Source organism: Flavobacterium piscis, assembly GCF_001686925.1.
GTDB classification, from domain to species: Bacteria; Bacteroidota; Bacteroidia; order Flavobacteriales; family Flavobacteriaceae; genus Flavobacterium; species Flavobacterium piscis.
The window spans coordinates 1-340997 of sequence record NZ_LVEN01000010.1 but is presented as its reverse complement, the minus strand read 5'-3'; the positions used below and the strand labels follow the sequence as shown (position 1 = coordinate 340997).

The window sequence follows — 340997 nt, the reverse complement described above, 5'->3', positions numbered from 1 at the left end:
ACCTGCAAAATGGAACCTTGTTGGGAATCCGTATCCTTCTGCCCTGGATGCCACTAAATTTATTCAGGCCAATACAGCAGGACCCAACCCAACTATTGTGGGTACAGTATATTTCTGGACACACAATACTGCCCCTGCAGTTATAGATCCTAGTAAGCCTAATATATACGCTTATACAAGTAACGACTATGCTGTTTTCAATTTATCAGGAAGCGTGGCGACCCGTGAGGCGATATCAGATCCAACAGCAAACCCAACCGACAATATTCCAACAGGAAACATTGCCTCAGGACAGGGATTTTTCGTAAAAGTACTGACAGACACTCCAATTAAATTTACCAATATCATGAGGGTGGCCACTGCCGGAAATTCGCAGTTTTTTAAGACAGACAAAACTACCGGGGTAAGAGATCGTTTGTGGTTAAATTTCAAAAATGCAAAAGGAGCTTTCAAACAAGTCCTGATTGGTTATTTTGATGAAGCAACCAATAGTTTCGATAATAACTATGATGCCACTACCTTAAACGGTAATCCTTACGTGGATTTTTACAGTGTAAATGAAACTAAAAAACTAACCATCCAGGGACGTGCACTGCCATTTGAGAACAGTGATCTGATTCCTCTTGGATACAGATCAACAATTGATGGGGAGTTTACCATTGCGATAGACCATACAGAAGGAATATTAGACGGGCAAACTATTTATCTTGAGGATAAAAAAACAGGGGTCATTCATAATTTAAATACAAGCGACTATAATTTTATTGCTGAAACAGGCACCGTTACAGATCGTTTTGTACTGCGTTACACCAATAAAACATTAGGCACAGGCGATTTCGAAAATAGCCCGGACGGTATTTTAGTTTCGGTAAAGAACAAAGTTATCAATATCCTTTCATCAAAAGAAAACATAAAAGAAGTTACCATTTTTGATATTACAGGAAAATTGCTTTACAGCAAAAATAAAGTATCAAATACCGAACTTCAGATTCAAAACCTGCCATCAGGCAATCAGGTTTTGATGGTAAAAATAACTTTAGAAAATGATGCTTTGGTGACAAGGAAAATCATATTTCAATAATATATAAATTGAGTTCCAATAAAAAACCATTCGCTAAGCGAATGGTTTTTTTATTTATAAATATCACTAAAAGTGGGTATTGTATTATTTTTTAATAATGAATAAATTGCAGTTTTTTCTTTCAAATCATAACAACTCAATTCTTTTATTTTGATTAAAAATGTACTTTTGCGACTCGTTTTTATCGTTTTCTTTATTAATTCAGGATTACATGCACAACAAGGAAAAGTAGATGTCAATTTTAATTTACCTGACAATGGATTAAATGGTGATGGATTCGATAAACCAGTGCGAACTTTATCTTTACAATCAGATGGTAAACTTATTGTTGGCGGCGAATATTTAAATCTTAATGGTATCCCGGTTTCTTATTTAAGTCGTCTGGAATTAGACGGTACTATTGATGCTAGTTTTAATACCGGAACAGGTTTTAATGGAAAAGTCTATGATTCGTATCTTCAGGATGATGGAAAAATAATTATAGCGGGAAGTTTTTCTGTTTTCAACGGAAGCAATACGGGAAGGCTTATTCGTTTAAATCAAGATGGTTCTCAAGATACAACACTTAATACATCCATAGGGGCAACTACTGGAATTATTTACAAAGTCTGTCCTCAACCCGATGGAAAAATTATAATCGTTGGAAGTTTTACAAAATACAATAATAGCACTGTAAACAGAATTGCCCGCATTCTTCCCAATGGAACATTAGATACATCTTTTTTAACAGGGAAAGGTTCTGCCTTAAATATTACAAATGCTGAAGTTTTAGCAGATGGAAAGATAATATTGTCCGGAAATTTTACAGAATTTAATGGAGTTTCGGCAAATAAAATTGTTCGGTTAAATCCTGATGGCAGCATTGATACTAGTTTTAATATGGGAACAGGTTTTAATGATGATATAAATGCTATGGTACTGCAACCCGACGGCAAGATTATTTTAGGAGGAAAGTTTACAAGTTATAATAGTACTACGGCAAATAGAATTATTCGTATTAATGAAGATGGAACTCCTGATACTAACTTTTTGTGCGGAACAGGATTTTCAGGAGATGCCATCCAAACGATCAAAATAGATAGTTTTGGTAATATTATGGTGGGTGGTTCTTTTACCGGGTCTTATGACAATAAAGTGGTAAACCGGATTGTGTTTTTAAATTCAAACGGTACTTTAAAAACAGATTTTGATACAGGTTCAGGGCCAGGATCTGCATCTGTTTATGCTTTAGCAAATGCTTCTGATGGATCCTGGTATATTGGAGGTTCATTTTCGATTTTTGATGGTCAAAATCAAGGCCGGCTAGTAAAAGTAAATCCAGATGGGGAACATGATACAGGATATTTAGCTTCTGGAGTTGGCTTTGATAATACTGTTCAGAAAGTTTTGCCTTTAGATGATAAAAAAACGATGGTATTTGGAAACTTTACTAAATTCAACGGTGTTCTGGCCTCAAGAATTGTTCGGCTTTTAGAAAACGGTTTAGCTGATGAAAGTTTTAATTCCGGGGAAACAGGGGCCAATAATTTAATAAAAACCGCTGTTTTACAATCTGATAATAAAATTATTTTAGGAGGCAGTTTTACAAAATATAATGGAAGAACTTGTAACCGACTTGTTCGAATTTTACCTGATGGCGAAATTGACAATACATTTAATATAGGTTCGGGAGTCAAAGCTCAGGTATATGCATTGTGCATGCAGGGCAATAAAGTAATTGTAGCAGGAAATTTCACCACCTATAATGATACACCGACCGGAAGAATAGTAAGATTACTAGAAGATGGTTCATGTGATCCGGATTTTAATGCAGGGCTTGGCGCCGATGCTATAGTTGAAACTGTTGTAACTCAGCCTGACGGAAAGATTCTGGTTGCAGGAAGGTTTAACACCTTTGCGGGTCAGTCATTTTCTCGTTTAGTTCGATTAAATTATGATGGTACTATTGATTCTGATTTCCATATTGGAGATGGTTTTGACAAATTTATATATGCAATAGCTTTACAATCTGATAATAAAATAATTATTGGAGGCTCTTTTACAACCTATAATGGCATTTCTCAAAAGCGAATTTTAAGATTGAATACGAATGGCAGTTTAGATACTACTTTTGAATCCGGTACAGGTTTTAGTAATGCAGATGTTTTGAGTCTTTTAGTTCAGCCTGATGATCGTATTTTGGTTGCAGGAAGTTTTTCAGGAAGTTATAAAAGTTATGCTTCTTTGCGGTTGATCCGATTATTAAAATCAGGTAACTATGATCCTTCTTTTCAGACAGTGGTAAATGGTAAGATTAACACAATGTGTTTTACATCAGATCAAAAACTAATGGTTGGAGGAGATTTTAATTCGATTTCTGGAGTTTCAAAACATAGAATTGCTCTTTTAAGACTCTGTCTGGAAGCAACAATCTGGAACGGCACTTCCTGGTCTAATGGTTTTCCATCCGGTGGAAAAGAACTTCTATTTAAAGAAAATTATCCAAATCTAACAACAGCTAACGTTTGTAGTTGTACTATTGAAAAAGGAAAGACAGTAACGCTTTTAAGTGACAACACTTTAGGAATTACGTTCGATTATTCAGGGTTAGGTACTTTGGTTTTAAATGATACAGCAAGTTTGTATCAGGACGATGATGAAATGGTTAATACAGGAATCGTTCATGCTAAAAGAAAGTCATCACCTATTGTAAAATTCGATTTTACTTATTGGTCATCTCCTGTTGAAAATCAAAAATTAATTGATGTTTCTCCAAATTCAGCATCACAGTGGTTTTTTTCCTATGATGAATTATCAAAAAGCTGGAAATGGGGAGATCCGCTAAATAGTAACATGAATTTAGGGCGAGGATACAGTATTATTGCCCCTGAAGATTTTTCGAATACAGTTCCACAAAAATATGAGGCAACATTTAAAGGAATCCCTAATAACGGAAAGATAACTTTAGATTTAGGCATCGGAAATACTTTTAGTTTAATTGGAAATCCTTATCCATCAGCCCTTAATGCCGATGTATTCCTAAATAAAAATTCGTCGAATATAAAAGGAACACTTTATTTTTGGACACATAATACACCAATTACTGATAATAAATATACCTCGAATGATTACGCTGTATATAATTTATTGGGTGGGGTAGGCACCAAAGCAATTTCCTCAGGAATGAATGAGACTATTCCGGACGGGACAATTGCTTCCGGACAGGGATTTTTTGTAAAAAGTAAAGATGTTTATACTATAGAATTTGACAATAGCATGCGAATTAAAGCAGGTAATTCGGTCTTTTTTAAACAGACTGACAAACAAATGAATAGTACATTTGAAAAACATAGAATATGGCTGAATTTTGAAAATAAAGAAGGTGTCTTTAAACAAATATTGTTAGGATATGCACAAGGAGCAACAAACTTTTATGATGAAAATTTTGATGCCGAAACTTTTAACGGAAATCAATTCGCTGATTTTTATAGCTTAACTGAAGATAAAAAATTAGTCATTCAGGGACGTGCGTTACCATTTACAGATACAGATACAATTTCGTTAGGTTATCGTACAGCAATCGCAGGCAATTATACAATTTCAATAGATCATGCTGACGGTAATTTAAGTGCTCAGTCTGTTTATGTCGAAGATAAAATAACGGAAAAAATTCACGACTTAACAAAGAGTAATTACAATTTTGCAACTGCAGCGGGAACTTTTACAGATCGATTTGTTGTAAGATACACGGATAAAACATTATCAACCGGAGATTTTGAGAATCTGGAAAACCATATTTTAATTTTATTAAAAAACAAAGCTATCACTATAGTTTCATCAAAAGAAAATATAAAAGAAGTTATGATTTATGATGTTTCCGGAAAGCTGCTTTATAATAAAAAGAAAGTAGGAAATACAGCACTTCAAATTCAAAACCTGCAATCAGGCAATCAGGTCCTGCTGGTAAAAGTAGTTTTACAAAATGATTTTACAACAACAAAAAAAATGCTATTTTAAAACAAAAAAGCAGTTGTCATCAATAGTAAAACTGCTTTTTTATTCAAATTTTTAGGCACTTTTCCTCAAGTTTTCATGAGTATTCGTAATTGCTTTTTCATTCTTATAATCAATCCATTTTTGCCCTTTAAATTTTCGCATCAAAATATCAAAATGGCGCATGATAAAAACATTGTATGCTGCCTTTGAAAGATTCGTTATATTTTTAGGGAAAGAACGTAAACTCATCGAAAATCCAGGAGTTAAATATTTCATATAATGCCAATAACCTTCGGGCATGTATAAAACTTCACCATGTTTGAGATTGGTGATGTAACCTTCGGCATTTTTTAGCGCGGGAAACTTTTCATAATCCGGATTGTCAAAATCAATGTCTTCTCTTGAAATCAAGGCATGCGGAACTTTGTACATATATTTTGACTGATCAGGAGCAAAAATCATACATTGTTTTTCGCCATGAAAATGAAAATGCAGAATATTCGAATAATCAATATCATAATGCATGAATACTTTCGAGTTTTCTCCGCCAAAAAAAAGCATTGGCATTTGCTTTACTAATTTTAAACCAATATCCGGCCATAAAAAGTCATCCTTTAATGTGGGAACTTCCTTCATTAAATTATAAAGAAAGATGCGATAATTGGTAGGCTTAGATTCTAATAAATTGATATAGTCGCTCATTTTCATTTTAGTATGCGCTTCATTAAAGCCATCTTCATGATTTACGGGCCTATTATCGTATAATGGGACAATAGTATCGCCTGCGATTTCTTTGATATAGTGTAGTTTCCATTTATGATAAGCCGGCCAATCTTCGGTTAGCTCTTCAATAACAACTGGAATTTGTTTTTTTACATATTGGGAAATAAAATCAGATTTTGAGATCTTTTTTACCCTTTCGATTTGTGTTAACTTCATCTTTTTAAATAAAAAAATTGCTTATAGCTCTCTGCTACAAGCAATTTAAAAATATTTCTTGAAACTTGTTAACTCTTTTAATTAATTTTTTGATTTGATCGAAGCTTCAAGGTTTCTTTCAATAGTATGTCCGGGTCTCGACCATTTAGGTTTTTCGCCTAAAGGAGCGAATTGAGAGTCAGCTGCTTCAACAGTTTGAGGCTGAGAAACTTTAACAAATGGTTTTTGCGGAATCAATCCTAATAAGTCAAACATTTTCATGTCTTCCTGAACATCAGGGTTTGGTGTTGTCAGCAATTTGTCTCCGGCAAAAATAGAATTTGCACCGGCAAAAAAGCACATTGCCTGTCCTTCGCGGCTCATATTGGTTCTTCCTGCAGACAAACGTACTTGTGTGTCCGGCATTACAATTCGGGTTGTGGCGACCATACGAATCATTTCCCAGATTTCAACAGGTTTTTCTTCTTCCATCGGAGTTCCCTCAACAGCAACTAAAGCATTAATGGGCACAGATTCCGGTTGAGGATTCAATGTCGAAAGTGCTACAAGCATTCCGGCTCTGTCTTCGATGCTTTCTCCCATACCGATAATTCCTCCGCTACAAACCGTAACATTCGTTTTACGAACATTTTCTATTGTTTGCAAACGATCCTCAAAACCACGAGTCGAAATAACATCTTTATAATATTCTTCAGAAGTATCTAAATTATGGTTGTACGCATATAAACCAGCTTCTGCCAAACGCTGTGCCTGATTTTCGGTAATCATACCCAGAGTACAACAAACCTCCATGTCTAGTTTATTAATGGTACGAACCATTTCTAAAACCTGATCAAACTCTTCGCCATCTTTTACATTTCTCCACGCAGCTCCCATACAAACTCGGGACGATCCGCTGGATTTGGCACGTAAAGCTTGTGCTTTTACCTGACTTACACTCATTAAATCATTTCCTTCAACACCTGTGTTGTAACGTGCAGCTTGCGGACAATAACCGCAATCTTCAGGACAGCCACCTGTTTTGATAGAAAGTAAAGTAGAAACCTGAACCACGTTTGGATCGTGTTTTTGCCTGTGTATAGTTGCTGCTTCATACAGCAGGTCCATCATGGGTTTATTATATATGGCGATTATCTCGTCTTTTGTCCAGTTGTGTTTGGTAACGTTCATAGGTTTATTATTTGTTTGGAACTTCAAATGTAATTAAATTGTTCTAATCAAAAATGTGCATTGCCTAAAATGAATATTCTGCATGAAATTTCAAAAAAGAAGCATTCTAAAATCATATAATTATTAAAAAATATGATTTTAGAATGCTTAAATGATTATTTTATTTTGAAATATTAATCGGCTACATATTTGTTGTTCCAATACAGCATCATCATTAATGTCACAATTACCGAAGATGCGACTCCTTCAAATAATAAGCAAATACAATAAGTTGGTACAGAAGGGTTTCCTCCAAACATAAAAGCTTCCGACAGTGTTTGTACGTAGGCATCTCCGCCTCGGGCGTAACTATAAACCAATAATCCAAAAACACTCATCGCTACACCAACCACAGAAGTTGCCATAGCAGAAACGGCATTCGATACAAAATTGGTTTCTCCTTCCTGCAGGTTCATCTTCATTGTTTTATTTACTCCGTAGAATATAAAAAACACATTCAGGGTACGCAAGTAGAATAAATGTGCCAAACCTAATACGTTCATCAATAAAAAATAAATTCCTATACCAAGGAAAATAAGAAAACCGTTGGTTATTTCTTTAGGTAATTTCATAGTGGTTATTTTTAAAGAAGTTAATAGTAAATATTTGATAAACAGATATGTATCAAATTTACTAAAAAAATAACTACGATGATTTAAAAATGGCGAAAAGTATGATTCGACCCCTTTTTTAATTGATACAAAAATGGTTTTAAGTTTCAAAACAGAATAATTTTGGTATTATTTAAGTCTGCTTAACTTGGTGAAACTTGTAGATTTTTAGAGCTATATTTAATAATCAACTTAAAATTTTGTATTTTTGATTGATGAGCAATAAAGTGCAAATAGAGCAAAGTTTTATTATTGACAAATTAACGGATTCTATTTTAAATACAATTTCCGGTGATAGTTTCCAAACTGAAGTGAGTCGCATTACGAGTGTTGATTTGAAAAATATAATAAAGAAGAATGGATGGAATTTTAATTGGAAATCTGAATTTAACGATATAAAAAAGGAAGTATACAAACTTACAATTGTAAATAATTCCAATATAATTCAAGGGGCATTAAGTATAACAATCGAAGAGGATCATGTTTATATGAATCTCTTAGAAAGTTCTCCTTTTAATGTTGGTAAAAATAAACTTTATGAAGGAGTTTCAGGAAATTTAGTTGCATTTGCCTGTAAAGTTTCATTTCAAAAAGGATTTGATGGATTCGTTGCATTTACCGCCAAAACAAATTTGATTAAACATTATGAGGAAAGTTTAGGAGCTTTTCATTTTAAAAATCAAAGAATGATTATCGAAACTGAAGCATCAAAAAAATTAGTGAAAAAGTATTTTAAATCATAAAAATATGAGCTTTATAAAAGAACCCAAAGGTGTTGATTTTATTATACAAAGTCCGCCTTTAACAGAAAAAGAAAAAATCGAGATCAGTGAATTTATAGCTAGTAGAAAGGCTAAAAGAAATATTGAATCAAAAATTTCTAAACCTAAGGTGATTACTGCAAAATAAATAGGATATAAAAGGTCTTTTTAAAGCTTATTTACAAAAGCCAAAGCATCTTTTTTATCCTGATTTAATTGGGCTTTAAGCAAATCCAATGAACCAAATTTTTGTTCTTCGCGAAGATATTGTAGTAATGAAACTTCAATTTTTTGACCATAGATATCAGCATCAAAGTCAAACAGGTTAACTTCGATAGTTTGGCTTTGTCCATTCACAGTTGGGTTATAACCAATATTCATCATTCCAAAAACTTCTTTTTCGTTTATTAAAGCTTTCACTACATAAACACCAACTTTTGGAATTAGCTTATATTCTTCTTCTATTTTAATGTTTGCTGTAGGGAAACCAATTGTTCTTCCTAACTGTTTTCCTTTTACAACTTCGCCCGTTAAAAAATAAGAATATCCCAAATATTCATTGGCCAAATCCATGTTTCCTTCGTTTAAAGCTTTCCTGATTTTAGTCGAACTTACAGAGACATCCTGAATTTCCTGAGCCGAAATTTGTTCGACTTCGAAACCGTATTCAGTCCCAAAAGCAATGAGATCATCAATATTGGCGGTTCTATTTCTTCCAAAACGGTGATCGTGACCAATAATTATTTTCTGAATATGAAATTGATCTACCAAAATAGAATGTACAAACTCTTCGGCGGTTAATCTTGAGAAACTTTCGTTAAACGGATGAATAACAAGATTTTCGATTCCTGTTGCTTCCAGAAGTTTTGTTTTTTCAGCAATAGTATTCAAAAGTTTTATTTCTGATTTTTCCTGCAAAACCATTCTTGGATGCGGAAAAAAAGTAAGCACTAAACTTTCGTATTTTCCGTTTTCAGTATTTTGAGTAATTCGTTCAAGAATTTTTTTATGACCAATATGTACGCCGTCAAAGGTGCCAAGAGTTAAAATTGTTTTCTTGGTTGACTGAAAATCGTTTATAGAATGAAAGAGCTTCAAAACAAATAATTTAAGATGGTGCAAATTTATACTATCTATTTTAAATTTTATGCTAAGCCCAATTGATTTTTAATGACAATCAGGCTATTTTATATAAAATATAACAACTTGTCGACTAAAAAGCATTAATTGTCGCAGATATGTAAGAGTTTCATTTAATTCACTTAATTTTGATTATTCAATTATCATTTGGGTATGAAAAAAAAATTACTTCTTTTATTGTTTATTTTTTGTTGTGTAAATATTCATGCGCAAAGTGATAATTTGTGGCAAAAAGTAAGCTCGGCTTCTGTGAGTAAAAGGATAAATTCAGCTAATTCTGAAAGACTTTACTATAAACTTAATGCCGATTTTTTAAAATCAAAACTTTCCGGTACAACAACTCCTTCATCAAAAAAGAGCACAACAGAAATTACAATACCAAATTCTAATGGCGTTCTGGAAAGATTTACAGTATGGGAATCTTCTAATTTTGAACCTGAACTACAGGCAAAATATCCTGAGATAAGAGCCTACGAAGGAATAGGTATAGACGATAAATCGGCCAAAATTCATTTTAGTGTTGCACCAATTGGCGTTCAAACCATGGTGTTTCGTTCTGAGAAACCTTCTGAATATATTGAACAAAATCCTGAAGACAAATCCGGATATGTTTTATTTACTAAAAACGATATGCCGGCTACAGCACGATTAGAGTGTAAAACGACAAATGAAATTTTGAATGTAAATAATTCGTCAAAAACAGCAAAATCCGCGGCAAATAATAAAGTTTTCAAAACCTTGCGCTTAGCAATTTCCTGCACAGGAGAATATACCGCTTACTTTGGCGGAACTGTTGAGGGTGCATTAGCAGGAATGAATGCTACTATGACCAGAGTTAATGCTGTTTTTAATAGAGATCTAGCTGTAAAATTGATGTTAATTGCCAATACAAATGCAGTTATTTATACCAATGCTGCAACAGACCCATATTCTGATGCTGCCAAAGGTACATCCGAAGATCAATCAGACGGTAATGATTATTGGAGCAAAGAAGTTCAGAGTACATTAACAACCGTTATTGGCGACGCAAATTATGATATAGGACATTTGTTTGGTGCATCGGGAGGCGGTGGTAATGCAGCTTGTATAGGTTGCGTTTGCAATAGTCCAACAGCATCAAATGTTATTGGTAAAGGAAGCGGATATACCTCGCCATCTAACAATAAACCTCAGGGAGATACTTTTGATATTGATTTTGTGGCCCACGAAATGGGACATCAATTAGGTGCCAATCATACTTTTTCTTTTGATGGTACCGAAAGAACAGGCATGAATGTAGAACCAGGAAGCGGATCTACGATTATGGGTTATGCTGGTATAACGAATTATGATGTTCAGGACAATTCAGACGATTATTTTGCTTATACCAGTATTTGGCAAATTCAGAGCAATCTTGCTACAAAAAGTTGTCCTGCTAATACTGCCATAGCCAATAATCCGCCCGCAATTAGTGCTGGTTCAGACTATACAATTCCAATAAGTACACCTTTTATTTTAACAGGTTCGGGTAGTGGTGCTACTTTTACATGGGAACAATTTGACAGTGCAATATCATCATCAACGGCCAATAGTAATAGTGTTGCTTATCCCACAAAACCTGACGGGCCATTGTTTAGATCTCTAATGCCGTCTAGTTCTCCGGTGCGTTATATGCCGACTTTAAGTACTGTTTTAGGAAATAAATTAACTACAACCTGGGAATCTGTTTCATCTATTGCAAGAACATTGCATTTTACTTTGACAACAAGAGATAATGGAGCTCAGGGACTCGCGCAAACAAATAGTGATGAAATGGTAGTAAATGTAGTGGCGAATGCCGGCCCGTTTGCAGTAACTTCCCAAAATAGCAATGATGTAAGCTGGCAAATAGGATCATTTCAAACTATAACGTGGAGTGTTAATAATACCAATACTTTGCAAGGTTCTTCAAGTGTAAACATCAAATTGTCTACAGATGGCGGATTAACATATCCTGTCATTCTGGCTTCAAATACACCAAATGATGGTACTCAGTCTGTTCAAATTCCAACAAGTGTAGAAGCTTCAACAAATTGCAGGGTTTTGGTTGAACCAACAGCGAATATTTATTATGCCATAAATAGCCAGCCTTTTGCAGTAGGATATACCTCTGCGACAAGTTGTGATTCTTATAGTTTTGGAAACGCTTTTGATATTCCTTTTGGAGCCACTTTTACGACAAGAACTGTAAATGTGCCCGCGTCGACAGGAAAAGTTTCTGATGTAAATGTGATGGTGAATTTTACACATGAAAGAATTTCTGATGTCGAAATTCAACTAGTAAGCCCACAAGGAACAACCGTTAATTTATATAACAATAAAAGCTGCGGAGGAATACAGTCTACTTTAGACTTGCAGTATGACGATGCAGGAGTTCCATTAGATTGTTCTAAAATAACCAGCCAGATTGTTATTCCGGTAAATTTGTTAAGTGTATTTAACGGGCAAGATCCTAAAGGTACCTGGACTTTTAAAGTTCGTGATGCAGTTACAGGCAGGTTCGGGAAAATAAATTCGGCATCGGTAAATATTTGCAATCAAACTTTTACTCTGGGAGAACCCAGTCAGGAAAAAATAGATTTTGCACTCTATCCAAATCCAACCAGAGGAAATTTTACCATTCAGCTGGAAAGTGATTCTTTGCAGAGAATTGAGGTTTTTGTACATGATATTGCAGGTCAAAAAGTCTATTATAATTCTTTTGATAAAACGCATCATTTTAACCAAAACATCGATCTAACAAATCTTTCTGCCGGAATGTATTTTGTAACAACTATTAATGGAGATGACAGAACAGTGAAGAAACTGATTGTTTACTAACTTTTAAATAAATTCCAAAAAATAAATTCCAAATTCCAATAACTATAAGTTGGAATTTGGAATTTATTTTTTGGAATTTCCTCAAAAGATCAAGTTTGGAATTTCCAGTAAGGTTTGGAATTTGGGATTTTATCCCCATGTTTCGGGATTGGAATTTCCCGCTAAGAGTGTGCCATCGCCATACAAACGATACTAATTTTGGCTCCGGGAATTTTTAATAAAGCTTTTGAGCAGGCTTCGAGAGTGGCTCCGGTTGTTAAAACATCGTCTACAATTAAGAAATGTTTGTTTTGATTTTCTGCTGTAAAATGCACATCAAAAATATTTTCGATATTTTCAGATCTTCCAATGAGGTTCTTTTTTGATTGTGTTTTCGAATATTTTTTTCGATATAAAAGAGTATCATTATAGTTAATCTTTAAACCTTTGGCTAAAGCCTTGCCAAAAGTTGTAACCTGATTATAGCCGCGTTCCCTGAATTTTTTAGGATGCAACGGAACAGGGATTACAACGTCAAAAGGAGTTTCTAAAATGAGTTCCTTTAAATCTTCCATATACCAATTTCCTAAAACGGTTCCAATCTCTTCGTGACCTTTGTATTTTAGGTTGTGAATAAGTTCCTGAACAATTCCTTTTTTGTTAAAATACAAAATTGCCGATGCGTGTTCGATAGCAATTTTACCATAAAATTTCTTGACCGCTTCATTTTTTGGATCTAAATGATATTGGGTAAGAGGCAATTCGTGACGACAATTGGTACAAAATACAGTTTCGTTGGTGATCAAAATAGTATGACATCCGGCACAAACTTTAGGGAAAAACAGGTCAATAATATAATTAAACACAAATAGAAAGAATTTAGTTACAAAAATAACGAAATCAATCTCTCAATCTTTATATTTTTTCTTTTTTTTAAACGTACTTTTTATATTTTTGCATCACTATGGCAAAACAAGAAGATATATTTAAGAATGTGGTTTCGCACGCAAAAGAGTACGGATTTATTTTTCCGTCAAGCGAAGTATACGACGGATTGAGTGCAGTGTATGATTATGCACAAAATGGTGTCGAGTTAAAAAAGAATATCCGTGAATATTGGTGGAAATCAATGGTTCAGATGAATGAGAATATTGTGGGCCTTGATGCTGCAATATTGATGCATCCAACAACCTGGAAAGCTTCAGGCCACGTTGATGCTTTTAATGATCCGTTGATTGATAATAAAGATTCAAAGAAAAGATATAGAGCTGACGTTTTAGTTGAAGATCATGCTGAAAAGATCAATCAAAAAGCTCAAAAAGAAATCGAAAAAGCGAGAGCTCGTTTTGGCGATGCATTTAATGAAGAAGAATTTATTACCACAAATGCACGTGTTGTAGAATATCTTTCAAAGTATAAAGAAATTTTATCAAGGCTTGCAAAAGGTATGACTGATGATCTTCAGGATGTAAAAGCTTTGATCGAAGAATTAGAAATTGCTGATCCTGAAACCGGTTCAAGAAACTGGACAGACGTAAAGCAATTCAACCTAATGTTCGGAACTAAACTGGGAGCTTCTGCAGATTCTGCAATGGATTTGTATTTACGTCCGGAAACAGCTCAGGGTATTTTTGTAAATTTCCTGAACGTTCAAAAATCAGGTCGTATGAAAATTCCTTTTGGAATTGCTCAAACCGGTAAAGCCTTCAGAAACGAAATTGTTGCAAGACAATTTATTTTCCGTATGCGTGAATTCGAACAAATGGAAATGCAATTTTTTGTACGTCCGGGTGAAGAAATGAAATGGTACCACCATTGGAAAGAAACACGTTTAAACTGGCACTTGTCTTTAGGATTAGGAAAAGATAATTACCGTTTTCACGATCATGAAAAATTAGCACATTACGCAAACGCTGCGGCTGATATTGAGTTTAATTTCCCTTTTGGTTTTAAAGAATTAGAAGGAATTCACTCTCGTACTGATTTTGACTTAAAAGCACACGAACAATATTCTGGTAGAAAATTACAATATTTTGATCCGGAACTAAATGAAAATTACGTGCCATACGTAGTAGAAACTTCAGTTGGTTTAGATCGTATGTTTTTGGCTGTTTTTGCAACTTCATTACAAGAAGAAACTCTTGAAGATGGTTCTACAAGAACGGTTCTAAAATTACCATCAGTTTTAGCACCAACAAAAGTGGCTATTTTGCCATTGGTTAAAAAAGACGGATTGCCGGATATCGCCAGAAAAATCATTGATGATTTAAAATGGGATTTCAGTGTGGCTTATGATGAAAAAGATGCTGTAGGACGTCGTTACAGAAGACAAGATGCTCTTGGAACTCCGTTTTGTGTAACAGTTGATCACCAAACAATCGAAGACGAAACAGTAACAATTCGTCATAGAGATACAATGAAACAGGATCGTGTAAAAATTTCTGAATTGAAAGACATTATCGAGAATGAAGTTTCTATGAAAAACTGGTTGATGAAAATGTAATTTTCTTAAATCAATACTATAATAAATCCCAAATTCCGTACAGGAATTTGGGATTTTTTTAATTTTACAAATGCAGTTCGTCGGACTTTTTTGCATTTCACCTATATGTGTTAACATTTGTTTGTAATGTATTAACAATGAAATAGTAAAATAACTGAAATTCGTATTTTTAATTGCGGATAAAACACTAAAAATAAATTTTTTCAAAAGTATTGATGAAACTACTGGGATAGTTGTCGGGGATTCATGAAAAATCAACAAAAACTGATATTGAAAAAGTATTCGTATATTATTATTGACGATGATGCTGAAAGTATTTTGAAAACCAGAGCAATTGCCGAAGGTTTTTCAGAATTAACTTTTATGGCTTCGGCTACGAATTATCAGGACGGTTTGTATTTAGTGTTACAACACCGGCCTTCGATTGTTTTTTTAGAAATTGATCCTTTGGACATATCCAGCAATTTATCGCTTGCTTTTATAAACGAGCTTTACAGATTCCTGCCACTTATTCCCAAAATAATAATTACTACCCCAAAAAAAGAGCTTGCTTTTGAAGCCATTCAGTACAATGTTTTTGATTATATCCTGAAGCCTCTTCGCGCAATAGACGTTTTAAGAACAATTTTAAAATTGGATAAAACGATTCACGAAACGAATGTAGCAGAAATAAGAAACGAAATTACCTCTTCTGCACTTCCTTTTATACAAAAGCCGCAAAAGATAGAGACTCCTCTTATTATATGCATTAAGTCATACGGTGACCATCGTTATATGAATGCAGCCGATATTTGCTATTTTCAGGCTGATAATAATTCGACAGATATTTATTTGAATTCAGGCGAAATGATCACCGCCTTTAAAACTTTAAAGCATTTTGAGAGTATTTTGTCGCATCCTTTTATCCGAATTCACAATAGTTATATTATCAACAAAAACTATATAGCAAGAATTCATAACGGAAGCTCAGTTTGTTACATAAAAAATTCGCTAAAAAAGATTCCTTTTTCTAAAACCTACAAATCAAATGTAGATCTAATTATAGCAGATTTTTCTATAGGAAATTACTTAGAAGTCTAAAAATTAGGCATTTACATAAATTTGATACCCATTGACTATCAATTGGGTATGATCTACCATAAACCTGTTTTTTCGTATAAATTTTTTTTGAATTCGGAGTTAGTTTTACACCATGATTCGCACACGGCGATGATTCTCCAAAAACAAAAAAAATCAACATTTAATACCTCAGATTATGAAAAAAGCAGCTTTAACATTCGGATTATTTTCTTTAGTAATGGTAGCAACATCATTCGCTACTCCTGAAACTACAAATTTCTTAGCAGTTTCAGATTCTATTAAAATCGTGCCTATCGATGGAGGTGCTACAGGAAAACAAAAGAAAGGTGATCAAATAGCAAACAATGCAAAACAATTGACTTTTGCCAGCGTTAATCAATCTATCGGAACAGATAAAAAAGTAGACTAAGCTGCAATTTGAATAAATTTATATTAGGCTGTTAATTTTAACAGCCTTTTTTTGTGTCTATAGTTTTACTATTTTTGGTAAAACTCAAAGACACAAATTGAAAAAGCAATGTAAAATAATATTAATTTTATTCTTTGTTCTATTGGCATGTACCAAGAAAAAAGAATCAGATAAAAATATAATTTCCCCCGCAGATAGTCTTCCTACGTATCTTTCGTTAGCAAACGAAAACAATTTGCCTTTACAGATTAAACAAAATTACAGTCAGAAAGCTTTAGCTATCATCTTAAACCAAAAAGATGACTCTCTTAATAAAGCAAACCTTTTTAAAGTCGCCAATCGTTATTACAACATGAGCGATTGGAAATCATACCTTCAAACCACTAAATTAATTCTCGAAAGGGCACAAAAATCTCAGGACTCCGTGCACATTGCCAAAGCCTATATGTACTTAGGTGATTATTATGAATCCCAATCGATTTCTGATAGTGCCTTTATGAATTATTTTAAGGCCGAAAAGCTTTATTTAAAAATAAATGATCAGTACAATTTAGCAAAAACGTTTTTAAATAAAGCAAGCCTGCAATATAACGAGGGTGATTTCTTTGAAAGTGAAATAGGGGTTTTTAAAGCTTTACGCAGTTTAAAAAAACAACAAAAAGTAAACGATCTCTATTATGAAAGCTATAACCTGTTAGGAATATTGTATAATGAAAGAGAAGAATATACAAAGGCATTAGAGTTTCAAAACAAAGCTTTAGCAATTTTAGAAGATAAATCGATACTGGCATTTTATCAATATAAAGCAGCATCACTCAATAATATTGGCTTTATCCATATGAAAATGGGCGATTATAAAAAGGCTAAGTTTTTTTTTGAAAAAGGATTGGCGCAAGAAAATCTTTTTGAAGACAGGGCAAGTTTATACGCTATTCTGCTTGATAACCTGGGATATTCGAAATTCAAATTAAAAGAGCAAGATCAGTTGCCGGAGTTGTTTTATAAATCTTTAAGAATTAGAGACAGTCTTGATCTTACTTCGGGAGTAGTTTCGAGTAAAATTCATTTGTCTGAATATTTTGCTTTTAAAAGAGATACTTTCAAAGCATTTCAGTTTTCAAGACAAGCATTAACTTTGTCCCGTACATCAAATAAGTTTGTTAATACACTAGAAGCGCTCAAACAAATTGCTATAGTCGATCCCAAAAATGCATCGTTATATTCTAGAGAATATATTAAGCTGAACGATAAAATGGTAAAATCAGAACGAAAAATGGGAGAAAAGTTCTCTCGTATTGAATATGAAACCAACGAAATAAAAGATCAAAACTCAAATCTTCAGGAAAAAAATAAAACCCTGATTTATGTTTTTAGTATCTGTACCTTAATAGGTTTGTTTTTTTATGTTTACAAAACGCAACAGGCCAAAAACCGGGAATTACTCTTTAAGCAACAGCAGCAAATAGCAAACGAAGATATTTATAATTTGATGATTTCGCAGCAAAACGATATCGAGCTCATGCGTATTAAAGAAAAGAAAAAAGTAGCGCAGGATTTGCATGATGGCGTTTTAGGGCGAATGTTTGGGGTGCGGATAAGCCTGGATAGTTTAGATAAGATCGATGAGGCGGAGGCAGCTCTAAAAAGAAAAAAATATTTAACAGAACTTAAAAATATTGAGCAGGATATACGTGAAATTTCGCATGATTTAAATCGGGAGAAATCCGAATTAATTAATAATTTTATCGCGATTTTAAACAAATTGTTCGAAGACCAAAAAAACACATATGAAGCAGAATTAATAACCTCTTTCGATTCTAATATCAAATGGGAATTGGTGAGTAATGCCGTTAAAATTAATTTATACAGAATTGTTCAGGAGGCACTTCAAAATTGTAATAAATATGCAAATGCAAACACTATAAAAGTCGAGTTTAAAAGTGAAATAAATCATTTGGTTTTGTCTATTTATGATGATGGAGTTGGTTTTAATGCCAAAAAATCAAAAAATGGTATAGGTTTGCATAACATTCAATATAGAGCTGCAGAATGCAAAGGCACAGTACATTTAAAGTCTGCTCCGCAAGAAGGAACGCTTCTTATAATAAAAGTACCCATAGACCAGAAAATTAACCTACAAAATAGATGACAATTGATTCAAATGCCTCAGACCCTCAATTAATTAAAAAGAACATATTAATTGTCGATGATCATCCTTTTATTATCGAAGGATATAAAAATGCCATAACGCGTTATAATCCTCATCAATATGAATTTTTAATTTCGCAGGCACACGACTGTAAATCAGGTTATGATTTAATCGAAGATGAAAATACACCGCATTTTGATGTCGCATTTTTAGATATTAGTATGCCGGCTTACGAGGAAAAAGATATTTATTCGGGCGAAGATTTAGCAAAGCTAATCCTGAAGAAAATGCCAAGCTGCAAAGTTATTTTACTAACGATGTATACCGAATTATTAAAAATTAAAACCATAATCAGAACCATTCAGCCCAATGGTTTAATTATTAAAAACGATCTCACTTTCGACGAACTGCTTTTTGCCTTTGATAAAGTGATGAAAAATGATAAATATTACAGTCAGTCCGTTCAGAAAATAATCAATCAGTCGCCTCATAATTCTATCGAAATAGATGAATTTGATAAGCAGATTTTATTTCATTTATCAAAAGGAACATCGGTTGAAGATATGCCGCAATATATCCCAATTTCTCAAAATGCAATCGAAAAGCGTAAAGCAAGCCTTAAAGAATTGCTCAAAGTAAAATCAGGTTCTGATGAGGAATTATTGAAAGAAGCAAAGAGTAAAGGATTTCTATAGATAAAATTCCAAAATAAAAAAAATCCAAATTCCAATTGATACTTATATCGTTGGAATTTGGATTTTTTATTTTGGAATTTAAAAGTTTACTCGCTCAAAGCATCCCAACCACGAGCCTTCAAAGGAATTTGAGTGTTGGCGCGTGTAACCAGATTAATTCCTTCGCTTTCGTCTGCCATATGACCAATGATAGAGAAATTAGGATTTCCTTTTATCTTATCAAAGTCATTAATGTCAATGGTAAACAGCAATTCATAATCTTCGCCGCCATTAATAGCAACCGTTGTACTATCAATATTAAACTCTTCGCAAGTCGAAATAAATTGCGGATCGAGCGGAAGTTTATCTTCGTATAAATTACAACCCACTTTTGATTGTTTGCACAAATGAATAATTTCAGATGATAATCCGTCTGAAATATCGATCATCGATGTTGGTTTAATTTCAAGAGCGTGTAATAAAGTACGAACATCTTTTCTTGCTTCAGGTTTTAACTGTCGCTCGATTAAATAGCTGTACATATCAAGATCAGGCTGACTGTTTGGATTCACCTGAAAAACCTGTTTTTCGCGCTCCAAAACCTGCAATCCCATATATGCAGCACCAATGTCACCGGTTACAACAAGTAAATCAGTTTGTTTAGCTCCATTTCTATACACAATTTCATCTGCATCAGCTTCACCAATTGCAGTAATGCTTATAATTAATCCTTTTTGCGATGAGGTAGTGTCGCCGCCAATAACATCAACTTTGTATTCTTTTGCAGCGTGCGTAATCCCCTCAAATAATTCTTCTAAGGCTTCTAACGGAAAACGATTAGAAACAGCCACAGAAACGGTTATTTGCGTTGGTCTGGCATTCATGGCGCAGATATCAGATATATTTACAACAACTGCTTTATATCCTAAGTGTTTTAAAGGCATATAAGCCAAATCAAAATGTACGCCTTCGATCAGTAAATCAGTAGAAACAACTACTTTCTTGTCTTTAAAATCAAGAACCGCAGCATCATCACCTATACTTTTTAAGGTAGATTCCTGAGTAACATCAAAATTTTTGGTTAAATGTTCAATTAAGCCAAACTCGCCTAATTGCGCTATACTGGTACGTTGCGGATTTTTATCTTCGATCATTTTTTTTAAGTTCCAAAGTTTCTAAGGTGCAAAGGTACAAAGGTTTTATCGAATTTAGCCGGAAGTTATTTTCAACCGCCTTATCTCTGCGCAAAGATGCACGGCAAGGCATTTATGTCTATTTAATTTTATGTTTTGCAAACAACATTTTTTTCGGATCTTTAAGAGATATTAAAAAGAGAAAAAATGAAAATATTCGATATAGTAACCTTAACCGTAAATCCTTCGGTAGACAAAAGTACCCATTTTTCTGGCCTGATTGCCGAGCAGAAAATACGATGCGCAACACCACAATTCGACGCAGGCGGAGGCGGAATAAATGTTTCAAAAGCAATTTCTCGCTTACGCGGAAGTTCACTAGCAGTTTTTACATCAGGCGGACCAGTGGGCGAAATGCTGAAAGATTTAGTAAAACAGGAAAAAGTAGATTTTGAATCAATTGAAACTAAAACGGCAACCAGAGAAAACTTTATAGCTGTTGATGATAATACCAATTCGCAATATCGTTTTGGTTTTACCGGAGATGTTTTAACTGATTCAGAAGTTGAGAAAGTTTTAGCAACCATTTCAAATCTAAAACCAAAATTTCTAGTCGCAAGCGGAAGTTTAAACGAAGGTTTGTCGACTGATTTTTATCAAAAAGTAGCTGAAATTGCCAAAGCATCAAATTCAAAATTAATTATAGATACGTCAGGAGAAGCCTTAAAGAAAGTTTTGGAAACCGGAGCATATCTTATAAAGCCAAACGTGGGTGAACTCGCAAAATTAGTTGGAGTAGAACGCCTTGAAATGGAAGAAGTAAACGAAGCCGCCAAAAAAATTATTGCAAAAGGCGGAGCCGAAATTGTAGCCGTTTCTTTAGGGCCGCAAGGTGCAGTTTTGGTTACGAAAGATCATTATGAATATGTTCCCGCACCAAATGTTGCCAAAAAAAGCACCGTTGGTGCCGGAGACAGTATGGTGGGCGGAATGGTTTGGGCATTGTCTCAAAATAAAAGCCTGAAAGAAGTCATTCGCTGGGGAGTTGCCTGCGGATCTGCCGCAACAATGAATGAAGGAACACAATTGTTTAAATATGAAGATGCACATCGTTTGTTTGAATGGTTGAAAAACAAATAAAGATCCAAGAAAGACATAATTAATCACAATCTATATTGTAGAGGCGCACAGCCGTGCGTCTCACGCACAGTAACCTCATTTTATTCCTCTATTATTTTTTGTTTCTACCTTTTTACACAACGTTATATTGTGATTACGTTGTGTGAGACGCACGGCTGTGCGTCTCTACGTTTGTCAGCAGGAAAAAAAATATTTATTTTTTTTCCTGCTGACAAACCGTTGTCACCGACCCTCAATACTTTTGAAGTATTAAAAATATTTAACTTTAAAATTATGAAAACATTAGCTGCCCAAGTAATTACTCCCGAAGATTTGTTGAAACACTGGCAAGGTCACCGCGCCCTTACTCGTCGTGTAATTGAATTGTTTCCGGAGAAAGATTTCTTTGAATTTTCGATAGGAGGAATGAGAACTTTTTCTAAACTGACAGATGAACTTTTAGCCATTGCAGTTCCGGGACTTAAAGGAATCGTAAATAAAGAAGTTAAACCCTTTAGTGAAGAAGCATCAGAAAAAATGATTTTTAAAGCGCAATATCTTGAAAAATGGGACGAAGCAACTGCTGAAATCAACCAATATTGGGAGAAATTATCAATTGAAGATTTTAATGAAAACTTTAATCTTTTTGGTCAATACGAATTTCCGGTAATCCAGAATATTCTGTATTTTATTGATAACGAAGTACACCACCGCGGACAAGGATATGTGTATCTGAGAGCTTTAAATATTACTCCTCCTTTTTTCTGGGAAAGATAACATTTTTGAAGATTGTCTAAATAAAAAAACTCCTGAGATGAAAGTAAAATTCAGCTTAGGAGTTTTTTTATAACAGTTTTTTTCTGTTGCGTTCGATAAGTTCCAAAACCCGGTCTTTTAATCTTTGAGGTTCTAAAATTTCAGCATAATCACCAAACGTTAAAAACCAACGCGAAAAACCTTCTTCGATATTGCGTGACATGAAGGTCATTTCGATCTCGTCGTCCACTTCTTTTTCAGAAACAAATCCATGATATTTTTGCTCGTATCGAAGATAATTGATGATTTTTTTCGAAGCTAAAATCCGGACTTTCGTCGTCGGAATTGTTTCGTTTTTCTTTAAATAAGTTTCTAGTGAGTCGTGTTCTATTGTAAAATCACAGTCGGTTTTCTGAATTCCCAGAATTCTATCGGTTCTAAATTGGCGGTAATCTTTTCGTAAGTGACAATAACCCAGAAAATACCAATTGTTATGATCATGAAAAACGCCTACAGGCTCAATATTTCTATTACTTGCTTCTTCGGCTTCGAGAGTTTTATAACAAAGTAAAATTTGTTTTTTCTCTGCAATACTTTCAAACAAAACAGCTAAAGTGTTAGGCGAACTGTCATGAAACAAGGGTTCCTGACTCTGCATTAAAATTTTCGACTCAATGTTCGAAAGCCAGTCTTTATCATTACTCCTCAAAACCGATTTCAATTTATACATTGCCGATGCGTAATGAGATCCAAGTGACGGATCTGTAAATTTCTGCATCAATTTTTCGGCAGCAATAAAGCTGCTTACTTCCTCACGGGTAAACATCACGGGAGGCAATCTGTAACCATCCATTAAAGCATAACCTACTCCGGCTTCGCTATAAATAGGAACTCCAGACGCTTCAAGAGTTCGAATATCACGATATATGGTTCTTAAACTCACTTCAAAACGATGGGCTAATTCCTGTGCCTTTACAATTTTTTTAGATTGTAACTGAATAAGAATAGCAATAATCCGGTCAAATCGTTTTGGGGTTTCGTCCATTTTTTCTTTTAATTGAAGATTCAAAGATACAAAGGTTCGAAGTTTTGAAATAAAAAAAGCTGTCCCAAATTGAGACAGCTTTTTTGAAGATTTAAGCGATATAAATCTAGAATCTGTATAAAAGACCAAATTGTGGTTGGTCGAAAATGTTTTCAAATAAATTAATGTTTAAATTAAAAGTATCTGATGATGGTCCATTTTCAGGAGAAACACTGTTATACGCTAGTACATTAGCCAATGTAAAAGTTACCGCAATGTTTTTGGTCACAAAATAATTTAATCCAACAGTGATATCTGCTGTAATACTATTATCAGTGTCATCTTCAATTCCTTCAATTTTAGTCTTATTGCTTCCAAACCCTAAACCTGCTTCAGCAAAAGCTTTAAAACGTTTTTTGTCTAATTCCAAAAAGTAGTATCTTGCAAAAGCACCAACTCCGAATACGTTGGTTTTTGTTTCCGGAACAGTTTCTTCTTTTTCACTAGAATAATTTAGTTTTGCTCCCACAGCAAATTTGTCATTTAGTAAATACCCGAATTTTGGACTAAATCCATAATAATCGGTTTCTCCACCTGTACTAATTTTGATCGAACCCTCTAGAAACATATCGCCTTTTTCAAAAGTTATACCTTTTGCAGAGTTTGTTTCAGCGTCTACTTCGTCTTGTTGTGCATTCGCGAAGGAAAAAGTTAACATTGATAAAATAATAAAAAATCTAGTTTTCATAATAATTGCTTTTAAAAGTTGTAAGATTAAAATTATGTTTTTAGAATTAAATCCTTTGCAAAAGCAATCAATTGCATTAAAAATGAAGTTATTGAGTTAATAATCTTACTTTTTTATAAGTATTTACGTGTTTATTTTTAGGTTTTTATTATGATTTAATTAGTATTAATGAGTGAGAATTGGAGTGTAATCTTGGTAAAACAGGGCTTTTTTGGAGCAAAAAAATAAAGTTTTTAGAGTTTGAAAGTTTAAAATTTATACAATATCCGCAACGCGTATCGTAGAGGCGCATAACATTGCGTCTACTCAATCTATCTCAATTTCGTAAAAAAAGTATATTAGTTGTCGGTAAACTTTGCGGAAGACGCAATGCTGTGCGCCTCTACGATATGCGTTGTGTTATATTGTGGATGTATTTTGAAATTTATGTAGAAAAAATAAAACAACAAAAAACCCGACAACTTTCGTTATCGGGTTTAATCTATATTCTTTATTCTAGAAAAAAATCTAATCGTTAAGTTTCAAAACAGCCATAAAAGCTTCCTGAGGAATCTCAACATTTCCTACTTGTCTCATACGTTTTTTACCTTTTTTCTGTTTCTCTAGTAATTTACGCTTACGCGAAATATCACCACCATAACATTTTGCGGTAACGTCCTTACGAAGCGCTTTAATCGTTTCACGAGCAATAATTTTTGCTCCAATTGCTGCCTGAATCGGAATATCAAATTGTTGTCTTGGGATTAACTCGCGTAATTTCTCGGTCATTTTTTTACCGATGTTGTAAGCGTTGTCTTCGTGAATCAAAGCTGAAAGAGCATCAACCGTTTGAGCGTTCAAAAGAACATCCAGTTTTACCAGTTTCGAAGTTCTCATTCCAATAGGAGAGTAATCAAAAGAAGCGTAACCTTTAGAAACTGTTTTTAGGCGATCGTAAAAATCGAATACAATTTCGGCCAATGGCATGTCAAAATTCAATTCAACACGTTCTGTTGTCAAATAAGTTTGATTCGTAATTTGACCACGTTTTTCGATACATAGACTCATTACGTTTCCAACGAAATCAGATTTTGTAATGATGGTTGCTTTAATATATGGCTCTTCAACTCGATCTAAACGAGAAGGTTCCGGTAAGTCAGAAGGGTTGTTTACAACAAATGGAACTTCTGGTTCTTTTTTGGTGTAAGCCAAATACGAAACGTTAGGAACTGTAGTAATTACGGTCATGTCGAACTCACGCTCTAAACGTTCCTGGATAATTTCCATGTGCAGCATTCCTAAGAATCCACAACGGAAACCAAATCCTAACGCTGCAGAGCTTTCAGGAGTAAAAACTAGCGAAGCATCATTTAGCTGCAGTTTTTCCATAGAAGAACGCAAATCTTCGTAATCTTCTGTATCTACGGGATAAATTCCGGCGAAAACCATTGGTTTTACATCCTCAAAACCCGTAATCATATTAGTCGTAGGCGTTTTAGCATCTGTTAGTGTATCACCAACTTTTACTTCTTTGGCTTCTTTAATTCCTGAAATCAAATAACCAACATCACCAGCAGAAATTACATTTTTAGGAACCTGATTTAGTTTTAAGGTTCCAATTTCGTCAGCAAAATATTCATTGCCTGTAGCCATGAATTTAATTTTTTGCCCTTTTCTAATTTCTCCGTTTTTTACACGGAAAATAACTTCAATTCCACGAAACGGATTATAATGTGAATCAAAAATCAAAGCTTGTAAAGGCTCATCAACATTTCCTGACGGAGGCGGAATTTTTTCGATAATGGCAGCTAAGATATTCTCAACACCAAAACCTGTTTTTCCGGAAGCATGAATAATATCTTCTAATTTGCAACCTAATAAATCGATAATATCGTCACTAACCTCTTCAGGATTAGCACTTGGTAAATCGACTTTATTCAAAACCGGAATAATTTCCAGGTCATTTTCTAAAGCAAGGTATAAGTTAGAAATCGTTTGTGCCTGAATACTTTGTGCAGCATCAACAATCAAAAGCGCGCCTTCGCAAGCTGCAATAGATCGTGAAACTTCGTATGAAAAGTCAACGTGACCAGGAGTGTCAATAAGATTTAAAATATATTCTTCTCCTTTATAGGTATATTCCATCTGAATGGCGTGACTTTTTATGGTAATTCCACGCTCACGTTCCAGATCCATGTTGTCAAGCAATTGAGCTTTTTCTTCACGAGCTGTAACGGTTTGTGTAGCGCCCAATAAGCGGTCTGCCAATGTACTTTTACCGTGGTCAATGTGTGCAATAATGCAAAAGTTACGTATCTTCTTCATTTTATAATATCAATTCTCTATACGAGTTTAAGTAATTCCGGGTATAAATTTGTTCTGTAACAATTGCTTTACAGAGTGTTATTAAGGCGCAAAGATAGCGCAAAGTTTTGGATTCTGGAATGATGATTACTGATTGTTGGAATCTGTAATTTAAAATCAGTTTTAAAACTCAAAATTGAAACCTTTTTCTGTGAGTTTTTTATAGATTTCGGGATCAAATTTATAGAGTTTTGCGGCTCTGTGCGAAACATCTTTCTGTTTTTCGTCAAGTGCGACTAATAATTTCATGTGCAGTATTTTTCTGCGGAAATTTGATTTGTCCAATTCAATTCCTAATATTTCTTCGTAGAGATGCATTAACTGCAAAAGAGTAAATTTCTCCGGCAAAAGATTAAAACCAATTGGTGCCTGACGAACACGATTACGCAATTGCATCAAACTAAATTCGAGAATTTCGTTGTGGTCAAAAATCAAATCCGGAATGTCTTTAATTTTATACCATTTCGCTTCAATTACAGAAATGCTGGCTTTAATGTTATAATCTTCCCGATTAACCAGAGTATAATAACCAACCGTTATAACTCTCGTACTTTTTACACGATCAGGATCTGTAAAAGCTTTTAGCTGTTCGAGGTAAATATTGTCAAGACTTGTAAGTTCATATACTATTCGAAGCGCAGCATTATCAATACTTTCGTCTAAATATAAATCTCCACCAAGAAGCCCCCATTTTCCGGCACTAGCTCCTCCGGCATGTTGTACTAAAAGTACTTCCAGGTTTTTTTTATCGAAAGAAAAAATAACGCAGTCAATCGTGATGCCATGTATAACTGTTTTTTTATCTGCAGCTATATTGGTATTTGTTTCCGAAATATTTTGAGAAGATGAAGAGGCCATTAAAATTCAAAGTTAAATCCTTTTTCCGTCAATTTTTTGTAAATATCAGGATCAAACTTATATAATTTTGCGGCTCTGTGTGAGACATCTTGTTGTTTTTCATCTAAAGCAACCAATAATTTCATGTGAAGAATTTTTCTGCGGAAATTAGATTTATCCATTTCGATTCCCAAAATTTCTTCATATAAATGCATCAATTGTAATAAAGTAAATTTTTCAGGCAAAAGATTAAAACCAAGTGGCGCCTGACGAACTCTGTTTTGCAAATGTTTTAAACTGTAAGCCAGAATTTCATTATGGTCATAAATCAAATCCGGAATACTATTAATTTTATACCATTTAGCATCAGCGGCCGTAAAACCTGCTTTAATATTATAATCTTCTCGTTTTACCAAAGCATAATAACCAATCGTAATAACGCGTCGAAGCGGGAAACGATCGGGATCTCCAAAAGCTTTTAATTGCTCTAAGTAAATATTATCAAGACCAGTAAGTTCGTTCAATAAACGATGTGCGGCATTATCTGTACTTTCTTTTTTATAAATCCATCCTCCCGGAAGTCCCCATTTTCCTTTACTAATACCTTCTCCGTGTTGTACCAATAGTACTTCTAAACTTCCTTTATCAAATCCAAATATGACACAGTCAATCGTGATCGCATTCATTGCGGTTTGTTCACCTTTTAAAGATGAATCGTCGTCTACATTTTTGACCATATGCTACTTAAATTTTAAACAAATTAAATAAATAAAATGTATAGTTGGTTTTATAAATCCTTTATATTTTTTTTAACGAAATAATTTTCTGACAATCAGTTGTTTGTAATTAGTTAGAAAATGCCATTATAAAATTATAATTTCTAAACGGCTGATTGTCAAATCGCTAATTCGTTATTTTTTTGATATTTTTTTATTCTATTTCACTTAATATTTTATTGTATTCATAAAAATGATCCTCTTATTATCAGAATTGGAAAAATATAACCCTAATATTTTGTTAATATAGAAAAAATGTTTTACACTTGTAGTCAAATTAACCATAAGATAAGTTCAGTTTGACTATAAGTTTAAAAATGGACAAATCTATAACTAACTTAAAATACCACCAAATGTTTTTTTTAGGAATTGATTTAGGAAGCTCTTCGATAAAATTATCAGTTTTCGATCCTGAAAAAGGAGTGAATATTGGAGCAGTGAGCGTTCCGGATTTTGAAATGCCAATTATTGCACAACAATTTGGTTGGGCAGAACAAGATCCTGAATCCTGGTGGCAGTATGTTAAAGACGGAATCCAGCAATTAGGCGCAAAATCGCATATTGATTTAAAGAAAATTGCCGGAATTGGAATTGCTTATCAAATGCACGGTTTGGTTTTAACCGATGAAAATTTGAATCCCGTTCGTTCTTCGATTATTTGGTGCGACAGCCGTGCTGCGATTATTGGAGATGAAATTTATGCTAAAATTGGAGCAGAAAATTGCCAAAAACAAATTTTAGGAAGTCCGGGAAATTTTACCGCTTCAAAACTAAAATGGGTAAAAGACAATCAGCCTGAAATTTTCGCAAAAGCAAAATACATGATGCTTCCTGGCGATTTTATTGCGGCGAAATTATCAAAAATAGCTCAAACAAGTACATCAGGATTATCAGAAGCTGCTTTGTGGAATTTCTCTGAAGGAAAACTGGCTACAGAAATCCTTTCTAAAATGGGATTGTCTTCAGATATAGTTCCGGAAATTGTTTCCAATTTTGGAATTCAGGCGACCATTCACCCCGAAATTGCTCAGGAATTAGGATTAAATCCCGATGCTAAAATTACCTACAGAGCCGGAGATCAACCCAACAATGCATTGTCATTGAATGTTTTAAAACCCGGCGAAATTGCTACAACAGCCGGAACTTCGGCAGTAGTTTATGCCGTAAGCGATCAGGATGCTTACGACAAACAAAACAGAATCAATACTTTTTTACACGTCAATAATACAGAAGCCGAAAAGCGCAACGGAGTGATGGTGTGCATAAACGGTTCTGGAATTTTATACCAATGGTTACGCAAAATCATGTCGGTCGACAGAGCGGAATTAATTGCGTACGAAAAACTAAATGCAGAAGCTGCAAAAGTGGAAGCAGGAAGCAGCGGACTTCGTTTTTACCCTTTCGGAAATGGTGTTGAACGTATTTTCAACAATAAAAATGCCACATCAGGAATTCAGAATTTAAATTTCAATATTCACCAACCGTCACATTTGGTGCGCGCAGCCTGCGAAGGAATCGTGTTTGCCATGAATTATGGTTTTGATGTGATGAAAGAAGTTGGAGTTTCAGGAACTGTAGTTCGTGCCGGAAATTCGAACCTGTTTTTGAGCCCGGTTTTTAGAGAAATCTTCACCAATACAACCCAAACAACTTTAGAATTATACAATACATCCGGAGCCGAAGGTGCAGCAAGAGGCGCCGCTTACGGTTTAGGATTTTACAATTCGCTTGACGAAGCTTTCGCAGGATTGCAATGTTTAGACCGGATTGAACCCAACAAAATCCTGACATCGCAATATCAGGATTACTATCAGGAATGGAAAAGTCAAATTAAAATAGAACAATAATAATGAGCACAACTAATCAATATTTTAAAAACATCGATACTATTAAGTTCGAAGGCAGAGAAAGTACTAACCCATTGGCATTTAAATGGTACGATGAAAATCGTGTCGTTGCAGGAAAAACTTTAAAGGAGCATTTACGTTTTTCGATGGCTTACTGGCACACGCTATGTAACACAGGTGGAGATCCGTTTGGAGCTTCGACTGAAACTTTTTCATGGGATAAAAATGAAAATGTGATTTTAAGAGCGAAAGACAAAATGGATGCGGCTTTTGAATTCATGACAAAATTAGGTTTGCCTTACTATTGTTTTCATGATGTAGATGTGGTAGATGATGCACCAACATTGGCAGAATTTGAAACTCGTATTCAGACGATGGTTGAATATGCGAAACAAAAACAACAGGAATCTGGAATTAAATTGTTGTGGGGAACTTCAAACTTATTCAGTAATCCTCGTTACATGAATGGTGCAGCAACCAACCCAAACTTTGATGTTTTGGCGTATGCAGGAGCTCAGGCAAAAATTGCTATTGATGCAACAATTGCTCTTGGCGGAGAAAATTATGTTTTCTGGGGAGGTCGTGAAGGCTATATGAGTTTGTTGAACACAGACATGAAAAGAGAATTAGACCATTTAGGCAGATTCTTAAATACTTGTAAAGATTACGCACGCAAAGAAGGTTTTAAAGGAAACTTCCTTATCGAACCAAAACCAATGGAACCTACAAAACATCAATACGATTATGATGCTGCGACTTCACTAGGTTTCATTAATAAATACGGACTTCAAAACGATTTCAAATTAAACCTTGAAGTAAACCACGCAACACTTGCCGGACACTCTTTTGAGCATGAATTGCAGGTTGCAGTTGATGCCGGAATGTTAGGAAGCATTGATGCCAACCGCGGAGATTACCAAAATGGTTGGGATACAGATCAGTTCCCTATTAATCTTCAGGAAGTGACTCAGGCTATGTTGGTTATCCTTGAAGGTGGCGGAATTCAGGGTGGAGGTGTAAACTTCGATGCTAAAGTGAGAAGAAATTCAATCGATTTAGAAGATAAATTCATTGCACACATCGCAGGAATGGATGTTTTTGCAAGAGGATTAATCTGCGCAGATCAGATACTACAAAATACAGATTACAGAAAATTACGCACACAGCGTTACAGTTCATTTGACGGCGGAAACGGAGCCAAGTTCGAAAACGGAGAATTATCTCTTGAAGATCTTAGCAAAATTGCCCGTGCAAGTGGAGAACCTCAACCATTAAGTGGAAGACAGGAATTATTCGAACAGATTATTTCGAATGCGTACTAAGACTAAAAATTACTAACTATAATTTAAACCAATTCTTAACTATTATGAAAAGCAAACATTGTATTAAAACAACACCGCTCTCGTTTTGTATGGCGCTGTTGCTTAGTGTATTTATGATGCAGTCCGGTTTTGCCCAGGAGCAATCCCAATCGATAACCGGAAATGTAAAATCAGGAGATGATGGTATGAGTGTTCCCGGTGCTACCGTAGCTATCGAGGGCACGAAAACAGCAACATCTACAGATTTTGATGGAAATTTTAAATTAGATGCCAAAACCGGTAACGTAATCGTAATCAGTTTTATGGGATTTAAAACACAACGTATCACCGTTGGTACTCAAAAAACAATCGCTGTTACTTTACAAACAGAAGCGGCAGATCTTAAAGAGGTTGTTGTTATTGGGTACGGTTCACAAAAGAAAACACTTGTTACTAATGCTGTTACTCAGGTGAGCGGAGAAAATCTTGCCAAAACCAATACAACAAATGCGCTACAGGCACTTCAGGGGCAGGCAGCGGGTATTCAGATTACCTCTACTTCAGGACAACCGGGAGAAGGATTAAATGTGGTGATTAGAGGTGTGGGTTCAACAGCAGGAAGCAGCCCGTTATATGTTGTAGACGGAATTCTTACTAGTGATATCTCTTATTTGAGTAATTCAGATATAGAATCTATTTCTGTATTAAAGGATGCTGCATCTGCTGCAATCTATGGTTCGCAAGCTTCTAATGGAGTTGTTTTGGTAACAACCAAAAAAGGAAAAAGAGGTGCTGCAGGACAAGTTACTTTTGATCAGTATTATGGAGTACAATCAGTATCCAAAAAAGTTGATTTACTAGATGCAACGGAGTATGCGACTATATTAAATGAGGCGAGACTAAACTCTGGGAATACGCCATATTTTACCAATGCTCAAATTGCTGCAATGGGAAAAGGAACCAACTGGATGGATAAAATGTTAGTGGATAACGCAGCGACTAAAAACTTCGCATTTGGTGTTTCCGGTGGTTCAGATACTTCAGTTTATTCTTCGTCTTTATCTTATTTAGGACAAGAAGGAGTTGTAGGAGGTAAAGATTTATCGAACTATGAGCGTTATAATTTCAGATTCAATTCAGAACATAAACTATACAAAGACGTATTGACTTTTGGTCAGAACTTAAGTTTTGCTTACATCAATAAAAACGGAATTGGAGTTGGAAATCAGTACAGCAATGCTTTAAGAAGTGCTTTCCAGGTATCACCGTTATTACCAATGTACGATGCAAATGGAAACTATTATGATAGTACTAAAAACAGCGAACCTTGGTTAGCGGGTCAGGCAAATCCTTATGCATTAATGGAGTATAACAATCAAAATGAAAACAATAACCAAAAATTATTGGGTAATGTTTATTTGCAAATTGAGCCAATAAAAAACTTGACATTCAAAACTACTTTAGGTCTTGATTATTATGCTGGTGAAGGACATTCTTATTTGCCTAAATATAACTTATCGATTTATGCAAACAGTCTTGCTGATAAAGTAACACAAAATATGAACAAAGGTAAAACACTTACCTGGGATAACTTATTGACGTATAAATTTAATGTGGCCGACGCGCATCATTTTGAAGCAATGGTGGGAACATCATCTATTAATTTTGACGGAACGACTATACAGGCTTCAAATGTAGATTCATTTTTTGATGATTTAGAGCACGCCTGGTTAGATAATACAACCAATAAAGACGGAGCAGGAAAAATAACATTAAATGGTATCAAGCAACAGACGAAAAGGATGTCTTATTTTGGTAGGTTAAATTACAATTATAGAGAAACCTATTTGTTAAACGCGACTTATAGAGTCGATGGATCTTCCATTTTTTCTAAGCAAAATGAATGGGGTTATTTTCCGTCAGTTTCAGCAGGTTGGATTGCATCAAACGAAGAATTTTTAAAAGATTCAAAAGTGATCAATTTTCTTAAATTGAGAGCATCTTGGGGTCAGGTTGGAAATCAAAACGCAAGAGCTTTTCAATACTTATCATCAATAGCAGTAAAAGATACCAATTACAATTTCGGAGACGAAGAAGGTGTTCTTACTCCTGGAGCATACCCTGACAGATTATCTAATGTAAATTTAAAATGGGAAACTTCAGAACAAATTGACCTTGGTCTGGATGCAAGATTTTTAGACAATGCATTAAATCTTACTGTTGATTTTTATAAGAAAACCAACAAAGACTGGTTAATATTGGCGCCAATTTTGGCAACTGCGGGTGCCGAGGCACCATTTATCAACGGAGGAAATGTTGTAAATAAGGGGGTTGAGATGAGTTTAAATTACCAAAACAGTATTGGAGATTTTAAATACAGTGTGAGTGCCAATGGTGCTTACAACAAAAATACAGTTGGCGAAATACCTACAAATGACGGAATGATTCACGGATTACCGAATGAACTTTATGATAATTCAAGTGAATTTTACAGAGCGCAAAACGGATATCCATTAGGTTATTTCTGGGGATATAAAACGGGAGGTGTTTTCCAAAACCAAGCACAAATTGACAATTATAAATCAGCAAGCGGTGTAGTGTTACAACCTACTGCAGCTCCTGGAGACATTATTTATGTAAATACAAACGGAGATGATAAGATTGATGCTACAGATAAAACCAGTATAGGAAATCCTAACCCTGACTTTACTTACGGTTTCTCTTTATCTGCGAGTTATAAAGCTTTTGATTTTTCGCTTTTGGCAAATGGAGTAGCAGGAAACCAAATCGTACAATCGTACAGAAACCAATCTAATGCTTTCGGAAATTACACTTCTGCAATATTAGATCGTTGGCACGGAGAAGGATCTTCTAACACAGTACCAAGAGTAACAGAAGACAACAGAAACTTTACGCAATTTTCTGACTTATATGTTCAGGATGGTGATTTCTTAAGAATTAGTACGGTAACATTAGGATTTGATTTGGCAAAAATGAAACAATCGAAACCATTTTTTGCAAGTCAGTTCAGAGTTTACTTTTCAGTATTAAACCTTTACACTTTCACGAAATACAATGGTATGGATCCTGAAATTGGATTTGGTTCTTCAAACGATGACCAGAAATTTTCATCAGGTGTAGATGTTGGATATTATCCAAGACCAAGAACATTCATGTTAGGATTAAATGTTAAACTTTAATAAATAAAAAGATGAAAAATACATATTTATATATTTTCTGTTTGAGTTTATTGTCTCTGGGTTCTTGTAGTTTAGAAACAGATCCTTTGACTCCAATAGATACAAGTTTTTACAAAACCAAAGACGATGCTTATGTGGCATTAGTAGGTTGTTATGACGGAATGCAGGTAGCAACAGGCGGTGCAGGAATGGGAATTCCGGTAATAAGCGAAATCATGTCTGACAATTGTTTTGGAGGTACAGGAAATTCAGATGGTTACAATTATGCCGCTATCGACGAATTTGATATTTCAAGATCTCCCGGAGATACTGATTTACTTAATACCAATTGGATCGCATATTATAAAGGAATTTATCGTTGTAATATGTTATTATCCAAAATGGATCAGATCGAATGGCAAGGCGACACTGCTTTAAGAAATACATACGAATCTGAAACGAGATTTATTAGAGCCTATCTTTATTTTGAAATGACCCGTTTATGGGGAAGTGTGCCTTTGTTGACAGTACCAACTTCTGAGAATGTTCCGCAGGCCACTCCAGAAGCAATTTATAAAGTAATAGCAGATGATTTAGTATTTGCATCAAACAATTTGCCTACAGAAGCTTACAATGCAAAACCAAACGGACGCATTACAAAATGGGCAGCAAAATCTTTATTGGGTCGTGTTTACTTATACTATACAGGATATTACGGAAAAACTGATTTAGCTGGTGTCGTAACTAAAACTCAGGCTTTAGGACATTTAGAAGATGTTATTTCTTCAAGTGGTCATGGTTTAGTTGCTGATTTTTCTACTCTTTGGCCAGCAGCTTCAGTAGAGAAATATGCAGGAGAAGGTAATAGAGAGTTTGTGTTTTCAATAAAATACACTTATACAAGTGACTATAACGGAAATACAGATAGTAACCAATGGATGGTAATGTTTGGTATGAGAGAATTCTCTTCTTATCCATACGGCCGTGGTTGGGGAGTTACTGTAAACTCAAAATTATGGAATGCGTACAGCGCAACAGATACAAGACGTACTGCAAGTATCATTGGAGTTGATGAAGAAAAAATACCATTTGATAAAAAAAATAGCCAAAGAGAATACACTGGATATTACAACAAAAAATATTCTCCAATGGTAAATAAAGACGGAGTAGATCTTCCAATTGCTATGGGAAGCCAGTTTTGGGATATCAGTCAGTTTCAGGATTATGTCGTGTTAAGATACTCTGACGTTTTATTGATGGCTGCAGAACTAGGAAGCGGAAATGCGCAACGTTACTTTGATGAAGTTAGAGAAAGAGCTTACAAAGAGAATTTTGTTTCATTACCGGTAAATGCTGATAATATTTTGAACGAGAGACGCCTGGAGTTTGCTCTTGAAGGAGTAAGATACTATGATTTATTACGTCAGGGTATCGGAAAAGCTTCTTCTGCAATTGCAGAATCTACAACATTATTAAATGGTGGAGTTCCTACAACAAAAACAATTTCGGCAGGTAAAATTCAGGAAACAAAAGGATTGATCCAAATCCCGAATACTCAGATTACATTATCCGGAGGAGTTTTGAAACAAAATGCTGGTTGGTAATTTTAACTAAAAAATCAAAGAAATGAAAAATATTAAATTATTAATTACATCATTTTTGGTGTTAGCACTAATGCTGGTTTCGTCTTGTTCTCCAGATTCATATGCTCTGGACAGCGCAATGGACAAATCGGATATACATTTTGATATTACTCAGGATTTAGTTACAGATCCGGGAGGGAATACAGTATTATTAAAAAACACAACTCCGGGAGTGGTGTTAAACTGGGATTATGTTACAGGAAAATCGAATAAAGCCGAACAAAAAGTACAATATGCTTTTAAAGGTTCTTATACTATTAAAATCTCAGCAGTAACAGATGGTGGTATTGTCGAATTAGATCCTGTAACTATTACAGTAAGTGAGGACAACCTAAATTATGTTAATGATCCTCTTTGGACTGCATTATCTGGTGGCGTTGGACACAAAAAATCTTGGGTACTTGACAATGGTAAATACGGTTTGGCTCAGGGAGCAATGTCTTTTGCAGATCCTAATACAGTAGTTGAGTGGAATAAATTTTCTCCAAACTGGGAACCTGCAGGAAATGCAAATTCAAGTACAGATGCAGATATGCACTGGGGAAGATATATGACATTCAGCCTTGACGGTGGACCATTCATGACTACTCATGAAGCTGACGGAACTAGTATCGAAAGCGGAGCTTATTTCTTAGATGTTAATGCACATACTTTAACAACTACAGGAGCAACTATCCTAAGACCGGATAATTATATTGCAAATGCAAGCAACTGGACAAGTGAAATCAAAGTATTAACACTTACTGACAATCAGTTACGAATTGCAATTAAGAGAACCAATAGCGAAGGACCATGGTGGTACATCTGGAATTTTGTTTCTAAAGAACATGCCGATACCTACGTTCCTCCAGTTACAGTACCAGTTTTTGACGAAGGCTACAATCCAACTTTTGCCCCTGGAGAATTAGTAACTATGTTAACCGGTGGTGCTGGTGCAGGAAGAGTTTGGAAATTAGATGCAGGAGGAAACCCTGTGGACTGGGTAGGAAAAGGTATAGGATGGACAGTTGATGCCAGCAGTTCTTCTGATTGGGGATGGAACCCTGGTTGGGCTACAGTAGCAGGTAATTCATGGATTCGTTTTGATCAATGGGGAGGTAAATTAAACTATACCCGCAGTCAAAATGGTGTAGTAACTACAGGTTTATTTACCATAAATGCAGCAACCAACGAAATTAATTTAGGAACAGATACCTTGATTCAAAATTCAGATAGCTGGATGAGTCCAACTGTAAATGTTATTAAAGTAGTAAAAGCATACAATAAAGATTATCTTCAAAAAGGTATTTGGTTAGGAACATCTTATGATGCAACTAAAGATGAGTGGTTCGTTTTCCATTACATCATCCCTTAAACAATTTGGTTTTTAGTTATAAAAACCAAATTGTTTAAAAGTATAAAACAACCGGTAGGTGATTTACAAAGTCGCCTATCGGTATGTTTATATTTGTTTTTAAATATTAAAAATCCTTTAAAAATGAAGAATAAAAGAAAATACTTCAATAATGGACTACCATTATTAATGCTAATCGGAATTATCTTGTTGGGCTCTTGCAGCAAAAAAGAGGATGCTTTTGCAAACAGAAAAGTTTCTTTTAATTCAGATTGGAGTTTTCATTTAAATGATAGCTTAATTGATAAAGATACCATTGGCGCTTCAACCAAATGGAGAACCTTAGACGTTCCTCACGATTGGAGTATCGAAGGTAATTTTGACGAAAAAAGTCCTGCAGGTTATGGAGGCGGAGCTCTAAACGGAGGTTTAGGCTGGTATAAAAAAACATTCAAAGTCCCTGCTGAAGACAGCACAAAAGTGACTTCTATTACTTTTGACGGCGTTTACAAAGACAGTGAAGTTTGGGTAAACGGACATTATTTAGGAAAACGTCCAAACGGATATATTGGTTTTCAATATGATATGTCGCCATATTTAAATTATGGAGACAAAAACAATGAAATAATTGTTAAGGTTGACAATTCAAAACAACCTAATTCACGTTGGTATTCAGGTTCAGGAATTTTTAGAAATGTCTGGATCGAAACTACAGATAAACTGCATGTTGCACAATGGGGAACTTATGTGACAACGCCAAAAGTTACGGCTCAAAAAGCTTCGGTACATTTTGAAACTACCATTCAAAATCAAAACGCAGCAGCAAAAAAAGCGACCGTAACCACTACTATTTTTAAAGAAGATACCAAAGTAACATCGGTTACTCAAAATATAACGATTAGTGCCAATGCCAATCAAACCTTAAAACAATCGGCAGAAGTAGAAAGCCCTGTTTTATGGTCGGTTGAAAAACCGGAATTGTATACCGCAGTTACAGAAATTTCGCTTGACGATAAAATCATTGATCAATACAAAACCAATTTCGGAATCAGAGATTTTAAATTTGATTTGAATAAAGGTTTTATTTTGAATGGAAAACAGGTAAAAATAAAAGGAGTTTGTTTACATCATGATTTAGGTCCGTTAGGTGCTGCGATCAATACGCGCGCTATCGAACGCCAGTTAGAGATTATGAAAGAAATGGGCGTAAACGGAATCAGAACTTCTCATAATCCTCCCGCTCCGGAACTTTTAGATCTATGCGATAAAATGGGTTTCATTGTCATGGATGAAGCTTTCGACATGTGGAAACAAACCAAAACCAAATACGACTACGGAAACGATTGGGACAAATGGCACAAAAAAGATCTAATTGATCAATTGCTGCGTGACCGTAATCACCCAAGTATTTTTGTTTGGAGTATTGGAAATGAAATTCCAGAACAATGGAACGAAACGGGTGTTGTAATTGCCAAAGAATTAGCCGCAATTACACGTCAGTACGATAAAACACGTCCGTTGACTGCAGCGATGAATCCGCCGGTAAATATGAATATTGATGAAGTGACGTTACAGTTTGAGAAAAACAATGTATCGATTAATCCGCTTGCCGCATCTGGTGTTTTAGACTTAATCGGATACAATTATGCACATCAAACGTATGCGCATCATCAAAAAAACTTTCCAAATACACCATTCATAGCAACAGAAACAACTTCAGGTTTGCAAACAAGAGGCTATTATGATGCCGTTTCAGATACCATAAAAAAATGGCCGGTTAGTTGGGATAAAAAATTTGAAGGAGGAAATCCGAACAACACTGTTTCAGCTTACGATCAGGTACAGACGCCTTGGGGATCAACGCACGAAGCAACCTGGAAAGTAATTAAAAAACACGATTTCCTTTCCGGAATGTACATTTGGACCGGTTTTGATTATATCGGAGAACCAACTCCATACGAATGGCCGTCGATCAGTTCGTATTTCGGAATTGTAGATCTAGCCGGTTTCCCAAAAGACGTTTATTATATGTACCAAAGCGAATGGACAGACAAAACCGTCCTTCACATTTTTCCGCATTGGAACTGGAAAGCAGGACAAACCGTTGATGTTTGGGCCTATTACAATAAAGCCGATGAGGTGGAACTTTTCGTAAACGGAAAATCAGTTGGAAAAAGAAGTAAAAAAGGAGACGATCTTCATGTAATGTGGAGAATTCCTTTTGAAGCGGGAACTTTAAAAGCCATTTCTCGTAAAGACGGAAAAGTGGTTTTAGAAAAAGAAATTAAAACGGCTGGAAATCCTTCGCAGTTAAAATTAACCGCAGACAGAAGTACAATCAAAGCAGACAAAAATGATTTGTCATTTGTTACAGTTGATATTTTAGATGATAAAGGTACTTTAGTTCCGAATGCCAATAACGAAATCAATTTTTCATTAAAAGGAAACGGAAAAATAGTTGGTGTTTGCAGCGGTGATCCCGTAAGTCACGAACCGTACAAAGGAACTAAACATACCGCTTTGGCAGGAAAATGTTTAGTAATCGTTCAATCGGGTAATTCAGCCGAAAGATTAGAATTAACCGCTAAAGCGAATGGATTGAAACAATCAACAATTGTAATTACAACGGAATGAATTTTTGAAATTTTAAATATAGCCACAGATTAAAAGGATTAAAAAGATTTTTATGCTCTCGCAGATTTAGCAGATCATGCAGATTTATTTTTCCAAATCTCTGTAAAAAGATAGCAACAGATAAAATGATTAAAAAGATTTAAATCTGCATAATCTGCTAAATCTGCGAGAGAAAAGAAAAAAGAAAAAAAATCCTTTCGAATCCTTTTAATCTGTGGCAAAAAAAAATAAAAAGTAACCAATGAAAAACTCAAAATTAACCACATTGCTTTCTGCGTTTATGTTTGGATTTTTGGCAGTTCCAAATGCTAGTGCTCAAATCCAAAATGCAGACGTACTAAATGCACCAATAGACATCAGTAAAGATTTTCAGAATTATCTGAACACCTTTTATTTTGCCGATGAATTAGCTTCTTTTGATCCTGCAACAGGAAAAGGAACTATAAAATATTTGAGATACAATTATAAAACGCGTCAGGCTTTCAACAACATGATGATGAAGCCAGACGTTGAAAAAGCAAACGAATTTCCAACAACAGAATACGAAGAATCTCCTGTTTTACCATTCGAAATTCAGTTTGTTTCAGATCGAACAGTTCGTATCAAAACGACATCTGGACCGCAATTTCATCCGCAAAAAGAATCTTTAATGCTGATTGACGGCGTTGCGCCAAACCATCCTGAATTATGGAAATATTCTAAAATTGAAGGCGGTCACAGTTATACAAGTAAACATGGAAGAGTTGAAATCCTGACAAAACCCTGGCACGTAAAAATCTACGATGAAAAAGGAAAATTGTTGACCAGTACACTTCACGATACTGATTTTAAAAACACGTATACACCAACACTTCCGTTTTCTTATGTTCGCAGAAACAGCGATTACTCAAGAAGTATGGGCGCAGCTTTCAGCTTAGAACCAGACGAAAAAATATTTGGTTGCGGTGAATCATTCACACAATTAAACAAACGCGGTCAAAAAGTAGTTTTATGGGCAGATGACGCAAACGGAATCCAAAATGAAACGATGTACAAACCGATTCCATTTTACATGAGCAGTCGTGGTTACGGAGTTTTCATGCACCATTCAACACCAATTACGGTTGACTTTGGAAAATATTTCTCAAGTGCAAACGAAATGTATATTGGCGATGACGAAGCCGATTTGTTTTTCTTCATCGGAGAACCAAAAGACGTTTTAGATCAGTACACTAATTTAACCGGAAAAGCTGCCATGCCGCCGCTTTGGTCTTTTGGATTCTGGATGAGCCGTATTACGTATTTCTCTGAAAAAGAAGGACGCGAAGTAGCAAAAGATTTGCGTAAATATAAAATTCCAACCGATGTTATTCATTTTGATACAGGCTGGTTTGATGTAGATTGGAGAAACAACTATGAGTTTGCAAAATCTCGTTTCCCGGATGCTACAAAAATGATGTCTGATTTAAAGAAAGATGGTTTCCAGGTTTGTTTATGGCAATTGCCTTATTTCACGCCAAAGAATACTTTGTTTCCTGAAATAATGGATAAAAACTTAGCAGTAAGAGACAGAAAAGGAAACCTTCCTTATGAAGATGCAGTTTTAGATTTCTCAAATCCAGAAACGGTGACTTGGTATCAAGCGAAGTTGAAAAAATTATTTGATGAAGGAGTTGCGGTTTTCAAAGTAGATTTTGGAGAAGCGGCACCACCGGAAGGAATTTACCATTCGGGAAGAACTGGTTTCTACGAACACAACTTATATCCATTACGATACAATAAAGCTGTTGCAGAAATCACTCAAAAAGAAAAAGGATATACTTTAATCTGGGCGAGAAGTACTTGGGCAGGAAGTCAGCGTTATCCTTTACATTGGGGAGGAGATTCTGAAACCACAAACGGAGCAATGTCTGCAGAATTACGCGGCGGACTTTCTTTAGGTCTTAGCGGATTCAGTTTCTGGAGTCACGATGTTGGTGGATTTGCAACTAAATCTCCGGAGAATTTATACAGAAGATGGACACCTTTCGGAATGTTAACTTCTCACGTAAGAAGCCATGGCGAACCGCCTCGCGAACCTTGGTTGTACAGCAAAGATTTCCTTGAAGGATTTAGAAAAGCCGATAATATGCGTTACGAATTAATGCCGTATATCTACGCTCAGGCCAAAGAAAGTTCTCAAAAAGGATTACCAATGATGCGTGCATTATTCGTAGAATATCCAAACGATCCCGGAGCATGGTTAGTAGACAACGAATACTTATTTGGATCAAGCATGCTGGTTGCACCGCTTTTTGAAGAGGTTACAGAAAGAGATGTTTATCTTCCGGAAGGAACATGGATTGATTACCAAACTAAAAAAGTATACCAATCGGGTTGGCATAAAATCAAAGCAGGAGAAATACCAATTGTAGTGTTAGTAAAAGACGGAACAGCTTTGCCCCACATCGCTTTAGCACAATCTACAAAAGACATGGATTGGAGTAAATTGACACTTAAAGTATATGCAAGTGACAAAACAACTTCGGCGACAGCCAAAGTATTTTTACCGGACGGTGATGCAGTACAAGAAATAAAAGTAACCAAAAACGGAAACAATTTTGACGTAGCTGCAAATCCACTAAACGGAAAAACCACTTTTAAAACAGAGTGGATAAAATAAAAAGTCAGCCACGAATTGCACGAATTTCCACGAATTAAATTTGTGATAATTTGTGTAATTGGTGGCAAAAAAATATAGCCACAGATTAAAGAATTAAAAATTGAGAATTAAAAATTAAAAATCTGCATGATCTGCTAAATCTGCGAGAAAAAATAAATACACAGAAAAAGAAATCATTTCAAATCCTTTAATCTGTGGCAAAAAAAATAATCCAAATTAAGGATAAAAAATAAGTTTTTGTTGAGTTTCTAAATCGGGTGAAAGCACAAGCAACACCCGATTTATTAAAAATGAATTAAGAAAAATATCATGAAAAATTACCTCCTTCTTCCCGCTTTAATCCTTTCAGTTTCGATTGGATACAGTCAGAAAAACAAAAGTGCTTACGAATTGGCATCGCCAAACGGAAAAAACAAAATTAAATTTGAGCTGGTAAAAAATGCTCCAAAATACGCAGTTTCTCACGGAAAAACCGAAGTGATTTCTCCGTCAGATATGGGATTTTTGCTAAAAGGAAATGAAGATTTAAGCTCAAATTTTGAAATTAAAGGTGCCAAAACTTCAACTTTTGACGAGACTTGGGAACAAGTTTGGGGGGAAAAGAAAAACATCAGAAACAATTACAATCAGCTTGTAGTTGATTTACAGCAAAAAACAGGAAACAAACGTAAATTACAAATTCAGTTTCGTGCGTTTGATGACGGAATTGCTTTTAGATATGTGTATCCAAAGCAAAATGTAAAAGACAGTATTTTCATTACGGATGAAAAAACAACTTTCAATCTAAAAGAAGATGGAAAAGCATGGTGGATTCCGGCAAACAGAGAAAACCGCGACGAATATCTTTTTAAAGATGCGCCGGTAAGTACTTTGGACACCGTTTTAACTCCACTAACAATTGAAAGTAAAAGCGGATTGGCTCTAAGTTTTCACGAGGCAAATCTGATTGATTTTGCGAGTATGACTTTGGTAAACACAAAAGGAACCGAATTAAAATCGGATTTAGTGCCGTGGCCTGATGGAGTAAAAGTTCGTGTAAAAGATACGTTTACTTCATCTTGGAGAACACTTCAAATTGGAGAAAATCCAGGAGAATTAATTACTTCTTATTTGGTTTTAAACCTAAACGAACCAAACAAATTAAAAAATACAGCAAGTTATTTCAAACCTTATAAATATTTAGGAATTTGGTGGGGAATGCACATCGGGAAATATACGTTCTGGGAAAGCGACAAACAAGGTGCAACAACCAAACATGCTGAAGAATATATTGATTTTACAGCAAAAGAAGGCTTTCATCATTTACTGATCGAAGGATGGAACAAAGGATGGACGCCGGGCTGGTACGAAAACCGCATGCACATGTTCAGCTTCACGAAAAGCGCTGACAATTTCGACCTTGAAAAAGTAGTGGAGTATGGAAAGAAAAAGAATATCGAATTAATTGGATATCACGAAACAGGTTCGAACTTAATTAACTATTTAAAAGAAGTTGATGAAGGTTTTGCTTTATACAAGAAACTAGGAATTCATACTGTAAAAATCGGTCACGTGGGTTCCAAATTGAATATGAAACAAATGCACTTTGGACAATTTGGAGTGAATTATTTTAGATACATTTTAGAAAAAGCAGCACAATACGATTTAGCCGTTTTATACCACGAATCGATAAAAGATACAGGAGAACGCAGAACTTTTCCAAACATGGTTTCGAGAGAGGCAGCGCGTGGACAAGAATATAACGCTTGGAGCGAAGGAAATCCGCCAAACCATTTAACTATTATTCCATTCACAAGATTACTTTCCGGACCAATGGATTTTACGCCTGGAATTTTTGATGTTGAGGTAAAACAAGGGTATCCGGGAAAAAGAATTCAGGGAACAGTGGGACAGCAATTGGCACTGTATGTTACGATTTATGCACCAATCCAGATGTTGGCCGATCTTCCTGAAAACTACGAAGGAAAACCAGCTTTACAATTCTTAAAAGATGTTCCGACAGATTGGGAAGACACTAAAATCTTAGAAGGAAAAATTGGTGAATACATTACAACAGCAAGAAAAGACAGAAACAGCGCAGACTGGTATTTGGGAACTTTAACCAATGAAAAACCAAGAAATGTAGAAGTTTCACTATCATTCTTAGATCCAGCAGCAACTTACGAAGCACAAATTTATGTGGATGCCGAAGGAACAGATCAAACGCACAATCCAGAAGCAGTTGCCATTTCTAAGAAAACAGTAAAAGCTTCAGATGTTCTAAATCTAAAATTAGGCGGAGCAGGCGGTGGAGCAGTAAGATTTAAAAAGCTGTAATTTGAGTTAGAGGTTAGATGTTAAAAGTTAAACGTTAGGTATAAACCAGACAGGTTTTTTACAACCTATCTGGTTTCGTAACGCAACAATTACATATAATTGTAGAGACGCACTGCAGTGCGTCTAACATATAATTAGAAAATAAATATTTAGCCACAGATTAAATGATTAAAATGATTTTTTTTCTCTCGCAGATTTAGCAGATAATGCAGATTTTTTATTCCAATCGGTATAAATAAAATATAGACACAGTAAAAAAGATTTAAATCTGCATGATCTGCTAAATCTGCGAGAGAAAAGAAAAAAATCCTTTAGAATCCTATTATCCCGATAACTATCGGGAGTGGCAAAAAATAAAAAAAACCATTTCAGATGAAAAAACTTTTAATCATAGCAACATTTTTATTTAGTTCAATCCATTTATTTGGGCAAAATGAAAATCGAATCATAAAAGTTTATTATAAAAAAGAAGCAGGAAAATTAAACACCATGTTTAAAGAATGCATTGGTGCCGGAAGAGCAAACGAAGGTTTGAGAGCCGACTGGCAGCAGCAATTGGCATTGGTTAAAAAAGAATGTGATTTTAAATACATCCGTTTTCATGGTTTATTGTCTGATGATATGGCGGTTTATCGTGAAGATAACAAAGGAAATCCGGAATACAATTACCAATATATAGACGTTTTGTTTGATTATATTGTGAGTTTGAAAATGAAACCCTTTGTAGAACTAGGTTTTATGCCTAATGCTTTAGCAAGTGGAAAAGAAACTATTTTTTGGTGGAAGGGAAATGTAACACCTCCAAAAGATTATAAAAAATGGGAAGATTTAATTAAAAATCTAACCGCACATTTTAAGGAACGTTACGGAGATGAGGAAGTAAAAACATGGTATTTTGAAGTCTGGAACGAACCTAATTTAACTCCGGGTTTCTGGACAGGAACTCAAGCAGAATATTTCAAATTATACGAATACGCAGCACGCGGAATAAAAGCTGTAAATCCATCATACAAAGTTGGTGGACCCGCAACGGCTGGAGCAGGATGGGTGCCGGAAACAATTGATTTTTGTGAAAAAAATAATGTTCCACTTGATTTTATTTCGACCCATACTTATGGTGTTAATCAAGGATATTTGGACGAATTCGGAACTTCTGGAACAGTTTTGAGCCCAGACATCAATAGTGTCAACGGAGATGTTAGTAATTCGCGTAAGCAGATCACCAATTCGTCTAAACCAAATTTAGAATTGCATTATACAGAATGGAGTTCATCTTACACGCCAGCCGATCCAATTCACGACAGTTATCATTCGGCAGCTTATATTCTGCAGAAATTGAAGCAAGTAGGCAATGATGCAAACTCCATGTCATATTGGGTTTTTACTGATATTTTTGAAGAACCAGGACCAAGATTTACACCTTTTCACGGAGGTTTTGGACTGTTGAATACGCAAGGAATTAAAAAGCCGGCCTATTTCTCTTATTATTTAATGAATAAATTAGGAGAAACAGAACTTCAAAATTCAGATAAAGCGTCGTGGACTTCTAAAAATGCAAAAGGTGATGTTCAGGTTTTGCTATGGGATTTTACCAATACACATCCGGGCGATAAAGTTTGGAACCAAACTTATTATGTTCAGGATCTTCCATCAAAAGAAAAAGGAAAAGTAAAAGTTGAAGTCAACGGAATGCAGAAAGGAAAATATCTGCTAGAAATTTACAAAGTAGGATATAAATCAAACGACGTTTATGCAGATTATTTGGCAATGAATAAACCAAGTCAGTTAACGCGTCAGCAGGTTAATTCATTAAAAGAAAAAAACAACGGCGCACCAATTGCAACAGAAAAAATTACGATTGACGGAAAAGGAACTTTCAGCAGAGAATTTAAAATCAATGAAAATGATGTTTTTTTTCTTAATCTGATTAAACAATAAACAAAAAACCACAAACATAAAAAATAATATTAACGGTATTTAAAGATCATTTGTGAGGCTGAGAATCTTTAAATCTAAACACCTAACTATCTATGAAAAACAAAATGATATTCCTTTCGGCAGCAGTTGTTTTTGCATTGTTTACTTCTTGTAAAAATGATGCGAAGACAGAAGCTTCAAATTCGGATTCACCTCAGACAGAAGAATACACAGGAAAAGAAATAAGCACAGATCATGATGCTGAAATCGACAAATTGATTTCGCAGATGACATTAGAAGAAAAAATTGGAATGCTTCACGGGAACAGTATGTTTGCAAACGCAGGCGTAAAACGTTTAGGAATTCCAGAATTAAAAATGGCCGACGGTCCGTTGGGAGTTCGTGAAGAAATCTCAAGAGATAATTGGGCTCCGGCAGGTTTAACAAACGACTTTGCAACGTATTATCCGGCAGGAGGCGCTTTGGCTGCAACTTGGAATGCAGAAATGGCGCATACTTTTGGAGCTAGTTTAGGAGAAGAATTACGTGCAAGAGACAAAGACATGTTACTTTCGCCAGCCATCAATATGGTAAGAACACCGCTTGGAGGAAGAACTTACGAATACATGTCTGAAGATCCGTTTTTGAATAAAAAACTTTCGGTGCCATTGATTGTTGGTTTACAAGAAAAAGATGTAATGGCTTGCGTAAAACATTATGCAGCAAACAATCAGGAAACGAATCGTGATTTTGTCGATGTACAAATTGATGAGCGTACACTTCGTGAAATTTATCTTCCCGCTTTTGAAGCTTCGGTAAAAGAAGCAAAAGCCTATAGTATTATGGGAGCTTACAATAAATTTAGAGGCGAATATTTATGTGAAAACGATTATATGCTGAATAAAATCCTTCGTGACGAATGGGGATTTAAAGGTGTAGTAGTTTCAGACTGGGCTGCGGTGCATTCTACAGCAAAAGCATTAAAAAATGGTTTAGATATTGAAATGGGAACACCAAAACCATTCAACGAATTTTTCTTAGCCGATAAATTAATTGCAGCCGTTAAATCTGGAGAAGTTTCAGAAAAAGAAATTGATCTGCATGTAAAACGTATTTTAAGAGTTTTGTTCCAGGTTAAAGCAATGGGCGGAGGCGAGCGTGCAAAAGGAAGCATCGCAACAGAAGCACATTACCAGGACGCTTACAAAATTGCGGCAGAAGCAATTGTATTGTTGAAAAACGATAACAATGCTTTACCATTAAAATTAGACGGTGTAAAATCGATTGCTGTAATTGGAAACAATGCTACAAAGAAAAACGCTCTTGGCGGATTTGGAGCTGGAGTGAAAACAAAAAGAGAAGTTACGCCTTTAGAAGGTCTTAAAAACAGATTACCTTCTTCAATTAAAATCAATTACGCAGAAGGTTATTTAGAGCGTTACGACGAAAAAAACAAAGGAAATTTAGGAAATATTACTTCTACAGGACCAGTTACAATCGACAAATTGGATGACGCTAAAGTTCAGGAAGCAGTAGAAGCAGCTAAAAATTCAGATGTTGCGATCATTTTTGCAGGTTCAAACCGTGATTACGAAACAGAAGCTTCAGACCGTAGAGATTTACATTTGCCTTTTGGACAAGAAGAATTAATCAGAAAAGTAACGGCAGCCAATCCAAAAACTATTGTAGTAATGATTGCAGGAGCTCCATTTGATATTAATGAAGTAAGCCAAAAATCGTCAGCTTTAGTTTGGAGCTGGTTTAATGGTTCTGAAGGTGGAAATGCTTTGGCTGATGTAATTTTAGGAAAAGTAAATCCGTCAGGAAAATTACCTTGGACAATGCCTAAACAACTAAAAGATTCTCCAGCACATGCAACAAACAGTTTCCCTGGAGACAAAACGGTAAATTATGCAGAAGGAATTTTGATCGGATACCGTTGGTTTGATACTAAAAATGTTGCGCCACTTTATCCTTTTGGTTACGGATTGTCGTACACCACTTTTGCGCTTGATAATGCAAAAGCAAATAAAGAATCGTACGCTCAAAACGATGTAATTGAAGTTACAGTTGACGTTAAAAACACTGGAAAAGTAGACGGAAAAGAAGTGGTACAATTATATACTTCTAAATCTGATTCTAAAATTACACGTGCCGCTCAGGAATTAAAAGGTTTCAAAAAAGCTGCCGTAAAAGCGGGAGGTTCAGAAAAAGTAACGATCAAAGTACCAGTAAAAGAATTGGCTTACTACGATGTTGCAGCCAAAAAATGGACAGTTGAACCTGGAAAATATACGATCAAACTGGGAACTTCTTCTAGAGATATTAAAAAAGAAATTCAGGTAACAATCCAATAATACTTGAAATACTAATGCTCTTTAATTTTTATTAAAGAGCATTATTTTAATCTGTAGGTTGTAATTAAATTTTTATGTATTACGCACAACAGTTATTTTAATAAATAAAATGAAGTTGACTGAATAAAACTTAGAACTAACTATTAAACCAAACCAAATGAAAAATACTATTAAGAGTTACCTGTTTAGTGCCATGTTGAGTTTGTCGTTTTTAACGATCTGGGCTTGCAGTTCAGACAAAGACGCAGCAGATCCGGCAACTGTAGAAAAAATGCTGAGTGCAGATACCAATAAAATTGATTTTTTAGGTAAAGGCAGTGAAGCTATTGTAAAAGTTAATGCCAATGTACAGGCCTGGACAATTACAAGTACTAATGCAAACTGGCTACAATTAAGCCAGTCATCAGGAGTTAAAGGAACAGTTATCGTAAAAGTAACGGCTTTAGAAAACACAACAACAGAGGCAAGAACGGCAACCTTAACAGTAAGTTCAGGCGAAGCTCCATCAATTCAGATTGCAGTGTCGCAAGCAGCAGGAAATCCTGTTACAGGTTTATACCCAAGTTACAACACCAACCCAATTGCAGCTGATGCTTCAGGAATGTCAAGTACCGCAGTGCAATTAGCTGCAAAAATAAAACTGGGCTGGAATATTGGAAACACTTTAGAAGCGACTAACGGAGAAACCGCGTGGGGAAATCCAAAAGTGACAAAAGCCTTAATCGATGCTGTAAAAGCAAGCGGATTTAATGCCATTAGAATTCCGTGTTCATGGAATCAGTATTTAGAAAATTCGGCTACAGCCAAAATTAAAGCAGATTGGCTAAACCGCGTAAAAGAAGTCGTGCAGTATTGTGTAGACAATAATATGTATGTGGTAGTAAACATTCACTGGGACGGTGGATGGTTAGAAAACAATATTACCGAATCCAAAAAAGTAGAAAACAACGCCAAACAAAAAGCATTCTGGGAACAAATTGCAACGCAATTACGCGGATTTGATGAGCATTTGCTTTTTGCCAGTGCCAATGAGCCGGCGGTTGAAGATGCAGCACAAATGGCAGTTTTAACATCTTATCACCAAACTTTTATTGATGCTGTTCGTTCAACTGGAGGTAAAAATGCTTACAGAACATTAGTAGTTCAGGGCCCAACAACAGATATCGAAAAAACAAATAAGTTGATGACCAGCCTGCCAACAGATGCAGCAGCAAATCGCATGATGGTCGAAGTACATTATTATACACCATGGAATTTCGCCGGATTAACCAAAGACGAAACCTGGGGAAAAATGTTTTACTATTGGGGAGCAGCTTATCACTCAACGACAGATACGGATCGAAATGCAAATTGGGGTGAGGAAGCAGATTTAGAGAAAAACTTTAAATTAATGAAAAACCAGTTTGTTGATAAAGGAATTCCGGTTTTATTAGGAGAATTTGGTGCCATTCGCAGATCGACTTTAAGCGGTGATGCCTTAACTTTACATTTGGCTTCAAGGGCTTATTATTTAAAAACAGTGGTAAAAACAGCCAAAGCAAATGGTCTATTACCATTTTATTGGGATGAAGGAAGTCTTGGTGACAACAGTTTCGGAATCATTAACAGAGCTAATAATACAGTTTCTGACACTCAGGCTTTGAATGCAATGATCGAAGGATTACAGTAAAAAATCTATTTACTATCTAAGGGATAAAAGATAATTTAAGTTTGATTTAAAAGTTCAAGTTCAGATTCTGATTATTCACAATTTTGTCATTTCGACCGAAGGGAGAAATCACACTAGGTGATCGACAATGAATGTCGCCAATTTTTGCGGAGTTTCTTGTGTGATTTCTCCTTACGTCGAAATGACAAACTATATCGTTTTTGCATTTAATTAAAATAAAAACAATAGATTCATCATATAAGTGATATAAGAAAATATAGGCACAATCCGCATCTAAGGCTTAGGTTCTCTTATATCACTTATATGGTTTAAACAATTAAAACAATGAAGAAAAACATAATCTTTCTTTTTATAATGTGCAGCATCCTGGCAAACGCCAATGTTAGAATGCCATTGTTGTTTTCTGACGGAATGGTGTTGCAGCGCAATAAAGAAATTCCGGTTTGGGGCTGGGCAGAGTCAAACGAAAAAGTAGAAGTTCATTTTAACAAACAAACCAAAACCATCCAAGCCGATAAAAACGGAAAATGGATGATTACATTATCTGCCGAAAAAGCCGGAGGACCTTTTGAATTATCCATTACAGGAAAAAATAAAATCATCATCAAAAATGTTTTGGTCGGTGAAGTCTGGATTTGCAGCGGACAATCGAACATGGAATTTCAGATGTATAAAACCATGAATGCTGATAAAGAAATGGCCGACTCAGATTATCCCATGATTCGTCATTTTGGAGTGGCGCAGGATTTAAGCGGAACCCCAAAAGAAGATCTTAAAGCAGGAAAATGGCTTGTTGCCAACAAAGAAAACATTCGCGATTTTACAGCTGCTGGTTTCTTTTTTGCTAAAAAATTATATGCAGAACTTAAAATCCCAATCGGTATTATAAACACTTCCTGGGGCGGAACCAATGTAGAAACATGGACAAGCCGTGAAGCATTCGAAAAAAGCGATGATTTTAAAAGCATGATTGCAGATGTTCCTCAGGTGGATATGGACGCCGTTTTTGAAGTCTATAAAAGAACACTTCTAGAGAATATTAGAAAAATACAAGGTTTTGATGTTTCTATGGAAAACGAAAACCAGTTTGCAGCATTCAGTTTTGATGATAAAAACTGGCCAGAAATAAAAGTACCGTCCTTATGGGAAAACCAGCAAATAGGCAATATTGACGGCGTAGTCTGGATGCGAAAAACAATTACCTTAACGGCAGAACAAGCCAAAAGTGAGGCTGTTTTACATCTTTCAAAAGTAGACGACGAAGATATTACCTATGTAAACGGCGTTGAAGTTGGAACCAATAAAATTTGGGAAACCTTAAGAGTTTATAAAATTCCCGCAGGAACTCTAAAAGAAGGAAAAAATGTAATCTCAGTTCGCATTGCAGATTATTCAGGCGGCGGCGGAATTTATGGTGATCCTGCCGATCTTAAAATTCAGTTTGCAGACAAAAATATTCCACTCGAAGGACTTTGGAAATTCAATGTTGTGCAGGTAAAAATTGCCGTTTCACCCAACAGTTATCCATCGTTATTGTACAATGCAATGGTCAATCCGTTGGTTCCGTATGCGTTTCAGGGCGTTTTATGGTATCAGGGCGAAGCCAATGTTTGGCGCGCAAAACAATACAAAAAAGCATTTCCGCTAATGATCAACGATTGGCGAACAAAATTCAAGCAAGGCGATTTTCCTTTCTACTTCGTTCAATTATCCACTTTTGATGAATTCAAAGGAAACAGTAAAGTCGGAAGCCGTTGGGCAGAACTTCGTGAAGCACAAGCCGAAACTTTAAAATTAAAAAATACAGGAATGGTCGTTACCACAGATATTGGTAATGCAAAAGACATTCATCCCACAAACAAACAAGATGTCGGCTTACGTTTGGCAGCAATTGCACTGAATAATGTGTACGGTAAAAAACAAATTTATAGCGGACCAACTTTTAAATCTCAGGAAATAAAAGGCAATCAAATCCTTCTCACATTCGATAATATTGGTTCAGGATTATCAACTCCGGACAAGTCAGAAAACGTAAAAGGATTCGAAATTGCAGGTGCCGACAAAGTTTTTCATTCCGCGAAAGCGATAATAAAAGACAACAAAATCATCGTTTCCAGCGACGAAGTAAAAAATCCTGTGGCTGTCCACTATGGTTGGGCAGACGACGATACCGAAATCAATCTTTTCAATAAAGAAAAATTTCCGGCATCGCCTTTCAGAACCGACAATTGGGAAATGATTACGGCAAATGAAGTTTATAAGGTTAGTAAATAATATTTGGGCGTGACCGTATTTACAAAAGGCGCTACTTAACAAACCGCTTATGTGCGCCTTTCGCAAATACGGTCGGGCTATCACTGCTACTGCGGTAGCTTAGCTCTATCCCTCACGCAAAAGGGTTAAACGAGATGTTTATTTTTATAAATTTGGATATTGCTATCATTCAGATGAATTAAAATCCATCCCTACAAAATAATCGAAGCCAAAGGCTCTTTCAAAATTTCCGGAGGAACGAGCTATATTGTAGCAACGGATTTCAATCCGTTGTACGCGAGATTAGCATATTTAAACCGTATTAATTCAAAATCAAAAAAGAATACATGAAATCAAACCTCATAAAAATATTCTTCATTGTACTATTAGCTTCTTTCTGTACAAACATGACGGCACAATCCAGTCATGTTTTGTGGTACAATCAACCCGCAGAATTCTTCGAAGAAAGTTTAGTGTTAGGAAACGGAAAAATGGGAGCAACCGTTTTTGGCGGAGCAAACTCAGATAAAATTTATCTGAACGATGCGACTCTTTGGTCGGGCGAACCCGTAAATGCCAAAATGAATCCCGAAGCTTACAAAAACATTCCGGCCATTCGGGAAGCACTCAAAAACGAAAATTACAAACTAGCCGAAGAACTTAATAAAAAAATTCAGGGAAAAAACTCAGAATCATTTGCGCCTTTAGGAACATTAGAAATCAATAATTCCGAAAAAGGAAAAGCGCTGAATTATTGCAGAGAACTGGATCTTTCGAACGCCATATCAAAAGTAAGTTACGAGTTAAACGGTGTGAAATTTACCCGTGAATATTTTGTTTCGGCTCCGGATCAAATTATGATCATCAAATTGACAAGTGATCACAAAGGAGCTTTAAATTTTGATGTTAATTTTAAGAGTCTCTTAAAATCAAATGTCGAAGTAAGAAGCAATATTCTGGTAATGAAAGGTTCCGCACCAATTCATGAAAATGCCGGATATACTGTTTTGCCAAAATATCTTGAAGCAAAAGAAAGAGGAACACGATTTACAACTTTAGTTCAAATCAAAAAAACAGACGGGAAAGTTACAAGTTCCAGAGAATCTCTAAGTTTAAGAGATGCCACAGAAGCCATTATTTATGTTGCTGTTGCCACAAGTTTTAATGGTTTCGACAAAAATCCAGCTACCGAAGGTTTAGATGATGTATCAATTGCGTTGCAAAATCTCAATAAATCATTCGCAAAATCATTCGATCAGTTAAAAGAAAACCATACAAAAGATTATCAAAAATTCTACAATCGTGTCACTTTAGATTTAGGCAAAACAACCGCTCCGGATTTACCAACAGACGAACGTTTATTGCGTTACGCTGACGGAAAAGAAGATAAAAACCTCGAAATTCTCTATTTCAATTTCGGACGTTATTTGCTCATAAGCAGTTCGAGAACTTTGGGCGTTCCGGCCAATTTGCAAGGAATCTGGAATCCGCATTTAAATCCGCCGTGGAGTAGTAATTATACCATGAATATCAATCTGGAAGAAAACTATTGGCTGGCCGAAAACACTAATCTTTCAGAAATGCATTTGCCACTTTTAGGATTTATAAAAAATCTTTCGGTAACCGGAAAAGTAACCGCAAAGACTTTTTACGGAGTTGATAAAGGCTGGGCAGCAGCGCACAATTCTGATATCTGGGCCATGACAAATCCGGTGGGGCAATTCGGGAAAGAAGATCCAATGTGGGCATGTTGGCCACTTGCTGGCGCATGGTTAAGCACGCATATTTGGGAGCATTATATTTTTACACAGGATAAAGCCTATTTAAAAAATGAAGGTTATCCGTTAATGAAAGGTGCAGCTGAATTTCTTTTAGGATGGATGGTAACCGATAAAAACGGAAATCTAATCACATCGCCATCCACATCACCCGAAAATCAATACCTGACACCAGATGGTTTTGTTGGCGCAACCCTGTATGGAGGAACGGCTGATTTGGCCATGACAAGAGAATGTTTTGACAAAACGATAAAAGCTTCGAAAGCCTTAAATACTGATGCCGATTTTAGAGGAAAACTAGAAACAGCACTTTCAAAATTGCATCCGTATCAAATTGGTAAAAAAGGAAATCTTCAGGAATGGTATTTCGATTGGGAAGATAAAGATCCCAAGCACCGTCATCAATCGCAATTGTTCGGACTATTCCCCGGAGATCATATCACGCCAGAGAAAACGCCTGATTTAGCCGCAGCTTCAAAAAAGACTCTGGAAATAAAAGGCGACGAAACCACAGGTTGGTCAAAAGGCTGGAGAATCAATCTTTGGGCAAGACTTTGGGACGGAAATCGTGCCTATAAAATGTTCAGGGAATTATTGCGTTACGTAGATCCTGACGGAAAGAAAACCGAAAAACCAAGAAGAGGAGGAGGAACGTACCCGAATTTATTCGACGCGCATCCGCCATTTCAAATTGATGGAAATTTTGGCGGAGCCGCAGCCGTTGCCGAAATGTTGGTTCAATCTAACGAAAACGAAATCAGATTATTACCCGCTTTACCGGATGCCTGGGAAACGGGATCAGTAAAAGGAATTTGCGCCCGTGGCGGATTTGAAATCGAAATGAATTGGGAAAATAAAATCCTGAAAAAAGTGACGGTTTCATCTAAAACAGGAGGAAAAACGACTTTGATTTTTGGAGATAAAAAACAAAATATCACGTTGAAAAAAGGAGAAAAACTAGAAGTGAACTGGTAAAAGATATTCTAAACGCAATCTTTGTCAAACCCGACATGTTTTTAAAACCTGTCGGGTTTCGCTATAAGGAGTTTGTTCTTTTTTACAAATTTTCGGTATTGGAATTGTTAGATTTACATTTTTAAGCTCCATCGGAGCGGTATATTTATAGCAAATAATGTTACGTTTGGTAAATCAAGCTCCATCGGAGCGACATATTATATTCCACCCCGCTGGGGTTTTATGTTGGTACATTTATAAATTTTCTATAAATATTTCGTCCCTCTGGGACTTAATTTCTTTTGAAAACTAATGTCATCCTGAGCGAAGTCGCAGGCTTGTTTTATATAAAGGACTTCGACTTCGATCAGCCTTACAATTCAATTATTCCTTTTCAGTAGTAGTTTTATTTGACTTCTCTTCAGAACTTTTAGCATGTTCTTTAAAAGTATCGTACCATTTCTCAATTGAAGGATAAACAAAAGCCGCTACTTTTTTTATCGGATTATAAAAATAATACTTATCGAGAGTTTCTTTTTTAGCAAAAGTTTCATTGAAGTTCATTTTCTCAAAAAGAGCAATAAAAATACTCATGATCAGGATCGTTTTTAAGATTCTAAAGAAACCTCCGCCCTGTTTGTTCGCCCATCCCAGAAAAGCAAAATCAGCAATTCCGGTAAGAATTTTGGCTAAGAAATAAACGCCAATTACGACCAGAATAAAGGTCAGGATAAAAGCCGTAACCTGAATCGTGTTCGGATTCCACGAAACATGTTTCATGATGAGTTCCTTCATAAACGAAGAGAATTTAATAGCAATATAAATCCCCAACAATAACGAAATAAACGAAGCGATTTCTACAAAAAGACCGTTTTGGATTCCTTTATACAAACTAAAAGCCAAAAGAGCAGCAACAATAATATCAAAAAAACTCATGGTTTCTGTTTTCATTTAATTAAGGCGCAAATATAAAAGAATTATCTGCTTCCGGCGGGCAAAAGTTTTTGAGTAAGTTTTGATAGCCCACAGATTATACGGATTCAACGGATTAACACAGATTAAAAATAGTTTAATGATTTAGGCTGAGGTTTTGTTTATATGTAATAAAGGATTTACAACACAAAAAAAGAAACCTGCGTTAATCTGCTGAACCCGCTAAATCCATGGCTCATTTATTATAATGTATGAGAAATCTTTAATTTTAGGTCTTTGGATTTGAACTTCCTATCTTTGCCTTAATAATTTTAGAGCTATGATAGTAGGAATTAAGTTTAAATAATCTTTAAATCGTTCTTCAATCTGAAATCTAAAATCTAAAATCCACAAATAAAAATGTCCAGAGATACACAACTAAAAGAGCGATGGGAAAAGCTCGTCGATATACTATCTAATCAGTTTTCGCAAGGAGAAGACTTAGATTTAGATGCCATAATTTACCTAATTGGAGTTCAGGAACTCGGAAAAGTACACCGCGAATTCAAAAAAGATGAAAAATTAAACCTGATGCACATCGCCATTTGCCGATTATTAGAGCCTTACGGGTTTTATGAATTCGATTTTTTTGATGCTGATGGATGGCCGCATTACAAAGTAAAAGAAGAATTACCGGCACTAAAAGCAGGAGAACAATCGGTTTTGATGAAAGAAGCCATTGTGAATTATTTTTTAGAAAGAGAACTTATTGAATAGTTTTTTAGTTTTCAGTCGCAGTTTCAGTTTTCAGTACCAATTAAACTGCAAACTGAAACTGAGACCGAAAACTGCGACTGAAAACTGATAAAAAGATGTGTAGATATGCAATGGTTTCTTATAAACCGCATTATGCTTGTTTTAATTGTCGAAAGACATTTAAAAGAAGATTGATGAATGACATACAAAGAGGGGAAAAATCAGTTCAGGAAGCAAAATGTCCGGAATGCGGGGACTTAATGGCGAGTATGGGACTTGATTTTGAATCGCCCAAAAAAGACGATCTCAAAAAATGGGAACATATGAAAAGTTTGTATTCTGTTGGAATCGCTTTTCATTCCTGTGGCTGCAGCGGACCGGGTTATATTCCTAATTCTAAAGAAAAGATAATTGAGTATTTTGAAGATTTAAAAACGACTTATCTTAAAAATATTGATTTTTGGCGTTCCAGAACAGAACCAACAAATAAAATCGAGAAAGATAAAGAATGGAATAAAAGCTGGGCTGAACTGGATAAAGTAGCATCAAAACATAAAAAAGAAATTATTAAAAACGAGGAAGGAATAACTTTTTGGCTGGAAAAAGTGAAACAAATAGAATATAAAATTAGTTTGATAAGATAGATTCATGAATTTGAAAGGAAACTTTAAATTTTAGAACTCATACTTAGAACAAAATCCTTAAATTTGCACCTTCAAAGTAAGATCGATGATAGACAAGATAAAACAACATATAGAGGAAGCTAAAGCCTTTAATGATAAAAATAAAGAATCCTTAGAGCAATTCCGTATTAAATATTTGGGTAGTAAAGGGTTGTTGAAAGAACTTTTTTCAGAGTTCAAAAATATTCCAAACGATCAGAAAAAAGATTTCGGACAAGTAATAAATACTTTAAAAGCTGTTGCTGAAGAGAAAGTTCGTCTTATTCAGGAAGAACTGGAGAGCAAACAGGAAGTAAAAGGAATGTTTGGCGATTTAACGCGTGCTGCAGAACCGGTAATTATTGGTTCACGTCACCCGATTTCTATCGTTAAAAATCAAATTATAGATATTTTTGCCAATATTGGTTTCAACGTTTCCGAAGGTCCGGAAATCGAAGACGACTGGCATAACTTTACAGCATTGAACTTACCGGAATATCATCCGGCGCGTGATATGCAGGATACATTTTTCATTCAGACCAATCCTGATGTGTTGTTGCGTACGCATACATCATCTGTTCAGGTGCGTTATATGGAAAACAATAAACCGCCAATCCGTACGATTTCTCCGGGACGTGTATTTCGTAACGAAGCTATTTCGTCACGTTCGCACTGTATTTTCCACCAAGTTGAAGGTTTATACATTGACAAAGACGTATCGTTTGCCGATTTGAAACAAACATTACTTTATTTCACCAAAGAGATGTTCGGAAAATCGAAGATTCGTTTACGTCCGTCGTATTTCCCTTTTACAGAACCAAGTGCCGAAATTGATATCTATTGGGGTCTGAAAACCGAAACCGATTACCGTATTACAAAAGGAACCGGTTGGTTAGAAATTGGAGGTTGCGGAATGGTAGATCCAAACGTTCTTAAAAATTGCGACATCAATCCGGACGAATTCAACGGTTTTGCTTTCGGAATGGGAGTAGAGCGTATCGCGATGTTATTGTACCAAATTGGCGATATTCGTATGTTCTACGAAAACGACGTTCGTTTCTTAGAGCAATTCAAAGCGAATATTTAATTTTAGATATTAGATTGTAGATTTTAGATTAATTTTTGAAAGATATAATTCTCATTAATACAATAAACCTTTGTTGAAGTTTAGACTTTGACAAAGGTTTTAAAATTTAATAAAAATGAAAGCAGATATAACAATCCCGGAAGTAGAAAACGTATTTATTGCCGCTGTTCAGGAATGGAGCGACGATTTTATGGAGAAAGTGTGGTACGCATATTTGGTAAACGACAGCGACTTTAATTTAGACAGCGTAATGGTCGTTTCTAAAGCATTTGGAACGATAGATGGCGAAATGAAAAAGACTTCGGTTTTACGTCACGCCTTTGTTGAGGTTCCTGCAGTTTCGGTAGTAAAAATCGAAATGGTCGAAAAAAGTTTACTGGTTTTAAACAACGAATTCATGGTAACTTTCTTTATCGATAATAAACTGTACGACAAGAAATTCATTTTCAAATCAAACTTAATCAACGAGAACGATACAGAAGAAGTGCCGATTTTGTTTGTTGAAGGGGTGATGGTGAAATAAAGAGAATAGAATAAAGAATAAAGAGAATAGACTTTAGAAAATAGATAAACAAAAAGAGTCAAGACGAAATTAAAGTTAGTCTTGACTCTTTTTTTTATCTCAAAGTATAAAAGTCTATTTTCTTTATTCTATTATCTATCTTCTCTTAAAAAAAACTACTGCGGTAATTCCGGCGGGCGCATTTTATAAGCACCGGTTGATAAACTACTTATAAAAGCTTCCAAAGCATTTAATTCTGATTGGTTCAGTTTTAGTTTTTGAATCAATCTGGAAGTTGTCGGGAATAATGTGTCGTTCGCTTGACTTTCTTTTCTTTTAGGTTGAGGCATTCCTGCATTATACATATTCAAAACACCAAGCAAATTCGGGAATAAACCGTTGTGCATATAAGGCGCGTTTTGGGAAACTCCTCTTAATGATTGCGTTTTAAATTCGCCTACATTTTCTGCTTTTCCGGTTACGTTATATCTGCCTAAATCTTCATATTCTCTTCCGTAATAAGTTAGACCAATATTGTGGAATTTATTATCAGAGAAATTAGCTGTATTATGGCAATTGATACAACGTGCTTTGGTTCTAAACAAATGCAAACCTTCAACTTCTTTATTGTTTAATTGAGTAGAATCTCCTGCAACAAATTTATCGAATCTGCTTTTCGGGCTTATCAAAGTTCTTTCAAAAGTAGCAATGGCTTTTAAAATCTCGGTCTGAGTTAGTTTTTCTTTTCCAAACGCCTTTTGAAAATAAGGTTTGTAGCCTTTTATTTTATTCAGCCTTTTGGTCGCCAGATCGATATGGAAGTTCATCTCTTTGGTATCTTTTATAGGAAAGCTTGCCTGGTCTTCAAGCGTTGTCGCTCTTCCGTCCCAGAAGAAAACTTTCGCATAAGCGATATTCATCAAACTCGGAGAATTTCGAATACCCTGTAATCTTCCTTCTCCGTAAGAAACCCTTCTCGCATCGCCCCAATTTAATTCCGGATCATGGCAATTGGCACAGGAAATTTGCCCCGATTTGGATAACCTCGGATCAAAAAAAAGGGCTTTACCTAAGGCTGCTTTTTCTTCGGTGTATTTGTTGTCTTCAGGAAATTCAGGTTGGCCCAGAGTTCCTATATCTTCAAAACCTTGCGCGTAAACAAGCGAATCAACTTCTGGTTTTGGCCATTTTTGATAATCACCGCTGCTGTATAATCTCTTTAATTCAGAAATAGAAAGCGTTGGGTTAATCTTAGCATAAGAAACGATAATAAGTGATAGTACCATTACCCCAATGGCAATAAACTTTGTTTTCATTTTTAATAATTTAATTGTACACCACATTGAATCCAATAAGTAGTATTGGTATTGATAATGGCGTTGTAGTCATTTTGTTTTTTTAATGCTATTTTTTCTTTTAAGTTGGTAAAGAAAACCACTGATTTATTGTTTTTTACCGGATAACTGTATTCTAAACGTATTGTCGGAGCAAAATAATTGGTTGTGCTTACGACGTAATCGTAGATAATGACTTCATCAAAAAAACGCGCGTTTGTGCCGCCTGAAGTATCATAATATTCCAGTTTCGATGATGGAAGCGGGAAATACATATTGAAACTTAAAGTCGAGTTTAGTTTGCTTTTTTTGAATGAAAAATCTTTGCTGGTATAAACTCCGGTGTTTAATGAATTTAATTCAATATGAGTTGTTGCCAGTATGTCGTTGTATTTGTTTTGTTGATAAAGCATATTGAAGCCAAATAAATAATCTATTTTAGAACCTGTTTTTTTAGAAAATGAGGTTGTCCAGTTTACTTTATTTAATGAATTGGTATAATTGTAACCATTACTTTGCACATCAAAATTGCGCGCATCGCTTTGATCAAATTGTAAAGTCGATTGAATTTCTTTTTTGCTCCACTTATGAAAAGCAAACAATTCTGCATGATTTGAAGTGGTTTTCAGTTTTAATCGTTCGGTTTCGCTAAGAGTATAAGAACTTGGGTAAAAAATATTGTTTGAGTTTTGCTTGTAAAATAAAGCAGTTACAATTGTTTTTTTATTTGAAAATGCATATCCTAAACCTACTTTATCTATAATGTCTTTATAATTATAAATAGAAGTCTTTTCGATAGATTTAAAGTAATTTAGAACTCTTCCATAACCCGCATTAAAGCGAAGATAAGTTTCAGGATAGGCTTCAAAATTTAAATTGATATTGCTGTATGAATAAGTGTAATCTTTTTGATTTTCGGCATAACTGCCTAAAACAAATGCTTTGTGATTTTCTGTTATCTGATAACCAATTTGTATTTCTCCTCCCAATTTTCTGTTGGTAATTTGAGGCCTTGGATCTGCAATTCTGCTAAATTTTTCTGCGCCATAATTGGCTTTAACAGCCACAGATAAATGAGTTGTAATGTCTTTAGAAAAACCACCGGTTAATGCATAAACTTGATTGTCCCAATCGGCTTTTCTGGGAACATAAAAATAATGCGGTGTAATAACTTCCTGCTCTTCGGCACGATCATCAGAAAGTACCCAGCCTAGATTTTTTTCTAATATTTTTTTGATAGATAAATCACCAAATAACTTCCATTTCGATTTTGTTGTAAAATATCCCTGCGCTAAAAATTGATAAGTGTTGATTTCGTTTGCAACTTGTTTTCTGGCAAATTCATTTTGCTGATGCTCATAAGAAACTTCAGTAAAGGTAAAATCTTTAATATTTGGATTGGTGTAAACGATTGGGTATTTAAAAATTTGATTTTTAATCTGATTGTCAATAATATGATTTTGCACTTTTATAGTGTCTTGTGCATTGACAGGAAAAACGAAAGAAAATAACACAAGAAGTAATGCCCAGTTTTTCCAGGCATTACTTTTAATGTTATTTATTTTAATTGTATTGATTTTCATTTAAGAAAATTTTAGTTGAAACCTCTAGGATTTGCTGTTATTTCTACGAAATCGTTTGTAGAGTTATTGGTGTCCTGAAGAACAATTCTACCAGCAATTGTAGTTTTGGTTTTTCTTATTACTGATTTTGAAGAATACGCTCCTGAAGGAATATATGTGTTTCCTCCATCAATTTGAGAAGGCAATTTTTTAGGAACTAAAAGTGATCCCAAATCTCTTGTTGTGTCAACACCATCAATAAGAACTGAAACTGGAATTTGAAGAGACAATGAAGCGTCTCCTTTAGGGTTTTTATATTTTTTCAATGCTGCAAATTCTGCATCAGTCATTTTGAAAATAGTATAACCATGTCTTCCTAATGAATCAAAAATCATATCGTTGTTACTGTTTCCCCAGTAAGCAATGTTTACATCTGGAACGGCAGGATTTTGAATGTCATACTGATAAGTATCACCAGAATAAGTTCCTAAAAATGACTCGAAATCTGCGGTGCTTAAATCGACGGTCAATTCAGGACTTACAATACTAACCGCTTTACCATTATTGTCAATATAATTAGCTTTATGATTAATGGCATTTTGAGCGATAACAATGCTTTTACCTGGTTGCACCGGATATTGTGTGCCATTTCCTGGAACTTTAATGATATTTAATGCATAAACGTAATCTGTATTTGCATTGGCAAGTGTCATTCCTTCAGATTTACTCCAGTCGAACTGTCCGTTTGGTAAAGAATATGCCGCCACAGTTGTTGTAGTAGATCCTGTAAGCTGTGCCATGTATAAGCCATCTGCATATTGTACAGTATTAGAATTGTTATAAATTTCTATAAACTGATCTCTAAAAACAGCTCCTTTTTTAGTATCAGATCCGCCATAATAAATTTGTTTAATTACAAAATCTCCTACTTTAGAAGTTTTCATTTCGATGCTAGTTGCAATAGCAGTTGCATTTACAATAATACTGCTTGCTGAACCATTAAAATTTATTTCAACTTCTGTTGGAGTATATCCAAAAGTCTCAGTAAATTCGGCTGATTGTATTACTTTGGTAGCTGTAATAGAATATGTTCCAGGTAAAATTTGCTTAAAAAGGGCAACACCGCTTTCGTCAGACTCAACAGTATATTTATTGGCGGTTTCTGTATTGACAATAGTTATACTTGCTTTTTTAACATTTAGACTGTTGAAAGCAGCCTCATATTTGAGAGAAACACTAAAGTCTACTGGTTTTAGTGCTTCGTTTTCGTTATCATCATTACTGCAAGACTGGATAATTAATCCAAAGAGTATTATAAAAATAGAGAGTGTTTTTTTCATAGGTATATATATATTTAGAATTGATAATTAAGTCTGGTTCCAAAGGAAAAGTTTGCTATATCTGACGGATATCTTTCGCCATCTATATAGTAATACGGTTTAAGATTTAAGAAATTGGTAGCATAGAATGAAACACTAAATCCATTTAAAAAATCTTTAGAAAGGCGTAAATGAAAATTATGAAGCATATTGTCAAGCTTATATTGTGTAGTGTTTTTAGTACGAATAATGTGTCCGTATTTTTGTACATCATGACGATCTCCTTCTGGAATTTCATGATAAACCAATTCAGCGTCTAAATAACCATTTGGGAAATTACTAGTAGGCGAATTACTGGTTTGCATTAAAATATGTTCACTTCTTAAAGACATAACCAGTCCTATTTTTGGAATATGGTAATTGAAGTTTAAACTAGCTGTAAAATTTTCATTTTTTACAGGTCTCGAATCATAGACGCCATATTTTACAGGAGAGAGTAGGTTTGTTGATTTTTCATACTCTTGTGTTTTACTGAAATCACTTGATCTGACATACGAAACATTCATACTTACATCAAGATTTAGGGATTTTATTTTTTGAAAATTTATAACTGATTCTATACCGATGTCTTTAGAAGTGGTATTGTTTTGAATACTTTGAGTGAAATAATAGACTTTTTCAGTTCCTGTAATTTCATAAGTTGGAATTTCACTGCCAACAATATCGACAACAGCTTTTGGCACTTCTTTGTAAACGGGAATCTGTTGGCCAGTAAATCCATCCAAAAGTCTGTTGTAATATCCAGTAAAATTAATGTCGGCAAAAGAAAGATTGATATCTAGCCCAACTTCTGTTTGATACGATTTTGCAGGTTTTAAATTGAAATTATCTCCTGGTGTGATAATAGTTTGAATCCATGCTTTTTGGTAAACTTCAGGATAAGTATAAATTCCATTTCCAACTAATCGATCGAGATAGCGATCTCCCGTGTACAATTGATTCAATGATGGAGCTTTTGATGATGATCCAAATCCACCTCTAAATCTAAAAGTTTTATTTATTGAATAAGAAGAGTTTATACGAGGTTGCAACGCTACATTTCCTGCCTGATTTTCATATCGTAACCCAAAATCAAGATTGAAAATCCTATTTTTTTCAAATTTTTTATAGATTCGGTCTTCAAAGTAAGCAGATATCTGGCTCTCCGTTCGGGTTCTGTTAAAATCATAATCTCGATAACCAATCTGACTGCCTTCTCCCTGATCCAAAGTGTAAAAATTTTGGAATCCACTAATACCACTTTTTCTACCAGCTCCCTTATTTGAACTTGTCCTTCCAGATACACCAAATACCAAACTATGCAACCATTTCGATTTACTGGTAAGTGCTTTTGTGACCTCGCCACTAACGAATGTAGAAATGGGAATTCCCTCAACCGTGGCTATACTTGTATATTGTGAAGGTAGAATATAAGCTTCGTGTATTCCCTCTTCTGTTGAGGCTGTTGCAGCAGAAGCAGATCTATTCATCCATTGCTCTTTTCGGGAGAACTGTTTGTCATAAGAAAAACCACTGTTTATATTTATACCGTCAACCCATAAATTAGTAGGTTTCCACATAAAATTATCGGAGATAGAAAAGCCTTTTTTATCATTTTTAACTACGGCATCACTAATATCATCTGGGTCCTTTTTGACATCATCTAGATTAGTTCGAAATGTGACGCTTAACGTGTTTTTAATCTTTGATGAACTATTCTTAGTCTGCCAGGAAAAACTTCCATTGACTCTTTGGTAACTTAAAAGACTATTTCTTGGATCTGCTTTAGAATCCAGATAATTAAAACCAATATTCATTGAATTGTTGGCATTGAATTTTACACCTTTTGTAAGGTTAAATTCTGTAGTTGCGTCACGTATGGAGGCTGATACACGATACGGGCTATAGCCAACTTTTGTTGTTATCAATACAAGTCCGGAAGTTAAATCACCGTATTTTGCAGAAGGAATTCCCTGTATAACTTTTATTTCTTCGATAGTATTAGTTGGAATTTCTCTTAAATCAACACCGTAATTTGCATTAGTGAAAACATTTCTATTTGACTCTGCGAAACTATTCGGGCTCGAATAACCGTATGGTCCAGTTACATTTGGATTTAGGGCCTGCATATTTTCGTTGTTAGAAATCGGAATATCATTTATTACAAATGAAGTTCCGAAAGCTTTACCACCTTTAGTAGAGGATAAGTCAGATGCTGTACGAAATACAATATTTTTAAATTGGTTCAAATTAAAATCTACAGTTGTCTGCCCGGGAAGTTGTGATAAAACATCATCAAGAGAAAAAGCCTGAACATTATTTATAGCATTGGTCCCTAAAGTTAATTCAGAATATTTGCGCTTCTTTTCGGCCGTAACCACAACTTCTTTCAAACGAAGCGTATTGTCTGCCAAAGAGACCGTCATGGAATTTTGATCATTTTTTAAAAGCACATTTATATCTTTTTTTCCAAGAATAGAAAAATTGAGTTCAATATCCTGATAATAGGCAAGTGTTATTTTAAAATTTCCATCCTTGTCAGAAATCGTCCAATTATCTGTTTTTGTATCCCGAATAAAAACTCCCGACAAAGAAGTTGAGGATTCTTTATCTATAACTTTACCCGTAATCACTCTTTGAGAGAAAACAGAACCCGAAATAAGAAGGAAAAATAAAATAAAACGCATTGTCTTTAATTAGAATCAATAAAAATAATGCGCAAATCTATCAATAATTCTTTGTGAAGCAATGGAAAATAAGAAGATTGTAAAATTGTAAATGTCTCATTTGTGAGAAAAATAGCTTCACTGAGTTTCTGAAATTTTGATTTATCTTATTGATAAACAATAGATTAATCTTTTGATGGTTTTGTAAGTGTAAAGACTTAACTTTTTTTTGGTAAGATGTAGGTTTGATGTATTCTGAAGCAGAATATTTCTTGTTAATTCCTGTAGTTTAGCTTTAGATTTTAAAACTGGAGCACAAAAAAAGAGCCAGGAACTTTATATTTCCCTGACTCTTTTTTTTATTATAGTAAAAAATAGTCTTTACACTGCTATTGAAAACTGTTACTGCGAATGAAAAATTAATCTAATGATTCAGTCAGTTTTTTAAATACCGATTTAGCATCTTTTCCTTCATATAAAATAGCGTAAACAGCATCTATAATCGGCGTTTTTGCTCCATAGCCCTGATTGAGTTTATAAGCACTTTTGGTGGCATAATAACCTTCGGCAACCATACTCATTTCCATCATGGCACTTTTTACGGTATAACCTTTTCCAATCATATTTCCGAACATTCTGTTTCTCGAAAATACAGAATATCCCGTAACCAATAAATCGCCTAAATATGCCGAATCATTAATGTTACGTTTCATTTTATGTACTTTTTTGATGAATTTTTTCATCTCGCGAATTCCGTTACTCATCATAACCGATTGAAAGTTATCTCCGTAACCCAAACCGTGAGCAATTCCGGCGGCAATGGCATAAATGTTTTTAAGCATTGCAGCATATTCAGTACCAATAATATCATCAGAAATTTTGGCTTTGATATAATTTCCGGATAATGTTTTAGCAACCACTTTGGCTTTTTCCGGATCGCCACAAGCAATTGTCAGGTACGAAAGTCTTTCTAAAGCTACTTCTTCGGCGTGACAAGGACCAGTTATAACACCAATATTGTAGTATGGAATATCGTATTGAATATGAAAATGTTCTCCAACAATTAAACTTGTCTCAGGAACAATTCCCTTAATAGCCGAAAAGATGATTTTATCAGACAAAGAAACAGTTAAATTCTTTAATTCAGCATCTAAGAAAGCAGACGGAATAGCAAAAATTACATAATCGGCGTATGCTACAGCTTCGTTTATATTGTTCGTTAATTTAAGTTTTGAGGTATCAAATTCAACCGAACTTAAATAATTTGGATTGTGTTTGTATTTCTGAATGTGCTCGATCGCAGCATCATTGCGCATATACCACGCAATTTCTGAAAGATTTACACATAACATCTTTGCAATTGCCGTTGCCCAGCTTCCTCCTCCAATTACTGCAAATTTTAGATTTTCGCTCATTTTTTTAATAATTTAAAACAAAAGTACTTAATAATGCAGTAATATCACAAAATCTGATTTAAGAAATTAAAATTGATGGTTAAGATCTAAATGTCATAAGTTGAATTTTGTGCACTATTTTTTATCTTTAAAAAATTAAATGAATTCAAAAAAGCCTTACATTCGGTGAAATTTCTTTCAAATATGACAACTAAAATTTTCAGCATTATTTTGATTTTGACAAGCAGCTTTTCTTTTTCACAAAATGGAGATCGTATTTATTATGATAAAGACTGGAAAGAGACTTCTAAAGAAAATGCTTCTTTTTATAGAATTAAACCATCAAAAAAAATAGGTAATCTGTTTTTAATGGAAGATTTCTATAGTAATAAAACACCTCAATTTCAAGGTTATGCTTTGCAAAGCGACGAAAATAGTTATGTTGGAGATATTGTCTGGTACGATGAAAATGGTTTCGATACATCGGTTTATCAATACTATAATAAGACTGCCGTTCCTGTTTTGACTTACTATTATCCTAATGGAAAAAAACGTAAAACCGCTGAATATAAAAATGGTAAAAAAAACGGATTTTCGATTGTATATCATCAGGACGGAACTGTGTTAATGAAAGGTAAATATCTTAACGGTAAACCGGTTGAAGGAGATTTCGAAGAAGTCAGAAACTGGGATGATTACAGAGAGAATAAGTTGGATGAAGAAGCTTATCAGGAGCAGACCGAAGTTATGGTTGAAACGGCACCTGTAATGGTTGAAGATTATCAGGCTGGAACTAAAAAAAAGGTTATAACGAAAATAGTGAAGAAAAAAATATTCTGGATTAACTCAAAACAATTGGCCCAGGAAACGTGGTATGATATTGAGTACGACCGAATGCATCCTTTTAAACAGATAAATTATGATGCGACAGGAAAAGTACTGCAAACCATCAATCAAAATGATTTTGAACAATATGGGAGTGACATTTCAAACGGTATTGTTTACGACTACTATATTCAAAACAAATTTGCAGTTGCCATTAAATCAAAAACCGGTTATAAAGAGGGACAAAAATTTGGTGAAGAGATTAAGTATTATCCAAATGGTAAAATTCACGAATTGACTAAATATACCGATGGTGAAAAAGTGGTCGATGAAATCGTTTATAATAAAGATGAAACCATAATGAAAAAACGATTATATAAAAATGGTGCACCGTTTGAGGGAAATTTTGAAGAAAATTTTGCCGGAAGATTGCTAATTAACCAAAGTTATGTACAAGGTTTAAAAGAGGGAGAAGCAGTCGTAAAAACGGATAATGACAGCATTGTTGCTAAAGGTATTTACAAAAATAACAAACCTTATAACGGCACATTTGTTGTAAAAACCGCAGAAGATCTTCATGAGTTGATTCGTGTTACTGACTTTAAGAAAAACGGATTGCAAAAAGTTTTTAATTATGATATTAATAATCCTGTAAAAACGTACAACGCTGTAAATGATATTATAGACGGCGAAACTGTTTTTTATAACGATGGCGAAATTACCGGAAAACTGGAATATAAGAAAGGTTTGCCTTATGAAGGGAAATTAGCAGAAGCTGAAAAAGCCATCATCTATAAAAAAGGAGCAATTGCCGAGGAAATCTTTTATAGAAGTACATACGGAAGAGGGGATGAAAACAATATTTTAAAATCTAAACATTATACAAACGGAAAACTCGCAAAAATAGAGGATCGCTCTTTTACGCTTGCAGGAAAAGTTCAGGATTCTTATGAAGGAATTTATAAAGATGAAAAACCCTATTCGGGATATTTTTCAGCAGATCTAAGAGAGTTTAATTATGTTGATTATTATGAAAATGGTACAAAAAAGTACCAGTATTCAAACAATTATTTAGAAAATCTTGAAAAATATCAATACCCAAATTACGATATAAAATCGACTTATAAAGATGGGAAAATTGTCGACGGACCTGAATACATCCAATTAGGCCGCCAGTTTATTTCGAAATATTGGAAAAACGGAGTTTTGCAAAGTTTTGATTTTGATGTTTTTGCCATGCATTATTTTAATCGCTATCATTTTGAGTTAAAAAATAATGCTATTCAACTTGAAGAATTTAATAAGAAAATAAAAGGAAAAATTGTTTTAGAAAAATCAGGCAATAAAAATACAGGAAAATTTAGTATTGATGATAAGGTGCTTGTTGTTAGTTCTTTATTAGAAGTTAATGACGTCGCTCCTCTGGAAACCGGAAGTGTTTTGTATTTTGAAACCAACGATAAAATAGAAGCAAAGTTATTTACGACAATAGAAGGAAACGATGAAAAAAGACGAGATTCTGAGATTTTTAATACTGTTTTTACTTTGTACATGGACCATAACAAAACGATCGAAGAAAACTTTAATTTGATCGCTGAAAAAATCTCTTCAGAAAAAGATGTTGAATTGTTATTTGGGAATGAACCAAAAGGAAATATGATCGCTGGTCTGAGGCTTAATCAAGCAAAAAAACCGGAAATAGGAACTTTGATCCTGAAAAATAAAAACAATTTGTATGATTTACAATTATTTTTGAAAGGAAAAATTTTAGAAGAAAAAAAGAATGTTGACCTTAAAAATGTACAAACAGAGATTAAAATATTGAATGAAAGGTTACAAAAGAAAATGAATGAAGACTTTAAATAAGCTGTTTTCTGTAATTTTAAAAGATGATTAAAAAAAATAAAAAATTATTTTTAATTATACACAATAAAAATAAAACCACTACGTTATAACTACTTGTAAATTAGAATTTAATGAGTTTAGCAAAAATTGAGTTAGTTAGTTTTGTTTTAGTATTGTAAAAAGGCGTTCCTGAAAAATTCAAGAACGCCTTTTTTTTAGTTTTAAGTTTACAGTTACAGTTTGAACTGCGACTGAATACTGTCACTGCGACTAGTAACTCATCTCAACAATCGATTTTACCTTATCCAGAGTAATCAATTGTTTTTCGCCTAAACCTTTCCAGCCTCTTTTATCGAAACGATTTACGATAAAATCTGCCGTTTTACCATAATCCTCAATGTATTGAGACAGTTTAGTATCCATTCCCATAGTATGGAAAAATTCAACAGTTTTGTTGATCGCTTCTTTCGCTACTTTGTCATCAGCACCTGTTAAACCGAAAATTCTTCTTCCGTATTGCGCTAATTTTTCTTTTTTGGTATCAAACATCACCTCGTATAAACTTGGGCCAATAATTGCCAAAGTTCTGGCATGATCAATTCCGTATAGAGCAGTTAATTCGTGACCAATCATGTGCGTTGCCCAATCAGACGGAACACCTTTCTGGATCAATCCGTTTAACGCCATTGTACAACTCCACATAAAGTTCGAAGCCAAAGCATAATCAGTAGGATTCTCCATCACTTTTGGACCCACTTCAATTAATGTTTGAAGAATTCCTTCGGCAATTCTATCTTGTAAATACCCTTCGTGCGGATACGTTAAGTATTGCTCCATTACATGAGTGTAGGCATCTACAACACCGTTTTGCAATTGTCTTTTTGGTAAAGAAGCAATCACGGTTGGATCGCAAATAGAAAATTGAGGAAACATTGCGCTTCCGCCAAAAGCCAGTTTTTCCTGAGTTTCGGTAATGGTAACTACAGCTCCTGAATTCATCTCACTTCCTGTTGCCGGTAAAGTTAAAACAGTTCCAAAAGGCATTGCATTTTCTTTAATCAACAAACGTTTTTGCAAAATATCAATCGGATTTCCGTCAAAGTTTACGGCTGCCGAAATGAATTTCACTCCATCAATAACAGATCCGCCACCAACAGCCAGGATAAAAGTAATTTTCTCCTTTTTGATTACTTCTACAGCTTTCATTAAAGTCTCAAAATGAGGATTTGGTTCAATTCCGCCAAATTCAACAATATCAAAACCTTTAAGATTTTTGATTACCTGTTCGTGAATTCCGTTCTGAAAAATACTTCCGCCACCATAAGCCAATAAGATTTTAGCATCTTTTGGAACCAAAGTCGAAAGTTTTTCTATTTGTCCTTTTCCGAAGATTAAATTCGTCGGATTATATAATTCAAAGTTTAACATGTCTTTTAAGTTTCTGAGATGCTAAGTTTCTGAGGTTCTAAGTTTTTTTTCAAACTTAATATTCAAAATCTCAACATCAATTTTTATTATTTTAATTTTGATTCACTAATCGCTAAGTTGCTAAAATCTTAGAACCTTAGCATCTTATTTTAATTTCTCCAATAATTTACCTGCAACAAGCTTAGACGAAGCTGGGTTTTGACCTGTAATCAAAAGACCATCTTCTACAGCATATGGTTGCCAGTTTTCAATTTTCGAGAATTTAGCACCATTTTGAGTCAAAGCATCTTCTAATAAAAACGGAACAACTTTAGTTAATCCAACTGCTTCTTCCTCTTCATTGGTAAAACCGGTTACTTTTTTTCCTTTTACTAAAAATTCACCGTTTACTTTTACGTTTTTCAAAACTGCCGGAGCGTGACAAACAAATGCTACAGGTTTTTTGTGTGTATAAAAAGATTCGATTAAAGCAATCGAGTTTTTATCTTCGACTAAATCCCAAAGTGGCCCGTGACCTCCAGGATAAAAAACGGCATCATAATCTTCTTGATTAATAGTCGAAAGTTTAAGCGTGTGTTTTAATTTTTCCTGTAATGTTTTATCGGCATCAAAACGTTTTGTATCTTCAGTTGCAGATGCAGGATCGGCGCTTTTTGGGTCAATTGGCGGCTGACCTCCAAGCGGAGTTGCGATGGTAATTTCAACTCCCTTATCTAATAATTCATAATAAGGAGCAGCAAGTTCTTCTGACCAAAATCCAGTTTTTTCTCCTGTATTGCCCAGTTTATCGTTACTGGTTACAACAAATAATACTTTTTTCATACTTTTTTTATTTGTTTTTTGAGCTATAGCGGTTGAGCTAAAAGCTGTTAAGGTTATAATTGCGAGTAATGCTATTTTTTTCATAAGTTTAAATTTTCATCAAATTTACAGCTTAAGTGATATTTGTAAAAATAAAATAAACTATGTTTGTTATAAATAAATTTATGTCATGGTAAATCTCGAATGGTACAGAACATTTAAAGCGGTTTATAAAAACGGAAATTTTTCTATCGCTGCAAAAGAGTTGTTTATGAGCCAGCCTGCAGTTAGCCAGCAAATCTCTATGCTGGAAGCTCATGTGGGTAATAAATTGTTTAACCGAAAGTCAAAGGGCGTAGAACCAACGGAATACGCTAAGTTACTGAATAATTTAATCATTGATGCACTCGATCGTCTTGAAAATGTAGAGAATACATTTAGGGCAAAAGCCGAAGATGCAAACCGATTAATATCGGTGGGAATTTCTAAAGACCTTTTTAATTGTATTGGGAATTTGTTAATAGCTAAATTTGATTTAATCGATTTTACTTTTGCCGATAATGATGCACTTTTTGCGCTTGTAGATGCCAAAAAACTTGATTTTGCGATCACAACAAAAAGGTTTGATACGTTTGACACTATTTATGAAATCGTTGGAAAAATTAAATTGATCATGGTCGCGCCGATAAATTTAGATGCAACAGAATTTCGCCAGAAATTAAAAGCAGACAATTTTACGGACTTAGAGTTATGGCTCAATGATCAAAAATGGTACAGTCACGATGCGAGAATTCCACATATAAAATTATTCTGGCTACATGCCTTTAATAAAAAACGTCCATCAATGGTGCCTAATTACATTATTCCGTCAGAATCTGAAATGCTCAGAATGCTGGCAGATAATGAAGGAGTAGCCATAACCTGGAATTGTAACGCGAGAAAATATATCAAAGAAAATAAACTGCAATTATTGTGGAATAGTTTTCACGTACCGGAAGAATACGTTTATTTACTGAGTGCCAAAAACAATAATCTGAATTCATTTTTTGATATTATTTCTAAAGAATTGAAGTTGTTTTTTGGTAATAGATTATAATTTTTTTAGCCACAAAATCTTTTTTTTTGGCCACGAATTCCACGAATTAGCACTAATTTTTTGTGGTTAAAAAGTTAGCCACAGATTAAAAGATTCTCACAGATTCGAAATCATTTTTAATCTTTTAATCTGTGGCAAAATAATAATTCGATAAATTAGTGCAATTCGTTGCAAACTCTTTTTTTAAGTTATGGAAAATTTACAAAATATTAGAATCGCCGTTGATGCCATTGTTTTTGGATATAAAAATAACGGTTTATATGTTCTTTTAATCGAGCAAAAATTTGGTTCAGCCGATAAATATTGGGCTTTACCCGGCGGATTGGTGAAAAACGATGAATCTTTGAGTGATGCTGTAATTCGGGAATTGCACGAAGAAACCAATGTTCAGCTTACTTTTATGGAGCAGCTGTACACTTTTGGCGATGATATTCACAGAGATTCCAGAAATCGTGTTATTTCGGTTGCGTATTATGCTTTAGTTGATGCTTCGAATCTTGAAATTAAAGCCGATACCGATGCAGATAAAGTACAATGGTATAAAATTGACGAAATTCCTTCTTTGGCATTCGATCATAATTTAATTATTGAAAAAGCCATTTTAAGATTAAAAGCAAAACTGACTTACGAACCAATTGGTTTCGATTTGCTTCCGGCGGAATTTCTGTTTTCAGACCTGGAAAACCTTTATTGTACCATTTTAGAAAAAGAAATCGACCGACGAAATTTTAGAAAAAAAATCCTCAGTTATGGGTTTTTAGAAGAAACAGAAAAATTTTCACCTATAAAAAGCGGACGTCCGGCAAAATTATTTCGATTTAATAAATTGAAATACAATGAGTTAATAGATAAAGGCTTTCACTTCGAAATAAAGTTTGCGTAATTTTTACACAAAATAATTTGTTTATTTAAAATTTAATTCTACATTTGCGTATAATTAACGCAAACTATAAAAACTATGATACTTAACCTAGACCCACAATTCGCTCCATTTCAAAATCAGGAAGAAATTAAATTTCAAAGTTTTACATTTTCTGGCGGAGAACCTCACATTAAAATCAATCCGGATTTTGATACAACTCAAAAAGTAACCATCACACACCGCTTAAATTCATTCAACGATTTGGGTTTATTGTGTATTACAGTTGATGCTTTACGCAGAATGGATGTGAAAATTATCGATTTGTTTATTCCGTATTTTCCGGCTGCAAGACAAGATCGTGTGATGATAAAAGGAGAACCGCTTTCTGTAAAAGTTTATGCAGATATCATCAACGGACTTCAATTGAATAAAGTTTTTGTTTTTGATGCGCATTCTGAAGTTACTCCGGCATTGGTAAACAATTGCGAAGTGATTCCGAATCATACTTTTATTCAACAAGTTCTAAAAGTTACAGGCGAAAACGTAAAATTGATTTCTCCGGATGGTGGCGCTCTTAAAAAAATCTACAAAGTGTCTGAATTTTTAGGCGGAGTTGATGTAGTAGAATGCAGCAAAAGCCGAGATGTAAAAACAGGAAGATTATCTGGTTTTAAAGTGTATGAAGATGACTTAAACGGCATAGATTGTTTAATTGTAGATGATATTTGCGACGGCGGCGGAACTTTTGTTGGCTTAGCCGAAGAATTAAAAAACAAAAATGCCGGAAAATTATACTTAGCCGTAAGCCACGGAATCTTCAACAAAGGTTTTGAAGTTTTAGATTGTTTCGACAAAATATTCACAACCAACTCTTTTAAAGATTTTGATAATGAAAAGGTTGAGGTTGTAAAATTAGAATTATGAATAAAAATTACAGAGTAGAAATAGCGAATAAAACCTTAGAAATCATAAAAAATGGTTTTTATGATTATAAAGGAAAAAGGATTAACATAGAAGAAGAACTCGAAGAATCCATACAAAATACGTTTACAATTGCGCCAAACGATTGGGATGCAATCCTGAAAACGCCAATTTCAAATACGTTTGAAACAGAAATTGTCACCAAAAACTGTTCTACAATTGAAGCCATTGCTGAAGAGAAAAACGGTAAAATCTGTATTTTAAATTTTGCTTCTGCAAAAAATCCGGGCGGTGGATTTTTAGGAGGCGCTTCGGCTCAGGAAGAAAGTCTGGCCAGATCTTCAAACCTGTATGAAACGCAAATCAAAGACAAAGCGATGTATGACTTTAATAGAAATCAGTCTTCGTTTTTATATTCAGATTACATGATTTATAGTCCGAATGTTTTGTTTTGGAATGATGATAATGGAGATTATTTTGAAAAACCATTTGTCGCAGACGTAATTACAGCACCTGCACCAAATAAAGGCGCGATGCTGCAGCATAACCGAAAAGAAGAAATTGCTGAAACAGAAAAGGTCTTAAAAAACAGAATGGATAAAGTTTTGGCAATTGCATTAAAACAAAAAAGTGAAACATTGATTTTGGGAGCCTGGGGTTGTGGGGTTTTTAGAAACGAACCCAAAGATGTAGCACAATTATTCAAAGAAATTATTGCAGAAAAATACGCAGGCGCTTTCAAAAAAATAGTTTTTGCAGTATTTGACAATTCCGAAAAAAAATCAAATTTTAAACAATTTGAAGAAATATTAAATTAAGTTGAAAAGTTTCAAGTTTCAGGTTTCACGTTCTATACGTTAACCTGACACAAGAAAAACCTGAAACCTGAAACAAAAAACGAAAGCTATTAACCGTTTCAAGTTTAAGATTCCAAATTTCAAGTTCAGTGTGCAACTTGAAACCTGAAACAAAGAAAACCTGAAACTAACCACAAACATTATGAGTGATGATTTAAAACCAAGATTTATTGAGTCTTTAAGAAGAAACAATGATCAAATTAGAGAAGACAGAGCCAAAACCATTGGTGAAGATTCTGAATTAATATACAGAAGAAGAGTCGAAGATATCGAACTAAAAATAAAAAGACTCGAAAGAGAGCAGGAGGGCCTTATCGATATTAGTCCGCTTGACAAGAATAGTTTGACTTTTGCCGACTTTCAACCGGAAGCATTTGTGCAAAAAGATATGGAATTATCATTAACAATCAGAAATTTAAATATTCAGTTTGAAGTGACAAAAAAGAGATTCGAATATTTATTTGGTAAAACATTTTAGTTATGGGAGGTACAAGATACGATTTAGGCGCTCGTTTGAGCAGAGCAAAAGAAGCAGGTTACGGATTTAAATCTGCAAGTGAGATTTTCGTTCAAAATCAATTAGGAATGGCACACGAATCTATGAATCCAAACGGCATTACGTTTAGAGAAGCCAGAGATTCTGAAGTGCATCCCAATACAGTTCCAATTATTTTAGGATTGGATGTTACAGGAAGTATGGGACATATTCCGCATGAACTGATTAAAGAAGGACTGCCAAAATTAATGGGAGGAATTATTCAGGGCGGAGTTCCGGATCCGGCACTTTTGTTTTTAGGAATTGGAGATCACGAATGCGACAGATTTCCGCTTCAGGTTGGACAATTTGAATCTGGCGATGAAGAATTGGATATGTGGCTAACGAGAACTTATATTGAAGGTGGAGGCGGAGGAAACGCCGGAGAAAGTTATCTTCTGGCGTGGTATTTTGCCGCTTTTCATACCAAAACCGATGCTTTCGAAAAAAGAGGTCAAAAAGGATTGTTGTTTACCGTGGGTGATGAACCAAATTTACCAACGCTTCCGGCATCTGCCATAAAAGAGATTATGGGTCAGGGACAGCAAACGTATACGTCTCTTGAATTATTAAAAGAAGCTCAGAAACGTTACGAAGTGTATCATATCAGCGTATTACATTCTGATCAGGCGGTAAGAGCAAATGTGGCCTGGAAAGAATTACTGGGCCAAAATTGTTTGTCTATCGAAGATCACAAAGAAATCCCGAATGTAATCAAGAAAATCATTTGTGAAAAACATAAAAATTCAGGGTCAGGTTTAGGATCAATACCAGTTTCTGACACAAAAGATACAGGTTTAGATAATATAGAAATGCTTTAAATTAAACACATAGAAATGTAGATTTAATTAAAAATTGAGAATTAAAAATTAAAAATTTTTGAAACCGCATTTCACATGGTGCTATGAGAGTGAAACGCCTTTTTAGATTCTGCAACGCTATGTTTCTATGTGTTTAAAAAATATTTTAAAAAATGAAAACAGCTCAAATAGTTATAGGTTTAGGATTTGGTGATGAAGGAAAAGGAATTACAACAGATTTTCTGTCGAAGCAAAATCCTGAATCTATAGTTATTCGGTTTTCAGGAGGACAACAGGCGGCGCATACCGTAATGATTGAGGGCAAAAAGCACGTTCATTCAAGTTTTGCCAGCGGAGCACTTCGCGGTTTGCCATCTTATTATAGCGAACATTGCACGATTCATCCCGTTTTTTTATTTAATGAAAAAGAAGAACTCGAAGAAAAAGGAGGAAATATTGCACTTCATATTCATCCGTTAGCCAAAATAACAACTCCGTTTGATGTTTGGCAAAACCGAAACAACGTAAGAAATCTGGATCACGGAACTTGTGGAAAAGGCGTTGGAGCGACAATGAAACGTAATGAAGGTCAGTACAAACTTTTCGCCATAGATTTGATCGCGCCAAGACAAATGCTCTTAGAGAAACTGCAAAAAATCGCCTATTACTACGGTTTTTTAAATGAAAGTGAAATCGATGCAGAAGTAGATCATTATTTGGAAATCATTGATAAAATAAAATGGAATATCAGCGATTACAGTTTTTTAGAAAACTATTCAAATTTGATTTTTGAAGGAAGCCAGGGAATTCTTCTCGACATGGATCATGGTGTTTTTCCGAATGTAACATATGCCAATACAACATCCAAAAATGCAATTGAAATCTGCCAGAAATTAAAAATAGATGATGTTGAGGTTTATTATGTTACCAGAAGTTATTCTACCCGACACGGAAGTGGCTGGATGGCAAATGAAAGAGAATTAAAATTAAAAAATAACGAAGAAGAAACCTGTGTTTACAATGATTTTCAGAAAGAGTTAAGAACGGGAGATTTAGATTATGAGCTATTAAATTATAGTTTAAAGTTGGATGCCGCTTACAGTTTTAATGCAAAAAGAAACTTGGTGGTAACCTGCATGGATCAGATCGAAAAAGATTATCAGTTCGAAAACTTAACAACAGCGTTTAAGGAAATCTACGGATCATTTTCACCCGATTCAAAAGATTTCAAACAGTTAACTTCTTTGTTCCAATAAAGAAAAAATGAAATACAATATACAAAATATAGCCACAGAAAATAAGTTTTTATTCTTCTGGGGACATCAGCCCAATAAAGACGGAAGCATTTCTAAAACCTGCTTTAGTCAATGGTGGCTGAGTTCGTTTGAAGTTGATAAAGTGATTTACAAAACTGCCGAACACTGGATGATGGCCAAGAAAGCTGAATTGTTTAAAGACCATGCGATTTTGGAGAAAATCCTTCAGGCTAAATCTCCTGCCGAAGCCAAAAAGTTTGGCAGAGAAGTAAAGAATTATAATGAAACCTTGTGGTTAGCCGCTAGATTTGATATTGTAAAAGAAGGCAATTATCATAAATTCAGTCAAAACCCCGAGTTAAAAACTTTTTTACTCAACACAAAAGAGAGAGTTATCGTAGAAGCAAGTCCTGTAGATGCCATTTGGGGAATCGGGATGGCTGGTGATCACAAAGATATTTTGAATCCTGAAAAGTGGAGAGGCTTGAATTTGTTAGGTTTTGCTTTGATGGAAGTTAGGGATGAATTAGAATAAATTAGTCATGAAAATAGAAATCCTTAAAGCCGATATAACAGAAATTCAAGTAGACGCAATTGTAAACGCCGCCAATACTTCCTTATTAGGCGGAGGCGGAGTTGACGGCGCTATCCATAGAAAAGGAGGAAAAGCTATTTTAGAAGATTGCGTTAAAATTCGAAATAAGCAAGGTGGCTGTAAAGTTGGAGATGCTGTGATTACAACGGCTGGAAATTTACCAGCAAAATATGTTATTCATACCGTTGGTCCGGTTTGGAATGACGGTAAAGGTCTCGAAGAAGAATTATTGCTAAGCTGTTATTTAAGGGTTCTGGAATTGGCGGTAGAAAATGATATTAAAACCATTGCATTCCCTAATATAAGTACAGGTATTTATAAATTCCCCAAAGAGTTAGCAGCAGAAATTGCACTGCATTCAATTGATATTTTTGAAAATAAAGAGCAATTCGAAAAAATCATTTTTGTTTGTTATGATGATGAAAATTTCAAAATTTATAATGATATAATAAAAAACGTCTTTGAATATAAAGTGAAATCAGGATTATTTGGAGTTGCGATTGGAGATGCCTTGGGCGTTCCGGTAGAATTTAAAACCAGAGATTATTTAAGAAGTAGTCCTGTTCAGGATATGATGGGGTTTATGTGTTGGAATCAACCTCTCGGGACATTTAGCGACGATAGTTCATTGGCTTTTTGTACTGCAGAAAGTTTATGCAAAGGTTTTGATATAGAAGATATGGCATTAACTTTTGTTAAATGGATGCAGGAAGGATATTGGGGAGCTCATCATAAAGTATTTGATATTGGAGGAACTACAAGGTATTCTTTGGCAAGAGTTGTAAAAGGAGAATCTGCCAGATTTTCGGGTAATTTCTTTGAAGAAGATAATGGTAACGGATCTTTAATGAGAATTCTGCCTTTGGTTTTTCATCTTCATAAAGAGACTGATATCGAAATTATTTATAAAAAAGTAAAAGAAGTTTCTTCGATTACCCATGCTCATTTTAGATCAGTATTTGCTTGTTTTATCTATGTTGTGTATTGTTTAGAAATTTCAAAAGGCATTGATAAAATACAGGCGTATACAAACATGCAAAAGATTGTTTCTGATTTTTTAAGTGATAAGAAATTTAATCCAATTGAAATTCAATTGTTTGATAGAATCTTAAAAAATAATATAGCGGATTATCCTGAAAATGAAATTGAATCATCAGGTTATGTTCTTCACAGTTTAGAAGCCAGTTTTTGGTGTTTTTTAAATTCGAATACTTATGAAGAAACTGTTTTAAAAGCAGTGAATTTAGGCGGAGATACAGATACAACTGGAGCAATTACGGGAGGCTTGGCAGGAATGTATTACGGAATTGACAATATTCCACAAAAATGGATTACTGCATTAGCAAGAAAAAATGATATTGATGATTTGTGCGAAAGACTGTCTTTAAAATTAAAAAAAATGAAATAGACAGTTTATAATTTTTAGAAAGAATAGATCAAAAATAATGAATTGTAAACACGAGTTTTTGGTGTTCCATAGGAACATCTCATCGGTAGATAAAAATAGTGTTGTGTTGTATTTACGTTCCGTAGGAACGTTTGATTAAAATAATGAAATAAATGAAAGATATTCAATATAGAAAAGGAGATGCAACGGCTCCTCAATCAGAAAATAATAAAATCATTGTGCATATCTGTAATGATATTGGAGGTTGGGGAAAAGGATTTGTTATGGCAATTTCTAAAAGATGGAAAAAACCGGAAAATCAATATAGAGAATGGTTTAAATCAAAAGACGGTTTTGAATTGGGTAAAGTTCAGTTTGTTCAGGTAGAAGAAGATCTTTGGGTAGCAAATTTAATTGGTCAGCATAAAATCAATAAAGATGAAAACGGAAATGCTCCAATACGATATGATGCTATTGAAGATGGCTTGAAAGAAGTAGCTTCGTTCGCAAAAGAAAGTAATGCCAGCGTTCATATGCCAAGAATTGGCTGTGGTTTAGCAGGCGGAAAGTGGGAGATGATAGAGCCTATTATTCTCCAAAGACTTTCAAATAATGATGTTGAAGTCGTTGTATATGACTTCTAGAAAAAAAAATATTAATAATGAATGAAAATATAGCAAAAACAGTGAGCAAATTTCTAAGTTTAGTACTTAGACATTCACCAGAAAAAATAGGATTAAAATTAGACGAAAACGGTTGGGCAGATGTTGAGGAATTAATTCTAAAATGTTCCCAAAAAGGAAATAAACTAGACGCGGTTCTTTTAGATTACGTAGTAGAAAACAATGATAAAAAACGTTTTGCTTTTAATGAAGATAAAACGAAAATAAGAGCAAGTCAGGGACATTCTATTTCGGTTGAATTAAACCTGAATGAAACAGAACCTTCAGAATATTTATATCACGGAACTGTTGGAAAGTTTATGGAGAACATTCAGAAAGAAGGTTTGAAAAAAATGAGCCGTCAGCACGTGCATCTTTCCAAAGATCGTGAAACGGCCATAAAAGTAGGTAGCAGACGTGGCGTTCCTCAGATTCTAACCGTAAGAAGCGGTGCGATGCACAGAGATGGATTTAAATTTTACTTGTCTGAAAATAATGTTTGGTTAACAGATGAAGTTCCGGCGAAATACATAGAGTTTAAATCATGAAACGAACATTAGTTTTTGGAGATATTCACGGTGGTTTAAAAGCTTTAATTCAATTATTAGATAAAGTTGGAATTAACGAAAATGACCGATTTATTTTTCTGGGAGATTATGTCGATGGCTGGAGAGAATCGGCACAAGTAATTGACTTTCTGATTGAATTATCCCAAAGACAAGAATGCATTTTTATAAGAGGAAATCATGATGTTTGGTGTCACGAATGGCTGAAGAATGATGTTGTAAACGACATTTGGTTTTTGCACGGAGGAAAATCAACTATAGAAAGTTATCAGAATATTGATTCTTTCGAAAAAGAAAAACATTGTAATTTTTTTGAAAACATGAAAGATTATTTTGTAGATGAAAATAATAATTTGTTTATTCACGCAGGATTTTCGTCGATGCATGGTCCGGACAAGGAACATTACAAAACAAATTATTCCTGGGACAGAACCCTTTGGGAAATGGCTCTGACAATGGACAAAAGAATCAAAAAAGATTCACTATCCTATCCTAAAAGATTATTGCTTTATAATGAAATTTACATTGGCCACACACCAACGCTTCATTATAATATTGAGATTCCAATGCAAGGATGTAATGTCTGGAATATAGATACCGGAGCAGGTTTTTACGGAAAATTAAGTTGTATTGATATAGAAACAAAAGTATTTTGGCAAAGCGATGTTGTGCAATCATTTTACCCAAACGAAAAAGGAAGAAATAAAGCTTAATATTACACAAAGACACACAAAGAAAAATACAAAAAAGCACAAAGAAAATTAAAACGTGGCGAGTCTCTGTGATAAACTTCGTTATCTCTATGAAACCCAAAATTTACGAGAATTTAAATAACTAAAATATATGAACCCACTATTATTAACAGATGGTTACAAAGTTGACCACAGAAGACAATACCCGGACAAAACCACATTAGTATATTCTAACTGGACACCAAGAAAATCCAGAATAGAAGGTCTTGACGAGGTAGTGTTTTTTGGATTGCAGTATTTTATCAAAAAATATATTATTCATGATTTTGAAGAGTATTTCTTCAAACAGCCAAAAGAAGAAGTGATTAAAAAATACTCACGAAGAATCAATAATTATTTGGGTGAAAATCAGGTAGGGACAAAACATATCGAAGATTTACACGATTTAGGCTATATCCCAATGGTTTTTAAAGCCTTGCCAGAAGGAGTAAGTGTTCCGTTGAGAGTGCCAATGTTTACGATGTACAATACCATTCCGGAATTTTTCTGGCTGACAAATTATTTCGAGACTTTACTTTCAGCCGTAATTTGGCTGCCTTGTAATTCTGCTACAATTGCAAAAGAATACAGAAAAGTACTAGACAAATATGCTGGTGAAACTTCATCTGTTCCTGAATTTGTAGATTGGCAGGCGCACGATTTCTCTATGAGAGGAATGGGCGGAATCGAAGCGGCAATAACTTCTGCAGCCGGACATTTATTGAGTTTTACAGGATCTGATACCATTCCGGTAATTGATTTCTTTGAAGATTATTACAATGCCAATTCTGATAACGAATTAATCGCAGGTTCAGTTGCTGCAACAGAACATTCTGTAATGTGTATGGGAACGACTGAAGGCGAGTGCGAAACATTTAAAAGATTAGTGACTGAGGTTTATCCAAAAGGAATTGTTTCTATCGTTTCTGATACTTGGGATTTATGGAAAGTGCTAACCGATTATTTACCACGTTTAAAGGAAGATATTGTTGCCAGAGAAGGTAAAGTGGTCATTCGTCCTGATAGTGGAGATCCGGTTGATATTATCTGCGGAAATCCAAACGGAAAAACAGAACAAGAGAAAAAAGGCGTGATTGAGCTGCTTTGGGATGTTTTTGGAGGAACAACCAATGCAAAAGGATATAAAGAGCTTATTCCTCAAATTGGAGCTATTTACGGCGATAGTATAACAGTAGCACGTGCAACTCAAATTGCAGAACGATTAAAAGAAAAAGGATTTGCTTCTACAAACGTTGTTTTAGGAATTGGTTCTTTTACGTATCAATATAACACCAGAGATACTTTTGGTTTTGCCATGAAAGCTACTTACGGAGAAGTGGATGGGGAAGGAAGAGCTATATTCAAAGATCCAATCACAGATGACGGAACTAAAAAATCAGCCAAAGGATTAATGAAAATTGATTTAATCGACGGTGTTTACCATCTAACAGATAATGTTTCATGGGAAGAAGAAAAACAAGGCGAATTGAAAGAAGTTTTTAGAGACGGAAAACTTTTGGTTGATCAGTCTTTGAGTGATGTTAGAGCGAGAGTTAAAAGTGATATTAATATTGAAGCATAAAGAATCTGATTATAAGTTGGACTAATAAATCCCAGAGGGATGATATCTTTATAGCATTTTAAAGATTGTTTTAAGAGAACCCCCATCGGGGTGATATATTGGCAATTAACCTATAAAGCGAATATCGCTCCGCTGGAGCTTTAACTCCAACTTTATATTTTAGCTATAGATATTACGCTCCTCTGGAGCTGATTCTAAAAATCAATTTATTACAGAAAGAAAAAGCCTGAAATTTAAATTCAGGCTTTCGTTTTTGTAATTATCTAGCAGCAATATTTTGCTCTCAATTCTTTTGCTTCTTCATCAGAATCGTATCCTATAAAAAGTAATCCTTCTGTACATTCCATCCTTTTTTCTTTAATCAATTTTGCAATAAAAAGTTCAAATTTCATGAATGAACGATATTCTGAATTTATAAAATTTAGATATTTTCTTTGATATGGGATTTTTTCATTGGTAATGATATTCAATAAAGCTGATTGCAATTCATCAATATGTCTTTCGGAATCTAATTTAAAATTTCTGAAAATTTTTTGATCATCATAAACGAAAGAAATTGAGTTATGTACTCCGTTACTGTACATCGGGCCAGATCGTGTGTTTTCATTTCTTTGGCCAGAGTAAGAATTTCCAAATACAATTAAATCTTCAATTTTATTGTATAAATATTCCTTTGATTCCATAAGTAAAAAGTCATCTTCAAAAGACATACTTCCTATAAAATGACCATTTAAATTTTCATATTCGTTTAAACGAATGGCGCCCCCAATGATATAAGTTATAAAAGGAATTATAAGTAAAGAATATGTATATTCTGAAATATCATATCCAAATGATTTTTCAATAAAAACAAGCAATAAGGTATATGAAATAATTGCAGTTAAAGAATAGTAAGTTAGCTTTTCAGACAAAGTAAAGTCAAATTGTCTGGATTTCTTTGGATAAAAAATCGAAGCGGAGAAATGCATTTATTTCTTATAAAAATTATTGTGATCAATATATTCCCAAACTTTTGGAGGTAAAAGCGGTTGAATATTCTTTCCTTCTTTTATGCTTTTTCGAATAAAAGTAGCCGAAATTTCTACAATTGGCGCATCAATAATATGAATATTGGGATGCGATTTTAAAGTATTAGGTTCTTCTTCTAAAGTTTCACCGGTTTGTGTTTTGTCTTCCAGTCTTGGATAAACATAAATTTCGTAGTGCTCTAAAAGTACTTCGTAGTTTTTCCATTTATGAAGCGTTTTCAGATTGTCTTCGCCCATAATTAAGGAGAAATCATGCGTTGGGTACTTTTCATGCAAATGAACCAAAGTATTCACCGTATAATTAGGCTGAGGTAATTTAAACTCAATATCCGAAGGTTTAATTTTTGGATAATCCTCTGTAGCTAAATGCACCATTTCTAAACGCTGGTGATCGTCTAATAAAGTAGATTTCTTCTTTAACGGATTATGTGGCGTTACAACCATCCAAATCTGATCTAAATCGGCAAACTCCGCCATATGATTGGCAATAATTAAGTGGCCAACATGAATGGGATTATACGTTCCGAAATAAAGGCCTATCTTCATAAAAGAGGTTTTTTCATAATTCAAATGCTAGTCATTACATTCAAATTAAGCAGTGGTATTAAATAATTTAGTATCGATTCTTTTTTGAAATCAAATAATCAATAGAGAATTTACCACTTCCGGTTACCAAAAGAAGTACATAAAACAGCAAATATAAAATTCCCATTTCTTTTACATCTATTGGGTCGGCACTATGAATAACAAATACAGCAACGAGCATTGTAATTATTAATGGCAAAGTCGCCAGTCTTGTGGCTAAACCAAGGAAGATAAAAAATGAACAAATTACTTCTGCAAAAACGGCAAGAGTCAACGAAGCTGTTTTTCCTACTCCAAGCGGGTCAGGAAACTGAATGTCACCTCCGGCTAAAAGCATATTTAGTTTGGATAATCCATGTGAAATCATCAATGATGCGATCAATACTCTAATGACAAGAATAATGATGCTTAGATAGTTTTCGTTTCTTTTTATTTCAAATAAATTAATCATAGTACAGATATTAATAGCGGTTACATCAAAAGCTAACGGCTGTTTTTCTAAAAAAGTATTGATTTTATGAAGTTTCTAGTCTTTATTTACAAAAGCTTTCACTAATTGATACGCCTCTTCTTTGGCAGTATCTAAATCGTAATTTTTTATAATCGTGTCAAACTGAGGTGCAGTAGCCAACTCAACAGAAGCTTTTGCAATACGCATATTGATTTTGTCATCACTTTCAGTAGAACGTTCCTTCAATCTGCGTTTTAGTTCGTCGACACTTGGAGGTTTTACAAAAACAGCCAAAGTCTGCTCCGGAAATTTATGTTTAATACGTAGTCCGCCGGCAACATCAATATCAAAAATTACGTTTTTGCCCAAAGCCCAGATACGTTCGATTTCGGCTTTCAAAGTACCGTAAAAATTATCACGATACACTTCTTCCCATTCCAGGAAATTTTCGGCTTTAATGTGTTTTTTGAATTCTTCCAGCGAAATAAAATAATAATCTTTTCCGTGTTCTTCTTCTCCGCGTGGGTCGCGTGAAGCTGCCGAGATCGAAAATTCTAAATTCAAATCTTCCTTCCCAAGTAAGTGTCTTACTATAGTTGTTTTTCCTGATCCAGACGGTGCTGAGAAAACAATTAATTTTCCTTTGTTCATTAATATATGCTTTAGGCTTTAAGCATTACGCTTTAAGCTTTAATTTGATGCTTTTATTCCTGCTTATAGCCTATAGCTTAAAGCATATTGCTTTTTTAAAGCACATTCAAAACCTGTTCTTTAATCTTTTCCAATTCATCCTTCATCATCACCACCAACTTCTGCATTTGAGCGTGATTTGATTTAGAACCCATGGTATTGATCTCGCGACCCATTTCCTGAGTAATAAAACCTAATTTACGACCATTAGCTTCAGTGCCTTTAATCGTTTCTAAGAAATAATCCAAATGATTTGTTAAACGCACTTTCTCCTCCGTAATATCCAGTTTTTCAAGGTAATAAATCAATTCCTGTTCGAAACGATTTTCATCCACATTCACTTTCAATTCAGAAATTGCAGTTTGCAAACGGTCTTTTATCGCCTGAACACGTTCCGGATCAAGAGCCAAAGCATCGTTCATGTATTGACGAATATTTCCAATTCTTAAGTTGAATTCTTTTTCCAGAGATTCACCTTCATCTTTTCTAAAAGTCAAAATGTTTTGTAAAGCCTCTTCAATAATCACCTGAATTTGTTCCCAATCGTTTTCATCGATTTCCTCACGTTCCGTTTTTAGCGTATCTGGCATACGAACGGCCATTTTCATCAATTCAGTTTCGTCAGCGCCAGGATAAACTTCTCTAAGCTGAGCAATGTAGTTTTTTACAACAGGTACATTTACTTTCGTCGAAGTTTGTTCAGAAGTACTTTCAATGTAAATCCCGAAATCAATTTTCCCTCTTTCCAGTTTTGTAGAGATTTGAGTTCTTAAACCAAGTTCCATCTCGCGATAAAGCGACGGCATTCTTACGTTTAAATCTAAACCTTTACTATTTAAGGATTTTACTTCAACGGTAATTTTTTTTGTAGGCAATTGCAAAGAAGCTTTGCCAAACCCTGTCATAGATTGTATCATATAATTGAGTATAAAGGCGCAAAGATAAATAAAACTTTGCAGTCTTGAGTTTTAAATCGCTAATCTGTTAAAGTCAGCTTTGTGTAAAGTTTTTTTACAGTAAATTCCACAAATTTCCACAAATTTTTTCCAGGCTAACTTTGAAAATATTTTTAGAATTCAAATTAAAAAAGAATGAAATTTGTGAAAATTTGTGCAATTTGTGGCTAACTTTTTTCACCACCGGCGTTTTAGTTCTTGGGCGTTTCCGCCGCAGCGGACCGGGCTATCCGCTCCCAATCTTTTTTTGAGCAGAAAAAGCTCAAAAAAAGGATTTCCGCTTCAAACGAAGTTCACTGAACACTAAAATAAAATAAAATTATAGTGAAGTAATCCCTAACGCAAACCCGGGCATTTTAGTACTTTATTTTTCTAAAGCTTTCATCACCTGTAATGTCACAGGTTGCGTATTGCCAATGTAAATTTTTTCATCAATAATAAAAACCGGACGACTGATAAACGTGTAATGTTCTAAGATGTATTTTTTATAATCGTCCTCAGTCAAAGATTTGTTTTTCAAATCCATTGATTTATATAATTGCGCTTTCTTGCTAAATAAAGCCTCGTAACTTCCGGCAAGTTTGTGCATTTCCTCCAGTTCAGCTTCAGTAATGGGATTTTGTTTGATATCGTGAAAAACCAGATCATTATCTTTGGGCAAGCTTTTGATGATTTTGCGACACGTATCGCAAGAAGCCAAATAGTATATTTTATTCATGTTTTTTAATTTAAGAGACTACAAAGAAAATCCATTTAAAACTGAAAAATGACTAATTTTAGAAAAAAAATAAAATTATGAACTCAGTTTTTGAAGTACAGAAAACCATTAGAGAAATTCTGTTAAAGATTTTAGATCATCATTCCTTAGAACAATTAAATAAAATCCCGTCAGGATTTAATAATAACCTGATTTGGAATATTGCGCATTGCATTGCTTCACAACAGGTTTTAGTTTATAAATTATCAGGTTTGCCTTTACAGGTTTCTGATGAATTTTTATCGAAATATTCTAAAGGAACAAAACCAGAAGGCGATGTGTCGCAATCAGAAGTCGATGAAATAAGAGGCTTACTATCTTCGACTCTCAATCAAACTATAAAAGATTTTGAAGCCAATATTTTTGTTAATTACAATGCATATACCACAAGTATGGGTTTTGATTTGAAAAATGTTGATGATGCTTTAAATTTCGTTAATTATCACGAAGGAATTCATACCGGAATTATTATGAGTATCAGAAAGTTTCTTTAATCTCTTCTAATTGTTAGGTACTTAAATAAAACAACAAACCCGATAGATTTTAAAACCTGTCGGGTTACATTTAGAATGTCTTTATTATTCTACTATAGTTTCAATTGTTACTTTCATAGCGCCACTTCCTTTGTGCTTGGTGATTTCCATAAAAGCTCTTTTCGATAAATCAAGTTCTCTTGTTCTTACAAACGGACCACGATCTGTTACTTTTACGATGACAAATTTTCCGTTAGCTTCATTTGTTACTTTTATTCTGGTACCAAATGGCAGTTTTTTGTGTGCAGCGGTATATTTACTATTGCTGAATCGTGCTCCACTTGCTGTTTTTTTTCCGTTAAAACGATCAGCGTAGTAAGAAGCGTGTGCGTTTTTTTTATAAGGTTTTAATTTTAAGCCTTTATCAGTAAAAACCGAATCAGTTGGAATGGCAAGTATGTCCGGTTTTACCATTTTTACCGTATCCTGTGTACTTTTAGGTTTAGGCTCTGTTGCTGGTTTTGTTTGACTTATAACATAGGTAAAACAACTTAAAAAAGTTAGTGTAAGGCTGGTAAGTATAATGTTTTTTTTACTTCTCATTTTTTATTTTTTTTCAGACTTGGGGAGTTTGTACAAATAATATGCCGAGATAAAAAAAGCCCTATTATTTTAGGGCTTTAATTGGTTTTTTTAGAACCATAAGTTCCACGGGATTCTACTTAATATAAGCAATAATCCTAATCCGTAATAAATAGCAAAAGTTTTAAATTTAGCTTCGCTATTGATTAATTTTTTATGTTTCGACCATCCAATAGTAATCAAAATAATAGCAATAAGATTGATTAATGGATGTTCTAATGAAGTTAATCTTAGTTCTGCGTTAGACATTTGTCCAAAAGCTGCTTTTCCAAGCGGAGAAACAAAATAAAGTAGTATTCCAATCAGTAATTGAGTGTGAGTTCCTATTAAGGCAAACAATGCAATTTTACGGTCTTTAGCGGTAAAATCTTTCTTAGACGTTACTCCAATGATAGCGTTTACAACTGCAACTAATAAAAGCAAAAGTGCTAAATAAGCCCAGCCAGAATGGAATTTTTGTAGAAAATGGTACATAAATTAATTTTTTTGTTAAAACAAATATAGCAAAAAAGGCATAAAAAAAACGGCATAAGACTAAAAGTCAATGCCGTTTTTTGGTATTTATTTAGATTCTAAATATTAGAAATCGTAACGTAGTGTAAAGTTCCATGTTCTTCCAAATCCGAAGAATACAGTGTTTACGTTAGCAACTCCATCATAAAGCATTCCGTTTGAAGCGTAAGTTCCTTTTGAGCCAGCTGGTTGTCCAGAAGCTACAGGAAGATTATCATCAGCAAAAGTATTAGTTCTTGCTTCAGCAATGTAAATTTCATTAAAAACGTTGTTTACGTTTAATCTGAAGTTTACCGATTTGTCTTTGTCCTTACCTACTAACATTTTATAAGAGAAACCAGCATCCATTAAACCGTAAGAAGGTAATTCTAAAGCTCCTTTGTTAGTTGCAGATGTAAAGTTTACCGGGTTTAATCCAGCATATAATTTGTCATTAAAGTTGTAGTTAGCGTCGATAGTTACTCTTGTTACAACTTCGTAAGAAGCTCCTAAAGATGCAGTAAGTTGTGCAGCGTCACCTACTTTTACTTTGTCCATGTATACAGTTGCTGCAGTATATCCTACAACTGGTGTATTGTCTGCCTGGTTGTAAGCGTTTACAGTAGCATTTCCTTTGTATTCCCAGATTCCGTAAGAGAACATACCTGTGATTTTTAATCTTTCAGTAATATTTGAGCTACCTTCAAATTCAAATCCAGAGTGAACCTCGTTAAGACCTACGAATTCTGTATAAGTTGAGTTTGCAGGAATAGTTGCTGAAGCATTAAGTGCATTACCTTTTAAGTACCTGTCATTCCAAGTTGTGTTGTAAAGGTTTACCGAAGCATTAAAGAATTTAGAACGGAAACCATAACCAGCTTCAAATCCAATGATTTTCTCGTTAGTAAGGTTAGGGTTTACTGTAGATTTGTTGTTTGGATAAACTGAATTAAAGAACGGTTGTCTTGAGTAGTATCCAGCATTCACAAAAACATTGTGTTTCTCGTTGATGTTGTAGTTAGCTCCACCTTTTACGTTTCCACCTGTAACGTTTTTGTACGGAGTAGAAGATAATGGATCAGTTGTTTTGTATACAAAATTATCTTCTCTTTTGTAACCTTGTTGTGATATAGCTCCCTGAACAAATGCTGTTAAATTATCTTTAGAGTATTCTAATTGAGTAAATACACCATACCATTTTACATTACCAGTACTGTTGAAAGAAATTTTCTCATAGTCTGGCTTTTTAAAAACATTCCATTGAACATCTGTATCATAAGTTGTAGTTAAACGTCTACCGGTTGGTTTTTGATCAGCAATAAAATTGTCATAATACTCACCTCCGCCTAATAAGTTATTCAAAACTGTATAGTGGTATCCTTTGTAAGTTCTTCCGTCAAAACCAAAATCTAAAGTTAATGTATTAGATAGTTTTTTATTCAAGTTGATTACTGCACCAAACCAGTCATGAGAGTTGATAGATGAAGTTTGTGAGATACCAGTAGTATTAATGTTAGTTTGTGGATTGTAATCCGCAATATTTGAACTTGAGTTAAAGTAAGAACTATTTTGGTAAACACCATTAATTTGTTGTCTTTGTTGAGGTCCTGTAAGACCTGCAATAGTAACTGGTGTACCAGAGTTATATGCTACGATTTTATCGTAATCTACTAAACCGTCCGGTCTTCTAAAAGCTATAGCATCACTATATCCTTTTCCTTTAATTCCTCCAGTTGCACTAGCTCCTGCACCACGTCCCATAGAAGCATAAAGAACAGATGAAAGTTTTGTAGTTTCGTTGATTTTATAATCCCAGTTGAACGAAGCAATAGGTTTGTGGTAGTAATTTTTTCTGATGTTATATTCTTCACCATTCAAATATCCGTTATCAGCATTGTATCTGATGTTTGGATCATTGTTACGTCCGTATTGTTGGTAAGTAGCAATTGTAGATATTGTAGATCTTTGGTTGTGCCATTGTGGAGCACCTGTTACAGTAAGTTGAAAGTCATGTTTGCCGCTTTTTGTACCGTATCCTAAAGCTACATAATAGTTCGAACCTTCAAATTGAGTTCCGTCTACGTAACCATCTCCCATTGTTTGAGATAATAAGATAGAAGCAGAAAGTCCATTATCTAATTTACCAGTGTTATATGAACCCTGAATTTTAAAGTTTCTTCCATTTCCAAAACCAGAAGCGAATGATCCGCCTTCTTTTTTGTCAGAAGATTTTGTTACAATGTTGATTGTTCCACCAACTGATGGAGTTGCAAGTTTAGAAGCTCCTAAACCTCTTTGAACCTGCATTGCAGATGTTACATCTGATAAACCAGCCCAGTTACTCCAGTAAACAGAACCGTTTTCCATGTCGTTAACCGGCATACCGTTGATCATCACAGCGATGTTATTTTGGTTGAATCCACGAATGTTGATTCTTGAATCTCCAAAACCACCACCTGATTTAGTAACATATACTGAAGGAGTGTTTCTTAAGATCTCCGGAAATTCCTGAGTTCCTAATTTTTCCTGAATTTCAGCAGCTTTAATTGTAGAAACTGCTACAGGAGTTTTTCTGTCTTTTGCAATGTCGACAACTGAACTTTTTACAACAATTTCGCTTAATTCGTTTGAATTAGAAGTTAAAACGATTGTTCCTAAATTTGTAGAACCGCCAGAAACTGAAAATTTAACAGTTTTGTTCTCGTAACCTAAAAAAGAAATAACGATTTCTCCTGTACTTGTTGTTGCATTCAAAGTAAATTTACCGTCAAAATCCGTAGAAGTGGCAGTCGCAGATCCTTTTATCACTACGTTTGCTCCCGGTAATGATCCAACTCCGTCGGTAATCATACCTGTAATTTTTCCTTGAGAAAATGCGGTTGAAACTATCATGAACAATAGTCCAGTGAGTAACCAATTTTTCATTGTCTTCATTTGTTATTAGTTTATTGTTTTTGGCAAAATTATAACAATTAAATCAGATAGTGTTATCAAAATGTTAAGAAAAATAAGTTTTATATAATCTGTTGCGCATTAAAATGATTTTTTCTTTTTTTATTAAATAAAATAACGATTTTTTAAATTTTTACTACTGTATTTTGTTAAAATCGTAATGATTTCAACTGTCTTGTAGTGCTAAACTTGCAATAATCAGTGTTTTAGGTGCTTTTTGTGTTGTTTTTATACGAAAAAACGCCTTAATTTTTCTTAAATTAAGGCGTTTCAGTTTATTGAGATTTTTTTATTCAGTTTTTATTTATTCTTCAAAAAGTGATTTAACAAAAACGAAGTCGAACTATCATGATTTTTTACCGTTTTAGTGTTAATTTCATCTAAAATAGAATTAGCCAATTGTTTTCCTAATTCTACTCCCCACTGATCAAAACTAAAAATGTTCCAGATAACACCCTGAACGAAAATTTTATGTTCATATAAAGCAATTAACGAACCTAAACTTTTAGGTGTCAATTTTTGAATTAAGATAGTGTTCGTTGGTTTGTTTCCTGTAAAAACTTTGAAGGGTAATAAATAAGATGCTTTTTCTGTCGAAAGTCCTTGCTTGTCAAATTCGGCCTGAACTTGTGCTGCTGTTTTTCCGTTTAATAAAGCTTCGGTCTGAGCAAAAAAGTTAGACATCAGTTTATCATGGTGATCTTCATTGCCATATAATGGTTTAACAAATCCAATAAAATCAGTCGGAATTAATTTTGTTCCCTGGTGAATCAATTGAAAAAAGGCATGTTGCGAGTTTGTTCCCGGTTCTCCCCAAATGATAGTTCCCGTTTGGTAGTTCACAGGTTTTCCGTCACGGCCAACACTTTTTCCGTTACTTTCCATAGTGGCCTGTTGCAAGTAAGGAGCTAATTTAGATAAATATTGTGTGTATGGAATCAAGGCTTCACTTTCTGCTCCAAAGAAATTGTTATACCAAACACTTAACAAGGCCAGAATTACAGGAATGTTTTCGTCGAATTCTGCCGATTTAAAATGGTTGTCCATTTCGTTGGCACCTTTCAATAAATCATTGTAATTATCGAAACCTATTGCTAAACTAATGCTTAAACCTACGGCGCTCCATAAAGAGAATCTTCCTCCAACCCAATCCCACATCGGGAAAACGTTATCCGGATTAATCCCAAATTCAGTTACTTTTTGAATATTAGTTGAAACAGCAACGAAATGTTTTGCAATATCTTCCTGAGAAGCTGATTTCAAAAACCATTCTTTGATCGTTTCTGAGTTTGATAAGGTTTCCTGAGTAGTAAAAGTTTTAGAAACAATTAAAAATAAAGTCGTTTCAGGATTTAATTTTTTAATTACTTCATTAACGTGATCGCCATCAACATTAGAAACGAAATGTAGGTTTAAATGATTTTTATAAAACTGTAATGCTTCAACTGCCATAACCGGACCAAGGTCAGAACCTCCAATACCAATATTTACAACATCAGTAAACGCTTTTCCTGTAAAACCTTTTCTTTCGCCAGAAATAACTTCGTGGCTGAATTGTTTGATTTTATTTTTTACTTCGTAAACTTCGGGAATTACATTTTCACCATCAACTTTTATAGTTGCCGATTCAGGCGCACGCAAAGCAGTGTGTAAAACAGCACGGTTTTCTGTTTGGTTGATGATTTCTCCACCAAAGTATTGAGCAATCGCTTCTTTTAATCCAATCGAATTGGCCAATTCTAATAAAAGAGTAACAGTTTCCTGACTGATATTGTTTTTAGAATAATCTACTAAAAAGTCGTTCCATTGTAAATTGAATTTTTCAACACGAGCATTATCTTGTTGAAATAATTCTTGTATCGTAGTTTCGTGAATTGCGTTATAGTGGTTTTGCAGATTTTTCCACGCTTCAGTCCCGGTTGGGTTTGTTGTGTTTAAAGCCATTTTTTGTTTAATTGAGAATGTGGTTATAAAAAAACAAAAATACTGAAATTACTTTTAATAGCTTTAAGCTTCACAATTATATAACAAATAGTTACGAAAACGATTTATAAGTTTATTTGTTTTGCTGTTATTATAATGGCGCCATCATTTTCTCTTTCATTATAAATGATGCGACTGCTGTTTTTATTTAAAAAATCTAAATCTATAATGTCAGTTTTTTTAAGAGGTAATATTATGGTATCTTGTTTTTTGTCATATTTAAAGGGAACTCCATTTATTACAATTAAAGGCGATTTATCAATTTGATCTTCCTTAAAGGCTTGATTGACTAGTTTTAAGACATAATATTTATCTTCTTTTGTGTCGTTTAAAACAAAAGCATGTGGCTGAGAGCATCCTAAAATTATTGTAGAAGAAAATAGTAGTAAAGTTCTTTTCATTAATTGACTGATGGTTGAGTAGAAAAAGAGGTTTTTACCAAATTTTCCACCAAGGTTTTTTATTCACTTCAATTGTTTTCTTGGTGACATTAATCTCTATTCTTTTTAATGGTTCAGTTTTAATCTTAGAATCATCAAAAAACAAATGGCCATTTTCATCTATTCCAATGGGGGATTTAGTTCTTTCTTTCCACTTCTCAGTTTGTAGTTCCGGAACTAAAGGTAAATTGATTTTGTCTGAAAATTTTTTTCGCGCTTTTTCGATAATTTCTTCTTCTAAGTTTGAAGTTGAATTTTTAAGAAGCGTTAAAGAATTGTCTGGAATATTTAAAAGGAAAACCTGTGTTTTGTTTTCAATCTTATAAATGTCCAATACTTTAAAATAAGCTATAGAATCTAAAAGAAAGTGACCGTTTTTTGCTGAATCAGGATTGAATTTAGATAAATCTTTTGGATGAGCACTCGCTATTAAATATCTTAAATTGCCGTAAATCCCGCCGCCCAAAGAACTCATGTCGGTAAAACCTTTTTCCTGAATAATTTGCCCAATCTTGTAATTTGAAATTAACGCATCAGATAAATCGGTGTCTCTGTAGAATAGTTTTAAACCTGAAAAAGTTTCATTATAAATTGCTTTAAGACGAGCGTTTTTCATTTCCTTACTATTTAAAAATTGAGATTTTAAGAAATTTATAAATTACCAATGCTATCTAATTCTCTTTTCAAAGGTTCGATTTGCTTCATAAAGCGTGATCTGTCATTTCCTGTCAGTGATTCTCCTGTAGGTAAGTTAAGTCGAAGTGCATCAACCTGAATTCCATTTTTCCAGAAACGATAACAAACGTGAGGTCCGGTAGCTAATCCTGTGCTTCCTACTAAGCCAATAGTTTGTCCTTGCGTCACTCTTTGTCCGCGTTTTACTAAAATTCTCGACATGTGTAAATACTGAGTAGAGTAGGTTCCGTTATGCTTTACTTTTACAAAATTTCCGTTTCCTGCAGTGTATCCCGTTGCTTCTACAACTCCGGATGCTGTTGTTGAAATTGGCGTTCCTGTTGGAGCGGCATAATCAGTTCCTTTGTGCGCTTTCCAGGTATGTTGAACAGGGTGAAATCTGTTTGCAGTGAATCTTGAAGTAATTCGGCTAAATTTGATTGGTGTTTTCAGGAAGAAATTTTTCAGTGTTTTTCCTTCATCATCATAATATTCTACTTTTCCTGATAGCGTATCTTTTTCAAACGGGAATGCGTATACTATTTTTCCTTTATATTCAAAAAATGCAGCTTCAAGATCTTCAACTCCATCATAGGTTTTACCGTTTATAAAACGTTCTGTAAAAATTAAACCATAGCGGTCTCCTTTTTTAAGTTTAAAAAAGTCGATAGACCAAGAAAAGACTTTTGTAATTCTGCTTGCAAGTGCTGTTTCTACACTTTCGTTTCCTAAAGTTTCGGATAACGAACTTTTTAAAACGCCACCAATAATTTTGCGTTTAAGAGTAACGGGTTTTACTTTTTTGTAAGCTTTTGCAATACTATCTCGAAAATCGATTACATAATATGATAATGCATCTGGCTGATAAATAAAAACCTGCAGTTGGTTTGTTTTGTTTTTTGCTCGAAGAATAGTGTAAGGTTTATTGTATCGAATGCTTCTTACATTAAAAGAATCTTTTATTTGCTCGACAACATCAAAGACTTTTTTGTCGCCAATATTTTGACCTTGAATGATAGATCCAAAAGAATCTCCTTTTTTTATAGTGTCTTGAAGAACATTAAAATCGGCGTAATTAAAACCAAATTCTACTTTCTTGGTTTTTGGTTTTGTAATTTTAATTTCAACTTTTTCAGCGGTTTTATTACATGAAATTATTGAAAATAGCAGGATTATAATTACGAGTATTTTTTTCAAACTTATTTATTTTTTTGGAAATTAAACTGTGGTTTCAGTTCCCCAATTAGACAATTCTTCTTCGGTCCACAATTTAGGAAAAAAGATGCGTCTTTGGTATTTTGGATGCATATATTTTTGCCAGTCGCTTCCTCCTGTGGCTTCACCATTGCCTTTTCCGCTTTCTAAAATATATTTTCTTGCTGTATTTAAATGCTGCATAACCCAAGTGATATTCACTGTTTTGTCATAGTGACGCATTGCTTCAATTAATGCTGGATTTTGCTGATCTTCGATAGGAAGTTGTGTGAATTTCTGCCAGATATTTTTTGTTTTGAATGCAGAAATTTGTTTCAGGAATTGATCTTTATATTTATTTTCAAATTCTTTAAGCAGGTATGATTTCTCTCCGGTATGGTAATCTTTTCCGGCAGCTTGCCAGTATAAATGTTCAAAGCTTGTTTCTAAATCTGTATTTTCATCAAAATTATCTTTGTACCTGCGATCTGTTAAATTGATGACATCTGTCGAGGCAAATTCTATCAATCTGTATTGTGCACTTTGAAAACCACTTGCGGGAGTTAGTGTATTTCTAAATTTCATGTATTGATCAACGTCCATCCCGTTTTCCATAATGCTGAACGAATTGGTGAGCATGTCAAAATAACGTGTGATTCTGGATAATCTTTCGCTAAAAAAATCAACCTGAATGTTCTGCGTGTCTGCAATTTGATCAATTTCCCACAAAATCATTTTAAAAATTAATTCATTTACCTGATGGTACATGATAAAAACCATTTCGTCAGGAAGTGTGGTGCGTTGTATTTGTAAATTCAAAAGAGCATCAGTCTGAATGTAATCCCAATAAGTAATTGGTTTTGACCAAAGTAATCCTTCTAACTGAACTTCAGTTTTTTGATTAATAGCTTGAAATTTAAGGTCAATTTCTTTTAAAATTGATTCAGAATGATCTGTGGTATTCATTATTTTTTTACTTTAAACGGATTTTTTAATCCTTTATATTCGTCTAGGTCTGCCTTAAGTGACCCTACAGCAAGATCTGCTTTTATTCTAACCGGAACTTTGTTGTCGTCGTCTGTTATCCAAAGTGTTACGCTTTCTTTTTCTTTAAAAACGCGTCCTGTTTGCACCAAAGGTTTAAACATCATTGTAGAAACGGTTCCAAATTTAGTTGTAATATCCTGACGACCTATATATTTTAACTTAAATTTTGTGATTTCGTCATCAAAAAACATGTCGATTGTGATCGATTCCCCTGATTTAAGTTTGTCAATATTAGGATGATTTCTTAAATAATAAAATGACGAAATTATATCCTGAACATTATCTGTTATAACAATCGTTTTTTCGGTTTTGCGTTTGTAATCTTTAACTAAAATCCTGTTTTCGTTTTGATTAAAAAAACCTTCCTGATCTTTTGTGTAGCCGCCCTCGTTGATTTTTCGAACATAACGGTAAGGGTTTCCTGTTTGTTTGTCAAAATAGCTTTCGTACAAATCTTCTACTTTAAAAAATAATTTTGACATTCCGGTAGTGTAGCCTTTGCCAATAGCATGAAATACTTTTTTGTTACTTATTGTAGCGTCTTTTATTTCAAGTGTTGCGTAACCGGCATTGATAATTCCGTAGTGAATTCGGAATTTAAAGTATTCTCCGGTATCGAAAGCGTCTTCTCTTGCTGAATCGAAACCAAGTGTAGTGAGAATTAATATAAGTAGGATTATCTTTTTCATAGTACAATTTTTACATTTCATTATAAAGATAAAGAAATGCAAATTCTATTCCAAATGTACCAAAACAAAAAAACTCAGTCAAGGAATGACTGAGTTTTTATGCTATTAACTAACCAAAAAACTATAAATTATGAAATTTATATCAATTCAGAAGGAAACCACCCCTTCTTGATTTGCGAGTGCAAAGATATATAGAAAATTCAAAAAAGAAATAGCAAAAGGTGAGTTTAACATAACATTTGCATAAAAACCATCATTTTACAGAGAATTATGCTGTTTAATGTAAAAATTTTGTTGTTTTATAGTGTTCCTCTCAATTCCTGCTCTCTCTCAATCGACTCAAAAAGGGCTTTAAAGTTCCCTGCGCCAAATCCTTTTGCTCCCATTCGTTGAATAATTTCGAAAAAAAGCGTTGGTCTGTCCTGAACCGGCTTGGTAAATATTTGTAATAAGTAACCATCTTCATCTGCATCAACCATAATGGCTAATTTTTCAATTTCGTTAATATCTTCTTTCATCATATCCATATGAACTCCTAATCTTTCAGGAATTGCCTGGTAATAGGTGTGAGGAGGAGCAGATAAAAATTCAACTCCGCGTGCTTTTAATTGTGATACGGTTTTAATAATATCATCGGTTGCAATAGCAATGTGCTGAATTCCGGGCCCGCCGTAGAAATCCAGGTATTCTTCGATTTGCGATTTTTTCTTTCCTTCTGCCGGCTCATTGATTGGGAATTTAATTCTTCCGTTTCCGTTAGACATTACTTTACTCATCAACGCAGAATATTCTGTAGTGATTTGTTTGTCATCAAATGACAGGAAATTTACGAATCCCATTACTTCTTCGTAGAATTTTACCCATGTATTCATTTCATTCCAACCCACATTTCCTACCATGTGATCGATATATTTCAATCCTGTTGGTTCCGGATTATAATCTGATTTCCATTCTTTGTAACCCGGAAGGAAAACTCCGTTGTAGTTTTTTCTTTCCACAAAAATGTGAACCGTTTCTCCGTAAGTGTAAATTCCCGAACGAACTACTTCTCCAAATTCATCAGATTCCACGGTTGGTTCCATAAAAGAACGTGCCCCACGCTTTATGGTTTCTTCGTAAGCGCTTCTGGCATCTTCAACCCAAAGTGCAGCGACTTTTACTCCGTCACCATGTTTTTGAAGATGTGCATGAATTGGTGAGTCCTGTGTTAAAGGCGTTGTTAAAACAATTCTGATTTTATCTTGTTTCAAAACATAAGAGGCTCTGTCTCTAACTCCGGTTTCCAATCCGGCATAAGCCAATGACTGATATCCAAAAGCAGTTTTGTAATAATGTGCCGATTGTTTTGCATTTCCTACGTAGAATTCTACATAATCTGTTCCTAATAGTGGAAGGAAATCTTGTGCTCCTTCAAAGATTTTTTCTAAACCGTATTCTACTGATTTTATTTCTTTACTCATGATGTTTATTGTTTAATCGGTTAATCGTTTATTTGATGTGCCGAAATGTTTTTTAAGATTTGTTTTTTAACCGCAAGGAACGCAAGGATTTTACGCAAGGTTCGTAAAGTGTATCATAGCGATCTTTGCGTAAAATCCTTGCGAACTTTGCGGTTAGATCGATTCCAATAATTACTCAGTCCAAGACTTATAGTATTTTCCATCATCAAGGCCCATAGCTTCTTCCGTAACCATTAATGGTCTGAAAGTATCAACCATAACAGCTAATTCGTGGGTTTCTTTATGACCAATACTGCGTTCCATTGCGCCTGGCGCCGGACCATGCGGAATTCCTTTTGGATGTAAAGTAATATGACCTTGCTCGATATTATTACGACTCATAAAATCGCCATCAACGTAATATAATACTTCGTCAGAATCTATATTACTGTGGTTGTATGGCGCCGGAATTGCTTTTGGATGATAATCGTAAAGTCTCGGACAGAATGAACAAACGACAAAAGTGGCCGTTTCAAAAGTTTGATGTACCGGAGGCGGTTGGTGAACACGTCCCGTTATAGGTTCGAAGTTATGAATCGAAAATCCGTATGGGAAATTGTAACCGTCCCAACCCACAACATCAAAAGGATGTGTGGCATAAACCACTTCGTGAATCATGCCTTCTTTTTTGATTTTAATTAAAAAATCGCCTTTTTCGTCATGTGTTTCCAATTCGTTTGGCAAAATAAAATCACGTTCGCAAAATGGCGAATGCTCTAAATGTTGCCCCGATTGGTTTTTATAACGTTTTGGTGTGTAAAAAGGAGAATAAGATTCAACGTAAAATAGTCGGTTTTCTTCAGTCTCAAATTCGATTTGATAAATGATGCCTCTTGGAATAATTAGATAATCTCCATATTCAAACGGAATATTGCCTAACATGGTTCTTAATTTTCCTTTTCCTTTATGAATGAAAAGCATTTCATCCGCATCGGCATTTTTATAGAAATAATTCCGAAGCGATTCTTTAGGAGCTGCCAATCCAATGATGCAGTCTTTATTGACTAACATGGCTTTGCGGCTGTCCAGAAAATCGTTTTCAGGTTTCAATTCAAAACCTTTAAATAATAATGATTTTATATTTTTTCCAATTGCAATTTTGGGTTCAACCGAATAAGAGTTTAAAATTTCTTTAACCTGCGTTGGTCTGTGAACATGATATGATAATGATGAATGTCCATGAAAACCTTCAGTACCAAATAATTGTTCGTAGTACAAACCTCCGTTTGGTTTTTCGAATTGAGTGTGTCTTTTTTGAGGAAAGTTTCCGAGTTTATGATATAATGGCATGGCTTTTCTATTAGATAATTGTAAATTAGATAATTCGAAAAATTTGAATTGTGTGAACAGATAATCAGCTCAACTTTTGTGTTGACCAATTATCTCAATTCGGTAGTTTTATTCAGGATTTCTCTTGATAAGGAATTGAAGATACTCTAATAAACCTGTCCATTTTGTTTTCATTATAACAAATGTCGTAATTTTTATTGATTTAAATTATATATTTTGTCAATTATTAACGTGAAAAAAACATTAACAATATTTTTTACCGTAAAATTCTTAGATCTTTATTAAGGCAGTATTTTTAATTAACTGTATTAAAATTGGAATCCAATACTAAACCAGGTAAAACTTTTAGACATTTCAGGAGACCATGATTGTTTAATTTCGATTGGGCCAATAATTGTTTCCAGCCCATAACCTACAGCGTATCCGGAATATTTAGGCATAGAAACCCAGTCAACACTAGTGAAAATGTCATCGCCTAAATTGGCAAAATTGGCTGAAAAGTTAATGTGGTTCTTTTTTAAAATTTCGTAATCTAATGTAATGTCTCCTTTTATAAAACTATTTCCGGCAATACTTAGAAAGTCGTATCCATAAAAATAATTGAAGTTGTTGATTTTGCTGTAGCCAAAACCTCCTAGTATAAAATCGAAAAACGGAACGCTGTCACTGCCGATATTAAATCCGGCATCGGCTCCTATTTTAATAGTGGCTTTCCTGAATAAAGTTCTTGCAAAAGCAATTTCGGCTTTTGCAATCGAGAAAGGCTTAAATTGTTTTGTATAATCTGATGATGCCAGATAGGTTTGTAAATCTCCGGAAAAATATAAGCCCGTATGTGGGAAATATTTATTATCAAACGAATCGTATTTTAAATATCCAAAAAGACTGAAATAATTACTCTTTTCGATAATGTTTTCTGTGTTAGAAAGAGTTGGCGAATCTATTTTTAGGTATTTGTATTCGAGTCCGCCTCCCATTAAAAACTTTTGTACAAAGATGGTCTGAAAATAAGCCTGATTGGTAATGTCTAAAAAATCGACATTAATCAAATTTACATTTGGATTTTCTGTAGCCAGATTACTAATACTCGTTGTTACATTTCGATTAAACTGATTTAATCTTGAACGAAAACCAAAGCTGATATTGAAACCGTTTTCGACATAATAATTTAAATCATACCTGAAATTGTCACCAAGAATAATATCCAGCGATGTTACATCATTTTTCAGGAATGTTTTTTTATGGGTAAGATTCAGTAAAATACCACTTTTATAAAGTCCGTCGTAATGAAGACCAAGTTTAAGGTACGTTTGTGTTGGGTTTTCTTTTAATACCAAATCAAGATCGTCTTTTGTGCCGTCTGGTTGCAGACAATAGGAGATCGTGCTAAAGTTTTGAGTAGCATTTAAGTTGTTTATTCCTGTTTTAAGATCGTCGTATGTAATGGTACTTCCTGGTTTAAAACGAAGTTTTCCGCGAATGTATTCTCTGGTATAATTGTCTAGTTTGTCGCTATTTATTTTTTCTATTTGGATGGTATCGGTAGCAATTTTCAGTTTTGGTTTTTTATAAAAATTGTCTTCGTTTACCAATGTTTTGATTTTTTCGTAAACGGCAAAAGCGGCTTCTTCACCTTTTCTGATGATTTGTTCGCCTTTGTCAAATGAAATAACGCCATAATCACGAATGTCCGGTTTGATATAAACATCAGTGTTTTTTATTTTGTTTTTCATTTTATCAATCGACTGTAAATTGGTAATCTGAACCAATATACGCGTTGCATTTTTCAGGTTTTTTCGTTTCATTAAATCGTCCTGAACATCGACACCTATAATAATATCAGCACCCAGATTGCGAACTTCCTGGATAGGATAATTGTTTACTACACCGCCATCGACCAATAAATTGCCGTCGATTTCTACCGGAGTAAATAACGATGGGAATGCGGCACTTGCCATCATGGCCTGCACCAGATTTCCTTTGTTTAGTAAAACTTCTTCGCCGGTTTCGATATTGGTACCAATACATAAAAACGGAGTTGGAAGTTTATTGAAGTCACGTACATGACGCACGTTGCGGGTAAGACTGCTTAGTAAATTATAATTGTACATTCCCTTAGAAAGTGCCTCCGGAATCCCAACTCTAAAATTGCTAAACGGTAAAACGATGGCATATAATTCGTCATTTTTTTTGCCGTAAAAGTTTTTTGAGGAACGCGGAATGTAGTCATTAATCAATTCGTCAAAATTGGTTCTTTTAAAAATGGAATCAATTTGAGAGGCATTGTAACCTGAGGCATAAAGTCCTCCAATGATAGATCCCATACTGGTTCCGCCTATATAATCGATTTTAATTCCGGCTTCTTCGAGAACTTTTAAAACTCCTATGTGTGCAAATCCTTTTGCTCCGCCGCCACTTAAAACCAAACCAATTTTTGGTCTTTTGGCTTCGTCTTGTTTTGCCTTTTCGCTATTTTCTTGTGAAAAAGAGTTTTGTGTATTGAAAAATAAAAGTGTGAAAATCACCAGCTGTACGCCCCAGATGGAAATGCAAAACTGCGAGAGGCAAAACGATATTTTTTCCTGTAAAAAAAGAGCGACTTTAGAAGCTCCTTTTTTTACAGTAGAAAAAAATCGTTTTGACCGAGTATTTGAAATGGACAGCTGGATTGGGCGCATAAAAAATAACTAGTTGATTTTGTAAAAGTCGACAATTTTTTTGGCTTTTGATATACCAATGACATCAGATATTTCTTTTTCGGTTGCCAGTTTCAATCTTTTAACACTTTTGAAATGTTGTATTAACGTTAGCATGGTTTTTTCGCCTATACCAGGAATGCTTTCTACAGATGAATTCAGAGCCGCTTTGCTGCGTTTGTCACGATGAAAAGTGATCCCGAATCTATGCGCTTCGTTTCGTAATTGCTGAATTACTTTTAATGTTTCGGATTTTTTATCGAGATATAATGGAATAGAATCTCCGGGATAAAATAATTCTTCGAGACGTTTTGCGATCCCAATAATGGCAATTTTACCGCGTAATTCCAGTGCGTCGATACTTTTTAAGGCTGCAGAAAGTTGTCCTTTTCCTCCATCGATAATGATAAGCTGGGGCAAAGGTTCATTTTCGTCTAATAATCTTTTATAGCGGCGATAGACAATTTCGGTCATCGAAGCGAAATCGTCAGGACCTTCGACGGTTTTTACATTAAAATGGCGATAATCTTTTTTGCTGGCTTTTCCGTCTTTAAAAACTACGCAAGCCGCAACGGGATTTGTTCCCTGAATATTCGAGTTATCAAAACATTCAATGTGGCGAGGTTCAACAGGCAGTCGTAAATCTTTTTGCATTTGCGCCATGATGCGATTGGTGTGCCTGTCCGGATCTACAATTTGCAATTGTTTGAGTTGTTCGATTCTGTAAAACTTTGCGTTACGAATGGATAAATCCAGAATCTGTTTTTTATCGCCCAGTTGCGGAACGGTTGTTTTGATGTTTTCGCCCAAATTCATTTCGAACGGAACAATGATTTCTTTTGAAAGTAATTGAAAACGTTCGCGAAGTTCTATGATTGCCAGTTCTAACAATTCTTCATCGGGTTCATCGAGTTTTTTCTTGATTTCTAAAGTATGCGAACGAATGATCGATCCGTGCGAAATTTGAAGAAAGTTAACATAGGCTGCACTTTCGTCAGACACGATCGAAAAAACATCAATATTGGTTATTTTAGGGTTTACAATCGTAGATCGCGATTGGTAATTTTCGAGGATTTCTATTTTTTCTTTGATTTTTTGGGCTTCCTCAAAACGTAAATCCTGTGCGTATTGGTTCATCAATCGCTTAAAGTCTTTCATGCTTTCTTTAAAATTTCCTTTCAGGATTTCGCGGATCGCGTCAACTTGCCTTTGGTATTCTTCAAGAGGTTCAAGGCCTTCGCAAGGACCTTTGCAATTGCCAATATGATATTCCAGACAAACTTTGAATTTGCCTGAATCGATGTTAGATTTACTTAAATCATAATTACAAGTGCGTAACGGATACAATTCTTTGATTAAATCCAGAATGGTATGTACCGTTTTGAAACTGGTGTAAGGCCCAAAATATTCTGAGCCATCTTTAACCATTCGTCTGGTCAGGAATATTCTCGAAAAAGGTTCTCTTTTAATACAAATCCAAGGATAACTTTTGTCATCACGAAGCAACACATTATACCGTGGCTGCAAGGTTTTGATTAAATTATTTTCCAGCAAAAGTGCATCGGTTTCGGTAGGAACAACGATGTGTTTTATGGTTACAATTTTTCGGACCAATACATTTGTTTTGGCCGTGTCGTGAATTTTATTGAAATAAGAGGAAACCCTTTTTTTTAAATTTTTGGCTTTTCCAACATATAAGATCTTTCCCTCTTTATCATAATATTGATACACACCGGGATTGTCCGGCAAGGTTTGAATTTGAAGATCTAAAGACGGTTTTTGCATTCTGTTTTGTTTCTGAAGTATCTGTAAAGCATTTTCTAAAATCGTTTTGATTCCGGAAAAAAAGCTTAACACTGATTTAGTTTCAAATTTACGAAATCAAAAGAATAATTTCTATATTTAGATTTTATAATTCTACATGAAAAATAGTACAACCCTGGTTATTTTTGGCGAATCGATTTTGCCTGGAGAAAATAAAACAATAAATGTTGAAATTGCAAGGTTGCATACGACCACAAAGCTTAATATTCCTGTTATTGTGCGCAGGTCAAAAATTGAAGGTCCGGTAGTTTTATTCTCGGCCGGAATTCATGGCGACGAAATTAACGGAGTCGAAGTGGTACGTCAAATCATTAGCAAGAAGATTAATCGTCCTGCAAAAGGCACTATAATTTGTATTCCGATTATCAACATGTACGGTTTTGTAAATAAATCCCGCGAGTTTCCAGACGGACGTGATTTAAACCGTGTGTTCCCGGGAAGCAAAAAAGGTTCTCTTGCCAGTCGTTTTGCGTACCATATCGTTGCCGAAGTTTTGCCAATTATTGATTATGCGGTCGATTTTCATGCCGGAGGTGCCAGCAGATTTAATGCGCCGCAAATTAGGGTGACCGAAAATAATCCTGAATTGAAAATTTTGGCAGATGTTTTTAATGCTCCGTTTACGTTATATTCTAAAAATATCAATGGTTCTTTTAGGAATACTTGCGAAAAAGCAAATATAAAAATGTTGCTTTTTGAAGGTGGAAAATCATTAGATATAAATAATGTAATCGCCAATGAAGGGGTAATGGGAGTGAAGCGTTTGCTGCATTATCTAAACATGCTGGATCCTAAGCAAGTAGTTGAATATGCTAAGGAACCTTCCATTTATATTAAAAATTCGGTTTGGCTGCGCGCCAAATGTTCCGGTTTGTTGCATGATTATAATTTGATTGGTAAATATGTAACTAAAGGATCTATTCTGGCTATCATTACGGATCCGTTTGGTAAATTTGAACAGAAAGTAAAAGCGCCACATGACGGTTTTGTCATCAACGCCAATCATTCGCCTATAGTTTACGAAGGCGATGCGATTTATCATATGTCTAAAAATAGCCCCGATAATAATCCTGAAAATGCAGAAGAATAAAAAAGAATTACGCTTACACTATAAAAATCTACGAAAAGAATTTTCTCTTGATGATCTTGAGGAAAAGAGTCTGGCTGTAGCCAATAATCTAATTCAATTGCCCATCTGGGATAAAACGTATTATCATGTTTTTTTGCCTATCGAGGAACAAAAAGAAGTAAATACAGAGTATGTTTTGCATTTACTTTCGGGAAAAGATAAAGAAATTGTGGTGTCTAAAAGCGATTTTGGCACTCGCGGAATGACACATTTTTTATTAACGGATAATACCAAAATCAAAAAAAACGAATATAATATCCCTGAACCTGTAAATGGTTTGCCAGTTCCCTCAGCAACTATCGATGTGGTTTTTGTACCGCTTTTGGCTTTTGATCTTTCAGGAAATCGGGTTGGTTACGGAAAAGGTTTCTATGATAAATTTCTAGCCGAATGTAAACCGGAAACCGTCAAAATTGGTCTTTCTTTTTTTGAAGCAGAAACTGAAATAGGAGATGTTTTTGAATCTGATGTGAAGTTGGATTATTGTGTTACGCCTGAGAAAGTCTATAGTTTTTAAATCCTATAAGTTATTATAAAACTGGATGTGGTTTTTTACCGCAAAGATCGCAAAGAAATAAGGCTTAGTTTGTGATGATTTTAAGTTCGCAAAGTTTGTAATGAGAACTTATTCTGTTATAATTAAAATCTTTTTGAATTTTCACATTTTATTCTGTAGAGACGCACAGCAGTGCGTCTACGCAAATTTTGTCGACATTCTTAGATGTAGACGCACTGCTGTGCGTCTCTACGTTTGCTATAAATAAAATCCCAAATTCCAATTGTTATTAAGTTGGAATTTGGGATTTTTTATTTTAGATTTTAAAAGCGTTATTTCACTTCCTTAATAGTCGATCCATCAATCCAGCCTTCTGTTCCGTCTGTTAGTTCTACTTTTTTCCACTGTCCCACAGTTTCAGTAACGTAGACTTTTGCTCCTTCATGTAGTAATATAATGGCAGCGCCTGCTTTTTGTGGTTCGCTTCGGACTTCACTTAATTCAGCAAAAACAATCGCCGGGCGATCATTGGTAAAATGGTCCTTTTCTGTTATTCCCGCAGAAACACTCAATAACAAAGCAACTAAAAGAACAAACATTCCTATGAAATAAAGTCTTTTTGAAAGCGTAAGCTGAGAGAAATAATAGCCAATAAAACTCAATAAAAAAACAAACGCAATCGCAACAGAAATCTTTGCCCAGGTGTTATAATCAAAAATGCCTGTAAAGTTTTGAATTAATTTTGAAAAACCCACTTTAGGGATTTCCTTGATCTCGTCGATGGTTAGTTTTTTGGCAAATTTTAAATTGTTTAAAGTCTCCGGATCGTGAGGTTTTAAAACTAATGCTTTTTCATAATTGTAGATCGAAGGTGCCACTTTGTTGAGTTTGTAATAGGAATTTCCTAAGTTGAAATACAACTCCGCAGAGTGCTCCTTGTCTTCTTTAATAATGCTTTCATAAACATCAACAGCCTGTTGGTATTGTCCCTTTTGATACAAGGCATTTCCTTTCTCAAAGCTGCTTTGAGCAAAGAAAACCTGAGTGATTAATAAAAAAAGATATACTACTATGTTTTTCATTTTCCTGATTTGTAATAACATTTTCAACTTTGCGAACTTTAATTCAACGAAAGCTAAATCAATTTTCTTAGCGCACTTTGCGGTTAAAGATTAAACTAAACAATTTGTTTCTCTAATTCTGAAATGATTAAAACAGCTTTGTCATAATCCTGCTGAATCGAAGCGCTTGATGCCGGGGCATAACGGGCAAACTCACAGTTTTCTGTCAGATTAATGAAATTCTGAACTGATTCTGGATTTGCACTTCTCGACAATAATAGTTCCTGAATATTTGCCTTGCTCATTTCTGAGGTTTCGATATGCAATTTCGCTTTTAGGAAATTATGCATCGCTTTTTCTAAAGCAATATAAAATGCCTCCTTATTGTTAAGTTGCTTTTTAGCCTGAGATAAATATTTCTTGGCTAATTTGTTGTTCATTCTAATTCGGTTTCCTGTTACGTCACCATCAATTGCTTCTTTTCTTTTCTTAGCCAAAACAATGATTGGTAAAATGACGAATGGTGCGAATAACAGAAGATAATATAAATTAGAACCGTAAAAATCGTTTTTAGCAATGGCAACCAAAGTTGTTTTTGGTTTGATATATTTAAACTGTTCTGTTTTTGTAATTACATTTTTAGAGGCATTTGCTGTCGCATTTGCTTCTGCCTGCATTGGTCCGTCTAACACATCAACCATAATTTCCTGAGAAGTAATGGTTTTATAAGAACCGGTATTCAAATCAAAATAAGAAAACTGCATTGGTTTTATCGCATATTTTCCTTTGTATTGTGGTACAATAGAATACTTATCGGTAATTTTTCCTGACATTCCTGAAAGTGAAGTAGTCACCTGCTCATCATGAACCGGATCGTACATTTCTAATGCATTAGGAACAACAGGTTTTGGTAAGGTAAACAATTTCATGTTTCCGCTTCCTGAGGCACTCACGATTAAGTCCAGACTTTCTCCACTTTTAAGTGTTGTTTTAGATGGAGTAACAGTGAAATTAAATTTTCCTACCGCACCGCCAAAACCTTCTGGTTTATTAGCTTCCGGAAGTGGTCGTACATTAATGGTCTTGGCTCCGGCCGAAACTACCTTATTGTCATCTGTCAGAATCATCTGGCCGTACATGTTACGACGATCTGTTGGCAATTGTACGCCTATGTCTAATGATAGCGGTTCAATAGTTAATCTTCCTGATTTTTGAGGGTATAATATGGTTTTTTTCAGGATTACAAAATAACATCTTTGTCCCTTAAAAGTGCCTTCTTCAATCGACAATTGCTTGATGTCTATATTTTGGTTCCAGAAATCATTATACTTGGGTTTGGCCAATTCTTTAAAACCAGTTACGTTAATGTTGTTAAAGTATAATTTATAAACAACAGTAATTGGCTCATTCAAATACGGATTTGTTTTAGAAATCTCGGCTACAAGATTCAAGGTTTCATTCGGAATACCCTGTTGTCCTTGTGGTCGGCTATTGTCATAAGGGTCTCTTTCTTGTGCAACGGCATTTGTTACTACGATTTTTATAGGCTGTGTTTTATAAATCTGGCCATTGTATTCTATAGCTGCCTGCTTGATAGAAAATGTTCCTTTTTGATTAGGCTGTAAAATATAAGAATATATTTTCTGAAAAGAACTTCTACCGTTTACCCAGGACTGACTTACCTGTTGACTTGGTCCGCCTACAACTCTAAATCCGTCAAATGAAGGCTGGTCGAAGTTATCTCCATCAACATTCATGATGAAGTCAATACGGAATCTTTCGTTCAGTCCGAGCGTGTTTTTGCTTACTCTGGCTTCAAATTGAACTTGAGCCATAAGCCCTTGAAAAGTGAATAGTAATAGAATTAAATATCTTTTCATTAATTGTTTTAATCAGTTTATTGTTTGTTGTTTATAGTTTGTTGTTAACTGTTTAACGTTTTAATTTGTCTTTTTAATATTTCAATGAAGAGAAAAACCAAAAACTTTAGACCAAAAACCACAAACAAAGCATTTACCAGTCTTTTTCTGTTTTTCTAGGATTGCCTTTTACTTTTTGAGCGTTTACTTTATCCTGAATTTTCTTTTCTTCGTTGTTTACGGCATCTAATAAATTCTGGACACGGTCTTTAGAAATTCCGCCCGGCTGTGGTTTTGGTTCTCCTTTATTGTCAGACTTGTCGTCTTTTTTAGGATCATCTTTACCATCTTTTTTGTCTTTGTCTTTATCGCCTTTGTCGTCTTTCTTGTCTTTGTCCTTATCCTTGTCTTTATTTTTATCCTTGTCCTTGTCTTTATCTTTGTTTTTATCCTTGTCTTTGTCCTTATCCTTATTCTTGTCCTTGTTTTTATCGTTTTTAGGCGGATTTTCTTTAAGCTTTTGTTTGGCTAAGGCATAATTATAACGTGTTTCGTCATCGGTAGGATCGTTACGCAAAGCTTCTTTATACGCTTCGACGGCTTGCGTATAATCTTTCTCTTTCATGAAAACATTTCCTAAGTTATGGTAAGCTTTATGTTTTTCAGGTCTTGTTTTGGCGTTCTTTATGGCTTTCGCGTAAGCGAATTTAGCTTCAGAAACCTGATTTTGTTTGTAAATAGTATTTCCTAAGTTATAAGGAGCAGTAGCACGTTTTGGAAATTTTGATTCTGAAATTCTGTAATTGGCTTCAGCGTCAATAAATTTATTCTGCTTATATTCTTCATTGGCATCAGGCAATGTCTTATCTTTCTCCTGAGCTGAAACCGCCAAAGAGAACGTTAGTAAAATATAAAGAAGTAAATTTTTCATTCTAATGTTTTATGTTTTTTAGTTTGCCACGAATTACACCAATTCTCACTAATTAATTCTTTGTGTTTAAATTACGAATAGAATCTAAACAATTTGATTCGTGTAAATTCTGGTAATTAGCTGCTAACTTTATTATTTCTTTTCGTTAAATAAATTCAACTCTTTTATCCAATTTGTTTTTCTTTCTAAAAGGAAAATATCCACAAACAATAATAAGAAGGCAAAGCCAATGAACCACTGAAACTGCGATTGAAAATCGGCCATTTGTGTCGCTTCGAATTCTGTTTTTTGTATGTTGTTTAAAGCATTTTTGATGTATTCTAAAACTTCCTTAGTGCTTCCGCCATATACATAACCTCCTTTTGTAGCTTTTGCAATGGTTCTTAATCCTTCCTGATTTAGTTTTGTAATAACAGTTTGTCCGTTTTGATCTTTTTGATAGTTTCTGACTACGCCATTTTCTTTTAATGGAATTGTGCCTCCTTTTTCTGTTCCAACACCAATCGTAATGATTTTCATTCCCATTTTATTGGCCTCTTCCGCTGCTGCTGAAGCTCCTTCAGAATGGTCTTCTCCATCAGAAATCAAAATCAATAATTTGCTGGTTTTGCTTTTTTCATCGAAATAAGTCGATGATAATCTAATGGCTTCATCAAGCGAAGTTCCTTGTGATGAAACCATATCAGGAGTCATACTTTGCAGGAACATTTTGGCAACACTATAATCTGATGTGATCGGCAAAACCGGAAAAGCACTTCCTGCGTATGCTACGATTCCAATTCTGTCACTTCCTAAATTATTGATGATTTGCGAAACCAGTTGTTTACTTTTTTCTAAACGACTTGGTGCAACATCTTCGGCAAGCATACTTTTAGAAACGTCGACAGCAAAAACGATATCAATACCTTCGCGTTTTACGGTTTCCATTTTTGTTCCAATCTTCGGATTCACTAAACCGATAATTAAAGAGGCAAGTGCCAAAAGTATTACCGATAATTTTAAAACAGGTTTAAAAACAGATCTTTCCGGGCTTAGTCTTTTCACCATTTCGAGATCACCAAATTCGCGCTGTTTTTTTCTTTTCCAATACATATTGAAAAGGAAAATACACACCACAATTGGGAGTAATAATAAAAGATATAAATATTTTTTTTCGTCTAATTCCATTTTTAGTTCTAGTTTTCAGTCGCAGTTTTCAGTCGCAGTTTCAGCTGTAAACTGTAAACCGTGACTGCGACTAAAATATTATATAAAGCTTCTGTAAACTGTATTTCTTAAACCAACTTCTAACAATAATAAAAAGGCAGCCAATAAAACAAATCCTCTGTATTTTTCGTCGTAATCATAGAATTTTAATTCCTGGATTTCAGTGGTTTCTAATTTATTAATCGCGTTGTATATTTCGGCTAATCGATCATTACTTGTTGCTCTAAAATAAGTTCCATCGGTTTTACGGGCAATATTTTTCATTAATTGTTCGTCGATTTCAACTTTTTGCATTTTATATAAAAAACCTCCGTTTGGTGCATAAGCATAAGGAGATTCGGCCATTCCGTTAGTACCAATACCAATTGTGTATACTTTTATGCCGTATTGTTTTGCTATGTCTGATGCAGTTTCAGGCTCAATAAACCCGGCATTATTCACCCCATCGGTCATTAAAATAATAACCCGGCTTTTTGCTTTACTATCTTTCAGGCGGTTTACGGCAGTTGCCAATCCCATACCAATTCCGGTTCCGTCTTGTAAAACTGTATCGTATTTAATGCTTTTAATAGCTTCAAGAATAATAGCTTTATCACTTGTAACAGGTGTTTTTGTATAGGCTTCAGAAGCGTATAAAACCAGTCCAACTCTGTCATTAGGTCTTTCCCCAACAAAATCTGCAGCTACTCTTTTTAAAGCTTCCATACGGTTTGGCTTTAAATCCTTTGCCAGCATACTTCCAGAAACGTCGATCGCCAAAACAATATCAATTCCTTTAGTTGTTTTAGTCTGACTGCTAATGTCAACCGTTCTTGGTCTGGCCAAAGCTATAATTAAGGAGCTTAGTCCTAAAATTCTAAAAACGTATAAAGCAGGTTTTAATTTCGTTAGCAACGATTCGCTGTTTTTAAAACCCTGAGTCGAACTCATTTTTAAAGTAGCCGATTGCTGGTTGCGTTTCCAGAAAAACCAAGCTATTGCAATTGGGATTAGTAGAAACAACCAAAAAAATTCCGGATTTAAAAAAGTTATTTTATTCATTAGTTACTCGCTTTTCTAAGTTCAACAGAATTTAAAATTCGGGTTGCAATATCGTTTCCGTATGTGTCACCTTCTTCATGCAAAATCATAATTTGTTGTAATCCCTGATCTTGTTTGAATAATAAAATCTCGTAATAGGCTTTTGTGCTCGTTTTATCAACCGGATTTAAAATCGACATTGTTCCGTATCCTTTTAATCCCTGAACACCTTCATTGGTTTGAAAATCTTCTTGTTTTACAATAATATTTTGTCCGCCCTGTGCTTCAATTATTTTTAAAGTACCTTCTAAAGTTTTTGCTAAATCAAGTTCTACAGGATTTTTGAATTTACTTGTCGAAACGGTAATATAAAAGTTGTCGATCATGCTTCCGTATGAAAACAGTTGCATTTCCTTAATCAACGCCATAGTTTCTTTCGGAAGTACTTTTTGAGTATCCATACGTTTTAAAACCTTTGGAGTTTCAATTAAAACACCAGGATTTCCGTATTCACTTTTTACCCATTGACCTTCTAATAACTCTTTGGTTGGATGCCCAATCAAATTATCTTTTACAAATTTGAAACCTTTGGTCACAATAAAAAATGCCGTAGTCGCAATTAATAAAAACAAAACAGTTCCTACTGCAATAGCAATACGTTTGTTGCGTTTTTTTAATAACTGCTGTTTAATTTGTTTTTGTCTTTGCGCTTCATTCAGTAATTGATCTTCTTCTTCGGCAGGAACTTCTGTTGGAATTGCATTATCCAGCGTTAAAATTACTTTCTGAATTTTATTTCTGTCATCGGTAATTTCAAAATCAAGCGGTTTCGATTTAGCAAATTTTACTAAATCGGCCTGGCGTAAAACACGTTCCAGATTCTCAACAGTTTCAGGAGTTAAGGTCATCTTCTTTTTGGTTGATGCCGTTCTGATCGCCTGAATCAATTCAGAAGTAGTACTTTCCATTGCCGGAATATGAATCGCTTCTTCGATATAATTACGGGCAATATCTGTTAATTCGCTATAATATTCTTTGATTTCTCCTTTTTGAACAAGCTCTTTTTGTTCCAGGTTGTTTAGTAAACTTGTGGCTTTTTCGATAGGAGTTTTATAAACCTCTTCTTCAATTTTCTTTTGTTGGCGTTTCTTAACAAACCAATAAACGAAAGCTCCAATTCCAAGAATGATTATTAAACCTAAAACATATTTCCACCAATCACCAATTCCGTTATCAACAGCAGTAATGTCTTTGATATCGTACATTTTTTGCTGTAAAGTATCCACTTTTACACTGGCAACTTCAACACGGATAGAATCTGTTAAGAAAGGTTTTTTATCAATTAAAATTTTAATACTCGGAATAGTATATTTCCCGGAATCAAATTGCGTTAAACCATATTTTTTGATTAATTCGTAAGTGTCATTTTTCTTCACCGTGTCAATTGGATACGACTGAATTACTTCAAGAGGACCAATGTTTTTTAATTTCGGAAAAACAACTTTCGACTTTGAGCTCACAACCGTTTTAAGTGTTAGCTTAAACTCCGCCCCAATTTTATTTTTTGTTGTATCAATGCTCGTCTCTACTTGTTTTTGCTGGGCAAAAATAGATGAGGAAAGTAAAAATAAAAATATGTAAAACTTTAATTTCATTTGATTTTGTTTTCAGATTTTAGTCTAAAACGAATGTTTAAATATGGCACACGGATGACGCGGATGGCACAGATTTAAGCGGATTTTTATTTATATAATGTTAAGCAGAAATCAATAATTTATAAATCTTTAGAAAAAATCTAAAATCTATCCCGATAGCTATCGGGACTGCAATGTAAAATTATATTTATCTTGACTTGAAATACCCCAGTAATTTAGTCACATAGTTTTCATCAACTCTTGTGTTTACAACTCCAGCTCCGGATTTACTAAAAATATCTTTGAAATAATTAACTCTTTCCTGATAGTGTTTTTCGTAATTCATTCGCACGGTTTTTGAACCTGTATTTACCAATTGAATTTTTCCCGTTTCAGCGTCGAGCATAGATACCATTCCTAAATTTGGAATTTTTTCTTCACGAATATCGTAAACCCTAACACCGGTAATGTCGTGTTTTTTAGACGCAATCTTCAAAGTCTGCTCATAATTTTCAGACATAAAATCAGAAATCACGAAGACAATCGCTTTCTTTTTCTGGGTTCCTGATAAAAATTTTAAAGCAGCTCCAACATCTGTTTTCTGGCTTTTTGGTTCAAATTCGATCAGTTCACGAATGATTCTCAAAACGTGGGAACGACCTTTTTTTGGCGGAATATACAATTCTACATTATCAGAAAATAATATTAAACCAATTTTGTCATTATTTTGTGTAGCCGAAAAAGCCATCGTTGCCGCAATTTCGGTGACGATGTCTTTTTTAAATTGACTTTTAGAACCAAAACCCTCTGAACCTGAGATGTCAACCATTAAAACCATGGTCAATTCGCGTTCTTCTTCAAAAACTTTTACGTGGGCTTCGTTATAGCGTGCAGTTACATTCCAATCGATGTTACGAATGTCATCGCCATATTGGTATTGACGTACTTCACTAAAAGTCATCCCTCGTCCTTTAAATGAAGAGTGATATTCTCCCGAAAAGATGTGATTGCTCAGTCTTTTGGTTTTGATTTCTATTTTCCGTACTTTTTTTAAAAGCTCTTTTGTATCCATTTCTTTAGTTTTCAGTCGCAGTTTTCAGTCGCAGTTACTTGTAATATGTTCACTGTGACTGAAAACTGAAAACTATTTTTAAGGTACTTCAATCTCGTTTACGATTTTGTTGATAATGTCTACAGAAGTAATGTTTTCGGCTTCAGCCTCATATGTTATCCCAACTCTGTGACGTAAAACATCATGTACAACTGCACGAACATCTTCTGGAATTACATAACCACGACGTTTGATGAAAGCGTAACATTTTGCTGCAACAGCTAAATTGATACTTCCACGTGGTGATGCTCCAAAACTAATAAGAGGTTTTAGGTCGGCCAATTTGTACTTCTCTGGATAACGAGTAGCAAATATGATATCTAAAATATATTTTTCGATTTTTTCATCCATGTAAACTTCACGAACCGCTTCTTGTGCACGTAAAATTTGTTCTACAGAAACTACAGCATTTACTTTTTCGTAAGTTCCTTTTAAGTTTTGACGAATTACAAAACGCTCTTCATCAATTTTTGGATAGTCAATTACCGTTTTTAGCATAAAACGATCGACTTGCGCTTCCGGAAGCTGGTATGTTCCTTCTTGCTCAACCGGGTTTTGAGTTGCCAGTACTAAAAACGGACGATCTAGTTTGAAAGTCGTGTCGCCAATAGTTACTTGTTTTTCCTGCATCGCCTCCAAAAGTGCCGATTGAACCTTTGCCGGAGCACGGTTAATCTCATCGGCAAGGACGAAATTTGCGAAGATTGGCCCTTTTTTGATAGAAAACTCGTTTGCTTTTATGTTGTAAATCATCGTTCCAACGACATCGGCAGGTAATAAGTCAGGTGTAAACTGAATACGACTGAACGAACCTTGTACTGCTTGAGACAAAGTATTTATGGCTAAAGTTTTTGCTAATCCGGGAACACCTTCAAGCAAAATATGCCCTTGTCCCAAAAGTCCAATTAGTAAACGCTCGACCATATGTTTCTGGCCCACAATAACTTTGTTCATTTCCATTGTAAGAAGGTCTATAAAAGCACTTTCTCTTTCAATTTTTTCATTTATCGCTCTAATGTCTAAAGTCGTTGTATTTTCTTCCATATAAATATTTTTAAAACCTTGATTTCTATGCGTAGCTTTTGAGAGTGCAAATTGAATATTTTTTGAGAAGTAAGATGTTAAAGAATGGTTAAAACTTCGACCAATGACCTAATTTTAAGGACTAATTGTGAATCTATTTTTATATTTTTAAGAACTTTGGTGATTATGCTTCAGAAAAGCATATTTATTACCAAAAATAACGCAATGAAACCATGAGTAAAACAGCATTATCGCCCATAATTTCGGGCACTATGAATTGGGGAGTTTGGGATAAAAACCTTACAACTAAAGAAATGGAAAACCTGATACAACTTTGTATCGAAAACAAAATTACAACTTTTGATCACGCAGATATTTACGGATCGTATACCACAGAAGCTGATTTTGGAAAGGCATTTCACAACAGCAAAATCTCAAGAGAGAAATTACAATTAATTACCAAATGCGGAATTCAGATGATAGCCGAAAGCCGCCCAAACAAAATCAAACATTACGATTACTCCAGGGATTATATTGTTTGGTCAGTTGAAGAATCATTAAAAAAACTAAAAACAGATTATGTTGATGTTTTTTTATTGCACAGACCAAGTCCATTAATGCAAGCTGATGAAATTGCAGAAGCTGTTGAAAAATTAAAAGCAGAAGGAAAAATTATCGATTTCGGACTTTCGAATTTCACGAGTTCTCAAACCGAATTGATTCGTCAGAAAACAGAAGTAAGCTACAATCAGGTACAATTTTCGGCAACGAATTTTGAACCAATGGTTGACGGAAGCTTTGATTACATGCAAACCCACGGAATTCGTCCGTTGTCATGGAATCCGCTTGGTAATGTTTTTAGAGAAGATACTAAAAAAACACGTCGTTTGAAAAAACTGCTTGCTGATTTGGTTAAAAAATACGGTTTTGGATCAGATACACTTTTGCTTGCCTGGATTTTAAAACATCCGTCAGCAGTTATTCCGATTGCAGGAACAGTAAATATTGCCAGAATTCAATCGCTGATGAAAGCCGTTGAATTAGAAATGGACAAAGAAGACTGGTTTGCCATCTGGACAGAAAGCAGAGGTGAAGAAGTTGCTTAAACCTTTGATCATATAATGATACGATTAGAAAAATTCGATGCAGGGTTTTATACGCAATTGATTGATAGTATAAAAGATGCTCGCGAGTTGATGCAATTTGCAGGACCGGAATTTACTTTTCCTTTAACCGAAAAACAGATAGAAAAATCACTTTCGAATAAAAACAGGATTGCTTTTAGAATTGTAACTATTTTTGATGATTCGACTATCGGGCATTGTGAAATTTGTTTTAAAGACAATTTTGCAAATCTGGGAAGAATTTTGATTATGGATGAAAACATTAGAGGAAAAGGAATTGGAAAACAAATAGTGACTTTGCTTCTGGAATTTATTCTCGAAAATAGTAAGCAAAGAAATGTTGAGCTAAATGTTTTTGATTTTAATACTGGAGCAATCAAATGCTATGAAAAGATTGGTTTTGTCATTAATCCTGATAAAAAGTTTGTTAGGGAAATGGATGATGAAACCTGGACCGCTCTAAATATGAAATTGAATTTAGACAATTGGATCAGGAAAGATTGAAAAATTTTTGCCACAGATTAAAAGATTCTCACAGATTATAAATCATTTTAATCCATTTAATCTGTGGCAAAAAACTTTTAAAATAAAAATAGTAGAATGAAAAAAACAGTTTTAATTACTGGAGCCACAAGCGGAATTGGTAAAGCAACCGCTCAAATCATGGCAAAAAATAACTATAAAGTGGTGCTTTGCGGAAGACGTAAAGACCGTTTGGCCGAACTTGAAAAAGAACTTTCGGCTTTTACCGAAGTACATTCTTTGTCATTTGATGTCAGAGATAAAAAGGATGTTCTGGAAAGTATTAATTCTTTGCCGGAAGTATTCTCAGATATCGATGTCTTGATCAATAATGCCGGAAATGCACATGGTTTAGACCCTATTCAAACCGGAGATTTAGACGATTGGGATGCGATGATTGATATTAATGTTAAAGGACTTTTGTATGTTTCGAAGGCAGTAATTCCAAAAATGACAGCCAAAAATTCCGGACATATTATCAATATTGGTTCAACAGCTGCCAAAGAAGTGTATCCAAACGGCAATGTATATTGCGGAACAAAACATGCCGTTGACGCAATTACAGCCGGAATGCGAATTGATTTGAATCCGTTTAGTATTAGAGTAGGAGCAATTCACCCCGGAATGGTCGCAACAGAGTTTAGTGAAGTTCGTTTTAAAGGTGATGTCGAAAGAGCATCGAATGTCTATAAAGGTTTCGATCCGTTGCAGGCTGAAGATATTGCTGATATTATTCACTTTGTAGTGTCAAGACCGTATCATGTAAATATTGCTGATTTGGTGGTGATGAGTACCGCGCAAGCGTCGTCGACAATTGTTAAGAGAGGATAACTTAGATTTTTAGACTAACTTAGACTTCTTAGATTTAAACAATCAAAATAATCTAAGAGGTTTAAGATTTAAATGTTCAATAATCTAAGAAGTCTAATAATCTAACTTTCTAAGAAGTCTAAAAATAATGATCAACAAGCGCCTTTTAATAAAAAATCTACTCGCTCATAATGATGAGAGCAGTTTTTATGATAAAAAAAGGCAATTGAATTTGCATTCTCGAGAAGGAAAAGGAAAATTCCTGAAGCATATTTGCGCTTTATCAAATTCAAACCCAACCAATAATTCTTATATCGTGGTTGGAGTAGAAGATCAGGATAACGAAATTGTAGGCGATGATTTTTTTGATGATAGCCGAATTCAGAATCTTGTGAATGCTTTTCTGGAAAATCCTCCCAAAATTCAATACGAAAATGTACCGTTTCCTAATCTTCCAAAAGATAAGGTTATTGGTTTGGTTACCATTAAACCAAAAAATAAAATCTCCTATTTCAAAAAAGGCATTCATACCATTCCGGCCAACAGCGTTTTTATAAGGCGCGGCAGTAATTCGGTTCCTATTGAAGGGGAAATTGAGAAAAACTACCAGAACACCGAAACGGTTATTGGGATCGAAAATAGTTCTCGAAACAGTATTCAGTATACGCTTGATGGTGTTTTTGATTTTATGAATTTCAGGCACAAAGACATGTCGCCTAAATATCATGTTTTTAAAGAATTGTTTGTGATTTGCTGGGCGGGAGTTCCGCATAAATCTCGCGATAAAACTTTCTTATCCCGCGTTGATATCGAATTGATCAACGAACAAATCAAACTTTTCTATTCGGCACAGGATGTGGTTACGATTGTTTTTGATGACGATAGTTTTACCATAACCGAATATGTTCCGTTAGGGTTAAATGACAAAACGAGTTATTATCCTTTAGAAAAACAAACGATTCATTTTTTTGATAACGGTTATTACAAAATCGACCGTGAAATGCTTTTTCAACCTCCGGAATTCAACCGTAAAATGTTATACCATATTTATAATGCAAATATGGCGTTGCTTCAAAAACTGCAAAAAGGAATTGCCCTTTCAGAACGTGAAGTAAAAGATCTGGAGAATCTACCGTCAACTTTTATGATTTGCTATCTGAATGGTTTTGATGATGCGAAACAAAAGTTGATTGATGCTAAATTGCTTCTAAAACCCTTTGGAAGTATTTATTTATCGTTTAAAGAAGCTATGAGGATTTTGAGAAAGATGAAATATGATTTTCAGGAAGGGAGTAAATAAGGTTCTAAGTTACTAAGGGACTGAGATACTAAGGTTTTTAAAATGATAAACGTTTTTTGAAGGATCTAAGTTGCTATCCCGATAGTTATCGGAACTGAGATGCTAAGGTTTTTAAAACGACAAAGGTTTTTTGTAGAGACGCACAGCAGTGCGTCTAACCCATACATGTTATAGTTTTTTTTTGAATAGCCTCCAGCTTTAGCTGGAGATATAATTAAAAGGTGTTCTTTGGCTTTAGCCAAATTATTTTAGGACATGCAAATGTTTTACTTATCGATATTTCAAATATTTACTCACTTTTGCATACGAAAACAAAAGCTCTTTTGGTCCGTCTGCATACGAAGCAGCTTCGTATGAGTTGTAATATAAAAGCAAACCGTCATTCGTATAAAAAATATTTTGAGGTAATTGAAATTTGTCGTTTTCAAACATTAAACCTGTTGCATTAATGTTTGATTTTTCTGGAATTTTGTATTTCTTTCTGAATTCTTTTTCGGCGAAAGCCTTAAACTCATTTTCGTTTTTGAATATTTCATCGGTAAAAATGGTCTTTCCGGTTTTAGGATGAAATAATAATGATCGAAAGCCCTGATAACCGTGAGCTCCGCCTGTAAAGGTATAATGGTCGATTTTGATATTGATGATCTGATCAGATTCAAATTCGACATTTCCTTTTATTTTTCCTTCCCAACCAAAGGTTTCATCGGGAAATTTTTTATGCATTTCTTCATAAGAAGTAATAAAAGAGGCTGCCAAAGTTTTATAATCATTCGCTTTTGATGGATCTTCTTCAAAATAAACAATCTCTTTAATGACCGAAAAAACTTTCTTGTTGATGCTGTCTGCTACAACATCAATATTTTTAGCAATAGGAACATCAATAGTAATTTTTGGACAATCTTTTTTGCATGGAATAGTTGATTCTTTTTCAAATGTCTCATTCTCAAATGAAAGCTCTTTGTTGCAACTTGCAAGGGTTAGGAACAAAAAGGCTAAAAAAGTGTAATGTTTCATGTCGAAAAGTGTTAATTATATACAAAGGTAAGAAGTTGTGTCAGGATTAAAATAAATTTAACGGTAAATTTGTACCACGTTTAAGCATTTAAAATCTGTAACTATATGAAATTCAATACAAAAGTAATACATGGTGGTCAGCATCATGATCCAAGTACAGGAGCTGTTATGCCTCCAGTGTATCAAACTTCAACTTTTATACAAACTAGTCCGGGAAAACCTTTGGCGGATTATGAATATAGCAGGGCTTCGAACCCAACCCGTACAGCTTTAGAGAATGCTTTGGCAAGTATCGAAAATGGTACTCGCGGATTGGCATTTTCATCTGGTTTAGCAGCGACAGATTGTATCTTACGATCGTTTAAAGCCGGAGATGAAATTATTGCAATGGATGATTTGTATGGAGGAACGTATAGAATGTTCTCCAGAATTTATAAAGATTCGGGAATTAAATTTCATTTTGTTGATATGACGGATATTGCAAAATTGAAATCATTAATCAACGAAAACACTAAATTAGTTTGGGTTGAGACACCAACAAATCCATTAATGAAACTGGCTGATATTGCAGAAATTGCAAAAATCACCAAAGAACATAAAATTTGGTTTGCTGTCGATAATACTTTTGCAACACCGTATTTACAAAAACCTCTTGATTTAGGAGCTGATATTGTAATGCATTCTGCTACAAAATATTTAGGCGGACATTCTGATGTTATTGCAGGAGCTTTAATCGTAAAAGATGAAGCTTTAGGAGAACAATTGCATTTTCAGCAATTTGCAACCGGAGCAACTTTGGGCCCAATGGATAGTTTCCTGGTTTTAAGAGGAATTAAAACACTTTCGTTGCGAGTGCAAAGACATTGCGAAAACGGAGAAAAAGTGGTGGAATATTTAAGCAATCATCCTAAAATAAATACCGTTTATTATCCGGGATTAAAAAGTCATCCTTTTCATGAAATTGCAAAAAAGCAAATGAAAGCTTTTGGCGGAATGGTTTCGTTTACTTTTAAATCAGGTAAAAAAGAAGATTCGATTGCATTTTTAGAGAAACTTAAAGTTTTTACACTGGCAGAATCTTTAGGCGGAGTAGAATCATTGGCCAATCATCCGGCTTTGATGACACACGCTTCTATTCCGGCCGATAAAAGAGCCGAAGTTGGTATTACCGATGATTTGGTTCGATTAAGTGTGGGTATCGAAGATGCCGAAGATCTAATTGCAGATTTAGAGCAGGCTTTAGCATAAAAAGCTAATTCTAAAATAAAAAAAATCCCAAATTCCAATTGTAATCATTTTGGAATTTGGGATTTTATATTTTTGGGAAGTATTTAAAATTCTAAATAGTAAATATATCCTGCATTGAACCAAACTTGTGAATCGTTTGCTTTATTTTCTTTGTAAATATCTTTATTCGGATTTAAACCATCAACCCAATCAGAGGCGTAACCCTGATAACGAACTTCAAACATTAAATCGCTCATTGTTGTTAGTTTGTAGTGTACACCAACACCTGCTGTTCCTGATAAAACCAAACCATTTTCGTTAGAAAAACCAAACTGGCGTCCGTCAGAAGGAGTTAGGTATTTTGGATACGTAGTTAGCGGAAGTCCTAAAGTTCCTAGTCTTGACTCGACTTTGGTTTTGTAATAACTCACCTGAAAACCTAAACTGATATACGGGCTAAAACCACCAATTGTATTTTCGAAATCGTGAATTTTCATAAAAGGAGAAAATTCTAATTGAGCTCCAAGATTGACGAAGGTAGAGGTGCCATGCATTGCTCTAAGATGTTGTACAAGATTCTTTTTTCTTTCTATTTCAACCCATTCACCAAAATGTTCTAATTTGGTTTGGTTGAAAGACAATTCAGATCTTACTTTAAAATGTTCCGTAAAAAAACTTTCTCTGTTATTATTGGCAGAAAAGTTGATAAAATGAACAATCCCTATTCCAAATCCGGTATTTCCAACGGTCGTGTCAAAATTATTTCTTTGACCAAAATCAGATTGAAAAGTTGAAGGTCCGAATATTATTCCTACTTCTTGGGCGAGACTAGATTGGGCGTTTGCTATTGTAGGTATTCCAAATAAGGCGAATAGCGTGATTATTATAGGTTTGAGCATGTGTTTGGGCTTTCAAATCTTGGCAAATATATAAAAACAACACTAACAAAAAAGTATTAAAAGCTGTATTGATGAATTTTTATTAAAATTATTAAAATTTTAAATATAAGGGTAGTAAATTACTGTAAATTAGCAAACCTGAAATCTATTTTTTTCAGATTGCCTATATAATAGATAAAAATTTTAATTGATATTTAAAAATTTATTTAACAAATATCAATTTAGATTACCTTTGTATGGAACAACGAAAACGTTTTCTTAAATGTTAATAATCTAATAATCATGTCACAAAGTATTGCCGCTTTTATGGATTCGGTTAGCGAAAAAAACCCGAATGAATCAGAGTTTTTACAAGCAGTTTTAGAAGTTGCCGAAACGGTAATTCCTTTTATTGAAGAAAATAAAAAATATCAGAATAAAATGCTTTTAGAGCGAATGGTGGAACCGGAGCGTGTTATCATGTTCAGAGTAAACTGGTTAAACGACAAAGGCGAAATTCAGGTAAACAGAGGGTATAGAATTCAGATGAATTCAGCCATTGGGCCTTATAAAGGTGGTTTGCGTTTTCACCCTTCGGTAAATTTAAGTATTTTAAAATTTCTTGCTTTCGAGCAGACTTTCAAAAATAGTTTAACAACATTGCCAATGGGCGGCGGAAAAGGTGGTTCTGATTTTGATCCAAAAGGAAAATCAGATAACGAAATCATGAAGTTTTGCCAAAGTTTCATGACCGAGCTTTCAAAACATATTGGTGCTGATACTGATGTTCCTGCGGGAGATATTGGAGTAGGCGGCCGCGAAATTGGTTTTATGTTTGGTCAGTATAAAAGACTAAGAAATGAGTTTACAGGAGTTTTAACTGGTAAAGGAATTCAGTTTGGAGGATCATTAATACGTCCTGAGGCTACAGGCTACGGAACGGTTTATTTTGCTCAGAGTATGCTGGCTACAAAAGGCGATAGTTTTAAAGGTAAAACGGTTGTAATTTCAGGTTCAGGAAATGTATCTCAATATGCTGTAGAAAAAGCCAACGAATTAGGTGCAAAAGTAGTTACACTTTCTGATTCTAATGGTTATATTTATGACGCAGACGGAATTGATTCAGATAAATTAGCTTTTGTAATGGAGCTTAAAAATGAATTAAGAGGAAGAATCAGCGAGTACGTAAAGAAATATCCTAATGCAAAATATGTTGAAGGAAAACGTCCTTGGGAAGTAAAATGTGATGTGGCCTTGCCATGTGCAACTCAAAACGAATTAGAGGGTGACGAAGCAAAAACTTTAGTTGCAAACGGATGTATTGCTGTTGCTGAAGGCGCTAATATGCCATCTACGCCAGAAGCAGTTACTGTGTTTTTGGAGGCTAAAATTTTATTTGCTCCAGGAAAAGCTTCAAATGCCGGAGGTGTTGCTACTTCAGGACTTGAAATGTCACAAAACTCATTGCGTTTAAGCTGGACTTCTGAAGAAGTGGATCAAAGATTAAAAGAAATCATGTTGGCAATTCATGCTTCATGTGTAAAATATGGTTCAGATAAATCAGGTTATGTTGACTACGTAAAAGGAGCTAACATTGCAGGATTTGTTAAAGTGGCCGACGCTATGCTTGCTCAGGGTGTGGTATAAGTTTTAATTACAATTGTAAGAATGCCTTCATTTGTCTTTTTTAAAGATGATTGGAGGCATTTTTTATTTTCAGCCACGAATTCGCAAATTGTTTTTATTTTAAATCACTTTTAGATTTGTTTTCACATTTCATGCTTAATTTTTCTTAATCTCTTAATGGTTCAAAAAAGAGCTTTATTTAAAGCAGAACAAAAATCAAATACTTTCGTTTGTAGTATATTTGTCTATCCGAATATCTTAAGTAATGAAGAGAAGCTTTCTGTATGTTTTGTTTTTAGTGTTGTTTCAATTTAGTTTCGCTCAGAATAAATTGTCGTGGCAAAGTTATTTTTCATTTAATGAAATAAAAGATATTTCAGAAGCACCAACAACGGTTTTTGCAGCTTCAGAAAATGCATTGTTTTCTAAAAACACAGCGACAAACACCATCAAAACCACAACTACTGTTGATGGACTTTCGGGCCAGACAATTTCTGCTTTATATCATAGCGAAGGATTCAAAAAAACGATAATTGGTTACGAAAATGGTTTGATGATTGTAATAAATGAAAAAGACGGAAGCATCTTAAAAGTGGTAGATATTATCAACAAGCAATTGCCGGCAAACCTTAAAAAAATCAATCATTTTATGGAGCATAACGGTTTGGTTTATGTTTCCTGCGATTTTGGAATCGTTCAATTCAATTTAACAACATCCCAATTTGGAGATACTTATTTTATTGGAGATAATGGCGCAGAAATTAATATCAGACAAACTGCTTATTTCGACGGATTTATTTACGCTGCCACTTCAAACGGAATCAGAAAAGCCAATGGTACCAATGCAAACCTGATCGATTTTAATCAATGGACTTTGGTAAATTCAGGAGATTGGTCGAGTATAGAAACTTTAGATACAACGCTTATTGCAATCAATTCAGGAGGGTATATTCATCGTTATAATTCAAATACATTTATTGGATTTTTGCAGCTTCCGCAACCCTCTACAGACATGCGTGCAGTAAATCAGAAATTATTTGTTACAACATCAAATACAGTTTTTGTTTATTCAAATCAAATGGTTTTAAACCGTCAGATTGCAAATACTCAGGTTTTAGATAATACATTAAGTTTTACTTGCGCAACTGCTATTGGAGATTTGCTCTACATTGGAACAAAAGAGAAAGGATTGTTTTCCTCAACTTTATCAAATGTTTCAACATTCGAGAATAATACCCCGGCGGGACCAGAAAAAAACAATATTTTTTCACTCGATGTAGCGCCAAATGTGCTTTGGACTGTTTATGGAGATTATACCTCATCTTATAATCCTTATCCGTTAGATAATTATGGCATAAGTAAGTATGATGCTTCAGGATGGATAAATCTATCCTATGATGATGTTCTTGGAGCAAAATCTATGACTCGTATTATTGTAAATCCCAACAATGACAAACAAGTTTATGCAAGTTCATTTTTTTCAGGTTTATTAAAGATCGAACAGGACGTGCCTACATTTTTATATAATGAAAAAAATAGTGGACTGGAAAGTATTACGACCGAAGGTCCCAATTATATAGATGTTCGTATTAACGGAACTGCTTTTGATAAATCTGGAAATCTCTGGGTCACTAATAGCAGGATCAAAAACGGTTTAAAGGTTTTAAAAACAAACGGACAATGGCAAAGTTATTCTATGGCGACCATTCTCGACAATGCCGAGCTTGCCAGTTATGCCAATGTTGTTATTGATAAAAATAATACAAAATGGATAGCAACAAATAGAGAAGGAGTAATTGGTTTTAACGAAAGTACAAATACCTTCAAAAAAATAACTTTTGGTGCAGATGTTGGAAATTTACCCACTGCGGATGTTCGTTCTGTTGCTGTCGATACAAAAAACCAGCTGTGGATTGGAACCATAAAAGGATTAAGGGTTTTGTCGAATGTGGGAAGCTTTCAGACCGAGAGCCAGCTCAAAGCAAATCCTGTTATTATAATGGATGATAATCTGGCTCAGGAATTATTGTACGAGCAATTTATAAATGTAATTGCAGTTGACGGCGCCAATAATAAATGGATTGGTACAGGAGATTCAGGCGTTTTTATGGTATCGCCAAACGGTCAGGAAACCAAATATCATTTTACAATCAATAATTCGCCTTTACCAAGTAATGTTATTAATGATATTAAAATTAATAGTGCAACAGGCGAAGTTTTTATTGCAACAGATAAAGGTATGGTTTCTTTTAAAGGAATCGCAACCGAGGCAAATGAAGATTTAAATAATGCCTACGTTTATCCTAATCCCGTTCGTCCCAACTATTCAGGAACAGTAAAAGTAGCTGGACTGATTGATAAGGCCAATATTAAAATTACCGATATCGAAGGCAATTTAGTATACGAAACCACTTCTACAGGCGGAACGATAGAATGGGATACAACAGCTTTCGGGCGATATAAAGTAGCCTCCGGAGTGTACATGATTTTTATCTCAGCTCAGGATGGTGGAGAAACAAAAGTTAAGAAAGTAATGATTATTCGTTAGTTTTTAGTCTCAGTCTCAGTCTCAGTCTCAGTTTTCTAAAATCTAAAATCTAAAATCTAAAATCTAAAATTGTTAGTCAAAACCAAAGCAATAGTAATCTCTTCGCTAAAATTTCAGGAAAAAAGTTTGATCGTAAAATGTTTTACGCTTTCAAACGGCCTGAAGTCTTATTTTGTGCGCGATGCTTTTTCGAGCCGAAAAGCCAGTCAGAAAATTGCTTACTTTCAGCCTTTGTCGATTCTCGAAATCGAAGCGGTACATAAAAACAAAGGCACTTTAGAAAATTTTAAAGAAATAAAATCGGCAGTTCATTTTCAAACCATTCATACTGATATTATAAAAAGTACCATGGTCATGTTTTTGTCTGAGATGCTGCATTATTCTATTCAGGAAGAAGAAAAAAACGAATCACTTTTTGTTTTCCTGGAAACGGCCTTAACCTGGCTGGATCATCATGACGAAATTTCTAATTTTCATTTGATTTTACTTTTGGAAATCACCAAGTATTTGGGTTTTTATCCGGATGTTTCAGAGATCGATTTGCCTTACTTCGAAATAAACGATGGTGTTTTTACCCTTTTTCATGGTTTGACTGCACTTACAGAACATGAAACCAACCTCTTTAAAAAATTAATTGATTTGAAATTTGACAATACCGAAAAAGTTTTTCATGTCATCGAAAGACAGATTTTATTGAAGATTCTGATCGATTATTACAGCTTTCATTTAGACGGTTTTAAGAAGCCGAAATCACTTGATATTCTGAAAGAAATTTTTTCTTAAAGTGAATGCTATTTTTATATATTTGCGCAGTGAATTTTTATTAAAATTTTCTTAATTATTATTTTAATAAGTGAATTCATTACTAAAACCCCAGCCTAATTATTAAATTTTTTAAAGAAAAAAATTACTATGAAGAAAATTACTTTTTCGATTATTTTGGTTTTCTTAGTTGCTTTTTCGGCGACTGCACAAAGAAAATATGACGAAATAATCACTACAGAGAACAGTGTCAAAGACATGGTTCAAAACGAAATAACAGGAATTGTTGTTTTTAAAGAAGGCGGAACTGTAAAAGGTTTAGATCCTGAAACGAAAAAAATTGTTTGGACTTTAACAAAAGATGATTTTGGAGCAACTTCAGCGGGTGATATCCTGACTGATCCTGATTTTGGTAAACTTTTTAAAGAAAAAAGTGACTTGTCAAGTGTTGCCGGAAGCCCTTATGTAGAGGCTTACATCAATAATAAATATATTATCATTAATACTGATACTGGTAAAGTGGTGTATAATTCGTCTAAAGAATCTTTCTGGGTAATGCAGTCAGATTTTATTCCTGAAACAGATGAGTATTTGCTTACTTTGAAAAAAGACGGAGATATGGCAATTGCTTTATTAGATATGAAAACAGGAGAATTAAAATGGAATACTACTGTAGATAAAGCAAAATCATTATTTAGTTTTTCATTAAAAGAATCTGCAAATACCAATAAAGCGACAGTACACGGATCAGTAATTTACTATTTATTGTACGGAAAACTATATTCATTTGACAGAAGTTCAGGAAAATTAAACTGGAAAGCTGAAGAAGAGTATTCAAGATTCTTTTTGACTCAAAATGATAAAAATATTGTAGTTGTAAACAGTAAAGGTTTATTTGCAGCCAAAGAATATTTGAATGTTTTGAATACCGAAAACGGAAAAAGTATCTGGAAAGAATCTATTAAAACAAAACGTGTTGTTTATTTAGAAGATTGGGGTACAAAACTATTAATTGCTCATTACGGAGGTTTTAATTTTTTTGACTTAACTACAGGAGAAAAAATCTGGAAAAAAGATGCTCGTGGAGATGGTTTGAAAAGAGTAATTCCTATTGATCAGGATTTCTTATATGTTGCAGAAAATGAAATGATGCTGATCAACAAAGACGGAGAAAAACTTTGGAAAAAATTCATCGAAATTTCAGATGACAAAGAAGATCCAATTTATTACTTAGGAAAAGTAGGTGAAAAAGTAATGTATCTTACAGGAACTTACGGAAACATGGTCGATTATAAAACCGGAGTTAAACTTTGGAAACGTAACATCGGTTTTGATAAAAATCGTCCGGTTTTACCAACTTATGACGAAGCTTCAAATTCTTACTTAGTATATAACGATGAGAAATTGTACAAATTTGATCCAAGTATCAAGGACAAACCAGAGCCTTTTGCTAAAGTAAACATCAAAAAAGAAAAAGAATTAAACAGTATCGAATTATTCCCTTGGGGAGTTGTGCTTTCAGGACCAGTTGAGGTTATGGGAGTTAATATGGATGGAACTATAAAATACCACCTTACTTATACACAACCAGGTGAAGGAACAAGACGTTTACTTAAAAGTGCTGCAATTGCGGGAAGTATTGGTTTAGGAGTTGGGTCAGCAGTAAGTGCTGTACAAGCTTCTGAGTTAACGATGACGTATCGTGATTCTAGCGGAAATATGAGATCGACTGTTATTAAAGAAGAAGATAAATCAAAAATGAATCAGGCTAAGAATATGGCCGGAGCTTCAGCTGCTCTTGGTATTGTAGCGGCTAAATTTAATTCTCGCTTTAATGCAATGAAACAAAACAGAGACTTCTCGTATATTTTTGCAAAAGCAGATAGTGGAGATAAAATTTTGGTAAAAGTGAGTAAAGCTGATGGAACTGAGGTTGATAAAATCATCTTCAATAACACAAAACCAGTTTATGAAGTAGATCCTGCGACACAAAACATTTTTTATGTGTCTGATAAATCTATTCAAATCTTCAATAAAAAATAAGAAAATTAAAAACCCAAAGCCATCAGAATTAATTTCTGGTGGCTTTTTTTTTGCCTATGAAAAAAATATTACTCTTAATAGCTTTGCTTGTAATTGGTTCAGTTCAGGCACAAGAAAAAATAAGTTCGAAAACAAAGAAATTTAAAATTCCGGTAATTAGATATCCAGAATTTCCAGCTCTTGATAATGTATTAACGCAAACTGCTTTTTATCAAATAGATAAATCGCTTCAGGAAGAAGAATCTAATTTAAAGAAGGATTTTTTTAATATTGATGGATTTATAAAAGATCCGGTAAACGGAAAGCTTAAGCTTTACTTAACCTTTGCGATGCCCAGATATACAGACACTCAAATAGATAGTGTGTATGATAAGGAAAAAAATCGTTGGACTTATAATGCGCATTCTAATTATATAAATAATGTAAAACTGGATGTTAAGCTTGGCGATAAAATTATATTGACTAAAGATTTTGGAGGTTCAGATTCTTATTCCGTAAGTGCGGGAAATAGTATGGGGGCTTTGAAAATTGCAGCCTCAGAACAGGACAAAAAAGTAAAGACAGCTATAAAGAACTCAGATTACAGTGATGTAGGGCTGGGATTTGATAATGTTGTTTACAAAGCGGCAATAAGGATTCAGGATTTTTTAAATTATAAATTTGGATATACAACTAGTATAGTAAAGGAAAAATTTGAATTTGTAACTTCCAAAGGACATTCAGAATACAAACAAATGCTGGCTTTCGAGACAGAAATTACAGCTCAGATGGAGAAAGTAACTCTTGAGAAAGGTTTAGACGAGAAATTACTAACGCCGCATTTGCAATATTTAGAAAGTTTGTTGGTTAAATATCCGCTTTCTCCAGCAAATGAAGATATTCGTTTTATAGTCACCAACAATTTAGCTGAAACTTATTTTTTACTTGAAAATAAAGAAAAAGCTTTGCAGTATGCCAATCTATTGATCGAAAATGACAAGCAAGATTCAAGAGGTTCTACAATTATCGAAAGAGTTAACAGAGGTTATTTTGCAGATAAAAAAAATAGAAGTCATACGACTCGTTTTGCGGAACTTAAAAAATTAGGTTTAAAGATTGCGGAGGAAAAAGAAGAATTACGACTAGCGTTTTTTGAAAAAATTGACCGTCAGGAAACAGATTGGAGTATTGAGAAAGAAAATCGTGCAGCAGCTTTAGAAAAAAGCAAAATTCAGCGTGAGAATATGCTGGATTCTATTGCTTATCAATCTAATCCGGATTTGTTAGCGAAAATCATTGCTAATTTTGGCGGAAGCGATGTTCTGAAGAAAGTCGAGAAAACGCATTTGTTATCTAAGTTAACTTTAGAAGAAAGTAAGATACCTCAAACAGAAGAAAGATGGGCGACGACGACTAATTATCTTCTGAAAAAGAAAATGCCTGAAACTTATTATGAAATTGTAAACGGACCGGAAGCATGGAGTCACAGCGATCGCGAAAGTGGAGTAGAAGCTAAATGGGCAAAATTACCAGTCTATACCTACGGCAATCTTTCGACAAATTTAGATCCGGTGAATTTTTTAACTGCTTTTAGACTTGACTTATGGAATAAACTGGAACTTTTGCAAGACGAAATGGTGGATGGAAAATTATGTTATCACTTGAATTATTTCGAAAAAACATTAAATACAAGTAATAGAACAATTCCTAAAACAGATTATCATCTTTTTGTGGACAAAGAAAACTTTTCGATTGTAGCGACAGAAAGAACAGAATTTGACGATGGAAACAAAAGTTTTTTTGAGAGAAAGCTTTTTAAAGATTATCGCCCGTTAGCGGCATTAAATTCAGGAAAGATTCCGCATAAAATCAATTATGAAATTGAAGATTTTTACGGAGATACTTCTTATCAGGAAAGTCGCGAAAAAGTTGAAGTAAATGCTGTTTTTGGAAATAGAATTTTTATGAAAGAAGTGTATTTCGGAAGTTTTAAATAGTCTTTTATACTTTAAAAAAAAGAATAAGAAGAATTGATTGGTTTTTGGTTTATTTACTCATTTTTTTGAGTTTAGTACCGGAAACTAATCAATTCTTTTGTTTTTGTACCAATTATCTCAACAAAAGTTTGTGAAATTTCAAGAAATTGATGGTCAATAATCCAAAATTCCTTACTTTCGCACCTCGTTTAAGAAAAGGATAAAATGAGCACAAAATTTACTGAATACAAAGGACTTGACTTACCAACAGTAGCGTCAGAAGTACTTGATTTTTGGAAGAAAGAAAATATATTTGAAAAGAGTGTAACAACTCGCGAAGGTGCTGAGCCTTACGTGTTTTTTGAAGGTCCGCCTTCAGCAAATGGTTTACCGGGAATTCACCACGTGATGGCACGTGCGATTAAAGATATTTTTTGCAGATATAAAACTCAAAAAGGTTTTCAGGTAAAAAGAAAAGCCGGTTGGGATACACACGGTTTACCTGTAGAATTAGGTACTGAGAAAGAACTTGGAATTACAAAAGAAGATATTGGTAAAACAATTTCTATCGAAGAATATAACGAAGCGTGTAAAAAAACCGTAATGCGTTATACCGACGTGTGGAATGATTTGACCGAAAAAATGGGATATTGGGTAGATATGGAAGATCCATATGTGACTTATAAACCAAAATATATGGAGTCTGTTTGGTGGCTTTTGAAACAAATCTATGATAAAGGTTTGTTGTACAAAGGATACACGATTCAGCCTTATTCTCCAAAAGCAGGAACGGGATTGTCTTCTCACGAAGTAAATCAGCCGGGAGCTTACAGAGATGTTACGGATACTACTATTGTTGCGCAGTTTAAAACTTTGCCGGAAACATTGCCTTCGTTTTTACAAGGTTTTGGAGATATTCACATCTTGGCCTGGACGACAACTCCATGGACATTGCCATCGAATACCGCTTTAACAGTTGGTCCAAAAATCGATTACGTTTTAGTAAAAACATTCAATCAATATACTTTTGAACCTGTAAATGTTGTTTTGGCTAAAAATTTAGTTGGAAAACAATTCGGAAAAGGATTTTTTGCAAGTGAAGATGATGCTGACTTTGATAATGTAAAAGAAGGTGACAAAAAACTTCCGTACAAAATTTTAGCAGAAGCAAAAGGAATTGATTTAGTTGAAATTCGTTATGAGCAATTATTACCATACGTATTACCTTATCAAAATGCTGAAAACGCATTTAGAGTAATCGCTGGAGATTTCGTAACAACAGAAGACGGAACCGGAATTGTACATACTGCTCCAACTTTTGGTGCTGATGATGCTAAAGTTGCAAAAGAAGCAAAACCGGAAGTGCCGCCAATGTTGGTTCTTGACGAAACCGGAACTGCAGTGCCTTTGGTCGATTTACAAGGGAAATTCACTTCGCATTTAGGTGAGCTTGCCGGTAAATATGTAAAAAACGAATATTATGACGAAGGGCAAGCGCCAGAGCGTTCTGTTGATGTCGAAATTGCTATTCGATTAAAAGAAGAAAACAAAGCCTTTAAGGTTGAAAAATACGTACATAGTTATCCACACAGCTGGAGAACTGATGAGCCGTTATTATATTATCCACTAGACTCCTGGTTCATTAAAGTAACCGATGTAAAAGATAGAATGTTCGACCTGAACGAAACTATCAATTGGAAGCCTAAGTCTACTGGTGAGGGACGTTTTGGAAATTGGCTTAAAAATGCCAACGACTGGAATTTATCTCGTTCTAGATATTGGGGTATTCCGTTGCCAATTTGGAGAACAGAAGACAAAAAAGAAGAAATTCTTATTGGTTCTGTTGAAGAATTGTACAATGCGATCGAGAAATCTATCGAAGCAGGTTTTCAAAAAGAAAATCCGTTTAAAGATTTTGAAATCGGAAACATGTCTGAATCTAATTATGATTTAATCGATTTGCATAAAAATGTAGTCGATCAAATAACTTTAGTTTCGGCTTCAGGCCAGCCAATGAAACGTGAAAGCGATTTAATTGATGTTTGGTTTGATTCAGGAGCAATGCCTTACGCCCAATGGCATTATCCTTTTGAGAATAAAGACAAAATTGACGAGAATAAAGATTTTCCTGCTGATTTTATTGCCGAAGGTGTCGATCAGACTCGTGGATGGTTTTATACGCTGCACGCAATCGGAACTTTGGTTTTTGATAAAGTAGCTTATAAAAATGTGGTTTCAAATGGTTTGGTTTTAGACAAAAACGGAATTAAAATGTCTAAGAGTAAAGGAAATACTATTGACCCGTTTAAAACCATTGCGGAATATGGTCCTGATGCCACACGTTGGTATATGATTATGAATGCAAATCCTTGGGACAACTTAAAATTTGACCTTGAAGGTATTGGTGAGGTGCGTCGTAAATTCTTCGGAACATTATACAACACCTATTCATTCTTTTCTTTATATGCCAATATCGATGGTTTTAAATACGCCGAAGCAGAAATTCCGTTAAACGAAAGACCTGAAATCGATCAGTGGATTATGTCTGAATTGCATACATTAATTAAATTTGTTGATGAATGTTACCAGGATTATGAGCCTACGAAAGCAGCAAGAGCTATTTCTGACTTTGTTCAGGAAAATTTGAGTAACTGGTATGTTCGTTTATGTCGTCGTCGCTTCTGGAAAGGCGAGTATGCTCAGGATAAAATTGCAGCTTACCAAACGCTTTATACTTGTTTGCTAACGATCAGCAAATTAAGCGCTCCAATCGCTCCATTTTTCATGGATAAATTGTACCGTGATTTAACAAGTTCTACAGGATCTGAGCAATACAGCAGTGTTCACTTGGCTCAGTTTCCAAAATTTGTCGAAAACTTTGTTAATAAAACGTTAGAAAGCAAAATGCAGAAGGCGCAAACCATCTCATCTTTGGTTTTATCGCTTCGTAAAAAGGAAATGATTAAAGTGCGTCAACCATTGCAAAAGGTAATGATTCCGGTACTTGACGAAAATCAAAGAGCTGAAATTTTAGCAATTTCCGAACTTGTAAAAGCAGAAGTAAACGTTAAAGAGATCCTGCTTTTAGAGGATGATTCAGATATTCTGGTGAAACAAATTAAACCTAATTTTAAAGCCTTAGGTCCGCGTTTTGGTAAAGATATGGGTTTGATTTCCAAAGAGATACAATCTTTTTCGGCAGATCAGATCAATCAGTTGGACAAGCAAGGTACGTTAGATATTGTTATTGCTGGAAATAATGTAACTTTATCACTAGAAGACGTCGAAATAACATCGCAGGATATCGAAGGCTGGCTGGTTGCAAATTCAAACGGAATAACAGTTGCGCTTGATATTACAATCTCTGACGAATTGAAAAGCGAAGGTATCGCAAGAGAGCTGGTAAACAGAATTCAAAACATCCGTAAAGATTCCGGATTTGAAGTTACTGATAAAATTAAAGTTCAAATAAAGCGAAACGGTATTTTAGAAGAAGCAATTCTGAAAAATATAGACTATATTAAGTCTGAGACATTAACAGATGAATTGGTTTTTGTGGATAGTTTAGAAAACGGCACAGAAATTGAATTTGATGATATAAAAACAATGATATTAATTTCAAAATAAATATAACATGATAGATGAAATTACAAGATACTCTGACGCTGATTTGGCAGAGTTCAAAGAAATAATTCAAAATAAAATACAAAAAGCACAAGCCGATCTGGATTTAATCAAGAGTGCTTACATGAACGATTTGAATAACGGAACAGATGATACTTCTCCAACTTTTAAAGCATTTGAAGAAGGAAGCGAAACAATGTCTAAAGAAGCAAACTCACAGTTGGCTATCAGACAGGAAAAATTCATCCGTGACCTTAAAAACGCATTATTCCGTGTTGAAAATAAAACATACGGTATTTGCAAAGTAACAGGTAAATTAATTGGCAAAGAAAGGCTTAAAATCGTTCCTCATGCAACAATGAGTATCGAAGCGAAAAACTTGCAACGATAATAAATACTTAATGAAATAAGCGCTCCTTTTAGGGGCGTTTTTTTTGTTTAATGTTTTGCGGCAACGTGTTTAAGGTAAATTTAGATCTTTTGAAAGAATTTGATTATAATTAAAAAAGAAGAACTAAAATTATAAGTCAATTTTTTGTAAGATGAGAGGGAATTCGATTTAGGGCAGTAAAAGAATATTTTTAATTAGAACTATCTGAATTATGGATAGTTCTAATTAAATAAAATAAAACTAAAAATTAAGCTAAGTTTTTCTCTAACTCTAATTTGTGTTTTCTTAAAATAGCTCGTGTCATTCCTAAATTTGCTTTTGTAGAATCTGCTGCAAGATAGATCATAAATTTTTTGTTAGGCGAAATGTCGATAATGTGAATTTGATTCGAAAGTGTAATCAAAATATCTTCAATATCCTGGTTTAAATTTAAAGCTTTTACCGCGCTTAATTTAGCTTTTACAACTTCAAGATTATAGGCAGCTGCAAGTTCAGGATCAAAACCAGGGTCTACAGTTAAGTTTCCAAAGCTTAATCCTGATTCAATTTCGGTTACAGCTACCGCTATAAAGCCGTTTACGTTGGTTTTCATTTCATTTAAAAAAACGTTCAAAAAGTCGTTACTCATAGTTTAGGGTTGTTTTTGGGTGAATAGATCTATGTTATTTTAATAGGGAATTCTTACTTAATTCTGTAGCGACTTCATCAGTGGAACGCATTAATAAACCCAGATTGCTTCCGTCTTTTGAAAATGCAATTATAAAATTTGTGCCGCTTATTTTGTTTCCAATAACAACACCTTCTGATGTTTTTAGAAAAAGCTGTTTTAGTACACCTCTGTCTAAATCAATTAAGAATTTTTCACTCATTGATAAGATAGCAGCACTCATTGCTGCAACGCTATCTGCATAATCAATCTCTAATGATGTGATTAATTTTCCTTTTCCGTTTATTATTAATGCCGCAGAAGATTTTGTGGTAACAAGGAAATCGTTTAGAGTAGATGTTATTTCATTCATATTTGTAGGATTTAGGAAAAATGTTAAAATTAATTTATTTTGATGTGTTTTGGTAATAAATATTGCTTTTAGATCTAAACAAGTGTTAATTTTCACAAACAAATATAAATTAAATTATGTATCATTGTAATACCAAATCATTAATAATTTTATTTATTTAACATAAAAAACTTACATTATGGCTAAAGTATTGAAATTCAAAGATGTAAACTCTGACGTTGAGCACAGAATGAAGGAGTTTGAAAAAATTCGCATTAAATTAAAAGCGGATGTAAAAAAAGCTGAAGCTAAAAAGGCAACTGCAGGAAAGGAAGGTAAAGGGTTGTTGAAGTCTATTTCTGAATTTTTTGCCGATACGCCAAAGACGCCAGCCCAGTCAAATAGTAAAAAATAGACCATAATAATACTGAATAAATTAATCCGAATTGCCTCTGTTTACGGCAGGAAAGAATTAACGCTCCTTTGGGAGCGTTTTTTTTGATTAAATTGTTACTTTTGCCCCATCAAAATTTAATAAAATGTCATTACCAAAAGCGTATTTCCTTATATTCTTAGTTTTAATTGTCGATCAGCTTTCAAAAATATACGTAAAAACAAACTTTGTTTTAGGTGAAGAAGTTGTGGTTTTTGATTGGTTTAGAATTCATTTTATAGAAAATGAAGGAATGGCGTGGGGAACAAAAATACCAGGGCAATACGGAAAGTTGATTTTGACTGTTTTTAGGATTTTTGCCGTATTCGGGATTGCGTACTGGTTGGCGGATTCAATAAAAAAACGTCATTCTAATTATTTGATCGTGGCAATTGCATTAATTTTTGCGGGTGCTGCCGGAAATATAATCGATTCTGTTTTTTACGGAGTTATTTTTGATGATAGTCATGGTAATATCGCAACATTATTCTCTAAAGAACCTTACGGAACTTGGTTTCATGGTTTGGTGGTAGATATGTTTTATTTTCCTCTTTGGAGAGGTACTTTGCCGGCTTGGTTTCCTGTTTGGGGAGGCGAAGAGGTTTCTTTTTTTAATGCTATTTTTAATGTTGCCGATATGGCGATTTCTACAGGAGTTGGGATTTTGCTTTTCTTTAATAAAAGAGCTTTTCCTAAAACAACATAAATTTTTTAAAATTCCAATAACTCAAAATTCCAAATTCCAATAACTTTGTCATAATTCGGCAGACATTGGAATTTGGAATTTTGAGTTATTGAGTTTTAGTATTTACCCCAAGTAAATATTGGAATTTGGAATTTTCAATTATTGGGATTTAAAATTTTAATGTACTATTTTTACAAGTACTAAAGTCAAACTTATGCAAAGTCCGTCCTTTTCACTTTATGATGCCTCTGCGGGTTCAGGAAAGACCTATACTTTGGTAAAAGAATACCTTAAAATTATTCTTTCTTCTACTAAAAATGACGCTTATCGAAATATTCTTGCGATCACTTTTACCAATAAGGCAGTTCATGAAATGAAAAGCCGTATTGTGGGAAGTTTGTCTGAATTTACAAAAGAAGAACCTTCTTCAAAAGCAATGGATTTAATGGAAGATTTGTCTCGCGATACGGGGCTTTCTATTATTAAAATCAAAATAAAATCACAGAATATCATAAAGCATCTTATTCATAATTATGCTGCCTTTGATATTTCTACAATCGATAAGTTTACGCACAAGGTAATTCGTGCTTTTGCACATGACCTTAATCTGCCAATGACTTTTGAGGTAACTTTAGATACTGAAAATTTATTGACAGAAGCTGTTGATGCAATTATTGCGCAAGCCGGACAGGATGAAACCCTGACTAAATTGTTGATTGATTTTACGATGGAAAAAACTGATGATGATAAAAGTTGGGATATATCGCGTGAAATTTTAGATACAGGAAGGTTGGTTCTGAATGAAAATAACAGAAATGAAATTTCTCATTTTCATGATAAATCTATTGAGGAGTTTGTGGTAATAAAAAAGAAAATGCTGGCTCTTTGTAAAGAGCTGGAGTCTGAAAATGAAGTTTTTGCCACAGAAGCACTTGCTTTGATTGATAAAAACGGAATAGATTTGAAATCATTTTCCCGAGGAACTTTTCCAAATCATCTGGAAAGTATTCGTGATGGCAAATTTAATCCACGAAATAAAACGTTTCATGAGTTTGATGATATTGCGATTAATAAAACAGCTAAAGACAAAGCGTTAATCGAAAATATTATTCCGGAGCTGCTTCAGATTCTGGAAAAAATTTATAAGAATTTTGAAAAAAGAGATTTTTATAAAGCATTTCTAAAAAATATAACGCCGCTTTCTCTCTTAAATACAGTTAGTAATGAGTTGGCGAAAATTCAGTCGGAACAAAATGTTTTATCGATTTCTGAATTCAATGCTATAATCCATCGCGAAATTCAGAACCAGCCCGCGCCATTTATTTATGAGCGTATAGGCGAGCGTTACCGTCATTTTTTTATTGATGAATTTCAGGATACATCAGAGATGCAGTGGCAAAATCTGATTCCGCTAATCGATAATTCGCTTTCAGGTTTAGATGATTTAGGAAATAAAGGAACTTTGATGATTGTGGGCGATCCCAAACAGTCTATTTATCGCTGGAGAGGTGGTAAAGCAGAGCAATTTATAGAATTGAGTAAAGGTCTCAATCCTTTTAATAATCCGGAAAAAGTAATAAAGCATTTAGATACAAATTATCGAAGTTACAGCGAAGTAATTGATTTTAATAATGCCTTTTTTAAACTGATTTCGACCGAATTTTCAAATGAAGATTATAAAAACCTGTATGAGAATCATAGTTTTCAAAACTCAAATTCAAAAAAGGGCGGTTATGTCAATATTTCTTTTCTTCCAATAATCGAAAAATCAGATTTTGCAGATGAAGAAGAGGTCGTAGAAAAATCAGATTTATATGTTTTAGCGACATTAAATACCATTCAGAAAGTAGTTCATGAAGGTTTTGAATATAATGATATTGTTATCCTGACTCGAAAAAGAGATCAGGGAATTGCGATTGCCAATTATTTGACAGAACAAAATATTCCGCTTTTGTCTTCAGAAACCCTGATGATTCAAAATGCTACAGAAGTTCGTTTAATTGTTCATTTACTGAAATATCTGCATAACAGTGCTGACCTTGAATCAAAAGCTAATTTTCTGCACTTTTTGGCTTCAAACAAAGAAATTCAAATGCCCATTCATGACTTCATTGCTCAGGGAATGTCTCATAAATTAGAAGTTGATTTTGAAATTTGGCTTCTGAGTTTTGATGTTGCATTATCTTTTGAAAATATTAGAAAAAAGTCACTTTATGAAGCGGTAGAAATTATCATTTCGAAATTTGTGCCTCTTGCGGAAGGAAATGCTTACGTGCAATTTTTTCTGGATATTGTTTTAGAAAGAGATATTAGAAATCAGGCCGGAATTGCAGATTTTCTTGGATATTGGGATAAAAATGCTGGAAGATTTAGTATTCCTTCTCCGGAAGGGATTAATGCTGTTAGAATTATGACCATTCATAAGTCGAAAGGTCTAGAGTTTCCTGTAGTGATTATGCCTTTTGCAGAAGAAGATTATAATCGAAAACCAAAGGATAAATTATGGCTTGATACTGAAGATGTAGATTTAGGGGTTCCAAAAGCTCTAATCGATAATAGTAGTGCTGTTGAAGGTTTTGGTGAAAGCGCTTCGAATGTTTTTAATTTAAAGAAACAAGAAGAATTACTGGATAATATTAATGTTTTATATGTAGCATTAACGCGTGCAGAAGAACAATTGTATGTTATTTCTCAATCGTTAAAAGAAAGGAAAGATGGTGAGTTTCCAAGTAATATGGCTTCTTTTTTTATTAAATACTTAGTTAATAAAAGTGTTTTTGATCCGGATAAATTAGAATATGAATTTGGAAATAAAACCAGGCTTTCAAAATCGACAGAACTAATCGATTTGGTAAAAACGATTCCTGTAGTTTTAGATGTTCTTAATCCAAAGAATATCAAAATAGCCCAACGGGAATCCTTAATGTGGGGAACGCATCAGCAGGAAGCAATAGCTTATGGAAACATAGTTCATGAGATTTTAGCTTTTGTTAAAGATAAGTCAGATGTTGATTTGGCGATTACAAAAGCGATCGAAAATGGTTTGATTACAATTGATCAAGTAGATATGGTTTTAAAATCACTTCGGGAAATTGTAAATCATCCTGAATTGAGTATTTGTTTTGATGGGAATTATGTTATTCTAAATGAGCAAACAATCGTTCAGAAAGAAGGAAGAATATTAAAGCCGGACCGAATTGTTTTAACTCCTAATAAAGAAGCTTATCTTTTAGATTACAAAACGGGGGCTATAAACTCGAAGTATACTCAGCAAATTCAGGAATATCAAGATGCTATTGAAGATTTAGGATACAAAGTGTTAAAAAAGGCTTTGGTATATATAGGAACAGAAATCGATGTAGTAAATTTGTGAAGAAATTAATCAGATGTTAAAGAAATATTTGGATCTTAACAGGTTTAAGTTGTTAATTTTTAACGTTTTAAATAAATAAAAATGTACGGTAAAATAAAAGAACATTTGCAAAGTGAGTTGCAGACTATTGAAGAAAACGGAATTTTTAAAAAGGAAAGAATAATAACTTCTGCTCAGGACGCAGAAATTACTATTTCGACAGGAGAGAAAGTATTGAATTTTTGTGCCAACAATTATTTGGGTCTTTCATCGCATCCTGAAGTGGTGCAGGCTGCAAAAGATGCCATGGATACTCATGGTTTCGGAATGTCGTCAGTACGTTTTATTTGCGGAACTCAGGATATTCATAAAACATTAGAAAAAAAGATTGCTGATTTTTATGGTACAGAAGATACGATTCTTTACGCAGCGGCCTTTGATGCAAACGGAGGTGTTTTTGAACCTTTATTAGGAGAAAACGATGCAATTATTTCAGATAGTTTAAATCATGCTTCTATTATTGATGGGGTTCGTTTGTGTAAAGCAGCACGTTACCGATATGAAAATAGTAATATGGAAGATCTTGAGCAGCAATTAATAAAAGCAAATGAAGCTGGCGCTCGTTTTAAATTAATTGTTACAGATGGAGTTTTCTCTATGGACGGTCTTGTGGCGCCTTTGGATAAAATTTGCGATTTGGCAGATAAGTACGATGCAATGGTGATGGTGGATGAATGTCACGCAGCTGGATTTATTGGGGCAACTGGTAAAGGTACGCTTGAAGCAAAAGGGGTTATGGGGAGAGTTGATATAATAACAGGAACTCTTGGTAAAGCCCTTGGTGGAGCAATGGGAGGTTATACAACTGCTAAAAAAGAAATAATCGAATTATTACGTCAGCGTTCACGCCCTTATTTGTTTTCAAATTCATTAGCGCCTGCTATTGTTGGGGCTTCTATTAAAGTTTTTGAATTACTAGAAAAAGATACTTCTTTGCGTGATAAATTAGAATGGAATACCAATTATTTTAAAGACGGAATGAAAAAAGCAGGATTTGATATCATTGACGGAGACTCTGCAATAGTTCCAGTGATGTTATATGATGCAAAATTATCACAAACAATGGCCAATGAACTTTTAAAACAAGGTATTTATGTAATAGGATTCTTCTTTCCTGTTGTGCCAAAAGAAAAAGCCAGAATCAGGGTTCAATTGTCTGCTGCGCACACCAAAGACCACTTAGATAGAGCTATAGCTGCCTTTATAGTTGTCGGAAAAATGTTAAAAGTTATATAATTTCCACATAGTGAATTTTTTGTAGGTTTTTTTTAACATTTCATTTTGTATTTAAAAAATTTGGTGTTACTTTTGCTTGTAATTAACTAAATTGTAATTAAAAAAAATTAAGTATGAAACATCTTAACAAACTTTTAGTTGCTGTGATGATGGTGATGGGTTTAAGTTCTCACGCACAAGACAGTAACAATCCATGGGCTATCTCTTTTGGAGTTAATGCCGTTGACACTAGAACCAGTTCTGGTGCAGGAAGTGGTTTCTTTGATCAACACTTTTCTCAGCCATTCGCTGTAAAAGACAACTGGAATATTCTTCCTTCTCTATCTTACATTGGTGTGTCTAGATATGTAGGTAGTGGTTTCTCTGTTGGTTTACAAGGATCTGTGAACAAAATTGATAAATTCGTTGTTCTTGATTATGGTAATCCAAATGCAGATGGAAGAGGAAACGTTGTAACTAATCCTGGTGATTTAATGTACTACGGAATTGATGCTACTATTAAATATAGCTTCCAGGAATTAATTAAATCTAAAGTAGTTGATCCTTCGTTATCTGTTGGTGGAGGTTATACTTTCTTTGGAGATAGCAGCTACGGAACTGTTAATCCAGGTGCTGGAGTAACTTTCTGGTTTACAGATGCTATTGGTCTTGAGCTTGCTACAAGATACAAATGGGCAGTTAGTGGAGATAGAGTTGATGCTTCTGGAACTCCAGATGCTCCATCTCATTTCCAACACACTGCTGGTCTAGTTTTCAAATTCGGAGGTAAAGATACTGACGGAGACGGAATCTATGATAAAGATGATGCTTGTCCAGATGTTGCTGGTTTAAAACAATTCAATGGTTGTCCTGATACTGACGGAGACGGAATCGTTGACGCTAGTGATGCTTGTCCAACTGAATTTGGTTTAGCTGCATTAAACGGATGTCCTGATAGAGACGGAGACGGAGTTGCTGATAAAGATGATGCTTGTCCAGATGTTGCTGGTTTAGCTGCGTTAAAAGGTTGTCCTGATACTGACGGAGACGGAATTGCTGATAAAGATGACAAATGTCCTACAGTTGCTGGTCCTAAAGAAAATGGTGGTTGTCCTTTCTTAGACGCTGATAAAGATGGTGTTTTAGACAAAGATGATGATTGTCCTACAGTTGCAGGTCCTGCTTCTAACAGAGGTTGTCCTGAAGTAACTACTGAAGCTTTAGAAGATCTTAAAGTTCAAGCAAGAGCTATCTACTTTAACTCTGGAAAAGCTACTTTCAAAACTGGTGACAAAGAAACTCCAGCTAGATTAGATGCTATTAAAGAAATCCTTAAAAACTATCCAAACGCGAAATTCAGTATTGAAGGTCACACAGATAGCGATGGTTCTGACAAATTGAACCAAAAACTTTCTGAAGAAAGAGCTACTGCTGTTATGAACGCTTTGATCGAAAGAGGAGTAAACGTTGATAACTTAGTTTCTAAAGGTTTTGGAGAGTCTCAACCAGTTGCAACTAACAAAACTGCTGCAGGTAAAGCACAAAACAGAAGAACAGAAATTAGACACATTGGTTCTAAATACCAAGGTAAAATCTAATTTACTTTCTAAATAAATACTAAAAGCCATTCTTAATTGAATGGCTTTTTTTATTTTTATACAATGATAAATACATCTTTTCTCGGAAAAATAGCAAGCGTTATAATTCAGGATTATTCGGATAAGCTTACTGCAACTACTATTGTTTTGCCAAACAAAAGAGCTAAGGTTTTTTTGATTGAAGCTTTAAAAAATGAAACGAAAAACACTATTCTTTCTCCGGAGATTATTAGTATCGAAGACTTTGTGCAGGATGTAGCCTCAATACGGTCTATAGATTCAATTGAGCTTTTGTTTGAGTTTTATGAAGTTTATCTTTCTGTTACAGAAAAACAAAATCAGCAATCATTTGAGTTATTTGCTAATTGGGCTAAAACGCTTTTGCAGGATTTTAATGAAATTGATCGCTACTTATTGGATCCGGTTCATGTTTTGTCCTATTTGAAAGATATAGAAGATATCAAAAAATGGGGAATTGAGGTCGAAAACAAAACCAAACTTTTAGAAAACTATATTGATTTTTGGAAACTTCTTCCTTTATACTATGATTCATTGTACAATCATTTATTAAGTAAATCAATTGGATACCAAGGTCTGATTTATAGAGAAGCAGTAAATAATCTGAATCACTTTTCGAATACTATTACAGGCAGAAATTTTATTTTCGCAGGTTTTAATGCTTTAAATGCGGCCGAAGAAAAAATTGTACAGCATTTATTGGCATTGGATCAGGCAAAAATTTATTGGGATGTAGATCAAACCTTTCTTAATGATCCTTATCATGATGCGGGACTTTTTGTTCGTCGTTTTAAAGAAAACTGGAAACATTACAAAACAAATATTTTTGAATGGATTGTAGATGATTTTTCGCAGTCTAAAAATATTCAGGTAATAGGAACTCCTAAAACAATTGGTCAGGCCAAGTTAGCAGGAAGTATTGTCGAAAATATAATTAATGAAAATCCTTCCACATCTTTGGATAAAGTTGCCATTGTGCTGGGTGAAGAAAATTTATTAATGCCTGTTTTGTATTCATTGCCTTCTTCTGTTGGAAGTCTGAATATTACAATGGGATATTCCGGGAAAAACAATCCGTCTCAAATATTGATTGCAAAATTATTTAAAATGCATACCAATGCACTTTCCAGAAAGGGCGAGAGTTATGTGTTTTATTATAAAGATGTACTTGATATTTTAACCCATCCTTTAGTTGAACCTTATGCAAATTCAGGTAATTTGGTTCGAATCATCAAAGAAAACAATTATACGTTTATTACTCATAACCGAATTATTGAACTTAATTCCTATCCGTCGCAATTGTTTCAATTGTTGTTTCAGAAATGGGAAAACGGATCGATTGCAGTTCTTGAAAATGTATCGGCACTTTTGCTTTTAATCAAAGAGAATTTTAGTAATGATAATGAAGAAGAAAAGATTGCCAAAGCATTTGTTTTTGCTGTTTTTAAAGTCATTAACAAATTGATTAATTATTATTCGCAACATCATCATATTGATAATATTGATACTTTGCACGCTATTTATAAGCAAATTATTGATGTGGCTGAAGTTTCGTTTGAAGGTGAACCTTTGCATGGGTTACAAATTATGGGAGTTTTAGAAAGCCGTGTTCTTGATTTTGATACCGTGATCGTAACCTCTATGAATGAGGGAAAATTTCCTGCCGGAAAATCTCAGAATTCATTTATTCCGTATGATGTAAAAAGAGAATTGGGGTTACCGACTTTCAAAGAAAAAGATGCCATTTATACATATCACTTTTATCATTTATTGCAAAGAGCTAAAAATATTTATCTGATTTATAATACCGAAAATGACGGTTTAGATGCGGGAGAACGAAGTCGTTTTATAACACAATTGGAGGTAGAGAAGCAATCTAAACACAATCTGACATTTGACATTTATAACCCTGTTTTACCCACATCAGCGTATCAGCCTATGGTAGTTCCAAAATCTGATGCGGTTATGGAGCGTTTGAAGGAAATTGCAGCTGCTGGTTTTTCTCCATCAGCATTGACGAGTTATATTCGAAATCCTATTGAGTTTTATTTTCAAAAAATACTCCGTATTCGCGAAGTAGAAGAGGTTGAAGAAAATATCGCGTTAAATACACTGGGAACAATAATTCATGAAACTTTAAAAGCATTGTATGATCCTTTTATTGGTAAGTTTATTTCGGCTACTGATCTTGAGAATTGTTTCAAATTATTAGACGATGAAGTTTTACGACAATTTAAAGTAGTTTATAAAGAAGGTGAAATTAAAAAAGGACGTAACCTGCTGGCTTTTGAAGTGGCAAAGCGAAATGTTTCTAACTTCTTGAAAATGGAGTTGGAAGCGATCAAAAACGGAGATGCGGTTAAAATTATAGCCTTGGAACAAACGTACGGACGTGAATTAAATCATCCAAATTTGCCCTTTCCGGTTTTAATAAAGGGAAATGTTGACAGAATTGAATTGCGTAACGGAAAAATAAGAATTATCGATTATAAGACCGGCAAAGTAGAAAAAAACAATGTGATACTTAAATCCTGGAACGGATTAACAAAAGAGCTTAAAAACGATAAAATCATTCAGGTTTTGGCTTATGCTTTTATGTTCGAGAACGAAGCTGCAGGTTTGCCAATTGAAGTTGGGATTATCTCGTTTAAAAATTTAAAATCAGGATTTCTTCCTTTTGGATTTAAAGAAGAAAAAGAATTGGATATGGTGGTTTCAAAAGAGATTTTGAAGAATTATTTAGAAGAAGTTGTGCTCTTGCTCACCGAAATTTTTAATATTGATATCCCGTTTGAGGAAAAAATAATTTAAGGTATCAGAAAGCTAAACAACATTTTTGAGTTTTTTAAAACGACATTAGTTATTAATTTAACTGTTTGTGCTATTGCTGTTTTATTGGGCGGTTTTGATTATTTTTTTATCACGTTCCTGAGTTTCGGATTTTTGATGAGTGTTGGTTTTAAAGAGTTGTATAGAAAAAATGATTATTTGTTTTATTTGAATAACGGAATTTCAAAACTCTGGCTTTTAGTTTTTAGTTACCTGATGACTTTTGCAGCTACAATTTTAATCGGTCTGATTGTCTTTTTAATAAAGAAAATATTTTGAAAAAGCATATTTTAGAAGTTGACGGAATTCAGAAGAAATATGGTGAAAGGATAATTCTTTCTGATGTTTACTTAAAATGTGAAACCTCGCAAATTATTGGTTTATTAGGAAGAAATGGTTCTGGAAAATCGACTTTATTGAAGATTATTTTTGGAGTTATAGCAGCTCCAAACAAATGCATTCGTATTGATTCTGTTTCAAAAAACAACGAAAATAACCTTTCAGATGAGATTAGTTATTTGTCGCAGGAGCAATTTATTCCCAATCATTTATCGGTAAATAAGGCAATCCTATTATCTGTCGATAAACAAAAAATAAAATTTTTCTGCGAAGATGAATTTATTCAGACTATTTTGAATAAAAGAATAAGCCATTTGTCCGGTGGAGAATTACGATATCTGGAAATTAAAATAGTATTATTCAATCCTTCAAAGTTTGTTTTACTCGATGAACCTTATAACGGATTGTCGCCAATAATGGCAGATTTAGTAAGCGAAATGATAACAGCAAATTCGCTTGAAAAGGGTATTGTTGTTACCGATCATAATTATAAAAATGTAATCAAAATTTCATCTCAAATTATTTTGATTAAGGAAGGTAAAATACATTATGTCAGCAATAATGCAGAACTTGTAGAAAAAGGTTACCTGGTAGATTTGGGATCTTTGTAAGTGCTTTTTAACTGAATATTTTTTTGAAAAAGCCTTTCTTCTCGCTCTCTTTCGAATTTAAATTGTTTAAACTTCCGTTCTCAAAACGAAATCTTCTAAACTTCATCAGTTTTACATTTAGGTCAAAGCGTAATTCGTCAACTGTTTTCATTTGATTATAATTTTTTTGCAAAGCTATGAAAAACTAACTGTAAACGGAATTTGTTATAAATGTTAAAATAATATTTAAGGTATTTGAAACAGAACTTTATTTTTTTAAACAGATCTTCTTTTTTTGTTAACGTTTTTTAAAAATTTTATTCTAAAAATAAAGAAACATTATCGTATAAATAAAAGTGTTTCAAACGGTTAGGTGTGTCTTTTTTTTAACAAGTGTTTATCGGGCAATTCTGTTTATTAAAATATCTTTGAGCTTCTTAAAAATGAAATAAATAAGAATATGATTGATTTAAATACACTTATAGAAGAAACTGGAGCTGAGTCGGGATTAACTTTTAACATTGATGGCATTTTGCTTGAATCAGTTAATTTAGAGTATGACGGAAATGTAGCAGCAATGATTGGAATGATATTAAAGATGTGTTTAGAAATGTCTGAAGACGTAAATAATGGTGATCTTAAGCAAGTCATGATTAAGAACAAAGATGGTATTGTGGTGGCTAATAAAGACGAGCAGGATAACTGTGTTGCGCTGCTTTCTAAAGATATAAGTAAAATGGGTCTTTTGCTGCGCAAGATGGATACCGTTTTCAATAATTAATTTAAATACAATTAAAACATGTCAGATTTTTTACAGAATTTTCAAAATGATTTAAAAGAGAATATTAACGGATTCATTGCAGTTTCAGTAACAGAAGTTGAAACAGGAATGTCTTACTGTTCACTTTCTTTAAATCCAAATTTTGACCCGGAATTAGCATCTGCTTATAATTTAGAAGTTGTAAAAGCAAAATTAAGCGCAATTAAAGCTTTAGGATTAGATCAAAAAATCAACGATATCTTAATAACACTTACAGATCAAATACATATTATAGATGTGTCTGAAGATGGTAAATATTTTATTTATTTAGCAGTAGATTCAACTAAAGCAAATCTTGGATTAACAAGAGCAACTTTGGCTAAATTTAAAAAAGACATTATAACAAAATTATAATTTTTGCCCCCAAGAAAGAGAAAAAGGCTGTTCAGAATTTTTGAACAGCCTTTTTTGATTTTATAAACGGACTATAATTATTCGAAAAAATCCAATAAAGTAGTTTTCAATTCCTCTTTATTTTCAATTTGGCTCATATGTCCATCTTCAAAAGAAACTAGTTTTACGTTTGTATTTTCGATTTGAGAAATGTTTTCTTCATAATTCAAAACCGGATCTTTTTTACCTAAAATCAATAAAACCGGAAATAAATTTTCTTTTAAAAGTGATTCTCTGTCTTTTCTAATTTTCATTCCTTCCAGCGAAGCTACAATTCCTTGCAGGGGAGTTTTTAGCGCCTGAACTTTTGTTTTTTCTATTTCATCAGCTAATCTTGTACGGTTGTTTTCGCTAAACAAATTACTAATCGCGAGACTTACAAAGTTCACGTAATTTTGTTTTACCGCTTTTATAGCGCGGCTTCGGTTTAGTTTTTTCTCCGCACTATCTTCCTTGGAAGTAGAATTTAATAAAACCAGTTTATGAATGTTCTTCGGGAATAATTCGGCGAAAGCCAAACCAACATAACCTCCCATAGAATGGCCTAAAATTGTCGCTTTTTCTATTTTTAAATGTTGTAAAACTTCCTGAACAGCATTTGCATTATCCTCCATAGAATGTACATACCCCAAAGAATCGGAATCGCCATGACCTAACAAATCGATTGTGATAACGCGATATTTTTCAGAGAAAAGAGTCACGTATTCCTTCCACATTTTTTTGTTTTCTAAAAAGCCGTGAAGCAATACAATTGCAGTTCCCTGACCTGAATCAGTATAAGAAATCTTGGTATTTTTATATAAAAGAGTTTTCAAAATAGTGTTTTAATTATAATTGCAAAGATAAGAAAAGCTAAAATCTTAGAAAGAATATAACTTCAATAGAGTCAAAAAAATAGTTATTCGGTTCAATTTTAAATAAATTTATATCATTTAATATGGTAAAATAAAAAAAGACGGTCAACATTGCTGCAACCGTCTTTATTCTATAATCTATATTCTTTTCTCTTTCTTTAAGAATTCATCAAACTTTCGATTTCATCAACTTCGATCGGGATGTTGCGCATTAAGTTAAAAGGTTCACCTTTTTCCTGAACGACAATGTTATCTTCTAAACGAATCCCGAAACCTTCTGCCGGAATATAAATTCCTGGTTCAACCGTAAAAACCATATTGGCTTTCATAGGTTCGTGAAGTAATCCGTAATCGTGCGTGTCAAGTCCCATGTGGTGAGAAGTTCCGTGCATGAAATATTTTTTGTACGCTGGCCATTCCGGATTTTCGTTCTGAACATCGGCTTTGTCTAATAAGCCCAAACCTAATAATTCAGATGTCATGATTTTACCTACTTCAATATGATATTGTTTCCAAAGCGTTCCAGGAGTCAGCATTTTTGTAGCTTCATTTTTCACATTCAAAACAGCATTGTAAACCGCTTTTTGTCTTTCAGAATATTTTCCTGAAACCGGAATTGTTCTTGTCATATCGCTGGAATAATTAGCATATTCAGCCGCAACATCCAATAAAATCAAATCTCCGGCTTTACATTGCTGATTGTTTTCGATATAATGTAGAACGTTTGCATTATTTCCCGAAGCAATAATTGGCGTATAAGCAAAACCTTTAGAACGGTTACGAACAAATTCGTGAATCAATTCGGCTTCAATTTCATATTCCGTAACATTTGGTTTTACAAATGGCAATAATCTACGAAAACCTTTCTCAGTAATATCACACGCTTTTTGGATCAAATCGATTTCTTCGCTTTCTTTTATAGAACGAATACGTTGCAAAATTGGATTGCTTTTAGCAACGTTATGAGCCGGATAACGTTCTTTCCACCATTTTATAAAACGAGCTTCGCGGGTTTCAGTTTCAACAGAGGCGCGATAATGTTCGTTAGTATTAATGTACATCGTATCAGCATACGTCATCATTTCGTTCAAAACTTTATGAAAATCCTGCAACCAATAAACAGTTCTAATTCCAGAAACCTGAAATGCGCGTTCTTTACTTAATTTTTCACCTTCCCAAACCGCGATATGATCGTTGGTTTCTTTCAGGAAAAGAATCTCTTTTTGGTTCTCGTAAGGCGCATCCGGAAACAAAAGCAAAATACTTTCTTCCTGATCTACCCCGCTTAGATAAAAAATATCTCTGTGCTGCGCAAACGGCAAAGTACTATCAGCACTAACCGGATAAATGTCATTTGAGTTAAAAACGGCAACACTGTTAGGTTTCATTTCTGCCGTGAATTTTTTGCGATTTTTTACAAAAAGAGCGCTGTTTATTTGATGATATTTCATAATAATGTGAGTTTTGAACTTCGGATTTCAAAAATAGTGATTTTTACAGAAGTGGCGTATAGTTGATTTATTAAAGTTTTCTTATTTGTTTTGGTTGCCACGAAGGCGCTAAGACACAAAGTTTTGTCGTTGCGAGGAACGAAGCAATCTCGTTAGGAATTGACACAAAGGTTTAGAAATCTTAGCAACTTAGCTTCTCAGAACCTTAGAATCTTAATAAGGGCGTGTTTTGCCGCGGCGAACCGGACTCTCGGCTATATTCCCGATTAACAAAAACTATGGCTAAAAAGCCTTGTTTTTCTAAATCGGGAGGTACCGCCTCTATCCCTCACGCAACTCCAATATTAATAAGATATTTATGTTTGTGTAAGAAATGAGTTTTAAATTGTTTGAATTTGTATATTTTTATGGATAAAAAGTAATATCTAAAATGCTTCTTGATGGTATTCCTCAATTTATAGATGAATTAGAAAAGCACAATAAGAATTATAAGTCTTCAAATTCTTCTGTTGGAATTAAAAATGATGAAAATAGAAAAAGCTTTTTAGATAAATTTAATGATTTTTTTAAATAAAATTTTGAAGCAAAATATAATAATGACCATACAAAAGGCAATCCCAAGCGATCACGAAATCTTAACCCAAATAACCAAAAAGTCAAAAGCCTACTGGGGATATTCTAATGAACAAATAGAAGATTGGTCTCCGTTTCTAACGATTACAGAAGAATACATCGGGACGAATTCAGTTTTTAATTTAATGTTAGATAATCAGATAATTGGCTATTATTCATTCTTTCACGAAAGTGAAAATAGTATAAAGCTCGATAATTTGTTTGTTTTGCCTGATTTTATTGGCAAAGGATTTGGGAAATTATTAATGAATGATTTTCTTGTTCGTTTACAAGACTTAAGTGTGCAAAAAGTAGTGCTGAATTCAGAACCAAATGCCGAGAGTTTTTACATTAAATTCGGGTTTGTAAAGATCGGTCAAATAGAAACTTCTATCAAAGATCGACATTTGCCCATAATGGAATTGAAAATGTAATTATTGCGTTGTTATATTAAGAAATCTTTAAAATGGTTTTAATCTGTGGCATAAAAAGCTACACAGTTTCTAATAAAAAAATAAAATGCAGCATTCAAACTTTAAACTAATAACAATAAAAGAAATCAAATTTCAATTCCCATTTTTAATCGATCATGAAGGATTTGATTATTTTGAAGAATGGGACGATCAGGATTTCTTTCTTATTGCAAACGAAGATGTGACTTTTGAAGGTAATTTCTATTTAGATCTTTATGAAGACAAAGAGAAAAAATGGCTTGCATATATCTTAAACTTTACTTTAAAGGAAATTGAAAAAATAAGAATTGAAGGAATTTTAATAAACGGAAATTTATCAACAACCGGAACAATAATAAATGCCGAAGGCGATTACGGGCCTTATGTTTTTGTAAAAGGCAATGTCGATTGCCAGAGTTTATTATTAGGCGGTTCGTATGTCGAAATAATGGGCAATGTAAAAGCTCAGGAAGTTGTCATGACGTCGTATAATCACGGAAATTTTAAATGCTCAGGCATAATTGAAGCTCCCGTTTTTATAGTCGAAGATCACTATACGACTTTTACAGATCGAAAAAATGATTTGTTTTATTACAACGATAAAACAGATGATTTTGAGGCTAAAAACAGTTGTGAATATGATGATGAAAGTGAAGAAGATATTATCTCGATAGAATTACGTAAACATCTTGAAAATCCTTTAATAGAAACTTTCGAAGAGTTAAAACGCGAATTAGAAAACGGAGAATTGGTTTTAAAACAAAATAATCCGCCTGCGAAAACTTATGAGTATTGGCAAAATCGGGTATCAGCTAATTATCGCGATTTAAAGTTAGTTCCTTCTCAATACAAAACTCAGGAATTGTGTGAACTTGCATTAAATATTACATTTCATGCATTACAATATGTTAGTCAGGAATTTATTACTCGTGAACTTTGCGAAAAATTAGTAACTAAAGATGGATTTGCTATTCAGAAAATACCGAATGAATTTATAACAAAAGAACTTTGCCTAAAAGCGGCAAAAAGCGGAACGCTCATTTCGCTTATTCCAATAGAATTTTATTCTGAAGAATTGATTTTAACGACATTCAAAAATGGAAAACACGAACCCAATATAAATGATATTCCTTCTGAATTTATTACCGATAGTTTGCTAGAAGAGTATGTAAAAATAGGTAAGGGATTATGGCTCGATAAGGTTTGTAAAGAAAATGGAAAAGATAAATTATCAATTTTAAAACGAATTGTTGATGCTGGAATAGAGAATTTAGATGCTATTTTTGGAAATCATTTTAGTAAAGAAATTGTTGATTATGCGGCAGCAATTTATAATAATGAAAATCATAAACAAGGATGGAATAATTACGTTCAGAAATACAAGGTTAAATTTGAGCGTCTTGAGTTAAATGAGTATTTGTAAAGATATCTGAAAGAGCAATTGGTGGCTATTTTTGCAGGAAAAGTACATCATGAGAATGTAAAAGTAACAAAACCGTTGACTTTTGCAGCACCAATCGAAGAATCAGCACTAAAAAGAATATTTAATCCGATGAGTGTGGGAAGGTATTTAAAAAAGAATGCAAATCTAAAAAATTCAGTCTTGAGAATTTTCGAAATCGATAATTTTACTAAAAAAGACAAAGTGAAAAATCTTGAAACCAGTGAGAGAAAACGACTTTCATTGTGTGCAGTTTTTTCAAAAACAAAATATGTTTCTTTTGATCTTAGGGGAGAAGGAGCGGCATATTTTAATAAAACATATCAATTTGCCAAGAACGAAATTAAAAACGATAGCGCAGCTATTTTAATTGACTGGTCTGATGACTTGAAAAATGATTGTTCAAAATTTATAGCAATTGAATGGTTAGCAGATCTTAAAGAGTTAAGAAAAATTGGTAATGGAAGCGCAAATTTATCTCGAATGTATTAAAAAAACAGCATTGCGATTTATAAGGTTATGAAATCAAAAATAAAAATCAAAAAAGTTGAAAACAGAGATTTGGATTTTGTCTACAAAGCAATCTGTGAACTCGAAAATGAAGAATTAGATTTCGAAGTATTCAAAGAAATCTTCAATGAGAATATTTCGAATCCAAAGAATTTGTATCTAATAGCCGAAAACGAAACTGAAGGAGTAGGTTTTATTAGTTTTCATACACAAAATCTTCTGCATCATTGCGGTTTGGTGGGTGAAATCCAGGAATTTTTTATCAACGAAAATTATCGTGGTAAAGGAATTGGAAGACAATTAATAAACAGGATCTTGCAGTATGCAGATCTGAATAATTTGAAAAGTATTGAAGTTACAACAAATAAAAGAAGAGTAGAAAACGTGCTGATATACGAAAATCTTGGTTTTGGCCTGACGCATAATAAGTTTACGATTTATAAATAATGAAAGAATTAAATCCATCAATAAAACATCATCTTGTAGTAGGACTTCTTATTGCGTTATGGATTTTTGCTTTCGCATTCATCATAAAACCTTTTGACGACGGAACTTTAAATTTCCGATTCTGGGTTTTCATCAGTTTTGGTTTTAGTGTTTTGGCTTTTTTATGTTATAGCGTTTTGGCCGTTCTTCAAAAAAGCATTTACAAGAAAATCTCAAAATGGAATCTCAGTTTAGAAATTGGAAGTATTATTTTCTTCTTTCTAATTTACCTATTTGGAATTTATGTCTTTTACAAAAGTCCCGTTTTAAAGGGCGGATACACTTTTGTCGAATTCTTCTCGATTATTTTCATTAAAATTGCCTTGATTTTAACTCCTGTAATTATTCTGGCAAGAAGATATTTGATCAAACTCATTCCGGTAAAGGATGATGTTGTAACATTCACAGGAGAAAATAAACTAGATATTTTAAAAATCAAAAAAGCCGATTTGGTTTGTATTTCTAACGCTCAAAATTATGTGGAGATTTTTTATATCGAAAACGAAAAACTACATTCAAAACTGATTCGTTCTTCCCTAAAAAAAATTCTGGAAGATTTTACTTTTTTAATCCAAATTCATCGTTCTCATTTAATAAATCCACTTCATTTTAAATCCTGGAGAAATTCAAATACCGTTATTCTGACTCAAATCGAACTTCCGGTTTCTAAGAATTATAAAGAAAGTGTAATGGCTATTTTGTTTTAATTTGTATTTTCGTTGCAATAAATGAATGATATTCGAAACAAATTGAATAAACACCTAAAATACCTAATCTATGTCTTTCTCGCTTTTGTGGTGATTGCGAGTGATGGTACTTCGGTTTCTCAATCAAAAGCAGCAGATTATTATCAGTCTTCGTTTGTGATTTCAGGACTTGAATTTAAAAAATCTCGTTTATACATATTCAATCGATCTGTTTTCCTGAAAATTGCATTCTCATTTCCTGTAAATTATCTCGAATTTAAGCAAGTTCGCAGTTTTCAAATTCAGATTATTCAAAAATTACAAAAGCTTCTTCATCAAAATATAAATTCACTTATAAGACAAGCTGTTTTTATAAGCGAAATAATCACTTCAAATAATTTTTATAAAGGTTTATACAGCGCTTAGAAATTTCTGAGCATTTATGCGCTTCAAAGCATAAGATGATACAATAATGTCTAATCATTTATCATTTTTAAAATGTATAAACACAAAAATAAAACACGTTTAGAGCAATCTAAACGCCCAATTCATTGGGTAAAAAGGAAACTACTTTTAATTATTACAGCCTTTATGCTTGGAATGTCAAACGGAATGCATGTTCATGACGAGGCAATTAAGGGAAATCAAACTTATACGGAACAGCATAAGAAGTATTGATTTTTTATTTAACCGCTAAGTGCGCAAAGGCCTACGCAAGGTTCGCAAGGTTTTGACTTTTGTAGACACCAAGCTTTGCGAACCTTGCTTAATTCCTAGCGTACCTTGCGGTTAAATTTTCCGCAAAGCATAAAAAAAACCGAAGTTAAATGCTTCGGTTTTGTGTTATTGGAATTTGGAAATTTGGAACTTTAGTCAATCCATTTATAATATCTAGCCCCAATCAAATTTGGAATCTCTTTTTCAATTCGATCTAAAACCCATTCGTTTTTAGGACTTCGAACACTTTGTTTTTGTTGCTTTTTGTGAAGGCTTTCATAAGTTTCAAAACCAATTTCTGTACTTTCTTCCAGATTTTCAAAAAGTTTTACTTTGGCTAAAGCTAATTGCCATTCCGGTTGAATTGTTCCTTCAAAAACTTTCGATTTCGATCCGCTTCCGTAAGCCAGGAAACCGAATTTTTTTCCGGCAACTTCTTGTTTTGTATCATAATAATGAGCCAAAGTCGATAATAATCCCATGAATATGGATCCTGTATAAAGGTTTCCTATTAAAGATGAAGCCAATTCTGCGGGTTGTAATTTCTCGGTTACAAACTTTCTGTATTCATCAGATTTTCCAACTTCTTTGATTTTATTCTGATAATCTGCCGGCTCGATATTTTCTGAGATAATTTTATCAGAACTGTCTAAAGCATAAATTTCAGACAACATTCTGCGTCCCTGAAAAGAATAGGGAAGATGCATAATAATACTGTTCCAGGAATTGTATAAAGTTTCTGTTGTATTTTTTAATTTCTTAAATGAAAAGTAAGCGTTACGCGTACGATCCATGTAGCATTGGTTCGAATACTGGCCATCAAAAACCGGTTGATCTTTATGAATTTCGATTTCGGCTTCTAAATTATCAAACCACACATCGTTGTTTTTGTTTTGAGTAATCGCTTCTTTTGAGATAGTTCTGTAAGGTTTGAAAAAGTCAAAAACGCCTTTTGTACTTGTTGCCCAATTTTCATCAAAAGCAATGATTCGCGGGTTCGAAGTGATTAGCATTGCCAAAGCTCCGGCACCTTGAGTATATTCTCCGGTAGAATTTAAATCGTACTTGGCAAAATCTGTGGTAACCACAATTGCTTTCTTATTTGGATTTAATTTTACAAAATCAATACAGTTTTGCAAGGCATCAACACCTCCAATGCAGGCAAAAGTAAAATCGACTACATCACATTCTGCTAATGTATCTTCTCCAAATTTTTGCTCCATTAAACTAATTAAGAAAGAACTTATTGGTTTCGAGCTGTCTATGCCACTTTCGGTTCCAACATAGATTCGGCTAATTTCGTTTAAGTTTATTTTGTTGTCAATAATAAGTTTTGTCAAAGCGTTGGCTCCAAAAACCACAGCGTCCTGATGAACGTCCGGCAAAGTCATTTTTAATAATCCCAGGCCCTTTTCTAATTTTTCGGGTTCAATATTTCTGGCAACTGCCAAAGTTTTTATGGGTAAATGTATGTTGGCTACATCAAAAGAGATAGCGTCAATTCCTGTTTTCATTATATTTTTTTTGAAGCCGATAAAGGTAAAATTATGTTGCGGAATGACAATTTTTAAACCTTATAAAATTTAGGTAAGGAGTAACTTTTGATGAAAACAAATTAAAAGTTTACTTAAAATAATAATATGATAAACTTTTATCAACGAATATGCTTGTTTTTATCCTGAAAATATGGTTTAAAAGCATTTTTATTGATTTTTATAATGAAATAATTTGGGATACAACATTGTTTATACGTAAAAATACGTATTACTTAGTCTATTTTAAAATCATTATAAATAACAGCGAAATGGTTGTAGTTCTTTGTTAATTGAGTTATTTTTGTGTAATTTTTTAAAACAAACTACTTAAACAATTATGGCACAATCTGCACAGTTGAATGCTTCCATCTTAAAGAAAGTGGCTATGGCCCTTTCGGGAATATTCTTAATCACGTTTTTAGCGCTGCATGTTTCCTTAAATTTTATTTCTATTATTAGTGAAAATGTTTTTAACGAAGCATCTCACTTTATGGGATACAATCCGCTGATTCAATATGTAATGCAACCAGTTTTGGCAATCGGAGTAATCTTCCATTTCGTTATGGGATTTGTATTGACTGCTCAAAACACAGCTGCAAGACCAATTTCGTATGCAAAATACAACGGAGCTGCAAATGCTTCATGGAGTTCTAGAAATATGATTATTTCTGGATTGGTTATTTTGGCTTTCTTAGGATTGCATTTTTATGATTTCTGGTTTCCAGAGGTTAACTACAAATATATTGCAGGTGCTACGCCAGATGCTACAAGGTATTATGGAGAATTAGTTCATAAATTTCATGACCCAATCCGCACAGGAATATATTGTATATCTTTTGTTTTATTAGGTTTTCACCTGTGGCACGGATTCGGTTCATCGCTTCAGTCAATGGGGATGCACAATAAATATTCAAGATTTTTAAGTAAAGTGGGTTACGGTTTTGCAGTTGTAGTACCAGCCGCTTTCGTAATTATCGCATTATTTCATCATTTCAATCAACATAATTAATATCAATTATAATGGCATTAGATTCAAAAATTCCACATGGCCCAATATCGGACAAATGGACAGATTATAAAGATCATATTAATTTAGTAAACCCTGCAAATAAACGTAATTTAGATATTATTATCGTTGGTACAGGTTTGGCTGGAGGTTCAGCTGCGGCTACTTTGGCTGAGCAGGGATATAACGTAAAAGCTTTCTGCTTTCAAGATTCACCACGTCGTGCGCACTCTATTGCAGCACAAGGGGGAATCAATGCAGCAAAAAATTATAAAGGTGATGGTGACTCGGTTTACAGATTATTTTATGATACTGTAAAAGGGGGTGACTACCGTGCTCGTGAAGCAAACGTTCACCGTTTGGCTGAAGTTTCGGCAAATATTATCGACCAGTGTGTGGCTCAAGGAGTGCCATTGGCTCGTGAATATGGCGGACTTTTAGATAACCGTTCTTTTGGAGGAACTTTGGTTTCCCGTACTTTTTATGCACAAGGACAAACCGGACAACAATTATTGCTAGGAGCTTATTCTGCAATGAACCGTCAGATTGGTCGTGGAAAAATAAAAATGTACAACCGTCACGAAATGCTTGACATCGTAATTGTGAACGGAAAAGCAAGAGGTATTATCGCTCGTAACTTAATCACTGGAGAAATAGAAAGACATTCTGCTCACGCGGTAGTAGTTGGTTCTGGAGGATACGGAAACGTATTTTTCTTGTCAACAAACGCTATGGGAAGTAACGCAACAGCAGCTTGGAAAATTCATAAAAAAGGAGCATTTTTTGCAAATCCTTGTTACACACAAATTCACCCAACTTGTATTCCGGTTTCTGGAGATCACCAGTCAAAACTGACTTTGATGTCTGAATCGTTACGTAATGACGGACGTATTTGGGTTCCTGCAAAATTAGAAGATGCAAAAGCAATCCGTGAAGGAAAGAAAAAAGCAACTGATTTATCTGAAGCGGAGAGAGATTATTTCTTAGAAAGAAGATATCCTGCTTTTGGTAACTTAGTACCTCGTGACGTAGCGTCTCGTGCTGCAAAAGAAAGATGTGATGCTGGTTTTGGTGTTAATAAAACAGGAGAAGCAGTTTACCTGGACTTTGCTGCAGCGATCAAACGTTACGGAACTGAAGAAGCTTTTGTAAAAGGTTTAGATGCTAATGATGCTGCTTTGGTAACAAAATTAGGAGCTGAAATCGTGAAAAGTAAATACGGAAACTTATTCCAGATGTATTACAAAATCGTTGACGAAGATCCGTATACAACACCAATGATGATTTACCCAGCGGTTCACTACACAATGGGGGGAACTTGGGTTGATTATAATTTAATGACTACAATTCCGGGATGTTTCTCAATTGGAGAATCTAACTTCTCTGATCACGGAGCAAACAGACTTGGAGCTTCTGCTTTAATGCAAGGTTTAGCTGATGGATATTTCGTATTACCTTATACTATTGGAGATTATTTAGCTCCGGATATTAAAATGGGAGAAATTTCTACAGATTTACCGGAATTCTTAGCAGCAGAAAAAGAAGTAAAAGATCAAATCGACAGATTTATCAATAATAACGGAACTCATTCTGTAGATTATTTCCACAAGAAATTAGGGAAAATTATGTGGGATAAAGTTGGTATGGCTCGTAATGCTAAAGGTTTAGCTGAAGCTATCGAAGAAATTGCCGCTTTACGTGAAGAGTTTTATAAAGATGTAAAAGTTCCTGGAAGCGCTAACGAATTTAATCAGGAATTAGAGAAAGCGACTCGTGTTGCCGATTTCTTAGAGTTAGGAGAATTGTTCGCGAAAGATGCATTACACCGTAATGAGTCTTGTGGAGGTCACTTCCGTGAAGAATACCAAACAGAAGAAGGAGAAGCACTTCGTGATGACGAAAACTTTGCATATGTTGCAGCCTGGGAATACAAAGGAAAACCAAGTGATGCCGTATTACACAAAGAACCTCTGGTTTACGAAAACATTAAATTAGTTCAAAGAAGCTACAAATAGTATTTAAGAAAGTTCAGACTTCTTGATACTTAAAACTTATACAAAATGAAACTTACATTAAAAATATGGCGTCAGAAAAACGCCCAGGATAAAGGGGGAATTGTTGATTACCCAATCGACGGAATCGAACCAGATATGTCTTTCCTTGAAATGCTTGATGTTCTTAACGAGCAATTGATCAATAAAGGAGAAGAGCCAGTAGCATTTGACCACGATTGTCGTGAAGGAATCTGCGGAATGTGTTCTTTGTTCATCAACGGAGAAGCGCACGGACCAGACAGAGGAGTAACAACTTGTCAGTTGCACATGCGTATGTTTAAAGATGGTGATACGATTTTTATTGAGCCATTTAGAGCAAAAGCTTTCCCTGTAATTAAAGATTTAGTTGTTGACAGAAGTTCTTTTGACAGAATTCAACATGCTGGAGGATTTGTCTCGGTAAATACTTCGGGAAATACAATCGATGCAAATACAATTCCGATTAACAAACACGATGCAGATAAATCATTTGATGCTGCTGCTTGTATTGGTTGTGGAGCTTGTGTTGCAACTTGTAAAAACTCATCAGCAATGTTGTTCGTTTCTGCGAAAGTATCTCAATATGCATTATTACCTCAAGGTAAAGTAGAAGCGGTTGATCGTGTATTAAACATGGTACACCAAATGGATTTAGAAGGATTTGGTAACTGTACTAATACCGGAGCTTGTGAAGTAGAATGTCCAAAAGGAATTTCTCTTGAAAATATCGCGCGTATGAACCGTGAGTATTTAGCAGCAAGCTTAAAAGGATAATCTGAATTATATTTAGTTTTAATAATAAAAACGCATCTGCTATGGCAGATGCGTTTTTTGTTTTGCAATAATATTGCATTAAATGCTTAAATTTACTCCAATAAAATTAATCCTAATGAATGATAGTGAATTAGTAAATTATACTAAGGAAGAGCGTAAAAAACATATCCTAAAAGAAATTAACCTCCATACCCGTGTAAGTTTTGAAACGCTTTCGGCTAAGTTAGGTGTTTCAGAAGATACCGTTAGACGCGATATTAATGAACTTGAATCAGAATCATTATTGATTAAGGTAAAGGGTGGTGCTATGACAAAAGGGTATCATTATACATCGTCAAATCAAACATATGAAATCGAGTCAAAGCAAATCATTGCTCAGAAAACAGTGAATTTGCTACATGATGGTATGGTATTGTTGCTTGATGGGGGAACTACGATTAGGGAGTTTATTCGATTAATTCCGAATGATTTAAATCTTACTATTTTTACAATTACTGTTGTTACAGCGGTGCAGCTTCTGGATAAACCTAATATAAAAGTCATCATGATTGGGGGTAGCGTGTCGTCTTACAGCCAAATGTGTGTGAGTGGAGAGGTATATCATCAATTGGCAAATATTAAGGCAGATTTATTGATTTTAGGAACAAATGCTTTAGATGTAGACGGTGGGTATTCTGATTCAGATTGGGAAACCGTACAAGTAAAAAAAGCGATGATTCAGGCCTCAAAAAAAACAGCAATTATAACAATTACCGAAAAACTCAATACAGTGCTAAAAATGAAAATTGCAAGTTTATCTGATGTTGATTATATCGTTACCGAAGTTGATTCGGAAAACGAAAAGTTAAAGGCTTATAAGGCAGCTTTTCCAGATTTAGTTCTTATTTAGCTTTAAGCCAAAAAAATATAAAATGAAAATCGCACTTATACAATCAGATCTTTATTGGGAAGATGTTTTTAAAAACAGAAAAAGCTTTGAATCGAAGATAAATCAGATCGATTCCAGCGTTAATTTGGTGGTTCTTCCTGAGATGTTTTCAACAGGATTTACTATGAATGCTCCCGAAGTTGCTGAAACTATGCAGGGTGAAACCGTACTTTGGCTTCAATCTTTGGCAAAACAAAAAAACTTCGCCATTACGGGAAGTTTGATTATTCTTGAGAATGAAAAGTATTATAACAGAATGCTGTTTGTTTTTCCGTCAGGCAAAATTGAGTATTATGACAAGCGACATTTGTTTTCGCTTGCAGGAGAAGATCAATTTTACACCAGCGGAAAAGAAAAAGTAATTGTAGAGTATCTGGATTGGAAGATCTGCCTACAGGTTTGTTACGACTTAAGGTTTCCGGTTTTTGCCCGAAATGTCGAAAATTATGACCTGCTTTTATATGTGGCCAATTGGCCTAAAGTGAGAACGAATGCTTGGGATACTTTACTAAAAGCAAGAGCAATCGAAAATTTAAGTTATGTCGCAGGCGTAAATAGAGTAGGTCTGGATGCCAACAATTATGAACATGTTGGGCATTCGCAAGTCATTGATTTTTTAGGAAATTTTATTCTGGAACCACAAGAAACCGAGTCTGTTTTTATCGTTGAATTAGATAAAAAAGCCATGATAGAAACGCGAAAAAAACTCGATTTCTTAAATGATAAAGATATTTTTGAGATTAAAATCTAGAACGCTGTTCTTTTTTTGGCGTCTTCTTTTTTCTTCTTGTCGAGTTGTTTTTTCTCGACTTCAGGATTATATGGTATGCTTAAATCGATTGTTTCGTCTACATCCCAATTGGTTCTTACATCAACTTCTTTTTGGTAATAAAACACTTCCTCAGCATAGGTCTTGTTTAGGAAACTTCCAGCGTCATACCTTTTGTTTTTATTATCATCGTAGGTTATTCGCAGCGTAAAGGATTCAGGCTGCAGTAAGTCAAAAGTGATTTTTGTATTTCCTTCAGAATACGCACTTGCGAGTACAACATCTCCTTTTTTATTCGTAATCTCAACAATTATAGGAAAACGTTTTACATTTCGTAAGTTCAAAACAAGATTTCCGTAATCTGCGTGTTCTTTTGTAGTTAATTTAAAAGCAAGCGTGTCGTTTGTTTTCTCATAAAAATCAGTCAGTGCACCTGGGAAAAATGTCATATTGTATTTGTCGACCGGTTCTTTTTTAAAGTCGACATATAGTTTTTGGTCGAATTCGTCATATTCCGTAGTAAAGTCTACAGCCACGGAATCTTTGTTGACTAAGGTCATCTTTGATTTGTCAAATTTAACCAATGGTGTTGCTGATTCTAAGGTAAAACGGTCTCTGAAATTTATAACTCCGTTTTGTACGGCTGTAATATTTAAGGTGTCTTTTTTCAGGTCTTTTACTTTAAATGAAAAACGTTTATTATAGGTGTCCCTGCTAACTTCCATAGACAAAGAATCTGCTTTTAGTGGTTTGTACCAAACTTGTAGAGAATCCTTTTTAGGAAAGGCAGTTACAATCGTTTCCAAAACTTCATTATTGTGTTTCAGTACAATTTTAGGTTTAGACTCCTTAAAGTTTTGTTTTCCTTCATAAGGCAGATACAATCTGTTTCCGGATGCCTGAATAGGTTTAAACGTTTTTAGCGGAAGCACTTCTTTAAATAATTCTAACTCAAATACAGTGTCATTTGGTACCGTTATATAATGTTTCAGGAATCCAATTTTATCATCTTTTGGATTGTATCTGTTGTTTCCGCCTTTGTCCTTTAGTGCTACCAACAGATATTTTCCTGCCTTTAAATTTTCTAATTTAAAAGTTCTCAAACTGTCTAAAGTGTTGGTAATGTATCGGGGGCTTTGTTTGTAAATTACAGAATCTTTAAAAGTATCATTCACTTCATAAAGCATTACAGATACAAAATTATCTACATTTTTTTCGTACGCATCTTTAATTTGTCCGCTAATAGAAAGCGAATCAATATAAGATCCTGTCGAAAAAATGTACTTAAACTGATTGATGGCATTTCCTTCATTATTGTCTGCAATACTTTGCCCAAAGTTAAAGCTATACGTTGTATTAGGCTGTAAAGTATCTTTTATCTTTATCGTAATAACTTTGCTTGCAGTTGTTGGCAGAATCAACGGCTCATGTTTCATAGGAGGCGAAATAATAAGCTGTTTGTTCAGGTTTTTAAGCTTTACATATTCATCAAATCCTAAAATAATTTCGTCTCCTTCAAAATTAGTACTCATGTTCTTTGGAGAACTATATTTTAAAACCGGAGCAAGCGTGTCTTTTAATCCGCCGGTAATGCTGCCTCGTTTGGCGCAGCTCAACATTAAAAATACCAGTAAAAAGGAAATATATCTGAAGTTGTTTTTCAACATAATGTTTTCTGAATTTGATTGCACAAAATAACGATTATATTTGCTTTAATTGAAATTTTTTATCCATTTATTAGGATTTGTAGCTTTCGTCAAGGGTTAATTTTTTTAAATTTGAAATTACCGCCACGATATAATTTCTTACTTTTGATTTTAAATATAATTTTTCCCCGTTTTGACAAAAAGATTTTTCGTTGGTGTATTGTTTTTTTTACTGATTTCTTGTGGTAAAAATGAAAAGCCAGTCGTAGCTTTTTATTATTGGAAAACCATCTTTAAATTATCGGAGACCGAGAAAAAAGTCCTGCAGGATAATGAAGTCAGTAAGCTTTATATTCGCTATTTCGACATAGGTTTCTATCCGGAAACCAAAGAACCAATCCCTATAAGTCCCATTCGTTTTCAGGAAAATAGTAATGCTTTTAATGTAGTTCCGGTAGTTTTTATTCAAAATAAGGTCATGTCTTTGCCTCATCTTGATATTGATGATTTGGCTCAGAAAACCGTTCGGTTGGTCGAAGAAATTAATGCTAAGAATGAAATTTCTTGTCAGGAAATTCAAATCGATTGCGATTGGACATTAAAAAGCAAAGATAATTATCTTAAATTTATAGAACAATTTAAAAAACTTTCGAAGAAAAAACTTTCGGCAACAATTCGTTTGCATCAGGTGAAGTATTTTAAAAAGACTAAAATTCCAAATGTCGATTCAGGAGTTTTAATGTATTATAACATGGGGACAATTGCGCCGGATTCGTTAAATTCGATTTACAGCAAAAAAATCGCCGGGAAATACTTAACTAGCCTGAAAAAATATCCACTGCATCTCGATTTTGCTTTGCCCATATATTCCTGGGCAGTTCATATCCGGAATCAAAAAGTAATTGGATTGCGTTCGAAAATCAATGCGAAAGAACTTAAAAAAGATGCTAATTTTGAACCGCTTGACGGTCTCTTTTTTAAGGTGAAAAAATCAAATTATAAAAATGGAACTTATTATGAAGAAAATGATTTGCTTAAAATAGAAGCCATATCTTCAGAAGATTTAAAAGAAATGGCAGAAGAATTAGATGATAATTTAGTTCAGCGCCCAAAGGAAATTATATTTTACGATTTAGACGAATTCAATATTAAAAACTATGAAAAGAATATTTTTAAACAAGTTATTTCTTGTTTCTAGTGCTGCTTTACTTTCTGTTTACGGAATAATTCATGCGTGTGGAGGCGGAGATGACTGGGATTTCTTTGGTTATAATTCTAACTTTACGCCTGAAACATTTACTGACAAATCATATTCGCCGCTTTTTTTGTCCGGCGATGTTTTCTACGGAATTGGTTTTGATACGCAACACAATTCAAGATTCAATGACGATATAAAATCGGATTGGAGTACGTTTTTGAAAGGAAAAATAGATACGACAACCGTAAATTATTTTTTAATTGGGGAGGAAACGCCAAGATATTCTTCTGAGAAAAAAACGGCTCAAAATAAAACAGATATTACGCAGCTTCATGTTTTCTTTAAAAATAAAAAAGAAAATCAGACTTCATTAAAATGGGGTAAAAAGATTGATTTGAAAGATGCAAAAGTGAAGAGTTTTATCGAGTTTTTGTATTTGGCACAAAAAATAGAAACAGTTTCGATAAACAATGATTATTGGAGTTATGATCCCGTTGTGGCAAAAACTTTTGATGATTTAAAAATGATTCAGTCTATAGAGAATGTTTACAATACAACCTCAGATTCATTTCTAAAAAACAGATATTGGTTTCTTGCCATGAAAGCTTATTTTTACAGCAGCAACAAGAAAAAAGCAATTGAGTTTTTTAATAAAACCGAAGCTTCTGTAGCGAAAAATACGTTGTATTACCGCGCCCTTTCTTACGTGGCGGGAATAAACTATCAGCAGAAAAAGTATTCGACTTCAAATTATTTGTATGCGCAGGTATTTGATAAATGTCCTGAATTGCGTGTGGTGACAGCTTATAGCTTTCGTCCGCAAAACGATGCCGACTGGAACAAGTCTTTGGCAATGGCAAAAAACAATAAAGAAAAAGCAGCACTTTGGGCCATTCATGGTTATTATAAAGATGAAGCTCAGGCCATCGGAAAAATTTACGAATTAGATCCCAAAAGTGAACATCTAAACTATTTGTTAACCAGATTGGTGAACAACCAGGAGCAAGCAATAAATAATTCATTTGAGGTAAAAACAAATGCTGACGATTATAATTCGCCAACGGTTAAACAAACAGTTACTGAAAACAGAGAAGCAAATAAAGCTAAAATGAATGCAAAAGCGTTTGATTTAGTTTCTAAAATTGCTGCTGCAGGAAATACCGAAAAACCTTATTTATGGGATATTTCATTAGGATATTTGCAAACTTTAAAAGGTGATTATGCCGCCGCCGATACTAATTTGAATAAAGCGGAGAAAACAATGCCAAAAACCGAATTGGCCAATTACCAACTGCGATTACTTCGTTTTGTAAATAACATGAGTAAAATCGATAAACTCACCGATAAAAACGAAAAAACAATCCTGGCCGATTTGAATTGGTTGTATCAGGAACTTCCAAAAACGTACAAGGGTCAGGAATTCCGTTATCAAAATGCGGCGCAATGGAGCAAGAATTATTTGGCTACGTTATACAAAGCAAAAGCAAATCCTGTAATGGAGGAGTTATTTGGCGGCGATTCTCATTCGAATTTGTATTACTGGGGTGCAGGGAATGCTTTTTATGATAACGAGAAGAATTTATTAGATATGAAAGGATTTTTGGCTAAGCCAAATAAAACTGAGATCGAGAAAATTGGGGTTGGAATTTACTATCTCAAATTAAAAGATATTAATAATTTTCAGGCAGTTCAGGCCACATTCAACAATAAAATTCCTGAAGCGATTGCGTTTATTCAGCAAACAGATTCAGTTCAGCACTATACTTTCTTAGGAAATCCGTTTAACGGGAATATTAAAGATTGTCATGATTGTGATCACACAGCTTATCAAAAAAAGAAATATTCTCAACTTGAATTTTTGAATACCATAAAAGCCATGCAGGATAAACTGGCACAAAAAGAAGATGTCTATACGAATAGTTTATTGCTTGGGAATGCATTCTATAATATAACCCATTTCGGGAACGGCAGAACTTTCTATGAAACCAGTATTGTAGGTTACGGTTCAAATCCGTATTCGTTTAGGGATTCAATGAAAAAAATGATTACCAATTGTGATGTTCCTAAAATGTATTATCAAAAAGCATTTGAAGCTGCAACAACAAAAGAGCAAAAGGCAAAATGCATCTATATGTTGGCAAAATGCGAACGAAACGAATATTATAATAATAAGTACAATGATCTGAAAAATTGGTGGGAAGCGAATGATGATAAAATTAATTTTATAGCATGGAGTGGTTTTAAAACTTTGAAAAAAGAGTATTCAGACACAAAATACTATCAGGATGTAATTGCAGAATGCGGTTATTTTAATACTTATGTAAATCAGTAAATCTATTTAAGATGGTAAATAAGATTGAGCATATCGGAATCGCGGTAAAAAACATGCAAGATGCTACTATTTTGTTCGAAAAATTATTAGGCGTTCCGTCCTATAAAGAAGAAGCGGTGGAGAGTGAAGGAGTCTTAACGTCTTTTTTTCAAACAGGAACCAATAAAATTGAACTTTTGATGGCAACAAATCCGGAAAGTCCAATTGCTAAGTTTTTAGAAAAAAAAGGAGAAGGGATTCATCATATCGCTTTTGATGTCGAAGATATCTATTCTGAAATTAGTCGTTTAAAAAATGAAGGTTTTGTATTGATAAACGAAGTTCCAAAAAAAGGCGCCGACAATAAATTGGTAGTTTTTTTGCATCCAAAAAACACAAATGGGGTTTTAGTAGAGCTTTGCCAGGAAATTAGATAAAAAAATATTTTTTAAGAATCTGAAATAATCGATTGAAAATCAATTGTGTTTTAAAAAGACTGACTATTATTTAAAATTAATTACAAATCATATCCCAAAATATTTGGAGTGAATTAAAAATAGTAGTAATATTGCATCCTCAAACCGGTCCTATAGCTCAGCTGGTTAGAGCACCTGACTCATAATCAGGTGGTCCCTGGTTCGAGCCCAGGTGGGACCACATAAAAATGCCTTTACAGAAATGTAAAGGCATTTTTTTTTGGAGTTTTTTAATGATTTTTTTGTCTGAAAAATCTTTAATATCATGGCTGTTAATTGATTAGCTGTTGTTTGGTGGTGAAATGTATTAATGTTGACGTTTTAAATTGTAAAATAATACATAAATAATTAAAAGATATTTTGTTTTTTTTTGGGTCTATTCCTACGTTAAAAAGTAATTTTTACTTTTTTGGTCGTTTTTTGCTTTAAATCTTGTTTTTTTACAAAAAACATATACTTTTGTCAAATATTTGCGTCTAAGCCCCTGTTTTTGTGCGAATTATATTAAATTTTAATAAATTTAACAATCTACCTTGCTGTAATGCAGCATGTTAAAATTATGAAGGGAATAAGAATAGTTTTTTTGTTGTTTTTTGTTGTTTTGGTTTCGATATCAAGTGTTAAAGCAGAAGTTCATCCTCCGAGTCCGGAAAATGCGACAAGTGCATTAGAGGATGATGAGTGTGAAGATTGTCTTCCAGTACCGGGTAAGATTTATTTGCCAATTGATGAAAATATTTTTCTCTTGTTAATTGCGGGTCTGATTTTAGGTACTACTATTGTATATAAAAATAAAATAAAAAAAGCTTCAATATAAATTGAAGCTTTTTTTATGAATGATTTCTCTATTTATTTGTTTACTGAATAAAGTCTTGAGATATATTTTCCAACTACATCAAATTCCAGATTTATTTTTGTGCCAACTTTGAAGTTTTTAAAATTGGTGTTTTCGTAAGTATACGGAATGATCGAAACACTAAATTCGTTTGTTTTAGAGTTTACAACCGTAAGGCTTACTCCGTTTACTGTTATAGAACCTTTCTCGATAGTTATATTACTGAGGTTTTTGTCGTATTCAAAAGTATAATTCCAGCTTCCGTTTGCTTCTTCGATTTTAATGCACGTTCCTGTTTGGTCAACATGACCTTGTACAATATGTCCGTCAAGGCGGTCGCCCAATTTCATTCCTCTTTCCAGATTTACAATATCGCCAACCTTCCAGTCGCCAATATTTGTTTTTGAAATCGTTTCTTCAATAGCAGTTACCGTATAAAAGGAGTCATTTATCGCGACAACCGTCAGGCATATTCCGTTATGCGAAACGCTTTGATCTATTTTTAATTCATTTGTAATCGAAGCTTCTACTGTTACGTGAAGATTGCTTTGCTCTTTTTTTATTTCGTGAATCCTTCCAAGGGTTTCTATAATTCCTGTAAACATTGTTGTTTTATTTTACTAAATTTGCACATCAAAATTAGTAATAAATAACCTGAGCTCATGAATAAAAAAGCAGAAAATATAATTGTTGGAATTTCAATTGGAGATTTAAACGGTATTGGAAGCGAAGTTATACTTAAAACATTCGAAGATTCTCGCATGTTAGAAATGTGTACGCCGGTTATTTTTGCCAATGCTAAAATACTTTCTTTTGTAAAAAAGAGCTTTACTTCTACAGTTCAGTTTCATGGCGTTGATAAACTCGATCAGGTTGTGGTTGGAAAAGTAAACGTATTTAATCTTTGGAAAGAAGGAGTAGATATCAATTTAGGGACAAACGATGAGAAAATTGGCGAGTATGCTATAAAATCATTTGTTGCGGCGACTAAGGCTTTAAAAGAAGGTTTGATTGATGTATTGGTTACAGCGCCCATCAATAAGTATAATATTCAGTCAGAAGATTTTAAATTTCCGGGACATACCGATTATTTAGATCAGGAATTAGAAGGAAATGCATTGATGATGATGGTTCAGGATAATTTGAGAGTGGGTTTATTGACAGATCATGTTCCTTTAAGTGAAGTTTCTTCGCATTTAACGGAAGAATTAATTACAAGAAAAATTGAAACCGTCAGAAAATCTTTGATTCAGGATTTTAGTATTGTAAGGCCAAAAATTGCTGTTTTAGGATTGAATCCGCATGCGGGTGATGGCGGAGTAATAGGAAAAGAAGATGATTTGGTTTTAAAACCTGCTTTAAAGAAAATATTTGATGCCGGAACGATGGTTTTTGGACCATTTTCTGCCGATGGTTTTTTTGGAAGCGGTCAATATGAAAAATATGATGCTATTGTAGCAACGTATCATGACCAGGGATTGATACCTTTTAAAACATTATCTTTTGGGAAAGGAGTAAATTACACAGCAGGATTAAATAAGATCAGAACATCGCCGGATCATGGTACAGCATACGATATTGCTGGAAAAGACATGGCAGATTATAATTCATTTAAAGAGGCGGTTTATCTTGCAATAGATATTTTTCACTCGAGAAATCAGTACGAAGAGATTACTCAAAAACCTCTTAAAATAAAAGAAAAACAGTTATAAACAAAAAAAGGTGAATAAGATTATTAGTTTTATAATAATTTTATATCTTTGCACCCCAATTCAGGTATCTGATTTTTAGATACGAGTTGGCGAAATTGATGTTGAAATGAGCAAAACAAAAGAATTTTTAATTCCTTTCATAGGGTTAAAGCTAGGAAAACACCATTTTGAGTATCAAATAAGTAACACGTTCTTTGCGAACTTTGATTACGACGAATTTCAAAGTTCAGATATCAAAGTAGGTTTAGTTTTAGATAAGAAAAGCAACATGTTAGAGTTGGAATTCAAACACAAAGGAACTGTAAATGTGCCTTGTGATCTAACAGGCGAAGATTTCGATCTTCCTATAAAGGGAAAAATGAAATTAATTGTTCGTTTTGGAGATGAATTCAATAATGATAACGAAGAGTTGTTGATCTTGCCGCACGGAGAACATGAAATAGATGTTGCGCAATACATTTATGAAATGATTGCCCTTTCGGTGCCGCTAAAACGAGTTCATCCAGGAGTAAAAGACGGAAGTTTACAAACCGAAGCCTTGAAAAAACTAAATGAACTGACAGTAAACAAAGTCAAAGAACAAAAAGAAGAGAGTAAACAAGAAGAAGATATTGACCCGCGTTGGGACAAATTAAAGAAACTATTAACGGATAAATAATATAGTAAAATGGCACATCCTAAGAGAAAAATCTCGAAAACAAGAAGAGATAAGAGAAGAACACATTATAAAGCTACTGTAGCTCAAATCGCTACATGTCCTATTACTGGAGAAGCACATTTATACCACAGAGCTTACTGGCATGAAGGTAAAATGTATTACAGAGGGCAAGTTGTTATCGATAAATCTGTAGCGGTTGCTTAATACGTTTTTGTAAATGATACTAGAACTCTCACATAGTGAGAGTTTTTTTTGTTGGTTATAATTTTCTTTTTTTAAGAAAATGCATACAAATTCATTTCGTTTTTTTTTGTAATTTTCAAGTCTTTTAAAAATTTTTCAGGTACGTAGTATTTGAAACGAAATAATAGAATATAATGAATACAATCACAGCCGCAATTACCGCTGTTGGAGCTTATGTTCCTGACTTCGTTCTTTCGAACAAAGTATTAGAAACAATGGTCGATACCAATGACGAATGGATTACTACTCGTACTGGAATTAAAGAAAGAAGGATTCTTAAAGATGCTGATAAAGGAACGTCGTTTCTTGCCATAAAAGCAGCACAAGATTTAATTGCGAAAGCAAATATTGATCCTTTAGAGATTGATATGATTATAATGGCAACAGCTACTGCCGATATGCCAGTAGCCTCTACAGGAGTTTATGTTGCAACAGAAATTGGAGCTACCAATGCATTTGCATACGATTTGCAGGCAGCGTGTTCAAGTTTCTTATACGGAATGTCAACTGCTGCAGCTTATGTGCAGTCAGGGCGATACAAAAAAGTACTGTTAATTGGTGCCGATAAAATGTCATCAATTGTAGATTATACAGACAGAGCAACTTGTATTATTTTTGGAGATGGAGCGGGAGCTGTTCTTTTTGAACCAAATTATGAAGGCTTAGGCTTGCAAGATGAATACTTACGAAGCGATGGTGTAGGACGCGATTTTCTTAAAATTCCTGCCGGTGGTTCTCTAATACCAACTACTTTAGAAACCGTTCAAAACAATCAACACAATATTATTCAGGACGGAAAAACCGTTTTTAAATATGCTGTAACGAATATGGCTGATGCAAGTGAGTTGATTTTGAAAAGAAACAATTTAACTAACGAAGATGTTAATTGGTTAGTGCCGCATCAGGCAAACAAACGTATTATAGATGCTACTGCAAGCAGAATGAATCTTGAAGAATCAAAAGTATTAATGAATATCGAAAGATATGGTAATACAACTTCAGCAACGTTGCCGTTGGTATTAAGCGATTTTGAGCACCAGTTCAAAAAAGGAGATAATATTATTTTTGCCGCTTTTGGTGGTGGATTCACTTGGGGATCTATTTACCTAAAATGGGCTTACGATAAGAAATAAATTAAAACTAAAAACAAATCATTATGGATTTAAAAGAAATTCAAAACCTAATCAAATTTGTAGCAAATTCGGGAGTTGCAGAGGTAAAGTTAGAAATGGATGATGTAAAAATCACGATTAGAACAACTTTAGAAGGAAATGTAACTGAAACTACTTATGTACAACAATTGCCTGCTCAGGCTGCCTTGCCACAAGCAGTTGCTCCTCAACAAGCTCCAGCTGTTGTAAACGTAACTAGCGAAGCATCTGTTCCGGCAGAAGATTCTAAATTCATTACTATTAAATCTCCAATTATTGGAACTTTCTATAGAAAACCATCTCCGGACAAACCAGTATTTACTGAAGTTGGAAGTACTATTTCTAAAGGTGATGTTCTTTGTGTAATTGAAGCAATGAAATTATTTAACGAAATCGAATCAGAAGTTTCAGGTAAAATTGTAAAAATTCTTGTTGACGATATGTCTCCTGTAGAATTTGACCAACCTTTGTTCTTAGTTGATCCATCTTAATTTTAGATCGTTAGATTTTTAGATTTTTAGACTTTCTTAAAAGTGCTTAAAATCTAATTATCCAATTATCTAATTATCTAATTATCTAATTTTAAAAAGATGTTTAAAAAAATATTAATTGCGAATAGAGGAGAAATTGCACTTCGTGTAATTCGTACATGTAAGGAAATGGGAATCAAAACTGTAGCAGTTTACTCTACAGCCGATGCAGAAAGTCTACATGTTAAGTTTGCTGACGAAGCGGTTTGTATTGGTCCTCCTCCAAGTAACTTATCGTATTTGAAAATGTCAAATATTATTGCTGCTGCAGAAATTACAAATGCAGACGCAATACATCCAGGTTATGGTTTTCTTTCTGAGAATGCTAAATTCTCTAAAATTTGTCAGGAACACGGAATCAAATTTATTGGTGCCGCTCCTGAAATGATTGACAGAATGGGAGATAAAGCTTCTGCAAAAGCTACAATGAAAGCAGCAGGGGTTCCATGTGTACCAGGTTCTGAAGGATTATTAGAATCTTTCGAACAAACACAAAAATTAGCTAAAGAATTTGGTTACCCTGTAATGCTTAAAGCAACAGCAGGTGGTGGTGGAAAAGGAATGCGTGCGGTTTGGAAAGAAGATGAATTATTGAAAGCTTGGGAAAGTGCACGTCAGGAAGCTGCTGCTGCATTTGGAAATGACGGAATGTACATGGAGAAACTTATTGAAGAACCACGTCATATCGAAATTCAGGTTGTTGGAGATTCTTACGGAAAAGCATGTCACCTTTCTGAAAGAGATTGTTCTGTACAACGTCGTCACCAAAAATTGACTGAAGAAACGCCTTCACCTTTCATGACTGATGAATTACGTACTGCAATGGGAGAAGCTGCTGTAAAAGCTGCTGAATTTATTAAATACGAAGGAGCTGGTACTGTAGAATTTTTGGTTGACAAACACAGAAATTTCTATTTCATGGAAATGAATACTCGTATTCAGGTAGAGCACCCAATTACAGAACAAGTAATTGATTACGATTTAATTCGTGAGCAAATTATGGTTGCTGCCGGAATTCCAATTTCAGGTAGAAACTATTTGCCGGAATTACACGCTATCGAATGTCGTATTAATGCTGAAGATCCTTATAATGATTTCCGTCCTTCACCAGGAAAAATCACTACACTTCATATGCCGGGAGGTCACGGAGTCCGTTTAGATACTCACGTTTACTCTGGCTATACAATTCCACCAAATTACGATTCGATGATTGCTAAGTTAATTACAACGGCACAATCTCGTGAAGAAGCAATCAGCAAAATGCGAAGAGCTTTGGATGAATTCGTTATCGAAGGAGTTAAAACTACAATACCTTTCCATAGACAATTAATGGATGATCCTAGATATATTGCAGGAGATTATACAACTGCATTTATGGATACATTTAAAATGAAACCTATAGAAGAATAATATAAAGGCTGTCAATTTTTGGCAGCCTTTTTTGTTTTATAATAGTGCTAAACCCGATAGATTTCATGCTATCGGGTTTTGTTGTTTAATTGGCCTGCATTAAACAGTATGTTGTGTTTGTTATTCCGTTAGGAATATTTCGTTGGTAGAAAATAATTACAAAGGAATCATGATCCAGATGTTTTTTTGTTTTGCAAGATCTAAGTTTAGCAGTTTCCTCATTGAAATTCTCTAAGTAAACACTATTTGTGTATACTTTTTACACAACATTTAAGAGAATTACACACTTATTCACAATTCATAATTTTGGCACATGTGGCTTAAACCCTTTAAAAATAAGAGATTAAGCAGTTAGGGAGGTAACGTTTGCGTTGCGGCACAATATTTTCATTATCTAAAGCGTAAACAACTATTAAATAATTAAAATATATACATTATGAAAAATCTATTTTTATCAGCCGCAATTGTTTTAGGAAGTTTAACTTCATTCGCTTCAACTACTCCTATTACAAATACTATCGTAAAAACGATTTCTATTGAAGACGAATATACAGAAATCAAATTAGAAGAACTGCCAGCTCCAATTGCTGAGTCTTTGAAAAAAGCTTATCCGGATGCTGTAATTACTAAAGCATATAAAAACGAAAAATCAGAATATAAATTAGACGTTACCGTTGGTGACAAAGTAGGGAATCTTTTTGCTAATGCAGACGGAACCTGGATTAAAAAATAATCACGCTAAACTAGATTCTCATGCAGATTCGAATTAGCAATACTAAAATAAAATTAACAATATTAAAATATAACTATTATGAAAAATCTATTTTTATCAGCCGCAATCGTTTTGGGAGGTTTAACATCATTTGCTTCAACTTCGCCAATAACAAATACAATCGTAAAAACAATTTCAATTCAGGACGAATACACTGAAATTAAATTAGAAGAAGTACCAGTTGCAATTACAGATGCTCTTAAAAAAGCGTATCCGGATGCAGTACTTTCAAAAGCATACAAAAATGCTAAATCAGAGTATAAACTAGATGTTACAGTAGGTGACAAAGTAGGTTCACTTTTTGCTAACGCAGATGGATCTTGGATTAAAAAATAATTAAAAAGTAACCGTAAAAAACTATCACTATGAAAAAGTTAATCTTATCGGCAGCTATCCTATTAGGAGGGTTGTCAATGCAAGCAGGGAATGTAGCCGTGACAAGTTCAATGGTTCAATCAGTAAACATTCAGGACGAATATAAAGAAGTTGATGCCGTACCGGCAGCTATTAAAACAGCGTTAGACGAGGCTTATCCAGGTGTAAAATTGGACAAAGCTTATGTAAACGAGAAAAAAGAGTATAAAATAGAAATCACTGTAAGAGGTGAAAAGTCTACTGTTTATACAGATGCTACTGGTAAAATTATTAAAAAATAATTAAGTAACCCATAAAAACTATTATTATGAAAAAGTTAATCTTATCAGCAGCAATCATTTTAGGAAGTTTGTCAATTCAGGCAGCTAATCCTGTAACAACTTCAATGACTCAGTCAGTGACAGTTCAGGATGAATTTACTGAAATTGGTACAGATGCTGTTCCGGCAGCTGTAAAATCAACTGTAGAAAAATCTTTTCCGAATACAAAACTTGAAAAAGCTTATAAAAACGAAAAGAATGAGTACAAGTTGGAAATTTCAAGTGGTGACAAAAAGTATACTGTATTTACAGATGCTTCAGGAAACATCATTAAAAAATAATTAAGAAGAGAGCAACATGAAAAAGTTAATCTTATCAGCAGTAATAGTTTTAGGCAGTTTATCTCTTTACGCAAGTAATCAGGTAACGCCGGAACAAACTAAGACGGTTGTTACTGCTCAGGCAGAATATACAGAAGTGAGTACAGATGCTGTACCTCCTGCTATAAAAACCGCACTGCAAACTGCTTATCCGGGAGCAAAACTGGACAAAGCATTTGTAAATGAAAAAAAAGAGTATAAACTCGAAATATCGGTTGGTGACCAAAAGGCTACTGTTTTTTCAGATGTCAATGGCAACTGGTTGAAGATATAAATTAGGTGAATTTAGATTTATGTTTTTGGTGAAAAAGAGATTGCAGTATGCAATCTCTTTTTTTTTGCATAATTTTGTGAAAAGACAATTTTAATAGTCTTATTTTAGCAAAAAAGTCCCTAAAAACAAATGTCAAAGATATTACTCATAGAAGATGATATTTCGTTTTGCAAATTATTAGAAAAATTTCTGGTAAAAAAAGCATACGAAGTAACCATTGCCTTCTCTGCTGCAGAAGCAAGATTAGCCATCAAAAAAGAATCATTCGATTTAATTTTGACAGATCTTCGCTTGCCTGACTCTGATGGTATTGGGTTAATGTCTGAGTTTAAAACATCGTATCCTGAAATACCTGTAATTCTTATGACAGGATATTCAGATGTAAATACTGCAGTAAAAGCTATTAAAAACGGCGCAGCTGATTATATTTCGAAACCTTTCAATCCCGATGAGGTTTTACTGGTTATTACCAATGCTTTAAAAACTTCAGAAACAGAAGAAGAAATTCCTGTAAAGGAAAAGAAATCTGTAAAAAAGCAAACTAATAGCAATGAAAATGAGTTTGTTAAAGGAATTTCAGTTGCATCCAAAAAATTATTAGATCATATTCATTTGGTAAGTCCAACTGATATGTCGGTTTTGATTATTGGAGAAAGCGGAACCGGAAAAGAAATCATCGCCAAAAGTATTCACCAGCAAAGTTTACGGAAAAACAATAATTTCATTGCAGTCGATTGCGGAGCTATTCCGAAAGAATTGGCGGCAAGTGAATTCTTCGGACATTTGAAAGGATCTTTTACCGGAGCCATCAGCGATAAAATGGGTTATTTTGAAGCGGCTAATGGAGGAACTCTTTTTTTAGATGAAATAGGGAACCTTTCATACGAAAATCAAATACAGCTTTTAAGAGCGCTTCAGGAACGTAAAATCAAGCCTGTTGGTAGTAATAAAGAAATTAATGTTGATATTAGAATCATTACGGCTACCAATGAAGATTTGCGCGAAGCAGTAAAAAATGGCGATTTTAGAGAAGATTTGTATCATAGAATCAACGAATTCTCTATTCAGTCTCCATCATTAAAAGACAGAGACGAAGATTTAATGGTTTTTGCCGATTATTTCCTTGAAAAGGCCAATCAGCAATTGAATAAAGATATCATCGGATTTTCACCAGAAGTAGTTACTATTTTTCAAAACTACAACTGGCCTGGAAATTTGCGTGAACTTCAAAACTGTGTCAAACGTGCTACGCTTTTAACTCAGGGCGATTTTATACAAAGTGATGTGTTGCCGGTTGAGTTTTTTCAGATCCAAAAACAGCAAACTAATAATAGTGATTTTTCTTTGTCAGAAAACGAAAAAGAAGCAATAATCTATGCTTTATCAAAAGCACAGAATAATAAATCCGAAGCGGCAAAATTACTTAAAATCACTAGAAAAACACTTTATAATAAATTAAAGCATTACAATATAGATTAGGCTATTTCTTTATGTAGAGCTTTAAAAAGTACATCTGTTTTTGCTTTCAAAACTTTAAAAATATCGGGTAAATCAGAAGTTTCAAGATCCTTATTTTCTAAGACTTTTAAAATTTCACCAATTTCACGCGCCTGAATTTGCTTGAACATTGGCGCAATTCGGTGTGCAACTGAATTAATTTCGGTTGTGTTTTTATCAATCATCGCATTCTCTAATAAATTTAAGTTTTCAGAACTGCTTTCGATAAATGATTTTAAAACTTCTTTTAATGCCGTAGTATCATTACCTAAAAATTCTTTTAGTGTATCCAACGAATACAATTGAGAACTGGTTTTTTGTTCTTGTTTATTAATGTCAACATTGGGTAATGTATCATTTTCTAAAATAAGATGTATGGTTTCCAGTAATATTTTAGGCGAATACGGTTTTTGTATTACAGTTGTAAAACCGGCTTCGTTATACACAGCCGCGTCAAGATCAGTTCTTCCTGTTAAGGCAATTACAGGCTGGTTTTTATAAGTGGAATATCCAGAATTTTTTAATTTTTTCAAAAAAGCAAAACCGTCCATTTCCGGCATTTGTATATCTGTAATAATAAAATCGAAATTCGTATTCTGGATCGCTTCTAAAGCTTTTATACCACTATTAAAAGACAGGACCTGATGTTGTTCCTGCTTTAAAACGCCGCTTGTCAAATTCAAAAGATTGATGTCATCGTCCAGAACTATAAAAGTTTGTTTTTTAGTATTACGAACTAGAGTTTTTTTGACTTCGGGAACTGAATTTGGACTATTATCAAACTGTAACGGAAGTTGTACTTCAAAAGTACTTCCTTTACCAAATGTGCTTTCCAGTTTTAAATCTCCACCCAAAATCGAAATTATTTTTTGGCAAATAGACAATCCTAAACCAGTTCCTCCATATTCTTTTTCAATATTTTCATTGGCCTGCGCAAATTCTTCAAAAACCAATTTCTGATTTCCTTTTTCGATTCCAATTCCTGTATCTTCAATTCTAATGGTATAAAATTGATCATTTTCAGCTATGTATCCGCTTATTTTGATGAAACCTTCTTCGGTAAATTTATATGCGTTTCCTATAATATTACTTAAAATTTGTTTCAGTCTAAAAGGATCTCCAACAATTTTCGAATTCAGTTTCTCATCAACATTAATAATAAGATCAATGTTTTTGTGTTTGTATACGGTCTGAATACTTTTGGCAACTTCATCAATAATGTCAGGTAATAAAAACGGAACTTTTTCGATCGTGATTTTTCCGGCTTCAATCTTAGAGAAATCCAGTAAATCCTGAACCAATTGCGTAATATATTCTGATGAGTTTTTGATGTTTTTAATGAAATACGATTGCTTTGTAGTAACATCAGAATTCCCCAAAAGTTCAGAATAACCCACAATGGTACTCAGCGGCGTTTTTAAATCGTGACTTACCGTCGAAATTAACTGTTCGCGGCTTTTAAGCAAATTCTTTGTTTTGAAATTCGCAATTTCGAGTTGTTTTTTATAAACCTGCGATTTTGAGTAATCGCTCACAATTAAAATTGAGAAAAACAATGTTAGGACCAAACCAACAATAGCTGAAACGGTTACAATTTCATTGACTTTTTTAAGGGATTTTTCTTTTAGCGAATTGTTTTTTATAGAGTTAATGATAATTTCTCTTTCGATAATTCGAAGTACTTTACGAAGCTGGTCCGAAATGGCAATTTCATTTTTCAATAATTTGTTCTCTTCAAAATTCAACGATTCCTTTTTCTTTTCGGCCTTGATTTTTACATTGCTTAACAATTTTTTAGAATTGGCCAAAATAGAATCCGATGCTTGTTTGCTCAATGTATTCGTGCTGTCATCCGGAATATTCTGATTGAGATAATCAACATATTTTTGCAGTACATTGCGCTGATAACTGCCCAGCTGATTCGGGTTTTTGTTGAAATCCTGAAGTTCTAATTTTCGAAGTTTAAACTCCATTTTGGTAATTTCATCAATCGCAGTATTAACAGAGACTTCGTCTTCGGCCTTATTTTTTATGGTTTTTAATTGCCGAATGTTTTTCGTTTTTTCAGACAATAAATACGTAACGCTATCCAGTAACGTTTTTTGATATTGAGTTGTAACAATTTGTTTTAAAGTATCGATTCTTGATTTTAAAGAATCAGTTTCGATAATATAACTTCTAAAATCTTGTTCAGAATTAGTCTGAATCGTTTTCCTTGCTAAACTTTCTGTTTTATACACATTCGAAAACAATTTACTTACCCTGAGGATCTTGGTTTTTTCAAAAGCGATTTTATCTTCTAATTTTTTATAAACTACATTTTCAGAATATAAAAACCATCCTACAGTAACTACTAATCCCAAAAGAGCAATGTAACTAAAAAGGACTTTGAGTGCTGTATAACTTTTTTTACTCTCCATAGATTGCTATTGTGGGGATTGAGAAGATTTTATGATGTGAAATCGCTGCAATTTATTCAAAATTTCTGTTTTAGAAATACAAATTAATGCTAATATTTTACATAATTAAAAGAAGTGAAAAACAAAATAGCCGCAGATTATATAAATCTACGGCTATTTTTATCGTTTAATTATGGGATTAAAGTGTCTCGTCTAACCATTTAAAAAATTCACCTTGCCAAACCTGAGCATTTTGTGGATGTAAAACCCAATGATTTTCATCCGGGAAATATACAAATCTTGATTTGATGCCTCTTAATTGCGCAGCCTGAAAAGCTTCTTGTCCTTGCCCAATTGGTACACGGTAATCTTTTCCGCCCTGAAAAATCAAAATAGGTTTGTTCCAGTTTTGTACCAAAGTTGCAGGGTTAAAAGTAGTGTATGCTTTTTGCGCTACAGCATTGTCTTTTTCCCAGTAAGCACCGCCAAAATCCCAGTTGTTAAAGAAAACCTCTTCTGTAGTTCCTAACATACTAACCGTATTGAAAACGCCATCATGAGCGATAAAAGTTTTGAAACGGTTTTTATGAATTCCGGCTAAATAAAATACTGAATATCCACCGTAACTTGCACCAACGCAACCTAAACGTGATTTATCTACATAACTTTCTTTAGCTACATCGTCAATTGCTGATAAGTAATCGTCCATAACCTGTCCGCCCCAGTCTTTACTAATTTGCTCATTCCATTCTACACCATGTCCTGGCATTCCACGACGGTTTGGTGCTACCACCACATAACCTTTAGCTGCCATTAATTGAAAATTCCAACGGAAAGAATACGATTGTGTCAACGGAGATTGTGGTCCTCCCTGACAAAACAATAAAGTTGGATATTTTTTAGAAGCATCAAAATTTGGAGGCAAAATTACCCAAACCAACATTTTTTTACCGTCTGTAGTCGTAACATAACGTTTTTCTGTTTTGCTTAACGCTAATGTCTTGTACGTTTCGGTATTTACGTTTGTTAATTGTTTCCAGCTGTTTTTCTTTAAATTAAAAGAATAAATTTCGGGAGCGTGATTCATATCATTTCTGGTAACAATAATGTCATCACCAGCCAAACCTACTAAATCATTTACGTCAAAATCTCCTTTAGTCAATTGGCGAACATTGATTGCAATTTTGGTTAATCCAGGAAAGTTTACCGTAAACAATTGTTTTGTACCATCAACAGCAGCTACAAAAAATACGTTTTTGCCATCTTTACTCCAAATAAAATTATCTACAGTTCCGTCCCAATTTGCCGTTAAGTTGGTTTTGATTCCTTTAAATTCAACAATAATATCGTTTTTATCAGCTTCGTAACCGTCACGTTTCATTTGCAGCCAGGTTAAGTTTCCTGTTGGAGAAAATTGTGGAGCCGTATCGTAACCTAAGTTTTCTTCGGTTTTATTTGTCGTTTTTTGAGTTTCTAAATTGTACTCATAAATATCTGTATTGGTAGAAATGGCATATTGTGTTCCAGCTTTTTTCTTGCACACATATAAAATACTTTTTCCGTCAGGAGACCAGATATAATCTTCGTCGCCACCAAAAGGTTTTTGCGGAGAATCAAAATTTTCACCTTTCAAAATGTCAATTCCTTTTGCGCCGTCTTTGTTTTCTTTATAAAAAACGTGGTTAAATTTACCTTCATTCCAGGTATCCCAATGGCGATAATCTAAACCATCGTAGATTTGAGCATCAGATTTGTCCAGTTTTGGATAAAAATCTTTACCTAAAACCTTGTCAATTTTTACTTCTTCATTGTACACTAAAAATTTTCCGTCTGGCGAAACATTTTTGTCGGCCAAAACATCTTTCGTGTCTTTAATTTCAGTTGCATTTCCGCCATTTACAGGGATAATGTAAAATTTAGAAGACGATTTGTTTTCCTCGATCGAAGGCGTCGAAACCTTAAAAACAACATTCTTCGCATCTTTCGAAAGTCCAAGAGCACTTACTCTTCCTAATTTCCATAACAATTCCGGAGACATTACATTCTGTCCGATAGCGTTTAAACTCATCATTATTAAGGTTGTAAATAATACTTTTTTCATAATAAAATTCTAATATTCGTGGGGCTAAAAATACAACTTTTAAACTCCAAATAGTTAAATTCCAAATCCCAAAAATGTTAAAAATCCCAAAAGTTTATACTAAAGTTTTTCTGGCACGAATTCACGAATTTTTTTTGATAATTTTTTAAAATGAAAATTCATGAATTCGTGGCGATTGAAAATAAAGTTTTAAATTTATTTCCTAAATTGGAATTTGGAATTCAAAAGATTGGAATTTATTTTAAGATAAAAATGGAATTAAGTTATTGGGAACTTAAAAATTGGTTCACAAATGTTGATTATACTATCGTGGGCAGCGGTATTGTAGGATTGCATGCTGCATTACGCTTACGCGAAAGATTCCCTGCAGCAAAAATTCTGGTGTTAGAAAAAGGAATGCTGCCACAAGGTGCAAGTACAAAAAATGCCGGTTTTGCCTGTTTTGGAAGTCTCTCTGAAATTTTGGAAGATCTCAAAACACATTCAGAAGAAGATGTAATAAATCTAATCGAGAAACGTTGGAAAGGTTTGCAATTACTTCGAAAAAGACTGGGGGATACTGCGATTGATTTTAGACCTCACGGCGGATATGAATTATTCCTGAAAGAAGATGAAAGCGGATTTAGCGAATGCATTTCGAGATTGCCTTTTGTAAATGAAATTTTAAAACCACTTTTTAAAGCCGATGTTTTTTCTAAAGAAGTGGACCGATTTGGGTTTGATAAGGTGAATGAATATTTAATTTTTAATCCTTTTGAAGCTCAGGTCGATACCGGAAATATGATGCAGGAATTGCTAAGGCAGGCTGTTTCTTCAAATATTTTAATTCTGAACCAGCAAACCGTGACTTCATATGCCGATTTAGGAAATCAGGTCGAAATTGTTTTGACTGATTTTAGTTTTAAATCGAATAAACTACTTTTTGCCACAAATGGTTTTGCAAATACCATTACAAAAGGAGCTGTACAACCTGCAAGAGCACAGGTTTTAATTACAGAACCTATCGCAAATTTAGATATAAAAGGCACTTTTCATCTGGATCGAGGTTATTATTATTTCAGAAATATAGAAAATAGAATTTTGCTTGGCGGAGGCAGAAATCTTGATTTTGAGGCAGAAACAACAACACAATATGGGCAGACGAAAATTGTGCAAAATAAATTGGAGGATTTACTTAAAAATGTAATTTTACCAAATCAGGATTTCCAGATCGCACATCGTTGGAGTGGGATCATGGGAATTGGAAATAGTAAAAATCCTGTTGTTGCTCAACTGTCTGAAAACGTGTTTTGTGGAGTGCGTTTAGGCGGAATGGGAGTAGCGATTGGGAGTTTAATAGGAACAGAATTAGCAGATTTAATATAATGGGAGTAACCAAAAGACCGATACCAAAAACAACAACCGCAAACAAACCGAAACCAAAACCTAAAGCAGCACCAAAAAAAGGCAATCGCTCTTTTGGTGAAAAAGTAAAATGGTTTTTTATAAAATTATGTTTATGGTTTTTCGGAATCTCAATCGCGTCTGTGGTGTTTTTTAAATATATTCCAGTACCGTTTACCCCTTTGATGCTGATTAGGGCGATCGAAAATAAACTCGATGGTAAAGAAGTTTTCTTTGATCACGATTGGGAACCTATCGAGAAAATTTCGATGAATTTGCAAAAAGCTGTAATCGCCAGTGAAGACGGAACTTTTTTAAAGCATAATGGTTTCGATTTTAAAGCGCTTCAAAAAGCATATAAAAGCAACGAACGCGGACGCCGAATTCGTGGCGGAAGTACGATCTCGCAGCAAACCGCCAAAAATGTCTTTTTATGGCAGGGCAAAAGTTATTTCCGTAAAGGTCTCGAAGCTTATTTTACGGTTTTAATCGAAGTAATTTGGGGCAAAGAACGTATTATGGAAGTCTATCTTAATAGTATCGAAATGGGAGACGGAGTGTACGGTGCTTATGCCGCGACAGAACATTGGTACCGTCGTGATGCATCAAGCTTAACACCAATGCAGGCCGCCGGAATTGCTGCAATATTGCCAAACCCAAGAAAATTTAAAGCAACAGGATCTTCAAGTTATATAAACAGAAGAAAAGAACGAATTGTTCGTGAAATGCGCGCGGTTGGAAAAATAAATTATAATGCCAAATAAAAAATCTTTTATTGCGCTCCTCGTATTGACAACGGCTTTGGCTTTTGGTCAGGTAAAAACAACAGAAATTGGTTTTATTACCGACAACGATTTGTACACATCATCTAAAAATGATATGTATTATACCAATGGTTTAGAACTTTTTTATCGGTTTTTATCGAAAAATGATAATCCTAAAATCAACAAAAAAATCACTGAATTCCGTATTGGTCAGTACATTTATAATCCCAGGTTTATTAATGCAGAAGCTGTAACGATAAATGATCGCCCTTTTACCGGATATCTTTTTGCAGAAGCGGGAAGAAGCTTTTTTTACCAAAGCGAATCAGTTTTAAAGACTGATTTTCAGGTAGGTTTTATGGGACCAAATGCTTTGGGAAAAGAAACCCAGGAAAGTTTTCATCATATAATTGGATATAAAGAAGTATTTGGCTGGGAAAATCAATTGCATAATGCTTTTGCTGTTCAGGCACATGTGATGTATTCGAAGAAAATGTTTTCTGCAAAACACAACGATTTCATAGACCTTCATTTTCAATCAGAAGCAAACGTGGGAACTATCTTTGATGGCGTTTCTACGGGATTCTTAACCCGAATTGGTTTTAAAAAATTACTGCCAATTTATGATTCGAATTTGCATGATGCCTCGGTAAGTTCTGTACCGCAATACAATATCAGAGAGTTTTATTTTTATGCGATGCCAAGCGTTAATTACCAATTTTATGACGCTACGATTCAGGGAAGCATGTTTAGTAATACAAGTCCGCTAACTTTTGAGCTGGAACCGCTTCGTTTTAATGCCGAATTTGGATTAAAATACAGACATAACAACTTCAATATGTCGTATTCTTTTATTTATAGAGGCAGAGAATTAAGAGATCCGGAAACGAATACCAATTCAGGTTATTTTTATGGATCGATTCGATTTGGGTATTTGTTGAAATAATACGTTTTGCTGCGAAGGCGCTAAGAGAAAAAGTTTTTTTGATTTGCCATTTTTTCGAATGGGATAGAAGTTAGTTAGAGCTAATCAATAATGCTAGATATGATAAAAAATTTAAATAGATTAGCGCATCCTGTTTTTGTTATTTCGTTAATGATGCTGTTTTTAAATGATCTCATATTTAAAACTGTTTTTCATAATTATCTCACCGGAAAATTATCTGATTTTGTGGGACTTCTTGCTTTTCCGTTTTTTTGGAGTGTGCTTTTTCCAAAAAGAATCAAAGAAATTCATATTGCTGTAGCTTTATTTTTTGTTTTTTGGAAGAGCACTTTTTCAGAAGCTGTTATTGACTTTTTTGGTTTTTATCGCGTTGTAGATTTTTCAGATAATATTGCCTTGATAAGTACTCTGGTTTCATTTTGGTTATTAAAACAAGAATCTGTCACATATAGAGTTCATCCCGTTTTTCTGAAATTGATTTTTCTTCTTTCTTGTTTCTCTTTTGTTGCAACTTCAAAACCACAGGAGCCGGAAACCTTTGAAGATGGTTTTAGATATTTAAACCTGAAAAATGAAAGTGATGAAAAAGTAGTGGTTTTGATAGATTTTAAATTTTCTGAAAAAGAGATTGAATTTTATAAAAAACAGGAAATCAAAATTGCCATAGCAAAACGTAAACAATTTATTAGTGAATACGGAGAGGAATATAAATTGGTTTATAAAGAATCCGATTCGATAGATATTGTAAGGGAAGTAAATGAAGAATGGAAGTTACGACAAAAAAACAATGTTATCGATCCGCTTGTAATAGACAAAGGAGCGGAACAATATGTTCCATTGCCTTTGCACGCTAAAGATACATTAGTAGGTTTTCCTAAAGATTTTAAAATTTCAATTTTAGATCTTAATTGGAAACCGCTAAAAAGCTATGATAAAAAAGCGTTTTTTAGTAAAATAGAAAATAAAGGATTAAACGAATTCTCGCGAAGAGAATCTTTCAATTTAACTTTTGGAAAGAAAAAGGAACCATTAAATATTGCTGACTGTTACGGTAAATGGGAATCTGCCAGAAAAGTCAATTTTAATAAAATAGAAATCAATGCTGATTATTTTGTAAACGATAGTGATGGTAAAGTTTACGATTGCAATTACAAGAACGATTCTCTTTGGGTGCATTATTCTCGTAGTAAATGGTATTTGGGAATCATTAAAAAAGTAACGAAAGATCGTCTCGTAATTTCCTGGGATAATGAGCCGGATTTGATTTATGTTAAATCTAAAAAGCCTACGGTTTTGGGGCATTAAGTATTTTCTTTGCTGGCACGGATTGAAATCATAAGTGTTCGAAAGCTGTTGCTCTGAAAGAGCATTAGCAATAGCATAGTGCGAAGCACTATGAACAGAATGATGATTAGTATTTAAGCCCTGTAAGGGCGGGAAGCCTAATTTCAAAAAACATGTTTAACATGGTGTTCTTCTAGAAAACACATTTTTCTTTTGCCCTTTCAGGGCAATATTCACAATTGCTTTTAATTCATAGTGCGTTGCACTACGCTATTGCTTTTAGGGCTTTCAGCCCATTTTTAAAAGTTTCGAATACTTACGATCGCAAATTTGCGCTAACAAATCTCTTTTTGTGCACAAATTACAAAATTAAAATGCTGGAAAATTGCTCTGAAAGAGCCTTAGCAATAGCATGGTGCGAAGCACTATGAATGAATAATGGTTAATATTTAAGCCCTGTAAGGGCGGAAGCCTAATTTCAAAAAACATGTTTAACATCGTGTTCTTCTAGAAAACACATTTTTCTTTTGCCCTTTCAGGACAATTTCCACTTTTGATTTAATTCATAGTGCGTTGCACTACGCTATTGCTTTTAGGGCTTTCAGCCCATTTTTAAAAGTTTCGAATACTTACAATCGCAAAATTGGGCTAACAAATCTCTTTTTGTGCACAAATCACAAAATTAAAATGCTTGAAAATTGCTCTGAAAGAGCCTTAGCAATAGCATGGTGCGAAGCACTATGAATGAATAATGGTTAATATTTAAGCCCTGAAAGGGTGGAAGCCTAATTTTAAAAAGCATGTTTAACATGATTTTCTTCTAGTAAATACCTTTTTCTTTGAATTTTTATTCTCAATTTTCTTTTGCCCTTTCAGGGCAATTTCCACTTTTGATTTAATTCGTAGTGCGTTGCACTACGCTATTGCTTTTAGGGCTTTCAGCCCATTTTTAAAAGTTTCCAATAATGATGATTGCAAATTGCGCTAACGGACCTCTTTTTGTTTACAAATTGCAAATTAAATTTTTCGTAAACTGCTCTGAAAGAGCATTAGCAATAGCGTAGTGCGAAGCACTATGAACTAAAACGATTACAATTTTCAGCCCTGTAAGGGCGAAAGCCTAATCCCAAAGAAAACGTTCATCATATTTTACTTGGTATTTATTTAAAAAAGCCAGTAGTTCTTCTTTAAATGTATGTTTTTTATGATGCTCTTCTTGATTTTTAATGTACTGTGTTACTATTTCCAGTTGTGATGGGTTGACAGAAAAAATGCCATAACCTTCTTGCCAATAAAATTTTGCGTAATTTTTATCTATCGTTTTTATCCATTTCGAAGATTGCTTTTTTACTTCTTCTGCCAATTTCATTTGAGTAATCTTTTTAGATAATAAACATAAGATATGTACGTGATCTTTATCTCCTCCAATCTGAATTGGATTGCATTCTAACCCTTTGCAAATTCCGCCAAGATATTGCCATAATCTCTCTTGTATAGTATGGTCAATAAATGGATAACGTCCTTTGGTGCTAAATGTTAAATGAACATATACTTTTGATAGTGATTGGGACATATTATTTTTTTGCTTTGGCCCTTTCAGGGCAATATTCACGATTGCTTTTAGTTCGTAGTGCGATGCACTACGCTATTGCTTTTGGGCTTTCAGCCCACTTTCGATTACAGCTTCTAGCTTATGATTTATTCTGATATTATTTTTTGTTTAAATAATTAAGCATAATCTCTAATCGTAAAAATAAATTAATTCCGTTTTCTGCTATTCCTCTAAAAGTCATTTTTTAGTCAAAATAAGTTATGTTTTTAAACTACTATTTTATCAATCAAAAACGCCACTCTCTTTAGAATGGCTTTTTTAATTTGTATGTCAAATGACTATTCCTCTTTAAATAAGCGGGATTGTTAAATCACCACTCCATAAAAACAATAAAATGATTGTCCGGATCTTTTAGAAAAAGTGCTTTTCCGCCGGGATAATCCCAAGGACCTGAAAATGTACCTGCCGGCATCTTTTCTATGTCTGATTCATCGCTTTGCGGAAGCTGGTTTTTTATGAGACGATTGTACACATCATTTATATCTGCTTCGTTTATTTCGATATTTCCTTCGTTAAGGGGTTTCTGTAAAGTGCTTATTTTTAATTCAGCATGATTATCAATTGGTACAAAGAAAGTTTTTGCTTTGTTGGAAAAAGTTTCGTTTTTGAGATTAAAAACTTTTTGATAAAAATCAAATGACACTTCGAAGTTTGAACAATAAAGCCAGAAAGAAATTTTCATGAAAACGTTTTAATTAAATTATTGGGTAATGAAACTAAAAAAAGTTCTTATAAAAACTAAAATTTCTAGTTTAGCCCCGATCGAGGCGGTATCCTTTTTACTGCTTCTTGAGCAGGAAAAAGATATAGCCGAGAGCGGGACAATTGGTCTTTTTGAAAATGAATTTTTCTGCTCCTTATTTTCTAAATGATCAATTTAATGTCGGTTATCGCATTGAATATAAATGTCTTCGTTTGATTTGTCGATAAGGGAAATTGCCGGACACCCAAAAGATTCATATTGAAAACCAAATACAACTGGTGGTTTGTTTTTAAAGAGTTTACCTGTATATTGATCAAATGAGTGATCTCCGTTTTCTCCGTTGAGTGGAGCGGGAGAGGTGCCTTCGCTTTGGCTGTAAAGCTTTTCGATTATGATTTCTTTGGTTTTAGAATTGGTTACCAAAAGGCGTCTGGCATAAATTATTTTATCACTGTCGAGATAGTCTTGTAAAAAATATTGATAAGTAGCTGTGTTATATAAATATGTATTGCCAGCAACGGTGCTTTTTAAGAGTGCACGATCTTCTTTTTTCATAGGTTTAGATGGATAGTCTTTACCAGGGATTTTTTTCCAGACAATTGGTTTTAATGGTTCGTTTGCAAACGGATTTTCTTTGCCTGCATAAACGATCACATCAGAATAATAATCGCTAAACCCTTTTAAACTTTGTTTGCTGATTTCGAACCCAATCATGTAATAGTATTTGGGATAAGGCCAGTCTTCTTCGGATGAATAACCGTTTAGCCATGCAGCGGCTTTAAGATTTTTTATGGCAAATGATGCCAGTTTGTTTTTTGCATAATCGTAGACAAACAAAGAGTCGTTTTCGGAAATATTGGTTTTGGATAAAAAATGATTTCTGTATTTTTTATCTAAGGTGAAATATTTTGCAGACTTTTTTTCCATTTTTTCGATATTGGGCAGAGCAAGTGTGTCTGAAGCCGTATCGTTGAGTGGGTAAATGTCTGAAAGCGAAACAAAAGCGACGTCAGTACTGTCTCTGTAAGTAACAGTAAATAAATTGATGCTTTCCTTTCTGGGAAGTTCATCGGTTTGTACAGAATCGTTCTGGGTAGTTGTTGTTCTATTTAGTTGAGGTTTACTGCTTTTGGTTTCCTGTTTGTTGTTGCAGGAAAGGAGGAAAATAAATGAGACAACTGTAAGTGATTGTATTTTAAGATTCATAATCAGGCAGGTTAGTTTTTTATTTATTCTGAAATAATTATAAAGAAATATACAATTGACAATACTAATATAACTGCACCAATAGTGAGAAGTATATCGTCATGAACGGTTTCGATGCTTTTTTTTGCCAAATAAAAGCGATTAAATAACATGCCAATTTCGTAGCAAACCAGGAATGCGATTATGGTTAATATGCCATAAAGTTTTTCTAATCCACCGCTTCCGCTAAAGGCTCCTTCGTGCGCAAACCAGCTAACTATGAGAACCAACGGAACAATTAATAAGGCTGATTTTATAAGTATTGGACTGCCTTTCCATAACAGTAATATGATCATTGCTATTATAGGCACGAGTAACCAACGGAGTAATAGTGTCATATTGTTTTGTTTTTAGTTCAATTCAATTTGTTTTTATGTTCAAGACTTCCCCGGTATTTTTGTTGAAGGTAATGGTTTTGTTTGGGCCGCCATAAAATAGAGTAAGCGTAAGTGTGCTATCAGTTTCGTGATTAAAAATAATATCTTTTGCTGTTCTGATTTTTACATTTAGATTATCGTTCATGAGTTGATAATCAGTACTTTTTAATATTCTTTTTTCCAATAAACCGTGTTTTTCTATTACTTCAAGCCACGGTGGTGCCATTGCGCTGTAGCTTACAATTTGCGCCCTATATTTTTCATTTAGATTTCTATCCATCATTAATCCTAATGGTGTAGTCGAAAGTATCCATGCGTAAAAAGGCATCATCAGAGGTAAAATACTCAGTATTATGGCTAATATAATTCCTCCCAAAAGTAATTTTGCCATAATTTTTTTCCAAAACACTACAATCACCACAAAGCTGGTTAAAAACCACAGCCAGTAGAGAACCACATCGCTGTAATAGCCTCGTAAACTAATGAGTTTATAATAGTACAACAGGCAATCTATTGCCAAAGACAAACTAAGAATTAGATAAACTCTTAAAACTATTGTTGATTTTTTATTTTGGTTCATGACTTTTTAAGATATAATTTAAACCAAATATTGTGGGAATTGATAAAATTAAGACCGGCAAAATTGAAACCGAAAGGGTGTAATAAATTTCTTCGTTGAAAGTATAGGTGCTCCACGACGATTCGCGATCGACAAAAATGCTATAATTCCAGAAAAACCAAACTGAAATTAAGAACATGAATTGAATGGTGACTTTTAAATATTTGTTTTTAATGAGGGAAAGAAAAAGAAATACAATGGTCAAAAAGATAGTTGTAAACAATGAAATTAAATAAGCATCATCAAAAAACGAAGCATCAGGATTGCCACTTGACATCCTGTCCGAAAGTTCGCCAACAGCCCAGTAAATTTCTAAAAAGGTACTTATGAAGAATAGCAAGCCAATTGATAAAGGCTTTTTTAGATTTTTAAGCATTTTCGTGAGGGCGACACTGAAATTATTAGATGATGTATTCACGGTATTTGAGGTGTTGTTTTGTAAAGGTTTTTAGTGAATTAAAAACCAAATGCCTTTTTGCAGATATAAATATAAAGAAAAATGTTTCTAATAAAACTAAAAACTTCTCGTTTAGCCCTGATCGAAACGGCATCCTTTTTCCTGCTTCTTTAGCAGGGAAAAGATACAGTGGAGAGCAGGACTAATGTTCTTTTTGAAAACTTGGGTTTCTGCTCCTGAATTTTATGATACTTCAGGTTTAACGTTTTGATAATGTTCTACAAGTTTAAATCATTAACTTTAATAAAAATTAGCGTTATGGATATCAATTGGATAATAATAGGAATTGTAGTTGCGGTGGCGATTATTTTAGTGGTATTGACTACAAAAAAGAATCAGAAAGAGAAAAAGAAGTTAACCGATTTACTGAACAATGATTTTAAGAAACCCGAAGAAGACGAACCGGATTTTGACAACAATGCGAGTGAAAAATAAGAAATCAAGAACCAATTGATAAACTGACTCTTGATTTCTTTTATAATTTTGTGTAACGGTTGGGCTTAATAATATTTATTTTATGGATTTAAAAAGTGTTTCGATTGTTGCTGTTTTTTGGTTCAGCACAATCAATTGACTTTTGTCGTTTAATAAAATCATGTTTGCAAATTCCTTGTTGGCATTGGGGTTCCAGTTTTTTAATTCCGGGAATTCATTTTTTAATAGTTTGATCTTTTCGGCACTGTTTTTTGAGATGACGATCACTTTTGTAAGCGATGTTGTTTTCATTTTTTCAATGCTGCTTTTTGTAATTTGATATTCTTCTTCGGTTCTGGAACGATAACGATACATTTTTCTTATCGCATTGATGTCTTCTTTGTTTTCGGTTAGAACATATCGGTAACTCATTATGTTATTGAGTTCGTTTATCCATTCCGGAAAATTTACTTCGTAGAGATTGATGTAACTGTCGATAAAGTTTTTATCCATAGGTTTCTTTTGGTCAATATATTCTGTTACTAAGGGATAAATTTGCTTTGCCATAAGACTGATGTATTTTTTATTATACCAGTCTTCGGAATCCATTTTTCCGTCTAGTTTTTCGTAAACATAACCGTTTCCTAATGCGGTTGCCAAAGCTTCGTTCATAAGCTGATAGGCGTAATTGCTGTATTTTGATTTGCTTTCTTTGAAATAGCGATCAATTTGGGTTTTTACTTCAAGTGATTGCTCGTCATAAATAATATGATACGTTTCGTGCAGCATTACACTAAACAAATCTTTATGCGATTTTAAGTCGGTTTGTACTGCGCTAATAAAGTTGTTGCAGAATGCTTGTGCTGTAAATCCCTGAGAATTGGGAAGGGGATAAAAAGCTATTTCGAAAGGAATTGAATTGTCCCAGCTGGAATTGTAAAATGTTAATCCTGTTTGAAAATAGTTTTCGATACTATGCTCGTTAGAATATTTTTTAATTTCTTCGATTTGTTTTTCGAATTTTTCTTTATTGGGATTATAGATTAGTTCGTTGTAAATTGGGGTAAATGCTGAAATGCTTTCGGCAAAATCACTCAGCGTTTTACTGGAAATAAAGCCAATAGTTCGAAGTTTGAAATCTGTTAGGTTTTCGGTTTCAATCAGATTTTTTTTCACGATATCTTCTGTTTGCATTGTTTTTTTGGAGCCAAACGGATATTCGTCAAATGGATAACTGTAGTAAATATTTAGTTTATCGAAGTTTGAAATGATGGTTTTGTATTTTTCTGTATTGTATTTTGATTTTTCAAATTCAGTTTTGAAAACATTTTCAGGGTAATTCTCTGAGAGACTTTGCAGAAAAACAAAAACTGCCAATTGCTCAGAATATTTAATCTTAAAAGTTGGTTTTTGAGCAAATGCTAGGGTTGTCAAAAATAAAAATAGTAGTAAGATTTTATTTTTCATACGGTCAGTTCTGGTTTATGTTATTGGTTGTCTGTTTTGTAAATGAAGCAAAATGTTCTTTTATGCTGAAATTTGTTTAATGTTATATAGACGATTTGTTTGAAGAATTGTTACAGAGGTTAAATTATACTAACTAATTATTTTTTACCGCAGAGAACGCAAAGATTTTTATTTAAGAGTGATTTTCAATGCAAAAGTTCACAAAGCTAAATCAATACAAAGCTTTGTGCGTCTTAACTTATTTTATAAAAGGAATAGCAAAAATGTTGCAGTATAGTTTGTACCAAAAAGAAAAGCACTTACAAATGTTATGTAAGTGCTTGATTTTACTGGTGGAGAATACCGGATTCGAACCGGTCACCCCTTGCCTGCCAGGCAAGTACTCTAGCCAAATGAGCTAATCCCCCTTTTTATAATGCGTTGAAAAATTAAATAAACCTAATCCCCCAAAGCGATAGCAAATAAAGTCAATTAATTTTCAAAAAACAAATTTCAAATCACGTTCAGGTAAAATTATTTTTCAAAACCGTAACTTTACGATCAAAACTATTTTTTATGAGTTTAGAAAATCAAAATGGTTCTTTGGAAACTATCTTTAATAATGCTGTTGCAACAGTGCAATTTGGTCATCCGGCGAGTAATTCTTTTCCAAGACAATTGTTGGATCGATTAACAGCCGAAATTAATTCTTTAAGCCTTAACGAAAATGTGTCTGTAATTATTTTACAGAGCGAAGGATCGAGAGTGTTTTGCTCAGGTGCTTCGTTTGATGAGCTTTTGCAGGTAGAAAATGAGGAGCAGGGAACTGAGTTTTTCTCTGGTTTTGCTCATTTGCTAAATGCCATGCGCAATTGTTCTAAACTTATTATCGGTCGTGTTCAGGGAAAAGCTGTTGGCGGCGGTGTCGGAATTATATCGGCTTGCGATTATGTTTTGGCAACTCCTGAAAGTGCTGTAAAACTATCAGAATTAGCGATTGGTATTGGTCCGTTTGTGATTGAGCCAGCCGTTTCGCGCAAAATAGGAAAAGCTGCAATGGCCGAAATGACGCTAGCTGCACAAGAATGGAAATCTGCTGAATGGGCTTTAGCACATAAATTATTTTCGGAAATTCATAAAGCAGAAGAACTTGATAGTGCAGTGGCCAATTTTGCCCAAAAATTGAGTTTGTATAATCCTGAGGCTTTGCAGGAAATGAAGAAAATCATTTGGGAAGGAACAGAACATTGGGAATCATTACTTATAGAACGTGCTGCGATTACCGGAAAATTGGTTTTATCTGATTTTTCAAAAAAGGCTTTGACGCAGTTTAAAAAATAAAAAAAATAAAATTCCAAATAGGAAATTCCAAATTCGATATAATTAAGTTTTTATTGGAATTTGGAATTTTAAAATATTGGAATTTATTAAATTTATAACTTATGACAATCATTTCATTATTTCAAAAAGTCGATGTTGCAGAGAAAATTAAAACAGCTCCTGATGGCAGTTATCAGATTGGAGTGATCATCGGATCGTTTATTCCTTTCGTCGTTTTGATTCTAATTGCATATTGGATGTATAACAGAGCTAAAAAAAGAGACGAAAACGGTTATTAATTTGTAAATTTGCAACCTAAAATTCAAATCGATGAGTAATATCAGAATTACAAAGCAATTTAGTTTCGAAACCGGACATGCTTTGTACGGTTACGACGGAAAATGCAAAAACGTTCACGGACATAGTTATAAATTATCGGTAACGGTTATTGGTTCGCCAATCACAGATCGATCGAATGTAAAGTTCGGAATGGTAATTGATTTTTCGGACTTAAAGAAAATTGTAAAAGAAGAAATCGTCGATCAGTTTGATCATGCAACGGTTTTTAACGAAACTACACCTCATATCGAATTGGCAAATGAATTGAAAAATCGTGGACATCACGTAATTTTAGTTGATTATCAGCCAACAAGCGAAAACATGGTAGTTGATTTTGCAGATCGAATTATTGCACGTTTACCAAAAGATATTTCTCTTTTCTCACTTAAACTTCAGGAAACAGAATCATCGTTTGCCGAATGGTACGCATCTGACAATATCTAAAAATTAAATTCCAAATTCCAATTCTATGACTTCGTTCAGAATGACAAAAGGTTAAGTCTAATAATCTAAGAAGTCTAGTATTCTAAGAAGTCTAACAATCTAATAATCTAAATGAAAAAAGTATATTTCGCTTCTGATCAGCATTTTGGTGCTCCAACGCCTGAGTTGAGTTTGCCGCGCGAACAAAAATTTGTCGCATGGCTCGATGAGGTGAAACAGGATGCGGAAGCTATTTTTTTATTAGGTGATTTATTCGATTTTTGGTTCGAATATAAAACAGTTGTTCCAAAGGGTTTTGTGCGGGTTTTAGGCAAATTGGCGGAAATTCGCGATAGCGGAATCCCGATTTATTTTTTCGTGGGAAATCACGATTTATGGATGAACGATTACTTTCAAACCGAATTGAATATTCCGGTTTATCATGATAACAAAGAATTTACTTTTAACGGAAAAACATTCCTGATTGGTCACGGCGACGGAAAAGGTCCTGGTGATAAAGGCTATAAACGAATGAAAAAGGTTTTTACAAATCCGTTTTCTAAATGGCTTTTTCGTTGGCTGCATCCTGATGTTGGCGTAAGTCTGGCTCAATATTTATCAGTAAAAAATAAACTCATTTCAGGTGCCGAAGATGTAAAATTTTTAGGCGAGGAGAACGAATGGCTGGTTTTATACGCCAAACGCAAACTCGAAACCCAACATTACAATTACTTTATTTTTGGTCACCGCCATTTACCCATGATTATTGAGGTTGGCCAAGATGCCAAATATGTAAATTTAGGTGACTGGATTGGTTATTTTACCTATGGTGTGTTTGATGGAGAAACTTTTGAACTTAAAAAATTCGGGGAATAATTATTTTTTATTACCTGAATAAATTCCAATTTTGTGTGTTCTTAAAATATAATTCGACATTTGTTTGCTGTTAGAAATTTGAAATTTAATAGCATTAGACATCTTTTTTGGCATATGGCATTCAACGCAATTATTAGCCAGTAAACTTCCGGACATTGTTTTTAAAGTTGTGTCATTATGTTTTAAACCCTGATGGCAGCTCATGCAAATTTTAGAATAGGAGGCTAAATTTTTAGACGCATTTTCATGTGGATTATGGCAAGTAATACAATCCATTTTTTCGCTTTTGATAAAACATTTACTTTGCGACATTAAACGAAATTGATTTCCATGTACGTCAAATGTTGTGTCATTAGGGTCTCTGGTACTTCTGTAAAATTCAGATAAATTATCTCCAGGCTTAAAATCAAAGCGGGATTTCATTTTCATTCCGTCATTTCCTGCATGACAAAGTGCACAGGCATCTAACTTTTGTTGTCTGTTTAATGTTTTATAACTTACAATGCTATTGGCTACTTTTATATCTGGATTTTTCAGATGAAATTCTGCATGTTTTTTTGCAGGTCCGTGACAGCGTTCACAGTCAATTCCGTAAACAATTGTTTTTTTATTAATTACATCTTCAACATCTGCAGATAGAAAATTTACTTCGTCAGATTTCTGATTTACGCTCCTGCTGCTAATATTTGAACTGTGGCAGGCATAGCAATCTCTCTCTATTTTTCGGTCAAAATAGGGCTTTTCGGCAGGAAATCCAGGACTTGTTGCCCAGTTATTTATAGCATTATAATAGGAAAGCGGCAATTCGTAAGTATTGTTGTTTCTCCAATAAACCGATGTTTGTGCGTGTTTGCTGCCAAAAACAATTTCAAATCGATGGGCCTGAACTTCTTTTCCATTTTTATATAGAACCTGATAAAGACTGTCGTTACGTTTTTCCATGACCAGCTTAGTATCTTTATCATAAATAAAAGTATGATTGCCCTTGTCGAAATTACCTAAAACATTTCCTGAAATTGCGGGAGCAGTAGCTTTAAAGTGAGAACTTTGCAAAGACATATTGTATTGTACCTGATGGCACTGAATGCAGCTTTCGGAACCGGCATAATCGGTTCCGCGAGGATCAATGTAGTTGTCAGATTCGTTTTTGCAGCTTGCGAAAAAAGCGATCAAAATAACAACGGCAAAAAGAATGCGTGTTTTTTTCATTGCTGTAAATATACTTTTTTTTGTATAAAATCAAAATATATTTCAATAATGAAAAAATGTTGTTAAAATATTTAGAATGTGCGTTAATTTAATCCGGCTCCGTAAACATATTCGTCTAGTTCAATCCTGAATAATGAACCTTCAACCAGATCTTTAATCGATTTTAATTCTTTTACAGAAACTGCTAAATCGATCGAATCGCATGGCGTTTTAAGTAAAAATTTATGACATGAGTTTTTTAATTCACAAGCTTCACAACAAGCATTTTCGATCATGCTGCCCTCAATTAAATCGCAAAAATAATTTAATTCCTGTACTGTAAAATAGAATCCGGTTTCCTTAAAAACCAATTGTATTTTATCAGTTATAATTTCGTTATCCTTTTTCCAGTAGAAAGCAATGCCAAAGTTGTTGTGGTATAATTGTTCTATTTCTCTCATTATAAATTCCTTTATTACAACAAATATAAATATTATTTATATTAATTCTAAATAAAAAAGTCATAAAGTTTAGAAAATTACAAACGATATAAATGGTATGAGAAAAATTTAAGTTAAACCCTTTTTTTTAAATGAACTTATATCACTTATATGGTTTAAAACTTTATTTAAGCCATTTTTCGATATGAGATAAAAACTCTTTTTGTTGATCTACAAATAGATAGTGCGAACAATTATCCAGTAAAGCAAAATGATTTTTACCCGCTAAATTCCTAATAGAGCTAATTTGTTTTGTTGAAAATACGCCATCTTGTTTCCCGTAAATCGCATAAATAGGAATGCCTTTGCTTTTTATTTTATTTAAAAAAGGTCTGCTGTCAATATTGTTTTGTTTTTCGTTTTTATAGAAAAGTACCGGAGCATTTTTATTTCGGATATTGGTTTGATAAAAAATACTTGCATCATAATCTGCATATAGCTTTTTAGATTCGGCAGTTGGATTTGGTATTTTAAAGAAATTATTTTCTCCGGCAAGTTCAAAACATCCTTTTCGATATTCGGCAGAATTTTTATCAAGTTTTTCAACAAGAGCCACTTTATCGAGTTTGGCCAAATCATTCTTTGCAGTATATATTTTTTTAACCGAATCCAAAATATGGTTGTACGTTTCCTGTTGAGAAAATAAAGCTCCAGCCAAAATAAGATTACTTACATTTTGAGGGTATTTCTCGGTATATAAAGTTGCTACCAATCCGCCAAAACTGTGCGCAAGAAGTGTGGCTTTCTTTAAATTATACTTTTTGTAAATTGCATTTAAATCCTGAAAAGCTTCATCATAAGTAAATTTCGCCTCAGGATCTGCAGATCTTCCTTCACCTCTTCGATCGTAAGCTATGACAAAAAAACCTTTCTTTGATAGTTCTTCTGCAGTATTAGTGCCTTCAAAAAGTGTAGCATTGCCGCTTGGACCGCCATGAATAAAAATAATGGGCTTGTCGTTTTTGTTTCCGTAGGTTTTAATATAAAGTGTTTGGCTGCTAACTAGCAATGAAATGGAAAGCAACAATAATAAAAATATTTTCTTCATTTGTTATTCCATGTTTTGATGATCTTCCATGTCTTTACGAAGATCTAAGTTTCTAAAAGTAGGAGATTTTAAACCAAAGCCTAAAACGGTCAGTAAGGTCATACTTCCACCAAAAACCACCGAAATAACGGGTGTCATTAATTTTGCTGTTAAACCACTTTCAAAAGCGCCTAATTCGTTGGATGATCCTACAAACATTGAGTTTACGGCAGCGACACGACCACGCATATGATCTGGAGTTTTAAGCTGTAAAATAGTTTGGCGAATTACAACCGAAATTCCGTCAGCAAGTCCACTTAAAAATAATGCGAATACAGAAATCCAGAAAATAGTGGAAACTCCAAATAGAATAATCGATAATCCAAAAACAAAAATGGCTCCTAAAAGTTTCATTCCCGCTTTTTTGTATAAAGGAACATAAGCTGAAATCATCATTGTGATAAAAGCACCAACTGCCGGAGCAGCTCTTAAAACACCAAAACCTTCTGGACCAACTTTTAAAATATCCTGAGCAAATACAGGTAATAACGCAACGGCTCCGCCGAAAAGAACGGCAACCATATCAAGTGAAAGCACTCCTAAAATCGTTTTATTATTAAAAACGAACTTTAAACCTTCTTTAAGGCTTTCCATAATGGGTTCGCCTATTTTAGGATTCAGGATTGGTTTTTTACTGATTTGGGATAAAGCAATTAAAGCAAAAAGCGAACACGCAAACACAGAACACATCGACCAGTGAACCCCAATATAATTGATAGAAAATCCGGCAATTGCAGGTCCTAAAACTGACCCAATTTGCCAAACCGAACTGCTCCATGTTGCAGCATTAGGATATACTTTTTTGGGTACAATTAAAGATAAAAGCGAGAATATAGTTGGCCCTAAAAAAGCACGAACCAGTCCGCCAATAAAAACTAAAAAGTAAATCGAATATAATATGGCTCCAGTAGACCAACCGTTAACAATTTTTGGCCAGGTTAGTAAAAAAAGTCCAAAGCTAATTACCGAAAACCCAAGAATACATTTTACCAATAAACCTTTTTTCTCTCGCTGATCGACCATATGTCCGGCAAATAATGCCATACCAACGGCAGGAATTACTTCCATTAAACCAATAAGTCCTAGAGAAAGCGGATCTTTGGTTAGACTATACACTTCCCATTCAATAACAATAAATTGCATCGACCAGGCAAAAACCATAGCGAAACGCAATAGTAGAAATACATTAAATTCTCTGTAACGTAACGCCTGATAAGGATCTTGCTTGTTTGTTTTAGTTGTCATTTGTTCTAATGTCTTTAAGCATAAGTTGGGTAGAAACAGTTCCGTTCCATTCGTTTTCAGCTAAAGAATAAGCTAACTGAAAAGGATTTTGATTTTTTACGATGTTTATTTTTTTGCCAAGGCCAAAACCTATGGCGGCAATTCCGTCTGAGCTGTTCTGTTTTACAAAAAGTCTCAAATGTTCTTCATCTGCACCTAAAGTTTTAGCGTAGCCCGTGTCTTTTGCATTTTTCGTCATAAAAACGGGTGTCATGTTCAGGGGGCCAAAAGGCTCAAATTGTTTTAAAATCCGGATTAGTTTTGGTGTAATGTCACTAAAATTAATTTCGGCATCAATTTCAATTTCCGGAGTTCGCATTTCAGGTAAAATGGTTTCCTCGACTTGTTTTTCAAAAGCATCTTTAAAGGTTTTATAGTTTTCAGCTTTCAAAGTCATTCCAGCTGCATACATATGGCCTCCAAATTGTTCTAAATGTTGCGAACAGGCATCAAGAGCGTTATACACATCAAATCCTTTTACAGATCTTGCAGATGCCGCATATTTATCGCCGCTTTTGGTAAAAACCAAAGTAGGTCGATAATAAGTTTCGATTAATCTTGAAGCCACAATTCCGATCACGCCTTTGTGCCAGTCTTCCTGAAAAACAACTGTTGAAAATCGTTCTTCTTCCTGATTTTGTATAATTTGCTGAAAAGCTTCTTTAGTAATTTGTTTGTCGAGATCTTTTCGGTCTGAGTTGTATTGCTCTATTTCGGATGCAAATTGTTGTGCTTGTTCAAAATTAAATTCCGTCAATAATTCAACCGCATGATTACCGTGTTTGATTCTTCCGGCAGCATTTATTCGGGGTGAAATAATAAAGACAACATCAGTTATATCAAGTGTTTTCTTTTTTACCTGATGTACCAAAGCTTTAATTCCGGGTCTCGGATCTGCATTGATAACCTGCAAACCAAAATAAGCCAAAACTCTGTTTTCGCCTGTTATGGGTACAATATCGGCTGCAATTGCTGTTGCAACCAAATCCAGATACGGAACTAAATCTTCTATTGTTTCATTTCTGTTTGTTCCTAAAGCCTGAATCAATTTAAAACCCACGCCGCAACCGCACAATTCATCGTACGGATAAAAACAATCCTCTCTTTTTGGATCCAGAATTGCAACGGCATCCGGAAGAAATTCTCCGGGGCGGTGGTGATCACAAATAATAAAATCGATGTTTTTTTCTTTCGCGTAGGCGATATGATCAATAGATTTTATTCCGCAGTCTAGTGCTATGATTAATGAAAATCCGTTATCATCAGCAAAGTCAATTCCTTTAAAAGAAATTCCGTAACCTTCGGCATAACGATCCGGTATATAAGTGGCAATATTGGGATAATGCGATTTTAAATAAGCCGAAACCAAAGAAACGGCAGTCGTTCCGTCGACATCATAATCGCCAAAAACCAAAATGTTTTCCTGGTTTTCAATCGCTAATTCTATTCGTGCAACCGCTTTATCCATGTCTTTCATCAGGAACGGATCGTGAAGATGTTCTAGCGAAGGGCGAAAGAAATTCTTAGCGTCTTCAAAAGTTGCAATGCCACGCTGAATCAAAAGTGTTGCTACAAAATCTTCTACATTAAGGGCTTGTGCCAAATGTTTGACTTGATCTTCAGAAGGTTTTGGTTTTAATGTCCAACGCATTTTTTTATTGTAGATTTTTGATTTTAGATTTTAGATTGAAGAAATCGAAAATCGTTTAATCTGATATTTATTTTTTTTGCCACTCCCGATAGCTAATCGTGATAAATGATTTTAAGGATTTTTTAATCTGTGCTAATCTTTTAATCTGTGGCAAATTTCCTGTTTTAACTTTAATGCGGTCTTTTAGAGTGTATTAGTTTTCAAAAAAAATTCTAAAATCTACACTCTAAAATCTAAAATTATTTCAACTCCAAAGCATTTCCTTCAAACTGAATTCCGTCCCAGCCTAAGTTGATGAAATTTCTAATGTTTTGATGATTCGTTCCATTGGGATCTCCTAAAACTTCTTCGAAATAAAAAGCTCCAAAACAGGCTAAAGTTTCGTCTTTGCTTAAGTTTTGCAGTTTTGCGAAAGAGAATAATTTACAAGAACCTGAGTTTTCTCCCGCTGCATTATGCTGCGTTCCGTTCTGGAAAGCAGTTGGGGTAAAGTTGTAATTTTCCTCGATTACTGCAATAGTTTCAGGGAATGTTATTTTGTTTGGAGTTTGTTTTACTTTTTCTAAAAAGGCTTGGATGCTCATGTTGTTTGATATTAGTTTTTTTGCCACGAATTTCACTTACAATTTGAATTCAGCTTAAAAAATTTGTGATAATTTGTGAAATTTGTGGCGAAAATTATTCTTCTTCTTCTTTTTCATCATCCTTAGAAAATTTACTTTTCTTAGGTTCTTTTATTATTGTTTTTCCGGCAACCACAACGACAATTTCGCCGCGTGGCGCTGTTTTTTCAAAATGGGTTAGAACTTCTTTTGCGGTTCCGCGTACGTTTTCTTCGTGTAGTTTTGATAATTCTCGTGAAACGCAAACTTGCCTGTCTTCGCCAAAATATTGAATAAACTCAGCTAAAGTCTTAATGAGTTTATGTGGAGAAACGTATAAAATCATTGTTCTGGTTTCTTCGGCTAAAGCCAAAAAACGAGTCTGTCGGCCTTTTTTATCAGGTAAGAAACCTTCAAAAACAAATTTGTCATTTGGCAGTCCGCTGTTTACCAAAGCCGGAACAAAAGCTGTTGCTCCTGGTAAACATTCTACTTCGATTTTATTTTCTACGCAAGCGCGTGTCAATAAAAAGCCCGGATCTGAAATTGCCGGAGTTCCTGCATCCGAAATCAAGGCGATAGTTTCGCCGGCTTTCAAACGCGCAATCAAATTCTCGGTTGTTTTGTGCTCATTGTGCATGTGATGGCTGTGCATGTGCGTGCCAATTTCAAAATGCTTTAACAATTTCCCACTCGTTCTGGTGTCTTCGGCCAAGATCAAATCGACTTCTTTCAGAATCCTGATGGCACGAAAAGTCATGTCTTCAAGATTGCCAATTGGCGTTGGAACGATATATAATTTAGACATATTTTTTTATATTATGAAACGAATTTACTTCGTCTGTTCGCTGTCGCTCGAGTCACGAATTAATACAGATTGCAGGTGCTTTTTAAAATTTCACAAAGAAGAAATTCGTTTTAATTCGTGAAATCTGTGTTTTGCTTTTTTATGAGAATTTTTTCTCTACAATTCCCAGGAAACGTTCTGCGTAATCGTCTTTTCCTTCCCAATTGTTATAATCCGGTTTTACCATGTTTTCGATAAATTCCTGAGCTTCGTTGTAATTGTCAAAAGTCAATAACTGATTTAGAACACGGCTATAGTCTTCAGAACTGTTTCCGAAAAGGTTTTTTGTAAAAGCAATTCGGTCGTTCAGATCGATATGAAAACCTTTTGCCAACTTTTCATTCAAAGTAACTGCCTTTGCCTCTGTTGGTTTTTCTATAACAACAGGTTCTATAATTTCTTTTTTCTCTTTAAATTCATTGACCACCGGAGCAGGAGTAGAAGCAACGTTTTCGAAACTATCTACTTTTACAAATTGAGCGTCGGCATAATTCAATCCAAAATCTTCAAACGAGATTGTCATAGGATTTGGAATTGAAATTTCTGCTTTAGGTTCTTCTTTTTCCGGTTCTTTTTCTTCTGGTTTTTCCAATTCAAAAAGAGGTACAAAATCGGGGATTGGTTTTAAATCGCTAACTGTTGTAAAAGAAAGTTCTTCAGCAGGCTGTGTTTCTTCTTTAGTTTCGACAATTGGTTCCTCAGTTTTTTCAGCAACAGGTTCTTCGACAACTTCAGCAACTGGCTCGGCAACAGTTTCGATGATAGGTTCCGTAGTTATTTCTTCAGGTACTTCTGCGACAATTTCTTGCCCAGAAATCTCTTCTGCCGGAATTTCTTCCGCAACAGTTTCTTCAGTTTCTTCAGTTTCTTCTGCTTTGATTTCTTCTGTAGCTTCTGGTTCAGCTACAGTTTCAATTGGAGTTTCTTCCACTGCAACCGGCTCTTCGATTTTAACTTCTTCCGGAATTGTTTCTTCTTTGTCAAAAATAGATTCAATTTCGGTACTAATTTCGCTGTGACCAATTGTTGGTTTCAAAGTGTCGAAATTTTCATCTACAAACTTTAAAATCGCTAATTTCTCGTATAACTTCTGAGTTTCAAGATACAATTGATTGATATCGGATTTTTTTTTTATTTTTAAAATTCGATGTGCAATGCTGATTAAATCGGCTTCCAATTTTTTTTTCATAACTGTTGAAATTATAGTGAATAGGGTATTTTAGTATATTTTGTATTTGAATGTCTTTATTACCGGTAGAAATCTAAAAGATATTTTTTTATTTCTGTTAATAAGCGTTTGCGAATCTCCGATTTGATAAAAATTTTCTACTTTTGAAAAAGTGAAAAACAACGATTTTTCACGTCGATTTATTACCAGTACAAAGTAATAAAAACTATTCATTTTTAAAGGTAGAAAAATACAAAATGTTTCTCGAAAATACAGTAAATCACAAAGAACAATTTGGTTGGATTGAAGTTATTTGTGGATCAATGTTTTCGGGTAAAACCGAGGAGTTAATCCGCAGATTAAAACGCGCCCAATTTGCCAAACAAAGAGTCGAAATTTTTAAACCCGCAATTGATACCCGCTATCATGACGAAATGGTAGTGTCTCATGATGCTAACGAAATTCGTTCTACTCCGGTTCCGGCCGCAGCCAATATTGCTATTTTGGCACAGGGTTGCGATGTTGTAGGAATTGATGAAGCGCAATTTTTTGATTATGAGATAGTTACAGTTTGTAATGATCTTGCCAATCAGGGAATTCGTGTGATAGTGGCAGGACTTGATATGGATTTTAAAGGAAATCCTTTTGGCCCAATGCCGGCACTTATGGCAACTGCCGAATATGTAACTAAAGTTCATGCCGTTTGTACCAGAACAGGAAATCTGGCAAATTATAGTTTTCGTAAAACAGATAACGATAAGTTGGTCATGCTGGGTGAAACGGAAGAATACGAACCGTTGAGCCGTGCTGCCTATTACAATGCGATGAAAAAAAATCAGGAGAAATAAACTTATTTAAGCCTTAGACAATGCAAGACAAGAAGAATAAAAGAAAACAAAATATCTTATTATTAGGTGTAATTGTAATTGCGGTGGCTTTAGCTGTTTATTTTCAGTTTTTTCTTTCTGAAAATAGAGGAGAAGTAAAAGTCGAAGTAACAGAATTGGTTGCGAAATACAATAAAAATTGCCCGCTTAAAATTCAGGAAGGTATTCGATTAGATAGTGTCAGCTTACCTAATTTACCACAAGAAAGCGTGGTTCAGTATAATTTGACATTAACGAATGTGGAAAATGAAACAGCAGAGATTGATGTTATACAAGCGGAAATCGAAAAAAGTTTAATAAGTACTGCTAAAGCAAATCCGGGACTTCAGGTTTTTAGGGATAATGATTACTCGCTGGTTTATAGTTACAAAGACAAAAAGAAAACTTTTTTGTTTGATGTGAAAATATTACCGGATCAATATAAATAATTTAGCTATTCTGATATAAAACAAAACCCGACAGATTTCAGAATCTGTCGGGTTTTGTTTTTTCTCGCATATATCGTGTATAAACTGGACTGAAGTCCAGCCCTACAATATAATATGTTCCTCCGGAACTATAAAGAGCCTTAGGCTCGAGCCATATTTTAGGGCTGGACTTCAGTCCAGTTTATTTAGTGAAAATGATTTTTCAAATCTTCCGAATGATATAAATAATTATACAAATTCTTGTAAATAACAAACCCGACAAATTCAAAAAATTGCCGGGTTTTGTTTTTTGTGTAAAATCAAATGATAATGTTTTGTCTAAACTGGACTGAAGTCCAGCCCTACAATATAATATGTTCCTCCGGAACTATAAAGAGCCTTCGGCTCGAACCATGTTGTAGGGCTGGACTTCAGTCCAGTTTATTTAGTGAAATTGATTTTTCAAGTCTTCCGAATGATATAAATAATTATACAAATTCTTGTAAATAACAAAACCCGACAGATTCGAAAAATTGCCGGGTTTTGTTTTTTGTGTAAAATCAAATGATAATGTTTTGTCTAAACTGGACTGAAGTCCAGCTCTACAATATAATATGTTCCTTCCGGAACTTGAAAGAGCCTTCGGCTCGAACCATATTTTAGGGACGGATTTTGATCCGGTTTAATTTGAATTACGATTGATTATATTAAATTTTCAAAAACCTAAATCTTCTTCCTCATTCTCGCTACCGGAATATCAAGTTGTTCGCGATATTTGGCGATAGTTCTTCTGGCAATCGGATATCCTTTTTCTTTTAAGATTTCTGCCAGTTGATCGTCTGGTAAAGGTTTCTTTTTGTCTTCTTCTTCAATTGTGTTTTTAAGAATCTTTTTGATTTCTAAAGTCGAAACATCTTCACCCTGATCATTTTTCATAGCTTCAGAGAAGAATTCTTTGATTAGTTTCGTTCCGTATGGTGTCTCCACATATTTACTGTTGGCTACACGCGAAATTGTCGAAATATCCAAACCAACCATATCCGCAATGTCTTTTAAGATCATTGGTTTTAGTTTGGTTTCGTCGCCATCTAAGAAATATTCTTCCTGATAATGCATAATCGCATTCATGGTCACAAAAAGTGTTTCCTGACGTTGTCTTATCGCATCGATAAACCATTTAGCCGAATCCAGTTTTTGTTTAATAAACTGAACCGCATCTTTTTGTGCCGATGATTTATCACGAGAATCTTTATACGTCTGCATCATTTCCTGATAATCCTTAGAAACGTGCAGGGAAGGAGCATTTCTTCCGTTTAAAGTCAATTCCAGTTCGCCATCAACAATTCTGATTGCGAAATCAGGAACAACATTTTCGGTTACTTTATTATTTCCGGTATAAGATCCTCCCGGTTTCGGGTTTAGTCTTTCGATTTCATGAATCGCTTTTTTAAGCTGTTCGTTCGAAACACCATATTTTTGAAGCAGTTTATCGTAATGTTTTTTGGTAAAAGCATCAAACTGATTTTCGATAATATCAATTGCTAAATCAACATATTCAGTTGGAGTTTTATGCTTCAATTGCAACAACAAACATTCCTGCAAATCACGTGCTCCAACCCCTGAAGGTTCAAGCTCATGAATGACCTGAAGCATTTTTTCGACCATTTTCTCATCTGTATAAATACCCTGAGTAAATGCCATATCGTCTACAATATCCGGAACGCTTCTGCGGATGTAACCCATGTCATCAATACTTCCGACAAGGAATTCCGCTATTTCGCGTTCTTCATCATTCAAAATAAAAGTATTCAGCTGATTGATTAAATCCTGATGAAAGCTTATCGGCGAAGCAAAAGGAGTTTCTCTTTCTTCGTCTTCACTATAATTATTCACCTGAGTTTTATAATCCGGAGTATCGTCGTCGCTTAGATATTCGTCAATGTTAATATCGTCTGCTTCGATTCTGTCGCCTTCGGCATCATCATAATCATCGTATTCTTCATTAGCGAATTCATCCGCTTCGTATTCATCTTCTTTACCAGCTTCCAAAGCCGGATTTTCGTTCATTTCTTCTAATAAACGTTGTTCAAAAGCTTGCGTAGGCAATTGAATTAACTTCATCAGCTGAATTTGCTGTGGAGATAATTTTTGTGATAATTTTAAATTTAAAAATTGCTTTAGCATAATAAGGCACTAATTTTTTTAGCCACTAAGACGCGAAGGCGCAAAGTTTTTTTGTTTTTGCCACGAAGTCACAAAGACACAATGGCTTTATTTTGGTTTTAAATTGAATGTTTAATACTTTCTTTTTGTGTTTATAAATCTTTTAATACCATTTTTGATTAGTGGTACATTGAAATTAATTAAAAAGCCTAAATCTTTATTTAGCAATTTTAATTGACTTATAATTTGTGCTTCCCAAACTGGATTCATTTGTTCAACTGCTTTTATTTCTATAATTATAGAATCTTCAATCAACAAATCTAATCTTAATCCTTCTTGAAATTCAATTCCGTCATAAAAAATCGGAATATCAACTTGCCGTTTCACATCAAGACCTGCTTTTGCAATTTCATGAGCCAAACAAACTTCATAAACTCTTTCTAATAATCCTGGTCCAAGTTGTTTGTGAACTTTAAATGCTGAGTTTACTACTATTTTTCCAATTTCTTCTATTCTTTCAGAGAGCATATTTTTATGGGTTTTGCCACGAAGGCACAAAGACGCGAATTTAATTTTCTTTTTAAAGACATAATCTTAAAAAATAAAAATACATGATTGACTTACTTTGTGTCTTCGTGGTATTTTTATTTCTTTTAGAGTCTTTAGCAAAATTTATAAAAAAAACTTTGCGCCTTTGTGCCTTCGTGGCAAATTCCTTTTTTCTAAAATTCCGCATTTCCCGGAGTTCTCGGGAAAGGAATTACGTCTCTAATGTTTGTCATACCTGTTACAAACAATACCAAACGCTCAAATCCTAATCCGAAACCTGCGTGAGTTGCAGAACCAAATCTTCTGGTATCTAAATACCATGATAATTCTTCTTCGTCAATTTCCAGAGCTTTCATTTTTTCGATTAGAACATCGTAACGCTCTTCTCTTTCAGAACCACCAACAATTTCTCCAATTCCAGGGAAAAGGATATCCATTGCACGAACCGTTTCTCTTCCTGGCTCCGTATTGTCGTTCAAACGCATGTAAAACGCTTTAATGTTTGCAGGGTAATCAAACAAGATTACCGGACATTTAAAGTGTTTTTCAACCAAATAACGTTCGTGTTCTGATTGTAAATCAGCTCCCCATTGGTTGATGATATATTGAAATTTTTTCTTCTTGTTTGGAGTTGAATCTCTCAAAATATCAATTGCTTCAGTATAAGAAACACGTTTGAAGTTGTTCTCCAAAACGAAGTTTAATTTTTCCAGTAAAGCCATTTCGCTTCTTTCTGCCTGAGGTTTTGATTTTTCTTCGTCTAAAAGTCTTCCTTCTAAGAATTTTAAATCATCCTGACAATTATCCAAAGCGTATTTTATAACGTACTGAATAAAATCTTCAGCCAAATCCATGTTGTCATCAAGATTGTTGAAAGCAACTTCAGGCTCAATCATCCAAAACTCAGCAAGGTGACGAGAAGTATTAGAGTTTTCAGCTCTAAAAGTTGGTCCAAAAGTATAAATCTGACCCAAAGCCATTGCGTAAGTTTCACCTTCTAATTGTCCCGAAACTGTTAAGTTCGTTTCTTTTTCGAAGAAATCTTCTTTATAATTTACTTTTCCGTCTTCAGTTCTTGGCGTGTTGTCAAAAGGTAAAGCCGTAACCTTAAACATTTCTCCAGCGCCTTCAGCATCCGATCCGGTAATGATTGGCGTATTTACATACACAAATCCTTTTTGTTGAAAATAGTTGTGAACCGCAAACGATAATACCGAACGCACACGCATAATCGCACCAAACATATTCGTACGAACACGTAAATGTGCATTTTCGCGTAAGAAATCTAAACTAGGTTTGTTTTTTGGCTGTATCGGGAATTTTTCTGCATCAGAATCTCCTAAGATCTCCAATTTGTTCACCTGAATTTCGTATTTCTGGCCCGCACCTTTACTTTCGATCAAAGTACCAATTACAGAAATAGCAGCTCCAGTAGTAATTCTTTTTAAAGTTTCATCCGGTGTATTTTCAAAATCAACAACACATTGTATATTATTAATGGTAGAACCGTCATTAAGAGCGATGAACTGATTATTTCTAAAAGTTCTCACCCATCCTTTTGCATTAACCTCCTGAAGCGTCGTCGTACTGTTTAATAAGTCTTTAACTTTTGTGTGTTTCATTTTAATTTTAGATTTTAGATTGCTGATTTTAGATTAAAATCAAATCAGTGTTTTTATATCGAGTTGCAAATATAAACGATAATAATTAATTTTTGAAGCTGTTTCCTGCTATCCGCTATATCTTTATGTTTTTAAAGAAAAAATATAAAGGATGCCGCTTTTATCTGGGCTAGACTATAGTGGGATTACATTTCTTCAATAAAATTTGTGTTAAACAACATATACCACATCATTTGTAAGATTATTTGGTTATTTTTATAATGATTCAAAATTTATAAGTAAATGAAAAAAATTAAAATTTTCTTTATAATAATTACAGTATTTCTTTTTCAATTTGTTCATAGTCAGAATTCAATGGAGTTACAAGCGCAGAAGAAGCCTAATCCAAAATTAATTTTAGATAAAGATTATTTTTTACTTGGAACTTTATCAGATTATTTAGGTAGGCAAAAGTCGTATAGAAATGATGATTTTGTTGATGGTTATTATGAAGGCGAAACTTTATTAATGTCATATATTATAAAAATTCACAGTGATGAATCCCCTGAATTTATTATTGAAAAAAATCAATACCCATATAATAATATAGAAGATATTTTAAAATCAAAAAAAATATCAAAAAAGATAAATTCTTTTTATAATTATAAAAATGATGGAGGCTTTAGAATGGATGAAAGTATTTATAAACTTAAAGGAAAAGAATTTAGAAAAAGCTTAGATGAATTTTCTAAGAGTACTGAGCCTAAAGATACTGTTTATACAGGGACGATCAAGGCTAATCTGTTTAAAACTGACTTGCAAAAAATCTCGTTTATCACAGGAGTTTATACCCGTTTTGGAGAATCAAATGAAAACAGATATTGTATTAAATTGTATAACTCTCTTAGTAAGTATGAAAATTGTATATTAATATTGGAACAGTTAAAATGTGAGAATATAGAAAAGGTAATTATAGACAATATTCCAACAAACCAATTAGTTTATTTCAATCCGAGTGATGAATTAAAAAAATATCTTGACGCATATAAGTTTTTAAAATAGGCGGATAGTTTACATTTTGTCTTTGCGAGGACGTAGAAAACACACTATGATGAGGCGCTTGATTAGCCAAATGATGTTCCTCCTTCCTCTGAATGACAAGATTACGTTGAAACTATAAAACTGCCACGAATTCATGAACTAAAATTAAATCAATTCAGTCTAATTCGTGAATTCGTGGCGATAAAAAAATTATTTATTAGAATCTTCCAAATCCTCTTTCTTAGCTTTCTTCTTTTCAAAAGTCAAAACCAAAGCAGGTAAAACCAATAAATTCGCGAACATTGCAAACGCCAAAGTACAAGAAATTAATCCACCAAGAGCGATTGTGCCGCTAAAGCTTGAAAGCGTGAAAGTGGCAAAACCTAAAATCAAAACTACCGAAGTATAAAAAGTACTGATTCCTGTTTCTCTCAAAGCACTGAAAACAGATTTTTTAACCTTTCCGTTACTCTGAATTAAATCATGTTTGTACTTCGCCATAAACTGAATCGCATTATCTACCGAAATTCCAAATGCGATACTGAATACTAAAATCGTAGAAGGTTTAAGCGGAATCCCGAAATAACCCATTAATCCGGACGTAATGCAAAGCGGTAAAATATTCGTAATTACAGATGCCATTACCATTTTGAACGATCTGAACAAGTACAACATTAATCCTGCAATTACTAAAATTGCAAAAATCAATGACTCGATTAAGTTGTCGACCAAATACGACGTTCCTTTCTGGAAAACCAATGCTTTTCCTGTCAGAGTCACTTCGTAACGATCTTCGGGAAAAATTTCAGCAATTTTTGAGCGTAATTTTTTCTCTACTCTTGCCATTTCCTGAGTTCCAATATCTTTCATGAAAGTCGTGATTCGGGCATATTGTCCAGTCGAATCTACGTACGATTTCATCAAATTGTCTTTGCTGTTTTTCGTTGCATTTTTGGCATACGATAAAATAAACGTTTGTTCTTGCGAAGTTGGTAATTGGTAATATTCCGGATTTCCATTATAGAAAGCCTGTTTAGAATATTTAACCAAATTTACTACAGAAACTGGTTTCGATAATTCAGGAAGTTCAGCAATTGTGTTTTGCAATTCATCCATTTTTTTCATCGTCGATAATTTCATAACACCTTTTTTATGTTTGGTATTAATCATTATTTCGAGTGGCATTACACCATTGAATTCTTTTTCGTAAAATAAAATGTCTTTATAAAAAGAAGCGCTTTTTGGCATCTCACCAATCAAACTTCCGGAGACTTTCATTTGCGAAACCCCAATTACACTAAAAACCAAAAGCAAACCGTAAATGGTATAAATTACTTTTCGTTTGTTTTTTACCACATTTTCAACAAAATTCAATAAAGTCGAAATGTAGGTTTTGTTTAAGTGATACAAATGTCTTTCGCCCGGAATCGACATAAAACTGTATACAATTGGCACAATTAAAAGCGTCAGTAAATAAACCGAAATTACGTTTATAGAAGTCACCAATCCAAATTCAAAAAGCAAATCATTACCCGTAATCATAAACGTTGCAAAACCTATCGCCGTGGTTAAATTCGTCATCAAAGTCGAAACTCCAATTTTCGAAATAATACGCTGTAAAGCCTTTGCCTGATTGTTATGCAGTTTTATTTCCTGCTGGTATTTATTAATCAGGAAAATACAATTCGTAATCCCGATAACGATAATTAATGGCGGAATAATAGCCGTTAGAATCGTTATTTTATAATGAAATAATCCCAGTGTTCCAAAAGACCAGATTACACCAATTATTAAGATACAAATCGAAATAAAAGTCGCTCTGAACGAACGGAAAAAGAAAAAGAAAATCAACGAAACCGTAAATAAAGCCGCTCCAATAAAAAGTCCGATTTCACCTTTCATATTATCAGCATTTATCGTTCTGATGTACGGCATTCCTGAAACTTTCAAATCAACCCCGGTAGTTTTTTCGAATTTATCGATTTTCGGAACCAGGTTTTCAAGGATAAAAGTCTTTCTTTCTGGTGTATTTACAAGTGCTTTATTAATGTAAATTGCTGAACGAATACTACCACTTTGTTTATTAAACAATAATCCTTCGTAAAAAGGCAAGTTGTGAAACAAATCATATTGTACCTTTTTTAAGTATTCAGGGTCAAGTGCTTTTTTTTGATCAATAAAAGGTGTTAGAACAAATTTTTCGTTAACAGTATCTTTTTCCAGTTTCTTTAAATCATTAAGTGAAACGACCAAATCTACCTCTTTAGAATTTTTTAAACCCGTCATTAATTCATTCCAGGCCGCATAATTTTTAGGGGTAAAAAATTTCGGATCCTGAAACCCGATTACTACCAAATTTCCCTCTTCACCAAATTTATCCAGAAACTGTTGGTATTGTTTGTTTACGATATGATCTTTAGGAAGCAAATTCGCTTCGGTATAAGTCATAGAAAGATTTTTCCATTGATAACCAAGGAAAATCGTTAAAGCAGATAGGATTACTAGTATTATAATTCGGTTCTTAAGTATGATTCGGGCTAGTTTTTCCCAAAATCCAACTTGTACAGCGTTTTTCATAAATTCTTTAAAATGGATGCAAATGTAGTGAAAAGAGCTCTAAATCATAAATAATCGCTTGTATTTTACTTAATGTTAACACAAAATACGCACTTGATGTTTGTGATATATTTCTCTCTTTTTGTGTTTTAATGATCAGCTTTTCTCATATTTGTACGTAATTTAAAAATGAGACGAAAATGAACTGGATTTTATTAATAATCGCCGGACTATTTGAAGTAGGGTTTGCTTCTTGTTTAGGCAAAGCCAAAGAAACAACAGGAATGATTTCAACGTATTGGATGGTTGGTTTTTTTGTTTGCCTTTCGATCAGTATGATATTATTGTATAAAGCCACACAAGTTTTACCTATAGGAACCGCTTATGCCGTTTGGACAGGAGTTGGCGCAGTTGGAACTGTTTTAGTAGGGATTTTAATTTTTAAAGAACCGGCAACTTTCTGGAGAATATTTTTTCTTTCGACTTTGATTGCTTCAATTATTGGGTTGAAGTTTGTTTCTAGTCATTAGAAAGTTGGCTCACGGGTTTTACGGATTCAACTGTTTTACACCGATTGTTTTATTTTAAATTCGTGAATTCGTGGCAAAAAAAATGCAGGGCAAAAAACAACATTTAAATAGATTATGGAATCGAGAGAAATTAAATTTACAACTATTGGATTGAGCTTATTAGTTTTTGCTATTTCGCTTACTCAAAATGCTTTGGTGGTAAATTATAATGATGAAATAAAAACAGCATCATCATTAGAATATCTTTTAATAGGATCAGTAGCTTTTATGGGCGGAGGATTATTAGAAGAGATTGTTTGGCTCGCAAATCCATTATGTTTGCTTGCCATTATACTTTTGATTAAAAATAATGAAAAAGCAGTTCTGTGGAGTTTGATTGCATCTGGTTTGGCTATTTCATTTTCATTTTGGAGTGAAATAATGGGTGCGGAAAGCGGTACGATGGCTAAGATTGTTTCTCTTGAATTGGGTTATTATCTTTGGTTAGCGAGTATCCTGATATTGACAATCGGAATTTTGATTAATTATAAAGTGTCATTAAAAACAACTTTACAAGCATAAAATATGCAGGAAAACAACACTATTACTTTTATATTTCTGGTGATACTTTTATTGCTTATCGTTATCATTTGTTTTTTGATGTATCAATTGATGCAGTTTAAAAAAGCAAAAGATGATGCTGAGAAAAGTTTTTATGCGCTCGAAATGAAAGTGAATGATTTGCAGTTAGAAACTTTAGAATCAAAACTGAATCCGCATTTGTTTAAGAATATTTTGAACTCGATTCAGTCGCATGCGTATCAAACGTATTTTGCTTTAGATAAACTGGCGAATGTTCTGGATTATATTCTATACGAAAGCAAAAAGAAGTTTGTCACCGCAAAAGAGGAAATTGATTTTGCCTTGAATTTAATCGAAATCAACAAAATCAAGATCAGTCCGCTTTTTGAGTTGAAGATTAAAACCAATATCAATAAAGAAGATAAATTATACGATCAGCCTTTATTGGCGCCATTAATTTCTATCGATTTAATAGAAAATGCCTTTAAACATGCTGATTTGCAAAGTGCTGATGCTTTTATTTCGGTAGTTTTTGAGTTTAGGGATAATGCTTTTTTTATGACCGTTTCTAATAAAATCTCAGATAAAAAAGTATTAAAAAAAGAACGAAGCGGTTTTGGTCATGCGACTTTAGAACACCGCTTGCGTATTATTTATAAAAACAACTTCAAACTCGATAAGTTTGTCGAAAACGATGTTTATATAGCTCATCTTAAAATAGATTTACTTGAATACAAAACTGAAATGCTTGCTGCTGGACGATGAGTTACCGGGATTAACGTACTTAAAAATGCTTTGCGAACAAATTCACGAAGTCGAAATTGTAAAAACGTATAATAATCCGGAGAAACTTCTTGCCGATATTCCGAATCTCGATTTTGATCTATTAATATCAGATATCGAAATGCCCGGAATTGACGGTTTGCATCTGGCAGAAATGCTCGACAATAAATTAGTTATTTTTTGTACCGCTTATAAGGATTATGCTGCCGATGCTTTTAATATTGATGCAGTAGATTATATTACAAAACCAGTAAAACTGGAACGTTTACAAAAAGCGATTTCAAAAGCTTTTGAGCGTTTTCATAAACCGGATGCGGCTAAAAAGTTTATTCAGTTAAATACAGATAAAGGTAAAACTTTATTGTATTTTAATCAGATCGTGTACATCAAAACGGCTGTTAGTGATAGCCGGGATAAAACAGTTTTGCTTATTGACGGAAGTTTTCTAAACTTGAAAAATGTAAAATTTGATACACTTTTAAACGAATTGCCCGATGCTGATTTTTGCCGCGTAAACAAGAAAGAAATTGTAGCGGTAAAAGCCATTAAATTTTTTAATCATAACGAAATTATACTGCATCATTTAGAGAAAAATGATAAAAACAGTACCTTAATTCTCAGCGAAACCTATCGTTCTGACTTTTTGAAAAAGGTAAAAATATAAGTTATTACAAAGTTTTTCCGACTTGTTACATACATTGAAAATTAGGTTTAAAATTGCTTTATCACTTAATTCTCAGTGCTGATATTTGCACCATTAAAATCAAAAAAACGAGTTATGAATAATATTAAAAACTCCTTATTTTACGTTACTGTTATTGGCGGATTCACTGCCTTGATATATTGGGTAATTTCAAAAGGTGCTGCACTCGAAGTGGGGCGCGGAATCGTACACAAACAAATCGAAAGCAATCATTGGAATGATTTTCTCGATTCAATGATAGATAATTTAAAACATCCATTGGCTATTTTATTGGCACAAATCGTTACGATTATTTTAGTAGCACGTTTGTTTGGATGGGTTTTTAGAAAAATAGGGCAGCCATCTGTAATTGGCGAAATGATTGCAGGTATTGTTTTAGGGCCCTCTTTGGTCGGAATGTACTTTCCTGAGTTCTCTGCAGCATTGTTTCCAAAAGAATCTTTAGGGAATTTACAATTCTTAAGTCAGATTGGTTTGATCCTTTTCATGTTCGTTATCGGGATGGAATTGGATTTAAAAGTATTAAAAAATAAAGCTCATGATGCTGTAGTTATAAGTCACGCAAGTATTGTTATCCCTTTTGCTCTGGGTCTTTCATTAGCTTATTTTATCTACCATACTTTTGCTCCGGTTGGTGTTGAGTTTGCATCGTTTGGTTTATTTATGGGAATCGCCATGAGTATTACGGCGTTTCCGGTATTGGCCAGAATCGTGCAGGAGCGAGGCATGCAAAAAACAAAACTGGGGACTATAGCTATAACTTGTGCTGCGGCCGATGATATTACAGCCTGGTGTATTCTGGCTGTTGTAATTGCAATTGTAAAAGCAGGTTCGTTTACAAGTTCTTTATACGTAATTGGTTTGGCTATTTTGTATGTTATTATCATGCTCAAAATAGTTCGTCCGTTCCTGAAAAGGGTTGGGGATTTAAATTCAACTCGCGAAAGCTTGAATAAACCTGTTGTTGCTATTTTCTTTATTACGCTTTTATTCTCTGCTTATGCTTCTGAGTTAATCGGAATTCACGCTTTGTTTGGTGCTTTTTTAGCGGGAGCGATTATGCCTGAAAATAATAAATTCCGAAATATTTTTATCGAAAAAGTCGAAGACGTTGCCATTATTGTTCTATTGCCATTGTTCTTTGTGTTCACGGGTTTACGTACGCAAATAGGATTGTTGAACGATCCCTATTTATGGAAAGTGACAGCTGTAATTATAGCAGTTGCCGTAGCCGGGAAATTCTTAGGAAGTGCTTTTGCTGCCAAATTTGTAGGGCAAAGCTGGAAAGACAGTTTAGCAATCGGGGCATTAATGAATACTCGTGGTTTAATGGAGCTTGTGGTTTTAAATATTGGCTACGATCTAGGAGTATTATCTACAGAAATTTTTACCATGATGGTCATTATGGCTTTAGTAACGACTTTTATGACGGGTCCGGCTTTAGATTTTATAGGATTTATTTTTAAAGATAAGGTCAAGGCAGTTCCTCAGGAAATTGGCAATAAAAGCAAATTCAAAATTTTGCTTTCGTTTGCAACTCCTGAAAAAGGGAAAAAATTATTGAAACTTGCTAATAGTCTGGTGAAGAAACAAGGTGATAATTCGATTGTAACGGCGATGCATTTATCATTAAGTACCGAGATACATTCGTTTGATATCAAGGATCACGAACGTAAAATGTTAGTTCCGGTAATCGAAGAATCAGAACGTTTGAATCAAAACATGGTGAGTGTTTTTAAAGTAACAAATGATATTGATACCGATATTATTGATACGGCAAACCAAGGCGAATACGATTTATTATTAGTGGGATTAGGTCAGTCTATTTTTGATGGAACTTTGCTGGGTAAAATTCTTGGTTTTACTACCCGAATCGTAAATCCGGATCGTTTGATTGATAAGTTTACAGGAAAAGAAGGTTTGTTCGAAAATTCTCCTTTCGACGAAAGAACACGCCATATTATTGCAAAAAGTAAAATGCCGGTTGGTATTTTTATTGATAAAGAACTGGAAGAAGTCAGTCAGGTTTTCATGCCTATTTTTACTAAAGAAGATTCTTTTTTAATTGAATATGCCAAGAAATTAATTAACAATAACGGATCTCAGATTACGGTTCTTGATGCGAGCGGTGAAGTAAAAAATACCAGGGATATTCAGGAAACAATTCGTTCGATTGAGCAAATTGCACCCAATCATATTATGATTATGCACGACAGAACTATTAAAAAAGAGTTTTTAGAAAACCAGAATTTAATGATCATTAGTTTAGACAGCTGGAAAAAACTAATCGAATCTCAAAGTACATGGCTGAATAATACGCCTTCGGTTTTGATTTTGAAACCATAAGGGTTTTAAATTCCAATAATTTTGAAAATTCCAAATTCCAATTTTTATGATTGGGGTTTGGGATTTTTTTTGGAAGATTCTCAGGATTGCGAGATGGCACGCGGATGACACAGATTCGCTCGCGCGAAAACGCGGATTTATACGGATTTTTTTTGTTGGGTTATTCGCATTTTTTGTCATCTCGACCGAAGGGAGAGATCACACTCGGAGCTCGACAAAGATTGACGACAATCTTGTCATCCTTACATAGGAATTATCTTCGCTCATTGCTCGACAAAGATTAGCGATATTCTGTGCGGAGTTTCGAGTGTGATCTCTCCCGCCGGTCGAGATGACAAACTATATGTATAATTGGAATTTTAACTTGAGCCTTAGTAAACAGGCGAAGCAATTTAAAAAATTGGAGTTTAAAAATTATAATCCTAAGTCTAAAACATAAGAAATCTTAACGGCAATATTATCCTCAAATTTCAGCAACTGATTTGGGCCGTAGCGATAAAAACCACCTAAGCCAAAACCTTTGTAGATTTTGTTGAGTTCGATTCCGGATTCGAAGAAGCCTTTGTCTAATGTTTTATAAGTTGGGCCAACGTGTTGTTGAGGATTTTCCATATTTCCCCAAGCCATTCTGGTTACTAAAACTAAAGAGGGACGGACTTTTTTAAGAATCCTGATTCTGTCAAAGCCGTGTTTGATTTGAAAAAAGATATATTGACTAGAGAAAAATTCATTAAAGTACATGGTTTCAAAACTGTTTCGGCCAGCAAAAGTAATACGTTGGATAACGGTTTCTTTGGTTAAATTATTAGGCATTGTGTTGTACAAATGCGTAAGCGGCACATCGCCAATTGCGTAACCTCCTTGTAAAAGTAAACTTGTTTTTTGACCGTTCAGGTAATTTTTTTCATACTCGGTTTTGAAATCGATTTTGCCAAAGGAAAAATCATTTCCTAAAACATCAGGTAAGGATTGTGTGTACTGAAAAGTAAATCTTGGAAATCTTTTTTCCGATTCGTTTCTTCCGGTTGGTGTTTGCATAAAGTTGCTAAATGGTGCCCAAACAATAGAAACCATGGCAGTTGTCATAACGTAACTCGAATATAATTTTCCGCCGTAATTAAACATATAATCAAACTGAGGCGCAACATCAGTTCGGGCTAATTCGAAAACAGCTTCGGTTTTTGGAATAATTTTAGACTGAACATTCGCTTTCCATGCAGTATATTGATAAAATGTGCTAATGTTGATTGGGCGCGGATCATAAATTTTGAAAACTCGTTTGTCTACAGCAAAAACGGTACTTGCAATTTCGCGAACATCATCTGTATAATACGCGTTTACCCACGTATTGGTACTCTTGTTGAGTAAAACTCCGGTTCCTAAACTGTATTTAACTTCGCCATCTTTTGTCCCGTAAGCAGAGTAGCCTTCGATTCTGAAATTTTTAGAAAAGCGATCGTTCGTGATTCCGCCAAGACCAAGGCGAAAACCTTCGTAATTATTATAACTGATGATTTTTTTCAGATCAAGATCAACAGGGCCAATTGGGATATAACCATTGATAATTTTCCGGCCAAAACCTAAGCGGTTTTCGATTCTTTTTTTGATCGAAAGGCTGTCTATCAATTGATATGTTTTTTGTCCTTTTAAGTCTAAAGCTTCTTTTCGGTACTGATTCCAGAATGCTTCAGGTTTTTTACTGGCATCGTCTTTAATTTCAATATAAAGTGACGGATTTTTTATTGGCGGACTGGTATTGTAATGAACGTCGAAATTATTGCTTTCAGATAGCAGATAGGTAAAATCTGAAGCTGATTTTTTTCTTTGTTCAAAATTATCCTCTACATCTCCGTCAAACTGAATTGTTCCGCCCAGAATCTTGATGTCATCATCGTTTTTCCCTTTTACGATTTTAAAAGTCGTATTGCTCTGAAACCATACTTTTTCATTGGGTACATATTCAAATTCGTGAATACCGCTAATATCAAGAACACCTTTTATACGCATTACAGCTTTAGCTATGGCAAAGTTCTCCTGATCAATATATAGAACGCCTTCTAATCCTGATGCTTTTCTTTTTTGTTTGTTTTTAAAGTAAATCATATAGGTTTCGCGGCCTTTTATGTTTACAGTATCAAGTAATTTATAATTGTAAGCTGACGGTGCCGTATTCGAAATTGGATTTTCGTATTTGGTTTCAAATAGCTCATATTTATTGTCGTAAATCGATATGGATTGCAAGTTGAAAGCAATAACTTCATAAATAGGATTTTTGAATCCTGCCATTTTCGTGCCCAGAATGGTTTCTTTTAGCTTGTTATTTGCAAACTGATATTGTGAGACTTTTTCGGTTTGAAACAAGTGCTGTTTGGTTATTATTTCCTTGAATTTATAATCGGATGAATCAACATTGATGCGTTTTTTATCGAAATCCTTATAAGCTGATGTAGAATCGATTCTGCCATCTATAGAATCAGGATTGGCCGTTACAATAAGTTTATTGTAGCTTTTGTACTCAAAACTGCTCAGTTTTTTTTGTGGATTGTTTTTGTTTTTATTGGCGATTACTTTCTTTATGATGGTTAATGCCGGATTTTCATTAGAAATAATAACTTCTTTTAAATCATCGGTTTTTTGAGAAAGGGAAACTGAATAGTATCTTTTTTCTGTAATCGAGATAATTTTGGTTTGAAAGCCAATATAGGAAACCGAAAATGTATTTGCCTTTTCAGAAGGTGTAAAAATAAACTTCCCGTCAACGTCAGTAATGGTATTGATGTTGTCCGGAGTTGTTATGGTTGCAAAAGGAAGCGGTTTGTTGTTGGAGTCTGTTACAATTCCGTTTATTTGAAATTGCGCCTGAATAGTAAGCGTGAAAAACAAAGTCAATAAACAAAATAGCTTCATAGAGAATATTATAGTTTCAAACGAACAAAATGTAATTTTTGGTATGCAAAAATAGCAATAAAAAAAATCCGTCTAGTAGAATTTAACTAAACGGATTTTTATTTTGTGATAATATCATTATACTTTCATGATTTCGGCTTCTTTTGCAACCAAAAGTTCATCTATTTTTTTGATATAAGTGTTAGTCAGATTCTGAACTTGTTCTTCGGCAGATTTACAAATGTCTTCAGAAGTTCCTTCTTTTTCTAATTTTTTGATATCAGTATTAGCATCTTTACGCACATTACGCACACCAATTTTGGCATCTTCAGCTTCAGATTTTGCCTGTTTGGCCAAATCTCTACGACGCTCTTCTGTCAAAGGCGGAACGCTGATAATGATAACATCACCATTGTTCATTGGGTTGAAACCGATATTAGCAATCATAATTGCTTTTTCGATTACTTGTAACATGTTTTTTTCGAAAGGCTGTAATGTAATTGTTCTTGCATCAGGAACACTAATTTTAGACACTTGCGAAAGTGGTGTTGCTGATCCGTAGTAATCTACAAAAACGCTTCCTAGCATTGCCGGAGACGCTTTTCCTGCACGAATGTTAAGAAATTCTTTCTCTAAATGCGCAATCGAACCATTCATTGATTCTTCAGTACTATCTAATATAAATTCTATTTCTTCAGTCATTTTTTTTAAGTTTTCAGTTTTCATTCTCAGTTTTCAGTTCAGGTCGGCAATTGCGACTGTAAACTGTTACTGATGACTATATATTTACTACAGTTCCTATGTTTTCGCCTTCACAGATTTTTAATAAATTTCCAATTTTGTTCATATCAAAAACAACGATTGGCAATTTGTTCTCCTGACTTAATGTAAAAGCTGTTGTATCCATTACGTTTAATCCTTTTTTAAGAACGTCATCAAACGAGATCATATCAAATTTTACTGCTGATGCATTTTTTTCCGGATCAGAATCATAAACACCATCAACACGGGTTCCTTTTAAGATGACATCTGCATTGATTTCGATACCTCTTAAAACAGCTGCGGTATCAGTTGTAAAATAAGGATTTCCGGTTCCGGCTCCAAAAATTACAATTCTTCCTTTTTCAAGATGACGGTCTGCTCTTCTTTTAATATAAGGTTCTGCAATAGACTCCATTTTTAAGGCAGTTTGCAAACGGGTTTTCATTCCTTTGTCTTCAAGAGCGCCTTGTAATGCCATTCCGTTTATCACAGTAGCCAGCATTCCCATATAATCGCCTTGTACTCTATCCATACCAGCACTTGCACCTGCAACGCCTCTAAAAATATTTCCTCCTCCAATAACAATAGCAATTTCTACCCCTTTACTATGAATTTGCTTAATTTCGTCAGCATATTCGGCTAATCTTTTCGGGTCAATACCATATTGTAAATCACCCATCAAGGCTTCGCCACTCAGTTTTAGAAGAATTCTTTTATATTTCATGTGTTGTTGCGTTAATTTGTGCAAATATAGACATATTCTCATTTTTAAAAATAATGTTTTCAAAAAATTAATAGTTCTTTTACTTTTAAATTTATAGGGAGTTTTCAGGATTTTTTTGAATGTGATAAAAGTCATTCTTTGAATCTTCTTGAAATTTGTAATTTTATGCAATTCAAAAAATAAACAAATATGAAAAACATTATCGCTAAGGCATTATTTAAGAGTCATACTTATGCTGAATATCGCAAATTGGTTAGTGATTTATTAGTCAACGGACAATCAACCGGTAGCGAACAATCTGAAAGTTTAACCAATTATAGTAAACTGAACGATGCCAGAATGAATCGCTTAGATAAAACGATCAAACTTACAGATGAAGTTATTTCAAAATTAGAAAACCTGGATCATAGATATATTTGGCTTGTAATTTCTGAAGGCTGGTGCGGTGATGCAGCTCAAATACTTCCTATAATTAATAAAATGGCTTTGGCATCGAATAAAAAAATCGATCTTAGAATTGTGTTGCGTGACGAAAATGAGGAATTAATGAGCCAATATCTTACGAATGGCGGAAAAGCAATTCCTAAAGTTATTGTAATTTGTAAAGAAGCAGGAATTGTCCGCGCCAATTGGGGACCCCGACCAAAAGCAGCATCTGAATTAATGGCGAACTATAAAAAAGAATTTGGTGTAATCGACGAAAAAATAAAAACGGATCTGCAATTGTGGTATTTGGCAGATAAAGGAATTTCGGTTCAGGAAGAACTCATGCAAATTACAGAAGATATTAAATATAATCGCTTGTAGTTGGATTTCTTGTGGCACTAAAAACGGGATTTTGTTTCGTAATGTATTGAAATTAAACGCGGTAGCTTTTAAAAAATGTAATAAAATATTTTTTTTGTTTTAAAAGTTTTGTACTTTAGTAACATAATCCCACTTCTATTATTTATTTTCTGATTTACTCTTTTTATTGGTGTTTATTTAATGTTTAACAATTAAAAAATGCACTATTATGAAAAAGTTATTCGAAAGATTTTATGATTTTGTTTCAGGTGTATTGTTTGGAGGAAAAAATGTATGTAATTATTAACTCCAAAAAAAACACCTTATGAAATAGAATTATTTTAGGAGTTGGCACATTACGATGGTTTCATTTGTAATGTGCTTTCTGTTTTATTCTAAATTAAGGCTTTCTTCAAATAAAGTAACATCAATCGCATCTTTTACATCGTAGTCTCCAATTTTTGTACGGCGTAAAACAGTTAAATGTGATCCTGAATGCATAGCTTTTCCAAAATCATAAGCTATAGATCTAATGTAGGTTCCTTTGCTGCAAACGATTCTAAAATCGATTTCAGGTAAAGCAATTCTTGTGATTTCAAATTCGTGAATAGTCGTTTTTCTACTTTCAATTTCTATAGTTTCTCCTGCGCGTGCATGTTCGTACAAACGAACGCCATCTTTTTTAATAGCAGAAAAAATAGGTGGTTTTTGATCGATTTCACCTAAAAACTGTTTTACGGTTTCATGAATCAAAGCTTCGTCAATATGTGAAGTTGAATATGTTTCGTCGATTTCGGTTTCAAGATCATATGATGGAGTAGTGGCTCCGATGTAAAAAGTTCCGGTATATTCTTTGGCCTGACCCTGCAATTCGGTAATTCTTTTAGTGAATTTTCCGGTACATATCAATAATAATCCTGTTGCCAAAGGATCTAAAGTTCCGGCATGACCAATTTTGAACTTTTTAGGAAGTCCGGCTTTATTGATCAAAAGGTATTTTAATTTATTGACAGCTTGAAACGAACTCCATTTTAAAGGTTTGTCTATCAATAAAATTTGTCCGTTTAAATAATCTTCAGGCGTCATTAGATAATGGTAAGAGGATGAATGAAAAAGTGAATCAGTAACAAAGCGATTCCGGCAATTATTCGATAATAACCAAAAACTTTAAAGCCGTTTTTAGTCAAAAAACCAATAAAAGTTTTAATCGCTAAAAGTGCAACAATAAAAGCAACAACATTCCCTATAACCAATAAATTAACCTGATCGTGAGATAATTCGAATCCTGCTTTATAATAATCGTAACATTTTTTTGCTGTTGCGCCTAACATCGTTGGTACGGCCAAAAAGAATGAGAATTCGGCAGCTGTAGTTCTGGATAGTTTTTGAGACATACCACCAACAATACTGGCTCCGCTTCGTGAAACTCCCGGAATCATAGCCAAACATTGAAACATTCCGATTTTAAAAGCTTGCAAATACGTGATTTCTTTTGAAGTTTCGGAAGTATTTGGGTTATTGAACCATTCGTCAACTTTTAATAAAATTAATCCTCCTATTAAAAGTGAAACCGCAACCGTAACCGGATTTTCTAATAAACCATCGATAAAATCACTTAGTAATAATCCCAAAACTACAGCCGGAATAAATGCAACCAAAAGTTTAAAATAAAAATCAAGTGTCTGAAAGAACCGTTTGAAATATAAAACAACTACAGAAAGTATAGCACCAAGCTGAATGACAATGGTGAATAATTTAGTAAAATCTTCATGGGCAATTCCGAAAAAAGAAGAGGCAATAATCATGTGGCCGGTTGAAGAAACAGGTAAAAACTCTGTGATTCCTTCAATTATGGCAAGAATAATAGCTTGTAATGTATTCATTAATTTAGATTTTTAGATTTTTAGACATCTTAGATTCTAGACTTTTTTAAAAGATTAATCTAATAATCTAAAGATCTAAGCAGTCTAAGAAAGTCTAAAATAAGTCTATTTAGATTTTTTGAAAATAGAATAAACTGCAATTCCAAAACCAATTAAAACAGTTGTTGGAGCTAAACGAATACGTCTGAAATTAAAAACATCTTCATTAAAAATGTTAGGATCTTTACTTCCTCCGCCAGACATTAATATAAAACCAAGGGCAATAACGCCAATTCCAATTAATAGAATTTTATAGTTAATACCTTCAAAAAGGAATTCTTGTTTTTGCGGCTGTTGTTGTTCTGTATTGTTATTGTTTTTCATTTTTATTTTTTTGTCTCTCTGATTGAAGTCAAAGACTATTTATTTTTACTGTAGACTTAAAACTGTGACTGAATACTTTTTTTAGTAAAGGTCGTCTGTTCTTAAATTCAGGAAACGTTGAGTTGCAAAATGCGTACTTACCCAGGTTATTAAAATGCCCAGCCCAAAAACGGCTAATAATACCAATCCGATTAATACTTTGTCTTCTAAAATTCCTAAACCGGGAAAATTGGTTTCAACATAAAATAAAACACCAATTAAGGCAATTATAGCCAATCCAGCACCTAACATTCCTAATTTTACACTACGGGTTACAAAAGGTTTACGAATAAACGATTTTGTTGCGCCCACCATTTGCATGGTTTTAATGATGAATCGATTAGAATGAATCGATAAGCGTAAAGAACTATTGATTAATAAGACAGCGATTACAGCAAGAAAACCGCTGATAATCAAAATCCACATACTTACTTTTTTGATGTTGTCGTTTACCAGATTTACCAATTGTTTGTCGTAAACAATGTCTTCAATCATAGTGTTTTTGCGTAATTTGCTTTCGATTTGCACAATACTGTCTCTCTCGACATAATCTGCTTTTAAGTGAATGTCGTATGAATTTAATAAAGGATTTTCTCCTAAAAAGGTCAGGAAATCTTCTCCAATAATATCAGTATGCTCTTTTGCTGCTTTGTCTTTGGTAACATAAACATAAGATCTTGCGAAAGGCGCTCTTTTCAATTCAGTGTCGAATGCTTTTATCACGCTATCATTGGCTTCGTTTTTAAAGAAAACTGTCATAGCAATTTTTTCTTTAAAATCATTGGCCAGTTTTTTAGAATTGATAATGAATAATCCCAGTACTCCTAAAAGGAATAAAACCAGAAATACACTTAATACAACCGAAAAATAAGAGGAAATTAACCTGCGCTTTTGAAATTTATCAAAGTTAGAACTCATAGTTTGCTTAAATTATGTGGTAAAAATAATAAAGAATTTCTTTATTTGAAGTTAATAACGATCAAAGTTTTAACTTTAGTACCATAAATGTACAATTAGATGTTGAATAAAAAGTTTATTTAATCACAAAGTGCGTCAAGTTTTACGCAATCCCGAAGCTTCGGCAGCAAAGCTTTTTCTGTTTTCATCCCGCAAAGCCACGATCTAGAGGTCAATACTATTAAGTCAAGAAAATAATTTGAAAATCCGTTTTTATCAGCGTTTTCGCTTTAGCGAATCAGTAAAATCAGCGTCTAATTTTAACGTGGATAAAACAGATTTACTTCATGAAAACATGGATAAAAAAGGATTTGATTTGCAATAATTTTATTGTGCGGTTTATTTGTGCTTATTCTCACAGTTGAAAACGCGGTCTACGTTTTGCTGCTATTTTCTAAAAATAATAACCGAAAAGTTCGCGAGGTTTTAAATTCTTTTTTAAAGGTAATTTTAAAACAAAATAATGAGTTTTAAAATTTTAAATTTTGGGTTTCTTTTAGAACGAAATCCTTAATGCGTTTTTCAATTTCGTAGAAAACAGTAATGGCTTTTTCTCCGGCTTCGGTAAGTCTTGCACCGCCGCCGCCTTTTCCGCCCAGAAGTTTTTCGACCAAAGGACTTTCGGCACGCTGATTCATTTCTTCTACCAATTGCCAGGCCTGACGATAGGCCATTTTCATTTCTTTAGCAGCATTGGTAATTGAGCCGGTTTTTCGAATGTTTTCTAATAACCAAATTTTTCCAATTCCAAGAAAAGCTCCTTCAGTTTCTTCAATCCAAACCCGAACTTCAACTTTGTATTTTTTGCTGTCAGCCATTTTGATTTTTTTAATGCTATTCAAAAATAGGCATTATTATTCTTTATTTTAAACTGGACTGAAGTCCAGTCCTAAAAATATGGGTCTTTCCTCCGGAACTTTATTGCTTCGCAATTGTTTTAGCAAAAAATGATATTATCCTAAATACAAAAGTACAAAATCACGTATTTTTACTTAATTAAAAATACGTATTTTGTTATTTTATTTGTTTGTCAACGAAATAGCTTTGGTACAAACGACAATAAATGTAAATTTGCGCCAATAATTAATTTAGTGAAAAGCCTTAGAACCTTAGTAACTTAGAATCTTAGTCACTTAGAATGAAATACAATCCAAACGAAATCGAAGAAAAATGGCAGAAATATTGGGCTGAAAACCAAACTTTTGCTGCATCAAACAATTCTGAAAAACCAAAGCATTATGTTCTGGACATGTTTCCTTATCCATCTGGAGCCGGATTGCACGTAGGGCATCCGCTGGGTTATATTGCTTCAGATGTTTATTCTCGTTTCAAAAGACATCAGGGTTTCAATGTTTTGCACCCAATGGGTTACGATAGTTTTGGTTTGCCGGCAGAGCAATACGCGATACAAACCGGACAACGTCCTGAAGATACGACGCGCGTAAATATTGATGGAGGAGTAGATAAAGAAGGAAAACAAATTGCAGGATACAGAAAACAATTGGATAAAATTGGTTTTTCGTTTGACTGGAGCCGGGAAGTTCGTACGTCAAATCCTGATTATTATAAACATACACAATGGATTTTTATCCAGTTATTCAATTCATGGTATTGCAGAAAACAAGGAAAAGCGTTTGATATTTCAGAGCTTGTAAAAGTTTTTGAAGAAGAAGGAAATGTTTTGGTCGAAGCCGTTTGCGATGATAATGTGGCAATTTTTACTGCAGCAGAATGGAATTCGTATACTGAAAATCAAAAAGAAAAAATCCTTTTGCAATACAGAATGACGTATTTGGCAGAAACCGAAGTAAACTGGTGTCCTGGTTTAGGAACTGTTCTGGCAAATGATGAAATTGTAAACGGAGTTTCGGAACGTGGCGGATATCCGGTTATTCGTAAAAAAATGACACAATGGAGCATGCGAATTTCTGCCTATGCAGAGCGTTTGTTGCAAGGTTTAAATGATATTGACTGGAGTGAATCGATAAAAGAATCGCAAAGAAACTGGATTGGGAAATCTGTTGGTGCAATGGTTTCTTTCAAGGTAAAAAATCACGATGAAGTAATAGATGTATTTACAACTCGTCCTGATACCATTTTTGGAGTAACTTTTATGACCTTGGCGCCAGAACATGATTTGGTAGCTAAAATTGTAACAGCAGATCAAAAAAATGCTGTTGAAGCCTATATCGAAAAAACAGCAAAACGTTCAGAGCGTGAACGTATGGCCGATGTAAAAACGATTTCTGGAGTATTTACCGGAGCTTACGCTGAGCATCCTTTTACAAAAGAAGCAATTCCGGTTTGGATTGGTGATTATGTTTTGGCAGGTTACGGAACTGGCGCTGTAATGGCGGTTCCTTGTGGAGACGAAAGAGATTATGCTTTTGCTAATTTCTTTAAAGGTCAAAACGGAATGCAGGAAATCAAGAATATCTTCGCAAATGTTGATATTTCTGAAGCAGCTTACGGATCTAAAGACAATGTTGAAATCGCCAATTCTGATTTCTTAAACGGATTAAATTATAAAGAGGCAACTCAAAAAGCAATTGCTGAATTAGAAAAAATAGGTCAGGGAACCGGAAAAACAAATTACCGTTTGCGTGATGCTGTTTTCTCCCGTCAGCGTTATTGGGGAGAGCCTTTTCCTGTTTATTATGTAAACGGATTACCGAAAATGATTGCTGCAGAACATTTGCCAATTATTTTGCCTGAAGTAGAAAAATATTTACCAACCGAAGATGGTTTGCCTCCGTTAGGAAACGCAACAATCTGGGCTTGGGACACTAAAAACAATGAAGTTGTTAATACTGATTTGGTTGATAATTTCGAAATTTTCCCTCTTGAATTGAACACCATGCCAGGTTGGGCGGGAAGTTCATGGTATTGGATGCGTTATATGGATGCGCATAACGAAGATAGATTCGCTTCCGCGGAAGCGTTAAAATATTGGGAAAGCGTAGATTTATATATTGGAGGAAGCGAACACGCGACCGGACATTTATTGTATTCTCGTTTCTGGAACAAATTCTTAAAAGACAAAGGTTTTGCTCCAACTGAAGAACCATTCAAAAAACTGATCAATCAGGGAATGATTTTGGGAACGACGGCTTATGTTTATAGATTGGAAGGAACAAATACATTTGTATCTAAAAATAAAATTGAAGGACAGAGTGTACAGCCAATTCGTGTTGATGTTCATTTCGTAAATTCTTCGGATGAATTGAATCTTGAAAAGTTCAAAGCTTGGAGAGAAGATTTTAATACTGCCGAATTTATTTTGGATGAAAACGGAAAATACATTGTTGGCCGTGAAGTCGAAAAAATGTCGAAATCATATTATAATGTAGTAACTCCAGATGATATTTGCAATGAATACGGTGCCGATACATTACGTTTGTACGAAATGTTTTTAGGTCCTTTAGAGCAGGCAAAACCTTGGAATACTGCCGGAATTTCAGGCGTATTTGGTTTCTTGAAAAAATTATGGAGATTGTATTTTGATGAAAATAACGGTTTAATCGTAAACAACGACGAACCAACAAAAGACAACTTAAAATCATTGCATAAAACCATTAAAAAAGTAGCAGAAGATATCGAGAGTTTCTCTTTCAATACTTCGGTTTCTCAATTTATGATTTGTGTGAACGAATTGTCTGCTCAAAATTGTCATTCAAGAGCGATTTTAGAACCGTTAGCGATTTTGGTTTCGCCTTACGCACCGCATATTGCTGAAGAATTATGGTCACAATTAGGACATACAACTTCAATTGCAACAGTTGATTTTCCTGTTTTTGAAGCCAAACATTTAGTGGAGACAAATAAGGAATATCCGGTTTCTTTCAACGGGAAAATGCGTTTCACAATCGAATTACCTTTGGATTTAACCGCAGCACAAATCGAAGAAATCATCATGAAAGACGAAAGGACATTAAAACAATTAGATGGTAAAACACCAAATAAAGTGATTATTGTTCCGGGGAAAATTATTAACCTTGTGAGGTAAATAAATTCTAAATATTTAAAATTCCAAATTCCAATTTTACGATTGGGGTTTGGGATTTTTTTTTGCACACAGTTGTTATCCTGACGGAGGAAAGATCACATTTGTAGCTCTACAAAGATTGGTAATTTTTGTTTGCGGAATTTCTAGTTTGATCCTTCCCCTTTCAGGATGACAAAATGGATGATTATGATTGTGCCTGATGGATTAAAATTGACAATACTGCAAAAAAAAGCTTTGCGCCTCAACGTCTTTGCGCGCAAAATACCCTCGCGTACTTTGTGTAAATCTCTGCGAACTTAGCGTTTAAAACCAAGCTATTATTCAAAAAAAAGAAAAGCTTTGTCGATCAAACAAAGCTTTCTAATTTTCAAAAAGGATTAAATCTAAGCTAAAATAGAATTATCTCGGAAATATGTAAGTTTTCGGATGTACAACAATAATTCCGTCTGAATTTGCAATTCCGGTTAATTCAGAAACCACTTTTCCTCCAACATAAATTTTAGCAGTTACCGTTTGTCCGGCAACACCGCCAAGACCACTTGTGTGAACTAAAGCTCCGTCAGAATCTGTATTGGCTGTAAATTCTTTTGTCCAGGGTAATGCAGGAACATCTTCAATTAATGGAGCGCCGCTTTTTTCCATATAAGTTACGTCAAGTTCTCCTGTAAAATTTCCTGTAATTTCATATTTCACATCTCTTGAAGCTGTAACTGTTTCCGAGTCATTATCGTTATCGCTGCTGCAAGATCCTGCTGTAAAAGCAAGAGCGAATACAATCGCTAAAGTTTTTAAAATAGATTTCATAATATAGTTTATTAGTTAACATTCATTTAAAACAAAATTAGACGCTTATGAATGAGATGGCAATACCTGATAAAATGCATTTTGTATTACCTGATATCAGGTAAAAGTGATATAATTTCTTTTTAAACATTTTTTTATTTGATATTTTTGAATAAATACCACGTTATGACGAAAATCTACTTATTTACACTTTTTCTATTTTTATCTGCTGTTTCGCATTCGCAGGTAATTCTTTCTCTTGATGATGATTCGGTTTATATAGACAGTATTGCTAAAATCACTAAAAACACAAAGTCAGATAGTATTAAATGTTTGTATAGCTTTAAGTTGTCTAAGCTGTATTTGATGGTTCAGGATGCTAAAAAATCAAAAGAATATTTAGAGCAGGCCAATAAACTAAAAAGCAAATATCCGTTCTTAAACGATGCAGGGATATTTTATAATTCATATAGTTTTTTAGAAAAAGGTGATGCTGATGGTTTTGAAAAAGCATTACTCGATGGGAATAATAAACTAAAAAAGTATTATAATACTGAAGCATTTCGAATCAGGGCAATTATCCTGCAGAATTATGGAATCATGCAGCAACGAAAGAATAATGAAAAGCTTTATATGAAACTGCTAATTAATGAAGCTATTCCTGTTGCCAAAAAAAGTCGTGATTATGAACTTATAAGTGGTTTGTATAAAGCTGTTGCGATTATTTTTATGAATAATAATGAGCGTGAAAAAGCAAGCGAATATTTAAGTGAAGCCCAGATGTATATTGAAAGGGCTATTAAAAAATCGCCAACGCTTGCCGAGTCAAGAATGGAAACTTATATTATTAATGCCGAAAACCTGGTAGAATTACGTCATTTTTATGACGCCAAAAAAGTACTCGATAAGGCATTTTCGACATTAAAAAATTTCCCTGAGTCGAACTTAAACGATTCTTATTTTTATGCTGAAGGATTATATTATTCGAAACAAAATAAAAACACAATTGCTTTAGAGAGTTACGAAAAAGGAATTAAATCGGCAGAAAAGCATCAAAACCAAATTGCATTAAACAGGCTGAAATATGCGGAGTACGAAGTAAATTTTAAATTAAAAAATTATGAAAAAGCCAAAGCTAATCTGGAGTATCTTTTAGAGAAAACACCTTTTATTGTCGATCAGAAAAATTATTATAACAAGCTGTCTGAAGTTTATAATGCGACTAAAAATTATGATAAGGCTTATTTCTATGCCAATAAATCGAACAGGATCAATGATAGTCTGAATGATACTAAGTTTAAAAGTGAAATTGTAGAACTCGAAGCAAAATATAAAAAAGCCGAAAATGAAAAAAAGATAAATCTGCTGCAATCGCAAAACGAAAAAGCCGCTTTGTTGGTCAATAACAATCGACTGAATACTATTTTGTTTGCAGTATTGTCTGTACTGTTGTTTCTAATTGTTTTGTTTTTGTGGATCTTAAACAATAATCAGAAAAAACTAAGCATTCAAAAAGAAATTAATCACGAACAGGAATTGACTTCGCTTGAAGACCAACAAAAATTGTCGGTTTCTAATGCTCTCATTGAAGGTGAGGAAGTAGAAAGAAAAAGAATTGCCAGAGATTTACATGACGGGTTGGGTAGTATGCTTTCCGGACTTAAAATTCATCTGAAACTGGCTGAGAAAGAAAATGCATTAAGTGCTGTGGAAGTAAATAATTTGCTCGACAAATCGATCAAGGAATTAAGAAATATTTCTCAGAATTTAATGCCGGAGAGTTTGCTTAAACTGAGTTTAGAACATGCTTTGCGGGATTTATGCATGGCAAATTCAAATGCCAAAACTCAAATTGAATTTCAGTATTTGATCCAAAAACCAAATTTACCAAAGAATTACGAAATTGTAATTTACAGGATCATTCAGGAATTGTTGAATAATGCTTTAAAATACGCAGATGCATCCCTAATACTGGTGTCCTGTTCTCAAAATAAAGATACTTTTTTTATTACAGTCGAAGATAACGGAGTTGGTTTTGATATTATGGATAAAAACAACAATGGAATGGGGTTGAGAAATATTAAAAATCGTGTCGAAATCCTGAAAGGAAAATTAGAAATTGAAAGTGAAGTAAACAAAGGAACTTCGGCTTATATTGAATTGAAAGTAAAAAACGAAACAGCATAACATGGATAAAGTATATAAAACGGTAATAGTAGATGATCATCCTATTGTGATATCAGGAATTTCAGGTTTGTTGTCGGATTTTGAAACGGTCGAGATCGTCGAAAAATTACAATCTGGTGTAAAGCTTGTTGATTATATCGAGGAAAATCAGGTCGATTTAATTTTAATGGATATTTTTTTGCCCCTAATTAATGGTGTTGATCTTTGTAAAACAATCAAGCAAAAATATCCGCAGATAATTATCATCGGGATGAGCAGTCAGTCAGAAAGAAGTCTGGTGATGCAATTTATTCAGAATGGCGGAAACGGTTACGTGCTAAAAAGCGCTTCGTTTGATGAATTTAAAAATTGTATTGATAAAGCGATCGAAGGTGAAATTGTATTTAGCGATGAGGTTAAAACGATTATAAGTCAGCCTTTGTCTGATGATTTTGAGCATATTCCGAGTTTAAGTCGCAGGGAAAAAGACATTACACTATTGCTTTCAAAAGGCAAATCGACCCAGGAAATTGCCGATGAATTGTTTTTGAGTTTTCTAACGGTGCAAACGCATAGGCGTAATATTCTACAAAAATATAAGACTAAAAATGTGGCAGAACTAATTGCATTTCTGATTAAGAATAACTTACTGAATTAAATGCCAAAATGACATTTTTTTAATTTGGTTCAGAAATTGCAGTTTCTTTTGTAACTTTAATAATCAATCAAATAAAAGTAAAAATATGGGAAGTGGATATTTAATTATTGCTGGAGCAATTATGTTGTTCAGCTGGTTAGTGAGTTCAAAGCTCAAAAGTAAGTTTGAATTATACTCGAAAATACAGTTAAGAAACGGAATGAGTGGTGCCGAGATTGCCGAAAAAATGCTGGCTGATAACGGAATTACTGATGTTAGAGTAATCTCGACTCCGGGACAATTAACAGATCATTATAATCCATCAGATAAAACAGTAAATTTAAGCGAGGCAGTTTACAATCATCGTAATGCGGCTGCAGCAGCTGTTGCGGCGCACGAATGTGGTCACGCAGTTCAGCATTCTATAGGTTACGAATGGCTGACTCTGCGTTCTAAACTGGTGCCAGTCGTTAGTATTGCATCAAACTATGTGCAATGGATTTTGCTGGCCGGAATTTTAATGATCAGGACTTTTCCGCAATTACTATTGGTAGGAATCGTGATTTTTGCCGCGACAACATTGTTTACCATCATAACTTTGCCTGTAGAATACGATGCGAGTAACAGAGCACTTGCCTGGTTAGAAAATAAACATATGCTGACACAGGAAGAGCAGGCCGGTGCAAAAGATGCCTTAAAATGGGCTGCAAGAACTTATGTAGTTGCTGCAATTGGTTCTATTGCAACGCTGTTGTACTATATCTCGATTTATTCCGGAAGCAGAAGGAATTAAAATGAGATCATTAGGAAATGAGATAATGAGATAATGATATTGAACCCGATTAGTTTTAAACTAATCGGGTTTTTTTTATGAATTGCTAAGGCTTAAAAAGATAAATAGTAAAACCCAAATTCCGGATATAATATAAATTGAGTTTAAGTATTGTTTGTTTTCTGATTTATAATATTTGTAATAAAGACTTGAAGAATAAATTATACTCACCGGTATTGAAAGTAAAAACAATAAAAAGCCAAATCCTGGTGTACAAACACCGCTTGGGCTTGTTTTCTCTGCAATAAATGCTATTACAAAGTAAAATATAAAAAACAGGATGGTTTTAATTTCGGGTCTAATGTTTGTCATAAAGTTTAAAAATTATCTCATTATCAAATTGACACATTATCAAATTTACAATTGAATCTGCCTGTCAATCTGCTGATCTAACGAAATAAAAGTCTCCGTTCTTGAAACTCCTTCAATAGCCTGAATTTTGGTATTCAATAGCTGCATCAAATGTTCGTTGTCGCGACAAATGATTTTAATCAAAACCGACCAATTTCCGGTGGTATAATGACATTCTAAAACTTCAGGAATTTTTTTTAAATCTTTTACGGCTTCAGAGTTTCTCGAAGCTTTGTCCAGATAAACGCCAATAAACGCCATGGTATTATAACCTAAAACTTTTGGATTTACAGTAAACTTAGAGCCGGAAATAACGCCAGATTGCTCCAGTTTTTTCAAGCGCTGATGAATTGCAGCTCCGGAAATGCCTATTTTGTTAGCAATTTGTAAAATAGGTTTTCGGGCATCGTCCATTAAGTAACGAAGGATTTCTTTGTCGATACCGTCAATTTCGATTAAAAGGGAGTTGATTTTCATAGTTGTGGTTTGAAACTTATTTTGATGATTTGGTTTATAATAGAAATCAAATTTAGGAATAAAACTTTAAAATATTTGAAAAATCAAGATTTGAATTATTTTACTCAGCGTTGAGTTTTTTTTCTTTTTTTTACCATTAAGAGATTAAGAAAGTAAAGAGAAGTTCTTAAAATGTTAAATTTAAATAAAGACAGAAGAGAACTTTGACAAATGTTTAAGTTCAAAGTTATTATGCGCATTTTTGTCATCCCGAGGAACGAGGGATTTCCGCAAGAAACTCCGTAAAGTAAGTTGTCTATCTTTGTCGAGCTAGTCGCGGAGATCCCTCGTTCCGGATGACAATGATTGTGTTTAGATACTTAAAATCCAAAGTGATTTAAAATAAAAAATTCCAAATCTCAACGGTAAAGTTGAAATTTGGAATTTAAAAATATTATAATTTAAAAAAAGGATTATTTTCCTTTGTTTGCTTCTGCGATGTATTTTTCTAAAGCCATTGTCATAGAAGGAGTTTCAGGAGTTGGAGCAAGAATATCGATTCTTAAACCGTGGTCAAGAGCTTCTTTTTGAGTTGTGCTTCCAAAAACTGCGATTCTGGTATCGTTTTGCTTAAAGTCCGGGAAGTTTTTAAACAATGATTTTATTCCGGTTGGACTAAAAAATGCTAAAACATCATAATAAACATCTGCAAGGTCAGATAAGTCGCTCATTACCGTTTTGTAAAAAACAGCTTGTGCCCAGTCTACTTTTAGATTGTTTAACGTTATAGGAGCATCGGCATTCAATTGGTCAGATGCCGGAAGCAGGAATTTTTCGTCTTTGTATTTTTTGATAAGAGGTGATAAGTCTGCAAAATCTTTTGCTCCAACGTAAATCTTACGTTTTCTATACACGACATACTTTTGCAGGTAAAATGCAACAGCTTCAGATTGGCAGAAATATTTCAATCCTTCAGGGACTTTATAACGCATCTCATCAGCTACTCTAAAAAAATGATCCACCGCATTACGGCTTGTCAAAATTATAGCAGTATAATGATTAAGGTCGATTTTTTGTAATCGAATCTCTTTTGCATTAACCCCTTCCACATGAATAAATGGTCTGAAATCAATTTTTATTTTGTGTTTTTGTTGGAGCTCAAAGTAAGGAGAATTTTCCACTTTAGGTTCAGGCTGTGACACCAAAATTGTTTTCACTTTCATATTATAAACATTTTCTAAGCACTCCCTTTTGTAATCCAATAATAAAGAAAATAATAAGGTGCTATTTCAAGAGCGCAAAGATATAAAATAAAATAAAATAACTTGCTGATTATTACGTTTTGATATGTTTTTATTGAAATAAAATAGGAGTAGAGGCTGATACATAGCGAAATACCTATGATTGCAAGCGGTATAATTTTAGGAATATTGTCATAATAAAATAAAATAGCATTAATAGGAAGCACTAAAACGCCAATATAAGTTCTGTAAGTAACTTTTTGTAAGTTAAAAAGGTCGGCAAACTCATCGATGTTGAATGAAGTTGCAATGATTTTTTCGATTAAAAACTTCGCCAAAATAAAATAAAGCAGCAATGTAGCGATCTGAATAAACAAAATCCAGTCGGTTTTTAAAATACTATAAGTTCCCGTTTTAGGATCTTCTGAAAAAATATGCATGGTCAACTGAATGAAAAAAGCATACGAAATAACCTGAACAAAAAACAAACCAACCGTAAAACTGCTTTTTAGGTGGTTGTTGTCGCGATATATTTTTGCGTATTTGTCTGAAAAAATAAGCTTGCTAAATTCGCTAAATCTAGTTTCATATGCTGATTTAGTAATAGCCACAACAGCAAAGGTCAACACAAATAAAAGTGTCGCCCAGTCTTTGTTTTCGATAATTCGAGGGTGAAGTTGTTCAATCATAACGACACAAAATTAGTAATTTTTTGTATCAATACTTTTATTATATATTTATTATGAATCAAATGCTATAAAAAGTTTACTTTTGCGGTGAAATTTACGCAGAAAAATGAATGATTGTATTGTCATAATCCCCACTTACAACGAAATCGAAAATATTGAAAGTATAGTAAGAGCTGTACTCTCGCAACACAAACCTTTTCATCTTTTGATTATTGATGATAATTCGCCGGATTTTACGGCCAATAAGGTAATTGCGTTGCAGGAAGAATTTCCTGATAGGTTGTTTTTAGAAAAAAGAGCCAAAAAATCAGGTTTAGGAACTGCTTATGTTCACGGTTTCAAATGGGCTTTGGAGCGCAAGTACGATTACATTTTTGAGATGGACGCTGATTTTTCTCATAACCCCAATGATCTTGAAAAATTATTTGATGCTTGCCATTTTGGCGGAGCGGATCTGGCTATTGGTTCCCGTTATGTAACAGGCGTAAACGTTGTAAACTGGCCACTAAGTCGTGTTTTAATGTCTTATTTTGCCTCTGTTTACGTGAAGTTTATTACCGGAATGAAAATACATGATGCTACGGCAGGTTTTGTTTGTTATAAAAGAGAAGTGCTGGAAAAAATCAATCTTAACAAAATAAAATTTGTGGGTTATGCTTTTCAGATCGAAATGAAATACAGGACATATTGTGCCAAATTTCAAATTACCGAAGTTCCTATTATCTTTACAGACAGAACAAAAGGAGTTTCGAAAATGAGCAATGCCATTATCAAAGAAGCTATTTTGGGTGTAATTTCCCTTAGATTAAAAAAATTAATCAATACATTATAATACCACGGTGATGAATAAGATTTTAATAAAGAATGCCAGAATAGTAAACGAAGGATCTATTTTTGAAGGTGATGTCTTGATTGAGAACGACTTAATTGTTGAAGTTGCAGATAGTATTAGCTTAAAAACATCCGATTGTAAAGTAATAGATGCCGAAGGAAGTTATTTAATTCCGGGTGCTATTGATGATCAGGTGCATTTTAGAGAGCCTGGGTTAACACATAAAGGGGATATCGAATCAGAATCAAGAGCTGCGGTTGCGGGAGGAATAACTTCATTCATCGAACAGCCTAATACTGTTCCTAATGCGGTTACTCAAGAAATTTTAGAAGATAAATATCAAATTGCTGCCGTAAAATCATTTGCGAATTATTCGTTTATGATGGGGGCAACCAATGATAACCTGGAAGAAGTTTTGAAAACCAATCCGAAAAATGTTGCGGGAATTAAGATTTTCTTAGGTTCATCTACCGGAAATATGTTGGTGGATAACGAAGCGACTTTAGAAAAGATATTCTCAAGCACGCCAATGTTAATTGCTGTGCATTGTGAAGACGAAACTACGATTCAGAATAATCTTGCCGCTTTTAAAGAACAATATGGAGATGATGTTCCCGTAACGGCGCACCATTTGATTCGTAGTGCAGAGGCTTGTTATATTTCATCATCAAAAGCTGTGGCGCTGGCAAAGAAAACCGGGGCTCGTTTGCATATTTTTCACCTTTCGACTGCGAAAGAGATGGAGTTGTTTACCAATAAAATTCCATTAGAAGATAAAAAAATTACCGCTGAGGTATGTGTACATCATCTTTGGTTTACCGATGAGGATTATAAAACAAAAGGAAATTTCATCAAATGGAACCCTGCTGTAAAAACGGCTCAGGACAGAGCAGAGCTTTGGAAAGCCTTAAATGATGGCCGTATTGATGTAATTGCTACAGATCATGCGCCGCATACTAAAGAAGAAAAAATGCAATCGTATCTAAATGCGCCTTCTGGAGGTCCGCTTGTGCAACATGCTGTTGTAGCAATGTTCGAAGCGCATCATCAGGGGAAAATTACTGTAGAGAAAATTGTAGAGAAAATGTGCCACAATCCGGCTAAAATTTTCAAAATCGAAAAAAGAGGCTTTATAAAAGAAGGTTATTTTGCTGATTTGGTTATTGTGAATCCAAGTTTGCCATGGAGCGTAAAACCAGAAAATATTTTAGCAAAATGCGGTTGGTCGCCTTTCGAAAATTATACTTTTAAATCGAGAATTACCCACACTTTCGTGAATGGTGAACTGGTTTATAATAATTTTAAAGTAAAAGACCTTCGCAACGGAAAAAGATTATTGTTTGACAGATAAAAAGCTGAAATGAAAAATTGTATAATAATAGTATTGGTTTTGTTTCTTTCTGTAAGTTGTAAAAAAGAGTTGGTCAAACAGCCTGCAAAACTTATACAGAAAGAAAAGATGATTGATATTATGTATGATTTGTCTCTTTTGGATGCAATGAAATATCAAAATCCGATCTCATTAGACTCAGTTGAAACAGATCCTGTAAAGTTTATTTTGAAAAAGTATAAAGTTGACAGTTTGCAGTTTGCACAAAGCAATATGTATTATGCAACTGACTATGAAGCGTACAAGGAAATGTTTGATGAAATTGGAAAGCGTTTGTCTGTCAATCAAAGAGCTACAGATTCGATTGTGAAAATCGAAGACAAAAAAGCGGCTAAAGACAAGAAAAAGAAAGAAAAAGATTCTATTAAAGAAGCAGTGAAGAAACCTGTGAAGCAGCAGGCAACTATAGATTCTATAAAACAATTAATACAGTTAAGAAAAAAGAGATAGTCTTATAACTTCGAAACTTCTTTTATGTATTGATGTACATCTAAAAAAACCGTTCCCAGAGCGGTTTTTATTTTTTCATTGGAGTACAAATTCTTAGAATAAGAAGCTTTTGCAGTTGCTTTGGTAATACTTCTTTTTTGAAAAAATAAAGTTGAAAACACCGCATCCGCAATCCATAGAAAATTCATTAATAATGGCTTAGCATGAGTACTAGGTCTTTTTACTTTTAAAGTATCTGCAATTGTGTGCAGTATGTCTTTAAAAACAATATTATCGGCGATTAAAGTAAAACGTTCGTTTTTGATGTCGCTTTTCATTAATTCATTTGCAATTCGTACGACATCATTGATAGTGATAAAGCCAGTGCTTCCAAGAGTGTAAAATGAAAGCCCGTTCGCTACTTTTCGGTACAATTCGACACTTCCTTCATCAAAAATTTTTGTTGCTGCAATTGGGCCTAAAATCACACCTGGATTTATGATAATAATATCTAAACCTTCCTGAAGTGCACGCCAAACTTCCATTTCGGCACCATATTTAGAAATCGCATAATCGCTGTGGGGTTTCTCAGGATTCCATTCTGTTTCTTCGGTAATATAGGTTTCGTGCGGTGCTATGTCTCCTAAAGCGGCAATGGAACTTACAAAACAAAATTTCTTGACTTCTTTGGCAATAGAAAAATTAACCATATTGGCTGTTCCTTCGATATTGGTTTTTCGTAGTGATTCTTCGTCTTTAGGGTCAAAGGATATTAATGCGGCTGAATGATAAACGTAGTCAATACCAATAAAAGCAGTTTCTAATGAAGGAACATCAAGAATATCGGCTTCAAGCCAATGGATCTTTTCGAATAAATCGCCTTTATTATACAATTCAAAAACTGATTTTGTTTTTTGAATGTTGTTTAGGTTTCGATAAATCGCCCTTACATTTTCTCCATTTTCAATTAAATGAAGTAATAAATGTGCGCCAACTAAACCCGTTCCTCCAGTTACTAATACCATTTTGTAAATATACCGATTTTGTTACAAAAGCACAAAAGTTTTGCCACGAAGGCACAAAGGCACAAAGTTTTTTTGTTTTTTTATTTGCATCAAAATCACGAAGTTTTTATTTATTCTTTGTGTCTTAGTGCCTTTGTGGCAAATTACATTGTAATTGTTTTTTGATATTGAGATTGACATTGATTACATTTGCACAAATTATTTTAAAAATGAAGAATCTAGTTGAAGAATTAAAGTGGCGCGGATTATATCATGATAGCATGCCAGGAACGGAAGAACAATTGCTTAAAGAGGTAACAACGGCATATATAGGTTTTGATCCAACGGCAGATTCGCTACATATTGGTAGTATGGTTCAGATTATTTTATTGGTTCACTTAAACAGAACCGGTCATAAAGCGATCGCCCTGGTTGGTGGTGCAACCGGAATGATTGGTGACCCATCTGGTAAATCTGACGAAAGAAATTTGCTGAACGAAGAAACTTTGGCTAAAAACGTTGCAGGAATAAAAAGTGTTTTGTCTCGTTTCTTAGATTTTAATTCAAAAGAAGAAAATGCTCCTGTTATGGTAAACAACTATGACTGGATGAAAGAATTCTCGTTTATTGATTTTGCACGTGAAGTTGGAAAACGTATCACGGTAAATTACATGATGGCGAAGGATTCAGTAAAAAAGAGATTTGCCGGAGAAGGCGAAGGAATGTCTTTTACAGAGTTTACTTATCAATTAATTCAGGGTTACGATTTTTATCATTTATATAAAAACAACAATTGCGTTTTGCAAATGGGAGGTTCTGACCAATGGGGAAATATCACCACAGGTACAGAATTAGTGCGCAGAATGGGAGGAGAAAATGCAAAAGCTTTTGCTCTTACAACTCCATTAATAACAAAAGCAGACGGATCTAAATTTGGTAAATCTGAAGGTGGAAATGTTTGGCTGGATGCTGATAAAACTTCGGTATATAAATTTTACCAATTTTGGGTAAATTCAACAGATGTTGATGCTGAAAAATACATTAAAATCTTTACTTTTTTAGATAAAGAAACGATTGATGCTTTGATCGAAGAGCATAAAACAGCTCCGCATTTAAGAGTTTTACAAAAGAAACTGGCTGAAGAAATTACGATTTTTGTTCACTCTGAAGAAGAATTAGAAAAAGCAATTCAGGCTTCGAATATTTTGTTCGGAAATTCTACTGCAGACGATCTGAAGAAATTGGATGAAACAACTTTTTTAGAAGTTTTTGACGGAGTTCCTCAAGCTGAAATCGCAAAAGCTGATTTAGAAAACGGATTGGATATTGTTACTGTTTTAAATGAAAAAACAGGTTTCTTTAAATCAAACGGAGAAGCTAGACGTGCACTAACAGCAAACTCAATCTCAGTAAACAGAGAGAAAATAAAAGAAGATTTTGTATTGACGACAAATGATTTAATTAATAATCAGTTTGTGTTGTTGCAAAGTGGGAAGAAGAATTATTTTGTTATAAGAGTGGTTTAATTCTCATTCAGAACTTTTAGTTAAAGAATAAAAAAGCATCAGCCGCGGCTAATGCTTTTTTATTTAAGAATATTATTATTTAACAACTTTTCGTGTCTCGTCTTTAGATTTAATGATATAAATGCCTTTTTTTAATGAATCTAATGATTTGTTTTCTTCTTCTATAGAGTTAACTTTTTTGGTTAAAACTTTTTGTCCTTCAAAATTATAAACATTTATCAAATATGGCTCAATAGGTAGATCAGCCTCGAGTGAAGCTGGAGCTACTTTTGCAAAAGGATTATAAAAAGTGATAGGAATAACTGTTACATTGTTATTCTCGTTTGATTCTGTAATTGTTTTAGAATCGTCAACAACCATTAAAATATTCCAATTTCCGTTTAGTGCCGTTCCAATATTACCAAAATTAGAAGGAAATATACTGCCACCTGATATTACAGATAATTCTCCTGGATTAATGGCATTGAATTTTATATTGCTTCCATTTGATTTTATATCGCCTGTGTCAAGGGTGCTGTTCGAGGATAAATAATAGGTGACATTTGTTTGAGTTGAAATTGCGTTTCCTGCATTTTTAACTGCTAATAATGATATGTTAAATATTCCCGATTGATTATTTATTCTGTGTCTTTTGCTTCCTAAATTGCTTAATATTGAGCTGCAGTCGAAGCAGTCACTATATATAATTGTACTATTTGAATCAATAGTTAAATCTGGTTTTCCAGTTGTTGGAGGTGTGGTTGGGGGTGTTGTTGGAGGTGTAGGAGTTGTGCTAGGTGTACCGTCTTGTACAATAATTTGTGATGATGTGGATATTATGTTATTGTAAGAATTAAAATCTTCACTATTTGTTACTTTCATGGTTAAATAATATTTACCGTTACTAACGTTGGAAGGGATAGTGAAAAATGAAGTAAATGTAGAATTGCTAAAATAATTTGTTTGTTCTGCACTCAAACCATCAGTAAATACTTTTATGTCGTTTGAGTTGACAAAATTTCTACTTTGAGAAAGATAAAATGTCAATCCAGTAGTTCCGTTTTGAACACTAGTTCCTATTTGAGACATAGAATACGTCATTATTTTTTTTGTTCCACGATAAGAATTATTATAATTATCAAGTGAAATCGATGCAGCTTTTATATCTGGTTTTGAACAGTTAAATGAAAATAAAGAAAAAAGAGAATTACTATCTGTGGAGTCTAATTGATATTCACTGTCTCCTGCTTCTAGATCAGATGCGGTAATTAAATAATAATTAGGACCTTTTCCAAAATCCATATAATATACATCACCCTTGTTTAAAGGCTTTTCGATTTTAATATTTACTTTTTCTCTAAGAGTGTTTACACTTAAATTTGAACAAAAATTATTTTGAGCTTCCTGCACGGTTGAGCCTAATAAGATTGGTCTGATGTATTTCCATGATAGAGCATTGCATAAATCTGGAATCAGTTCAAAATTCGCTGGCTCATCTATTTCAGTTCCTCTGTCAAGATAATAATCAACAGCGTAAAGTACTCTGTAATATCTTGATCCTAAGGTTGATCCTTGAATAAGGTCTGATTTGTAAATTTTACCTACTTCTAATTTAAAACTTTGATATAGATTCACATCTCTATTTGGTCCAACTGTTACAGTTTGTGTGCATCCAGCAGAAATAGCTATTTCAATATTTGGACCTAAATCTTCCAAAGTGTGAAATTTGTAAGTTTGAGACCAGCTTGTAAAACCTATAAAAACAAGCACTAGTAAAGTAATTTTTTTCATATTTTTCATATTTAAAATGTTACTTTAAAAGTATGTTTTAAATATAAATATAGTATTTTTTCTACATTAACGATAGGTTATTAAATTACGTATATTCTTACGAATCTAAAATAGAAATGAAAGTAGATAGTTAGAAATGGTATTTATAAAACCATCAAATTACAACCACGAATATCCGAATTATCGAAACGTCCCAATACCTCGAAAGAGTTGTTGGGATTTTTTTTGCCTAAATCCTGCGTAGCGATAAAGGAACATGAGTTGATGTTGGCCAAATCAATAACGTTTATTCCGCCGGTTTTTCCATCTTTCACGTAAGTGAGAGCATCTTCGGGATCGCGAACTAAAATGTGCATCCATGACGGACATTCAAATACGCCTTCGCCTAAAGAATACGCTTGTCCCAGAAGTTCGGTCATTCCGTATTCTGAGTGAATTGCCGAAACGCCAAAACCTTTACAAAGTATCTCGTGTAATTCTTCGCGGATCATTTCTTTACGTCTGCCTTTCATTCCTCCGGTTTCCATAATTATCGTGTTTTGAAGCTTGAATTGATGCTTTTCAATCAAATCCAGTAATGCGTAAGTAACTCCAATTAAAATTACATTTTGACCGGATTCGTCAAGAGCGGTTAGTTTTTTTATTAAGTCGTCGTGATTGTGTAAATAAAACCCGCTTTCAGGCTGATTGGATAGTTTTATTAGGTCTTCGACCATATAAATTAACGAAGATCCATCGCGCTCCAGATAAGATGGTAAAAGGGCTAAAACTACGTAATCTTCGATGTTGCCGTAAAACTGCGAAAAACCATTGCGATAACTTTCCTCATATAAGGAAACATCGGTCACGATATGTCGGCTTGTAATCATTCCGGTTGTTCCGCTGCTGGTAAAAGTAACCTGCGCCGGATCATTATTAGAAACTACATCATGGCTCTTGAAAAACTGAATAGGTAAAAAGGGAATTTGCTTAAGTGATTTTACCTGCTGTGGATTTACTTTTAAAAAATCACAGAAATCACGATATACAACGTTATTCTCATGTTGAAAACGAAACACTTTTAAAGCTATCTTTTCAAATTGTTTCTGACTCGAAATCGTAAATATATCGTTGGCTGTAATCAAAACTTTTTTTTTGCAAAGGTAAGTATAATTGTAAATAGTTTTCAGTTTTCAGTCCCGGTTTTCAGTCCGGTTTTTCTCAGCGGTTTTAATAATATATTTATGGTCAAAGTTTGAAAACGGAAAACGGCAACTGAATACCATAAAAAAAGCTCCAATGAAAATTGGAGCTTTTTTATAATTTATCGAATGATGAGTTTTCTGGTTGCAGAAGCATTTTCTTCGCTTATTTTAATAATGTAAACGCCGGGTACAAGATCTGAAACGTTTAATTCTTTTGAACTTAAATGTGTTTGAAGTACTTTTTTTCCTAAAACATCAAAAATGATAATTTCTTTTTCCAAATCATTTTTCGAAGAAATATATACTTTTCCATTTTTTACTGGATTAGGGTACAAGCTTAACCCCTCAATGGTAGTAGACTCTTGAGGTTTTGGTAATTGCTTACTGTCTTGTGCCGAGACACTAAGAGTAAAGAAAAAAGCCAATAAGAATGTAATATAAAAGTAGTTTTTTGCCATCGCGTTATTTTGATTACCGTAAATATACAAAAAAAATTACAAAAATTACGCCAAAAAAAAACACCCTAAAAATTTAGGATGTTTTTAACATTTTATATGTGAAGAAATTATAGTTTCGCTAATAGATTTACACCATCAACTGTAGCCCATGCACCTCCAGTTAATACAGCTCCTGTAGCAGTAGTACTAACTGTCCAGTTTGTTGCAGGAACAAAACTAGCTGCAGTTACTGTGAAAGAAGCAGGTACTCCTGAAATGAAAGTAAGAGGAGAGTTAGTAATTTTCACGTTAGTTAATTTGATTTTACCAGCAGCAACTTGGTGATCATAAGTAGCTTTGTCTAATATTTGAATCACACCACCTTCGTAAGCTTTTGGAGTAGTTTGGCTAACATAACCATCTATTACGATGTTGTTATAATCACCATTTCCTTCTTTTTTAAATTGGATAGCGTCCAATTGAATTTCGTTTTGTGCTTCTGTAGTTGTACCAGCAGCTCTTCTAAGAGTGATACCATTAACTTTTGGCCAGAATGCATTGTCAACACTTTTAGCTTCTACTTCGATACCGTAGTTAGCAACACCAGTTTGGTATGCATACCAGTTTGAGTTTTCTTGACCTCTCCATCCGTCTTGCCAGTCAAAAGAGTCATCAGTATTACCGTAAGATATTGAGTTTGTTAAGCTTGCTGTTCCTCCGTAAAATTCAAAACCGTCATCATTACCTTTGTAAGCAACTAAGTGATCTAATACAGTTCCTGATCCAACAGAGTAGAATGAGAATCCGTTATTTTCTTTACTGTTACTTGTAATTACTTGTCCAGCATATTCAACTCTTACATATTTCAATGAACCACCATTGTGTGCTGCATTTGAACCACCGTATGTTAAGTTTAAACCGTCTTCTGAAACTGCTGTTTGTGGAGCAGGAGCAGTTGCTGAGTTTACAATTGGAGCATCTCCGTACATAATGATACCAGCCCAAGAACCACCTACTTTTGATTTCTCAGTAAAAACGATTGGAGCGTCTGCTGTACCGTTAGCAATTAGCTTTCCTCCTTTTAATATAATAAGACCATTTTCTCCTGTAGATTTGTCAGCAGTAATTGTAGAACCAGCTTCGAAAGTAAGAGTTACACCTTCGCTAACTTTAACCATTCCTTTTAATGTATAGTTACCGTATGCGTAAGTTTTATTTGCTGTAATGTTTGCAGAGATTTCTCCTGTTACTGGTTGTTTTACCGGTGCTTCGTTATTGTCGTCACTTGATGAGCATCCTGTAAAGATACTTCCTAAAACTGCTAAGCAGAATACTAATTTTTTCATAAGTTTTGTGTTTGTTTTATTTATTTCAATCTTCCACAAATTTAACCTGAGTCTCTTTTAATCTATTTAAGACAATGTTATCAAATCAACACCTGCTCTTTAAGTTTGTGTTTGGTAATTGTTAAGTGTTATTTTAAAATGTGTAAGATATGTTCATAGAGAAACCAACTCCTTTTTTGTATTCTCTTACTGTTAAATCGGTTTCAGTTATTTCGATTCTGCTCTTGTCACCCATTTGTATTTGATAAGCCGGGTTTAATATGTTGTCTATAGAAAGTTTAACATCAAATTTGTCTGAAATTTTGTTTTGCCAGATAAAATCAAGTTTACCAAACGGCATTTCGTAATAGTTATCTAATCCATTTGTACCTACAGCATAGATTCTTTTGCTATAAAGATTGTAAACCATAGTCATAGAGCTTTTCCATTTTTCACTAAATTCAGAATCGTATCTAAGATCAGCATTTAAGATCCAAGGAGAGGCTCCTTGTAGTTTTCTCGATGGATTGTCATCAACTGCAATTGTTTCAGGATTGTTTACTCCATTTTCAAAAGTTTTTTCGATAGTTACTTTTGTATCCATTAATGCTGCATTAGCACCTAAAGAGAAATTAGATAATGATTTTGAAATTCTTTCTAACTGAAATAAGAATTCGAATTCAGCACCGTATAGTAAAGCTTTGTTGGAGTTACCGTATGTTATAATTTGTCCACCACTTCCTGCTGAGTTTGTAAATAATCTCTCGATAGGATTATCTATCATTTTAGTGAAAATTGTAGCAGAAATTAATTCCTTACTTGTTGGGAACAATTCGTATTTTAAATCAAAATTATAGTTAGCACTATTGGTCAAAAATTCATTACCTCTTTCGATAGTACCGTCCGGATTTACAAACTCAAGAGGGTAAGACTCCATAATTACAGGTCGCGTAATTGTTTTTGAAGCTGCAAATCTTAAGTTTGAATTTTCATTTATAATATATTTTGTATTTACAGATGGCAAAATATCTGTTTTATCAGTAGTTATTATTTGATATGGATCTTCAAAACTTCCTGTTGACTTGTATTTTGTTTCTCTATGAGTCTGTTCAACTCTCGCACCTACATTTAATTCAAATTTTTCAGATAATTTTAAGGCTAAATCCAAGTATCCAGCGTTAATAAACTCTTCTAACATTGCTTTGTAAGTTGAGTTTGTTCCTTCTCTATAAGTGAAATTGTCATTTAAAATTTCATTCTTTAAAGTGGCATCAGGAGTATTAGTTGGGAAAGTAGCACTATTTGAGTTTAGATTTTGCGATACTAAAAATCTAAATTCAGATCCCATTTTGTTCATATAACCACTATATCCCGCTGTAAGTTTGTGTGATTTGCTTAGATCTTCATTTCCAAATTTCCAACCGTATTCTAGTAAACCAGAGATGTGTTGGTCACCTTTAAAATCAAGATATTGTCTGGTTATACTGTTTCCGGTATAGGATATTGACGTTGTGTTGTCATCCATTTGAATACCCTTGAAAGATTTTCTGTCAGGAAGTTCGTATTGTGTTGTAGAGAATGAGATACCAGATTTTATGGTGTGTCTTTCATCTTCGGTTATTTTATAATTACCAAACAATTGTGTATTAAAAAAAGCAGACTCTTGCAATTGATTCATTCTTATAAAACCATTTGTTTGGGCTGCATTAGAATTTGTATAACCCAACTGATCTTGTATCAAATTTTCTGTTGATTTTAAATAGATAGTGTTTGATGTAAGAGAAAGTCTTTTTGTTTTATAGGTTAAACCTAATAATGCAGATGAGTTTGTAATAAATTTATACTGTGTTGTATTTAAATCGTTATCATAATTTCCTTGTGCAGTATTGAAAATTCTATCGGCACCACTTCTAATTTGATATTTATTATCATAGTTAAGTGATATTAAATATTGAAATACGTTTTGTTTTTTACCTATGTTGAATTTTTCTGAATGAGTAACTCCAAAACTTGTATTTAAAGGAGCTACATCGCTTTTAACATCAAACCCTGAACCAAATCCGTTTGCAGCCTGGTCTGTAGTTAACGTTTGGTTACTAGGAGTTTTAGTCAAGGCAGACGGTAAATCTCTTTCGTTCCCTGAAAACCCGAAAAAATCAGATGTTGAAGTTGCATCCTGGGAAATAAGGAATTTCTTTAGGTTATTATTTACAGTGTAGCCAGCTCCAAAATTAATTTTCGTTTGACTTTTTCCAGTAGCAGTTGTTATGATATTAAAAGTCGCTCCGGCAAAATCACCGTATAAATTAGTATTGAAAGTTTTGTACGTTTCTAAAACACTTACAATATCAGTTGGAAAAATGTCTAAAGGAATGATTTTTTTAAATGGATTGTTTGATGGAACAGCCAAATCATTAATTAAAAGGCTGTTGTAACGATCCTCTAATCCTCTTACGAATAATCCTCTTCCGTCTACTTTGGTGATTCCGGTTATTTTAGTCAAACCTTCCTCAACATCGCTAACGCCCTTTCTTGACATTTCCTGCGCACCAATACTTTGTTTAATAACAACAGCATTTTTTTGGTCTAATAATAAGGCTGTTTCTTTTTCTTTGCTTGCAGTAGATTTTACTACAACATCTTTTAGCGTATAACCCCCAGATGAAAGTACCTGATTTACAGTAATAGTTTCATTTGCTTTAACAGTTACTGGCTGTTCTGCAGATTCATATCCAACGAAACTAAAAATAACGATATAATTTCCCGGATTTAAGTTCAACGAATATTTTCCGTCAATGTCAGTGTTCGCACTTGTTGTAGTCCCTTTTACTAAAACATTTGCGAAAGGTAAAGGTTGATTGTTGGTTTCTTTGTCGGTTAATACACCAGAAATCGTACCTTTGTTTTGAGCGATCGAAATCGTACAAATAAAGAATGTGATAAATAGAAATTTTAAATTGAATTTCATTTTTGTGTTGTGTTTGATTTATTTTTGTGCAAAGAAAGAAACGCTGTGTAAAGTTCATGTTAGGCACTTGTTATGTTTTTGTGTCTTGTAGATTATCAAATTGTTACCAGATTAAATTACCGTTAACCGCAATTTTTAACGGTTATTTTGTTAGTATATTTACGCTGTGAAATAAAAAACATCGAATGTTTAACGAAGAAAATTTGATGTAAAAATCTCAATTTTTGCTATTTATGAAAAAAACACAAACCAAGATTTTATTAGTTGACGATGAACCAGATATCTTAGAAATCGTTGGCTATAACCTTGCTCAGGAAGGCTACCAGATTGTTACGGCTTCAAATGGAAAAGAAGCAATAGCAAAGGCTCAGAAAGAATTACCGGACCTAATTATTATGGATGTAATGATGGCCGAAATGGATGGAATGGAAGCTTGCGAACACATTAGAAAAATCCCTGAATTAAATAATGTTATCATAACATTCTTAACTGCCAGAAGCGAAGATTACTCACAAGTTGCTGGTTTTGATGCAGGTGCAGATGACTATATTACCAAACCAATAAAACCAAAATTATTGGTGAGCAAAGTAAAGGCTTTGTTAAGAAGGTTAAAAGAACAAGAAGTTGTTAGTGATACCTTAAATGTCGGCGGAATCGAGATTAACCGTGAAGAATATAAGATCATAAAAGGCAATGTAGAAATTGCTTTACCAAGAAAAGAATTCGAATTATTTTATTTATTGGCTTCAAAACCCGGAAAAGTTTTTAAAAGAGACGAAATTCTGGATAAAGTTTGGGGTAATGAAGTGGTAGTAGGAGGAAGAACAATCGATGTTCACATCAGAAAATTACGCGAAAAAATAGGCGAAGATCTTTTTAAAACCATAAAAGGTGTTGGTTACAAATTTGAAGTCTAGACATTCAATAAATATTTGAACCATATAAGTTATATAAGTTCATTTAAATTAGTACAACATACTTTTCGAATCAAAGGTTATCTTTGTCAAAGTTCAAAACTTTGACAAAGATTTCTTTTTTTAAGTTCTTAATGTAATCATACAATTGCGCTTTACTTTAAATGAACTTATATAACTTATATGGTAAAAATATAATCTCTTAATGGTTCAATAATCTCAATGAAAATTAATTTTAAAAAAACATACAAATTTGCTGTAAAGTCAGCATTATATATCAGTCTTTTCGGAACAGGATTTGTGCTGATCCTGATGAATTTATTTTATAAAAATCAGCTAAAACATCAGGTGGCATTTGGAATCGTTTTCATTATTTCGATTTATATTTTCTCCTTTTTGGTCTTGCAATATCGTGTAGAACGCTTTATTTACAGACGAGTAAAGAAAATCTACGATGAGGTTTCTTTATTAGAATCAACAACACTAATAAATCAACCCATAACTACTGATATGGAAACGCTTTCGCGTGAAGTAAAAAAGTTTGCTACCGATAAAAAACTCGAAATCGAAATGCTGGAAATTCGTGAACAATACCGTAGAGAGTTTTTAGGAAATGTTTCGCACGAACTTAAAACGCCTTTGTTTACGGTTCAGGGTTATGTTTCGACTTTACTGGATGGAGCAATGGATGATAAAACCATTAGAAAGAAATATTTGAAACGTGCCGAAAAAGGAGTTGAACGTCTCATCTATATAGTGGAAGATTTAGACATGATTACCAAACTCGAGTCAGGAGACCTGGATTTGAATATGACTGATTTTAATATTGTTGAACTTATTCAGAATGTCTTTGATTTGTTGGAAATGAAAGCTGACAAAAAGAAAATCAAACTGGCTTTTGAAAGCAAAAATGTACAATCGGTTATTGTGCGTGGTGATCAGGACAGGATTCAGCAAGTTTTAGAAAACCTGCTTGTTAATTCTATTAAATATGGTAAAGACGGAGGTTTAACCGAAGTTGGTGTTGTAAACTTAACCAAGAAAAAGGTCTTAATCCGAATTAGTGATAACGGAGAAGGAGTAGAGAAACAAAATATCCCAAGACTTTTCGAGCGTTTTTACAGAGTAGATAAAAGCGGAACCCGCTCAGAGGGTGGTTCTGGTCTTGGATTAGCCATAGTAAAACATATTATCGAAGCGCATAAAGAGAAAGTATACGTCGAAAGTGAATTCGGAATTGGTTCTGAATTTTCTTTTACACTCGAAAAAGCACATAAAACAGTAAAAGCGGAAGTTAAATAATTGTGATCTGATTTTTGTTAAGTGCCGCAAAACATGGGATTTTAACAATTAACTAAACTACGCCAAAACTTCGTAACATTAAATTTTTATTATAGTAACATCTTGTTAATGATTTCTTAACATAGGTGAGTCATCTTTGCACCTTGAAATTAAGGGAATTAGAGAAAGGATGATAAAAAGAAAAATTTTAGCCGTTTTGTTACTCATAACTTGCGCATCAAATGCACAAGAATTAAATAAACAGGATGTAAAAAACGAAGTAATGCGTATTTTAGATTCTATTAATAAAGCGAAACTTCCGGATACCAAATCCGGAGTTAGTAGCGAAGAACATTGGTACGACAGGATTTCCTTAAGAGGATATGCTCAAATACGATACAATGGACTTTTTTCTACAAATGATAAAGTTTCCTGCGATCAATGTGATAAATCCTGGGGAACAACTTCTACAGATCCTGATGCAAAAGCCAACAACGGACTTTTTATTCGTCGTGCGCGTTTGGTATTTTCAGGCCAGGTTCACCCCAATGTGTTTTTCTATTTCCAACCTGATTTTGCGAGTTCGCCAAGTACAGGAATTCAGAATTTTGTTCAGATTAGGGATTTGTATTTTGACCTTTCTTTTGATAAGAAAAAGGAATATCGCGTACGTGTAGGACAAAGTAAGATTCCCTATGGTTTCGAGAATATGCAGTCCAGTTCGCAGCGTTTGGCATTAGATCGTAATGATGCGATGAACAGTGCTATACTAAACGAACGTGATTTGGGGTTGTTTTTTTATTGGGCTCCGGCCGAAATCAGGGAACGTTTTAATATGCTGGTAAAAGACGGTTATAAAGGTTCAGGCGATTTTGGAGTTTTTGCCTTTGGAGTTTATAATGGTCAAATTGCCAATAAACTGGATGGTAACAGAGATTTGAATGTGGTTGCAAGAGCAACGTATCCTTTTGTAATAGGCAGTCAGATTATAGAACCCGGAATTCAGGCTTATACCGGAAAATGGGCATTTACAGGCGAAATTTCACCGGGAGTAAAAGTAAATGATCCGCAATATGTAAAAGACCAGAGAGTGGGCGCAACTTTTGTTTTGTACCCAAGACCTTTCGGAATCCAGACAGAATATAATATAGGTACAGGCCCAAGATACAATACGGTAACCAATACAGTTGATGAAACCGATTTAAATGGCGGTTATGTATTGTTGAATTATAAATTAGATATCAAAAAACAGCATATTTATCCTTTTGCCAAATTTCAATATTATGACGGAGGAAAAAAATACGAAAAAGACGCTAGAAGTTATGTTGTTAGAGATTATGAAATTGGTATAGAATGGCAGCCTTTTAAAGCTTTTGAATTTACAGCAGAATACGTTATTGCCGACAGAACTTTTGAAGACAGCGTGCTGCCAATCAACCGTCAGCAAGGAAATTTGTTGCGATTACAAGCACAGTTTAATTTCTAAAACTAATCTTCGAAAACGGCAAATAACGAATCCCAGTCGATATCTTCGTTAAACTGAGTTAAACCTTTAAACGACTTTACTTTTGAAAGATCTTCAATCGTAAAGTCGTTTTGCATTGCATACGGTACCAGATTTTCTTCCTGAAGTTTTATCGCCAAATACTCTTGTTCATATTGCCCCGGAGTTGGTATAAAAAAGGCTTTTTTGCCTAGTTTAGCCAAATCCATTACTGTGGTATAACCGGAACGGCATAAAACAAAATCACTTTCATTAAAAGTTTGTTCCAGTTGTTTTGAGTTCATGAAATTGTAATACGTTACATTTCCAGCCTGCCATTTGGTTTGGGTTTTCTCAACAATGCCTTGTATAAAAACAACTTTGCCTTTATAATCAGCGACTTCTTTTTGTAATTTTTCGTCTAAATAAGTGCGTTGAGGTTCAGGACCGGACAAAATTACCATCAGGTCATATAATTTTGGAGTTTCCTTTTTGCGCATTCTGCTTAAAGGACCAATGTATTTTAAATTGAGGTGAGTAGTTTTAAGATGCCCCAGATCGCCGGTTAAATTTACCGCGTCATTAGTATCCGGAACCCAGCATTGATTGTATTTTTTTATAATGTATTGATGGCATTTACTCGTAAACCAGGTCGTATTTCCAGTCATGACATTCAATTGATGCGTCATAAACACAGATGGAATTTTTTTACTGAAAACACCCAATCGATTATCCGAGATAATGCCGTCAATTCCGTGTTTTTTGATCCAGCGGTTCACCATTTTTTTCTCGTCTAAAATAGCAACGATCATTTTAGGCAGGCTTTTAATCAATTTCCATTTAAAGTTTTTACCATTTTTAGCATATTCAATATGATAAGAAGGCAGCTCAAGTGTTTGTATGTACGGGAATTCTTTACGGAGTAACGCCAAAGCAACTCCATCAGAAGCTATAATTGGGATGAAATTTTTTTCCTGAAGCGCTTTTATAATGGGGATACACCTTGTGGCATGGCCAAGTCCCCAGTTTAATGGAGCAACTAAAATTGTTTTGTTCGCAGAATAGTCAATGCTCATAGTTTAACGCTTTTTAAAAACGAAGATAGAGAAATAAGCTTTTTGTGTTATTTCGTACATATTACTAAATTATTAACTCTGATTTAAGCTTCTAAGTTTCTAAGCCTCTAAGATGCTAAGTTTTTTGCTTGTTAAATAAAAAAACCGAACTGTAGTTCGGTTTTTCTATTAATCTTAGCGCCTTAGTAGATTAGCATCTCAGTATCTTTAACTAATCCTGAATATACGTTTTATTTCCGTTTTTATTAATGTAGTATTTACCGCCTTTTGGTCCCGTATATACTTTTTTACCATTGTATTCTCCCGTAACTTTATCCGCTACTTTTGGAGCTTTCTCTGTGGTTTCTTTTAATGTTTTAGTGGCTGTTTTTTTAGTAGCGGTAGCATCTTTCTTAGCTACAGTTGCTTTGGCATCGGCTTTTTTGGCATCAGCTTTAGCTCCATCTGCTGCTGCAGTTGCTTTTTTAGAAGCTTTAGTGGCATCGCTTTTTGCTTTAGCAGCTTCTTTGTCGGCTGCTTTTTTGGTTGCTGCAGTGCTTGCTGCCGAAGCATCAGTGGCTTCTTTGGCTGCTTTTTTTGCTTTAGTAGCTTCTTTTTTTGCATCTGATGCCGCTTTGTCAGCAGTTGCTTTTTTCTTTTTAGCAGCAGTTTCAGTTTTGCTTTTTGTGTCTTTTACAGCTGTTTCCTGAGCATAAAAATTAGAAGACAAAACCACCATAAAACAAAGTAATAATAATTTTTTCATAAGGTTACGGTTTTAAATTTCAATTAAAATTAATCAATTTATGAATACATTTTTCGTAAAGTGTTAAAAATAAGCGCGAAGCTGAATGTTGCCCGTATGAACAACCGCTGAAGTCTCAGCTTTTCGGCCTTGATAATTTAAATTTACATCCAGAAACTGTGTTATGTTTTTCTGTAAAAGCAATTTCCAGACTAAATTTTGTCCTTCCTGAAGTCCTTCCAGCATCTGAAAACCTACAGATGAAAATTCATTGCCGTTAAACTTGTTTTGATAAAAAGAAAATTCTCCATTCAGGGTGACCTTTTTCTCTCCCGCAAACGAAAAGGAAGTTCCAAGTCTGTTTTGCACTAAAGTTTCGAAATTCCCAATCTGGTTTTCTTTGTTTTGAAATTCATAAAAGAAATCTAAACTGGTATTTTTAGAAAACAAATAACTGATTTTTGGTGCTACCTGATAGCCTTTTAGATCATAGTTTTTTTCGACAAAATCTTCAGAAACTAAATTGGTACTTATTGTTTTGGTAAAGAAATTAAACAGCCAGCTTTTTTGATACAAATGAGTATATTGCAATTGGTTTGAACTGTTTCTAACATTTTGAGATCCTATCGAAAGCAAATTCTTCCCTTTATTAATAAGATAAGTGTAGGTTACAGAATGTTTTTGCTTTCCGCGATTGTAATACAAACTGTTTCTAAAACTCGAATTCAATCCCAGAATATTTTCTTCAGATGAATCAAACGGATTCAGTTCTAAACGTTCGCCTCTGCTTTTTACTTTTCGATCCATAATAAACGAAGTTTGATTGTAAAAATAGGAAGCAAGTTTTTTAAACCCTGTTTCGTTTTGCCATTGCAGCGGATTCAAAGCAACAGATTGAGAAAATTTATTCTGGTTGGTTTTAATATAAATTTGATTAGGCAAAAAGATTCTAACATATTTTGCCTGATCCGCAAATGCAGCAATTTCAAACTCTTCCAATTCCTGAATTCCGTTGCCATTATAATCGTTCCAGGTATAAACCCCTTGTCCTGTTGGAACTTCTACGTAGGTAAATTCTTGTTGCGCAATGGTTCCTGAACTGGTTTCGTAAGTCGTCCCGATTTGCATAAACTGGTTAAAGAAGCGATCATTATATAATATTCTCGAATTTAAGGAAGGTTCGTTTTTTCGGGATGAATTAATGAAATCTAAATTACGATAACTCGCATAAACCGCTAAATCGGTTGTTTTATTCTGAATCAATTTTGACTTTAAGTAATACGTTTGCGAATTGTTTACATGTTGTAACAATCCGTTTTGCAAACTATCATTTCGACGCTGCAAATAACCTAGTTCTACAAAAACTTTGGTGCTGTCACCACGTCCAACAAAAGCACCGTATTCTGTGAATTTTTGGCTTAAAGCCGAAAACTGATTGCTAATTTTATCCCGTTGCTGGTTGTTTTCGAGTTGCATACTGGCGCCAATCCAGTTTTTGCCAAAGTGATATTTGGTTCTGGTTTGATTTCTGATAAATTTAGAAGTCGAACTTGTGGCATCACTATTTAAAAAACTCCCCTGATTTTCTATCGTCCATTGTTTTAGTTTGAAGAGGGCGGTCGTAGTATGTCTTGCCCCCGAATAACTTTCAGAATAATCTAATTTTTCAAATTGATAGGTAAACAGTCCAATATTTGAGGTTTGTTTTTTAGCAAATAAATCAAAATTCAAACCCGTAACCAATAAACTCTGATTGCCTAAAAGTGCTTCATTTAAATTCCAGTCCCTATTAAATTCAATATTATACAATCGCTCCACAGATCTAAAATCTTCCTGAACAAATTGGTAGTTAGCAAAACCGTCTAAAGTCCATTCTTTCGTAAAAAGACGTTTTTTAATGTTGGTTTTAAGGGCAATTCCGCTATTGTCGCCGTCATCGATTTTCGAAAAAAGGTTTTTATCGTTGTTGCTTATGGCAATTTCAAAGTCAACCAGCGTTTTTTCATCAGGATTGTATTTTCCTAAAAATGTGGCTACCTGCAATTTTATTGGGGCAACCAATTGTACAAGAGGCTCATAATTTCCTTCCAGAATTCCGTTTACAGGAGCAACATATACATAAATACGTTCTACCGAATTGTTGTTCTGAATAATATAATTTCCGGCATTATTGCCTACAAGACTAAATTTTACATTATACAAAACATTGCTGGCATCATTCGAGTATTCGTAAGCTTCAACCGCATTGACGAGTATTTTTTTGTACAGGATTTTATTATCAGCATAACTTTCTTCGTAAGCAGATGGCGCTTTCATTAAATTAATATTATCACCGGCCTGACTTAAAATCCCGACCTGCTCTGTAGAAAGATTTTGTTGCAATGGCTGGTTTTTCATATCATTTTCTGAATAAATATAGCCGCCAAAACTCCAGTTTTTATTTTCGTGTGTTGCCCCGGCGTAGGTTACGAGTCGGTTATAATTTCGTTCAGAATATTGGTATTCAACATTAATTCGCATTTCAGAAGTAATTGTAAAAAGCGAAGTAAACGTAATTTCTCCGGCATTATAATCAATAACATAATCATTGTTTTCGCCACGTTTTAGCAAAACACCATTTACATAAACCCGTTCAGATCCTGAAATAACCAGAACATACAACTCACCGTTTTGACCTTTTAATTTATACGGTCCCTGATTGCCTTCCTGGCCTGTAAAAGTACTTTTGGCGTATTGCCCTTTTACAAAAGCCACCGAGGCAAAAATATTAGTTTTGCTTTCCTCTGTACCAAAATTAAAACTGGTTGAAAGGCCTTGTACTTTTTTATTAAAATTTAAAAATTGGGTTTTTCTGTTCTCCAAAAAAACATCTCCCGCACGAATGTTCCAGTCATTGCTGAATAATTCAATAAAAATATTATCAAATTGATCGAGTTTTTGCGAATAACCGCCATCCTGCAACGGTATGTTATTGTCCTGAAGTGAAGCCCGAATACTAATTTTATCAGAAATTTTTCCGGTAATCTGAAGATCTAAATTAGAGTTTAAAACTGTATTTTGATTGTTCCCCACCGTAACGCCGCGAGTAATACTTCCTGAAGTTTGTAAGCCATCAAATGGCGTAACTTTTTTAGTGTTGGTATTATCAATTCGGTATAATTTTTCAGAACCAATATCATTGGTCACCACCTGATCTGATTTGTACAGACTGTATTCTTTGGTTAAGAAATCAGGATATTTTAGATAATTTACAATTAAAGTATCCGAAACTGAACCGGCATTTTCATTCAAAATCAAAGTTCCTTTTTGAAAATCAATCTTATAAAAACTGGAATCTAAAGGTTCGTTTTTAGTATTTAATATTTTGAAAAAAGCAGAATTGATACTAACTTCTTCGAGATGAATCGTATCCCGGCTTATAATTACTTTTTTGGTTTTGTACGATGATTCCGTTTCCTGTGCCTGAAGGCCGGAATACCAGATCAAAACCGTTAAAAACAGTAATTTTTTCAACATAAATACTTTAACTCTAAAAAATCAAAAGTAGTATTTATAATTGGGAAATTCCGAGTCTGTATTTTGGAGATTGAATGTGTGTTTTTCGATCTATTTTCTGGTTTTTATCTGACTGAACATCGAGATCGAAATTAATAGTGCCAATACAATTGATGTCCCGGATTTTATCATGTTGCCGGTGTGATCCGGGCTATAAAAAAAGTATGCTAAATACAGACAGCTTATAATAGCCATGCTATATTTGAATAGGAAGAATTTCATGTGGTAATGAATATTAATCAGGAGTAATTACCCGGTTTTTTGAATTTAAGTGTTGGTGTGTTCTGTCAGAATAAGAAGAATTGCAATTACAATCAAAGCTATAAAAACAGAATTTGGATTGGCAAAATTAATCGTCCAGCCCAATTCTTTTATTCCTTTAGGAGGAAACAATCTATTGTCTTTTGGATTATAATAAAACATTCCCCAAATCCAGTTATCAGGATCATTATTCCATTCGTTTTGATTTTCCTGATCAGGTTTATTGTTGATCCCCATGATTTTTTTAGCACTTTAAAGTTATTATTACGAACTAATTTGCAGAGGTATTTTTAACGATACTTTTTTGAAAATCGGTAGCCAAGCGCAATAACTATTATTAAAAGACATAAAAACAATGATGGATTACTCATGTTATTTAGATTTTAGGGGTTAAATTTTTTAATAGATCTTATCCTTGATTTCAGGTAATTTCTATTTGTTTTTTGGCAAGTCTAAATTACTGTTTTGTAAGGCTTGTTATTATGTGATTATCGGGTATTTTAATACGTAATTTATAGTTGTTTTTTTATTTAAAAATAAAAGTCTTTTTTTGTGAGTATATTTTTATAAAATCGCCCTCTATTGGTTTATAAGGAAAAATACCATAAAATATGAATGTTGTTGTAGGTAATAAACTTAAAATACTACGAAAGAATAAAAAAATGTCACAAGAAGAAGTGGCAGATTGTCTTCATATATCACAATCAGCATATGCCAGAATGGAAAGCGGCGAAAGCAGTTCATGGGCAAATCATATCTTAACCATTTGTAAAATTTTTGGAATAACTCCGGAAGACTTACTAAAAGTAGATCTCAATAATAGGGGAGTATCTTCTATTAATGATGCAGATCAATTATCCGATCAGATCATTGAGCAATATGAGGAGCGTATCAAAGAATTGAAAAAAGTGATTAAGGATTTGAAAGAGGATAAAAAATCTTTAAAGTCATAATTTTTTTTAGCTTTGTGAAGATAAAACAAACTTAAATTATGGATGCCAGTAAAGAACTCTTATTCTTTTTTAGTGCATTAGGAGTTTTTAATGGAATTATTTTAAGTGTGTATTTCTTCTTTTTTACCAAAAAAAAGTTGCTGACCAATTATTTTTTGGGTGCATTATTATTCGCATTAATTATCAGAATTGGAAAATCGGTATTTGTATATTTTCATCCCACATTGCCTAGATTATATTTACAAATTGGGTTAACTGCTTGCTTTTTTATTGGTCCCTTTTTATATTATTTCCTGAAATCAGCCGTTGCTGAAATTAATATAATGCCGAAATCCTGGAAACTCATACTTTTATTCTGGGCGACACTTATTATTACTGTTGGCATTATATTTCCATATGAATATTACCCAAAACTCTGGCGCGGTTATTTTATAAAAATCATTTATTTTCAATGGTTTGTTTATGTTGTTTTTTCATGTCATACTATTAAAGGTATATTGGCGAAAATCATAAACAGAAAACACAAAACAACTCCGGCAGAAATGTGGTTCGGGATGCTTTTTCTGGGCAATTTTCTTTTATTTCTTTTTTATTTTCTTGCCATAATGGGTGCTCCGGCCGCTACTTATATTAGTGGAGCAATTGTTTTTTCGATTCTGTTCTATTTAATTATTTCTATCCTTTTATACCGAAAAAGAACCGATGATTTGTTTTTATTAAATGGTCCCAAAACTTCGGGCAAAAAAATAGATTCAGTCGAAGCCACAATTTTATCCGCAAAACTGGAAAAAATAATGATCGAAAAAGAATGGTATAAAAATTCCAATCTGAGTTTACAGGATTTGTCTCAGGAACTCAATATTTCAAGTCATCAATTGTCGCAGTTTTTAAACAATAACCTGAATAAGAATTTTACCAGTTTTGTAAACGAATTCAGAATAAAGGAAGCTTGCAAAATCATTACATCAAATGATAAACTGACGTTAGAATCTGTAGGTTATGATGTTGGTTTCAATTCTAAATCGACTTTTTTCGCAGCCTTTAAAAAACATACCGGTACTACACCGCTAAACTACCAACTTCAGGCTTTACAGGCTTAAAGGTTAGTATGAATTTATAAATTTGTACTCCTGATTTCTCTTTTGATTACCTCGTTTGGCGATTTACAATAGACTTTTGTTACAAACAAAGTCAAATTTTAAATCACCAATTCTTATGAGGTTTCCAGTTACTGTTTTCATTCACATCTATTGTTTTCTTTTTTATGCCTTAGCAATAAAAGCACAATCTAAGCAAACCATTTCCGAGAAAATTACAGATCCAAGCAATGAATTGAATGAAGTTGTCATTAAAAAACAAACGTCATTATTAAAGTATGGCGCAAACGGAAATATTGATGTGAATGTCGCCAACACTTTGCTTTCGACAAGCAGTTCTGTTAATGAATTATTAGGCAGAGTTCCGAATGTTATTGTAGCCGAAGGACAGATTAGTGTTCTGGGAAAAGGCGAAGCGATTATTTACCTTAACGGAATATTGATTAATTATGAGCGTTTTGCCGCAATTCCGGTTTCGCAAATTTTAAAGATTGAAGTAATCTCCAATCCTTCTTCAAAATATGATGCCGAAGGAAAAGCAGTCATTAATATTATTACCAAAAAAAATATCGAAAACGGAATATTAGGAAGTGCAAGTCAGCAAATTACAGTTTCAGAATTCGCAGGAACAAGTACCAATACATTGCTGGATTTTAATTATACCAAAGGTAAATTTTCGTTTATAACCAACTACGGATTGCAATTGGGCAAAGGCCGCGAATTGTTATATACAACCAGAACGCGACCTAATCCAGAGGAATATATGCAATCTGAATTAACTACAGATTGGAAAAGACAGTTTAATAATTACTCTAATTTTGGGTTTGGATTGCAATATGTTTTTTCTGAAAAGAATTATATCTCCTTGGCCTATAGCGGTAATATTGAAGATTTAGGCGGAGTTGTAGAAAGCCGAAATTCCATCAGTAATAATGTTGGAAACAGCTTTTATGCCACGGATATTGCTAAAAATGATGTGCTGCTGAATCAGTTCATTAATCTAAATTATAATGCTATAACAGATAGTAAAGGTTCGTCGTTATTTATAGGAACGCAATACTCTAATTATAACGGAATTGTAAAAGATTTTATTGATGAAAATAGTTTGGTCGAAGAAAGAAATACTGAAAAGTATTTGAAGAATAATGTTGAAAATACAATTGATATTATAAGCATTCAGGCAGATTATTCTAAAAAGATAAATGAAAATACAAAGCTCGAAACCGGAGCAAAATTTAGCAATGCGAAAGTACAATCAGGAACAGATTTCCTGATTTCTGATGTAGAAAATGGGGAATTTGAACCTGATGATCAACTTTCGAGTGATTTTAAATACGTTGAAAAAATCAGTGCGGTTTATTTTAATTATGGAAGTTCATTAGGAAAGAAGTTTAATTTTTCTTTTGGCGCACGAGGCGAATGGACAAGTTATAATTTGCACACTACTGCAAACGGGATTCAGGAATTCAAAAAAAGTTATGCCAACTTTTTCCCGAATGTGTTACTAAATATGGATGTTTCAGATGATTTGAAAGCGCATGTATCGTATGTTTCCAGAATAACAAGACCACGATATCAGGGTTTGAATCCGTTTGTTATTTATCAGGATCCGTTTACGACTATAGAAGGAAATCCGAATTTATTGCCCGAAAAAGTTCATACCTTTGAAATTGGTGCGATGTACAAAAAGTTCGATTTTAGAATAGGATATTCCTATAAAATCGATCCAATTTCTGGAGCTGCTTTGCGTGGCGATACGCCCAACAGTTATATTTTGAGATCATTAAATATAGAAAAAGAAGATACTTTTTTTACTTCGCTTTCAAGATCATTTACAAACAAATGGTGGAATTCAACAAATACAATTAGTATGAATTTAAGTAAATCGATCGATAATTTTTATGAATATGCTTTGGGTCCGGTCAAACCTCAAATCTATCTGTATTCGAATAATACATTTACGATTCCGAATCTTTTTAAAATACAATTATTAGCGTGGTATTTGGGCGATAAGAGTTACGGATTGCGAAGTGAAAATAGCAGGTCGACAGTTACTGTAGGAATCGAAAGAAACTTTTTTAAAGAGGCGCTAAAACTCAATTTTACCGCAAATGATATCTTTCATGACTTTATGGTTTCCGGTAATTATGACGTAGGACAAACCGAAATATATTATCACAGAACGTATACCACCAATTACTTTAAATTGATTGCCACTTATAGTTTTGGAAATTCAAAAAAGGCAACGTATAAAAAATCAGAAATTGAGCAGAGTGAGAATAACAGGGCGAGATAGTTAAAGACTATACATTCATTAAATGTTTTTTTTTGTTAAGAAGTTTTCGGAAATTTCATTCCCCAACGCAATAAAAACAAGCTAATAAAACAAAGTAAAAGCGCCAGATACATTTTTGGATCGGCTTTGTGAAGCGCTATTTTTTCTGTAAAAGATTCATGATCCTCAAAAAACATAATCCTAAATAATATTACTATATAAAGAGGGCTTATGATATAATTGATAATAAAACGCGTAGTTCTGGTTTTCATAATAGCAAAATGCTTTTAATTCACTTTTTCAAAACTACATACTATTTATGAAATTCCTTATGCGATAAACGCATAAAATGGGTTATAAGAAAGGCTTCACAATTATGCGAAGCCTTTCTTAAATATATTTGAATTGAAATAATTATCTGTTTTTTATTAAAAATTAAATCTATTAAAGAAACAAAATTATAGATCCAAGCTGTATTTTCCATTCTCATAATCGTCTACTATTTTTTTTTGCTTTACTATCATGATTGTTTGTTTTTTAAATTATTTCCTGCCAATAATTGCTGTAAAAATTACTTGTTTTCATTAACTCATCGTGATTGCCAGATTTTGTTATAGTTTTATTTTCTAAGATATAAATGTTGTCTGCTATGTTTTTAAGCTTATTCAATCGGTGTGAGATAAATAAAATGGCACAATTTGGTTTTATTTTTTGAAACAGATTCATGGTGAAGTTTTCTGTATTTCTATCCATTGCTGAGGTAGCTTCGTCAAGAATTAAAAATTGTGGTTTTTTGTATAAAGCTCTTGCCACAGCAATAACTTGTTTTTGTCCGCCGCTTAGATTAATGCCTTCTTCACCAATAATTGTGGCTAAACCTTGTGGTAATTGATTGAAAAAATCTTCAAATCGATATTCCTGAATAAAATTAAATACGTTTTCGGGAGAGTCACTCGTTCCTAAAAGGATATTATCAATTACGTTCCCATTGAATATTGTAATTTCCTGAGGAATCACACCCAATAAATCTCTATAGTTTTTAAGGCCAATCTTGTGAAGTTTATGTTTGTTATTTACAATTATATTTCCATTTTCAAACGAATAAAAGCGTTGTAAGATCTGTCCCAATGTACTTTTTCCACTTCCACTTTCTCCAACTATAGCCGTAAATTTTCCTTTTTCAATTTCTATGTTTAAATCGTGAAAAAGTTCACTTCTTCCTGCAAATCTAAAGGATAGGTTTTGGATTGAGATTTGGTTGATTTCATTAATTTCTACTCCTTCTTCGTTTTCTTTTTTTATAGTTGCAAATTCATACATTCTATTAAAAGCAATTTTGGCTTCATTTATTGGGATTGATATTAAAGCCAAATTTGCGATTGATGGTAGCAATGAACCTACAATTCCTAAAATTGCCATTAACTCACCAATCTTAATTTCCTTATTAAATACTTGGATTGATGTATAAATCAAAATTCCAATTGAAAAAAGAACACTGGCAAATCCAGATTGCCACGAAAGAGTGATATTTATTTTTCCAAGATTGAATATTTTTTCTTGATAATTTGCAAAAATATATTCGTTTAATTGTTTGAAAACAGCTTGTTTATTATCGTTTTTTATGGTCGAAATTCCTTGAATAGTATTGATATAATTACTTTCGTTGATTGCATAACTTTGCATGATTTCCGTTTGTGACTCAATTATTTTTTTATTGTTTCTATAAATTATAAAAAAATAAATGGGTAAACAAAATAAAGACATCAAACCCAGTTTCCAAGAATAGCTAAACAGGAATATTAACGATATAATAGCAACTAAAACATCTATTATTAAGGTGCTCGAGAACATTCTAATAACACTTTGTATGCGCTGTGTATCATTTAATCTCGCTACAAGGTCTCCAGCTTTTCTGCTGTCAAAAAAGGATTTTGGGAGGTGTAAAAGTGAGGAAATAAAGGTATTGTTTATTCGGTTATTGAAATCCTTTGATTGCCTTAGTGAAAAATATTGTCTTAAAACAGCAATTGCAACTCTGGCTAAAAGTAAAATGGTTAATAATAGAATTCCGGAGATTAGCTTTTTGATATTATGTGACGGAAGAATATCATCGATTAATTTCTGTGAAAATAATGCCATTGACATTCCTAAACCTGCAATAAAGACCCCTAATAAAATAGAAATCCAAATAATTATAATCTTCCTTTAATAAGTCAAGAAACCATTTTATCTGAGTTTTTTTAGCTTTCTTTTCAGTTATGAAATTTTCATTTGGCGCTAGTATTAAACAAGTTTTTGAAGCCCATTTTTTTTCTAATTCGTGTATCGATAAAAGGTATATTCCTTTTGAAGGATCTCCAATTAGAAATCCTTCTTTTTCATTATAACCATAACAAACTATATAATGGTGTAATTTATTTTCGATTATTACATGTAAAATTACAGGTTGTTTATGGTCAATCAGAGCTTGAATATCGGCTTCGCAACCATCAGCCGTGAAATCTAGTTGGTTTGCTGCCTGATGCAAACCCAGCATTGTAGTTCCTTGCTTCGTTGTACCGCTTAATTCTCTAATTTTTTCTACAGAATTACTGCCTTTATAAAACTTTATAACTGATAATAAACAAGCAACACCACAATCTGATTGATCAAGTTGCAATGTATGGGTTTTTTCAATATATTTTAAGTTCATTATTCAGTTTCCAATTTTTTAATCAAAATTTCTGGTTTTGTTTGTCCTTTTATTTTCTCAAGTAAATTGAAGTTTTTATCATAAAGTACTAAACAAGGTAGTGTAGTAACGTCAAATGTAGAAGCGAAAGTAACTTTGCTATCACATAAAAAATAAACATTATCATAATTGGACAATTGATGTTTTTGAGAAAATAATTTTATGTTTTCTGGTTTTTCAAATGACACAAAAATCAATTGAAAATTTTTTAAGCTTTTAATATTGTCTTTAATCATTTTAGCTTCTTCATTGCAAAACTCACATTCAGTACTAAAATAAATGAAAATAGTTGCGTTCTCTTTTTTTAAGTTTTGATTGCTAAAAATTCCTCCTTTAATGTTTTGGTAAGAAAATTCGGGAATGGTTTTTATGTTTTGAGCTATTTCATTTTTGTGATTTATTTTAGATGTTATTTGATAACTTAATAAAATAAGAATGACTATAAATAATAATACTAACAGAGACTTGAAATGTATTTTCATTTTGTGATTTAACTATAATTAAGTGTAAAAAACATTACTGTGGCAACCCATAGCAATAAACAGGGTACATAACTTAAGCCAACAATTTTTAATCCATAATCGGTATTTGTATTGGTTAATTCGCCAATTTGAAATCCTAAATAAATTACATAAGAAAGTTCAAATAAGTTGAGCACTTGAAAGGGATAAATAAACCAAGCTTCCAAATCTTTATATCCTATAATGTTTAAAGCTGATAGCGGATAGAAATTTTGAATGTCATCTAATGTATAGCTGGTTTGGAAAAAATAAAACCAGATAATTTTAATGATTGGGACTAAAATGAAAATGAATTCTGCTTTTATTACCACATTCCAAGAATTTTTAAATTTTGTTTCTTTTGTAAATAGGAATAAGCCAATGTACAGTGTTGTGGCGATTATTAAGGTTTTAACTAAAATTATTAATGGAATGTATAGATGATTTAACCAATGCCACTTATCTTGGAATTCAAAATAGCTGTTTATTTGATCTTTAGACAAAAAATCGATTAAAAAATTACGAAGAAGATCTTTTAAATTGATAATTTCATTTGTTATTTCTGTTATAATGATATAAGAAATCGAAAGTAAACCATATCTAAGTAAAGTGTTTTTCATTTATTAGATGTATTGCTTTTTGTGAAAAACGCATTATTCATTTATGAACAATGCGTTTAAATTTAAAAATATTTTATTGTAATAAATTGCTTACTTGTTCGTTTTTAGGCTATTTCATTTATAAAGTAGATATAAATCCTAATGTTAAATAGAGCGGATGATAAATAAGATAATTTACTTTAAAATATGTTTCCACTGAATAAAACTCCCAATAGCTAATAATAGCATTGCTAAAGCATTAAATAGAAAATATAAGTCCTTAGTTTGTAAATATCTATTAATATGGTAACCTGTAAGCCCACATGCTGTGAATAAAAGAACAAAGTAGAGCCATTTCTTAAATTGTAAATTCAGTTTTTTCATTTTACAAGATTATTTTTAGCATGCTCGTGCAGTTCCGATAGAGCCAACTATGAAACTCGCAGCAAAAAGAGCAGCGCCGCCTGTAGTAACAACTGCGGCGGCACCTACAACTGTTAGAGCTAATCCAGTCAAACCTATTCCGCAATCAAGACTAATTCTTCTCCCATCATCAAATGTTCCATCATATTGGTCTGCTTCCATTGCTTGTTGACCACCTATTAAAATCTCCATTTGTTTCAATTCTAGTTTTTTCATAATTATAAGATTTAAGAGTTAATATTTTTCAAATTTACAATGAGTCAGAAAAAAGTCTCAACCTGAAATCGGTTTTTTAAAACCTAAAAACGAACTATTGTAAAATATTTCTTATGTTTACTTTTGTAAAAATGTTAATTATGAATAGAATTATAGGAAAAAAGCTTAAAACGCTACGGCAATCTAAAAAATTATCACAAGAGCAAATGGCAGATTTTTTACATATATCATTATCTGCTTATGCAAGAATGGAACGAGGCGAAAGTAGTTCGTGGGCAAGTCATTTTAATAAAATCTGTGAGGTTTTTGAAATAACACCGGAAGATTTGGTGAGGAAGGAATCAAAATCTTCATTAAGTGAAAATTTAATAAATGAAGAACGGTTGACTGAAGTTGCTATGCTTAGTGTTTATCGAAAAATAATCAAACAATATGAATTGCAAATTGAAGATTTGAAAATCATTATTAGAAATTTAAATAAGGGCAAAAATTAAACAAAAAGGCTTCACAATTATGCGAAGCCTTTCTTAAATGTATTTGAATTGAAATAATTAACTTTATAAAAAAGATTTAGTTATTAATCTCTTTCGTAACAATTTGCATCGTCTCGCGGCTTACTTGTTTTAGTAAAACAGTTTTGTTTGCTTCAACAGTTTCGGCGGCATTTTCTGTAAAGTGACGAATCGTATATAAAGTCACATTCTCATTATAATCAACTTTGAATTTTTTCGAAAGAATCGCATTCAATTCATTAAAGTTTTCGAATTTATCTTCTACGCAAACAGAAAAGCTAATAGCTGAATTCTGAATCAGATTCACTTTTATTTTGAATTCATGAAACAAAGCAAAAATCTCACTGATGTTTTCTTCCATAATAAAAGAGAAATCAATTGATGAAAGTGAGATCAAAAGCTGGTTTCTTTTTACAATAAAACAAGGATATTGTGGCTCCAAATCAACACCTTTAGAAACGCAGGTTCCTTTTAATAATGGGTTGATGAATGATTTTACGTACAACGGAATTTCTTTTTTCTGTAGTGGCTGTAACGTTTTTGGGTGAATGACCGTTGCGCCGTAAAAAGCCAATTCGATCGCTTCACGATACGAGATTTGGTTCAGTAAACTTGCATTTTCAAAATAGCGCGGATCTGCATTCATAACTCCCGGAACGTCTTTCCAGATCGTTACACTTTCGGCATTTAGGCAATAAGCAAAAATTCCGGCCGTATAATCAGAACCTTCACGACCAAGAGTTGTAGTAAAGTTATTCTCATCCGCGCCTAAAAATCCTTGTGTAATGTTTAATATTTTGCGTTTTACATTTTTGCTGATCAATTGCTGAGTAGCTTCCCAATCAACTTCGGCATCTCTGTAATTAGCATTTGTTTTAATGAAGTTACGAACGTCCAGCCATTGTGTCTGAATTCCTCTGTAATTCATATAATGACTTAAGATCGTAGTCGAAATCAATTCTCCAAAACTTACAATCTGATCGTAAACAAAATTGTAATTAGGCGATTTGTTATGCGCCAGGAAATATTCTAATTCAGAAAACTGCGCTTTTACAGCAGTAAAAACCTCATGTTTTTCATCCTCAAATAAATCTAATAAAATTTGATTGTGATATTTTTTTATTTCTTGTACCGATGAATTCAACTCTGTCGATTTATCAAAATAATTCTTGATCACAACTTCAAGAGCATTTGTAGTTTTTCCCATCGCCGAAACGACCAAAATTACATCTTCATAACCTACTTTTTGTAAAACGTCGTATACGTTTTTAATTCCATCGGCATCTTTAACTGATGCTCCACCAAATTTAAATACTCTCATTTTTAATTTTAGATTTCAGGTTTTAGATTTCAGATTCGGGGTTTGAGTGAAATCTGGTTTTATTTATTTTATTTTATAATTTTTCTAGGAACGAATTAATTCCGTTTTCGTCCATTTGAACTACTTGCCAGTCTTCCAGAATTCTGGCGCCTGAATTTTTGTAAAAATTAACGGCTGGCATATTCCAGGCCAGAACATTCCATTCAACTCTGCGAACATTATCTTTTTTGCCTTGTTTCATGATTTCGGCATAAAGAGCAGATCCTAGACCTGTGCCGCGCATTTTTTCTTTTACGATTAAATCTTCAAGATGTATGGTTTTTCCTTTCCAGGTAGAGTAGCGATAATAATAAAGAGCGATTCCAACTATTTCTTTGTTGCTTGATTCATCTTCAATTTCTGCTACAAAAACATTAAATAATGGTTTTTCACCAAAACCGTCACGTACTAAATCCTCTACAGTAATGACAACGGCTTCCGGTTCTTTTTCGAATATTGCCAACTCCTGTATTAATCCCAAAACCGATTCCATGTCTTCAGGATTTCCTTTTCTAATATTCATATTATGTAATTTATTTTAATCCTAAATATACTATTCCCTCTTTATATTTAAAAAATTTGTTTGTACGAATTTCTTGTAAGGGCAATTCATATATTCTTATTATTAAGCGTTTATTAGCTAAAAATGTATTTTTTTATTTGATACTTCCCGCTTTTAATTAGCAAATATACAATAGTGGCAAACTAACAAAATAATTTTTGAAGCATTCTCACAAAAAAAGCGATATTTGTGACTTATAATCAAAAACTATAACGATATAGCAATGGAAGAACGCAATAAAACACTAGGAGAGTTTATTATTGAGAACCAAAAAGCATTTCAGTATTCGTCGGGAGAGCTTTCCCGAATTATCAACTCTATACGTTTGGCGGCCAAAGTCGTCAACTATAAAGTAAACAAAGCCGGATTGGTGGATATTATTGGCGCTGCAGGCGAACAAAATATTCAGGGCGAAGACCAACAAAAATTAGATGTGTATGCAAACGAAGTATTTATCCAGACGTTAATAAACCGTGAGATTGTCTGTGGTATTGCTTCAGAAGAAAACGACGAATTTATTACTGTCAAGGGGAGCGACAACAGTAATAATAATAAGTACGTGATCTTAATGGATCCGCTTGACGGATCTTCAAACATTGATGTAAATGTTTCTGTAGGAACTATTTTTTCTGTTTTTAGAAGAATTACACCTATCGGAACCCCGGTAACAAGCGAGGATTTTTTACAACCGGGAATCAATCAAGTTGCAGCAGGTTATGTAATTTATGGCACTTCGACCATGTTGGTGTACACAACCGGTCATGGCGTAAATGGTTTTACACTGAATCCGGCAATTGGTACATTTTATCTTTCACATCCTAATATGAAATTTCCACAAAACGGAAACATCTATTCAGTAAACGAAGGAAATTATGTTCATTTTCCGCAAGGAGTAAAAAACTACATTAAATATTGCCAAAGAGAAGAAGAAGACAGACCATATACTTCAAGATATATCGGAAGTTTAGTTTCTGATTTTCATCGCAATATGATCAAAGGCGGAATTTATTTGTATCCCACAAGTTCAAAAGCACCAAAAGGGAAATTACGTTTATTATATGAATGTAATCCAATGGCATTTATCGCTGAACAGGCAGGAGGAAAGGCAACTGATGGTTTTGGAAGAATTATGGAAATCCAGCCAACAGAATTGCATGAAAGAGTTCCTTTTTTCTGCGGAAGTTATAATATGGTCGAAAAAGCAGAGCAATTTATGGCAGAAGCTTTATAGTATTCAGTCTCAGTCTCAGTTTTCAGTCTCAGACTGAGTTATAAATAGCAAACCCGACACGTTTATAAAAACGGTCGGGTTTATTTATTTTAGCTAAACTGTGACTGTGGCTGAAAACTGCCACTGAAAACTGAATACTTTCTTACTTGTTCATATTTTCCATTTCGAAAAGGAAAGTATCAAGATCTACTTTTTTATCTACTAAAGACAAAGCTTTCCTAACAATATAATTTACGTTTCCTGGTGTAAATCCTAAAGCTAATCCCATACGGGTTAACATCACTTCCTGCTGATCTCCTAAATGGTGGTCTACATGAACCATTCTTGCCAAATCATACAAACGCTCTAAACGTTGTGTGTATAAGTAAGGTGGGTTTATTGGATGTTTCCACGGATCTTTTAGGATTTCTTTATATTCTTCTTCTGAAATTTGTAATGTCGAAGCTATTTTATCTAAAAAAGTTTGTTCTTCGTCATTAATTTTTCCGTCAGCGAAAGCTACACGAACAATTGCAGAGAAATGGCCTCTGTTTCTTTCTTTAAATTCGTTATCAAATAATTCTGAAAATGGCATAATTTGTTGATTTATATATCGCAAAGATAAATTTTATTTTAAACTATTAATTTTAATTTTCTCATAAATTTTAACGTATCAATATTCATTGATTTACGATCAGACAACTTTACTTTTTCAAAATAAATCGTAAGTTTACAGCCCCTAATCATTTAATAGTAGTACCCGTATGTCAGAGTTTTGGATTTATTTTCAAATAGGATTAAAGCACGTATTAGATATTCATGCTTACGATCATGTTCTTTTTTTAATCGCATTAACAACGCCTTATTTGTTTAAAGACTGGAAACGCATTTTGCTTTTAGTTTCAGTATTTACAATTGGTCATACACTGGCATTATTGCTTTCTGTATACGGAATCATTGCCATAAAAGTCAATACGGTCGAATTTTTAATTCCGATTACAATTTTAATAACGGCGGTTTTTAATCTTTTTACAGCAGGAAAAACGTCAAAGAGCGATGGATTGAATTTAGTGTTTTTTGTAACCCTGTTTTTTGGGATTATACACGGACTTGGATTTTCTAATTATTTCAAGACCATTTTAGGAGGATCACCTAGTTCAAAATTACTACCTTTAGGCGAGTTTGCGTTAGGGATCGAAGCAGCTCAGTTAGTTGTGGTGTTTGTTGTGCTCATTATATCATATATTGTACAAACCGTATTTCGCTTTTCAAAACGCGATTGGGCGCTTGTAATGTCGGCTTTTATTATCGGAGTTGTAGTTCCGATGATTATCGAAAGCCCAATTTGGAACAGATAAAATAAATGGAAGAAAAAAAATTAAATAAATACGATAAAGCTTATTTGCGAATTGCGACAGAATGGGGAGCGCTTTCCTATTGCAAACGAAAACAAGTAGGCGCGATTATCGTAAAAGACCGAATGATTATTTCTGATGGATACAACGGAACACCATCCGGTTTTGAAAATTGCTGCGAAGATGAAGACGGATTAACCCGTTGGGATGTTTTACATGCCGAAGCGAATGCCATACTTAAAGTAGCCAGATCAACACAATCGTGTGAAGGTGCTACTTTGTATATTACGCTTTCGCCTTGTAAAGAATGCAGCAAATTAATACATCAATCCGGAATAAAAAGAGTGGTGTATCATAACGGATATCGCGATGATTCCGGAATTCAGTTTTTAATAAAAGCAGGTGTCGAAGTCGAACATATTCCTGTTTTAGAAGAATAATGAAATTGAACTTAAAGTATTTGCCAATCATTATCGGAGTGACTTTTGCTCTTGGTATAGTCATCGGAAGCCTTATGAGCGCTCCCGTTGATGATCAGCTTTTGGCTAAAAATTACTCGAAAACCAAGCTGAATAAACTCATTGATTTTATCAATAATGAATATGTTGACAGCATCAATACAGATTCTATTGTCAACCTTACAGTAGATAATATTTTATCAAAACTAGATCCGCATTCCGTTTATATTCCGCCAACAGAACAGGCTGAAGTGGCAGAAAGTATGAAAGGTGATTTCGTTGGAATCGGGATCAATTTTTATATGTATAAAGATTCTGTTGCGATTATAAAACCAATCGAAAACGGACCTTCGGCTAAAGCCGGAATAAAATCAGGAGACCGAATTTTATTTGCAGGAAAAACAAAATTGTACGGAAGAAGGTTGCCTTCGGATAGTTTGTTTTCAAAATTAAAAGGAATAAAAGGTTCTGAGATTGAGTTGACAGTCTTTAGAAAATCAGAACAAAAGAAACTCAAGTTTAAAGTAAAAAGAGATATTATCCCTATAAAAAGTGTCGATGCTTCTTTGTTGCTCGATCATAAAACAGGTTATATCAAAATCAACCGTTTTGCCGAAACTACATTTAATGAATTCAAAACCGGTTTAACCAGATTAAAACAAAACGGAATTGAATCGCTGATAATTGACCTTCGTGATAACGGAGGTGGTTATATGGAAGAAGCCATTGCAATTGCTGATGAATTCCTGAAAGACAAACAATTGATCGTTTTTACCAAAAATAAAAACGGCACCACCGAAAAAACATTCGCTACAAAAGCGGGAAGTTTTGAAACCGGAAAAGTATATGTTTTAATTAACGAAAACAGTGCTTCGGCAAGTGAAATTCTGGCTGGAGCAATTCAGGATAGCGATCGCGGAACCATTGTTGGTCGTCGCTCTTTTGGCAAGGGATTGGTGCAGCGCGAAATGGATTTCAACGACGGATCTGCCGTTCGTTTAACCGTGGCAAGATATTATACGCCAACCGGGAGATCGATTCAGAAACCATATAAAAAAGGAAACGAAGAATATTATAAAGAGTCAGAATCGCGTATAAAATCAGGCGAACTTTATGCAAAAGACAGTATAAAAGTCGCAGATACTTTAAAGTTTAAAACGCCAAAAGGTAAAATCGTATACGGCGGAGGCGGGATTGTTCCAGATGTTTTTGTACCAATAGAAGCGGAACACGGTAATGAAAATGTAGCTTATTTGATGCAAACCGGAGTTGTGGGACATTTTGTTTTTGAAGAATTAGACAAAAACAGAGATGCTTTTAAAGGTCTTCATTTTAATGAGTTTCTGGCTAAGATGAAAAACTCTGATGTGTATTTTAAAAAGTTCAGAAATTATATTTTAATGACAGGCTTAGACCTGAAATTAGATAAAACCAAAGCTTTGGTCAACCGCTATATTACCGCAGAATTTGCCCGACAATTGTATGGCGAACTCTATTATTATGATGTCATTTTAAAAGATGATGCCATGATCAAAGCCGTTTTGAATCCGAAAAAGTAATCCTTAATTTTTATCAGATGAAAATAGAATCTATTGTAACTGCTGAAATCGAACTTTTAACAGCAATTAAAAATGCTGATGTTGCTGCTTTGGAAAATCTTCTTCACGATGATTTGCTTTTTAATTTACCGGATGGAAATACGATTACTAAAGAATTTGATTTGAATTCCTATCGATCAGGTAAAATGAAAGTGGATACTATCGAAGCTTCAGATCAGATTATAAATCTAATTGATGATACAGCTGTTGTTGCGGTTACAGTTTTATTAAAAGGATCTTTTGATAATGATCCTGTAAATGCTGCTTTGAGATACATTAGGGTTTGGAAAAAATTTGATGAAAGTGTAAAAGTAATTGCGGGAAGTTGCATACAGTTACAATAAAATAATAATAATTTATTAAGATATAATGTAATGAATCTTGTCTGCAATAGTGCGAGATTTGTAGTTAAATAATATAATATGAAAAATCTAAAAAAATTAAGTTTCTTAGTATTGCTAATGACTTTTGTAATTTCTTGTGCTTGTATGAAAGATAAAAATACGATTTCAGGAAAAGTAGAATCGATAGAAAACGGAAAAGATGGTTACACAGCCAAAATCAATACCGATAAAAATGAGGTTTATTTTGCAACTGTAAGTATTGTAAATGTTGGAGGGCCACAAAACTACAAAAGGTTTAAAGAAGGTGATGAGGTTTCAGTAAAAGGAGAAATCTGGAAAACAGATACCGAAAAACATATCACAGTAAAGGAAATTGTTTCAGTGAAATAATTTTTTACCATTAAGAGATTAAGTTTATTAAGCTTTGTGCTAAAAATTTATTTACCATTAAGAGATTAAGGTTATTAAGTGTTAAAGCTTAATTTTTTTAATCTTTTAATTTTTTTTTTTTTTTATAATAAACGCAAAGTCTTAATATTATAGAGAAATCTTAATAATGATAAAATAAAAATAAGCTTATGCTTTTAGTTTCACGCCAAAGCTTAATAAACTTAATATCTTAATTGTGAAACAAAAAATATTATGTCTTGCTCGCGCCAAAGCTTAATAACCTTAATATCTTAATGGTGAAATAAAAAAAAAACTTATGTTTTTAAGTTTATCGAATACTATCGTGCGAATGAGTTTGTACGCCGTTATTCCATAAAGTAAGAATGTCCGTTGCAACAGCGGCACCACTTCCGGCAGCAATTGCCAATTGACTCCTCCAGCCGGCTAAAGTTCCAATAACATAAATGCCTTCTGCTACTTTATGATCGTCGTTTTTAAGCTGGATACGTTGTTTTTCGGGTAATGCCTTTTTATGAGGTTCAATATATTGTGTCAAACCTTCGATGTCGAAAGTATTGGCAGAACCAATCCCAACAACGATATTTTTTGTTTGGTAGGAGTTTTTGTTTGTAGTAACAGTGAATTCAGGATAAGCTCCTTCTACTTTAATTACCTTTTCATTTGCGATTTGTGTAATATGCGGATAAGCAGTAGTTAAATCCTGTGTACTTTCTGTAAGCAAATCAGATCCTAATTTACCTGGTGTTATGCCATAAGCATTGTAGAAAATTGCCTCTTGTAAAGAAGAATTCTTTTGATGTGTAAAAATTCCGATTTTTTTATCGGTAACAAAAGCTTTGTTTTTGGCGGATCCTAAAACAAGGGCACAAGATATGCCTGAAACACCTCCGCCAATAATTAAAACGTCAAACATAATATTATCGTCCGTTTGTTTTTTCTTCGATTCTTTTTGAAATTCTAAAGATTAAAAGAATCAATACGGCACAAAATGAAGCTGCGATTCCAATAAAAGCAACTACACTGTCTCCCTGAAAAGGATTTTTGAAGTCTAGCAACGTAATATTAAAAACAATTAAAGCCAATGCCAGAAGCACTAAGATTGAAGTAAAAATTTTCATAATGGTTGTTTATTTGCCTAAAATAATAAAGTAAAACTCTTAGATGTAAAAAATGTCCTTAAGTTGTATTTTAGAAATTTTATGGGGTAAATTTATAAAAATAAATGTTAGACAAACAAACCTTTAACATTAGCAGCAAATAATTTAACAGCAATCGCTAAAAGTATCACTCCAAATGTCTTGCGAACTACGCCAAGTCCGTTTTCTCCTAATAAATCCTCGATTTTTTTTGAAGATTTTAAAACGATATACACTAAAATAATATTTAATAAAATGGCAATAATAATATTAATGGTGTGAAATTGAGATCGTAATGAAAGTAAAGTTGTCATTGTACCAGCTCCGGCAATTAACGGAAATGCTAATGGAACGATAGAGGCAGATCCTGGTTCTTCATCACGAAAAATCCTAAGTCCTAAAATCATCTCTAAAGCAAGAAAAAATAATACAAATGAGCCTGCAACGGCAAACGAATGCACATCTATACCAATCAGGTTAAGAAAACCTTCTCCCACAAAAAGAAAAACAATCATAATTGTTCCGGCAACAATTGTAGCTTTTTCAGATTCGATATGGCCTACTTTTGCTCTTAAGTTCACAATAATTGGTATAGAACCTACAATATCAATTACAGCAAAAAGTACCATTCCAACAGTAATGATTTCTTTATAGTCGATTTCTAGCATATTACTTTGATTTTAAGCGTTTAAAATTTTTGCAAAGGTAGATAATAAAGGTAGGTGTTTTTTTGACAGGATGTATTTTTGTTATAAAAACATGTTTTATCGGTTAAAAAAGTGATATTTGTAACAAATGATTCTTTTTACCAAAGAGATTCGTAGGGTTAATTGTTTTTTATCACGGAGTTGCATAAAGTTTTTTCACAGAGTTTCGCAAAGTTTTAATTTTTTAAGGTTTACAAAGCTTTGGGTTTAAACTTTTGCAATTTTTAATAAATCTTTGTGTGTCTCTGTGGTAAAACTTTGTGCAACTCTGTGGTAAAATTATGCGGTAAAATTTAATCTCATATCATCTACTTTCTTTGCCTATCTTTGCACTTTATAAATTTCAGTATTTTATTATCATGTTTCAATTAGGAAAAACCATTATTTCAGAAGATATTCTTGAAAAAGAATTTGTGTGCAACTTGTCAGCTTGTAAAGGAGCTTGCTGTGTTGACGGAGATGCCGGTGCGCCCTTAAGCGAAGCAGAAACTAAAATAATGGAAGAAATCTACCCAAAGGTAAAACCATTTTTACGCAAAGAAGGAATTGCTGCTATCGAAGCACAGGGAACCTGGGTCAAAGGAACCGATGGTGATCTTGAAACACCATTAATAGACGAAAAGGATTGTGCTTACGTTATTTTTGACGGAAAAACGGCTCTTTGCGGAATCGAACAAGCTTATAACCAAGGAATCGTAGACTGGAAAAAACCAGTTTCTTGTCATTTATATCCAATCCGGGTAAAAGACTTTACAGAATTTGCTGCAGTCAATTATGATAAATGGGATATTTGCGATGATGCCTGTTCTTTAGGGAAAGAATTAGAAGTTCCGGTTTATAAATTTGTCAAAGAAGCATTAATACGCCGTTTTGGTCAGGATTGGTATTTAGAGCTCGAAAAAGTCGCTGAAGAACTTAAAAAACAGTAAAAATTCAAGGGTCTTAGTTACCACTTTTTAGAGAGGTATTTTGACTCAAAAAATAAAGTTTTAACTCAAAAAAAAACTTTTAAAAACAATTTAAAATTTCTTGCTTTTTATCTCAAAAAGTCTATATTTTACGGGCTTTGAGTCTGTTTGTTTGGTTTTAAACCATTCATTTACAATAAATTAATTATTGTCTGAAAAATATCTCATTTTTTTGCCTTTGTTAAAAACTACGCCGAATTGTGAATAAGTTTGGCTTTCTTTTTTAGCGATAATTGACAATCTTTGTAGTCTATTGAATTAGCAGAAATTCAATACAAAAATTAAATAAAAAATACCATGTCACAAGTCGAGCCAATATTACAAGAAAATAAAAATCGTTTCGTTATTTTTCCTATCAAACATCATGATATTTGGGAATGGTATAAGAAAATGGAGGCTAGTTTCTGGACTGCTGAAGAAATCGATTTGCACCAGGACTTGACAGACTGGAATAATAAACTTAGTGACGACGAAAGATATTTCATTAAACATATATTGGCATTCTTTGCTGCTTCCGACGGAATCGTAAACGAAAACCTTGCTGAGAACTTTGTAAACGAAGTGCAATATGCAGAGGCGAAGTTTTTCTACGGTTTTCAGATCATGATGGAAAACATTCACAGTGAAACTTACTCTTTATTAATTGACACTTACGTGAAAGATGAAGCGGAGAAAGCAGAATTGTTTAATGCTTTGGAAGTTTTTCCTGCAATTAAGAAAAAAGCAGACTGGGCCTTAAAGTGGATTGAATCTGATTCATTCGCTGAAAGATTAATTGCTTTTGCTGCAGTTGAGGGAATTTTCTTTTCAGGAGCTTTCTGTTCTATTTATTGGTTGAAAAAACGTGGTTTAATGCCAGGTTTAACTTTTTCTAACGAGTTGATTTCCCGTGACGAAGGTGTACATTGTGACTTTGCAGTACACTTACACAATCACCATTTGATCAATAAAGTACCAAAAGAGAGAATTAAAGAAATCATTGTAGACGCATTAGATATCGAAAGAGAATTTGTTACAGAATCACTTCCGGTAAGTTTAATAGGGATGAATGCTGTTTTAATGACACAATACTTAGAATTCGTTGCCGATAGATTATTAGTAGAATTAGGTTGCGAGCGTGTATATGGATCAGCGAATCCGTTTGATTTCATGGACATGATCTCACTTCAGGGAAAAACCAATTTCTTTGAAAAACGTGTTGCCGAGTATCAAAAATCTGGTGTGATGAACACAGATAGCGATGCTCAGAAAATTTCATTCGATGCAGATTTTTAGAGCAAAAATAATGTAGCGTTACCTCGAAACGCCGCAAAAGATTAAAATCATTTTTTTAAGATTGAATCTCTTTTCCCAAATCGCAGATTCAATAACAATTTTTAATGCCTTTTCGATCTGATTTCAGATCGGGAACACACAACTATTGAGAATTTCATAATTCTCAAAAAATAATTTAAAAACACGCAATGTTTAAGTGCTGGAATTCGTTTTCTAGTGTCTTTCATTTTTTCAATAACTAAAATAGTAAGCTTATGTATGTAGTAAAAAGAGATGGCCACAAAGAGCCCGTAATGTTTGATAAGATTACAGAAAGAATCAAAAAATTGTGTTACGGCTTGAATGAGCTTGTAGATCCTGTTAAGGTAGCCATGAGAGTTATCGAAGGATTGTATGATGGGGTTTCAACTTCTGAACTGGATAATCTTGCGGCAGAAACGGCGGCTTCTATGACAATTGCGCACCCTGATTATGCACAATTGGCAGCACGTGTGGCAATTTCAAACCTACATTCAAATACAAAAAAATCGTTCTCAGAAACGATGAAAGATATGTACCTGTACGTAAATCCAAGAAATGGGCAAGAAGCTCCGTTGCTTTCGGATGAAGTATTCAAAGTAATTCAGGAAAACTCAGCTTTCCTTGATTCACATATCATTTATACAAGAGATTTCAATTACGATTACTTTGGTTTCAAAACCTTAGAGCGTTCGTATTTGCTAAAAATAAACGGAAAAATCGTCGAAAGACCACAACATATGTTGATGCGTGTTTCTGTTGGTATTCACCTTGACGATTTAAAATCAGTAATCGAAACGTACGATTTAATGTCTAAAAAGTTCTTTACGCATGCAACGCCAACGTTGTTTAATGCAGGAACTCCAAAACCACAAATGTCTTCTTGTTTCCTTTTGGCAATGCAGGATGATAGTATTGATGGTATTTATGATACTTTAAAACAAACGGCTAAGATCTCGCAATCTGCGGGAGGAATTGGTCTTTCTATTCATAACGTTCGTGCGACAGGATCTTACATTCGTGGTACAAACGGAACTTCAAACGGAATTGTGCCAATGTTGAGAGTTTTCAACGATACGGCACGTTACGTAGATCAGGGTGGTGGAAAACGTAAAGGAAGTTTTGCGATTTACATCGAAACATGGCATGCTGATATCTTCGAATTTTTGGATTTGAAGAAAAATACAGGAAAAGAAGAAATGCGTGCAAGAGATTTATTCTTCGCTATGTGGACTTCAGATTTATTTATGAAACGTGTACAGGAAGATGCGTCTTGGACTTTAATGTGTCCGAACGAATGTCCTGGGTTATACGATGTTTACGGAGAAGAATTCGAAGCCATGTATTTGGATTATGAATTTAGAGGAAAAGGTAGAAAAACGATTCGCGCACGTGAATTATGGGAGAAAATCCTTGAATCACAAATCGAAACAGGAACGCCTTATATGTTGTACAAAGATGCAGCAAACCGTAAATCAAATCACAAGAATTTAGGAACAATTCGTTCTTCAAACTTGTGTACTGAGATTATGGAGTTTACTTCTAAAGATGAAATTGCAGTTTGTAATTTAGCTTCTATTTCGTTACCAATGTTTATTGAAAACGGAAAATTCGATCACCAGGCACTTTACGATGTTACCAAACGTGTAACTCGTAACCTGAACAAAGTAATCGACAGAAACTATTATCCGGTAAAAGAAGCTGAAAACTCAAACTTACGTCACCGTCCGGTAGGATTAGGTGTTCAAGGTTTAGCTGATGCTTTTATCATGTTGCGTATGCCGTTTACAAGTGATGAAGCAAAAGCATTAAACCAGGAAATTTTCGAAACATTATACTTCGCAGCCGTAACCGCTTCTATGGAAATGGCGAAAGAAGAAGGACCATATTCTACATTTGCAGGTTCTCCAATGTCACAAGGAGAATTCCAATACAATATGTGGGGAATGAAAGATGAAGAATTATCAGGACGTTGGGACTGGGCTTCATTAAGAAAAGAAGTAATGGAACACGGAGTTCGTAACTCATTGTTAGTTGCGCCAATGCCAACAGCTTCGACTTCACAAATTCTTGGAAACAACGAAGCTTTCGAACCATATACATCAAACATTTATACACGTCGTGTATTGTCTGGAGAATTTATCGTAGTAAACAAACACTTACTTCATGATTTAGTAGACAGAGGTTTATGGAACGAAACATTGAAACAAGAAATCATGCGTCATAACGGATCAGTTCAAAATATTGATGTGATTCCGCAAGACCTGAAAGAATTATATAAAACAGTTTGGGAAATGTCGATGAAAGACATTATCGATATGTCGCGTCAGAGAGGTTATTTCATTGACCAATCGCAATCATTGAACTTGTTCATGCAAGATGCCAACTATTCTAAACTAACGTCAATGCACTTTTACGCTTGGCAATCAGGTTTAAAAACAGGAATGTATTACTTGAGAACGAAATCAGCTGTTGATGCGATTAAATTCACCCTAAACAACGATAAAAAAGAAGAAGATGCACCGGTAACTTTAGTTCCGGAAACAGAAGCAATCAGCGTTGAGGATTATAAAGCTATGCTTTTAAAAGCGCAAGCAGCAGAGCCTGATGATTGTGAAATGTGTGGGTCTTAAAGAGGTTTTAATTTAAAATAAATAACCTTACCATTTAGAAAAATGTCTAATAGGTAAGGTTATTATTTTTTATTTTAATATTTTTTGATTATTCTTGTTTATTCTTTTGTAGGAAAAGGATTAGGTAGTTAATGCTGATGTCTTTAAATGAGAAACGCCTCAAAAGAGGCGTCGGACTAAAGATGCTATCTTTAGTGTTGTTTATGTGGTGCAAATATAACGAATAAATTATGAGTGAAACAAATGTTTTAGTTAAAAAAGAAAGAGTAATTGTATATGTAGATGGATTTAATTTATATTTCGGTATGTTAGATGCAGGATTTAATAACTGTAAATGGTTAAATTTAAGGCTTTTGGTAGATAATCTATTACAGTCAAATCAAGTAGTAGTTGAAGTTAAATATTTTACAAGTAGAGTTAGTAATAATCCAGATAAACAAAAAAGACAAAGTACTTATTTAGAGGCATTAGAAAGTACCGGTGTTAAAATATATTATGGTAATTATCAATCTGATACCGTAGAATGTAGAAGGTGTAATAGTGTATGGCCTACATACAACGAGAAAATGACTGATGTTAACATTGCTACACAAATTTTAATTGATGCTTATCAGGATAAATATGATATGGCCATGTTAATTTCTGGAGATAGTGATTTAGTTCCTCCGATGAAAGCAGTTCATGAAATATTTAAAAATAAAAGAGTTTTCGCTGCATTTCCCCCCAAAAGGCATAATCAATCGGTAGCTTTAGCTGCCAAAGGCTCGATAACCATAGGAAGAAAAAAACTTGTAGATAGTCAATTTAGTTTAGAGGTAGCTAAAAGAGACGGATATGTTCTAAGAAAGCCAAAAGATTGGGAATTTTAGTTAAATGAAATTACTCTTAATTTTTAGAAAGCAGTTATTATAATGATAACTGCTTTTTTATGTACGGCATTTTCTTGATGACGTTCCGGAGGAACAAATTATATTGTAGAGATGGATTTTAATCCATTCTACGCAATCAAAGTCGACAATCGTAGTCATTACAATATCCCCAAAAAATCCCCGTTCTAATTAATACCAAAGATTTTTAAAACTTAGCACCTTAGCATCTAAGAACCTCAGACCCTTTCTTAAATTAAACCTTTAAGAAAAAGTCAAGTCTTATTGCTAAACAAATTCCTGTGTTATGAAAAAAAGCAATCTTTGGTCGTTACGATTGGGTTTTTCCGGAAAAGAATCCGATAAAATAGAGAAACTGGGATTAGAAAAATTTCTAAAGCATTCCTATGATTTCAAGATTGATACACAACTTCCTGCTTTTTTAGATGACGATCCCAAGACACTTATTGAACTCAAGGAATTACGGGAATCGATAAAAACCGCCGATTCAGAAGAAAAAAAGAAGATTCTCAAAAAAGAAATTTACTCCACTATTGAATTCAAAAAATGGTGGATAGCAAAAATGCGAAATGATGAATTTCCGTTACGCGAAAACATGGTTTGCTTCTGGCACAATCATTTTGTTTCTACTTCCCCAAAAGTAAAAGTTACCTACTGGACATATCAGCACAATATGATTTTACGCGAAAATGCCTTTGGGAACTTCAAAGAACTCACAAAGCAAATTGTAAAATCGAATGCCATGGTGAAATATCTGGATAATGTCGACAATAAAAAAGGTAAATACAACGAAAACCTAAGTCGTGAGTTATTGGAATTATTCACAATCGGAATTGGAAATTATTCAGAAGGCGATATCAAAGAAGGAGCAAAAGCTTTAGCGGGATTAAATTACGGAGATGAAGGCGCGGTTTACAGAAAAAATTTAGAAGATAATAGTGATAAAACCTATTTCGGAAAAACCGGAGATTGGAAAGCAGATGATTTGGTTGATATTATTTTCGAACAAAAAAACATTCCATATTTCATTACCAGAAAAATTCTTAAATGGTTTATTTATGATAATCCGTCAGAAGAATTAGTGAAATATTATGGGGATTATTTCAGGAAAGTGAAGTTTGAAATTGAACCTTTACTGACTAAAATTTTTACTGAAGAATATAAAAAAGAAACTTCCGGGACTAAAATAAAAGATCCGCTGGTTTATATTTTGCAACTTCTGGATGAATTAAACATTGAAGATCTTGACGAAACGATTGTGCTGTATTTTCTGAAGCAACAAGGGATGGATTTGTACAATCAGATTAATGTAAAAGGTTGGGATGGCGGAAATTCCTGGCTTACTTCGCAGATTTATCTGCAGCGCAATAATACTTCAGATTTGCTTTGCAGTGGGAGAAGTATCACCAGAAAAGCATTGAATACAATGGCTTCTGAAACTGAAAAACCAAAATCAGGATTGGAGAAAATAGAAGTGAAAATTGATTTTGATTCTAATGGAAATAACAAAACCATTATCGCCGACTTATCGAACAGGTTATTATTCAAAGTAAATGATTCGATGCAAAAAGACATGGAAAACTTACTGAAGTATGATTTTGATCCAAAAGAGGAACATGCCAATTTTGCCGTAATAAGACTCTTTAATTATATTACAAAACTACCCGAATATCAATTAATTTAGAAAGCTACAGCCATGAACAGAAGAAATTTTCTAACACTTACAGGAACATTTACCGGCGGATTGCTCGTGCTTCCTGATTTTTTACACGCTTTTGGTTCGCAAAATAATTTGGTAACGGGCGAGCAATGTATTGTATTTGTGCAATTAAATGGTGGTAATGACGGATTGAATACTTTTATTCCGTATGATAACCCGTTGTATTATGATTTGAGAACGAAGATTGCTCTAAATAAAGATGTTGTTATCGGCAAAAATAAAGGAATGGCATTTCATCCTTCTCTAAAAGATTTTGCTCAAATGCAGCAAAACGGAGATTTAACGGTAATTCAGAATGTTGGATATCCTGAGCCCATTCGTTCACATTTTCGCAGCCAGGAAATTTGGCAAACTGCAGCAGATTCTAATAAATATATAAACGAAGGCTGGCTTGGTCGTTATCTTGATTTACAATGCAACGGACATCAGCCAACGGCGGGAATTAATCTGGATTCGATAGATAATTTAGCTTTAAAAGGAATGGAACCCAATTCGATTACTGTTAAAGACCCAAACCGATTTAAAGTAAAATTTGATAAAGAACAAAATGTGAAATTATCGGATAATCCGCAATTAGATTTTGTTCGCAAAATTGCCAATTCCGTTACCGAAGGTTCAGATGAAATTCAGAAAGCATTAGTGAAATCCAAATCAGAAATCAGTTATCCTAAAACTGATTTGTCTAAAAATCTGGAATGGATTGGAAGATTAATCAAAGGAAATCTGAACTCAAAAATATATTATACTTCGCTCGGTGGATTCGATACACATGACAATCAACTCGCCATTCATGAAAAAAAATTAGCAGATTTGAATGATGCTTTATTTAGTTTTTATAAGGATTTGAAACAAGCACAATTGCTTCAAAATGTTACAATTGTGGTATTCTCGGAATTTGGGCGACGAGTAAAAGACAACGGCAACGGGACAGATCACGGAACTGCAGCGCCAATGTTTATCATTGGAGGAAACAATAAAGGAACCATTTTAGGAAATAATCCTGATTTAGCCAATTTAGATAATGGTGATTTAAAATACGAAATTGACTTTAGAAGTGTTTATGCTTCTTTATTGCAGCAAAAAATGAATTTCGATTATGCTAAAATTGGGATTAGGAATGCACCGGTTTCAGGGTTATTTTGATTGAAAGATAGCCACAAATTCACGAATTTTTATTTTGAAAATCTGTGAAACTTGAATTACATAACCATAAAGATTTGCGTCAATTCGTGAATTCGTGGCGAAAAAACTTAGAACCTTAGCGCCTCAGAACCTTAGCACCTTAGAAAAAGCTATTGTAAATATCTCATTTAAAGCCGATATTTTTATATTATCATACAAAACCTGCTAAATTTGTTAAGAAATCCCTTTTTGTTTCATAAAATGCAATATTTTTTTTGGTGCACTGAAATTAATTTATACATTCGCAGAGAATTTATTGAAAAACACAAACAAAATGTCTAATAACCGTTTTTATTTTAGCAACTCTTTTTATTTCTTCTTTAGTAGAAGTGAGGATTGTGCTATGGTTATTTGAAAAATATAAAAGACAAATAAAACTAATATACAATCCTGATGCAAATCAGGATTTTTTTTTGAATATATGACAACGAAAATTGCAATACAAGGTATAAAAGGTTCTTTTCATCATCAGGTTGTAAAGGAGTATTTCTCTGAAAATGTGGCTATTGATGAGTGCTTGTCTTTTGAGGAATTGGTTGATAGCCTGCTTTCAGGAAAATCAGATCAGGCAGTAATGGCGATTGAAAATTCGATTGCGGGGCCAATTATTCCGAATTATGCTTTGATCGATAAGAATAATTTACACATAATAGGAGAACATTATTTAAGCATTCACCAAAATTTAATGACTTTAAAAGGTCAGAAAATTGAAGATATAAAAGAAGTTCATTCGCACCCAATGGCATTATTACAATGTATGGATTTTTTGAAACAGTATCCAAACATCAAATTGGTTGAAGATAAAGATACAGCTGAAACTGCCAGAAGAATTCAGGAAAAACAATTAACCGGAATCGCTGCAATTGCAAGTAAAACGGCTTCTGAAATGTATGATTTAGAAATTATCGCTCCGGAAATTCAAACGATCAAAAACAATATGACTCGTTTTGTGATTATCAAAAAGCAGAATTCATTTTTGCCGGAAAGCGAAATCAACAGAGCTTCGATCAAATTTGAATTAGATCATAAAAGAGGAAGTTTAGCAGCAGTTTTGAATGTAATGAGCGACTGCAAATTGAATTTGACAAAAATTCAATCGCTTCCAAAAATTGAAACTCCGTGGAAATATTCATTTTTCGTAGATGTAACATTTGAAAAATATCAAGATTTTGCAAAAGCCAAATCGTTATTAAATATAATGGCAGAATATTTAAAGGTCTTGGGAGAATATAAAAATACTAAACCGTAAGAAAAGGAAATTCCAATTTTTTTAAATTCCAAATTCCAAATCTGATCCTTCGCTTCGCTTAGGATTAAATAAAAAGAGAAACTCTAAAAAGAGAATATATATAAATCATGATTACAACAGCAAAAAGATTAGATACAGTTGAAGAATACTACTTCTCATCAAAATTGAGAGAAGTTCGTCAGCTGCAGTCTGAAGGAAAATCTATCATCAATATGGGAATTGGAAGCCCTGATTTGAGTCCGTCGAAAGAAGTAATTGAAGCGGTTGCCGCAGCAATTTTAGATGAAAACGGACACGGTTATCAGAGCTATCAGGGATTGCCGGAATTGAGAAAAGGAATGGCAGATTTTTATCAGAATCAATTTGGTGTTGCCTTAAATCCGAATAATGAGATTTTGCCTTTGATGGGTTCGAAAGAAGGAATTATGCACATTTCGTTAGCCTTTTTAAATGAAGGCGATCACGTTTTGATTCCGAATCCAGGTTATCCAACGTATACGTCGGTAACTAATTTGGTTGGAGCAGTTCCGGTTTATTATGATTTGAAAGAAGCTAATGCATGGGAACCGGATTTTGAAGCTTTAGAAAAACTAGATCTTTCGAAAGTGAAAATCATGTGGCTGGGATATCCACATATGCCAACAGGAGCGAAAGGAAGTTTAGCGTTATTTGAAAAATTGGTTGCTTTTGCTAAAAAACACAACATATTATTGGTCAATGATAATCCGTATAGTTTTGTTTTGAATGATAATCCGATGAGTTTATTGCAGGTTGAAGGCGCAAAAGAGGTGGCTTTAGAATTGAATTCACTTAGTAAAACATTCAACATGGCCGGCTGGAGAGTGGGGATGGTTTTGGGAAATCCTGAAATTATCGATGCAGTCTTAAAAGTAAAAAGCAACATGGACAGCGGTATGTTCTACGGAATTCAGAAAGGTGCAATTGCAGCGTTGAATTGTGATAAATCATGGTTTGAAGATCAAAACAAAATTTACAGACGCCGTAGAGAGTTGACAGAGAAACTAGCAGAAAAATTAGGATGCGAAGTGTATGCAGCAGGAGTTGGGCTTTTTGTCTGGGCTAAATTGCCGGAAGGAATCGAATCAGCAGAAAAGTTCATTGACGAAATATTATACGAGAAACACATTTTCATCACACCGGGAACAATTTTCGGAAGCAATGGTGAAGGTTATATCAGATTCTCGTTGTGTGTAAAAGAAGAAAAAGTACAAGAAGCGATTGACAGGTTTTAGAATCAAGAAACAAGAAACAAGATTTTAGACTTTAAGATTGCGAACCTTGCGTAAATCCTTGCGGACTTTGCGGTTAAGAAACAAAAAAGAATTATGAAAGTATACGTAATAGGAATAGGGTTAATAGGAGGTTCGATGGTGCTCGACATCAAAGATCAACATCCTGAAGCTACTATTTTTGGAATAGATAATAACGAGAAACATTTGCAGGAAGCAATTGATTTAGGTGTTATCGATCAGGCGGGAAGCTTTGAAGAATTAGCTGAGGCTGATTTTGTAATCGTTTCGGTTCCTGTGGATGTAGCGCTGACGGTTTTGCCTAAAGTTTTGGATTCGGTTGGAGATAAAACCATTGTTTTTGAAGTAGGATCGACTAAAAAGCCAATTTGCGAAGCGGTGGCAAGTCACCCGAAAAGAAGAAACTTTATCGCAACACATCCAATTGCCGGAACGGAGTTTTCCGGGCCATCGGCGGCGATACGAGGTTTGTTTAAAGGAAAAACAAATATTATTTGTGAGGTGGAAAAAACCACTTTTAAATTGCAGGAAAAAGCATTAAAGCTTTTTAGCGAAATAGGAATGAGGATTCGATATATGGATCCAACTTCACACGACAAACACATCGCTTACGTTTCGCATTTGTCGCACATTAGTTCGTTTATGCTCGGGAAAACGGTAATGAACAAAGAAAAAGACGAGCAGGATATTTTTGATATGGCGGGAAGTGGATTTGAAAGTACCGTTCGTTTAGCAAAAAGTTCACCAGCGATGTGGACACCAATTTTTAAGCAAAACAAAGAACATGTTTTAGAAACTTTAGAAGCTTACATTTCAAATCTCAGTCGGTTTAGAGATTTGTTAAAAGAAGAAGATTACAATGCCATTTTTGAAGAAATGGAAAGCACAAATAAAATAAAAGAAATACTAAACGGATTAACAACAACTAAGAAATAAATTAAAATTAAGATGGAAAATAAGAAAGAAATGAGAAAGTGGTTAGAAGATTTCAATTTAAATCACCCACTTGTGATAGCTGGACCTTGTAGTGCAGAAACGGAAGATCAAGTATTAAAGATTGCTCATGAATTGAAAGATTCAAAAGTTAGTGTATTCAGAGCTGGAATCTGGAAACCAAGAACGCGTCCGGGAGGATTTGAAGGTGTTGGAGAAATTGGTTTAAAATGGTTACAAAAAGCAAAAGCTGAAACTGGTTTATTGATGGGAACTGAAGTTGCGACTGCAGCTCACTGTAAATTGGCTTTAGAACATGATATCGATGTTTTATGGGTTGGTGCCCGTACAACTGCAAATCCTTTCGCAGTTCAGGAAATTGCTGATACATTGAAAGGAACGGATAAAATCGTTTTGGTTAAAAACCCAGTAAACCCGGATTTAGCTTTATGGTTAGGTGGTGTTGAGCGTTTACACATGGCTGGAATCGAGAAATTAGGAGTTATTCACAGAGGTTTTTCTACTTACGAAAAAACAAAATATAGAAACATTCCGGAATGGCAAATTGCTATCGAATTACAAAATAAATTCCCTGATTTACCATTAATCATCGATCCATCTCACATTACCGGAGATCGTAAAATGATTTTCGAAGTAACGCAAGAAGCTTTAGATTTGAACTACGACGGTATGATTATCGAAACGCACTACGATCCGGACAACGCTTGGTCTGATGCTGCTCAACAAGTTACTCCAGATGCTTTGAAACAAATCATTAAAGATTTGACTATCAGAAAAACAGATGATACTACAGACGAGTACAGCAATAAAATGACAAAATTAAGAGCTAACATCGACGTTTTGGATGCTAACTTATTAGAGTTGTTAGGAAAACGTATGAAAGTAGCTGACGAAATTGGTCAGGTGAAAAAAGATGCAAACGTAGCGATTCTTCAAAACAACCGTTGGAATGAAATCTTAGGAAAAATGATTTTAGAAGGTGAGAAAAAAGGTCTTACTGAAGAATTCGTTTTAAGAATGTTCAAGGCTATCCACCAGGAAAGTATTGGTCACCAGGAGAAAATTTTCAACGCATAATTTTTTCAAAATCAGATAAGTGATATAAGGGAATTTAAGTTTTTGTGAAATTATTTTAAACTTTTCTTATAGCATTATTTAAAAATAGATTGTTTTTTTAAGATCTCCGGCACTTTGTAAAAGAAGTGTTGGAGATTTTTTTTTGGTTGTATATGTAAACATAGCCCACGGTTTCAAGCTTGGGGACGCAACCAATGTTCGCAATCTTTTGAGATCACAACACAATGTATATCAATAATCTTTGCCCCACGGTTGAAACCGTGCGCTATATTTTTTACAGCTTTTAATTTCGATCTTGTGCTAATATTTTCTTATGTAACTTATATGGTTTAATTTTTTTTATAACCCATTCCAACCTTTTTAGATTTTATGTTCTCTATACAATTATAGAACATTAACTCTCGTGTTATGAAATCAAAATTATGTTTGTCTCAGCCAGGAATTTTTCAAGTTAATTTGAAAATGTTATTTTATTTGATATTGTTTTTAGGAACAAAATCTTTCGCACAAAGCCCCGAATTAACAGTAAAAGGTGAAGAAGCGGAAAAGGTTAGAATGAATAAACTAATTGTGAATGTAAAAGTGGTGGGTAATATTGCTTATACCACTGCCGAAATGCATTTCTTTAACTCAGGAACGCGCCAGATGGAAGCGGAACTTATTTTTCCGTTACCCGAAAATGTTTCGGTTTCGAGATATGCTATTGACATCAATCGTAAAATGCGTGAAGCGGTTCCTGTAAATAAAAACAAGGGGAAACAGGTTTTTGAAGCCATAGAACATCGTCGTGTCGATCCCGGATTATTAGAGAAAGTAGACGGAAATAATTTTAGAACCAGAATTTATCCTATTATGCCAAACGGAGAACGAACGGTGATCATAGGTTATGAAGAAGAACTTTCGGCATTTGATAAAGACAATCTGGCGTATCAATTGGTAAGTCGTTATCCTAAAAAACTCGATAATTTTGAATTGAATGTTTCAGTTTTAGGAACTTCGGCTTCGCCAACTGTTTCGGAGAATTCGGGAGATGCAATTGTTTTTTCGAAATGGAATCAATCTTTTCAAACTTCGATCAAAAAAGAAAATTATCAGCCATCTGAAAAACTACTTTTTAAGATTCCGATTCAGGAAAATGCTCCGAGTGTAATCATGCAAAATGTGGGCGGACAACATTATTTTTACGGAAATACTTTTATCGAAGGAAATAAAATAGCTAAAAAAACTCCGGTTTCAATTGGTTTAATTTGGGATAATTCACTGAGTTGTAAAACAAGAGATGTAAAAAAAGAACTGAGTTTGTTGAATGCTTATTTTCAAAAAATAAAAAACACAAAAGTCACTTTATACTTTTTGAATTATACTTTCGAAAAACAAAAAGAATACACCATTACAAACGGAAACTGGTCTGAATTAAAAGCAGTTTTAGAGCATACAAATTATGATGGAGGAACTCGTTTTTCGCAACTTAATTTCGTGAATAACGACGAATATTTGTTTTTCTCTGACGGACTTTCATCTTTGAGCGAGAATGTTTTACCAAAGACTAAAAAGCCAATTTACACGATAACATCATCGGTTTCAGCAGATTTTTCTTTTCTGAATTATTCGGCGATGCAAACGGGCGGTAATTTTATCAATTTAAATCAGGTGAATCAGGACAATGCATTGGATAAACTGACGAATAGTAATTTGAAGTTTTTAGGTATAAAAGAGAACTACACGGTAACAGATTTATTTCCGGTGGAAGGAACTTCGGTTTCAGGAAGCTTTAGTTTTTCAGGAATTTCTCTGAATCAAAAAAATCAAATTACCTTATTATTTGGTTATAATAACGAAGCAGTTTTAGAACGAAAAATTACTTTAGACGCGGTTCTTCAGAACACAAATGATGTAAATGTTGAAAAACTTTGGGCACAGAAAAAAATAGCCAATCTTGATTTTCAATATGATAAAAATGCTGATGAAATTGAACTTTTAGGAAAGAAATATGGCATCATAACCAAAAATACCTCGTTGATTGTTCTCGAAGATATTCGTGATTATATTTCGTATGATATTATTCCACCAGCTGAGTTACGTGCTGAATTTGACAGAATAAAAAAACAGGAAAACGATAGAAGTCTGGCGCAGCAAAAAAATAATTGGGAAAGTATCGAAAGTTATTTTCAAGGTTTAAATGACTGGTGGAAAAAAGACGTGAAATATACTGCACCAAAACCTTTACCAAAACCAAAAGTTCAAAAAAACCGAAGATCAGACAATGAAGAAAACAGGAGTTCAGGCAGAAGTGCAAGTGCAGTATCTACCAGAAGCACAAATGTTGCAGCAGGTAGAATTGAGGGGACTGTTTTAGATCAGCAGGGATTAGCCCTGCCTGGAGTGACCGTAACAATAAGAGGAGAAAGAGAAGGCGTTTACACTGATTTTGATGGGAAATTTGTAATTAGAGCAGCCGAAAATAGTACTCTTAATTTTAGTTATATTGGTTTTGATTCTTATCAATTAAATGTTGGAACAAATAACCAAATTAGGGTTCAATTAAGAGAAAATACGCAATCATTACAAGAAGTTGTTGTAACGAGTTACGCCGCTCCTGTTAGAAAAAGGGATATGACATCTTCAGTACAATCTATTACATCTGAAACTATTTCTCAAAATGCCGATATAGCACAAAGACTAGAGGAGAAAGTTTCCGGAATTGCTGCTTCATCTTCTGGGAGTATTGATAAAGTTATATTTGATGAGAAGGTTTCAATGCCGATCTCACAAAAACCTTTGATAATTGTGGATGGAAAACCTTTTGAGGGTGAATTGTCAGATTTGGATCAGGATGATATCGCTTCTGTAGATGTTCTTAAAAATACTATGGTAACTGCACTTTATGGAAGTAGGGCATCAAACGGAGTCGTAAATGTTGTTACGAAAAAGGGAGAATCTAATATGATTAATAATGAACCTAAAACCTGGAATCCCGATCGTTTGTATCTAAAAGCTTTAACGGCTGCACCAAAAGAAAAACAATATGATTTATATTTTGAATTAAGGAACGGACAAGAGAGAAATCCAAGTTTTTATTTTGATGTGGCTCATTTTTTCTACAATCAGGGCGATATCAAAAAAGCTTTGCAGGTAATCAGTACTATTGCCGATTTAGGTTTAGAGAATCATCAGCTTTATAAAACCCTTACGTATACATTACGTCAGTGGAAAGATTTTGATGATGCCTTATTTACTGCAAGACAAATTGCAAAATGGAGAGCGCATGAACCACAAAGTTTAAGAGATTATGCGTTGGCTCTTGAAGATGCAGGAAAATACCAGGAAGCTTTTGATCAATTGATTAAGGCATTAGAAGTAAATTATTACGGAGAAATGAGTGGACAATACCAAGGTGTGGAAGATATTATTTTAATGGATGTTAACCGTTTGACGATGGAACACAAAGGTTTGAAAACAGGTAAACTTGATAAAAAACATTTAGAGAAAATGCCGGTTGATATCAGAATAATTATGAACTGGAACCTGATGGATGTCGATTTAGATCTTCATATTATTGAACCAAACGGAGAAGAATGTTATTACGCACATAAAAGTACACAAGCCGGCGCGAGATTTTCTAAAGATTTTACCCAAGGTTATGGCCCGGAACAATATTTAATTAGAAATGCGATAAAAGGAAAATATCAAATAAAAACCAATTATTTTGGTGAAAGAGAATTAACCGAAAGTGGCCCCGCAACCGTTATGGTAGAAATTTATACCACAAGAGCAGGTAAAACGACAAAAACGTTAAAAACAATTCAGTTAGGAAAAATCAAAGAGAATGAGATTTTAGCCGAAATTGTTTGGTAAACGTACCAAATTCTGAGTAAGTCTTTAATTTTAAAAGGCGAAATTGCGTTGTTCAATTCTAAAAACGTAATTTTGCCTTTTATTTTTTAGTTCTAAGAGTAATCTAAAATCTAAAATCAATAATCTAAAATTAAAGAATGACAGGACTCGTATATAAATCTACAGGAAGTTGGTACACTGTAAAATCTGAACAAGGCGATTTTATAGAATGCCGTATGAAAGGGAAGTTTAGGATGAAAGGTATAAAAAGCACTAATCCTATTGCTGTGGGCGATATTGTCGATTATGAATTGGAAGAAACTTCAGATGCCTTAACCGGAACGATTTTTAATATTCACGAAAGAAAAAATTACATCGTTCGTAAATCGGTTAACCTTTCGCATCAAATGCATATTATCGCATCAAATATTGATCGTGTGTTTTTATTAATTACGATTAATAATCCACCAACAACCTTCAACTTTATCGATCGTTTTCTGGTTACTGCGGAAGCTTATAATATCGAAACGATTCTTGTTTTTAATAAAATAGATACTTTTGACGAGCCAACTCTCGAAGATCAATTGTATATGCAATACGTATATCAGCAAATTGGTTACAAATGCCTTCGTGTTTCTTCAACAGAAATGAAAGGTATTGACGAATTAAAAGAAATGATGATTGGTAAAGTAAGCATGTTTTCAGGACATTCAGGTGTTGGGAAATCGACTTTAGTCAATGCCATGGAACCTTCGTTACATCTTAAAACCAAAACCATTTCTGAAGCAAGTAAACAAGGTCAGCATACGACAACTTTTGCCGAAATGTATGATTTGTCTTTTAATGCAAAAATTATCGATACGCCGGGAATCAAAGGTTTCGGAATTGTTGATATGGAAAAAGAAGAAATCAGCGGTTATTTTCCGGAATTCTTTAAATTAAAAGATCAATGCAAGTTTAACAATTGTCTACATAAAGAAGAACCTCATTGCGCAATAAAAGCTGCTTTAGAAAGAGATGAGATCGCCTGGTCACGTTACAATAGTTACTTGAAAATACTGGAAGGCGATGACGAAAATTATCGTACAGATTCGTATGATGAAGATCGAAAAGCTAGTGATGAGACCAGAAACCAAAAATAAATTCCAAGGCGAAAATTCCAAGGCGAAAATTCCAATTCCAACCCAAATCCATAGACAATAGTTTATTGTAGAGATGCGCAGCAATGCATCTAACGCTAGAAATTTAAATCTTTTTAATCCGTGTAATCTGTGGCAAAAACCACATTATTAGATAAAATATGAGAATTGTTCTTCAAAGAGTTTCAGAAGCGTCCGTTACCGTTGATGGAAATAAAACAGCTGATATAAAAAAAGGTTTACTTGTTCTCGTGGGAATTGAAGATCTGGACACTCAGGAAGATATTGATTGGCTCGTTGGTAAAATCATCAAAATGAGAATTTTTGGTGATGAGAATGATGTTATGAACTGCTCGGTTCAGGATATCGATGGAGATATTATAGTTGTAAGTCAGTTTACACTTCATGCTTCTACAAAAAAAGGTAATCGTCCATCTTATATAAAAGCATCAAAACCCGAATTCGCGATTCCGATGTATGAGAATTTTGTAAAATCTTTAGAAAAAGAATTTAATAAAAAAGTTCAAACCGGAATTTTTGGTGCAGATATGAAGGTTAGTCTCTTAAATGACGGCCCTGTAACGATTTTAATTGACAGCAAAAATAGAGAGTAAAATTTTATTAAACATATGTTAAGAATTTCTAAAAATAATATATATTTGGCGAAATTACTTACTAATGAAATTTACTTTTTCGGGATTATTTTTTTTCTTATTTACCCTTATTCTTTCGGCTCAAAAAACCGAATATGCTGTAACAGCGATTTCTGATAGTCTTAAAGAAAATGCCAACGCTGTTGTTCGATTAGATCAAATGGATATTAATATTGCTTCGCAGAGAAGCATGAATATCAAAACACAGCGCGTTGTAACAGTTTTAAATGAAAAAGGATTAAGAAACATTGATGCTTATCAACACTATGATAAATCACTGAGTGTAAAAAATATCGAAGCAGTTGTTTATGATATATCCGGTAAAGAAATCAAAAAAATTAAACGAAAAGATTTTAAGGATAATAGTGCGGTAAGCGGAAGCACTCTTTTTTCTGATAGCCGTGTACTGTACTTAGATTATACACCAATTTCATATCCTTTTACAATCGTTTATACCAGTGAAATTGAAACATCAAGTACTGCTTTTATACCAAGATGGTATTTTTTAGGAGATTACAATGTAAGCGTGGAGAAATGTATTTTAAATGTTTCTTTTCCAAATGATCTGGGATTTAAAAAGAAGGAGTTCTATTTTTCAGGTTTTGATATAAAGAAAACTATTGATACCGATACAAAACTAAGTTATGTTGCTCTTAATATTTTAGCGAGAAAAGTAGAAGATTACAGTCCGTCTACTGATGATCTTTTTCCGAAAGTAATGATGGGATTAGAAAAATTTCATTTAGAAGGAGTTGATGGTACTGCCACAACATGGGAAGCATTTGGTAAATGGTATGGTGAAAAAATCTTAACAGGAACTACTACTTTGCCGGAAGAAACGAAAACGAAAATAAAAGCATTAGTGGGGGATGAAAAAGATCCTATAAAAAAAGCAAAGATCATTTACGATTATGTACAAAAAAAATCCAGATATGTAAATATTGCTGTCGGTATTGGAGGTTGGAAACCTATGCTTGCCAGCGATGTAGATCGTTTAGGTTATGGAGACTGTAAGGCATTATCGAATTATACAAAAGCACTTTTACAGGTTGTAGATGTTCCTTCTTACAATACTATTTTATATGGAGATCGTTACAAATCTAATATTCAGTCTGATTTTGTTTCGATGCAGGGAAATCACATGATTTTGGCTATTCCAAATGGAAATCATTACACTTGGTTAGAATGTACAAGCCAGGACGCTCCTTTTGGATATCAGGGAACTTTTACTGATGATCGGGATGTCTTGATTATTAAGCCGGAAGGGGGAGAAATTGTGAGAACAAAAGTGTATGAGGATTTAGGAAATACTCAAAAAGATAAAGGATTATATACCATAGACGAAAATGGTAATTTTTCGGGTTCATTATCAATTGTTTCAGAAGGTTCTCAATACAACACAAAGGCTAGATTAGAAACTTTACAGCCAACAGAAAAAGAAGCTCATTATAAAGATTATTGGAATAATATCAATAATTTAAAATTGGGTAAAATTTCTTTTACTAATAATAAAGAAAATGTTCAATTTACTGAGGATGTGCAAACAAGTGCTTTAAACTATGCCGCAATTTCTGCGAACAAAATGATTTTTACCGTAAATGCATTCAATCAAACTTCTGCTAATGTTAAGAGAATCCGTAATAGAAAAACCCCGCTTCAGATTCAGCGTGGTTATTTAGATTCAGATGAAATCGAAATTAATTTACCAACAGGTTTTACAATAGAATTTTTGCCTCAAAACTTTGAATTAAAAGGAAAATTTGGAGAATACAAAACCGAAATCATTAAAAAAGAAAATAATAAACTGACTTACAAACGCTCTATATTCATAAATAAAGGGCAATATTCAAGTAAAGAATATGACGAGTACCGTCTTTTTATGGAGCAAGTTGCAAGAAACGATAATGCCAAAATTATATTAACCAAGAACTAACCAAAAATGAAAATTACCAAACTTTTTAGTCTGTCAATTCTATTGTTGCTTATTACGAATGTAACAGCGCAGGAATTTAAATTAGGAAAAGTATCTATTGCTGAATTAGAACAAAAGGTACATCCCAAAGATTCATCGGCAGCAGCTGCAATTTTGTACAAAAAAGGAAAAACGAGAATAGAATATGATACGAATTATGGTTTTGTGACCGTTGCCGAAGTAGAGACCAGAATTAAGATCTATAAAAAAGAAGGTTATAATTGGGCCAATCAAAATGTTTGGTATTATAATGAGCCTGATTTTAAAGAGAAAGTAAATTTTTCTGATGCGGTTACTTATAACTTAGTTGATGGGAAAATTGAAAAGACAAAGCTAAAAAGTGACGGGGTTTTTGATGAAGTAGTAAGTAAATACAGAGGACAGAAAAAAATAACCATGCCTAATGTCAAAGAAGGTTCTGTTATAGAGTTTAGTTATATTATAAGAAGTCCTAGCGATAGAGTAATTAGAGAGTGGGATTTTCAGACCAGTATTCCAGTAAATTATTCGGAGTTTTCAACTTATATTCCGGAATATTACGTTTTTAATACAAGACAAAAAGGATATGCTTTTCCTAAGAAAAATGAAGTTACAAATCAAAGATCTGTTATTTTTACAAATAAAGACAGAGACAGCGAGTATTTGCATACCAAAACAAAATTTTCTACAAGTACAGCAAATTATAAAGAAACGCAGACTACATATGTTGCTATAGATTTTCCAGCGATGAAAGACGAAGCTTATGTAAATAATATTGATAATTATACATCAAGTATTCAACATGAATTATCGATGACAAAATTTCCTCAATCAGAGACAAAGTTGTATTCTGTCGATTGGGATGCAGTTGTACATACAATTTATAAAGATATTGGTCCTGAACTGAATAAGACTGGTTATTTTGAAGAGGATCTGAAAAAGAAATTAGAAGGAAAGAATACTACCGATGAAAGAATATTGGTTGTTTTAGATTATGTAAAAGCAAATGTAAAGTGGAATGATTATTTTGGATATAGCTGTGATAGTGGAGTTAAAAAAGCATATAAAGAAAAGACTGGAAATATTGCCGATATTAATTTAATGCTAACCGCTATGTTGCGTTATGCAGGTTTAACAGCAAATCCGGTTTTAGTAAGTACACGCGCTAATGGAATCTCAATTTTCCCTAACAGAACTGCTTTTAATTATGTCATTGCCGCAGTCGAAACTCCAAATGGAAATATTTTGTTAGATGCTTCTGATAGATTTTCAACTCCTAATATTTTGCCCCTTAGAGCCTTAAACTGGTATGGTCGATTGATAAGAAAAGACGGAAGTTCTGAAGAAGTAGATTTGATGCCTCAAAAAACATCAAATGATATTGTTTTTATGAGTTATAGTATTGATGCCGAAGGTAAAGTGACAGGAAAAACCAGAAGACAATGTACAGATTATAATGCTATGATTACAAGAGAGAATATTAACGGGCTTAAAGAAGAAGAATATTTAGAAAAGCTGGAGAATAGAAATAATAAAATTGAAATAAGCGAATATTCAAGAACAAACGAAAAAGAATTATTGTTGCCTACTATGGAAACGTATTCATTTACCGGAAATAATTTGTGCGAAGTAATAGGCGGGAAAATATATGTAAGTCCTATGTTGTTTTTTACAAATGAACAAAATCCTTTCAAACAGGATCTCAGAGAATATCCGGTTGATTTTGGATTTCCTTTTATGGATAAATATAATATAACACTTCAAATTCCTGAGGGCTTTACAGCGGAGGTATTGCCTGCACCATCTATTATTAATATGGAAGATAATTTGGGAAGTTTCAAGTTTAATATTGCTCCGACAGCAAACGGATATCAAATAAATATTCAGCATCAAATCAACGAGGCAATTGTATCTACTGAAAAGTATGAAATGCTAAAAGAATATTACAAAGCCATGATTGCAAAACAAACGGAGAAAATTGTTTTAAAAAGAATTTAATATGAAGTTTCAAAGCTTACTGATAGTTGTTTTTTTACTTCTGGGAATTTCAAAAAGCAGTGCTCAAAATTATGAGTTGGGAAAAGTTACTGTTGCTGAATTAAAAGAGAAAGCAAACCCGAAAGATACAACTGCGCCTGCTGCAATTTTGTTTAAAAAAGGAAAAACATTTTTTACGTTTACTAAAGACAAAGGTTTTTCTGCCAATCATGTTTATGAATTTAAAATTAAAATTTATAAAAAAGAAGGACTAAATTGGGCGGATCAAAAGGTGCGTTTTTATATTGGTTATGAAAATTTGAGCGAAGACCGATTAGAGTTTTCAAATGCAGTAACTTATAATTTAGAAAACGAATCAATTGTTAAGACAAAACTGGGCAATCAGGGCGCTTTTACGAAAAAAGTAAATAAATTTTGGGACGAAAAAATAATAACGCTTCCTAATGTAAAAGTAGGATCGATTATAGAATACAAGTATATTTTAAAATCGGATAACATTGTAAAACTACCCGATTTTGATTTTCAATACGACATTCCGGTAAATTACTTTGAGTATAAAACAGATATTCCAGAGTATTACATTTATAAACCAATTTTGGTAGGAGGCCATAAAGTCGAAACAGATTCAAAATTGACCAACGGCAGTCAAAGTTTTGAAGATGATTATAACAAGACAAAAAGCATATCCTATAAACAAATAAGTGCTTTTTATAAAGGAAATGATATTCCGGCACTGACGAAAGAGCCCTATATCGATAATATTGATAATTATAAAGGATCTATTCAGCACGAATTAGAGAGAGTACGTTATCCGGATCAGCCTGTAAAAGACTATACGATAACCTGGGAAGGCGTAGCGAATACTATTTTTAAGGATAAAGGCTTTGGTAAAGAACTTAATGAAAGAGATTTTTTACTAGAAGATGTTAAAAAATTATTGACCAATGTTGAATCACAAAAAGAGAGATTGAACATCATTTTTAAATTCGTTCAGAACAAAATGAACTGGAATGAAGAGAATGATTATTATACTCAGAAAGGGGTTAAAAAAGCTTATACAGATCAAACCGGCAACGTGGCAGAGATTAATTTTATATTAATTAGTCTGCTAAAATTGGCGGGAATAGAAGTGAACCCGGTGTTGGTGAGTACCATACAAAATGGAATTCCTGTTTATCCCACAAGAACAGGTTTTAACTATGTAATAGCTGCTGCTCAAATTGAAGACAAACAAATTTTACTGGACGCAACACATAAATTTACGTATCCCGGAATTTTGCCTTTAAATGTTTTGAATTGGAAAGGAAGATTAATAAAAGATGATGGAACTTCACAGGAAATTGATTTAGTGCCCAGCACAATGTCAAAAGAATATTCCAGTTTGATGGTCAAAATAGATAATCTTGGAAAAATAGAAGGTAAGATCAGAATTCAAAGAACAGATTATGATGCTTATCTTTTCAGAGTTGAAAATGCCAATAAGAATCAGGAAAATTATCTTGAAAAATTAGAAGAACAATTAGGAGATTCTAAAATTTCAAATTACACCATCGATAATAAAAAAACAAATATTCAGGAACCTGTTCTTGAAACATTTTCTTTAAATGCAGACAATAGGGTAGAAATTATTGGAGGTAAAATGTTTATTAATCCTTTGTTGTTTTTTACCAGATCTAAAAATCCGTTTACTCAGGAAATTAGGCAAATGCCAGTTTATTTTGGTTACCCAACTCAGGAAAAATTCAATTTAAATATTGAAATTCCTGAAGGATATGAAATAGAATCCTTGCCAAATCCTATTAAGATTGCGTCAGAAAATAAAGAGATTGTTTATATGTTAAATACATCAGGCGAAGGAAACAAAATTCGAATAATTAGTTCAAAAGAAATTAACAATAGTATTTTTGCAGCAGATCAGTATAATGGATTAAAAGATCTTTTCCAGAAGATGATTGCCAGTCAAAATGAAAAAATTGTTCTTAAAAAAATATAACTATGGATTTGAAAAATGCACAACTTGATGTCGATATGTGGATAAAAGAACACGGTGTTCGCTATTTTAATGAGCTTACAAATATGGCGCAACTTACCGAAGAAGTTGGGGAAGTTGCCCGAATCATTGCGCGCAGATACGGAGAACAATCTGAGAAAGAAAGTGATAAAAACAAAGATTTAGGCGAAGAATTGGCCGATGTTGTTTTTGTGGTTTTATGTCTCGCCAACCAAACCGGAATAGATTTACAAGCCGCTTTTGATAAAAAAATGGACTTAAAATCAGTTCGCGATAAAGACCGTCATAAAAACAACGATAAATTAAAATAATTGTGAAATATCACTCATAAGCTTTGAATTATGAGTTTTGAATTTTGAATTATGAGTGGGGAGTGGTAAATTGCGGGACTGAATTATGTTTCTAACCATTCATAATTCATAATTTACAACTTACAATTAAAAAAATGAATTTACTACTTCAAACAACTCAACATAATTTACAAGGACAAATTGCAGTAACGGGATCAAAAAGCGAGACGAATCGTTTATTGCTTTTAAAAGCATTGTTTCCCAATATTACATTGGCAAACACATCAAACTCTGATGACAGCGAGGTAATGCAAAAGGCATTAATAGGAAACGACGAAATTGTAGACATTCACCATGCAGGAACTGCAATGCGTTTTTTAACCGCTTATTTTGCTGTAAACGAAGGTCGCGAAGTGGTTATGACAGGTTCGAGCAGAATGCAGGAGCGTCCGATTAAAATTTTAGTAGAAGCTTTAGGACAATTGGGAGTTGAAATCTCTTATGAAAAAGAAGAAGGTTATCCGCCAATTAGAATAAAAGGAAAAAAAGTTACGGCATCAAAAGTTACTTTGGCAGCAAATGTTAGCAGCCAGTATATTTCGGCACTTTTACTTGTAGCTTCAAAATTAGAAAATGGTTTAGAATTAACTTTAGAAGGAGAAATTACCTCAATTCCGTATATCAAAATGACTTTGGCTTTGCTTAACGATTTAGATATTCAAACCAGTTTTGAAGGAAATGTAATTAAAGTTTATCCCAAAGAAAGTGTTGCTTCAAAAGAAATGGTTGTAGAATCAGATTGGAGTTCCGCATCTTACTTTTTTAGTTTAGTAGCTTTGGCTGATAATGCTTCAATCACATTGAGCAGTTATAAAGAAAATAGTTTACAAGGAGATTCTGAATTGGTTTCACTTTATGAGAAATTAGGAGTGAAAACTACGTTTCAAAACAACAAAATGACCTTGGTAAAACAAGAGAATTTTAAATATGAAACTGTAAATTTCGAATTAAACAATACGCCGGACATTGCACAAACCATTGTGGTGACTTGTTTAGGTTTGGGAATCGGTTGTCATTTGACAGGCCTTCATACTTTAAAAATTAAAGAAACAGACAGGCTAGAAGCACTTAGAATCGAGCTTACAAAATTAGGAGCTGATATTTCTGTTACCAATGACAGTTTGACTTTAACAGCTTCGGAAAATATCAACCACAATGTGAAAATTGGAACATATAACGATCACCGTATGGCAATGGCATTTGCACCTTTGGCTTTAAAAGTGCCTATTATTATAGAAGATGCTGAAGTAGTTTCTAAATCATATCCTGATTTTTGGAATGACTTAAAAACATTAAATTTTCAAATCTCAGAATTGTAAAAAAAAATTATTCGCCACGAATTCACGAATTCAATTTAATAATTCGTGAATTCGTGGCCAAAAAACACATAGCCCCTAGTTTTAACTAGGGGTTTTTTAGGTTTAGATTTTTGGCTTTAGCCAAATAAAAACACTAACATTTTTTTTCAGTATCTAAATTCAATGAACTTATATCACTTATATGGTTAAAAAAGCGTTTTTTTATCAAGTCAAAGCATCAGTAAATCAACGACTTTTGAAAATAAACATCAAAACACTTGACAACGCCTATCTCACAATCGTATATTTGCACACGATTAAAAATCAGGTCTTCAAATAATCCTGATCGAAAATCTATAACTCATAACTTTCTCAAATGAAATTATCACATTTTCAATTTAATTTACCGAAAGAACTTTTAGCAGAATTCCCGGCAGAAAACAGAGACGAATCTCGTTTAATGGTAATCGATCGTCAAAAACAAACTATAGAGCACAAAATGTTTAAAGATGTTATCAATTATTTTGATGATGGAGACGTTTTGATTCTTAACAATACAAAAGTTTTCCCTGCACGTTTGTACGGAAACAAAGAAAAAACAGGAGCAAGAATTGAAGTTTTCTTATTAAGAGAATTAAATTCAGAGCAACGTCTTTGGGACGTTTTGGTTGATCCGGCTCGTAAAATCCGTATTGGAAACAAACTTTATTTTGGTGATGACGATTCGTTAGTTGCTGAGGTAATCGACAATACAACTTCTCGTGGTAGAACTTTACGTTTTTTATATGACGGTTCTTACGAAGAATTCAGAAACAAATTGACAGAACTTGGAGAAACTCCAATCCCTAAATACATTAGTAGAGAAGTAACAGCTGAAGATGCTGAAAGATACCAAACTATTTATGCAAAAGAAGAAGGAGCTGTAGCTGCACCAACTGCAGGTTTACACTTCTCGAAACATCTTTTGAAAAAATTAGAAATCAAAGGAATCAATTTTGCTGAAGTTACACTTCACGTTGGTTTAGGAACTTTTAACCCGGTTGAGGTAGAAGATTTGTCTAAACACAAAATGGATTCTGAAGAATTGATTATCAAACAAGAAGCTTGTGATATTGTAAACGAGGCAAAAGCGAAGAAAAAACGTATTTGTGCTGTAGGAACAACTTCAATGCGTGCTATCGAAAGTTCAGTTTCATCACAAAATACTTTAAATCCTTACGAAGGATGGACAAATAAATTTATTTTTCCTCCTCACGATTTTAGTATTGCAAACTGTATGATTACAAACTTTCACACACCAAAATCAACATTATTAATGATGATTTCTGCTTTCTGTGGACATGATTTAATGAAACGTGCATACGATGAAGCAATCAAAGAAGAATACAAATTCTATTCTTACGGAGATGCGATGTTGATTATCTAATTAGATATTCAGATAAAATATAAAACCTGTCAGTGATGATGGGTTTTTTTATTTAAAATGGTTTCAAGTTTCAGGTTTCAAGTTTGTCATTATTTGCGAAATTTAAACGCAAAGTTCGCAAATATTTTTTACGCAGTTTCTGTTTGCCAAATGCAAAAGCACGCAAAGCTTTGCGAGCTTAGCGTTTATAAACGTTAACCTAGATAAAAATCCTTGCGAACTTTTCGGTTAAATCTTCAAAGCATATCAACGCAAAACTTAAAACATGAAACAAAACAAACAAAATTTGTTATTTTAGCAGACAAAACAAAAACACAATGACTTTTCAAAATACACGCGAATTCGCACGAGAGCTTGATTCGCAAGACACATTAAACCAGTATCAGGATCAATTTATTTTTCCTAAGGTAAATGACAAAAGAGTAATTTATTTTACCGGAAATTCCCTGGGTTTACAGCCAAAACGCACCAAAGCATATATCGATGAAGTTATGAACGACTGGGCAGATCTTGCCGTAGAAGGTCATTTTTATGCCGATAAACCTTGGTGGGATTATCAGGAAAGATTTGCTGAACCACTGAGTAAAATTGTTGGTGCCCTGCCTTCAGAAGTTACGGTAATGAATACGCTAACGGTGAATCTTCATTTACTGATGGTTTCGTTTTATCAGCCAAAAGGCAAACGCTATAAAATTATCTGTGAAGAAAAAGCATTTCCGTCAGATCAATATATGTTTCAGAGTCAGGTACATTTTCACGGATATAAAACAGAAGATGCTATTGTAGAAATAAAACGTCGTGAAGGCGAACATAACATTCGTCTGGAAGATGTTTTGGCTAAAATTGAAGAAGTAGGTGATGAACTTGCTTTGGTTTTAATTGGCGGAGTAAATTATTATACGGGACAAGTTTTCGATATTAAAACCATTACAGAAGCAGGACAAAAAGCCGGAGCAAAAGTAGGTTGGGATTTGGCACACGCTGCAGGAAACATCAAACTAGACCTTCATGACTGGAACGTAGATTTTGCTGCCTGGTGCAGTTATAAATACATGAACTCAGGACCAGGAAATGCATCTGGTTGTTTCGTACACGAAAAACATCACAATAACCCGGATTTACCTCGTTTCGCAGGTTGGTGGGGACATAATAAAGAACGCCGTTTTAAGATGGAACCAACTTTCGATCCTGTTCACGGAGCTGATGGATGGCAAATTAGTAATTTACCGGTACTTTCTTTAGCGCCATATTTAGCCTCTGTAGAAATGTTTGCTGAGGTTGGAATGGATGCTTTGATTAAAAAGAGAGATCACATCACTTCTTACTTAGAATTTATTTTGCATGAAATTGATAAAGAAGTAAAAGGAAATTTCGAAATCATCACGCCTTCGAACCCTGAAGAAAGAGCATCGCAATTGTCTGTTTTTTTACACGGAGAAGGAAGATGTTTATTCGATTATTTAATGAAAAACGGAGTAATTACAGATTGGCGTGAACCTAATGTAATTCGTCTGGCGCCAGTTCCTTTGTATTGCTCTTATGAAGATATGTATGACTTTGGACAAATCCTGAAAAAAGGAATTTTAGGAAAAAGTTTATAATCTCGCAATCCCAATAGTTATCGGGAGCAAAGGCGCAAAGTTTTTAATAAAAATAGTGCTTATCGTACTGTTTGTCATTTCGACGAAGGAGAAATCTTCGCAAGTAACTCTGCAACGAGAATCAAATCTTTGTCGAGCTTCTCGCGAAGATTTCTCCTTCGTCGAAATGACATAAAATGAAAAAAACTGTGCGACTTGGCGCCCGATAACTATCGGGATTGCGTGATTATTTTTAGTCAGTAACTTAAAAAACAATCTGCTTAAATCTTTTTAAATCTGCGTGAAACAAACATCCAGTCGATAAAAAAAAATCCGTTTAAATCCGCGTTTTGTTTTAGCAATCCGTTTCATCCGTGTCTATTTTTAAATGCAATCTTGAAATTATATAATCATTAATCTGAATCATGTAACTTCAGTAAAACAAATTTTCTTTAATTTGTAGTGTAATAATTTAAAAAACTACAATTATGAAAGCCTTATATATTTTATTCGCCGCTTTAACAATCGTTTCGTGTCAGAATCAGGGAAAAGAAGATATCAATAAAGCCAAACAGGCTAGTATTGATTCAATGAAAGTTGAAATTAATAAACAAAGAGTTATTGATTCGATGAAAACAGAAATGGCAACCCTTAAAGAGCAGCAAAAGGTAGAACAACAAAAAGTAGAATCTCAAAAAGTTGTAGTAGTACATCAACAAGCAAATGGAACTACAACTACAACAACCAAAAAGAAAGGATGGAGTGCTACTGCTAAAGGTGCTGTAATTGGTGCTGGAGTTGGTGCTGCAACAGGAGCTATTGTGAGTAAGAAAAAAGGTGAAGGTGCCATCATTGGTGGTTTAGCCGGAGCTGCTTTAGGAACCGGAACTGGTGCTGTTATTGATAGCAAAAAGAAAAAAGAGTAGAACAATTTCTATATAAAAGTAAAAACCCCGATTTAAATTTAAATCGGGGTTTTTGAGTTTTAAGCTAATTCTAAAGTTGGTATTTTGATGTTAGATAATTCAGATTTATAAAAATCGAAATCTTTTTTAATTTTATTTAAATCCTGTTTAAAGTATAAAGCAGGAGAAAGTAACGTATTGTAATATTCGATCCCTTCCAGAATATTTGTTTTAAAAGTATTCCACTTTTTAAATTGAGCATTTGTGATTTCTCCCGAAATATTTTCGATTTCATTTCTAAAATAATCGACATACATTTTTAATTCTTTCACAAATAAATTCGGACGGTTATTGGTTGTTAATACCGACTTGTTTCCGTAAATATGACCCACCATATCAGATAAAGAAACTTCTTTGTCAAAATAGGCCATATTGGGCCCTGGGCAGATTACTACTCCTTGTGCCTGACCTTTTATTTTAATGTCATTCTCTAAATATGATGCATTTGCCAAACCCACACATAAACAAGATTTCTCAGTAATGGCAAATTTTGCTTTTTCAAAAGCCTGAGATGACATGGTATTTTTGAGGTTTTCTAATTCTTCCAGTTTATGATCCTGAAATTTTTTCGAAGCAGTGCAAATTCCGTGTGGATCGTATTCTTTACTTAAGGCAAGAAATTTCTTTGGGCAGGAACTTCCGGCTTTATTCTGATCGATTCGTTTTTGTTTTAAAATTTCATTTGTAGTTCCTCTTACAGTATTGAAAGGAACTCCTAAAGGCGAAATATGACTTAAATACAAATCGTTTTCTTTTGCGTTTATTAATAATTCGCGGGTTGCTTTATCTACAGAAGTTGCTTCAGGAACCAATAAAAACGGAGAACCCCATCCAACAGAATCTACTTTGTAGTTTTCTAATAAAAATTCATGTTCTTCAGCAGTTCCTACGCCGCCCTGAACCGTAATTTTAAGTGGTAAAGGATGTTCCGGCGCGTAAATTTGTTTTTGCTGTAATACTTTTGTCATCAACTCATGTGCAGATTGAACAAGCTGATCCTTTTTTTGTTTGAATTCTTCTAATATTGGTCCTAATAAAAGGCCATCTGTAGCAAAAGCGTGTCCGCCGCAATTCAATCCGGATTCGATTCTGTACTCAGAAACCCAAAGTCCTTTTTTAGCTAAAAAATTACCCTGAATCATGGCAGATCTAAAATCGCTTACTTTTAGAATAATTTTCTTTTTAAGCTCATTATTTAAATTGGGAAAAAAATCTGTAAAATTCTCAAAATAACTAAACAATCTTGGATTCATTCCGGCCGAAAGAACCACTGAAGACTCTAAATTGCTTTTTGCAAAACCTCTCAAAGCAGCGTGAGCATCATTAAATTCAATAGGAAGCTGTTCGTTTTTTTCGAAATTATCTTTATCGAGCTTTGTCATGATATTCACATCAATTTCTCCGGGAGATAGATGTGATTCGATATAATTTTGAATATTTTCTTTAAAAGAAATTCCGTCATCAAGCAGATTTTGAAAACCTTTTTTGATATCCGAAGTGTTGGGTAGCATTGCGATGTAATTTTCTACCGCAGTTTTACTTTCTATCAATTCGTTTTTAAAATTCTCGAATTTGTCTTTTACGATTTTATCTACCAAATTAAGATAAGATGTAATTCTTTCCGCTCTGTAATCGTGAAATTTCTGGCTAATTTCTTCGTATGGGAAATTGAATTTAGTGCTATAAAAATTACGCATCTTTTCAATTAATTCATCATCGGCTATAGAAACTACAGACGAAATACCATATTGTGCCACTCGAATCGGACTGTCGATCGTATAAGCAAGTCCCATTACCGGAATATGAAAAGTGTGTAGGGGATTTTTTGTCATTTGTTTTTATATTAAAATAAAAGCAAATGTTGGAAAATTTATCCTTAAAAAAACTGATAATTGTCAGGTTTTAAAATGGTTAAAGTTATACGGTAGATAAAAAAGTTGCCAAGAATTTCACGAATTTGTACTAATTTTTAACGCACTGATTTAAAAGTAATTCGTGCTAATTCGTGAAATTCGTGGCTAAAAAGTAGTACTAAAAGTTTTAAATCAAAATCTTTTTCAAAGATTCCGCTATACTTCGCCAGAGAAAATTATAAAATGACTTTTCCTGAATCCGGTCAAGTTCAACATCTGCCTTTTTGGTTTTATCGTCCGAATCATTTTTTAGCAATAAATTAGCGACAGCAGTTTTAAGTTTGGCTTCTTTTTCGCGATCTTTCTTTTTAAATAATTTAACTTTTAAATCTTCATAATCAAGGGTTGCATTTCCTTTGGCAGTAGCATCATTTCCATAAAAATTAAAATGGTATTTATTAAACTTTCCTGTAAATGTAGTATTGATATAAGGTTTTGTAAATCGCTCCATCGCCACGACATTAAAATTAGCGATCGTTCCCTGAATATGAAAACTGTCTTTTAAATCCAGCACATTAAAACTCCAATTGACATCCAGCGGAGAATTTTTCATAAACAAACAATTGACTTTAATTTTTACATCGGCCATTTTTTTATAACCAAATCCGCTTTTTAAATTCGTAACCTGCATGTTAAAACGATCGAAATTCAAAATTCCGGGACCTTTCGAGAAATCAATTTCTTCCTCATAAACCAATTTCGATTTTAGAATTTGTATGGTATCAATTTGAAGCGGAAACTTGATTTTTCGCAATAAGTGATTGTACAAATATTTTTTGCTCAAATCATCCTTCGGGATTTTATTGCGATAAATATTGGCATCAACATGATTCGCAATAAGTGAACTGGCTTTAAAGAAAAACTTTTCGTTTTTAAATCCCCAATCCATTTTTTCAATGTGAGCAGAATCTAATTTTATAGTGTAAATGTCTTTTTCCTTATCTAATCTTTTTACAAAATCTTTTCGGCTAAATTCTGGTAAATAAGAGAATTTCTTGATCTTTAAGAAATTTTTCTCGGTACTTATCTGGCCAATATTCATGGCATAAAAAGCGCTTGGTTTGTAATATAAACTATCACAGACCAAAACATATTTTTCAAAACGCATCGGGATTTTTTCTTTTAGAGTGGCGTCTGTAAGTAAAATGCCTTCTAATTTTAAGATGATTTTTTTAATGCTAAGAATGGGTCTGTCAGTGTCTAAAGAAACTACATCTACGGTTCCGTCATTGAGATAAATATTAGATACGGCAACAATTTTTCGAAAAGGTTCAATAATTTCGTTTTTGATGCTCTTACTATTATTCAGAAGTTTTTCGCCTTTTTTGTATAAAATAACACGAGGTTTATTGATAATAATGCTTTCTGCCTGAATAAGATCATTAAAGGCGAGATCCCAAATATTAAAATGCTTAATCGTGATGGATTCTATTTTAGAGAAAAGCCCGTTTTTACTGTCTTTTGGCTGGTTTTTGGGGCTTATTAATAATGTCGTGGCATTAATATTTCTTGAGAAAAGCGATACTTCAATTTTTTCGTAATGAATATTGTAGGCAGTTTTGTTTTTGTCGTTTACAATTATGGGCAATTGTTTTTTTATCCAGTAATTAAGACCAATATTGGCTAAAATCACAAAAAGAAACAAAGAAATTACTCCGATCGCTATTTTTTTATAGATTGACATTTATAGTATTGATTTTAAATACATAAATTTAGACTTTTGTAAGTGATGTTTTTTACACGATTAGATCTTAAAGTTACATCATTACCAAATCATTTTATCCTATACTTTTTTGAAATATGAGAAGAATTAAAAAAATCCTGTTGGTTTTATTAGTCATAATAGTGGTTTTAGGAATAGGTTTGTGTGCCTATATCTTTCATTTGAAACCTAATTACGAAGGTCAGATTCAATTGAAAAACCTTGACAAGGAAACCACGGTTTATTTTGATGATTTTGGAATTCCTCATATTTATGCCAGTTCTGAAAAAGATGCCATGACGGCTTTAGGTTATGTTCATGCGCAGGAAAGATTATGGCAAATGGAATTGCTTCGACGCATTGCTCCCGGAAGATTGTCAGAAATCTTTGGATCTGTTGCGCTTAAAAATGATAAATTTTTCTCCGGAATTGGTATCGAAGAAGCTTCGGCGAAAGCCATTGCCAAATTAGATAAAAACAGTCAGAGTTATAAAATGACATTGGCTTATTTAGATGGAATTAATCAGTATTTAGAGGAAGGTACAACGCCAATTGAATTTACTCTTGTAGGCGTTAAAAAAGAAAAATTCACGATAAAAGACGTTTATAATATTTTTGGATATATGTCTTTTAGTTTTGCTATGGCCCAAAAAACGGATCCTTTGTTAACTGATATCCGCAATAAATACGGGGCAGAATATTTGAAAGATTTAGGTATTGAAGGAGAATTTAATACGACGCAAATTAAAAGTTCTAAAGAAAATATTGAAGAATATACTACGATTGCAAAATCTGTAGCCGCTTTGTTGGATAATTCTCCAATTCCGCCTTTTGTGGGAAGTAATAGCTGGGTGGCAGGACCAACGAAAACCAAAAGCGGAAAGGTGATTTTTGCCAATGATCCGCACATTGGTTTTTCGCAGCCGGCAACTTGGTACGAAGCGCATTTAATAACTCCCGAATTTGAATTATACGGTTGTTATCTGGCCGGAACTCCATATCCTTTATTGGCTCACAATCGGGATTACGCCTACGGATTAACCATGTTTGAAAATGATGATATCGATTTTTATCAGGAAAAAAATAAAACAGGAGATGCTAGCCAATATCAAACTCCAACGGGTTTTGCAACTTACGAAACCAGAAAAAAAACGATAAAAGTAAAAGATACTTCGGATGTGGTTCTTACGGTCAAATCAAGTCGACACGGACCAATTATGAATGATTTACTGGAGCGTTTAGATCGAAAAAATCCTATTGCCATGTCATGGATTTATACGCAACAGCCAATACAAATTCTGGATGCGGTTTACGGACTTTCACACGCTAAAAGCAAAGAAGATTTCAGAAAAGCAGTTCAATTGGTTGCAGCGCCCGGACTAAATGTAATGTACGGCGATGTCAAAGGAAATGTAGCGTGGTGGGCAACGGGAACATTATATAAACATGATAAAGGGGTAAATTCATTTTTTATTTTAGATGGCGCAAGCGGAAAAGATGATATCAAAGAATATCTGGATTTTTCTAAAAACCCATCAGCCGAAAATCCAAAATGGGGTTATGTATATTCGGCCAATAATCAGCCGGAAGCCATTGATGGTTTTTTGTATCCGGGCTATTATTTGCCGGAAGATCGCGCGAAAAGAATTGCAGCTCTTATGGATGCGAAATCAGATTGGGATAAAGAAACGATAAGTAAAATGATTTTTGATAATACTTCTCCAATTGCTCCGGGCGTAGTTCAGAGTTTAATTTCGAATGTAGATATTGCTTCGATTTCGCCTAAAGAAAAAGAGGTGATTAAGTCTTTACAATCGTGGAAAGGAACAAATAATCTGGAAGATGTTGGCTCGACGATTTACAACAAATGGATTTATTTGTATTTAAAAAATACTTTTGAAGATGAAATGGGTGAGGATAGTTTCAACCTATTTTTAGGAACCAGTTTAGGAAAACAAGTTATTGCCCGACAAATTGAGAATGAAAATTCGGTTTGGTGGGATAATATTAAAACCAAAAATGTAAAAGAAACCAGAGCCGAAATTGTTTCAAAAGCATTTCATCAATCTGTAAAGGAACTTCAGGAACAATTAGGTGATAAGGTAGCCGACTGGAATTGGGGGAAAGTACATACGGTAGAACACGAACATCCGCTGGGGAAAATAGCTGCTTTGCGTAAACTTTTTGATGTAGGACCTTTTGCAGCTCCGGGATCAAACGAAGTAATAAACAATCAATTCTTCGGATTTAATAAAGAAGGAAAGTATTATGTAAAAGGCGGACCATCAACCCGAAGAGTAGTCGATTTTTCAGACATAGAAAATAGCTGGAGTATCTTACCAACAGGACAATCCGGAAATCCTTTCAGTAAACATTATGGAGATCAGGCTGAAATGTACAATGCGGGTAAATTCAGAAAAATGAAACTGAATAAAGAGGAGATTATAAAAACGTCGACGAAATTGGTTTTTAAACCAGTGAAAGAGTAGTTTTTGTTTCAGGTTCTTGGCTTTTGTGTTTTTGCTTGTGTGGTTTTACCGCAAAGCGCGCAAAGTTTTTACGCAAAGATTCGCAAAGTTTTTTAACCTTTTATGGCTATGTCACAAAGAACGCAAAGCTTATGTATATAAGTTTGAATGTAAAGATCTTTGTCAAAGTTTAAAACTTTGACAAAGATTTCGGTATATAAAAAACCTTTGTCCCTTTGAGCCTTTGCAACTTTGAGACTTCTTATAAAAAAACCTTAGAACCTTAGTAGCTTAGCATCTCAGAATCTTATTTATATTTCCCCCGAACAATATCATTGGCAAATATTTCCAGGTTATAACCAAGAGCATCATTAGCAATCATAACATTTGAAGCTTGATAGGCAGTATCCTCTTTGTATGTTTTTAAGAGTGTTTCTAATTCTATTTCGTTGTAAAACGCGAACATATTATAAACAGCATCCCTGAAGTTTTTGTAATTGATGGTTTCGGTTATTTCGACGGTTTTCTGGTCGTTCCATTTTTCTTTAAGGGCAGCTTCATTTATGGTTTCTAAGCAAAAATCTACCACGTAATTTTTGTAATGTGCTGCTTCAACAATTTTATCAATTATGATTTTATTTTGCTGAGTTGGCATTGGAACTGTTTTGGCAGCTGTTTGAGAATTACCAATGATTGGAATAAACAGGCATAGTAATGATACTAAAAGTTGCGTCTTTAATTTTTTCATAGGTTAAATAAATAGTATTTACAGCTTTAAAAGGTGTAAATCAGGTTGATTTGGGTTTGAAATTATCTTTTTTTGGGCAGCGCTAAAATAGTTTTTTTATACCAAATATGGAATCAGAAAAACACTTTTAAAACAAAAAAACTCCAATAATTTTGGCTTAAAACCAGAATTATCGGAGTTGGTAAGATAAAGATTACCGCTCTAGGGCTGTGTCTTTTTTTAGTTGTTATTTTTTCAGAAGTTCTTCTAATGCTTTTTTGCCTGCATCATTTGAAGGATCAAGTGCTACAGATTTTTTGTAGTTTGTAATGGCTAAATTTTTATTGCCGTCTTTTAGATAAGCTTCGGCCAAACTGTCATAAGCATTTCCTGATTTTGGATATGTTTCTGCATTTATTGTGAAAACTTCTATGGCTTCTTTAGTCTTTCCATTTTGAAGCAATTCATATCCAACTCTATTCATCTCTCCTTCAGAAATGTTATAAACAGGATCATTTTTAAGCTTTTTGTAGGTATTTAAACCACTTGTAACTCCTTGTTCTGAAAAGGTATCCAATAATTCAAATGCTAACGACATTTTTGGCGCTTTAAACGATTGATTGTATAAAATAGCACGAATAGACTGGCTGATTTCATTTAAAACCGTTCCGCCTGTATTATTCAGTAAAACGATTAAATTTTTATCTTGTGGGATTCTGTAAATGATAGTGTTAAAACCGTTAATTCCGCCACCGTGCTCTGTAACTTTTACTTTTCCCGATGCTGCGTCAGTTTCGTCTATAAACCATCCATAGCCATAAGATGATTGTCCGGTTTTGATATAAGAATTAAATAAAGATTCCATTGATTTTGATGAAAGTAACTTATTCGTATAAAGTGCCTGATCCCAAAGATAAAGATCTTCTACAGTAGAATATAATGAACCCGCAGCATACGGAATACTCATGTCGAGGTAAGGAGCATTTCTGATTTTTTTACCTCTTTTTTCATAACCGGCCGCTCTGTTTTTCAGAATAGTATCGGCATGGTCATAACCTGAATTTACCATTTTTAGCGGAGTCAGAATACTTTCCTGTAAATATTGCTCGTATGATTTTCCGGAAACTTTTTCTATAATATAACCCAATAAAAAATATCCTGAATTGCTGTAATTGAATTTTTCGCCAGATGTAAATTCCAGTGGCAGATCGCAAAACGTTTTTACAAATTCTTCCGGAGTATAGGGATTTCTACTTTTGTCTTTAAAGAAATTAGGAAGAGAAGTGTAATTAGGAATTCCCGATGTATGGGTAAGCAAATGATGAATCGTTATTTTATCACCAGTTGCTTTTGGATAATTGGGCAAATAAGTGGTGATAGGAACATCCAGTTTTAGTTTGCCATCTTCGGCTAATTTTACAATTAAGAAAGCTGTAAATTGTTTGCTGATAGAACCTAGTCTAAATTTGGTATCCGGCTCATTGGGAATATTCCATTCCATATTGGCGGAGCCAAATCCTTTTTTGAGAATTACTTTTCCGTTTTCGGCAACAAGTGCAGAGCCGTTAAACTGACCGTATTGATTGTACTTGGTAAGAAGCTCTTCAATTTGTTTTGCTTTGTCTTGCGCAAAAGAAACATTGAAAACAAAAAGGAAAACAAAAAAAGTGTAAACAGCTAGTTTGATTGGTTTTTTCATAATGATTGATTTTGATTGATGACTGAAACTTTAATAATCACTCGTGATTAAGATGGTGTCTTTTGGTTAGACGACTAATTTTTAATTAGGTTTCAGGATAAATCATTTTTTTTTCATTTTTCTTCTGAAGAGAAGATTAGATCGCATACCAATAATTACTTTTTGATAGGCCTATGCTCATAACTCACAATTCTTTTCAATTTCCAATCATTATCTTTTCTTTCCCAGATATGAATAAATTTACCGGTTCCTTCCGGTTTTCCATCAATATAAAAAGTATGTTTTCCTATTTGCACTGCTCCAAAATCGCCCAATTTGTCCACAGTGCAAGAGTCTAGTTTTCGGGTTAGTTTTTCAGGTCTGTTACATTTTGAGTGTAGTGATTTTATTTCATTTTCTTTCGAAACGTTTAAGCCAAAGCGGTCGTCATAAAACTCAACATCATCAGCTATTATTTTTTTAAATTGAGCCGCATCGCATTGATTAAATGCAACATCAAAAAGCAAACTGTCCATCTTAATGATTTCACTTTTTAAAAGATCTTCCTGTAGTATTTCGCTGTTGGTTTGTGCGGTAGCTTGCCTGCTTAGGAAAAAAATAAAAAGGACTATTACATTTACCATAGGTATCGTTGTTATGTTTTTATTGTTTTCCATTTTTATTTTGTTTCAATTTCAATTATTCTCTTTCCATTTTCGCCCAAATAATGATTCACTATTTTTTCATAAACTTTGTAACCGTCATCTACATTGGTAAAAATAACTAAGCCTTGTTTGGTTTTTGGTAATAATAAAAAAATGGTCTGCACACCTTGGTCTGCACCGCCATGTGACAGTGCGTAATTATCATTTCCTAAATCATAGATTTCAAAACCCAGTCCGAAATATTTATTTTTCTTAGTTTCAACCTGATGCGATGTCATGTCCTCAAATACTTTTTTGTTTAATCCATCACTATTCATAACGCTGCATAAAAATGTACTGTAATCTTCAATTGTCGTTAGCAGATCGTCAGCGGCATTTACAGTTTTATTTTTAATAGGTTCGTAGGCATTTCCTTTATTGTTGTAACCAATAGCATATCGTGAAACATCGGTAATGTCGTTCCAGACAAATTTAGTATCCGTCATTTTTAGCGGTTTGATAATTAATTCATCTGCTAACTGTTGTAACGTTTTATTGAATTTCTTTTCAAGAGCTTTTCTCAAATATTCAAATCCTTCGCCTGAATATTGATATTTGGTTCCGGGTTTGAATTTAAAGTCCAGTTTACCGGATTCATTCATAAATCTCCAATTCGGAAAACCGGTTTGATGGCTTAAAATAATTCTTGCTGTCAGCAGTTTTATGTTAGGATCGTTTGCAATATCAGGATCTGTCCAATACTTGTACAAAGGCTCGTCTAAACTAAATTTTCCTGCGCTTGCCAGTTTCAACGCGACCATTGTCGTTACTGGTTTGGTCAGCGAAGCAACATTCCAAATCGTATTGTAAGGTGCTGTAAGTCCTTTTTTAAGTTCGCCAAATACATTTATTTGCTGCAGTTTTCCGTTGTTGATGATACCAATTCCTAGAGTTGGCACATTGTTTTGTTTTAGCCATTTTTCAGTTTCATCATCACTATCAAATAGATTCGATTTATCTGTGGTAGTGCTAATCATTTTATGATCATAACTAAGCGATCGTGCTAATTTCCATTCTTTGTTTTTGAGCAGCCAAAGATGAGTGAATTTCGCAAAACTTCCTGGTTCTTCTGGTTTTCCAGGTGATTTTTCAAAAAAACGATGCGTTGACATTTGTATCGCGCCGTACAAAATACCGTTTTTATTGTGCAACGGATAAATCTCGGTACTTCCGTCAATTAATTCTCTGCGGTAATTGTATTTTCGTGTTGGTGAGCATATTCCGTTTTTAAGATTGTATAAGAATTTGGCTTTGTCCGAAACACTGTCTTTATCGTGATAAAATTCGAAATCGGCCGTGTATAAATCTTCAAATTGTTTTACGTCACAGGTATTAAAGCCAACATTAAAAAGAAGGCTGTCTTTTGACATAATAATCTTGTAGAGTTCAGAGTTTTTTTCTTCCTGAGAAAATCCAATATGGAATTGGAAGAGCAGTATTCCAACTAAAACCCATTTTAGCTGAAAAAATGATTTGTTGATTTTCATTTTTGATTGATTTGATTGATTGATGATTTTGCAATATTACCTAAAACATTGCTCGCAAAATTGTAAAAATGCGAATATTATCTTTTTTTCGAAAGAAAATAGGAATCCGAATTGAACATTTTTGGGGTTGTTTTGGTTACATCTTTAAACTTCTTGATGAAATGTGACTGATCAAAGTATTTGTTGTAAAGCGCGACATCAGTCAGTTTTAGTTTCTCTAAATCAGAGTTTACCATTTGGTCTACTGATTTTCTAAACTTCAGAATCTGAATGTAATTTTTGATGGTAAGTCCGGTTGCCGTTTTAAATTTAATTTGAAGTGACCTTTGCGAAGAATTCATGTTTTTTCCTATTTCCGAAACCGAAATTTCTTCATTTTGAATTTTAATGATTTCGCAAATCTTTTCGATTGTGTTTTTGTTTGGGTGTGTAGTACTTAATTCCTCAAAATAAGAATTAATTGTATCTAATAATACAAGAATATCGCAGCTTAGATCCGTTTCGATTTTAGTTTGAAAAGGCAATTCGGCAGCATCAATTTTAAGAATAGCGTCTGTAAAATTACTTAAATCATAATTTGGAAACATCGAAAGCGTCCAGGCATGTAGTTGAATTATTGTGACCTTTGTTTTGTGGTGAATATTAACTAAAACTTTATTGGTCATTTGCGAACAAAAGTAAAATCCTTCGTTCATTTCATACTTACTTTTGCTCGTATGAACTTCTATGGCATTTCCGCTTACGATTGCGAGATTAAAACAGCCGTTGGGAAGAACGAGTTTGTTTTCGATTAGGCTTTCGCCGATGCTGTTATCAAGACACCAAATTTTATTGACGAACCTTTCAGCTTTTTGACTTACGTAATGTTCTGAATAGAGGTTCATCTTGGAGTAATTATTATGCTTGTTTTAGATTTTGCGATATTCAATTATTGTTTCGCTTTGAATCTTTCTCCCATTTTTTTCAATAATCTTTACTGGATAATTGCTAGAGTTGTATTCGTATTCATAAGTATATGATTTGCCATTGATGTTACAAGATTTAATATTATTTTTGGAGAGTTTGTATACTTTTAAATAGGCATCGGGATAGATTAAGCTAAAAGGATTTTTTTTATCGTCGTAGGTCTTGTAATAATCGTACTCTGTGGCTATAAAATCTTTTTTATTGTAGAGATTTCCGTTTTTGTCATACTTGTATTTTTTCTCAATTAATGTAATTCCGTCTTGTATTTCTTTTTCTGTTATAAGCTGTTGGGCATCATTGTAAGTGAAATAATGAATACGCTTTAATCCGTTACATTCTTTGCTTAGGGTAATAATTAAATTAGCATCATCATAATTATAAATAGCATTTACATTTTCTGTAGGCGTATTTATAATCTTCTTTTTATCATGTCTTAAAGTTGTGTAAAAAAGATTCATTTGTTTTAGATTCCCGTTTTCGTATTTCACTTCAACATCTTCTATGAAATCTCCGTTTTGTGTTGTCACTATTTTCGAAACTAAATTATTCTCATAAGTAAAAAGTACTATTTGTTCATTTTGAAAAAGACCATCTTCATAATTTTTAATCGTTTTTTTTATAACTTTTAAGCTATCATTTAAGTTGTCGTTTAATTGAATTCTGTCCTGTGAATAACAGATTGATCCAACGAATAAAAACAGAAAGAAAGTGATTCTTTTCATGGATGGTTTTTTAATTATAAATTGTATTTAAAAAATTGAAAATAAGGGTTTTGAATTCTTTTGTTAAAGCTAAAGTAATGCTTTTATGCGAAGAAAAATTATAAAAATTCTCCAAAATAATCTCGTTTAGTATTTTCCCATTCCTCCAAAATCAAGCTATAATAAACATCATCTTTACTCTTGCCTTCAGAATCGACATAGTTATTTCTAAAGATTCCTTCTTTTACAGCGCCTAGTTTTTCTATAGCTCTTTGAGATTTTTTGTTTTCCAAATCAGCACTAAACTGTATTCTCTTAAATTGAATGTTTTCGAAACCAAAATTCAGTAATTCGTATTTGCACGCTTTGTTTAAACCAGTTCCCTGAAAATCTTTTCCGTACCAGGTCCAGCCAATTTCGCATTTCTGGCTTGCGTAGTTTAGGTAACCGTAACGGGTACTTCCTGCAACTTTGTTTGTGGCTTTGTCAATGATTAAAAAAGGATAACAAATTCCGTCTGCTTTTTGTTGTAAAGTATTTTTGATATAATTTTCGAAATCAGCATCATTTCTAACATACATTCCCATGAATTTCCAGATTTCATCGTCGAAGATAATTTCTTTGAGTTCGATGTTTCTTTCGTTTTCAAATGGAAGTAATAGTACTTTTTCGTTTTCGTGAATGATGTCAGATTTTAATAGTTCGCTGTTCATGGTCTTTTATTTGGGTGAAGTAGTCCGTTTATTGCCCACGGATTTTACTGGTTGAACAGATGGACACGGATTTTTTTTTAGCGATGTGCTTTAGGTTTTAATAAAAAAAACTGCGTAAATCCGTTCAACCCGTCAAATCCGCGGGCTAAATTTTTTTCTCATCATGCGAAAGTAGGCTTTTTCGGATTTCTAATAAATCTATAAAAACATAAATTTGTTATGAAAACTTGTATTGCATTAGGGCTTGAATCGGTATCTCCCGATTTTAGAAAAACAAGGCTTTTTAGCCGTAGTTTTTGTTAATCGGGAATATAGCGGATAGCCCGACCCGCTTTTTTCGGCGGGTCATGCCCAGATAATTATAACGAATAAGGGTAAATATTTACTTTATTTTAAAGCTTTTGTGTATTTATTACTTATTTTTACGATCTTATATTTAGATTTTTCTTGATGCAAACTCCACTAAAAATTGCTGTTGTAGGTTCTGGATTGGTAGGATCACTATTGGCAATTTATCTCAAAAAAGCAGGTCACACCGTTCATGTTTATGATCGTAGTCCTGATATTCGTAAAATTAATTTTTCGGGTCGTTCTATCAATTTGGCAATGTCTAACCGTGGCTGGAAAGCGCTTGATGGCGTTGGTGTTGGCGATTCGGTGCGTGAAATCGCAATTCCGATGGACAAACGTGCCATTCATTTGGTCGATAAACTCAATTTTCAGAACTACGGGCAGGAAGGCGAGTCGATTTATTCGATTTCCAGAGGCGCTTTAAACAGGAAGATGATTGATCTTGCTGAAGCCGCTGGAGCTGAATTTTTGTTTGAACAAAAAATCTGGGATGTGACGCTAAGCGATGCAACTTTGCATATTGGCGAAACCGAAAGAGGCGAGTGGGAGGAGAAAAAATACGATATGGTTTTTGGTGCCGATGGTGCTTTTTCCAGAATTCGTCACAGAATGCAACGCCAGAGCATGTTTAATTATTCACAGGAATTTTTGAATATGGGGTATAAGGAACTGAATATTCCGGCAAATGCTGATGCGACGCATAAGTTGGATAAAAACTCTTTTCATATTTGGCCGCGCGGAGAATATATGTTGATTGCGCTTCCTAATCTTGACGGAAGTTTTACGTGTACTTTATTCATGCCTTTTGAAGGTGAAAATTCGTTTGCATCACTTACTGATCGCAAAATGGTCGAAGATTTCTTTGAGAAAAACTTCCCGGATTCGATAGAAGTGATTCCGAAACTGGCAGAAGATTTCTTTAAAAATCCAACCAGTACTTTGGTTACAATGAAATGTTTTCCCTGGACATATGAAGATAAAATTGCTTTGATTGGAGACGCCTGTCATGCTATTGTTCCGTTTTACGGACAAGGAATGAATGCAGGTTTTGAAGACATAACGGTTTTAAACGAAATGATCGAAAAGTACGGAAACGACTGGAAGAAAATTTTCTCTGAATATCAAATTTCACGTAAACCAAATGCTGATGCTATTGCAGAACTTTCGTATCGCAATTTTATGGAAATGAGCACAAAAACGGCCGATGAGAAATTCCTATTGCAAAAGAAAATAGAAAAAGCATTCTCTGATAAATATCCTGATAAATGGATTCCGCTTTACAGCCGTGTTACTTTTAGTGATCGCCCTTATGCCGAAGCTTTGGCGATAGGCGATTTTCAAAACGGAATTATGGAAGAAATTCTAAAACTGGAGAATATCGAAAACATTTGGAACACACCTGAAATCGAAAATAAAATTCTGGAGTTGTTGCAAAAATAATTGCAATATCAAAAATCAATATCAATGTCAAAAATCAATGGTATTTACAATTTAAAATTGTAATTGATTTTTGAAATTGATATTGTAATTGATTTTTGATATTGATATTGTAATTGATTTTTGATATTGAATTTACTTTTTAAATATTTTCGATAAAACTCCAAAAACACCTCTGATAAAAGTAGCGCTTGTTACCACTTTCAAAACTGATTTTGTTACCACACTCGTCGTACTCGGTTCAGCTTTTGATGATTTTGTTGGCGCTTGTTGTTCTTGTTCTGCGTTCGCCTGAACGGCATCCGCAATTTTTTTGTTTAGAATTTCATAAGCACTTTCGCGATCAATTTCTTCGGCGTATTTTTTTACTAGTTTCGATTTGCTGTTAATAGCCGCAATTTCATCAGTAGTCAAAACATCCATTCGGCTCATTGGTGCACGCATCATGGTAGCAACAAGCGGAGTTGGAATTCCTTTTTCATTAAGTGCCGTAACCAGAGCTTCTCCAATTCCTAAATTGGTTAGCAATTCATCTGTTTTGTAATATTGTGAAGTAGGATAATTGTCGGCTGTTTTTTTTATCGCCTGACGATCATTTGCAGTAAAAGCTCTTAGAGCATGTTGAATTTTCAAACCCAATTGTGCCAAAACGCCACTAGGAACATCCATTGGATTTTGGGTAACAAAATAAATACCAACACCTTTAGAACGTATCAGTTTTACAATCGTTTCAATTTGATCTAATAAGGCTTTGCTCGCTTCATTAAAGATCAAATGCGCCTCGTCGATAAATATCACTAATTCTGGTTGCGAAACATCTCCTTTTTCAGGCATTTGCTGGTAAATTTCGGCCAGTAAACTCAGCATGAAAGTCGAAAATAATTTTGGTTTATCCTGAATATCAGTCAAACGAATGATATTTACATATCCTTTTCCGTTTTCATCAATTCGCATTAAGTCATCAATTTCAAAAGATAATTCTCCAAAAAAGAGATCTCCTCCCTGCTGTTCTAATTCTATTATTTTTCGTAAAATAGTTCCTGTCGTGGCAGTAGAAATTTTGCCATAATTGGCCGATATTTCGTTTTTACCTTCTTCGGTGATATAATTGATAACTTTTTTTATGTCTTTTAAATCTAACAAAGGCATATTGTTATCATCGCAGTATTTAAAAATAACAGCAACAACGCCAGCCTGGGTATCATTTAGATCTAAAATTCGGGAAAATAAAACAGGGCCAAATTCAGAAACTGTCGCTCTTAATCGAACTCCGTTTTGCTTAGATAAAGACATTAATTCCACTGGAAATGAAGCAACATTATACGGAATATTTATTTTAGCATGTCGTTCTGTAATAAAACCTTCTTCTTTTCCTTCTTTCGCAATTCCGCTAAAATCCCCTTTTATATCCATCATTAAAACAGGAATTCCGGCATTTGATAACTGTTCAGAAAAAACCTGAATTGTTTTTGTTTTTCCTGTTCCGGTTGCACCTGCTATTAATCCGTGACGATTTAGTGTTTTTAGTGGGATTTTAACGTGAGCCTCAGCAATTGCTTCTCCGTCAAGTAATGCTCCACCCAAAATTATATTATCTCCTTTAGATGCATAACCATTGTTTATATCTTGAATGAAATTGTCTTTTTTATTCATGTTTTATTTGTAATTTAGATGATTATAAGAGTATTGCTTGATTTTTTAACATTTTACGTTCGTTTTTTTTAGTAAGAAAAAGCTTTTAGTGGTTGAAAATTATATAAAAAATAATTTCGCAACTTTTTAAGAAGATATCAACGGAATGTTTGAATATTTACTAAAACGTTGTAATTTTCCCATTAATCGCCTTGTTTTTTGTTTTATCTAAAAAATGACGCCGGCAATTTAATGAGATATTTTTTAAATCGACGTTAAATTTCATTCAATTAAATTAAAAAAAGTTTTTTTATTTAAACTAAACGTATAAATTTGCTCCTCTACAAGTTAAATATAACTAAAAAATAAAAATTATTTAAAACTATTAAAATTAAAAAAAATGGCAAACGTTAAAGTTAAAAAAGAAAGCACTTCAAATGGAGGAGGAATGATTACAGGAATCATTATTGTAGCGTGTATTTTAGTTGGGGTGTTTATTTGGAAAGTAATCATGGGAGATGCTGCTAACTTCGAAGGAGGTAATCCAGAAACAGGTCACCCGATCAATACATTAGGTCAAGTTTATAAAGGAGGTTTTATTGTACCGGTATTATTAGGTATGTTTTTAATGGTTGTTGTTTTTTCTATTGAAAGATTTATCGTTATTGGTAAAGCTGCTGGTAAAGCAAACTTAGATACATTTATGAAAAATGTACAAGGAAACATTAAAGAAGGAAACATCGAGGCTGCAATCGCTTCATGTGACAAACAACAAGGTTCAGTTGCAAATGCAATTAAATCTGCTTTGGTAAAATACCAAGACGTTAAAAAAGAAGGTTTCAACAGTGAAGAAGCTGCAGAAGTAATCCACAAAGAAATCGAAGAGGCAACTTCATTAGAAATGCCAATGTTAGAAAAAAATATGACTATTATCTCTACTTTAGTATCTTTAGGTACATTAGGAGGATTATTAGGAACTGTATCAGGTATGATTAAAGCGTTTGGTGCGTTAGCTTCTGCTGGAACTCCAGATCAGGCTGCTCTTGCAACAGGTATTTCTGAAGCACTTATCAACACTGCAACAGGTATCTCTACTTCAATCTTAGCGATCGTTTCTTATAACTTCTTTACCGCTAAAATTGATGATTTAACTTACTCTATCGATGAGGCTGGTACTACAATTGTAAATACTTACAGAAGATTCAGAGGAAGTTTGAAACAATAATTAATTTTTGATTAGTATTAATTACAATTAATTATATCAAAATAAAATAAAAGATAATGGCTAAAATAAAAATGAAAAAAAAGTCAACATCGACAGATATGACTGCCATGTGTGATGTTGCGTTCCTTTTGCTTACGTTCTTTATTTTGACCGCTACTGCTAAAGTGCCAGAAGCACTTCCTGTAGATATGCCTTCTTCTGTTGCTCAGTCTAAATTACCTGATTCAGATTTAGCTATCATTACAATAGGAAAAGGTGCTGACGGGAAAAGCAAAGTATTTTTTGACCTAAAAGGTAGAGAGATCCGTAAAAAGACTCTTGAAGGAATGGGAGCTAAATACGGTGTAGAATTTTCAGAAGATGATAAAACTAAATTTGCTTTAATGGATGACTTTGGTGTTCCATTGACAAATTTAAAACAGATCATTGATATGAAAGCGGCTGACAGAACAAAAGCGAATCAACCTGGAATTCCAATAGATTCTTTAGATAATCAATTAAAAGACTGGCTTTTGGTTTCAAGAAGAGCTTCGATTGATCTTGATGATAAAGAATTGAAAATTGCAATAAAAGGTGATGCTAAAGAACAATATCCACAAATCAAAAAGATAATGGATATTTTACAAGATCAGAAAATCAATTCCTTTAACTTAGTTACAGGTACGAGAGGAAAAGACTTTTAATTAAAAAATATACACTAAAATGGCTGAATTAAATACCGGCGACGGTGGTGGCGGAAAAGGTGGTAAAGTAAGAAGTAAAAAGCAGAATTCTAAAGTCGATTTAACTGCGATGGTGGATTTGGCATTCTTATTGATCACGTTCTTTATGCTAACCACATCGTTGTCAAAACCTCAAGCGATGGATTTGTCTCTGCCGGATAAAGATCCTAATGAGAAAGATACTAAGGATACCAAGGTAGACGAGAATCGTACGATGACGGTTATGCTAGGTCCAGACAATAAAATGATTTATTATATGGGATTGCTTGCAACTCCTAAAGTAGGTCCTAAAGATATTGCCTATGGAAAAGACGGAATTCGTAAAGAATTATTAACTCAGAAAAAAGCAGTTTTAGCTTATTCTACAGCTTTAGGGAAACCTAAAAATGGAATTATAGTTATCATCAAGCCAACTAAAAAATCAAATTATCGTAATTTGGTTGATATTTTGGATGAGATGGCAATTTCAGGAGTAGAGACTTATGCTATTGTTCCCGAGTTTAGTCCAGAAGAAACGAAATTGATAGATAAAAAATAAGAGCAATCTTATTTTAATCCTTAATAATCAAGAAATATGAAACTAGATATAATTAAAAATCAGTGGCTTGATATCGTATTCGAAGGGCGTAATAAGATATATGGTGCATATGAGTTAAGAAAAGCTAACGGTAAGACGACTGTAAAGGCGCTTATTATTGGTTCACTTATCTTTAGCGCTGCTGTTGCAGCTCCTCTTATTGCAAGCTTCTTACCAGATTCTGAAGAAGAAGTGGTAAATAACGATATTAAAATCGCAACAGTAAAATTACCTCCTAAAAAAGAGGAAATTAAGCCAAATCAACCACCACCACCACCACCACCACCAAAAGTGGATCAGGTGAAGTTCGTGAAGCCGGTTGTTGCTAAAGCAAATGAAGTTACTGAAGACCCACCAAAAATTGTGGATCTTAAGGATAAAAAAGTAGGTAACGAAACTATCAAAGGAGATCCGGATGCAGTTTTAACTGTTGATGAACCAGTTGGTAAAGGACCAGTTACTGAGATCATTCAGGAAGATAACAATGTTTATAATACTGCAGGTATCGAAGTAAAACCAGATTTTCCTGGAGGAATCGAAAAGTTCTACAAATTCGTAGGAAATAATTACAAGACTCCCGAAGAAGAAGGTTTAAAAGGTAAAGTTTATGTTACTTTTGTAGTTGAAAAAGACGGTTCATTAACCGACATTAAAGTTTTAAGGGATATCGGTTACGGTACAGGAGCAGAAGCAATTCGTGTTCTTAAAAAATGTCCAAAATGGACTCCCGGCGAACAAAATGGTAAAAAAGTTAGGGTTCTTTACTCACTTCCTATTACTATTCAATCTGCAGAATAATGTTAAAAGATAAGTTTAATAATATTCAGAAGAAATCGCTCAAAGAGCGATTTCTTCTTGTTTTAGGAATAATGTTTTTTTTAATATATCTTGTACTAGGTTTAATGATTATGTTCTGGAAGAAACTTCCTTTAGATATGGAACCCAAATACAGATATGCTTTTGGCGGATTATTGATCGTATATTCAGGAATCCGTTTTTTAAGATTAATTAATTCAAATGCAGAATAATATGTTCAAATATGGTAAAATTGTAGGTTTGGTAGTTTTTGTTTTTTTGTTTGCCATGTGTAACCAAAAAAGTAAAAATGAAGCTGATAATGAAACAATTTTAAAGGGATCAATAGATATTACCGTAGATGAAACAATAAAGCCTATTGTTGAAGATATGGTGGCTGTTTTTGAAGGAACTTACTATGATGCTAAAATTTCATTAAAACCTAAATCTGAAGCTGAGCTTATAAATGATTTACTAAATCAAAAAGCAAAGGTTGCTGTTACCACCCGAGATTTAACTCAGGAAGAGAAAACCAGATTTGAAAAAAGCAAGATTAATCCTAGGGTTACTCCTTTTGCAACAGATGCAATTGCTTTTGTTACTAATAAAAGCAATAATGATACATTAATTGCGTTGAAAACCGTAATTGATTTTCTGCAAGGCAAATCAGATTCTGGAATCAAAGGTCTTGTATTTGATAATCCAAATTCAAGTACAGTACGATACATGAAAGAATTGGCTAAGGTGAAAGATATTCCATCAAAAAATGTTTTTTCTTTTAAAACCAACAACGAAGTTATTAAATTCGTGTCTGAGAATGATGGTATGATTGGAGTGGTGGGAGTAAATTGGCTGTATCAGCCCTCTCCGGATATGCTCGGTCTTGTTAAAAAAATAAATGTTATGAGCGTCAAAGGTCTAAATGGTGGTGGCTTCTATAGTCCTACCCAAAATGATCTTGGCGAAAAGAAATATCCTTTGGCACGTGATTTGTTTATTATAAATTGTCAGGGTTATACTGGTTTAGGAATGGGGTTTGCTTCATTCATTTCAGGAGACATCGGACAGCGTATTGTTTTAAAGTCAGGATTACTGCCTGTTAGAACTCCAGGAAGAAATCTTAAAATTAGAAGTCAGATTATTAAAGATAAAGAATAAATTAATTACAATTAAAGATGAATAAATTTAAAATTTTTAGTCTTGCCTTAGTTGCTTCGGCCACTGTTGCAAAAGCGCAAGACATCAAAGAAGCTAAAAAAGCAATCGACGCTGAACAATTTCAAAAAGCAAAGTCTTTGCTTAAATCAATCATCCAGGCAAAACCTTCTGACGGAGAAGCGAATTTTGTTTTAGGTAATATATATTTAAATCAAACTATTGTTGATTCAGCGAAAATTTATTACGCAAACGGATTACAGGCATCTGATAATAAAAATTTGAATTATATCGGATTAGGTCAGATCGATCTTGATGCTAAAAATGCTGCTGCAGCTCAGGCTAACTTTGGTTTAGCGACAAAAGATATGAAACGTAAAGATGTAGATGAATTTATTTATATCGGTAGAGCATATATTAATTCAACTTCTCCAGATTATCCAAGTGCTATTGCGATCTTGAAACGTGCTTTGGTTCTTGAGCCTCAAAATGCAACTGCTCTTTTGACAATTGGTGATGCTTACTACGGTTCAAATAATCAAAATGATGCTTACAAAGCTTATCGTGATGCTTTTACTGCTGATCCAACACTTTTAAGAGCAAAAATGCAATTAGGAGTTTTGTTAAAAGGAGCTAAATCATACGAAGAAGCAATTAAATCTTTTAATGAAGTTATCGCGATCAACCCAAATTATGGTCCGGTTTACAGAGAATTAGCTGAAACATATTACAAATGGGGAAGAAACAAAACATCTACCTCTAAAGTTAATATGCAAAACGCAATTACAAATTATGAAAAATATTTAAGTCTTACAGATTACTCTTTAGATTCGAAAATGCGTCATGCAGATTTCTTAATCTTAGTAAAAGATTATAAAACTCTGGAGACTGTAGCAAACAAAATGATTGCTGAAGATAAAGTAAATCCAAGAATTTACAGATATTTAGGTTATGCTGCTTACGAAAATGGAAATGTTGAAGTAGCAATTAAATCTATCGAAGATTTTATCAAAGTACCTTCAAACAAAGTAATTGGTAGAGATTATTTGTATTTAGGATTATCGAAAATTAAAAAAGGAACAAATGCTGAAGGAGTTGTAGATCAGGCTGCTTTTGATGCTGGTATTGCAGATATTAAAAAAGCAATTGAATTAGAGCCTTTAGTAGTTGAAGAACTTGCTGATTTAGGAAAAGCATTGTTTGGTAAAAAACAATTTGCACAAGCTGCAAATGTTTTTGAACTTGCAGTTAATAATAAAGAATCTAAAAATTATTTAGATGATAATGTATATTATGGTATTTCACTGTATTATGCTAATGCAAATAAAAAAGATGGTGCTCCGGATGCTGCAGCTTTAGCAAAAGCTGAAGGCGCTTTTGACAGAGTTTTAGAAGCTTCTCCAACTTATGATGAAGCATACTTGTACAAAGGAAGAATTAATAACTTACTTGAGAAAGATGATTTAATTATCAAAAATTACGAAGAGTATGTAACTAAAACAACTGCAAAAGGTCCTGAAGAATTAGCAAAACCTGCTACAGTTAAAAAAGTAATCGAAGCTTACAATAGTATTGGTGCTAGTTATGCAAATACTGACAAAGCTAAAGCAATTGAATATTTCAATAAAACTTTAGTTTTAGATCCTGCAAATGCTTACGCAGCGCAATCTGTAAAAGCTTTAAAATAATATAAGGTCTTTTATTAAATATAAAACCGATAGTTCAAAGAGCTATCGGTTTTTTTTGTTCCGTATTTAATTGACTATCTTTGCACTTTAAAATATAATAATGTTATCAAAAGAAATACAATTAGAAGTAAATAAAGGAGCGATGTTGCCTTTGATGGAAGAGTTTTACACCATTCAGGGGGAAGGTTTTCATACGGGAACGGCGGCTTACTTTATACGAATTGGAGGTTGCGATGTTGGTTGTCACTGGTGTGATGTGAAGGAGAGCTGGAATGCAGAGTTACATCCGCCAACGAGTGTTGATCTAATTGTGAATAATGCCGCAACGTATGCAGATACTGTTGTGATAACCGGAGGAGAACCTTTGACCTGGGATATGAGTTTATTGACTCAGGAATTAAAAAACAGAAATTTAAAAGTTCATATCGAGACCTCGGGCGCTTATCCATTAACAGGGACATGGGATTGGATTTGTCTTTCGCCAAAAAAAAATAAATTGCCAACGCAAACGGTTTACGATAATGCTCACGAATTAAAAGTGATTATTTATAACAAACACGATTTTATTTTTGCAGAAGAACAAGCAGAATTGGTAAATGATAATGCAATTTTGTTTCTCCAACCCGAATGGAGCAAAAAAGAAGAAATGACACCATTAATTGTTGATTATGTAATGAACAATCCAAAGTGGAGAGTTTCGCTTCAAACGCATAAATATTTGAATATTCCTTAAAGGATATAAAAAAATCTCTTCATCCGAAGAGATTTTTTTATTTAGGGAAAATAATATACAAGTGTATAAAAAAGAAACAGCTTTCTTATTTCCAGTTTTTATATTTTTTTAAAGAAGTAATATGTGCTAAATGATGATTGCCGTGCCAGGCATACGTACCTATTAATTGTTTTATTTTGTATTCCGAATTATTTTCAGGATGAATAAAAGATTTTTCAAGATCTGAAGCTGATAAGTTTTTCATGATATATGCCAGTCTAAAATGTAATCCTTCAAGCAAAGTTAATGTTGGCTGAATTGGCATGTTCAAATTATCTGGTAATTCAGACCATAAAGTTTCGTCGTATGGTTTTATTACCGGATTATTTTCTGTCAAAGCCCATTTTATTCTGATGTAACAATTTATATGGCTTTCAGCGCAATGATGAATCACTTGTCGAACAGTCCATCCATTCGGACGATACGGTGTATTCAATTGCTCATCTGTTAAATGAATTGTTTCTTTTTTTAATCTTTCAGGAAAAGATTCGATCGCATGAATTTTATCAGAAATGTATTCAGGGCTAAATTCCGTTGGAAATCCAAATTTTCCTATCGGATATTTTAATTTTTCTAAATCTAATGATTCCATGATTGTTAATTTTTTATTTTAAATCGAAAGTTTAGCTAAATAGTCATAATGTTCGCCTTCTGAAATGAGTTCGCATTTTAATCCGTTTGCAGCAGCTGCATTTTGAAGTGTGTTGTAATCTAAATACAACCAGTCAAAAGGTTCTTCTTTTTCTCCTTTATAAGAAATATTAAAAACAAGTTCGCCGTAATAGTCATTGTTAGAAGGAATCCATTTTCCGCCATCTTCGTCTTCATCAAACATATAAATGATATCGGAGCTATCGAGTAAAATTTGTCCACCCGGATTTAAAAGTGACTTTAGTTTAGATAAAAATGTATTGCAATTTTCCAGTTTGCCAAAAATACCAACGCCGTTCATTAATAAAATTATAGTGTCAAATTTTTCTCCTGCAAAATCTAATATATTTTGAACTTTTGCATTTTTAACACCACGAAGTTTACAAGTTTCAATTGCTTTTTCTGAAATGTCTATCGATGTAACGTCTAAATTACGGTCATTTTGCAAAGATAAACTATGGCTTCCGGCGCCACAGCCCACATCTAATATTTTTCCAGTAGCCAATTGCAATGCTTTTTGTTCAAGTTTGGGCATTTCGTTATATGAACGAAATAAATAGTCAACGCTCATTGCGTCTTCTTCAGAAATGGTGGTTTCTGTAATGATATCTTCAGGTGAATTATTGGTTTGAAAGTCGAACATCGCCTTCCCAAATAGATCTTTCATCGTATTTTAGTTCAAAGTTTAGGGTTTCAAGTTTAAAGTTGTTTAATTTTGCACATCAACTTTAAAAAGTAAACTTGAAACAAATTTTAAATAACTTAAATAAGTTAGCCAAAGATAAGCATATCGAAAACAAAAAGTATTTTGATAAGCTGAAAAAGAAACAACCTAAGAATTTAGATTATGTGATGCAGGATTTGCATGATGCCGAATTTAAAAAGACAGATTGTTTACAGTGTGCTAATTGTTGCAAAACAACCGGGCCATTATTTACGTTGGCAGATATCGAACGAATTTCAAAATCATTCAGGCAAAAACCACAGCAATTCATTGAGCAATATCTTCGAATAGATGAAGATAAAGATTATGTTCTAAAAAGTGTTCCCTGTACTTTTCTGGATAGCGAGAACTATTGCATGATTTACGATGTTCGACCAAAAGCATGTAGAGAATTTCCGCATACAGATCGTAAAAAGTTTAATCAAATTACAGATCTTACCTTAAAAAATGTTGCCATTTGTCCTGCAGCATACAATATAGTAGAAGAAATGAAAAAGAAACTTCCGTTATAAGATTTAAAACTTTTGTAATTGTTTTTAGAAGCCATTCGATTTTACTTTTTAAAATGTATTTTTGATTTGGATCAATAAGGTCCAGCGATAATTAATAAAAGAGAACCCAAATTTGAGTTTAGAATATTTCATAGCCAGAAGACTTATTACTGCCAAAGATTATAAAAGCAGTATATCAGCGCCAATTATAAAAATTGCCATTTCGGCCATTGCTATTGGTATTATCATGATGATCGTTTCAGTTGCTACCGGAATAGGTTTGCAGCAAAAGATACGTGATAAAGTTTCGGCTTTCAACGGTCAGATTATTATATCAAATTTTGATAATAACAATTCTGAAGTCACTTTAACGCCAATTTCTAAAAAACAGGATTTTTATCCCAATTTCAAATCAGTTCCCGAGGTAAGTCATATCCAGGCAATAGCAAGCAAGGCCGGAATTATTAGAACAGAAAATGCTTTTGAAGGAATTGTTTTCAAAGGAGTAGGAGCAGATTACGACTGGAATAATATAAAAGAATATATTGTTGATGGTAAAGTGCCTGATTTTTCTAAAACTCTAAACGAAGAAGTTTTAATTTCCAGGCTACTTGCTGATCGTCTTAATCTAAAAGTTGGAGATAATTTCAATACCTTTTTTATTAAAGAAGAACAAGGTAAAATGCCAAACAGCCGCAGATTCAAGATTACAGGTATTTTTAATTCAGGATTTCAACAATTCGATGCTACTTATATAATAGGAGACATTCGTCACATTCAGCGAATTAATAAATGGACTGCGGATCAGGTGGGAGCTTTTGAAGTGTTTGTAAAAGACTTCGATAATATTAAATCAACAGGAATTCAGGTATACGATCAAACATCATCGAATTTAGATACAAAAACCATAATCGAAAAATACAGCTACATTTTTGACTGGTTACAATTGTTCGATTTCAATATTATCATTATACTGGGGGTTATGATCTTAGTGGCTACCATAAATATGGTTGTGGCATTATTAGTTCTCATATTAGAACGAACCCAAATGATCGGAATTCTAAAAGCAATGGGAGCAAATAACTGGACCGTTCGTAAGATATTTTTATACAACGCATTCTATCTTATTATACGAGGATTGTTTTGGGGCAACTTAATAGGGATTACGATTTTATTAATCCAACAGCAATTTGGAGTCGTTCAGTTAAATCCTGAAAACTACTATGTCAATCAGGCACCGGTTTATTTAAATTGGGGATATATTGCCTTGCTAAATTTACTCACCATTACAGTATGCTTCGTAGTGTTGTTAATTCCGTCCTATATAATAACAAAGATTTCACCTGTAAAAGCCATTCGTTTCGAATAGGGATTCATAAAATCATAAACCCGTTAGTTTAACTGACGGGTTTTGTGTTTTTGGAATATAAGGAATCGGAGGAAAGTGCGCTTTTGAAATTTGGGATTATAAAATTTGGAATTTAGTTTTTGTTTTGGAGCTATTTCCTGCTATCTGCTCCAATCTTTTGTGCTGAACCCCAGCACAAAAGGATTTCCACTTCTATCAGGGCTAGGGTTTCAGTTTTCATGAGAAGATGTACTCTAATTATTTGTTTATAGGATTGGTTTCTTTGAACTCTACAGTCAGTAGAGGTCAAACTTGGTGCCTTCGTGTCTTCGTGGCGAGCTTACCTAAAAAGATTGATATACTTGTTGTGAAGAAATCAATATCCGCGCTATAAAGTTGTGAAGTCAATAAAAGCAGTAGTTGTTTAAGAACTGCTATTACGAAAAACACATCTCAAATCAGAAAATTCCTAAAATCTATAAAAAAGACAGGTTGTTAAGTTTTGTGTTATCAGAGTGTTAAGAAAAAGTTTGAAAAAAGATGGAAAATATATAATAAAAAGGCTTGTAAATGTAAATAAAGGGTCTACTTTTGCACCCGCAACAGCGACAGACGTTCACTGAAATACTGACAAGCATTACGAATCAAGATGAAAATTTATTTTCAAAAAAAGATTAAGAAAAGCTTGTGAGATTTAAAAACAGAAGTTACATTTGCACCCCGCAAAACACGGAAAGTTCATTGA

General features: G+C 33.8%; 291 protein-coding genes and 2 tRNA genes. 170 read left to right on the top strand and 123 right to left on the bottom strand.

Going from position 1 to position 340997, the window contains the following annotated elements; genetic code table 11:
* A partial coding sequence (locus tag FLP_RS07010; protein WP_131798887.1) for a T9SS sorting signal type C domain-containing protein occupies positions 1–1081 on the top strand: 1081 nt, incomplete at its 5' end.
* A gap of 168 nt (positions 1082–1249) precedes the next feature.
* The gene (locus tag FLP_RS07005; protein ID WP_243397513.1) at positions 1250–5077 is read left to right on the top strand and encodes a T9SS sorting signal type C domain-containing protein; all 3828 of its coding nucleotides are present in this window, start codon (positions 1250–1252) and stop codon (positions 5075–5077) included.
* Positions 5078–5128: 51 nt separating this feature from the next.
* Here the strand turns inward: FLP_RS07005 and FLP_RS07000 are convergent, their stop codons facing one another.
* The 3 genes from FLP_RS07000 to FLP_RS06990 all read right to left on the bottom strand — a co-directional run bounded on the left by FLP_RS07000 (position 5129) and on the right by FLP_RS06990 (position 7776).
* Complete coding sequence (locus FLP_RS07000; RefSeq protein ID WP_065448789.1) at positions 5129–5995, bottom strand: cupin-like domain-containing protein; 867 nt, start codon at positions 5993–5995, stop codon at positions 5129–5131.
* 81 nt (positions 5996–6076) lie between these two features.
* Entirely contained in the window at positions 6077–7165 is a 1089-nt protein-coding gene (bioB, locus tag FLP_RS06995; protein WP_065448788.1) for a biotin synthase BioB, read from the bottom strand.
* A 173-nt stretch (positions 7166–7338) separates the two neighbouring features.
* Complete coding sequence (locus FLP_RS06990) at positions 7339–7776, bottom strand: hypothetical protein (protein ID WP_065448787.1); 438 nt, start codon at positions 7774–7776, stop codon at positions 7339–7341.
* Between the two features lie 254 nt (positions 7777–8030).
* Here FLP_RS06990 and FLP_RS06985 point away from each other — a divergent pair, with 254 nt between their 5' ends.
* Positions 8031–8558 carry a hypothetical protein gene (locus FLP_RS06985; protein ID WP_065448786.1) on the top strand — a complete coding sequence of 176 codons (528 nt, stop codon included), beginning with the start codon at positions 8031–8033 and terminating at the stop codon, positions 8556–8558.
* A gap of 4 nt (positions 8559–8562) precedes the next feature.
* The gene (locus FLP_RS25425; protein WP_165606653.1) at positions 8563–8724 is read left to right on the top strand and encodes a hypothetical protein; all 162 of its coding nucleotides are present in this window, start codon (positions 8563–8565) and stop codon (positions 8722–8724) included.
* A gap of 20 nt (positions 8725–8744) precedes the next feature.
* Here FLP_RS25425 and FLP_RS06980 read toward each other — a convergent pair whose 3' ends face one another.
* Complete coding sequence (locus tag FLP_RS06980) at positions 8745–9674, bottom strand: bifunctional riboflavin kinase/FAD synthetase (RefSeq protein ID WP_065448785.1); 930 nt, start codon at positions 9672–9674, stop codon at positions 8745–8747.
* Between the two features lie 195 nt (positions 9675–9869).
* On the opposite strand from FLP_RS06980, the gene FLP_RS06975 reads away from it, so the two are divergent.
* Entirely contained in the window at positions 9870–12554 is a 2685-nt protein-coding gene (locus FLP_RS06975) for a zinc-dependent metalloprotease (protein WP_065448784.1), read from the top strand.
* A gap of 161 nt (positions 12555–12715) precedes the next feature.
* On the opposite strand, the gene FLP_RS06970 is transcribed toward FLP_RS06975, so the two are convergent.
* Positions 12716–13399: a ComF family protein gene (locus FLP_RS06970; RefSeq protein WP_089477426.1), complete on the bottom strand. Its 684-nt coding sequence runs from the start codon at positions 13397–13399 to the stop codon at positions 12716–12718.
* Positions 13400–13497: 98 nt separating this feature from the next.
* Between FLP_RS06970 and FLP_RS06965 the strand changes: the two genes are divergently transcribed.
* The 5 genes from FLP_RS06965 (at position 13498) to FLP_RS06945 (ending at position 19369) form a co-directional block, all read left to right on the top strand.
* On the top strand, positions 13498–15036 hold the full coding sequence (locus FLP_RS06965; RefSeq protein WP_065448783.1) for a glycine--tRNA ligase: 1539 nt from the start codon (positions 13498–13500) through the stop codon (positions 15034–15036).
* Between the two features lie 270 nt (positions 15037–15306).
* The gene (locus FLP_RS06960; RefSeq protein WP_065448811.1) at positions 15307–16116 is read left to right on the top strand and encodes a LytR/AlgR family response regulator transcription factor; all 810 of its coding nucleotides are present in this window, start codon (positions 15307–15309) and stop codon (positions 16114–16116) included.
* A gap of 175 nt (positions 16117–16291) precedes the next feature.
* Entirely contained in the window at positions 16292–16525 is a 234-nt protein-coding gene (locus tag FLP_RS06955; RefSeq protein ID WP_065448782.1) for a hypothetical protein, read from the top strand.
* 97 nt (positions 16526–16622) lie between these two features.
* A complete protein-coding gene (locus tag FLP_RS06950; RefSeq protein ID WP_065448781.1) occupies positions 16623–18674 on the top strand; it encodes a tetratricopeptide repeat-containing sensor histidine kinase in 2052 nt (683 codons plus the stop codon).
* Positions 18671–19369: a response regulator gene (locus FLP_RS06945; protein WP_065448780.1), complete on the top strand. Its 699-nt coding sequence runs from the start codon at positions 18671–18673 to the stop codon at positions 19367–19369. Before FLP_RS06950 ends, FLP_RS06945 begins: the two co-directional genes overlap by 4 nt.
* Positions 19370–19455: 86 nt before the next feature.
* On the opposite strand, the gene thiL is transcribed toward FLP_RS06945, so the two are convergent.
* Complete coding sequence (gene thiL / locus FLP_RS06940; protein ID WP_065448779.1) at positions 19456–20502, bottom strand: thiamine-phosphate kinase; 1047 nt, start codon at positions 20500–20502, stop codon at positions 19456–19458.
* 186 nt (positions 20503–20688) lie between these two features.
* Here thiL and FLP_RS06935 point away from each other — a divergent pair, with 186 nt between their 5' ends.
* On the top strand, positions 20689–21621 hold the full coding sequence (locus FLP_RS06935; RefSeq protein WP_065448778.1) for a 1-phosphofructokinase family hexose kinase: 933 nt from the start codon (positions 20689–20691) through the stop codon (positions 21619–21621).
* Positions 21622–21894: 273 nt separating this feature from the next.
* A complete protein-coding gene (locus tag FLP_RS06930) occupies positions 21895–22377 on the top strand; it encodes a DinB family protein (protein WP_065448810.1) in 483 nt (160 codons plus the stop codon).
* A gap of 67 nt (positions 22378–22444) precedes the next feature.
* On the opposite strand, the gene FLP_RS06925 is transcribed toward FLP_RS06930, so the two are convergent.
* The 5 genes from FLP_RS06925 to FLP_RS06905 all read right to left on the bottom strand — a co-directional run bounded on the left by FLP_RS06925 (position 22445) and on the right by FLP_RS06905 (position 28045).
* Entirely contained in the window at positions 22445–23401 is a 957-nt protein-coding gene (locus tag FLP_RS06925; protein WP_065448809.1) for a helix-turn-helix transcriptional regulator, read from the bottom strand.
* 106 nt (positions 23402–23507) lie between these two features.
* The gene (locus FLP_RS06920; protein WP_065448777.1) at positions 23508–24128 is read right to left on the bottom strand and encodes an outer membrane beta-barrel protein; all 621 of its coding nucleotides are present in this window, start codon (positions 24126–24128) and stop codon (positions 23508–23510) included.
* A gap of 507 nt (positions 24129–24635) precedes the next feature.
* Complete coding sequence (gene lepA / locus FLP_RS06915; RefSeq protein WP_065448776.1) at positions 24636–26432, bottom strand: translation elongation factor 4; 1797 nt, start codon at positions 26430–26432, stop codon at positions 24636–24638.
* Between the two features lie 162 nt (positions 26433–26594).
* The gene (locus FLP_RS06910; RefSeq protein ID WP_065448775.1) at positions 26595–27329 is read right to left on the bottom strand and encodes an NUDIX hydrolase; all 735 of its coding nucleotides are present in this window, start codon (positions 27327–27329) and stop codon (positions 26595–26597) included.
* The gene (locus tag FLP_RS06905; RefSeq protein ID WP_065448774.1) at positions 27329–28045 is read right to left on the bottom strand and encodes an NUDIX hydrolase; all 717 of its coding nucleotides are present in this window, start codon (positions 28043–28045) and stop codon (positions 27329–27331) included. The genes FLP_RS06910 and FLP_RS06905 overlap by 1 nt, the downstream gene beginning before the upstream one ends.
* A gap of 356 nt (positions 28046–28401) precedes the next feature.
* Here FLP_RS06905 and FLP_RS06900 point away from each other — a divergent pair, with 356 nt between their 5' ends.
* From FLP_RS06900 to FLP_RS06835, 13 genes are all read left to right on the top strand, one after another.
* Positions 28402–29931: a xylulokinase gene (locus FLP_RS06900; RefSeq protein WP_317044550.1), complete on the top strand. Its 1530-nt coding sequence runs from the start codon at positions 28402–28404 to the stop codon at positions 29929–29931.
* Between the two features lie 2 nt (positions 29932–29933).
* Positions 29934–31253 carry a xylose isomerase gene (gene xylA, locus FLP_RS06895; protein ID WP_065448772.1) on the top strand — a complete coding sequence of 440 codons (1320 nt, stop codon included), beginning with the start codon at positions 29934–29936 and terminating at the stop codon, positions 31251–31253.
* 44 nt (positions 31254–31297) lie between these two features.
* Positions 31298–34432: a SusC/RagA family TonB-linked outer membrane protein gene (locus FLP_RS06890; protein ID WP_065448771.1), complete on the top strand. Its 3135-nt coding sequence runs from the start codon at positions 31298–31300 to the stop codon at positions 34430–34432.
* 11 nt (positions 34433–34443) lie between these two features.
* Positions 34444–36015: a RagB/SusD family nutrient uptake outer membrane protein gene (locus FLP_RS06885; RefSeq protein WP_065448770.1), complete on the top strand. Its 1572-nt coding sequence runs from the start codon at positions 34444–34446 to the stop codon at positions 36013–36015.
* Between the two features lie 22 nt (positions 36016–36037).
* Positions 36038–37408 carry a hypothetical protein gene (locus FLP_RS06880; protein WP_065448769.1) on the top strand — a complete coding sequence of 457 codons (1371 nt, stop codon included), beginning with the start codon at positions 36038–36040 and terminating at the stop codon, positions 37406–37408.
* Between the two features lie 123 nt (positions 37409–37531).
* Positions 37532–40021: a glycoside hydrolase family 2 TIM barrel-domain containing protein gene (locus FLP_RS06875; protein WP_065448808.1), complete on the top strand. Its 2490-nt coding sequence runs from the start codon at positions 37532–37534 to the stop codon at positions 40019–40021.
* A gap of 241 nt (positions 40022–40262) precedes the next feature.
* Positions 40263–42662: a glycoside hydrolase family 31 protein gene (locus FLP_RS06865; RefSeq protein ID WP_065448767.1), complete on the top strand. Its 2400-nt coding sequence runs from the start codon at positions 40263–40265 to the stop codon at positions 42660–42662.
* 309 nt (positions 42663–42971) lie between these two features.
* The gene (locus FLP_RS06860) at positions 42972–44978 is read left to right on the top strand and encodes a glycoside hydrolase family 97 protein (protein WP_065448766.1); all 2007 of its coding nucleotides are present in this window, start codon (positions 42972–42974) and stop codon (positions 44976–44978) included.
* A 372-nt stretch (positions 44979–45350) separates the two neighbouring features.
* Complete coding sequence (locus tag FLP_RS06855; RefSeq protein ID WP_065448765.1) at positions 45351–46916, top strand: GH39 family glycosyl hydrolase; 1566 nt, start codon at positions 45351–45353, stop codon at positions 46914–46916.
* 92 nt (positions 46917–47008) lie between these two features.
* Complete coding sequence (locus FLP_RS06850; RefSeq protein ID WP_065448764.1) at positions 47009–49252, top strand: glycoside hydrolase family 3 C-terminal domain-containing protein; 2244 nt, start codon at positions 47009–47011, stop codon at positions 49250–49252.
* Between the two features lie 157 nt (positions 49253–49409).
* Entirely contained in the window at positions 49410–50921 is a 1512-nt protein-coding gene (locus FLP_RS06845) for a cellulase family glycosylhydrolase (protein WP_083195808.1), read from the top strand.
* 324 nt (positions 50922–51245) lie between these two features.
* On the top strand, positions 51246–53195 hold the full coding sequence (locus tag FLP_RS06840) for a sialate O-acetylesterase (protein WP_065448763.1): 1950 nt from the start codon (positions 51246–51248) through the stop codon (positions 53193–53195).
* Positions 53196–53521: 326 nt separating this feature from the next.
* Complete coding sequence (locus tag FLP_RS06835) at positions 53522–55927, top strand: glycoside hydrolase family 95 protein (RefSeq protein WP_065448762.1); 2406 nt, start codon at positions 53522–53524, stop codon at positions 55925–55927.
* A 363-nt stretch (positions 55928–56290) separates the two neighbouring features.
* Here the strand turns inward: FLP_RS06835 and FLP_RS06830 are convergent, their stop codons facing one another.
* On the bottom strand, positions 56291–56842 hold the full coding sequence (locus FLP_RS06830) for a CvpA family protein (protein ID WP_065448806.1): 552 nt from the start codon (positions 56840–56842) through the stop codon (positions 56291–56293).
* Between the two features lie 396 nt (positions 56843–57238).
* Here FLP_RS06830 and FLP_RS06825 point away from each other — a divergent pair, with 396 nt between their 5' ends.
* The 4 genes from FLP_RS06825 to FLP_RS06810 all read left to right on the top strand — a co-directional run bounded on the left by FLP_RS06825 (position 57239) and on the right by FLP_RS06810 (position 59846).
* Positions 57239–57595, top strand: coding sequence for a hypothetical protein (locus tag FLP_RS06825; RefSeq protein ID WP_065448761.1), 357 nt, complete (start codon positions 57239–57241; stop codon positions 57593–57595).
* 173 nt (positions 57596–57768) lie between these two features.
* On the top strand, positions 57769–58218 hold the full coding sequence (locus tag FLP_RS06820; protein WP_243397515.1) for a hypothetical protein: 450 nt from the start codon (positions 57769–57771) through the stop codon (positions 58216–58218).
* Between the two features lie 85 nt (positions 58219–58303).
* Positions 58304–59323 carry a phenylalanine--tRNA ligase subunit alpha gene (gene pheS, locus FLP_RS06815; RefSeq protein WP_065448759.1) on the top strand — a complete coding sequence of 340 codons (1020 nt, stop codon included), beginning with the start codon at positions 58304–58306 and terminating at the stop codon, positions 59321–59323.
* 115 nt (positions 59324–59438) lie between these two features.
* Positions 59439–59846 (top strand): hypothetical protein, encoded by a 408-nt coding sequence (locus tag FLP_RS06810; protein ID WP_065448758.1) that lies wholly within the window; start codon positions 59439–59441, stop codon positions 59844–59846.
* Between the two features lie 155 nt (positions 59847–60001).
* On the opposite strand, the gene FLP_RS06805 is transcribed toward FLP_RS06810, so the two are convergent.
* The 5 genes from FLP_RS06805 to FLP_RS06785 all read right to left on the bottom strand — a co-directional run bounded on the left by FLP_RS06805 (position 60002) and on the right by FLP_RS06785 (position 68160).
* The gene (locus FLP_RS06805) at positions 60002–61141 is read right to left on the bottom strand and encodes a cytochrome-c peroxidase (RefSeq protein ID WP_065448805.1); all 1140 of its coding nucleotides are present in this window, start codon (positions 61139–61141) and stop codon (positions 60002–60004) included.
* 2 nt (positions 61142–61143) lie between these two features.
* Complete coding sequence (locus FLP_RS06800) at positions 61144–62742, bottom strand: DUF6850 family outer membrane beta-barrel protein (RefSeq protein ID WP_065448757.1); 1599 nt, start codon at positions 62740–62742, stop codon at positions 61144–61146.
* Positions 62743–62753: 11 nt separating this feature from the next.
* Positions 62754–64061: a DUF4876 domain-containing protein gene (locus FLP_RS06795; protein WP_065448756.1), complete on the bottom strand. Its 1308-nt coding sequence runs from the start codon at positions 64059–64061 to the stop codon at positions 62754–62756.
* Positions 64062–64075: 14 nt separating this feature from the next.
* The gene (locus FLP_RS06790; protein WP_065448755.1) at positions 64076–66766 is read right to left on the bottom strand and encodes a TonB-dependent receptor; all 2691 of its coding nucleotides are present in this window, start codon (positions 66764–66766) and stop codon (positions 64076–64078) included.
* Between the two features lie 398 nt (positions 66767–67164).
* Positions 67165–68160, bottom strand: a complete 996-nt coding sequence (locus FLP_RS06785) for an NAD(P)H-dependent glycerol-3-phosphate dehydrogenase (RefSeq protein WP_065448754.1) — start codon at positions 68158–68160, stop codon at positions 67165–67167.
* Between the two features lie 183 nt (positions 68161–68343).
* Here FLP_RS06785 and FLP_RS06780 point away from each other — a divergent pair, with 183 nt between their 5' ends.
* A complete protein-coding gene (locus FLP_RS06780) occupies positions 68344–70830 on the top strand; it encodes a toxin-antitoxin system YwqK family antitoxin (RefSeq protein ID WP_065448753.1) in 2487 nt (828 codons plus the stop codon).
* A 249-nt stretch (positions 70831–71079) separates the two neighbouring features.
* Here the strand turns inward: FLP_RS06780 and FLP_RS06775 are convergent, their stop codons facing one another.
* Together FLP_RS06775 and FLP_RS06770 are read right to left on the bottom strand one after the other, a co-directional pair.
* Positions 71080–72237, bottom strand: coding sequence for an iron-containing alcohol dehydrogenase (locus FLP_RS06775; protein WP_065448752.1), 1158 nt, complete (start codon positions 72235–72237; stop codon positions 71080–71082).
* 144 nt (positions 72238–72381) lie between these two features.
* Positions 72382–73143, bottom strand: a complete 762-nt coding sequence (locus FLP_RS06770) for a type 1 glutamine amidotransferase domain-containing protein (RefSeq protein WP_065448751.1) — start codon at positions 73141–73143, stop codon at positions 72382–72384.
* Between the two features lie 85 nt (positions 73144–73228).
* Between FLP_RS06770 and FLP_RS06765 the strand changes: the two genes are divergently transcribed.
* The 13 genes from FLP_RS06765 (at position 73229) to FLP_RS06705 (ending at position 84888) form a co-directional block, all read left to right on the top strand.
* Positions 73229–74134 (top strand): LysR family transcriptional regulator, encoded by a 906-nt coding sequence (locus FLP_RS06765; RefSeq protein WP_065448750.1) that lies wholly within the window; start codon positions 73229–73231, stop codon positions 74132–74134.
* A gap of 190 nt (positions 74135–74324) precedes the next feature.
* Positions 74325–75017, top strand: coding sequence for an NUDIX hydrolase (locus FLP_RS06760; RefSeq protein ID WP_065448749.1), 693 nt, complete (start codon positions 74325–74327; stop codon positions 75015–75017).
* 75 nt (positions 75018–75092) lie between these two features.
* On the top strand, positions 75093–75920 hold the full coding sequence (prs, locus tag FLP_RS06755) for a ribose-phosphate diphosphokinase (protein WP_065448748.1): 828 nt from the start codon (positions 75093–75095) through the stop codon (positions 75918–75920).
* Positions 75917–76735 (top strand): TIGR02452 family protein, encoded by an 819-nt coding sequence (locus tag FLP_RS06750; protein WP_065448747.1) that lies wholly within the window; start codon positions 75917–75919, stop codon positions 76733–76735. The genes prs and FLP_RS06750 overlap by 4 nt, the downstream gene beginning before the upstream one ends.
* Positions 76736–76916: 181 nt before the next feature.
* Complete coding sequence (locus FLP_RS06745; protein WP_012022842.1) at positions 76917–77252, top strand: hypothetical protein; 336 nt, start codon at positions 76917–76919, stop codon at positions 77250–77252.
* A gap of 2 nt (positions 77253–77254) precedes the next feature.
* Positions 77255–78130 carry a hypothetical protein gene (locus tag FLP_RS06740; protein WP_065448746.1) on the top strand — a complete coding sequence of 292 codons (876 nt, stop codon included), beginning with the start codon at positions 77255–77257 and terminating at the stop codon, positions 78128–78130.
* Positions 78131–78282: 152 nt separating this feature from the next.
* A complete protein-coding gene (locus tag FLP_RS06735) occupies positions 78283–79365 on the top strand; it encodes an adenylosuccinate synthetase (RefSeq protein WP_065448745.1) in 1083 nt (360 codons plus the stop codon).
* 7 nt (positions 79366–79372) lie between these two features.
* On the top strand, positions 79373–79900 hold the full coding sequence (locus FLP_RS06730) for a riboflavin biosynthesis intermediates N-glycosidase (RefSeq protein ID WP_065448744.1): 528 nt from the start codon (positions 79373–79375) through the stop codon (positions 79898–79900).
* A gap of 7 nt (positions 79901–79907) precedes the next feature.
* Positions 79908–81368 carry an O-acetyl-ADP-ribose deacetylase gene (locus FLP_RS25870; protein WP_083195807.1) on the top strand — a complete coding sequence of 487 codons (1461 nt, stop codon included), beginning with the start codon at positions 79908–79910 and terminating at the stop codon, positions 81366–81368.
* 152 nt (positions 81369–81520) lie between these two features.
* Positions 81521–81991 (top strand): macro domain-containing protein, encoded by a 471-nt coding sequence (locus tag FLP_RS06720; RefSeq protein WP_065448743.1) that lies wholly within the window; start codon positions 81521–81523, stop codon positions 81989–81991.
* Between the two features lie 17 nt (positions 81992–82008).
* The gene (locus FLP_RS06715; protein ID WP_065448742.1) at positions 82009–82557 is read left to right on the top strand and encodes an RNA 2'-phosphotransferase; all 549 of its coding nucleotides are present in this window, start codon (positions 82009–82011) and stop codon (positions 82555–82557) included.
* A complete protein-coding gene (locus tag FLP_RS06710; protein WP_065448741.1) occupies positions 82554–83288 on the top strand; it encodes a metallophosphoesterase family protein in 735 nt (244 codons plus the stop codon). The genes FLP_RS06715 and FLP_RS06710 overlap by 4 nt, the downstream gene beginning before the upstream one ends.
* A gap of 130 nt (positions 83289–83418) precedes the next feature.
* Positions 83419–84888, top strand: coding sequence for a nicotinate phosphoribosyltransferase (locus FLP_RS06705; protein WP_065448740.1), 1470 nt, complete (start codon positions 83419–83421; stop codon positions 84886–84888).
* 263 nt (positions 84889–85151) lie between these two features.
* Here FLP_RS06705 and FLP_RS06700 read toward each other — a convergent pair whose 3' ends face one another.
* The 6 genes from FLP_RS06700 to FLP_RS06675 form a co-directional block, all read right to left on the bottom strand.
* Positions 85152–85856, bottom strand: coding sequence for a hypothetical protein (locus tag FLP_RS06700; RefSeq protein ID WP_065448739.1), 705 nt, complete (start codon positions 85854–85856; stop codon positions 85152–85154).
* The gene (gene nadD / locus FLP_RS06695) at positions 85857–86462 is read right to left on the bottom strand and encodes a nicotinate (nicotinamide) nucleotide adenylyltransferase (protein WP_065448738.1); all 606 of its coding nucleotides are present in this window, start codon (positions 86460–86462) and stop codon (positions 85857–85859) included. It abuts the gene before it with no gap.
* Between the two features lie 67 nt (positions 86463–86529).
* Positions 86530–86952 carry a DoxX family protein gene (locus FLP_RS06690; RefSeq protein WP_065448737.1) on the bottom strand — a complete coding sequence of 141 codons (423 nt, stop codon included), beginning with the start codon at positions 86950–86952 and terminating at the stop codon, positions 86530–86532.
* A gap of 75 nt (positions 86953–87027) precedes the next feature.
* The gene (gene gmk, locus FLP_RS06685) at positions 87028–87603 is read right to left on the bottom strand and encodes a guanylate kinase (RefSeq protein WP_065448736.1); all 576 of its coding nucleotides are present in this window, start codon (positions 87601–87603) and stop codon (positions 87028–87030) included.
* A gap of 95 nt (positions 87604–87698) precedes the next feature.
* Positions 87699–88559 carry a YicC/YloC family endoribonuclease gene (locus FLP_RS06680; protein WP_065448735.1) on the bottom strand — a complete coding sequence of 287 codons (861 nt, stop codon included), beginning with the start codon at positions 88557–88559 and terminating at the stop codon, positions 87699–87701.
* 403 nt (positions 88560–88962) lie between these two features.
* Positions 88963–89316: an arsenate reductase family protein gene (locus FLP_RS06675; protein WP_065448734.1), complete on the bottom strand. Its 354-nt coding sequence runs from the start codon at positions 89314–89316 to the stop codon at positions 88963–88965.
* Positions 89317–89393: 77 nt separating this feature from the next.
* Here FLP_RS06675 and FLP_RS06670 point away from each other — a divergent pair, with 77 nt between their 5' ends.
* Entirely contained in the window at positions 89394–89849 is a 456-nt protein-coding gene (locus FLP_RS06670) for a DinB family protein (RefSeq protein ID WP_065448733.1), read from the top strand.
* An 84-nt stretch (positions 89850–89933) separates the two neighbouring features.
* Here the strand turns inward: FLP_RS06670 and FLP_RS06665 are convergent, their stop codons facing one another.
* The 13 genes from FLP_RS06665 to uvrC form a co-directional block, all read right to left on the bottom strand.
* Complete coding sequence (locus FLP_RS06665; RefSeq protein WP_065448732.1) at positions 89934–90431, bottom strand: septal ring lytic transglycosylase RlpA family protein; 498 nt, start codon at positions 90429–90431, stop codon at positions 89934–89936.
* 90 nt (positions 90432–90521) lie between these two features.
* Positions 90522–90944 carry a hypothetical protein gene (locus FLP_RS06660; RefSeq protein WP_065448731.1) on the bottom strand — a complete coding sequence of 141 codons (423 nt, stop codon included), beginning with the start codon at positions 90942–90944 and terminating at the stop codon, positions 90522–90524.
* Positions 90945–91049: 105 nt separating this feature from the next.
* A complete protein-coding gene (locus FLP_RS06655) occupies positions 91050–93896 on the bottom strand; it encodes a TonB-dependent receptor (protein WP_065448730.1) in 2847 nt (948 codons plus the stop codon).
* Positions 93897–94214: 318 nt separating this feature from the next.
* Positions 94215–95858 carry a glucose-6-phosphate isomerase gene (pgi, locus tag FLP_RS06650; RefSeq protein WP_065448729.1) on the bottom strand — a complete coding sequence of 548 codons (1644 nt, stop codon included), beginning with the start codon at positions 95856–95858 and terminating at the stop codon, positions 94215–94217.
* 104 nt (positions 95859–95962) lie between these two features.
* Entirely contained in the window at positions 95963–96298 is a 336-nt protein-coding gene (locus FLP_RS06645) for a hypothetical protein (RefSeq protein WP_065448728.1), read from the bottom strand.
* A 34-nt stretch (positions 96299–96332) separates the two neighbouring features.
* On the bottom strand, positions 96333–96953 hold the full coding sequence (locus FLP_RS06640; RefSeq protein ID WP_065448727.1) for a hypothetical protein: 621 nt from the start codon (positions 96951–96953) through the stop codon (positions 96333–96335).
* A gap of 35 nt (positions 96954–96988) precedes the next feature.
* Positions 96989–98209 carry a M23 family metallopeptidase gene (locus FLP_RS06635; protein WP_065448726.1) on the bottom strand — a complete coding sequence of 407 codons (1221 nt, stop codon included), beginning with the start codon at positions 98207–98209 and terminating at the stop codon, positions 96989–96991.
* A 21-nt stretch (positions 98210–98230) separates the two neighbouring features.
* Positions 98231–99172: a tryptophan 2,3-dioxygenase family protein gene (locus FLP_RS06630; protein ID WP_065448725.1), complete on the bottom strand. Its 942-nt coding sequence runs from the start codon at positions 99170–99172 to the stop codon at positions 98231–98233.
* Complete coding sequence (locus FLP_RS06625; RefSeq protein ID WP_065448803.1) at positions 99172–99942, bottom strand: DUF3108 domain-containing protein; 771 nt, start codon at positions 99940–99942, stop codon at positions 99172–99174. Before FLP_RS06625 ends, FLP_RS06630 begins: the two co-directional genes overlap by 1 nt.
* Positions 99943–100241: 299 nt before the next feature.
* Entirely contained in the window at positions 100242–101402 is a 1161-nt protein-coding gene (gene hppD / locus FLP_RS06620; protein ID WP_065448724.1) for a 4-hydroxyphenylpyruvate dioxygenase, read from the bottom strand.
* A gap of 171 nt (positions 101403–101573) precedes the next feature.
* Complete coding sequence (locus FLP_RS06615; RefSeq protein WP_065448723.1) at positions 101574–102731, bottom strand: homogentisate 1,2-dioxygenase; 1158 nt, start codon at positions 102729–102731, stop codon at positions 101574–101576.
* A 308-nt stretch (positions 102732–103039) separates the two neighbouring features.
* Positions 103040–105409: a patatin-like phospholipase family protein gene (locus FLP_RS06610; protein WP_083195806.1), complete on the bottom strand. Its 2370-nt coding sequence runs from the start codon at positions 105407–105409 to the stop codon at positions 103040–103042.
* A 9-nt stretch (positions 105410–105418) separates the two neighbouring features.
* A complete protein-coding gene (uvrC, locus tag FLP_RS06605) occupies positions 105419–107212 on the bottom strand; it encodes an excinuclease ABC subunit UvrC (RefSeq protein ID WP_065448801.1) in 1794 nt (597 codons plus the stop codon).
* A 136-nt stretch (positions 107213–107348) separates the two neighbouring features.
* Here uvrC and FLP_RS06600 point away from each other — a divergent pair, with 136 nt between their 5' ends.
* On the top strand, positions 107349–108341 hold the full coding sequence (locus FLP_RS06600; RefSeq protein WP_065448722.1) for a succinylglutamate desuccinylase/aspartoacylase family protein: 993 nt from the start codon (positions 107349–107351) through the stop codon (positions 108339–108341).
* The gene (locus tag FLP_RS06595; RefSeq protein WP_065448721.1) at positions 108328–108897 is read left to right on the top strand and encodes a 5-formyltetrahydrofolate cyclo-ligase; all 570 of its coding nucleotides are present in this window, start codon (positions 108328–108330) and stop codon (positions 108895–108897) included. Before FLP_RS06600 ends, FLP_RS06595 begins: the two co-directional genes overlap by 14 nt.
* Before the next feature lie 311 nt (positions 108898–109208).
* On the opposite strand, the gene FLP_RS06590 is transcribed toward FLP_RS06595, so the two are convergent.
* The 8 genes from FLP_RS06590 to FLP_RS06555 form a co-directional block, all read right to left on the bottom strand.
* The gene (locus FLP_RS06590; protein ID WP_065448720.1) at positions 109209–109958 is read right to left on the bottom strand and encodes a tetratricopeptide repeat protein; all 750 of its coding nucleotides are present in this window, start codon (positions 109956–109958) and stop codon (positions 109209–109211) included.
* Between the two features lie 95 nt (positions 109959–110053).
* Positions 110054–111817 carry a BatD family protein gene (locus FLP_RS06585; RefSeq protein ID WP_065448719.1) on the bottom strand — a complete coding sequence of 588 codons (1764 nt, stop codon included), beginning with the start codon at positions 111815–111817 and terminating at the stop codon, positions 110054–110056.
* Positions 111818–111950: 133 nt separating this feature from the next.
* On the bottom strand, positions 111951–112727 hold the full coding sequence (locus FLP_RS06580) for a tetratricopeptide repeat protein (RefSeq protein WP_065448718.1): 777 nt from the start codon (positions 112725–112727) through the stop codon (positions 111951–111953).
* 132 nt (positions 112728–112859) lie between these two features.
* Positions 112860–113894 carry a vWA domain-containing protein gene (locus tag FLP_RS06575; protein WP_065448717.1) on the bottom strand — a complete coding sequence of 345 codons (1035 nt, stop codon included), beginning with the start codon at positions 113892–113894 and terminating at the stop codon, positions 112860–112862.
* A 78-nt stretch (positions 113895–113972) separates the two neighbouring features.
* On the bottom strand, positions 113973–114974 hold the full coding sequence (locus FLP_RS06570; RefSeq protein ID WP_065448716.1) for a vWA domain-containing protein: 1002 nt from the start codon (positions 114972–114974) through the stop codon (positions 113973–113975).
* A complete protein-coding gene (locus tag FLP_RS06565) occupies positions 114974–116608 on the bottom strand; it encodes a hypothetical protein (protein WP_065448715.1) in 1635 nt (544 codons plus the stop codon). Before FLP_RS06565 ends, FLP_RS06570 begins: the two co-directional genes overlap by 1 nt.
* 187 nt (positions 116609–116795) lie before the next feature.
* Positions 116796–117659, bottom strand: coding sequence for a DUF58 domain-containing protein (locus FLP_RS06560; protein ID WP_065448714.1), 864 nt, complete (start codon positions 117657–117659; stop codon positions 116796–116798).
* Positions 117660–117737: 78 nt separating this feature from the next.
* Positions 117738–118742 (bottom strand): AAA family ATPase, encoded by a 1005-nt coding sequence (locus tag FLP_RS06555; protein WP_059116622.1) that lies wholly within the window; start codon positions 118740–118742, stop codon positions 117738–117740.
* A gap of 212 nt (positions 118743–118954) precedes the next feature.
* On the opposite strand from FLP_RS06555, the gene FLP_RS06550 reads away from it, so the two are divergent.
* The 4 genes from FLP_RS06550 (at position 118955) to FLP_RS06535 (ending at position 122477) form a co-directional block, all read left to right on the top strand.
* On the top strand, positions 118955–119827 hold the full coding sequence (locus FLP_RS06550) for an aldo/keto reductase (protein WP_065448713.1): 873 nt from the start codon (positions 118955–118957) through the stop codon (positions 119825–119827).
* Positions 119828–119842: 15 nt separating this feature from the next.
* Positions 119843–120349, top strand: a complete 507-nt coding sequence (locus tag FLP_RS06545) for a GNAT family N-acetyltransferase (RefSeq protein WP_065448712.1) — start codon at positions 119843–119845, stop codon at positions 120347–120349.
* A 96-nt stretch (positions 120350–120445) separates the two neighbouring features.
* A complete protein-coding gene (locus FLP_RS06540; RefSeq protein WP_065448711.1) occupies positions 120446–121198 on the top strand; it encodes an SDR family NAD(P)-dependent oxidoreductase in 753 nt (250 codons plus the stop codon).
* A gap of 127 nt (positions 121199–121325) precedes the next feature.
* Entirely contained in the window at positions 121326–122477 is a 1152-nt protein-coding gene (locus FLP_RS06535; RefSeq protein ID WP_065448710.1) for an ATP-binding protein, read from the top strand.
* Between the two features lie 270 nt (positions 122478–122747).
* On the opposite strand, the gene FLP_RS06530 is transcribed toward FLP_RS06535, so the two are convergent.
* Positions 122748–123491 carry a DUF3298 and DUF4163 domain-containing protein gene (locus FLP_RS06530; RefSeq protein WP_065448709.1) on the bottom strand — a complete coding sequence of 248 codons (744 nt, stop codon included), beginning with the start codon at positions 123489–123491 and terminating at the stop codon, positions 122748–122750.
* Positions 123492–123596: 105 nt separating this feature from the next.
* Between FLP_RS06530 and FLP_RS06525 the strand changes: the two genes are divergently transcribed.
* On the top strand, positions 123597–124739 hold the full coding sequence (locus tag FLP_RS06525) for a cystathionine gamma-synthase (protein ID WP_065448708.1): 1143 nt from the start codon (positions 123597–123599) through the stop codon (positions 124737–124739).
* Between the two features lie 83 nt (positions 124740–124822).
* Here the strand turns inward: FLP_RS06525 and FLP_RS06520 are convergent, their stop codons facing one another.
* Positions 124823–125617 (bottom strand): THC0290_0291 family protein, encoded by a 795-nt coding sequence (locus FLP_RS06520; RefSeq protein ID WP_065448707.1) that lies wholly within the window; start codon positions 125615–125617, stop codon positions 124823–124825.
* 282 nt (positions 125618–125899) lie between these two features.
* Here FLP_RS06520 and gdhA point away from each other — a divergent pair, with 282 nt between their 5' ends.
* The 7 genes from gdhA to FLP_RS06485 all read left to right on the top strand — a co-directional run bounded on the left by gdhA (position 125900) and on the right by FLP_RS06485 (position 138545).
* Entirely contained in the window at positions 125900–127243 is a 1344-nt protein-coding gene (gdhA, locus tag FLP_RS06515; protein WP_065448706.1) for an NADP-specific glutamate dehydrogenase, read from the top strand.
* Between the two features lie 244 nt (positions 127244–127487).
* Complete coding sequence (gene porZ, locus FLP_RS06510) at positions 127488–129770, top strand: type IX secretion system anionic LPS delivery protein PorZ (RefSeq protein ID WP_065448705.1); 2283 nt, start codon at positions 127488–127490, stop codon at positions 129768–129770.
* Positions 129771–129839: 69 nt separating this feature from the next.
* Positions 129840–130553 carry a DNA repair protein RecO gene (gene recO, locus FLP_RS06505; RefSeq protein WP_065448704.1) on the top strand — a complete coding sequence of 238 codons (714 nt, stop codon included), beginning with the start codon at positions 129840–129842 and terminating at the stop codon, positions 130551–130553.
* A gap of 129 nt (positions 130554–130682) precedes the next feature.
* Positions 130683–132575 carry an outer membrane protein assembly factor BamB family protein gene (locus tag FLP_RS06500; RefSeq protein WP_065448703.1) on the top strand — a complete coding sequence of 631 codons (1893 nt, stop codon included), beginning with the start codon at positions 130683–130685 and terminating at the stop codon, positions 132573–132575.
* A gap of 56 nt (positions 132576–132631) precedes the next feature.
* Positions 132632–134551 (top strand): hypothetical protein, encoded by a 1920-nt coding sequence (locus tag FLP_RS06495; protein WP_065448702.1) that lies wholly within the window; start codon positions 132632–132634, stop codon positions 134549–134551.
* 204 nt (positions 134552–134755) lie between these two features.
* Positions 134756–138157, top strand: coding sequence for an isoleucine--tRNA ligase (gene ileS, locus FLP_RS06490; protein ID WP_065448701.1), 3402 nt, complete (start codon positions 134756–134758; stop codon positions 138155–138157).
* Positions 138158–138164: 7 nt separating this feature from the next.
* A complete protein-coding gene (locus FLP_RS06485; RefSeq protein ID WP_007807070.1) occupies positions 138165–138545 on the top strand; it encodes a TraR/DksA family transcriptional regulator in 381 nt (126 codons plus the stop codon).
* Positions 138546–138792: 247 nt separating this feature from the next.
* Here the strand turns inward: FLP_RS06485 and FLP_RS06480 are convergent, their stop codons facing one another.
* Together FLP_RS06480 and FLP_RS06475 are read right to left on the bottom strand one after the other, a co-directional pair.
* The gene (locus tag FLP_RS06480) at positions 138793–139173 is read right to left on the bottom strand and encodes a hypothetical protein (RefSeq protein ID WP_065448700.1); all 381 of its coding nucleotides are present in this window, start codon (positions 139171–139173) and stop codon (positions 138793–138795) included.
* A gap of 34 nt (positions 139174–139207) precedes the next feature.
* Positions 139208–139564, bottom strand: coding sequence for a roadblock/LC7 domain-containing protein (locus tag FLP_RS06475; protein WP_065448699.1), 357 nt, complete (start codon positions 139562–139564; stop codon positions 139208–139210).
* 178 nt (positions 139565–139742) lie between these two features.
* Here FLP_RS06475 and FLP_RS06470 point away from each other — a divergent pair, with 178 nt between their 5' ends.
* The 9 genes from FLP_RS06470 (at position 139743) to FLP_RS06425 (ending at position 151836) form a co-directional block, all read left to right on the top strand.
* Entirely contained in the window at positions 139743–139958 is a 216-nt protein-coding gene (locus FLP_RS06470; protein WP_065448698.1) for a hypothetical protein, read from the top strand.
* 124 nt (positions 139959–140082) lie between these two features.
* Entirely contained in the window at positions 140083–140682 is a 600-nt protein-coding gene (locus tag FLP_RS06465) for a lipoprotein signal peptidase (protein ID WP_065448697.1), read from the top strand.
* A gap of 193 nt (positions 140683–140875) precedes the next feature.
* A complete protein-coding gene (locus tag FLP_RS06460; protein WP_065448696.1) occupies positions 140876–144034 on the top strand; it encodes a UvrD-helicase domain-containing protein in 3159 nt (1052 codons plus the stop codon).
* An 81-nt stretch (positions 144035–144115) separates the two neighbouring features.
* On the top strand, positions 144116–145309 hold the full coding sequence (kbl, locus tag FLP_RS06455; RefSeq protein WP_065448695.1) for a glycine C-acetyltransferase: 1194 nt from the start codon (positions 144116–144118) through the stop codon (positions 145307–145309).
* A 113-nt stretch (positions 145310–145422) separates the two neighbouring features.
* Complete coding sequence (locus tag FLP_RS06450) at positions 145423–146886, top strand: OmpA family protein (protein WP_065448694.1); 1464 nt, start codon at positions 145423–145425, stop codon at positions 146884–146886.
* Positions 146887–146949: 63 nt separating this feature from the next.
* A complete protein-coding gene (locus FLP_RS06445) occupies positions 146950–149715 on the top strand; it encodes a PD-(D/E)XK nuclease family protein (protein ID WP_065448693.1) in 2766 nt (921 codons plus the stop codon).
* A 293-nt stretch (positions 149716–150008) separates the two neighbouring features.
* Positions 150009–150683: an ATP-binding cassette domain-containing protein gene (locus FLP_RS06435; RefSeq protein WP_065448691.1), complete on the top strand. Its 675-nt coding sequence runs from the start codon at positions 150009–150011 to the stop codon at positions 150681–150683.
* 439 nt (positions 150684–151122) lie between these two features.
* Positions 151123–151443 carry a roadblock/LC7 domain-containing protein gene (locus FLP_RS06430; protein ID WP_065448690.1) on the top strand — a complete coding sequence of 107 codons (321 nt, stop codon included), beginning with the start codon at positions 151123–151125 and terminating at the stop codon, positions 151441–151443.
* A gap of 18 nt (positions 151444–151461) precedes the next feature.
* Positions 151462–151836: a hypothetical protein gene (locus FLP_RS06425; protein ID WP_065448689.1), complete on the top strand. Its 375-nt coding sequence runs from the start codon at positions 151462–151464 to the stop codon at positions 151834–151836.
* A gap of 77 nt (positions 151837–151913) precedes the next feature.
* Here the strand turns inward: FLP_RS06425 and FLP_RS06420 are convergent, their stop codons facing one another.
* Complete coding sequence (locus FLP_RS06420) at positions 151914–152690, bottom strand: alpha/beta fold hydrolase (protein WP_065448688.1); 777 nt, start codon at positions 152688–152690, stop codon at positions 151914–151916.
* A gap of 197 nt (positions 152691–152887) precedes the next feature.
* On the bottom strand, positions 152888–154180 hold the full coding sequence (locus FLP_RS06415) for an aminopeptidase P family protein (protein WP_065448687.1): 1293 nt from the start codon (positions 154178–154180) through the stop codon (positions 152888–152890).
* A 430-nt stretch (positions 154181–154610) separates the two neighbouring features.
* On the opposite strand from FLP_RS06415, the gene FLP_RS25420 reads away from it, so the two are divergent.
* The 8 genes from FLP_RS25420 (at position 154611) to FLP_RS06380 (ending at position 159045) form a co-directional block, all read left to right on the top strand.
* Complete coding sequence (locus FLP_RS25420; RefSeq protein WP_165606652.1) at positions 154611–154754, top strand: hypothetical protein; 144 nt, start codon at positions 154611–154613, stop codon at positions 154752–154754.
* Between the two features lie 22 nt (positions 154755–154776).
* Complete coding sequence (locus tag FLP_RS06410; RefSeq protein ID WP_065448800.1) at positions 154777–155226, top strand: GNAT family N-acetyltransferase; 450 nt, start codon at positions 154777–154779, stop codon at positions 155224–155226.
* 85 nt (positions 155227–155311) lie between these two features.
* Positions 155312–156667 carry a bactofilin family protein gene (locus tag FLP_RS06405; protein ID WP_065448686.1) on the top strand — a complete coding sequence of 452 codons (1356 nt, stop codon included), beginning with the start codon at positions 155312–155314 and terminating at the stop codon, positions 156665–156667.
* A gap of 75 nt (positions 156668–156742) precedes the next feature.
* A complete protein-coding gene (locus FLP_RS06400) occupies positions 156743–157177 on the top strand; it encodes a hypothetical protein (RefSeq protein ID WP_123921650.1) in 435 nt (144 codons plus the stop codon).
* Positions 157178–157204: 27 nt separating this feature from the next.
* Positions 157205–157642, top strand: coding sequence for a GNAT family N-acetyltransferase (locus tag FLP_RS06395; protein ID WP_065448684.1), 438 nt, complete (start codon positions 157205–157207; stop codon positions 157640–157642).
* Positions 157642–158388, top strand: a complete 747-nt coding sequence (locus tag FLP_RS06390; RefSeq protein WP_065448683.1) for a LytTR family DNA-binding domain-containing protein — start codon at positions 157642–157644, stop codon at positions 158386–158388. The genes FLP_RS06395 and FLP_RS06390 overlap by 1 nt, the downstream gene beginning before the upstream one ends.
* A gap of 42 nt (positions 158389–158430) precedes the next feature.
* A complete protein-coding gene (locus tag FLP_RS06385) occupies positions 158431–158793 on the top strand; it encodes a hypothetical protein (RefSeq protein ID WP_123921649.1) in 363 nt (120 codons plus the stop codon).
* Between the two features lie 72 nt (positions 158794–158865).
* Positions 158866–159045 (top strand): hypothetical protein, encoded by a 180-nt coding sequence (locus tag FLP_RS06380; RefSeq protein WP_065448681.1) that lies wholly within the window; start codon positions 158866–158868, stop codon positions 159043–159045.
* Positions 159046–159236: 191 nt separating this feature from the next.
* Here FLP_RS06380 and FLP_RS06375 read toward each other — a convergent pair whose 3' ends face one another.
* Positions 159237–160598 carry a hydroxymethylglutaryl-CoA synthase family protein gene (locus tag FLP_RS06375; RefSeq protein ID WP_065448680.1) on the bottom strand — a complete coding sequence of 454 codons (1362 nt, stop codon included), beginning with the start codon at positions 160596–160598 and terminating at the stop codon, positions 159237–159239.
* 358 nt (positions 160599–160956) lie between these two features.
* On the opposite strand from FLP_RS06375, the gene FLP_RS06370 reads away from it, so the two are divergent.
* The 5 genes from FLP_RS06370 (at position 160957) to FLP_RS06350 (ending at position 166111) form a co-directional block, all read left to right on the top strand.
* Entirely contained in the window at positions 160957–161628 is a 672-nt protein-coding gene (locus FLP_RS06370) for a succinate dehydrogenase cytochrome b subunit (RefSeq protein ID WP_065448679.1), read from the top strand.
* A gap of 11 nt (positions 161629–161639) precedes the next feature.
* On the top strand, positions 161640–163640 hold the full coding sequence (locus tag FLP_RS06365; protein WP_065448678.1) for a fumarate reductase/succinate dehydrogenase flavoprotein subunit: 2001 nt from the start codon (positions 161640–161642) through the stop codon (positions 163638–163640).
* 45 nt (positions 163641–163685) lie between these two features.
* The gene (locus FLP_RS06360; RefSeq protein WP_065448677.1) at positions 163686–164432 is read left to right on the top strand and encodes a succinate dehydrogenase/fumarate reductase iron-sulfur subunit; all 747 of its coding nucleotides are present in this window, start codon (positions 163686–163688) and stop codon (positions 164430–164432) included.
* Between the two features lie 115 nt (positions 164433–164547).
* The gene (locus FLP_RS06355) at positions 164548–165321 is read left to right on the top strand and encodes a DeoR/GlpR family DNA-binding transcription regulator (protein ID WP_065448799.1); all 774 of its coding nucleotides are present in this window, start codon (positions 164548–164550) and stop codon (positions 165319–165321) included.
* 22 nt (positions 165322–165343) lie between these two features.
* Positions 165344–166111, top strand: a complete 768-nt coding sequence (locus FLP_RS06350) for an amidohydrolase (protein ID WP_065448676.1) — start codon at positions 165344–165346, stop codon at positions 166109–166111.
* Here FLP_RS06350 and FLP_RS06345 read toward each other — a convergent pair.
* Positions 166108–167796 (bottom strand): Ig-like domain-containing domain, encoded by a 1689-nt coding sequence (locus FLP_RS06345; protein WP_065448675.1) that lies wholly within the window; start codon positions 167794–167796, stop codon positions 166108–166110. The two genes, FLP_RS06350 and FLP_RS06345, sit on opposite strands and share 4 nt — an antisense overlap.
* Positions 167797–167968: 172 nt before the next feature.
* Here FLP_RS06345 and FLP_RS06340 point away from each other — a divergent pair, with 172 nt between their 5' ends.
* The 5 genes from FLP_RS06340 to FLP_RS06320 all read left to right on the top strand — a co-directional run bounded on the left by FLP_RS06340 (position 167969) and on the right by FLP_RS06320 (position 172577).
* A complete protein-coding gene (locus FLP_RS06340) occupies positions 167969–168973 on the top strand; it encodes a hypothetical protein (RefSeq protein ID WP_065448674.1) in 1005 nt (334 codons plus the stop codon).
* Entirely contained in the window at positions 168933–171305 is a 2373-nt protein-coding gene (locus tag FLP_RS06335) for a hypothetical protein (RefSeq protein ID WP_065448673.1), read from the top strand. The genes FLP_RS06340 and FLP_RS06335 overlap by 41 nt, the downstream gene beginning before the upstream one ends.
* Before the next feature lie 11 nt (positions 171306–171316).
* On the top strand, positions 171317–171721 hold the full coding sequence (mce, locus tag FLP_RS06330; RefSeq protein WP_065448672.1) for a methylmalonyl-CoA epimerase: 405 nt from the start codon (positions 171317–171319) through the stop codon (positions 171719–171721).
* Between the two features lie 146 nt (positions 171722–171867).
* Positions 171868–171941: transfer RNA gene (locus FLP_RS06325), tRNA-Ile, on the top strand.
* A gap of 378 nt (positions 171942–172319) precedes the next feature.
* Positions 172320–172577, top strand: a complete 258-nt coding sequence (locus tag FLP_RS06320) for a hypothetical protein (RefSeq protein ID WP_123921648.1) — start codon at positions 172320–172322, stop codon at positions 172575–172577.
* Positions 172578–172609: 32 nt separating this feature from the next.
* Here FLP_RS06320 and FLP_RS06315 read toward each other — a convergent pair whose 3' ends face one another.
* Entirely contained in the window at positions 172610–173200 is a 591-nt protein-coding gene (locus FLP_RS06315) for a riboflavin synthase (protein ID WP_065448670.1), read from the bottom strand.
* Positions 173201–173257: 57 nt separating this feature from the next.
* Here FLP_RS06315 and pdxA point away from each other — a divergent pair, with 57 nt between their 5' ends.
* From pdxA to FLP_RS06255, 12 genes are all read left to right on the top strand, one after another.
* The gene (gene pdxA / locus FLP_RS06310; RefSeq protein ID WP_065448669.1) at positions 173258–174307 is read left to right on the top strand and encodes a 4-hydroxythreonine-4-phosphate dehydrogenase PdxA; all 1050 of its coding nucleotides are present in this window, start codon (positions 173258–173260) and stop codon (positions 174305–174307) included.
* A 106-nt stretch (positions 174308–174413) separates the two neighbouring features.
* Positions 174414–174965: a YceD family protein gene (locus FLP_RS06305; protein ID WP_065448668.1), complete on the top strand. Its 552-nt coding sequence runs from the start codon at positions 174414–174416 to the stop codon at positions 174963–174965.
* A gap of 9 nt (positions 174966–174974) precedes the next feature.
* Entirely contained in the window at positions 174975–175169 is a 195-nt protein-coding gene (gene rpmF, locus FLP_RS06300; RefSeq protein WP_007137315.1) for a 50S ribosomal protein L32, read from the top strand.
* 173 nt (positions 175170–175342) lie between these two features.
* The gene (locus tag FLP_RS06295) at positions 175343–176341 is read left to right on the top strand and encodes a beta-ketoacyl-ACP synthase III (protein WP_065448667.1); all 999 of its coding nucleotides are present in this window, start codon (positions 175343–175345) and stop codon (positions 176339–176341) included.
* Between the two features lie 23 nt (positions 176342–176364).
* Entirely contained in the window at positions 176365–176850 is a 486-nt protein-coding gene (gene accB, locus FLP_RS06290; RefSeq protein WP_055093857.1) for an acetyl-CoA carboxylase biotin carboxyl carrier protein, read from the top strand.
* A 99-nt stretch (positions 176851–176949) separates the two neighbouring features.
* Positions 176950–178299 (top strand): acetyl-CoA carboxylase biotin carboxylase subunit, encoded by a 1350-nt coding sequence (gene accC, locus FLP_RS06285; protein ID WP_065448666.1) that lies wholly within the window; start codon positions 176950–176952, stop codon positions 178297–178299.
* Between the two features lie 436 nt (positions 178300–178735).
* Complete coding sequence (locus FLP_RS06280) at positions 178736–179032, top strand: hypothetical protein (protein WP_065448665.1); 297 nt, start codon at positions 178736–178738, stop codon at positions 179030–179032.
* Positions 179033–179110: 78 nt separating this feature from the next.
* Complete coding sequence (locus FLP_RS06275; RefSeq protein ID WP_065448664.1) at positions 179111–179407, top strand: hypothetical protein; 297 nt, start codon at positions 179111–179113, stop codon at positions 179405–179407.
* Positions 179408–179436: 29 nt separating this feature from the next.
* Entirely contained in the window at positions 179437–179727 is a 291-nt protein-coding gene (locus tag FLP_RS06270) for a hypothetical protein (RefSeq protein ID WP_065448663.1), read from the top strand.
* A 26-nt stretch (positions 179728–179753) separates the two neighbouring features.
* A complete protein-coding gene (locus FLP_RS06265) occupies positions 179754–180047 on the top strand; it encodes a PepSY-like domain-containing protein (RefSeq protein WP_065448662.1) in 294 nt (97 codons plus the stop codon).
* Between the two features lie 16 nt (positions 180048–180063).
* On the top strand, positions 180064–180360 hold the full coding sequence (locus FLP_RS06260) for a PepSY-like domain-containing protein (protein ID WP_065448661.1): 297 nt from the start codon (positions 180064–180066) through the stop codon (positions 180358–180360).
* A 129-nt stretch (positions 180361–180489) separates the two neighbouring features.
* A complete protein-coding gene (locus tag FLP_RS06255) occupies positions 180490–181839 on the top strand; it encodes a sigma-54-dependent transcriptional regulator (protein ID WP_065448660.1) in 1350 nt (449 codons plus the stop codon).
* Here the strand turns inward: FLP_RS06255 and FLP_RS06250 are convergent.
* Both FLP_RS06250 and FLP_RS06245 read right to left on the bottom strand, forming a co-directional pair.
* The gene (locus FLP_RS06250) at positions 181836–184277 is read right to left on the bottom strand and encodes a hybrid sensor histidine kinase/response regulator (RefSeq protein WP_065448659.1); all 2442 of its coding nucleotides are present in this window, start codon (positions 184275–184277) and stop codon (positions 181836–181838) included. The two genes, FLP_RS06255 and FLP_RS06250, sit on opposite strands and share 4 nt — an antisense overlap.
* A 178-nt stretch (positions 184278–184455) precedes the next feature.
* Positions 184456–186357 (bottom strand): S9 family peptidase, encoded by a 1902-nt coding sequence (locus FLP_RS06245; protein ID WP_065448658.1) that lies wholly within the window; start codon positions 186355–186357, stop codon positions 184456–184458.
* A gap of 252 nt (positions 186358–186609) precedes the next feature.
* Between FLP_RS06245 and FLP_RS06240 the strand changes: the two genes are divergently transcribed.
* The 4 genes from FLP_RS06240 (at position 186610) to FLP_RS06225 (ending at position 190755) form a co-directional block, all read left to right on the top strand.
* Positions 186610–187722: an NAD(P)/FAD-dependent oxidoreductase gene (locus FLP_RS06240; protein WP_065448798.1), complete on the top strand. Its 1113-nt coding sequence runs from the start codon at positions 186610–186612 to the stop codon at positions 187720–187722.
* Positions 187722–188504, top strand: coding sequence for a monofunctional biosynthetic peptidoglycan transglycosylase (mtgA, locus tag FLP_RS06235; protein ID WP_065448657.1), 783 nt, complete (start codon positions 187722–187724; stop codon positions 188502–188504). Before FLP_RS06240 ends, mtgA begins: the two co-directional genes overlap by 1 nt.
* Positions 188494–189450, top strand: a complete 957-nt coding sequence (locus FLP_RS06230) for a lipid A deacylase LpxR family protein (RefSeq protein WP_065448656.1) — start codon at positions 188494–188496, stop codon at positions 189448–189450. The genes mtgA and FLP_RS06230 overlap by 11 nt, the downstream gene beginning before the upstream one ends.
* Positions 189451–189549: 99 nt before the next feature.
* Positions 189550–190755, top strand: coding sequence for a hypothetical protein (locus FLP_RS06225; RefSeq protein WP_123921647.1), 1206 nt, complete (start codon positions 189550–189552; stop codon positions 190753–190755).
* Positions 190756–191854: 1099 nt separating this feature from the next.
* Here FLP_RS06225 and tnpA read toward each other — a convergent pair.
* The gene (tnpA, locus tag FLP_RS06220) at positions 191855–192346 is read right to left on the bottom strand and encodes an IS200/IS605 family transposase (protein WP_207797812.1); all 492 of its coding nucleotides are present in this window, start codon (positions 192344–192346) and stop codon (positions 191855–191857) included.
* A gap of 310 nt (positions 192347–192656) precedes the next feature.
* Positions 192657–193028: a VOC family protein gene (locus FLP_RS06215; protein WP_065448653.1), complete on the bottom strand. Its 372-nt coding sequence runs from the start codon at positions 193026–193028 to the stop codon at positions 192657–192659.
* A 28-nt stretch (positions 193029–193056) separates the two neighbouring features.
* Here FLP_RS06215 and FLP_RS25415 point away from each other — a divergent pair, with 28 nt between their 5' ends.
* Positions 193057–193218 (top strand): hypothetical protein, encoded by a 162-nt coding sequence (locus FLP_RS25415; RefSeq protein ID WP_165606651.1) that lies wholly within the window; start codon positions 193057–193059, stop codon positions 193216–193218.
* A gap of 5 nt (positions 193219–193223) precedes the next feature.
* Here FLP_RS25415 and FLP_RS06210 read toward each other — a convergent pair whose 3' ends face one another.
* Genes FLP_RS06210 through FLP_RS06195 form a run of 4 tightly spaced genes read right to left on the bottom strand, consistent with a single transcriptional unit; the run spans position 193224 to position 195666 of the window.
* A complete protein-coding gene (locus FLP_RS06210) occupies positions 193224–194255 on the bottom strand; it encodes an oxidoreductase (protein WP_083195804.1) in 1032 nt (343 codons plus the stop codon).
* Positions 194256–194278: 23 nt separating this feature from the next.
* On the bottom strand, positions 194279–194632 hold the full coding sequence (locus FLP_RS06205) for a hypothetical protein (protein WP_065448652.1): 354 nt from the start codon (positions 194630–194632) through the stop codon (positions 194279–194281).
* A 22-nt stretch (positions 194633–194654) separates the two neighbouring features.
* Positions 194655–195251 carry a hypothetical protein gene (locus FLP_RS06200; RefSeq protein ID WP_065448651.1) on the bottom strand — a complete coding sequence of 199 codons (597 nt, stop codon included), beginning with the start codon at positions 195249–195251 and terminating at the stop codon, positions 194655–194657.
* The gene (locus FLP_RS06195) at positions 195238–195666 is read right to left on the bottom strand and encodes a hypothetical protein (RefSeq protein ID WP_065448650.1); all 429 of its coding nucleotides are present in this window, start codon (positions 195664–195666) and stop codon (positions 195238–195240) included. Before FLP_RS06195 ends, FLP_RS06200 begins: the two co-directional genes overlap by 14 nt.
* A 339-nt stretch (positions 195667–196005) precedes the next feature.
* On the opposite strand from FLP_RS06195, the gene FLP_RS25410 reads away from it, so the two are divergent.
* Positions 196006–196182, top strand: a complete 177-nt coding sequence (locus tag FLP_RS25410; RefSeq protein ID WP_165606650.1) for a hypothetical protein — start codon at positions 196006–196008, stop codon at positions 196180–196182.
* A gap of 75 nt (positions 196183–196257) precedes the next feature.
* Here the strand turns inward: FLP_RS25410 and FLP_RS06190 are convergent, their stop codons facing one another.
* Together FLP_RS06190 and FLP_RS06185 are read right to left on the bottom strand one after the other, a co-directional pair.
* Positions 196258–197628 carry a hypothetical protein gene (locus FLP_RS06190; RefSeq protein WP_065448649.1) on the bottom strand — a complete coding sequence of 457 codons (1371 nt, stop codon included), beginning with the start codon at positions 197626–197628 and terminating at the stop codon, positions 196258–196260.
* A gap of 330 nt (positions 197629–197958) precedes the next feature.
* Positions 197959–198035 (bottom strand) — tRNA-Ala (locus tag FLP_RS06185).
* A 148-nt stretch (positions 198036–198183) separates the two neighbouring features.
* On the opposite strand from FLP_RS06185, the gene FLP_RS06180 reads away from it, so the two are divergent.
* From FLP_RS06180 to FLP_RS06170, 4 genes are all read left to right on the top strand, one after another.
* On the top strand, positions 198184–198948 hold the full coding sequence (locus FLP_RS06180) for an enoyl-CoA hydratase/isomerase family protein (protein WP_065448648.1): 765 nt from the start codon (positions 198184–198186) through the stop codon (positions 198946–198948).
* A 101-nt stretch (positions 198949–199049) separates the two neighbouring features.
* Positions 199050–199226 (top strand): hypothetical protein, encoded by a 177-nt coding sequence (locus tag FLP_RS25405; protein ID WP_165606649.1) that lies wholly within the window; start codon positions 199050–199052, stop codon positions 199224–199226.
* A 31-nt stretch (positions 199227–199257) separates the two neighbouring features.
* A complete protein-coding gene (locus FLP_RS06175; protein WP_065448647.1) occupies positions 199258–199710 on the top strand; it encodes a 6-pyruvoyl trahydropterin synthase family protein in 453 nt (150 codons plus the stop codon).
* 111 nt (positions 199711–199821) lie between these two features.
* Entirely contained in the window at positions 199822–200565 is a 744-nt protein-coding gene (locus FLP_RS06170) for a UDP-2,3-diacylglucosamine diphosphatase (protein ID WP_065448646.1), read from the top strand.
* Here the strand turns inward: FLP_RS06170 and FLP_RS06165 are convergent, their stop codons facing one another.
* The 8 genes from FLP_RS06165 to FLP_RS06130 form a co-directional block, all read right to left on the bottom strand.
* Entirely contained in the window at positions 200566–201774 is a 1209-nt protein-coding gene (locus FLP_RS06165) for a cytochrome c3 family protein (RefSeq protein ID WP_065448645.1), read from the bottom strand.
* 83 nt (positions 201775–201857) lie between these two features.
* On the bottom strand, positions 201858–202214 hold the full coding sequence (locus FLP_RS06160) for a hypothetical protein (protein ID WP_065448644.1): 357 nt from the start codon (positions 202212–202214) through the stop codon (positions 201858–201860).
* Positions 202215–202377: 163 nt separating this feature from the next.
* Positions 202378–203301: an alpha/beta fold hydrolase gene (locus FLP_RS06155; protein WP_065448643.1), complete on the bottom strand. Its 924-nt coding sequence runs from the start codon at positions 203299–203301 to the stop codon at positions 202378–202380.
* 3 nt (positions 203302–203304) lie between these two features.
* The gene (locus FLP_RS06150) at positions 203305–204585 is read right to left on the bottom strand and encodes an MFS transporter (protein WP_065448642.1); all 1281 of its coding nucleotides are present in this window, start codon (positions 204583–204585) and stop codon (positions 203305–203307) included.
* Positions 204575–206275, bottom strand: a complete 1701-nt coding sequence (gene recJ / locus FLP_RS06145) for a single-stranded-DNA-specific exonuclease RecJ (RefSeq protein ID WP_065448641.1) — start codon at positions 206273–206275, stop codon at positions 204575–204577. Before recJ ends, FLP_RS06150 begins: the two co-directional genes overlap by 11 nt.
* A gap of 239 nt (positions 206276–206514) precedes the next feature.
* Entirely contained in the window at positions 206515–206859 is a 345-nt protein-coding gene (locus FLP_RS06140; protein WP_065448640.1) for a HopJ type III effector protein, read from the bottom strand.
* A gap of 94 nt (positions 206860–206953) precedes the next feature.
* Positions 206954–207685: a 16S rRNA (cytidine(1402)-2'-O)-methyltransferase gene (gene rsmI / locus FLP_RS06135; protein WP_065448639.1), complete on the bottom strand. Its 732-nt coding sequence runs from the start codon at positions 207683–207685 to the stop codon at positions 206954–206956.
* Positions 207686–207824: 139 nt separating this feature from the next.
* Positions 207825–208913, bottom strand: a complete 1089-nt coding sequence (locus tag FLP_RS06130) for a hypothetical protein (protein ID WP_065448638.1) — start codon at positions 208911–208913, stop codon at positions 207825–207827.
* Positions 208914–209149: 236 nt separating this feature from the next.
* On the opposite strand from FLP_RS06130, the gene FLP_RS06120 reads away from it, so the two are divergent.
* Positions 209150–209740, top strand: coding sequence for a thymidine kinase (locus tag FLP_RS06120; RefSeq protein ID WP_065448636.1), 591 nt, complete (start codon positions 209150–209152; stop codon positions 209738–209740).
* 20 nt (positions 209741–209760) lie between these two features.
* Positions 209761–210207 (top strand): hypothetical protein, encoded by a 447-nt coding sequence (locus FLP_RS06115; protein ID WP_065448635.1) that lies wholly within the window; start codon positions 209761–209763, stop codon positions 210205–210207.
* A 702-nt stretch (positions 210208–210909) separates the two neighbouring features.
* Here FLP_RS06115 and rpoN read toward each other — a convergent pair.
* The 3 genes from rpoN to asnS all read right to left on the bottom strand — a co-directional run bounded on the left by rpoN (position 210910) and on the right by asnS (position 214520).
* Positions 210910–212370 carry an RNA polymerase factor sigma-54 gene (gene rpoN / locus FLP_RS06110; protein ID WP_065448634.1) on the bottom strand — a complete coding sequence of 487 codons (1461 nt, stop codon included), beginning with the start codon at positions 212368–212370 and terminating at the stop codon, positions 210910–210912.
* Between the two features lie 111 nt (positions 212371–212481).
* On the bottom strand, positions 212482–212877 hold the full coding sequence (locus tag FLP_RS06105) for a GxxExxY protein (protein WP_065448633.1): 396 nt from the start codon (positions 212875–212877) through the stop codon (positions 212482–212484).
* Between the two features lie 194 nt (positions 212878–213071).
* Positions 213072–214520 (bottom strand): asparagine--tRNA ligase, encoded by a 1449-nt coding sequence (asnS, locus tag FLP_RS06100; RefSeq protein WP_065448632.1) that lies wholly within the window; start codon positions 214518–214520, stop codon positions 213072–213074.
* A gap of 282 nt (positions 214521–214802) precedes the next feature.
* Here asnS and FLP_RS06095 point away from each other — a divergent pair, with 282 nt between their 5' ends.
* A complete protein-coding gene (locus FLP_RS06095; protein WP_065448631.1) occupies positions 214803–215561 on the top strand; it encodes a hypothetical protein in 759 nt (252 codons plus the stop codon).
* A 189-nt stretch (positions 215562–215750) separates the two neighbouring features.
* Here the strand turns inward: FLP_RS06095 and FLP_RS06090 are convergent, their stop codons facing one another.
* Positions 215751–218117 carry an efflux RND transporter permease subunit gene (locus FLP_RS06090; RefSeq protein WP_065448630.1) on the bottom strand — a complete coding sequence of 789 codons (2367 nt, stop codon included), beginning with the start codon at positions 218115–218117 and terminating at the stop codon, positions 215751–215753.
* 179 nt (positions 218118–218296) lie between these two features.
* Between FLP_RS06090 and FLP_RS06085 the strand changes: the two genes are divergently transcribed.
* The 5 genes from FLP_RS06085 to FLP_RS06065 all read left to right on the top strand — a co-directional run bounded on the left by FLP_RS06085 (position 218297) and on the right by FLP_RS06065 (position 223019).
* Positions 218297–218626 carry a DMT family transporter gene (locus FLP_RS06085; RefSeq protein WP_065448629.1) on the top strand — a complete coding sequence of 110 codons (330 nt, stop codon included), beginning with the start codon at positions 218297–218299 and terminating at the stop codon, positions 218624–218626.
* A gap of 114 nt (positions 218627–218740) precedes the next feature.
* Positions 218741–219187, top strand: coding sequence for a hypothetical protein (locus tag FLP_RS06080; protein WP_065448628.1), 447 nt, complete (start codon positions 218741–218743; stop codon positions 219185–219187).
* A gap of 3 nt (positions 219188–219190) precedes the next feature.
* On the top strand, positions 219191–219952 hold the full coding sequence (locus tag FLP_RS06075; protein WP_065448627.1) for a sensor histidine kinase: 762 nt from the start codon (positions 219191–219193) through the stop codon (positions 219950–219952).
* On the top strand, positions 219915–220634 hold the full coding sequence (locus tag FLP_RS06070; protein WP_065448626.1) for a LytR/AlgR family response regulator transcription factor: 720 nt from the start codon (positions 219915–219917) through the stop codon (positions 220632–220634). The genes FLP_RS06075 and FLP_RS06070 overlap by 38 nt, the downstream gene beginning before the upstream one ends.
* A gap of 114 nt (positions 220635–220748) precedes the next feature.
* Entirely contained in the window at positions 220749–223019 is a 2271-nt protein-coding gene (locus FLP_RS06065; RefSeq protein ID WP_065448625.1) for a cation:proton antiporter, read from the top strand.
* Between the two features lie 414 nt (positions 223020–223433).
* On the opposite strand, the gene FLP_RS06055 is transcribed toward FLP_RS06065, so the two are convergent.
* The 3 genes from FLP_RS06055 to pyrH all read right to left on the bottom strand — a co-directional run bounded on the left by FLP_RS06055 (position 223434) and on the right by pyrH (position 227391).
* Positions 223434–225926: a DUF5686 family protein gene (locus tag FLP_RS06055; RefSeq protein WP_065448623.1), complete on the bottom strand. Its 2493-nt coding sequence runs from the start codon at positions 225924–225926 to the stop codon at positions 223434–223436.
* 117 nt (positions 225927–226043) lie between these two features.
* Complete coding sequence (gene frr, locus FLP_RS06050) at positions 226044–226607, bottom strand: ribosome recycling factor (protein ID WP_065448796.1); 564 nt, start codon at positions 226605–226607, stop codon at positions 226044–226046.
* Positions 226608–226683: 76 nt separating this feature from the next.
* The gene (gene pyrH, locus FLP_RS06045) at positions 226684–227391 is read right to left on the bottom strand and encodes a UMP kinase (protein ID WP_065448795.1); all 708 of its coding nucleotides are present in this window, start codon (positions 227389–227391) and stop codon (positions 226684–226686) included.
* A 189-nt stretch (positions 227392–227580) separates the two neighbouring features.
* Here pyrH and FLP_RS06040 point away from each other — a divergent pair, with 189 nt between their 5' ends.
* A complete protein-coding gene (locus FLP_RS06040; protein ID WP_065448622.1) occupies positions 227581–228198 on the top strand; it encodes a thioredoxin family protein in 618 nt (205 codons plus the stop codon).
* Positions 228199–228567: 369 nt separating this feature from the next.
* Here FLP_RS06040 and truB read toward each other — a convergent pair whose 3' ends face one another.
* From truB to FLP_RS06015, 5 genes are all read right to left on the bottom strand, one after another.
* Entirely contained in the window at positions 228568–229263 is a 696-nt protein-coding gene (truB, locus tag FLP_RS06035; protein WP_065448621.1) for a tRNA pseudouridine(55) synthase TruB, read from the bottom strand.
* A complete protein-coding gene (locus FLP_RS06030) occupies positions 229263–230060 on the bottom strand; it encodes an undecaprenyl-diphosphate phosphatase (RefSeq protein WP_065448620.1) in 798 nt (265 codons plus the stop codon). Before FLP_RS06030 ends, truB begins: the two co-directional genes overlap by 1 nt.
* Positions 230061–230165: 105 nt before the next feature.
* Positions 230166–230423: a DUF3098 domain-containing protein gene (locus tag FLP_RS06025; protein WP_065448619.1), complete on the bottom strand. Its 258-nt coding sequence runs from the start codon at positions 230421–230423 to the stop codon at positions 230166–230168.
* Between the two features lie 81 nt (positions 230424–230504).
* Positions 230505–231380: a cell division protein FtsX gene (locus tag FLP_RS06020; RefSeq protein WP_065448618.1), complete on the bottom strand. Its 876-nt coding sequence runs from the start codon at positions 231378–231380 to the stop codon at positions 230505–230507.
* A gap of 509 nt (positions 231381–231889) precedes the next feature.
* Positions 231890–232237, bottom strand: coding sequence for a winged helix-turn-helix domain-containing protein (locus tag FLP_RS06015; protein ID WP_065448617.1), 348 nt, complete (start codon positions 232235–232237; stop codon positions 231890–231892).
* 320 nt (positions 232238–232557) lie between these two features.
* On the opposite strand from FLP_RS06015, the gene leuS reads away from it, so the two are divergent.
* Positions 232558–235425, top strand: coding sequence for a leucine--tRNA ligase (gene leuS, locus FLP_RS06010; protein WP_065448616.1), 2868 nt, complete (start codon positions 232558–232560; stop codon positions 235423–235425).
* Between the two features lie 399 nt (positions 235426–235824).
* Here leuS and FLP_RS06005 read toward each other — a convergent pair whose 3' ends face one another.
* Positions 235825–236229, bottom strand: coding sequence for an MmpS family transport accessory protein (locus FLP_RS06005; RefSeq protein WP_065448615.1), 405 nt, complete (start codon positions 236227–236229; stop codon positions 235825–235827).
* A 165-nt stretch (positions 236230–236394) separates the two neighbouring features.
* Here FLP_RS06005 and FLP_RS06000 point away from each other — a divergent pair, with 165 nt between their 5' ends.
* The 3 genes from FLP_RS06000 (at position 236395) to FLP_RS05990 (ending at position 239804) form a co-directional block, all read left to right on the top strand.
* On the top strand, positions 236395–238395 hold the full coding sequence (locus FLP_RS06000) for a tetratricopeptide repeat-containing sensor histidine kinase (RefSeq protein WP_065448614.1): 2001 nt from the start codon (positions 236395–236397) through the stop codon (positions 238393–238395).
* A 1-nt stretch (position 238396) separates the two neighbouring features.
* Positions 238397–239032 (top strand): response regulator, encoded by a 636-nt coding sequence (locus tag FLP_RS05995; protein WP_065448613.1) that lies wholly within the window; start codon positions 238397–238399, stop codon positions 239030–239032.
* Between the two features lie 85 nt (positions 239033–239117).
* Entirely contained in the window at positions 239118–239804 is a 687-nt protein-coding gene (locus FLP_RS05990; protein WP_065448612.1) for a zinc metallopeptidase, read from the top strand.
* 75 nt (positions 239805–239879) lie between these two features.
* Here FLP_RS05990 and FLP_RS05985 read toward each other — a convergent pair whose 3' ends face one another.
* The 4 genes from FLP_RS05985 to FLP_RS05970 all read right to left on the bottom strand — a co-directional run bounded on the left by FLP_RS05985 (position 239880) and on the right by FLP_RS05970 (position 242580).
* Positions 239880–240155, bottom strand: coding sequence for a hypothetical protein (locus tag FLP_RS05985; protein WP_065448611.1), 276 nt, complete (start codon positions 240153–240155; stop codon positions 239880–239882).
* Positions 240156–240200: 45 nt separating this feature from the next.
* Positions 240201–240671, bottom strand: a complete 471-nt coding sequence (locus FLP_RS05980; protein WP_007811264.1) for an Lrp/AsnC family transcriptional regulator — start codon at positions 240669–240671, stop codon at positions 240201–240203.
* Between the two features lie 452 nt (positions 240672–241123).
* Positions 241124–241873 carry a uroporphyrinogen-III synthase gene (locus FLP_RS05975; RefSeq protein ID WP_041518659.1) on the bottom strand — a complete coding sequence of 250 codons (750 nt, stop codon included), beginning with the start codon at positions 241871–241873 and terminating at the stop codon, positions 241124–241126.
* A gap of 14 nt (positions 241874–241887) precedes the next feature.
* Complete coding sequence (locus FLP_RS05970; protein WP_065448610.1) at positions 241888–242580, bottom strand: DUF4271 domain-containing protein; 693 nt, start codon at positions 242578–242580, stop codon at positions 241888–241890.
* Positions 242581–242686: 106 nt separating this feature from the next.
* Here FLP_RS05970 and FLP_RS05965 point away from each other — a divergent pair, with 106 nt between their 5' ends.
* The 3 genes from FLP_RS05965 to FLP_RS05955 are packed head-to-tail and all read left to right on the top strand — an operon-like array spanning position 242687 to position 245252.
* On the top strand, positions 242687–243412 hold the full coding sequence (locus tag FLP_RS05965; protein ID WP_065448609.1) for a polyprenol monophosphomannose synthase: 726 nt from the start codon (positions 242687–242689) through the stop codon (positions 243410–243412).
* Between the two features lie 10 nt (positions 243413–243422).
* Entirely contained in the window at positions 243423–244763 is a 1341-nt protein-coding gene (locus FLP_RS05960) for a dihydroorotase (protein WP_065448608.1), read from the top strand.
* 9 nt (positions 244764–244772) lie between these two features.
* Positions 244773–245252 carry a DUF4296 domain-containing protein gene (locus FLP_RS05955; protein WP_065448607.1) on the top strand — a complete coding sequence of 160 codons (480 nt, stop codon included), beginning with the start codon at positions 244773–244775 and terminating at the stop codon, positions 245250–245252.
* A 2-nt stretch (positions 245253–245254) separates the two neighbouring features.
* Here the strand turns inward: FLP_RS05955 and FLP_RS05950 are convergent, their stop codons facing one another.
* Positions 245255–246256 carry an NAD-dependent epimerase/dehydratase family protein gene (locus FLP_RS05950; protein WP_065448606.1) on the bottom strand — a complete coding sequence of 334 codons (1002 nt, stop codon included), beginning with the start codon at positions 246254–246256 and terminating at the stop codon, positions 245255–245257.
* A gap of 209 nt (positions 246257–246465) precedes the next feature.
* Here FLP_RS05950 and tyrS point away from each other — a divergent pair, with 209 nt between their 5' ends.
* Positions 246466–247761, top strand: coding sequence for a tyrosine--tRNA ligase (gene tyrS / locus FLP_RS05945; RefSeq protein WP_065448605.1), 1296 nt, complete (start codon positions 246466–246468; stop codon positions 247759–247761).
* Between the two features lie 75 nt (positions 247762–247836).
* Here tyrS and FLP_RS05940 read toward each other — a convergent pair whose 3' ends face one another.
* The 5 genes from FLP_RS05940 to FLP_RS05920 all read right to left on the bottom strand — a co-directional run bounded on the left by FLP_RS05940 (position 247837) and on the right by FLP_RS05920 (position 255445).
* A complete protein-coding gene (locus FLP_RS05940; protein ID WP_065448794.1) occupies positions 247837–249531 on the bottom strand; it encodes a CARDB domain-containing protein in 1695 nt (564 codons plus the stop codon).
* Positions 249532–249674: 143 nt separating this feature from the next.
* Complete coding sequence (locus FLP_RS05935) at positions 249675–250655, bottom strand: LuxE/PaaK family acyltransferase (protein ID WP_065448604.1); 981 nt, start codon at positions 250653–250655, stop codon at positions 249675–249677.
* Between the two features lie 179 nt (positions 250656–250834).
* Positions 250835–251173, bottom strand: coding sequence for a T9SS type A sorting domain-containing protein (locus FLP_RS05930; protein WP_065448603.1), 339 nt, complete (start codon positions 251171–251173; stop codon positions 250835–250837).
* A gap of 107 nt (positions 251174–251280) precedes the next feature.
* Positions 251281–252498 carry a hypothetical protein gene (locus FLP_RS05925; protein WP_065448602.1) on the bottom strand — a complete coding sequence of 406 codons (1218 nt, stop codon included), beginning with the start codon at positions 252496–252498 and terminating at the stop codon, positions 251281–251283.
* A 133-nt stretch (positions 252499–252631) separates the two neighbouring features.
* Positions 252632–255445 (bottom strand): TonB-dependent receptor, encoded by a 2814-nt coding sequence (locus tag FLP_RS05920; protein ID WP_083195803.1) that lies wholly within the window; start codon positions 255443–255445, stop codon positions 252632–252634.
* Between the two features lie 233 nt (positions 255446–255678).
* On the opposite strand from FLP_RS05920, the gene FLP_RS05915 reads away from it, so the two are divergent.
* From FLP_RS05915 to FLP_RS05905, 3 genes are all read left to right on the top strand, one after another.
* Entirely contained in the window at positions 255679–256362 is a 684-nt protein-coding gene (locus FLP_RS05915; protein ID WP_041518469.1) for a response regulator transcription factor, read from the top strand.
* 219 nt (positions 256363–256581) lie between these two features.
* Complete coding sequence (locus FLP_RS05910) at positions 256582–257661, top strand: sensor histidine kinase (RefSeq protein ID WP_065448601.1); 1080 nt, start codon at positions 256582–256584, stop codon at positions 257659–257661.
* Between the two features lie 169 nt (positions 257662–257830).
* Positions 257831–259126: a porin gene (locus FLP_RS05905; protein ID WP_065448600.1), complete on the top strand. Its 1296-nt coding sequence runs from the start codon at positions 257831–257833 to the stop codon at positions 259124–259126.
* A 2-nt stretch (positions 259127–259128) separates the two neighbouring features.
* On the opposite strand, the gene FLP_RS05900 is transcribed toward FLP_RS05905, so the two are convergent.
* The 4 genes from FLP_RS05900 to FLP_RS05885 form a co-directional block, all read right to left on the bottom strand.
* Complete coding sequence (locus FLP_RS05900; RefSeq protein WP_065448599.1) at positions 259129–260199, bottom strand: glycosyltransferase; 1071 nt, start codon at positions 260197–260199, stop codon at positions 259129–259131.
* A gap of 211 nt (positions 260200–260410) precedes the next feature.
* Entirely contained in the window at positions 260411–260944 is a 534-nt protein-coding gene (locus FLP_RS05895) for a hypothetical protein (RefSeq protein WP_065448598.1), read from the bottom strand.
* A gap of 63 nt (positions 260945–261007) precedes the next feature.
* Positions 261008–264439 (bottom strand): hypothetical protein, encoded by a 3432-nt coding sequence (locus tag FLP_RS05890; protein WP_065448597.1) that lies wholly within the window; start codon positions 264437–264439, stop codon positions 261008–261010.
* Between the two features lie 306 nt (positions 264440–264745).
* The gene (locus tag FLP_RS05885) at positions 264746–264976 is read right to left on the bottom strand and encodes a DUF5808 domain-containing protein (RefSeq protein ID WP_065448596.1); all 231 of its coding nucleotides are present in this window, start codon (positions 264974–264976) and stop codon (positions 264746–264748) included.
* A gap of 374 nt (positions 264977–265350) precedes the next feature.
* Between FLP_RS05885 and FLP_RS05880 the strand changes: the two genes are divergently transcribed.
* The 3 genes from FLP_RS05880 (at position 265351) to FLP_RS05870 (ending at position 269085) form a co-directional block, all read left to right on the top strand.
* Positions 265351–265692, top strand: a complete 342-nt coding sequence (locus tag FLP_RS05880; RefSeq protein WP_065448595.1) for a helix-turn-helix transcriptional regulator — start codon at positions 265351–265353, stop codon at positions 265690–265692.
* A gap of 38 nt (positions 265693–265730) precedes the next feature.
* Positions 265731–266792, top strand: a complete 1062-nt coding sequence (locus FLP_RS05875; RefSeq protein WP_065448594.1) for a helix-turn-helix domain-containing protein — start codon at positions 265731–265733, stop codon at positions 266790–266792.
* 115 nt (positions 266793–266907) lie between these two features.
* Positions 266908–269085 (top strand): outer membrane beta-barrel family protein, encoded by a 2178-nt coding sequence (locus FLP_RS05870; protein WP_065448593.1) that lies wholly within the window; start codon positions 266908–266910, stop codon positions 269083–269085.
* A gap of 516 nt (positions 269086–269601) precedes the next feature.
* Here the strand turns inward: FLP_RS05870 and FLP_RS05865 are convergent.
* The 5 genes from FLP_RS05865 to FLP_RS05845 all read right to left on the bottom strand — a co-directional run bounded on the left by FLP_RS05865 (position 269602) and on the right by FLP_RS05845 (position 273533).
* Complete coding sequence (locus tag FLP_RS05865) at positions 269602–271203, bottom strand: peptidase domain-containing ABC transporter (RefSeq protein ID WP_243397585.1); 1602 nt, start codon at positions 271201–271203, stop codon at positions 269602–269604.
* Positions 271172–271756: a cysteine peptidase family C39 domain-containing protein gene (locus FLP_RS25740; RefSeq protein WP_243397584.1), complete on the bottom strand. Its 585-nt coding sequence runs from the start codon at positions 271754–271756 to the stop codon at positions 271172–271174. Before FLP_RS25740 ends, FLP_RS05865 begins: the two co-directional genes overlap by 32 nt.
* Positions 271756–272277, bottom strand: coding sequence for a peroxiredoxin family protein (locus FLP_RS05860; RefSeq protein ID WP_065448592.1), 522 nt, complete (start codon positions 272275–272277; stop codon positions 271756–271758). Before FLP_RS05860 ends, FLP_RS25740 begins: the two co-directional genes overlap by 1 nt.
* An 8-nt stretch (positions 272278–272285) precedes the next feature.
* A complete protein-coding gene (locus FLP_RS05855; RefSeq protein ID WP_065448591.1) occupies positions 272286–272915 on the bottom strand; it encodes a hypothetical protein in 630 nt (209 codons plus the stop codon).
* Between the two features lie 378 nt (positions 272916–273293).
* Entirely contained in the window at positions 273294–273533 is a 240-nt protein-coding gene (locus FLP_RS05845) for a hypothetical protein (protein ID WP_065448589.1), read from the bottom strand.
* 140 nt (positions 273534–273673) lie between these two features.
* Here FLP_RS05845 and FLP_RS05840 point away from each other — a divergent pair, with 140 nt between their 5' ends.
* Positions 273674–274027, top strand: a complete 354-nt coding sequence (locus FLP_RS05840; RefSeq protein ID WP_158596275.1) for a helix-turn-helix domain-containing protein — start codon at positions 273674–273676, stop codon at positions 274025–274027.
* Positions 274028–274103: 76 nt separating this feature from the next.
* Here FLP_RS05840 and FLP_RS05835 read toward each other — a convergent pair whose 3' ends face one another.
* Both FLP_RS05835 and FLP_RS05830 read right to left on the bottom strand, forming a co-directional pair.
* Positions 274104–275366, bottom strand: coding sequence for an aspartate kinase (locus tag FLP_RS05835; protein ID WP_065448587.1), 1263 nt, complete (start codon positions 275364–275366; stop codon positions 274104–274106).
* A gap of 73 nt (positions 275367–275439) precedes the next feature.
* Positions 275440–275928 (bottom strand): GNAT family N-acetyltransferase, encoded by a 489-nt coding sequence (locus FLP_RS05830; RefSeq protein ID WP_065448586.1) that lies wholly within the window; start codon positions 275926–275928, stop codon positions 275440–275442.
* A 262-nt stretch (positions 275929–276190) separates the two neighbouring features.
* Here FLP_RS05830 and fbp point away from each other — a divergent pair, with 262 nt between their 5' ends.
* Positions 276191–277198 (top strand): class 1 fructose-bisphosphatase, encoded by a 1008-nt coding sequence (gene fbp, locus FLP_RS05825; protein ID WP_065448585.1) that lies wholly within the window; start codon positions 276191–276193, stop codon positions 277196–277198.
* A 142-nt stretch (positions 277199–277340) separates the two neighbouring features.
* Here fbp and FLP_RS05820 read toward each other — a convergent pair whose 3' ends face one another.
* Positions 277341–277772, bottom strand: coding sequence for a tellurite resistance TerB family protein (locus FLP_RS05820; protein ID WP_065448584.1), 432 nt, complete (start codon positions 277770–277772; stop codon positions 277341–277343).
* Between the two features lie 169 nt (positions 277773–277941).
* Between FLP_RS05820 and FLP_RS05815 the strand changes: the two genes are divergently transcribed.
* From FLP_RS05815 to FLP_RS05795, 5 genes are all read left to right on the top strand, one after another.
* The gene (locus FLP_RS05815; RefSeq protein ID WP_065448583.1) at positions 277942–278535 is read left to right on the top strand and encodes a HupE/UreJ family protein; all 594 of its coding nucleotides are present in this window, start codon (positions 277942–277944) and stop codon (positions 278533–278535) included.
* Between the two features lie 5 nt (positions 278536–278540).
* Positions 278541–278972, top strand: coding sequence for a deoxycytidylate deaminase (locus FLP_RS05810; RefSeq protein ID WP_065448582.1), 432 nt, complete (start codon positions 278541–278543; stop codon positions 278970–278972).
* Complete coding sequence (locus tag FLP_RS05805; RefSeq protein ID WP_065448581.1) at positions 278972–280549, top strand: S41 family peptidase; 1578 nt, start codon at positions 278972–278974, stop codon at positions 280547–280549. Before FLP_RS05810 ends, FLP_RS05805 begins: the two co-directional genes overlap by 1 nt.
* A 17-nt stretch (positions 280550–280566) precedes the next feature.
* Positions 280567–280932: a nuclear transport factor 2 family protein gene (locus tag FLP_RS05800; protein ID WP_065448580.1), complete on the top strand. Its 366-nt coding sequence runs from the start codon at positions 280567–280569 to the stop codon at positions 280930–280932.
* A gap of 78 nt (positions 280933–281010) precedes the next feature.
* Positions 281011–281322 (top strand): hypothetical protein, encoded by a 312-nt coding sequence (locus FLP_RS05795; RefSeq protein WP_065448579.1) that lies wholly within the window; start codon positions 281011–281013, stop codon positions 281320–281322.
* 328 nt (positions 281323–281650) lie between these two features.
* Here FLP_RS05795 and FLP_RS05790 read toward each other — a convergent pair whose 3' ends face one another.
* From FLP_RS05790 to FLP_RS05780, 3 genes are all read right to left on the bottom strand, one after another.
* Positions 281651–282256: an FAD-dependent oxidoreductase gene (locus FLP_RS05790; RefSeq protein ID WP_065448578.1), complete on the bottom strand. Its 606-nt coding sequence runs from the start codon at positions 282254–282256 to the stop codon at positions 281651–281653.
* 4 nt (positions 282257–282260) lie between these two features.
* Entirely contained in the window at positions 282261–282461 is a 201-nt protein-coding gene (locus tag FLP_RS05785; RefSeq protein ID WP_017496183.1) for a hypothetical protein, read from the bottom strand.
* Positions 282462–282568: 107 nt separating this feature from the next.
* A complete protein-coding gene (locus FLP_RS05780) occupies positions 282569–283147 on the bottom strand; it encodes a MarC family protein (protein ID WP_065448577.1) in 579 nt (192 codons plus the stop codon).
* 398 nt (positions 283148–283545) lie between these two features.
* Between FLP_RS05780 and FLP_RS05775 the strand changes: the two genes are divergently transcribed.
* The 21 genes from FLP_RS05775 (at position 283546) to FLP_RS05675 (ending at position 313586) form a co-directional block, all read left to right on the top strand.
* Positions 283546–284115, top strand: coding sequence for a DUF3109 family protein (locus FLP_RS05775; RefSeq protein ID WP_065448576.1), 570 nt, complete (start codon positions 283546–283548; stop codon positions 284113–284115).
* A 336-nt stretch (positions 284116–284451) separates the two neighbouring features.
* Positions 284452–285429, top strand: a complete 978-nt coding sequence (locus FLP_RS05770; RefSeq protein ID WP_041518445.1) for a ribonucleotide-diphosphate reductase subunit beta — start codon at positions 284452–284454, stop codon at positions 285427–285429.
* 254 nt (positions 285430–285683) lie between these two features.
* A complete protein-coding gene (locus FLP_RS05765) occupies positions 285684–288080 on the top strand; it encodes a ribonucleoside-diphosphate reductase subunit alpha (protein ID WP_065448575.1) in 2397 nt (798 codons plus the stop codon).
* 230 nt (positions 288081–288310) lie between these two features.
* Entirely contained in the window at positions 288311–288949 is a 639-nt protein-coding gene (locus FLP_RS05760; protein ID WP_065448574.1) for an NYN domain-containing protein, read from the top strand.
* 304 nt (positions 288950–289253) lie between these two features.
* The gene (locus tag FLP_RS05755; RefSeq protein WP_065448573.1) at positions 289254–290651 is read left to right on the top strand and encodes a DUF1800 domain-containing protein; all 1398 of its coding nucleotides are present in this window, start codon (positions 289254–289256) and stop codon (positions 290649–290651) included.
* 12 nt (positions 290652–290663) lie between these two features.
* Entirely contained in the window at positions 290664–291830 is a 1167-nt protein-coding gene (locus FLP_RS05750; protein ID WP_065448572.1) for a DUF1501 domain-containing protein, read from the top strand.
* Between the two features lie 460 nt (positions 291831–292290).
* The gene (locus FLP_RS05745) at positions 292291–293118 is read left to right on the top strand and encodes a prephenate dehydratase (RefSeq protein WP_065448571.1); all 828 of its coding nucleotides are present in this window, start codon (positions 292291–292293) and stop codon (positions 293116–293118) included.
* A 107-nt stretch (positions 293119–293225) separates the two neighbouring features.
* Positions 293226–294371: a pyridoxal phosphate-dependent aminotransferase gene (locus tag FLP_RS05740; RefSeq protein WP_065448570.1), complete on the top strand. Its 1146-nt coding sequence runs from the start codon at positions 293226–293228 to the stop codon at positions 294369–294371.
* 93 nt (positions 294372–294464) lie between these two features.
* Positions 294465–295325, top strand: coding sequence for a prephenate dehydrogenase (locus FLP_RS05735; RefSeq protein WP_065448569.1), 861 nt, complete (start codon positions 294465–294467; stop codon positions 295323–295325).
* Positions 295326–295337: 12 nt separating this feature from the next.
* Entirely contained in the window at positions 295338–296420 is a 1083-nt protein-coding gene (locus FLP_RS05730; protein WP_065448568.1) for a bifunctional 3-deoxy-7-phosphoheptulonate synthase/chorismate mutase type II, read from the top strand.
* A 408-nt stretch (positions 296421–296828) separates the two neighbouring features.
* Entirely contained in the window at positions 296829–300275 is a 3447-nt protein-coding gene (locus FLP_RS05725) for a VIT domain-containing protein (protein ID WP_083195802.1), read from the top strand.
* A gap of 137 nt (positions 300276–300412) precedes the next feature.
* A complete protein-coding gene (rsgA, locus tag FLP_RS05720; RefSeq protein ID WP_065448567.1) occupies positions 300413–301396 on the top strand; it encodes a ribosome small subunit-dependent GTPase A in 984 nt (327 codons plus the stop codon).
* Between the two features lie 158 nt (positions 301397–301554).
* Positions 301555–302007 carry a D-aminoacyl-tRNA deacylase gene (dtd, locus tag FLP_RS05715; RefSeq protein ID WP_065448566.1) on the top strand — a complete coding sequence of 151 codons (453 nt, stop codon included), beginning with the start codon at positions 301555–301557 and terminating at the stop codon, positions 302005–302007.
* A gap of 64 nt (positions 302008–302071) precedes the next feature.
* Entirely contained in the window at positions 302072–303979 is a 1908-nt protein-coding gene (locus FLP_RS05710; RefSeq protein ID WP_065448565.1) for a DUF3857 domain-containing protein, read from the top strand.
* A gap of 6 nt (positions 303980–303985) precedes the next feature.
* The gene (locus tag FLP_RS05705) at positions 303986–305995 is read left to right on the top strand and encodes a DUF3857 domain-containing protein (RefSeq protein WP_065448564.1); all 2010 of its coding nucleotides are present in this window, start codon (positions 303986–303988) and stop codon (positions 305993–305995) included.
* A 1-nt stretch (position 305996) separates the two neighbouring features.
* Complete coding sequence (locus FLP_RS05700; RefSeq protein WP_065448563.1) at positions 305997–307988, top strand: DUF3857 domain-containing protein; 1992 nt, start codon at positions 305997–305999, stop codon at positions 307986–307988.
* Between the two features lie 2 nt (positions 307989–307990).
* Complete coding sequence (locus tag FLP_RS05695; protein WP_065448562.1) at positions 307991–308317, top strand: nucleotide pyrophosphohydrolase; 327 nt, start codon at positions 307991–307993, stop codon at positions 308315–308317.
* A 134-nt stretch (positions 308318–308451) separates the two neighbouring features.
* Positions 308452–309675: a 3-phosphoshikimate 1-carboxyvinyltransferase gene (gene aroA, locus FLP_RS05690; RefSeq protein WP_065448561.1), complete on the top strand. Its 1224-nt coding sequence runs from the start codon at positions 308452–308454 to the stop codon at positions 309673–309675.
* Between the two features lie 355 nt (positions 309676–310030).
* Positions 310031–311080 carry a tRNA preQ1(34) S-adenosylmethionine ribosyltransferase-isomerase QueA gene (queA, locus tag FLP_RS05685; RefSeq protein WP_065448560.1) on the top strand — a complete coding sequence of 350 codons (1050 nt, stop codon included), beginning with the start codon at positions 310031–310033 and terminating at the stop codon, positions 311078–311080.
* A 317-nt stretch (positions 311081–311397) separates the two neighbouring features.
* Positions 311398–312681 carry a kynureninase gene (kynU, locus tag FLP_RS05680; RefSeq protein ID WP_065448559.1) on the top strand — a complete coding sequence of 428 codons (1284 nt, stop codon included), beginning with the start codon at positions 311398–311400 and terminating at the stop codon, positions 312679–312681.
* 467 nt (positions 312682–313148) lie between these two features.
* Complete coding sequence (locus FLP_RS05675) at positions 313149–313586, top strand: YMGG-like glycine zipper-containing protein (protein ID WP_065448558.1); 438 nt, start codon at positions 313149–313151, stop codon at positions 313584–313586.
* 59 nt (positions 313587–313645) lie between these two features.
* Here the strand turns inward: FLP_RS05675 and FLP_RS05670 are convergent, their stop codons facing one another.
* The gene (locus FLP_RS05670) at positions 313646–315457 is read right to left on the bottom strand and encodes a hypothetical protein (RefSeq protein WP_065448557.1); all 1812 of its coding nucleotides are present in this window, start codon (positions 315455–315457) and stop codon (positions 313646–313648) included.
* Between the two features lie 208 nt (positions 315458–315665).
* Positions 315666–317222 carry a hypothetical protein gene (locus FLP_RS05665; protein WP_065448556.1) on the bottom strand — a complete coding sequence of 519 codons (1557 nt, stop codon included), beginning with the start codon at positions 317220–317222 and terminating at the stop codon, positions 315666–315668.
* 116 nt (positions 317223–317338) lie between these two features.
* Between FLP_RS05665 and FLP_RS05660 the strand changes: the two genes are divergently transcribed.
* A complete protein-coding gene (locus FLP_RS05660) occupies positions 317339–319729 on the top strand; it encodes a penicillin acylase family protein (RefSeq protein WP_065448555.1) in 2391 nt (796 codons plus the stop codon).
* A 286-nt stretch (positions 319730–320015) separates the two neighbouring features.
* Here the strand turns inward: FLP_RS05660 and FLP_RS05655 are convergent, their stop codons facing one another.
* The 7 genes from FLP_RS05655 to FLP_RS05625 all read right to left on the bottom strand — a co-directional run bounded on the left by FLP_RS05655 (position 320016) and on the right by FLP_RS05625 (position 326684).
* A complete protein-coding gene (locus tag FLP_RS05655; RefSeq protein WP_065448554.1) occupies positions 320016–320456 on the bottom strand; it encodes a hypothetical protein in 441 nt (146 codons plus the stop codon).
* 226 nt (positions 320457–320682) lie between these two features.
* Complete coding sequence (locus tag FLP_RS05650) at positions 320683–322134, bottom strand: serine hydrolase (RefSeq protein WP_065448553.1); 1452 nt, start codon at positions 322132–322134, stop codon at positions 320683–320685.
* 155 nt (positions 322135–322289) lie between these two features.
* Positions 322290–322790, bottom strand: coding sequence for a nuclear transport factor 2 family protein (locus FLP_RS05645; protein ID WP_065448552.1), 501 nt, complete (start codon positions 322788–322790; stop codon positions 322290–322292).
* 2 nt (positions 322791–322792) lie between these two features.
* Positions 322793–324304, bottom strand: coding sequence for a serine hydrolase domain-containing protein (locus FLP_RS05640; RefSeq protein WP_065448551.1), 1512 nt, complete (start codon positions 324302–324304; stop codon positions 322793–322795).
* A gap of 77 nt (positions 324305–324381) precedes the next feature.
* Positions 324382–325188 carry a helix-turn-helix domain-containing protein gene (locus FLP_RS05635; RefSeq protein WP_065448550.1) on the bottom strand — a complete coding sequence of 269 codons (807 nt, stop codon included), beginning with the start codon at positions 325186–325188 and terminating at the stop codon, positions 324382–324384.
* A 24-nt stretch (positions 325189–325212) separates the two neighbouring features.
* Complete coding sequence (locus tag FLP_RS05630; protein ID WP_065448549.1) at positions 325213–325992, bottom strand: hypothetical protein; 780 nt, start codon at positions 325990–325992, stop codon at positions 325213–325215.
* 98 nt (positions 325993–326090) lie between these two features.
* Positions 326091–326684: a GNAT family N-acetyltransferase gene (locus FLP_RS05625; protein WP_065448548.1), complete on the bottom strand. Its 594-nt coding sequence runs from the start codon at positions 326682–326684 to the stop codon at positions 326091–326093.
* 450 nt (positions 326685–327134) lie between these two features.
* On the opposite strand from FLP_RS05625, the gene FLP_RS05620 reads away from it, so the two are divergent.
* Complete coding sequence (locus FLP_RS05620; RefSeq protein ID WP_065448547.1) at positions 327135–328475, top strand: FAD-dependent oxidoreductase; 1341 nt, start codon at positions 327135–327137, stop codon at positions 328473–328475.
* 132 nt (positions 328476–328607) lie between these two features.
* Here the strand turns inward: FLP_RS05620 and FLP_RS05615 are convergent, their stop codons facing one another.
* Positions 328608–330125: a helicase HerA-like domain-containing protein gene (locus FLP_RS05615; RefSeq protein WP_065448546.1), complete on the bottom strand. Its 1518-nt coding sequence runs from the start codon at positions 330123–330125 to the stop codon at positions 328608–328610.
* 379 nt (positions 330126–330504) lie between these two features.
* Here FLP_RS05615 and FLP_RS05610 point away from each other — a divergent pair, with 379 nt between their 5' ends.
* The 8 genes from FLP_RS05610 to FLP_RS05575 all read left to right on the top strand — a co-directional run bounded on the left by FLP_RS05610 (position 330505) and on the right by FLP_RS05575 (position 336999).
* Positions 330505–331329: a MotA/TolQ/ExbB proton channel family protein gene (locus tag FLP_RS05610; protein ID WP_065448545.1), complete on the top strand. Its 825-nt coding sequence runs from the start codon at positions 330505–330507 to the stop codon at positions 331327–331329.
* 56 nt (positions 331330–331385) lie between these two features.
* Complete coding sequence (locus FLP_RS05605) at positions 331386–332012, top strand: ExbD/TolR family protein (protein WP_065448544.1); 627 nt, start codon at positions 331386–331388, stop codon at positions 332010–332012.
* Between the two features lie 19 nt (positions 332013–332031).
* Entirely contained in the window at positions 332032–332589 is a 558-nt protein-coding gene (locus tag FLP_RS05600) for an ExbD/TolR family protein (protein WP_065448543.1), read from the top strand.
* 36 nt (positions 332590–332625) lie between these two features.
* Positions 332626–333426 (top strand): energy transducer TonB, encoded by an 801-nt coding sequence (locus FLP_RS05595; RefSeq protein WP_065448542.1) that lies wholly within the window; start codon positions 332626–332628, stop codon positions 333424–333426.
* Entirely contained in the window at positions 333426–333656 is a 231-nt protein-coding gene (locus FLP_RS05590; RefSeq protein WP_065448541.1) for a hypothetical protein, read from the top strand. Before FLP_RS05595 ends, FLP_RS05590 begins: the two co-directional genes overlap by 1 nt.
* A 1-nt stretch (position 333657) precedes the next feature.
* Positions 333658–334581 (top strand): PstS family phosphate ABC transporter substrate-binding protein, encoded by a 924-nt coding sequence (locus FLP_RS05585; RefSeq protein ID WP_065448791.1) that lies wholly within the window; start codon positions 333658–333660, stop codon positions 334579–334581.
* 17 nt (positions 334582–334598) lie between these two features.
* On the top strand, positions 334599–336266 hold the full coding sequence (locus FLP_RS05580) for a tetratricopeptide repeat protein (RefSeq protein ID WP_065448540.1): 1668 nt from the start codon (positions 334599–334601) through the stop codon (positions 336264–336266).
* A 100-nt stretch (positions 336267–336366) separates the two neighbouring features.
* A complete protein-coding gene (locus FLP_RS05575; RefSeq protein ID WP_065448539.1) occupies positions 336367–336999 on the top strand; it encodes a 7-carboxy-7-deazaguanine synthase QueE in 633 nt (210 codons plus the stop codon).
* A gap of 85 nt (positions 337000–337084) precedes the next feature.
* On the opposite strand, the gene FLP_RS05570 is transcribed toward FLP_RS05575, so the two are convergent.
* Together FLP_RS05570 and FLP_RS05565 are read right to left on the bottom strand one after the other, a co-directional pair.
* Complete coding sequence (locus FLP_RS05570; protein ID WP_065448538.1) at positions 337085–337630, bottom strand: YfiT family bacillithiol transferase; 546 nt, start codon at positions 337628–337630, stop codon at positions 337085–337087.
* Positions 337631–337648: 18 nt separating this feature from the next.
* Positions 337649–338356, bottom strand: a complete 708-nt coding sequence (locus FLP_RS05565) for a class I SAM-dependent methyltransferase (RefSeq protein WP_065448537.1) — start codon at positions 338354–338356, stop codon at positions 337649–337651.
* A 74-nt stretch (positions 338357–338430) separates the two neighbouring features.
* Between FLP_RS05565 and FLP_RS05560 the strand changes: the two genes are divergently transcribed.
* A complete protein-coding gene (locus tag FLP_RS05560; RefSeq protein WP_056248936.1) occupies positions 338431–338925 on the top strand; it encodes a YkgJ family cysteine cluster protein in 495 nt (164 codons plus the stop codon).
* 112 nt (positions 338926–339037) lie between these two features.
* On the top strand, positions 339038–340273 hold the full coding sequence (locus FLP_RS05555) for an ABC transporter permease (protein ID WP_065448536.1): 1236 nt from the start codon (positions 339038–339040) through the stop codon (positions 340271–340273).
* Positions 340274–340997 lie beyond the last annotated feature (724 nt).

Bases quoted from the DNA above. Each gene is read 5' to 3' on its own strand.
- leuS (WP_065448616.1), top strand. From the start codon at position 232,558: ATGAAATACAATCCAAACGAAATCGAAGAAAAATGGCAGAAATATTGG.
- FLP_RS05615 (WP_065448546.1), bottom strand. From the start codon at position 330,125: ATGAATAAAAAAGACAATTTCATTCAAGATATAAACAATGGTTATGCA.
- FLP_RS05985 (WP_065448611.1), bottom strand. From the start codon at position 240,155: ATGACAAACATTAGACCCGAAATTAAAACCATCCTGTTTTTTATATTT.
- FLP_RS06365 (WP_065448678.1), top strand. From the start codon at position 161,640: ATGGCATTAGATTCAAAAATTCCACATGGCCCAATATCGGACAAATGG.
- FLP_RS06665 (WP_065448732.1), bottom strand. From the start codon at position 90,431: ATGAGAAGTAAAAAAAACATTATACTTACCAGCCTTACACTAACTTTT.
- FLP_RS06230 (WP_065448656.1), top strand. From the start codon at position 188,494: ATGCCAAATAAAAAATCTTTTATTGCGCTCCTCGTATTGACAACGGCT.
- FLP_RS05885 (WP_065448596.1), bottom strand. From the start codon at position 264,976: ATGGGGATCAACAATAAACCTGATCAGGAAAATCAAAACGAATGGAAT.
- FLP_RS06705 (WP_065448740.1), top strand. From the start codon at position 83,419: ATGAACCCACTATTATTAACAGATGGTTACAAAGTTGACCACAGAAGA.
- FLP_RS06195 (WP_065448650.1), bottom strand. From the start codon at position 195,666: ATGCTTAAAAATCTAAAAAAGCCTTTATCAATTGGCTTGCTATTCTTC.
- FLP_RS06200 (WP_065448651.1), bottom strand. From the start codon at position 195,251: ATGAACCAAAATAAAAAATCAACAATAGTTTTAAGAGTTTATCTAATT.
- FLP_RS06540 (WP_065448711.1), top strand. From the start codon at position 120,446: ATGAAAAAAACAGTTTTAATTACTGGAGCCACAAGCGGAATTGGTAAA.
- FLP_RS06055 (WP_065448623.1), bottom strand. From the start codon at position 225,926: ATGAAGCTATTTTGTTTATTGACTTTGTTTTTCACGCTTACTATTCAG.
- FLP_RS05975 (WP_041518659.1), bottom strand. From the start codon at position 241,873: ATGAAAGTGAAAACAATTTTGGTGTCACAGCCTGAACCTAAAGTGGAA.
- FLP_RS06845 (WP_083195808.1), top strand. From the start codon at position 49,410: ATGAAAAATACTATTAAGAGTTACCTGTTTAGTGCCATGTTGAGTTTG.
- FLP_RS05650 (WP_065448553.1), bottom strand. From the start codon at position 322,134: ATGAAAAAACCAATCAAACTAGCTGTTTACACTTTTTTTGTTTTCCTT.
- FLP_RS06550 (WP_065448713.1), top strand. From the start codon at position 118,955: ATGAGTAAAACAGCATTATCGCCCATAATTTCGGGCACTATGAATTGG.
- FLP_RS06880 (WP_065448769.1), top strand. From the start codon at position 36,038: ATGAAAAATATTAAATTATTAATTACATCATTTTTGGTGTTAGCACTA.
- FLP_RS06150 (WP_065448642.1), bottom strand. From the start codon at position 204,585: ATGACAACTAAAACAAACAAGCAAGATCCTTATCAGGCGTTACGTTAC.
- FLP_RS06305 (WP_065448668.1), top strand. From the start codon at position 174,414: ATGAGCAAAACAAAAGAATTTTTAATTCCTTTCATAGGGTTAAAGCTA.
- FLP_RS06575 (WP_065448717.1), bottom strand. From the start codon at position 113,894: ATGGAATTAGACGAAAAAAAATATTTATATCTTTTATTATTACTCCCA.
- FLP_RS06885 (WP_065448770.1), top strand. From the start codon at position 34,444: ATGAAAAATACATATTTATATATTTTCTGTTTGAGTTTATTGTCTCTG.
- FLP_RS06075 (WP_065448627.1), top strand. From the start codon at position 219,191: ATGCAGGAAAACAACACTATTACTTTTATATTTCTGGTGATACTTTTA.
- FLP_RS06115 (WP_065448635.1), top strand. From the start codon at position 209,761: ATGCAAGACAAGAAGAATAAAAGAAAACAAAATATCTTATTATTAGGT.
- FLP_RS06370 (WP_065448679.1), top strand. From the start codon at position 160,957: ATGGCACAATCTGCACAGTTGAATGCTTCCATCTTAAAGAAAGTGGCT.
- FLP_RS25410 (WP_165606650.1), top strand. From the start codon at position 196,006: ATGGATATCAATTGGATAATAATAGGAATTGTAGTTGCGGTGGCGATT.
- FLP_RS06270 (WP_065448663.1), top strand. From the start codon at position 179,437: ATGAAAAAGTTAATCTTATCGGCAGCTATCCTATTAGGAGGGTTGTCA.
- FLP_RS06520 (WP_065448707.1), bottom strand. From the start codon at position 125,617: ATGCTCAAACCTATAATAATCACGCTATTCGCCTTATTTGGAATACCT.
- FLP_RS06250 (WP_065448659.1), bottom strand. From the start codon at position 184,277: ATGGAGAGTAAAAAAAGTTATACAGCACTCAAAGTCCTTTTTAGTTAC.
- FLP_RS06775 (WP_065448752.1), bottom strand. From the start codon at position 72,237: ATGTTAAACTTTGAATTATATAATCCGACGAATTTAATCTTCGGAAAA.
- FLP_RS06955 (WP_065448782.1), top strand. From the start codon at position 16,292: ATGAAAAAAGCAGCTTTAACATTCGGATTATTTTCTTTAGTAATGGTA.
- FLP_RS05600 (WP_065448543.1), top strand. From the start codon at position 332,032: ATGGCTGAATTAAATACCGGCGACGGTGGTGGCGGAAAAGGTGGTAAA.
- asnS (WP_065448632.1), bottom strand. From the start codon at position 214,520: ATGAAACACACAAAAGTTAAAGACTTATTAAACAGTACGACGACGCTT.
- FLP_RS06920 (WP_065448777.1), bottom strand. From the start codon at position 24,128: ATGAAAACTAGATTTTTTATTATTTTATCAATGTTAACTTTTTCCTTC.
- FLP_RS06690 (WP_065448737.1), bottom strand. From the start codon at position 86,952: ATGATTAATTTATTTGAAATAAAAAGAAACGAAAACTATCTAAGCATC.
- rsmI (WP_065448639.1), bottom strand. From the start codon at position 207,685: ATGTCTAAATTATATATCGTTCCAACGCCAATTGGCAATCTTGAAGAC.
- FLP_RS25870 (WP_083195807.1), top strand. From the start codon at position 79,908: ATGAAAATAGAAATCCTTAAAGCCGATATAACAGAAATTCAAGTAGAC.
- FLP_RS06985 (WP_065448786.1), top strand. From the start codon at position 8,031: ATGAGCAATAAAGTGCAAATAGAGCAAAGTTTTATTATTGACAAATTA.
- FLP_RS06580 (WP_065448718.1), bottom strand. From the start codon at position 112,727: ATGAAAAATTTACTTCTTTATATTTTACTAACGTTCTCTTTGGCGGTT.
- FLP_RS06000 (WP_065448614.1), top strand. From the start codon at position 236,395: ATGACGAAAATCTACTTATTTACACTTTTTCTATTTTTATCTGCTGTT.
- FLP_RS06610 (WP_083195806.1), bottom strand. From the start codon at position 105,409: ATGCGCCCAATCCAGCTGTCCATTTCAAATACTCGGTCAAAACGATTT.
- FLP_RS06945 (WP_065448780.1), top strand. From the start codon at position 18,671: ATGACAATTGATTCAAATGCCTCAGACCCTCAATTAATTAAAAAGAAC.
- FLP_RS05865 (WP_243397585.1), bottom strand. From the start codon at position 271,203: ATGGCATTATTTTCACAGAAATTAATCGATGATATTCTTCCGTCACAT.
- FLP_RS05625 (WP_065448548.1), bottom strand. From the start codon at position 326,684: ATGAACAGCGAACTATTAAAATCTGACATCATTCACGAAAACGAAAAA.
- FLP_RS05990 (WP_065448612.1), top strand. From the start codon at position 239,118: ATGGGAAGTGGATATTTAATTATTGCTGGAGCAATTATGTTGTTCAGC.
- FLP_RS06830 (WP_065448806.1), bottom strand. From the start codon at position 56,842: ATGAGTTTTTTTGATATTATTGTTGCTGCTCTTTTGGCTTTTAGTTTG.
- FLP_RS06850 (WP_065448764.1), top strand. From the start codon at position 47,009: ATGAAAAACAAAATGATATTCCTTTCGGCAGCAGTTGTTTTTGCATTG.
- FLP_RS06835 (WP_065448762.1), top strand. From the start codon at position 53,522: ATGAAATCAAACCTCATAAAAATATTCTTCATTGTACTATTAGCTTCT.
- FLP_RS05900 (WP_065448599.1), bottom strand. From the start codon at position 260,199: ATGAGCATTGACTATTCTGCGAACAAAACAATTTTAGTTGCTCCATTA.
- FLP_RS06240 (WP_065448798.1), top strand. From the start codon at position 186,610: ATGGAATTAAGTTATTGGGAACTTAAAAATTGGTTCACAAATGTTGAT.
- FLP_RS06425 (WP_065448689.1), top strand. From the start codon at position 151,462: ATGTCAGATTTTTTACAGAATTTTCAAAATGATTTAAAAGAGAATATT.
- FLP_RS05820 (WP_065448584.1), bottom strand. From the start codon at position 277,772: ATGCCATTTTCAGAATTATTTGATAACGAATTTAAAGAAAGAAACAGA.
- FLP_RS25425 (WP_165606653.1), top strand. From the start codon at position 8,563: ATGAGCTTTATAAAAGAACCCAAAGGTGTTGATTTTATTATACAAAGT.
- FLP_RS06210 (WP_083195804.1), bottom strand. From the start codon at position 194,255: ATGAATCTTAAAATACAATCACTTACAGTTGTCTCATTTATTTTCCTC.
- FLP_RS06345 (WP_065448675.1), bottom strand. From the start codon at position 167,796: ATGTTGAAAAACAACTTCAGATATATTTCCTTTTTACTGGTATTTTTA.
- FLP_RS06595 (WP_065448721.1), top strand. From the start codon at position 108,328: ATGCAGAAGAATAAAAAAGAATTACGCTTACACTATAAAAATCTACGA.
- FLP_RS06820 (WP_243397515.1), top strand. From the start codon at position 57,769: ATGAATGACATACAAAGAGGGGAAAAATCAGTTCAGGAAGCAAAATGT.
- FLP_RS05815 (WP_065448583.1), top strand. From the start codon at position 277,942: ATGTCAGAGTTTTGGATTTATTTTCAAATAGGATTAAAGCACGTATTA.
- FLP_RS06790 (WP_065448755.1), bottom strand. From the start codon at position 66,766: ATGCGTTTTATTTTATTTTTCCTTCTTATTTCGGGTTCTGTTTTCTCT.
- FLP_RS05700 (WP_065448563.1), top strand. From the start codon at position 305,997: ATGAAGTTTCAAAGCTTACTGATAGTTGTTTTTTTACTTCTGGGAATT.
- FLP_RS06225 (WP_123921647.1), top strand. From the start codon at position 189,550: ATGATAAAAAATTTAAATAGATTAGCGCATCCTGTTTTTGTTATTTCG.
- FLP_RS05735 (WP_065448569.1), top strand. From the start codon at position 294,465: ATGAAAGTATACGTAATAGGAATAGGGTTAATAGGAGGTTCGATGGTG.
- FLP_RS05675 (WP_065448558.1), top strand. From the start codon at position 313,149: ATGAAAGCCTTATATATTTTATTCGCCGCTTTAACAATCGTTTCGTGT.
- FLP_RS25740 (WP_243397584.1), bottom strand. From the start codon at position 271,756: ATGAACTTAAAATATATTGAAAAAACCCATACATTGCAACTTGATCAA.
- FLP_RS06415 (WP_065448687.1), bottom strand. From the start codon at position 154,180: ATGAAATATCATCAAATAAACAGCGCTCTTTTTGTAAAAAATCGCAAA.
- FLP_RS06645 (WP_065448728.1), bottom strand. From the start codon at position 96,298: ATGAAAAGAACTTTACTACTATTTTCTTCTACAATAATTTTAGGATGC.
- FLP_RS06720 (WP_065448743.1), top strand. From the start codon at position 81,521: ATGAAAGATATTCAATATAGAAAAGGAGATGCAACGGCTCCTCAATCA.
- FLP_RS06175 (WP_065448647.1), top strand. From the start codon at position 199,258: ATGAGTAATATCAGAATTACAAAGCAATTTAGTTTCGAAACCGGACAT.
- porZ (WP_065448705.1), top strand. From the start codon at position 127,488: ATGAAGAGAAGCTTTCTGTATGTTTTGTTTTTAGTGTTGTTTCAATTT.
- FLP_RS05880 (WP_065448595.1), top strand. From the start codon at position 265,351: ATGAATGTTGTTGTAGGTAATAAACTTAAAATACTACGAAAGAATAAA.
- FLP_RS05750 (WP_065448572.1), top strand. From the start codon at position 290,664: ATGAACAGAAGAAATTTTCTAACACTTACAGGAACATTTACCGGCGGA.
- FLP_RS05940 (WP_065448794.1), bottom strand. From the start codon at position 249,531: ATGAAAAAAATTACTTTACTAGTGCTTGTTTTTATAGGTTTTACAAGC.
- ileS (WP_065448701.1), top strand. From the start codon at position 134,756: ATGAGCACAAAATTTACTGAATACAAAGGACTTGACTTACCAACAGTA.
- FLP_RS05830 (WP_065448586.1), bottom strand. From the start codon at position 275,928: ATGAATATTAGAAAAGGAAATCCTGAAGACATGGAATCGGTTTTGGGA.
- rpmF (WP_007137315.1), top strand. From the start codon at position 174,975: ATGGCACATCCTAAGAGAAAAATCTCGAAAACAAGAAGAGATAAGAGA.
- FLP_RS06555 (WP_059116622.1), bottom strand. From the start codon at position 118,742: ATGGAAGAAAATACAACGACTTTAGACATTAGAGCGATAAATGAAAAA.
- FLP_RS06380 (WP_065448681.1), top strand. From the start codon at position 158,866: ATGTATAAACACAAAAATAAAACACGTTTAGAGCAATCTAAACGCCCA.
- FLP_RS05810 (WP_065448582.1), top strand. From the start codon at position 278,541: ATGGAAGAAAAAAAATTAAATAAATACGATAAAGCTTATTTGCGAATT.
- FLP_RS05875 (WP_065448594.1), top strand. From the start codon at position 265,731: ATGGATGCCAGTAAAGAACTCTTATTCTTTTTTAGTGCATTAGGAGTT.
- FLP_RS06475 (WP_065448699.1), bottom strand. From the start codon at position 139,564: ATGAATGAAATAACATCTACTCTAAACGATTTCCTTGTTACCACAAAA.
- FLP_RS06470 (WP_065448698.1), top strand. From the start codon at position 139,743: ATGGCTAAAGTATTGAAATTCAAAGATGTAAACTCTGACGTTGAGCAC.
- mce (WP_065448672.1), top strand. From the start codon at position 171,317: ATGGTAAATAAGATTGAGCATATCGGAATCGCGGTAAAAAACATGCAA.
- kynU (WP_065448559.1), top strand. From the start codon at position 311,398: ATGACTTTTCAAAATACACGCGAATTCGCACGAGAGCTTGATTCGCAA.
- FLP_RS05970 (WP_065448610.1), bottom strand. From the start codon at position 242,580: ATGATTGAACAACTTCACCCTCGAATTATCGAAAACAAAGACTGGGCG.
- gdhA (WP_065448706.1), top strand. From the start codon at position 125,900: ATGTCACAAAGTATTGCCGCTTTTATGGATTCGGTTAGCGAAAAAAAC.
- FLP_RS05565 (WP_065448537.1), bottom strand. From the start codon at position 338,356: ATGAAAGATCTATTTGGGAAGGCGATGTTCGACTTTCAAACCAATAAT.
- FLP_RS06025 (WP_065448619.1), bottom strand. From the start codon at position 230,423: ATGAAAAACAATAACAATACAGAACAACAACAGCCGCAAAAACAAGAA.
- prs (WP_065448748.1), top strand. From the start codon at position 75,093: ATGATACTTAACCTAGACCCACAATTCGCTCCATTTCAAAATCAGGAA.
- FLP_RS06500 (WP_065448703.1), top strand. From the start codon at position 130,683: ATGAAGAAAATTACTTTTTCGATTATTTTGGTTTTCTTAGTTGCTTTT.
- FLP_RS05890 (WP_065448597.1), bottom strand. From the start codon at position 264,439: ATGTTGAAAAAATTACTGTTTTTAACGGTTTTGATCTGGTATTCCGGC.
- FLP_RS05655 (WP_065448554.1), bottom strand. From the start codon at position 320,456: ATGAAAAAATTAAAGACGCAACTTTTAGTATCATTACTATGCCTGTTT.
- FLP_RS06570 (WP_065448716.1), bottom strand. From the start codon at position 114,974: ATGAATAAAATAACTTTTTTAAATCCGGAATTTTTTTGGTTGTTTCTA.
- FLP_RS06020 (WP_065448618.1), bottom strand. From the start codon at position 231,380: ATGAGTTCTAACTTTGATAAATTTCAAAAGCGCAGGTTAATTTCCTCT.
- frr (WP_065448796.1), bottom strand. From the start codon at position 226,607: ATGACTGAAGAAATAGAATTTATATTAGATAGTACTGAAGAATCAATG.
- FLP_RS06875 (WP_065448808.1), top strand. From the start codon at position 37,532: ATGAAGAATAAAAGAAAATACTTCAATAATGGACTACCATTATTAATG.
- FLP_RS06805 (WP_065448805.1), bottom strand. From the start codon at position 61,141: ATGAAAACAAAGTTTATTGCCATTGGGGTAATGGTACTATCACTTATT.
- FLP_RS06360 (WP_065448677.1), top strand. From the start codon at position 163,686: ATGAAACTTACATTAAAAATATGGCGTCAGAAAAACGCCCAGGATAAA.
- FLP_RS05725 (WP_083195802.1), top strand. From the start codon at position 296,829: ATGAAATCAAAATTATGTTTGTCTCAGCCAGGAATTTTTCAAGTTAAT.
- nadD (WP_065448738.1), bottom strand. From the start codon at position 86,462: ATGAAGATAGGCCTTTATTTCGGAACGTATAATCCCATTCATGTTGGC.
- bioB (WP_065448788.1), bottom strand. From the start codon at position 7,165: ATGAACGTTACCAAACACAACTGGACAAAAGACGAGATAATCGCCATA.
- FLP_RS05760 (WP_065448574.1), top strand. From the start codon at position 288,311: ATGAGTGAAACAAATGTTTTAGTTAAAAAAGAAAGAGTAATTGTATAT.
- FLP_RS06910 (WP_065448775.1), bottom strand. From the start codon at position 27,329: ATGGCCTCTTCATCTTCTCAAAATATTTCGGAAACAAATACCAATATA.
- FLP_RS05740 (WP_065448570.1), top strand. From the start codon at position 293,226: ATGATTACAACAGCAAAAAGATTAGATACAGTTGAAGAATACTACTTC.
- pdxA (WP_065448669.1), top strand. From the start codon at position 173,258: ATGAATAAAAAAGCAGAAAATATAATTGTTGGAATTTCAATTGGAGAT.
- FLP_RS06560 (WP_065448714.1), bottom strand. From the start codon at position 117,659: ATGGATACAAAAGAGCTTTTAAAAAAAGTACGGAAAATAGAAATCAAA.
- FLP_RS06170 (WP_065448646.1), top strand. From the start codon at position 199,822: ATGAAAAAAGTATATTTCGCTTCTGATCAGCATTTTGGTGCTCCAACG.
- dtd (WP_065448566.1), top strand. From the start codon at position 301,555: ATGAGAATTGTTCTTCAAAGAGTTTCAGAAGCGTCCGTTACCGTTGAT.
- FLP_RS06745 (WP_012022842.1), top strand. From the start codon at position 76,917: ATGAGTGATGATTTAAAACCAAGATTTATTGAGTCTTTAAGAAGAAAC.
- FLP_RS06085 (WP_065448629.1), top strand. From the start codon at position 218,297: ATGAACTGGATTTTATTAATAATCGCCGGACTATTTGAAGTAGGGTTT.
- gmk (WP_065448736.1), bottom strand. From the start codon at position 87,603: ATGAACAAAGGAAAATTAATTGTTTTCTCAGCACCGTCTGGATCAGGA.
- FLP_RS06190 (WP_065448649.1), bottom strand. From the start codon at position 197,628: ATGAAAAATAAAATCTTACTACTATTTTTATTTTTGACAACCCTAGCA.
- fbp (WP_065448585.1), top strand. From the start codon at position 276,191: ATGGAAGAACGCAATAAAACACTAGGAGAGTTTATTATTGAGAACCAA.
- FLP_RS06405 (WP_065448686.1), top strand. From the start codon at position 155,312: ATGCAGCATTCAAACTTTAAACTAATAACAATAAAAGAAATCAAATTT.
- FLP_RS06935 (WP_065448778.1), top strand. From the start codon at position 20,689: ATGAAAATATTCGATATAGTAACCTTAACCGTAAATCCTTCGGTAGAC.
- FLP_RS06030 (WP_065448620.1), bottom strand. From the start codon at position 230,060: ATGAATACATTACAAGCTATTATTCTTGCCATAATTGAAGGAATCACA.
- FLP_RS05620 (WP_065448547.1), top strand. From the start codon at position 327,135: ATGCAAACTCCACTAAAAATTGCTGTTGTAGGTTCTGGATTGGTAGGA.
- FLP_RS06810 (WP_065448758.1), top strand. From the start codon at position 59,439: ATGAAAGCAGATATAACAATCCCGGAAGTAGAAAACGTATTTATTGCC.
- FLP_RS05640 (WP_065448551.1), bottom strand. From the start codon at position 324,304: ATGAAAATCAACAAATCATTTTTTCAGCTAAAATGGGTTTTAGTTGGA.
- FLP_RS05805 (WP_065448581.1), top strand. From the start codon at position 278,972: ATGAAATTGAACTTAAAGTATTTGCCAATCATTATCGGAGTGACTTTT.
- FLP_RS06770 (WP_065448751.1), bottom strand. From the start codon at position 73,143: ATGAAAAAAATAGCATTACTCGCAATTATAACCTTAACAGCTTTTAGC.
- xylA (WP_065448772.1), top strand. From the start codon at position 29,934: ATGAGCACAACTAATCAATATTTTAAAAACATCGATACTATTAAGTTC.
- FLP_RS06430 (WP_065448690.1), top strand. From the start codon at position 151,123: ATGATTGATTTAAATACACTTATAGAAGAAACTGGAGCTGAGTCGGGA.
- FLP_RS06660 (WP_065448731.1), bottom strand. From the start codon at position 90,944: ATGTACCATTTTCTACAAAAATTCCATTCTGGCTGGGCTTATTTAGCA.
- queA (WP_065448560.1), top strand. From the start codon at position 310,031: ATGAAATTATCACATTTTCAATTTAATTTACCGAAAGAACTTTTAGCA.
- FLP_RS06860 (WP_065448766.1), top strand. From the start codon at position 42,972: ATGAAAAATTACCTCCTTCTTCCCGCTTTAATCCTTTCAGTTTCGATT.
- recJ (WP_065448641.1), bottom strand. From the start codon at position 206,275: ATGCGTTGGACATTAAAACCAAAACCTTCTGAAGATCAAGTCAAACAT.
- FLP_RS05695 (WP_065448562.1), top strand. From the start codon at position 307,991: ATGGATTTGAAAAATGCACAACTTGATGTCGATATGTGGATAAAAGAA.
- FLP_RS05570 (WP_065448538.1), bottom strand. From the start codon at position 337,630: ATGGAATCATTAGATTTAGAAAAATTAAAATATCCGATAGGAAAATTT.
- FLP_RS06280 (WP_065448665.1), top strand. From the start codon at position 178,736: ATGAAAAATCTATTTTTATCAGCCGCAATTGTTTTAGGAAGTTTAACT.
- FLP_RS06105 (WP_065448633.1), bottom strand. From the start codon at position 212,877: ATGCTCTCTGAAAGAATAGAAGAAATTGGAAAAATAGTAGTAAACTCA.
- FLP_RS06965 (WP_065448783.1), top strand. From the start codon at position 13,498: ATGGCAAAACAAGAAGATATATTTAAGAATGTGGTTTCGCACGCAAAA.
- tyrS (WP_065448605.1), top strand. From the start codon at position 246,466: ATGAAGAATCTAGTTGAAGAATTAAAGTGGCGCGGATTATATCATGAT.
- FLP_RS06080 (WP_065448628.1), top strand. From the start codon at position 218,741: ATGGAATCGAGAGAAATTAAATTTACAACTATTGGATTGAGCTTATTA.
- FLP_RS05915 (WP_041518469.1), top strand. From the start codon at position 255,679: ATGAAAAAAACACAAACCAAGATTTTATTAGTTGACGATGAACCAGAT.
- FLP_RS06780 (WP_065448753.1), top strand. From the start codon at position 68,344: ATGACAACTAAAATTTTCAGCATTATTTTGATTTTGACAAGCAGCTTT.
- FLP_RS05745 (WP_065448571.1), top strand. From the start codon at position 292,291: ATGACAACGAAAATTGCAATACAAGGTATAAAAGGTTCTTTTCATCAT.
- FLP_RS05965 (WP_065448609.1), top strand. From the start codon at position 242,687: ATGAATGATTGTATTGTCATAATCCCCACTTACAACGAAATCGAAAAT.
- FLP_RS06535 (WP_065448710.1), top strand. From the start codon at position 121,326: ATGATCAACAAGCGCCTTTTAATAAAAAATCTACTCGCTCATAATGAT.
- FLP_RS06015 (WP_065448617.1), bottom strand. From the start codon at position 232,237: ATGGCTGACAGCAAAAAATACAAAGTTGAAGTTCGGGTTTGGATTGAA.
- thiL (WP_065448779.1), bottom strand. From the start codon at position 20,502: ATGATCGAAGATAAAAATCCGCAACGTACCAGTATAGCGCAATTAGGC.
- FLP_RS06590 (WP_065448720.1), bottom strand. From the start codon at position 109,958: ATGAAAAACATAGTAGTATATCTTTTTTTATTAATCACTCAGGTTTTC.
- FLP_RS06825 (WP_065448761.1), top strand. From the start codon at position 57,239: ATGTCCAGAGATACACAACTAAAAGAGCGATGGGAAAAGCTCGTCGAT.
- FLP_RS06700 (WP_065448739.1), bottom strand. From the start codon at position 85,856: ATGCATTTCTCCGCTTCGATTTTTTATCCAAAGAAATCCAGACAATTT.
- FLP_RS06005 (WP_065448615.1), bottom strand. From the start codon at position 236,229: ATGAAATCTATTTTAAAAACTTTAGCGATTGTATTCGCTCTTGCTTTT.
- mtgA (WP_065448657.1), top strand. From the start codon at position 187,722: ATGGGAGTAACCAAAAGACCGATACCAAAAACAACAACCGCAAACAAA.
- FLP_RS06460 (WP_065448696.1), top strand. From the start codon at position 140,876: ATGCAAAGTCCGTCCTTTTCACTTTATGATGCCTCTGCGGGTTCAGGA.
- FLP_RS06140 (WP_065448640.1), bottom strand. From the start codon at position 206,859: ATGAGCATCCAAGCCTTTTTAGAAAAAGTAAAACAAACTCCAAACAAA.
- FLP_RS06625 (WP_065448803.1), bottom strand. From the start codon at position 99,942: ATGAAAAAGATAATCCTACTTATATTAATTCTCACTACACTTGGTTTC.
- accC (WP_065448666.1), top strand. From the start codon at position 176,950: ATGTTTAAAAAAATATTAATTGCGAATAGAGGAGAAATTGCACTTCGT.
- FLP_RS05575 (WP_065448539.1), top strand. From the start codon at position 336,367: ATGTTATCAAAAGAAATACAATTAGAAGTAAATAAAGGAGCGATGTTG.
- FLP_RS06065 (WP_065448625.1), top strand. From the start codon at position 220,749: ATGAATAATATTAAAAACTCCTTATTTTACGTTACTGTTATTGGCGGA.
- FLP_RS06675 (WP_065448734.1), bottom strand. From the start codon at position 89,316: ATGAATAAAATATACTATTTGGCTTCTTGCGATACGTGTCGCAAAATC.
- FLP_RS05920 (WP_083195803.1), bottom strand. From the start codon at position 255,445: ATGAAATTCAATTTAAAATTTCTATTTATCACATTCTTTATTTGTACG.
- FLP_RS05780 (WP_065448577.1), bottom strand. From the start codon at position 283,147: ATGCTAGAAATCGACTATAAAGAAATCATTACTGTTGGAATGGTACTT.
- FLP_RS06480 (WP_065448700.1), bottom strand. From the start codon at position 139,173: ATGAGTAACGACTTTTTGAACGTTTTTTTAAATGAAATGAAAACCAAC.
- FLP_RS06655 (WP_065448730.1), bottom strand. From the start codon at position 93,896: ATGAAGACAATGAAAAATTGGTTACTCACTGGACTATTGTTCATGATA.
- FLP_RS06155 (WP_065448643.1), bottom strand. From the start codon at position 203,301: ATGAAGAAAATATTTTTATTATTGTTGCTTTCCATTTCATTGCTAGTT.
- FLP_RS06495 (WP_065448702.1), top strand. From the start codon at position 132,632: ATGAAAAAAATATTACTCTTAATAGCTTTGCTTGTAATTGGTTCAGTT.
- FLP_RS06840 (WP_065448763.1), top strand. From the start codon at position 51,246: ATGAAGAAAAACATAATCTTTCTTTTTATAATGTGCAGCATCCTGGCA.
- FLP_RS06260 (WP_065448661.1), top strand. From the start codon at position 180,064: ATGAAAAAGTTAATCTTATCAGCAGTAATAGTTTTAGGCAGTTTATCT.
- FLP_RS05585 (WP_065448791.1), top strand. From the start codon at position 333,658: ATGTTCAAATATGGTAAAATTGTAGGTTTGGTAGTTTTTGTTTTTTTG.
- FLP_RS06670 (WP_065448733.1), top strand. From the start codon at position 89,394: ATGAACTCAGTTTTTGAAGTACAGAAAACCATTAGAGAAATTCTGTTA.
- FLP_RS06040 (WP_065448622.1), top strand. From the start codon at position 227,581: ATGAAAAACATTATCGCTAAGGCATTATTTAAGAGTCATACTTATGCT.
- FLP_RS05980 (WP_007811264.1), bottom strand. From the start codon at position 240,671: ATGAAAATCAACTCCCTTTTAATCGAAATTGACGGTATCGACAAAGAA.
- FLP_RS05595 (WP_065448542.1), top strand. From the start codon at position 332,626: ATGAAACTAGATATAATTAAAAATCAGTGGCTTGATATCGTATTCGAA.
- FLP_RS05775 (WP_065448576.1), top strand. From the start codon at position 283,546: ATGTTTCAATTAGGAAAAACCATTATTTCAGAAGATATTCTTGAAAAA.
- FLP_RS05790 (WP_065448578.1), bottom strand. From the start codon at position 282,256: ATGTTTGACGTTTTAATTATTGGCGGAGGTGTTTCAGGCATATCTTGT.
- uvrC (WP_065448801.1), bottom strand. From the start codon at position 107,212: ATGCAAAAACCGTCTTTAGATCTTCAAATTCAAACCTTGCCGGACAAT.
- FLP_RS06630 (WP_065448725.1), bottom strand. From the start codon at position 99,172: ATGAATACCACAGATCATTCTGAATCAATTTTAAAAGAAATTGACCTT.
- FLP_RS05670 (WP_065448557.1), bottom strand. From the start codon at position 315,457: ATGACAAAAAATCCCCTACACACTTTTCATATTCCGGTAATGGGACTT.
- FLP_RS06740 (WP_065448746.1), top strand. From the start codon at position 77,255: ATGGGAGGTACAAGATACGATTTAGGCGCTCGTTTGAGCAGAGCAAAA.
- FLP_RS06530 (WP_065448709.1), bottom strand. From the start codon at position 123,491: ATGAAACATTACACTTTTTTAGCCTTTTTGTTCCTAACCCTTGCAAGT.
- FLP_RS05580 (WP_065448540.1), top strand. From the start codon at position 334,599: ATGAATAAATTTAAAATTTTTAGTCTTGCCTTAGTTGCTTCGGCCACT.
- FLP_RS06265 (WP_065448662.1), top strand. From the start codon at position 179,754: ATGAAAAAGTTAATCTTATCAGCAGCAATCATTTTAGGAAGTTTGTCA.
- FLP_RS06750 (WP_065448747.1), top strand. From the start codon at position 75,917: ATGAATAAAAATTACAGAGTAGAAATAGCGAATAAAACCTTAGAAATC.
- FLP_RS06905 (WP_065448774.1), bottom strand. From the start codon at position 28,045: ATGGTCAAAAATGTAGACGACGATTCATCTTTAAAAGGTGAACAAACC.
- FLP_RS05895 (WP_065448598.1), bottom strand. From the start codon at position 260,944: ATGAAAAAATTATTATTACTTTGTTTTATGGTGGTTTTGTCTTCTAAT.
- FLP_RS06355 (WP_065448799.1), top strand. From the start codon at position 164,548: ATGAATGATAGTGAATTAGTAAATTATACTAAGGAAGAGCGTAAAAAA.
- FLP_RS06715 (WP_065448742.1), top strand. From the start codon at position 82,009: ATGAATGAAAATATAGCAAAAACAGTGAGCAAATTTCTAAGTTTAGTA.
- FLP_RS06930 (WP_065448810.1), top strand. From the start codon at position 21,895: ATGAAAACATTAGCTGCCCAAGTAATTACTCCCGAAGATTTGTTGAAA.
- FLP_RS06320 (WP_123921648.1), top strand. From the start codon at position 172,320: ATGAAGGGAATAAGAATAGTTTTTTTGTTGTTTTTTGTTGTTTTGGTT.
- FLP_RS05590 (WP_065448541.1), top strand. From the start codon at position 333,426: ATGTTAAAAGATAAGTTTAATAATATTCAGAAGAAATCGCTCAAAGAG.
- FLP_RS06975 (WP_065448784.1), top strand. From the start codon at position 9,870: ATGAAAAAAAAATTACTTCTTTTATTGTTTATTTTTTGTTGTGTAAAT.
- FLP_RS06295 (WP_065448667.1), top strand. From the start codon at position 175,343: ATGAATACAATCACAGCCGCAATTACCGCTGTTGGAGCTTATGTTCCT.
- aroA (WP_065448561.1), top strand. From the start codon at position 308,452: ATGAATTTACTACTTCAAACAACTCAACATAATTTACAAGGACAAATT.
- FLP_RS06335 (WP_065448673.1), top strand. From the start codon at position 168,933: ATGAAAAGAATATTTTTAAACAAGTTATTTCTTGTTTCTAGTGCTGCT.
- FLP_RS06855 (WP_065448765.1), top strand. From the start codon at position 45,351: ATGAAAAAACTTTTAATCATAGCAACATTTTTATTTAGTTCAATCCAT.
- FLP_RS06275 (WP_065448664.1), top strand. From the start codon at position 179,111: ATGAAAAATCTATTTTTATCAGCCGCAATCGTTTTGGGAGGTTTAACA.
- FLP_RS07000 (WP_065448789.1), bottom strand. From the start codon at position 5,995: ATGAAGTTAACACAAATCGAAAGGGTAAAAAAGATCTCAAAATCTGAT.
- FLP_RS05845 (WP_065448589.1), bottom strand. From the start codon at position 273,533: ATGAAAAAACTAGAATTGAAACAAATGGAGATTTTAATAGGTGGTCAA.
- FLP_RS06120 (WP_065448636.1), top strand. From the start codon at position 209,150: ATGTTTCTCGAAAATACAGTAAATCACAAAGAACAATTTGGTTGGATT.
- FLP_RS05795 (WP_065448579.1), top strand. From the start codon at position 281,011: ATGAAAAATCTAAAAAAATTAAGTTTCTTAGTATTGCTAATGACTTTT.
- rsgA (WP_065448567.1), top strand. From the start codon at position 300,413: ATGACAGGACTCGTATATAAATCTACAGGAAGTTGGTACACTGTAAAA.
- FLP_RS05955 (WP_065448607.1), top strand. From the start codon at position 244,773: ATGAAAAATTGTATAATAATAGTATTGGTTTTGTTTCTTTCTGTAAGT.
- FLP_RS05835 (WP_065448587.1), bottom strand. From the start codon at position 275,366: ATGAGAGTATTTAAATTTGGTGGAGCATCAGTTAAAGATGCCGATGGA.
- FLP_RS06565 (WP_065448715.1), bottom strand. From the start codon at position 116,608: ATGAAATTAAAGTTTTACATATTTTTATTTTTACTTTCCTCATCTATT.
- pyrH (WP_065448795.1), bottom strand. From the start codon at position 227,391: ATGAAATATAAAAGAATTCTTCTAAAACTGAGTGGCGAAGCCTTGATG.
- accB (WP_055093857.1), top strand. From the start codon at position 176,365: ATGGATTTAAAAGAAATTCAAAACCTAATCAAATTTGTAGCAAATTCG.
- truB (WP_065448621.1), bottom strand. From the start codon at position 229,263: ATGACGCCTGAAGATTATTTAAACGGACAAATTTTATTGATAGACAAA.
- FLP_RS06255 (WP_065448660.1), top strand. From the start codon at position 180,490: ATGTCAAAGATATTACTCATAGAAGATGATATTTCGTTTTGCAAATTA.
- FLP_RS06180 (WP_065448648.1), top strand. From the start codon at position 198,184: ATGAGTTTAGAAAATCAAAATGGTTCTTTGGAAACTATCTTTAATAAT.
- FLP_RS06600 (WP_065448722.1), top strand. From the start codon at position 107,349: ATGAAAAATAGTACAACCCTGGTTATTTTTGGCGAATCGATTTTGCCT.
- FLP_RS05925 (WP_065448602.1), bottom strand. From the start codon at position 252,498: ATGAAAAAATTAGTATTCTGCTTAGCAGTTTTAGGAAGTATCTTTACA.
- FLP_RS05635 (WP_065448550.1), bottom strand. From the start codon at position 325,188: ATGAACCTCTATTCAGAACATTACGTAAGTCAAAAAGCTGAAAGGTTC.
- FLP_RS05665 (WP_065448556.1), bottom strand. From the start codon at position 317,222: ATGTCAATCTATAAAAAAATAGCGATCGGAGTAATTTCTTTGTTTCTT.
- FLP_RS06395 (WP_065448684.1), top strand. From the start codon at position 157,205: ATGAAATCAAAAATAAAAATCAAAAAAGTTGAAAACAGAGATTTGGAT.
- lepA (WP_065448776.1), bottom strand. From the start codon at position 26,432: ATGAAGAAGATACGTAACTTTTGCATTATTGCACACATTGACCACGGT.
- FLP_RS06130 (WP_065448638.1), bottom strand. From the start codon at position 208,913: ATGAAAAAAAAATTGGAAGCCGATTTAATCAGCATTGCACATCGAATT.
- FLP_RS05610 (WP_065448545.1), top strand. From the start codon at position 330,505: ATGGCAAACGTTAAAGTTAAAAAAGAAAGCACTTCAAATGGAGGAGGA.
- FLP_RS06865 (WP_065448767.1), top strand. From the start codon at position 40,263: ATGAAAAACTCAAAATTAACCACATTGCTTTCTGCGTTTATGTTTGGA.
- FLP_RS06545 (WP_065448712.1), top strand. From the start codon at position 119,843: ATGATACGATTAGAAAAATTCGATGCAGGGTTTTATACGCAATTGATT.
- FLP_RS06925 (WP_065448809.1), bottom strand. From the start codon at position 23,401: ATGGACGAAACCCCAAAACGATTTGACCGGATTATTGCTATTCTTATT.
- FLP_RS25405 (WP_165606649.1), top strand. From the start codon at position 199,050: ATGACAATCATTTCATTATTTCAAAAAGTCGATGTTGCAGAGAAAATT.
- FLP_RS05855 (WP_065448591.1), bottom strand. From the start codon at position 272,915: ATGAAAAACACTTTACTTAGATATGGTTTACTTTCGATTTCTTATATC.
- FLP_RS05785 (WP_017496183.1), bottom strand. From the start codon at position 282,461: ATGAAAATTTTTACTTCAATCTTAGTGCTTCTGGCATTGGCTTTAATT.
- FLP_RS06465 (WP_065448697.1), top strand. From the start codon at position 140,083: ATGTCATTACCAAAAGCGTATTTCCTTATATTCTTAGTTTTAATTGTC.
- FLP_RS05910 (WP_065448601.1), top strand. From the start codon at position 256,582: ATGAAAATTAATTTTAAAAAAACATACAAATTTGCTGTAAAGTCAGCA.
- FLP_RS06990 (WP_065448787.1), bottom strand. From the start codon at position 7,776: ATGAAATTACCTAAAGAAATAACCAACGGTTTTCTTATTTTCCTTGGT.
- FLP_RS05660 (WP_065448555.1), top strand. From the start codon at position 317,339: ATGAGAAGAATTAAAAAAATCCTGTTGGTTTTATTAGTCATAATAGTG.
- FLP_RS05860 (WP_065448592.1), bottom strand. From the start codon at position 272,277: ATGAAAATACATTTCAAGTCTCTGTTAGTATTATTATTTATAGTCATT.
- FLP_RS05755 (WP_065448573.1), top strand. From the start codon at position 289,254: ATGAAAAAAAGCAATCTTTGGTCGTTACGATTGGGTTTTTCCGGAAAA.
- pgi (WP_065448729.1), bottom strand. From the start codon at position 95,858: ATGGCTTTAAACACAACAAACCCAACCGGGACTGAAGCGTGGAAAAAT.
- FLP_RS06525 (WP_065448708.1), top strand. From the start codon at position 123,597: ATGAAATTCAATACAAAAGTAATACATGGTGGTCAGCATCATGATCCA.
- FLP_RS05645 (WP_065448552.1), bottom strand. From the start codon at position 322,790: ATGGAAAACAATAAAAACATAACAACGATACCTATGGTAAATGTAATA.
- FLP_RS06450 (WP_065448694.1), top strand. From the start codon at position 145,423: ATGAAACATCTTAACAAACTTTTAGTTGCTGTGATGATGGTGATGGGT.
- FLP_RS06390 (WP_065448683.1), top strand. From the start codon at position 157,642: ATGAAAGAATTAAATCCATCAATAAAACATCATCTTGTAGTAGGACTT.
- FLP_RS05950 (WP_065448606.1), bottom strand. From the start codon at position 246,256: ATGGTATTAGTAACTGGAGGAACGGGTTTAGTTGGCGCACATTTATTA.
- FLP_RS06615 (WP_065448723.1), bottom strand. From the start codon at position 102,731: ATGCCATTATATCATAAACTCGGAAACTTTCCTCAAAAAAGACACACT.
- FLP_RS06165 (WP_065448645.1), bottom strand. From the start codon at position 201,774: ATGAAAAAAACACGCATTCTTTTTGCCGTTGTTATTTTGATCGCTTTT.
- kbl (WP_065448695.1), top strand. From the start codon at position 144,116: ATGTACGGTAAAATAAAAGAACATTTGCAAAGTGAGTTGCAGACTATT.
- FLP_RS06485 (WP_007807070.1), top strand. From the start codon at position 138,165: ATGATAGATGAAATTACAAGATACTCTGACGCTGATTTGGCAGAGTTC.
- FLP_RS06680 (WP_065448735.1), bottom strand. From the start codon at position 88,559: ATGATACAATCTATGACAGGGTTTGGCAAAGCTTCTTTGCAATTGCCT.
- FLP_RS06205 (WP_065448652.1), bottom strand. From the start codon at position 194,632: ATGACACTATTACTCCGTTGGTTACTCGTGCCTATAATAGCAATGATC.
- FLP_RS06730 (WP_065448744.1), top strand. From the start codon at position 79,373: ATGAAATACAATATACAAAATATAGCCACAGAAAATAAGTTTTTATTC.
- FLP_RS06245 (WP_065448658.1), bottom strand. From the start codon at position 186,357: ATGAAAAAAGTATTATTTACAACCTTAATAATGATGAGTTTAAACGCT.
- FLP_RS05710 (WP_065448565.1), top strand. From the start codon at position 302,072: ATGAAATTTACTTTTTCGGGATTATTTTTTTTCTTATTTACCCTTATT.
- FLP_RS06710 (WP_065448741.1), top strand. From the start codon at position 82,554: ATGAAACGAACATTAGTTTTTGGAGATATTCACGGTGGTTTAAAAGCT.
- FLP_RS06795 (WP_065448756.1), bottom strand. From the start codon at position 64,061: ATGAAAAAAACACTCTCTATTTTTATAATACTCTTTGGATTAATTATC.
- FLP_RS06765 (WP_065448750.1), top strand. From the start codon at position 73,229: ATGGTAAATCTCGAATGGTACAGAACATTTAAAGCGGTTTATAAAAAC.
- FLP_RS06445 (WP_065448693.1), top strand. From the start codon at position 146,950: ATGATAAATACATCTTTTCTCGGAAAAATAGCAAGCGTTATAATTCAG.
- FLP_RS05730 (WP_065448568.1), top strand. From the start codon at position 295,338: ATGGAAAATAAGAAAGAAATGAGAAAGTGGTTAGAAGATTTCAATTTA.
- FLP_RS06760 (WP_065448749.1), top strand. From the start codon at position 74,325: ATGGAAAATTTACAAAATATTAGAATCGCCGTTGATGCCATTGTTTTT.
- hppD (WP_065448724.1), bottom strand. From the start codon at position 101,402: ATGAGTAAAGAAATAAAATCAGTAGAATACGGTTTAGAAAAAATCTTT.
- FLP_RS06095 (WP_065448631.1), top strand. From the start codon at position 214,803: ATGAAAAAAATTAAAATTTTCTTTATAATAATTACAGTATTTCTTTTT.
- FLP_RS05960 (WP_065448608.1), top strand. From the start codon at position 243,423: ATGAATAAGATTTTAATAAAGAATGCCAGAATAGTAAACGAAGGATCT.
- FLP_RS06900 (WP_317044550.1), top strand. From the start codon at position 28,402: ATGGACAAATCTATAACTAACTTAAAATACCACCAAATGTTTTTTTTA.
- FLP_RS05840 (WP_158596275.1), top strand. From the start codon at position 273,674: ATGAATAGAATTATAGGAAAAAAGCTTAAAACGCTACGGCAATCTAAA.
- FLP_RS06375 (WP_065448680.1), bottom strand. From the start codon at position 160,598: ATGAAAACAGGAATTGACGCTATCTCTTTTGATGTAGCCAACATACAT.
- FLP_RS06090 (WP_065448630.1), bottom strand. From the start codon at position 218,117: ATGAAAAACGCTGTACAAGTTGGATTTTGGGAAAAACTAGCCCGAATC.
- FLP_RS05870 (WP_065448593.1), top strand. From the start codon at position 266,908: ATGAGGTTTCCAGTTACTGTTTTCATTCACATCTATTGTTTTCTTTTT.
- FLP_RS06315 (WP_065448670.1), bottom strand. From the start codon at position 173,200: ATGTTTACAGGAATTATAGAAACCCTTGGAAGGATTCACGAAATAAAA.
- FLP_RS06640 (WP_065448727.1), bottom strand. From the start codon at position 96,953: ATGAAAAACGCTCGTCTTAAAGCAATTTATAATGAAACTTTTTCAGGT.
- FLP_RS25420 (WP_165606652.1), top strand. From the start codon at position 154,611: ATGCTTCTTGATGGTATTCCTCAATTTATAGATGAATTAGAAAAGCAC.
- FLP_RS06215 (WP_065448653.1), bottom strand. From the start codon at position 193,028: ATGAAAATTTCTTTCTGGCTTTATTGTTCAAACTTCGAAGTGTCATTT.
- FLP_RS05995 (WP_065448613.1), top strand. From the start codon at position 238,397: ATGGATAAAGTATATAAAACGGTAATAGTAGATGATCATCCTATTGTG.
- FLP_RS05705 (WP_065448564.1), top strand. From the start codon at position 303,986: ATGAAAATTACCAAACTTTTTAGTCTGTCAATTCTATTGTTGCTTATT.
- FLP_RS05765 (WP_065448575.1), top strand. From the start codon at position 285,684: ATGTATGTAGTAAAAAGAGATGGCCACAAAGAGCCCGTAATGTTTGAT.
- FLP_RS06585 (WP_065448719.1), bottom strand. From the start codon at position 111,817: ATGAAAAGATATTTAATTCTATTACTATTCACTTTTCAAGGGCTTATG.
- FLP_RS06350 (WP_065448676.1), top strand. From the start codon at position 165,344: ATGAAAATCGCACTTATACAATCAGATCTTTATTGGGAAGATGTTTTT.
- FLP_RS05605 (WP_065448544.1), top strand. From the start codon at position 331,386: ATGGCTAAAATAAAAATGAAAAAAAAGTCAACATCGACAGATATGACT.
- FLP_RS06160 (WP_065448644.1), bottom strand. From the start codon at position 202,214: ATGAGAGAAATAGAACAATTATACCACAACAACTTTGGCATTGCTTTC.
- pheS (WP_065448759.1), top strand. From the start codon at position 58,304: ATGATAGACAAGATAAAACAACATATAGAGGAAGCTAAAGCCTTTAAT.
- FLP_RS25415 (WP_165606651.1), top strand. From the start codon at position 193,057: ATGAAACTAAAAAAAGTTCTTATAAAAACTAAAATTTCTAGTTTAGCC.
- FLP_RS06735 (WP_065448745.1), top strand. From the start codon at position 78,283: ATGAAAACAGCTCAAATAGTTATAGGTTTAGGATTTGGTGATGAAGGA.
- FLP_RS06410 (WP_065448800.1), top strand. From the start codon at position 154,777: ATGACCATACAAAAGGCAATCCCAAGCGATCACGAAATCTTAACCCAA.
- FLP_RS05930 (WP_065448603.1), bottom strand. From the start codon at position 251,173: ATGGCAAAAAACTACTTTTATATTACATTCTTATTGGCTTTTTTCTTT.
- rpoN (WP_065448634.1), bottom strand. From the start codon at position 212,370: ATGCTAAAGCAATTTTTAAATTTAAAATTATCACAAAAATTATCTCCA.
- FLP_RS05630 (WP_065448549.1), bottom strand. From the start codon at position 325,992: ATGAAAAGAATCACTTTCTTTCTGTTTTTATTCGTTGGATCAATCTGT.
- FLP_RS05800 (WP_065448580.1), top strand. From the start codon at position 280,567: ATGAAAATAGAATCTATTGTAACTGCTGAAATCGAACTTTTAACAGCA.
- FLP_RS05905 (WP_065448600.1), top strand. From the start codon at position 257,831: ATGATAAAAAGAAAAATTTTAGCCGTTTTGTTACTCATAACTTGCGCA.
- FLP_RS05770 (WP_041518445.1), top strand. From the start codon at position 284,452: ATGTCACAAGTCGAGCCAATATTACAAGAAAATAAAAATCGTTTCGTT.
- FLP_RS06785 (WP_065448754.1), bottom strand. From the start codon at position 68,160: ATGAGCGAAAATCTAAAATTTGCAGTAATTGGAGGAGGAAGCTGGGCA.
- FLP_RS06800 (WP_065448757.1), bottom strand. From the start codon at position 62,742: ATGAAAATCAATACAATTAAAATAAATAACATTAAAAGTAATGCCTGG.
- FLP_RS06890 (WP_065448771.1), top strand. From the start codon at position 31,298: ATGAAAAGCAAACATTGTATTAAAACAACACCGCTCTCGTTTTGTATG.